The organism is Micromonospora aurantiaca ATCC 27029 (assembly GCF_000145235.1).
In the GTDB taxonomy this organism is placed as follows: Bacteria; Actinomycetota; Actinomycetes; order Mycobacteriales; family Micromonosporaceae; genus Micromonospora; species Micromonospora aurantiaca.
Genome location: NC_014391.1, coordinates 3,521,629 through 3,971,104 on the forward strand (window position 1 = coordinate 3,521,629; position 449,476 = coordinate 3,971,104).

Annotated in this window: 432 protein-coding genes, 2 tRNA genes, 2 pseudogenes and 4 riboswitches (2 of these 440 running past the window's edge); of the genes and pseudogenes, 196 read left to right on the forward strand and 240 right to left on the reverse strand. The window is 74.1% G+C overall.

What is annotated here, in order from left to right:
* The 4 genes in view from MICAU_RS15480 to MICAU_RS15495 are tightly spaced (at most 59 nt apart) and all read left to right on the forward strand, a layout consistent with a single transcriptional unit that may run on beyond the window.
* Window positions 1–949: the 3' portion of a M24 family metallopeptidase gene (locus MICAU_RS15480; protein WP_013286267.1), read on the forward strand. It extends 161 nt beyond the left edge of the window; 949 of the gene's 1,110 nt are visible here — the last part of the coding sequence; the start codon falls outside the window, past its left edge; its stop codon occupies window positions 947–949.
* The gene (locus tag MICAU_RS15485) at window positions 946–2,088 is read left to right on the forward strand and encodes an acyl-CoA dehydrogenase family protein (RefSeq protein WP_013286268.1); all 1,143 of its coding nucleotides are present in this window, start codon (window positions 946–948) and stop codon (window positions 2,086–2,088) included. Before MICAU_RS15480 ends, MICAU_RS15485 begins: the two co-directional genes overlap by 4 nt.
* A gap of 9 nt (window positions 2,089–2,097) precedes the next feature.
* Entirely contained in the window at window positions 2,098–2,313 is a 216-nt protein-coding gene (locus MICAU_RS15490) for a DUF433 domain-containing protein (protein WP_013286269.1), read from the forward strand.
* 59 nt (window positions 2,314–2,372) lie between these two features.
* Window positions 2,373–2,876 carry an Lrp/AsnC family transcriptional regulator gene (locus MICAU_RS15495; RefSeq protein WP_013286270.1) on the forward strand — a complete coding sequence of 168 codons (504 nt, stop codon included), beginning with the start codon at window positions 2,373–2,375 and terminating at the stop codon, window positions 2,874–2,876.
* Here the strand turns inward: MICAU_RS15495 and MICAU_RS15500 are convergent.
* Together MICAU_RS15500 and MICAU_RS15505 are read right to left on the reverse strand one after the other, a co-directional pair.
* A complete protein-coding gene (locus MICAU_RS15500; protein ID WP_013286271.1) occupies window positions 2,809–3,420 on the reverse strand; it encodes a histidine phosphatase family protein in 612 nt (203 codons plus the stop codon). The two genes, MICAU_RS15495 and MICAU_RS15500, sit on opposite strands and share 68 nt — an antisense overlap.
* Before the next feature lie 55 nt (window positions 3,421–3,475).
* Window positions 3,476–4,444: a DMT family transporter gene (locus tag MICAU_RS15505; protein WP_083395231.1), complete on the reverse strand. Its 969-nt coding sequence runs from the start codon at window positions 4,442–4,444 to the stop codon at window positions 3,476–3,478.
* A gap of 73 nt (window positions 4,445–4,517) precedes the next feature.
* On the opposite strand from MICAU_RS15505, the gene MICAU_RS15510 reads away from it, so the two are divergent.
* Together MICAU_RS15510 and MICAU_RS15515 are read left to right on the forward strand one after the other, a co-directional pair.
* Window positions 4,518–5,435, forward strand: coding sequence for a LysR substrate-binding domain-containing protein (locus MICAU_RS15510; RefSeq protein ID WP_013286273.1), 918 nt, complete (start codon window positions 4,518–4,520; stop codon window positions 5,433–5,435).
* Between the two features lie 123 nt (window positions 5,436–5,558).
* On the forward strand, window positions 5,559–5,753 hold the full coding sequence (locus tag MICAU_RS15515; RefSeq protein ID WP_013286274.1) for a CsbD family protein: 195 nt from the start codon (window positions 5,559–5,561) through the stop codon (window positions 5,751–5,753).
* A gap of 66 nt (window positions 5,754–5,819) precedes the next feature.
* Here the strand turns inward: MICAU_RS15515 and MICAU_RS15520 are convergent, their stop codons facing one another.
* On the reverse strand, window positions 5,820–7,226 hold the full coding sequence (locus MICAU_RS15520) for a KamA family radical SAM protein (RefSeq protein WP_013286275.1): 1,407 nt from the start codon (window positions 7,224–7,226) through the stop codon (window positions 5,820–5,822).
* 143 nt (window positions 7,227–7,369) lie between these two features.
* Here MICAU_RS15520 and kdd point away from each other — a divergent pair, with 143 nt between their 5' ends.
* From kdd to MICAU_RS15550, 6 genes are read left to right on the forward strand one after another with little or no spacing between them, the layout of a single operon-like run.
* On the forward strand, window positions 7,370–8,431 hold the full coding sequence (gene kdd, locus MICAU_RS15525) for an L-erythro-3,5-diaminohexanoate dehydrogenase (protein ID WP_013286276.1): 1,062 nt from the start codon (window positions 7,370–7,372) through the stop codon (window positions 8,429–8,431).
* Between the two features lie 4 nt (window positions 8,432–8,435).
* Window positions 8,436–10,007, forward strand: a complete 1,572-nt coding sequence (locus MICAU_RS15530) for an amidohydrolase (RefSeq protein WP_013286277.1) — start codon at window positions 8,436–8,438, stop codon at window positions 10,005–10,007.
* Window positions 10,004–11,563, forward strand: a complete 1,560-nt coding sequence (gene kamD / locus MICAU_RS15535; RefSeq protein ID WP_013286278.1) for a lysine 5,6-aminomutase subunit alpha — start codon at window positions 10,004–10,006, stop codon at window positions 11,561–11,563. Before MICAU_RS15530 ends, kamD begins: the two co-directional genes overlap by 4 nt.
* Window positions 11,560–12,312: a lysine 5,6-aminomutase subunit beta gene (gene kamE / locus MICAU_RS15540; protein ID WP_013286279.1), complete on the forward strand. Its 753-nt coding sequence runs from the start codon at window positions 11,560–11,562 to the stop codon at window positions 12,310–12,312. The genes kamD and kamE overlap by 4 nt, the downstream gene beginning before the upstream one ends.
* Complete coding sequence (kal, locus tag MICAU_RS15545) at window positions 12,312–12,704, forward strand: 3-aminobutyryl-CoA ammonia lyase (RefSeq protein ID WP_013286280.1); 393 nt, start codon at window positions 12,312–12,314, stop codon at window positions 12,702–12,704. The genes kamE and kal overlap by 1 nt, the downstream gene beginning before the upstream one ends.
* Window positions 12,705–12,762: 58 nt before the next feature.
* Window positions 12,763–14,106 (forward strand): glutamate mutase L, encoded by a 1,344-nt coding sequence (locus MICAU_RS15550; protein WP_013286281.1) that lies wholly within the window; start codon window positions 12,763–12,765, stop codon window positions 14,104–14,106.
* 441 nt (window positions 14,107–14,547) lie between these two features.
* On the opposite strand, the gene MICAU_RS15555 is transcribed toward MICAU_RS15550, so the two are convergent.
* The 4 genes from MICAU_RS15555 to MICAU_RS15570 all read right to left on the reverse strand — a co-directional run bounded on the left by MICAU_RS15555 (window position 14,548) and on the right by MICAU_RS15570 (window position 20,836).
* Window positions 14,548–15,330 (reverse strand): ABC transporter permease, encoded by a 783-nt coding sequence (locus tag MICAU_RS15555; RefSeq protein ID WP_013286282.1) that lies wholly within the window; start codon window positions 15,328–15,330, stop codon window positions 14,548–14,550.
* Entirely contained in the window at window positions 15,327–16,301 is a 975-nt protein-coding gene (locus tag MICAU_RS15560; protein ID WP_013286283.1) for a daunorubicin resistance protein DrrA family ABC transporter ATP-binding protein, read from the reverse strand. Before MICAU_RS15560 ends, MICAU_RS15555 begins: the two co-directional genes overlap by 4 nt.
* A 68-nt stretch (window positions 16,302–16,369) precedes the next feature.
* A complete protein-coding gene (locus MICAU_RS15565) occupies window positions 16,370–19,480 on the reverse strand; it encodes an ATP-binding protein (protein ID WP_013286284.1) in 3,111 nt (1,036 codons plus the stop codon).
* 51 nt (window positions 19,481–19,531) lie between these two features.
* On the reverse strand, window positions 19,532–20,836 hold the full coding sequence (locus MICAU_RS15570) for a low temperature requirement protein A (RefSeq protein ID WP_225319578.1): 1,305 nt from the start codon (window positions 20,834–20,836) through the stop codon (window positions 19,532–19,534).
* 133 nt (window positions 20,837–20,969) lie between these two features.
* On the opposite strand from MICAU_RS15570, the gene lnt reads away from it, so the two are divergent.
* From lnt to MICAU_RS15585, 3 genes are read left to right on the forward strand one after another with little or no spacing between them, the layout of a single operon-like run.
* Entirely contained in the window at window positions 20,970–22,565 is a 1,596-nt protein-coding gene (gene lnt / locus MICAU_RS15575) for an apolipoprotein N-acyltransferase (RefSeq protein ID WP_425311450.1), read from the forward strand.
* A 22-nt stretch (window positions 22,566–22,587) separates the two neighbouring features.
* Window positions 22,588–23,379 (forward strand): polyprenol monophosphomannose synthase, encoded by a 792-nt coding sequence (locus tag MICAU_RS15580; RefSeq protein WP_013286287.1) that lies wholly within the window; start codon window positions 22,588–22,590, stop codon window positions 23,377–23,379.
* 53 nt (window positions 23,380–23,432) lie between these two features.
* Complete coding sequence (locus MICAU_RS15585) at window positions 23,433–23,972, forward strand: FxsA family protein (protein WP_013286288.1); 540 nt, start codon at window positions 23,433–23,435, stop codon at window positions 23,970–23,972.
* A gap of 314 nt (window positions 23,973–24,286) precedes the next feature.
* On the opposite strand, the gene MICAU_RS15590 is transcribed toward MICAU_RS15585, so the two are convergent.
* Window positions 24,287–24,628: an RNA polymerase-binding protein RbpA gene (locus MICAU_RS15590; RefSeq protein ID WP_007070998.1), complete on the reverse strand. Its 342-nt coding sequence runs from the start codon at window positions 24,626–24,628 to the stop codon at window positions 24,287–24,289.
* Window positions 24,629–24,853: 225 nt separating this feature from the next.
* Between MICAU_RS15590 and MICAU_RS15595 the strand changes: the two genes are divergently transcribed.
* Complete coding sequence (locus MICAU_RS15595; RefSeq protein WP_013286289.1) at window positions 24,854–26,335, forward strand: peptide MFS transporter; 1,482 nt, start codon at window positions 24,854–24,856, stop codon at window positions 26,333–26,335.
* Window positions 26,336–26,341: 6 nt separating this feature from the next.
* On the opposite strand, the gene MICAU_RS15600 is transcribed toward MICAU_RS15595, so the two are convergent.
* From MICAU_RS15600 to MICAU_RS15610, 3 genes are read right to left on the reverse strand one after another with little or no spacing between them, the layout of a single operon-like run.
* Window positions 26,342–26,932: a pyridoxamine 5'-phosphate oxidase family protein gene (locus MICAU_RS15600; protein ID WP_013286290.1), complete on the reverse strand. Its 591-nt coding sequence runs from the start codon at window positions 26,930–26,932 to the stop codon at window positions 26,342–26,344.
* A 60-nt stretch (window positions 26,933–26,992) separates the two neighbouring features.
* Complete coding sequence (locus tag MICAU_RS15605; RefSeq protein ID WP_013286291.1) at window positions 26,993–28,186, reverse strand: hypothetical protein; 1,194 nt, start codon at window positions 28,184–28,186, stop codon at window positions 26,993–26,995.
* A 12-nt stretch (window positions 28,187–28,198) separates the two neighbouring features.
* Complete coding sequence (locus MICAU_RS15610; RefSeq protein WP_013286292.1) at window positions 28,199–29,551, reverse strand: MFS transporter; 1,353 nt, start codon at window positions 29,549–29,551, stop codon at window positions 28,199–28,201.
* 73 nt (window positions 29,552–29,624) lie between these two features.
* Here MICAU_RS15610 and MICAU_RS15615 point away from each other — a divergent pair, with 73 nt between their 5' ends.
* The 4 genes from MICAU_RS15615 to MICAU_RS15630 are packed head-to-tail and all read left to right on the forward strand — an operon-like array spanning window position 29,625 to window position 33,038.
* Entirely contained in the window at window positions 29,625–30,287 is a 663-nt protein-coding gene (locus MICAU_RS15615) for a TetR/AcrR family transcriptional regulator (protein WP_235437406.1), read from the forward strand.
* Between the two features lie 54 nt (window positions 30,288–30,341).
* The gene (locus MICAU_RS15620) at window positions 30,342–31,649 is read left to right on the forward strand and encodes a flavin-containing monooxygenase (RefSeq protein ID WP_013286294.1); all 1,308 of its coding nucleotides are present in this window, start codon (window positions 30,342–30,344) and stop codon (window positions 31,647–31,649) included.
* Window positions 31,646–32,518: an SDR family NAD(P)-dependent oxidoreductase gene (locus MICAU_RS15625; protein ID WP_013286295.1), complete on the forward strand. Its 873-nt coding sequence runs from the start codon at window positions 31,646–31,648 to the stop codon at window positions 32,516–32,518. Before MICAU_RS15620 ends, MICAU_RS15625 begins: the two co-directional genes overlap by 4 nt.
* A 10-nt stretch (window positions 32,519–32,528) precedes the next feature.
* Window positions 32,529–33,038 carry an NUDIX hydrolase gene (locus MICAU_RS15630; RefSeq protein ID WP_013286296.1) on the forward strand — a complete coding sequence of 170 codons (510 nt, stop codon included), beginning with the start codon at window positions 32,529–32,531 and terminating at the stop codon, window positions 33,036–33,038.
* Here the strand turns inward: MICAU_RS15630 and MICAU_RS15635 are convergent.
* From MICAU_RS15635 to MICAU_RS15655, 5 genes are all read right to left on the reverse strand, one after another.
* Window positions 33,035–35,212, reverse strand: a complete 2,178-nt coding sequence (locus MICAU_RS15635) for a glycoside hydrolase family 95 protein (protein ID WP_013286297.1) — start codon at window positions 35,210–35,212, stop codon at window positions 33,035–33,037. The genes MICAU_RS15630 and MICAU_RS15635 overlap by 4 nt on opposite strands.
* A complete protein-coding gene (locus MICAU_RS15640; protein ID WP_013286298.1) occupies window positions 35,209–36,228 on the reverse strand; it encodes a LacI family DNA-binding transcriptional regulator in 1,020 nt (339 codons plus the stop codon). Before MICAU_RS15640 ends, MICAU_RS15635 begins: the two co-directional genes overlap by 4 nt.
* Window positions 36,225–38,630: a beta-glucosidase family protein gene (locus tag MICAU_RS15645; protein ID WP_013286299.1), complete on the reverse strand. Its 2,406-nt coding sequence runs from the start codon at window positions 38,628–38,630 to the stop codon at window positions 36,225–36,227. Before MICAU_RS15645 ends, MICAU_RS15640 begins: the two co-directional genes overlap by 4 nt.
* A 240-nt stretch (window positions 38,631–38,870) precedes the next feature.
* Entirely contained in the window at window positions 38,871–40,067 is a 1,197-nt protein-coding gene (locus MICAU_RS15650; protein ID WP_013286300.1) for an ROK family transcriptional regulator, read from the reverse strand.
* Window positions 40,068–40,115: 48 nt separating this feature from the next.
* Window positions 40,116–42,479, reverse strand: coding sequence for a TIM-barrel domain-containing protein (locus MICAU_RS15655; RefSeq protein ID WP_013286301.1), 2,364 nt, complete (start codon window positions 42,477–42,479; stop codon window positions 40,116–40,118).
* A 115-nt stretch (window positions 42,480–42,594) separates the two neighbouring features.
* On the opposite strand from MICAU_RS15655, the gene MICAU_RS15660 reads away from it, so the two are divergent.
* Window positions 42,595–44,595: a beta-galactosidase gene (locus MICAU_RS15660; RefSeq protein ID WP_013286302.1), complete on the forward strand. Its 2,001-nt coding sequence runs from the start codon at window positions 42,595–42,597 to the stop codon at window positions 44,593–44,595.
* 49 nt (window positions 44,596–44,644) lie between these two features.
* Here MICAU_RS15660 and MICAU_RS15665 read toward each other — a convergent pair whose 3' ends face one another.
* Window positions 44,645–45,295 carry a LysE family translocator gene (locus tag MICAU_RS15665; protein ID WP_013286303.1) on the reverse strand — a complete coding sequence of 217 codons (651 nt, stop codon included), beginning with the start codon at window positions 45,293–45,295 and terminating at the stop codon, window positions 44,645–44,647.
* Between the two features lie 128 nt (window positions 45,296–45,423).
* On the opposite strand from MICAU_RS15665, the gene MICAU_RS15670 reads away from it, so the two are divergent.
* Window positions 45,424–45,960, forward strand: a complete 537-nt coding sequence (locus tag MICAU_RS15670) for a GNAT family N-acetyltransferase (protein WP_013286304.1) — start codon at window positions 45,424–45,426, stop codon at window positions 45,958–45,960.
* Between the two features lie 19 nt (window positions 45,961–45,979).
* On the opposite strand, the gene MICAU_RS15675 is transcribed toward MICAU_RS15670, so the two are convergent.
* Complete coding sequence (locus MICAU_RS15675) at window positions 45,980–46,366, reverse strand: YkvA family protein (RefSeq protein ID WP_013286305.1); 387 nt, start codon at window positions 46,364–46,366, stop codon at window positions 45,980–45,982.
* Between the two features lie 129 nt (window positions 46,367–46,495).
* Here MICAU_RS15675 and MICAU_RS15680 point away from each other — a divergent pair, with 129 nt between their 5' ends.
* Window positions 46,496–46,966, forward strand: a complete 471-nt coding sequence (locus MICAU_RS15680; RefSeq protein ID WP_013286306.1) for a DnaJ family domain-containing protein — start codon at window positions 46,496–46,498, stop codon at window positions 46,964–46,966.
* A gap of 6 nt (window positions 46,967–46,972) precedes the next feature.
* On the opposite strand, the gene MICAU_RS15685 is transcribed toward MICAU_RS15680, so the two are convergent.
* The gene (locus MICAU_RS15685; protein WP_013286307.1) at window positions 46,973–47,539 is read right to left on the reverse strand and encodes a maleylpyruvate isomerase N-terminal domain-containing protein; all 567 of its coding nucleotides are present in this window, start codon (window positions 47,537–47,539) and stop codon (window positions 46,973–46,975) included.
* Entirely contained in the window at window positions 47,536–48,312 is a 777-nt protein-coding gene (locus MICAU_RS15690) for a class I SAM-dependent methyltransferase (RefSeq protein WP_013286308.1), read from the reverse strand. Before MICAU_RS15690 ends, MICAU_RS15685 begins: the two co-directional genes overlap by 4 nt.
* Window positions 48,313–48,546: 234 nt before the next feature.
* Here MICAU_RS15690 and MICAU_RS15695 point away from each other — a divergent pair, with 234 nt between their 5' ends.
* Together MICAU_RS15695 and MICAU_RS15700 are read left to right on the forward strand one after the other, a co-directional pair.
* Window positions 48,547–49,506: a TerC family protein gene (locus tag MICAU_RS15695; protein WP_013286309.1), complete on the forward strand. Its 960-nt coding sequence runs from the start codon at window positions 48,547–48,549 to the stop codon at window positions 49,504–49,506.
* Window positions 49,507–49,561: 55 nt separating this feature from the next.
* Window positions 49,562–50,419 (forward strand): MBL fold metallo-hydrolase, encoded by an 858-nt coding sequence (locus MICAU_RS15700; RefSeq protein WP_013286310.1) that lies wholly within the window; start codon window positions 49,562–49,564, stop codon window positions 50,417–50,419.
* 32 nt (window positions 50,420–50,451) lie between these two features.
* Here the strand turns inward: MICAU_RS15700 and MICAU_RS15705 are convergent, their stop codons facing one another.
* Window positions 50,452–51,174, reverse strand: coding sequence for a hypothetical protein (locus tag MICAU_RS15705; RefSeq protein WP_235437659.1), 723 nt, complete (start codon window positions 51,172–51,174; stop codon window positions 50,452–50,454).
* Window positions 51,175–51,405: 231 nt separating this feature from the next.
* Here MICAU_RS15705 and MICAU_RS15710 point away from each other — a divergent pair, with 231 nt between their 5' ends.
* Complete coding sequence (locus tag MICAU_RS15710; RefSeq protein WP_013286312.1) at window positions 51,406–52,152, forward strand: SDR family oxidoreductase; 747 nt, start codon at window positions 51,406–51,408, stop codon at window positions 52,150–52,152.
* On the opposite strand, the gene MICAU_RS15715 is transcribed toward MICAU_RS15710, so the two are convergent.
* On the reverse strand, window positions 52,132–52,725 hold the full coding sequence (locus MICAU_RS15715) for a TetR/AcrR family transcriptional regulator (protein WP_013286313.1): 594 nt from the start codon (window positions 52,723–52,725) through the stop codon (window positions 52,132–52,134). The genes MICAU_RS15710 and MICAU_RS15715 overlap by 21 nt on opposite strands.
* A gap of 128 nt (window positions 52,726–52,853) precedes the next feature.
* On the opposite strand from MICAU_RS15715, the gene MICAU_RS15720 reads away from it, so the two are divergent.
* Entirely contained in the window at window positions 52,854–54,026 is a 1,173-nt protein-coding gene (locus MICAU_RS15720) for a macrolide family glycosyltransferase (RefSeq protein ID WP_420063441.1), read from the forward strand.
* 43 nt (window positions 54,027–54,069) lie between these two features.
* On the opposite strand, the gene MICAU_RS15725 is transcribed toward MICAU_RS15720, so the two are convergent.
* Complete coding sequence (locus MICAU_RS15725; RefSeq protein WP_244879607.1) at window positions 54,070–54,606, reverse strand: DUF1062 domain-containing protein; 537 nt, start codon at window positions 54,604–54,606, stop codon at window positions 54,070–54,072.
* A gap of 333 nt (window positions 54,607–54,939) precedes the next feature.
* Between MICAU_RS15725 and MICAU_RS15730 the strand changes: the two genes are divergently transcribed.
* Together MICAU_RS15730 and MICAU_RS15735 are read left to right on the forward strand one after the other, a co-directional pair.
* A complete protein-coding gene (locus MICAU_RS15730; protein ID WP_013286316.1) occupies window positions 54,940–55,557 on the forward strand; it encodes an acyl-CoA-like ligand-binding transcription factor in 618 nt (205 codons plus the stop codon).
* Between the two features lie 62 nt (window positions 55,558–55,619).
* Window positions 55,620–57,191 carry an MDR family MFS transporter gene (locus tag MICAU_RS15735; RefSeq protein WP_013286317.1) on the forward strand — a complete coding sequence of 524 codons (1,572 nt, stop codon included), beginning with the start codon at window positions 55,620–55,622 and terminating at the stop codon, window positions 57,189–57,191.
* Window positions 57,192–57,257: 66 nt separating this feature from the next.
* Here MICAU_RS15735 and MICAU_RS15740 read toward each other — a convergent pair whose 3' ends face one another.
* From MICAU_RS15740 to MICAU_RS15750, 3 genes are all read right to left on the reverse strand, one after another.
* Complete coding sequence (locus MICAU_RS15740; protein ID WP_013286318.1) at window positions 57,258–57,566, reverse strand: hypothetical protein; 309 nt, start codon at window positions 57,564–57,566, stop codon at window positions 57,258–57,260.
* Between the two features lie 143 nt (window positions 57,567–57,709).
* On the reverse strand, window positions 57,710–58,528 hold the full coding sequence (locus tag MICAU_RS15745) for a TIGR04222 domain-containing membrane protein (RefSeq protein ID WP_013286319.1): 819 nt from the start codon (window positions 58,526–58,528) through the stop codon (window positions 57,710–57,712).
* 13 nt (window positions 58,529–58,541) lie between these two features.
* Window positions 58,542–60,083 carry an ArnT family glycosyltransferase gene (locus MICAU_RS15750; protein WP_013286320.1) on the reverse strand — a complete coding sequence of 514 codons (1,542 nt, stop codon included), beginning with the start codon at window positions 60,081–60,083 and terminating at the stop codon, window positions 58,542–58,544.
* A 108-nt stretch (window positions 60,084–60,191) separates the two neighbouring features.
* On the opposite strand from MICAU_RS15750, the gene MICAU_RS15755 reads away from it, so the two are divergent.
* From MICAU_RS15755 to MICAU_RS15780, 6 genes are all read left to right on the forward strand, one after another.
* Window positions 60,192–60,680, forward strand: a complete 489-nt coding sequence (locus MICAU_RS15755; RefSeq protein WP_013286321.1) for a GNAT family N-acetyltransferase — start codon at window positions 60,192–60,194, stop codon at window positions 60,678–60,680.
* A gap of 67 nt (window positions 60,681–60,747) precedes the next feature.
* Window positions 60,748–61,302 (forward strand): isochorismatase family protein, encoded by a 555-nt coding sequence (locus MICAU_RS15760; RefSeq protein ID WP_013286322.1) that lies wholly within the window; start codon window positions 60,748–60,750, stop codon window positions 61,300–61,302.
* Between the two features lie 132 nt (window positions 61,303–61,434).
* Window positions 61,435–61,962 carry a DUF2087 domain-containing protein gene (locus MICAU_RS15765; RefSeq protein ID WP_013286323.1) on the forward strand — a complete coding sequence of 176 codons (528 nt, stop codon included), beginning with the start codon at window positions 61,435–61,437 and terminating at the stop codon, window positions 61,960–61,962.
* A complete protein-coding gene (locus MICAU_RS15770; protein ID WP_240322369.1) occupies window positions 61,959–62,468 on the forward strand; it encodes a GNAT family N-acetyltransferase in 510 nt (169 codons plus the stop codon). The genes MICAU_RS15765 and MICAU_RS15770 overlap by 4 nt, the downstream gene beginning before the upstream one ends.
* A 74-nt stretch (window positions 62,469–62,542) precedes the next feature.
* On the forward strand, window positions 62,543–62,977 hold the full coding sequence (locus MICAU_RS15775) for an Hsp20/alpha crystallin family protein (protein ID WP_013286325.1): 435 nt from the start codon (window positions 62,543–62,545) through the stop codon (window positions 62,975–62,977).
* 112 nt (window positions 62,978–63,089) lie between these two features.
* Entirely contained in the window at window positions 63,090–64,079 is a 990-nt protein-coding gene (locus MICAU_RS15780) for a tyrosine-type recombinase/integrase (protein WP_013286326.1), read from the forward strand.
* A 55-nt stretch (window positions 64,080–64,134) separates the two neighbouring features.
* On the opposite strand, the gene MICAU_RS15785 is transcribed toward MICAU_RS15780, so the two are convergent.
* Window positions 64,135–64,506, reverse strand: a complete 372-nt coding sequence (locus tag MICAU_RS15785) for a VOC family protein (RefSeq protein WP_013286327.1) — start codon at window positions 64,504–64,506, stop codon at window positions 64,135–64,137.
* Between the two features lie 99 nt (window positions 64,507–64,605).
* Here MICAU_RS15785 and MICAU_RS15790 point away from each other — a divergent pair, with 99 nt between their 5' ends.
* Window positions 64,606–65,064, forward strand: coding sequence for an Rv0361 family membrane protein (locus tag MICAU_RS15790; protein WP_013286328.1), 459 nt, complete (start codon window positions 64,606–64,608; stop codon window positions 65,062–65,064).
* A 3-nt stretch (window positions 65,065–65,067) separates the two neighbouring features.
* Here the strand turns inward: MICAU_RS15790 and MICAU_RS15795 are convergent, their stop codons facing one another.
* The 3 genes from MICAU_RS15795 to MICAU_RS15805 form a co-directional block, all read right to left on the reverse strand.
* Window positions 65,068–65,754, reverse strand: coding sequence for a thymidine kinase (locus MICAU_RS15795; RefSeq protein ID WP_369830071.1), 687 nt, complete (start codon window positions 65,752–65,754; stop codon window positions 65,068–65,070).
* A gap of 94 nt (window positions 65,755–65,848) precedes the next feature.
* Window positions 65,849–67,246 (reverse strand): MFS transporter, encoded by a 1,398-nt coding sequence (locus MICAU_RS15800; protein ID WP_013286330.1) that lies wholly within the window; start codon window positions 67,244–67,246, stop codon window positions 65,849–65,851.
* Window positions 67,247–67,266: 20 nt separating this feature from the next.
* Window positions 67,267–68,034, reverse strand: coding sequence for a glycerophosphodiester phosphodiesterase family protein (locus tag MICAU_RS15805; RefSeq protein ID WP_013286331.1), 768 nt, complete (start codon window positions 68,032–68,034; stop codon window positions 67,267–67,269).
* Between the two features lie 88 nt (window positions 68,035–68,122).
* On the opposite strand from MICAU_RS15805, the gene MICAU_RS15810 reads away from it, so the two are divergent.
* A complete protein-coding gene (locus MICAU_RS15810) occupies window positions 68,123–68,572 on the forward strand; it encodes a helix-turn-helix domain-containing protein (protein ID WP_013286332.1) in 450 nt (149 codons plus the stop codon).
* Entirely contained in the window at window positions 68,565–68,933 is a 369-nt protein-coding gene (locus MICAU_RS15815; RefSeq protein WP_013286333.1) for a DUF4180 domain-containing protein, read from the forward strand. The genes MICAU_RS15810 and MICAU_RS15815 overlap by 8 nt, the downstream gene beginning before the upstream one ends.
* Before the next feature lie 154 nt (window positions 68,934–69,087).
* Here MICAU_RS15815 and MICAU_RS15820 read toward each other — a convergent pair whose 3' ends face one another.
* Window positions 69,088–69,738, reverse strand: a complete 651-nt coding sequence (locus MICAU_RS15820; RefSeq protein WP_013286334.1) for a flavodoxin family protein — start codon at window positions 69,736–69,738, stop codon at window positions 69,088–69,090.
* 64 nt (window positions 69,739–69,802) lie between these two features.
* Window positions 69,803–70,573, reverse strand: coding sequence for a lysophospholipid acyltransferase family protein (locus MICAU_RS15825; protein ID WP_013286335.1), 771 nt, complete (start codon window positions 70,571–70,573; stop codon window positions 69,803–69,805).
* Between the two features lie 207 nt (window positions 70,574–70,780).
* Between MICAU_RS15825 and MICAU_RS15830 the strand changes: the two genes are divergently transcribed.
* Together MICAU_RS15830 and cydB are read left to right on the forward strand one after the other, a co-directional pair.
* A complete protein-coding gene (locus MICAU_RS15830) occupies window positions 70,781–72,193 on the forward strand; it encodes a cytochrome ubiquinol oxidase subunit I (RefSeq protein ID WP_179945456.1) in 1,413 nt (470 codons plus the stop codon).
* A gap of 17 nt (window positions 72,194–72,210) precedes the next feature.
* Window positions 72,211–73,209, forward strand: a complete 999-nt coding sequence (gene cydB, locus MICAU_RS15835; RefSeq protein WP_013286337.1) for a cytochrome d ubiquinol oxidase subunit II — start codon at window positions 72,211–72,213, stop codon at window positions 73,207–73,209.
* Between the two features lie 70 nt (window positions 73,210–73,279).
* Here cydB and MICAU_RS15840 read toward each other — a convergent pair whose 3' ends face one another.
* Window positions 73,280–73,966 carry a hypothetical protein gene (locus MICAU_RS15840; RefSeq protein WP_013286338.1) on the reverse strand — a complete coding sequence of 229 codons (687 nt, stop codon included), beginning with the start codon at window positions 73,964–73,966 and terminating at the stop codon, window positions 73,280–73,282.
* Window positions 73,967–74,031: 65 nt separating this feature from the next.
* Window positions 74,032–74,496 (reverse strand): peroxiredoxin, encoded by a 465-nt coding sequence (locus MICAU_RS15845; RefSeq protein ID WP_221488069.1) that lies wholly within the window; start codon window positions 74,494–74,496, stop codon window positions 74,032–74,034.
* A 90-nt stretch (window positions 74,497–74,586) separates the two neighbouring features.
* Between MICAU_RS15845 and MICAU_RS15850 the strand changes: the two genes are divergently transcribed.
* On the forward strand, window positions 74,587–74,979 hold the full coding sequence (locus tag MICAU_RS15850) for a YciI family protein (RefSeq protein ID WP_041799033.1): 393 nt from the start codon (window positions 74,587–74,589) through the stop codon (window positions 74,977–74,979).
* A gap of 19 nt (window positions 74,980–74,998) precedes the next feature.
* A pseudogene (locus tag MICAU_RS15855) lies at window positions 74,999–76,218 on the forward strand (RNA polymerase sigma factor).
* Window positions 76,219–76,258: 40 nt separating this feature from the next.
* Here the strand turns inward: MICAU_RS15855 and MICAU_RS15860 are convergent.
* Window positions 76,259–77,092, reverse strand: coding sequence for a patatin-like phospholipase family protein (locus tag MICAU_RS15860; RefSeq protein ID WP_013286343.1), 834 nt, complete (start codon window positions 77,090–77,092; stop codon window positions 76,259–76,261).
* 75 nt (window positions 77,093–77,167) lie between these two features.
* Between MICAU_RS15860 and MICAU_RS15865 the strand changes: the two genes are divergently transcribed.
* Complete coding sequence (locus MICAU_RS15865) at window positions 77,168–77,896, forward strand: SDR family NAD(P)-dependent oxidoreductase (protein WP_013286344.1); 729 nt, start codon at window positions 77,168–77,170, stop codon at window positions 77,894–77,896.
* 50 nt (window positions 77,897–77,946) lie between these two features.
* On the opposite strand, the gene MICAU_RS33455 is transcribed toward MICAU_RS15865, so the two are convergent.
* The gene (locus MICAU_RS33455; protein ID WP_013286345.1) at window positions 77,947–78,072 is read right to left on the reverse strand and encodes an MFS transporter small subunit; all 126 of its coding nucleotides are present in this window, start codon (window positions 78,070–78,072) and stop codon (window positions 77,947–77,949) included.
* Window positions 78,069–79,487, reverse strand: a complete 1,419-nt coding sequence (locus tag MICAU_RS15870) for an OFA family MFS transporter (protein ID WP_013286346.1) — start codon at window positions 79,485–79,487, stop codon at window positions 78,069–78,071. Before MICAU_RS15870 ends, MICAU_RS33455 begins: the two co-directional genes overlap by 4 nt.
* A 179-nt stretch (window positions 79,488–79,666) precedes the next feature.
* Between MICAU_RS15870 and pdxY the strand changes: the two genes are divergently transcribed.
* The 5 genes from pdxY to MICAU_RS15895 all read left to right on the forward strand — a co-directional run bounded on the left by pdxY (window position 79,667) and on the right by MICAU_RS15895 (window position 84,358).
* The gene (gene pdxY, locus MICAU_RS15875) at window positions 79,667–80,518 is read left to right on the forward strand and encodes a pyridoxal kinase PdxY (protein WP_013286347.1); all 852 of its coding nucleotides are present in this window, start codon (window positions 79,667–79,669) and stop codon (window positions 80,516–80,518) included.
* A 99-nt stretch (window positions 80,519–80,617) separates the two neighbouring features.
* Window positions 80,618–81,082 (forward strand): helix-turn-helix transcriptional regulator, encoded by a 465-nt coding sequence (locus MICAU_RS15880; RefSeq protein ID WP_013286348.1) that lies wholly within the window; start codon window positions 80,618–80,620, stop codon window positions 81,080–81,082.
* A 5-nt stretch (window positions 81,083–81,087) separates the two neighbouring features.
* Complete coding sequence (locus tag MICAU_RS15885) at window positions 81,088–81,498, forward strand: VOC family protein (protein ID WP_013286349.1); 411 nt, start codon at window positions 81,088–81,090, stop codon at window positions 81,496–81,498.
* Window positions 81,499–81,506: 8 nt separating this feature from the next.
* Complete coding sequence (locus tag MICAU_RS15890; protein ID WP_013286350.1) at window positions 81,507–81,956, forward strand: pyridoxamine 5'-phosphate oxidase family protein; 450 nt, start codon at window positions 81,507–81,509, stop codon at window positions 81,954–81,956.
* 26 nt (window positions 81,957–81,982) lie between these two features.
* A complete protein-coding gene (locus MICAU_RS15895; RefSeq protein WP_013286351.1) occupies window positions 81,983–84,358 on the forward strand; it encodes an ATP-binding cassette domain-containing protein in 2,376 nt (791 codons plus the stop codon).
* A 70-nt stretch (window positions 84,359–84,428) separates the two neighbouring features.
* Here MICAU_RS15895 and MICAU_RS15900 read toward each other — a convergent pair whose 3' ends face one another.
* Window positions 84,429–85,286, reverse strand: coding sequence for a hypothetical protein (locus tag MICAU_RS15900; RefSeq protein WP_013286352.1), 858 nt, complete (start codon window positions 85,284–85,286; stop codon window positions 84,429–84,431).
* Window positions 85,280–87,214, reverse strand: a complete 1,935-nt coding sequence (locus tag MICAU_RS15905) for a hypothetical protein (protein WP_013286353.1) — start codon at window positions 87,212–87,214, stop codon at window positions 85,280–85,282. Before MICAU_RS15905 ends, MICAU_RS15900 begins: the two co-directional genes overlap by 7 nt.
* A 677-nt stretch (window positions 87,215–87,891) precedes the next feature.
* On the opposite strand from MICAU_RS15905, the gene MICAU_RS15910 reads away from it, so the two are divergent.
* The 3 genes from MICAU_RS15910 (at window position 87,892) to MICAU_RS15920 (ending at window position 90,911) form a co-directional block, all read left to right on the forward strand.
* Complete coding sequence (locus MICAU_RS15910) at window positions 87,892–88,881, forward strand: tyrosine-type recombinase/integrase (RefSeq protein ID WP_041799035.1); 990 nt, start codon at window positions 87,892–87,894, stop codon at window positions 88,879–88,881.
* A gap of 51 nt (window positions 88,882–88,932) precedes the next feature.
* Window positions 88,933–89,952, forward strand: coding sequence for a hypothetical protein (locus MICAU_RS15915; protein WP_013286355.1), 1,020 nt, complete (start codon window positions 88,933–88,935; stop codon window positions 89,950–89,952).
* Window positions 89,950–90,031, forward strand: a riboswitch (ZMP/ZTP riboswitch). (Overlaps the previous gene by 3 nt.)
* Window positions 90,032–90,044: 13 nt before the next feature.
* The gene (locus MICAU_RS15920; protein WP_013286356.1) at window positions 90,045–90,911 is read left to right on the forward strand and encodes a bifunctional 5,10-methylenetetrahydrofolate dehydrogenase/5,10-methenyltetrahydrofolate cyclohydrolase; all 867 of its coding nucleotides are present in this window, start codon (window positions 90,045–90,047) and stop codon (window positions 90,909–90,911) included.
* A 3-nt stretch (window positions 90,912–90,914) separates the two neighbouring features.
* Here the strand turns inward: MICAU_RS15920 and MICAU_RS15925 are convergent, their stop codons facing one another.
* Window positions 90,915–91,694 (reverse strand): endonuclease/exonuclease/phosphatase family protein, encoded by a 780-nt coding sequence (locus tag MICAU_RS15925; RefSeq protein ID WP_013286357.1) that lies wholly within the window; start codon window positions 91,692–91,694, stop codon window positions 90,915–90,917.
* Between the two features lie 174 nt (window positions 91,695–91,868).
* Between MICAU_RS15925 and MICAU_RS15930 the strand changes: the two genes are divergently transcribed.
* Together MICAU_RS15930 and MICAU_RS33460 are read left to right on the forward strand one after the other, a co-directional pair.
* Entirely contained in the window at window positions 91,869–92,642 is a 774-nt protein-coding gene (locus MICAU_RS15930; RefSeq protein ID WP_174361713.1) for a sulfite exporter TauE/SafE family protein, read from the forward strand.
* Window positions 92,627–93,430 (forward strand): GNAT family N-acetyltransferase, encoded by an 804-nt coding sequence (locus MICAU_RS33460; RefSeq protein WP_013286359.1) that lies wholly within the window; start codon window positions 92,627–92,629, stop codon window positions 93,428–93,430. Before MICAU_RS15930 ends, MICAU_RS33460 begins: the two co-directional genes overlap by 16 nt.
* Here MICAU_RS33460 and def read toward each other — a convergent pair.
* Window positions 93,410–93,919, reverse strand: coding sequence for a peptide deformylase (gene def / locus MICAU_RS15940; RefSeq protein WP_030272226.1), 510 nt, complete (start codon window positions 93,917–93,919; stop codon window positions 93,410–93,412). The genes MICAU_RS33460 and def overlap by 21 nt on opposite strands.
* Window positions 93,920–94,018: 99 nt before the next feature.
* On the opposite strand from def, the gene pip reads away from it, so the two are divergent.
* A complete protein-coding gene (gene pip / locus MICAU_RS15945; RefSeq protein WP_013286361.1) occupies window positions 94,019–94,969 on the forward strand; it encodes a prolyl aminopeptidase in 951 nt (316 codons plus the stop codon).
* Between the two features lie 123 nt (window positions 94,970–95,092).
* On the opposite strand, the gene MICAU_RS15950 is transcribed toward pip, so the two are convergent.
* A complete protein-coding gene (locus MICAU_RS15950; protein WP_013286362.1) occupies window positions 95,093–96,286 on the reverse strand; it encodes a chorismate-binding protein in 1,194 nt (397 codons plus the stop codon).
* Window positions 96,287–96,409: 123 nt separating this feature from the next.
* On the opposite strand from MICAU_RS15950, the gene MICAU_RS15955 reads away from it, so the two are divergent.
* Complete coding sequence (locus tag MICAU_RS15955; RefSeq protein WP_013286363.1) at window positions 96,410–96,610, forward strand: DUF5999 family protein; 201 nt, start codon at window positions 96,410–96,412, stop codon at window positions 96,608–96,610.
* A 94-nt stretch (window positions 96,611–96,704) separates the two neighbouring features.
* Here the strand turns inward: MICAU_RS15955 and gcvP are convergent, their stop codons facing one another.
* On the reverse strand, window positions 96,705–99,527 hold the full coding sequence (gene gcvP / locus MICAU_RS15960) for an aminomethyl-transferring glycine dehydrogenase (protein WP_013286364.1): 2,823 nt from the start codon (window positions 99,525–99,527) through the stop codon (window positions 96,705–96,707).
* A gap of 73 nt (window positions 99,528–99,600) precedes the next feature.
* Window positions 99,601–99,691, reverse strand: a riboswitch (glycine riboswitch).
* 57 nt (window positions 99,692–99,748) lie between these two features.
* On the reverse strand, window positions 99,749–100,591 hold the full coding sequence (locus MICAU_RS15965) for an NAD-dependent protein deacetylase (RefSeq protein WP_030272221.1): 843 nt from the start codon (window positions 100,589–100,591) through the stop codon (window positions 99,749–99,751).
* Window positions 100,592–100,679: 88 nt separating this feature from the next.
* Here MICAU_RS15965 and MICAU_RS15970 point away from each other — a divergent pair, with 88 nt between their 5' ends.
* Window positions 100,680–101,336, forward strand: coding sequence for an NAD(P)H-binding protein (locus MICAU_RS15970; RefSeq protein WP_013286366.1), 657 nt, complete (start codon window positions 100,680–100,682; stop codon window positions 101,334–101,336).
* Between the two features lie 49 nt (window positions 101,337–101,385).
* Here the strand turns inward: MICAU_RS15970 and MICAU_RS15975 are convergent, their stop codons facing one another.
* From MICAU_RS15975 to MICAU_RS16045, 15 genes are all read right to left on the reverse strand, one after another.
* Window positions 101,386–102,066, reverse strand: coding sequence for a DivIVA domain-containing protein (locus MICAU_RS15975; protein WP_013286367.1), 681 nt, complete (start codon window positions 102,064–102,066; stop codon window positions 101,386–101,388).
* A complete protein-coding gene (locus MICAU_RS15980; RefSeq protein ID WP_013286368.1) occupies window positions 102,063–103,229 on the reverse strand; it encodes a globin domain-containing protein in 1,167 nt (388 codons plus the stop codon). The genes MICAU_RS15975 and MICAU_RS15980 overlap by 4 nt, the downstream gene beginning before the upstream one ends.
* Window positions 103,230–103,231: 2 nt before the next feature.
* A complete protein-coding gene (locus MICAU_RS15985; RefSeq protein WP_013286369.1) occupies window positions 103,232–103,621 on the reverse strand; it encodes a group I truncated hemoglobin in 390 nt (129 codons plus the stop codon).
* Window positions 103,622–104,058: 437 nt separating this feature from the next.
* Window positions 104,059–104,652, reverse strand: coding sequence for a MerR family transcriptional regulator (locus MICAU_RS15990; protein WP_013286370.1), 594 nt, complete (start codon window positions 104,650–104,652; stop codon window positions 104,059–104,061).
* A 216-nt stretch (window positions 104,653–104,868) separates the two neighbouring features.
* Window positions 104,869–105,333, reverse strand: a complete 465-nt coding sequence (locus MICAU_RS15995) for a bifunctional nuclease family protein (protein ID WP_036311069.1) — start codon at window positions 105,331–105,333, stop codon at window positions 104,869–104,871.
* Between the two features lie 211 nt (window positions 105,334–105,544).
* The gene (ftsR, locus tag MICAU_RS16000) at window positions 105,545–106,246 is read right to left on the reverse strand and encodes a transcriptional regulator FtsR (RefSeq protein WP_174361714.1); all 702 of its coding nucleotides are present in this window, start codon (window positions 106,244–106,246) and stop codon (window positions 105,545–105,547) included.
* 50 nt (window positions 106,247–106,296) lie between these two features.
* Entirely contained in the window at window positions 106,297–106,749 is a 453-nt protein-coding gene (gene odhI, locus MICAU_RS16005; protein ID WP_007071101.1) for an oxoglutarate dehydrogenase inhibitor Odhl, read from the reverse strand.
* 216 nt (window positions 106,750–106,965) lie between these two features.
* On the reverse strand, window positions 106,966–107,346 hold the full coding sequence (gcvH, locus tag MICAU_RS16010) for a glycine cleavage system protein GcvH (RefSeq protein WP_013286373.1): 381 nt from the start codon (window positions 107,344–107,346) through the stop codon (window positions 106,966–106,968).
* Between the two features lie 54 nt (window positions 107,347–107,400).
* A complete protein-coding gene (locus MICAU_RS16015; RefSeq protein WP_013286374.1) occupies window positions 107,401–108,339 on the reverse strand; it encodes a DUF881 domain-containing protein in 939 nt (312 codons plus the stop codon).
* Between the two features lie 10 nt (window positions 108,340–108,349).
* Window positions 108,350–108,682 carry a small basic family protein gene (locus MICAU_RS16020; RefSeq protein WP_007071104.1) on the reverse strand — a complete coding sequence of 111 codons (333 nt, stop codon included), beginning with the start codon at window positions 108,680–108,682 and terminating at the stop codon, window positions 108,350–108,352.
* A complete protein-coding gene (locus MICAU_RS16025) occupies window positions 108,679–109,644 on the reverse strand; it encodes a DUF881 domain-containing protein (RefSeq protein WP_013286375.1) in 966 nt (321 codons plus the stop codon). Before MICAU_RS16025 ends, MICAU_RS16020 begins: the two co-directional genes overlap by 4 nt.
* Window positions 109,641–110,279 carry a cardiolipin synthase ClsA gene (clsA, locus tag MICAU_RS16030; protein WP_013286376.1) on the reverse strand — a complete coding sequence of 213 codons (639 nt, stop codon included), beginning with the start codon at window positions 110,277–110,279 and terminating at the stop codon, window positions 109,641–109,643. Before clsA ends, MICAU_RS16025 begins: the two co-directional genes overlap by 4 nt.
* A 307-nt stretch (window positions 110,280–110,586) precedes the next feature.
* A complete protein-coding gene (locus tag MICAU_RS16035) occupies window positions 110,587–111,057 on the reverse strand; it encodes a MarR family transcriptional regulator (RefSeq protein WP_013286377.1) in 471 nt (156 codons plus the stop codon).
* Between the two features lie 48 nt (window positions 111,058–111,105).
* Window positions 111,106–112,293, reverse strand: a complete 1,188-nt coding sequence (locus MICAU_RS16040; RefSeq protein ID WP_013286378.1) for a PP2C family protein-serine/threonine phosphatase — start codon at window positions 112,291–112,293, stop codon at window positions 111,106–111,108.
* Window positions 112,294–112,391: 98 nt separating this feature from the next.
* Window positions 112,392–113,138, reverse strand: coding sequence for an SAM-dependent methyltransferase (locus MICAU_RS16045; protein WP_013286379.1), 747 nt, complete (start codon window positions 113,136–113,138; stop codon window positions 112,392–112,394).
* 128 nt (window positions 113,139–113,266) lie between these two features.
* On the opposite strand from MICAU_RS16045, the gene MICAU_RS16050 reads away from it, so the two are divergent.
* The 3 genes from MICAU_RS16050 to MICAU_RS16060 all read left to right on the forward strand — a co-directional run bounded on the left by MICAU_RS16050 (window position 113,267) and on the right by MICAU_RS16060 (window position 114,938).
* Window positions 113,267–114,112 carry a universal stress protein gene (locus MICAU_RS16050; RefSeq protein ID WP_013286380.1) on the forward strand — a complete coding sequence of 282 codons (846 nt, stop codon included), beginning with the start codon at window positions 113,267–113,269 and terminating at the stop codon, window positions 114,110–114,112.
* A gap of 146 nt (window positions 114,113–114,258) precedes the next feature.
* Window positions 114,259–114,468 carry a hypothetical protein gene (locus MICAU_RS16055; RefSeq protein WP_013286381.1) on the forward strand — a complete coding sequence of 70 codons (210 nt, stop codon included), beginning with the start codon at window positions 114,259–114,261 and terminating at the stop codon, window positions 114,466–114,468.
* Window positions 114,465–114,938 (forward strand): hypothetical protein, encoded by a 474-nt coding sequence (locus MICAU_RS16060; RefSeq protein ID WP_013286382.1) that lies wholly within the window; start codon window positions 114,465–114,467, stop codon window positions 114,936–114,938. The genes MICAU_RS16055 and MICAU_RS16060 overlap by 4 nt, the downstream gene beginning before the upstream one ends.
* Here the strand turns inward: MICAU_RS16060 and MICAU_RS16065 are convergent.
* Window positions 114,935–115,135, reverse strand: coding sequence for a hypothetical protein (locus MICAU_RS16065; protein ID WP_013286383.1), 201 nt, complete (start codon window positions 115,133–115,135; stop codon window positions 114,935–114,937). The genes MICAU_RS16060 and MICAU_RS16065 overlap by 4 nt on opposite strands.
* Before the next feature lie 126 nt (window positions 115,136–115,261).
* Between MICAU_RS16065 and MICAU_RS16070 the strand changes: the two genes are divergently transcribed.
* Window positions 115,262–115,918, forward strand: a complete 657-nt coding sequence (locus MICAU_RS16070; protein ID WP_013286384.1) for a hypothetical protein — start codon at window positions 115,262–115,264, stop codon at window positions 115,916–115,918.
* Between the two features lie 6 nt (window positions 115,919–115,924).
* Here MICAU_RS16070 and MICAU_RS16075 read toward each other — a convergent pair whose 3' ends face one another.
* The 10 genes from MICAU_RS16075 to MICAU_RS16120 form a co-directional block, all read right to left on the reverse strand.
* Window positions 115,925–116,107 carry a hypothetical protein gene (locus tag MICAU_RS16075; protein ID WP_013286385.1) on the reverse strand — a complete coding sequence of 61 codons (183 nt, stop codon included), beginning with the start codon at window positions 116,105–116,107 and terminating at the stop codon, window positions 115,925–115,927.
* Between the two features lie 66 nt (window positions 116,108–116,173).
* A complete protein-coding gene (locus MICAU_RS16080; RefSeq protein WP_013286386.1) occupies window positions 116,174–117,451 on the reverse strand; it encodes a hemolysin family protein in 1,278 nt (425 codons plus the stop codon).
* Window positions 117,451–117,648, reverse strand: a complete 198-nt coding sequence (locus MICAU_RS16085) for a hypothetical protein (protein WP_013286387.1) — start codon at window positions 117,646–117,648, stop codon at window positions 117,451–117,453. Before MICAU_RS16085 ends, MICAU_RS16080 begins: the two co-directional genes overlap by 1 nt.
* Before the next feature lie 45 nt (window positions 117,649–117,693).
* Window positions 117,694–119,457 (reverse strand): selenocysteine-specific translation elongation factor, encoded by a 1,764-nt coding sequence (gene selB, locus MICAU_RS16090; protein ID WP_013286388.1) that lies wholly within the window; start codon window positions 119,455–119,457, stop codon window positions 117,694–117,696.
* A gap of 5 nt (window positions 119,458–119,462) precedes the next feature.
* Window positions 119,463–120,755 (reverse strand): L-seryl-tRNA(Sec) selenium transferase, encoded by a 1,293-nt coding sequence (selA, locus tag MICAU_RS16095; RefSeq protein ID WP_013286389.1) that lies wholly within the window; start codon window positions 120,753–120,755, stop codon window positions 119,463–119,465.
* 22 nt (window positions 120,756–120,777) lie between these two features.
* Window positions 120,778–120,873: transfer RNA gene (locus MICAU_RS32480), tRNA-Sec, on the reverse strand.
* A 44-nt stretch (window positions 120,874–120,917) separates the two neighbouring features.
* Window positions 120,918–122,099 (reverse strand): NrfD/PsrC family molybdoenzyme membrane anchor subunit, encoded by a 1,182-nt coding sequence (gene nrfD, locus MICAU_RS16100; RefSeq protein WP_013286390.1) that lies wholly within the window; start codon window positions 122,097–122,099, stop codon window positions 120,918–120,920.
* Complete coding sequence (locus MICAU_RS16105; RefSeq protein WP_013286391.1) at window positions 122,096–123,139, reverse strand: 4Fe-4S dicluster domain-containing protein; 1,044 nt, start codon at window positions 123,137–123,139, stop codon at window positions 122,096–122,098. The genes nrfD and MICAU_RS16105 overlap by 4 nt, the downstream gene beginning before the upstream one ends.
* Complete coding sequence (gene fdh / locus MICAU_RS16110) at window positions 123,132–126,455, reverse strand: formate dehydrogenase (RefSeq protein WP_013286392.1); 3,324 nt, start codon at window positions 126,453–126,455, stop codon at window positions 123,132–123,134. Before fdh ends, MICAU_RS16105 begins: the two co-directional genes overlap by 8 nt.
* 300 nt (window positions 126,456–126,755) lie before the next feature.
* Entirely contained in the window at window positions 126,756–127,343 is a 588-nt protein-coding gene (locus MICAU_RS16120) for a hypothetical protein (RefSeq protein WP_013286393.1), read from the reverse strand.
* 883 nt (window positions 127,344–128,226) lie between these two features.
* Here MICAU_RS16120 and MICAU_RS16125 point away from each other — a divergent pair.
* Both MICAU_RS16125 and MICAU_RS16130 read left to right on the forward strand, forming a co-directional pair.
* Window positions 128,227–128,553 carry a hypothetical protein gene (locus MICAU_RS16125; RefSeq protein WP_013476750.1) on the forward strand — a complete coding sequence of 109 codons (327 nt, stop codon included), beginning with the start codon at window positions 128,227–128,229 and terminating at the stop codon, window positions 128,551–128,553.
* Window positions 128,550–129,200, forward strand: a complete 651-nt coding sequence (locus tag MICAU_RS16130) for a nucleotidyl transferase AbiEii/AbiGii toxin family protein (protein ID WP_013286395.1) — start codon at window positions 128,550–128,552, stop codon at window positions 129,198–129,200. The genes MICAU_RS16125 and MICAU_RS16130 overlap by 4 nt, the downstream gene beginning before the upstream one ends.
* Window positions 129,201–129,287: 87 nt before the next feature.
* Here the strand turns inward: MICAU_RS16130 and MICAU_RS16135 are convergent, their stop codons facing one another.
* Window positions 129,288–130,190, reverse strand: a complete 903-nt coding sequence (locus MICAU_RS16135) for an SDR family oxidoreductase (protein ID WP_013286396.1) — start codon at window positions 130,188–130,190, stop codon at window positions 129,288–129,290.
* A gap of 150 nt (window positions 130,191–130,340) precedes the next feature.
* On the opposite strand from MICAU_RS16135, the gene MICAU_RS16140 reads away from it, so the two are divergent.
* Complete coding sequence (locus MICAU_RS16140) at window positions 130,341–132,131, forward strand: bifunctional metallophosphatase/5'-nucleotidase (RefSeq protein WP_013286397.1); 1,791 nt, start codon at window positions 130,341–130,343, stop codon at window positions 132,129–132,131.
* A 37-nt stretch (window positions 132,132–132,168) separates the two neighbouring features.
* Here the strand turns inward: MICAU_RS16140 and MICAU_RS16145 are convergent, their stop codons facing one another.
* Complete coding sequence (locus MICAU_RS16145; protein ID WP_135240224.1) at window positions 132,169–132,354, reverse strand: hypothetical protein; 186 nt, start codon at window positions 132,352–132,354, stop codon at window positions 132,169–132,171.
* Between the two features lie 95 nt (window positions 132,355–132,449).
* On the opposite strand from MICAU_RS16145, the gene MICAU_RS16150 reads away from it, so the two are divergent.
* Window positions 132,450–133,484, forward strand: a complete 1,035-nt coding sequence (locus MICAU_RS16150) for an NAD(P)-dependent alcohol dehydrogenase (RefSeq protein WP_013286399.1) — start codon at window positions 132,450–132,452, stop codon at window positions 133,482–133,484.
* Window positions 133,485–133,527: 43 nt separating this feature from the next.
* Here the strand turns inward: MICAU_RS16150 and MICAU_RS16155 are convergent, their stop codons facing one another.
* The gene (locus tag MICAU_RS16155) at window positions 133,528–134,664 is read right to left on the reverse strand and encodes a geranylgeranyl reductase family protein (RefSeq protein ID WP_013286400.1); all 1,137 of its coding nucleotides are present in this window, start codon (window positions 134,662–134,664) and stop codon (window positions 133,528–133,530) included.
* A 143-nt stretch (window positions 134,665–134,807) separates the two neighbouring features.
* Between MICAU_RS16155 and MICAU_RS16160 the strand changes: the two genes are divergently transcribed.
* Entirely contained in the window at window positions 134,808–135,044 is a 237-nt protein-coding gene (locus MICAU_RS16160; protein ID WP_013286401.1) for a hypothetical protein, read from the forward strand.
* Window positions 135,045–135,115: 71 nt separating this feature from the next.
* Window positions 135,116–136,570 (forward strand): MFS transporter, encoded by a 1,455-nt coding sequence (locus tag MICAU_RS16165; protein WP_013286402.1) that lies wholly within the window; start codon window positions 135,116–135,118, stop codon window positions 136,568–136,570.
* Here the strand turns inward: MICAU_RS16165 and MICAU_RS16170 are convergent.
* A complete protein-coding gene (locus MICAU_RS16170; protein ID WP_013286403.1) occupies window positions 136,543–137,100 on the reverse strand; it encodes a helix-turn-helix domain-containing protein in 558 nt (185 codons plus the stop codon). The genes MICAU_RS16165 and MICAU_RS16170 overlap by 28 nt on opposite strands.
* Before the next feature lie 71 nt (window positions 137,101–137,171).
* Here MICAU_RS16170 and MICAU_RS16175 point away from each other — a divergent pair, with 71 nt between their 5' ends.
* Window positions 137,172–137,513, forward strand: a complete 342-nt coding sequence (locus MICAU_RS16175) for a hypothetical protein (protein ID WP_013286404.1) — start codon at window positions 137,172–137,174, stop codon at window positions 137,511–137,513.
* A complete protein-coding gene (locus MICAU_RS16180; protein ID WP_013286405.1) occupies window positions 137,510–138,427 on the forward strand; it encodes an alpha/beta hydrolase family protein in 918 nt (305 codons plus the stop codon). Before MICAU_RS16175 ends, MICAU_RS16180 begins: the two co-directional genes overlap by 4 nt.
* A gap of 51 nt (window positions 138,428–138,478) precedes the next feature.
* On the opposite strand, the gene MICAU_RS16185 is transcribed toward MICAU_RS16180, so the two are convergent.
* The 5 genes from MICAU_RS16185 to MICAU_RS16205 all read right to left on the reverse strand — a co-directional run bounded on the left by MICAU_RS16185 (window position 138,479) and on the right by MICAU_RS16205 (window position 143,341).
* Window positions 138,479–139,030, reverse strand: coding sequence for a hypothetical protein (locus tag MICAU_RS16185; protein ID WP_013286406.1), 552 nt, complete (start codon window positions 139,028–139,030; stop codon window positions 138,479–138,481).
* Window positions 139,031–139,442: 412 nt separating this feature from the next.
* Window positions 139,443–140,168 (reverse strand): hypothetical protein, encoded by a 726-nt coding sequence (locus tag MICAU_RS16190; RefSeq protein ID WP_030275023.1) that lies wholly within the window; start codon window positions 140,166–140,168, stop codon window positions 139,443–139,445.
* Between the two features lie 220 nt (window positions 140,169–140,388).
* Window positions 140,389–141,489: a DUF3626 domain-containing protein gene (locus MICAU_RS16195; protein ID WP_013286408.1), complete on the reverse strand. Its 1,101-nt coding sequence runs from the start codon at window positions 141,487–141,489 to the stop codon at window positions 140,389–140,391.
* A 137-nt stretch (window positions 141,490–141,626) separates the two neighbouring features.
* Window positions 141,627–142,256 carry an MBL fold metallo-hydrolase gene (locus tag MICAU_RS16200; protein ID WP_013286409.1) on the reverse strand — a complete coding sequence of 210 codons (630 nt, stop codon included), beginning with the start codon at window positions 142,254–142,256 and terminating at the stop codon, window positions 141,627–141,629.
* Entirely contained in the window at window positions 142,253–143,341 is a 1,089-nt protein-coding gene (locus tag MICAU_RS16205; RefSeq protein WP_013286410.1) for an S-(hydroxymethyl)mycothiol dehydrogenase, read from the reverse strand. The genes MICAU_RS16200 and MICAU_RS16205 overlap by 4 nt, the downstream gene beginning before the upstream one ends.
* 139 nt (window positions 143,342–143,480) lie before the next feature.
* Between MICAU_RS16205 and MICAU_RS16210 the strand changes: the two genes are divergently transcribed.
* Window positions 143,481–143,894, forward strand: coding sequence for a hypothetical protein (locus MICAU_RS16210; RefSeq protein WP_013286411.1), 414 nt, complete (start codon window positions 143,481–143,483; stop codon window positions 143,892–143,894).
* A gap of 38 nt (window positions 143,895–143,932) precedes the next feature.
* On the opposite strand, the gene MICAU_RS16215 is transcribed toward MICAU_RS16210, so the two are convergent.
* The 5 genes from MICAU_RS16215 to MICAU_RS16235 all read right to left on the reverse strand — a co-directional run bounded on the left by MICAU_RS16215 (window position 143,933) and on the right by MICAU_RS16235 (window position 149,168).
* Window positions 143,933–145,216: an MFS transporter gene (locus MICAU_RS16215; protein WP_013286412.1), complete on the reverse strand. Its 1,284-nt coding sequence runs from the start codon at window positions 145,214–145,216 to the stop codon at window positions 143,933–143,935.
* Complete coding sequence (locus MICAU_RS16220) at window positions 145,213–145,863, reverse strand: GntR family transcriptional regulator (protein WP_036311809.1); 651 nt, start codon at window positions 145,861–145,863, stop codon at window positions 145,213–145,215. Before MICAU_RS16220 ends, MICAU_RS16215 begins: the two co-directional genes overlap by 4 nt.
* Before the next feature lie 68 nt (window positions 145,864–145,931).
* The gene (locus tag MICAU_RS16225) at window positions 145,932–146,771 is read right to left on the reverse strand and encodes an alpha/beta fold hydrolase (RefSeq protein ID WP_013286414.1); all 840 of its coding nucleotides are present in this window, start codon (window positions 146,769–146,771) and stop codon (window positions 145,932–145,934) included.
* Window positions 146,768–147,679, reverse strand: coding sequence for an SDR family NAD(P)-dependent oxidoreductase (locus tag MICAU_RS16230; RefSeq protein ID WP_013286415.1), 912 nt, complete (start codon window positions 147,677–147,679; stop codon window positions 146,768–146,770). The genes MICAU_RS16225 and MICAU_RS16230 overlap by 4 nt, the downstream gene beginning before the upstream one ends.
* Window positions 147,672–149,168 (reverse strand): flavin-containing monooxygenase, encoded by a 1,497-nt coding sequence (locus MICAU_RS16235; RefSeq protein WP_013286416.1) that lies wholly within the window; start codon window positions 149,166–149,168, stop codon window positions 147,672–147,674. Before MICAU_RS16235 ends, MICAU_RS16230 begins: the two co-directional genes overlap by 8 nt.
* A gap of 115 nt (window positions 149,169–149,283) precedes the next feature.
* On the opposite strand from MICAU_RS16235, the gene MICAU_RS16240 reads away from it, so the two are divergent.
* Window positions 149,284–149,964, forward strand: a complete 681-nt coding sequence (locus MICAU_RS16240) for a TetR/AcrR family transcriptional regulator (RefSeq protein WP_013286417.1) — start codon at window positions 149,284–149,286, stop codon at window positions 149,962–149,964.
* Here the strand turns inward: MICAU_RS16240 and MICAU_RS16245 are convergent.
* Window positions 149,939–150,394: a hypothetical protein gene (locus MICAU_RS16245; protein ID WP_013286418.1), complete on the reverse strand. Its 456-nt coding sequence runs from the start codon at window positions 150,392–150,394 to the stop codon at window positions 149,939–149,941. The two genes, MICAU_RS16240 and MICAU_RS16245, sit on opposite strands and share 26 nt — an antisense overlap.
* Window positions 150,394–150,870, reverse strand: a complete 477-nt coding sequence (locus MICAU_RS16250) for a hypothetical protein (RefSeq protein ID WP_013286419.1) — start codon at window positions 150,868–150,870, stop codon at window positions 150,394–150,396. Before MICAU_RS16250 ends, MICAU_RS16245 begins: the two co-directional genes overlap by 1 nt.
* Window positions 150,871–150,914: 44 nt before the next feature.
* Between MICAU_RS16250 and MICAU_RS16255 the strand changes: the two genes are divergently transcribed.
* A complete protein-coding gene (locus tag MICAU_RS16255; RefSeq protein ID WP_013286420.1) occupies window positions 150,915–151,910 on the forward strand; it encodes a helix-turn-helix transcriptional regulator in 996 nt (331 codons plus the stop codon).
* 51 nt (window positions 151,911–151,961) lie between these two features.
* Here the strand turns inward: MICAU_RS16255 and pdxR are convergent, their stop codons facing one another.
* Window positions 151,962–153,437, reverse strand: a complete 1,476-nt coding sequence (pdxR, locus tag MICAU_RS16260) for a MocR-like pyridoxine biosynthesis transcription factor PdxR (protein ID WP_013286421.1) — start codon at window positions 153,435–153,437, stop codon at window positions 151,962–151,964.
* 29 nt (window positions 153,438–153,466) lie between these two features.
* Between pdxR and MICAU_RS16265 the strand changes: the two genes are divergently transcribed.
* Together MICAU_RS16265 and MICAU_RS16270 are read left to right on the forward strand one after the other, a co-directional pair.
* A complete protein-coding gene (locus MICAU_RS16265; RefSeq protein ID WP_013286422.1) occupies window positions 153,467–154,075 on the forward strand; it encodes a LysE family translocator in 609 nt (202 codons plus the stop codon).
* A gap of 27 nt (window positions 154,076–154,102) precedes the next feature.
* Window positions 154,103–154,810, forward strand: a complete 708-nt coding sequence (locus MICAU_RS16270; protein WP_013286423.1) for a B3/B4 domain-containing protein — start codon at window positions 154,103–154,105, stop codon at window positions 154,808–154,810.
* A 132-nt stretch (window positions 154,811–154,942) separates the two neighbouring features.
* Here the strand turns inward: MICAU_RS16270 and MICAU_RS16275 are convergent, their stop codons facing one another.
* Window positions 154,943–155,332, reverse strand: coding sequence for a hypothetical protein (locus MICAU_RS16275; RefSeq protein WP_013286424.1), 390 nt, complete (start codon window positions 155,330–155,332; stop codon window positions 154,943–154,945).
* A gap of 93 nt (window positions 155,333–155,425) precedes the next feature.
* Here MICAU_RS16275 and MICAU_RS16280 point away from each other — a divergent pair.
* A pseudogene (locus tag MICAU_RS16280) lies at window positions 155,426–156,230 on the forward strand (SDR family oxidoreductase).
* A gap of 118 nt (window positions 156,231–156,348) precedes the next feature.
* Here the strand turns inward: MICAU_RS16280 and MICAU_RS16285 are convergent.
* The 5 genes from MICAU_RS16285 to MICAU_RS16305 all read right to left on the reverse strand — a co-directional run bounded on the left by MICAU_RS16285 (window position 156,349) and on the right by MICAU_RS16305 (window position 162,395).
* Window positions 156,349–157,455 carry an ABC transporter ATP-binding protein gene (locus MICAU_RS16285; protein WP_013286425.1) on the reverse strand — a complete coding sequence of 369 codons (1,107 nt, stop codon included), beginning with the start codon at window positions 157,453–157,455 and terminating at the stop codon, window positions 156,349–156,351.
* Window positions 157,452–158,516 carry an ABC transporter ATP-binding protein gene (locus tag MICAU_RS16290; protein WP_013286426.1) on the reverse strand — a complete coding sequence of 355 codons (1,065 nt, stop codon included), beginning with the start codon at window positions 158,514–158,516 and terminating at the stop codon, window positions 157,452–157,454. Before MICAU_RS16290 ends, MICAU_RS16285 begins: the two co-directional genes overlap by 4 nt.
* Before the next feature lie 16 nt (window positions 158,517–158,532).
* The gene (locus MICAU_RS16295; protein ID WP_013286427.1) at window positions 158,533–159,522 is read right to left on the reverse strand and encodes an ABC transporter permease; all 990 of its coding nucleotides are present in this window, start codon (window positions 159,520–159,522) and stop codon (window positions 158,533–158,535) included.
* 63 nt (window positions 159,523–159,585) lie between these two features.
* Entirely contained in the window at window positions 159,586–161,331 is a 1,746-nt protein-coding gene (locus tag MICAU_RS16300; protein WP_013286428.1) for an ABC transporter substrate-binding protein, read from the reverse strand.
* A 56-nt stretch (window positions 161,332–161,387) separates the two neighbouring features.
* Window positions 161,388–162,395, reverse strand: a complete 1,008-nt coding sequence (locus MICAU_RS16305; protein WP_013286429.1) for an ABC transporter permease — start codon at window positions 162,393–162,395, stop codon at window positions 161,388–161,390.
* 408 nt (window positions 162,396–162,803) lie between these two features.
* On the opposite strand from MICAU_RS16305, the gene MICAU_RS16310 reads away from it, so the two are divergent.
* The 4 genes from MICAU_RS16310 (at window position 162,804) to MICAU_RS16330 (ending at window position 164,985) form a co-directional block, all read left to right on the forward strand.
* Window positions 162,804–163,205: an SSI family serine proteinase inhibitor gene (locus MICAU_RS16310; RefSeq protein ID WP_013286430.1), complete on the forward strand. Its 402-nt coding sequence runs from the start codon at window positions 162,804–162,806 to the stop codon at window positions 163,203–163,205.
* 26 nt (window positions 163,206–163,231) lie between these two features.
* Window positions 163,232–164,233, forward strand: a complete 1,002-nt coding sequence (locus MICAU_RS16315) for a pentapeptide repeat-containing protein (protein ID WP_013286431.1) — start codon at window positions 163,232–163,234, stop codon at window positions 164,231–164,233.
* Window positions 164,234–164,433: 200 nt separating this feature from the next.
* Window positions 164,434–164,688, forward strand: a complete 255-nt coding sequence (locus MICAU_RS16325; protein WP_013286432.1) for a hypothetical protein — start codon at window positions 164,434–164,436, stop codon at window positions 164,686–164,688.
* Between the two features lie 36 nt (window positions 164,689–164,724).
* On the forward strand, window positions 164,725–164,985 hold the full coding sequence (locus MICAU_RS16330; RefSeq protein WP_013286433.1) for a hypothetical protein: 261 nt from the start codon (window positions 164,725–164,727) through the stop codon (window positions 164,983–164,985).
* Here the strand turns inward: MICAU_RS16330 and rnhA are convergent.
* Window positions 164,904–165,467, reverse strand: a complete 564-nt coding sequence (gene rnhA, locus MICAU_RS16335; protein WP_013286434.1) for a ribonuclease HI — start codon at window positions 165,465–165,467, stop codon at window positions 164,904–164,906. The genes MICAU_RS16330 and rnhA overlap by 82 nt on opposite strands.
* A 70-nt stretch (window positions 165,468–165,537) precedes the next feature.
* Between rnhA and MICAU_RS16340 the strand changes: the two genes are divergently transcribed.
* Both MICAU_RS16340 and MICAU_RS16345 read left to right on the forward strand, forming a co-directional pair.
* Window positions 165,538–166,326: a tyrosine-protein phosphatase gene (locus MICAU_RS16340; RefSeq protein ID WP_013286435.1), complete on the forward strand. Its 789-nt coding sequence runs from the start codon at window positions 165,538–165,540 to the stop codon at window positions 166,324–166,326.
* A 77-nt stretch (window positions 166,327–166,403) separates the two neighbouring features.
* A complete protein-coding gene (locus tag MICAU_RS16345) occupies window positions 166,404–167,522 on the forward strand; it encodes a serine hydrolase domain-containing protein (protein ID WP_244879610.1) in 1,119 nt (372 codons plus the stop codon).
* Here the strand turns inward: MICAU_RS16345 and MICAU_RS16350 are convergent.
* From MICAU_RS16350 to MICAU_RS16370, 5 genes are all read right to left on the reverse strand, one after another.
* Window positions 167,519–168,703 (reverse strand): lycopene cyclase family protein, encoded by a 1,185-nt coding sequence (locus MICAU_RS16350; RefSeq protein ID WP_174361716.1) that lies wholly within the window; start codon window positions 168,701–168,703, stop codon window positions 167,519–167,521. The two genes, MICAU_RS16345 and MICAU_RS16350, sit on opposite strands and share 4 nt — an antisense overlap.
* A gap of 48 nt (window positions 168,704–168,751) precedes the next feature.
* Window positions 168,752–169,999, reverse strand: coding sequence for an MFS transporter (locus tag MICAU_RS16355; RefSeq protein ID WP_013286438.1), 1,248 nt, complete (start codon window positions 169,997–169,999; stop codon window positions 168,752–168,754).
* A 42-nt stretch (window positions 170,000–170,041) separates the two neighbouring features.
* Entirely contained in the window at window positions 170,042–171,187 is a 1,146-nt protein-coding gene (locus MICAU_RS16360; protein ID WP_013286439.1) for an RNA polymerase sigma factor, read from the reverse strand.
* Between the two features lie 8 nt (window positions 171,188–171,195).
* The gene (locus MICAU_RS16365) at window positions 171,196–171,633 is read right to left on the reverse strand and encodes a YciI family protein (RefSeq protein WP_047893363.1); all 438 of its coding nucleotides are present in this window, start codon (window positions 171,631–171,633) and stop codon (window positions 171,196–171,198) included.
* Between the two features lie 169 nt (window positions 171,634–171,802).
* On the reverse strand, window positions 171,803–172,219 hold the full coding sequence (locus tag MICAU_RS16370; protein WP_013286441.1) for a DUF6069 family protein: 417 nt from the start codon (window positions 172,217–172,219) through the stop codon (window positions 171,803–171,805).
* A 169-nt stretch (window positions 172,220–172,388) separates the two neighbouring features.
* Between MICAU_RS16370 and MICAU_RS16375 the strand changes: the two genes are divergently transcribed.
* The 4 genes from MICAU_RS16375 (at window position 172,389) to MICAU_RS16390 (ending at window position 175,603) form a co-directional block, all read left to right on the forward strand.
* Window positions 172,389–173,492 (forward strand): sensor histidine kinase, encoded by a 1,104-nt coding sequence (locus MICAU_RS16375; protein WP_013286442.1) that lies wholly within the window; start codon window positions 172,389–172,391, stop codon window positions 173,490–173,492.
* Entirely contained in the window at window positions 173,489–174,157 is a 669-nt protein-coding gene (locus MICAU_RS16380; protein WP_013286443.1) for a response regulator, read from the forward strand. Before MICAU_RS16375 ends, MICAU_RS16380 begins: the two co-directional genes overlap by 4 nt.
* A gap of 242 nt (window positions 174,158–174,399) precedes the next feature.
* Window positions 174,400–174,882, forward strand: coding sequence for a hypothetical protein (locus MICAU_RS16385; protein ID WP_013286444.1), 483 nt, complete (start codon window positions 174,400–174,402; stop codon window positions 174,880–174,882).
* Window positions 174,883–174,955: 73 nt separating this feature from the next.
* Complete coding sequence (locus tag MICAU_RS16390; RefSeq protein WP_013286445.1) at window positions 174,956–175,603, forward strand: class F sortase; 648 nt, start codon at window positions 174,956–174,958, stop codon at window positions 175,601–175,603.
* Between the two features lie 8 nt (window positions 175,604–175,611).
* Here the strand turns inward: MICAU_RS16390 and MICAU_RS16395 are convergent, their stop codons facing one another.
* Both MICAU_RS16395 and MICAU_RS16400 read right to left on the reverse strand, forming a co-directional pair.
* Window positions 175,612–176,613 carry a phosphotransferase family protein gene (locus tag MICAU_RS16395; protein ID WP_013286446.1) on the reverse strand — a complete coding sequence of 334 codons (1,002 nt, stop codon included), beginning with the start codon at window positions 176,611–176,613 and terminating at the stop codon, window positions 175,612–175,614.
* An 84-nt stretch (window positions 176,614–176,697) separates the two neighbouring features.
* Window positions 176,698–177,378: a tyrosine-protein phosphatase gene (locus MICAU_RS16400; protein ID WP_013286447.1), complete on the reverse strand. Its 681-nt coding sequence runs from the start codon at window positions 177,376–177,378 to the stop codon at window positions 176,698–176,700.
* A 175-nt stretch (window positions 177,379–177,553) separates the two neighbouring features.
* On the opposite strand from MICAU_RS16400, the gene MICAU_RS16405 reads away from it, so the two are divergent.
* Window positions 177,554–177,970 (forward strand): YchJ family protein, encoded by a 417-nt coding sequence (locus MICAU_RS16405; protein WP_013286448.1) that lies wholly within the window; start codon window positions 177,554–177,556, stop codon window positions 177,968–177,970.
* A gap of 98 nt (window positions 177,971–178,068) precedes the next feature.
* On the opposite strand, the gene MICAU_RS16410 is transcribed toward MICAU_RS16405, so the two are convergent.
* The 9 genes from MICAU_RS16410 to MICAU_RS16450 all read right to left on the reverse strand — a co-directional run bounded on the left by MICAU_RS16410 (window position 178,069) and on the right by MICAU_RS16450 (window position 189,098).
* On the reverse strand, window positions 178,069–178,458 hold the full coding sequence (locus tag MICAU_RS16410; RefSeq protein ID WP_013286449.1) for a DUF2267 domain-containing protein: 390 nt from the start codon (window positions 178,456–178,458) through the stop codon (window positions 178,069–178,071).
* 87 nt (window positions 178,459–178,545) lie between these two features.
* Window positions 178,546–180,408, reverse strand: a complete 1,863-nt coding sequence (locus MICAU_RS16415) for a transketolase (protein ID WP_013286450.1) — start codon at window positions 180,406–180,408, stop codon at window positions 178,546–178,548.
* Window positions 180,409–180,488: 80 nt separating this feature from the next.
* Entirely contained in the window at window positions 180,489–181,685 is a 1,197-nt protein-coding gene (locus MICAU_RS16420) for an MFS transporter (RefSeq protein WP_013286451.1), read from the reverse strand.
* A 204-nt stretch (window positions 181,686–181,889) separates the two neighbouring features.
* Window positions 181,890–182,915 (reverse strand): mechanosensitive ion channel family protein, encoded by a 1,026-nt coding sequence (locus MICAU_RS16425; RefSeq protein ID WP_013286452.1) that lies wholly within the window; start codon window positions 182,913–182,915, stop codon window positions 181,890–181,892.
* 73 nt (window positions 182,916–182,988) lie between these two features.
* Window positions 182,989–184,263: a hypothetical protein gene (locus tag MICAU_RS16430; protein ID WP_013286453.1), complete on the reverse strand. Its 1,275-nt coding sequence runs from the start codon at window positions 184,261–184,263 to the stop codon at window positions 182,989–182,991.
* Window positions 184,264–184,317: 54 nt separating this feature from the next.
* Window positions 184,318–185,952 carry a serine/threonine-protein kinase gene (locus MICAU_RS33465; RefSeq protein ID WP_013286454.1) on the reverse strand — a complete coding sequence of 545 codons (1,635 nt, stop codon included), beginning with the start codon at window positions 185,950–185,952 and terminating at the stop codon, window positions 184,318–184,320.
* Window positions 185,953–186,266: 314 nt separating this feature from the next.
* Window positions 186,267–188,054, reverse strand: coding sequence for a CehA/McbA family metallohydrolase domain-containing protein (locus MICAU_RS16440; protein WP_013286455.1), 1,788 nt, complete (start codon window positions 188,052–188,054; stop codon window positions 186,267–186,269).
* A 41-nt stretch (window positions 188,055–188,095) separates the two neighbouring features.
* Window positions 188,096–188,536: a DUF4395 domain-containing protein gene (locus MICAU_RS16445; protein ID WP_013286456.1), complete on the reverse strand. Its 441-nt coding sequence runs from the start codon at window positions 188,534–188,536 to the stop codon at window positions 188,096–188,098.
* Between the two features lie 115 nt (window positions 188,537–188,651).
* On the reverse strand, window positions 188,652–189,098 hold the full coding sequence (locus MICAU_RS16450) for a TlpA family protein disulfide reductase (RefSeq protein WP_232236745.1): 447 nt from the start codon (window positions 189,096–189,098) through the stop codon (window positions 188,652–188,654).
* Window positions 189,099–189,321: 223 nt separating this feature from the next.
* Here MICAU_RS16450 and MICAU_RS16455 point away from each other — a divergent pair, with 223 nt between their 5' ends.
* The 6 genes from MICAU_RS16455 (at window position 189,322) to MICAU_RS16480 (ending at window position 198,177) form a co-directional block, all read left to right on the forward strand.
* Complete coding sequence (locus tag MICAU_RS16455; RefSeq protein WP_013286458.1) at window positions 189,322–190,455, forward strand: peptidoglycan recognition protein family protein; 1,134 nt, start codon at window positions 189,322–189,324, stop codon at window positions 190,453–190,455.
* Window positions 190,456–190,714: 259 nt separating this feature from the next.
* Complete coding sequence (locus tag MICAU_RS16460; protein WP_013286459.1) at window positions 190,715–193,900, forward strand: penicillin acylase family protein; 3,186 nt, start codon at window positions 190,715–190,717, stop codon at window positions 193,898–193,900.
* Window positions 193,901–193,996: 96 nt separating this feature from the next.
* Entirely contained in the window at window positions 193,997–195,184 is a 1,188-nt protein-coding gene (gene dinB / locus MICAU_RS16465; RefSeq protein WP_013286460.1) for a DNA polymerase IV, read from the forward strand.
* A gap of 105 nt (window positions 195,185–195,289) precedes the next feature.
* Window positions 195,290–196,222 (forward strand): hypothetical protein, encoded by a 933-nt coding sequence (locus tag MICAU_RS16470; RefSeq protein WP_013286461.1) that lies wholly within the window; start codon window positions 195,290–195,292, stop codon window positions 196,220–196,222.
* A 114-nt stretch (window positions 196,223–196,336) separates the two neighbouring features.
* Complete coding sequence (locus MICAU_RS16475) at window positions 196,337–197,554, forward strand: sensor histidine kinase (RefSeq protein ID WP_013286462.1); 1,218 nt, start codon at window positions 196,337–196,339, stop codon at window positions 197,552–197,554.
* Window positions 197,551–198,177: a response regulator gene (locus tag MICAU_RS16480; RefSeq protein WP_013286463.1), complete on the forward strand. Its 627-nt coding sequence runs from the start codon at window positions 197,551–197,553 to the stop codon at window positions 198,175–198,177. Before MICAU_RS16475 ends, MICAU_RS16480 begins: the two co-directional genes overlap by 4 nt.
* Before the next feature lie 5 nt (window positions 198,178–198,182).
* On the opposite strand, the gene MICAU_RS16485 is transcribed toward MICAU_RS16480, so the two are convergent.
* The 3 genes from MICAU_RS16485 to MICAU_RS16495 form a co-directional block, all read right to left on the reverse strand.
* Window positions 198,183–198,896 carry an RraA family protein gene (locus MICAU_RS16485; RefSeq protein WP_013286464.1) on the reverse strand — a complete coding sequence of 238 codons (714 nt, stop codon included), beginning with the start codon at window positions 198,894–198,896 and terminating at the stop codon, window positions 198,183–198,185.
* Window positions 198,897–198,905: 9 nt separating this feature from the next.
* On the reverse strand, window positions 198,906–200,204 hold the full coding sequence (locus MICAU_RS16490) for an FUSC family protein (RefSeq protein ID WP_013286465.1): 1,299 nt from the start codon (window positions 200,202–200,204) through the stop codon (window positions 198,906–198,908).
* A gap of 67 nt (window positions 200,205–200,271) precedes the next feature.
* Complete coding sequence (locus tag MICAU_RS16495) at window positions 200,272–201,024, reverse strand: dienelactone hydrolase family protein (protein WP_013286466.1); 753 nt, start codon at window positions 201,022–201,024, stop codon at window positions 200,272–200,274.
* 112 nt (window positions 201,025–201,136) lie between these two features.
* Between MICAU_RS16495 and MICAU_RS16500 the strand changes: the two genes are divergently transcribed.
* Both MICAU_RS16500 and MICAU_RS16505 read left to right on the forward strand, forming a co-directional pair.
* Window positions 201,137–201,535: a DUF2267 domain-containing protein gene (locus MICAU_RS16500; protein WP_013286467.1), complete on the forward strand. Its 399-nt coding sequence runs from the start codon at window positions 201,137–201,139 to the stop codon at window positions 201,533–201,535.
* Between the two features lie 10 nt (window positions 201,536–201,545).
* Window positions 201,546–201,806 (forward strand): hypothetical protein, encoded by a 261-nt coding sequence (locus MICAU_RS16505; protein WP_013286468.1) that lies wholly within the window; start codon window positions 201,546–201,548, stop codon window positions 201,804–201,806.
* Between the two features lie 3 nt (window positions 201,807–201,809).
* Here MICAU_RS16505 and MICAU_RS16510 read toward each other — a convergent pair whose 3' ends face one another.
* Window positions 201,810–202,739 (reverse strand): diacylglycerol/lipid kinase family protein, encoded by a 930-nt coding sequence (locus MICAU_RS16510; RefSeq protein WP_013286469.1) that lies wholly within the window; start codon window positions 202,737–202,739, stop codon window positions 201,810–201,812.
* Window positions 202,740–202,846: 107 nt separating this feature from the next.
* On the opposite strand from MICAU_RS16510, the gene MICAU_RS16515 reads away from it, so the two are divergent.
* The 5 genes from MICAU_RS16515 to MICAU_RS16535 are packed head-to-tail and all read left to right on the forward strand — an operon-like array spanning window position 202,847 to window position 209,929.
* Window positions 202,847–204,550: a sugar ABC transporter permease gene (locus MICAU_RS16515; protein WP_013286470.1), complete on the forward strand. Its 1,704-nt coding sequence runs from the start codon at window positions 202,847–202,849 to the stop codon at window positions 204,548–204,550.
* Between the two features lie 47 nt (window positions 204,551–204,597).
* Window positions 204,598–205,149: a hypothetical protein gene (locus tag MICAU_RS16520; RefSeq protein ID WP_013286471.1), complete on the forward strand. Its 552-nt coding sequence runs from the start codon at window positions 204,598–204,600 to the stop codon at window positions 205,147–205,149.
* Window positions 205,150–205,160: 11 nt separating this feature from the next.
* Entirely contained in the window at window positions 205,161–205,703 is a 543-nt protein-coding gene (locus tag MICAU_RS16525; RefSeq protein ID WP_013286472.1) for a hypothetical protein, read from the forward strand.
* Window positions 205,700–207,139, forward strand: coding sequence for a hypothetical protein (locus MICAU_RS16530; RefSeq protein WP_244879611.1), 1,440 nt, complete (start codon window positions 205,700–205,702; stop codon window positions 207,137–207,139). The genes MICAU_RS16525 and MICAU_RS16530 overlap by 4 nt, the downstream gene beginning before the upstream one ends.
* A gap of 48 nt (window positions 207,140–207,187) precedes the next feature.
* Window positions 207,188–209,929, forward strand: coding sequence for an AAA family ATPase (locus tag MICAU_RS16535; protein ID WP_013286474.1), 2,742 nt, complete (start codon window positions 207,188–207,190; stop codon window positions 209,927–209,929).
* A 3-nt stretch (window positions 209,930–209,932) separates the two neighbouring features.
* Here MICAU_RS16535 and MICAU_RS16540 read toward each other — a convergent pair whose 3' ends face one another.
* Window positions 209,933–210,511, reverse strand: coding sequence for a TetR/AcrR family transcriptional regulator (locus MICAU_RS16540; protein ID WP_013286475.1), 579 nt, complete (start codon window positions 210,509–210,511; stop codon window positions 209,933–209,935).
* Between the two features lie 70 nt (window positions 210,512–210,581).
* On the opposite strand from MICAU_RS16540, the gene MICAU_RS16545 reads away from it, so the two are divergent.
* Window positions 210,582–211,127 carry a hypothetical protein gene (locus MICAU_RS16545; RefSeq protein WP_013286476.1) on the forward strand — a complete coding sequence of 182 codons (546 nt, stop codon included), beginning with the start codon at window positions 210,582–210,584 and terminating at the stop codon, window positions 211,125–211,127.
* A gap of 29 nt (window positions 211,128–211,156) precedes the next feature.
* On the opposite strand, the gene MICAU_RS16550 is transcribed toward MICAU_RS16545, so the two are convergent.
* The 4 genes from MICAU_RS16550 to MICAU_RS16565 all read right to left on the reverse strand — a co-directional run bounded on the left by MICAU_RS16550 (window position 211,157) and on the right by MICAU_RS16565 (window position 214,331).
* Window positions 211,157–212,383, reverse strand: coding sequence for a low temperature requirement protein A (locus MICAU_RS16550; RefSeq protein WP_013286477.1), 1,227 nt, complete (start codon window positions 212,381–212,383; stop codon window positions 211,157–211,159).
* A gap of 169 nt (window positions 212,384–212,552) precedes the next feature.
* On the reverse strand, window positions 212,553–213,401 hold the full coding sequence (locus MICAU_RS16555; protein WP_013286478.1) for an SIR2 family NAD-dependent protein deacylase: 849 nt from the start codon (window positions 213,399–213,401) through the stop codon (window positions 212,553–212,555).
* Window positions 213,398–213,685, reverse strand: coding sequence for a DUF1905 domain-containing protein (locus MICAU_RS16560; protein WP_013286479.1), 288 nt, complete (start codon window positions 213,683–213,685; stop codon window positions 213,398–213,400). The genes MICAU_RS16555 and MICAU_RS16560 overlap by 4 nt, the downstream gene beginning before the upstream one ends.
* Window positions 213,686–213,689: 4 nt before the next feature.
* Entirely contained in the window at window positions 213,690–214,331 is a 642-nt protein-coding gene (locus MICAU_RS16565; RefSeq protein ID WP_013286480.1) for a DUF998 domain-containing protein, read from the reverse strand.
* A 133-nt stretch (window positions 214,332–214,464) separates the two neighbouring features.
* Between MICAU_RS16565 and MICAU_RS16570 the strand changes: the two genes are divergently transcribed.
* Window positions 214,465–215,748, forward strand: coding sequence for a sensor histidine kinase (locus tag MICAU_RS16570; protein WP_013286481.1), 1,284 nt, complete (start codon window positions 214,465–214,467; stop codon window positions 215,746–215,748).
* Window positions 215,736–216,395 carry a response regulator transcription factor gene (locus MICAU_RS16575; protein WP_013286482.1) on the forward strand — a complete coding sequence of 220 codons (660 nt, stop codon included), beginning with the start codon at window positions 215,736–215,738 and terminating at the stop codon, window positions 216,393–216,395. Before MICAU_RS16570 ends, MICAU_RS16575 begins: the two co-directional genes overlap by 13 nt.
* Before the next feature lie 7 nt (window positions 216,396–216,402).
* On the opposite strand, the gene MICAU_RS16580 is transcribed toward MICAU_RS16575, so the two are convergent.
* Window positions 216,403–216,825 (reverse strand): acyl-CoA thioesterase, encoded by a 423-nt coding sequence (locus MICAU_RS16580; RefSeq protein ID WP_013286483.1) that lies wholly within the window; start codon window positions 216,823–216,825, stop codon window positions 216,403–216,405.
* A gap of 72 nt (window positions 216,826–216,897) precedes the next feature.
* On the opposite strand from MICAU_RS16580, the gene MICAU_RS16585 reads away from it, so the two are divergent.
* The gene (locus MICAU_RS16585; protein WP_030273223.1) at window positions 216,898–217,641 is read left to right on the forward strand and encodes a hypothetical protein; all 744 of its coding nucleotides are present in this window, start codon (window positions 216,898–216,900) and stop codon (window positions 217,639–217,641) included.
* Window positions 217,642–217,654: 13 nt separating this feature from the next.
* Here MICAU_RS16585 and MICAU_RS16590 read toward each other — a convergent pair whose 3' ends face one another.
* Window positions 217,655–217,960 (reverse strand): DUF1330 domain-containing protein, encoded by a 306-nt coding sequence (locus MICAU_RS16590; protein WP_013286485.1) that lies wholly within the window; start codon window positions 217,958–217,960, stop codon window positions 217,655–217,657.
* Window positions 217,961–218,125: 165 nt separating this feature from the next.
* On the opposite strand from MICAU_RS16590, the gene MICAU_RS16595 reads away from it, so the two are divergent.
* Together MICAU_RS16595 and MICAU_RS16600 are read left to right on the forward strand one after the other, a co-directional pair.
* Window positions 218,126–219,088, forward strand: coding sequence for a hypothetical protein (locus MICAU_RS16595; protein WP_013286486.1), 963 nt, complete (start codon window positions 218,126–218,128; stop codon window positions 219,086–219,088).
* A gap of 40 nt (window positions 219,089–219,128) precedes the next feature.
* Window positions 219,129–219,461, forward strand: a complete 333-nt coding sequence (locus MICAU_RS16600; RefSeq protein ID WP_013286487.1) for a putative quinol monooxygenase — start codon at window positions 219,129–219,131, stop codon at window positions 219,459–219,461.
* Between the two features lie 50 nt (window positions 219,462–219,511).
* On the opposite strand, the gene MICAU_RS16605 is transcribed toward MICAU_RS16600, so the two are convergent.
* A complete protein-coding gene (locus tag MICAU_RS16605) occupies window positions 219,512–220,357 on the reverse strand; it encodes a S1 family peptidase (protein WP_013286488.1) in 846 nt (281 codons plus the stop codon).
* Window positions 220,358–220,739: 382 nt separating this feature from the next.
* Between MICAU_RS16605 and MICAU_RS16610 the strand changes: the two genes are divergently transcribed.
* A complete protein-coding gene (locus MICAU_RS16610; RefSeq protein WP_013286489.1) occupies window positions 220,740–222,185 on the forward strand; it encodes a glycoside hydrolase family 10 protein in 1,446 nt (481 codons plus the stop codon).
* A 115-nt stretch (window positions 222,186–222,300) separates the two neighbouring features.
* Window positions 222,301–223,233: an NHL repeat-containing protein gene (locus tag MICAU_RS16615; RefSeq protein ID WP_013286490.1), complete on the forward strand. Its 933-nt coding sequence runs from the start codon at window positions 222,301–222,303 to the stop codon at window positions 223,231–223,233.
* A 44-nt stretch (window positions 223,234–223,277) separates the two neighbouring features.
* Here the strand turns inward: MICAU_RS16615 and MICAU_RS16620 are convergent, their stop codons facing one another.
* Both MICAU_RS16620 and MICAU_RS16625 read right to left on the reverse strand, forming a co-directional pair.
* A complete protein-coding gene (locus MICAU_RS16620; protein WP_174361717.1) occupies window positions 223,278–224,852 on the reverse strand; it encodes a Na+/H+ antiporter in 1,575 nt (524 codons plus the stop codon).
* Between the two features lie 76 nt (window positions 224,853–224,928).
* A complete protein-coding gene (locus MICAU_RS16625) occupies window positions 224,929–225,549 on the reverse strand; it encodes an L-threonylcarbamoyladenylate synthase (RefSeq protein ID WP_013286492.1) in 621 nt (206 codons plus the stop codon).
* 96 nt (window positions 225,550–225,645) lie between these two features.
* Between MICAU_RS16625 and MICAU_RS16630 the strand changes: the two genes are divergently transcribed.
* Window positions 225,646–226,023, forward strand: coding sequence for a hypothetical protein (locus MICAU_RS16630; RefSeq protein ID WP_013286493.1), 378 nt, complete (start codon window positions 225,646–225,648; stop codon window positions 226,021–226,023).
* Between the two features lie 261 nt (window positions 226,024–226,284).
* Entirely contained in the window at window positions 226,285–229,299 is a 3,015-nt protein-coding gene (locus MICAU_RS16635; protein WP_013286494.1) for a glycosyl hydrolase, read from the forward strand.
* Between the two features lie 57 nt (window positions 229,300–229,356).
* Here MICAU_RS16635 and MICAU_RS16640 read toward each other — a convergent pair whose 3' ends face one another.
* From MICAU_RS16640 to MICAU_RS16660, 5 genes are all read right to left on the reverse strand, one after another.
* The gene (locus MICAU_RS16640) at window positions 229,357–229,737 is read right to left on the reverse strand and encodes a VOC family protein (protein ID WP_013286495.1); all 381 of its coding nucleotides are present in this window, start codon (window positions 229,735–229,737) and stop codon (window positions 229,357–229,359) included.
* A gap of 45 nt (window positions 229,738–229,782) precedes the next feature.
* Window positions 229,783–230,646 carry an SDR family NAD(P)-dependent oxidoreductase gene (locus tag MICAU_RS16645; RefSeq protein WP_013286496.1) on the reverse strand — a complete coding sequence of 288 codons (864 nt, stop codon included), beginning with the start codon at window positions 230,644–230,646 and terminating at the stop codon, window positions 229,783–229,785.
* 563 nt (window positions 230,647–231,209) lie between these two features.
* Window positions 231,210–234,005 (reverse strand): FAD-binding and (Fe-S)-binding domain-containing protein, encoded by a 2,796-nt coding sequence (locus MICAU_RS16650; protein WP_013286497.1) that lies wholly within the window; start codon window positions 234,003–234,005, stop codon window positions 231,210–231,212.
* Between the two features lie 46 nt (window positions 234,006–234,051).
* Complete coding sequence (locus MICAU_RS16655; RefSeq protein WP_013286498.1) at window positions 234,052–234,822, reverse strand: hypothetical protein; 771 nt, start codon at window positions 234,820–234,822, stop codon at window positions 234,052–234,054.
* 29 nt (window positions 234,823–234,851) lie between these two features.
* The gene (locus MICAU_RS16660) at window positions 234,852–235,793 is read right to left on the reverse strand and encodes a diacylglycerol/lipid kinase family protein (protein ID WP_013286499.1); all 942 of its coding nucleotides are present in this window, start codon (window positions 235,791–235,793) and stop codon (window positions 234,852–234,854) included.
* Window positions 235,794–235,946: 153 nt separating this feature from the next.
* On the opposite strand from MICAU_RS16660, the gene MICAU_RS16665 reads away from it, so the two are divergent.
* The 4 genes from MICAU_RS16665 to MICAU_RS16680 all read left to right on the forward strand — a co-directional run bounded on the left by MICAU_RS16665 (window position 235,947) and on the right by MICAU_RS16680 (window position 242,881).
* Window positions 235,947–237,155: a hypothetical protein gene (locus MICAU_RS16665; protein ID WP_244879612.1), complete on the forward strand. Its 1,209-nt coding sequence runs from the start codon at window positions 235,947–235,949 to the stop codon at window positions 237,153–237,155.
* A 137-nt stretch (window positions 237,156–237,292) separates the two neighbouring features.
* Window positions 237,293–237,955: a hypothetical protein gene (locus MICAU_RS16670; RefSeq protein WP_013286501.1), complete on the forward strand. Its 663-nt coding sequence runs from the start codon at window positions 237,293–237,295 to the stop codon at window positions 237,953–237,955.
* Window positions 237,956–238,101: 146 nt separating this feature from the next.
* Window positions 238,102–240,405, forward strand: coding sequence for a transglycosylase domain-containing protein (locus tag MICAU_RS16675; RefSeq protein ID WP_013286502.1), 2,304 nt, complete (start codon window positions 238,102–238,104; stop codon window positions 240,403–240,405).
* A gap of 412 nt (window positions 240,406–240,817) precedes the next feature.
* A complete protein-coding gene (locus MICAU_RS16680; RefSeq protein WP_013286503.1) occupies window positions 240,818–242,881 on the forward strand; it encodes a M4 family metallopeptidase in 2,064 nt (687 codons plus the stop codon).
* A gap of 120 nt (window positions 242,882–243,001) precedes the next feature.
* On the opposite strand, the gene MICAU_RS16685 is transcribed toward MICAU_RS16680, so the two are convergent.
* A complete protein-coding gene (locus MICAU_RS16685) occupies window positions 243,002–243,451 on the reverse strand; it encodes a YbaB/EbfC family nucleoid-associated protein (protein ID WP_013286504.1) in 450 nt (149 codons plus the stop codon).
* Window positions 243,452–243,639: 188 nt separating this feature from the next.
* Window positions 243,640–244,299 carry a LysM peptidoglycan-binding domain-containing protein gene (locus MICAU_RS16690; RefSeq protein WP_013286505.1) on the reverse strand — a complete coding sequence of 220 codons (660 nt, stop codon included), beginning with the start codon at window positions 244,297–244,299 and terminating at the stop codon, window positions 243,640–243,642.
* A riboswitch (cyclic di-AMP (ydaO/yuaA leader) is annotated at window positions 244,298–244,456 on the reverse strand. It overlaps the preceding gene by 2 nt.
* A gap of 158 nt (window positions 244,457–244,614) precedes the next feature.
* Here MICAU_RS16690 and MICAU_RS16695 point away from each other — a divergent pair.
* Genes MICAU_RS16695 through MICAU_RS16705 form a run of 3 tightly spaced genes read left to right on the forward strand, consistent with a single transcriptional unit; the run spans window position 244,615 to window position 247,430 of the window.
* Window positions 244,615–246,177 carry an LLM class flavin-dependent oxidoreductase gene (locus tag MICAU_RS16695; protein ID WP_013286506.1) on the forward strand — a complete coding sequence of 521 codons (1,563 nt, stop codon included), beginning with the start codon at window positions 244,615–244,617 and terminating at the stop codon, window positions 246,175–246,177.
* 46 nt (window positions 246,178–246,223) lie between these two features.
* Entirely contained in the window at window positions 246,224–246,700 is a 477-nt protein-coding gene (locus MICAU_RS16700; protein ID WP_013286507.1) for a winged helix-turn-helix transcriptional regulator, read from the forward strand.
* Between the two features lie 31 nt (window positions 246,701–246,731).
* The gene (locus MICAU_RS16705) at window positions 246,732–247,430 is read left to right on the forward strand and encodes an SDR family oxidoreductase (RefSeq protein WP_013286508.1); all 699 of its coding nucleotides are present in this window, start codon (window positions 246,732–246,734) and stop codon (window positions 247,428–247,430) included.
* A gap of 381 nt (window positions 247,431–247,811) precedes the next feature.
* Here MICAU_RS16705 and htpG read toward each other — a convergent pair whose 3' ends face one another.
* On the reverse strand, window positions 247,812–249,704 hold the full coding sequence (gene htpG / locus MICAU_RS16710) for a molecular chaperone HtpG (RefSeq protein WP_013286509.1): 1,893 nt from the start codon (window positions 249,702–249,704) through the stop codon (window positions 247,812–247,814).
* A gap of 137 nt (window positions 249,705–249,841) precedes the next feature.
* Between htpG and MICAU_RS16715 the strand changes: the two genes are divergently transcribed.
* The 9 genes from MICAU_RS16715 (at window position 249,842) to MICAU_RS16760 (ending at window position 257,330) form a co-directional block, all read left to right on the forward strand.
* Entirely contained in the window at window positions 249,842–250,570 is a 729-nt protein-coding gene (locus MICAU_RS16715) for a FadR/GntR family transcriptional regulator (RefSeq protein WP_013286510.1), read from the forward strand.
* Window positions 250,567–251,394: a sterol desaturase family protein gene (locus MICAU_RS16720; RefSeq protein ID WP_013286511.1), complete on the forward strand. Its 828-nt coding sequence runs from the start codon at window positions 250,567–250,569 to the stop codon at window positions 251,392–251,394. The genes MICAU_RS16715 and MICAU_RS16720 overlap by 4 nt, the downstream gene beginning before the upstream one ends.
* The gene (locus MICAU_RS16725; RefSeq protein WP_013286512.1) at window positions 251,391–252,065 is read left to right on the forward strand and encodes a lysoplasmalogenase; all 675 of its coding nucleotides are present in this window, start codon (window positions 251,391–251,393) and stop codon (window positions 252,063–252,065) included. Before MICAU_RS16720 ends, MICAU_RS16725 begins: the two co-directional genes overlap by 4 nt.
* A complete protein-coding gene (smpB, locus tag MICAU_RS16730; protein ID WP_013286513.1) occupies window positions 252,038–252,529 on the forward strand; it encodes an SsrA-binding protein SmpB in 492 nt (163 codons plus the stop codon). The genes MICAU_RS16725 and smpB overlap by 28 nt, the downstream gene beginning before the upstream one ends.
* 42 nt (window positions 252,530–252,571) lie before the next feature.
* A complete protein-coding gene (locus tag MICAU_RS16735; protein ID WP_013286514.1) occupies window positions 252,572–253,120 on the forward strand; it encodes a DinB family protein in 549 nt (182 codons plus the stop codon).
* A gap of 47 nt (window positions 253,121–253,167) precedes the next feature.
* A complete protein-coding gene (locus MICAU_RS16740) occupies window positions 253,168–253,743 on the forward strand; it encodes a helix-turn-helix domain-containing protein (RefSeq protein ID WP_013286515.1) in 576 nt (191 codons plus the stop codon).
* Window positions 253,740–255,020: an MFS transporter gene (locus MICAU_RS16745; protein WP_013286516.1), complete on the forward strand. Its 1,281-nt coding sequence runs from the start codon at window positions 253,740–253,742 to the stop codon at window positions 255,018–255,020. The genes MICAU_RS16740 and MICAU_RS16745 overlap by 4 nt, the downstream gene beginning before the upstream one ends.
* A 114-nt stretch (window positions 255,021–255,134) precedes the next feature.
* Window positions 255,135–256,370 (forward strand): glycoside hydrolase family 16 protein, encoded by a 1,236-nt coding sequence (locus tag MICAU_RS16750; RefSeq protein WP_013286517.1) that lies wholly within the window; start codon window positions 255,135–255,137, stop codon window positions 256,368–256,370.
* Window positions 256,371–256,682: 312 nt separating this feature from the next.
* Window positions 256,683–257,330 (forward strand): GNAT family N-acetyltransferase, encoded by a 648-nt coding sequence (locus MICAU_RS16760; protein ID WP_013286518.1) that lies wholly within the window; start codon window positions 256,683–256,685, stop codon window positions 257,328–257,330.
* 69 nt (window positions 257,331–257,399) lie between these two features.
* Here MICAU_RS16760 and MICAU_RS16765 read toward each other — a convergent pair whose 3' ends face one another.
* On the reverse strand, window positions 257,400–263,174 hold the full coding sequence (locus MICAU_RS16765) for a WD40 domain-containing protein (protein ID WP_013286519.1): 5,775 nt from the start codon (window positions 263,172–263,174) through the stop codon (window positions 257,400–257,402).
* 107 nt (window positions 263,175–263,281) lie between these two features.
* Between MICAU_RS16765 and MICAU_RS16770 the strand changes: the two genes are divergently transcribed.
* Together MICAU_RS16770 and MICAU_RS16775 are read left to right on the forward strand one after the other, a co-directional pair.
* Complete coding sequence (locus MICAU_RS16770) at window positions 263,282–264,514, forward strand: SLC13 family permease (RefSeq protein ID WP_013286520.1); 1,233 nt, start codon at window positions 263,282–263,284, stop codon at window positions 264,512–264,514.
* A gap of 75 nt (window positions 264,515–264,589) precedes the next feature.
* Window positions 264,590–265,489 carry a GNAT family N-acetyltransferase gene (locus MICAU_RS16775; protein ID WP_013286521.1) on the forward strand — a complete coding sequence of 300 codons (900 nt, stop codon included), beginning with the start codon at window positions 264,590–264,592 and terminating at the stop codon, window positions 265,487–265,489.
* A 17-nt stretch (window positions 265,490–265,506) separates the two neighbouring features.
* Here MICAU_RS16775 and sigJ read toward each other — a convergent pair whose 3' ends face one another.
* Window positions 265,507–266,367 (reverse strand): RNA polymerase sigma factor SigJ, encoded by an 861-nt coding sequence (sigJ, locus tag MICAU_RS16780; RefSeq protein ID WP_013286522.1) that lies wholly within the window; start codon window positions 266,365–266,367, stop codon window positions 265,507–265,509.
* 138 nt (window positions 266,368–266,505) lie between these two features.
* On the opposite strand from sigJ, the gene MICAU_RS16785 reads away from it, so the two are divergent.
* Complete coding sequence (locus MICAU_RS16785; RefSeq protein ID WP_013286523.1) at window positions 266,506–267,282, forward strand: SDR family oxidoreductase; 777 nt, start codon at window positions 266,506–266,508, stop codon at window positions 267,280–267,282.
* 16 nt (window positions 267,283–267,298) lie between these two features.
* Here the strand turns inward: MICAU_RS16785 and MICAU_RS16790 are convergent, their stop codons facing one another.
* The 9 genes from MICAU_RS16790 to MICAU_RS16830 all read right to left on the reverse strand — a co-directional run bounded on the left by MICAU_RS16790 (window position 267,299) and on the right by MICAU_RS16830 (window position 274,173).
* Window positions 267,299–267,682: a hypothetical protein gene (locus MICAU_RS16790; protein WP_013286524.1), complete on the reverse strand. Its 384-nt coding sequence runs from the start codon at window positions 267,680–267,682 to the stop codon at window positions 267,299–267,301.
* Entirely contained in the window at window positions 267,682–268,125 is a 444-nt protein-coding gene (locus tag MICAU_RS16795) for a hypothetical protein (protein WP_013286525.1), read from the reverse strand. Before MICAU_RS16795 ends, MICAU_RS16790 begins: the two co-directional genes overlap by 1 nt.
* On the reverse strand, window positions 268,109–269,152 hold the full coding sequence (locus tag MICAU_RS16800) for a hypothetical protein (RefSeq protein WP_013286526.1): 1,044 nt from the start codon (window positions 269,150–269,152) through the stop codon (window positions 268,109–268,111). Before MICAU_RS16800 ends, MICAU_RS16795 begins: the two co-directional genes overlap by 17 nt.
* A gap of 127 nt (window positions 269,153–269,279) precedes the next feature.
* Window positions 269,280–269,681, reverse strand: a complete 402-nt coding sequence (locus tag MICAU_RS16805) for a VOC family protein (protein WP_013286527.1) — start codon at window positions 269,679–269,681, stop codon at window positions 269,280–269,282.
* Window positions 269,682–269,705: 24 nt separating this feature from the next.
* Window positions 269,706–270,608: an inositol monophosphatase family protein gene (locus tag MICAU_RS16810; RefSeq protein WP_013286528.1), complete on the reverse strand. Its 903-nt coding sequence runs from the start codon at window positions 270,606–270,608 to the stop codon at window positions 269,706–269,708.
* A 15-nt stretch (window positions 270,609–270,623) separates the two neighbouring features.
* On the reverse strand, window positions 270,624–271,277 hold the full coding sequence (locus MICAU_RS16815; protein ID WP_013286529.1) for a sulfurtransferase TusA family protein: 654 nt from the start codon (window positions 271,275–271,277) through the stop codon (window positions 270,624–270,626).
* Window positions 271,274–272,275, reverse strand: a complete 1,002-nt coding sequence (locus MICAU_RS16820; protein ID WP_013286530.1) for a hypothetical protein — start codon at window positions 272,273–272,275, stop codon at window positions 271,274–271,276. Before MICAU_RS16820 ends, MICAU_RS16815 begins: the two co-directional genes overlap by 4 nt.
* Before the next feature lie 55 nt (window positions 272,276–272,330).
* The gene (locus MICAU_RS16825) at window positions 272,331–273,107 is read right to left on the reverse strand and encodes a methyltransferase domain-containing protein (RefSeq protein WP_013286531.1); all 777 of its coding nucleotides are present in this window, start codon (window positions 273,105–273,107) and stop codon (window positions 272,331–272,333) included.
* A gap of 112 nt (window positions 273,108–273,219) precedes the next feature.
* A complete protein-coding gene (locus MICAU_RS16830; protein ID WP_230649811.1) occupies window positions 273,220–274,173 on the reverse strand; it encodes a TolB family protein in 954 nt (317 codons plus the stop codon).
* A gap of 148 nt (window positions 274,174–274,321) precedes the next feature.
* Between MICAU_RS16830 and MICAU_RS16835 the strand changes: the two genes are divergently transcribed.
* The 5 genes from MICAU_RS16835 (at window position 274,322) to MICAU_RS32730 (ending at window position 276,529) form a co-directional block, all read left to right on the forward strand.
* A complete protein-coding gene (locus tag MICAU_RS16835; protein WP_013286533.1) occupies window positions 274,322–274,915 on the forward strand; it encodes an HD domain-containing protein in 594 nt (197 codons plus the stop codon).
* 82 nt (window positions 274,916–274,997) lie between these two features.
* Window positions 274,998–275,639 (forward strand): dihydrofolate reductase family protein, encoded by a 642-nt coding sequence (locus tag MICAU_RS16840; protein WP_013286534.1) that lies wholly within the window; start codon window positions 274,998–275,000, stop codon window positions 275,637–275,639.
* A 31-nt stretch (window positions 275,640–275,670) separates the two neighbouring features.
* Window positions 275,671–276,150 carry a DUF2975 domain-containing protein gene (locus MICAU_RS16845; protein ID WP_013286535.1) on the forward strand — a complete coding sequence of 160 codons (480 nt, stop codon included), beginning with the start codon at window positions 275,671–275,673 and terminating at the stop codon, window positions 276,148–276,150.
* A complete protein-coding gene (locus MICAU_RS16850) occupies window positions 276,150–276,368 on the forward strand; it encodes a helix-turn-helix domain-containing protein (RefSeq protein WP_013286536.1) in 219 nt (72 codons plus the stop codon). The genes MICAU_RS16845 and MICAU_RS16850 overlap by 1 nt, the downstream gene beginning before the upstream one ends.
* Window positions 276,365–276,529: a hypothetical protein gene (locus tag MICAU_RS32730; RefSeq protein ID WP_013286537.1), complete on the forward strand. Its 165-nt coding sequence runs from the start codon at window positions 276,365–276,367 to the stop codon at window positions 276,527–276,529. The genes MICAU_RS16850 and MICAU_RS32730 overlap by 4 nt, the downstream gene beginning before the upstream one ends.
* 32 nt (window positions 276,530–276,561) lie before the next feature.
* Here MICAU_RS32730 and MICAU_RS16855 read toward each other — a convergent pair whose 3' ends face one another.
* From MICAU_RS16855 to MICAU_RS16870, 4 genes are all read right to left on the reverse strand, one after another.
* Window positions 276,562–277,761, reverse strand: a complete 1,200-nt coding sequence (locus MICAU_RS16855) for an RtcB family protein (RefSeq protein ID WP_013286538.1) — start codon at window positions 277,759–277,761, stop codon at window positions 276,562–276,564.
* Window positions 277,762–277,791: 30 nt separating this feature from the next.
* Window positions 277,792–277,864 (reverse strand) — tRNA-Glu (locus tag MICAU_RS16860).
* A 479-nt stretch (window positions 277,865–278,343) separates the two neighbouring features.
* Window positions 278,344–278,913, reverse strand: coding sequence for an HAD family hydrolase (locus tag MICAU_RS16865; protein WP_013286539.1), 570 nt, complete (start codon window positions 278,911–278,913; stop codon window positions 278,344–278,346).
* Between the two features lie 76 nt (window positions 278,914–278,989).
* Window positions 278,990–279,382, reverse strand: coding sequence for a hypothetical protein (locus MICAU_RS16870; protein ID WP_013286540.1), 393 nt, complete (start codon window positions 279,380–279,382; stop codon window positions 278,990–278,992).
* A 147-nt stretch (window positions 279,383–279,529) separates the two neighbouring features.
* Here MICAU_RS16870 and MICAU_RS16875 point away from each other — a divergent pair, with 147 nt between their 5' ends.
* The gene (locus tag MICAU_RS16875) at window positions 279,530–280,303 is read left to right on the forward strand and encodes an alpha/beta hydrolase (RefSeq protein WP_013286541.1); all 774 of its coding nucleotides are present in this window, start codon (window positions 279,530–279,532) and stop codon (window positions 280,301–280,303) included.
* 24 nt (window positions 280,304–280,327) lie between these two features.
* On the opposite strand, the gene MICAU_RS16880 is transcribed toward MICAU_RS16875, so the two are convergent.
* From MICAU_RS16880 to MICAU_RS16890, 3 genes are read right to left on the reverse strand one after another with little or no spacing between them, the layout of a single operon-like run.
* Window positions 280,328–280,834, reverse strand: a complete 507-nt coding sequence (locus MICAU_RS16880) for a DinB family protein (RefSeq protein ID WP_013286542.1) — start codon at window positions 280,832–280,834, stop codon at window positions 280,328–280,330.
* A gap of 44 nt (window positions 280,835–280,878) precedes the next feature.
* Window positions 280,879–281,688, reverse strand: coding sequence for a M15 family metallopeptidase (locus MICAU_RS16885; protein ID WP_013286543.1), 810 nt, complete (start codon window positions 281,686–281,688; stop codon window positions 280,879–280,881).
* Between the two features lie 60 nt (window positions 281,689–281,748).
* Window positions 281,749–282,714, reverse strand: a complete 966-nt coding sequence (locus MICAU_RS16890) for an acetylxylan esterase (protein WP_013286544.1) — start codon at window positions 282,712–282,714, stop codon at window positions 281,749–281,751.
* A gap of 199 nt (window positions 282,715–282,913) precedes the next feature.
* Between MICAU_RS16890 and MICAU_RS16895 the strand changes: the two genes are divergently transcribed.
* Window positions 282,914–283,939 carry a LacI family DNA-binding transcriptional regulator gene (locus tag MICAU_RS16895; RefSeq protein WP_013286545.1) on the forward strand — a complete coding sequence of 342 codons (1,026 nt, stop codon included), beginning with the start codon at window positions 282,914–282,916 and terminating at the stop codon, window positions 283,937–283,939.
* A gap of 15 nt (window positions 283,940–283,954) precedes the next feature.
* On the opposite strand, the gene MICAU_RS16900 is transcribed toward MICAU_RS16895, so the two are convergent.
* The 8 genes from MICAU_RS16900 to MICAU_RS16935 form a co-directional block, all read right to left on the reverse strand.
* Entirely contained in the window at window positions 283,955–285,235 is a 1,281-nt protein-coding gene (locus MICAU_RS16900) for a D-alanyl-D-alanine carboxypeptidase family protein (protein WP_013286546.1), read from the reverse strand.
* A gap of 100 nt (window positions 285,236–285,335) precedes the next feature.
* Window positions 285,336–286,058 carry a polysaccharide deacetylase family protein gene (locus MICAU_RS16905; RefSeq protein ID WP_013286547.1) on the reverse strand — a complete coding sequence of 241 codons (723 nt, stop codon included), beginning with the start codon at window positions 286,056–286,058 and terminating at the stop codon, window positions 285,336–285,338.
* Entirely contained in the window at window positions 286,055–287,218 is a 1,164-nt protein-coding gene (locus tag MICAU_RS16910; RefSeq protein WP_013286548.1) for an MGDG synthase family glycosyltransferase, read from the reverse strand. The genes MICAU_RS16905 and MICAU_RS16910 overlap by 4 nt, the downstream gene beginning before the upstream one ends.
* Before the next feature lie 62 nt (window positions 287,219–287,280).
* Window positions 287,281–288,564, reverse strand: a complete 1,284-nt coding sequence (locus MICAU_RS16915) for a D-alanyl-D-alanine carboxypeptidase family protein (protein WP_013286549.1) — start codon at window positions 288,562–288,564, stop codon at window positions 287,281–287,283.
* 101 nt (window positions 288,565–288,665) lie between these two features.
* Complete coding sequence (locus MICAU_RS16920) at window positions 288,666–289,082, reverse strand: protein-tyrosine phosphatase family protein (RefSeq protein ID WP_013286550.1); 417 nt, start codon at window positions 289,080–289,082, stop codon at window positions 288,666–288,668.
* A gap of 98 nt (window positions 289,083–289,180) precedes the next feature.
* On the reverse strand, window positions 289,181–289,801 hold the full coding sequence (locus MICAU_RS16925) for a hypothetical protein (RefSeq protein WP_013286551.1): 621 nt from the start codon (window positions 289,799–289,801) through the stop codon (window positions 289,181–289,183).
* Between the two features lie 13 nt (window positions 289,802–289,814).
* On the reverse strand, window positions 289,815–291,599 hold the full coding sequence (locus tag MICAU_RS16930; RefSeq protein ID WP_013286552.1) for a DUF4012 domain-containing protein: 1,785 nt from the start codon (window positions 291,597–291,599) through the stop codon (window positions 289,815–289,817).
* 103 nt (window positions 291,600–291,702) lie between these two features.
* Entirely contained in the window at window positions 291,703–292,944 is a 1,242-nt protein-coding gene (locus tag MICAU_RS16935; protein WP_013286553.1) for a glycosyltransferase family 4 protein, read from the reverse strand.
* A 144-nt stretch (window positions 292,945–293,088) separates the two neighbouring features.
* Between MICAU_RS16935 and MICAU_RS16940 the strand changes: the two genes are divergently transcribed.
* On the forward strand, window positions 293,089–293,643 hold the full coding sequence (locus tag MICAU_RS16940; RefSeq protein ID WP_013286554.1) for an arsenate reductase/protein-tyrosine-phosphatase family protein: 555 nt from the start codon (window positions 293,089–293,091) through the stop codon (window positions 293,641–293,643).
* Here the strand turns inward: MICAU_RS16940 and MICAU_RS16945 are convergent.
* Complete coding sequence (locus tag MICAU_RS16945) at window positions 293,624–295,072, reverse strand: tyrosine-protein kinase domain-containing protein (protein ID WP_013286555.1); 1,449 nt, start codon at window positions 295,070–295,072, stop codon at window positions 293,624–293,626. The genes MICAU_RS16940 and MICAU_RS16945 overlap by 20 nt on opposite strands.
* Window positions 295,073–295,257: 185 nt before the next feature.
* Here MICAU_RS16945 and MICAU_RS16950 point away from each other — a divergent pair, with 185 nt between their 5' ends.
* Together MICAU_RS16950 and nhaA are read left to right on the forward strand one after the other, a co-directional pair.
* Window positions 295,258–297,105 carry a nucleoside-diphosphate sugar epimerase/dehydratase gene (locus MICAU_RS16950; protein WP_013286556.1) on the forward strand — a complete coding sequence of 616 codons (1,848 nt, stop codon included), beginning with the start codon at window positions 295,258–295,260 and terminating at the stop codon, window positions 297,103–297,105.
* A gap of 161 nt (window positions 297,106–297,266) precedes the next feature.
* Window positions 297,267–298,568, forward strand: a complete 1,302-nt coding sequence (nhaA, locus tag MICAU_RS16955) for a Na+/H+ antiporter NhaA (RefSeq protein ID WP_013286557.1) — start codon at window positions 297,267–297,269, stop codon at window positions 298,566–298,568.
* 60 nt (window positions 298,569–298,628) lie between these two features.
* On the opposite strand, the gene MICAU_RS16960 is transcribed toward nhaA, so the two are convergent.
* The 8 genes from MICAU_RS16960 to MICAU_RS16995 all read right to left on the reverse strand — a co-directional run bounded on the left by MICAU_RS16960 (window position 298,629) and on the right by MICAU_RS16995 (window position 305,679).
* Window positions 298,629–298,832: a hypothetical protein gene (locus tag MICAU_RS16960; protein WP_013286558.1), complete on the reverse strand. Its 204-nt coding sequence runs from the start codon at window positions 298,830–298,832 to the stop codon at window positions 298,629–298,631.
* A 132-nt stretch (window positions 298,833–298,964) separates the two neighbouring features.
* Window positions 298,965–299,552, reverse strand: coding sequence for a TMEM165/GDT1 family protein (locus MICAU_RS16965; RefSeq protein WP_013286559.1), 588 nt, complete (start codon window positions 299,550–299,552; stop codon window positions 298,965–298,967).
* A 227-nt stretch (window positions 299,553–299,779) separates the two neighbouring features.
* On the reverse strand, window positions 299,780–300,745 hold the full coding sequence (gene egtD / locus MICAU_RS16970) for an L-histidine N(alpha)-methyltransferase (RefSeq protein ID WP_013286560.1): 966 nt from the start codon (window positions 300,743–300,745) through the stop codon (window positions 299,780–299,782).
* A complete protein-coding gene (gene egtC / locus MICAU_RS16975) occupies window positions 300,742–301,524 on the reverse strand; it encodes an ergothioneine biosynthesis protein EgtC (RefSeq protein ID WP_013286561.1) in 783 nt (260 codons plus the stop codon). The genes egtD and egtC overlap by 4 nt, the downstream gene beginning before the upstream one ends.
* Before the next feature lie 9 nt (window positions 301,525–301,533).
* Window positions 301,534–302,841: an ergothioneine biosynthesis protein EgtB gene (egtB, locus tag MICAU_RS16980; protein ID WP_013286562.1), complete on the reverse strand. Its 1,308-nt coding sequence runs from the start codon at window positions 302,839–302,841 to the stop codon at window positions 301,534–301,536.
* Window positions 302,838–304,073: an ergothioneine biosynthesis glutamate--cysteine ligase EgtA gene (gene egtA, locus MICAU_RS16985; protein ID WP_013286563.1), complete on the reverse strand. Its 1,236-nt coding sequence runs from the start codon at window positions 304,071–304,073 to the stop codon at window positions 302,838–302,840. Before egtA ends, egtB begins: the two co-directional genes overlap by 4 nt.
* Before the next feature lie 156 nt (window positions 304,074–304,229).
* Window positions 304,230–305,024, reverse strand: a complete 795-nt coding sequence (locus MICAU_RS16990; RefSeq protein WP_145755141.1) for a hypothetical protein — start codon at window positions 305,022–305,024, stop codon at window positions 304,230–304,232.
* A 19-nt stretch (window positions 305,025–305,043) separates the two neighbouring features.
* A complete protein-coding gene (locus MICAU_RS16995; RefSeq protein ID WP_013286565.1) occupies window positions 305,044–305,679 on the reverse strand; it encodes an RNA polymerase sigma factor in 636 nt (211 codons plus the stop codon).
* Window positions 305,680–306,180: 501 nt separating this feature from the next.
* Here MICAU_RS16995 and MICAU_RS17000 point away from each other — a divergent pair.
* Window positions 306,181–307,569 carry a serine/threonine-protein kinase gene (locus MICAU_RS17000; protein ID WP_013286566.1) on the forward strand — a complete coding sequence of 463 codons (1,389 nt, stop codon included), beginning with the start codon at window positions 306,181–306,183 and terminating at the stop codon, window positions 307,567–307,569.
* A 243-nt stretch (window positions 307,570–307,812) separates the two neighbouring features.
* Here the strand turns inward: MICAU_RS17000 and MICAU_RS17005 are convergent, their stop codons facing one another.
* Window positions 307,813–308,508, reverse strand: a complete 696-nt coding sequence (locus MICAU_RS17005) for a DUF305 domain-containing protein (RefSeq protein ID WP_013286567.1) — start codon at window positions 308,506–308,508, stop codon at window positions 307,813–307,815.
* A gap of 138 nt (window positions 308,509–308,646) precedes the next feature.
* On the opposite strand from MICAU_RS17005, the gene MICAU_RS17010 reads away from it, so the two are divergent.
* Window positions 308,647–310,098 carry an LVIVD repeat-containing protein gene (locus tag MICAU_RS17010; RefSeq protein ID WP_013286568.1) on the forward strand — a complete coding sequence of 484 codons (1,452 nt, stop codon included), beginning with the start codon at window positions 308,647–308,649 and terminating at the stop codon, window positions 310,096–310,098.
* 79 nt (window positions 310,099–310,177) lie between these two features.
* Entirely contained in the window at window positions 310,178–310,798 is a 621-nt protein-coding gene (locus tag MICAU_RS17015; RefSeq protein ID WP_013286569.1) for an HD domain-containing protein, read from the forward strand.
* Between the two features lie 24 nt (window positions 310,799–310,822).
* Here MICAU_RS17015 and MICAU_RS17020 read toward each other — a convergent pair whose 3' ends face one another.
* Both MICAU_RS17020 and MICAU_RS17025 read right to left on the reverse strand, forming a co-directional pair.
* Complete coding sequence (locus MICAU_RS17020; protein WP_013286570.1) at window positions 310,823–311,818, reverse strand: carcinine hydrolase/isopenicillin-N N-acyltransferase family protein; 996 nt, start codon at window positions 311,816–311,818, stop codon at window positions 310,823–310,825.
* Between the two features lie 48 nt (window positions 311,819–311,866).
* Window positions 311,867–312,340, reverse strand: coding sequence for a DUF1203 domain-containing protein (locus MICAU_RS17025; RefSeq protein ID WP_013286571.1), 474 nt, complete (start codon window positions 312,338–312,340; stop codon window positions 311,867–311,869).
* Between the two features lie 122 nt (window positions 312,341–312,462).
* On the opposite strand from MICAU_RS17025, the gene MICAU_RS17030 reads away from it, so the two are divergent.
* Window positions 312,463–313,338, forward strand: a complete 876-nt coding sequence (locus MICAU_RS17030) for a transglutaminase domain-containing protein (protein ID WP_013286572.1) — start codon at window positions 312,463–312,465, stop codon at window positions 313,336–313,338.
* Window positions 313,339–313,344: 6 nt separating this feature from the next.
* Here the strand turns inward: MICAU_RS17030 and MICAU_RS17035 are convergent, their stop codons facing one another.
* The 5 genes from MICAU_RS17035 to MICAU_RS17055 form a co-directional block, all read right to left on the reverse strand.
* The gene (locus MICAU_RS17035; RefSeq protein WP_013286573.1) at window positions 313,345–314,955 is read right to left on the reverse strand and encodes an asparagine synthetase B family protein; all 1,611 of its coding nucleotides are present in this window, start codon (window positions 314,953–314,955) and stop codon (window positions 313,345–313,347) included.
* 4 nt (window positions 314,956–314,959) lie between these two features.
* Window positions 314,960–315,919 (reverse strand): hypothetical protein, encoded by a 960-nt coding sequence (locus MICAU_RS17040; protein ID WP_013286574.1) that lies wholly within the window; start codon window positions 315,917–315,919, stop codon window positions 314,960–314,962.
* A gap of 102 nt (window positions 315,920–316,021) precedes the next feature.
* Window positions 316,022–316,816, reverse strand: a complete 795-nt coding sequence (locus tag MICAU_RS17045; protein WP_013286575.1) for an isocitrate lyase/PEP mutase family protein — start codon at window positions 316,814–316,816, stop codon at window positions 316,022–316,024.
* Window positions 316,813–317,817 (reverse strand): cytochrome P450, encoded by a 1,005-nt coding sequence (locus tag MICAU_RS17050; RefSeq protein ID WP_244879613.1) that lies wholly within the window; start codon window positions 317,815–317,817, stop codon window positions 316,813–316,815. The genes MICAU_RS17045 and MICAU_RS17050 overlap by 4 nt, the downstream gene beginning before the upstream one ends.
* Before the next feature lie 105 nt (window positions 317,818–317,922).
* The gene (locus MICAU_RS17055) at window positions 317,923–318,666 is read right to left on the reverse strand and encodes an ArsR/SmtB family transcription factor (protein WP_013286577.1); all 744 of its coding nucleotides are present in this window, start codon (window positions 318,664–318,666) and stop codon (window positions 317,923–317,925) included.
* A 125-nt stretch (window positions 318,667–318,791) separates the two neighbouring features.
* Between MICAU_RS17055 and MICAU_RS17060 the strand changes: the two genes are divergently transcribed.
* A complete protein-coding gene (locus tag MICAU_RS17060; RefSeq protein ID WP_013286578.1) occupies window positions 318,792–320,987 on the forward strand; it encodes a glycoside hydrolase family 43 protein in 2,196 nt (731 codons plus the stop codon).
* Between the two features lie 37 nt (window positions 320,988–321,024).
* On the opposite strand, the gene MICAU_RS17065 is transcribed toward MICAU_RS17060, so the two are convergent.
* The 3 genes from MICAU_RS17065 to MICAU_RS17075 are packed head-to-tail and all read right to left on the reverse strand — an operon-like array spanning window position 321,025 to window position 323,350.
* Window positions 321,025–321,558: a 2'-5' RNA ligase family protein gene (locus tag MICAU_RS17065; RefSeq protein ID WP_013286579.1), complete on the reverse strand. Its 534-nt coding sequence runs from the start codon at window positions 321,556–321,558 to the stop codon at window positions 321,025–321,027.
* A 44-nt stretch (window positions 321,559–321,602) separates the two neighbouring features.
* Entirely contained in the window at window positions 321,603–322,208 is a 606-nt protein-coding gene (locus MICAU_RS17070; RefSeq protein ID WP_013286580.1) for a response regulator transcription factor, read from the reverse strand.
* On the reverse strand, window positions 322,205–323,350 hold the full coding sequence (locus tag MICAU_RS17075) for a sensor histidine kinase (protein ID WP_013286581.1): 1,146 nt from the start codon (window positions 323,348–323,350) through the stop codon (window positions 322,205–322,207). The genes MICAU_RS17070 and MICAU_RS17075 overlap by 4 nt, the downstream gene beginning before the upstream one ends.
* 132 nt (window positions 323,351–323,482) lie before the next feature.
* Between MICAU_RS17075 and MICAU_RS17080 the strand changes: the two genes are divergently transcribed.
* Together MICAU_RS17080 and MICAU_RS17085 are read left to right on the forward strand one after the other, a co-directional pair.
* On the forward strand, window positions 323,483–324,310 hold the full coding sequence (locus MICAU_RS17080) for a hypothetical protein (RefSeq protein WP_013286582.1): 828 nt from the start codon (window positions 323,483–323,485) through the stop codon (window positions 324,308–324,310).
* Window positions 324,311–324,428: 118 nt separating this feature from the next.
* A complete protein-coding gene (locus MICAU_RS17085) occupies window positions 324,429–326,186 on the forward strand; it encodes a DEAD/DEAH box helicase (RefSeq protein ID WP_013286583.1) in 1,758 nt (585 codons plus the stop codon).
* Window positions 326,187–326,289: 103 nt separating this feature from the next.
* Here the strand turns inward: MICAU_RS17085 and lon are convergent, their stop codons facing one another.
* Window positions 326,290–328,626, reverse strand: a complete 2,337-nt coding sequence (gene lon, locus MICAU_RS17090) for an endopeptidase La (RefSeq protein ID WP_013286584.1) — start codon at window positions 328,624–328,626, stop codon at window positions 326,290–326,292.
* Between the two features lie 234 nt (window positions 328,627–328,860).
* Between lon and MICAU_RS17095 the strand changes: the two genes are divergently transcribed.
* Complete coding sequence (locus MICAU_RS17095) at window positions 328,861–329,208, forward strand: histone-like nucleoid-structuring protein Lsr2 (protein ID WP_013286585.1); 348 nt, start codon at window positions 328,861–328,863, stop codon at window positions 329,206–329,208.
* Window positions 329,209–329,414: 206 nt separating this feature from the next.
* Here the strand turns inward: MICAU_RS17095 and MICAU_RS17100 are convergent, their stop codons facing one another.
* A complete protein-coding gene (locus tag MICAU_RS17100; protein ID WP_013286586.1) occupies window positions 329,415–330,650 on the reverse strand; it encodes a hypothetical protein in 1,236 nt (411 codons plus the stop codon).
* Window positions 330,651–330,964: 314 nt separating this feature from the next.
* A complete protein-coding gene (locus MICAU_RS17105; RefSeq protein WP_013286587.1) occupies window positions 330,965–331,831 on the reverse strand; it encodes a PDDEXK family nuclease in 867 nt (288 codons plus the stop codon).
* Window positions 331,832–331,937: 106 nt separating this feature from the next.
* Here MICAU_RS17105 and MICAU_RS17110 point away from each other — a divergent pair, with 106 nt between their 5' ends.
* A complete protein-coding gene (locus tag MICAU_RS17110; protein WP_013286588.1) occupies window positions 331,938–333,029 on the forward strand; it encodes a DICT sensory domain-containing protein in 1,092 nt (363 codons plus the stop codon).
* A 31-nt stretch (window positions 333,030–333,060) separates the two neighbouring features.
* On the forward strand, window positions 333,061–333,783 hold the full coding sequence (locus MICAU_RS17115; protein WP_013286589.1) for a helical backbone metal receptor: 723 nt from the start codon (window positions 333,061–333,063) through the stop codon (window positions 333,781–333,783).
* Window positions 333,784–333,807: 24 nt separating this feature from the next.
* On the opposite strand, the gene MICAU_RS17120 is transcribed toward MICAU_RS17115, so the two are convergent.
* Entirely contained in the window at window positions 333,808–334,506 is a 699-nt protein-coding gene (locus tag MICAU_RS17120) for a CBS domain-containing protein (protein ID WP_013286590.1), read from the reverse strand.
* A gap of 218 nt (window positions 334,507–334,724) precedes the next feature.
* On the opposite strand from MICAU_RS17120, the gene MICAU_RS17125 reads away from it, so the two are divergent.
* Together MICAU_RS17125 and MICAU_RS17130 are read left to right on the forward strand one after the other, a co-directional pair.
* Window positions 334,725–335,306, forward strand: coding sequence for a DoxX family membrane protein (locus tag MICAU_RS17125; RefSeq protein WP_030272549.1), 582 nt, complete (start codon window positions 334,725–334,727; stop codon window positions 335,304–335,306).
* A 152-nt stretch (window positions 335,307–335,458) separates the two neighbouring features.
* Window positions 335,459–335,827 carry an FKBP-type peptidyl-prolyl cis-trans isomerase gene (locus tag MICAU_RS17130; protein ID WP_013286592.1) on the forward strand — a complete coding sequence of 123 codons (369 nt, stop codon included), beginning with the start codon at window positions 335,459–335,461 and terminating at the stop codon, window positions 335,825–335,827.
* Window positions 335,828–335,914: 87 nt separating this feature from the next.
* Here MICAU_RS17130 and MICAU_RS17135 read toward each other — a convergent pair whose 3' ends face one another.
* Window positions 335,915–336,292, reverse strand: a complete 378-nt coding sequence (locus MICAU_RS17135) for an STAS domain-containing protein (RefSeq protein WP_041799037.1) — start codon at window positions 336,290–336,292, stop codon at window positions 335,915–335,917.
* 185 nt (window positions 336,293–336,477) lie between these two features.
* Between MICAU_RS17135 and MICAU_RS17140 the strand changes: the two genes are divergently transcribed.
* The gene (locus MICAU_RS17140; protein ID WP_013286594.1) at window positions 336,478–337,497 is read left to right on the forward strand and encodes an SMP-30/gluconolactonase/LRE family protein; all 1,020 of its coding nucleotides are present in this window, start codon (window positions 336,478–336,480) and stop codon (window positions 337,495–337,497) included.
* 60 nt (window positions 337,498–337,557) lie between these two features.
* Here the strand turns inward: MICAU_RS17140 and MICAU_RS17145 are convergent, their stop codons facing one another.
* The 4 genes from MICAU_RS17145 to pdhA form a co-directional block, all read right to left on the reverse strand.
* Complete coding sequence (locus MICAU_RS17145; protein WP_041799038.1) at window positions 337,558–338,829, reverse strand: L,D-transpeptidase; 1,272 nt, start codon at window positions 338,827–338,829, stop codon at window positions 337,558–337,560.
* A gap of 547 nt (window positions 338,830–339,376) precedes the next feature.
* A complete protein-coding gene (locus tag MICAU_RS17150) occupies window positions 339,377–340,906 on the reverse strand; it encodes a dihydrolipoamide acetyltransferase family protein (protein WP_041799260.1) in 1,530 nt (509 codons plus the stop codon).
* Between the two features lie 53 nt (window positions 340,907–340,959).
* The gene (locus MICAU_RS17155; protein ID WP_013286597.1) at window positions 340,960–341,964 is read right to left on the reverse strand and encodes an alpha-ketoacid dehydrogenase subunit beta; all 1,005 of its coding nucleotides are present in this window, start codon (window positions 341,962–341,964) and stop codon (window positions 340,960–340,962) included.
* Entirely contained in the window at window positions 341,964–343,163 is a 1,200-nt protein-coding gene (pdhA, locus tag MICAU_RS17160) for a pyruvate dehydrogenase (acetyl-transferring) E1 component subunit alpha (protein ID WP_041799261.1), read from the reverse strand. Before pdhA ends, MICAU_RS17155 begins: the two co-directional genes overlap by 1 nt.
* Before the next feature lie 72 nt (window positions 343,164–343,235).
* On the opposite strand from pdhA, the gene MICAU_RS17165 reads away from it, so the two are divergent.
* A complete protein-coding gene (locus MICAU_RS17165) occupies window positions 343,236–343,742 on the forward strand; it encodes an Lrp/AsnC family transcriptional regulator (RefSeq protein ID WP_013286599.1) in 507 nt (168 codons plus the stop codon).
* Between the two features lie 5 nt (window positions 343,743–343,747).
* Here the strand turns inward: MICAU_RS17165 and MICAU_RS17170 are convergent, their stop codons facing one another.
* The 8 genes from MICAU_RS17170 to MICAU_RS17205 all read right to left on the reverse strand — a co-directional run bounded on the left by MICAU_RS17170 (window position 343,748) and on the right by MICAU_RS17205 (window position 358,219).
* On the reverse strand, window positions 343,748–344,728 hold the full coding sequence (locus MICAU_RS17170; RefSeq protein ID WP_013286600.1) for a DNA polymerase domain-containing protein: 981 nt from the start codon (window positions 344,726–344,728) through the stop codon (window positions 343,748–343,750).
* Window positions 344,729–344,762: 34 nt separating this feature from the next.
* Window positions 344,763–346,892 (reverse strand): YehQ family protein, encoded by a 2,130-nt coding sequence (locus MICAU_RS17175; protein ID WP_013286601.1) that lies wholly within the window; start codon window positions 346,890–346,892, stop codon window positions 344,763–344,765.
* A gap of 9 nt (window positions 346,893–346,901) precedes the next feature.
* A complete protein-coding gene (locus tag MICAU_RS17180; RefSeq protein ID WP_013286602.1) occupies window positions 346,902–348,014 on the reverse strand; it encodes a VWA domain-containing protein in 1,113 nt (370 codons plus the stop codon).
* Window positions 348,011–350,395, reverse strand: coding sequence for a DUF5682 family protein (locus tag MICAU_RS17185; RefSeq protein WP_013286603.1), 2,385 nt, complete (start codon window positions 350,393–350,395; stop codon window positions 348,011–348,013). Before MICAU_RS17185 ends, MICAU_RS17180 begins: the two co-directional genes overlap by 4 nt.
* The gene (locus tag MICAU_RS17190) at window positions 350,392–351,495 is read right to left on the reverse strand and encodes an ATP-binding protein (protein WP_013286604.1); all 1,104 of its coding nucleotides are present in this window, start codon (window positions 351,493–351,495) and stop codon (window positions 350,392–350,394) included. Before MICAU_RS17190 ends, MICAU_RS17185 begins: the two co-directional genes overlap by 4 nt.
* Window positions 351,492–355,175, reverse strand: a complete 3,684-nt coding sequence (locus MICAU_RS17195) for a DUF4132 domain-containing protein (RefSeq protein ID WP_013286605.1) — start codon at window positions 355,173–355,175, stop codon at window positions 351,492–351,494. The genes MICAU_RS17190 and MICAU_RS17195 overlap by 4 nt, the downstream gene beginning before the upstream one ends.
* 75 nt (window positions 355,176–355,250) lie before the next feature.
* Complete coding sequence (locus tag MICAU_RS17200) at window positions 355,251–357,548, reverse strand: ABC transporter permease (RefSeq protein WP_013286606.1); 2,298 nt, start codon at window positions 357,546–357,548, stop codon at window positions 355,251–355,253.
* Window positions 357,545–358,219 (reverse strand): ABC transporter ATP-binding protein, encoded by a 675-nt coding sequence (locus MICAU_RS17205; protein WP_013286607.1) that lies wholly within the window; start codon window positions 358,217–358,219, stop codon window positions 357,545–357,547. The genes MICAU_RS17200 and MICAU_RS17205 overlap by 4 nt, the downstream gene beginning before the upstream one ends.
* Window positions 358,220–358,406: 187 nt before the next feature.
* Between MICAU_RS17205 and MICAU_RS17210 the strand changes: the two genes are divergently transcribed.
* Both MICAU_RS17210 and MICAU_RS17215 read left to right on the forward strand, forming a co-directional pair.
* A complete protein-coding gene (locus MICAU_RS17210; RefSeq protein ID WP_013286608.1) occupies window positions 358,407–359,669 on the forward strand; it encodes a sensor histidine kinase in 1,263 nt (420 codons plus the stop codon).
* Entirely contained in the window at window positions 359,666–360,334 is a 669-nt protein-coding gene (locus tag MICAU_RS17215) for a response regulator (protein ID WP_013286609.1), read from the forward strand. Before MICAU_RS17210 ends, MICAU_RS17215 begins: the two co-directional genes overlap by 4 nt.
* A gap of 26 nt (window positions 360,335–360,360) precedes the next feature.
* Here MICAU_RS17215 and MICAU_RS17220 read toward each other — a convergent pair whose 3' ends face one another.
* Window positions 360,361–360,690 carry a hypothetical protein gene (locus tag MICAU_RS17220; RefSeq protein ID WP_013286610.1) on the reverse strand — a complete coding sequence of 110 codons (330 nt, stop codon included), beginning with the start codon at window positions 360,688–360,690 and terminating at the stop codon, window positions 360,361–360,363.
* Between the two features lie 189 nt (window positions 360,691–360,879).
* Between MICAU_RS17220 and MICAU_RS17225 the strand changes: the two genes are divergently transcribed.
* The 6 genes from MICAU_RS17225 (at window position 360,880) to MICAU_RS17250 (ending at window position 368,668) form a co-directional block, all read left to right on the forward strand.
* Window positions 360,880–362,997, forward strand: a complete 2,118-nt coding sequence (locus tag MICAU_RS17225; protein WP_013286611.1) for an acyltransferase family protein — start codon at window positions 360,880–360,882, stop codon at window positions 362,995–362,997.
* A gap of 44 nt (window positions 362,998–363,041) precedes the next feature.
* Window positions 363,042–363,773, forward strand: coding sequence for a histidine phosphatase family protein (locus MICAU_RS17230; RefSeq protein ID WP_013286612.1), 732 nt, complete (start codon window positions 363,042–363,044; stop codon window positions 363,771–363,773).
* Window positions 363,757–364,620 (forward strand): NAD(P)H-hydrate dehydratase, encoded by an 864-nt coding sequence (locus tag MICAU_RS17235; protein ID WP_013286613.1) that lies wholly within the window; start codon window positions 363,757–363,759, stop codon window positions 364,618–364,620. The genes MICAU_RS17230 and MICAU_RS17235 overlap by 17 nt, the downstream gene beginning before the upstream one ends.
* A gap of 148 nt (window positions 364,621–364,768) precedes the next feature.
* Entirely contained in the window at window positions 364,769–366,253 is a 1,485-nt protein-coding gene (locus MICAU_RS17240) for a S8 family peptidase (RefSeq protein WP_013286614.1), read from the forward strand.
* Between the two features lie 106 nt (window positions 366,254–366,359).
* Window positions 366,360–366,860: a hemerythrin domain-containing protein gene (locus MICAU_RS17245; RefSeq protein WP_013286615.1), complete on the forward strand. Its 501-nt coding sequence runs from the start codon at window positions 366,360–366,362 to the stop codon at window positions 366,858–366,860.
* A 263-nt stretch (window positions 366,861–367,123) separates the two neighbouring features.
* A riboswitch (ZMP/ZTP riboswitch) is annotated at window positions 367,124–367,213 on the forward strand.
* 18 nt (window positions 367,214–367,231) lie between these two features.
* Window positions 367,232–368,668, forward strand: coding sequence for a glycine hydroxymethyltransferase (locus MICAU_RS17250; RefSeq protein ID WP_013286616.1), 1,437 nt, complete (start codon window positions 367,232–367,234; stop codon window positions 368,666–368,668).
* Window positions 368,669–368,734: 66 nt separating this feature from the next.
* Here MICAU_RS17250 and MICAU_RS17255 read toward each other — a convergent pair whose 3' ends face one another.
* The 6 genes from MICAU_RS17255 to MICAU_RS17280 form a co-directional block, all read right to left on the reverse strand.
* Entirely contained in the window at window positions 368,735–368,986 is a 252-nt protein-coding gene (locus MICAU_RS17255; RefSeq protein WP_013286617.1) for a hypothetical protein, read from the reverse strand.
* Between the two features lie 27 nt (window positions 368,987–369,013).
* A complete protein-coding gene (locus tag MICAU_RS17260; protein ID WP_013286618.1) occupies window positions 369,014–370,357 on the reverse strand; it encodes an aminotransferase-like domain-containing protein in 1,344 nt (447 codons plus the stop codon).
* A 1-nt stretch (window position 370,358) separates the two neighbouring features.
* Window positions 370,359–371,462, reverse strand: coding sequence for an alpha-hydroxy acid oxidase (locus tag MICAU_RS17265; RefSeq protein ID WP_013286619.1), 1,104 nt, complete (start codon window positions 371,460–371,462; stop codon window positions 370,359–370,361).
* Entirely contained in the window at window positions 371,455–372,429 is a 975-nt protein-coding gene (locus MICAU_RS17270) for an alpha/beta hydrolase (RefSeq protein WP_013286620.1), read from the reverse strand. Before MICAU_RS17270 ends, MICAU_RS17265 begins: the two co-directional genes overlap by 8 nt.
* Window positions 372,426–373,649: a cytochrome P450 gene (locus tag MICAU_RS17275; protein WP_013286621.1), complete on the reverse strand. Its 1,224-nt coding sequence runs from the start codon at window positions 373,647–373,649 to the stop codon at window positions 372,426–372,428. Before MICAU_RS17275 ends, MICAU_RS17270 begins: the two co-directional genes overlap by 4 nt.
* Before the next feature lie 66 nt (window positions 373,650–373,715).
* Window positions 373,716–375,026 carry an SGNH/GDSL hydrolase family protein gene (locus MICAU_RS17280; RefSeq protein WP_013286622.1) on the reverse strand — a complete coding sequence of 437 codons (1,311 nt, stop codon included), beginning with the start codon at window positions 375,024–375,026 and terminating at the stop codon, window positions 373,716–373,718.
* A 285-nt stretch (window positions 375,027–375,311) separates the two neighbouring features.
* Between MICAU_RS17280 and MICAU_RS17285 the strand changes: the two genes are divergently transcribed.
* From MICAU_RS17285 to MICAU_RS17305, 5 genes are all read left to right on the forward strand, one after another.
* Window positions 375,312–376,874 carry a class I adenylate-forming enzyme family protein gene (locus MICAU_RS17285; protein ID WP_013286623.1) on the forward strand — a complete coding sequence of 521 codons (1,563 nt, stop codon included), beginning with the start codon at window positions 375,312–375,314 and terminating at the stop codon, window positions 376,872–376,874.
* A complete protein-coding gene (locus MICAU_RS17290) occupies window positions 376,871–378,091 on the forward strand; it encodes an MFS transporter (protein WP_013286624.1) in 1,221 nt (406 codons plus the stop codon). The genes MICAU_RS17285 and MICAU_RS17290 overlap by 4 nt, the downstream gene beginning before the upstream one ends.
* A gap of 64 nt (window positions 378,092–378,155) precedes the next feature.
* Window positions 378,156–378,548, forward strand: coding sequence for an MmcQ/YjbR family DNA-binding protein (locus MICAU_RS17295; RefSeq protein ID WP_013286625.1), 393 nt, complete (start codon window positions 378,156–378,158; stop codon window positions 378,546–378,548).
* Complete coding sequence (locus MICAU_RS17300) at window positions 378,545–379,177, forward strand: HAD family hydrolase (RefSeq protein ID WP_013286626.1); 633 nt, start codon at window positions 378,545–378,547, stop codon at window positions 379,175–379,177. The genes MICAU_RS17295 and MICAU_RS17300 overlap by 4 nt, the downstream gene beginning before the upstream one ends.
* A gap of 41 nt (window positions 379,178–379,218) precedes the next feature.
* Window positions 379,219–379,899, forward strand: a complete 681-nt coding sequence (locus MICAU_RS17305; RefSeq protein WP_013286627.1) for an SGNH/GDSL hydrolase family protein — start codon at window positions 379,219–379,221, stop codon at window positions 379,897–379,899.
* A 266-nt stretch (window positions 379,900–380,165) separates the two neighbouring features.
* Here the strand turns inward: MICAU_RS17305 and MICAU_RS17310 are convergent, their stop codons facing one another.
* The 14 genes from MICAU_RS17310 to MICAU_RS17375 form a co-directional block, all read right to left on the reverse strand.
* Window positions 380,166–381,515 (reverse strand): ATP-grasp domain-containing protein, encoded by a 1,350-nt coding sequence (locus MICAU_RS17310; RefSeq protein WP_013286628.1) that lies wholly within the window; start codon window positions 381,513–381,515, stop codon window positions 380,166–380,168.
* A gap of 3 nt (window positions 381,516–381,518) precedes the next feature.
* Window positions 381,519–382,484 carry an alpha-ketoacid dehydrogenase subunit beta gene (locus MICAU_RS17315; protein WP_013286629.1) on the reverse strand — a complete coding sequence of 322 codons (966 nt, stop codon included), beginning with the start codon at window positions 382,482–382,484 and terminating at the stop codon, window positions 381,519–381,521.
* Window positions 382,484–383,455, reverse strand: a complete 972-nt coding sequence (locus MICAU_RS17320) for a thiamine pyrophosphate-dependent dehydrogenase E1 component subunit alpha (protein WP_013286630.1) — start codon at window positions 383,453–383,455, stop codon at window positions 382,484–382,486. Before MICAU_RS17320 ends, MICAU_RS17315 begins: the two co-directional genes overlap by 1 nt.
* Complete coding sequence (locus tag MICAU_RS17325; RefSeq protein ID WP_013286631.1) at window positions 383,452–384,249, reverse strand: DUF3050 domain-containing protein; 798 nt, start codon at window positions 384,247–384,249, stop codon at window positions 383,452–383,454. Before MICAU_RS17325 ends, MICAU_RS17320 begins: the two co-directional genes overlap by 4 nt.
* 2 nt (window positions 384,250–384,251) lie before the next feature.
* Window positions 384,252–385,175 carry a phytanoyl-CoA dioxygenase family protein gene (locus tag MICAU_RS17330; protein ID WP_013286632.1) on the reverse strand — a complete coding sequence of 308 codons (924 nt, stop codon included), beginning with the start codon at window positions 385,173–385,175 and terminating at the stop codon, window positions 384,252–384,254.
* Window positions 385,172–386,272 carry a 4-hydroxyphenylpyruvate dioxygenase gene (gene hppD / locus MICAU_RS17335; RefSeq protein ID WP_013286633.1) on the reverse strand — a complete coding sequence of 367 codons (1,101 nt, stop codon included), beginning with the start codon at window positions 386,270–386,272 and terminating at the stop codon, window positions 385,172–385,174. The genes MICAU_RS17330 and hppD overlap by 4 nt, the downstream gene beginning before the upstream one ends.
* 60 nt (window positions 386,273–386,332) lie before the next feature.
* Window positions 386,333–387,595: a beta-ketoacyl-[acyl-carrier-protein] synthase family protein gene (locus tag MICAU_RS17340; protein WP_013286634.1), complete on the reverse strand. Its 1,263-nt coding sequence runs from the start codon at window positions 387,593–387,595 to the stop codon at window positions 386,333–386,335.
* Window positions 387,592–389,211, reverse strand: a complete 1,620-nt coding sequence (locus tag MICAU_RS17345; protein WP_013286635.1) for a class I adenylate-forming enzyme family protein — start codon at window positions 389,209–389,211, stop codon at window positions 387,592–387,594. Before MICAU_RS17345 ends, MICAU_RS17340 begins: the two co-directional genes overlap by 4 nt.
* Window positions 389,208–389,708, reverse strand: coding sequence for a beta-ketoacyl synthase chain length factor (locus MICAU_RS17350; RefSeq protein WP_013286636.1), 501 nt, complete (start codon window positions 389,706–389,708; stop codon window positions 389,208–389,210). The genes MICAU_RS17345 and MICAU_RS17350 overlap by 4 nt, the downstream gene beginning before the upstream one ends.
* A gap of 113 nt (window positions 389,709–389,821) precedes the next feature.
* Window positions 389,822–390,952 (reverse strand): beta-ketoacyl-[acyl-carrier-protein] synthase family protein, encoded by a 1,131-nt coding sequence (locus MICAU_RS17355; RefSeq protein WP_013286637.1) that lies wholly within the window; start codon window positions 390,950–390,952, stop codon window positions 389,822–389,824.
* Complete coding sequence (locus MICAU_RS17360) at window positions 390,945–391,190, reverse strand: hypothetical protein (protein ID WP_013286638.1); 246 nt, start codon at window positions 391,188–391,190, stop codon at window positions 390,945–390,947. The genes MICAU_RS17355 and MICAU_RS17360 overlap by 8 nt, the downstream gene beginning before the upstream one ends.
* The gene (locus MICAU_RS17365; RefSeq protein ID WP_013286639.1) at window positions 391,190–391,453 is read right to left on the reverse strand and encodes an acyl carrier protein; all 264 of its coding nucleotides are present in this window, start codon (window positions 391,451–391,453) and stop codon (window positions 391,190–391,192) included. The genes MICAU_RS17360 and MICAU_RS17365 overlap by 1 nt, the downstream gene beginning before the upstream one ends.
* A gap of 180 nt (window positions 391,454–391,633) precedes the next feature.
* Window positions 391,634–393,031: a class I adenylate-forming enzyme family protein gene (locus MICAU_RS17370; RefSeq protein WP_049794881.1), complete on the reverse strand. Its 1,398-nt coding sequence runs from the start codon at window positions 393,029–393,031 to the stop codon at window positions 391,634–391,636.
* A 219-nt stretch (window positions 393,032–393,250) separates the two neighbouring features.
* A complete protein-coding gene (locus tag MICAU_RS17375; RefSeq protein WP_145753546.1) occupies window positions 393,251–393,910 on the reverse strand; it encodes a TetR/AcrR family transcriptional regulator in 660 nt (219 codons plus the stop codon).
* Window positions 393,911–394,018: 108 nt separating this feature from the next.
* Between MICAU_RS17375 and MICAU_RS33470 the strand changes: the two genes are divergently transcribed.
* From MICAU_RS33470 to MICAU_RS33475, 4 genes are all read left to right on the forward strand, one after another.
* A complete protein-coding gene (locus tag MICAU_RS33470; protein ID WP_013286642.1) occupies window positions 394,019–394,147 on the forward strand; it encodes a hypothetical protein in 129 nt (42 codons plus the stop codon).
* A gap of 48 nt (window positions 394,148–394,195) precedes the next feature.
* On the forward strand, window positions 394,196–395,140 hold the full coding sequence (locus MICAU_RS17380) for a sigma-70 family RNA polymerase sigma factor (RefSeq protein ID WP_013286643.1): 945 nt from the start codon (window positions 394,196–394,198) through the stop codon (window positions 395,138–395,140).
* Window positions 395,141–395,187: 47 nt separating this feature from the next.
* Window positions 395,188–395,844: a CatB-related O-acetyltransferase gene (locus MICAU_RS17385; RefSeq protein ID WP_013286644.1), complete on the forward strand. Its 657-nt coding sequence runs from the start codon at window positions 395,188–395,190 to the stop codon at window positions 395,842–395,844.
* Between the two features lie 124 nt (window positions 395,845–395,968).
* A complete protein-coding gene (locus tag MICAU_RS33475) occupies window positions 395,969–396,097 on the forward strand; it encodes a hypothetical protein (protein WP_013286645.1) in 129 nt (42 codons plus the stop codon).
* Window positions 396,098–396,107: 10 nt separating this feature from the next.
* Here the strand turns inward: MICAU_RS33475 and MICAU_RS17390 are convergent, their stop codons facing one another.
* Genes MICAU_RS17390 through MICAU_RS17425 form a run of 8 tightly spaced genes read right to left on the reverse strand, consistent with a single transcriptional unit; the run spans window position 396,108 to window position 403,798 of the window.
* The gene (locus tag MICAU_RS17390; RefSeq protein WP_013286646.1) at window positions 396,108–397,355 is read right to left on the reverse strand and encodes a beta-ketoacyl synthase N-terminal-like domain-containing protein; all 1,248 of its coding nucleotides are present in this window, start codon (window positions 397,353–397,355) and stop codon (window positions 396,108–396,110) included.
* The gene (locus MICAU_RS17395; RefSeq protein WP_013286647.1) at window positions 397,352–398,620 is read right to left on the reverse strand and encodes a beta-ketoacyl-[acyl-carrier-protein] synthase family protein; all 1,269 of its coding nucleotides are present in this window, start codon (window positions 398,618–398,620) and stop codon (window positions 397,352–397,354) included. The genes MICAU_RS17390 and MICAU_RS17395 overlap by 4 nt, the downstream gene beginning before the upstream one ends.
* Complete coding sequence (locus MICAU_RS17400; RefSeq protein ID WP_013286648.1) at window positions 398,617–399,027, reverse strand: cupin domain-containing protein; 411 nt, start codon at window positions 399,025–399,027, stop codon at window positions 398,617–398,619. Before MICAU_RS17400 ends, MICAU_RS17395 begins: the two co-directional genes overlap by 4 nt.
* Entirely contained in the window at window positions 399,024–399,731 is a 708-nt protein-coding gene (locus MICAU_RS17405; protein ID WP_013286649.1) for an SRPBCC family protein, read from the reverse strand. The genes MICAU_RS17400 and MICAU_RS17405 overlap by 4 nt, the downstream gene beginning before the upstream one ends.
* Window positions 399,728–401,242, reverse strand: coding sequence for an acetyl-CoA carboxylase biotin carboxylase subunit (locus MICAU_RS17410; RefSeq protein ID WP_013286650.1), 1,515 nt, complete (start codon window positions 401,240–401,242; stop codon window positions 399,728–399,730). The genes MICAU_RS17405 and MICAU_RS17410 overlap by 4 nt, the downstream gene beginning before the upstream one ends.
* Window positions 401,242–401,727 (reverse strand): acetyl-CoA carboxylase biotin carboxyl carrier protein, encoded by a 486-nt coding sequence (accB, locus tag MICAU_RS17415; protein ID WP_013286651.1) that lies wholly within the window; start codon window positions 401,725–401,727, stop codon window positions 401,242–401,244. Before accB ends, MICAU_RS17410 begins: the two co-directional genes overlap by 1 nt.
* Window positions 401,727–403,448 carry an acetyl-CoA carboxylase carboxyl transferase subunit gene (locus MICAU_RS17420; protein ID WP_013286652.1) on the reverse strand — a complete coding sequence of 574 codons (1,722 nt, stop codon included), beginning with the start codon at window positions 403,446–403,448 and terminating at the stop codon, window positions 401,727–401,729. The genes accB and MICAU_RS17420 overlap by 1 nt, the downstream gene beginning before the upstream one ends.
* The gene (locus MICAU_RS17425; protein WP_013286653.1) at window positions 403,445–403,798 is read right to left on the reverse strand and encodes a TcmI family type II polyketide cyclase; all 354 of its coding nucleotides are present in this window, start codon (window positions 403,796–403,798) and stop codon (window positions 403,445–403,447) included. The genes MICAU_RS17420 and MICAU_RS17425 overlap by 4 nt, the downstream gene beginning before the upstream one ends.
* 428 nt (window positions 403,799–404,226) lie before the next feature.
* Between MICAU_RS17425 and MICAU_RS17430 the strand changes: the two genes are divergently transcribed.
* The 6 genes from MICAU_RS17430 (at window position 404,227) to MICAU_RS17455 (ending at window position 409,729) form a co-directional block, all read left to right on the forward strand.
* Window positions 404,227–405,051, forward strand: a complete 825-nt coding sequence (locus MICAU_RS17430; RefSeq protein WP_013286654.1) for an AfsR/SARP family transcriptional regulator — start codon at window positions 404,227–404,229, stop codon at window positions 405,049–405,051.
* Between the two features lie 62 nt (window positions 405,052–405,113).
* On the forward strand, window positions 405,114–405,461 hold the full coding sequence (locus tag MICAU_RS17435; protein WP_013286655.1) for a TcmI family type II polyketide cyclase: 348 nt from the start codon (window positions 405,114–405,116) through the stop codon (window positions 405,459–405,461).
* Window positions 405,462–405,713: 252 nt separating this feature from the next.
* On the forward strand, window positions 405,714–406,748 hold the full coding sequence (locus tag MICAU_RS17440) for a helix-hairpin-helix domain-containing protein (protein ID WP_013286656.1): 1,035 nt from the start codon (window positions 405,714–405,716) through the stop codon (window positions 406,746–406,748).
* Window positions 406,749–407,069: 321 nt separating this feature from the next.
* The gene (locus tag MICAU_RS17445) at window positions 407,070–408,272 is read left to right on the forward strand and encodes a low temperature requirement protein A (RefSeq protein ID WP_013286657.1); all 1,203 of its coding nucleotides are present in this window, start codon (window positions 407,070–407,072) and stop codon (window positions 408,270–408,272) included.
* Between the two features lie 108 nt (window positions 408,273–408,380).
* On the forward strand, window positions 408,381–408,587 hold the full coding sequence (locus MICAU_RS17450) for a hypothetical protein (RefSeq protein WP_013286658.1): 207 nt from the start codon (window positions 408,381–408,383) through the stop codon (window positions 408,585–408,587).
* Between the two features lie 182 nt (window positions 408,588–408,769).
* The gene (locus tag MICAU_RS17455; RefSeq protein ID WP_013286660.1) at window positions 408,770–409,729 is read left to right on the forward strand and encodes a TIGR03557 family F420-dependent LLM class oxidoreductase; all 960 of its coding nucleotides are present in this window, start codon (window positions 408,770–408,772) and stop codon (window positions 409,727–409,729) included.
* 39 nt (window positions 409,730–409,768) lie between these two features.
* Here MICAU_RS17455 and MICAU_RS17460 read toward each other — a convergent pair whose 3' ends face one another.
* The 4 genes from MICAU_RS17460 to MICAU_RS17475 form a co-directional block, all read right to left on the reverse strand.
* Window positions 409,769–411,865, reverse strand: coding sequence for an APC family permease (locus MICAU_RS17460; protein ID WP_013286661.1), 2,097 nt, complete (start codon window positions 411,863–411,865; stop codon window positions 409,769–409,771).
* 63 nt (window positions 411,866–411,928) lie between these two features.
* Entirely contained in the window at window positions 411,929–412,393 is a 465-nt protein-coding gene (locus MICAU_RS17465) for a hypothetical protein (protein ID WP_013286662.1), read from the reverse strand.
* Window positions 412,394–412,462: 69 nt separating this feature from the next.
* Complete coding sequence (locus MICAU_RS17470) at window positions 412,463–413,233, reverse strand: DUF5995 family protein (protein ID WP_013286663.1); 771 nt, start codon at window positions 413,231–413,233, stop codon at window positions 412,463–412,465.
* A gap of 115 nt (window positions 413,234–413,348) precedes the next feature.
* On the reverse strand, window positions 413,349–416,288 hold the full coding sequence (locus MICAU_RS17475; protein WP_013286664.1) for a helix-turn-helix transcriptional regulator: 2,940 nt from the start codon (window positions 416,286–416,288) through the stop codon (window positions 413,349–413,351).
* Between the two features lie 189 nt (window positions 416,289–416,477).
* On the opposite strand from MICAU_RS17475, the gene MICAU_RS17480 reads away from it, so the two are divergent.
* Window positions 416,478–418,613 (forward strand): adenylate/guanylate cyclase domain-containing protein, encoded by a 2,136-nt coding sequence (locus MICAU_RS17480; RefSeq protein ID WP_013286665.1) that lies wholly within the window; start codon window positions 416,478–416,480, stop codon window positions 418,611–418,613.
* Between the two features lie 87 nt (window positions 418,614–418,700).
* Here MICAU_RS17480 and paaI read toward each other — a convergent pair whose 3' ends face one another.
* Window positions 418,701–419,108, reverse strand: coding sequence for a hydroxyphenylacetyl-CoA thioesterase PaaI (gene paaI, locus MICAU_RS17485; protein WP_013286666.1), 408 nt, complete (start codon window positions 419,106–419,108; stop codon window positions 418,701–418,703).
* Between the two features lies 1 nt (window position 419,109).
* Complete coding sequence (gene paaK / locus MICAU_RS17490; RefSeq protein WP_013286667.1) at window positions 419,110–420,417, reverse strand: phenylacetate--CoA ligase PaaK; 1,308 nt, start codon at window positions 420,415–420,417, stop codon at window positions 419,110–419,112.
* Window positions 420,418–420,641: 224 nt separating this feature from the next.
* Between paaK and MICAU_RS17495 the strand changes: the two genes are divergently transcribed.
* Together MICAU_RS17495 and MICAU_RS17500 are read left to right on the forward strand one after the other, a co-directional pair.
* Window positions 420,642–421,112, forward strand: coding sequence for a FluC/FEX family fluoride channel (locus MICAU_RS17495; RefSeq protein WP_013286668.1), 471 nt, complete (start codon window positions 420,642–420,644; stop codon window positions 421,110–421,112).
* A complete protein-coding gene (locus MICAU_RS17500) occupies window positions 421,109–421,471 on the forward strand; it encodes a fluoride efflux transporter FluC (RefSeq protein WP_013286669.1) in 363 nt (120 codons plus the stop codon). Before MICAU_RS17495 ends, MICAU_RS17500 begins: the two co-directional genes overlap by 4 nt.
* Window positions 421,472–421,488: 17 nt before the next feature.
* Here the strand turns inward: MICAU_RS17500 and MICAU_RS17505 are convergent, their stop codons facing one another.
* Entirely contained in the window at window positions 421,489–421,821 is a 333-nt protein-coding gene (locus tag MICAU_RS17505) for a hypothetical protein (protein ID WP_013286670.1), read from the reverse strand.
* Window positions 421,822–421,908: 87 nt separating this feature from the next.
* The gene (locus MICAU_RS17510) at window positions 421,909–423,168 is read right to left on the reverse strand and encodes an MFS transporter (RefSeq protein ID WP_013286671.1); all 1,260 of its coding nucleotides are present in this window, start codon (window positions 423,166–423,168) and stop codon (window positions 421,909–421,911) included.
* Window positions 423,169–423,285: 117 nt separating this feature from the next.
* Between MICAU_RS17510 and MICAU_RS17515 the strand changes: the two genes are divergently transcribed.
* The 17 genes from MICAU_RS17515 to MICAU_RS17600 all read left to right on the forward strand — a co-directional run bounded on the left by MICAU_RS17515 (window position 423,286) and on the right by MICAU_RS17600 (window position 439,513).
* Complete coding sequence (locus MICAU_RS17515; RefSeq protein ID WP_013286672.1) at window positions 423,286–424,275, forward strand: LacI family DNA-binding transcriptional regulator; 990 nt, start codon at window positions 423,286–423,288, stop codon at window positions 424,273–424,275.
* Window positions 424,276–424,304: 29 nt separating this feature from the next.
* Window positions 424,305–424,778, forward strand: a complete 474-nt coding sequence (locus MICAU_RS17520; RefSeq protein ID WP_013286673.1) for a nitroreductase/quinone reductase family protein — start codon at window positions 424,305–424,307, stop codon at window positions 424,776–424,778.
* Window positions 424,779–424,957: 179 nt separating this feature from the next.
* Entirely contained in the window at window positions 424,958–425,821 is an 864-nt protein-coding gene (locus tag MICAU_RS17525) for an LppM family (lipo)protein (RefSeq protein WP_244879614.1), read from the forward strand.
* A 137-nt stretch (window positions 425,822–425,958) separates the two neighbouring features.
* Window positions 425,959–426,303: a hypothetical protein gene (locus MICAU_RS17530; RefSeq protein ID WP_013286675.1), complete on the forward strand. Its 345-nt coding sequence runs from the start codon at window positions 425,959–425,961 to the stop codon at window positions 426,301–426,303.
* Between the two features lie 14 nt (window positions 426,304–426,317).
* Window positions 426,318–426,926, forward strand: a complete 609-nt coding sequence (locus MICAU_RS17535) for a glycine zipper family protein (RefSeq protein ID WP_013286676.1) — start codon at window positions 426,318–426,320, stop codon at window positions 426,924–426,926.
* A complete protein-coding gene (locus MICAU_RS17540; protein WP_013286677.1) occupies window positions 426,923–427,603 on the forward strand; it encodes a carboxypeptidase-like regulatory domain-containing protein in 681 nt (226 codons plus the stop codon). Before MICAU_RS17535 ends, MICAU_RS17540 begins: the two co-directional genes overlap by 4 nt.
* A gap of 17 nt (window positions 427,604–427,620) precedes the next feature.
* The gene (locus tag MICAU_RS17545) at window positions 427,621–428,877 is read left to right on the forward strand and encodes a phage tail sheath family protein (protein ID WP_013286678.1); all 1,257 of its coding nucleotides are present in this window, start codon (window positions 427,621–427,623) and stop codon (window positions 428,875–428,877) included.
* A 1-nt stretch (window position 428,878) separates the two neighbouring features.
* Window positions 428,879–429,361 (forward strand): phage tail protein, encoded by a 483-nt coding sequence (locus MICAU_RS17550; protein WP_013286679.1) that lies wholly within the window; start codon window positions 428,879–428,881, stop codon window positions 429,359–429,361.
* Between the two features lie 1,530 nt (window positions 429,362–430,891).
* Window positions 430,892–431,650 (forward strand): CIS tube protein, encoded by a 759-nt coding sequence (locus tag MICAU_RS17560; protein WP_013286681.1) that lies wholly within the window; start codon window positions 430,892–430,894, stop codon window positions 431,648–431,650.
* Complete coding sequence (locus MICAU_RS17565) at window positions 431,647–433,218, forward strand: phage baseplate assembly protein V (protein ID WP_013286682.1); 1,572 nt, start codon at window positions 431,647–431,649, stop codon at window positions 433,216–433,218. The genes MICAU_RS17560 and MICAU_RS17565 overlap by 4 nt, the downstream gene beginning before the upstream one ends.
* Window positions 433,218–433,556: a hypothetical protein gene (locus MICAU_RS17570; protein WP_013286683.1), complete on the forward strand. Its 339-nt coding sequence runs from the start codon at window positions 433,218–433,220 to the stop codon at window positions 433,554–433,556. The genes MICAU_RS17565 and MICAU_RS17570 overlap by 1 nt, the downstream gene beginning before the upstream one ends.
* Entirely contained in the window at window positions 433,553–434,002 is a 450-nt protein-coding gene (locus tag MICAU_RS17575) for a GPW/gp25 family protein (protein ID WP_013286684.1), read from the forward strand. Before MICAU_RS17570 ends, MICAU_RS17575 begins: the two co-directional genes overlap by 4 nt.
* Complete coding sequence (locus MICAU_RS17580) at window positions 433,999–436,623, forward strand: putative baseplate assembly protein (protein ID WP_013286685.1); 2,625 nt, start codon at window positions 433,999–434,001, stop codon at window positions 436,621–436,623. Before MICAU_RS17575 ends, MICAU_RS17580 begins: the two co-directional genes overlap by 4 nt.
* Window positions 436,604–437,281: a phage tail protein gene (locus MICAU_RS17585; RefSeq protein ID WP_013286686.1), complete on the forward strand. Its 678-nt coding sequence runs from the start codon at window positions 436,604–436,606 to the stop codon at window positions 437,279–437,281. Before MICAU_RS17580 ends, MICAU_RS17585 begins: the two co-directional genes overlap by 20 nt.
* Window positions 437,278–438,198 (forward strand): carbohydrate-binding protein, encoded by a 921-nt coding sequence (locus MICAU_RS17590; RefSeq protein WP_013286687.1) that lies wholly within the window; start codon window positions 437,278–437,280, stop codon window positions 438,196–438,198. Before MICAU_RS17585 ends, MICAU_RS17590 begins: the two co-directional genes overlap by 4 nt.
* Before the next feature lie 55 nt (window positions 438,199–438,253).
* Window positions 438,254–438,730, forward strand: a complete 477-nt coding sequence (locus MICAU_RS17595; protein ID WP_013286688.1) for a hypothetical protein — start codon at window positions 438,254–438,256, stop codon at window positions 438,728–438,730.
* Between the two features lie 18 nt (window positions 438,731–438,748).
* Window positions 438,749–439,513, forward strand: coding sequence for a hypothetical protein (locus MICAU_RS17600; protein ID WP_013286689.1), 765 nt, complete (start codon window positions 438,749–438,751; stop codon window positions 439,511–439,513).
* Here MICAU_RS17600 and MICAU_RS17605 read toward each other — a convergent pair.
* From MICAU_RS17605 to MICAU_RS17640, 8 genes are all read right to left on the reverse strand, one after another.
* A complete protein-coding gene (locus tag MICAU_RS17605) occupies window positions 439,506–440,120 on the reverse strand; it encodes a bifunctional 4-hydroxy-2-oxoglutarate aldolase/2-dehydro-3-deoxy-phosphogluconate aldolase (RefSeq protein ID WP_013286690.1) in 615 nt (204 codons plus the stop codon). The genes MICAU_RS17600 and MICAU_RS17605 overlap by 8 nt on opposite strands.
* A complete protein-coding gene (locus MICAU_RS17610; protein ID WP_232236595.1) occupies window positions 440,117–441,079 on the reverse strand; it encodes a sugar kinase in 963 nt (320 codons plus the stop codon). Before MICAU_RS17610 ends, MICAU_RS17605 begins: the two co-directional genes overlap by 4 nt.
* Before the next feature lie 106 nt (window positions 441,080–441,185).
* A complete protein-coding gene (locus tag MICAU_RS17615; protein WP_013286692.1) occupies window positions 441,186–442,130 on the reverse strand; it encodes a DUF6807 domain-containing protein in 945 nt (314 codons plus the stop codon).
* A complete protein-coding gene (locus MICAU_RS17620; RefSeq protein ID WP_013286693.1) occupies window positions 442,127–442,798 on the reverse strand; it encodes a hypothetical protein in 672 nt (223 codons plus the stop codon). Before MICAU_RS17620 ends, MICAU_RS17615 begins: the two co-directional genes overlap by 4 nt.
* Window positions 442,795–443,664, reverse strand: a complete 870-nt coding sequence (locus MICAU_RS17625) for a carbohydrate ABC transporter permease (RefSeq protein ID WP_013286694.1) — start codon at window positions 443,662–443,664, stop codon at window positions 442,795–442,797. The genes MICAU_RS17620 and MICAU_RS17625 overlap by 4 nt, the downstream gene beginning before the upstream one ends.
* Window positions 443,661–444,641: a carbohydrate ABC transporter permease gene (locus tag MICAU_RS17630; RefSeq protein ID WP_013286695.1), complete on the reverse strand. Its 981-nt coding sequence runs from the start codon at window positions 444,639–444,641 to the stop codon at window positions 443,661–443,663. The genes MICAU_RS17625 and MICAU_RS17630 overlap by 4 nt, the downstream gene beginning before the upstream one ends.
* Before the next feature lie 21 nt (window positions 444,642–444,662).
* Complete coding sequence (locus MICAU_RS17635; RefSeq protein ID WP_013286696.1) at window positions 444,663–446,006, reverse strand: ABC transporter substrate-binding protein; 1,344 nt, start codon at window positions 446,004–446,006, stop codon at window positions 444,663–444,665.
* Window positions 446,007–446,103: 97 nt separating this feature from the next.
* Window positions 446,104–447,150: a LacI family DNA-binding transcriptional regulator gene (locus MICAU_RS17640; protein ID WP_013286697.1), complete on the reverse strand. Its 1,047-nt coding sequence runs from the start codon at window positions 447,148–447,150 to the stop codon at window positions 446,104–446,106.
* A 241-nt stretch (window positions 447,151–447,391) separates the two neighbouring features.
* Here MICAU_RS17640 and MICAU_RS17645 point away from each other — a divergent pair, with 241 nt between their 5' ends.
* Complete coding sequence (locus MICAU_RS17645; RefSeq protein ID WP_013286698.1) at window positions 447,392–448,720, forward strand: Gfo/Idh/MocA family protein; 1,329 nt, start codon at window positions 447,392–447,394, stop codon at window positions 448,718–448,720.
* Window positions 448,721–448,736: 16 nt separating this feature from the next.
* Window positions 448,737–449,476, forward strand: the 5' portion of a protein-coding gene (gene uxaC / locus MICAU_RS17650) for a glucuronate isomerase (protein ID WP_013286699.1). The gene runs 694 nt beyond the window's last position; only the first 740 of its 1,434 coding nucleotides appear in the window; it begins with the start codon at window positions 448,737–448,739; its stop codon lies beyond the right edge, outside the window.

The following is a 449,476-nucleotide window of genomic DNA, read 5'->3' on the forward strand; positions in this document are numbered from 1 at the left end:
GCCCGCCGAGGGTGAGCCGACGCTGATCGTGCCGGTGCTGGAGCGGCCGGACGCCGAGGCCGCGCCCGGCACCGGGTACCGGATCGTCGACCACGCCGACGGCACCGACCCGTGGCCGCTGGTTCGCGCGGCGCTGCCCGGCCCGGTCCGCGCCGTCGGGCTGGCCGACCGGATGTGGGCGCAGCAGGTCCTCGCGCTGCGCGACGCGCTGCCCGGCGCGGCCCAGCGACTCGCGTCCGACGTGCTGCGGGAGATGCGGATCCGCAAGTCGCCGGCCGAGGTGGCGGCGCTGGCCGAGGCGGGCGCCGCGATCGACGCGGTGCACCTGCGGATGGGGGAGTGGCTGCGCCCCGGCCGCACCGAGCGGGAGGTCGCCGCCGACCTCGCCGCCGCGATCCGGGCGGCCGGGCACGCCGCCGTCGACTTCGTCATCGTGGCCGCCGGCCCGAACGGCGCGAGCCCGCACCACGGCACCTCGGACCGCCCGATCGGCGTGGGCGAGCCGGTCGTGGTCGACATCGGCGGCACCATGCCGTCGGGCTACCGCTCCGACTGCACCCGCACGTACGTCGCCGGCGGCCCCGCCCCGGCCGGGTTCGTGGACTACTACACGGTGCTGCGGGAGGCGCAGCGCGCCGCCGTGGCCGCCGTCGCGCCGGGCGTGACCGCCGAGGCCCTCGACGCGGTCGCCCGCGACGTCATCACCGCCGCCGGTTTCGGCGGCGCCTTCCTGCACCGCACCGGTCACGGCATCGGCCTCGACGGCCACGAGGAGCCGTACGTGGTGACCGGCAACCCCCGGCCCCTTCAGGCCGGCATGGCTTTCTCGGTCGAACCCGGGATCTACCTCGCCGGGCGGCACGGAGCCCGGATCGAGGACATCGTCGTCTGCACGACGGACGGCGGGCAACGGCTCAACACCACCCCCACGGAGCTCATCGCGCTATGAACGTCGACCGGATCCTGCCCACCGACGAGGCCCACGACCTGCTGGACCTCGCCACCGAACTCGCCGACCGGGAGCTGGCCCCGGCCGCCGCCGGTTTCGAGGCCCGCGCCGAGTTCCCCCGGGAGGTGCTGCGCACCCTGGGCCGGGCCGGCCTGCTCGGCCTGCCGTACGCCGAGGAGCACGGCGGCGCCGCCCAGCCGTACGAGGTGTACCTCCAGGTGCTGGAGATCCTCGCCAGCAGGTGGCTGGCAGTGGCCGAGGCGGTCAGCGTGCACACGCTGTCCTGCTACCCGCTGGCCCAGTTCGGCACCGACGAGCAGCGCAAACTGCTGCCGGACATGATCGGCGGGGAGCTGCTCGGCGCGTACTGCCTCTCCGAGCCGCAGGGTGGTTCGGACGCGGCGGCGCTGACCACGCGGGCGGTGCGCGACGGCGACGCGTACGTGGTGACCGGCACCAAGGCGTGGATCACGCACGCCCGGGTGGCCGACTTCTACAACATCTTCTGCCGCACCGGCGGTCCGGGCCCGAAGGGCATCTCCTGCCTGCTCGCGGACCGGTCCACGGCGGGCATCCACCCGCAGGCCGCCGAGCGCACGATGGGTCTGCACGCCTCGCCGATCGCGCAGATCGCCTTCGACGACGCGCGGGTGCCGGCGGAGCGGCTGATCGGCGGCGAGGGCGCCGGGTTCACCATCGCGATGTCCGCGCTGGACTCCGGTCGCCTGGGCATCGCCGCGTGCGCGGTGGGCCTGGCCCAGGGCGCGCTGGACTACGCGGTCGGCTACGCCCGGGAACGCCGCCAGTTCGGCCGCGCGATCATCGACTTCCAGGGGCTCGGGTTCAACCTGGCCGACGCCGCCACCCAGATCTCCGCGGCGCGGGCGCTCACGCTCGCCGCCGCGCGGCTGCGCGACGCCGGCCGCCCGTACTCGATCGAGGCGGCCAAGGCGAAGCTGTTCGCCACGGACGTGGCGATGCGGGTGACCACCGACGCGGTCCAGGTGCTCGGCGGCGCCGGTTACGTCGCCGACCACCCGGTCGAGCGGTACATGCGGGAGGCCAAGGTGCTCCAGATCGTCGAGGGCACCAATCAGATCCAGCGGCTGGTCATCTCCCGCGCGCTGGCGAAGGGCTAGCCTGTCGCGGTGACCTTCCCCCGGATCACCGTGGACCCCGACGTCATGGGGGGTGCGCCCTGCGTACGGCAGTCGCGCATCCCCGTGGCCACCCTGCTGGCCATGATGGCCGAGGGCATGTCCGTCACGGACATCCTCACCGACCTGCCGTTCCTGGACGAGGAGGACATGGCGGAGGTGCTGAACTACGCGGCGGACGCGGTGCGCGACCGGACGGCGCGCTGAGCGTCACCGCGGCGGGCCGGGTGCGGCGTGGGAGCGCTTTTCCGGCTAGGGTGCAGCGCGTGGAGGAGATCGACCGTGCCATCGTCGCCGCGCTGACCGGGGACGGTCGGCTGTCGTACACGGATCTGGCCGAGCGGGTGGGCCTGTCGGTGTCGGCCGTGCACCAGCGGGTCCGCCGGCTGGAGCAGCGTGGGGTGATCAAGGGGTACGCCGCCCGGGTGTCGTTCGAGGCGCTGGACCTGCCGCTGACCGCGTTCGTGGCGATCCGGCCGTTCGACCCGTCGCAGCCGGACGACGCGCCGGAGCGGCTGGCGCACCTGCCCGAGATCGACTCGTGTTACTCGGTGGCGGGGGAGGACTTCTATCTCCTGCTGGTGCGGGTGGCCGGCCCGGCCGACCTGGAACGGGTGCTGCAGGAGATCCGTACCGCCGCGAACGTCACCACCCGCACGACAGTGGTGCTGTCCACGCCGTACGAGAACCGGCCGCCGAAGATCAATGGCGAGCTGACCGGTCGGGGACGTCCCCGACCGTCGGCGGAGCCGGCAGGTTCCACCGCCTGATCACCCGCCGGCCGTGCTCGTGACCGAGCACGCTGAGCGTGGCGGTGTCCAGCCGCAGCAGCGCACCGGCCGAGGGCGGCAGCCCGATCCAGCGCGCCCCCAGCACCCGCAGGCTGTGCCCGTGCCCGACGAGCGCGACGTCACCCTCCTCCAGCAGCGGCGCGGCCCGGTCCAGCACGCGGTCCAGGCGGGCGCCCACCTGCTCCGGTGACTCGCCGCCGGGGCCGCCGTCGGTCCAGATCGACCAGCCGGGCCGTTCCCGCTGGATGTCCGCGGTGGTGCGGCCCTCGTACTCGCCGTAGTTCCACTCGGCCAGGTCCGGCTCGATCGCGTCCACTGTGAGCCCGGCCAGGGCGGCCGTGCGGGTGGCGCGCTGCCGAGGGCTGGACAGCACCCGGGCGAGGTGCCGGCCGGCCAGCAAAGGAGCCAGCGCGCGTGCCTGCCGCTCGCCGTCGGGCGTCAGGTCCAGGTCGGTGTACGAGGTGTGCCGGTGGGCGGCGCTCCAGGTGGTCTCGCCGTGCCGGATCAGCAGGATCTCGTTCACCGGCCCAGTCAACCACGGCGGGGCGGATCGGGCCCGCCGACGGTTTGCGCCGGCGCTACCGGGCCGCCGGCGCCGGTTCGGTGTCGCGCGCCGGTCCCGGTCGGCCGGCCGCCTGTTCCCGGCGGCGTACGCGGCCGGGGCGCAGTTGCAGGACCGCGACGGAGGACAGCACCAGCGCGCCGCCGGCGAGCTGCGCGAGCGTCAGGGCCTCGCCGAGCGCGAGCGTGGCCAGCGCGGCGGTGACCACGGGTTCGAAGGTGGACAGGATGGCCGCGGTGGACGGACCGGTCCGCCTCAGGCCGGCGAAGAAGGCCAGCATCGCCACGACCGTGGAGACCACGGCGATGGCGGCCAGCCAGAACCATCCCCGCCACCCGAAGCTCAGGTCGACGCCGTCGGTGACCAGGGCGCGAGCGCCGAGGGTGCCGGCGGCACCGGTCATCACCAGCGCCGACAGCGCCACGGGTGCCAGCCGGTGCACGACGGTGTCGGAGACCAGGATGTAGACCGTGTAGGTGACGGCGGCGGCGAAGGCCAGCAGCGCCCCGAGCGGGTGGAAGCCCGCGCCACCGGCGCCGAGCAGGACCAGCAGCGTTCCGCCCGAGGCGGCCACCAGGGCCGCGCCGCGTCCCGGGGTGAGCCGGTCCCGGCCGAGCAGGACCGCGGCCACTGTCACCATGACCGGGTACGTGTAGAGGATCAGCGCCAGCAGTGACGCGTCCATCAGCTCCAGCGCGGAGAAGAACAGGCTCGCCTGCGTGGCGTACCCGATCGCGCCCAGCCCCAGGGCGACGGCCACCACCCGCCCACGCCTCGTCGCCGGCCGCCCACCGCCGGCGTCGCCCGGCGCCGCGCGGCGCAGGCCCGGCCGGGTGAGCAGGACGAGCCAGAGCAGTGCGGCGGCCAGCCCGAAACGCACCAGCAGCAGAGACGTCGGGGGGACACCGGCGTCGTACGCGAGCTTGCCGAAGACGGCCATCGCGCCGAAACAGGCGGCTGACAGGAGACACAGTGCGGCACCCACGCGCCAAGGATCACCGGCACCGACTGCCCAGGTCCAGCGATGAATTCCGCAGGTGAATCATTAGGATTTCCGCATGATCGAGCTGGACCTGCGGCGGTTGCGCTTCCTGCGGGAGTTCGAGGAACGCGGCACGATGGCCGCTGTCGCCGCGGCTCTGGGCTACAGCCCGTCGACTGTCTCGCAGCAGCTGGCCCTGCTGGAGAAGGAGGCAGGTGTCCGGCTGCTAAGCAGGGCCGGCCGCGGCGTACGGCTCACCGAGGCCGGGCACGTGCTCGCTCGGCACGCCCGGGTGCTGCTGTCGGCGGCCGAGGCGGCGGAGGCCGACCTGGCCGCCCTCGACTGTGACGTCCGGGGGAGCGTCCGGGCGGGCGGCCTGCAGTCGGCGGCGCGCCGCCTGCTCGTGCCGGCCGTGGCCCGGATGAGAGCCGAGCACCCGCGGGTCCGGGTGGAGATCTTCGAGCTGGAACTCGAACAGTCCCTGCCGGGCCTGCGCCTGGGCACCGTCGACCTGGTCATCGGCGACGAGTACGACAGCCAGCCCCGCCCCCGCCCGGCGGGGCTCCGTTTCACGCTCCTGCTCGAGGAGCCCTTGCGTCTCGTGCTTCCCGCCGCGCACCCGCTCGCCGGGCCCGGGGGACACGTCGCGGTCACCGACCTGCGGTCCGAGGTGTGGACCGCCTCCGCCGAGGGCACCGGGCACCACGCCATGGTGGTGGGGACGTGCCGTCGTCTCGGCGGCTACGAACCGGACCTGCGGCACCGTTCCAGCGACGCGGACGTCCAGCTGGAACTGGTCCGGGCCGGGGCGGCGGTCGCTCTGATGCCGGCCCTGACCCTGCCCGACGCCGACCCGGCGCTGGCGGTCCGGGGTATCGCCGAGACCGTCCTCCGGCGCCGCCTGGTCGCAGTCACCCGGGACACGCCGCCCGGGCCCGCCCTCACCGCGTTCCTGGCCGCCGTCACGGAGCGGGTCCGCGACCTCGGCCGGTAGGCGCACACCTTCAACCTATTATCCTAGGACGCCTTACGCGATGTACGCCGGTCAACAGCGTTTGCAGCGACACTCACCGGGGACGCGACAAGGGCAAGGCGTAGCCGGACGAGGGAGGGCGACATGAGCTTCACCGACAAGGCGAAGAACAAGGCCCAGGAGATGAGCGGCATGGCCAAGGAGCGGATCGGCGACGTGACCGACAACGAGCGGTTGCGGGCCGAGGGCGCCTCCGAGCAGAGCACGGCGCGTGCCAAGCAGGCCGGGGAGCACGCCAAGCAGGCGGGCCGCGACGTCAAGGACGCCTTCAACAAGTGAGTACGCGAACGGCGGGCCACCTCATCGCAGAGGTGGCCCGCCGTCGTACGCCCTGAGGGCCGGGGGTCAGTCGTCGCGGTGCGCGAGCCACCAGGCCTGGCCGGCCTCGGGCAGCGTGTCGATCGGGTCGTAGTAGGCGTAGCGCTTGTTCAGCGCCTCCAGGTCGGCCGACTCGATCGAGGTGCGGTAGTTCTTGGTCCAGTACGAGATGCCGCGCTCACGGTCGTAGTCGGTGAGCATGTGCACCCAGCGCTTGCCGACGAACGGCACGTCGCAGACGATCCGCGGGGTGGCGTAGCCGGGCAGGTAGCCCATGATGTCGTGCTGGAGCTGCTGGGCGTGCCAGACCGGGACGCGCCAGTGCTCGGCGTTGGGGATCATGTCGCACATGTAGAAGTAGTACGGCAGGATGCCCGCCTCGCCCTGGAGCGCGAAGCAGAGGTCGAGCAGGTCGGCGCTGGTGGCGTTGACGCCGCGCATGAGCACGCCCTGGTTGCGCACGTCGCGTACGCCGACGTCGAGCGCGGTCTGTGCGGCCTTGGCGACCAGCGGCGTCAGCGACTGGGCGTGGTTGACGTGGGTGTGGATGGCCAGGTTGACGCCGCGGCGGGCGGCGGTGCGGGCCACCCGTTCGAGGCCCTCGACCACGTCGGGCTGAAGCCAGTGCTGGGGCAGGCCCATGAGCGCCTTGGTGGCGAGCCGGATGTCGCGGATCGTCTCGATCTCCAGCAGGCGCATCAGGTACGACTCGAGGTTGCGCCACGGCACGTTGGCGACGTCACCGCCGGAGACGACCACGTCGCGTACGCCCGGGTGGGCCTTGAGGTAGGTGATGTGGGCGTCGTAGCGGTCGACCGGCTTGAGGGTGAGCTTGAGCTTGTCGACGGCAGGAGTGGAGTTGCCGACGAGGTCCATGCGGGTGCAGTGCCCGCAGTACTGCGGGCAGGTGGAGAGCAGCTCGGCGAGGACCTTGGTGGGGTAGCGGTGGGTGAGACCCTCGGCGACCCACATGTCGTGTTCGTGGAGGCTGTCGCGGCTGGCGTACGGGTGGGACGGCCAGTCGGTGCGCCGGTCGGAGGCGACCGGGATCATGTAGCGGCGGATCGGGTCGGCGAGCAGCGCCTCCGTGCTCATCGGTTGATGCGGCACCATGGTGTTGAGCATCTGCGGCGGCACCAGCATGGACATGGTGGCCAGCGCCTTCTGGTCGGCCTCCAGGTCGGCGTAGAAGGTCTCGTCGACGGTGTCGCCGAGGACGGCGCGCAGCTGCTTGATGTTCTTGACGCAGTTGACCCGTTGCCACTGGGCGCTCTCCCACTGGTCGCGGGTGATGTGGCGCCAGCCGGGGAAGCGGGTCCAGTCGGGTTCGACGAGGGGCGCGCGGCGGTATTCGTAGGGCTGTCCGGCGGTCGGAACGGCGACCGGCGCGGGGCGGGGCGTCGGGATGGTCTCCACCGGTTGGGTCTGGGTCACGGCCCCTCCTCGTCAGTGTGCGGGTTGATCAACGAATGCGTAGGCTACTGGAAAATCTGCGGTGAAGAAATTAGTCTGCCGGAAGTTTTCCCGCGACGCGAGCCCTGACCGGGGGTTCGGGCGGCTGGACATAGGGGGTCGGCGTGACGTCACCGGTGGGTCTGCACCGAGTCGTGGAACCGGCGGGGGTGCTTCCGCAGGCGGCCTGGCGGCTGGACCCCGACCCGCGGATCGCGGCGAACGAGGTGCGGATCCGGGTCGAGCGGCTGAACCTGGACGCGGCGAGTTTCCGGCAGCTGGCGGAGAAGCACGGCGGCGACGGGGAGAAGGTCCGCGCCGAGGTGCTGGAGATCGTGTCGGCCCGGGGGAAGATGCAGAACCCGGTGACCGGTTCCGGCGGCATGCTGATCGGCACGGTCGAGGAGGCGGGCCGCCGCTCGCCGCTGGGGCTGAAGCCGGGTGACCGGGTGGCGACGCTCGTGTCGCTGACGCTGACGCCGCTGACGATCACCGACGGGCTGGCCCGCTGGGACGGGCGCAGCGAGCAGGTGCCGTGCGACGGGTACGCGATCCTGTTCGCCCGGTCGATCGCGGCGGTGCTGCCGCCGGACCTGCACCCCGAGTTGTCCCTGGCGGTGCTGGACGTGTGCGGGGCGCCGGCGTTGACGGCGCGGGTGGTGGCCGAGCAGGTGGCGCGCCGTTCGCGTGAGGGTGATCGGCGTCCGGTGTCGGTGGCGGTGATCGGCGGGGCGGGCAAGAGCGGGTCGTTGTCCCTCGCCGCGGCGCGGCGGGCGGGCGCCGCCCGTACCGTCGGGGTGGTTCCGGTGGCGTCGGAGCGGGACGCGCTGACGGCGGCCGGGCTGGCCGACGTGGTGGCGCTGGCCGACGCGCGGGATCCGGTGGGGCTGTCGACGGCGGTGACGACGGCGCTGGGTGTGCCGGCGGACGTGACTGTGGTGTGCGTGGACGTGCCGGGGTGTGAGCACGGGGCGGTGCTGGCCACGGCGGACGGCGGTACGGTGATCTTCTTCTCGATGGCGACGAGCTTCGCGGCGGCGGCGCTGGGCGCGGAGGGCCTGGCGGCGGACGTGACGATGCTGGTGGGCAACGGGTACGTGCCGGGGCACGCGGCGCTGGCGTTGGATCTGTTGCGGGCCGAGCCAGGGGTGCGCGGTCTGTTCGAGGCTCGTCTGGCGGCAGACTGAGGCCATGACGAACCCCTCGACGCTGTATCGCGGTGGAGTGCTGCACTGTCCGGCGGACCCGAGCGCGACGGCGCTGCTGGTGCGCGACGGGCGGATCGCCTGGTTGGGTACGGACGCGGACGCGCCGCGGGCGGACCGGGTGGTGGAGCTGGGCGGTGCGCTGGTGACGCCGGCGTTCGTGGACGCGCACGTGCACGCGACGGATACCGGGTTGGCGTTGTCGGGGCTGGATCTGTCGGCGGTGCGGTCGGCGGGTGGGCTGCTGGAGGCGGTGTCGGCGTTCGCGGCGGGCCTGCCGGGTGACGCGGTGGTGCTGGGGCACGGCTGGGACGAGTCGGGCTGGGCGGATCCGGCGTTGCCGGACGCGGCGGCGCTGGATCGGGCGGCCGGTGGGCGGCGGGTGTATCTGTCGCAGGCGTCGATCCATTCGGCGCTGGTGTCGGCGGCGTTGCTGGCGGCGTGCCCGGAGGTGGTGTCGGCGGCCGGGTACGAGGCGTCGGGGTGGTTGCGGCGCGACGCGCATCATGTGGTGCGGGCGGCGGCGTTCGCGTCGGTGACGCGGGCGCAGCGGGTGGCGGCGCAGCGGCGGGCGCTGGAACACGCGGCGTCGCTGGGTATCGCGGCGGTGCACGAGTGCGGTGGTCCGGACATCTCCGACGAGGAGGACTTCACCGGGCTGCTGGCGATCTCGGGGGCCGGGGTGCCGGAGGTGTACGGGTACTGGGGTGAGCTGCTGGGTGCGGCGAAGGCCCGGGAGCTGGGTGCGGTGGGCGCGGGTGGTGACCTGTTCGCCGACGGGGCGCTGGGGTCGCGGACGGCGCACGTGTCGGCGGCGTACCTGGACGGTGAGGCGGGGGCGTGCGGGCACGGGTACGTGTCGGCGGAGCAGGTCCGTGATCATCTGCTGGACTGCGCGGCGCACGGGTTGCAGGGCGGGTTCCACGCGATCGGGGACGCGGCGATCGGGACGGTGCTTGAGGGGTTCGGGCTGGCGGCGCGGTCGCTGGGTGTGGACCGGTTGCGGGCGGCCCGGCACCGGGTGGAGCACGCGGAGATCATGAGCAAGGCGTTGATCGCCGGGTTCGTGGAGTACGGGATCGTGGCGTCGATGCAGCCGGCGTTCGACAGGTTGTGGGGCGGCGCGGGCCGGATGTACGAGTCGCGGCTGGGGTTGGCCCGGTCGCTGGAGTCGAATCCGATGGGTGCGATGCACGGGGTCGGTGTGGCGTTGGCGTTCGGGTCGGATTCGCCGGTGACGCCGGTCGATCCGTGGGGGTCGGTGCGGGCGGCGGCGGCGCATCACAACCCGGCGCAGCGGATGAGTGTGCGGGCGGCGTTCGCGGCGCACACGCGCGGCGGGTGGCGGGCGGTGCACCTGGACAACGAGGGTGTGCTGGCGTTGGGGGCGCCGGCGACGTTCGCGGTCTGGGACACCCCGGCGGGCGTGGAGCGGGGGCTGCCTGTGGTGCTGGCGGAGGATCCGGAGTTGCGGGGTGCGGACGATCCGACGCCGCTGCCGGTGTGCCGGGCCACTGTGTTGCGCGGTGACGTGATCTATCAGGAAGGGTCTTCGTGACAGGGAAGCTTGGGCTGGATCCGGCGCTGGTGGCGCGGGCGCGGGAGTTGGCGCGCCGGGCCGGGCAGCCGGTGGTGGATCTGGCGCGCAGCCACACCACTGTGTCGGTGGAGCGGGCGGTGCTGCGGCTGGCCGGGGTGACCGGCGCGGACCCGGACGGCATTCCGTGGGTGAACCGGCTCGTGGACGCGGTGGTCGCGGACGTGGGGCTGGGGCACGGGGTGGCGGCGCCGGTGTTCGACGCGCTGGCTCGTGAGGGCATCGCGGATGTGACGTTGCTGGCGCAGAAGGCGGCGGCCGGGTCGGTGCGGTTCGCGCAGCCGTCGGGGAAGGCGGCGACTGCGGCGCGGCGGGCGTCGCGTAAGGCGGTGGCGGCGGGGATCCGCAGCATCGACCGGCGGCGGGCGGAGCGGGACCGGCTGGTGAAGCGGTTCGGGGATCCGGAGCGGCGGCCGTGGATCTACCTGATCGTGGCGACTGGTGACATCTACGAGGACATCCCGCAGGCGCAGGCGGCGGCGCGGGCCGGCGCTGACGTGATCGCGGTGATCCGGTCGACGGGGCAGTCGCTGCTGGACTACGTGCCGGAGGGGGCGACCCGGGAGGGGTTCGCGGGCACGTACGCGACGCAGGAGAACTTCCGGCTGATGCGGGCGGCGCTGGACGAGTCGTCGCGGGAGCTGGGCCGGTACGTGCGGTTGACGAACTACGCGTCGGGTCTGTGCATGCCGGAGATGGCGACGCTGGCCGGGTTGGAGCGTCTGGACATGATGCTCAACGACTCGATGTACGGGATCCTGTTCCGTGACATCAACCCGATCCGCACGTTCGTGGACCAGCGGTTCTCGCGGCAGGTGCACGCGCGGGCGGGGATCATCATCAACACCGGTGAGGACAACTACCTGACCACCGCGGACGCGGTGGACGAGGCGCACACGGTGACGGTGTCGCAGCTGCTCAACGAGTTCTTCGCGCACGAGGCGGGGCTGGCGGACTGGCAGCTGGGGCTGGGGCACGCGTTCGAGATCAACCCGGATGTGCCGGAGTCGTTCCGGTTGGAGCTGGCGCACGCGTTGCTGGCGCGGGAGTTGTTCCCGGACGCGCCGTTGAAGTGGATGCCGCCGACGAAGCACATGACCGGTGACGTGTTCCGGGGCAACCTGCTGGACGGGTTCTTCAACCTGGTGGGCACGATGACCGGGCAGGGGATCCTGCTGGTGGGGATGATGACCGAGGCGGTGGTGACGCCGTGGCTGTCGGACCGGGACATCGCTCTGCAGAACGTGCGGTACGTGCTGGGCGCGGCGGGCGGGTTGCACGAGGACTTCGTGCCGGCGCCGGGCGGGTTCATCCAGGAGCGGGCGCACCGGGTGCTCGGTGAGGCGGTGGACCTGCTGGAGCGCATCGGGGACCAGTCGTTGCTGACGGCGATCGCCGAGGGCACGTTCGGGATCATGAAGCGGCCGGCGGACCGGGGCAAGGGCCTGGACGGGGTAGCGCGGCACGAGGCGGACTACTACAACCCGGCCACGGAGATCCTGGAGCAACCCTCATGAGTGAGAAGACGGTCGTGCGGCCGTACGGGGACACCACCGGTGACGGCATGGTGCAGGTGTCGTTCACGTTGCCGGTGCCGCACGACAAGCGGGCCGAGGGCGCGGCGGTGCAGCTCGCAAACAAGATGGGCATGGACCCGGCGATGCTGGTGCACGCCAAGCCGATCGGTGACGGGTTCACGTTCTTCGTGGTGTACGGGCGGGTGAACCACCTGGTGGACCTGTCGAAGGTGCAGGTGGTGGAGCGTGACTATCCGCTGCTGTCGGCCAAGGAGGTCAACGCGGTGGTGAAGCGGCGGCTGCGCCGCAAGCTGTCGGTGGTGGGCGCCTGCATCGGCACGGACGCGCACACCGTGGGCATCGACGCGATCCTCAACGTCAAGGGCATCGCCGGCGAGAAGGGCCTGGAGTACTACCGGGAGCTGAAGGTCACGAACCTGGGCGCGCAGGTGAGCGTCCCGGAGCTGGTCGAGGCGGCCCGGCGGGAACGCGCCGACGCGGTGCTGGTGTCGCAGGTGGTGACGCAGCGTGATGCGCACCTGCACAACACGCGGGAGATGTCGGCGGCGTTCCGGGAGGCGATGCCGGCCGGGAAGCGGCCGCTGCTGATCGTCGGTGGGCCGCGGTTCGACGAGACGATGACCGGCGAGCTGGGCGTGGACCGGATCTTCGGCCGTGGCACCACTCCGGGCGAGGTCGCCAGTTACCTCGTCCACGCTTTGATCACCTCCAGGAAGGCGAACACCTGATGAGCGATCCCCGTGTCGGTCTGACAGTCACCCACCGCCGGTACGTGCCGTACTCCCACGCCCACTACGCGGGCAACCTGGTCGACGGGGCGTACGCGCTGGGCTTGTTCGGGGACGTGGCCACCGAGGTGTGCATCCGCACCGACGGCGACGAGGGGTTGTTCGCCTCGTACTCCGACGTGCAGTTCCGGGCGCCGATGAAGGCCGGTGACGTGCTGGAGGTGACGGCGACGGTGACCCGGGTGGGCACCCGCAGCCGCACCGTCGACTTCGCCGCGACAGTGGTGTGCCGGGGCCGCCCGGACAAGGGCGAGTCGGCCGCCGAGGTGCTCGACGAGCCGATCGTGGCGGTCACCGCGACCGGCACGGTGGTCGTGCCGCCAGCACCGTGAGCGCGAGGAGCGAGCCGGTGTTGCGAGCCCCGCAGTCGCGAACGAAGGACAGCCCGGCGTGAGCGCGAGGCCGGTCGTCGTCTGCGCCGACGTCGGGTCGACGTACACGAAGGCCGCGGTGGTGGACCTCGACGGCGGCCGTCTGGTCGCGGCGGCGTCGGCGCCCACCACGGTGGGCACGGATGTGCTGCACGGCCTGGACGCCGCGGTCGGTGCGGCCACCGCGTCGGCCGGGGTCGCTGAGGTGCCCTGGTACGTGTGTTCGTCGGCGGGGGGTGGGCTGCGCCTGGCGGTGGTGGGTTACGAGCCGCTGGTGACCGCTCAGGCGGGCCGGCGGGTCGGTCTGTCGGCGGGTGCGAACGTGGTGCACGTCGCGGCCGGGCGGCTCGGTGGGGTGGACGTGGCGGCGTTGCGGGCGGCCCGCCCGGACGTGGTGCTGCTGGTGGGCGGCACCGACGGCGGTGACGCCGAGACGGTGACGCACAACGCGACGCGGCTGGCGAAGGCCCGCTTCCGGGTGCCGGTGGTCCTCGCGGGCAACGCCGACGTGCGTGCCGACCTGCACGCGCTGCTGGCGGGCGCGGGTGTGCCGGTGACGGTGGCCGACAACGTGCTGCCGCGCATCGGGGTGCTGGAGCCGGCGTCGGCGCGGGCGGCGATCCGGGAGGTGTTCCTGCGGCACGTCATCGGCGGCAAGAAGCTGTCCCGGGGTACGCGGTTCGCGCGGCTGGTCCGCGCGGCCACCCCCGACGCGGTGCTCACCGGCGTAGAGGTGCTCGCTGGGACGCTGGGCGGTGACCTGGCAGTGGTGGACGTGGGCGGCGCGACCACCGACGTGTACTCGGTGCTCACCCCCGACGAGCGGGACAGCGGCCCGAGTCAGGAGGTCGCCGGGACGCTGTGGCGGGCCCGTACCGTCGAGGGTGACCTGGGCATGCGGTGGAGCGCGCCGGGTGTGGTGCGCGCCGCGGTGGAGGAGCGGCTGCTCGACGCGGCCGAGGAGGCGGAGCTGACGGTCGCGGCGGCGGTACGGGCCGCCGACCCGGGGTTCCTGCCCGCCGGTGACGGCGAGCGGGCCGTGGACCGGCGTATCGCCTCGTTGGCGGCGACTGTGGCGTTGCGGCGGCACGCGCGGGGTGCGGCGACGGGGGAGCGGGCCGGGCGGGACCTGCGGGAGGTGAAGCTGCTCGTCGGCTCCGGTGGGGTGCTGCGGCACGCCGAGCCGGGCGACGCGGCGGCGGTGCTCGACGCGGTGCTGACCGACCACGCGGGCGGGTGGGCGTTGCCGCGGGCGGCCCGGCCGGTCGTCGACGTGGACTACGTGCTGGCCGCCGCCGGGCTGCTCGCCGAGGAGCATCCGGGTGCGGCGGCGGCGATGCTGCGGCACCATCTCGGCGCCTGACGCACGCCGCGAACAGGGCGGAAATCGAGACGCGCCGACGCGACACGCCGTGTCGCAACACACGACAGGCCCGGGTGGGTTGACAGCGGCGGGGGTCTACGCCGTACCGTCTTTGAGTCCTACCACGGGAAGCGGCTGTTGTTCGCTTCGTCCCTTCGTCCGCTGGCCGAGCGACCGGAAGGTTGCGGCGGCCAGGTCCAGCGGGCGGGGGTCGGCGGGGCGGCGCGAACCGGCCGCGGTTACCGGTGTACGGGCAGGGTGAGAGGCACGGCCAGTAGACAACGGCCAGGCGGGGGCAGCCAGTCCACGTCGGGTCGGTCCGAAGGTCGGCGCCGATCGTCTTCGCCCCACCGGCCGGGAAGGGCCTGGGAGCATCGGGGCGCGGCTTAGGCCGCGCCCCGATTTCATCCCCCCGATACCCCCGTCAGCGGCCGGCCCTCGTCAGCGGCCCAGCCGCCGATAGCGGCGCACCGCCGCCGGGGCGGCCACCGCGATGAGCGCCAGCGGCCAGGCGACCGCCAGTTCCAGCGCGTGCCGGGCCGGCCACGAGTCGCCGCCCAGGCCCGGGTTGCCGAACAGGTCCCGGGCCGCCGCCACTGTGGCCGACAGCGGATTCCAGGCGGCGATCGCGCCCAGCCAGTCCGGCATCAGCTCCGGCGCCACGAACACGTTGGACAGCGCGGTCAGCGGGAACGCCAGCGGGAACACCACCACCGCGACCGTGTCCGGGTTCGGCACGAGCAGCCCGAACAGGATGCCCACCCAGGTCATCGCGACGCGCAGCAGCAGGATCAGCGCCACCGCGGCCAGCGCCGGGCCGACGCCCTCGCGCCACTGCCAGCCCACCAGCAGCCCGCACACCACCAGCGTGGTCATCTCCAGGCACGCGCGTACCAGGTCGGCGCTCGCGCGGCCGGACAGCAGCGCCGAGCGGGCCATCGGCAGCGACCGGAACCGGTCCACCACGCCCCGGCCGGCGTCCACAGCGATGGCCGACGCGGTCGCGCCGAGGCCGTAGAGCATCGTCATGACGAACACGCCCGGCAGCAGGAACTCCCGGTAGCTGCCGTCGCCCGGCACGGACATGCCGCTGCCGAACACGTAGCCGAACACCAGCACGAACATGATCGGCAGGCTGAAGTAGAGGATGATCTCCTCCGGGGCACGAACCACGTGCCGCATGTTCCGCCCGGCCATCAGCCACCCGTCGGCAAGCGCCCTCACGACGCCACCCCCACCCGCTGCGCGTCGGCGTGACCGCCGGTGAGCCGTAGGAACGCCTCGTCCAGCGTCGGGCGGCGGACCAGGACGTCGTCCACCGCGATCCCGGTGTCGTCGAGGGCCCGCAGCACGGCGGTGAGCACGGCGATCCGGTCGGCCACCGGCGCGTCGACGCGCCGCAGCTCGGCGTCCACAGTCGCGGTCGCGCCGGTGGCGCGTTCCACCACCGCCGCCGCGGCGGGCAGGTCCGCCGCGTCGCGGACCACCAGTTCCAGCCGGTCGGCGCCGATGCGGGCCTTCAGCCGCTCCGGGGTGCCCTCGGCCACGACCCGGCCGGCGTCGATGACGCACACCCGGTCGGCGAGGTGGTCGGCCTCCTGAAGATATTGGGTGGTCAGAAGCACAGTGGTGCCGTCGGCGACCAGTTCCCGCACCGCCGTCCACAGGCCGTTGCGGCTGCGCGGGTCCAGGCCGGTGGTCGGCTCGTCGAGGAACAGCACCCGCGGCGGCACCACCAGGCTGGCCGCCAGGTCCAGGCGGCGGCGCATCCCACCGGAGTAGCCGCCCGCCGACCGGTCCGCGGCCTCGGTCAGACCGAACCGGTCCAGCAGCTCCTCGGCGCGGCGGCGGGCCCGGCGCGCGGACAGCCGCCGCAGCCGCCCGAACAGCACCAGGTTCTGCCGTCCGCTGAGCACCTCGTCGACCGCCGCGTACTGGCCGGTCAGGCTGATCGCGGCACGCACCCGGTCCGGGTCGGTGGCGACGTCGTACCCGGCCACCCTGGCCCGGCCGGCGTCGAAACGCAGCAGCGTGGTGAGGATCCGCACCGCTGTGGTCTTGCCCGCCCCGTTCGGGCCGAGCACCCCGTACACGGTGCCGGCCGGAACGGCCAGGTCGAAGCCGTCCAGGGCGGTGGTGCGTCCGTACGATTTTCGTATCCCGTCGGCCAGCACGGCCGTCGCGTCGTCGGTCATGGGAGTCAGCGTCACCGGCGGCGCTGACCGGGCGCGTACCGCGCGCGCACCGGGCGGCGCCGCGCCGGTCAGCGCCCGTCGACCAGCGCCAGCGCCCGCTGCCGGGGCAGGTCCGCGCCCCGGGCGTACGCGGTGGCGAACGCCGCCTCACCCAGGTGTTCCCGCAGCGTGACGGCGGTGGGTGTGCCGGCCGGGGCGTCTGCCGCGCCGGTGCCTGCGAGCAGCGCCGCCGCCGCGCCCAGCAGCCGGGCCGCCGACTCGTGGTCGCCGTCGCGCAGCAGCGGCCCGGCCAGCCCGTCCGCGGCGGCGGCCACCACCGGCACGTCCCACACGCCGACGCCGGCGGTGAGGACCTGCCGGTAGTGGGCGCGGGCCGCAGCCGGGTCGCCGGTGGCGTCGGCGAGTTGCCCGAGCGTCACCAGCGCCGCGAGCCGCACCACATCGGCGCCGAACCAGCCCGACGGGCATTCCGCGACCGCCCGTTCGCACAGCGTCCGCGCCCGCTGCGGGTCGCCGTCGCGGCGGGCGATCTCGCCGAGCCCCAGGTACGCGGCGGCGACCAGCTCCGGCGCGCCGGCCGGCCCGGCGATGCGCCGCACCCGCCGGAAGTCCTCGGCCGCGCCGGTCAGGTCACCGGCTGCCAGCCGCCCGTCGGCGCGGGTCCGCAGCAGTTCCGCCAGGTCCAACGTGGAGCCGAGCTGCTCGGCCAGCTCCAGCGCCTCCGCCATCGGCGCGGCCGCCGACGCGACGTCACCGGTGCGGTAGGCGGCCTCGGCGTGGGTGGACAGCGTCACGATCATGCCCCAGCGGTCGTCGAGGGCCCGGAAGCCGGCCAGCGCACCGTCGAGGTCGGCGCGGGCTTGGGCGTGACGGCCGTGCAGGAGACTGACCATCGCGGTGCCCAGCAGGCCCAGTGCCCGGCTCCACGGGTCGGTGCCGAGCAGCCGGTCCCGGACGGCCTGCTCGTGCAGCGCCGCCGCGTCCTGCGGCGACGGGGGACCGCTGGCCATGCCGGACAGGTACAGCAGGAACGGATGCCGGGGCGGCCGGGCCAGGGTCCACAGGATCCGCGACGCGGCGTCGACCTCGCTGCGCTCGCCGCCACCGGCGAGCGCAGCGATCAGCAGGCCCAGTGCGTACTCCTCGGCCACGCCGTCGGGCGGGCCGTCGAGCCGGTCGACCAGCCGCCGGGCCAGCGCGGCGCCCTCCCCGCGCAGGCCCCGCAGCCACCAGTAGAACGCCAGAGCCGCGACCAGCCGCAACCCGGTGGTGGTTTCGGCGTGCCGCAGCGCCGCGTGCAGGTCGTCGCGGGCGGCGTCGAGGCGGCGCAGCCACCGTTCCTGGCCGCCGCCGCGCAGGGCCACGTCGCCGGCCTGTGCCAGGTCCAGAAAGTACGCGGCGTGCGCGTCGCGCACCCGGCCGGTCTCGCCGTGCTCGGCCAGCCGGGCCGCCGCGAACTCGCGGATCGTCTCCAGCATCCGGTAGCGCCCGCCGGTGGCCTCCACCAGCGACTTGTCCACCAGGCCGGTGAGCACGTCGAGGACGTCACCGGCGTCCGGCGCGCACACCGCCTGCACCGCGGCCAGGTCGGCGGCGCCGGCGAACACGCTCATCCGGGCGGCCAGCCGCCGCTCCGGCTCGTCGAGCAGGTCCCAGCTCCACCCGACGACCGCCTCCAGCGTGCGGTGGCGGGGCGCCGCGGTGCGGTCACCGCGGCGCAGCAGCCGGAACCGGTCGTCCAGCCGGGCCGCGACCTGCGTCACCGGCAGGGCCCGCAGCCGCGCCGCGGCCAGCTCCAGAGCCAGCGGCAGCCCGTCGAGGGTACGGCAGATCCGCAGCACCGCCGGGGTGGTGGCGTCGTCGAGGGTGAACCCGGGCGACACGTCGGCGGCCCGGTCGGTGAACAGCCGCACCGCCGGGTACGCGGCGGCCGCCGGCGGTGCGGCCGGCCCGTCCGGGGCGGGCAGCCCGCCGACCGGGCACAACGCCTCGCCGGTGAGGCCCAGCGGTTCCCGGCTGGTGGCGAGCACCCGCAGCCCGGGCGCGGCGGCGAGCAGCCGGCCGGTCAGCCGGGCCGCGTCGTCGATCACGTGCTCGCAGTTGTCCAGCACCAGCAGCAGCCGCCGGTCGGCCAGCGCCGCCACCAGCCGGCCGGTCAGGTCGGCGGGGCCGCCGGGGGTGCGCAGGCCGGCGTCGCGCAGGTCCAGCGCGGCCAGCACCGCGGGCGCGACCGGCGCGCCGGGTGCCACAGCGGCCAGCTCCACCAGGCACACCGGCCCGTCGTGGCCGGACGCGACGGTGGTGGCCAGCCGGGTCTTGCCGGCGCCGCCCGGGCCGTGCAGGGTGACCAGCCGCGCCGCGCCCAGCAGCTCGTGGACCCGCCGCAGTTCCGGTTCCCGGCCGACGAAACTGGTGAGCGGGCTGGGTAGCCGGGCGGGCGGTGCGGCGTCGTCGCGCAGCAGCGCCGTGTGCAGTGCGACCAGCTCCGCCGACGGGTCGGTGCCCAGTTCCTCGGCGAGCACGCGGCGGGCGTCGGCGTAGACGGCAAGCGCCTCGGCGCGGCGGCCGGCACCGTGCAGGGCACGCATCAGCTGCCCGTGCAGCCGTTCCCGCAGCGGATGCGCCGCCACCAGGTCCCGCAGCTCGGCGATCAGCGGCGCCCCGGCCGGCGCCAGCGCCAGCTCCGCCTCGACGCGGTCCTCGACCGCGGCCAGGCGTGCCTGGCGCAACCGGGCGGCCTCGGCGTCGGCGAACGGCGCGTCCGTCACGTCCGCGAGGGGCTCGCCGCGCCACAGGCCGAGCGCGTCGCGCAGCAGCGTCGCCGCGCCGGCCGGGTCACCGGCGGCGAGCGCGGCCCGCCCGGCCGCGGCCAGCCCGGTGAACCGGTGCACGTCCACCCGCTGCGGATCCACCGCCAGCCGGTAGCCGGCCGGGCCGAACTCGATGTGCGCGCCCGGCAGCAGCCGCCGCAGCCGTGACACCTGCGACTGCAGCGCGTTCGTGGCCTGCTCGGGCGGCCGGTCGCCGTACACGCCGTCGACGAGGCGCTGCGGCGCAACGGTGCGGTCGGCGTCGAGGAGAAGCAGCACCAGCAGCGCGCGCAGCCGCCCGCCGGCGACGGGCAGCACGCTGCCGTCGGCCGCGTACGCCTGGGTCGCGCCCAGCACACCGAACCGCATGCGCCCGATTGTCGCCTGTCGCCGGTGACGCCCACACTCCCCACCCGCCGGTCACAGGTGGTGCCGCCGCCATTCGGACTGCTCCTGCTCGGCGGCTACCTGCTCGTCCAACGCGGTCCGGCGCACCCGGCTGCGCCACGGGTCACTCGACCGCAGGCCCAGCAGGACCACCGAGACGCTGGCCACCGCCAGGATCGCCAGCGCGGCCACCGCAGGCAGCCGGCCTGCCCACGGCAGTCCCACAGCCATCGCGACCACCACGGCGGTGGGTACCGCCGAAATCCGGTGCGTCGCGCGCACCCCCAGCGCCAGCAGCCCCGACACGTAGATGACCAACCCGGCGAACAGCACCCGGTTGTCCAGAGCGGCGGCGTGTTCCCGCCAGGGATCACCGCGCGGGTGGGAGATGACGGCGAGGTAACGCTTGAGGCCGAGGGCGAACAGGATGATCCCGGTGATCAGCGGCAGGTGCAGGTAGGCGTACGCGTCGCGGGCGAGCGCCGCCCGTGCGCGGACGTCGCGGGTGCGATGCAGCCGCTGCTCCAGCGCGGGCGCCAGGCTGTCGAAGTACAGCCACCACAGCGCCGCGATGATGGTGACGCCGAGCACCGACGCCACGATCACCGGCCACGTGGCCGGCAGGCCGGCGCTCAGCTTCGGCCCCAGCCCGAGCGAAATGATCGACTCGCCGAGCGCGATGAGCAGGATCAGGGCGTACCGCTCCGCCCAGTGGGCGGCGGACACGACTGTCAGCCCGGCGCTGGGGGCGAGGCCCCCCGAGGTGTACTCGATGCAGAGCGCGGCCAGCCACAACGCCAGCGGCAGCCACGTCGCCCAGGTCTGCCGGGGCGACTCGGGCAGGGCCGCGGTGGCGAGAATCAACGCCACGCTGATCAGCGGCGGCAGGCCGAGGCGCACGGCGGTCCGTCCGCGGTGGCTGCTGCGGCTGAGGAACACCAGCACCTGGGCCGCCCGGATGACGAGATAGCAGCAGGCGAACAGGACCGCGGCGGGTGGCCCGGACTGCCGCTGCGCCGGCCCGTCGGCGAACGCCGCCGGCATGGCCAGGGTCAGGACGAACAGGGCCGCCACCGTCACCGCGCCGACGAGCGGCATCACCCCCTGGTCGGTACGGACGACGTTGCCCAGGGCGGCGAACGACACCCAGCACCACCACAGCAGCAACAGCAACACCAGCCCGGCCAGCAACGACCTGCCGCTCAGGGTTTCGGAGAGCACGTTGGTGACGTTCAGGAACGCGAACACGAAGACGAGGTCGTAGAACAACTCGACCCGGGTGACGCGGAAGCCGGGCGCGGTCGGCAGGATGCGACCCCGTCCCCGCTCAGCGCTCATGCTGCCGAGCATGGCAGCGGGCTCCGCCCGCCGGGGCGCTGTTGTCCGATCGGCGGCGCAGGGGCGCGGGCCGACGACCGGTACGGGCGGGTAGCCTTCGGCCCGTGATCGTGGGGAGAAGCCGGTGACGACGCTGGACCGGGAACAGCCGCGTGCCACCGACGGGGCACCCGGTGACGGCGGCGCGCGTCCCCTGCCGCTGACGTTCGCCGTGCCGGCCGCCGTGCTGGCCGGGGTGGCGCTGCTGCTGGCGTTCCCGCCGTACGGGTGGTGGCCGCTCGCGCCGGCCGGTGTGGCGTTGCTGGCCGCCGCGGTGCACCGGCGGCGGCTGCGCGCCGGCGCCGGGCTGGGCTTTCTGACCGGGGTGGCGTTGTTCGCGCCGCTGCTGGAGTGGACGAACCTGCACACCGGCTACCTGCCGTGGGCGCTGCTGTCGCTGTTGCAGGCCGCCTATCTGGCGCTGCTGGGCGCCGCCACCGCCTGGGTGTCGCCGCTCGCCGACCGGCACCGGGCGGCGTGGCCGCTGCTCACCGGTGTGCTGTGGGTGGGGCAGGAGGCGCTGCGTGACCGCACCCCGTTCGGCGGGTTCCCGTGGGGGCGGCTGGCGTTCAGCCAGGACACGTCGCCGCTGCTGAAGCTCGCGGCGCTCGGCGGCGCCCCGCTGGTCACGTTCGCCGTCGCGGTCGCCGGTGGGCTGCTGGTCACCGCCGCGTGGCGGGACTGGCGGCGTGCGCCCGGGCAGTGGCGGCCCGTCGCCGGGCTCACCGCCGCGTTGGTGGCGCTGCTCGCCGCCGGTACGGCCGTGCCGACCGGGGTACGCGGCGCGGGCGACACCGTGACCGTCGCGATCGTGCAGGGCAACGTGCCGCGTCTCGGGCTGGACTTCAACGCGCAGCGGCAGGCGGTGCTGAACAACCACGTCGACGCGACGCTGGAGCTGGCGCGTCGGGTCGCCGAGGGCGGGCAGGACCGTCCGGACGTGGTGGTGTGGCCGGAGAACTCCAGCGACATCGACCCGTTGCGCAACCCGGGCGCGGGGGAGCGGATCTCCCAGGCGGCCGACGCGATCGGCGCGCCGATCCTGGTCGGTGCGGTGCTGGTCGGGCCCGGCCGGGGTGAGGTGCGCAACGCGGGGCTGCTGTGGCGGCCGGGCACCGGCCCGGATCTGGGCCAGGTGTACACGAAGCGGCATCCGGTGCCGTTCGCCGAGTACGTGCCGCTGCGGTCCATCGCCCGCAAGGTCAGCTCCCAGGTCGACCGGGTCCGGTCCGATTTCGTAGCCGGTGACCGTCCCGGCGTGCTGAACACCGGCCCGGCGGTCCTCGGCGACGTGATCTGCTTCGAGGTCGCCTACGACGGCATCGTCCGGGACACCGTCACCGGCGGCGCGCAGCTGCTGGTGGTGCAGACGAACAACGCCACGTTCGACGTGGCCGAGGCCCGCCAGCAGCTGGCCATGGTGCGGCTGCGGGCCGTGGAGCACGGCCGGGCCGCGTTGATGGCCTCCACGGTCGGTGTGTCCGGGTTCGTTTCCCCGGACGGGCGGGTAGACGGTGCGACCGGGTTCAACACCGCCGCGGTGGTGGTGCGGCAGATGGAACTCGGTAACGGGCGTACCCCGGCGACCACTGCCGGGGTGTGGCCGGAGGTGGCGCTGACGGCGCTGGCGGTCGCGGCCCTGGCCGGTGCGGCCGTGCTGCGCCGCCGCCGGGAGGTCGCTCCCGGCTGAGCCGACGAGAGGCGGTGCGACGGTGGGCGTGGCAGCCGACAGGCGGACGGTCGGCCATCCCGGGGTGGGGCGGGTCCTGGTGGTCATCCCCACCTACAACGAGGCCGACAACGTCGGGCGCATCGTCGCCCGGGTACGCGAGGCGGCGCCGGCGGTGGACGTCCTCGTCGCCGACGACAACAGCCCCGACGGCACCGGCGCGATCGCCGACACGATCGCCGACGGCGATCCGGGGGTGCACGTGCTGCACCGGGCCGGCAAGGAAGGACTCGGCGCGGCCTATCTGGCCGGGTTCGCCTGGGCGCGCACGCGCGGCTACGACGCAGTGGTGGAGATGGACGCCGACGGCTCGCACGCCCCGGAGGACCTGCCGGCGCTGCTGCACGCCGCCCGCGACGCCGACGTGGTGATCGGTTCCCGGTGGACGCGCGGCGCGCGGGTGCTGAACTGGCCGTGGCGGCGGCTGCTGCTGTCCCGGGTGGGCAACCTGTACGCGCGGCTGGCGCTGGGCATGCCGGTCAGCGACGCCACCGGCGGCTACCGGGTGTACCGGGCCAGCGCGCTGGACGCGATCGACCTGGGTTCGGTGCGGTCCCAGGGGTACGCGTTCCAGGTGGAGCTGTCGCGGCTGGCGCACCGCGCCGGGGTGCGGATCGTGGAGGTGCCGATCACGTTCGCCGAGCGGGAACACGGCGACAGCAAGATGAGCCCGCTGATCGTGGCGGAGGCGCTGTGGCGGGTCACCCGCTGGGGGGTGCGGGACCGCCTGGCGACCGCGCCGTCACGCCCGGACGCGCTCGCGCGCTGGCCTTGAGCGAGGGCGTGTCATGCTTGAGGGGCGTGATGACCCCGGGCTGATGAGGTGAGATGCGCCGAGGACTGAAGTACGTACCACCGGCCCTGCTGCTGCTCGCGCTGCTGGAGCTGACCGTTTTCGTGCTGGTCGGCCGGGCCGTCGGGTTCGGCGTGGCGGTGCTGCTGGTGTTCGGGGCGTCCCTGCTGGGTCTGGTGCTGCTGCGCCGCGAGGGCATGCGGGCGTGGCGCGGCTTCCGCGCGGCGGCGCAGGCCGGCCGGCCGCCGGGCCCGGAGGTGACCGATGGGCTTGTCGGTCTGCTGGGCGCGCTGCTGCTGGCGCTGCCGGGCCTGGTCAGTGGCGTGGTGGGCCTGCTGTTGCTGGTGCCGCCGCTGCGCCGGCTGGCCGGTGGCGGGGTGCGCCGGGCCACCGAGCGCCGGGTGTCGTCGATGGTCGCCGGTGACCTGTTCGGGCCGCGCCGGGTGCGCGTGTACCGGGGTGCGCCGCAGCCGACCCCGGAGCCCGCGCCGGCCCCGTCGCCTGGTCCCGCGCCGTCGCCGCAGCCGGTCACCGACCCGGGCAAGGCCATCGAGGGCGAGATCGTCGACCGCTGACGCGCCCCCGCTGCGCCGTCAGCTTGATCAACTCCAGTTCGCCGAGGTGGTGGCATCGGACCGCGCCCGACCCCGCCGCCTCCCCGGGCCGGCGGCCCGGTCACCGGCCCGGCACCCGGATCGGCCCACGCGCGGCGGATCAGCAGCCCACAACCAACCCGCCCTCCCATGATCGGCACAAGTTCGGGGAGATGGCGGCATCAAGGCACGCTTGATACCGCCACCTCCCCGAAGTGGCGGGGCCGTGCCTGCCCGGGCAACGAAAAACGCCCCCGGGTGATCCCGGGGGCGTTTTCGGTCATTGCGGGAGGTGCTCAGGCACGACCGCGGCGGGTGCGGACCTCCTGGAGCCGCTCGGCGAGGATGTCCTCCAGCTCGGCGATCGAGCGCCGCTCCAGCAGCATGTCCCAGTGGGTACGCGGCGGCTTGGCCTTCTTCTGCTCCGGCTCGGTGCCGTCGACCAGACGGGCCACGCTGCCGTCGAACTTGCACTCCCAGGTCGTCGGGACCTCGGCGTCGACGGCGAACGGCACCTCGAACTGGTGGCCCTTGGCGCAGAGGTACTCGCGGGTCTGACGCGGCGCGAGCTCCGTGTTGCGGTCGGACTCGTAGCTGACCGCTCCCAGCCGGCTACCGCGCAGCATGCGCTCGCCCATGATCGACTTCCCCTCGTTCGTGGTGCTGGTCTTCAGGTGTAACGACCGGTCACCGCTCGCCCATTCCCCGGCCCGCGGCGGCAGGGCCGTACGCGGGTCGGGAGTGTCAAGGGTAACCGGCCATGACAGCTGCCCGGCGGGGTCGTCCCCGGCCGGGCCGAATCGGTGGAGTGTTTCGCCTGTCAACGGGGATGTTACCCACCTGTTTGCGTGCCGGAGGTGACGATGAGCAGTGACGCGCCGGTCGGGGCCCGACCACCAGCCGGGAAGACCTTCTTCGGTCACCCCCGCGCGCTGTCCACGCTCTTCCTCACCGAGATGTGGGAGCGGTTCAGCTTCTACGGCATGCGGGCGATCCTCGTGCTGTACCTGACCGCCGCGGTCGCCGACGGCGGACTGAACCTCGGCGAGTCCAGCGCCAACGCCGTGTACGGCACCTACAACGCCATGGTCTACCTGATGGCGCTGCCCGGCGGCTGGGTCGCCGACCGGCTGATCGGCGCGCGGCGCAGCGTGCTGTGGGGCGGCGTGGTGATCGCCGCCGGTCACTACGTGATGGCGATCCCCACCGGGTGGAGCGTGTTCGCCGGCATGGCGCTGATCGTGCTCGGCACCGGCCTGCTCAAACCGAACATCTCCACCATGGTCGGTGACCTGTACGAGCGGGACTCGCCGCGCCGCGACGCCGGGTTCTCCATCTTCTACATGGGCATCAACCTGGGCGCGTTCATCGCGCCGCTGATCACCGGCTTCCTCGGCGAGAAGATCAACTGGCATCTGGGGTTCGGCGCCGCCGCGGTCGGCATGACCTTCGGCGTGCTCCAGTACGTGCTGGGCCGCCGCAACCTCGGCGAAGCCGGTGCCCGCCCGGCGGACCCGCTGCTCGGCGCCGACCGGCGGCGCGCGCTGACCCGCGTCGGCGTGGCGAGCGTCGTGGTGCTCGCCGTCCTGCTGGTGCTGCTGGTGGCCGGCTGGTTCACCGTCGACACGGTGGTCAACCTGCTCACAGTGGTGACGGTGCTGGTGACAGTCGGCTACTTCGCGCGGATCCTCACCGACCGGGAGATCAGCGGCACCGAACGCAGCCGGATGAAGGCGTACGTGTGGCTGTTCCTGTTCGCCGCCTCGTTCTGGCTCATCTACGACCAGGCCGGGTCGGTGCTGAACATCTTCGCCGCCGACCAGACCGACCGGTCGGTGGGCGGGTTCACGTTCCCGGCGTCCTGGTTGCAGTCGGTGAACCCGATCCTCATCATCATCGGCGCGCCGCTGGCCGCCGCGCTGTGGCTCAAACTCGGCCACCGGGTGTCCACGCCCACGAAGTTCGCCGTCGGCCTGGTGCTCAACGGCCTGTCGTTCGTGTTGATGGCCGCCGCCGCGCAGGCCGCCGTCGGCGGCGACCTGGTCTCACCGCTGTGGCTCGTCGCGGTGTACGCGATCCAGGTCGCCGGTGAGCTGTCCCTGAGCCCGGTCGGCCTGTCCGCCACCACGAAACTCGCCCCGGTCAAGTACGCGAGCCAGATGCTGGGCCTGTGGTTCCTCGCCACCGCCGTCGGCGACGCCATCGGCGGTCAGGTGGCCCGGCTGGCCGGCACCTGGTCCCAGCCGGTCTACTTCCTGACCTTCGGGCTGGCCTCGGTGGTGCTGGGCCTGGCCGCGGTGATGTTCACCCGCCAGATCCGGCACCTGATGGCCGGCATCCACTGACAGCGCTCACCCCGCCGGGGTCGGCGGCAGCGGCAACGGCAGGCCGGGCAGCCCGTCGATGCTGGTGGCGACGTGGTCCTTGCCGGCGAAGTACGCGCTCAGCGACACGTCGTCCTCCCGGGCGAACCGCCGTTCGTGCAGGTCACGGTCGGCGTCGTAGGTCATGAACGGCACCGCGTAGCCGCAGGTGTCGCGGACCAGCTCGGCGCGCACCACGATGATCGCCCGCAGCCCGTGCGGACCCGGGTCGATGTCCGGGAAGTGGGCAAGCAGGCCGGGCCAGCGCGGGTCGTCGCGGAACACCGGCTCACCGCGCCCGTGCACCCGCACGATGTTCGGCGGGCCGGCGAACGCGCACCACATCAGCGTGATCCGGCCGTTCTCCCGCAGGTGGGCGATGGTCTCGGCGTTGCTGCCGGCGAAGTCCAGGTACGCCACGGTGTGCTCGTCGAGCACCGCGAAGCAGCCGCGCAGCCCTTTCGGGGACAGGTTGACGGTGCCGTCACCTGACAGCGGGGCGGTGGCCACGAAGAACATCGGCTGCGCCTCGATGAAGTCCCGCAGCCGCCCGTCGATGCGCTCGTACGTCTTTCCCATGCCCCGATCCTCGCCGCCCGACCGGGTGCGGCGCTGCCCCGTTCCCAGCCCGTGGCCGCCTCAGCCGGTACGCGTGCCGAGCCGCGCCAGCGCCGTCGCCAGATCGCTCACCTGGTCGGCGAGCTGCCCGGCCCGGCGCTGCGCGGCGTCCCGGTCGGCCTCGATCACCGCCGTCCGCGCGGCCAGGTCGGCCGCCCGGGCCTCGGCGGCGCTCGCGGCCCGCCGCGCGTCGGCCAGCTCCGCGGCGACCGCGTCCCGCTCGGCGGTACGGGCCGTAGCCTGCTCCACCGCGGCGGCCATGTCGGCACGGGCGCGCTCGACGGAAGCGGCAGCCTCGGCACGGGCTCGTTCCAGCGCCGCCTCCGCGTCGGCGCGTGCCGCGTCGGCGCGGTCCCGCTCGGCGAGGGCCTGCCGCGCGGCGGCGGCCTCGGCGTCGGCACGTTCGGCGGCGGTCCGGGCCGTGCGCTCCGCCTCGGCGGCCCGCCCCTGGGCGGCCTGCGCGTCGGCGCGCGCCCGGTCGGCCTCGGCGCGGGCCTGTTCGGCCCGGTCCAGGGCCTCGGTGGCGGATCGGGTGGCCCGCTCGGCGTCGGCCCGGGCGGCGTCCCGCTCGGCGGTCAGCTCGGCCGCGCGGCGGCGTTCGGCGTCACGTTCGGTGCGTACCGTGCGCAGTTCGTGCCGGGCCGCGTCGCGGTCGCGTTCGGCCTGCACCCGCAGCGCCTGCGCGGCACCCGCCTCGGCGCGCGCGGCGTCGCGGGCGTCCTCGGCCGCGGCGACCCGCTCGGTGGCGGCGGACGCGGTGGCCTCCGCCCGTTCGGCGCGTTCGGCGGCGGTGTCGCGGTCGGCGTACGCGGCGCGGGCCTGCTGCCGGTCCCGGGCCGCCGCGGCGGTCGCGTCCTCGGCCTCACGGCGGGCCTCGTCGCGTTCGGCGTGCGCGGCGGCGACCTGCGCCGACGTCTCCGCGCGCAGCTCGGCGAGCTGCCGCTCCACACCGGCCGGTGACAGTTCGGCGTGCAGCGCCTCGGTGAGCGTCTCCACGATCTGGTCGAGCCGGTCCACCGCCTCCCAGGTGCGCGCCACCTGCCCGGGCAGGCCGGGGGAGTTGCGGTGACGCATCCGCGAGTTGCGGGCGGCCCGCTGGCAGGCGCCGTCGTTGTCCCGGCAGTAGCGGAACGGGCGGCCCGCGCCGACGCGCTGCGGCACGTCGCGTCCGCAGTGGGCGCAGGGTCGGGTGTCGGTGGCGGGCTCGGCGTCCATCGGGGGCGAAGTCTATCCGGCGGCGTCCGCCCGGGCCGCGCCGTCGAGGGTGTAGCGGCGTTGGAGCAGCACGGCGACCACCATCACGGCGGCGGGCAGCAGCCCGAAGCCGTAGCGCAGCGCGTCCAGCGCGGTCGGGGACTGGGTCACGGTCTGCCCGGCGGTCGAGGCCACGAACCCGCCGGCGGCGAGGCACAGCGCGTACGCGTAGGGGCCGAGCGCGGCGCCGGTGGCCTCGGTGGCGGTCCACACCCCGGTGTACGTGCCGGCCCGCTCGGTGCCGCCTGCCGCGCGGATCACGTCGGGCAGCATCGAGAACGGCAGCAGTTGCATGCCGGCGAACGCCACCCCGAGCACCGCCACGGCGGCCACCAGGACCGGCAGTCCGGCGGGGCGGCCGATCGCCAGCACCAGCGACCCGGCGGCGAACGCGGCCTGCCCGGCGAGCAGGGCACGTTGCTTGCCGATCCGCCGCGCCACCGCCAGCCAGCCCGGGGTGACCAGCAGCGCGGGTGCGACGAACGCGGCCACCAGCACGGTGGTGAGTCCGGGGCGGCCCAGTTCGTACTCGGCGTAGTAGGGCACCCCGGCGAGCACCAGGTGGGTGGTGGTGGACATGGCCAGGTACGCGCCGACCAGCCAGCGGAACTGCCGGTCCCACAGGCTCGCCGCCAGCGCCCGCCACCCGCCCGGGCCGTGCGGCGGGGCCGTGTCGGCGGCGGTGCGGCGCAGCCGGCCGATCCCGGCGACGCCGACCAGCATCGCGGCGAGCATCCCGGCCGCCAGCACCACGCCCATCCGCAGGTAACCGTCGCGTGTGGCGTCGTCGCCGCCGGCCAGCAGCGGCGCGAGCAGTCCGGAGACCAGGATGCCGAGCGTCAGCACCACCATCCGGAACGCCATCAGCCGGGTCCGCTCGTGGTAGCCGATCCGCAGGTCCGCCGGGGTCGCCAGGTAGGGCACCTGGTACGCGGCGAACAGCAGGTTGCCGGCGACGAAGAAGACCGCCACCCAGCCGGCCGCGGCGGCGCCGGTGAGGCCGCCGGGCACCGCGAACAGGGCGGCGAACGCCAGCGGCAGCGCACATCCGGCCAGCAGCAGCCGGCGGCGGTGGCCCCGGCGGGCCTGCTCCACGTCGCAGCGGTGCCCGATCCACGGGTGCAGCAGCACGTCGGCGATCTTCGGCAGCAGCAGCGTGAGCCCGGCGAGCCACGGCGCGACCGCCAGCACGTCGGTCAGGAAGTAGAGCAGCAGCAGCCCGGGCACGGTGACCCAGACGCCCATGCCGAGTGAGCCGGTGGCGAACCCGACGAGCGGGCCGCGCGGCAGGGTGACCGCGTCGGAGCGCTGATCCAGCCCGGTCATGGCGGTCTCCTGTCCTCGGGGCGCGCCGCCCCCAATCCAACGGTTGCTGGATTGTAGGGGTAACAATGGCCGGATGACCATGCCTCGCCGCCGTCCGGGCCGGCCCCGCCGCGACGACCAGCGGCCGACCCGTGACCTGGTGCTCGCCGCCGCCACCGCCTTGTTCGCCGAGCGGGGCTTCGACGCGGTGAGCGTCCGCGACGTCGCCGCCGCGGCGGGGGTGGACGCGGCCACCGTCGTGCACCACACCGGCACCAAGGCGCAGCTCTACGACGCCTGCTTCGCCCGGGTGTTCAGCGCCGAGCGGGAGGTCATCGAGGCAGCAGGGGAACGCGCCCGGGCGGCCCTGGCAGCGGGCCCGCAGGACGCGCTGCGGGCGCTGCACGACCTGGTGGACGTGTTCGTCGACTTCCTGGAGGACCGGCCGGAGACGACCGCGCTGTGGCTGCGCCGCTGGCTGGAGCCGCAGCGGCACGGCGAGCTGGACCGCCGCTACGCCGCCCCGCTGTACGGGCTGGTCGAGGAGCTGCTGGTGGCGGCGTCCGGGGCCGGCGCGCTGACCGAGCCGACCCCGCACGTGACGGTGCGTTCCCTGGTCTGGGCGGTGCACGGGCACGTGGTGGCGCTCGCCGCCGGGACCGGCTCGGGGGCTCGGGAGCGCCGGGAGTTCCGGGCGTTCGTGCACCGATTCCTCGACGCGCTGTATGCCGGCGGCCCGGGAGACACCCGCCCTTGACGCCGGCCCGCGCTCCGGGGATTATCCATCAGTCGTTGGATTAAGGAGGCGGGTATGGCCACACCCAGGGTCGCTGTCGTCGGCGCCGGAGCCGCCGGGCTGGCCACGCTCAAGGCGCTCGCCGACGCCGGTGTCCCGGCGGTGGCGTTCGAGGCGGCGGACACGCTCGGCGGCCTCTGGGTGTACGGCGCCCCCGGCTCGCCCGCGTACCGGACGCTGCACCTGAACACCAGCAAGGGGCGCACCGAGTTCGCCGACCATCCGATGCCCGCCGACTGGCCCGACTACCCCGACCACGCCCGCGTCGCCGGCTACCTCGGCGACTACGCCGACCGGTTCGGGCTGCGCGAGGCGGTACGGCTGCGGCACACCGTCGAGCAGGTCACCCGCACCGGCGACGGCTGGCGGGTGCGGGCCACCGGCCCGGACGGCCCGGTCGAGGTCGACGTCGAGGCGGTGGTGGTCGCCAACGGGCACAACCGGGTGCCGAAGCGACCCGAGCCGTACCCGGGCGAGTGCGCCGCCGAGCAGATGCACAGCCACGACTACCGCGGCCCGGAACAGCTCGCCGGGCGACGGGTCCTCGTGGTCGGTGGCGGCAACTCGGCCATGGACATCGCCGTCGACGCCTCGTACGCCGCCGAACGCACGCTGCTGTCGCTGCGCCGCGGCGTGTGGGTGGTGCCCAAGTACCTGCTCGGCCGCCCGTCGGACACGCTCAACGGCGCGCTGGCCCGGCGGCTGCCCTGGCGGCTGCGGCAGCGGATCAGCCAGACCATGATCACCACTGCGGTCGGCCCGCCCACCCGGTACGGGCTGCCCGCACCGGCGCACGGCTTCCTCCAGGACCACCCGACGCTGTCCGACGCGCTGCTGTCCCGGCTCACCCACGGCGACATCCAGGCCCGGCCCGGCATCGCCCGCTTCGACGGCGACCGGGTCGAGTTCACCGACGGCCGCCACGACGAGATCGACCTGGTCGTCTGGTGCACCGGCTACCGGGTGGAGGTGCCGTTCCTCGACCCGGCGCTGCTCGGCGACGGCGCCGACCGGCTGCCGCTGTACCGGCACGTGTTCCACCTGGACGCCCCCGGTCTGGCGTTCGTCGGGCTCATGCAGTCCACCGGCGCGGCGTTCCCCCTGGTCGAGGCGCAGGCCCGGCTGGTGGCCGCGCGCCTGGCCGGCACCTGGACGCCACCGGATCCGGCCCGGCAGGCCGCCGCCTGCCGCGACGAGTTGCGCGCCGCCACCGCCCGGTGGGGGCAGCGCCGCCCGCACATGCGCGTGGACTTCGACGTCTACCTGGCCGAACTGGGCCGCGAACTGGCCGCCGGGCGGCGCCGCGCCGGAGCGGCCCGATGAGCGCGGCAGGCCGTGAGCGGACCGGAGTGAACGCGCCGGGCCGTGGCAGCGGGCTGGCCGGACGGCGGGTGCTCGTCACCGGCGCCCGGGGCACGTTCGGGCAGCACCTGGGCGCGGCGCTCACCGCCGCCGGCGCCCACGTGGTCGGGCTGGACCTGCACGCCGACCCCGACGTCACACCGCCGGTGCTCGGCGTCGACCTGACCGACCCGGCCGCGACGCCACCGGCGGTGGCCGCGGCCGTCGACCGGCTCGGCGGGCTGGACCTGCTCGTCAACAACGCCGGTGTCGGCGGGCCCGCGCCCGCCGAGCTGCCGCCGGACGAGGTGGTACGCCGCCAGATCGAGGTGAACCTGCTCGCCGCCTGGCGGACCACCGCCGCCGCGATGCCGGCCCTGGAGGCGGCCCGCGGCCGGGTGATCTTCGTGGCCAGCCGGATGGCGGTGCTGCCGCTGCCGCTGGCCGCCGCGTACGGGGTCAGCAAGCGGGCGCTCGTCGCGTACGCCGACGCGCTGCGCCACGAAGTCGGCACCCACGTGGGCGTCAGCGTCGTCTACCCGAGCATGGTCGCCTCCCCGATCCACGACAGCACCGTGGCGGCCGGGCTGTCGCTGAGCGGGGTGTCCCGCCCGGAGCCGGTCGAGGGGGTGGTGGCCGCGATCCTGCGCGCCGCGACCGCCCGGCGCGCGCCACGGGACGTCGCCACCACCCGGCGCGGCCGGATCGAACTGGCGCTGGCCCGGCACGCTCCGGCGCTGGCCGACCGGATGGTGCGCCGTACCGTCGCCACAAGACTGGCCGCCGGTGACCTGGACGGTGCGGCGCTGGCCGAGGGCATGGTCCGGCGGCACCGGCAGGACCGCCGGTAGCCTGCTCGCCATGGCCGTCTCGCCCTACATCGCCCGGCTGCGCCGCCACGTCGGCCACGACCTGCTCATGCTGTACGGCGTCAGCGGCGTGGTCACCGACGACGCGGGACGGGTGCTGCTGGCCCGCCGGGGCGACAACGGCCGCTGGTCGGTCCCGGCGGGCACCGTCGACCCGGGCGAGCAGCCCGCCGACGCGCTGGTGCGGGAGGTCCACGAGGAGACGGGCGTGAAGGTGGCGATCGACCGGCTCGCCGGTGTCGCCACCCACCCGGTGGTCTACCCCAACGGCGACGCCTGCGAATACCTGAACATCTGGTTCCGCTGCCGGGCGGTCGGCGGGGCACCGGCGGCCGACGGCGACGAGTCGCTGGCGGTGGCCTGGTTCGCGCCGGACGCGCTGCCCGACCTGGACGACTGGGCGCGGCTGCGGATCGGCACCGCGCTCACCGACGACGCCCCGCCCTGGTACGCCGCGCCGGGACAGAGTCACCCGGCGCTGCACCAGCCCGACAATCTCTAGCCGAACGCCACCTCGTACGGCCGGCCCGGGGTCAGCGTCACCGCACGGTGGCCGCCGGGCGCGTGCACGACTACGCGCTGCGCCACCGGCGACACCAGCCGCGCCCGGACCCGGCCCGGCGTCCAGGTCAGCTCCTCGACGACGACCCGGCCCCGGCAGGTGATGCCGCGCAGCGTGCCCGAGGACAGGCCCGGTAGCGGCGCGGGCAGTAGCCGCAGCGTTCCCGGGCACGACTGCACCAGCGACTCGATCAGCACCGCCGGGAGCGCGTGCGCGGCGTCGGCGTTGTACGTGGTCCGGCCCGGGTTGTGCGCGCTCATCAACGACCGGAAGAACATGTCCGCGCCGAGGATCTTGCGCAGGTTCGCCGCGACCAGTTCGCCGTCGCGCAGCCGTGCCGCCGCCAGCGCCCGGTGCAGGCTGCCGTGCGCGGACCGGTTCTCGTCGCCGCGCAGCGTCAGCGCCCGGTGCGCGGCGGCGGCCAGTTCCGGGGTGTCGTCCGGGTCGATCTCGTGCAGCGGCCACACCGGATACAGGTGGCTGACGTGCCTGTGGTCCTCGTCGCCGGTGCTGCCCGGCCACGCCCACTCGGCGAGCGCGCCGCGCCCGTCGACCAGGTAGTCCGGCGGCCGCACCCCGGCCCACCGGTCATCGCCTGTCACCTCGGCGGCCAGCCGCAGCGCGTGCCGGGCGGCGGCGACGTCCATGGTGGCGTTGACCGCGACCGGCGCGACCCGGCCGGTGTCGTCGTACGGGCCGGTCTCCGGCGAGTACGACGGCACCAGCGCCGGCCGCCCGTCCACGACGGTCAGCACGTCGGCGAAGAAGTCCGCCACCTCGGCCAGCCAGCCGGCCACCTCGCCCAGCGGCTCACCGGTGACCATGTGGTGTTCGTGCAGCGGGTGCAGCAGCCAGTCCGCGCCGGCCAGCCACGCGGTGAACGGCCAGTCGGGGTGGACGTGGAACAGGTGCCCGTGCTCGCCGTCGGTGCGGCTGGGTGCCAGCAGCCCGCGCGCCCCGTACACCGTGCGGGCGTTGGCGCGCCAGTGGTCCACCTGCGCGGCGACCAGCCGGGCGTGCGCGGCTGTCACCTCGGGCAGCGCGCCCACGTTCGCGCCCGCCAGTTGGAGGTTCAGGTTCGCGTCGGTGGTGAAGTCACCGGCCCACGCGGCGTCCCAGGAGCCCAGCCACAGCCCGGTCAGCCGGGGCGGCAGCACCCCGCTGGCGCTGAACAGCAGGTACCGGCCGGCGTGGAACAGCCGTTCCAGCAGCGCCGGGTCCAGCCGGTCCGGCGCGGCGGCCTGCCGGGCCAGCAGCTCACCGACTGGTAGCGCCCGGTCGGCGGCGGGCACGCCGAGGTCCAGGCCGACCCGGGTGTACGGGCCGAGATGGCGCGGCACGTGCCGGGCCAGCAGCGTGTCGTAGTCCCCGGTCAGCGCGGCGAGCCGCCCCTCCGAGGCCCGGGTACGCCACGGCGGCGCGCCGGGCCGGTCCACGAGCGTGGTGAGCAGCGCCGGTCCGCGTACCCGCACCCGGTCGCCGTCGACGGTCACGTCGCCGCGCAGCAACGTCAGCCCTTCGAACCCGTACGCGCCGCCGGCGTCCGGATAGCGGGCGCGGACCCGCAGGAACACCAGCCCGCCGCGGCGGTACGCGGCGTGCTCGTACACCACGTCGGCCGGCTTGCCGGGCAGCTCACCCGTCGCCCCGACCACGCAGTCGCCCTGGTCGAGGTGAAGCACCGCCACGTCGTCGGCGCGGGAGGCGAAGCAGCGCCGCCGCCCGCCCGACCAGTCGACAGTCACCTCCCCGGTGGTGAAGTCGGTGTCGCGCCGGTAGTCGCGTACCGGTCCGGGCGCGGCGTCGACTGTGAGCGCGTACCCGGGGTGGAACGACTGGGTCCACTCCAGTTCCCGGCCGCCGGTGAGCAGCCGGGCGGCCTCGGCCCGGCGTCCGGCGAGCACCAGCGCGCGGATGTGCGGCATCCGGCCGGCCAGCTCGGGCGCGCGGGCGTCCCGGGTGCCGTTCGGCAGGACGAGCCGGTGGTGGTTCACCACGATCCGTTCCGCGTGCGGCCGCCCGTGGACCATGAGTCCCAGCTCGCCGTTGCCGGTGAGGAACGCGTCCGTCCAGTCGTCGGCCGGTACGGTGTCGTGGATGCGGTGCGCCGTCACCGGCCGGCGCTGGTGTCCCGCACGGTGAGGTGCGGTTCCAGCAGCGTCACCTCCGGCACCGGCTCGCCGTTCAGGCGCCGCATCAGCAACGCCACCGCCTGCCGTCCGACCTCCTCGGCGGGCACCGGCACGCAGGTGAGCCCTGACTGCTCGGCCAGCTCGTCCGGGCAGATCGCGACCACCGACACGTCGCGGGGCACCCGGCGGCCCAGCAGCGGCAGCGTGGCGAGCACCGGCCCGACCGCCGACTCGTTCTGCACGACCAGCCCGGTGACGTCCGGATGGTCGGCGAGCAGCGCCTCCAGGTCCCGGCGTACCGCGGCCGGTCCCTCCTCGCAGGGCCGGGTCACCGCGTCGACGCCGAGCCGCTCGGCCGCGGCGCGTACCCCGGCGCGGGTGCGGTGGGCGAACCCGGTGCCCCGGTCGTAGACCGCGGCGGGGGCGCCGAGCAGCGCGATCCGCCGGTGCCCGGCGGCGGCCAGGTGTTCCACGCACAGCTCACCGGCGCGCCGGAAGTCGAGGTCCACGCAGGCCAGCCCGGTGCTGTCGGCAGGGTGCCCGATCAGGACGCCGGGTAGCGCCAGCTCGCGCAGCAGCGGCACCCGGGAGTCCTCCAGCTCCACGTCCATCAGCAGCACGCCGTCGACGAGCGCGCTGCCGGCGATGCGGTGCAGCCCGGCCGGTCCCTCGTCGGCGGTGACCAGCAGCACGTCGTGGTCGTAGCGCCGGGCGGTGGTGACCACGGCGGTGGCGAACCGCATCACCACTGGCACCTGCATGCCGGTACGCAGCGGCAGCACCAGCGCGATCACGTTGGCCTTGCGGCTGGCCAGCGCCCGGGCCCCGGCGTGCGGGTGGTAGCCGAGCGCGCGGACGCTGGCGAGCACCCGTCCCCGGGTGGTGGCCGAGATGGTGCGCTTGCCGCTGAGCACGTACGACACGGTGCTGGCGGCCACCCCGGCGTGCCGGGCCACGTCGGCGATGGTGACCTGCTCACCCGGGGTCCGGCCGCTCACCGGACCGCCCCGATGCGGGAGCCCGCCGGCTCGGCGGTGGCGTCGCCGCCGGTCACTGTCAGCGCGCCGGCGAGCCGGATGTCCCGCGCGGACCGGCCGACCAGCACGGAGTGGACGGCGTCCTCCACCACCATCGCGGCGCGGGTCTCGTCCCACCAGGCCAGATCGGCGGTACGCAGCCGCAGCGTCACCCGGGCGGCGCAGCCCGGGTCGAGCGTGACGCGGGCGAAGTCGCGCAACTGCCGCAGCGGCTGCTTGACCCGGGAGCGCCGCTGCCGGGTGTAGAGCTGCACGACCTCGGTGCCCGGGCGGCGGCCCGTGTTGGTGACCTCGACGCTCACCTCCACCTCCTCGCCGGCGCGCGCCGTGGTGGTGCTCAACCGGAGGTCAGCGTAGTCGAACGTGGCGTAGCTGAGCCCGTGCCCGAACGGGTACAGCGGCTCACCCCGGTGGTACAGGTACGTGGCGTCGGCGCCGATGACGTCGTAGTCGAGCAGGTCGGGCAGTTCGGCGGCGTCGGCGTACCAGGTCTGGGTGAGCCGCCCGCCCGGGTCGGCGGCGCCGAGCAGCACATCGGCCAGCCCGTTGCCGTGCTCCTGTCCGCCGTGGGCACTCCACAGCACCGCCGGCACGTGCTCCTGCGCCCAGCCCACCGCGTACGGGTAGCTGCTCGTCAGCGCCAGCACGGTCCGCGGGTTCGCGGCGTGCACGGCCCGCAGCAACTCGGCCTGGCCGGTGGGCAGCTCCAGGTCGGCCCGGTCCTCGGTCTCCCGGCCGTTGACCATCGGGTGGTTGCCGAGCACCACCACCGCCACGTCGGCTTCGGCCGCGAGCGCGGCGGCAGCGGCGGCCCCGTCGACGAGCAGCGTCACGGTGAACACGGCCGGGTCGCCGGTGGCGACGCTCAGCCGTCCGTCCGGTGCGACGCCGACGTGCCGGCCGGTGGCCAGGTGGTGCAGCAGCGCGGTGCCGTCGGGCCGGTGGTGCAGGCGGAACGTCTCGCGTACCACCCAGCCGCCCGGTCCGTCGCGGTCGGCGGCGAGGCCCCCGGTGTCGTCGGCGCCGACGTACCGGCCGGTGTCCACGGCGCGCAGCGCCACCACGTCCTGCCCCCAGTCGACCACGTCGAACTCGGCCGCTGTGTCGCCGAGCGCCAGCGGGCCGTCGTCGTGGCGTACCGCGCGGTCGCCGACGTGCAGGGTGATCCGGTCGGTGCCGGGGTGGGTGGTCACCTCGGGCAGCCGTCCGAGCAGCCCGGCGTACGGGCTGATCGTGTACGGCGGGGTGCCGCTGTACCAGTCGGTGAGCACGGTGTCGGCGAGCGGGCCGAACACCGCGACCCGGGTGCCGGGGCGCAGCGGCAGCAGGCCGTCGTTGCGCAGCAGCACCACCGACTGGCGGGCGGCCTCGCGGGCGAGTTCCCGGTGGGCGAGGCTGTCGAGCGTGTCCGGCGGCACGTCGTCGTGGGGGTCCGGGGCCAGGTCGCCCAGCCGCGACCGCACGGACAGGATCCGCCGTACCGCCCGGTCCACGTGGGAGGGCTCGATCAGTCCGCGCGCCAGCGCCTCGGTGAGGCGCTCCACTGTGGGGGCGCTGTCCTCGTCGTCCTCGGTGAAGCTGTCGATGCCGGCACGCAGCGCGGCGGCGAAGCCCGCCACGTGGTCGGGCAGGTACTCCTGCACGCCGGCGATGTTGCCGACCGCCCCGGCGTCACCCACCACCATGATCTCGTCGTCGGCGTAGCCGCGCAGCTCACCCTCGATCAGTGGGCTCAGGTGCGCTGGCACGCCGTCGACCAGGTTGTACGACGCCATCACCGCCACCGCCGCACCTGCCGCCAGGGGAGCGCGGAACGCGGGCAGCTCGTACTCGTGCAGCACCCGGGGCGGCAAGTCGCTGGAGGTGGTGGCCCGGTCGGTCTCGTTGTTGTAGCCGAGGAAGTGCTTGAGCGTCGGCGCGGTCCGCAGCCGGATCGGGTGGTCGCCGCGCAGCCCCAGCGCGTACGCGGTGGCGAGCCGGCCGGTCAGCCACGGGTCCTCGGACCAGCCCTCCTCGTTGCGCCCCCACCGGGGGTCGCGCAGCGGGTTGACCACCGGTGCCCACACGTTGAGGCCGGCGCGGTCCGGGTCGGCCCGGTGCTTGACCCGCACCTCGTCGCCGACGGCGGCCCCGACCGCCCGGATCAGGTCCGGGTTCCAGGTCGCGGCCAGGCCGATCGCCTGCGGGAAGACGGTGGCGGTGCCGAGCCACGCGACGCCGTGCAGCGCCTCGGTGCCGGTGCGGAACGCGCGCAGGCCGAGCCGGGGCACCGGCGCCTGCCACTGGTGCAGCAGGCCGAGCTTCTCCGGCAGCGTGAGCCGGGCCAGCAGGTCGACGAGACGGTGGGGGACGGGGTCGGTCATGGTGGGCGCCTCCGGTCGGCGTACGTGCTGCCGCTCGTTCGTCGAAGCGCTTCGACTAACGAGCCGGTGATGCGGCGGCGCGTACGCGAAAAGGGGTGGTGGTGGGGGTCGGCGGTGTCGGCCCGGAGCGGTGGTGAAGCGCTTCGACAACCGCCGAAAAACACGCCGCTTCGCAGGTTGCCCGGTCCCGGAACGCGGCGCTACCGAGGTTGACACCTCCCGGCGGGTGCGGTCAAGGGGTCATCCGGCGGGCAGGCGTCCTGCCTCCACTGTGGCCATTGCGGCGGTGGCCCCGCCCAGCGCGCCGGCCGCGGACCCGAGCGTGCTGGCCTCCAGCCGCACGCCGGGTGGGACCGGTGTGCGGGCGGCGAGTTCGGCGTGGGCGGCCGGCAGCAGCCACGGCGCGAGCGCCGCCAGGTGACCGCCGACCACCACCACCTCCGGGTCGAGTAGCCCGGACAGCACCGACACGGCCTGCCCGAGCAGCCGGCCCATCTCGGTGAGCCCGGTCCGTACCGGCTCGTCCCCGGCGCGGGCCAGGGCCTGGATCCGTTCGATCTCCGGCAGGTGGTCGGTGACCGGCCCGGCGTCTGGTAGCAGCCGGCGGATCACCGCGTCCACGCCGAGCAGCGCGGTGAGGCAGCCGCGCCGCCCGCAGTCGCAGGCCGGGCCGTCAGCGGCCAGCGGCAGGTGCCCGACGTCCCCGGCGAAGCCCCGGCCGCCGCGCAGCAGCCGGCCGCCGCTGATCAGGCCCGCGCCGATCGCCGGGCCGCCGGTGAGGTGCACCAGATCGGTGGTGGCGGCGTACGGGCCGTGCCGCCGCTCGGCCAGCACGGCGAGGTTGGCCTCGGTGTCGACGGCGACGGGGAAACCCGGGTCGCGTAGCGCGCGGCGCACCGACGCCGCAAGCGGCACGCCGCGCCAGCCCAGCGCCGGGGCGGCCGGCACGTCGCCGTCGGGATCCACCAGCCCTGGTACGGCAACGGTCAGGCCGAGCACGGTGCGGTCGGCGCCGATCCGGGTGACGGCGCGCCGGACCAGCGCGGCGAGCGCCTTCACCGTCTCCTCGGGACCGGCGGTGGCGGCGGGGAACGCCCGTCGCCAGGTGAGCACCGGGTCGCCGCCCGGTCCGGCGGCGACCGCCACCAGTTCGTCCGCGCCGACGCGCAGGCCGAGCCCGACGTAGCGGGAGCCGTCGAGCACGAGCATGGTGGCCGGGCGGCCCACCCGGTTCTCGGTCAGCCCGGTCTCCCGCAGCAGGCCGTGCTCGATCAGCTCGGCGACCAGGCTGGAGACGGTGGCCTTGTTCAGCCCGGTGTGCGCGGCCACGTCGGCCCGGGAGCAGGGGGCATGCCGGCGGACGTGCCGGAGCACAGCGGCCCGGTTGGTCACCCGCACGTCGCCGAGGTCGGCCGTCGGCCGGTCGATGCTGATCACGTACTGCCCGCCTCCTGCGCCCGGCCCCGAGTTCGGCTACAGCTTAAACTAAATGGGCGAGATTCCGGCCGGCCGGTCTCCGCCGCCGAACCACGGCGCGAACGGCGTCACCGGGACCGGCTCGCCGTCGAGCACCACCCGGCGCGGCGGATCCTCACCGACCACGCTGACCCGCCGTACGTCCAGCGGCCCGTCCACGCGTACACGCAGCGTGTCCCCGTCGCGCACGGCGGTGATCGTGGTGTCGCCGTCGGGGTCGTGCACCATGCTCACGCCGTCCACGCCGCCCCATGCCACCAGCGTGACGTCCCGGAACGCGCCGGTCCCGACCGTCGCCGCGGGCGTCACCGTGGGGATCAGCGCGCCGTGCCGCACGTACAGCGGCAGCCGATCGAGCGGCACGCTCACCCGCAGGTGCCGGCTGCCGGGGTGCCGCTGCCCCGTGTACGCGTCGAGCCAGTCGTCGCCCGCCGGCAGGTAGACGGCACGCTCGCCGGACGGGTCGAGCACCGGCGCCACCAGCAGGTCGGGGCCGAGGCGGTACTGGAGGTCGGCGGTCCAGGCGGCCGGGTCGTCAGGGGTGTCGACGAGCAGCGCCCGCAGCATCGGGCCGCCGGTGCGGGCGCTCGCCACCGCCACCGACCAGAGGTACGGCAGCAGCCGGTAGCGCAGCCGCAGCGCGTCCACCGCGTGCCGTTCCGCCTCGGGCGGGAACTCCCACGGCAGGCGGCTGGTGGTGCCGTGCAGCCGTACCAGCGGGGAGAGCGCGCCGAACTGGGTCCAGCGCACGTACAGGTCCGGTTCGGGGGTGCCGTGGAAACCGCCGGTGTCGTGGCTCCAGAACGGCACGCCCGACAGCCCGTGGGACAGGCCGCCACGCAGCGTGCTGGCCATGCCGGGCCAGGTGGCGTTGACGTCGCCGCTCCACTGGGCGCTGTGCCGCTGCCCGCCCAGGTACGACGAGCGCGCCCACACCGTGCGGTGCCCTGCGACCTCCTCGGTGACGTCGGCGACCGCGTCGTTGAACAGCAGCGCGTACACGTTGTGCAGTTCCACGCCGGTCATGCCGTTGTGCGCGACGGCGTCCGCAGGCACGCCCTCGGCGAAGTCGGTCTTGAACGCCGCGACGCCCTGCGCCAGCAGCGGCCGCAGCAGGCCCTGGAACCAGCGCACCGCCGCGGGGTTCGTGAGGTCCACGATGGCGCACTCCGGGTAGCTGCCGTGCCAGGTGTCGGCGACGTACGTGCCGCCGTCGGGGCGGCGCAGGAAGTACCCGGCGGCCTCGGCCTCGGCGTAGAGCGGGCTGCCGGTCATCAGGTACGGGTTCATCCACAGGCACACCCGGAAGCCCTGCTCGGTGAGGTCCTTGAGCATGCCGTCCGGGTCCGGGAAGGCGTCGGCGTCCCAGCGCAGGTCCGACCAGTGCCCGGCGACCTGCCAGTAGCAGTCGAGGTGCAGCACGTCGCAGGGGATGTCCCGCTCGCGGATGCGCCGGGCCCGTTCCAGCACGCGCTGCTGGCTGTCCGGGAAGAAGCCCGACGAGATCCAGGCGCCGAACGCCCATCTCGGCGGCAGGTACGGCCGTCCGGTCAGCGTGTCGAGCCGGTCGAGTACCCGCTCCGGGGTGGGTCCGGCCAGCACGTAGTAGTCGAGCAGGTCGTCCGGGACGAGGATCTGCACGCTGCTGTGGGTGCTCGCGCACACGTCGAACTGCACCGGCAGTCCGCTGTCGACGAGGACGCCGTAGCCGCGGTCGGACAGGTAGAACGGCACGTTCTTGTGCGAGCGGTCGGACTCGCCGCCGAACGCGTCGAAGTTCCACATCAGCGGTCGCTGGCCGCGCTTGTCCAGCGGCGTGAACTTCTCGCCGAAGCCGACGAACCGTTCGTCGCCGGGTGCGACGAAGCTCTCGTGCCAGGCCACCGGCTCCCCGTCGACTGTGGAGCGGCCGAGCGGCAGCGTGCGGCGGCGACCGCTGATGTCCCGGGTGCCGCCGTCGGCGGCCAGCAGCAGCCGACCGTCGGGGGTGAGGAAGCGCAACCCCCACGGGTCCAGGCGCACCTCGGCGACCACGCCACCGGCACCCACCCGGACGCGCCCGTCGGTGACAGTCACCGTGGCCGGGTGCGGCTGCGGGTGGACCAGCGTCAGTGCCCGTGCGGACCGGCTGCGGACCGAGAGGTCGTCGGCGAGGCGTACCCGGATGATCCCGTCCCCGGCGGCCTCGACGCGCGCGGCGAGCGTGCGGCCGGACGCGCAGGTCGCGGTGAGCGTGACCCCCTGCGCGTCGGTCGCGGCGACCTCGGCCCGCAGCACGTCGTCGGCGCCCTCCTCGCCGGGGGCGCGGACCGGCAGGTCGGGCGGGTCGGCCACGAACGTCTCGTACGGGACCAGCGGCGGGCGGTACGGCATGGGCGTCTCCTCGCGGCGTCCACGGGCGGTCCCGCCAGTTTCTTTGGAAGCCCAACTAACTGTCAATGATCGACGGCATTGACTTTCCGTCTCACCTGTTCCTATTTTGGCCGGGATGCCAACTAAAGCGCTGTGGGACGACGGCCGGCTCTGCTACGGCGGCGACTGGAACCCGGAGCAGTGGCCGCCCGACGTGTGGCGCGAGGACGTCGCCCTGATGCGCGCCGCCGGGGTCAACCTCGTCACCGTCGGCGTGTTCGCCTGGTCCCGGCTGGAACCCGAACCCGGCCGCTACACACTCGACTGGCTCGACGACGTGCTGGACCTGCTGCACACCGGCGGCATCCGGGCCGCCCTGGCCACCCCCACCGCGTCGCCGCCACCCTGGTTCTCGCTGCGCCACCCGGACGCCCTGCCGCTCACCGCCGACGGCGTTCGCCTGCACCACGGCAGCCGGGACACCTACTGCGCCGCCGCGCCCGCGTACCGGGACGCCGCCCGCGGCATCGCCGAGGTGCTCGCCGCCCGCTACGCACACCACCCGGCGCTCGCGCTGTGGCACGTGCACAACGAGTACGGCACCACCTGCCACTGCCCGCACGCCGAGACGGCGTTCCGCCACTGGCTCACCACCCGGTACGGCGACCTCGACGCGCTGAACGACGCCTGGGTCACCAGCTTCTGGAGCCAGCACTACTCCGACTGGGCGCAGGTCGGCACCCCCCGCGCCACCCAGTACCTCGCCAACCCCGGCCAGCTGCTCGACTTCCGCCGCTTCTGGTCCGACACCTTGCTGTCCGCGTACACCGAGCAACGGGACCTGCTGCGCGCGGCGAACCCGGCGGTGCCTGTCACCACCAACTACGTGCTCGGCGACTGGGTGCCGGTCGACCACGCCCGCTGGGCGCGCGAGGTCGACCTGGTCGCGATCGACCACTACCCGTCCGCCACCGACCTGGGCGCGGAGGAGCAGACCGCGTTCGCCGCCGACCTGGCCCGCGGCTGGGCCCGCCACGGCGCCGGACGGCCGGTGCCGTGGCTGCTGATGGAGAGCGCGCCCAACCAGATCCACACCGCCGGGCGCATGCACACCAAGGAACCCGGCCGGATGATCCGGCACAGCCTCGCCCACATCGCGCGCGGCTCCGCCGGGGTGATGTTCTTCCAGTGGCGCGCACCGGCCGGCGGCGCGGAACGCTTCCACTCCGCCGTCGTCTCGCACGCCGGGCCGGACACCCGCGTGTTCCGCGAGGCCGCCGACCTGGGCGCCGCGCTGGGCCGGCTCGCCGGGGCCGCGCCGGGCCGCGTCCAGGCGGCGGTGGCCATCGCGTACGACGCGGCGAGCGGCTGGGCGCTGCGGCACCCGGGAATGCCCCGCGACGGACTCGACCACCCCGGCGAGGCGGCCGCCGTGCACCGGGCGCTGTGGCACGCGGGCGTCACCGCCGACGTGGTGCCGCCCGGCGCCCCGCTCGACGGCGCCCGGCTGCTCGTGCTCCCCGCCCTCTATCTGGCCTCGGACGCCACAGTCGACTGGGTACGCCGGCACGTCCACGACGGCGGGCACCTGCTGGTGACCTGGCTCAGCGGCGTCGCCGACGAGCACGCCCGGGTACGCCTCGGCGGCTACCCGGGCGCGTACCGGGATCTGCTCGGCGTGCGGGTGGAGGAGTTCCACCCCCTCGCCGACGACGAACACGTGCCGCTGACCGGCGGCGGGACCGGCCGGATCTGGTCGGAGACGGTGCACCCGGCCGGCGCGGAGACGGTCAGCGCGTACGCCGGGGGAGTGCCGGCGGGCCGTCCCGCGATCACCCGGAACCGGGTCGGCGACGCGTACGCCTGGTACGTCTCCACCCGCCCCGACGACGACACGTACCGGCGGCTGCTCACCGAGGCGGCCCGGCTCGCCGGTGTGGCCCCGGCCTGCCCCGGCGCGCCCGAGGGTGTGGAGGCGGTACGCCGCCACGACGGCCTGCTCTATCTGCTCAACCACACCGACCGGCCGCAGCGGGTGCCGGCTGCCGGGTTCGAACTGCTCACCGGCGCGGCTGTCGACGGCGAGTTGACGGTGGCGCCGGGCGCCGTGGCGGTGGTACGCGAGAAGACCCCGTGACGCGGCTCTGGCGGCGGGACGTCCTCGGGCGCTGAGGTGCGTACCCGGGTCAGGGGGTGGCGACGGCGGCGCGGGAGCGGTCGGCGGCGATCCGCACCGCGAGCGCCGCCAGCACCGTGCCCATCACCCACCGCTGCACGCGCGCCCAGCCCGGCCGTCGGGTCAGGAACGCCGACACCGAACCGGCGCTCAGCACGATGAGCGCGTTCACGGTCAGCGCCACGACGATCTGGGTCAGGCCGAGCAGCAGACTCTGCACCGCCACGTGCCCGCGCGCCGGGTCGACGAACTGCGGCAGCAGCGACACGTACAGGATGGCGATCTTCGGGTTGAGCAGGTTGGTGACCAGGCCCATGGTGAACAGGCGCCGGGGCCGGTCCGGCGGCAGCGGCGCCGGGGTGAACGCCGACGCGCCACCGGGGCGCAGCGTCCGCCAGGCCAGCCACAGCAGGTAAGCCGCGCCGGCCAGCTTCACCGCCGTGTACAGCGGCGGGACCAGCACGAACACGGTGGCGATACCGGCCACCGCGGCGGCCAGGTAGACCAGGAAGCCGACGGCCACGCCGAGCAGCGACACCAGCCCGGCCCGCCGCCCCTGCGTCACCGACCGGGACACCAGGTAGACCATGTTCGGCCCGGGCGTGAGCACCAGACCGAGCGCCACAAGGGCGATTCCCAGGACCGCGCCGACAGTGACCACGTCGCCTCCCCGTTGCCGACCGTGAACCGGACCCTACGCCGGTTGCCGCCGTCCGCGGGTGCCCGTGGGGCGCTGGTGGGGTGTTGCGCGGGTCACGTGATCGGGTCGAGGGCGGTGATACTTGCCGCATGTCGATCGTGCTGTCCGCGCCGGCCACCCCGACCGCACCCGCCCTGTTGCTGCGCCCGTGGCGCGACGGCGACGCCGGCGCGCTGATCGAGGCGTACCGGGATCCGGTGCTGCGCGCCTGGACCAGGCATCCGGTGACCGGTCCGGCGCAGGCGCAGGTGTTCCTGCGTCGCAGCCACCAGGGCTGGGCCGCAGGGCACCGGTTCATGTTCGCGGTGCTGGAGGAGGACCGGGTGGCGGCCTGCGTGGTGCTCAAGGACGTCCGCCCGGGACGCCCGTCCGCCGAGATCGGCTACTGGACGGCGGCGCCGGCACGCGGGCGGGGCGTCGCGCCACGGGCGGTGGAGGCGGTCACCGCGTGGGCGTTCGCCCGGTTCGCCGCCACCGGCCTGACCCGCCTGGAGCTGCTGCACCAGGTCGACAACCCGGCCTCCTGCCGGGTGGCGGAGAAGAGCGGGTACGTCTTCGCCGAGGTGCTGCCGGCCCGCCCGCCGTTCCCCCGGGACGGCCACCGGCACGTCCGCCACCTGCCCTGACACCGGCCCGCCGCTGCTCTCACGGGCCGAGCAGGCGCAGCAGCAGCCGCGGCTCGCCCGGCCACGCGTCGAGCAGCACCTGCCGGGGCACCTGCCGGGCGGCGTAGCGCAACGCGAGCGCCACCACCACGATGTCGTCCAGCGGGCCGATCACCGGCAGGAACTCCGGGATCAGGTCGATCGGGCTGGCCACCCAGATTCCGGCGACCACGATCGCGACGCGGGCACGGCGGGGCACCCGCGGATCGCGGCGAAGCCGTCGTACCGCTGTCACGCAGTCGGGCACGAACGCGGCCAGATCGCGCAGGATCCCCGGCGGCAGGCGCCGGGCCAGCAGTACCAGGACCGCCCAGCTCACAATCAGGCAGGCCGCCGCCACCGCGAGTCCGATGAGCCAGTCGCGCACGCCGCCACCCCTTTCCCCGGGGGCACGCTACGCCGCAGTCCTGCCCGGCGCCCGGGAACAGCCCGGCCCCGCGCGACGCTGACCCTTGTCGGACGGCGGCGGATACCGTGGGTACGGGAGGTGACGGCGGTGACGACAGACTGGGAGGCCGCGGTCGAGGCGCAGATCCGCTCGGCCCAGGAGCGCGGCGAGTTCGACAACCTGCCGGGCGCCGGCAAGCCCATCCCGGGGCGTGACATGCCCTACGACGAGGGCTGGTGGATCCGCAGCTTCATGGAGCGCGAGCAGATCCCGTCCGACCTGCTGCTGCCCACCCCGCTCCAGTTGCGCCGCCGCATCGAACAGCTCCCGGCCGAGCTGCGCGACCTGCCCACCGAGGAGGCCGTCCGGTCGTACGTGGCGGCGCTCAACACCGAGGTGGTGGCCTGGCTGCGTACCCCGACCGGGCCACGCGTGGTGGTCCGCCCGGTGAACGTCGACGAGGCGGTGCGCCGCTGGCGCGCCGATCGGGAACGCGCCGCGCCGGGCGTCACGGCACCGGAGCCGCAGCGTGCCGCCTCGGCCCGCCCGCGCCGTCGCTGGCGCTGGTGGCGTCGCTGAGAGCGCTCAGGGAAGCGCCGCCTGCCAGGTCCACGCGGTACGCCGCGGCCGGTCGCCGAGCGGCGCGCGGCCGGTCAGCCACAGCAGCACCGGCACCGGGTCGCCGCCCGGCGCGTCGGGGAACAACCGGCGCACCACCCGGGCACACGACTCGGCGGGTGGCGACCAGTCCAGGCCGAGCCCTCGGGTCAGGTCGTGCGTGTGCAGCAGGATCTCGGCCACGCCCATCGCGGCGAACCCGCCCGGATCGCAGGGGCCGAAGTGCCACGCCCGGTCGCCCGGGCTCGCCGCGTCGATGGTGGCGGCGAGCATCCCGGCCGCGGCCGCCGCGACAGTGAGCACCTCGGCGGGCGCGGCGTCGGCGCGTACCCGCAGGTCGAACGGGAGGTAGCCACCGTCGGGCCGGCCGGACACCTGACCGGCGTACGCGGCCAGGTCGTGCGCGACGTGCGCCGCGGTGGTCCAGCAGGACCAGTCCAGGTCGCGCGCGCGTACCGTCCAGTCGCGGTCGACGGCGGGCCGCAGCACGGCGGTCATCGCGGCGGCGGCGGACCGGACATCCGCGCCGTTCACCTGCGCCACACCCGCAGTACGCAGGTGAGCATCGGGAGCGTGAACTCCCCGTCGGCCGTCTCCGGCCGGCTCGCCAGGTAGGCGCGGATGCGGTCGAGCGTCTCCGTACGTTCCCGTTCCGGCATGACCAGCATCCCGGCCCGGGTGGCGAGCGTCGCCACGAGCGAGTCGGCGGTACGGCGCTGCCCGTGCGGGAACTCCGCCTGCTCGGGCGAGCCGAACCGGGCCTCGCCCGTCTTCGGCAGGTGCATGGTCGCCGTCGCGGCGCGCCAGCTCGCGGGCGTGTCCCGGGGGCCGATGGCGGCGCTTCCGCTGACCGCCGCGAGCCCGGCGACCCAGTCGACCCGGTCGTCCACGACGTTCCACAGTCCGGCCAGGACTCCGCCGGGCGCGAGGACCCGGGCGATCTCCGGCCCGGCCACGGCCATGTCGAACCAGTGCATGGCGTTGCCGGCAACGACGGCGTCGACGGAGGAGTCCGGCAGGGGGATCGCCTCGGCGCTGCCGGCGAGCGCACGTACGTCCGGCAGTGTGCGGCGGAGTTCGGCGAGCATCGCCGGGTCCGGCTCCACGGCCGTGACGTCGTCGCTCACCTCGGCCAGGGTGGCGGTGAGCTTGCCGGTGCCCGCGCCGAGGTCGAGCACCCGCACGCCGGGCGCGGGTTCGAGGGCCCATCGCAGGGCGGCGTGCGCATAGTCCGGGCGGTGTTCGGCGTACGCGGTGGCCGCCGCGCCGAACGACGACGAGTGCCGGCGTCGTACGTCTTCGTCCATCCGGTCACCCTATCGACGGCCGGCTCCCCCTTGACGCACGAACTGTGCTTCGTGAATAATCAATCGTAGTTCGAGGGGGAGTACCCGACGATCCACGCACCGCCGTCAGTACGGGCCCGGCCCATCCGGATCCCGGCGGTGCAGCCACCGCTACGGGTGGCCCGGGGAGACCTTCGTCCAGCAGCGCCGGAACACCTCGGGTGTGCCGGCCCCGGGCGAAAGGTCCCCTTCGTCATGTCCGTGTCCTGGTGGATCTGGGCCGTACTGATGCTGGCGATCGCGGCGATGCTCGCCGTCGATCTGTTCCTGCACCGCGACAACCACGTCATCGGCTTCCGTGAGGCAGCGGTCTGGTCCGGCATCTGGATCGCCGCCGGCCTGCTCTTCGGTGTCGTCCTCTGGGCCTGGCAGGGCGGTGACGTGGCCGGCACCTACTACGCCGGCTACCTGATCGAGAAGGCGCTGTCGATCGACAACGTCTTCGTCTTCGCGCTGATCTTCACCTACTTCGCCGTGCCGGCCGCGTTCCAGCACAAGGTGCTGTTCTGGGGTGTCATCGGCGCCCTGGTCTTCCGGCTGGTCTTCATCTTCGTCGGCGCCGAGCTGCTCGAGACGTTCTTCTGGACCGCGTACGTGTTCGGCGCGTTCCTCGTCTACACCGGATACAAGATGGCGTTCCGCCACGACGAGCAGACCCCGCCGGACCGCAACCCCGTCGTCCGGCTGGTCCGCAAGGTCATGCCGACCGACCCGGCCTATCACCGCGACAGGTTCTTCACCCGGGTCGACGGCAAGCGGGTGGCGACTCTGCTGTTCGTGGTCCTGATCGCGGTCGAGGCCACCGATCTGATCTTCGCCGTCGACAGTGTCGCCGCGATCCTGGCCATCACCACCAGCACGTTCATCGTCTGGACCGCCAACGCCTTCGCCATCCTCGGCCTGCGCAGCCTCTACTTCTGCCTCGCGGGGCTGCTGCGCCGCTTCGTGCACCTGCACTACGGCCTGGCCGTCCTGCTCGCCTTCGCGGGCGTCAAGTTGATCCTCTCGGAGACGCCGGTCGGCAAGCTGCCCATCCCGGTCACCCTCGGCGTGATCGTGGTGACGATCGCGGTGTCGATCGGGTGGAGCCTGCGCAGCACCCGGGGCGCCGGGGCGCTCGACGGCGCCGACTCCCCGGCGAGTTCGGCGCGCTGATCCTCCGCCTCCGCGGTACCGCCGCTGGAGCCCATGGGCGCACTACCATCTGCGCATGGGCTCCAGCGGGGCGTCTGTCGAAGCCGTCTTCTTCGGCACCACGACCGTCTACCTGTCCGACGGGACGTCCGGCATCCTGATCGACGGCTTCCTGAGCAGGCCCTCACTGCTCCGCGTCGCACTGGGCCGCGTCGCCCCCGACCTCGGGCGGATCACCCGCGCTCTCTCCCGAGCCGGCGTCACCCTTCTCGACGCCCTCTTCGTCTCCCACTCCCACTACGACCACGCCATGGATGCCCCCGAGGTCGTCAAGCATCTCGGGGGACGGCTGTTCGGCTCCGCGTCGACTCTCAACATGGGACGCGGCGCGGGTCTCGCCGAGGAGTCGATGACGTGCATCGCGGACGGCGACGAGCACAGGATCGGCGCGTTCACCGTGCGCGTGCTCGCCGGCGTCCACAGCCCGGACAACAGGTTTCCGGGCACGATCGAGGAGCCGCTGGTCCCGCCGGTACGGGCGAGCAGTTACCGCGACGGCGGGTGCTTGTCCTTCCTCATCACCCACCCCGGCGGCTCACTGCTGATCCATCCGAGTGCCAACTTCGTGCCGGGCAAGTTCGACGGACTCGACGTCGACGTCCTCTACCTCGCGATCGGCGCCCTGGGGGTTCAGCCGCAGCGGTTCCAGAGCGACTACTGGCGGCACGTGGTGGAAGCGACGCGGCCCGGCCTCATCGTGCCGATCCACTGGGACAACTTCTTCGTGTCGCTGGACCGCAGGCTGCGCCCGCTGCCGGCAATCTTCGACAGGTTCGCCGTGACGAAGGCGTTCCTCGACCGTAAGAGTGAGGAGACCCGGATCCCCGTGCGGTTCCCCGAGCCCTTCGAGGTGATCAGGCCGTTCGCGAGGTAGGGCGCGCGGCCGTTGTGCTCACCGGCGGGGCGTCAGCGGAACCGGTCGACCGTGACGGGAACCATCCCCTGCCGGCGCACCTGCGTCGTCAGACCGTGCAGCAGCACACCGGCCGCTTCGTCGCGTTCCCCGAGAAGGTCGCAGGTCACGTCCAGTGCCCAGGCGGCACCTGCGGCGACCCGGCGCAGATCCCAGCGGAAGGCGTCGCCGGAGACCTGACGGCGTACCGCGCCCAGGATGCGCGTCTCGGGATCCGCCGGGTCGCCGGTGATCGGCATCTGCCAGGCCTCGCTGAGTGCCGCGAGACCGTCCGGGCTCAACTCGCCGGCGAACAGGATCCGGTAGACGCGCGTCTCGCGGAACCCTGGCCGGGGCCCGGAGTCGTTCAACCGCAAGGGGGACGGCGGCGGAGCCGGAGGGGTGCCGAAGCACTCCCGCAGCGCGCCTTCGTCCGGCAGATCCTCACCGCAGAGGTCCCGATAGAGCGCCGCCGCCGCGGACCGGCCGACGGGCGTCACCCGCTTGCGCAACGCGGCGTCCACGCGTAGGCGCCGGCTGGTGGCCGACGCCTCGTGCCAGCGGCCCTCGGAACGAGTCCAGCCACCGCTCACCAGCCCGGCGGAGGAGTGGTCCGCCGCGAGCAGGAACTCCTCGACCAACAGCCCTTCCGGCACGCCGACACCGTCGTACACCACGTAGTAGTGCAGCGCGGGAGGCAAGCCGGCCATCTGTCGCGCGAGGGAAGTCTTCGTCACACGTGGATTGTCGAGCAGTGCGGGAGCTGCCACCGTCCGGCTCGCCGAGGGCTTCGCCGACGCTAATTGCCGGATTACCGGTAACACCAATTGCCTAATACGAACGGTCAAAAAGGACGAATAGGTGGTGCACCATAATGACAGTTATGTGCGCGCACGCGATGCGGGAGCGCCTCGGCCCGTCTCGCCGACTACGGTGAGGCGGACGCATCCGAGAGGAGGCCGATGGCGATGCGGATCGCGGTTGCGGGAGCGACGGGCCGGATCGGGGCACTGACCGTCGCCGCGTTGGAGCGGCAGGGCCACGACGTCGTGCGCATCAGCCGCTCTCTGGGCGTGGATCTGACGACGGGCACCGGGCTGGACGAGGCGCTCGCCGGCGTGGAGGCGGTCGTCGACACGACGAACGTGGCGGCAGGCGATCGCTCCGAGACGGTGGCGTACCTCGGCGGCCTCACGCGCAACCTGCTGGCGGCCGAGCGGCGCGCCGGCGTACGGCACCACGTGCTGCTGTCGATCGTCGGCATCCACCGGGTCGACGACAACGCCCACTACGCGGGCAAGCGGGAACAGGAGCGACTGGTCGCAGGCGGGCCGGTGCCGTGGACGATCGTCCCGGCCACCCAGTTCCACGACTTCGCCGCCATGGTCACCGGCTGGACCGAACGCGACGGCGTCGCCACCGTCGCACCGCTGCTGGTGCAGCCGATCGCACCCCGGGACGTCGCCGACATCCTCGCCGAGGTCGCCGTCGGCGAACCGCAGGGACACCACGCAGACATCGCCGGACCCGCGACGGAGGATCTCGTCGACATGGCCCGGCGCACCCACGAGGCGCGGGGCCGCCGGATCCGGCTTGTTCCGACGTGGTCGGGCGTGTTCGGCACCTCGATGTCCGGCAACGTGCTGCTGCCGGGCGACGGCGTACGCATCGCGCCGACCAGCTTCGACGACTGGCTAGCCGCGGGTGCTCGTTGACGGGGTGACGGCGGCGACGACCAGGTCGACGATGCCGTCGGCGTAGTCGTCGGTCAGTGGGCCGTTGCGCAGCAGCCAGCGGTGGTAGAGCGGGCCGAACAGCAGCTCCACCACCTGGTCCAGGGGAGCGTCGGGGCGTACCTGGCCGGCCTCGCGGGCGGCCTCCAGGCGTACGCGGACGGCGTTCAGCTGGGGGCGGAGCAGCCGGTCGCGCGCCTGGTCGGCCAGCTCCTCGTCGGCGAGAGTCTCGATGGTGACGGCACGGGTGGTCGCGGACAGCCGCGGATCGGCGAACTCGGCGACAGTGGCCCGGAGCACCTCACGCAGATCGGCCCGCAGGTCACCGGTGTCGGGCAGGGCGATGACCTCCGGCATGTCGTCGGCGAGCGCGTCCAGGATGACCGCGCCCTTGCCGCGCCACCAGCGGTAGATGGTCTGCTTGCCGACTCCGGCACGGGCGGCGATCGCCTCGACGGTCAGGGCCGGATAGCCGGTCTCGGCCAGCAGCTCCAGCGCGGCGGCGAGGATCGCGCGGCGGGACTGCTCGTTGCGGCGGGTGGGCTGCGGAGTCACAGCGACAGCCTACAGCGAGACGAGACGTACCGTCTTGACGGGCGCGGTCACCTCGTGCTTTTCTGTGGCAAGCGAGACGGGACGTCTCGTCTCAGTGGAGATCAGGAGATCACTTGCCGCACATCGCCATGGTCAGCATTCCGTTCCACGGCCACGTCAACCCGAGCCTGGAGATCATCAGTACCCTCGTGCGGCGCGGCCACCGGGTCACCTACGCCAACGATCCCGCCTTCGCCGAGGTCGTCCGGGCCACCGGCGCGGAGCTGAAGCCGTACGCCTCGACGCTGCCCGCCGACGGCGGCGCCGGCATCGACGACCCGATCGCACAGCTCACGCTCTTCCTCGACGACGCCGTCGCCATGCTGCCGCAGCTACGGACCGCCTACGCCGACGACCGGCCGGACCTGTTCCTCTACGACATCGCCGGCGCGCCGGCGCGGCTACTCGGCGAGCAGTGGGGGATTCCGGCCGTCCAGCTGTCCTCGACGTTCGTCGCCTGGGACGGCTACGAGCAGGAGATGGCGCCCGCCGTGGAGGCGATGCGGGCAGATCCGCGCGGCGCCGACTACTACCAGCGGTTCACGGCGTGGCTGACCGCTGAGGGTTCGTCGGTCACCGACAGCATGGCGTTCCAGGGGCGGCCGGTGCGCAGCCTCGTCCTGCCGCCGGAGGCGCTCCAGCCGAACGCCGACCGCGTGGACCGGTCGGTCTACAGCTTCGTCGGCCCGGTCCTGGGCGACCGCTCCGACCAGGGCTCCTGGGTACGACCGGAGCGCGCAGACAAGGTGCTGCTCGTCTCGCTCGGCTCCGCCTTCACCCGGCAGCCCGAGTTCTACCGCCGCTGCGTCGCCGCGTTCGGTGACCTGCCCGGCTGGCACACGGTTCTCCAGATCGGCAAGCACGTCGATCCCGCCGAGCTCGGCCCCGTTCCGGACAGCGTCGAGGTGCACCGGTGGGTGCCGCAGCTGGCCGTACTGGAGCAGGCGGATGCCTTCGTCACCCATGCCGGCATGGGCGGCAGCAGCGAAGGTCTCTACTGCGGGACGCCGATGATCGCCGTACCGCAGGCGGCCGACCAGTTCGCGAACGCCGAGCAGCTGGCATCCCTCGGCGTCGCCCGGGTCGTCGACTCGGCCACCGTCACCGCCGCGGAGCTGCGCGAGACGCTGCTCGCCCTCACCGCGGACCCCGCCGTGGTGGCGCGTAGTGCCGAGCTGAAGCGGCAGGCCCGCGCCGCCGGCGGCGCCGACCGGGCCGCCGATCTGATCGAGGCCGAACTCGCCACGGCGAGCGGCGGGTGATGCGTGGTCGCGGCGGCCGGGTGCCGCCGCGACCACGCCCCGGTCAGTCCTCCGCCAGCACGGTGAAGGTGAAGGCGGTGCTCGTCGGACGCTTCAGCGGGATGTCGCACTTGACCCGGCGCAGCACCTCGGACCGGGTGAGGCCGAACCGGCGAGCGATGAGCCGGTCCGGGCGTACCGGCACCGGATCATCGAAGGTGACGTCCACCTGGACCGGCCACCGGTCCAGCGGCACCGTGGGCGCGTCCAGCGTCCACGCGTCCGTCCAGTCCAGGGTGAAGCGGCAGCGCCGGGCGAACGCCGGATCCAGCAGTGTGGCCGCCACCAGGGCGGGATCGTTGACGTGGTGGCCGTGCAGCTCGGCGGGATCGAACGAGCTGACGGTCGCCCGCTCCCGGACGGTGAGCTTGACGGTGCGGTCGCAGGACACGCACCGGACGAGCAGCCACACGTCCAGCAGCTTGCCGTTGGCGTTGACGCGGAACCGGCCCTTGGCGGCGGTGGCCGACTCCGCCCGGCAGACGGCGCAGCGCAGCGACAGCAGCGGAAGGCGGGTCCGGCGTACGACCCAGGGCAGCACGATATGCGGTTGGGATGACATGGAGACCTGATCTCTGAAGACCTGACGCGAGGCCGATCACGCGCGGCCTCGGACGCTGTGGCCGGGCGCGCGAGGGCAGCCCGGGGAGCCGGCGCGCAACGGCCGGCTACAGGCGTGGGGAACGTGTCAGGTTCTAGAGAGCAGGAGGGGTCACGCGGAGTCGTCCTTCTTCGCTGCGACAGGAGTGCGGGAAACGTACGGGACGTCCGGAACCGCTCTCAACCCGTTTTCCGGCGCCGGTGCGGTGCGGCGCCCGTCACTTCACTCACTAAAAGTTTGCACTGTCTGCAAGATCGCTCGTAGTGTCGTCGCGTGACCCCGGATCAGAGCCGCCCCGGCCTGCGTGACCGCAAGAAGCGCCAGACCCGCGCCGCCCTCAGCGCCGCCGCGCTGCGCCTGGTCGCCGAACGCGGCCTGGACCAGGTGACGGTGGAGGAGATCAGCGAGGCCGCCGACGTGTCGGCCCGCACCTTCTTCAACTACTTCCCCAGCAAGGACGAGGCGCTGCTCGGCGACCAGCCGACCGACCGCGAGGTGCTTGCCGCCCGCATCGTCGACGCCCCGCCGGAGCTGTCCGCGTTCGACGCGCTGCGGCTGGCCTTCGACGACGTGGTCGAGGCCGTCGAGGCCGACCGCGAGGTGTGGCTGCTGCGCCTGCGGGTGATCGCGGCGAACCCGTCGCTTCTTCCGCGGCTGATCAGCGGCAACGCCGAGACCGAGCAGGTGATCGTCGCGGCGGTGGCCGCCCGGCTGGGCGTCGACCCGTGCCACGGCCACCCGACGCTCGTCACCACTGTCGCCGGCGCGGTCTTCCGCACGGCCCTCATGCAGTGGGTCGAGCGACCCGACACGACGACGCTGCGCGAACTGACCGCCGAGGCGTTCGCCGCCGTCGCCGCCGGCCTGCCCGATCCGTACGCCTCGGCCTGAGCCGTTCCTACCGGCCGCCGCCGTCGCGCGGCCGCTCGCCCGTGCACACGACAAGGAGTTCGATGACCACCGCCACTGTTCCGCCCGCAGAGACGGGTACGCGGATGTCACGCCGGGAGGTCCTCCAGGCGTTGTCCGGCCTGATGGTCGGCATGTTCGTGGCGATCCTCGCCTCGACGGTGGTGGCGAACGCGCTGCCCCGGATCATCGCCGACCTCGACGGCAGCCAGACCGTCTACACCTGGATCGTCACCAGCGAGCTTCTCGCGATGACCGCGACGGTGCCGCTGTGGGGCAAGATGGCCGACCTCTACAGCAAGAAGCTGCTCATCCAGATGTCCCTCGGCCTGTTCGTGGCCGGTTCGCTCGTCGCCGGGTTCACCCCGAACGTCGAGGTGCTGCTGCTCAGCCGGGTCATCCAGGGCATCGGCGCGGGCGGCATGACAGCGCTCGCCACGATCGTCATGGCGGCCATGATCCCGCCGCGTGAGCTGGGCCGGTACGCCGGCATCTTCGGCGCCGTGTTCGGTGTCGGCACCATCGCCGGTCCGCTGATCGGCGGTGTCCTGGTCGACACGTCCTGGCTCGGCTGGCGCTGGTGCTTCCTGATCGGGGTGCCGTTCAGCCTGCTGTCCATCGCCCTGCTGCAGAAGACGCTGCACCTGCCGGTGGTGCGCCGCAAGGTCCGCATCGACTGGCTCGGCGCCCTCCTGATCACCTCGGGCGTGTCCACGCTGCTGATCTGGTCGTCGCTGGCGGGCAACAAGTTCGACTGGGCGTCCGGCTGGACCGCGCTGCTGGTCGGCGGCGGGCTGGCGCTGCTCGCGCTCGCCGTGTTCGTCGAGTCCCGCACCGAGGAGCCGATCATCCCGCTCGGCATCTTCCGCAACCGCACCGTCAGTCTCACCACGATCGCGAGCATCCTCGTGGGCGTGGCGATGTTCGGCGGCACCGTGTTCCTGTCGCAGTACTTCCAGACCTCGCTGGGCAAGTCGCCGACCGCGGCCGGCCTGATGAGCCTGCCGATGGTTCTCGGCCTGCTGGTCTCCTCGACGGTGGCGGGTCAGCTGATCACCAAGTACGGCCGCTGGAAGATGTTCCTGGTCGCCGGCGCCGCGGTGATGACGGTCGGCATGCTGCTGCTGAGCACCATCGACGCGAACACCAGCGTGCCGGTGCTGTCGGTGTACATGGCGGTGCTGGGTGTCGGCGTGGGCATGCTCCTGCAGAACCTGGTGCTGGCCGCGCAGAACGACGTACCGGCCGCCGAACTCGGCGCGGCCACCTCGGTGCTGACGTTCTTCCGCAGCATGGGCGGCGCGGTCGGCGTCAGCGCGCTCGGCGCGGTCCTGGCGAACCGGGTGACCTCGCTGACCGTGGAGCGGCTGGGGCCGATCGCGGCCGGCGGCGGTTCGGCCGAGGTGCCGGACCTGTCCGCCCTGCCGGAGCCGGTGCTGCGGATCGTGCAGGACGTCTACGGCATCGCCACGTCGGAGATGTTCCTCATCGGCGCGCCGTTCGCGCTGCTCGCCCTGATCGTCGTGCTGTTCATCAAGGAGAAGCCGCTGAACACGCTCAGCGGCGACGAGCGCCGGGCCCGCGAGGAGGCGGCTGCCGCCGCCGGCATGCACTGACCGCGTCCGGTCGAGCGTGAAGGGCCGCCCCCGGGAACACCGGGGGCGGCCCTTCCTCGCGTACGGTCAGCGTTCGGTGCGGTCGTTGATCTCCGTGCCGGACTCGCCGGGCATGGCGCCGATCGACTCCTCGGCGGCCCGGCCGCCGGTGCTCTCGTCGCCCTGCTTCAGCGAGCTGCGGGGCAGCCCGGCCAGGTGGGCCGGGTCCTCGATCGGCTGGGGCGGCCACTGGTCCTGCGTGCCGTCGGTCACCCCGGCGCGGCGCAGCGCCTCGACCAGTTGGTCCGGCGACAGGCGGTCGACCTCCTGTATCCCGGCCCCGCGCGCAATCGCCTGCAGTGTCTTCAGGTCTTCGCTCACGAATGTCTCGGCCATGCCCGAGCCTTCCCGGCGCTCAAGACAAGGAAACCCGGTCGGCGCCCCGGCCTGCCTGCCCTCCGTCGATCATGAAGTTGTGCCGGGCAAACCGGACGCGGAACGCCGTCAACCTCATGATCGACCCGAAATGAGAGGTCTGGTCAGCGGCGGGCGGGTTTGCGGTCGGGGCGCGGACGGTCCCGTTCCGGGTCGACGCCCACCTGTACGGCGAACGCCGGGTCCACGGCGAGCAGCGGCCGGGGGCCGAACAGGGCCATCCCGGTCAGCAGCGTGTCGGTGTCCCGGCCCTGCCAGACCGGGCGGCGCTCCGGGTCCAGGTCGGCGTGCTCGCGGCGCAGCCGCCGCAGCAACCGGCGGGCGGCGGCGCCGGTCTCCGGCACCTCGGTCAGCCACCAGCCACCCAGCGCGGTGGCCAGGCAGCACAGCAGCAGCCCGGCGACCGAGGCCGGACCGCCCGCCGAGCGCCCCTCGACCGCGCTGTCCACCAGCCGGGTCAGTCCGACCGCGGCGACCGCGAACAGCGGCACCGTGCCCAGCGCGATCCGCCGCCGCTGCCCGGGGGTGAGCAGCCAGCCGTCGCGGACCAGCCGCCCGACCGTACGGCGCAGCGCCCGGCCCACTGCGGGATCGGCGAGCACCGCCGCCCAGGTCTGCGGGCGGCGCAGCGCGGTGTGCAGGGCGCGCACCAGCGCGGGCGAACCGGCCGGGGGCGGCCCCTGCGCGTGCAGGGTGGCGAGTTCGCCGACGTCGACCCCGCCCGCGCGGCGCAGCGCGGCCACCCCGACCTGACAGGCCAGCAGCGCCCGGTCGGTCAGGTACGCCAGCTCGACCCGGTCGGGTGTCGCACCGCGGGTACGGCGGCCGGTCAGTTCGCGTACCGCCACGGCGATCACGACTGCCACGGCGACCGCGCCGAGGTAGTCGAGGAGGAAGATCGGCCCGCTGACTCCCCAGAGCATGGCGGCAAGTATCTCAGGAGCCGTGGCGTACCTCGGTGTCCCAGATCTGTGACCACGGACGCCGCAGGCCCCGGGCGAGGAAGATCGGCTCGCCGTTCTCGTCGTTGTCGACGTCGGCCCGCTGGTCGACCCGGCCCACCTCGGTGACCTCGGTGAACCAGGCACGCAGCGGCTCCGGCCGGGACCAGCCGACGACGATCACCACGTCGGCGTCGTCGGGCGGCCGGCCGAACGTGGCCATGCTGTTGTGCCCGGAGTACGCGCGGGGCAGGCCCCGGGCCGGACCGTACCGGGCCAGCGCCCCGGCCTCGCCGTAGTTACCGGTCAGCACCACGGCCCGGTCGCGCTCGGCCGGCGGCAGCGCGCGGTGCACGGCGGCCACCGAGTCGGCGAACTCGGGCCAGCCGATGGTCTCGCCCGCGTCGTAGTTGACAGCGACCACGAACCCGGGCAGCCGGTCGGCCGGCAGCGTCGGCAGCAGCAGCACCGCGCTGCTCGCCGCCATCAGCACGGCGGCTGTGACCAGCAGCGCCTGCCGGCCCCGGGCCGCGCCCCGCCGCGCCCACGCGACGACCGGCACCACCCCGGCGGCGGTGAGCACCAGCAGCAGCGGCGCGTCGTAGTAGCCCTTGCCACCGGCCACCACCACGATCGCGACCACCACCAGCCACGCCCAGGCCAGCGACCGGTACGCCGCCCAGGACGGCCGGCGCAGCAGCGCCACCAGCCCGGCTACCCACACCGGGACCGCGAACGGGCTGATGATCAGGAACTGGAGCACCACCGCGTCGATCCGGCCGCTGTAGGAGCTGTCGCCCTCGGCGATCGACGCGGCGACGTCGAGCTGCGGGAAGCCGTGCGCGGCCTGCCACACCGCGTACGGCACGGCGAGCAGCGCGGCGATTCCCGCGCCGGCGAGCACCCACCGGTCCCGCAGCAGCCGGCGCGGCCCGGCGATCAGCAGACCGGCGACCAGGCCCACGCCGAGCAGCGCGGGCAGCGGCTTGTTGAGCAGGCCGACGCCGAGCGCGAGCCCGGCGCCGAGCGCCCACCGGGTGTCGCCGGTGCGCAGCATCCGCACCACGCACAGCGCGGCGGCCAGCCACACCAGCAGGTCGACGCTCGTGGTGCTGAGCAGGTGGCCGCCGGCCAGCACGATGCCCGAGGCGGCGGCGAGCACCGCCGCGGCCGTCTGGGCGACGCGGCCGGCGCCGAACTGCCGGGCGATCGAGGCGACCAGGACCACCGCCGCGCCGCCGATGAACGCCGACGGGGTACGCAGCACCACCAGGTTGCCCGGCGCGATCGTGTCGGCCAGCCGCGCCAGCGCCGGCACGAGAGGCCCCTGGTCGACGTAGCCCCAGTCGAGGTGCCGGCCGCACAGCAGGAAGTACAGCTCGTCGCGGTGGTAGCCGTAGCGGCCGGCCAGCGACAGCAGCACGGCGGTGAGGGCCGCGCCCACCACCAGGGGCGCGGCGGTACGCGGACCGGCGGGCGGCGGGCCACCGGGTGCGGCGGCCTCGCTCCGATCGATGTCGGCGACTGATTCGGCCACCCGTCCATGATGGCCCCGGCGGGTGGTCCGCCGATGCCCCGCCGCCCTCGGCCGGGTGGACGGAAACCGGTGGCCGGACGGCCGGGGCGGCGGCTAGCGTGCGCGCCGATGCTGATTCGTGACTACACCGACGCCGACTGGGCCCAGGTCCGGCCGATCCTCGCCGACGTCATCACCGCCGCCGACACGTTCCCGTACGACCCGCGGTGGCCGCCGGAGACGGTGCGCGAGGTGTGGGTGGAGCGCCCGCCGGGGCGTACCTCGGTCGCGGTGGACCGCGACGGCGCGGTGCGCGGCACCGCGAAGATGGGCCCGAACCGGCCCGGGCCGGGGTCGCACGTGGCGACGGCGAGTTTCATGGTCGCGGCGGACGCCCGCGGCCGGGGTGTGGGCCGGGCGCTGTGCGAGGAGGCCCTGGACTGGGCCCGGCGGCAGGGTTTCGCCGCGATGCAGTTCAACGCCGTGGTGGAGACCAACACGGCGGCGGTGGAACTGTACCGGCGGCTCGGCTTCACGGTGATCGGCACCGTGCCGGAGGCGTTCGCGCACCCGGAGCGGGGACGGGTCGGGCTGCACGTGATGCACCGGCGGCTGTGAGCGCGGCCCGGGAGTGTCGGGGGCCGGGGCTAGGTTGACCGGGACCGTCACCACCCGAGGAGTCGCCATGACCACGCTCACCGGCCGTCCGCACACCGCGTTGCTCGTCGTCGACGTGCAGAACGGTGTGGTGGGCGGCGCCCACGACCGTGACCGCGTGGTCGCCACCATCGCCGGTCTGGTCGACCGGGCCCGCGACGCCGCCGTCCCGGTGGTGTGGGTGCAGCACCGCAGCGACGACCTGCCGCCCGACAGTGAGCAGTGGCGGATCGTGCCGGAGCTGTCGCGCCGCGACGACGAGCCGCTGGTGCACAAGGCGTACGGCGACTCCTTCGAGGACACCGACCTGGAGCCGGTGCTCGCCGCCGCCGGGGTGGGCCGGCTGGTCGTGACCGGCGCGCAGACCGACGCGTGCATCAGGTCGACGCTGCACGGGGCGTTCACCCGTGGCTACGACGCCACGCTCGTCGCCGACGCGCACACCACCGAGGACCTGTCCGCCTACGGCGCGCCGCCGCCCGCGCAGGTGATCGCCCACACCAACCTCTACTGGAGTTTCCAGACCGCTCCGGGGCGCACCGCCGGCACCGTCGAGGCCGCCGAGGTGGACTTCGCGGCCTGACCTGCCGGGACGCACCGGTCGCGCCGGTCGGTGTCGGGGACCGGCCGGGCCGCCGTCCGCCGTGGCGACCCGGGGAGCGGCGGCCGGAAAACGCCTCGCCGGATCCGGCGGGTTGCTGACAGGCTGCCCGCCATGACCGCTCAAGCCCTCGCCGGGGCGCTCGCCGACGAGCGCCGCCGGACCGTGTTCGCCGCGATCGTGCTCGGCGCCCGGGACGTGCCGGCCGTGGTGGCCCGTACCGGCCTGCCCGCCCGCGACGCCGCAGTGGCCGTCCGCCGTCTCACCGACGCCGGGGTGCTCACCGACGACGGGGACGGGCTGCGGGTCGACGCCGGGCGGCTGCGCGAGTTCGCGCGGGCCGGTGCGGCATCCCCGGCGGCGCCGGCCGCGAACCCGCGCGAGACGATCCTGCGCACGTTCCTGCGCGACGGCGCGCTGACCCGGCTGCCCGCGCAGCGGGGGCGCCGCCGCGTGCTGCTGGAGCACATCACCGAACGCACCTTCGAACCCGGGCGGCGCTACCCGGAACGGGAGGTGGACGACGCGCTGCGCCGCTGGTGCGAGGGCGGCGACGCGGACCACGTGACGCTGCGCCGCTACCTGATCGACGACATGCTGCTCACCCGCGAGCAGGGCGTCTACTGGCGGACCGGCCCGTGACGGGCTGGAGCACGCAGGTCGTGCGCCCGGACGGGCCGGACGCGGCGCTGATGCTGCGCGAGTACATGGCGGAGATGGTGCGCCGCTGGTACGGCCGTCCGGAGCGGCCCGGCGAGGTGGACGCCGCGCTGGCCGAGGACCCGAGCGACGACCTGGCCCCTCCCACCGGGCTGCTGGTGCTCGCCCGCCACGAGGGGCGGCTCGCCGGGTGCGCCGGGCTGAGGTGGCAGCCGGACTGGGCCGAGCTGACCCGGGTGTACGTGCGCCCGGAGCACCGGGGCGCCGGGGGCGGGGCGGCGCTGATCGCCGCGATCGAGGCGTACGCGACCGGCGGCGGGGCGACGCGGATCCGGCTGGACACCCGCTCCGACCTGGTCGAGGCGCGTGCCCTGTACGCCCGGCACGGCTACCGGGAGATCCCCGCGTTCACCAGCGGCCCGTACGCGCAGCACTGGTTCGAGAAGGCGCTCGCGGGACGAGTTGACGACGCGGCGCAGGCGCGCTAAAACAGAACCAGGAACTTGAGTCACCCGGACTCAACTTGAGACCTTGGGTCAGGAGAACCGAGGAGGCAAGAGTCATGTTGATGCGTACCGACCCGTTCCGCGAGATCGACCGGATCGCCGAGCAGTTCTTCGGCACCACCGCCCGGCCCGCCGTGATGCACCTCGACGCGTACCGCGACGGTGACCACTTCTACGCGGCGTTCGACCTGCCCGGCGTGGACCCGGACAGCATCGACTGCACCGTCGAGCGCAACGTGCTGACCGTCCGCGCCGAGCGCCGCCGTCCCACCGGCGAGAACGTGGAGCTGGTCGCTGCCGAGCGTCCGATGGGCACGTTCACCCGGCAGCTGTTCCTGGGCGACACGCTCGACACCGACCGGCTGGAGGCCGGCTACGACAACGGCGTGCTGACGCTGCGCATCCCGATCGCCGAGCGCGCCAAGCCGCGCCGGATCACTGTGAGCACGCCCGCCGAGAGCAACGGCCACCGTCAGCTCACCACCGCCTGAGCACGTCACGCCCGAAGCGGGGGAGGCCGGAGCGCCGGCCGACCCCCTTCGGCGTACCGGCGGTCAGCGCGCCCCGTCGCCAAACACCCCGCCGGCTGAGAACCTTTCTCACATGCTTCGCCCCGAGGTGCTGCCCCGCGCCCGCCCCGCCGCCCTGCCCGCCGGTCCGGCCGACGTCACCGAGGCGTGGCTGCGCAACCGGCGGCTGTCCGAGCACACCCGCGACGCGTACCGCCGCGACGTCACCGGATGGCTGACCTGGTGCGCCGAACAGGCAGTCGACCCGCTGCGGGCCACCTTCCTCGACGTCAACACCTACGGCCGGGAACTGGAGTCCACACCCCGCGGCCGCGCCGGCCGTCCGCTCACCCCGGCCACCGTCGCGCGGCGGCTGTCCGCGCTGTCGAGCTGGTACGACTTCCTGGTCAAGCTGGGCGCGGTGCCCGCCAACCCGGTGTCGGCGGCGGACCGGCCGCGCGTCGACCGGGACCACTCCGCCACCGTCGGCCTGACCCCCGACGAGGTCGACGCGCTGATCGCCGCCGCCGAGGCCGACACCGGCCCGGCCGCCGCCCGCAACCGGGCCGCCGTCGCGCTGCTTGCCGACCTGGGGCTGCGGGTGGGGGAACTGGTCGCGCTGGACGTGTCCGACCTGGGCACGGAACGCGGTCACCGCAGCATCCGCTTCGTCGGCAAGGGCGGCAAGGTACGCCGGCGCGCGCTCACCCCGGGCACCGCGTACGCGGTCGACGCCTACCTGGCCGTACGGGCCGCCGCGCAGGGTGTCACGGTGCCGGAGCTGACCGGTCCGCTGCTGGTCACCGCCACCGGCGGCCGGTTGGACCGGCACGCCGTGTTCCGGCTGGTGCGCCGCCTCGCGCAGCGGGCCGGGATCGCCGCGTGGGCGAAGTTGTCGCCGCACTCGCTGCGTCACGCGTTCGCCACCACGGCCCGCTCCGAGGGGGTGCCGCTGGAGGACGTGCAGGACGCGATGGGGCACGCCGATCCGCGTACCACCCGCCGCTACGACCGGGACCGGCACAACCTGGACCGAGATCCGGCGTACGCGATCTGGGCGGCGCGGGCCCGCCGCCGCGGCTGATCGCCACCAGCCGCGCAGCGGGCCGCGGAGCACTGCGGCCCGCTGCGCCGACCGGTCAGCCCTGGGGGCGGGGGCAGAGGCAGAACGGCTGCCCGATCGGGTCGAGCAGCACGGTCCACCGCTCGCCGCCGGGCTGGAACTCGGGCCGGGTCGCGCCGGCCGCCACCAGGTCCTTCTCCGCGACCGCCACGTCGTCGACGTAGAGGTCCAGGTGGTAACGCTTGTCGCCGCTCTCGTCCGGCCACGCCGGCGGCGTGTAGCCGGGCACCAGGCCGAACCCGATCGCCGGGCCGTCCTTGACGATCATGGCGTACTCGGCCTCGCTGTGGGTTATCTCCCATCCCAGCGCCTTGGCGTAGAAGGCGGCGTGCGCGGCCGGGTCGGAGCTGTCGATACTGATCATGGCGATGTCGGCATGAGCTGTCATGCGGACAGTCTGCCGCCGATGCCCGCCGTTTGCTGTCCGGTACGAGCGCGCGTCGCAACCGGCTGCGCGTCACCGTCCGGTTGCCTACCGTCGACAGTGATGGGCAGGCAGCGGGAGTGGCACCACACGGCCCGGCGTCGCCGCCCGCTACGCGCGGGCGTGCTGATCGCCGGTCTCGGCGTGGGCACCTGCCTGATCGGGGTGGCCGGGCTGGCGGCGTGGAACGCGCAGGTGGTGTTCCAGGCCGACGGGCCGGTGCGGGAGACCGCCGACGGGTTCTTCCGCGACGTCGCGGCCGGTGACACCGACGCGGCGTACGAGCGGCTGTGCGCCGAGGCCCGGGGCAGGTGGAGCAAGTCGGGCTTCGGCAGTTGGGTTCGGACGCCTCCGCAGGTCAGCGGCTACGAGATCGTCGACGTGTCGGTGGCGACCCGATCGGGCCGGCCGCGCGGCACGGTGCTCGTGCGGATCAACCGGGACGGCGGCGGCAGCGAGGAGCGGGAGCTGCCTGTGGTGCCGGAGGGCGGCGGCTGGCGGGTGTGCGGAGACCCGTTCTGACGCTCAGCCGCGCGGGCCGAGGTCCCCGGAGCGGTAGTGGCGCCGGCACAGCACCTGATAGCGCACGTCGGCGGTGTCCACGGTGTCGCCGATGACGACCTGCGCGCCCTCGCGGACCACCCGGCCGCCGACCACGCGGGCGTTGAGCAGCCCTTCCCGGCCGCACCAGCACAGCACCTCGACCTGGATGCGGGCCACCTCGTCGGCCAGTTCGAACAGCCGCTGCGCCGCGGGGAACAGGCAGGAGCGGAAGTCGGTCGCCAGGCCGAAGGCGTAGACGTCGACGTCGAACCGGTCGACCAGCTCGGCCATCTGCTCGATGTGTTCGAGGTTGTAGAACGAGGCCTCGTCGCAGATCAGGTAGTCCACGCGTACCCCCTCGGCCCACGCGTCGCGGACCAGGACGCGCAGGTCGAGGTCGTCGGTGACCTCGACGGCCTCGTGGGCCAGGCCGATGCGGGTGGTGACCTGCGGGCCCAGCGAGCGGTCGATGCGGGTGGTGACCAGGCCGCGGCGGCCCTGCCGGGCGTGGTTGTGGTTCATCTGCAACGCCATGGTGGACTTGCCGCAGTCCATCGGCCCCCAGAAGAACTTGAGCGCGGCGGCGTGCAGCGGCCGGCCGTCGACGCCGCGGGCGGCGGCGCAGCCGGCGGCCCGGTCGTCGCCGGGCCCCGGCAGGGGGCGGGCCAGGCAGGTGGGGGCGGCGTCGTCGGTCACGTCGGGGCAGCCTAGTCCATCGACGCCGCCTGATCAGGCCCCCGATGATCCACGGGGGCGCGGCGGGTCAGAGCACCCGGGGCGGGGTGTTCCCGGCGGCGATGATGGCCCGGCGCATCGGCACGGCGGCCAGCAGCGCGAAGCCGACCACGAAGAAGATCAGCAGCGACACCAGGCCCACCCGGTACGACGAGGTCAGCTGGAAGACCAGGCCGAACGCCAGCGGGCCGAGCCAGCTGGTGCCCTTGTCGCTGATCTCGTAGAAGCCGTAGTACTCGCCCTCCTTGCCGGCCGGGATGAGCTGGCTGAACAGCGACCGGCTCAGCGCCTGGCTGCCGCCGAGCACCAGGCCGATGCAGCCGCCGAGGATCATGAACGGCACGGGCGCCTCGGCCGGCAGCCGGAACGCGGCGATGATCACACCGGTCCAGAGCACCAGCGACAGCAGCACGGTCTTCCAGGCACCGATGCGTTTGGCGAGCGCGCCGAGGGCGAGCGCGCCGCCGAAGGCGAGGAACTGCACCAGCAGGATCGTCACGATCAGCGTGCTCTGCTCCAGCCGCAGTTCCTCGGTGCCGTACTGGCTGGCGAGGGTGATGACGGTCTGGATGCCGTCGTTGAAGACCAGGAACGCGAGCAGGAAGTACAGCGTCAGCGGGTACGTCTTGATCTCCCGCAGGGTGCGCCCGAGCTGCCGGAACCCGTCGGTGAGCACGTTGACGCCGCTGCCGCCCCGGCGGGCCGCCTCGGTCGGGTGTTCCCGCAGCCAGCGCAGCGGCACCAGGGTGAACGCGGCCCACCACACGCCTGCGGAAACGATCGACCAGCGGGCCAGGTCCAGCGTGCGCTGGGCGTTGCCCTCCTCGCTGAGCATGGTGACCGCGACCAGGTTCAGCGCGAGCAGCAGGCCGCCGCCGAGGTAGCCGATGGCCCAGCCGCGGCTGGAGATGCCGTCGCGCTCGTCGGGACCGCCGAGTTGCGGCAGGAACGAGTTGTAGACGACCACGGCGGCGCCGAAGGAGATGTTCGCGATCAGGAACAGCGCGCCGCCGAGCAGGTAGCGCTCGCCGGTGACGAACGCGAACGCGATTGTCGCGCCGGCGCCGGTGAACGCCGCGGCGGCGAGCAGCCGCTTCTTGTGCGCCGACCGGTCGGCGATCGCGCCGATCACCGGCAGCACGAACACGGTGAGGAAGACCGACAGCGAGATCAGGTACGGGTAGAACGATCCGGCGGCGACCTTGATGCCCAGCGGGTACACCGCGCCGTCGCAGCTGTCCGCGCCCAGCTCGCAACCGGCGGCGAGTTCGGTGACCGTGGTGAGGAACGGCCCGAGGAAGACCGTGATGACTGTGGTCTGGAACGCGGAGTTCGCCCAGTCGTAGAAGTACCAGCCGGTGCGCTCGCGGCGGGTGCTGCCCGGTCCGGCGGGGTCGGCGACGGCGGGGGTGACCGTATCGGCCATCGGGGGTCGTCCTCGGGGGCTCAGGCGGCCCAGTGGCCGCGACTGCGATAGACGTCACGGAGCACGCTGACGTGATCGGTCATGATGCCATCCACACCAAGATCAAGTAAGTGGTGCATCTGGGCGGGATCGTCGATCGTCCAGACGTGCACCTGCAACCCGATCCGGTGGCAGTACGCGAGGAACCGCCGGTCGGCCACCGGCACCCGCCCGAAGGCGACGGGCACCTGCGCGGCCACCACCGACGGGGGCAGCCGTAGCGGCCGTCCGTGCAGCGAGGCCAGCCGCAGCCGGGCCACGCCGCGCATGCCGAGGCTGGTGGCGACCTTCGGCCCGGCCAGCGCCCGCAGCCGGGCCAGCCGGGCGTCGCTGAACGAGGCGAGCAGCACCCGCCCGCCCGCGCGGACCCGGGTGACCGTGGCGACGGTGGGCGTCACGCCGCCGTCGGACTTCACGTCGATGTTGAACCGCACCTGCGGCCAGGCGCCGAGCACCTCGTCCAGGCGGGGCACCAGGGCGGCGCCGCCGACGCGTACCGAGGCCAGGTCGGCCCAGCGCAGATCCGCGATGCGACCCGGCTCGCCGGTGACCCGGCGCAGCGTCGGGTCGTGGAAGACCACCGGTACGCCGTCGGCGGTGGCGTGCACGTCGGTCTCCACGTACCGGTAGCCCAGGGCGACGGCACGGGCGAACGCGGCGGCGGTGTTCTCGTCGCCGTCGGCCGCGCCGCCGCGGTGGGCGAACGCCAGCGGCGCGGGCGCGTCGAGGTAGCCGTGACGGGGCTGCACGCGGGCAGTATGCCCGGCCCGGGTGGCGCAGACATGGCCGGGCGGTGAAATTACCTATCGTTCCCCATCATCGCTAAGATAGGGTGCGATGAGTAACGACATGTACTCGGTGGAGCAGGTCGCTGACCTGCTCGGCCTGCACGTGCGCACCGTGCGCGGCTACATCCGCTCCGGGCGGCTGCGGGCCACGCGGATCGGCAAGCAGTACCGGATCACCCGCGCGGACCTGGACGCGCTGACCGGCCGGCCGGCGCCGCCCTCGGTGCCGGCGGCGGAGGTGTCGAGCGTCGTGCGGCTCGACGGCGTCGACCGGGCCGCCGTCGACCGGCTCGCCACGCTGGTGCTGGCCGGTGTGAACACCCACCACGACCCGGACCGTCCGCTGCGCGTGCAGACGGTCCACGACGAGGAGCGGCACCGCATGACCATCATGATCCTGGGCGATCTCACCGCCACCGCCGACCTGCTGCGCCTGCTCGACGGGGTGCTCGACGGCGGCAACGGCCTGCTCGGCGGCGGGGAGCACAGCCGTGGCTGACCTGATGCAGGAGCGCGCCGGCGAGCAGGTGCTGGTCTGCGACCCGGACGGCCCGCCGATCGCCACCGAGCGCGACGCGCTGGACCTGATCGGCGCGGCGTTCCTCGGCGCGACTGTGGTCGCGGTGCCGGCCGAGCGGCTCGACCCCGACTTCTTCACGCTCGGCACCCGCTTCGCCGGCGACGTGATGCAGAAGTTCGTCAACTACCGGCTGCGCCTGGCGATCGTCGGTGACATCTCCGCCCACCTGGAGCGCAGCGACGCGTTGCGCGCGCTGGTGGCCGAGTCGAACCGGCACGACCAGGTGTGGTTCGTCCCGGACCTGGCCGCACTCGACGACCGGCTGCGCACCACCCCCTGACCCACCCTGCCCGCCCCGCCCTCGCCTCGCTGATCTTGCACTTGCGGCCCCTCGTCGGGGGCGTTTGGCCGGGTTTGCCGGGGCACCAATTGCAAGATCGACGGCGGAGTAGCGGGCCGCGGGGTCGGGTCGGGTGCGGGCAGGGGGCGCCGGGTCAGCCGGACTGGCTGCTGGGTTCGGTGCCTGCGCCGCGGGTTCCGGGTGGCGGGTAGGGCCGGTCCGCGAGCAGCCGGGCCAGGTGGGCGCTGTTGAGCGCCAGCGCGGCGGTGGTGCGGCCGGTCGTGTCGGGTTTGGGGCGGGCGTCGACGTAGTCGGTCTTGTGCAGCGCCTCCCCGACCCAGTAGGTGGCCCCGGCGGCCGGGCAGGTGAACCCCACCTCGTTGAGGGCCTGCTGCACCTCGGCGATGGTGTGGTGCGCGCCGTCCTCGTTGCCGACCACGGCCACCCCGCCGACCTTGCCGTAGGTGCGCAGGCGGCCCTGGTCGTCGGTCTCGGACAGCTCGGCGTCCAACCGTTCGAGGACCATCTTGGTCACCGACGAGGGCTGACCGAGCCAGATCGGCGTGGCGATGATCAGGATCTGGGCGGCGAGCAGCTTGGCGCGGATGCCGGGCCAGCCGTCGCCGTCGCCCTCGTCGACGGAGACCCCGAAGCGCACGTCGTGGTCGACCACCCGGACGATCTCGCCGTCGACACCCTGCTCGGCCAGCGCGTCGAGCACCTCCTGACCGAGCACCTGTGAACTGGACGTCGCCGGGGAGCGCTTCAGGGTGCAGTTGAGAACGAGTGCTCGGACAGCGGTCATGACCAGGTCCTCTCCACCTGAAGGGGCGCGAGGACTTGATACCCGCCACCGGCGCCGGGATGCCTCAGCCGGCGCGGTGGCGACGGTGGGCGCGGGCGGTGTCGACCGGCCGGCCCGGGTCGACGTGGCGCGGCCGGTCCGGCTCGTCGGGGCGCAGCGGCACCAGGTCGTCGGTGATCGCGTCGATGATCCGGTCGGTGGCCTGCCGGGCCGCGCCGGGGGAGCCCGACCGCAGGTCGTCCAGCGGCACCGGGGCGCCGAAGTGCACCCGGATGGCGGGCCGGCGGACGATCGCCCGGGCTGTCGCACGCAGCATGCCCTTGGGCGCCCGGTAGGGGAGCACCTCGTGCGAGCCCCACTGGGCGACCGGGACCACGGCGGCGCCGCTGGCGAAGGCGAGCCGGGCGGCGCCGGTCTTGCCCCGCTCGGGCCACATGCCCGGGTCGAGCCCGATGCGTCCCTCCGGGTAGACCACCACCACCGAGCCGCCGGCCACGGCCTCGGCGGCGACCTCCAGTGACCGGTGCACCGCGGAGGTGCCCCGGTCGACGCGGATGTGCCCGGCGCGGCGCATCAGCGACCCGATCACCGGGGCCCGGAACAGACCGCCGGTGGCCATGATCCGGGGCGCGACGCGCCGGACCCGGCAGGCGGCGGCGAGCACCACCGGGTCGAACGGGCTGATGTGGTTGGCGGCCAGGACCAGCGGGCCGTGGCGCAGCGCGTCGGGCACGTCGCCGGTGACCTCCAGCCGGCCGACCAGCCCGACGACGGCGCGGGCGAGCGTCTGCGCGCTCCGCCACAGCAGCGGCGCGCGCCAGGGGGTGCTGTTCATCAGTGCTGGATGTTCCCACGCGCGGGCACAGCGGGGGGAGCCGGTGGGGGTCCTCCGGCGAGGAGGATCCCGGGACCGCAGGTCCTCCGGCAAGGTGATCAGGGTCATTGGTCCCGGGCCGGGTGGGGCCCTGCGGCCCTGCTGCTTTCGCTACGACGCCGAGTAGTATCTACTACGTCTCGTAGTATGCGCAGCTGGGGGTTTCAGGTGGACGCGTTGGACGTCGCCCGCTGGCAGTTCGGTGTCACCACCGTCTACCACTTCTTGTTCGTGCCGTTGACCATCGGCCTGTCCGTGCTGGTGGCGATCCTCCAGACCATGTGGCACCGCACCGGCAACGAGCGGTACCTCAAACTCACCAAGTTCTACGGCAAGCTCTTTCTGATCAACTTCGCGATGGGTGTGGTCACCGGCATCGTGCAGGAGTTCCAGTTCGGCATGAACTGGAGTGACTACTCCCGCTTCGTCGGTGACATCTTCGGCGCGCCGCTGGCCATCGAGGCCCTGGTGGCGTTCTTCCTGGAGTCCACGTTCATCGGCCTGTGGATCTTCGGCTGGGACCGGCTGCCCAAGCGCCTGCACCTGGCCGCGATCTGGGCCGCCGCGATCGGCACCAACCTGTCGGCGTACTTCATCCTCGCCGCCAACTCGTTCATGCAGAACCCGGTCGGGTTCCGGATCAACCCGGACAGTGGCCGGGCCGAGCTGACGGACTTCGTCGCCGTGCTCACCAACAAGGTCGCCCTGGTGACCTTCCCGCACACCCTGGCCGGCGCGTTCCTGGTCGCCGGGTCGCTGATGGTCACCGTCGGCCTGTGGCACGTGATGCGCAACCGCGACAGCGCCGACACCGGCGCATACCGCTTCGCCACCAAGCTCGGCTCCTGGGTCGTCCTGATCTCCTCGGCGCTGGTCATCCTCACCGGCGACATCCAGGGCAAGATCATGACCGAGGTGCAGCCGATGAAGATGGCCGCCGCCGAGGGCCTCTACACCACCGAGAGCCCCGCCTCGTTCTCCGTGTTCACCGTCGGCAGCCTCGACGGCAGCCGCGAGCTGTTCGCCGTCAAGATCCCGTACCTGCTGTCGTTCCTCGGCACCGGCGACCCCAACGGCACCGTGCAGGGCATCAACGACCTGCAGGCCCAGTACGCCAGCCAGTACGGCCCCGGCAACTACGCCCCGATCATCCCGGTCACCTACTGGAGCTTCCGCTTCATGATCGGCTTCGGGCTGGCCGCCGCCGCGATCGCGCTGCTGGTGCTGTGGAGCCAGCGCAAGGGCCGCACCCCGACCAGCAAGTGGCTGCTGCGGGCCGGCCTGGTCATGCCCGTGCTGCCGCTGCTGGCCAACTCCTTCGGCTGGATCTTCACCGAGATGGGCCGCCAGCCGTGGATCGTCTTCGGCGAGATGCTCACCCGCGACGGCGTGTCCCGCAGCGTCTCCCTGACCGAGGTGCTCACCTCGTTCACCGCGTTCACCCTCATCTACGCCGTCCTCGCGGTGGTCGAGTTCAAACTGCTGGTCCGCTACGCCCGCGCCGGCGTACCGGACGTCACCCCCCAGTCCGACGACGACGACACCGACGACGCCGAGCGCCCGCTGGCGTTCGCCTACTGACACCCCGGAGCCCAACCGTGGAACTGACGACCGTCTGGTTTCTCCTCGTAGCAGTGCTCTTCACCGGCTACTTCATCCTCGAAGGCTTCGACTTCGGCGTCGGGATGCTGCTGCCGGTGCTCGGCCGCGACGACAGGCAGCGCCGCGTCCTGATCAACACCATCGGCCCGGTCTGGGACGGCAACGAGGTGTGGCTGATCACCGCCGGCGGCGCCATGTTCGCCGCCTTCCCCGAGTGGTACGCCACCCTGTTCTCCGGCTTCTACCTGCCGCTGCTGCTCATCCTGCTGGCCCTGATCGCCCGCGGCGTCGCCTTCGAGTACCGCCACAAGCGGCCCGAGGCGTCCTGGAAGCGCCGCTGGGACCAGGCCATCTTCTGGGGCTCGGCGATCCCGGCCGTGCTGTGGGGCGTGGCGTTCGCCAACATCTTCCGCGGCGTGCCGCTGGACGCCGACCACGAGTACGTCGGCGGCCTGCTCGACCTGCTCAACCCGTACGCGCTGCTCGGCGGCCTGACCACGCTGGGGCTGTTCCTCACCCACGGCGCGGTGTTCCTGGCGCTCAAGACCACCGGTGACATCCGGGAGCGCGCCGGTGCCCTCGCCGTGAAGCTCGGTGTCGGCACCGCCGTGGCCGCCGTGGCGTTCCTGAGCTGGTCGCTGAGCATCCGCTCCAGCGCCGCCGCCGTCGTGCTCGCCGTCGGCGCCGCCCTCGCCCTGCTCGGCGGTCTGGCCGCGGCCAAGGTACGCCGGGAGGGCTGGGCGTTCACCGGCACCGCCGTGGCGATCGCGCTGGCCGTGGCGACGCTGTTCGCCGCGCTGTTCCCGAACGTGATGCCGTCCACCCTCGACGCGGCCGGCACGCTCACCGCCACCAACGCCGCGTCCACCCCGTACACCTTGAAGATCATGACCTGGGTCGCTGTGGTGTTCACGCCGATCGTGCTGGCGTACCAAGGTTGGACGTACTGGGTGTTCCGCCGCCGGATCGGGGTACAGAACATTCCGCAACACTGATCGACCTGTGGGCGCAGGGGCGCGGGGCCGGTGCGAGGGGGTCGCACCGGCCCCGCGGGGCGTTCCGGGGTCAGCGCGCCTCGCGCAGCTCCGCCAGCCGCGCCTCGATCTCGGCCAGCTCGGCGCGCAGCTTCTCCGCCTGCTGCTCGGCCTCGGCCCGCTCGGCGGCCAGGATCTGCTCCACCGCCTCCTGCACCCCGGGAACGTCGACCAGCGCCACCATCCGCAGCGCCTCGGCCGGCTTCACCACGTACGGCCGGGCCAGCGCCTTCGTGCCCTGCTGCGCGGCCACCGTCCACTCGCCCTCGGCGTAGGCCAGCGTGACGGTCAGCCCCGGCGGGGTCTTCGGCTTGGCGGCCTTCACGACCCGCTTCGCCGGCTTCGGCTCCGCCTGCGGCTGCTCGGTCTTCGGTTCCTCCCGCCGCGGCGCCGGCACCCGCGGCGTGTCCAGCACGAACTCCGGCTCCGGCGCGGCCGGCGGCTGCTCCGGTTCCGGCTTCGCCTCGGCGGCCGGACGCCGCCCGGCACCCTTCGGGGCGATCGCCACGTCGGCGGGGGAGAACGGCAGCTCGTCGCGGCCGAACCGCACCACCACGAACTCCTCCGACGCCGCCGGGTCGGTCAGCTCCACCACCTGCCCGAGCTGCCCGGCCATCTGCCCGGCCGCCTCGGTGAACACCACCCGGGGCTTGCGGCCCGCGGCCAGCGCCTCCCGGATCCCCTGAACCTCGTCAGTGGACAAACCCTGACCCGCCATCACGCCCTCTTCCGTACACCTGTTTGACGCAGCCTTGATACCAGCCGGCTGCGACACCGCGATGATCAGCCCCCGAGGGCCCGCAGCGCCGCGTCGGCGTGCTCGTTCATGCTCAGCTCGCTGTGCACCACTGCGAGCACCCGCCGGTCCGTGCCGATCACGAACGTCATCCGCCGGGTGCTCAGCGCGCCCAGCGGCAGCCGCCGCCGCACCCCGAACGCCCGCGCCACCTCGCCGTCGACGTCGGACAGCAGCGGATAGTCGAACCCGTGCCGGCGGGAGAACTCCGCCTGCCGCTGCACCGGATCCCGGCTGATCCCCACCCGAGACGCGCCCACCGCCGCGAACTCCGCCGCCAGATCCCGGAAGTGGCAGCTCTCCGCCGTGCAGCCCCGCGTCATCGCCGCCGGGTAGAAGAACAGCACCACCGGACCGGCGGCCAGGAACTCCGACAGCCGCCGTGGCGTGCCCGTCTCGTCCGGCAGCGTGAAATCCTCGACCAGGTCACCGACACCCACCGCGTCACTCATGACGCGAGGATATGTAGACATCGGCGATCCCGCTCCGTCGTACCCGGCGAGCGGCGGGGAGGCACCGCCGCACGACGCGAAGGACCGACAGTGAGGTACGTGATCATGATCCACTCCAACCCGGAGCCGTGGGGCCACCCCACCTCCGAATACCTCGCCGCCCACCAGGAGCTGCCCGCCGAGGTACGCGACCGGCTCAACGCCGACTTCGAGCAGGTGATGACCGAGCTGCACGCCAACGGGGAGCTGGTCGTCGGCGAGGCGCTCGCCGACCCCCGCACCGCCCGGCTCTACCGGTGGCGCGACGGCGCGCCGCTGGCGACCGACGGCCCGTACTCCGAGGCCAAGGAACACCTCGCCGGTTTCTTCCTCATCGACGTCGAAGACCAGGCCCGCGCCGACGCCGTCGCCGCGAAGTTCGCCGGCCCGGGGGAGACCGTCGAGCTGCGGCCCCTGATGTGGCCGGGCGGGTCCGATCAGTAACGCCCCGCCCCTCGCGGACGTGTGGCGCCGGGAGGCGCCGCACGTCCGCGCCGCGCTGCTGCGCCGCTACGGGCAACCCGACGCCTGCGAGGACGCCCTCCAGGACGCGGCGGAGGCGGCCGCCGCCCGGTGGCCGCTCACCGGCGTGCCCGACGAACCGCGGGCCTGGCTCATCCGGGTCGCCGCGCTCGGCTGATCGACCGGGTGCGCGCCGAGGAGGCCCGCAGCCGCCGCGAGCGGCTCGACGCGGTCCGGCAACCCGGCGCCGGCGTCGTGCCGCCCGTCGACGACACACCCGTGACCGGCGCCGACGACACGCTGCGGCTGCTGTTCCTGTGCTGCCACCCGGCGCTGAGCCGCCCCTCCCAGGTCGCGCTGACCCTGCGCGCGGTCGCGGGACTGCGCGTGGAGCAGATCGCCGCCGCCTACCTGGTGCCGGCCCGGACCATGACCCAGCGGCTGAGCCGGGCCCGCGCGACGCTGCGCGAGGCGGGCGCCCGGTTCACCATGCCGCCGCCGGACGCGCTGCCCGGCCGGGTGGCCGCCGTGCTGGACGTGTGCCACCTGGTGTTCAGCGAGGGCTACACCCGCACCTCCGGCGACCAGCTCCTCGACGTCGAACTCGCCGAGGAGGCGATCCGGCTCACCCGCCAGGTCCACGCCGCGCTGCCCGGCCACCACGAGGTCACCGGCGCGCTGGCGCTGATGCTGCTCACCCACGCCCGGTCGCCCGCCCGCACCGACGCCGCCGGTGACCTCGTGCCGCTGGCCGACCAGGACCGCTCCCGCTGGCGCGGCGACCTCATCGACGAGGGCGTCACGCTGCTCGGCCGGGCCCTGCCCCACGGCCCGGTGGGCCGCTACCAGCTCCAGGCGGCCATCGCCGCCGTGCACGCCGAGGCACCGGCCTTCCCGGACACCGACTGGCTGCAGATCAGCGTCCTCTACGACATGCTGAGCCGGGTCGCCCCCAGCCCGTTCGTCACGCTCAACCAGGCCGTCGCGGTGGCCATGGCGCACGGCCCCGCCGTCGGGCTGGCGCTGCTCGACCCGCTGCTGGCCGACCCGGCGATGCGCGGCCACCACCGGCTGCACGCCGTCCGCGCGCACCTGCTGGAACTCCACGGCGACCCACAGGCCGCCGCCGAGCACTACCGGCTGGCCGCACGGCTGACCGGAAGCCTGCCCGAACAGCGCTACCTCAACCGGCGCCTGAGCCTCCTGACCGGCGTCTCCTGAGCTGCGGCACCGGTCAGGCCGCGCCGTGCTGCACGCCCGGTCAGCGCCACACCGCGGCCACCTCGTCGGCCACCGCGTCGGCCTGGGCGAACCCGGCCCGCGCCGACGCCGCCCGCCGCGCCGGATCCAGCACGTTGCGGCCGATCGCCGTCCGCGCCGCCCGGTCCGGCGACACCACTGCCACCCGCGCCCCCGCCTCCCGCAACGCCGCCACCTGCGCCGACAGCCGCGGCATCGGCCCCACCGCCGCGCGCGTCGGCGCCAGGACCACCACCTGCCCGCACCCGGCCGCCAGGTCCGCGTTCACCGGCGAGCGGACCCCGCCGTCGACGTAGCGCCGGCCGCCGACTGTGACCGGCGGCCACACCCCCGGCACCGCGCAACTCGCGCCGACCGCGTCCACCAGCGGCACCCCGCTGTCCGCGTCGAACACCACGAACTCGCCGGAGGCCGCGTCCACGGCGGTGACCAGCAGCCGCGCCGCCGGCCAGTCCGGCGACGGCAGCCGCGCCGCGATCACCGCCCGCCGTGACTGCTCCGACGGGGTACGCGCCGACAACGCCATCGCGCCGATACGTGCCCGGGCCCGCGCCGCGTCCCGGCCCCGCCCACCGGCCCACGCCCAGCGCAACAGCACGCCCGTCCCGAGCCGGGCCGGCACCTCGTCGCGGGGCGGCCGCAGCTGCGCCTCGTACAACCGCTCCGGCGGCGTACCCGAACGCACCTGCGCCCCCACCACCGACCCGGCCGACGTACCCACCACCAGGTCCGCCTCGTCCAACCGCAGGCCGTGCCCGGCCAGCCCGGCCAGCAGACCCAGCTCCCAGGCCACCCCGGTCACCCCGCCGCCACCCAGCACCAACGCGCGCCCCATGTGACAGTCCTCTCCACCCCGGATGGTCCCGCCCACGGTAACGTCGCCCCCACCGCAAGGCAGGGGAGAAGGGCATTGACCTCCGTCACCATCGTCACCGGGGGAGGACGCGGCATCGGCGCGGCCACCGCCCGCCGGCTCGCCGCCGACGGCCACGACCTGGTCATCGGCTACCGCACCGACCACACCGCCGCCGAATCCGTGGCTGCCGACGTGCGCGCCGCCGGCCGCCGCGCGGTCACCGTCGCCGCCGACACCACCGACCCCGACCAGGTACGCCGCATCTTCGACGCCGCCGACCGGCTCGGCCCGCTCACCGGCCTGGTCAACAACGCCGGCGTCACCAGCCCGATCGGCCCGTTCACCGACCTGCGCGTCGACGACCTGCGCGAGGTCGTCGACGTCAACCTCATCGGGTACGTGCTGTGCGCCCAGCAGGCGGCCCGGCGGCTCACCCGCGGCGGCGCCATCGTCAACGTCTCCTCCGTGGCCGCGACGCTCGGCTCACCCGGCGAGTACGTGCACTACGCCGCCGTCAAGGCCGCCACCGACACGCTCACCGTCGGGCTGGCCAAGGAACTCGCGCCGCACGGTGTCCGCGTCAACGCCGTCGCCCCCGGGATCATCCGCACCACCATCCACGCCCGCTCCGGCGTGCCCGACCGGCCCGACACCGCCGCGGGCCGGATCCCGATGGGCCGCGCAGGGGAACCCGAGGAGGTCGCCGGCGCGATCGCGTACCTGCTCGGCCCGGACGCCTCGTACACAACGGGCGCGGTCCTGCGCGTCGGCGGCGGTCTCTGACCCGGCGGCGGCCCGGGGATCTCCACCCCCGGGCCGCCGCGTCGCGTCTCCTACTGGGTGAACAGCTTCGCCGCCGTGATCAGCGTCTGCACCACGCCGTAGCCCAGCAGCGCCGACACCACCAGCCACGACACCACCAGACGGGCCCGCTGCCCGCCACCGGTCCGCTCGTTCACGATCCGCTCCTCTCCGCCGTCACCGGCTGCCCCGGTCCCGTCTCGTCCCGCCCGGACGCGGGCTCGTGGTAACGCTGCGGCACCGGCCGCACCAGCAGGTTCGCCACCAGACCCACCGCCAGCACGCCGACCATCGTGAACAGCGCCGGCCGGTACGCCGCCGCGGTCAACGTGCCCGGCTCGCCCTGCGCGTCGAGGAACGCGTTGACGATCAGCGGCCCGGCCACGCCCGCCGCCGACCACGCGGTCAGCAGCCGGCCGTGGATCGCGCCCACCTCGAACGTGCCGAACAGGTCCCGCAGGTACGCCGGCACGGTGGCGAACCCGCCGCCGTAGAACGACAGGATCACGCACGCCAGCAGCACGAACAACGCCGTCGCGGTCTGCCCCACCAGCGCCAGCAGCAGGTACAGCACCATGCCCACACCCAGGTACACCATGTAGATCGGCTTGCGGCCGATCACATCCGACGTGGACGACCACACGAACCGGCCCGCCATGTTGAACAGCGACAACAGCCCCACGAACCCGCCGGCCGCCGCCACCGACACCGCCGACGTGCCACCCTCGCGGAAGAAGTCCTGGATCATCGGGCTGGCCTGCTCCAGGATCCCGATACCCGCCGTCACGTTGCAGAACAGCACCACCCACAGCAGCCAGAACGACCGCGTCCTGACCGCGTTGGCCGCCGACACGTTCGCTGTCGTCACCAGCGGCTTGTCCGCCACCCGAGCCGGGTCGAACCCGGCCGGCCGCCAGTCCGCCGCCGGCACCCGCACGTTGAACACCCCGAACATCATGATCACGAAGTAGCCGACGCCGAGCGTCACGAACAACCACACCAGCGCCGGCCCCGACGCCGTGGAACCGCTGTTCGCCGGGTCGTAGGCCGGGTCGTAGAACGACAGCAGCTGCCGGGACAGGGGAGAGGCCACCATCGCCCCGCCACCGAACCCCATGATCGCCAAGCCGGTCGCCAGACCCGGCCGGTCCGGGAACCACTTGATCAACGTGGAGACGGGGGAGATGTACCCGATCCCCAGACCGATCCCGCCCAGCACCCCGTACCCCAGATACAGCAACCACAGCTGCCCGGTCGCGATACCCAGCGCCCCCACCAGGAACCCCGCCGCCCAGAAACACGCCGAGACGAACATCGCCTTACGCGGCCCGTTCGCCTCCACCCACGTACCGGCCACCGCGGCCGACAACCCCAGCATCACGATCGCGATACTGAAGATCACCCCGATCGCCGTCTGACCGGTGTCGAAATGCGCGATCAGGGAGTTCTTGTACACGCTCGTGGCGTAGACCTGCCCGATGCACAGATGGATCGCCAGCGCCGCCGGAGGAATCAGCCAACGGCTGTACCCCGGCGGCGCGACGGTGTGCCGACGATCGAGTGCGGAAAGCATCAGTGCTTCCTCCGTCCGGATGGCGAGAACACCCCGGTTCATGCCCCTGCCGCACGCTGCACCCAAACCCGCCCCGCGCCGGACGGCCGAAACGCTGCGCCGAACGGTCACCGCCGTCCCGGCCCGTCATCACCCCACCACCGGCAGTCATCCCCGGCCCGGGATGCGACGATGACCGGGTGAAGATCCTGTCCATCCAGTCGTCGGTCGCCTACGGCCACGTCGGCAACTCCGCCGCCGTGTTCCCGCTGCAACGCCTCCGCCACGAGGTCTGGCCGGTCCTGACCGTGCACTTCTCCAACCACACCGGCTACGGCGCCTGGCGCGGCCCTCTGCTCGCCCCCACCGACGTCGCCGACGTCATCGCCGGCATCGAGGACCGCGGCGTGCTCGGCACCGCCGACGCCGTCCTCTCCGGCTACCAGGGCGACCCCGCCGTCGGCGCCGTCATCCTCGACGCCGTCGCCCGCGTCAAGGCCGCCAACCCGGCCGCCCTCTACTGCTGCGACCCGGTCATGGGCGACGTCGGCCGCGGCATGTTCGTCCGCCCCGGCATCCCCGAATACCTCCGCGACACAGTCGTCCCGCGCGCCGACATCGTCACCCCCAACCAGTTCGAGCTGGAATTCCTCGCCGGCCGCACCACCGACACCGTCGACGACCTGCTCGCCGCCGTCGACACCGTCCGCGCCACCGGCCCCCGGCACGTCCTGGTCACCAGCGTCCTGCACGGCGACCTGCCCGCCGGCCACCTGGAAGTCGTCGCCGTCTCCGACGACGGCGCCTGGGCCGTCACCACCCCGCTGCTGCCGATCGCCCCCAACGGCGGCGGCGACGTCACCGCCGCCCTCTACCTCGCCCACCTCGCCACCACCGGCTCACCGAAGACCGCACTGGAACGCACCACCAACTCGATCTACGCGGTACTCGAGGCGACCCTCGAAGCCGGTACCCGCGAACTGCAACTCGTCGCCGCCCAGGACGCCATCGCCGACCCACCCACCCGCTTCACCGCCCGCCGGCTGCGCTGACCGACAGCGCGGGTGCACCTGCCGCGCGGGTGCACCCGCGCGGCGACTCGCCGCTCGAACAGGTGGACGACCCCACCGCCCACCAGGCAGGATGCGGACGTGCCACCGCACCCGGCAACCGACGACCCCGCGTTCGCCCAACGGCTGCGCGACCTCACCCGGCTGCGCCGCGTCCGCGACCGCATCGACCGCGAATACGCCAAACCCCTCGACGTCGAAGCCCTCGCCCGCGGCGAACACATGTCCGCCGGCCACCTCAGCCGGCAGTTCCGCCAGACCTACGGCGAATCCCCGTACGCGTACCTCATGACCCGCCGCATCGAACGCGCCATGGCCCTGCTGCGCCGCGGCGACCTCAGCGTCACCGACGTCTGCTTCGCCGTCGGCTGCCAGTCCCTGGGCACCTTCAGCACCCGCTTCACCGAACTCGTCGGCGAACCACCCAGCGCCTACCGCGCCCGCCACGCACCCGACACCGCCGAACCACCCCCGTGCCTGACCAAACAGGCGACCCGACCGATCAGGAATCGAGAAGCCCGCACCGGCCGACCACCACTAGCGTGACCACCATGACGATCACCATTCACTACGCCTTCCTGCCCCACACCGACGCCGACGCCGCCCTCGCCTTCTACCGCGACACCCTCGGCTTCGAACTGCGCAACGACGTCGGCTACAACAACATGCGCTGGCTCACCGTCGGCCCACCCAACCAGCCCGAGACCGGCATCGTCCTGCACCCGCCGGCCGCCGACCCCGGCATCACCGACGACGAACGCCGCACCATCCTCGAACTCATCGCCAAGGGCAGCTACGGCGCGCTCACCCTCGCCACCGACGACCTCGACGGCCTGTTCGACCGCCTCCAGGCCTCCGGCGCCGACGTCGTCCAGGAACCCACCGAACAGCCCTACGGCGTCCGCGACTGCGCCTTCCGCGACCCCACCGGCAACCTCATCCGCATCAACGAGCGGCGCTGACCCACCCCATGACCGACGCACCCCGCACCCGCGCCCGCCGCCGCAACGACACCACCCACCGCCTCGAAAACGACGTCGACTGCTGGGTCGCCACCGCCGAACCCGACGGCACCCCGTACCTCGTGCCCCTGTCCTTCGACTGGGACGGCCACACACTGCTCGTCGCCACCCCGGCCGACAGCCCCACCGGCCGCAACCTCGCCGGCGGCCGCGCCCGCGTCGGCCTCGGCCCCACCCGCGACGTCACCATGATCGACGGCGATGTCGAAACCCTCGCCCTCGACGCCCTGCCCACCGGCCGAGGCGACCGCTTCGCCACCCGAACCGGCTTCGACCCCCGTACCCTGACCACGCCCTACCGCTGGTACCGCATCACGCCACACCGCATACAAGCCTGGCGCGAAGCCGACGAGCTACCCGGCCGCACCCTGATGCGCGACGGCCGCTGGCTCGACTGACACCCGCACCACCGGACGGAGAGACCATGAGCAAGGCCACCACCGGCCTGCACCACGCCGACAGCCACGACATCATCCGCGTCCACGGCGCCCGCGAGAACAACCTGCGCAACGTCGACGTCGAGATACCCAAACGCCGCCTCACCGTGTTCACCGGCGTCTCCGGCTCCGGCAAGAGCTCACTGGTCTTCGGCACCATCGCCGCCGAGTCCCAGCGCCTCATCAACGAGACCTACAGCGCCTTCGTCCAGGGCTTCATGCCCACCCTGTCCCGCCCCGAGGTCGACATCCTCGAAGGCCTCACCACCGCCATCATCGTCGACCAGGAACGCATGGGCGCCGACCCCCGCTCCACGGTCGGCACCGCCACCGACGTCAACGCCATGCTGCGCATCCTGTTCAGCCGCCTCGGCGACCCCCACATCGGCCCACCCAACGCCTACTCCTTCAACGTCCCCTCCGTACGCGCCGCCGGCGCCATCACCGTCGACCGCGGCCCCGGCAAGACCCAGACCAAGAAGGGCACCTTCAACCGCCTCGGCGGCATGTGCCCCCGCTGCGAGGGCCGCGGCGCCGTCACCGACTTCGACCTCACCGTCCTCTACGACGAGAAGCTCTCCCTCAACGAGGGCGCCATCACCATCCCCGGCTACAGCATGGACGGCTGGTACAGCCGCACCTTCCGCTCCAGCGGCCTGTTCGACCCCGACAAGCCCATCCGCGACTACACCAGACGCGAACTCGACGACCTGCTCTACAAGGAGCCCACGAAGATCAAGGTCGACGGCATCAACGTCACCTACACCGGCCTCATCCCCGCCATCAGCAAGTCGATGCTCGCCAAGGACGTCGACGCCATGCAGCCCCACATCCGCGCCTTCGTCGAACGCGCCGTCACGTTCACCACCTGCCCCGACTGCGACGGCACCCGGCTCGCCCCCGAAGCCCGCTCCTCGAAGATCAACGGCATCAACATCGCCGACGCCTGCGCCATGCAGATCAGCGACCTCGCCACCTGGGTACGCGACCTGCACCAACCCTCCGTCGGCCCGCTGCTCAAGGCACTGGGGGACACCCTCGACTCCTTCGTCGAGATCGGCCTCGGCTACCTCAGCCTCGACCGCCCCGCCGGCACCCTCTCCGGCGGCGAGGCCCAGCGCACCAAGATGATCCGCCACCTCGGCTCGTCCCTCACCGACGTCACCTACGTCTTCGACGAACCCACAATCGGCCTGCACCCGCACGACATCGCCCGCATGAACAACCTCCTGCTCCAACTCCGCGACAAGGGCAACACCGTCCTCGTCGTCGAACACAAACCCGAGACCATCGCCATCGCCGACCACGTCGTCGACCTCGGCCCCGGCGCCGGCACCGCCGGCGGCACCATCTGCTACGAAGGCACAGTCGCCGGCCTGCGCGCCAGCGACACCACCACCGGCCGCCACCTCGACGACCGCGCCACCCTCAAGGACAAGCTGCGTACGCCCACCGGCACCCTGCCGATCCGCAGCGCCCGCACCCACAACCTGCGCGACGTCGACGTCGACATCCCCCTGGGCGTCCTGGTCGTCGTCACCGGCGTCGCCGGCTCCGGCAAGAGCAGCCTCATCCACGGCTCACTGGCCAAACGCGAGGACGTCGTCAGCGTCGACCAGACCGCCATCCGCGGCTCCCGCCGCAGCAACCCCGCCACCTACACCGGCCTGCTCGACCCCATCCGCAAGGCCTTCGCCAAGGCCAACGGCGTCAAACCCGCCCTGTTCAGCGCCAACTCCGAAGGCGCCTGCCCGACCTGCAACGGCGCCGGCGTCATCTACACCGACCTCGGCATGATGGCCGGCGTCGCCAGCACCTGCGAGGACTGCGAAGGCAAGCGCTTCCAGCCCGCCGTCCTCGACTACCACCTCGGCGGACGCGACATCAGCGAGGTCCTCGCCATGTCCGTCGACGAAGCCGAGACGTTCTTCAGCGACGGCGAGGCCCGCACCCCGGCCGCCCACACCATCCTCGACCGGCTCGCCGACGTCGGCCTCGGCTACCTCACGCTCGGTCAGCCCCTCACCACGCTGTCCGGCGGCGAACGGCAGCGGCTCAAGCTCGCCACCCGGATGGGGGACAAGGGCGGCGTGTACGTCCTCGACGAACCCACCACCGGCCTGCACCTGGCCGACGTCGCCCAACTGCTCGGCCTGCTCGACCGGCTCGTCGACACGGGGAAGTCCGTCATCGTGATCGAGCACCACCAGGCCGTCATGGCGCACGCCGACTGGATCATCGACCTCGGTCCGGGCGCCGGACACGACGGCGGCCGGATCGTTTACGAGGGCACCCCGGCGGATCTCGTGGCGGCCCGGTCGACGCTCACGGGCGAACACCTGGCCGACTACGTCGGCGCCTGACCGCCGGACGGCAGCACAGGGGAGAGGCCCGGCGGAGGGCCCCACGACAAGGATGCGCGGGCACGTCCCTTCAGGGCTCAAGTTGAATGTTCACCGGGTCGACGAATTCGACCCGCAGCCGATCATCAGACAGGATGTCGACTACCTGCTGCCAGTGCGCGGCACGCCGGCCGCAGACCGCGCGCAGGCGCTCGACGCCCGGCCTCTCTCCTTCCGCGTCGACCCGCCTCAAGGTCGCCAGGCCGACCTCAGCGGTGGCGGCGCTCAGCGTCGCGGTCACCCGGCCGACCTGCTGGACGACCTCGTCCACGTGCCGGGTCAGCTCAGCCACCCGGGCTTCGACGGATTGGTCGCGTCGAGACAGCGACTCCAGGCCGTCCGGCTTCTCGATGACCAACTCGTCGAACACCGGCACAGGTGGCGGGAAGCGGAGATCCGCGACGTGCACGAGCTCCACCGCCTCGGTGACGAGCCGGCAGAACTGCGCCCGGTGCAGCCAGTACCAAGCGCGGTCCTCCGCCATCCTCGCCAGCAGCCGCCATGTCCGATCATCCAGCTCGAGCCACTTGATCAGGTCGTGGACATCCGCCCGCCACGGCGGCTCACAACGCTGGTGCCAGTTTCGCTCCAGCAGCGCCGCCCCGTCGTGAAGCAGCTTCTTGACATACGCCGCGATCCGAATACGGGTGACGTTCTCGGGGCGCCGCAGGACCGATCGCATCGGCTGGTCCAGGTCCAGTTGAAGGAACCGAAAGTCGTCACTGCCGCGGAGGCGACCGAAGTCCGGGTCACTGCTGGCGATCCAACTGCGCAGCCGTGAGGCCACACCGGTCTGCGTGGTGGCCTGGAGCGAGACCTGCCCGGCGACCTTGCTGCCAGCGCTGGCCAGCACGGCCTGGAGTTCGATCACCGCGTACTCGGTCAGCAAGCGTTGGCGCTGGTCGTCACCGAGTTCGCCGGGAGGAGCGGGAGCGACACCTGCCGCCGGACTCGGTGGGGGAACGGGGAGATAGCCGTACAGCCCGTAGGCGTATGCAGCCGCCGCCTGGTAGTAGTCCAGGTAGCCCAGACGCCCCGGGCCGAGCCGATGACGACGCTGTGCGCGGATGACGGCGTCGCGAAGCGACTCCGGCTGGACAGGCCAGCTCCGCACCATCGTCTCGACTCGCCGGTACAGCCGTCGCGGCCACCAGCGTCGCAGGTTCCGCGCATCGCCATCAGCTTCTGCTCGGCAAACCAGCCGACCTCGACGCCGGCAACCGTCAGCTGGTCCTGGGCCAAGTCGTGTACGGCGCGGGCGAGCCGGAGCGGCGCCCACACGTCTCGCGCGAAGCGAAGCAGGCCTCTGGTCACCTCGGAGCGGGTTCCGCGGACCAACCACGCCAGGGCTGCGTCCTCGTGCAACCGGTGAAACTCCTGGAGCGCGGCCAGGTTGAGCAGCACCCGAGCGGTGGCCGGGGCACCTAGCATCTCCTTGACCTGCTGTTGCGCCTCGGCACGGTCCGCCGCATCGCGAAAGGAAGACAACAACGGCCAGTACCGCCCCACGAAGACCGCGATCAACCGATCCTTGATCTGGTCGCGGAGAACCTTCCGCTCTCCGACGGCATCGACGGCGAACCAGTCCTCCGCTGTGCGTTCCGAATACGCCAGAGTCTTCGCGTACTGGTAGCGCAGGCGGATGAGCTCCCGGCGACGGCGGATGGCCCACAGCATCGAGATGGGGTAGCGGAAGGGGTGCCTCCACCGGTCCCGTCTGCGGGTCCAGAGCGAGGCGGTGTAGCGGCTCTCCAACTCACCGAGGCAGAGTGCCCCGTGGTACGTGTCCAGGGCGGCGAGGAACAGACCCAGGTCTTCCTGAACGCTGGCCACCATCATGCGGATGTCGGAGTTGAAGGGGTCCAGGCGAAGAGCTTCCCGATACCACCAGAGCGCGTCGTCGAGACGCCGCTCGTCGTGCCGCTTCTTGGCCTCGTTGTACGCCTCGAACAGCCCGGTCGGCAGGTCGCGGAGTCGCCACGTCCGCCACGGTGCCTCATCAGCCAGGCGAGTCACCGGCAGAATCTTGGCCATCGTCCAGTAGGCCGCCTTACACGTGGCGTCTTCCCAGGTCATGCCCCACTCGGTAGTCGTCGCGCTGCCTGTGGCACCAGCGAACGACGTGACCGTGACCGAGACGCCGTAACAGGGCTCCTGCTTCCGCTCCTGGAGAGTCGCCCTGATCATGTAACCCGTCCGGGGCCAGAGCCGCGCCATGAACTTCGGCAGGACCGCCAACGGGTTCGTGAACGTTCCCGGCTCCTCGCCGAGGACATCGAGGAAGTTCTGCGCCGGGAGGGTCGTCGGGCCCGCGTACGGCGGATAGATGCTGGTGGTGGCGAGTTGACGGCAGAACCGGCTCTTCAGGTACGCCGCCCGGCCGGTGTCGTTCGCGTCCGCGGCGTTCTCGAAGTCACGCACGTCGACCGCCCCTGGACGGTGTGCGAGCCACTCACGGCGGAAGTTGCGCCACGCGACGAAGGCCGCCAGGAACAGGAACAGTATCCCGATCCGTCGCCACAGCTCAGTGGACCGGTCGAAGGCACGAGCTACACCGATCAGGAGGAGACGGAATGGCTCCAGCAACTCCCAGTCGCTCTGACCGGTCGGGACGGCGCCGGACCGAGCTAGGCGGTCGAGTGCCAGGAGCAGCGCCACCGTGCTGACGATTCCGAGGACGAGCCAGGGCGCTGGTTTCGGGATCGGCAGGGGCGAGGGCGCGGTGCGGGCCTTGCTGAAGATCCGATGGGGGGACCGGACCTTCCAGGACTCGGGGCGTGGGTTCCTCTGCTCGGCGTGATCGTGCCGGTTGTCCATCGAGAACGCTCCTGACGACCGCCCGGAACTGCGGTTCCAGGCTAAGTGGCCAGGTAGCGGGGAACTGGAAAACGGCGGATCGGTTGTCATGCCCGGAAAGCAGGCCATACTCTAGCGACCCTTGCTTTCCGGCCCGTGGGTTCGACGTGGCCCACCCGGTTCGATAATGTACATTATGTCAAGTATCGCTGAGGTGGGAGCTCCCCGAGCGCCCGCGCGAGGCAGGTGACCGCTTTTGCGGGCCTTCGGGGTGCCGGAGGGTCAAGCAGTCACCCCCTGTCGTGCTGCGGGACCGCGTGCTCCACCTGGCGAGCGCTGGCAGCGGCAGCAAGCTCGCCGCGAGCCGGCTCGCACCTCCGGACACGATGTCGCCGCCGTTGCGCCCAGGCACCAATCATCGGGCCGGCCCACCCACCAGGCGACCCGCGCATCCCCCGCCGGATCCCACCTCGCTCCACCCACCGTCCGCCGATCATGAAGTTGGCGGCGACAAATTAGACGGCACTCCCGGCCAACCTCATGATCGCCGGAGCCGCCGCCAGTTCGCCGATGTGGCTGCATCGGAGCACTGGGATTACCGCCATCTCGGCGAGATGGAGTTGATCATGGCTTTGATCGCCCGCGCTCCCCTGATGCGCCTCCTGACGGGAACGCGAGAATCATGCATAATATCCCTTATGCATGACAAACCGGACGGAACGGTAGGCGCTCTTATTGAGGAGTTCCTGACCGCCCGGGCCACCCGTAAGCCCTCCCCCCACACCCTGGCCGCGTACCGGCGGGATCTGACCACTGTGGCCGAGCTGGTGGCGGCGGCCGGTGACGCCTCTCCCCTGCGCCTACCGGTCAGCACCCTCTCCCCCAAGGTGATGCGCGCGGCGTTCGCGCGGTTCGCCGCTCCCCGTGCCGCCGCGTCGGTCCATCGTGCCTGGTCGACGTGGAACAGCTTCTTCACGTTCCTGGTCGCCGAGGGTGTCGTACCGGGGAATCCGATGCCGGCGGTGGGGCGGCCCCGTACGCCGCTCCCCCGGCCCAAGCCGCTGCGGGGCGAGGACACCCCGGAGGAGTTGCTGGCGGCGGTGGCCCGGGCGGAGGGCCGGCAGCGTGATCCGTGGCCGGAGCGCGACCTGGCGGTGCTGGCGCTGGCGTTGTGCGCGGGGTTGCGGCTGTCGGAGCTGCTGGCGCTGCGGGTGTCGTCGGTGGCCGGGCGCGACGGTGAGCGGCGGGTGGACGTGGCGGGCAAGGGCGGGCGGCCGCGTACGGTGCCGATCGAGGACGGCGTGGACCGGGTGCTGGCGGGTTATCTGGACAGCCGGCGGCTCCGGTTCGGGTCGCGCAGTGTGCGGCCGGACGCGCCGTTCCTGGTGGATCGTCAGGGTGAGGCGTTGCGGCGGGGTGGTCTGCAGTACCTGGTGGAGTCGTGTTACCGGCGGTCGGGCATCGGTGACCGGGTGCCTCGGGGTGCGCGGTTGCACGCGTTGCGGCACACGTTCGCGACGCGGTTGGCGGAGGACGGGGCGAGCGCGGCGGAGATCATGCGGTTGCTGGGGCACGCGTCGTTGGCGTCGTCGCAGACGTACATCGAGGTGACGGCGGGTCAGCAGCGGGCGGCGGTGGCGGCGAACCGTACCAACCGGGCGTTGTCGGGGCTGGCGCCGCGGCGGTGAGTGTCGTGCGGCGGGCGGCGTGTGGGGTGGCGCGCTGGCAGGATCGGCGAGATGCGGGTGGGTGCGGCGCGGGCGGTGGCTGTCGGGTGGGTGCGGGAGCGGATGCGCGTCGACCCGTCGATCGAGGGGGCGTTGTTCAGCGGGTCGACTGTGGGGTTGCCGGACGACGCGGTGCTGCCGGTGTGGTCGGACGTGGACGTGCTGCTGGTACGCCGGGAGCCCGGTGTGAAGGTGGGCAAGTTCGTGCACCGGGGGGTGCTGCTGGAGGTCAGCACTGTCACGTGGGAGGAGTTGGGTGGCCCGGAGGACGTGCTGGGGTCGTGGGTGTTCGCGCCGATGTTCCGTACCGATGGGGTGATCGCGGATCCGTCGGGGCGGCTGGCCGCAGTGCGGGAGCGGGTGGCGGCGGGGTTCGCGGATCCGGTGTGGGTGCGGGAGCGGTGCGCGGGGGTGCGGCGGCGCATCGAGGCCGGGTTGCGGGCGGTGGGCGGTTCGGCGCCGGTGGCGGAGCAGGTGCTGGCGTGGGTGTTTCCGACGTCGTTGCTGGCGGTGTGGCCGGCGGTGGCGGGTCTGGCGGATCCGACGGTGCGGCGGCGGTACGTGCGGGCGGAGCGGGTGCTGTCGCGGTTCGGGTTCGCGGATCGGTACGCGGGCCTGCTGGACACGCTCGACGGCGGCGGGGTGGGTGTGGACGCGGCGCGGGTGCGGGAGCATCTGGCCGGGTTGGCGGTGGTGTTCGACGAGGTGTCGCGGTTGCCGCGGGAGGGGTTCGCGTTCGGGGCGGATCTGGGCGCTGCGGGGCGTCCGGTGGTGTTCGACGGTGCGGCTGAGCTGATCGAGGCGGGCCGGCATCGGGAGGCGATGTTCTGGGTGCTGGTGACGTGGGCGCGGTGTCATGTGGTGTCGGGCGTGGTGGCGCCGGAGTGGGAGCGGGCGTTCGGGGCGGTGCTGGCTGATCTGGGGGTGGCGTCGGCGGCGGACCGGCGGCGGCGGGCGGACGGTTTGCTGGCGGCGTTGCCGGGGTGGCAGTCGGTGGTGGATGCGGTGGCGGTGGAGGCTGTGGCAGGCTGAGGGGAACGCGACTGGCGGCACGGGGATGGGTGAACCATCGGGGAGCTCGTCGCGGGGGTCGACCGCCTGGGCCTCCGCGGGCGAGGTGTCGTATGTCTTCTGCGCGGTTGTTGCCGGGTGCCCCGGTGGCGGAGCAGGTGTTGTCGGAGGTCGCCGCGTCGGTGGCGGAGCTGCGTGCGGCGGGGGTGACGCCGGCGCTGGCGACGGTGCTGGTGGGTGACGACGACGCGAGCGCGGGTTATATCCGGATCAAGCAGCGTCAGGCGGCGGAGCTGGGGTTCGTGTCGCCGCACGTGCATCTGCCGGCGTCGGCGTCGCAGGCGGATCTGCATGCGGTGCTGGCGGATTTCAACGCGGACAAGACGGTGCACGGGGTGCTGGTGCAGTATCCGATTCCGGGTCACCTGGACTACGACCGGGCGTTGGCGGTGCTGGATCCGGACAAGGACGTGGACGGGATGCATCCGGTGAACATGGGCTGGCTGGCGTTGGGGTTGCCGGGTCCGTTGCCGTGTACGCCGGCGGGGATCGAGGCGTTGCTGGCGTTCCACGGTGTGCCGGTGGCGGGCCGGGAGGTGGTGATCCTGGGCCGGGGTGCGACGTTGGGTCGGCCGCTGGCGATGTTGCTGGCGCAGAAGCGGCCGACGGCGAACGCGGCGGTGACTGTGGTGCACACGGGGGTGGCGGACTGGCCGCGGTACACGCGGCGGGCGGAGATCCTGATCGCGGCGGCGGGGGTGCCGGGGATCGTGCGGCCGGAGCATGTGCGTCCGGGTGCGGTGGTGGTCGGTGGCGGGGTGCGGTACGAGGGGCGGCGGCTGCTGCCGGACGTGGACGAGTCGTGTGCCGAGGTGGCGGGGGCGATCACGCCGCGTGTGGGCGGGGTGGGTCCGACGACGGTGGCGATGTTGTTCCGCAACGCGGTGGAGGCGGCGCGGCGGCAGAGCGGTCTGGGCTGAGCGTCAGCCGAGGTCGACGACGAGGGGCCGGTGGTCGGAGATGGTCGCCAGCGGGGTGTGGACGGCGGTGACGGCCGGCAGCCGGTCGAGCCCGTGCCGGTCGGCGAGGATGTGGTCGAGCTGGACGCGGGGTTGCCCGGCCGGGTAGGTGGGGCGGCGGGCCAGGGGCTGCCAGCGGGTGAGCGCGGCGGCGGGTCCGGCGGGCAGGTTGAGGTCGCCGAGCAGGATCCGGGGTGCGGGCAGGGTGCGCAGGACGCGCACGACGCGGCGTAGTTGCCAGATGTTCCAGCCGGGGACGAAGGACAGGTGGGTGGCGGCGACGGTGAGGGGGCCGTGGGGGGTGTCGAGGACGGCGGCGAGCACGACGCGGGGTTCGTCGCGGAGCAGGACGAGTCCGCCGCCGGGGCCGGGTGCGTAGATGGGTGAGCGGATGGGGGCAGCGCGCAGGCGGGTGACCTGCCAGGAGCGGACGGGGTGGCGGCTGATGAGGCCGATGCCGTAGAGGGGTTCGCCGTGGCCGTCGTCGTCGTGGGTGAGGGGGCGGAACTGTTCGCCGGGGGTGCCGACGACGGCGGCGGCGAAGCGGTGGTGGTCGGCGTGCAGGGCGCGGGCGGCCACGGCGGTGAGGTCGAGTTTGCCGCTGCGGGTCTGGTCGCGGTCGACTTCCTGGAGGGCGAGGACGTCGGCGTCGAGGTCGGTGACGGCGGCGGTGAGCCGGTCGGGGTCGACGAGCCCGTCGGTGAGGGATCGGCCGTGCAGCAGGTTGAAGGTGGCCAGGCGCACCTGGACACCCTACGTCGTCGTGGGAGTCTTGCTGGGTGCTGAAACTGCTGTGCTGTTCGATGCTGGTGTTCGTGGCGGTGGGGTCGGTCGGGGTGTGGTTGCGGCGTCGCCGGGGGCGGTGAGGCTGGCCACAGGTGGTCTCGTCGCTGGTGGCGGCGTGGGCAGAATGCGTCGGTGGATGCCCTGTCGTTGACGACGTTGCTGACCGCTGCCCTTCTGGCGGGGTGGGTGGACGCGGTGGTGGGTGGCGGCGGTCTGTTGTTGTTGCCGGCGTTGCTGGTGGCGGCGCCGGGTGTGCCGGTGGCGACGGCGTTGGGCACGAACAAGCTGGCGGCGATCTTCGGTACGTCGACGGCGGCGGTGACGTACGCGCGGCGCACGAAGCTGGACTGGGCGGTGGCGGGTTCGGCGGCCGGGTTGGCGGTGCTGACGGCGGGGTTGGGTGCGGCGTTGGCGGGTGCGGTGCCGGGTAGCGCGTACCGGCCGGTGGTGCTCGTGGTGCTGGTGGCGGTGGCGGTGTTCGTGCTGGCGCGGCCGTCGCTTGGTGTGGTGGCGTCGCCGCAGCGGCGGACCCCCGCGCGGGTGGTGGTGGCGGTGGCGGTGGCCGGTCTGGGTATCGCTCTGTACGACGGGTTGATCGGGCCGGGTACCGGCACGTTCCTGGTGCTGGCGTTCACCGCGATTCTGGGTTCGGATTTCGTGCATGCCTCGGCGATGGCGAAGGTCGTGAACGCGGGCACGAACCTGGGCGCGCTTGTGGTGTTCGGGTTGACCGGGCACGTCTGGTGGGCGTTGGGCGCGGCGATGGCGGTGTGCAACGTGGTGGGGGCGGCTGTGGGCGCGCGGATGGCGTTGCGGCGGGGCGCCGGGTTCGTGCGGGTGGTGCTGCTGGTGGTGGTGCTGGCGCTGGTGGCCCGGTTGGGTTACGACCAGTGGACGGCGGGCTGATCGCGGTGGCGGTGCGGGCGGAGCACGACCGGGCGGTGCTGGCGGGTCTGCTGGGCCGGGATCCGGTGTTGCACGCGTACCAGTTGGGTGATCTGGACGATTTCTTCTGGCCGTACACGTCGTGGTTCCGGCGTGGCGACCAGGTGGTGTTGCTGTATCACGGGGTGGAGTTGCCGACGTTGCTGGCGTTCGCGGCGCCGGAGCGGGTGGCGGAGATGGCCGGGTTGCTGACGGAGGCGGCGCCGGTGTTGCCGGCGCGGATGTGGGCGCACCTGTCCCCCGGTCTGGAGGCGACGCTGGGCCGCTGGTTCGTGGTGTCGGAGGCGGCGGCGCATCACCGGATGGCGTTGACGGATCCGGGGCGGCTGGCGGCGGTGCCGGCGGTGGGTGAGCCGTTGGGGCCGGCGGACGCGGCGGAGCTGGCCGCGTTGTACGCGGTGGCGTATCCGGGGAACTGGTTCGATGCGCGGATGCTGGAGACGGGCCAGTACGTGGGGGTGCGGGAGCACGGCCGGCTGGTGGCGGTGGCGGGGGTGCACGTGTTCTCGCCGCGTTGGCGGGTGGCGGCGCTGGGGAACGTGACGACGCATCCGGACGTGCGGGGTCGTGGTCTGGGTGCGGGTGTGGTGGCGGCGTTGTGTGCCCGGCTGCGCGCGTCTGTGGATCATGTGACGTTGAACGTGCGGGCGGACAACGCGGCGGCGGTGCGGTTGTACGAGCGGTTGGGGTTCTCCCGGGTGGCCGGGTTCACCGAGTGCGCGTTGACGTCAGCGGCCGCGGCTGGGTGAGTCGAACCGGCCGGCGCGGATCTCGCGCAGGGCCCGGCGGCGGGTGTCGCCGCGCAGGGTGTCGACGTAGAGGCGTCCGCGCAGGTGGTCGGTCTCGTGTTGCAGGGCGCGGGCGAGGAAGCCGCTGCCGGTGACGGTGAGCGGCTCGCCGTGCTGGTCGTAGCCGTGGGCGGTGGCGTGCAGCGCGCGGGGGGTCGGGAAGTACAGGCCGGGGATGGACAGGCAGCCCTCCTCGTCGTCCTGGAGTTCGTCGGACACCTCCAGCGTGGGGTTGATCATGTGGCCGCGGTGGCCGTCGGCGTCGTAGACGAACACCTGGGCGTTGACGCCGATCTGGGGTGCGGCGACGCCGGCGCGGCCGGGTGCGCCGAGCAGCGTGTCCATCAGGTCGGTGACGAGGGCGCGCAGTTCGGCGTCGAAGCTGGTGACGGGTTCGCTGGGGGTGCGCAGCACGGGGTCGCCGATGATCCGGATGGGGCGCATAGTCATGTCCGGAAGGCTATCCGTTGCTTACCGCTGCGCGGGGGGCACCCGCCGGGGCGGTGGGGCTCGTAGGGTGTGCGGACACTGTCGCAGGGAGGCCGCCGTATGTATCCGCCGATCGAGCCGTACGCGCACGGGATGCTGGATGTCGGGGACGGGCAGCGCGTGTACTGGGAGACGTGCGGCAATCCGGACGGGCGGGCGGCGCTGGTGGTGCACGGTGGGCCCGGTTCGGGGGCGGGCGCGTCGTGGCGGCGGCTGTTCGATCCGGCCGCGTACCGGATCGTGTTGTTCGACCAGCGTGGTTGTGAGCGCAGCGCTCCCCCGGCGTCGGATCCGTCCACTGACCTGTCGGTGAACACCACCGGGCATCTGCTGGCCGACATGGAGCTGCTGCGCGCGCATCTGGGGATCGACAGGTGGCTGCTGTGCGGCGCGTCGTGGGGGTCGTCGCTGGCGCTGGCGTACGCGCAGCGGCACCCGGGGCGGGTCAGCGCGCTGGTGCTGTTCAGCGTGGTCGCCAACACGAACCGGGAGATCGAGTGGGTGACCCGGGACATGGGCCGGGTGTTCCCGCAGGAGTGGGCGCGGTTCCGTGGCGGGGTGCCCGAGGCCGACCGTGACGGTGACCTGTCGGCGGCGTACGCGCGGCTGGTGAACGACCCGGACCCGGCGGTGCGGGAGCAGGCGGCGCGGGACTGGTGCGAGTGGGAGGACGTGCACGTGTCGCTCGCCGGTGGGTTCGCGCCGGATCCCCGGTTCGACGATCCGGTGTTCCGGTACGGGTTCGCCCGGCTGGTGACGCACTACTTCGCGAACCGGGGTTTCCAGCCGGACGGGCAGGTGCTGCGCGACGCGGGCCGCCTGGCGGGCATTCCGGGGGTGCTGGTGCAGGGCCGGCTGGACGTCAGCGGGCCGCCGGACATCGCGTGGCTGCTGACCCGGGGCTGGCCGGACGCGCGGCTGGAGATCGTGGAGTCCGGCGGTCACGGCGGCGGGCACGGCATCGGCGAGCGGGTCGTCGCCGCCCTCGACGAGTTCGCCGCCGCCGGCTGAGCCGCCGCGCACGGCCGCCACCGCCCGCGTAGCCCGAGGCGCCGCGCACGGCCGCTACCGGCCCGCGGAGCCGCCGCGAGAAGGCCGGGCCGCCGCGAGAAGGCCGGGCCGCCGGGCGACCCGTCAGCCGGCGAGCAGGGCGCGGATCGGGGCGGCCTTGGCGGCGGCCTCGGCGACCTCCGCGGCGGGGTCGCTGTCCCAGGTGATGCCTCCCCCGGCCCACAGGTGCAGCAGGTTCCCGTCGGCGGCGGCGGTGCGGATGGTCAGGCCCAGGTCGAGGCGGTCGGGTCCGACCCAGCCGAGCGCCCCCATGCTCGCGCCGCGGCCGACCGGCTCCAGCGCGGCGATGTGGGCCAGGGCGGCGTGTTTGGGCGCGCCGGTGACCGACCCGCCGGGGCAGACCGCGCGCAGCAGGTCGGCCAGGCCGAGGCCGTCGGCGGGCGCCGCCGACACCGTCGACTCGGCCTGCCACAGGTCACACCAGCGGCGTACGGCGAACAGCTCGTCGACGCGTACCGAGCCGGTGCGGGCGACGCGGGCCAGGTCGTTGCGTTCCAGGTCGACGATCATGACGTGTTCGGCGCGTTCCTTGGCCGAGGTGAGCAGGTCGCGGCGTCCGGCGGGGGTGGCCGGGCGGGTGCCCTTGATGGGGCGGGTGACCAGCCGGCCGTGTTCGACGGCGATGAGGGTTTCCGGGGAGGCGCAGCCGAGGGCCCAGCCGGGGCCGTGCAGGGTGCCGCCGTAGCGGGCGCCGGGTAGCGCGGCGAGGCGGGCCAGCGCGGGCAGCGGGTCGCCGGTGTAGCCGGCGGCGGCGTGGCCGACGATGTTGACCTGGTAGACGTCGCCGCGGGCGATGGCGTCGCGGACCGCGGCGACGGCGGCGGCGTGCGCGGCCGGGGTCCAGCTGTCCTGCCAGGGTCCGAGCCGCCACGGGGCCGGGGCCGGCGGCGGGGGCGCCGTGGGGCGGTCGGTGTGGTGGTAGACGACCACGACCAGGTCGGGCAGCGCCGGTGCGGGGCTGGGCGCGCCGGGCGACACGCCGAGGGTGTACGCGCCGGCGGCGGCGGACAGGTACAGCGCGGCGCCGCACACTCCGGCGTCGGAGTCGTGGCGGCCGGGCCGGGTGAGGTCGCCGCGGTCGATGCCGTGTGCGGCGAGGAAGCGTTGTGCCAGGTCGGCGGGGTCGCCGCCGTCGCCGACGGACCAGTGCAGCCGGGCGGTCTCGACGAGCCGGCGGCGGCATCCGGGCGGGGCGCCGGGAGCATCGACCTCCACCTGTGGGAGCGCTTCCACGACGTCCGGGCCGTTACGGGTCATCCGTTCAGCCCATTCTGGGTGAACAAGACGCATCCTTGCTCGTTGCCGCTCACTTTTCCTTGGTACTGTGCGTCACTGGTCATGTGAACCATGACACAGTGCCCCCACAGTCCGGAGAACCCGATGTGTCAGCACCAGCCCACCTGCCCCTCCGCCGACGCGACCGACCGCGAGGCCGCCCGCGTACTCGCCTGCTTCCCTGAGCAGGGCTGGAGCCTGCTCTGCAACGGTGTCATCGTCTTCGAGGACACCGGTGAGCTGCTCCCCGACGGGCGCACCATCGCCCCGCACCGGGGTCCGGCCCGCCACGCCCTCGTCGCCTGAGCGATCACGCAGCGTCAGTGAGCGTACGCGCCGGTCATGACCGTCCGGCGCACCGGCCGGGGCGGCGAGAGCCCACCGCCCCGGCGTCAGCCGCTCAGTCCTCGAACGCCTCCGGCGCGGGGCACGAGCAGACCAGGTTCCGGTCGCCGTACGCGCCGTCGATGCGCCGCACCGGAGGCCAGTACCGGCCCGCCCGGTCAACACCCGCCGGGTAGGCGCCCATCGACCGCGGGTACGGGTGCGGCCACTCGTCGGCCGACACCATCGCCGCGGTGTGCGGCGCGTTGGACAGCGGATTGTCCCCCGCCGGCCACTCCCCCGAGCCGACCTTGTCGATCTCCGCCCGAATCGCGATCATCGCGTCGCAGAAGCGGTCCAGCTCGGCCAGGTCCTCGCTCTCGGTCGGCTCCACCATCAGCGTCCCGGCCACCGGGAACGACATCGTCGGCGCGTGGAAGCCGTAGTCGATCAGCCGCTTCGCCACGTCGTCCACGGTCACGCCGGTGGCCTTGGTCAACGGACGCAGGTCCAGGATGCACTCGTGCGCGACCAGGCCCTTGTTGCCGGCGTACAGCACCGGGAAATGCGACCGCAGCCGCGCCGCGACGTAGTTCGCCGCCAGGACCGCCACGCCGGTCGCGCGGGCCAGCCCGTCGGCGCCCATCATCCGCAGGTACGCCCACGGGATCGGCAGGATCCCCGCCGACCCGTGGTTCGCCGCCGAGATCGCCGGCCGCCCGTCGGCGCGCGCGCCGAGCGGGTCGCCGGGCAGGAACGGCGCCAGGTGCGAGCGCACCGCCACCGGGCCCACACCCGGGCCGCCGCCGCCGTGCGGGATGCAGAACGTCTTGTGCAGGTTCAGGTGCGACACGTCCGCCCCGAACCGGCCCGGCTTGGCGAACCCGACCAGCGCGTTGAGGTTCGCGCCGTCGACGTACACCTGACCGCCGGCGTCGTGGACCTTCGCGCACAGCTGGGCGATGCCGGTCTCGTACACGCCGTGCGTCGACGGGTACGTCACCATGATCGCGGCGAGCGCGTCCCGGTGCTTGTCGATCTTCGCGTCGAGGTCGACCAGGTCGACGTTGCCGTCGGCGTCGCAGCCGACCACCACGACCCGCATGCCGGCCATCACGGCGGACGCGGCGTTCGTGCCGTGCGCCGACGACGGGATCAGGCACACGTCGCGGTGGCCCTCGCCGCGCTCCCGGTGGTAGCCGCGGATCGCCAGCAGCCCGGCCAGCTCACCCTGCGACCCGGCGTTCGGTTGCACGCTGACCGCGTCGTAGCCGGTCACCTCGGCCAGCCAGCCCTCCAGCTGCGCGATCAGCTCCCGGTACCCGGCGGTCTGCTCGTCCGGCGCGAACGGGTGCAGGTGCGCGAACTCCGGCCAGGTGATCGGTTCCATCTCGGTGGTGGCGTTGAGCTTCATCGTGCACGACCCCAGCGGGATCATGCCGCGGTCCAGCGCGTAGTCGAAGTCGGCCAGGCGGCGCAGGTAGCGCAGCATCGCCGTCTCCGAGTGGTGGCTGTGGAACACCGGGTGGGTGAGGAAGTCCGACGTGCGGGCCAGCCCGTCCGGCAGGGCCGCGTCGGTGTCGCCGTCGAACCCGTCGACGCCGAACGCCCCCCACACCGCCTGCAGGTGCGCGGGCGTGGTGGTCTCGTCGCAGGAGACGCCGACCCGGTCGGCGTCGACCAGCCGCAGGTTCACGTTGCGCGCCGCGGCGGCTGCGACCACCTCGGCGGCCCGGCCCGGCACGGTCGCGGTGACGGTGTCGAAGAACGCGACCTCCGCGACCTGCACGCCCCCGGCGCGCAGCCCGGCCGCGAGCCGCGCCGCCGCCTCGTGGGTACGCCGGGCGATGGCGCGCAGCCCGTCCGGGCCGTGATAGACGGCGTACATGCCGGCCATCACCGCGAGGAGCACCTGGGCGGTGCAGATGTTGCTGGTCGCCTTCTCCCGGCGGATGTGCTGCTCACGGGTCTGCAACGCCAGCCGGTACGCCGGGTTGCCGTCGGCGTCGCGGGACACCCCGACGAGGCGGCCGGGCAGCATCCGCTCCAGGCCTGAGCGCACCGCCAGGTAACCGGCGTGCGGCCCACCGAAGCCCATCGGTACGCCGAACCGCTGGGTGGTGCCGGCGGCGATGTCGGCGCCGATCTCGCCCGGCGGGCGCAGCAGCGTCAACGCCAGCAGATCCGCGGCGACCGTCACCAGCGCGCCCACGCCGTGCGCCGCGTCGACAAGCGCCCGGTGGTCGCGGACCGCGCCGGAGGCGCCCGGGTACTGCAGGTGCAGGCCGAAGAACTCCGCCGGCAGCTCGTCACGCTCGACGTCGACCACGCGCACCTCGATGCCGAGCGGCTCGGCGCGGCTGGCGATCACCGCGACGGTCTGCGGCAACGCGTCGGCGTCGACCACGTACACCGGGCTCTTGCTCTTGGACGCGCGGCGCGCGAGCGTCATCGCCTCGGCCGCGGCGGTGCCCTCGTCGAGCATCGAGGCGTTCGCGGTGGCCAGGGCGGTCAGGTCGGTGACCATGGTCTGGAAGTTCAGCAGCGCCTCCAGCCGGCCCTGGCTGATCTCCGGCTGGTACGGCGTGTACGCGGTGTACCAGGCGGGGTTCTCCAGCACGTTGCGGCGGATCACCGCCGGGGTGTGCGTGCCGTGGTAACCCAGGCCGATCATGGACACGGCGACGGTGTTGCGGGCGGCCAGGGCGCGCAGCTCGGCGACAGCCTCCCGCTCACTGGCCGGGGCGGGCAGGTCCAGGGTGCCGTGCCAGCGGATCACCTCGGGGATCGCGGCGTCCATCAGCTCGTCGACGGAGCCGTAACCGACGGTGTCCAGCATCCGGCGTTCGTCGTCGCGGCCGGGGCCGATGTGCCGGTCGGCGAACTGCTCTGCGGTCATGCGCTGCGCTCCTTGGTGGGGCGAGGTCGACGGGTCGGCCTCCCCCTGAGTCGCGCTGACGCGCTCCACAGCGCCTGCCCACGTGGTCCTTTTGCCTGAGAGGTTCCGGGGAGAATCTGCCCCTTCGGCGCCGTCGGATCGACGGTCTCTCCCACGTGGGTGGTACCGGCACTTCCCACGCTACCAGCGGGCGTGTTTCCGGCTCATGTCCCGGGGGTTGATCACACCGGCGCCGGAGCCGCCGCCACCCGGTCGGCCAGCGCGCACAGCGTCGCGCCCAGCGGCGCGTCCAGGCGCAGCGCCGCGTACCCGTCGCCGCGGGTGACGCCCTGGTTGACGATCGCCACCGGGATGCCGTGGCGGGCCGCCCGCAGCACGAACCGCCGCCCCGACATCACCGTCAACGACGACCCGAGCACCAGCAGCGCCCGGGCCCGCTCGACGAGCGCGAAACAGTCCGCGACGCGGGGCGCGGGAACCGTCTCGCCGAAGAACACCACGTCCGGTTTCAGCATGCCGGTGCCGCAGACCCCGCAGTCGACGGCGCGGAACCCGGTCACCGCCTCGTCGGGCAGGTCCACGTCGCCGTCGGGGTTGACGCGCGCCACCCGCGCGTCGAAGCCCGGGTTCGCCTCGGACAGCCGCCGGTGCAGCTCGTCGCGGCCGGTGGCGTTACCGCAGTCCAGGCACGTCACCTCGTCGAGGCGGCCGTGCAGCTCGATCACGCCGGTGGCACCGGCGGCGGTGTGCAGCCCGTCGACATTCTGGGTGATGATCCCGCCGAGCAGCCCGGCGTCCTGCAGCCGGGCCACCGCCCGGTGCCCGTCGTTGGGCGCCGCCCGCGCGATGGTCTGCCAGCCCAGGTGGCTGCGCGCCCAGTACCGCCGCCGGGCCAGCGGATCCCGGGTGAACTCCTGGTACGTCATCGGGGTGTGCCGGCGCGCCGCGCCACTGGGCCCCCGGTAGTCCGGGATGCCCGACTCGGTGGACAGGCCCGCGCCGCTGAGCACCACCACGTCACCGGCGGCCACCAGCCGCGTCAACTCCTCGAACGCCTCACTCACCCGTCCATGCTCCCTCGCCGGACCCCGCACCTCCCACCCGTACGGCGGTCGCGCGGCGGGGTGCGGCCAGGCGGGCTAGGTTGAGCCCATGCGCGTCGTCATCGCCGGAGGGCACGGAAAGATCGCCAAACTGCTGGAGCGGGAACTGGCCGGACGCGGAGACACCGCGCTCGGACTGATCCGCAACCCCGACCACGCCGCCGCGCTGCGCGCCGCCGGCGCCGAACCCGTCGTGTGCGACCTGGAACACACCGACGTCGACACCCTCGCCGCCCACCTGGCCGGCGCCGACGCTGTCGTGTTCGCCGCCGGCGCCGGACCCGGCAGCGGCGCCGCCCGCAAGGACACCGTCGACCGCGGCGCCGCCGTGCTGCTCGCCGACGCCGCCGTACGAGCCGGGGTACGCCGCTACCTGCTGGTCTCCTCCATGGGCGTGGACACCGCCCCCGCCGAGGGCACCGACGACGTGTGGGCGGCGTACCTGCGGGCCAAGAAGGCCGCCGAGGACGACGTCGCCGCGCGGGACCTCGACGTGACGGTGCTGCGGCCCGGCCGCCTCACCGACGACGAACCCGCAGGCCGCATCACCCTGGCCCGGCACGTCGAAGCCGGCGCGATCAGCCGCGCCGACGTGGCCCGGGTGCTGCTCGCCCTGCTGTACGCCCCGGCCACCGCCGGGCACACCCTGGAACTCGTCGGCGGAGACACCCCCATCGCCGACGCGATCGCAGCCGTCGCCGCCTGACACCCGCCGGCGCGTCCCGGCCCGCCGTGAACACGGGCCGGGACGCCGCTCAACGCTGGTGCCGCGACAACGCCGGCTGCGGCGCGGTCCCGCCGCCCTGCGGCAACTCCCGGGCGATCCGCTCCATCGTGCGCGACAACTGCTCACTGCCGTCGTCGAGGTGCCGGGCCGCCGCCTGCATGTGCGAGATCATCATCTCGCCGAAGATCCGCAACGCCTCACGCGTCGCCACCGAGTCGTCGAAGCCGCTCCCCGCGGTACTGCGGTACTCCGTCACCGCCCGCTCGGCCTCCCGCTTCGCCTCCTCCGCCGCCGCCCGCATGTAACTCTCGTACTGGGTACGGGCGTACTCGGCGACCCGGCGGGCATAGTCGTGGGCCTGCGCGATGATCTGCTCGGCCTCCCGCTGCGCCGCCGACAACAGGTTGACCTCCTTCGCCGCCGGCGCCACCGCCGCCTCCGTGCTCGGGATCACCCCGTGCCGGTGCAGCTCCAGATGGTCGTTGAGCCGCTCGTTCTCCGCCCGCAGGTTCGCCACCTGCGCCGCCAGCAGATCCAGCTCGTCGGCCACCTGCAACCGGAACCGGTCCACATCGGTCTGGTCGTAGCCGCGCCGCGTGAACGCCGCCGACCCGAACTCCCACCGCCGGACCCGGTCCGAGGTCAACCGCACCTGCACCGGACCGGACACCTGCTGCGCGTCGTAACTGCTGATCGGACCCGCGCTCACCGGCTCACCTCCGACTCGTCAGCCCCCGTCATCGTCCGCCACGCCGGGCCGTACCAGTGCTTGCCGTAACCCTCGTGGTGCACCTGGCCCGGCTGGAACCCGGCACCGGTCAACGCCGCCACCGAATGACCCACCATCTCGTCCGAGCCGCACACGTACACGTGCCGCGACCGCCAGTCCCCGTCGGCCAGCACCCGGTCGGCGATGCGCACCGACTCGCCCGGCCGGGCCGGATCCGCACCGGCCACGTACGACACCCGCAGCCACGGATGCGTCGCCGCCAGCTTGTCGATCGCCTCGCTGTCGTAGAACTCTGTCCGCGAACGGGCACCCACGTACAGGTCCACCCGCCGGCCCGAACCCTCCGCCGCGACCTGCTCCACCAGCGCCTTCACCGGCGCCCAGCCGGTCCCACCGGCCAGCAGCAGCAGATCCGACGACCCGGCCTGCCACAACGTCAACCGGTCGCCCACCGGCGACGCCAGGTGGATCTGGTCACCGGCCGCGCACCCGTACACCAGACGCGACGACACCACACCACCCGGCGCGGCCCGCACGTGCAGCTCCACCGTGCCATCCGGACGCGGCGCGTTCGCCGGCGAGTAGTACCGCCACGACCGCACCGCAGGATGCGACACCCCGATCGACTGGCCGGGCGTGAACGGCAACAGATACTGCGGGCGTACGGTCAGCACCGCCACGTCGAACGTGCGCTGCTCGTGGGTCAGCACCTCCGCCACCCACCACGGCGGCGACTTCGACTCCGCGGCCTGCGCGCCCTCGGTCATCACCTGCGCGACGAGCCCGTACGCGGCGGTCCAGTCGGCCGCCAGCTCCTCGGTCCACGCCTCACCGCAGAAGTGCCGCAACGTCGCCAGCAGCGCCTCACCGACCGCCGGGTAGTGCTCGGCGCGCACCGCGAACTTCCGGTGATCCGCGCCGAGGTCCCGCAGGAACCCGACCAGCCGGTCCACCTGGTCCACGTGGGACACCACATGCCCCAGCGCGGCCACCAGACGGTCCCGCTGCCCGGCCATGTTCGTGGGGAACATCTGCCGGGTCTCCGGATGCGCCAGGAACAGCGTCGAATAGAAGTAGAGCGGCACCTGGTCGCCGTGCGCGGCAACCAGGGACCAGCTCTGCTTGAGCCGTGCGACGTCCACGCTCAGGCGTCCCCCGCCGACACGACCTGCTCCCGCACCTGCCCGAGCACGACCTGCACATCGGCGATCACGTCCGCGGGCACGCCCAGCTCCACCAGCGTCGCGGTCAGATGCTCACCGACCTTCGCGTAGTGCTCACCGGTGATGTTCAGCGGCTGGTGCGCCTCCTCCAGGCCACGGCCCGCGTACTCGTTGGGACCGCCGAGCACGACCGCCAGCATCAGCGCCAGGTGCCGCCGCTGCTCCACCATGTCCACGTCGGCGAAGTAGCCGGCCAGATCCGGATCGGCCAGCACCTTGTCGTAGAACAGCTCCACCGCGGCCTTCACCGCGGCCGCGCCGCCGATGCGCTCGTAGTGGGAGATCGGGGTGGTCTCGCTCGTCACCGTCATGCTCGGTCCTTCCACAAGGGGTCCGCGGGCAGCGCCGCGGCAGGGGGCTCGCCGTCCGGCGCGGCGTCACACAGCGTTCCGCCGTGACGTCGACACGCCGACGACCGGAACGGACCATAGCGCGCCCGCAACGACACTTCACGCCGACCCTGTCCTGATCCCGAGAACTGTCAATCACGGACAGTCAGCAACGCGGCCCGAGTCGATGGACGCACCGCAGCCGGTCACACACAGACTGTCAACACGCACGACGTACCGTCCTTTTCGGACATCACGCGCACACGTGCCGTGACCTGCACCGACTCTCACCCGGCCCGGTCCACACCGTCCGATCGCCTCAGCCCACAGGCGAGGACCACACCCCGTCACCAAAACACGAACCGCGCCGCACCCTTTTTCGGGCGCGGCGCGATCCCGTCAACGAGACGCGACGCAGGTCACCCGGCCCGGCGCCGCGCCCGGCGCGCCGCCAGCTCGTCACCCACCGACTCCGAGTCCGACTCCGGCTCCACCACCGGCACGGCCGGCTCCTGCCCACCCACCGGCTCCGCCGGCAGATGCGACAACGAACCCTGGATCTCCTTGAACGCGCCACCGATCGCGATGCCGAACACCCCCTGGCCGCCCTGCAACAGGTCGACCACCTCCTCCGGCGACCGGCACTCGTACACGGTCGTCCCGTCGGAGATCAACGTGATGCCCGCCAGATCGTCCACCCCACGCGACCGCAACGCCTCGATCGCCTTGCGGATGTTCTGCAACGACACCCCGGCGTCCAGCAGCCGCTTCACGACCTTCAACACCACCAGGTCGCGGAACGAGTACAACCGCGACGTCCCCGAACCCGACGCGTCGCGCACACTCGGCACCACCAGCGCCGTACGCGCCCAGTAGTCCAACTGCCGGTAACTGATCCCCACCGCCGAACACGCGGTCACACCCCGGTAGCCGACCTCGCCGTCACCGGCCGGATCGGCCCCCACACCCGCCTGCTGTTCCGCACCCGGACCAGGATCCCGTGGCTCGTGCATCCGGACCAACCTCCCCGCGCCCGTGGCGGTGCCGCGCCGACTCCCCGTACGCGCACCCCTCGACACGGCAACCCTAACGCCGCCCCCCGGACTTCACCCGCAGAAGACACCGCGACACGCCGCGCCACCACCCGGCAACAAAAACACACGGCGGCCGGCCGCCACCTGCCGTGACAACCACCGCCGCGCCGACCCCGGCCACCCGGCCGGGACACCTCAACCCGCGAAGTCCTCCGGACGCACCTGCTCCAGGAACTCCCGGAACTTCTCCACCTCGTCCTCCTGCTCGTCCGGGATCACGATCCCCGCCTCACTGAGGACCTGCTCCGCACAACGAATCGGAGCACCCACCCGCAACGCCAACGCGATGGAGTCACTCGGCCGCGCCGACACCCGCACACCGTCACCGAGGAGCAGATCCGCGTAGAACACGTTCTCCTTCAACTCGGTGATCTCCACCGCCCGCAACGGCGCCTGCAACGCCGTCAGCACATCCCGCAGAAGATCGTGCGTCAACGGCCGGGCCGGCTTGACCCCCTGCTGCTCATAAGCGATCGCCGTCGCCTCGACCGCGCCGATCCAGATCGGCAGATAGCGGTCCCCCTCGACCTCCCGCAGCAGGACGATCGGCTGGTTGCTCGGCAACTCCACCCGAACTCCGACCACGCTCAGCTCGCGCACCGCCGCCTCCGTGTCGTCGTCACCATGCACCGCGCCCTTCCCTGCACGGTACACGGACCAGGACACGGGAGTCCCACGCGCTACGTGCACCACGCCTCGCCGGACGGGCATACCCCGGCAAGCCTACGACACGCTCCGCCGACCAGATCTTTCCGCGCCCACCCACGACGAAGGGCCGGGCGCACACCGCACCCGGCCCCTCGCACCGACCTCACCGGCCCAACGTCGACCGCAGCCCCACCCGCACCAACGCCGCGTGCAACCGCTGCGACAACGCCAGCAACTCCCGCGCCGTCTCCGCCGCCCGGGCCCGCGCCGCCGGATCGCTCTGCCGCGCCAACGGCGCCACCAACTGCGCGAACAACCCGACCTCACGATCCGCCGCCGACCGGTACGCCCGCAGATGCCGAGGCTCCAGCCCGTACGCCGCCAGACCCGCCACCGCACTCGCGATGATCAACGCGTCCGCGTCGTACCACCCCGGCGGATCCGACACCAGCACACCCAGCCGCTCCAACTCCGCGAGCGTCGACTCGTCCACACCACTACGAGCGATCAGACCCGCCCGGTCCAGCCGCACCTCCGACGACTCGACCGACTCCACCGGCTCCCGGCCCGGAACCTCACCACCCGGACCCACAGCCACCAGATTCGGCCGCCCCCGCCCCGGCGACGGACCAGACCCGTCCCACTGGGCCAACTGCTCCCGGATCACCCGCAACGGCAGGTACTGATCCCGCTGCGCGGTCAACACGAACCGCAACCGCGCCACATCGTCCCAGCCGTACTTCCGATAACCCGCCGGCGTCCGCTGCGGCTCCACCAGGCCCTCGGCCTCCAGGAACCGCAACTTCGAGATCGTGACGTCCGGAAACTCCGGCCGCAACTGCGCCAGCACCTCGCCGATACTCATCAGCGCAGGCGCCCGCGCCGCCCCGGACGGCGTCGAAGCCGCAGGCTCGTTCACCCCCGGCCGGCCTCCTCCTCCGGGCGCGGACCGGCGATGAACACCACCCGGAACTTGCCGATCTGCACCTCGTCACCGTTGCTCAGCGTCGCCGCCTCGACCCGCTCACGATTCACATACGTGCCGTTCAGGCTGCCCACATCCCGCACCGTGAACGTCCCACCGTCACGGTGGAACTCCGCGTGCCGACGCGACACCGTCACGTCGTCCAGGAAGATGTCACTGTCCGGGTGCCGCCCACTCGTCGTCACATCGTGGTCCAACAGGAACCGGGCACCCGCATTCGGACCCCGGCGAACCACCAGCAACGCCATACCCGGCGGCAACGAGCCGGACATCCGGCTCGGCACCACATCGGTGTCCGGGCCCTCCAGCACTTCGTCGAGCGAGCCGAGATTGAGCGTCGAAGTGACGTCGAGCGGGGGGAACTCGTCGTCTGGGCGCGTCATGGGACCACCTCACGGATCTGTTCGGTCGGCGTCAGGGAATGGCGGGTCTGGCCGCCGGGCAACACCACACCCGGCGGCTGGCTCCCCGTGCCCGGGAAGGCGCATTCCGCAACGCTCAAACTATTGGTTCTCGGTCGACTGGGCGAGCCTAGCCAGCGCCGAAATGCAGGGCAACCGGACGCGCGGAACCTCGCCGCCGCCCGGAACAGCACGAACTCAGCTCTCGGTGAGCTCGCGGTACGCATCGGCGGTCAGCAGACCCTCGACCGCCGCCGGATCGTCCGGAGTGATCTCCACCAACCACCCCGCACCGTACGGATCCGTGTTGATCACCTCAGGGGTGTCGGCCAACGCCTCGTTGCGCGCCGCCACCGTGCCGCTCAACGGCGCGTAGATCTCCGACACGCTCTTCGTCGACTCGATCTCGCCCAGCGACTCACCCGCCGCCACCACCGCACCCGGCTCCGGCAGCTGAACGAACACGATGTCACCCAGGGCGTCCTGCGCGAAGTGCGTGATACCGACGCGGACGACACCACCGTCACCACCGACCACCCACTCGTGCTCGGCGGTGTACCGCAGATCCTCAGGAATCACCAACTGCGTCCTTCGTCATCGGTGCACCGGAGAAACCGGCGCGGCCGCGACCGGTCACGAGACCGGCCGGGCGTGGTCCAGCTTGATCGGCGCGTGCAGCTGCGAAACCTCCACAACCTCACGATCCTCGGAGGTCACGTTACCGCCGCCGTCCCGCACCGATGCGACCACCCCGCCGGGAATGTTCAACGCCGTACGCATCGTCGCCGGATCACCGATCACCATGATCGTGAACGGACCCGTCAACCGCCGCCCGTCCACCACCAGCGCACCGTCGGGCCCGTCCACGAAATACGTCGACGCGATGATCCGCGCCGCCGTACCGTCCGTGCCCTGGATCTGCATCGCCTCCGCGCCCGCACCCCGCAGCTCCTGCACCGCGTCCAGGATCCGCGTCGACGACACCGCCTTCGCCGGCCCCGAGAACCGCACCTCAAGACCCGGACCCACCGCCGGCAACGTACCCGCCAGGATGCCCAGCTCGTCCGCCCGCCGCGTCGCCTCCTCCAGCGCCGCCTGCCGACCCTGCTCACCCGACCGCAGCTGCCGCTGGCTCTCCTCCAGCAACTCGATCTCCTGGCGCAGCCGCCGCTCCCGCGAATCCAGATCCGACGAGATCCGCACCAGGTCCTCCTCCCGCGTCGCCGCGAGCGTCGGATCCGTCGACGTCGTCTTGAACTGCACCACCAGCGTGAAACCCAGCAACGCCAGCAACACCGCGATCATCGCGCCCGCCGACGAGAACCGCCGCGCCGCCGACGGCGCACCGGCACCGGCCGCCGCACCCGGCTCCGGCTCGGACTCCGGCACCGCCTCCCGCTCCGCGGGCTCCGCCGCCTCGTCCGGCACCGGCTCCACCGGCGCCAACGGGCTCAACTCGTCCGGATCGGGCGCGTCCGGGCGCGGATCCGGCTCACCCGCCGGACCCGACGGCCGCGCCGGCTCCCCCGGCCGCGGCCACCCGGTACCCGTCTCCCTGTGTTCCTCGCTCATCGCCACAAACCTACGCCCGGAACAGGTGCCGGCGGATCGCCGCCACATTTCCGAAGATGCGCACCCCGAGCACGACCACCACACCGGTCGACAACTGACCGCCCACGCCCAACTGGTCACCCAGGTACACGATCAGACCCGCCACCAGCACGTTCGAGATGAACGACACCACGAACTGCTTGTCGTCGAAGATCCGGTCCAGCTTCGCCCGCACCCCACCGAACACCGCGTCCAACGCGGCCACCACAGCGATCGGCAGATACGGCTGCAACGCCGCCGGCACCGTGGGGTCCAGATACACCCCGAGCACCACACCGGCGAGCAACGCCAGCACCGCGATCATCGGCCACCTCCCGAGGGGCTGGAAGAACCACCCGGGCCGGACGACCCGGGACTCGACGAACCGGCGCCACCCGAACCCGACGGGCGCGCGCTCCCGCTCGGACCCGGGCTCGCCGGAGGCTCGGCGTAGCGTAGCCGCGGCTGCGGCGCCGCCGGCAAGGTGAGGTCGTCGACCCGCTTCACCCCGAACGACAGACCCGTCGTCCGCGCCACCTCACGCATCAACGCCGCCGCCCGGCTCTCGTCGAACCGGTCCCGCATCGACCTCGGCCCGATCGCCTGCACCTCGTACGGGCCCGTCACCGGCCGGTAGTCCACCAGGATCGCCTCACCCGCCGAACGGATCGTCGACGTCGCCGTCAACCGCTGCCCGTTCACCGCCACCGCCTCGGCGCCCGCCGCCCACAACGCGTTCGCGACCTTCTGCAGATCCGAATACAGCACCCGGGACGGGCCCGCGTCCCCGCCGGTCACCCCGTCCTGGTCCGCCGCCGCGTCGGCCAGCCGCACCACCACGCCGTCCCCCCGCACCCGGGCCAGGCCGGTGCCCGCCTCCAGCGTGCGCAACCGGGACGCCTGCGAACCGCTCAACGCCGCGTCCCGCTGCCGGCCGACCTCCTCACGCAACTGCTCGGCGCGCTCGGTCAACCGGTCGGTCTCCGCCTCCCGCCCCTTGATCTCGGCGACCAGACCCGCCCGCGCCGTCGCGCGGCTCGGCTCCTCCGCCACCGTCTCCCGGTACGCCACCGCGAACAGGAAACCGATCAGCGCCAGCACCACCAGGCTCACCGGCCGGCCCAGCACCTCCCGCAGCCGCGACATGGAGCCCGTCGCCCGGCGCGCCGCCGCGTCCCCGTACCCCGGGTCCAGCGGATTGCGGAACAGCTCGGTCAGGAAGTCCGGGGCGTACACCCGGGTCGACGGGTCGCGTTCCTTGTCCCCGTCCCGTGACGGCGTCGTCATGCCGCCGCCTCCGTACGCCGCGCCCGCATGGCCCGCACGAGGCGGCTCGCCTGCACCACGTACATCGCGCCGGCGACCCAGTAGAGGACCAGGCCCCACCAGGCCAGGCCCCAGCCGATCGCGCCTGCGGCGGTGCCGGCGTCCGGCACCGCGTCGGCCAGCAGCAGGATGGGGAACGCCGCCAGGAGCAGGAACGTCGCGGTCTTGCCCACGTAGTGCACCGGCGGCGGGCCGTAGCCGTACCGGCGCAGCACCCCGAGGGACACCAGCAGGAGCAGCTCCCGGGCCAGCAGCGCGCCGGTGAACTGCCAGGGCACCACCTCGCGGGCGGTGAACGCGAGCAGCGTGGCGAGGATGTAGAGGCGGTCGGCCAGCGGGTCGAGCAGCTCCCCGAGCCGGCTCACCTGGCCCAGGCGGCGGGCGATCCAGCCGTCCACCCAGTCGCTGGTGCCGCCCACGGCGAGCACCGCGATGGCGGCGACGTCGGCCCGCACGACGAGGAACAGGTAGAGGAAGATCGGTACGCCGACGAGCCGGACGAAACTGATCAGGTTGGGCAGCGTGAGGACGCGGTCTCCCACGACCGTGGCGGTCCCGGAATCCGGTTGCTCCGCTGGAGCCGGCCGACGCGACACCGAACCCTCCCTTCGCAGCACGGTCCGGCAGCCGGATGAACGGCCGCTGGAGGGACGTGCGCGTTGCCGGCCGGTCAGACGCCGGCGCCCTCTGTGATCCCGGTCTGGGACCTCCCCGACGCGGCCCGCCCTCGTGGTGATCACGGGCCGCCCAGTTGCGCTGCCACTATATCGGGCTCGCCGCTCTCGCCCGGTGGCCCGCTGCGTCGTTGCTCAGTGGTGTCACGGTGGTGACCGTCACAACCGCTAAGGCATCCTAGGACACTAGTTGAGCGGTGGGACGCAGGGCGGACATCGGTGCGAGGGATCAGGCGGTACGGGCGGTCGAGTCCGAGCCGGCCTGCGGGGCGGTGGCCGCCGCGGCCTGGCTGAACGCCACCAGCGCCAGCAGCAGCTCGTGCTGCACCCGGTTGGGCATCCGGTCGAGCACGGCCTGCACCGCCCGGTGCCGTCTCTCCTGGAGGTCGCGCAGCAGCGTATCGGCGGCAGCGGTCGGGATCAGCCGCACCTCCCGCCGGTCGCGCGGGTCCGCCACCCGGCGCAGCAGGCCGACCGCCTCCAGACGGTCGCACAACCGGCTCGCCGACGAGGGGACCACGTCCAGCAGCTCGGCCAGCCGGTTCACGTTGGTGTCCGGATGCGACACGATCAGCGACAGCACCCGCAGCTGGGTGGGCGAGACGCCGACGGTGTGCCGGGACGTCGCCGAGTCGAGCACACCGATGAGCGCCTCCGCAGCCGATTCGATGGCCGCGGCAAGATTCGGAGGTCGCTCCACTCGCCGTCCCCTGCGATCGTCCCGCTCGTGTTCGCTCCGCAGCCCCGGTCACTGCCCCGTCACGTCGCCGGACCGGCTGGGGCCGCGCCAGTCCAGGCAGACGACGACCGCGTCGTCGCGGAGATCCGCGTCGGCATGGTACGCGTGCAGTTCGCGCATCACCGTACCAACTGCCTCGGTCGCCGGCTGCAGCCGAGTCGACCGCATCGCACGCGCCATGGCCCGGACGCCGTACGGCTCCTGCTCGTCGGGCTCCGCCGCGTACACCCCGTCGCTGACGACGAAGAGGCGATCGCCCGGCTCCAGAGTGAACTCCTGCACGTCGTAGCGCGTCTCGGCGAACATGCCCAGCGGCAGCTGCTGCTCCAGCGCGATCGGCGTGACGCGGCCCCCACGCAGCCGCAGCAGTTGCGGTGAGCCGGCGTCGACCACGCGCATCACGCCCCGGCGGCTGTCCAGCTCCAGCAGGAGCGTGGCCACGTGCCGGTCGCCCCGGTGCTGGTAGTAGATGGTGTCCGAGGCCAGCTCCGCCTGCTCCACCAGGCTGCCGCCCGAACGCCTGGCGTTGCGCATGGCGTTCACCGTCATCGCCGTGAGCATCGACGCGGCCAGCCCGCTGCCGGTGCCGTTGAGCACGGTGAGGGTGAGCCGGTCGCCGTCCACCGACCAGTCGAAGTGGTCACCGCCCACGGTGTACGCCGGTTCGAGTTGCCCGGCGAGCAGCGCGTCACCGAGCCGTACGCTGCGCCCCGGCAGCAGGTCCCACTGCATCTCGGCAGCCATGCTCAGCCGCTCCCGCCGCCGGGCGCGCCGGTAGCGGTCGGTCTCCCGGTCGGCCGCCCGGATCGCCACTGCCAGTTCCCCGGCGGCGTCGCGCGCGGCCTCCACAGTGGCCACGTCCGGGTCGCCGGGCAGCTCCACCATCAGCACGCCGAGCCGCTCCCCCCACACCGACAGCGGCAGGTAGGCGCGGCAGCGGCCGTCCTCGACGATGTCCAGCACCGGCTCCTGGCTGCTGAAACAGCGCTGCGCGACGCTGTGGGCCAGCAGCGGGCCGCCGTCGGGCACGTCCGGGTCGAGCACCGGCCAGAGTCCGCTGGCGCGGTAGTCGGCGACGAACACCTCCGCCCGCGCGGCCCCGAGCGTCTGGCGCAGCACCGCGTCCGCGGTCTCCGCCAGTTGGTCGGGTGGCGCCGTGCGCAGGGCACGTGACACCGATCCGGACGCCTCCGGCATGCTCATCCTCCGATGACGACTATTGCTACAGGGCAAACATCATACGAAGGCCGCCAGACGGCGAACGCCCCGCCTCGGCCGGGCGTGACGGGACCGGCTCAGCCGGCCGTGCGGAACGCCAGCGCGCCGTGGAACGCGTCCGGCACCGGCTCGGGCTCACCGGCCGGCCGCCACCGCGCCACCGGCACGATGCCGTCGCCGGTCGGCTGCCAGCGGCCCAGCAGCGGCGCGAACCGCTCGGGCGCCCGCATCCGGAACGCCGGGCCCATCATGGCCAGCGCCTCGGGGTGCCCGGCCAGCTCCTCGGTGTCGAAGTCGATCGCCAGCCGGCTGCCCGGCGCCACCGCCTGGTACAGCTCGTCGAGCGTACGGGCGAGCGTGTCGTCGTCCAGGAACGCCGCCAGCCCGAGGAAGACCACACCCACCGGCCGTCTCCCCCAGCCCGGCACGAACCGGTGCAGCTGCGCCCGGTCGACGGTACCGATGTCGGTGGCGTCGCCGTAGCCGTACCCGGCCCGGTCGCTGCCGGCGAGCAGGCTCCGGCCCAGGCGGACCGTCTCCGGGTCCACGTCGGTGTAGAGCACTGTCGCCTCCGGTGCGACCTCGTGCACGTTGCCGCAGGTGGGCACACCCGCGCCGAAGACCAGGAAGCCGTCGATCCCGTCGGCGGCCATCGCCTGCACGGTGCGGCCGAGGAAACCACGCAGCGACCGGAAGATCGCCGCGCAGGGCCCGTACGCCGCCTCGAAAGCGGCGGCCGCGGCGACGTCCACCGGACGGTGGTGCCGGCCGCCGAGCCAGTAGTCGATCATGCGGGCGGTGCTCGGTCCGTCCGGCTGATCCATCGACGGGGCTCCCTCCCCTGGGTGCTGCACGCCAGCGTACCCACCGGGCGACCCCGGCGGTATCGCCCCGGGCCGCCCACCCGGGCCGCGATACTGGCCGCGGGGGCGCCGGCCACGAGGAGGTACGGGTGAACTCGGCGAACGGGGCCGCGGTGGTGGTCGGGGTGGACGGCTCCGAACCCGCGACACGGGCGGTGCGTCTGGCGGCCCGGGAGGCGCGGCGGCGCAACCGCCCGCTGCGGGTGGTGCACGGTTTCATCTGGCCGCTGCTGCGCGTGCCGGTCTCCGCGCCGGCCGGGTCACCACCCGGTGCCGGGTTGCGCAACCAGGCCGAGCAACTGGTCTCCGACGCGGTCGCGGCGGCCGAGGCGGAGTCGCCCGGCCTGCGCATCACCGGCGAGATCATCGACGGGGAGGCCGCCGCGGTGCTGCTCGGCGAGTCCCCCACCGCCGCCCTGATCGTCCTCGGCGACCGGGGACTGGGCGGATTCGCCGCGCTCGTGGTCGGGTCGGTCGCGGTGCAGGTCGCCTCGTACGCCGACTGCCCGGTGCTGATCGCGCGCGGCACCGCCCGCGCGGACGGCCCGGTCGTGGTCGGCGTGGACGGCTCCACGCTGTCGCGCGCCGCCGTCGAGTTCGCCGCCGAGACCGCGTCCGCGTGGGGCGCGCCGCTGCACGTGGTGCACGCCCGCCCCGCCCCGCCCGGGCGCAAGGGCGGGGCCGAGGAGGACGAGCGGGTGCTCACCGAGGCGGTCGACGGGATCGGCGAACGGTGGCCGGACCTGCCGGTGCACGCCGAGACGGTACGCGCCAAACCGGTCGCGGCACTGACCACGGCGTCGGCCTGGGCTCAACTGGTCGTGGTGGGCCGGCAGGGCCGGGGCGAGCTGGGCGGGCTGCTGCTCGGCTCGGTCAGCCAGGGGATCCTGCACCGCGCCGCCTGCCCGGTCGCGGTGGTCCGCGCCTCCGACTGAACGGCGTCCGGCGTGCCCGGCTGAGCGGTGGTCCACACCCCCGCCTGAGCGGCGCTCCGGCCGGGGGGATGCGCCCGCAACGGTTGGTCCCGGCCCGGGCGGGTAGACGCCTACGGTCAGCCGACAGCGATCCGGAGGAGGCAGAGATGCCAGGACCACGGCCGGGCAGCAACGCGTACGACAAGCAGCGAGCACGCCTTCGCGACCTCGTCGAACAGTCCGGACGGGCGTCGGACAAGGAGGCGAACCAGGTCGCCAACCGGATCCTCCAGGACGACCGGGGGCAACGCGGTGTGGTCCGGGGCGAACGGACCTACGGCCCCAAGGGCAACCGGGAACCGGGTGACCCGAAGTGAGGACGGCAGCGGTTGTCGACGGCGCCATCGCGGGCGCCGTCGGCAGCGCCGTCCTCAACGCGGTCTCGTACCTCGACATGGCGTTGCGGGCCCGGCCGGCCAGCAGCACCCCGGAATCGGTCGCCGGACGGCTCGCCGACGTCACACACGTCGACCTGGGCCCTGGCGACGAGGCGGAGAACCGCCGCTCCGGTCTGGGGCCGTTGCTCGGGTATGCCACCGGCATCGCCGCGGGGGCCGCTTTCGGTCTGCTCGCCGCGCGCCGGCGAATCCCGTTGCCGCTGGCCACGGTGGTGCTCGGCGGCGGGGTGATGGCCACCTCCGACGGCTCGATGACGGTGCTCGGCGTGACCGACCCGCGTACCTGGCGGCGCAGCGACTGGGTCTCCGACCTGATCCCGCACCTCGCGTACGGGCTGTCGGCCGCAGCCACCTGGCGGCGGCTGCGGCCGACGTCGGCTCGCGGCTAGCTCTCGTCGTCGGCGACCGGCTCACCGGCCGGGCCGTACGGCGACACCTGTCCCTTGGGGACCGGGCGTCCCGCGTCGCCGTTCGACGTGCCCCGGCCTCGCGAACGGCTGCCCGCCTGGGTGGCCGTCTTGCGGCTGTCCTGGCTGGTGGCGCCGAGGTCGTTCCGGCGCAGTTCCTCCTGCTGCGGCTTGACCACGGGTCTCTCCTTCCCGGTGGAGCACACGGCCGTCGACCGCGCACCCGACCCGCGTACCCGCCGCCGCCCGGCGCATTCCGGATCGGCCGGGGGTCTGGCCGGGCCCGGGGCGGGTAAGCCGGACGGATGCCAGACGATCGCAACGTCGCGCGCGCCCTGCTGGAACGGCAGAACCGCACGTACGCGGAGGAGGCCGGCATCGCCCTCGCGGACCGGCCCGGCCCGCTGTACCAGTTGCTGGTGCTCACCACGCTGCTGAGCACCCGGATCCGCGCCTCGGTGGCGGTGGCCGCCGCCCGGGAGCTGTTCGCCGCCGGCTACCGCACCCCGCAGGCGATGGAGGCGGCGAGCTGGCAGGACCGGGTCGACGCGCTGGGCCGGGGCCACTACCGGCGCTACGACGAGCGGACCGCCACCATGCTCGGCACCGGCGCCCGGCTCTGCCTGGACCGCTGGCACGGCGACCTGCGCCGGCTGCACAAGGAGGCCGGCGCCGACCGGGCCGTGCTGCGCCGGCTGCTCACCGAGTTCCCCGGCATCGGCCCCACCGGTGCGGACATCTTCCTGCGGGAGGCGCAGTCGGTGTGGCCGGACGTGCGCCCGTACGCCGACCGGCGCACGCTCGCCGGGGCGCGGCGGCTGGGCCTGCCGGCGAGCCCCGGTGACCTGGTCGGGCTGGTCGGCGAGGCCGACTTCGGCCGGCTGGCGTCGGCGCTGGTGCGAGTGGCCCTGGGCGAGGAGTCGGCGGGCGAGGTGAGTCGCAGCGCCGCCACGGCCCACTGAGGGTCGCTACTTGGCCGGGCCGGGCTTGGTCAGGTTCCAGGCCAGCAGCGAGGCGAGCAGCGCGAGCAGCACCACGCCACCGGAGACGCCACCCTCCTCGCCGCTGCCACGGCTTCCGGAGAAGCCGAAGTAGATCACGGCCAGTCCGGCCAGCACGGTGACGAACGTACGCAGTCCTCGGTCCTTCACGCCCGGACCGTACGACCGGCGACGCGGCCCGGGACGGGTATCGGGCGGTTGTCCCCCGTCCGGGTGTCAGTCCGGCGTGCGGCCGACAGCGGGGCCGCGCAGCCGGACCCGGCGGATCGCCCGCCCCGCCACCTCGACCACCTCCACGGTGAGGCCGGGCAGCCGCACCCGCTCCCCCGGCCCCTCGGGGAGCCGGCCCAGGCCGGCCAGCACCAGCCCGGCCACCGTGGTGTACTCCCGGGACAGCGGGAACGTCACGCGGACGCCCACGTCAGGCAGGTCGTGCAGCGGGAAGTCGCCCGGCAGCAGCAGCGCGCCGTCCGGCTCCCGCACGGCGCGGCGCACGTCCCGGTCGGTCTCGTCGTACAGCTCGCCGACCACCTCCTCGAGCAGGTCCTCCATGGTGACCAGGCCGTCCACGCCGCCGTACTCGTCGACCACCAGGGCGAGCTGCTCGTGCCGCTGGCGCAGCTGCCGCATCGCGTCGGCCACCGGCAGCGTGCCTGGTAGCAGCACCGGCGGGCGGGCCCGGTCGCCGACGAGCGCGCCGTCGGCGTCCACCAGGTCGCGGATGTGCACGGTGCCGCGTACGTCGTCGAGCCCGCCGGGTCCGATCACCGGCGCCCGGGACCGGCCGCCGGCCGCCAGCCGGCGCATCGCCTCCGCCGCGGGCAGGTCGGCGGGCAGAGTGGTCACGTCGCGGCGCGCGACGAGGATCTCCCGCAGCGTACGGCCGGCGATGTCGAACGCCCCGGCGAGGATCTCCCGCTGCTGGGCGGACAGGCCGCGCTGGCTGACCAGCATCTCCCGCAGTTCCTCCTCGGTCACCTCCTCCCGGCTGGCGCGCGGGTCGCCGCCGGCGAGCCGGACCAGCAGGTCGGTGGAGCGGCCGAGCAGCCACACCGCCGGCCGGGACAGCCGGGCGAGCAGGTCCAGCGGCCCGGCGCTGACCAGCGCCCACCGCTCCGCCGTCTGCATGGCCAGCCGCTTGGGTGCCAGCTCCCCCACCACGAGCGTGAGGAACGTCAGCAGCAGTGTCACCAGGAACACCGCCACCGGGCGGGCGGCCGCGCCCAGGAAACCCAGCGGGCCGACCAGCGGCTCGGCCAGCGTCACGGCGGCGGCGGCCGAGGCGAGGAACCCGGCGAGCGTGATGCCGAGCTGGATGGTGGCCAGGTAGCGGTTCGGTTCGCGGGTGAGGCGGCTCAGCCGCGCCCCGGCCCGCCCGGACCGCGCCAGCCGGCGCAACTGCCCCTCCCGCAGGCTCACCAGCGCCATCTCGCTGCCGGACAGGGCGGCGTTGATCAGGATCAGCACCAGCACCAGCGCGACCTGCACGCCCATCAGTCGGTCTCCAGGTCGTCCAGTGAGATCGCGTGGGTCATCAGCCAGCGGGCCAGCGCGGCCATCCCGAACAGCCACAGCGGCGCCGACTCGGTGGGGCCGTTCGTGGCGAAGATCGCGAAGCGCAGGTCCGGGGCCCGGTACGCCTCGATCCGCCACTTGTGGTTCTTGTCCCGCCAGACCGCGGAAGGGTCCATGGCGTCACGGTAGGTGACCGGCGTGGGCCGGTGGCACCGGTTGGCTCAGCCCGGCGGGCGGACCACCTCGCGGGCGTCGTCAGGGAGCCGCCGGGTGGCGCCGCGCCGGTCCAGCAGTTCCAGCAGCGGCACCGCCACCCGGCGGGTGGTGCCGAGCGCCTGCCGGGCGGCGCTGAGCGTGAACGGCTGCGGCAGCCCGGCGAGCACGCGTACCGCGTCGTCCGGGGCGCCCGGCAGCAGCAGCACGTTCTCGGCCAGCTTCAGCAACGCGCCGGCGCGTACCGCGGCGCCGATCTCGCGGGGCCCGAGCCCGAGGTCGGCCAGGTGGTGCGCCTCGGGGGCCTGGAACGGCCGGTCGCCGTACTCGGCCCGGACCCGGTCCACCGCCCGGGCCACCGGGTCCGGCAGAGTCCCCTGCGGGGCGGCGGTGACCAGACCGTCGCGCAGTCGCAGCGGCGGGCGCAGCAGCGCCGTGACCAGAGCACGCTCGGGCAGGTCGAGCCGGTGCCGCAGCACGTCGACCGGTATGCCCGCGGCGAGCGGATGCTCGGCGGTGTACCGGGCCACCTCCTCGGTGAGGCGACGACCCAGGTCCCGCCAGTGCTCCGGGTCGGCCAGCCACTGCCCGGCCACCGGCGTCGCGGTCGGCGGCACGCCCATCCGGGTCAGGTCACCGGCACGGACCAGCCGTCGCCGGCGCAGTTCCCCGGCCAGGTCCGGCCGCCCGTCCAGGCCGGCCAGCACCGCCGTGCGGGCGGCCGCCGCGCCCCGGCGGCGCAACGGCGGCGGGTCCACGTCCAGCACCGTCACGCCGCCCGCGACGTGGTGCCGGCCGGGGTCGCGCAGCAGCGCCCGGTCCCCGATCAGCAGCGGCAGCGGGCGGGCCAGGCGCAGCCGTACCGTGTCCGGGCCCAGCGGCCGGACCCGGGCGGGCACCGCCGCCGAGCCCACGTGCAGCGTGAGCGTGGCCGGCAGGTCGGCGGCGGGGTCGCCGGACAGCCGCACGTCGAGCAGGTCGGTACGCCCGAACCGGCCGGGCGTGAGCAGCGCGTCGCCGCGCCCGACCCGGTCCCGGGGCAGGCCGCGCAGGTTCACCGCGGCCCGGGCCACCGCCTCGAGGTCGGTGCGCGCGACGCCGAGCGAGTGCAGTCCGCGTACGCGCACCGCCTCGCCGGTGGCGGCCAGCTCCAACTCGTCGCCGGCACGCAGTCGGCCACCGCCGAGCGTGCCGGTGACCACCGTGCCGCTGCCGCGTACGGTGAACGCGCGGTCCACCCAGAGCCGTACCGGGGCGTCCCGGGCCGGGTCGGGCAGCCGGGCGGTCAGGCGGTCCAGCGCGGCGCGCAGCTCGGGGAGACCGGCGCCGGTGACCGCGGAGACCGGCACCGCCTCCACAGCGCCCAGCGACGTGGCGGCGATCTCTGCGAGGGCCCGCGCCGCCGCCGGCCCGGGGTCGGCCAGGTCCGCGCGGGTGACCGCGAGCAGCCCGTACGACACACCCAGTGCGTGCAGCGCGGCCAGGTGCTCGGCGGACTGCGGCATCCAGCCCTCGTCGGCGGCCACGACGATCAGCGCGGCCGGGACCGGGCCGATGCCGGCGAGCATGTTCGGCACGAACCGCTCGTGCCCCGGTACGTCGACGAAGGCGAGGGTGCCGCCCGACGGCAGTGTGGTCCAGGCGAAGCCGAGGTCGATGGTCATGCCCCGGCGGCGTTCCTCCGCCCACCGGTCCGGTTCCATCCCGGTCAGCGCGCGCACCAGCGTGGACTTGCCGTGGTCGACGTGCCCGGCGGTCGCCACCACCCACATGCCGGTCAGTCCCCCACGCTCAGCACGGCCGCGCGGACCCGGTCGTCGGCGCTCTCCGGCACGGCGCGCAGGTCCAGCAGGAGCCGGCCGTGCAGCACCCGGCCGAGGATCGCCGGGTCGCCGGTGCGCAGCGGCTCGGCGTACCGCTCGGGCAGGCTCAGCGCCCACGAGTCCAGCTCCACGCCGGGCGCCCCGCCGCCGCCGACCACAGCGACGCCGGGCACCACCTCGGCCTTGCAGCCGTCCTCGCCGAGCCGGTCACGCAGCCGCTCCAGCCGCTGCCGCAGCCGAGCCGGGTCGGCGTGCAAGGCGTCCCGGGTGGGCGTGGACGGCGCGTACAGGGTGGCGGCGAGCGCGGCGAGGGTGAGCTTGTCCACTCGCAGCGCCCGCGCCAGCGGGTGGCGGCGCAGCCGGTGCACGAGGTCGGCGTCGCCGAGCAGCAGACCGGCCTGCGGGCCGCCGAGCAGCTTGTCGCCGCTGGCGGTGACCAGGTGCGCGCCCGCGCGCAGCGTGGTGGCCGCGTCCGGCTCGGCCGGCAGCAGCGGGTCCGGCGCGAGCAGCCCCGACCCGATGTCGGCCACCACGGGTACGCCCAGCGTGGCCAGCTCGGCCACCGGCACCGCCGAGGTGAACCCGGTGACCACGAAGTTCGACGGGTGCACCTTGAGCACGAACCCGGTGTGCTCGCCGATCGCGGCCTCGTAGTCGGCGCGCGTGGTGCGGTTCGTGGTGCCCACCTCGCGCAGCCGCGCGCCGGTGCTGGCCAGCAGGTCCGGCAGGCGGAACCCGTCGCCGATCTCGACCAGCTCGCCGCGGCTCACCACGATCTCCCGGCCGGCGGCCAGCGCGGTGGCGGCGAGCGCCAGGGCGGCGGCGCCGTTGTTCACCACGTGCACCGCCCCGGCGTCGGGCACCGCCGCGGCGAGCGCGTCGAGCGCCTCCCGGCCGCGCCGGGCCCGCCGCCCGGTCCGCAGGTCCAGTTCCACGTCGGTGTGCCCGGCGGCGGCGACCAGGGCGTCCACGGCGGACGGGGCGAGCGGCGCGCGGCCCAGGTTGGTGTGCAGCACGACGCCGGTGGCGTTGAGCACCGCGCGCGGCGTACGGCCGGGCAGGTCCGCCAGCGCCGCGTCGCGTACCCCCTCGGGGGTCAGCTCACCGCGGCGGGCGCGGTCCTGCGCGCGGACGATCGCGGCCTTGACCCGGTCGCGGCCGAGCGTGCCGGCGGCGGCGGCCAGCGCGGGATCGGCGAGCAGCGCGTCGGTGCGCGGCACCCGCCGTCGCGGGTCGACCTCACGCATCGGCGCACTCCCGGGAACGGTTTGGCGGAGACGGACGGGAATCGAACCCGCCTGGCCCGGATCCCGGACCACACCGGTTTTGAAGACCGGGAGGGGCACCAGCCGCCTGAACGCCTCCACGCAGAAGTCAACCACAGCGGACGGAGGGCCGCCCGGGGAGGTTCAGTCCTGCTCGGCGGCCCGCCGGTCGGCGCGTTCGCGCTGCGGCACCACCGTGTACCGCGGATCGCGCGCCGAGGCGACCCCGCCGTGGAAGATGCCGAACCGGGTGCACACCGAAGCGGCGATCAGCGCACCGCCGGACAGCGCGGACAGCACCCGGCTGCGGCGGCCGAGCAGCGCGCCCACGACACCGGCGGCGGTCAGCGCACGGCCCGCGCGCAGCAGCTTCCCGGGTGTGCCCTGCGTGTAGGGCTCGCTGAGCAGGCCGAGCCGGTTCTCCACCCGGTGCGAGCCCCACAGCTCCATCGCCGCGCCCGCGACCGCGAGGCGCCGCGCCGGACCGGCCTGCGCGCCGGGCGCGGCCACCAGCCCGACACCCGCGCCGCTGGCCAGCGCGCTGCCCGCGAAGATGGCCGGCAGTTCCGGGTACGCCTCGTGCCACGACGGCACCGCCGTGTCCGCCAGCAGCACCCCGGTGTACGTGGCCAGCGCCGGCGCGGTGACGGCGGCGACCAGGCCGGCGGCGTGCCCGGCCGGGGGCAGCAGCCGGCGGCCGAGCCCCAGCACGCCGCGCTCGGGCAGCAGCGGGGCCGCCTCGGCGATCGCCGCGACCCCAGCGGCCGGGCCGAACACGCTGAGGATCCACGTGCCCACCGACATCGGCGAGGTCACCTTCGCCACCCGCAGCATGTGGTGGAAGCGCGACGGCCGCCCCAGATCGTTCACCAGGAAGTACGTGCTGGCGCCGACCGCCGCGAGCGCGCTGACCCGGCCGGCGCGGCGCAGCGCCGGGCGGCCGGTGAGCTGCCCGCCCGCCGCGAGCAGCGACGAGCCGGCGGCGAGACCGCCGGTGAACAGGTACGCGGCGATGTCCCACCGCCACACCGGCGGCTTGAGGATGGGCCGGCCGTAGTAGGAGGTGAACTCGGCCGGCGGGACGTTGAGCTGCTCCCCACCGCCCTTGCCGCCCCTGCCCCGGCGTCGGCGCGGTGCCGCGTCGCGGGGCGGATGCGGCGCGAGGCCGGCGTCGCGGGAGCCCGCGTCGGTGCGGCCCACGCCGGGACCGGCCGCGGTGGCCCGGCTGCCGTTCTCCCGCTCGGCGGCGCCGCCGTCCTCCTGTTCGGCGGACAGGCGTTCGCGGAAGCGGCGGAACAGGTCACCGACCGGGCGGTCCGGGCTCACGACGATCCTCCGACGAACGCGGCGACGGTAGCCGCCGCCATGGCCAGGGCGGCGAACCCGGCCCGCTTCCACATCTTCGGCAGGTCCCGGGTGGTGACCACCGGGTCCGGCGGCAGCCCGTACACCTCCGGCTCGTCCAGCAGCAGGAAGAACGCGCCGTCGCCGCCGACACCGTCGGTCGGGTCGTGGCCGTACAGGCGCGCCTCCGGCACACCCCGCTCGTGCAACGCGGTGACCCGCTTGGCGGCCCGTTCCCGCAGCTCGTCGAGCGGCCCGTACTGGATCGACTCGGTCGGGCAGGCCTGCGCGCAGGCGGGCGTCATGCCCGCGCCGATCCGGTCGTAGCACAGCGTGCACTTCCACGCCCGGCCGTCGCCCTTGCGCTGGTCGATCACGCCGTACGGGCAGGCGGAGATGCAGTAGCCGCAGCCGTTGCAGATGTCCTCCTGCACCACCACCGTGCCGAACTCGGTGCGGAACAGCGAACCGGTCGGGCACACGTCCAGGCAGGCCGCGTGCGTGCAGTGCTTGCACACGTCGGACATCATCAGCCAGCGGAAGTCGGTGCGGCTCTCCGGGCCGGTGGCCCGCCCGGGCGGCTGGGCGCCGGGCATGCCGAGGAACTCCGGACCGGCGGCCATCCGCGCCGCCGCCTCCGGCTGCCCCGGCGGCAGGCCGGGATTCGTACCGGTGTCGGGAGCGGTGAGCGCGCCGGCCGCCGCTGACGCCGGGCTGGTCGCCGGGCCGGTCGGGTCACCGGCGAACGGCGGCGTGCGGTGCCCGGCCGGGCGGGGCTGCTCGATGAACGCGACGTGCCGCCACGAGTTCGCGGTCAGCGCGCCGGTGTTGTCGTACGACATGCCGAGCAGGTCGAAACCCGAGTCGGGGACGCCGTTCCACTCCTTGCAGGCCACCTCGCACGCCTTGCAGCCGATGCAGACGCTGGTGTCGGTGAAGAAGCCCATCCGCGGCGGCGCGTCGACCCAGCCCGCGTCCGGGGCCGGGTCGAGCGGGCCGTACAGGCTGTTGGCGTCAGGCATCCCGATCCCCGTCCTGGTGCGCGGCGGCCGACTGCTCGTCGGTGCTGCCGGCGGCGTCGTCCCCGCCGGCCGCGTCGGTGGTCACCACCGGCACCTTGCGGTCCGGTGTCATCCCGGCCCGCCGCTGGTAGTCGCCGACCAGGTCGAGCAGCGGCGGGCCGGTGGGCCGCCGCCCGGGCCGGACGTCGCAGGTGCCGACCTTGCTCTCCTGGATGAGGACGTTCGGGTCCAGCGTGATGCCGAACAGATCGTTCGCCGAGTCGCCGGTGACCAGACCCTCGGTGCCGAAGTGGTACGGCAGCCAGACCTGGTGGATGATCCGGCCGTCCACCCGCAGCGGGGTGAGCCGGTCGGTGACCAGCACCCGCGCCTCGATCACCGCGCGTCCGCTGATCAGGTGCGCCCAGCCCAGGTGGGCCAGCCCGATCTCGCCGGCCAGTTCCGGGGACACCTCGACGAACATCTCCGGCTGCAGCTCGGCCAGGCGCGGCACGGTACGGCTCATCCCACCGGCCGTGTGGTGCTCGGTGAGACGGCTGACCGTGAACACGTACGGGAAGACCTGGCTGTGCGGCTCCGGCGGACTCGGGTTCATCCGGTTGATCGGATGCTCGTAGATCTTGCGGGTCGGGTTGGCCTGCTGACCGTAGAGCGGGTTGCGCATCGGCGACTCGGCCGGCTCGTAGTGCGTCGGCAGCGGACCGTCGAGGACGCCGCTCGGCGCGTACAGCCACGCCTTGCCGTCGCCCTGCATGACGAACGCGTCGTCACCGGCGAGCGCCGCCGGGCCCGACGCGCCCTCCGGCGGCCGGTACGACGGCGGCTTCGTCTTCTCGAAGTCCGGCACGTCGTACCCGGTCCACTCGCCGGCGTCCGGATCCCACCAGACGTACTTCTTGCGCTCGCTCCACGGCCGGCCCTCGGGGTCGGCGGAGGCGCGGTTGTAGAGCGTGCGCCGGTTCGCCGGCCACGCCCAGCCCCACTCGGCCGCCACCCAGTCCTGCTCGTGGCGGGACCGGCGGCGGGCCGCCTGGTTGACGCCGTCGGCGTACACGCCGGAGTAGATCCAGCAGCCGATCGCGGTGGAGCCGTCGTCGCGGGCCTCGCCGAACGCGTTCAGCAGGCGGCCGGTCGCCACCTCGTACCCGTTGATCTCCTTGAGCACCGCCTCGGCGCTCGGCTCGGCGTGCGGACCGTGCGTCGGATAGTCCCAGGTCAGGTCCAGCAGCGCCCGGTCCCGGCGCTCGGTGGAGGCGGCCAGCTTCTCCCGCAGCACCCGGCCCAGGTGGTAGAAGAACCACAGCTCGGAGCGGGCGTCGCCCGGCGGGTCGACGGCCTTCTCCCGCCACTGCAGCAGCCGCTGCGTCTGGGTGAAGGTGCCCTCCTTCTCCACGTGCGAGGCCGCCGGCAGGAAGAACACCTCGGTGCGGCACTCCTCCGGCACGATCTCGCCGGTGGCGACCTCCGGGCTGTTCTTCCAGAACGTGGCGCTCTCGATCATGAACAGGTCGCGGACGACGAGCCAGTCCAGGTTGGCCATGCCGAGACGCTGAGCGCGGCCGTGCGCCGAGCCGACCGCCGGGTTCTGGCCGAGCAGGAAGTAGCCCTTCACCTTCCCGTCGATCATGTTCAGGACCTGCTGGTACGTGCCGTGGTCGCCGGTCATCCGGGGCATGTAGCCGTAGCAGAAGTCGTTCTCCGGCGTCGCCGCGTCACCCCAGTACGCCTTGAGCAGGCTCGCCGCGAAGGCCCGCGAGTCGCCCCAGAAGCCCTTCTGGCCCGGGTGCCGGATGCTGTCCACCCACTCGTCGAACGTCGGGTGGTCGGCGTGGTGCGGCATCGGCAGGTAGCCGGGCAGCAGGTTGAACAGCGTCGGGATGTCGGTCGAGCCCTGGATGCTGGCGTGCCCGCGCAGCGCCAGGATGCCGCCACCCGGGCGGCCCATGTTGCCCAGCAGCGTCTGGATGATCGAGCCGGTGCGGATGTACTGCACGCCGACGCTGTGCTGCGTCCAGCCGACCGAGTAGACGAGCGCGCCGGTGCGCTCCCGGCCCGAGTTCTCCGTCCAGGCGCGCGCCAGTTCGAGGAACTTCTCCTCCGGGATGCCGCACACGCGGGCCACCATCTCCGGGGTGTAGCGGGAGAAGTGCCGCTTCAGGATCTGGTAGACGCAGCGCGGGTGCTGCAACGTCTCGTCCCGCGGGGCCTGCGCCGGCACCGGCTCGCCGTGCGACTCGTGCTCCAGCCCGGAGGCCGAGTCGCGTTCCTTGCCGGTGCCCCGGACCTTGGCGTTGTCCTCCTGCCCCTCGTACTGCCAGCTCGCGTGGTCGTACGAGCCGGTGTCCGGGTTGTAGCCGGAGAACAGGCCGTCCAGGTCCTCGGTGTCGACGAACTGCTCGCTGACGATGTTGGCCGCGTTCGTGTACGCCAGCACGTACTCCCGGAAGTCCAGCTCGTTCTCCAGGATGTAGCGCACCACGCCGCCGAGCAGTGCGATGTCGGTGCCCGCCCGGATCGGCAGGTACGTGTCGGCGAGCGCGCTGGTACGCGTGAACCGCGGGTCGACGTGGAAGACCTTCGCGCCGCGCTTCTTCGCCTCCATCACCCACTGGAAGCCCACCGGGTGGGCCTCGGCCATGTTCGAGCCCTGGATGACGATGACGTCAGCGTTGGCGAGGTCCTGCTGGAAGTCCGTGGCGCCGCCGCGACCGAAGCTGGTCCCCAGACCGGGGACGGTGGCGGAGTGTCAAATACGGGCCTGGTTCTCGATCTGGAGTGCCCCCATCGCCGTGAACAGCTTCTTGATGAGGTAGTTCTCCTCGTTGTCGAGCGTCGCGCCGCCGAGACTGGAGATGCCCAGCGTCCGGTTCAGCGGGCGGCCCTCGTCGTCGACGTCCTCCCAGGTCTCCGCGCGGGCGGCGAGGATCCGGTCGGCGATAATGTCGAGCGCGACGTCGAGGTCCAGGTCTTCCCACTCGGTCGCGTACGGCCGGCGGTAGCGCACAGTGGTCTGGCGCAGCGGGCTGGTCACCAGGCTCTTGCTGGCCGAGCCCTTCGGGCAGAGCCGGCCGCGCGAGATCGGGCTGTCCGGGTCGCCCTCGATCTGGGTGACCTGGCCGTCGGAGTGGAAGACGCGCTGCCCGCAGCCGACCGCGCAGTACGGGCAGACCGAGCGGGCCATGCCGTCGGCGGTCTCGGTGCGGGCGGTCAGGCCGGCGGAGCGCGCCGACTGGGCGGCGGCGCCGCGACCGAGCGGGTCGGTGCCGGTGAGTTGCCGGTAGACCGGCCACCCCTGGATGAACGTCTTGAAACCCATCCGGGCACCCCCCTCTCCGTCGAGAACGGCTCACCTCTGCCAGTAACCCTAGGCCAGCGGCCCGGGGCGTGCGACTCGAGCCCACAGACAGAGCCGCCCCGGCCGGATGGCCGGGGCGGCTCTGGGCGTCGGTGTGCATGTCGCCTCTCGGCGAGTGGCGCGACGCGGCTCCAGCCGAACGGTATTCCGCGAAGGCAATTTAGGTGAGGCCCGGGGACACTGAACACACCGACGCTCTGCACAACGGTACCGGGGTCACGGTTCTTCCGCTCGTTCGTCGTGACCCCGGTCACCGCCGGGTCAGCTGTTCCAGTGCTGGGCGACGAGGTCGGCGGCCTGCTGCTCCCACTGGGCGTAGTGGTCCGGGTAGGCCGACACCTGGACGGTCTGGGCGGCCTTGGTCAGCGGCATGTCCTGCCAGCCGTCGACCTGCTTCAGACCCTTCAGGAACGCGGTGGTGGAGTACTCGGGGTCGGTGATCTGCTCGACCGTGCCCCAGCCGGAGGAGGGGCGCTGCTGGAACAGGCCCTGCGAGTCGTGGTCGTTACGGTCACCGAGGTGGCCGAGGTTCTCCAGCTTCGACTCCTGCAGCGCCGTGGCGATCGACACGACAGCGGCACGCTCGTCCATGCCGGCCTTCTTGGTGGCGGCGATGATGGCCTTGACGTTGGCGGTCTGCTCGTCGTTCAGGTCGATGTGGGACTGGGTGCCCTGCACGCCGTGCGGGATGAGTGTGGCGGTGTCGAGCTTCGCGGCGGCCTGAGTGGTGGTGACGGCCGCGTCCCGGGCGGTGGGGGTGCTGTCGTGGTTGAGGGGGCCGGCGGCGAGGCCACCGGCGACGGTCAGACCGGCGATACCGAGGATGCTCTTACGCAGGATCGTGTTCATGAGGGGGCTCCATTCGGGGGTCGACGCACACCCGGGGGTGGGGTGCGTGGGCACCGTCAGGCGCTCAAGAAAGGTTCTCGGGGGGATCCGGCGTCCTGCTCACACGCGGCCCGCAGCACGCCCGGGGGTGGCGTGCGAGGTTCGGCTGGGTGGCGCCGGAGACATCCACAACGACCGCCGGCCCAGGATGCATTCCCGGCCCCTGCCACCCGCGCTCGCGTGCTGCCGGGGGTGCTGCTGCGGTCGTTCACCAGGTATAACGCCCCGGCCCCGCCCACGATTCCGCCAGCCGGGTGTCCCCCACCACCCCGAAACCCGACACCCGACGCAGCCCGGACACCGCCCCCGAACCATCCCCTGGTCCTCCGGCGTCCCGCCCAGCCTCAACATCCGTCCGTTCCGTTCCGTCCCGGCCCGATCCGATCCCGGCCCCGTCCTCTGCCTGGACTCACCTGGCCCCGTCAAACATGAGGTTGACGGCACACGGTGTCCGGTTTGTCGCAGCCAACGTCATGATCGGGCATGCTCGCGGCGGCGTCCGCACTGCCGGATGGAGATCTTGGTACGAAAGTGCCCCCATGAGGGCCGTTGCGTACCAAGATCTCTCGTCGGCGGAACGCCGGGGCCCGTGCGCCGGCGTTGGCGCACGCGCCACCGTGGGAGATCTTGGAAGGAAACGGCCGCCATAGGGGCCCGAATCTTCCAAGATCTCCGGCGGAGTGCCGCGCTAGGCGAACAAGGCGAACAGGTAGCGAGGATGCAGCGGTCGATCATGAAGTTGGCGGGGACGAAACGGGCGCCGCACGCCGTCAACTTCATGATCGACGGGGTGGGGGCGGGAAGGGCGGGGGGTGTTGGGCCGGGTTGGGGTTACCCTGATGCCATGTCGGTCAGCGCGCACGCGTACCTCGCCCGTCCCGGGCGACCCGCCGTGGTGGCGCGCACCCTGGACGAGCTGACCGGTCCCACCACCGGCATCGTCGAGCTGCCGGTACGCCTCATGTGGAGCAGCGAACGCGCGTTCGACCTGGGCGACCCGGACGAGTTGCTCTGGATGTACGAAAACGTGCTGCGGGAGACGACCCGGGTGGAGGATCTGCGCGAGCTGATCCACGCGGGCACGTTGCGTCGGCTGTGGCCGCTGCTCAACCTGCCCCGGGGCGTACGCCTGGCCTGGGAGGGCCGGCACCGGAGCCTGCGCGCCGCGTGACCCATCCGCACGACTTCTACCGGCAGGTGGCCCGGGTGGCGCTGGCCGCGGCCGGCCCGCACCGTTTCGTGCTCGGCGGCGGGGTGGCGTGGGCCGTACACGGCCTGGTCACCCGCCCCACCGAGGACGTCGACCTGTTCGCCGACGTGGAGGGCGCCGCAGCGGCGGCGGCCGACGGGGTACGCGCGGCGCTGGAGCGGGCCGGTTACCGGGTGGCCGAGGTGGACCCGGGCGGGCTGGGCGAGGTGTTCGACGGATTCGACCGGGACCTGCGGGACTTCGTGGTGAGCCGGGACGGCCGGCAGATCCGCCTGAGCCTGGCCCGCCTGGACCGGCACCGCAGCCCGGTGGTGATGGACCTCGGCCCGGTCATGGACGTCCGCGACCTGATCGCCAACAAGACCGCGGCGCTGGTGAACCGGCGGGAGGTACGCGACTACATCGACGTCTCCGCCGCGCTGGACCGGTACACGGTCGCGGAGCTGCTGGAGCTGGCCCGTCAGGTCGACCCGGCGCTGGACGACGAGGACGTGCGCGCCGCGGGCCGCTACCTCGACGGGCTGGCCGACCGCCGGTTCACCCGCTACGGCCTGGACGCGCCACGCATCGCCGAGGTGCGCCGCCGGATGGCCGTCTGGCCCCGCTGAGCGGCGGAACCAGACGACCGGGGGCGGGACCAGGCGGCCGGCACGGGCCAGCGAGCCAGAACGGGAAAAGCCGGACCGGACGACGGCTCACTTCGTCGGGCGGCCGCCAGTGACGCCGAGGATCTCGCCGGTGACGTAGCTGGACTCCTGCGAGGCGAAGTAGACGTACGCGGGCGCCAGCTCGGCCGGCTGACCGGGACGGCCCAGCGGCGTGTCGGTGCCGAACTGCTTGACCTTCTCCTCCGGCATGGTGGCCGGGATCAGCGGCGTCCAGATCGGGCCGGGCGCGACCGCGTTGACCCGGATGCCCCGGTCGGCCAGGTTCTGCGCGAGCGCCTTGGTGAAGTTGGCGATGGCGGCCTTGGTGGTGGCGTAGTCGAGCAGCTGCGGCGACGGGTCGAACGCCTGGATCGACGACGTGTTGATGATCGTCGAGCCTTCCTTCATGTGCGGCACCGCGAACTTGCAAAGCCAGAACATGGCGTACACGTTGGTCTTGAAGACCCGGTCGAACTGCTCGGTGGTGATGTCGAGCAGGCCGTTGTCCTGCGACATCTGGTACGCCGCGTTGTTGACCAGGATGTCGACGCCGCCGAGGTCGCGGACGGCCTGGTCGACCAGGGCGCGGCAGTTGGCCTCCTCGCGCAGATCGCACCGGACCGCGACGCCGGTGCGCCCGGCCTGCTCGATCAGGGCGACCGTCTCCCGGGCGTCCTTCTCCTCCTCGTCGGCGAGGTACGTGACGAGCACGTCGGCGCCCTCGCGGGCGAAGGCGATGGCCACGGCCCGGCCGATGCCGGAGTCACCGCCGGTGATGACGGCGCGCTTGCCGGTGAGCCGGTCGCTGCCCCGGTACGACTCCTCGCCGTGGTCGGGCTTCGGCCCCATCTCCTGCTCGTTGCCGGGCGGCGTCTGCTGCTGCGACGGCTGGCCCTCCTGCTGTCCGTACTGCTCGGCCGGGTGCTGCTGGGTGAACTGGTCCTCGCTCATGGATGCGCCCTACCCCGGTGACGGGCGGGAAAACAGCAGCCTGTGACCGGAAGGGAAACGATTCGGGCCGGTGTGGCGCAGGTGACATGTGGTGGTTATGGTGCGCAACGGCGCCCACGAGGCGCGTACCCCCATTGGAAAGGCACCTCCATGACTTCCTCCTCCGGCGCCTCCCGGCGCCAGGTGCTGGCCGTCGCGGCCGCCGCCGCGACCGCTCCCCTGCTGGCCGGCGCGCCCGCCGAGGCGAAGCCGAAGCAGCCGAAGACCTGGGACCTGACGATCCTCGGCACGTCTGACACCCACGGCAACGTCTACAACTGGGACTACTACAAGGACGCCGAGTTCGACGACAGCAAGCACAACGACGTCGGCGTCGCGAAGCTCGCCACCCTGGTCAACCAGATCCGCGCCGAGCGCAAGGGCAGGGCCACGCTGGTCCTGGACGCCGGCGACACCATCCAGGGCACGCCGCTTGCGACGTACTACGCCAAGCAGGAGCCGATCACCAGCACCGGCGAGACGCACCCGATGGCCCGCGCCATGAACATCCTCAAGTACGACGCGGTGACGCTCGGCAACCACGAGTTCAACTACGGCCTGCCGCTGCTGGCGACCTGGATCGAGCAGCTCGGCTTCCCGGCGCTGGCCGCGAACGCGCTCAACGCGAAGACCGGCAAGCCGGCGTTCCTCCCGTACGTGATCAAGGAGATCAAGCTCGGCGGGCACGGCGCGCCGAAGCTGCGCGTGGGCATCCTCGGCCTGACCAACCCCGGCGTGGCCATCTGGGACAAGGGCAACGTCGAGGGCCGCCTGGTCTTCGCCGACATGGTCGCCACCGCCGCGAAATGGGTGCCGGAGATGCGCCGCCGCGGCGCCGACCTGGTCGTCATCTCCGCCCACGGCGGCGACAGCGGCACCTCCAGCTACGGCCCGGAGCTGCCGAACGAGAACCCGACCGCGCTGATCGCCGAGCAGGTCCCCGGCATCGACGCGATCCTGTTCGGCCACGCGCACAACGAGGTGCCGGAGAAGTTCGTCACCAACCTCACCACCGGCGAGCGGGTCCTCACCTCGGAGCCGTCGAAGTGGGGCCAGCGGCTGACCCGGATGGACTTCACGCTGACCCGGGAGAAGGGCCGCTGGAGGGTCACCGCCAAGTCGGCCACCACGCTGAACACCAACACCGTGGTCGAGGACCCGGCGGTGCTCGCGGCCGTGCGCGGCCAGCACACCAAGACCGTCGAGTACGTCAACCGGGTCGTCGCCCAGTCGAGCGTGGAGCTGTCGGCCGCCGAGTCGCGGTACAAGGACACCCCGATCCTGGACTTCATCAACCACGTCCAGACCGAGGTGGTCACCGAGGCGCTCGCCGGCGGCGAGTACGCGGGCCTGCCGGTGCTGTCCATCGCCGCGCCGTTCAGCCGTACCGCGGTGTTCCCGCAGGGCGACGTGCGCATCCGCGACGTGGCGGGCCTCTACGTGTACGACAACACGCTGGAGGCGGTCGTGCTGACCGGCGCCGAGGTGAAGGCGTACCTGGAGTACTCGGCGAAGTACTTCGTCACGCTGCCGGCGGGCGCGCCGGTGAACCCGGAGACGATCAGCGACCCGGCGGTGCCGGACTACAACTACGACGTGTTCTCCGGCGTCGACTACGACATCGACATCGCCAAGCCGGTCGGCCAGCGGATCACCCGCCTGGTGCTGGCCGGCACCGACACCCCGGTCGCGGCGGACGCCCGGTTCGTGGTGGCGGTGAACAACTACCGGCGCAGCGGCGGCGGCAACTTCCCGGGCATCGTGAAGACCCAGGTCTACAACGCCCAGCAGGAGATCCGCCAGCTGCTCATCGACTGGGCGCAGGCCAAGGGCGTCATCGACCCGGCCGACTTCTTCGTACCCAACTGGAAGCTGGTCCGCGACGGCGTGCCGGTCTTCTGACCGTGAGGCGGCGGGGCCCGGCGGTGTCCGGGCCCCGTCAGCCGCCCGCGCGCAGGTGCCACTCCGACTCCCCGCCGACCGGGTCCGGCCGGTCCGGCGGGAACTCGGTCTCGGCGGACTCGACCCGCTCCTCCGGGCGTACCCGGGCGGGCAGTTCGCCGAAGCGGACGTGCCGCAGGAACGCGTACTCCTCGTCGGTGAACGACTCGGCCGGCTCGCTCATGACCGCATTGTGCGCCCACCCGTCCCGTCTCCGCATCAACCGCCACGGCACGGGTATGCCGCCGCGTCGACCGTCGGCGACGAGGTGGAGGAGACATGCGCGCAGTACGGATGACCGCACCCGGTGTGCTGGAGCACACGGAGGTGCCCACGCCGCAGGCCGGCCCGGGTGAGGTGCTGCTGCGCGTCGGCGCGGTCGGCGCCTGCCACTCCGACCTGCACATCCTCGACGCCCCGGCGGGCGTGTTCCCGATCCCGATGACGCTCGGTCACGAGATCGCCGGCACCGTCGACACGGTCGGCCCCGGCGTGGACGGCTGGTCGCCCGGCGACCGGGCCGCCGTCTACGGGATCATCGGCTGCGGCCGGTGCCGGGCCTGCCTGCGGGGCGAGGAGAACCGCTGCCGGGTCATCCCGGTCGGCGGCATCGGGCTCAGCCGCGACGGCGGGCTGGCCGAGTACGTGGTGGTGCCCGCGTCCCGGCTGCTGCCGGTCGGCGACATGGACCTGACCCAGGCGGCGCCGCTCACCGACGCCGGGCTGACGCCGTACCACGCGGTGGACCTGGCGCGGCCCCGGCTGCGACCCGGCACCTCCTGCGTGGTGATCGGCATCGGCGGCCTGGGGCACATGGGGTTGCAGATCCTGCTCGCCACCACAGCGGTACGGATCATCGCGGTGGACACCAACACCGCCGCGCTGGACCTGGCCGGCCGCCTCGGCGCGCACCACACGGTGCAGGCCGGCCCGGACGCGGTGGAGAAGATCCGCGAACTGGTCGGACCGGCGCCGGACGGCGCGGACGTGGTGCTCGACTTCGTCGGCGCGCAGCCCACGCTGGACACCGCCCGGCAGGTCGTCGCCACCGGCGGCCAGATCCTGCTGGTGGGCCTGGCCGGCGGCACGCTGCCGGTGCGCCCGGTCGCCGACGAGCCGCCCCCGGTGCCGCTGGAGACCGGTGTGGTGGTGCCGTTCTGGGGCACCCGGGCCGAACTGCACGAGGTGATCGCGCTGGCCCGCGACGGCCGGCTGCACGCCGACGTGCACACGTTCCCCCTCGCGGAGGCGCCGCAGGCGTACGAGGCGCTGCGCCGGGGCGAGGTGCGAGGGCGGGCGGTCATCGTCCCCTGACGCGGGGCGCTCAGTGGTGCGGGAACACCGGCACGGCGCCCGGTCAACCGGCCACTGACCGTACCTTCGCGGGCAGGCGGTCGAGCATCGCCAGCGCGGCCCGTACCGGCCGCCGGTCGAGCACCTCGGCGAAGCTCGCCCGGCCCTGGCAGAACCGGACGAACATCCGCCAGCCGGGCGGGCTGGCCAGCATCGCGTGGAACACGTCGGGCCGCCGCTCGAACACCTCCAGCAGCCGGTGCCCGGCGCGCATCTCCGGCGTCAGCCGCCGGTCGACCTCCCGGGCGTACGCGTCGAGGTCACCGGCGGCCACCGCCTCCCCGGCCAGCCGGCCCGAGCGCAGCGCGTAGCTGATCCCCTCGCGGCTCCACGGTTCCAGCAGCCCGGCGGCGTCCCCGGCGACCAGCACCCGGCCGTGCCGCAGCGGGGAGTCCCCGGTGCGGCAGCGGGTCAGGTGACCGGAGTCGTGCTCCGGGGTCATCCCGGACAGGCCGAGCCGGTCGGTGAAGTCGCGCAGGTAGGCGCGGGTGCGGTCGCCGTCGCCCCGGGCGGAGATGACACCCACAGTGAGACGGTCGCCCTTCGGGAACACCCAGGCGTAGGAGCCGGGCAGCGGCCCCCAGTCGAGCAGCACCCGGCCGCGCCAGCGGTCCCGTTCGGCGGCGTCCACCGGCAGCTCCAGTTCCAGCCCGAGGTCGACCTGCCGGAAGCGCACCCCGACGTGGCGTGCCGTCACGCCGGACGAGCCGTCCGCGCCGATGACGGTACGGGCGCGTACCGTCTCACCGCCGGCCAGGCGCAGGCGTACCTCGTCGGGGTCCTGCTCGATCGCGCGGACCGCGACGCCCTCGCGGACCTGCGCCCCGGCGGCGACGGCGGCGGCGCGCAGCCGGTCGTCGAACTCCTCCCGGCGGATCATGGTGACCAGCGGCGCGGGGTGCCGGCGGGTGAACGCGCGTCGCCCGTCCCGGGTGAACGTGACCCGGCCGATCCGGTCGTGGGCGGGCACCTCGACGCGGCCGGCGACCTCGGCCAGCGACGTGCCGATCAGGCCGCCGCCGCAGGTCTTGTAACGGGGGTGGGTGGCCCGTTCGACCACGAGCGTGCGCACGCCGGCCCGGGCCGCGGCGTGCGCGGCGGAGAGTCCGGCGGGCCCGCCGCCGACCACGACGAGATCCATGATCACGGGTGCAGCCTAGGGCACCGCCGTGCCTCGCCGCCCGGTACGACAGTCGAACGGGTGCGCATCATCGCGGCCCGTCCGGGTAACCGCCGGTCGCCGGCCGTCCGCGGGTCGGGCGGTCCACGCCGAGGAGGGAAGCGATGCCTCAGGTCCAGCTGTCTGCGGTCGAGGAACGGGTCTACCAGGCGGTGTCCGCGCTGGAGGTGCAGGGACACGTCCCCTACCCGGACCTGATCGCCCAGGAGACCGGGATGACCGAGGAGGAGCTGCGCGAGCCGCTGCACTCGCTCACCGAGCGGGGGCTGCTGCACCGCGAGGACTCCCCGATGTCCGGCCTGGACTTCGGACCCCGGTGGTGCGCGCGCCAGATGGCGTGATCGAGTCGTTTGCCCCACCGGGCACCGGGTAGCGATCGGAGTCGGGTGATCGACGGTCTGTGGGGGGCACGATGAGCGAGGGCCGGTCGTCGACGCCGGTGCCTGACACCGGGTACGACGGCCGGCGCCGCTGGCGCGCGCTGAGCGTCGGCCTGATCGCGGCGTTCATGACGCTGCTGGACGTCAGCATCGTCAACGTCGCGGTGCCGTCGATCGACCGGGCGCTGCACGCCACGCCGAGCGATCTGCAGTGGGTGCTGTCCGGGTACGCGCTGACGTTCGGCCTGGTGCTGGTGCCGGCCGGGCGGTTCGGTGACGCGCGCGGGCGGCGTACCGCGTTCGTGGTCGGGGTGGGGCTGTTCACGCTGACCAGCGCGCTGGCCGGGCTGGCGCGCTCGCCGGAGTGGCTGGTCGTCGCCCGCCTCGTCCAGGGCGCCGCCGCCGGTGTGGTGAACCCCCAGGTCAGTGGCATGATCCAGGAGCTGTTCCGGGGCGCGGACCGGGGCCGGGCGTTCGGGCTGCTGGGCGCGACGATCGGCATCTCCACCGCCGTGGGTCCGCTGCTCGGCGGGCTGCTCATCCAGCTCGGCGGCGCCGAGCACGGCTGGCGGTGGGTGTTCTTCGTGAACATCCCGGTCGGGATCGTGGCGATGCTGCTCGGCTGGCGGCTGATGCCGGCCCGGCCCACCAACCCCGCCGGACGGGGGCGGCTCGACCCGCTCGGCGTGCTGCTGCTCGGCGCCGGATTCACGGTGATCCTGCTGCCGCTTGTGCAGCGGGAGCAGTGGCGGGGCCCGGGCAAGTGGCTGCTGATCCCCGCCGGCCTGCTGCTGCTCGCCGGGTTCGCGCTCTGGGAGCACCGGTACGCCCGGCGCGCCCAGCCGCTGTTCGACCTGCGGCTGTTCACGGTGCGCTCGTACACGCTGGGCGCGCTGATCGGGCTGATCTACTTCGCCGGGTTCACCGCGATCTTCTTCATCTTCACGCTCTACCTCCAGATGGGGCTCGGCTACAGCGCGCTCGTGGCCGGTCTGGCGATCACCCCGTTCGCGCTCGGTTCGGCGCTCGCCTCCGCGCTCGGCGGCCGGGTGGTCACCCGCTACGGCCGTCCGCTCGTCGCGATCGGGTTGCTGGCCGTGGTGGCCGGGCTGATCGCGACCGACCTGGTGCTGGCCGGCGGTCCGCACGACAACGTGCCGCTGCGGACCGCGCTGCCGTTGCTCGTCGCCGGGCTGGGCAGCGGCCTGGTGATCGCGCCGAACCAGACGCTCACGCTGTCCGAGGTGCCGGTGCCGATGGCCGGCAGCGGCGCCGGGATGCTCCAGACCGGGCAGCGGATCGGATCGGCCGCCGGCATCGCCGCGGTGGGCGCGCTGTTCTTCTCGACGATCGCCGACGACCGCGGCGACTGGAGTACGGCGTTCCGCCACTCACTGCTGCTCGCCGCCGGGATCATCGTGCTGGCGCTCGGCGCCGCCGTGGCGGACATAGTGCTCGGTCACCGGCGGTCCGCGGGCCGCTCCTGATCGGCGGCGGGCAGCAGGACTGTGGTGAGCAGCCGCCGGGTGCGGCCGGGCCCGGGGCCGAGAGCCGCGTACTCGGCGAACAGGTCGCGTAACCGGGTGACGAACTCGGCGGTCTCGGCGTCGGTGGCGTGGAACGCGTTCTGCCGGTAGCCGGCCACGTCGCGGGCCAGGTCGGCGTCGCCGCGGTCGAGGTAGCCGTCGAAGTCGGCGAGCAGGCCCGCGACGAAGGTGAGGAACGCCTGGCGGTGTCGCTGCGGGCTCATGGACCGGGCCTCGTCCGGGTCGACCGACGCGGCGGCCTCGTTGAGCCGGTAGCTGCGCTCGACCGCGCCGCGAGCCCGCCGCTCCCCCACCGTGTGCAGGACGCCGTGGTCGGCGAGCGTGGCGACCTGCCGGTAGAGCGTGGCCGGTGGCACGTCGCTCAGTCCGGTGCGCAGGTCGGTGGTGGTGAGCGTGCGGCCACCCAGGAACGCCTGGACGATGCGCAGCCGGACCGGGTGCAGCAGCAGCTCCACGGTGTCGAGTGCCACAGTGGCTCCCCTTTTTGTTATCGCCTCCGGTAATGTTCTCAGCAACGATAACAGAAGCGAGGAGTTCGCCGATGGCCACCATCGACCTCACCCCCGACCGCATCGACGTCCGGCTCACCACCGCCGAGAAGGTCTGGGCGCTGCGCGGCGACCTGTCGTTCCCCCGCTCCGCCGTCAGCGGCGCCGTCGTCGTACCGGACGGGGCGCGCGCCACCCGCGGCATCCGGGCGCCCGGCCTCGGCGTCCCCGGCACGCGCAACGTCGGCACCTGGCGCGGCAGGGCCGGCAAGGAGTTCGTCAGCGTCCGCGGCGGCCAGCCGGCCGTCCGCATCACCCTCACCGGCCAGGCGTACGACTCCCTGCTCATCGGCGCCGACGACGCCTCCGCCCTGGCCGCGGCGGTGCTGCCGTGACGGTCGACCGTCCGCTCGCCGTCGACTCGGCCGGGCAGCGACTGTCCGGCACGCTCACGCTGCCCGACGGCGCCGGACCGCATCCGTTGGCGCTGCTGCTGCCCGGCTCCGGGCCGATCAACCGCGACGGCGACCACCGCCGCCTGCCGCTGGGCATCCAGCGGCACCTGGCCGCCGCGCTGACCGGCGCCGGGATCGCTGTCGCCCGGTACGACAGGCGGGGCGTCGGCGAGAGCAGCGGCGAGTTCCTGCGTACCGGCTTCCACGACAACGTCGACGACGCGGCCGCCGTGCTCGCCGCGGTGCGCGACGACCCGGCCGTGGACGCCGGGCGGCTGTTCCTGGTCGGGCACAGCGAGGGCGCGCTCACCGCTGTCGCGCTCGCCGCGCGCGGCGTACCGGTGGCCGGCCTGGTCCTGCTCTCCGCGCCCGGGCGCACCGGCGCCGAGGTCCTGCGCCGGCAGGCCGGGCTGCTGCTGCCCACCCTGCCCGCGCCGGTACGCCTCGTCCTCCGGCTCACCCGCACCGACCTGGTGGCGAAGGTGGCCCGCAACCACGAGAAGATCCTCGCCACCGACAAGGACGTGGCGTGGTTCGGCGGGCAGCGGCTCAACGCCCGCTGGTTCCGGGAGTTCCTGCGCTACGACCCCCGGCCGGACCTGGCCCGCGTCGACGCGCCGATCCTCGCGCTCACCGGCGACAAGGATCTCCAGACCGATCCGGCGGACCTGCCGGTCATCGCCGCGCACGCGGGCGGGCCCGTACAGACCGGGGTGCTGCCGGACGTCACCCACGTGCTGCGCCGCCGGCCGGGTCCGCCGTCGCTGCGGGCGTACCGGGACGAGGCGAAGCAGCCGCTGGACCCGTCGGTGGTCGAGCCGGTGCTGTCGTGGCTCGCCGCGCACAGCGGCTGAGGGCACGCGAAAGGCCGGCACCCGGATCGGGTACCGGCCTTTCGTCAGGTCTTACTTGTTCCAGTGCTCGGCGACGATCTCGGCGGCCTGCTTCTCCCACTGCGCGTACGCGTCGGGGTAGGCGCTGACCTGCACGGTCTGCGCGGCCTCGGTCAGCGGCATGTCCTGCCAGCCGTCGACCTGCTTGAGGCCCTTGAGGAACGCCAGCGTCGAGTACTCGGGGTCGGTGATCTGCTCCGGCGTACCCCAGCCGCTGGACGGCCGCTGCTGGAACAGGCCCAGCGAGTCGTGGTCGTTGCGGTCACCCAGGTGACCCAGGTTCTCCAGCTTCGACTCCTGCAGCGCGGTGGCGATCGAGATGACCGCGGCGCGCTCGGGCAGGCCCGCCTTCTTGGTGGCCGCGATGATGGCCTTGGCGTTGGCGAGCTGCTCGTCGTTCAGGTCCACGTGCGACTGCGCGCCCTGCGGGCTCACGCCCTGGACCGCGACGGCGGCCGGCTTGGCGGTGTCCGCCGCGTGGGCGGCGACCGGACCGGCGAACACGCCACCGGTGAAGGCCAGACCGGCGATACCGAGGATGCTCTTGCGCAGGATCGTGTTCATGGTGGGCTCCGTTCGGGGGTCGACGCATCCGGGGGGATGCGTGGGCACCGTCAGGCGCTCAGGTTTCTCGGGGGGATCCGGCAGCGCGGGGCGTGCCGGGTGCATAAGCAACGACCGGCAGCCCGGGGTTGTTCCCGGGGGGCGCTCGGCGGCGCCGCTCCGGTCGCGCACCGGGTTACAACGCCATCCGCCCACCCCCGATTCCGCCCACCAGGTGCCGCCCACCACAGCCGAACCGGACACGGCGCGCACAGTCCCCACCGCCCCGTCGATCTTGGAGTTGTGGCGCCCAGGATGTCTGGTTTCACGAGGTCTGCGAGGTGCCACAACTCCAAGATCGGCGAGGGCCGGGCCTGCTCCGTGCGAGAACGGCCGGCCCCGGAAGGGCCGGCCGTTCGCTACGGGTGTCGGGTCACCAGACCTGCTGGACGATGTCCGCCGCCTGCTCCTCCCACTGCGCGTACGCGTACGGGTAGGCGGACACCTGGACCGTCTGCGCGGCGGTGGTCAGCGGCAGCTCGTGCCAGCCGCCCACGTTCTTCAGCGCGTTGAAGAACGCCTTGCTGGAGTACTCCGGGTCGGTGATCTGCTCGGACGTGCCCCAACCGGACGACGGGCGCTGCTGGAACAGGCCCTCCGAGTCGTGGTCGTTGTACGCGCCGAGGTGACCCAGGTTGTACAGCTTCGACTCCTGGAGCGAGGTCGCGACGCCGATCACGGCGCCCCGCTCCCCCACGCCGGTCTCCTTGGCCGCCTCGACGATGGCCTTGGCGTTGTCGAGCTGCGCGTCGTCGAGCGGGATGCGCGACTGCGCGCCCTCGACGCCGTGTGGCACGAGCTTCTCCTTGGCCGGCCGGTCGGCCCGGGTCGGCACCTTGTCCAGGCCGGTGGTCTGGCCGGGCTTGACCGCCTCGGTGGAGGTCTTCTTGCCGGTGGCCAGGTCGATCGCGGCCTTGGCGCCGGCGTGCGGCCCGCTGGTCACGGGCGCGGCCACGGCGACGGGGCCGACGGCCAGGCCGCCCAGGACTGCCACACCCGCCACGCTCAGCGCGGCACGGCGGTTACGGGTGACGGCGGCGGTCTTCGCGACGGCGGTCTTCGCGATGGCGGGGAGCCATCGAGTGAAGTGCTGCTTCACGATGGTTGCCCTTTCGATCGTTACGACGCGCTCCGGGGTGAGCGCCCCTCGAGGGACTACCGCCGGGTAGGTGTTTGGCTTCCGGCGGTACGGGGGACACAACCAGCCCGCAGTGTCGGTCATTCCGGAAATGCCGGGCAGGGCCGAGGCTGCGGTCCAGGTCACCCGCGATTCCGGGCAGCGGCTGCCGGAGCGCGGCGGACGGGACGAAAAGGGATGATCAGGCCGGAACGCCGAACCGGACCAGCACGTGCCAGAGCTGCTTGAGGTGCTGAAGCGTCACCGCGGCCGGCCCCCGGTCGGCCCAGCGCTGCGGCTCGCGTACCACCGAGGCGGCGGCGCGCCCGACGAGCGCGGCGTGCAGCGGCTCCCCCGGGCGGGCGAACTCGGCGGCGACCCGTACGGCCAGCGGCGGGATGTCCGGGCCGCGGAACTCGGCGTCCACGGCGTCGACGGGCAGCACGAAGCCGGGGTGGAAGCGCAGCGCCACGCCGTGCCGCGCGGCGATGCCCTCCAGGCGGCGCCCCACGTCGGTGCCGCGGAACGACGGGTCGACCACGAGCGCCTCGACGTCGCGGGCCAAGCTGATCTCGCCGTGCACCTGCGCCTCGATGTAGTCGTCCAACGCCCGGCCGACCCGCCCGGACTCCCGTTCCCGGCGGCGCAGCAGCGTCCGCAGCAGCGTGCCGGTGTCCATGCCGGCCACGCCCAGGGCGACGCCGGTACCGGCGGTGGCGGTCAGCACCGCCGCGAACACCGGCTCGAAGACGTCGACGGTGCCGAACTCGGTGGGCTCGATGTGGCTGTCACCGAAGCTGAACGTCGCCCGGGCCAGCACCTCCGGGCGCAGCCGCAGGTGACACGAACCGAACCGGGGGCACGCGCCGTCGGCGTGGTCGAGCAGGTTCAGGCCGCCGTACTTCGGGCGCTCCGTGGGGAGCACGCCGGGACGCTGGTACGCGCCGCCGAACATCGCCTGCTCCCAGACGTCCCGGTCGCCGCCCGGGTACGCGGTCAGCCCGCCGTTGGAGATGCCGGTCTCGAACTGGCTGCGGTAGACGCCCTCCTCGTCCAGCGCCTCGACCACTGTGCGGCCGTCCCGCAGCACCCGGTCGGGGTGGAAGTTGACATTCAGGCGCCCGTACCCGGTCACCGCGGCGACGACCTCCTCGTACCGGTACCTGGCGCCGGAGGCGGCGAGGTGGCGGGCGATGACGGCGAGCGCCGCCGGGCGGTCGCGCAGCGCGACGTCGCGGACGTGGCGCAGCGCGGCGGACTGGGCGGCGGTGAGTGTGGCGACGGACACGGGCCCGAGTATCACCGGACGGGACCTCGCCCGGCCACACGGTTTCGGTGCCGTCCGAAGCGGACGGACGCCCGCCGGCGCGCGGACGGGCCGGGAGACGCCGCGGGCCCGGACCGGACTGCTCCGGCCGGGCCCGCGCGGGTGTTCGGTCCTCAGTGGCCCCGGGCGATCCACTCGTCCAGGTGCGGCGCCTCGGCCCCGATCGTGGTGTCGTCGCCGTGCCCCGTGTGCACCACCGTCTCCGGCGGCAGCGTGAGCAGCCGGGTACGGATCGACTCGACGATGGTGCCGAAGTCGCTGTACGACCGCCCGGTCGCGCCCGGTCCACCGGCGAACAGGGTGTCGCCGGTGAAGACCGCGCCCAGGTCGGGGGCGTACAGGCTGCACGCGCCGGGACTGTGGCCGGGCGTGTGCAGCACCCGCAGCGTGGTGCCGCCGACGGCGAACGTCTGCCCGTCGGTGAGGTCGCCGTCCGGGGCCGTGCCCGGGTGCACCATGTCCCACAGCACCCGGTCGGCCGGGTGCAGCAGCACCGGCGCGCCGGTGGCCCGGGCCAGCTCGGGCGCGACCCGGACGTGGTCGTCGTGGGCGTGGGTGGCGATGATCGCCAGCACCCGCCGGTCACCGATCACCTCGCGGACGGCCGCCACGTCGTGCGGCGCGTCGAGGACGACGCACTCCGAGTCGTCACCGATCACCCAGACGTTGTTGTCCACGTCGAACGTCTGGCCGTCGAGCGAGAACGTGCCGGAGGTGACGGCGTGGTCGACGCGGGCGGTCACGGGAAGACCACCACCGAGCGCAGCACGTCGCCGTGGTGCATCCGGGCGAACGCCTCCTCGACCTGGTCGAGGGCGATCTCCTCGGTGACGAACGCGTCCAGGTCCAGCCGGCCCTGCCGGTACAGCTCGGTCAGCATCGGGAAGTCGCGGCTGGGCAGGCAGTCGCCGTACCAGCTGGACTTGAGCGCGCCGCCGCGGCCGAAGACGTCCAGCAGCGGCAGGTCGACTGTCATCTCCGGGGTCGGCACGCCGACCAGCACGACGGTGCCGGCCAGGTCGCGGGCGTAGAACGCCTGCTTCCACGTCTCCGGGCGGCCGACCGCGTCGATCACCACGTCGGCGCCGAAGCCGCCGGTGGCCGCGCGGATGGCCTCCACCGCGTCGTCCTCGGAGGCGTTGACGGTGTGGGTGGCGCCGAACTTGCGCGCCCAGTCGAGCTTTCGGGAGTCGGTGTCCACCGCGATGATCGTGGTCGCGCCGGCCAGGGCCGCGCCGGCCACCGCCGCGTCGCCGACGCCGCCGCAGCCGATCACCGCGACCGAGTCGCCCCGGGTCACGTTGCCGGTGTTCATGGCCGCGCCGAGACCGGCCATCACGCCGCAGCCGAGCAGGCCGACCGCCGCCGGCCGGGCCGACGGGTCGACCTTCGTGCACTGCCCGGCGTGGACGAGCGTCTTCTCGGCGAACGCGCCGATGCCGAGCGCGGGCGTCAGTTCGGTGCCGTCGGTGAGCGTCATCTTCTGCGTCGCGTTGTGGGTGGCGAAGCAGTACCACGGGCGGCCGCGCCGGCAGGCCCGGCACTGCCCGCAGACCGCGCGCCAGTTGAGCACCACGAAGTCGCCGGGCGCCACGTCGGTGACGCCGTCGCCCACCTGCTCCACGATGCCGGCGGCCTCGTGGCCGAGCAGGAACGGGTAGTCGTCGTTGATGCCGCCCTCGCGGTAGTGCAGGTCGGTGTGGCAGACGCCGCACGACTGGATGCGGACCACCGCCTCGCCCGGCCCCGGGTCCGGCACCACGATGGTGGTGACCTCCACGGGCGCGCCCTTGCGCCGCGACACGACTCCCCGGACTTCCTGGCTCACGGTGCCTCCTTCGTTGCGTGCATCTGCACCCAGAACCTACCGCTGATCATGACCCGCGAACCAATGAAGGCCGCCGGATTGTCCTGGTCATGACCGGGTACCCGGTGTGCCGGTTCTACCAGGTGGGACGGGAGTGATCATGAGGCTGTCGCATGCGCCGCTGCGGGTCGCCATCGGCGCGTACATCCTGAACTCCGGGCTGGGCAAGCGGGGCCTGGAGGGTGAGGCCGCCGCGGGCATGCACGGCATGGCGGCCGGCGCGATGCCGCAGCTGCGGCAGATCCCGCCGGACCGGTTCGCCGTGCTGCTGTCCCGGGGCGAGGTCGCGCTCGGCGCGGCGCTGCTCGCCCCGTTCGTCCCGTCGCTGCTGGCCGGAGCCGCGCTCACCGCGTTCGGCGCGGGTCTGGTGCAGCTCTACCTGAAGACGCCGGGCATGCGCGAGGGCACCAGTCTGCGGCCGAGCCAGGAGGGCATCGGCCTGGCCAAGGACGTGTGGCTGGTCGGCGCGGGGCTGACCCTGGTGCTCGACTCGCTGGTGCGGCACCGGCCCTGAGCCGGCCGCGCCGAAACCGCGCCCGGCCGCCCGCGTACTCAGGCCGCCGCCGGCACCGCAGCGGCGGCCCGCTCGTCGGCGAGGCGGCGGCGGGCGGCGTTGCGGTAGCGCAGCACCTGCGCCGCGCCGAGCGCCCAGAGCAGGAACTGCACGGCGAACGCCCAGCGGAACGCGGACAGCGGCGGCGCGTCCCTCCCGGCCGGGGTGGCCAGGTCGAGCACTACGCCGACGGCCAGGATCAGCGCGATCGAAGCGACGAAGCCGCCCACGTTGACGATGCCGGTGGCACTGCCGATGCGGTGCACCGGGTTGAACGTGCGGGCGTAGTCGAACCCGATCATCGAGCCGGGTCCGTTCACGGCGAGCACCACCACAAGCGCCACCAGCAGCCAGTGCGGCGCGCGGCCGGGCCAGGCCAGGACCACCGCCCACACCCCGGCGGTGGTGGCGGTGATCGCGAAGACCACCACCGAGCGGTGGAACGGGTGGCGCGAGCACAGGTGCGCGATCACCGGCCCGCACACGAGCGTCACCACTGTCATCAGGGTGAGCATCCCGGCCGCCGCGGTCGGCGAGAACCCCTGCCCCTGCACGAGGAACGGGTACCCCCACAGAAGCGCGAACACCGCGCCGGAGAACTGGGTGACGAAGTGCGTCCACAGGCCCAGCCGCGTGCCGGGCTGCGCCCAGGCGTCGGCGAGCTGCCGCCGTACGGTAGGCAGGTCGGGGGCGAGCGCGGTGGCGTGTTCGGCGTGCGGGGTGTCGCGTACCGCGACGAGGACCAGCAGCACCACCGTGGCGCCGAGCGCCGCGGCGGTCAGGAACGCCGGGGTCCAGCCCGCGCGGTGCAGCAGCAGCACCAGGGGTACGGCGCCGAGCACCGCACCGAACTGGCCGACGGTGCCGGTGAGCTGCACCAGGAGCGGGTTGCGCCGGCCGGGGAACCAGAACGCGACGATGCGCAGCACGCTGATGAAGGTCATGGCGTCGCCGAGACCGACGAGCACCCGGGCGGCGACGGCGGCCGGTACATCGCCGGCCACCGCGAACAGGAGCTGCCCGGCCACCATGAGCGCGCCGCCGGCAAGCAGCAGCCGGCGTGAGCCGTAGCGGTCCAGCAGCACCCCGACCGGCACCTGCATGGCGGCGTAGACGGCGAGCTGGGCGACGGAGAACGTGGCGAGCGCGGCGGCGTTGATGTGGAAGCGCTCCGCCGCGTCGACCCCCGCCACGCCGAGGGAGCTGCGGTGGAACACGGCCGTCAGATAGGCGGTGACGGCCACCGCGTACACCAGGGCGGCGGGGCGGCGACCCGCGTTCACCGCAGCGTCCCGAGCATCCGCGCGGCGGTGTCGATGTGCGCGGCGACCGCGTCGTGCCAGGCCTGCGGGTCGTCGCCGTCGAGCGCGGCGAGCTGGCCGGCGTGCTCGGTGAGGGCGACCTCGGCCCAGCCGGGTGAGAGCCGGAAGCTCGCCTCGCCCATGCGGAGCTGCCTGTCGCGCAGCCGGTGGTACAGCTCGGCGAGGATCTCGTTGCCGGCGGCCTCGACCACTGCGGCGTGGAACGAGCGGTCGGCGGCCATCAGGGTGGTGATGTCACCGGCGGCGTGCGCGCGGCGCATCTCGTCCAGCCAGCGGGCCAGGTCGGCGCGCAGCTCGGCGCGGCGCGGCCAGACCCGGTCGGCGGCGTGCAGTTCGACCAGGCGGCGGGCCTCGATCACGTCGGCGATCTCCCGGGCCGACACCGGCCGGATCAGCGCGCCGCGCTTCGGGTAGAGCTTGACCAGCCCTTCGGTCTCCAGCCGCAGCAGCGCCTCCCGGACCGGGGTGCGGGACACCCCCGTCGCCTCGGCGACCTCGCCCTCGCTGACGAGCTGGCCGCCCGGGTAGACCTGTTCCAGGATGGCCTGCTTGAGGTGCCGGTACGCCCGCTCGGCGGCGGACGGCGCGGTCCGGCTGGGATGCGTCATGTATCTAAGCTTGCTCCGCCGGCCGCCCGCCGGCCCGGCGCGGGCCGGGACAGTGGCGCAGGCCACGGTCAGGCCCACAGCTCCCGCAGCAGCGCCTCCACCTCGGCGGTCCGCTCGATCTGCGGCATGTGCCCGGTGTCGCGGAACAGGTGGCTGCGCGCCTCGGGCAGCCGGGTGCTGGCGTACGCCAGGTGCGCGGCGGGCAGGACCAGGTCGCGCTCGCCCCAGACGAGCAGCGTGGGCAGGCCGAGCGCGGCCACCGCGTCGAGCAGGTCGGCGCGCCACTGCGGGCGTACGCCGCGCCAGGTGCCCAGGTCGCGGACCAGCTCCAGCATCACCCGGGCGGCGTGCGGCTGCCGGGCCACCGCGAGCGCGGTGGCGAGCCGCTCGGCGGTGACGTACGCCGGGTCGTGGAAGATCGCCCGTTCGGTCCGGCGGACGATCCCCGGGTGCGGGCGCAGCAGCAGCCGGGCCAGCGGGCGTACCGCGAGCAGCCGCAGCGCCACCGTCACCTCGCGGCCGAAGCCGGCGCTGTTGAGCAACGCCAGGCTGGCGACGCGCCGCGGTTCGTCGGCGGCCAGGCGCATCGCGACCGCCCCGCCGAGGGAGTTGCCGACCAGGTGGGCGGGGCCGGTCACCCCTGCCACGTCCAGGAAGCGGGCCACCGCGGCGGCCAGCGCCGGGAGCGTGTGCGGTCCGTCCAGCGGCGCGGAGCCGCCGTGCCCGGGCAGGTCCACCGCGAGCACCAGGTGGTCGCGGGCCAGCTCCGTGTGCAGGGCGGTGAAGTCGTCGAGGGTACGGCCGATGCCGTGTAGAAGCACCACGGGCGGCCCGTCGCCGCTGATCCGGCAGCGGGTACGCCGCCCGTCGACGGTGCGCTCGCCGGCCGGGGGCAGGGCGAGCGTCACGCCCGGCGTCCGGGTTCCGCCCCGGCCTCCTCGCCGGTCCGGGGAGACGGCACCGGCACGCCGGCGTCGGCCCGCCGGGCCGGACGGAGGCGCATGCCCAGGGCCAGCACCCGGCCGTACCCGGCGGGGGCGACGCGGGCGAGCAGGTCGGGCAGTTTCGCCGACCAGCCGATCAGCACCCGGCCGCGACGGCGCTGCGCGCCGCGCAGGATCACCTCGGCGGCGGTCGCCGGGTCGATGGTGAGCAGCTTCTCGAACTGCTTGCGTCCGGCCTCGTACTCGTCGAGGGCCACGCCGCTGCCCACCCGGGCGCTGGCGGCGATCCGGGTGCGGATGCCGCCCGGGTGCACCGATGTGACGCCGACGCCGTCGTCGACGAGCTCGTGCCGCAGCGCCTCGGTGAACCCGCGTACGGCGAACTTGCTCGCCGCGTACGCGGCCTGCCCGGCGGGCGCGATCAGGCCGAACAGGCTGGACACGTTCACCAGGTGGGCGCCGGGTTCGGCCTTGAGCGCGGGCAGCAGCGCGTGGGTCAGGCGCACCACCGCCCGGAAGTTGATCTCGATGACCCAGAGGAACTCCTCCAGGGTGACCTGGTCGAAGCGTCCGCCCAGCGCCACACCGGCGTTGTTGATCAGCAGGCGGATCCGGGGGTGCGCACTGTGGATCTCGGCGGCGACCCGGTCGGTGGCGTCGGCGTCGGCCAGGTCGACCAGATGGGTCTCCACCCGCCGGTCCGGGTACGCGGCCCGGATCGCGGCCACGGTGGCGGCCAGGCCGTCGGCGTCCCGGTCGAGCAGCACCAGATCGGCGCCGCGCCGGGCCAGGCCGTGGGCCAGTGCCGCGCCGATGCCGCTCGCCGCGCCGGTGAGCACCGCCGTGCCGCCGGGGAAGACGAGGTCACGCATCGGTTCCTCCCGAGGTGGTGGCCGCCGTGGCGGGTATGCCGGCGCGGTCGAACCGTACGCCGTCGGTGAGCGGGCCGTGCCGCATCAGGCGTACGTCTCGGGGATAGTTCTGGTGCAGCCGCCACGGCGCCTGCGGCCCCTGCTTGGGCAGCTGGTCGACGGCGCGCAGCACGTAGCCGGACTGAAGGTCGATGATCGGCACCAGGTCGTCGGTGTCCGGGGCGAGCGGCGTGACGATCTGCCGGCCGGTGTCGTCGAGGTGGCGCAGCAGCCGGCACACGTACGTGGCGACGAGGTCGGCCTTGAGCGTCCAGGAGGCGTTGGTGTAGCCGATGGTCATGGCGAAGTTCGGCACGCCGGACAGCATCATGCCCTTGTAGGCGACAGTCGAGGCGAGGTCGACCTCCGCGCCGTCGACAGCCAGCGTCATGCCGCCGAGCGCGAGCAGGTTGAGGCCGGTGGCGGTGACCACCACGTCGGCGGGCAGCTCCTCACCGGAGGCGAGCCGGATGCCCTGCTCGGTGAACGTGTCGATGGTGTCGGTCACCACCGACGCGCGGCCGGCGCTCAGCGCGGCGAACAGGTCCCCGTCCGGCACCACGCACAGCCGCTGGTCCCACGGGTTGTAGCGGGGCGAGAAGTGCCTGTCGACGTCGTACCCGGACGGGAGGCGGCCCTTCGCGGCCCGGCGCAGGAACCGCTTCACCACGCCGGGGGCGCGGCGGCTGAGCTGGAAGTTGGCCACGCCGAGCGTGACGTTCTTCCACCGGGCCACCGCGTACGCGGCCTTCGGGGGCAGCCAGCGCCGCGCGGCGTCGGCGAACGGGTCGCGCGAGGGCAGCGCGATCACGTACGTGGGTGAGCGCTGGAGCATGGTGACGTGGGCGGCCCGCTCGGCCATGGCCGGGACCAGGGTGACGGCGGTGGCGCCGCTGCCGATCACCACGACCCGCTTGCCGGTGTAGTCCAGGTCGTCGGGCCAGTGCTGCGGGTGCACGAGCGTGCCGGCGTACCGCTCGACGCCGGGGAACCGCGGCGTGTACCCCTCGTCGTAGCGGTAGTAGCCGGAGTTGGTGAACAGGAAGGCGCAGGTGAGGGTGACGTCCTCGCCGGTGTCGTCGCGGTGGGCGTGCACGGTCCAGCGCGCGGTGGCGCTGTCCCACTCGGCGCGGACGGCCCGGTGGTGGAAGCGGATGTGCCGCTCCACGTCGTACTCGCGGGCGGTCTGCCTGACGTACGCCCGGATGGAGTCGCCGTCGGCGATGGCCTTCGGGTCGGTCCACGGCTTGAACGAGTAGCCGAGGGTGTACATGTCGGAGTCGGAGCGGATGCCCGGGTAGCGGAACAGGTCCCAGGTGCCGCCGATGGCGCCCCGGGCCTCCAGCACCGCGTAGGTCTTGCCGGGGCACTCACGTCCGAGGTGGACGGCGGCGCCGATGCCGGACAGGCCGGCCCCGACGATGAGGACGTCGACGTGGTCTGCGGCCATCGCTTCTCCCGTTCGCACCGGCGGTGGACCGGACACTATCCATCGCCGTCGACCGCAGTCAACACCGTGTCGAGTCGAATCGACAGGGTGTCGAGCGGGTGTAGCATCTGCCGACATGACGACCGCCCGTACGCCGACCGGCGCCGCGCCGACGCGCGGGCGGCGGGCCGGCCGGTCCACCGGCGACGACCGGGAGACCGCGATCCTGGCCACGGCCGAGCGGTTGCTCGCCGAGCGTCCCTTCGCCGACATCTCCATCGACGACCTGGCGCGCGGCGCGGGGATCTCCCGGCCCACGTTCTACTTCTACTTCCCGTCCAAGGACGCGGTGCTGCTCACGCTGCTCGACCGGGTCACCGAGGAGGCCGACGCCGCCGCCGGGGGCGTCTTCGAGCGGCTCGCCGAGGATCCGCGCGCCCACTGGCGGGAGCTGATCGCCCGGTTCCACGCCACGTTCGGCGGGCACCGGGACGTGGTGCTGGCCTGCGCCCAGGTGCGCGGCACCAACGCCGAGGTGCGGCGGCTCTGGGCCGAGGTGCTGGAACGCTGGGTCCGCGCGGTGCAGGCCGCGATCGAGTCCGAACGCGCCCGCGGCGCGGCCCCGGACGGGCTGCCCGCCCGGGACCTCGCCATCGCGCTGAACTCGATGAACGAGCGCGTCTGGTACGCCACGTTCGCCGGGGACGGCCCGGCGGTGGCCGAGCGGGACGTGGTGGACGTGCTGCTCGACGTGTGGCTGACCGCGATCTACCGGACCGCCACGCCGCCGGTCACCGCGTCCGGCGGAACTCCATGACCCAGTTGGTCTCCCACGTGCGCTCACCGTCGGTGGAGAACGCCTGCTCCCAGCGGCATGAGTCGGCGGTGACCGCCGACCAGAGGAACCGGCAGCGTACCGGCCGCCCCTCGTCGGTGTCGTCGGCGTAGAACGTGCCGACGCCGCCGGTGAACCGGCCGACCACCGGGGGCAGTTCCAGCACGCCACGGCTGCTGTGCATCCAGTAGATCGACCACAGCCCGGTCGACGGGTTCAGGATGCGCACCGTGGAGCCGGAGAAGCCCCGGCTCGGGCAGCGCATCTCGTCGAAGCTGCCCGCGCCGTCGAAGAACGAGCGCGCCTCGCTGACACCGGCGAACTCGTCCCAGTCGTCGCTGCCGACGTGGCGCTGCCGCAGGCGCCGGTTGGTCACGTCCCAGGTGCCGACGAGGAAGTCGAAGTCGCCCATCAGCGGCCCACCGGCCCCTCGGCCCGGGCGTCGGCCAGGTAACCCGCGAGGTCCGGCCGGTCCGGTGCGAGCACGTGCCGGATCCAGGCGGTGCGCTCGTGTTCCAGTACGCCCAGTTCCCAGACGCAGCCGACGCCGGGACGGGTGAGGTCGACGAAGTGCGCCGGGTCGTCGTCCGGGCAGTCCAGCGCGGGCTGCCCGGCGATCGCGATGCGGCACTCGACCACGTTGTCGAAGAACCAGCTGTACGCCAGCAGGTACGCCCCGGTGTCCGCGCCCCGGTGCAGCACCACCCAGCTCGCCGGCGGGGTGGAGCCGTCCGGGCCGGGCAGCAGCGACGGCAGGTACGCGTACGCGGCGTCGACCACCCGCGGTTCGAGACGGCGGTCCGGCTGGTCCATGTGGTAGCGCTTGACGTGCCGGCCGGCCACCTCGACGGTCCCCGGCACGGTCAGCTCCTTGTCGTGAAAAGCCATGCGGGCACGCTAGGACCGCTCCCCTGACAGCTAGTGTCAGTGGAATGCGGGCCAGCCGACTCCTGTCCATCCTGCTGCTCCTCCAGGCGCACGGCCGGCTCACCGCCGCCGACCTGGCCGCCCGCCTCCAGGTGTCGGCGCGCACGATCTACCGGGACGTGGAGGCGCTGCACGCCGCGGGCATCCCGCTGTACGGCGAGGCCGGACACGACGGCGGCTACCGGCTCGTGGAGGGCTGGCGCACCCGGCTGACCGGGCTCACCGCCGAGGAGGCGGACCGCCTGCTCTTCGCCGGGCTCCCCGGGCCTGCGGCCGAGCTGGGCTACCAGTCGGTCGTCGCCGCCGTCCAGCTCAAGCTGCGGGCCGCGCTGCCCGCGCCGCTGGCCGACCGGGCGGCCCGGCTGGAACAGCGGTTCCACCTGGACACACCGGGCTGGTACTCCGACGGCGACCCGTCGCCGCACCTGGCCGAGGCCGCCGAGGCGGTGTGGCGGCAGCACCGGCTCCGGGTGCGGTACCGGGGCTGGCGGGGCGAGACGACCCGGGTCCTCGAACCGTACGGGCTGGTGCTCAAAGGCGGACGCTGGTACCTGGTCGCCGCCCGGCCGGACCGCGCCGACCCGGCCACCTACCGGGTCAACCAGATCCTGGACCTGACCCCGCTGGACGAGCCGTTCGAGCGGCCGGAGTTCGACCTGCCGGCGTGGTGGCGCGCGCACGTGGTGGAGTTCCGGGCCGGCCTGCACCGCGACGAGGCGCGCATCCGGCTGTCGCCACGCGGGTTCGCCCGGCTGCGCGAGGTCGGCAGCGACGTGGTGGTGGCCGCCGCCGAGGCGAGCGCCGGCCCGCCCGACGCCACCGGCTGGGTGCACGCGGTCATCCCGATCGAGTCGCTCACCCACGCCCACGGCGACCTGCTCCGGCTCGGCGCCGACGTGGAGGTCCTCGCCCCGGAGGCGCTGCGCACCCGCCTGTCCGAAACCGCCGCCGCCCTGGCTGCCCTCTACCACCCGCCCTCCGCCCCGCCTCTCCCCGGTTGATCAAGGAGTTCGTGTCCTTCCAGGAGATCGACTCGGACACGAACTCCTTGATCACGGGGGCGGGGTGACGGCGTCGGCCACCGTGGAGAGGGCTCGGTCGATCTCGGAGGGCGGGGTTGCCGCGTAGCCGAGGACCAGGCCTGGCGGCTGCGGGCGCCGGCTGTGCCAGGACAGCGGGTGGACCTTGACGCCGCGGCGCAGCGCCGCCGCCGCCAGCGCCCGGTCGTCGACGTCGCCGGGCAGCGTGACCATCAGGTGCAGCCCGGCCGCCGCGCCGTGCACCACCGCCCCCGGCAGGTACGCGCGGACCGCCCGGATCATCGCGTCCCGCCGGCGTACGTGCCGGTGGCGCAGCAGCCGCAGGTGCCGTTCCAGCGCGCCGGACTCCATCAGCTCGGCCAGCACGAGCTGCGGCAACGCCGCGTTGCCGAGGTCGGCTGCCCGCTTCGCGGCCACCACGTCGGCGTGCAGCGCGGGCGGCACCAGCATCCACCCGATCCGCAGGGCCGGCGCGAGCAGCTTGGAGATGCTGCCGACGTAGCAGACCCGATCCGGCGCCATGGCACGCAGCGCCGGCACCGGCGGACGGTCGTAGCGGTGCTCGGCGTCGTAGTCGTCCTCCACCACCAGGCCGCCGTCGCGTGCCCACCGCAGCAGCCGCCGGCGCCGGTCGCCGTCGAGCACCACCCCGGTCGGGAACTGGTGCGCCGGGGTGAGCAGCACGGCCGGAGCGCCGGAACGCTCCAGCTCGTCGACACACAGGCCACTGTCGTCCACCGGGATCGGCGGTGTCGCCAGCCCGGAGTAGACCAGGTGCTGCCGTACGCCCAGCGAGCCGGGATCCTCCACCGCGACGGTGTGCGTACCCCGGTCGTGCAGCACCCGCGCGAGCAGGCCGAGCGCCTGGGACACCCCGGCCACGATCACCACCTCGGCCGGGTCCGCACGGACGCCCCGGTTGCGGGCCAGCCAGTTCGCGACCGCGAGCCGCAGCGCGGGCGTGCCGGCCGGGTCGCCGTAGCCGAGCGCGGCGGGCGTCATCCGGTGCAGCACGGCCCGCTCGGCCCGCAGCCAGGCCGCGCGGGGAAAGGCCGCCAGATCGGGTACGCCGGGAGTCAGGTCCACCTGCGCCGGTACGGCGCGCAGCTCGTCGAACGCGTCGACGCCGGGCCGGGTGGCGAACACCTGCGGTGCTGTCCTCGGCTCGGGCGGCCGGGTGATCACGGCGGCCGGCGTGGCGACCACCACCGTTCCGGCCCGGCCGCGTCCCGCCACCTGCCCGTCCTCGGCCAGCCGCTGGTACGCCTCGGTCACCACACCGCGGGAGACACCCAGCTCGGCGGCGAGCACCCGGCTGGCGGGCAGACGCGTGCCCACCGGCGCCCGTCCGTCGGCGATGGCGGATCGCAGCCGGGCGGCGAGCCAGTCCGCGCGGCCGCCGGGCGGCGCCTCGCCGACGTCGAGCTGGAGGAAGTCCGCGCCGGCCGCTTTGGACTCCTCGGGAGCGGCAGCTTTGGCCCTGTCCATCGGGCCATTATGGGCACAGGCTGGACCGCATGACAGTCGCCTTCCTGCTGACGTCGCTCGTCGTCGCGATCACTCCGGGCACCGGGGTGATGCACACGCTCGCCACCACTGTGACCGCCGGACGCCGGGCCGGCCTGGCCGCTGCCGCCGGCGGCACGCTCAGCCTCGTCCCGCACGTGATCGCCGCGGTGACCGGACTGGCCGCCCTGCTGCGCGTCGGCACCCCGGCGTTCCGCGTGGTGACCTGGCTGGGCGTGGCGTACCTGCTCTGGATGGCCTGGTCGGCGCTGCGCGACCGGGGCACGTTCGCCCTCGACGGCGACCGGCCCCCGCGTCCGGCGGCGGCCGTGTTCCGGGACGGGGTGCTGCTGAACCTGCTGAACCCGAAGGTGACTGTGTTCTTCGTGGCGTTCCTGCCGCAGTTCGTACCGCCGGACGCGCCCGCCGCCACAGCGCGCATGCTCGCCTGCGGCCTGGTGTTCATGGCCGTCACGCTGCTGGTGTTCACCGGGTACGCGCTGCTGGCCGGGGCGTTGCGCCGACGGGTGCTGTCCCGGCCCCGGCTGACCGGGCTGCTGCGGCACGCCTTCGCCGGCAGCTTCCTCGTCCTGGGCCTCGGCCTCGCGTTCACCGCCTAGCCCTCAGCACCTGGAAGGAGTCTTCCCGTGCGTTTCCGGCACTCCCCCGAGATCTGGTCGGCCTTTCCCGAACTGACCTGCGGCGTCCTGCACGCCACCGGCGTCACGCCCGACGTCGACGTCACGCCACGGCTGGCCGGGTATCTCGGCACCGCCCGGGACCGGCTCGCCGCCGGGCCGGAGGGCGGCTTCCCGGAGATCCAGGCGTGGCGTCGCGCGTTCGCCCGGATGGGCTGCCCGCCGACCCGCTACCGCTGCGCGGCCGAGTCGCTGCTGCGCCGGCTGCGGCGGGACGGGGACCTGCCCCGGCTGCATCCGCTCGTGGACCTCGGCAACGCGCTCTCGGTCCGGTACGCGGCGCCGGTCGCAGTGCTCGACGTGGCCCGGATCGGCGGCGACCTGACAGTGCGCCCGGCCGACGGCACGGAGTCCTATCTAGGGCTCGGCGGTGACAGCGAGCAGCCCGCGCCCGGCGAGGTGATCTTCGCCGACCAGGGCGGGAACGCGCACGCCCGGCGCTGGTGCCACCGGCAGAGCGGCACGTCAGCCGTACGGGCCGGCACCACCGAGGTGCTGGTGGTGGTCGAGGCGATGCACGACGGGGCGGCGCCGACCGTGCGCCGGATGCTGGACGAGCTGGCGGCGGCGCTGGACGAACAGTGGCGCGTGCCGTCGCGGACGGCGCTGCTCACCGCTGACGCGCCCGAGTTCGCCGTGCCGGTCCGGACGGGCTGACCCGCCGGCGTGGTGACGGCCGGTCGCGCGGCGTGACGCCGGCTCCGGGCGTCCGGCGACGACGCCGGCAGCCGCCCGGCTCGTCGTCAGGCATCGGGGTCGTCGGGGCGGTCGCGCGCCATCAGCTCGTCGTCAGGCGTCGGGGTCGATGCGGTCGCGCGCCATCAGCTCGTCGAACTCGGCCGGGGTGATCTCGCCGGTGCGCAGCCGCCGGGCGTTGGCGGCGAACCGGGCCGTCGCCGCGCCGCGCGCGTCCGGCTCGGTGAGCAGCCCGGCGTCGGCCGTCAGAGCGCTCGCGGCACCCGCCACGTCGTGCGGATCGGCCAGGTCGACCGGCTCGCCGTGCAGCTCGCGCAGGGCGTCGGCGAGTCGCGCGTCGGCGGCGTCACCGGTGCCCCACAAGCGCCGGGCGAGGTCGACGGTGCGGCCGAGCGAATCCTCGCCCACCCGTTCGGTGCCTATCTCGGCACGCATCATGCGCAGGAAGCGGATTGTCACAGCGTCGGAGTCATCGGCGATCACGCCCGTACCCTAGCGAGCGGCTACGACGAAACCGCCGGGCGAGCCGGGGTCGTCCGGCCGGTTGAGGTCGCCACCCGCGGGTAGTGCGCGGACATGCCCGAACGATACGAGGACTACGACCGCGTCGCGATCGTCACCGGTGCGGACTCCGGCATCGGCAAGGCGTGCGCGGTGGCGCTCGCCGAGGCCGGTTACGACATCGGCATCACCTGGTACGGCGACGCGGCGGGGGCCGACCGTACCGCCACCGAGGTACGCGCCACCGGCCGCCGCTGCGAGACCGCCGAGCTGGACCTGACCCGGCTGCCCGAAGCGGCGGCGGTGGTCGACGAGCTGGCCGACCGGCTCGGTGGCCTGGGCGTACTCGTCAACAACGCCGGCACCGGCCTGTCCGAGCCCTTCGTGGACGTGAGCTGGGAGAAGTGGCGGGACGTGCTGGCGGTGGACCTGGACGGGCCGTTCCTGTGCTCGCCCGGCCGCCCGGCGGATGCGCGCGGCCGGGCGAGGTGGCCGGATCATCAACATCACCAGCGTGCACGAGCACGCGCCCCGGGTCGGCTCGTCGGCGTACTGCGCGGCGAAGGGCGGGCTCGGCCTGCTCACGAAGGTGATGGCGCAGGAACTGGCGGCCGACGGGATCACAGTCAACGCGGTGGCGCCGGGCGAGATCGCCACGCCGATGACCGGGCAGGAGGACGTCGACCCGTTCACGCAGGACCGTCCCGGCGTGCCGGTGGGGCGCCCCGGTGACGCCCGCGAGGTGGCAGCGGTGGTGGCGATGCTCGCCTCACCGGCTGCGGCGTACGTGACGGGGGCGTCGTGGGCGGTGGACGGGGGGATGCTGTTGATGGGTCCGCAGGCTTCTGCGCTTTCCTCCCATTCGTGGCGCGCTGCTTAGTCCTTGGTCACTGTTCGGGCTCCGGTCACCGTTCAGGGCCGGGGGCGACCGTGCCCGGCTCCGGGCGGTCAGGCTTGATCCCTGCGCCGGGCACGGTCGCCCCCGGCCCCGTCGTGGGTCACGTGCGTTCGTTGCTGCCGGGTTCGGGGGTGGCTCCCACCGCCGCATCCTCTCGGGAGCTTGTGGGCTCGTTCTCGGGGTAGTGGCAGGCGGCGAGCTGCCGGCCGTCGTCGCGGGTGGTCAGCGCCGGTTCTTCGGTGGCGCACCGGTCGGTGGCCTTCCAGCAGCGGGTACGGAACCGGCAGCCCGACGGCGGGTTGAGTGGCGTGGGCACGTCTCCGGTGAGACGGATCCGTCCGGCGGGGCCGAGCGTGGTGACGTCCGGGATCGCCGACAGCAACGCCCGGGTGTACGGATGCTGTGGCCGCGTGTAGATGGTGTCGCGGTCGCCGATCTCGACGATCTTGCCGAGGTACATGACGGCGACGCGGTGGCAGAAGTGCCGCACGACGGCGAGGTCGTGGGCGATGAACACGAACGCCAGGTCGAGGTCGCGTTGCAGGCTGCGCAGCAGGTTGATGACCTGCGCCTGGATCGACACGTCGAGGGCGGAGACGGGTTCGTCGGCGACGATGAGTTTGGGTTTGAGGGCGAGGGCGCGGGCGATGCCGATGCGCTGGCGTTGCCCGCCGGAGAACTCGTGCGGATACCTGTTGTAGTGCTCCGGATTCAACCCGACCAGTTCCAGGAGTTCCTGCACCCGCTTCTTGACGCCGCCGGGTGGGGTGATGCGGTTGACCTGCAACGGCATCGCCACGATCCGCCCGACCGTGTGGCGGGGGTTCAACGACGCGTACGGGTCCTGGAAGATGATCTGCAGGTCCTGCCGCAGCCCGCGCAGCTCACCACGCCCGGCGTGGGTGATGTCCCGCCCCGCGAAGGTGATCGACCCGGCGGTGGGCTCCAACAGCCGGACCAGCATCCGCCCGGTCGTGGTCTTCCCACACCCGGACTCCCCCACCAGTCCGAGGGTCTCGCCCGGCCGCACGTCGAAGTCCAACCCGTCCACCGCCCGCACCGCACCCGTGCTGCGCAGGCCCTGCCGGACGGGGAAGTGCTTGGTCAGCCCGCGCACCGACAGCAGCGGCTCGCTGCCCGGCGCCGCACGGACGGCCTCACCCCGCCGGCCGTCGACCGCGCCCGTCGTGTCCCGGTCAGCACTCATCGGGCCACCCCCACCTGCGCGACCTCGTCGCGATAGATCCGCTCCCGCGCAGCGACCGGCAGATGACACGCCACCAGATGCCCTGCCGCCCCCGCCGGAACCAGCTCCGGAACCTCGGCGCGCGACCGGTCGCCGTTCACGTCGGCCCACCGGCACCGCGGATGAAACGCACACCCCGACGGCAGGTTGATCAGACTGGGCGGGTTACCCGGAATCGGCAACAGGTCCGCGTCCGCGTCACCGTGCAACGACGGCACACTCGACAACAACCCCCACGTGTACGGATGCTGCGGCACCCGCAACACCCGCTCCACACTCCCGTGCTCCACCGCCCGGCCCGCATACATCACCAACACGTCATCAGCCACCTGACTGACCACACCCAGGTCATGCGTGATCAACACGATCGCCGACCGGAACTCCTCCTGCAAATCGGCAAGCAGATCCAGGATCTGCGCCTGCACCGTCACATCCAACGCCGTCGTCGGCTCATCCGCGATCAGCAGATCCGGATCATTAACCAACGCCATCGCGATCATCGCCCGCTGCCGCATCCCACCCGAGAACTCATGCGGATACTGATCGAACCGCCGCGCCGGCTGCGGAATCCCCACCCGGCCCAACATGTCCACCGCGCGGCTGCGGGCCTCGCGCCGACCGGCCCTCGGATGATGCACCCGGTACGCCTCAGCGATCTGCCTACCCACCGAGTAGTACGGATGCAACGCCGACAACGGATCCTGGAAGACCATCGCCATGTCCCGGCCCCGCAGCCGCCGCACCTCCTCCTCACCCAACCCCACCAGCTGACGCCCACCCACCGAGATCTCCCCGGAGATGGTCGTGCGCTTCGCGTTGTGCAAACCCAGGATCGCCAGCGAGGTGACGCTCTTACCGGAACCGGACTCCCCCACGATCCCCAGCGTGCGACCCCGCTCCACGGCGAACGACACACCGTCCACGGCCCGCACCACACCGTCCTCGGTGTCGAACCGCACCCGCAGATCCCTGACCCGCAGGTACGGGCCCTCGCCGCGACGCGGCGCCGGAAGCTCCACCATGTCCGTCTCCTCCTCCTCAGCTCAGCCGGACCCGTGGGTCGATCACCGCGTACAGCACGTCGACGACGATGTTGGCGACCACGATGAACACCGCCGCCAGCAGCACCGTCGCCATCACCACCGGCAGGTTGAGGAACTGCACCGCCTCCACTGTCGCCTTGCCGAGACCCTGGAGGCCGAAGATCGTCTCGGTGATGAAGGTGCCGCCGAGGCTGGTGCCGATGTCCAGCCCGGCGATCGTGACGATCGGTGTGATCGCCGCCCGCAGCGCGTGCCGGGTGTGCACCGTCCGGGCGGGCAGCCCCTTCGCCCGGGCGGTGCGGACGAAGTCCTCCGACAGCGTCTCCACCATCTGCGCCCGGGACAGCCGGGCGTACAACGCCGAGTTGAGGAAGCCGAGCGTCATCCAGGGCAGAATCAGCCCGGCCGCCCAGCGGAACGGGTTCTCGGTCAGCGGGGTGTAGCTGGGGAACGGCAGCAGCCCGGTGGAGTAGACGAGCAGGTAGAGCAGGATCAGCCCGAAGAAGTAGACCTGCATCGACGCCCCGGCCAGTGTGACGCCGATCGCGGCGCGGTCGAACGCCGTACCCCGGTGTAGTGCCGACACCATGCCGAGCGAGATGCCGAGGCCGAGCCAGAGCACGGCGCCGCCGAGGACGATGCTGAACGTCACCGGGGCGCGCTGGGCGACGATCTCGGTGACGGGCTGGTTGTTGCGGAACGAGTAGCCGAGGCAGGGTGCCGGGCAGTCCTGCCGGAAGTCGCCCTCGCCGTAGGTACGGCCGGCGAAGACGCCGCTGACGAAGTCGGCGTACTGCCGGGGCAGCGGCTGGTCGATGCCGAGGCGACGCTCGACTTGGGCGATGTCCTCGGCCGTGCAGTTCTTGCCGCACATCACCTTCGCCGGGCTGCTCGGCACCGCGAAGAAGAGACCGAACGTGACCAGGCTGATGACGACCAGGGTCAGGGCGGCGACGAGCAGCCGCCGTACGACGAAACGGAGCACGGGAGCACCTCCCCCGGGGTGGGCGCGGGGGCGGACGCCGTGGCAGCCGCCCCCGCGCGGCTGTCACTTCTTCACGTAGATGCCGTTGAGCGAGATGATCCCGAACGCGTCGCTGAGGAAGGCGTTGCCGACCTTCGAGCCGTGCAGCTCGTAGGTGGCGTCGTAGTAGCAGGGCACCACCGGGGCGTACTTGTCCATGATCATGCGGTCGAGCGCCATCCAGCCGGCGTCCTGCTCGGCGGCCGGCAGGTCGCGGACCCGGTCGATCTCCGCGCTGACGGACGGTTCATTGAGGTACGACAGGTTCTGGTTGCCCTCGGCCACGATCTCCCGTCCGTCGTAGACCGGGGGGATGACAGTGGAGCCGGTGGGCCAGTCCGAGCCCCAGCCGGTGAGGTAGAGGTCGTACGGGTTGTCCTTGCGGCCGACCTCGTCGTAGTAGCTGCTGTTGTCGATCGGCTTCATCACGATGTCGAAGCCCATGTCGGTGAGGTTCTTGCGCAGCGCCTCGGCCTGCTGGGTGCGCAGTTCCAGGTTGGAGTGGGCGAGCACCAGCTTCGGCCGCTTGCCGGCGAGCAGCTCGGCGGTCTTGGCCTTGTCGCCGGTGACCGGGGCGTTGTACAGGTCGTACGGGACGAATCCGGCGGTGGTGGGCGACATGAGCGTGGTGGCGGGTGAGCCGGCGGCCTGCCCGCCGAGCACCTTGAGCAGGGCGTCCTTGTCGACGGCGTAGTTCAGCGCCCGCCGTACGCTCAGGTCGGTGACCCGCTGGGTGTTGATGCTCAGCACCCAGTTGTACTGCGTCGGGCCGCGTACCACGCGGTCGGAGACGCCGGATCCGGTGGTGCGGGGCAGCACCGACGGCGGCACGTCCGACCAGCTCAGCGCCGCCTGGTCGGCCGGCCCGTCGGCGACCAGGCGCTCGGCGATCTGGGCCTGCTCCAGGCCGAACGTCATCCGGATCGCGTCCGGGTACGCGTTGCGGATCGGGTCGGTCGCCGGATCCCAGTTCGGGTTGCGTTCCAGCTCCAGCGACACGTCGCGCTGGTAGGTCTTCACCCGGTACGGCCCGGACGAGAACGGCCGCAGGTCGTAGTTCGCGCGGGTGTCCTTCGCGGCGGGCACGGGCGCGCTGGTCGGCAGCGCCGCCGCGTACGGCAGGTCGCAGTGCGGCTGCGGGAAGGTGAACCGGATGGTCCGGTCGTCGGGTGTGGCGACGCCGTCGGGCACCGGCTTGCCCCCGTCGTACGGTCCCTTGTAGGTGGCGTTGTACGCCCCGCCCGGGTAGAGCCACTGCTGGATGTAGTGCGGGCCCTCGTTGAGGTTCGCCGCGAACGACCGGGCGATGCCGTGGGCGACGTCCTTGCTGGACACGGGCGTGCCGTCCTCGTACTTCACGCCGTCGCGCAGGGTGAACTCCCAGACCTTGCAGTCGCCGTTCACGTCCTTGCCGGGGTTGGTGGCCAGGTCGCCGACGAGCAGCAGCTTGCCGCTGCCGTCCTCCTTGTAGCCGTTGAGCGCGCGGTACAGCAGCCCACCGGCGACCTGCTGCACGTTGACGTAGTTGCGGGCCGGGTCGAGGTGCTCGAAGTCGGCCGGCTGCATCACGGTGAGGGTGCCGCCGCGGGTCGCCCCGTCGACGTCCTTCGCCGGGCCCTGGTTGTCGGCGGCCTCGTACGAGATCGATCCGCTCTGGGTCTTGGTCTTCTGGTCGTCGCCGCCGCCGTCGTCGGTGGTGGGGCTGCAGCCGGCGGCGGCCAGCGCCGCCGCGGCGAGGACACCTGTCAGTGTCCGGGTTCGTGCGCGCACGGTGTGCTCCTTCCTGCCCGGCGGCCCCCGCCGGCCGGGCACTGATGGCCGTGGGACTACCGGGTGGAGCGGGGGTCCAGCGAGTCGCGCAGCGCGTCGCCGAGCAGGTTGAACGCCAGGACCAGCAGGAAGACCGTCAACCCGGGGAACAGGGTGTACCAGGGGTCGCTCGCGACGTAGCCGATGCTGTTGAAGATCATGCGGCCCAGGTCGGGCGTGGGTTCGGTGACGCCGATGTTGACGAACGCCAGCGCCGCCTCGATGGCGATGAACTGCGGCACCATCAGCGAGACGGTGACCAGGATCGGCGCCCAGATGTTCGGCAGCAGCTGCCGCAGCAGGATGTGCGTGGTGCCGGCGCCGGCCGCACGGGCCGCCTCGACGAACTCCCGCTCGCGCAGCGAGATCACCTGCCCGCGGACCAGCCGCGCGGTGTACGTCCAGCTGAACAGGCCGAAGGTCGCGACGATCAGGGCCACCCGGAAGGCCGGCGACGGCGCCTCCCGGTCGGAGTAGAAGCGGTCCTGGAGGATCGGGATGACCGCGAGCGCGAAGATGAGGAACGGGAACGCCAGCGTGAGGTCGATCAGCCAGTTGACGACGCTGTCCAGCCAGCCTCTGGCCCACCCGGCCAGCACACCGACAGCGACACCGATGCCGGATGCCAGCAGCGCCGAGGTGAACGCGATGAACAGGGACGTCCGCAGGCCGTAGACCAGTTGCATCAGGATGTCCCGGCCGCTGCCGGGTTCGAGCCCCAGCCAATGGTCGGAGCTGATTCCGCCGGCGTACCCGATCGGCATTCCGAAATCGTTGAGGCGGTCCACGAACTTGTCGGTCGGGTCGATTCCGGTGAGCCGTCCCAGCAGTGGCGCGCCGAGCGCCACCAGGGCGGCGACGGCGAGCGTGACGGCGCTGGCCTTGGCCGTACGGTCGCGTTTGAGCCGCAGCCAGGCGAGCCGGCCGGGCGACCGGCCGACGAATTCGCCGGGCTGGCCGGCGGGGCCGGGAACGGCCTCGACATCGGGGCCGGGAGCGGCCGGTGGGTGCGACAGTTCGCTCATGAGCAGTCCTCCCGACGGGGACGAAAACGCCCTGCCACCCGACGGTAATGCGCTATGAGGTGCTCAAAAGAATCGTTCCGGTAACGGCCGTTCCGGTTGTCGTGCATTGACAACGATCCGGCGTACGGAATGCATCGGCGCAATAACGGCCCGATTCGGTTGTCAGCCTTTCAGGTGGCCGTACCGCCAATTCGGAATGCGCTTCCGCGAGGCACTCGGGCGGTTGTCAGCCGTTCGGGCATTCCCGTGCGCCGATGTAACACCGGACCGGCAGCGGGGTCGACTGGCGTAACACTTCGTGACTCTTCGCGTTCACACCGTCCACCTAGGGTTCTCGGCGGTCCGGTTCACACGACGTGCCGGGCCGTCCACCGGCCCTCACCCGGGGCCCCGACGGAAGGACCACCCATGCCCTTCGCCCGACGTACCGCCGCTCTGGCCCTGGCCGCCGCGCTCGGCGGCCTCGCCGCGCCGGCCTCTCCCGCGCAGGCCGCGCCGCGCCCCGGCCCGGAGACCCCCTCGGTGCTGCTGCTCACCGTCGACGACGGCGCCGGCCTGCGCGCCACGGTGCTGACCTGCGGGCCCACCGGTGGCCTGCACCCCGACCCGATCACCGCCTGCCGGCTCGTCGCCCGCGTCGACGGCGACCTGGACGCGCTCGACGTGGACGGCGCGCCGTGCACCTCGCAGTACGACCCGGTCGTCGCGCGTGCCGTGGGCATCTGGCAGGACCGCCCGGTCTCCTACACCCGGACGTTCGGCAACGCCTGCCTGATGCAGCGCACCACCGCCTCCCTCTTCACCTTCTGACCCCGCCTCACCTTGTCGCGTTGATCATGAGGTTGGCGGCGGTTCCGGTCCGTTTTGTCGCCGTCAACTTCATGATCGACGGGGTGGGTCGGGAGGTGGGTGGGGTGGGTGCGGAGAATGGGGGCGGGGTGTTCGGAGGGGAGACTGTGCGGGTGGACGGACCGGTGGCGGGCGGGGGCGGCGGGCGGGAGTTGCGGGCGGACTGCTCGCGCTGCGCCGGGGTGTGCTGCGTCGCTCCCGCGTTCACCGCGTCGGCCGACTTCGCCATCGACAAGCCCGCCGGGCGGCCCTGCCCGAACCTGGGCGCCGACTTCCGCTGCGGCATCCACACCGAGCTGCGGCAACGCGGCTTCCCCGGCTGCACCGTGTTCGACTGCTTCGGCGCCGGTCAGCACCTCACCCAGCACACGTATGCCGGCCGCGACTGGCGTGCCGACCCGGACACCGCCCAGCGGATGTTCGACAGCTTCGCCGTACTTCGGCCGCTGCACGAGCTGCTGTGGTACCTGACCGAGGCGGTACGCCTGAGCCCGCCCGGCCCGCTGCGCGACGAGCTGACCGCCGCGCTCGACGAGACCGGCCGGCTCACCGACGGCACCCCCGACGACCTGCTCGCCCTCGACGTCGACGCGCACCGGGACCGGGCCAACCGGCTGCTGTCCCGCGCCGCCGAACAGGCCCGCGCCGGGCGGGCCGGCCCGGACCGCCGGGGCGCGATGCTGATCGGGGTGGACCTGCGCCGTACCCCGCTGATCGGGGCGAACCTGCGCGGCGCCTGCCTGATCGGGGCCGACCTGCGGGGCGTGCGCCTCGGCGCCGCCGACCTGACCGGCGCGGACCTGCGCGGAGCCGACCTGCGCGGCGCGGACCTGGGCGAGTGCCTGTTCACGCACCAGTCGCAGCTCGACGCCGCGCGCGGCGACCACCGAACGGTGCTGCCGCCGGGGCTACGCCGCCCATCCCACTGGTCCCTGACGCTGACCCCGACGCGCCCTCAGCCGCGCCAGCGCCGCCCCCGACCCCGCTGACGCCACCCCGCCCGCACCCGCACCCGCGCCCGCACCCGCGCCCGCACCCGCACCGCGGTGATCAAGGAGTTTGTGTCCGGTTCGGGGCCGGATCGGGACACGAACTCCTTGATCACCGCGAGACGGGCCGGGGCCGCGTTTGGTGGGGGTGGGGTGGGGTAGGCGGCGCGGACGACTGTTGACCGACAGGAGGGCCACCGGTGGGGTATCGGGCACGCGACGGTGAGGAGCCGGTCGACCCGGCGCACGCCGAGGACGAGGCCGGGCAGGTGCCGCTGGTGCAGACGGCCGCGGACACCGACGTGCCGGCCCCCGCTCCCGGTGCGCCGAAACCGGACGAGGTGACCGAGGACGACGGATCCGGCATGGCGGGCGGCGCCTCCGGCAGCAGCTCGGGCGGCTCCTCGATGCCGACCCACCCGGACGCGGCCCGCGGACGGGACGCCGCCCGCTGAACGTTTGCCGTCACCCGCTGCGGGCAGGAGTGCGACATGACCAGTGAAGAGTCCTTCGGCCGCGCGGCCGGCGACGAACCCGACGGCGCGACCGCGTACGAGGCGTCCCTGCGCCCGCCGGGCGAATCCCTGCACACCACCGACGACACCGGTGACGACTTCGCCGACCTGCCCGCCGAGGACCGGCGCTCGGCACGGGAGGTCAGCCGCGCCGGTTACGACGTCGATGCGGTCTCCGGCACCGGCGACCCGTCCGAGGAGCCGGAGGAGATCGAGGAGGGCCGGCCGCTGCGCTGAGCCGTACGCGGGGCGGCCGCCGCGCCGCTCCGCGCCTCGGTCATGCCCCGGTTCGCCAGCGCGTCGGCGCGCTCGTTCTCCGGGTGCCCGTTGTGGCCCTTCACCCACAGCCACGTCACGTCGTGCCTGGCGCACGCCGCCTCCAGCGCCTGCCACAGGTCGGCGTTCTTCACCGGCTGCTTCGCCGCGGTCAGCCAGCCGTTGCGCTTCCACGCGTTCAGCCAGCCGGTGATGCCGTTGCGCACGTACGTGCTGTCGGTGTGCAGCCGTACCGTGACCGGTCGGGTGAGGCTCTCCAGCGCCCGGATCGCGGCGGTCAGCTCCATCCGGTTGTTGGTGGTCGGGGTGGCCTCGCCGCCGCACAGCTCCCGCTCGTGCCCGCCCCAGCGCAGCACCGCACCCCACCCGCCGGGCCCGGGATTGCCGCTGCACGCGCCGTCGGTCCAGATCTCCACGACCCGGCCGGTCTCCGCCTCCGCCATGCCCGGCAACCTACCGGGTACGCGAGCACGCGGGACCACCCGACCCGCCGCGCCCGGCTAGCGTGCCGGTGTGACCACTCCCCCGGACTTCGCCACGCTCTGCAACTTCCGTGACCTCGGTGGCTGGCGGACCGGCGACGGCCGCACCGTCGCCCGGGGCCGCCTCTACCGCTCCGACTCGCTGGCCAAGCTCGCCGGTGAGGATCTGGAACGGTTCGCGGCGCTCGGCGTCCGCACCGTGATCGACCTGCGGTACCCGTGGGAGATCGCCGACCGCGGCCGGGCCCCGGAGAGCCTCGGCGTCACCTGGCACAACCTGAGCATCGAACACCGGCCGTACGTGCAGGCCGACATCGACCCCGACGTGGACCCGTGGCGCTACCTGGCCGACCGGTACGCCGAGGTGGCCGAGGACGGCGTGGCCGAGCTGCGCCAGGCGATCGAGGTGATCGCGGACGGCGAGCACCCGCTGGTGTTCCACTGCGCCTCCGGCAAGGACCGCACCGGGCTGCTCGCCGCGCTGGTGCTGTCCCTGCTCGGCGTCGACGAGGACCAGATCGCAGCGGACTTCGCGCTCACCGAGCAGGCCACCGACCGCCTGGTCGCCGAGTGGCGGGACCGCAACGGCGGCGCCACGCCGGGCTGGCCCGCGTACGGGCGGGCGCCGGCCGAGATCATCCGGCTGGTGCTGGCCGAGCTGCGGGCCGCCCACGGTTCGGTGCACGGGTACGTGACCGACCGGCTCGGCGTCGGCGCGGAGACGATCGCCGCGCTGCGCGCCCGGCTGCTCACCGGCGACACGAACCCGCTGCCCACCCAGGGCACCACCGGCAGTACGCCGACGCCGGCCGCCCGGTAGAGCACCGCCGGCCGCCGTCGCCGTCCCCCACGAAATGCGGACGACGCCGATGCCATGGTCTGGCACGCTGCGTGATCGTGGACACGCGGTGGGACGGCCTGCGGGCCGAGGTACGGGCGACGATCGACGAGCTGGTCTCCTCCGGCCGGGAGGCGGGTGTGCAGGTAGCCGCCTACCTGGACGGGGTCGCGATCGTCACCGAACAGGCCGGGCTCGCCGACACCACCACCGGCCGGCCGATGACGGCCGACACGCCCGTGCACGCGGTCTCCACCGGCAAGGGCCTCACCGCCACAGTGGTGCACGTGCTGGCCGAGCGGGGACGGCTCGACTACGACCTGCCGCTGGCGCGGGTGTGGCCGGAGTTCGCCCGGCACGGCAAGGACGGCATCACGCTGCGGCACGTGCTCACCCACACCGCCGGTCTGCCCGCGCTGCCGGCCGACGTCACGCCGGAGGACTTCACCGACTGGACGCGCATGTGCGAGCTGCTCGCCGACGCGCGGCCGCTGTGGGCACCGGGCGAGCGGCTCGCGTACCACGCCTGGACGTGGGGCTGGCTGCTCGGCGAGGTGATCAGGCGGGTCACCGGCGCCCCGGTGTCGCAGGTGCTCGCCGAGGAGGTGGCCGGGCCGCTCGGCGTGGACCGGGAACTGTTCCTCGGCGTACCGGAGGCGGACCTGCCCCGCCTGGCCCGGCTGGAGGACGCCGGCCTGTCCGCGCTGATGACCTGGGCCGGGGTCAACCTGCCGCACTTCGACGCGGTCGCCCCGCCCGCGGTACGCCCGGACACCGTCATCGGCTCCCGCCCCGACGTGCTGCGCGCCGACGTGCCGTCGGTCGGCACGATGAGCGCCCGCGCGGTGGCCCGGATGTACGCGGCGCTGCTCGGTCCGGTCGACGGGGTACGGCTGATCTCCGCCGAGCGGACGCGGGAGGTGTCCGCCCCGGCGGTACGCGCGCAGGAGTGGGTGTTCGGGCAGGAGAGCACGTTCGGGCTCGGGTACGCGGTCGAGGACGACGGATCGTTCGGCACCGCCGGTAGCGGCGGCAGCCTCGCGTTCGCGTACCCGGAGCTGGGGTTGACGGTGGCGGCGGTGCGCAACCGGCTCGGCGCGGGCGACGGTGACCCGATGGAGCAACTACGGACGCTGGTGCGCGACCGCGTCGCCGCGGCGACCGGCCACCGAGGCTAGCGGCGCAGGCGGGCGCGCAGCCGGCCGGCCGCGTCGCCGAGCACCGCGCCGGTCATCGGCAGCAGCGGGCTGGACCGCATCACCGCCAGGTCCTCGGCGGGGCTGGTCAGGCCGTCGAGGAACCGCAGCACCCGCTCCGGCGGGTTGCGGTCGAACAGCCGCTCGAAGAACTCCACGCCGCCGACGTGCCCCCGGTCCAGCGCGCGCAGCGCCACCGCGTCCATCCACAGGTGCCGGCCCGGGTACGCGGGCGCCGGCACCGGCGGACGGCCGGCGGCGTGCGCCCCGGCCACCTGGTCGGCCTGGCGCAGCATCGCCGAGAACGTGAACCCGGTCGACGGGCGCGTCGCCCCACCGGCGGTGCCCAGCCGCACCACGCGCGGGCTCGGGCGGGACTCGAACGGCCCGTCGGTCATCGGGATCACGCCGTCCTCGACCTCCCGCACCCGCAGCGCGGTCAGGTCCAGGCCGAGCAGGTCCGCGTACCCGCGCAGCGCCGCGTCGTAGCCCGCGTCGTCGAGCAGGGCCGGCCCGAACTCGGTGTACTCGACGAGCGCGAACCGGTCGTCGACCGGCAGCACGTACCCGAAGGACACCCCGCGCGCCGGCTGCGGAGTGCGGAAGTCCATCAGCACCGCCCGCTCCGGGTCGAACGTGGGCCGGTCGGCGGCCAGCCACCAGCCCCGGAAGTGCTGCAACCAACTGGTCCGCCCCGGCCGCTTCGGCCGCCGGGGCCGCGAGTCCAGCACCCACCCGGCCCGCACCAGGTCCCGCCCGTCCGGGTCGCGGACCGTGACCCGCTCACCGTCGTCGTGCAGTTCCCCCGCCGGGACGCTGATCCGGACCGCGTCCAGCCGCCGCTCGGCCTCGGCAGCCCGGTCGTAGACCGGGGCGGAGCGGAGCATGGCGTACCGCAGGGGGTCGAGCGACAGGACACGGCGGCCGGCCGGCGTGACCACGTCGACCTGCGACCAGCTCGCGCTCAGCATCGGGTCGAGGTCGTCGCCGGGCAGGCCCCAGAACGCCCAGGTGCGGTCCTGGCCGCGCTTGTGCACCGGGTCGACCACCGCGACCCGCAGCCCGGTCACGTCGTGGCGGTCCAGCGCGGCCAGGACCAGGGACGCGGCGCCGCCGCCGCCGACCAGCGCGAGGTCGACGTCGACCGGGAAGGATGCGTGCATCCGGCCACGCTGCCACATCGGCGGAGGCGGCCACCGGCCGACCCGCGCTCAGGCCACCGGCGCGGGCTTCTGCGGGGCCGGCTCGGCGTAGGCGGCGGCCACCGTCGCCCGGTCGAAGACCCGCCACGTCGCGGCGATCACCGCGACCGCCACCACGAAACCCACCCAGTACGGCGCGGTGATGCCGAACCGGGCCGCCACCACGCCGCCGAGCAGCGCGCCGACGCAGTTGCCGCCCGCCGCGACGAACAACGTGGTGCTGCCGACCCGGCCCATCAACGCGGGCGGGGTGAGGCGCTGCCGCAGCGAGTTCGCCACGATGTTCCACAGCGCGCTGTGCGCCCCGAACGCGAACAGCGCGAACCCGACCACGGCCGCGCTGCGGGACGCGGCGAGCGCCAGGTGCAGTCCCGCCTCGACCAGCAGCCCGGTCCGCACCGTCCAGGTGGGTGTGATGGCGGCGATCAGCCGGTCCCCCACCAGCGAGCCGAGCACCCCGCCGACCGCCATGCAGGTGAACAACGCGCCGTAGCCGACCGAGCCGAGACCGAGCCGCTCGGTGGCGAGCAGAACCAGCACCGCCACGGCCGCGGTGAGCGTGACGTTCAGCAGGCCGATCAGCACGGTCATGGTGCGCAGCAGCCGCTGCCCCCACAGCCAGCGGAACCCCTCCGCGACCTCCGCCCGCACCGAGCGCCGCTCCTCCGGCGCCGGCCCGCCCCGGTACGTCCCGGCGAGCAACCCCACCAGGACGGCGCTGAGCGCGTACGTGCCGGCGTTGAGGGCGAACGGCAGCGACGCCGCCAGCACGAACAGGAACCCGCCGAGCGGGCCGGCGATCATGTTCTGCATCACCTGGGTGCCGCCGCCCAGCCAGCCGTTGGCGCGTTCCAGCAGGGAGCGCGGCACCACCGCCGGCAGCACCGCCTGCGCGGCGGTCCGGAACACCACCTCGCCGGTGTTCACCACGAACAGCACCGCGTAGAGCAGCGCGATCCCGGCCCGGTCGGCCAGCATCGCCGCGGCGAGTACCGCGAGCGCGCCGACGCGTACCCAGTCGATGAGCACCATCAGCCGCCGCCGGTCCACCCGGTCCGCCAGGACGCCGCCGGGCAGCGCGAACAGCAGCCACGGCAGCCACGACACCGCCGCCCCGGCCGACACCACCAGCGGATCGTCGGTGATCGACGCCACGTACAGCGGCGCGGCCACCGTCGCCGTCCCGCTACCCAGCGCGGACAGCGTGCTCGCCGTCCACAGTCGGGCGAAGCGCCCGCCGAGCCGTTCCCCCGTCACGGCGAGGCAACCTACCAGCGGCGACGCGCGCCGCCGACCGGTTTATCCGGGGCGGCGGGTGTTGAGGCGGGCCGCCTGCCGGTTCAGGTGGTCGCGTTCGGCCAGGCTGGACGCGCGGCGGGCCGCCTCCGCGTACAGCCGGGCCGCCCGGTCCGGGTCGCCGTCGCGTTCGTGCAGGTACGCGGCCACCGCCGTGTACCGGGGCAGCGAGTCGTCGAGCGCCGCGAGCGCCGCCAGCCCGGCGCGCGGGCCGTCCGCCTCGCCGACCGCCACCGCCCGGTTGAGCCGGGCGATCGGGCTGCCGGTCAGGCGGACGAGTTCGTCGTACCACTCGACGATCTGCACCCAGTCGGTCTCGGCCGCCGTACGCGCGTCGGCGTGCAGCGCCGCGACGGCGGCCTGGGCCTGGAACTCGCCCAGCCGGTCGCGGGACAGGGCGGTCTGGAGGATGCTCACGCCCTCGGCGATCAGCGTGGTGTCCCACCGGCCGCGGTCCTGCTCAGCCAGCGGCACCAGGCTGCCGTCCGGCGCGGTCCGCCCGGCCCGGCGGGCGTGGTGCAGCAGCATGAGCGCGAGCAGCCCGGCCACCTCGGGGTGGTCGATCGCGGCGGCGAGCTGCCGGGTGAGCCGGATCGCCTCGGCGGCCAGGTCCACGTCGCCGGAGTAGCCCTCGTTGAACACCAGGTACAGCACGCGCAGCACGGTGGCGACGTCACCGGGCTGGTCGAACCGCACCCCGGACACGGTGCGCTTGGCCCGGCTGATCCGCTGCGCCATGGTGGCCTCCGGCACCAGGTACGCCTGCGCGATCTGCCGGGTGGTGAGCCCGCCGACGGCGCGCAGCGTCAACGCGACGGCCGACGACGGGCTCAGCGACGGATGCGCGCAGAGGAAGTAGAGCCGCAGCGTGTCGTCGACCGCCGGCACCGGGCCGGGCGGCGGTTCCTCGTCCACGAGGTCCTCGCGCCGGCGCCGGGCGGCGTCGGCGCGCACCACGTCCAGGAACCGCCGCCAGGCCACGGTCACCAGCCAGCCCCGCGGATCGCGGGGCGGGTCGGCCGGCCAGACGCGCAGCGCCTCGATGAGCGCGTCCTGCACGGCGTCCTCGGCCGCCGCGAAGTCGGCTCCGCGGCGGACGAGGACACCGAGCACGCCCGGGATGAGGCTGCGGAGTGCGACCTCGTCCATCGGACGGATCACTCCGTGATGGTGGGCGGCGCGGTCAGGAACGGGCGCAGCTCCAGCCACTCGTGGATCGGCTTGCCGCCCTGCCCCGGCGCGGCCGACAGCTCGGCGGCCAGTTCGAGCGCGCGCTCGTAGCTGTCCACGTCGATCACCATCCAGCCGGCGATGAGGTCCTTCGTCTCGGCGAACGGGCCGTCGGTGACCGGCGGGCGTCCCTCGCCGTCGTAGCGGACGAACGTGCCCTCCGGGGCGAGCGCCTGGCCGTCGACGTACTCGCCGCTCTCCTGCAGCTTCGCCGCGAATTCCTGCATGTAGTGCACGTGCGCGGAGATCTCCTCCGGCGTCCACTTGTCGATCATCGGCATGTCGGACACCGGGGTCGGGCCGCCGCGGTAGTGCTTCAGGAGCAGGTACTTCATGAGTGTCTCCTCGTGGAGGGTGCGACCCATTCTGGCCGCGTTCACTCCGGGGACGAAGCCGGCGTTGCGTTCTCGACATCGGTGGCGGAGGAATTTCGGGCGTCACATCGCGTAGGTCATCCTAGGAGGCTAGTTCTGATGGTCCGGGCCGCCTGCCCCCGTCGCGGCGGTCCGGACCCGTCAGCGGATCGCCCGGCCGTCAGCGGGCGGCGGTCCGGCGCAGGCCGGTGATCAGCACCGCGCCCGCGACCAGGTGCAACGCCACCAGCGTCAGCGTCGCCGCACCCCCCACTCCCCCGCCCAGCGGCCCGAGCAGGGACACCAGCAGCACGAGGCCCGCGACCACCGTCCAGACGGTGCGGGCACGGGCGGTGAGCCGTTCCAGCAGGGCCAGCAGCGCCCAGCCGGCCAGCCCGGCGAGCAGCGTGCTCACCACCACGGCCACCGGCGTCACCCGCTGGTCCGTAGAGCCGCTGCGCGCGATCAGCTCCACCCCCGCGATCGGTACCGCGACCACCCAGCCCAGCAGCGCGGCGGCGGTCGCCGCGAACACCGTGAGCAGGCGGTCCCGGCGGCGGTTCGGGCGGGCGGTGACTGTCGGAATCGTGGTCTCCATCGGTGACTCCTCCACATCGGGACGACTGCCGGAAACGCTAGGTCCGGCGGGCCGCCGCGCGGATCGGGCCGCGGAGCGGTTCCCGGCTCCGTCGCCCGAACGACCACCGGCCCGGATCTCCGTCTGGCGACCGATGAGAAGCGGTGGACCGGCGGCCTAGCATCCGGACATGAGGTGCGCGTCCCGGTCCCGGTTCCTGCTGCTGCTCGACGGCGGCATCGCCACCGCGAGCATCGCCGTGTGCCTGCTCGCGCTGCTGGCCTCCGACGCCGGCCCGGACACGCCCGGCGCGACCGCCGTCGCGGTCGGCCTCGCCGTGGCGCAGGCGAGCTGTCTGCTGTGGATCCGGCGCCACCCGGGGTACGCCCTCACCGTCGCCGCGCTCGCGGGCGTCGGCTTGGAGGCGCTCTGCCCGCAGCTCGGCTGGCTCGGCCTGGTCGCGGTGCCGATGGCGTACGTGGCCCGGCTGCGCCCGCCCCGGTACTCGCTCGTCGCGCTCGGGCTGCTGCTGGCGCCCACGCCGTGGAAGCTGGTCACCGGCGGCTGGCGGGACCTGCTGCTGGCGGTGACCGCGCTGGCCCTGAGCTGGACGCTCGGCGAGCTGCAACGGGGCCAGGCGCAACGGCGCTGCGCGTGGGAACGGCAGGTGCTGGCGGCCGAGCGGGAACGCATCTCCCGGGAACTGCACGACGTGGTGGCGCACCACGTCGCGGTCATCGCCGTCCAGGCAGCCGCCGCGGAGGACGTGTTCGACGAGCATCCGGAGCAGGCCCGCGCCGCGCTCGCCGCGATCGACACGGCGGCCCGGTCGGCGCTGACCGAACTGCGGGCCATGCTGCACGCGCTCGCCGCCGACGACGGGTCCGAGCAAGGCGGGCCACAGCCGGGGCTGGCGCAGCTCGACGCGCTCGCCGACGCGGTCCGGGCGGTCGGCCTTCCGGTGACGCTGCACCGGGAGGGCGACGGCGAGGCGCTACCCGGCGGGGTACAGCTGTCGGCGTACCGGATCGTGCAGGAGTCACTGACGAACGCGCTGCGCCACGGGCACGCCACCCGCGCCGACGTGGACGTCCACTATCGCGACGGCGTACTGCGGCTGGAGGTCGTGAACGACGGCCCGGCGCCCGCCCGCCGGCCCGGTACGCCCACCGGGCGCGGCATCGTCGGCATGCGGGAGCGGGCCCGGCTGCTCGGCGGCACGCTCGACGCCGGCCCGCTGTCGGCCGGCGGGTTCCGGGTCCACGCGCGACTGCCGGTCGGGGCGGGCCGGTGACCGTGCGGGTGGTGGTCGCCGACGACCAGGAGCTGATCCGCGCCGGGCTGCGTACCGTCCTCGACGCGCGGCCCGACCTGAGCGTCGTCGGGGAGGCGGCCGACGGTGTCGAGGCGGTCGCGGTGGCGACGCGGACCCGACCGGACGTGGTGCTCATGGACGTGCGGATGCCCCGGCGCGACGGCATCGCCGCCACCCGGGACCTGGTGGCCGCCGGCAACCCGGCCCGGGTGGTCATGCTGACCACGTTCGACCTGGACGAACACGTCTACGCCGCGCTGCGCGCCGGGGCGAGTGCGTTCCTGCTCAAGGACACCCGTCCGGCCGACCTCGCCGAGGCGGTACGCGTGGTGGCCCGGGGCGAGGCCCTGCTCGCGCCCACAGTGACCCGGCGGCTGCTGGACCGGTACGCCGACCGGCTGCCCGCGCCCGCGCCCGCCGGCGACGTGCTCGCCGTGCTGACCGCCCGCGAGCGGGAGGTGCTGACGCTCACCGCGCGGGCACTGTCCAATGCGGAGATCGCCGCCCGGCTGCACCTGAGCACCGCCACCGTGAAGACCCACGTCTCGGCGATCCTCACCAAGCTGGGCCTGCGCGACCGCATCCAGGCGGTGGTGCTCGCGTACGACACCGGGCTGGTCCGGCCGGAGCCGCCGGTCCGGTAGTCGCGAACGGGACACCAGACCCCAGACGCGGCGAACCGGGACGGTTCGCCGTCCGGGCTGGCCCGGCATGTCCGCCGTGTCGTGGCGGCAGGGAGCACACCGGACGGCAACGAAGATTTCTCAATTACCCCCAGTGACCGCCGCAACCCTCCTAGTGTTGGCCACACCGGTGCTCGTCACGGAGTTGGCCACCCGAACGACGTCCCACGCCTACAGCGGACGAAAAGTGAGGGAAGACGCGGATGAAGGCACAGTCATTTCTCGGATCGGCGGCGTTCGGCGTGGGCCTCGGCGCACTGCTGCTCCCGGCCGCCGCGCTGGCGGACACCAGAGTCTCACCCGCCACCACCCCGGTCGGCGGCACCGTCGTGCTGACCACGACGTGCAACCCGAACGCCGGTGACGCGATCTTCCGGGTCACCGGCCCGGACCGGGACCAGAACGTCCGGTCCACCACGGCCGCCGCGGGCGGTGGCCTGAGCGCCGAACTGTTCACCGCCGGGTTCACGCTCGGCACGTACACGGTCGCCACCACGTGCGGCGACGGCAGCGACGGCGGCAGCGCCACGTTCACCGTCACCCCGATCGGCGGCGCGCAGGCCGGTGGCGGCGGACGCGACGGCGACACCGGAGTGCTGATCGCCGGTGGCGTGCTGGCCGCCGGGGCGCTCGCCGGAGGCGCGTACGCGGTCATCCGCCGGCGCCGCGCGGACGCCGCCGCCTGACCGGCTCGCCGAGCGGTCCGCCCGCGCCGGAGCATCCGGCGCGGGCGCCGCGTCCCTGTCGGACGGAGGTGGGATGCTGGCCTCGTCGCCGCACGGCGGCCGGTCGCGACTGCGCACCGCCGCCGTGGTCACCGCTCTCACGGTCGCCGCCGCCGCGGGCGCCGGCCTGGTCTCGGCCGGGCTCGGCACCACGTCGGCGGCACCACCGCAGCCCGGCGTCTCCGCCGCGCCCGCCACCGAACGACCGGGTACGGCCGGCCCGGCACTCCCCCGGTCCACGCCGGTCCGGGTCACCATCCCCCGCATCGGCGTCGACGCCGAGATCGTCCCGGTCGCCACCGACGCGGACGGCGCGCTGGAGGTGCCGCCGCTGGAACGCCCGGAGGTCACCGGCTGGTACCACCCCGGTCCCGCACCCGGCCAGGCCGGCAACGCGGTGCTCGTCGGGCACGTCGACTCGCAGCACGGCCCGGCGGTCTTCTTCGACCTCGGGCGGCTGCGCAGCGGCGACACCATTCGCGTGCTGCGCGCCGACGGCCGGACCGCGACGTTCACTGTGGACGGCGTCGGGGCGTACCCGAAGGAGCGCTTCCCCACCGCGCGCGTCTACGGCGGCGACGCGGCGGCGCGGCTGCGGTTGATCACGTGCGGCGGGCGGTTCGACCCGCGGACCGGCAGCTACCCGGACAACATCGTCGTCTTCGCCACCGCGACCCGGTGAGCCTGCGCTCAGTCCGCCAGGTCGGCCAGTTCCGCGCCGAGGAGTTCCGCCAGCAGCTCCACCCGGCCCGGGTCGTTGTCGGCGGTGATGTTCCGGCTGGGCATCTCGACAGTCATCAGCAGGTAGAGGTACAGCCGGTAGAGCCCCAGCCGCCGCCGCGCCCCGGCGTCGAACGGGAACGGCGCCGCCGCCCGGTAGGCGCGTACCAGCGGGTCGTCCGGCTCGTCCTCGGCGCGGCGGAACAGCAGCGGCGACACGAGGTCCATCAGCGGGTCGCCCCACAGGTACCGCTCGCCGTCGACCAGGCCGGTGAGCCGGGGCGTGCCGTCCGGCCCGTCCACTGCCAGCACGTTTCCGGCCCAGCCGTCGAAGTGCAGCAGCGCCGGGCGGCGTACCGCGTCGAGCACTTCCGCGTGCCGCGCCACCAGCTCCCGGATCCGGGCGGCGGGCGCCGGCAGCGGCACCGCCCAGTCCGCGGCGTCGGCGAGCATGTCGTCCACCATGGCCGTGTAGGCGTCCCGCCACGTCGCCCCGGAGGCCCGGTCGCCGTCGTAGCCGTACCGCTCGCCGGTGACGCCGTGCAGCGCGGCGAGCGCGCGGCCGAACTCCGCGCGCAGCGGCCCGACGTCCGCGCCGGCCCGGCTCAGGTCCCAGAGGGTGCGACCTGGTAGCCGCGCCATGAGCAGCCAGTCACCGAGGTCGGGGTCGGTGCCGTGGTGCAGCAGCGCCGGGGTGGGCACTGCTGGTGCGCGGTCGGCCACCAGGCGCAGGTAGTGCGCCTCCGCGCCGATCATGTCGCGCTCGTAGCGCAGCAGCGGCACGTGCGGCGCCGGACCGACCTTGAGCACCACGTCCCGGCCGTCGGTGAGGCGTACCCACCAGACGGCGGCGAAGCCGCCACCGGTCAGCGGCCCGCAGCCGGCCACCTCGGCGCCGGATCCGAACGAGGCGGTGAGGTGGCGGCGGACCTGATCCGGGTCGAGGGCACGCTGAGTCGGGCTCACGCTCATGGTCCGGGGAGCGTAGCGCCTGCGGCTGCCTCGTGGGCGCAGCGATTGCGAAGACGTGCGGTACCGGCCGGTGGCACGACCGTGTCAGGCAAGCACCCCTCGCAGGGCCTCCAGTTCGGCCTCGGTGGCGCCGGCAGCCTGGAGATAGGCGGAGACCGAGCCGTGGTGGCTGCGGATCCACACCATGGCATGAAGCAGGTGCGCTGCGGTCACCGGGCGGGTGCCGTGTCCGATCGCCGCGCCGGCCGGCGATCCGGTGAGGTCCAGAGCGGCGTTCGAGCGCAGGAAGTCCTGGGTGACCTCCGCATCGGAAGCATTCAGGAGAGTCTGGATGACGGCGACGACGACTCCGGTGCGGTCCTTGCCGGAGGCGCAGTGGACCAGGGCAGGTAGTGCACCAGGGGTGATGAGCTGCCGGATGATCGCGACGGTGGCACGACCCGCCTGCTCAGCCATGTACGGGTACAGCGCCACCTGGTCGTCCGGCCAGCTCTGCTCGGTGAACACCGGAAAGTGGCAGTGCTTGACGCCGAGACCCGCACACCGGTCCGGCCGGTCGGCCACCTCTCGGATGCTGCGGAGGTCGATGACCGTGCGTAGCCCGAGATCCTCCAGCTCCCGGGCACCCTCGGGCGTCAGGAGATGCAGGGCGCCAGAGCGATACAGGACCCCACGGCGCAACGACCCGACGCCGCCTGCGTCGCGGAGGTTCCGGACGCCGGAACCGCCGGTGGTGGCGTCGGCCGTGGCTCCACGAGTGATCATGGAGGCGACTATACGAGGTCGGTCAGCCGACGCTTGTGGCTTCAGCCGCCTCCCCGGCGGCTGCCCCTCTCCACCGTCCTCGCCATCGAACAGTGCGCCCTCTCATCCTGTCCCGTCCGGGATTCCCCGGCCTACCGGCGGCGAGGGCGGTCGTGGTGTGGGAGAGAATCGCCGGGTGGCGAGACGGAAGGCGCGCGAGGGCGCGGGTGAACGTCCGGCGGCCTGCCCGTGCGGCACCGGCCGGCCGTACGCGGACTGCTGCGCCCCGGTGAACCGGGGCGAGGCGACGGCGGCGACAGCGGAGGCGCTGATGCGGTCCCGGTTCAGTGCGTTCGCGCTCGGCGACGCGGCCTACCTGCGGCACAGCTGGCACTCCACCACCCGCCCCGAGCGGCTGGAGCTGGACCCGGGCACCCGCTGGACCCGGCTGGAGATCGTGGAGACCGGGCAGGGCGGCCTGTTCGACAGCGCCGGTACGGTGCGGTTCCGGGCGCACTACCGCGAGGGCGGGCAGGCGGGCGTCCTGGCCGAGCACAGCCGCTTCGCCCGCGAGGACGGCCGCTGGGTCTACCTGGACGCGCTGCCCGAGTGACGCCTCCCCCGGCGCCGACGGTGGCGGCCCGTGGCGGCGGGTGTTAACAAGGGGCCCTTCCTCTACCGGAGGCGTTAATAAGGGGCCCTTCCTTTCGCCTAGGCGGGGCGCGGGGCGGGCTGGGCCAGCTCGGCGATCTCGCGCGGCAGCTGGGACAGCGCGCGGTTGAACTGGGCCGGCCCGATCACCCGGTGCAGCGCCTGCAACACCGCCCGGGCGCCGCGCTCGGCGTCGGACGGGGTCGCGCCGGAGCGCTCGGCGACCCGGCGCAGGAATTCGTCGTACCCGAAGACCTCGGGGTCTTCGACGCGGGCGCGTGCCAGCAGCGGACGCAGCTCGTGCGCGACGTGCGCGGACAGGTCGTCGGCCCCGCCGCCGCTGATCCGTTCGGCGAGCGTGCGCAGTGTCGCCTCGGTCAGCGCGCGGGCCGTCTCCACCGGCACGCCGGCACGGGCGGAGACTCGCGCGTAGAACTCCGGTTCGGCCATCGTCTGTCCTCCCGTCGCGACGGCACCGTGGCTACCCGCCGCCGGTCCGGGCAAACACCGCCGCGCCGCGGGCCGCGGCGGTACGGCTCAGGCCAGGGCCCGCGCCGCCGAGACGATCGCGCCGACGCCGATGCCGGCCCGGTCGAGCTGCTGGGCGGGGGTGCCGGAGCCGGGCAGCCCGCGTACCGCCAGGTGGTTGACCCGGGCCGGTTCGCCCAGGTCGGCGAGCGCCTCCAGCACCGCGGAGCCCAGCCCGCCCTCCGGGTAGTGGTCCTCGACCACCACCAGCCGCCCGCCGGTCTCCACGACGGTCTCGGCCAGGCGCTGCCGGTCCACCGGTTTGATCGAGTACAGGTCGATCACCCGGGCGTCGATGCCCTCGCGGGTCAGCTCGTCGGCGGCGGCGAGGCAGAGGTGCACCGTGACGCCGGTGCCGAGCAGCGCCACGTCCCCGCCGTCGCGCAGCATCCGGCTGCCGCCGATCGGGAACGGCGCGGCGTCGTCGTAGAGCACCGGGTACGCGCCGCGCGTCGTCCGCAGGTAGCTGACGCCCGGCTGGTCGGGCATCTGGGCGACGAGGGCCGCGCAGGAGACCGCGTCGGCCGGGCACAGCACCGTGGAGCCGGGCACCGCCCGCAGCGCGGCGATGTCCTCCAGCCCCATCTGGGACGGGCCGTCCGGGCCGATCTCCACCCCGGCGTGCGAGCCGACGAGCGCGATGTCGGCCCGGGAGACGCCCGCCATCCGGATGAAGTCGTACGCCCGGGACCAGAACGCGGCGAACGTAGCCGCGAACGGCCGGTAGCCGCGCACCGCCAGGCCCACCGCCGCGGCGGCGAGCTGCTGCTCGGCGATGAACATCTGGAAGAACCGGTCCGGGTACGCGGTGGCGAAGCGCTCCGCCCGGGTGGAGTCGCTGACCTCGCCGTCGAGCGCGACCACGTCGGGCCGGGCCGCGCCGAGGGCGCGCAGCGCGTCGCCGTACGCGTCCCGGGTGGCGACCTTCGCGCCGCGCTCGTACGTCGGCAGTTCCGGTTGCCGGATCTCCGGCGCGGCGGCCCGGGGCGCGGGCGGTGGCTTCGGTCCGGCGACCCGGATGCGCCGGGGGCCGCCGAGCGCCCGCACGGCGCGCTCGGCCAGCTCCGGGTCGAACGGCTTGCCGTGCCAGGACGGGTTGTTCTCCACCTCGGGCACGCCCTTGCCCTTGACCGTGCGGGCCAGCACCACTGTCGGCCCGGTGGCGTCGCGTGCCTGCCCGTACGCCTCGTCGATCGCGCCCGGGTCGTGGCCGTCGACCACGATCGCCCGGCAGCCGAACGCCTCGACGCGCCGCCGGTAGGTGTCCAGGTCCCACTCCAGTTCGGTGGGGCCGCGCTGGCCGAACCGGTTGACGTCCACGATGGTGGTGAGGTTGCGCAGCCCGTAGTGGCCGGCCTTGTCCAGCGCCTCCCACACCGAGCCCTCGGCGGTCTCGCTGTCGCCGCAGAGCACCCAGACGTGGGCGGGCGACCGGTCCAGGTACTGGGCGGCGAGTGCCACCCCGACGCCGACCGGCAGGCCCTGCCCGAGCGAGCCGGTGGCGACGTCCACCCAGGGCAGCACCGGCGTGGGGTGGCCCTGCAGGCGCGACCCGGATCGCCGGTACGTCTCCAGCAGCTCCTGCTCGCTGATCGCGCCGGTGGCCCGGAACACCGCGTACAGCAGTGGGGAGGCGTGCCCCTTGGAGAAGATCAGGTGGTCGTTGCCGGGGTTGCCCGGGTAGGACCAGTCGTAGCGCAGGTGCCGGGCGACGAGCACGGCGAGCAGGTCGGCGGCGGAGAGGCTGGACGTGGGGTGCCCGGAGCCGGCCATCGTGCTGCACCTGATCGCGTCCACCCGCAGCTGGGCGGCCAGGTCCGCCAGCCCGGTCAGGTCCTCGTCGCGCAGTGTGCGCTCTGCTTCCAACGTCACCGCGATCGTCCCCCGGGGTCGCCGAATTTCCGGACCAACGCTAGGCCGCGAACGCGACCATTGGTCCCTTTTCTGGCGATTCATGCTCGACCGGTGAGCAGCCAGAGCGCCACCAGCAGGTACGGCAGCACCGCGACCGCGAAGGCAGCCGGGTTGCCCATCGCACCGGCGAGCAGCCCGTACCCGGCGTAGAAGGCGACGATGGTCAGGTCGGTGGCCATTCCGGCGAGCGAGGTGACGGTGGCCCGCGCCGACCCGGTGATCCGGGCCTGGAGCCGCACGTCGGCGAGCACGGTGGCCAGCTGGAACGCGGCGAACGCCGCAGCCAGCAGCACGAACCCCGCCGGGTGCCGCAGCAGCGCCCCGGCCGCCGTCGCCGCGGCCGCGAACACGAGCAGACCGGCGTACCCGCTGTGGGACAGCCGCTCGCCCAGCGGCGCGAGCAGCCCGCCCACAGTCATCCCGGCCCACACCAGCAGGAGCAGCAGCGGTACGCCGACCTCGGCCATGCCGGTGTCGGCGGCCAGCAGCCCGGTGTACTCGTCCAGCCCACCCCAGATCGCTGTGACCGCCGCGACCAGCAGCACGGCGGCGCGGACGCGGCGGTCGGCCCGCACCTCGCGCAGGCCCAGGCGCAGGCTGTCCAGCCAGCCGGGCTCGTCGTCACCCGCGGTCGGGACGGGCGCGGTCGGCGGCGGGCGGTGCTCCGGGAAGCGGGCCGCGACGGCCGCCGCCAGCAGGCACGTGACCACGCTCGCCGCGCCGACAGCGAGGTAGCCGCCGAGCGCGAACACCGGCCCGGCGAGCACCCCTGATCCGACCGCGCCGAGCACCTCGGCGGTGCGGGTCCGGCCGATCAGCCGGGCGTACCGGTCGGCCGCGCCGAGGCGTTCCAACTCGGTGAAGACGAGCGCCTCCAGCGCGCCGGAGCGCAGTGCGCCGCCGGCACCCCAGAGCAGGAAGCCCACGGCGAACGCCGGATAGGACGGCAGCAGCACCCAGAGCGCGAACCCGGCGGCGGCCAGCAGCGGCGCGAGGCAGAGCAGCAGGCGGCGCGACACCGCGTCTGCCCACACGCCGGAGGGCACCTCCAGCACGATGCCGGCGGCCGCCCAGAGCACGAACAGCGAGGAGATCTGCCCGACCGACAACCCGGTGTCGGCGAACAGCAGCACGTAGAGCGGGTAGAGCAGGACGAGGTCGGTGAGGAACGCGTACCCGTAGAGCGTCGCCGCCAGGCGGCGGGTCGCTGGTACGCGGGCAGGAGCGACGAGCATGGAACCTTCCCACGGGACGTGACGGACACCGGTCGGAATGCACGGCGTCCGCGGCGGCCCGCGGCCTCGTCGCTCAGGAAGGCATCAACATCGCCAGGTCATGCCGCGATCCTATCCGCCGCGAGGCGCCCGGGTGGTCCCCGGCGGGCACGAATTCGGGGCGGGACCGTGTGGTCCCGCCCCGGTTCGTCTCCGCTGTTCGGGTCAGCGGCGGAACTTCTCCACGTCGGCCTGCGGAATGACCATGGTGGCCTCGTTGTCCGCGGCCTGCTCGGCGGTCGGCTGGCGCGGCGTGGTCGGCTGGGTGCGCTCGGAGTCGGCGTACGCCGGAATGTGCTGCGTGGCCTCCGCGCCCGCCTGCGACGGCACCGGCTCGGTGGGGTCCTCACTTGTGGCGGCCGTGGTCGACGGGGTGGCCGGGTACGCCGGGACCGGCTGCGTGCGGTCCGCCTCGGCGTCGCGGCTCACCGGCTGGGTCAGCTCGGACTCCGCGTACGGGCCGGTCGCGGCGAGCCGGGCCTCGACGTCGCGCCGGCCGGCCTGGTACGCGCGGGCATGCGTGGCGATGGTGCGCGACTCCTCCTCGGCCCGGGTCAGCCAGTTCTCCCAGCGGCTCTGCATCGGCCGGACCAGCCCGCCGCCGACGCCGACGACCAGGATGCCGCCCACGGTGGCGAGCACCGCGATCAGCACCGGGGTGGTGACGGTGGTGGCGACGCCGATCTGGTTGAGCGCGGCGATGACGCCGAGGCCCAGGATGAACACCGAGGCGAGGTTCGCCAGCACCCGGCCGTACGAGAGGCCACCGAGCGCGCTGGAGATGATGTCCTTCACCGCGCGGGCGATGGCCGCGGCGACCACCACGATGACGATGGCGACGAACGCCCGGGGCAGCCAGGCGATCACGCCGGCGATCAGGTCGGAGATGGGGTTCGGGCCCCAGATGCCGAACGCGAGCTGGAGCGTGACCAGCAGCACCCCGTAGTAGGCCAGCTTCGCGACGATGTCGCTGGCGTCGTACTTCGAGCGGGCCAGCGCGGTCTTGATCCCGCCGCGCTCGACGGCCCGGTCGAAGTGGACCCGCTCCAGCACCTTGTCCACGAGCTTCAGCACGGCCTTGGCGATCAGCCAGCCGACGACCAGGATCGCGACGAACGCGACCGCCTTGGGCAGGAACAGCATCACCGAACGGAACGCGTCGCCCACTGCGTCCCCGAAGTTGTCTCTCATCGAAGGGCCTCCACGTGCGTGGTCCAGGTTTGTTCGGGTGGGGCTACCCGGACGGGCGCGCGCGGAAACGCGGTCAGCCTCCGGGGCAGCGGTAGACGACGCGGGTGCTGGCCTGCGCCGTCGTCGGTTCGACGATGTTGACGGTGGCGATGCCGGTGGTCGTACCGACCCCGGTGAACGTCCACTTGAGGGTGAGCGCGGCGGTCTGCTGCCCGCTGCCGACCCGTTCGGTGAGCACGGCGCCGGGCGGCGCGTCGGAGCGGAACCACTGGTACCGGATCGTTCCGCCGCGCCCGTTGGTGCGCACGGTGGCCACCACGTCGACAGTCACGTCGCAGGCGACACCGGCCGGCCGGGGCACCGCGACGGTGACCCCCTCGACCTCCAGCGGGCGCAGCCGCTGCCACAGGTAGAGGCCGACAGCCAGCAGCAGCACCACGGTGAGCAGCGTGGACAGCACCGAGACGACGCGACGCCAGGCCGGACGCGGCCGTATCGGCGGCGCGGTGGGCCAGGGCGGCGCGGGCGGCGGCGTCGCCGGCACGCCCGGCCCGAAGCGCAGCTCACCGCCCGGGGCCGGCACGCCACTCACCGCCCGCGCGTGGCCGGTCCGATCCGGGTACGCCCCGGCGCCGGTCGCCGCCGTCCCGGTGGTGTGACCTCGATGCGGTACGCCGGTGGGCTGCCAGGAGGCGGTGGGCTGCCACGATGCGGTCGGTTCCGCGCCGTGGCGCTGGGGCGGTTCCGCGCTCGGACGCGGGTGGACGGTGGCCTGTCCGGTCGCGTTTCCCGGTGCTGGGCGCATCTGGACCGTCGCCTCGCCCGCCGAGCCGTCGAGGGCCGGACTCAGACTCACTGTCCGCTCCCCCGCCCTGCTGTCCGGAGCCGCCACGAAGTGAACGGTCGCCTCACCTGTGTCGTCTGCCCGGCCCGGGCGGATGTGCACGGTCGGCTCGGCATCGGGCGGTGTCGCCGTGGCCGAGGCGGCGAGGTCTGCGGTGCGGTCGTCCCCGCCGGGGATCGCCGTCAGGTGGACTGTGGGTTCGGCGGTGGGTGGCTGGGCGGCCCTCGCCCCGGGGAGGTGGACGGTGGGCTCCGACCTGCCGGTCGCCGCCGGGGTGTCGACGGCGAGCCGGACGGTCGGCTCCGCGCTGTCGATGACCAGTGCCGTCGTCGGTTCCCCACCCTCGGCAGCCGGCTCCGCCTGCATGACGGCGAGCGGCACCGTCGAGCCGGCGTCGGCTCGGGGCCGGGTGAGATGGACGGTGGGCTCGGCGGCGTCCGCGTCGCCGGTGAGCGGCAGGGCGCGGGTGGGCAGCGCCTCGGTGGGCTCGTCGGGGCGGGTCACGCCGACCGTCCCCGGGACGGGCTGCGGTGCGGGGCAGCGGGCACTGTCGTACTCCTAGCCGGGGGTGCAGTCGTGGTAGAGCGTCACGTACACCGGTGACGTCGAGGTGGTCGTGTTGCCGGCGGCGTCGGCGGCGGTGACCCGGATGGGGATGCGGGCGCTGCGCTTGGGCGTGGACAGCGGGCCGAGCGTGCCGGTGAACAGCCCGCGCCCGGCGGCGGCCATCCGGATCGTGCCGGTGGCGCCGTCGACGGTGTAGACGAAGGTGACCGTGAGCGCGGCCGGGCCGCTGCGATCGTCGGTGACGGTGGCGGTGACGGTGCTGCTCTTGGCGCCGTAGGGGCAGCCCTTCGGGTCCAGCTCGCCCGGGTCGGCGCTCACGCCGTCCACGACCGGCGCTGTCACGTCCGGTGGCGGCGGGCTGGTGGTGCGCGACGCGCTGGGGGTGGGTGTGCCGGTTCGGGTCGGCGTCCCCGTCGGATCGGGGGTGGCCGACGGCGCGGGAGGTGGCGGCGCGGCGGACACGGTGGACGGGCCGGGTGTCGGTGACGGGCTGGGTGTCTCGGCGCCGGTCGGGTCCGGTACGGGTGCGCCGGTGGTGGCGGGGGCGGCGCTCGCCGGGCCGGTCGGGCCCGCGGCGGACGTGTCGTCGTGGGCGGCGTAGCTGTAGCCGGCGCCGCCGGCCAGGACGGCGGCGGCCAGGGCACCGGCGGCGAGGACGGTACGGGTGCGGCCCTTACGGAACCGTCCGCCCCGGCCGGTGGTGGTCGTGCCGAGTTCGGTGTGCGCGACGGCGGTGGCGCCCTCGGCCCGGTCCGGGAACGGCCACAGCGCGGCCAGCAGCAATGCCCGCCGAGCCAGCTCGCGCAGCCCGCGTTCCTCCCATTCCGGGCCGTAGCCGGTGCCGGCGACCCGTTCCAGCAGCTCCAGGAACGCCTCGGCGGACGGCGGGCGCTCGTCGGGGCGCTTGGCCATGCCGTGGCGCAGCAGTTCGTGCACCGGCGGGGGTGCCGCCTCGGCGGGGATCGGCGCGCTGGCGTGCTGGTCGCGCAGGGAGAGCAGGTCCGGTCCCTGGTACGGGGGGCGGCCGGTGAGGCACTCGAAGAACGTGGCGGTGGCGGCGTAGACGTCGCACGCGGGGCCGGCCGGGGCGCCGGTCCACTGCTCGGGGGCCATGTAGCGGGGCGTGCCGGACACTGTGGTGTCGGAGCCCTGGCCGATCGGCATGGCGATGCCGAAGTCGGCGAGCTTGCTCAGCCCGGCGCCGGTGACCAGCACGTTCTCCGGTTTGTAGTCGCGGTGCACGACGCCGTGGGTGTGTGCGGCGGCCAGGCCGGCGAGTGAGCCCTTGAGGACGCAGAGCGCGGCCTCGGGTGTGGTCGGGCCGTGTTCGCGCAGCATCTGGCGCAGCGAGACGCCGTCGACCAGTTCCATCACGATGGCGGCGCCGTGCGGGCTCTCCACGTACTCGTAGAGGCGGCTGACGTGCGGGTCGTCGATCTCGCCGAGGAGCCGGGCCTCGGTGCGGAACGCGGTCCGGAACGCCGAGTCCTCGCCCAGATCGCGGATCAGGTACTTGATCGCGACGGGGGTGCCGGTGGCGTCGTGGGTGGCGAGCACGACGCTGCCCGACGCGCCGGCGCCGAGCCGGCGGACCGGGGTGTATCCGGACAGTTCCCAGCCGCTCATGCGACAGACTCCACGGCGTCCCACGGGCGGATGTCGGACGCCGCCTCGCTCGTCATTCTCACCGTGGCGCAGCCGACGGCCATCGCCGCAACGGCTGTTTCCGGACGCCGGTCGGCGCCCGGTTCCCCGCGCGGCGCCTCACCGCGCGGCAGGTGGTCGGTATCGGACACACCGTCACGATTACCAGACCCCGGCAACAGCCGTCACCTCGTCGATCATGAAGTTGACAGGGACAAAGAGGACGGATCCCGCCGTCAACTTCATGATCGACGGAGAGGGGGCACGGCGGGAGCGGGCGGGAGAGGGGGCGCGGGTCAGAAGCGGCGGGGTGCGGGGATGCCCGCGGGTGGAGGGGTGCGGAGCAGCCAGAGGGGGTTGCTCGCGCCCACTATCTCGCCGTCGCGGTCGCGGACCTGGGTGCGGACGTACGTGCCGGCGCCGACGCGCACCGGCAGGTCGTACCAGCCCTGCCGCAACTGCCGCCACGGGACCTGCCCGACCCGGACCGCCGGTGTCGGGTCCGCGACACCGGCCCGGTCGACGTCGCCGGTGACCGTCTCCAGCGTGGCCCCGGCCGGCAGGTCGGTGGCGCGCAGCCGCACCGTGACGGTGTCCTCGGCGAGCACGGCGAGCGCGCCCATCGCGCTGCGGCCACCCAGTTCCAGGTCCAGCGCGCCCCGGTAGCCGGTCAGGTCGGCGAACCACGCCTGCCCGGCGCGCAGCGCCGCGACCAGGTCGTCCCGGCCGGTCGAGGCAGCCCACACGGAGGTGACGTTGCGGTCCCGGCCAGCCCGCCAGTCGGTGCCGTCGTGGTCGTCGGTGACCCCGACGGCGGTGAGCGGGATCGCGTTGCGGGCCGCCACGTCGTACGCCCAGAGGTGGTCCTCGACCGGCCGGCGTCCGATCTCGATCAGGTCGACGCCGAGCGCGTCGCGGCTGACCAGCAGGCGGGCCAGTGATTCGCGGCGTTCGGTGTCCAGCGGGTGGTTCCAGCACACCACCCCGCCGTGCGCGTGCAGGAACTCCACCATCCGTTCGGTGGCGTCGACGTCGTTGTCCCGGTACGGCGGGGACGGGAAGCGCGGCAGTGTGCCGTCGCCGCCGAACCAGTTGAGGTGCCGCACCATCGACACCTCGTACGCCCGGTGGTGGGTGACGCCGGGGTACGCGCCGTCGTAGCCGCGCAGCACCTCGGCGCGCATCTCCTCGCCCGCCTGGCCGGCGCGGCGGGCGCGGTCGAAGACGAGCCGGTCCACCAGGTACGCGCCGCGCCCACCGCCGGCCGCAGTCACGCCGAGGCGCAGCCCGCGCAGCGAGTTGTCCCCGGCGACCAGGTCGGGCCAGAGCCGCCGCACGTCGGCGAGCAGATCGAACGTGTGCCGCCGCCAGGCGCCGGGCGGGGCGGGCAGCTCGACGGTGCCGTGCCGGCCGTCCACCGTGTGCCGGACCGTGTCCACGCCGCCGAGGCGGTAGCGCAGCACGAGCTGCCCGGCGGGCCGGCCGGGTCCGGCCGGGTGATGCGACAGCGCGAGCTCCACGGTGAGCGTGGCGTCCCGCCCCGCCGCTTCGGGGCGTACGTCGAGGTGCAGTGTGGTGTCGGAGATGTTGGCGGTGTGCGTCCAGTTCCACGCCTTGCCCGCGTACCAGAGGGTGCCGGAACCGGCGGCGGTGAGGCGCAGCGCGCGGCCCGGGCCGTCGGGGGCGTCCGGCGCGTCCACGAAGTCGGCGGCCGAGGCGGTCAGCCGTCCCTCGGTGGCGGGCTGCCAGGTCCAGGCGAGGCCGCCCTCACGTTCCTCCGGGCCGTCGAAGTGGACGACCCGGCGGTGGTCGTGGGCGGCCACCCGGAAGTCGTGGTCGGTCCACCACAGCACGTCGACGCCGTTGCGGCGGGCCTGGTCGAGGTGGGCAGCGTAGCTGGCCACGCCCTCGCTGAACGAGGCGTGCAGGTGCATCGCCATGCTGACCGGCCGCCGGCCGCGCGGCGGGGGCGGCGGCCCGTCGTTCGTGGCGGCCAGCCCGATCGGCACGCCGAGCCCGGCGACCGCCAGCCCGCCCGCGGCGACGAGCACGCTGCGCCGGTCCAGCCGCCCCCGACCCGCCATGCCACTCCCCCGTCCGCCCGGGCCAGCGTACGGGCGGAACCTCAGCGCGGGGGCACCGCCACCCGGGCGGCGAGCGGGCGTCCGGCCAGCCGCCGGATCGTCAGGTACGCCTCGCAGCCGAGGCAGAGCCCGAACGCGGCGTTGAGGAAGGCGGCGGCCAGCGCCGCGCCGGTGGCGACCAGGCCGAGCGCGGGCAGCCCGGCGAACCAGCCGGCCGCGCCGACGACGCTGAAGACCAGGCCGACGACCTGGGCGAAGCGCACCGGCGCGACCGGCTCCAGCTCCGCCGGCGGGTCCAGCCGGGGCGCCACCAGGGCGCGGAACAGCAGGCCGTACGGGCCGACGCGCGGGTTCAGGGCGGTGAGCGCGAACACGACGGCCTGGGCGAGCAGGAGCAGCCCGGAGCCGGTGACGAGGACGATCGCGAGGACGACTGTGGTGAGGACGGCGGCGAAGCGCGGTCCCCGGGGGTCGAGCAGCATGGGGTGGGTCCGTTCGTGCGGGGGGCGGTCGGTCAGGCGGGACGCGCCGCCGCACAGAGGCTCGTGGCGAGCCGGCCGTGGTCCACCACCCGGCGGCGGGTCAGCCGTACGCCGGTCATCGCGCCGCCCCGGCCGTGAGCGCGGCGATCAGGTCGTCGCGGTCGGGCACGCCGGCGGCCCGGCGCACCACGCGGCCTGCGGCGTCCACCACCAGCACCGTCGGGGTACGCCACACGTCCAGTTCCCGGGCCGCGTCGAGGTGTTCGTCCACGCCCACCTCCAGCACCGCGATCCCGTCGAGGCGGGCGGCGACGTCGGCGAGCACCCGGCGGGCGGCCCGGCAGGGCGCGCAGACCGGGGCGGAGAACTGCACCAGCGTGACCTCGCCGGGGCGTACCCCGAGGGCGGTGAGGGTGGCCCGGTGCGGCGCGTCGGCGCCCGGTGGGCGCTTCCGGACGGCGCGCAGCCGCCCGTCGTGGCGGCGGCGCCACCAGCCGAACGCGGTGGCGGCCGCGAGCACCGCGACGAGCACGACGATCCCGGTCGGGCTGGGCGACTGCACGGGCCCAGGCTGCCACGGCGGGTCGCGGAAGGCCATGGTCCGTCCCGGTCAGCGGACGTGAGATCGCCTACTCCGGTGGTAGGAGCAACCGGCTCACCGGCCGGTGAACGTCGCTTTTGTCCTCTGGCGCACCGCGCGAGCTTGGCAATATTCTCCACCACGCGCGCAGTCGTTGCAGTTCCTTTACATCGCCCGGCGCCGGCCGGGCCATCGAGGAGGCGAGATGCACTTCGACCACCCCGAGCTGGACCGCCGTACGCTGCTGCGGGCCGGTCTCGGCGCCGCCGCGGTCGCGGTCGTCGGCAGTGAGCTCGCCCTGCCGGGCACCGCGCAGGCCGCGCCGGGCGCGGACCTCGACTGGATCATCAGCTGCGACGAGTGGGCCGCCCGTCCGCCGGCCGACCCGCTGTCGGTGAGCGCGATCCCGACCAACAAGATCATCGTGCACCACATGGCGTTCCCGAACGTCACGGACTACTCCGAGGAGCACGCCAAGCAGCTCGCCCGTGACTGCCAGGACCTGCACATGGACGGCAACGGCTGGTCCGACACCGGGCAGCACTTCACTGTGAGCCGCGGCGGTCACGTCCTGGAGGGACGCCACGGCAGCCTGGACCGGCTGCGCGCCGGCGACCGGCAGATGATCGCCGCGCACTGCCCGGGCGAGAACGGGCGGGCCATCGGCATCGAGAACGAGGGCACCTACGTCACCGAGACGCCGCCGGAGGAGCTGCTCGACTCCCTCGCCCGGCTGTGCACAGCGATCTGCCGGCAGTACGGGCTGCACGCCCACGACATCTTCGGTCACTGGGACTTCCGCGCCACGCTCTGCCCGGGCGCGATGTTCTACCGGGAGTTCCCGACGCTGCGCCGCGCGGTGTTCAAGAAGCTCGGCACGAAGCTGGGCGACGTGCCGGCCCGCCGCTGGCCTGACATCTGGCGCTTCGTCGGCGGCCCGGTGGTCCGGGTCGCGCAGTACCTGCTCACGTTCCGCGGCTACACCGTGCCGGTGACGGGCGTGTTCGACGCGGCCACGGTCGCGGCCGTGCAGGACTGGCAGGCGCGCAACGGCATCCCGGTCGACGTCGACGCCACGCTCACGGCGCCGACGTGGGAGACCCTGGCCCCGGAGCTGGACCAGAAGTCGTCGGGCGTCCCGGTGGTGGCCGCGCAGTTCATGCTCGCCTCCAAGGGCTACGCCGAGGTCACCCCGACCGGCGAGTACGACCACGCCACCCGCACTGCGGTGAAGGACCTCCAGCGCCTGCACGGACTACCGCCCAACGGCAAGATCAGCACCACTACCTGGTGCGCGCTCGTGGGGGGTGTGGTGCGCCAGTCGTTCCGCAAGCACTGACGGCGCACCGGCGGGGAGAGCGGTGGGGGTGGCAACGGCGCCACCCCCACCGCGTCGTTGCGGGATGGAACGCGACGAAACGTCGGCATTGACGACTGGTGAACGACGGCTATCCCGGACGGCGGTGGTACGCCGATCATTGCCCGCAGATAGATATGAGTCATTCTCACCTCCGGGCAGAACGCCCGGGCGCGGAGGCCGAGACGCCGTCAGCCGGGCGTACCGAACGGCCCTACTCCGCGTCCCCCGGAGGATCGCCATGCCATTACCCGCCATCCGTGCCCGCCTCGCGGCGCTCACCGCCGCCGCCCTCACCGCGAGCGTCCTGACGGTCATCGCGCCGGCACCGGCGCTCGCCGCCACCACGTTCACCCCCGACGACTACTGCCTCGGCCAGTGCGCCGACATCCTGCCCCCCGGGCAGAACGGCAACGCCACACTCGCCGGCATCCTGGCTCACCAGGCGCTCGGCACCCGTCCCGCGCACTCCAGCGACCAGCTCGACGAGTACGCCAACCTGGTCTACAACTACGCCGGGCTGACCGACGAGCAGATCGCCCACTTCTACAACGACGCTTCCTTCGGCGTCCCCGACGCCCAGGTCGAGAGCAGGATCTCGCCACGCTCGGACGTCACCATCGTGCGGGACAAGGCCACCGGCGTCCCGCACGTCACCGGCACCACCCGCGCCGGCACCATGTTCGGCGCCGGGTACGCCGGCGCCCAGGACCGGCTCTGGGTGATGGACCTGCTGCGGCACGTCGGCCGCGGCAACGTCAGCTCGTTCGCCGGCGGCGCCCCCGGCAACCGGGAGCTGGAGCAGAGCGTCTGGGCCAACTCGCCCTACACCGAGGCGGACCTCCAGGCCCAGGTCGACGCGCTGCGCCTCAAGGGCACCCGGGGCCAGCAGCTCTACACCGACGTCGTCGACTACATCGCCGGCATCAACGCCTACATCGACAAGTCGATCGCCGACGACAACTACCCCGGCGAGTACGTGCTCACCGGCGCCGGGAAGCCGAAGCACTTCACCATGACCGACCTGATCGCCACCGCCGGTGTCATCGGCGGGCTGTTCGGCGGGGGCGGCGGCAGCGAGATGCAGTCCGCGCTGGTCCGGGTGGCCGCCCGGGCCAAGTACGGCCCGACCGAGGGCGACCGGGTCTGGACGGCGTTCCGCTCGCAGAACGACCCGGAGACCGTGCTGACGCTGCACGACGGGCAGAGCTTCCCGTACGGCGCGACGCCGCCCGGCGCCACCAGCGCGGTGCTGCCGGACGCCGGGACGGTGGTCGCCGAGCCGCTCGCGTACGACGCCACCGGCGGAGCCGCCGCCCGCACCGGCAGCAGCGCCGCCACCAAGGACCTGGTCGGTGGCCTGTCCAACCTGCGGGCGCACGGCATGTCCAACGCGGTAGTGGTCTCCGGCCGGCACACCACCACCGGCAACCCGGTGGCCGTGTTCGGCCCGCAGACCGGCTACTTCGCGCCGCAACTGCTCATGCTCCAGGAACTCCAGGGGCCGGGCATCAGCGCACGCGGCGCGGCGTTCGCCGGGCTGAACCTCTACGTGCTGCTCGGCCGCGGCCAGGACTACGCGTGGAGCGCCACCTCCGCCTCCCAGGACCTGACCGACACGTACGCCGTGCCGCTGTGCACCACCGACGGCAGCGCGCCGACACTGCGCTCCAACCGCTACCTCTACCGCGGCCAGTGCCTCGCCATGGAGGTGCTGGAGAAGCGCAACTCCTGGTCGCCGACGCTCGCCGACTCCACCCCGGCCGGCGCGTACACGCTGCGCTCGCTGCGCACCAAGTACGGGCTGGTGGCCTACCGGGGGCTGGTGAACGGGCAGCCCACCGCGTTCACCAAGCTGCGCTCCACCTACCGGCACGAGGCCGACTCGGCGATCGGCTTCCAGGCGTACAACGACCCGGCGGCGATGGGCAGCGCGGCGGCGTTCCAGGCGTCCGCGGCCAGCGTCGGGTACGCGTTCAACTGGTTCTACGTCAACTCGACCGAGGCGGCGTACTACAACTCCGGCTCCAACCCGGTCCGCCCGTCCGGGCTCGACCCGAACCTGCCCGCGAAGGCGGAGCCGGCGTACGAGTGGGCCGGCTGGAACCCGGACACCAACGACGCCACGTACGCCCCGGCGTCGGCCCACCCGCAGTCGGTCAACCAGGACTACTACGTCAGCTGGAACAACAAGCAGGCGCGTGACTTCGGCGCGGCCGACGGCAACTTCAGCTACGGCGCGGTGCACCGGGGTCAGCTGCTCGACGGTCCGGTGAAGGCGGCCATCGCCCAGCGCAAGGTCGGCCGCGCCGACATCGTGCGGATCACCGCCGAGGCGGCGGTGACCGACCTGCGCGGTCAGCAGGTCCTCGGCGAACTGCTGCGGGTGCTCGACAGCACGCCGGTCGCCGACCCGGCGCTGGCCGCCGCGGTGACCAAGCTGCGGGCCTGGCAGCAGGCCGGGTCGCGGCGGGTGGAGACGTCACCCGGCTCGAAGGTCTACCAGCACGCCGAGGCCATCCGGATCTTCGACGCCTGGTGGCCGCTGCTCGCCTCGGCGCAGTTCCGTCCCGGGCTCGGCGCCGACCTGTACGGCGCGCTCGTCGGTGCCCTCCAGGTCAACGAGGCGCCCTCGGGCGGCCAGAACGGTGCCCGCGACGGCACCGTGAACTGGGCGGCGCAGGGCCAGGCCCACAAGGGCTCGGCGTTCCAGTACGGCTGGTGGGGCTACGTCGACAAGGACCTGCGGGCCGTGCTCGGCGACCCGGTGGCCGGCGGCCTCGGGCGCACGTACTGCGGCAACGGCAACCTGGGCGCGTGCCGGCAGTCGCTGCTGGACACGCTCGGTCAGGCCGCGGCGGCGCCGGCGACCACCGTCTACCCGGGCGACTCGTCCTGCGGGGCGGGCGACCAGTGGTGCGCGGACTCGATCGCCCAGTCCGGGCTCGGCGGCATCACCCACCCGCTGATCGCCTGGCAGAACCGGCCCACGTACCAGCAGGTCGTCTCGTTCCCGGCGCGCCGGGGCGACGCGGTGACCAACCTGGCGCAGGGCCGTAGCGCCACCGCGTCCAGCACGCAGTTCCTGACCAGCAACACCCCGGCGAAGGCGGTGGACGGCAGTCTCGGCACCCGGTGGGCCAGCAGCTACAACGACAACCAGTGGCTGCGGGTGGATCTCGGATCGGCCCGGACGATCAGCCGGGCGGTGCTGCGGTGGGAGGCCGCGTACGCCACCGGCTACCGGATCGAGGTCTCCGGTGACGGCAACTCCTGGCAGCCGGTGTTCAGCACCACCGCCGGCAACGGCGGCGTCGACAACGTGACGTTCGCCCCGGTCAGCGCACGCTACGTGCGGATGTACGGCGTCACGCGGGCCACCTCGTACGGCTTCTCGCTCTACGAGTTCGAGGTCTACGGACGGTGACCGCACGCGACCGGCCGGCGGGTGCTCCCGCCGGCCGGTCGTCGTGTCCGGGCAGGTCAACACCGTAGATTCGAACACGTGTGCGAAGATGGCGGGGTGTCGAGCGAGGCCACCATCCTGCACGCCGACCTGGACGCGTTCTACGCCTCGGTCGAGCAGCGCGACGACCCCCGGCTGCGCGGCCGGCCGGTGATCGTCGGCGGCGGCGTGGTGCTCGCGTGCAGCTACGAGGCCAAGGCCCGGGGCGTGCGCAGCGCGATGGGCGGCCGGCAGGCGCGGCGGCTCTGCCCGGACGCGATCGTGGTGCCGCCCCGGATGGCCGCGTACACGGCCGCCAGCCGGGCGGTGTTCGAGATCTTCCGGCACACCACCCCGCTCGTCGAAGGGCTCAGCATCGACGAGGCGTTCCTCGACGTGGGTGGGCTGCGGCGGCTTGCCGGAACGCCGGCCGCCGTCGCGGCCACGCTGCGGGAGCGGGTACGCCGCGAGGTCGGCCTGCCGATCACCGTCGGCGTGGCCCGGACGAAGTTCCTGGCGAAGGTGGCCAGCGGCGTGGCGAAGCCGGACGGGCTGCTGGTGGTGGAGCCGGACCGGGAACTGGCGTTCCTGCACCCGCTGCCTGTCGAACGACTGTGGGGCGTCGGCCCGGTCACCGCCGCGCGGCTGCGCGACCGCGGCATCCGTACCGTCGGGCAGGTGGCCCGGCTGGACGAGCCGGCGCTGGTGTCGCTGCTCGGCGCGGGCGCCGGGCGGCACCTGCACGCTCTGGCGCACAACCGCGACCCCCGGGCGGTGCAGGTGGGCCGCCGCCGCTCCTCGATGGGCGCGCAGCACGCGCTGGGACGCGGCCCGCACTCCCCCGCCGACCTGGACGCGGTGCTGGCCGGGCTGGTCGACCGGGTCACCGGGCGGATGCGCGCGGCCCGGCGCACCGGCCGCACGGTGACGTTGCGGCTGCGCTTCGCCGACTACACGCGGGCCACCCGGTCGCACACGCTCGACGAGCCGACCGCGCAGACCGGGCCGTTGCGGGCCGCCGCCCGTGACCTGCTGCGCGCCGCGCTGCCGCAGATCGCGGAACGGGGCGTCACGCTTCTCGGCGTGTCGGTGGGCAACCTGGGCAGCGGGCACACCCAGCTCACCCTGCCGTTCACCGCCGAACCCGGCCCGGCGCTGGACGCCGCCGTCGACGCGGTGCGGGACCGCTTCGGCTCGCGGGCGCTGACCCGCGGCGTGCTGCTCGGCCGCGACCCGGGCGTCGAGATGCCCCGGCTGCCGGACTGACCGCCCGGCCTCCTCCCGGAGTAGGAGACGGGCTCCGACCCGTGGCCGCGGGTGCGGCCTCCGGGCGGGCGCGACCGGCCCGGCCCGTCACGAGCATCTACAGGCATGACTAACCTGCGGAACCGGGCGGCCGGATGGCACCGCCCCCTGATGCTCCTCGTGTCCGCGATGGCGGTGCTCACCGTCGTCGCCGCGGTCGGCGTCGTGGCCGACCCGCGCGTGCTCACCGGCGCGCCCATCTGGCTCAAGCCGCTGAAGTTCGCGATCTCGTTCGTGCTCTACGGCGTCACGCTCGCCTGGATGCTGTCCCTGCTGCCCCGCCGCAGCCGGGCGGCCGAGCGGGCCGCCACCGTGATCGTGGCCATGTCCGTGCTGGAGATGGTCGTCATCGTGGGTCAGGTGCTCCGGGGCACCACCAGTCACTTCAACGGGACCACGACGCTGAACGCGGTGCTGTTCGACGTCATGGGCGTGGCGATCACCGTGTTGTTCGCGGCCCAGTTCGTGCTGGCGGTCGTGCTGGCCCGCCGGTCCCTTCCGGACCGGGCCGGTGGGTACGCGGTCCGGCTCGGTCTCGCCGTGTCCCTGCTCGGCATGCTCGTCGCGTTCCCGATGGTGGTGCAGCGCCCGGCCGGCGCGGCCGCCGGGATCAGCGGCGCGCACAGCGTCGGTGTGCCCGACGGCGGCCCGGGGCTGCCGCTGCTCGGATGGAGCACCACCGGCGGTGACCTGCGCGTCGGGCACTTCGTCGGGATGCACGCGTTGCAGGCGCTGCCGCTGCTGGCGATCCTGCTCGACCGGTTCCTCGGCGCGCGGCTGGACGAGCTGACCCGGGCCCGGCTGGTGCTCGTCGGCGGCACCGCGTACGCCGGGCTCACCCTGCTGGTGACCGGGCAGGCGTTGCGCGGGCAGCCGCTGGTGGCCCCGGACGCGCTCACGCTCGCCGCGGCGGGGGTGCTGGTGGCGGCCACGGCGACGGCCACCACGCTGGTGCTGGCGCGCCGGAGCCGGCGTACCGGTGTGGTGCTGGTCGGATGAGCACCACGGTCTCCGGCCCGCTCGGCCCGGCGGTCCACCTCGGACCGCCGGGCGGGTGGCGGCGGCCGGTGAACGCGGTGGCCTCCGGCCGCACCGGTTGCCTAGGCTGACGCCGTGGCCTGGGTCGGTCGGCTGTTCGACGCGCGCGACACGCTCGCGCGGATTCTGCTGCTGGACCTCAGCGGCATCGGCTACCTGGTCTTCGGCGCGCACGGCGGCCCGGCCGCCACCGGTACGCAGTGGGCGCTGGCGGTCCCGGCGTTCGTGCTGGCGCTGCTGTGCCACCGCCGTCCGCTGCTGAACCTGCTGATCCAGGCGGTCCTGCTGGTCGCCGCGCTCGTCCTGGTCGACGACGTGATGATCAACCAGGTCGGTGCGAGCTGGGCGCTGCTGGAGCTGACGATGCGGGCCACCCGGCCCCGCACCGTCTGGCTGGGCGCCGGGCTGCTCGCCGTCGTCGACCTGACCAGCCTGATCGGCGAACCGGTCCGCGCGGCGCTCACCGGCCTGTTCGGGCTGGCCGTCACCGTCGGCCTGCCGCTGCTGCTCGGGCTGGTCGTGCGGACCACCCGGGAACTCGGGCGGCAGGCCGAGGAGCGGGCCGAGGCGGAACGGCGACGGCGCGAGTCGGAGAGCCGGGCGGCCCGTGCCGACGAGCGCGGCGCCATCGCCCGGGAACTGCACGACGTGCTCGCGCACCACGTCGCGTCGATGGTGCTACGGGTCGGCGTGGCCCGGCACGTGCTGCCGGACCTGGACCCCCGGGTCGGCGAGGTGTTCGACGACGTGCACGCCACCGGCACGGCCGCCCTGACCGACCTGCGGCGGCTGGTGGCGGTGCTGCGCGACCCGGACGGCCTCCGCGGCGACGCCGCCCTGACCGCGATCGAGCCGACGGCGCTGCCGGCCGCGCTCGGCGCGGCGGTCGACCGGGCCCGGCAGGCAGGCGTCGTGGTGGAGGCCGACATCGACCCCGCGGTCGGCACGCTCGACGCGGTACGCGGCCAGGCGGTGCTGCGACTGACCCAGGAGGCGTTGACGAACGTGGCGAAACACGCCGGCGCGGCGGCCCGCGCACACCTGACCGTGTCGGTCGAGGACGGCGCGGTGCACTGGACGGTGACCGACGACGGGCGGGGCGCCGCGCCGGCCGGGGTGCCCACCGGCGGCGGCCACGGCATCGTCGGGATGCGGGAGCGGGTCGAGGTGCTCGGCGGGCGACTGGAGGCCGGGCCCACCGGGTCCGGCTGGCGGGTCCGGACCGTGCTGCCCCCGGCCGAGTCCGCCCACCGGGCGCCCCGGCCCCGGGCGGGCACGCCGGAGCCGGCGTGATCCGGGTGCTGCTGGTCGACGACCAGCACCTCATCCGGGCCGGCCTGCGGATGCTCTGCGACGCCCAGCCCGACCTCGAGGTCGTCGGCGAGGCCGACAACGGCCGGGACGCGGTCGCCCTCGCCGCGCGGCTGCGACCCGACGTGGTGGTGATGGACCTGCGGATGCCCGGCGTCGACGGGATCACCGCGACCAGCCGGATCCTCGCCGACCGGCCCGCCACCCGGATCATGGTGCTCACCACGTTCGGCGACGACGACCACCTCTACCCCGCGCTCACCGCCGGTGCCTGCGGGTTCCTGCTCAAGGACGCGCCCCCGGCCGACCTGCTCGACGGCGTCCGCCGCGCCGCCGCCGGGGACAGCCCGTTCAGCCCGGACGTCCTGCGCCGGCTGGTCGAACGCGCGGTGCACGCCCGCGCCGGCGCGCCCCGGCGGACGGCCGACCTGACCGCGCGCGAACAGGACGTGCTGGACCTGGTCGCCGACGGCCTGTCGAACACCGAGATCGCCGACCGGCTGCACATCGGGGTGACCACGGTGAAGACGCACATCACCAGCCTGATGACCAAGACCGGCAGCGCCAACCGGGTACGCCTGGCGCTGTGGGCGCGCGGCGGCTGACCCGGTCACTCCTCGATCGCGCCGCCCACCGCCCGCAGGTGCGCCCGGAACGTCAGCGCCGGGTCCGCCTCCCGGGCCGCCAGGTACGCGCCGAACCCGACCTGCGCGCGCAGCGACTCCCCGGCCCGGATCCGGTCGGCCTGCCGCCGTTCGGTGTCCCGGATGGACTCGGCCAGGTCGAACAGTTCCCCGGCCCGATCGGCGGGTACGAACAGCACACCGTCGTCGTCGGCCAGCGCCAGATCCTGCGGGCCGACGGTGAACGGCCCGACCATGGCGTGCTCCAGCGCACCGTCCGGACGCGGGTCCAGCTCCAGGGGCCCGCTCGGGGTGGCGCCGAGGCTGAACACCGGCAGCCCGACCGCGACCAGGTCCGCGGTGTCCCGGTGCGCGCCCCACACCACCAGCCCGGCCAGGCCGGCGGCCCGCGCCTCCAGCACCACCAGGTCGCCGACGCAGGCCCGGTCGGTGCGCCCGCCGTCGTCGACGACGAGCACGTCCCCCTCGGCGGCCTGCTCGATCGCCTCCAGGAAGACGTCCACGCTGCCGGCGTGCCGGGCCGGGCGGACCCGGCCGGCCAGGCGCCGCCCGGGCAGCACCGGGACGACGGCGGCCGGGGCGCAGCGGACGGGGACACCGGCGCGCAGGCAGGCGTCGGCGACGTGCGCGGTGGTGAGCGCGGCGAAGCGGGCGGCCGGTGCGTCCTGACGGATGTCCATGCGCCGACGCTAACCAGCCGGACCGGCTCGGGCAGGTGCCAGTTCACGCCCGGTGGCCTTCGGCTGGTGCCGTCCGGCGGGCCGGCGCGGGACCGGCCGGCTCATCCGGGCCCGGACCGGCGGGCGCGCCTCCGCCTCCCCCGCCCCGGCGGCCCGGCGCACTGTGCCGTTGGCGTCCTCGGGCCGGCAGCCGGTGGCCCGCAGCAGCTCGCTCTGCCCGGTCCGCAGGTCGCTGATCATCGCCTCGCCGTAGGTGCGCACGCCCTGCGACCAGGCGCGCCCGGCCAGCTCGGCGCCCTGCCGGACCAGCTCCCGGGTGCGTTCCAGATCCTCTCCGGACTTGCAGGCCCGCTTCAGCTCCCGCACCGCCTCGCCGAGGCGGGCCACCGCGTCGGGCAGCGCGGGCGGGATCGGCTCGTCGTACTGCAACGCGGTGGCGGAGCGGCGGGCGATCGAGCGGGCGTACAGGAGCAGCCGTTCGAGGTGCTGGGTCGCGTCGGCGTACCTGTGGAACTGGGCGCGGCGGTGCCAGCGAGCCGGCGCGATGGTGACCACCTCCTCGGCCCCGCTGAGCGCGTCGTTGAGCCGCCCGATGTCCGGTTCGAGCCCGCGCAGGTCCTCCAGGGCGCGCTGGGCCGCGTCGGCGTCCCGCCGGGTCAGCGCGTGGGCGACGGCGTCGAGCTGCTCGGTGAGCCGGGCGACCACCGGTTCCACCGCCCGGTCCAGCACGCGGATCGGGTTGACCGGCAGCAGCAGCGCTACCACGAACAGACCGACCAGGCCGCCGACCAGCGCGTCGAAGATGCGGGGCAGCTCCAGGCCGGGCTGCACCGGCGCGAGCGTGGCGATCAGCACCGCCGTGCCGCCGGCCTGGCCGACGAGCGCGCCGCCGCGCCCGGCCACCAGCAGGGCGGTGGCGATGGCGAGCGTGACCACCAGGCCGGTCTGCCAGGAGCCGCTGCCGAGCAGCGCGCGCAGCAGGTCACCGACCACGATGCCGAGGCCGACGCCGACGAGCAGCTCGAACGTGCGACGGGCGCGCTGGCCGATGGCGGTGGCGATGGTGCCGACCGCGGCGGCGGGAGCGAAGACGTGCGCGCCGGAGCCGAGCAGCTCCTGGGCGAGCAGCGCGGCGAGCGCCGCGGCCAGCCCGGCCTGCGCGGAGATCACCACGGTGATCTCCAGCTGGCGCAGCCGGTTCCGGCCGGCCGCGCCGCCCTGGGCGCGGGCCCGGGAGAGCGCGAGACCGCCCCGCTCGACCGCCCGGTCCAGGGGCGAGCGGACGGTGTCGGCGCGGCGGTCGGTCATGACGGCGGTTACCCGGCTCCGGGCCGGTGAATCGTCTCCCGGCCGTGCCCCGCGCGCCGTGGGCGGGTCAGCGGCGGTACGTGCGGTCGAGCAGGTCGAACAGCGCCGTCCAGTGCCGCTGCGTGGCCTGCTCGTCGTACATCGGGGTGTCCGACTGGGTGTAGCCGTGGCGGGCGCCGGCGTACACCTCGGAGCGGTAGGTCACCCCGGACGCGTCCAGCGTCTTCTCCAGCGTGGCGATCTGCTCGGCGGTCATCGACGGGTCGGCGTCGGCGTGCCCGAAGTAGAGTTCGCCGGTCACCGCGCCGACGGCCAGGTGCGGGCTGTCCGGGGCGTCGGTGACCACCCGGCCGGCGTGGAACGCGGCCACCGCGGCGATCCGGTCCGGGAGTGCCTCGACGGCGCGCAGCGCGTTCGTGCCGCCCATGCAGTAGCCGGTGATCGCCGCCGGACCCGGCGCGACGTCCGGACGGGCGGCGAGGAAGTCCAGGTAGGCGGCCGTGTCGCGGGCCACCGCGTCCGGCGTCAACGCGGCCATCATCGGCCCGATGCTCTCGAACAGGGCGCCCCGGCGGCTGTCGTCGGCGAGCGCGCCGAGGTCGATCAGCGGGGCGCGCCCGGCGCGGTGGAACAGGTTGGGGGCGAGCACCACGTACCCGCGCTCGGCGATCGTGGCGGCCATCTCCGCGACCCGGGGCCGCAGCCCGAACGCGTCCATGAACAGCAGCACGGCCGGGAAGGGCCCGCCGGTCCCCGGCGTGGCCAGGTAGGCGTCGGCAGTCCCGTCGGGGGTGGGTACGTCCACGATCGTCGGCTGCACTGCCGGGCCTCCTCGCTGCGGGTTCCGCGCTGCACGCTACCCCCCGGCCCGGCGGCCGTTTGCGGAGGTCCAGCGTGGGAATCCGGCGATCCCGGCGGAGGAAGGCGGCGAGATGGACCAGGACCAGTTCATCGGCGCGGTGGCCCAGCGGTGCGGCGCGTCCGCGGAGCAGGCCACCGCGATCACCCGGGCGACGTTGACCACGCTGGCCGAGCGCATCGACGGCGGGGAGGCCCGCGACCTCGCCGACCGGCTGCCGGAGGCGCTGCGGGCGTACGCGTTCGGCCCGGCCGAGGACGCCGAGCCGTTCGGGCTCGACGTGTTCGTGGAGCGGGTGAGCGGACGCGCCGACGTGGACGTGGACGCCGCCCGGGACGGGGTCACGGCGGTCTTCGACGTACTGCGCGACGCCGTCGACCCGGCCGTCTACGCCCAGGTCGTCGGGCAGCTCCCGGCCGAGTACGGCGACGTGGCCGACCAGAGCGCCCCGTACGTACGGCGCTCGGCGTGACGGGCACGCGATGAGCGAGGACGCGCTGCGCCGCCCGCCCGCGGCCGACGCGCAGGAGCAGCGGCAGGACGAGACGCTCGTCGGGCCGCCCGACACGGTCGACGCGGCGGTGCCCGAGGCGGGCGAGGCGGACCTGGCCGAGCAGGGCGTGCTGCGCCCGCCGAGCGACCGGGCCGGCCTGGGCGAGTCGGTGCGCGACGACCTCACCGCCGCCGACGCGGTGGAGCAGAACACGGAGATCCCGCTGCCCGACGAGGAGCACTGGGCCTGACGGTCAGTGATCCGGGCTGTCCGCCCGGGCCATCAGCCGCAACGCGTTCGGGTCCAGGCCGATGCGGACCGGCGTTTGCCCGTACGGCTCGCCGTCGACCTCGATGCGGGCCGGCCGGTCGGTGTCCAGCCACAGCTGGCGTACCGCCAGGAACGGCTCGTCGCCGAGGGTGCGGCGGTGGCCGGCCGCCGCGTTGCGCGCCGTCTCGCGCAGCAGCCCGCGCCGGGTCGGCCCACCCACCGGGTACGCGACCAGCAGCCGGTCGTCGGCGGTGGCGTCGGCGGTGATGGGCCGGCCGGCGTGGAAGCCGCCGTTGGCCACGTACACCTGGTGGGTGGTGAACGTGTGCTCGCGGCCCTCGGCGCGGACCGTCACGGCCAGCGGCCGGTGCCGGGCGAGCAGCCCCAGCCCGGTCAGCGGGTACGCGAGCCGCCCGACGACCCGCTTCAGCCCCGGCGGCGCGGCCTGCATGATGTCGGCGGACAGCCCGATCCCGACGTGGTTGGTGAACCGGGTGTCACCGATCAGGCCCAGGTCGACGTCGATCACCTTGCCGTCGGTGAGCACCGCGATCGCCGCGTCCAGGTCGAGCGGGACGCCGACGGTGCGGGCGAAGTTGTTAGTGGTGCCCAACGGCAGCAGGCCCATCGCGACGTCCCGGTGGGCGAGCAGCCGGGCCGCCGCGCCGACGGTGCCGTCGCCGCCGCCGGTGACCAGCAGGTCCGGCCCGAGGTCGGCGGCCTCGGCGAGTACCCGGTCCAGCTCGCCGGGCCGGTCCACCGGGTACGCGCCGAGCAGCGTGAAACCGGCCGCCCGCAGGCGTGCGTGGACGGTGTCGTACAGCCGGCGGCCGCGGCGGGAGTGGGCGTTGACCACGAGCGCCGCCCGCCGTCGTTCCCGGATCGCCGTCGACAGCTCCTGCTTGGTCCGCACGGTTGCGACCCTATCCGCCGCGGCGGCGACGGATCGGCGCACGGGTGGACGACATCGGTTATCGTCGCGACGGCCATGATCGTCGATCTTCGAGGGTGGATGTCCAGATGAGTCAGCCGGCAGCGCCGCAGGCGACAGCACCAGTGCCCCCGCCCACGCCGCCGTACCGGCCGTCGCGAGTCCTGATCGGGCTGGCGCTGACCGTTCCGGCGGTGATCGCCTGGGTCTGGTCGTACGTCCTGCCCACGCTGTCCACTGCGGCCCGCAGCTTCCAGGCGGACGGGCCGCGCCGCTCGGGCGAGTCGGTCGGCACGGCGAACTACGAGGCCGCCTTCACCGACGGGGTGGTCGGGCAGATCGGGTTCGCGGTGCTGCTCGGCCTGGTCCCGCTTGCGGTGGCGCTGATCGCGGCGCCGCTGCTCGCGGTCCTCGCCGACCGGGCCGGCCGGGCCGCCCGCCTGGTGACACGGGGCGTGCTCGCGCTGCCGCTCGCCGCGTACGCGCCGGTCGCCGTGCTCCTCGGCCTGCGCGCCGAGGGCATCGAGGACGGCACCCTCGCCCGGGACCTGCAGTCCCCCCGGCTGTTCCTCACCTCGGCACTGGCGCAGGTGACGTTCGGGCTGGTCGTCGCGGTGGCCGCGACGCTGTACCTGAGCGCGCTGCGCCGCCGCGAGCCCGGCGACCGGCCCGCGTCCGCCGTGCTCGCCGTCGGCGGGCTGCTCACCCTGGGCGTTCTCGCCACCGCCCTGCAGACGTACGCCGCCCCGGCGCTGCTGACCGCCGGCGGGCCGCGCGGGGACTCCGCCACCCCGGTGTTCGCCACCGTGCAGGGCGCCTTCCGGACGATGCGCTTCGGTCTCGGATCCGCCACGTCGACGCTGCTGCTGGTGCTGCTCGGGCTGCTCGGGCTGGCCGCGGCAGGGCTCGTCCTGGCCACCCGGCTGCGGATCGAGTTCGACGGCTGGCGGGACCGGCCGGCCGTCGGGGCGGCGGAGTCCTCCCCCGGCCGCCGGCCGCTGTTCGCCGCGCTGGTCGCGGTCGCGCTCCTGGTCGTCGTCGGCGTGACCGTCTGGGCGTCGCTGCCGTGGCTGCGGAACTCCTCCTCCGGCACCGGGCGTCTGCCGGCCGCGGTCGAGACCTCGACGGTGCTCGTCAACACCTGGCTGCCGCCGCTGCTGTCCACGCTCGTCGCGGTGGGCGTCGCGGCGCTCGCCGGGTTCGGCATCGGCGCGCTGCGCCCGCTGGGGCGCTTCAGCGAGCTGCTGCTGGTGCCGTTCGCGCCGTGGCTGTTCGTCGGCGTCGGCCCGCTGGCGATCGCCGGCTACGAGCGCACCCAGGAGTCCGGGCAGCTGGGCTCGTTCCTCGGCCTGGTCCCGCCGGTCTGGCTGTCGGTGCCCGCGCTGTTCGCGTTCACGCTGCTCTTCCGGGGCCAGCACGCCCGGTGGCGCTCCGGCGGCGGCGTCGGCCGTACGCTGCTCCTGCCGGCGCTGCCGATGCTGGCCGTGACCGCGCTGCCGACCTGGCTGGCGCACGCCCAGGCGCCACTGTGGGCGATGCTCGTGAGCCGGGGTCCGGACAGCATGACCGCGCCGGTGCTGGTGCAGATGCTCGCCGACCGCCGCTTCGGCGCCGACGGCGGGCCTCCGCTGGGCCTGGTCATGCCGCTTCCCCTGCTGGTGCTGTTCGTGTTGCTGTTCGCCGCGCTCATGGTCGGCTACCTGGAGCGGCTCGCGATCCGCGTCGGGCGGCCGACCGACGTGCAGCCGACGCCCGCCGGGGCGGATCCGTCCGTCCGCAAGGTCACCGCGTAGGGAAACCCCCGATTACGGCCGGTGACGACGCGCCTAGCGTCGGAGCCATGGCATCTGACGCGCTCACACCGGCCCGGACCGCCCGTACCCACCGCGCCCGCCTGGCGCTGCCCCTGCTGCTGCTCGCCCTGCTCGCGCCGGCCGGGTGCGACTCCGGCGACGGGATCGTCGACGGCGGGTCGGCCGACACGGCGGCGGGCGAGGACGGCGGCGGCGTGGACGCGGGCGCGGTCGACGGCGTCCGGCCCCCGTGCCCGTTCACCGCCGCCCAGGTCTCCGAGCTGGTCGACCGGAAGCTGCGCGACGAGGGCAACTGCTCGTTCGGCGACGGCATCGCCCAGCTGGCGGTCACCACCGCCTCCGCCACCGCCGGCAAGGCCACCTACGACTACCAGCACGACCAGGCCGGCCAGCAGTACGAGAAGGTCGTCGACCTGGACCGGGGCGAGCGGGGCTACCTCGCGGTCAAGGACGTCCGCGGCGAGGCGGTGCTGATCGACGGCAAGGGCACCTACACGGTGACCATCAGCAGCTTCGGCGGCGGCACCGCGGGCAACGAACAGATCCTGCGCCGTACGCTCGACGCGATCCCGGCCTGAGCGGGGCAGGCATGCGAACCCGCCGACTGATCGCGCTCGCGCTGGCCGCCACCCTGCTCACCGCGTCCGCCGGCTGCGGCGGCGACGAACCGCCGGCCGTCGGTGGCGCCGCACCCGGTGCGGGCACGCCAGTAGCGGATCCGACCGGGGAGGCGCCGGCCGAGCCGAGCGCCGAACCGGTGGACGACGCCGCCCCGAAGGCGTGCGCGCTGGTGTCGAAGGCCGACGCGGAACGCCTCGCCGGCACGCCACTGGACGAACCGGTGGTGGCCGGGCAGTCGTGCACCTACACCGGATCGGTGAGCGGGCCGACCGCCCAGGTCGAGGTGTTCGTGGGCGAGGGCGCCAAGAAGTACCTCGACATCGAGCGGCAGCTCGGGCACGAGATCCGTGAGCTGGCCGGGACGGCTGACGAGGCGCTGCTCACCGCCGAGGCGTTCTTCCTGCGCAGGGGCGAGCTGTGGGTCGCGGTGCGGCTGGTGCGGCTCAACGACCCGCAGGAGAACCGGGCGCCGCTGGAACGGCTCGCCCGTACCGTCGCCGGCCGGATGTGAGGCGGCCCGTGCGCGGCCGGCGGCTGCTCGCGGCCGGCCTGGTGGTGCTGCTCGCGCTGACCGGCTGCGGCGCGTTCGGGCCGGAGCCGGGCCCGGCCGGCGCGGGCGACGGCGAGCAGCCCCGGTACGGGCAGGCCCCGGCGCCGGGAAAGGACGTCACGCTGCAACCGGACGTGGTGCTGGTCGGCGGCGGCAGCCGCACCGTGCGGTCGGTGAGCCCGGACGGCCTGACCTGGCGGCTCGACCCGGGCGCCCGCGACGCCGACCGGCTCGCGCCCGGCCGGGTCATGTTCCTCACCGGACGCGGCGTGGGTCGGGTGCTCGACCTGGCCGAGGACGGCGGCGACCTGGTCGTCACGATCGGCCCGGTCACGCTCACCGAGGTGATCCGGGACGGCACGTTCGGCGGGGACGACGTCATCCTCGACCGCCCTACCGTCTACGTGGCGGGTGAACCGTCGTGGACCCGGGAGGCCGCGGCGGCCGGCGGCACGCTGGGCCGGTCGCGTCCGCTCGCCGTCGCGCCCGCGCAGCCGCCACCCGCGCCGGGCGGCCAGGCGGGCACCACCGCCCACGGCTACCGGGTGCAGACGTTCTGCTGCGCCGGTGGCGTCGGCACGCACTTCACGTACGACGACGGCGGGCTCCGGCTGGCCGGCACCGTGACGCTCACCGTCGGCCGCCCGGCCGCGTCGTTCCACCTGGCCGTCGGCGCCGGCCGGGTGAACCGGGCCGAGCTGGAGATCGGCGGCGGCTTCGGCATCAAGGTGGACTTCACCGCCGGCATCGACGGCGGCCAGAACCACCGCCGCACGTTCCCGGTCCCGGTGGACATCGCGTTCCCGATCGGGCTGGTCGCCGGCCTGCCGCTGTCGTTCACGGTGAGCCAGACGCTGGAGGTGGCCACCGCGTTCGGCGCGCGCCGGGGCACGTTCCGCGGCGCCGGCGAGTACGCGCTGGCCGGCAAGCTCGGGTTCGGCTACGCCGACGGCCGGGTGGGCTCGCGCGTGACCGAGGGCTTCGCGCGCCGGGCCAGCCTGCTCGACTCGCTCACCGGCGTGCCGGTCGGCGTGATGGGCCTGGTCGTCCGGCACGGCGTGCGGTTCACCATGGGGATCAGCGCGTTCCTGTTCACCGCCGGGATCTGGTTCGAGCTGATCACCTCGTACGGCGCCACCATCGGTTCCGCGCTCGGCGCGCCGTACGCGCTGTGCCGGGGCGTCGGGCTCGGCGTGCGGGCGCGGTTCGGGATCGGCTACCGGATCCTGGAACCCGTCGTCCAGGTGATCAACAAGTTCCTCAGCCTGCTCAGCCCGTCCCGGGCGCCCCGGATCCCGCCGATCGTGGCGTCGGGCGGGCCGAGCTGGAGCGCCGACGTCTACCGCAACCAGGAGGTGATCCCGCCCGTCTCGATATGCGGACAGCTTCCGGGCTAGGCCGCGCCGACGCTGGGTTAGCGGGCGTCGCTGTGCCACCATCCCGCCATGGACGCCGCACTGGTCGGCCGCGACGCGGTCGTCGAGCGGGTGTGGCGTGCCCTGACCTCCGGTACGCCGGTGCTGCTCGACGGCCCGAGCGGCATCGGCAAGACCGCCCTGTGGCGGGCAGTGGTCGCCCACGCCGGGCGGACCGGCTGGCGGGTACTGTCCGCCGCGCCCACCGAGGCCGAGACCGCGCTGCCGTACGCGGCACTCGCCGACGTGCTCCGCCCGCTCGCGGACGCGCTGCCGGGGCTGCCCGCGCCGCAACGGGTCGCCGCCGACATGGTGCTGCTGACCGGCGAGTACGACGGCGCGGTGGACGAGCGGGCGGTGGGCGCGGCCACCCGTACGCTGCTCGACGCGGCGGTCACCGACGCGCCCCGGGTGCTGCTCGCCGTCGACGATCCGCAGTGGCTGGACCCGCCGAGCGCCCGGGCGCTGCGGTTCGCGCTGCGCCGGCTGACCCGGTGGCCCGCCGTCCTGGCCACCCACCGCGCCGGGGACAGCCCGCCGGTGCCGGTGCCGCTCGGGCTGGACGACGACCCGACCGGACGGCATCCGCTGCTGCGTGCCGACGTACCCCCGCTCTCCCCGCCCGACCTGCACCGCGTCCTCGCCGCCCGGCTCGGCGGCACGCTCAGCCGTCCGCTCACCGACCGGCTGGCCCGCGACGCCGACGGCAACCCGTTGCTGGCGATCGAACTCGCGCGGGCGGTGCTGCGGCTGCCCCGCCCGCCCGCGCACGACGAGGATCTACCCGTACCGTCGTCGCTGCGCCTGCTGCTCGCCGGGACGCTGCGGGCGCTGCCCGGTCCGAGCCGCGACGCGGTGCGGCTGGCCGCGCTGCTGACCGTGCCGACGCTGCGGGACCTGGCGGCGGCGGGAGTGCCGGCCGGGGCGCTGGACGCGGCCGAGGACGCCGGGCTGGTCGTGGTCACGGCGAGCCGGATCGACTTCGCGCACCCCCGGTACGCGGCGGCGGTGCGCGAGAGCATCCCGCCGGGCGCCCGGCGGCGGCTGCACGCGCTGCTCGCCGCCGCTGTCGCCGACCCGGACGAGCGGGCCCGGCACCTGTCCCGGTGCACCATCGCGCCGGACGCCGCCGTGGCCGCCGACCTGGCCGCCGCGGCGGCCCGGCAGCGGATGCGCGGCGCGTCAGCGCTCGCCGCCGACTGGTACGCCCGGGCGGCCGAGCTGACCCCGCCGTCCGTGACCGCCGACCGGAACCGGCGTCGCCTCGACGCGGTGCAGTGCCGCATCGACAGCGGCGACTACGCGGCGGCCGGGCGGGCCGCCGAGGCGGCGGCCGGCGAGCTGACCGGCACCGAGCGGGGCGAGGCGCTGCTGTTGCGCGCGCTCGTCGCGTGGTGCGCCGACGACCTGGTCACCGCCGTCCGGGTCGCCGAGCAGGCGCTCGCCGCCGCCGGGCCGGACGGCGACCTGGCCGGGCGGATCCACACCCACCTGACCATGTTCCACGACCAGCCGGAGCCGGCCCGCCGGCATGCGCGGGCCGCGATCGCCCGGCTGTCCGACCGCGACGAGCACCGCCCGCTGCTCACCGCCGCGCTGCTGCTGCTGTTCTTCCACGAGGTACGCGCCGGCGGCCCGGCGCCCACCGAGCTGCTGGACCGGGCACTGTCGCTGGAGGGCGGTGAGCCGTCCTTCCTGGCCGGTTCGGTGCCGGCGATCTGGTGGAAGTCGGTCGACGACCACGACCGGGCGCGGGCCCGGCTGCACGTGATGCTGGACCTGGCGGTGGCACGCGGCGACGACCCGCTGCGGCACGAGGTGCTGACCCACCTCGGCGAGACGGAACTGCTGGCGGGGCGCTTCGCCGAGGCCGGTACGCACATCGCCGCCGCCCGCGACCTGGGTGAGCAGCTGGGCACCGGGCTGGTGGGCGAGAGCTGGCTGGCCGGTGTGCTCGACGCGCACCGGGGACGGCTGGCGCAGGCGGGCACCGCCGCCGCCGGGCTGCGCCGCGACGACGACCTCGGCGACGCCTGGAGCCGGCGGCTGCACCACCAGCTCACCGGGCTGGTGGCGCTGGCCTCCGGGGAGTGGGCCACCGCGGCGACGGCGTACGGCGCGCTCGCCGCCGACCTGGACGGGTCGGGCATCGCCGAACCGCTGGGTCAGCGCTTCGAGCCGGACTGGATCGAGGCGTGCGTGGGCGCCGGTGACCTGGACACCGCGCACGCCGCGCTGGACCGGCTGGCGCGGCGCCACAGCCGGCTGCCGCGCCCGTGGACGACGCTCGGGCTGGCCCGCAGCCGGGTGCTGCTGGCCGGGGCGACCGGGGCGGATCCGGGCGCGGCGCTGGACGCGCTGACGCAGGCCAGGGCGGCGGTGCCGGAGGCGGTGCTGCCGCTGGACCGGGCCCGCTGCCTGCTCGCCGCCGGCCGCACGTACCGGCGGGTGCGGCGGCGGCGGGAGGCGCGGGCGGCGCTCGACGCGGCGGTGGCCGAGTTCGACGCGCTCGGCGCGTCCGGGTTCGCCGACCGGGCGCGGGCGGAGCTGGGCCGCATCGGCGCCCGCACCCCGGCCCCGACGACGCTCACCGCGACCGAGGAGCGGGTCGCCCGGCTCGCCGCCCGAGGCCAGACCAACCGGCTCATCGCCGACGCGCTCTACATCAGCCCGAAGACTGTGGAGGCCAACCTGGCCCGGGTCTACCGCAAGCTGGGCATCGCCAGCCGCGCCGAGCTGGGCGCGGCGATGGGACGTCCGCCGGGCGACTGACCGTCAGGGCGCGGCGAGCGCGTCCAGGTGCGCGCCGAGCAGTTCCCGGGCGCGCCGGGGCGGCATCCGCTCGGGGTGCAGCAGCGCGTGCAGCGCGAGCCCGTCGAGCAGGGCGTGCAGCCCGGCGACCGCCTCGGGGTCGGCGGCCGGTTCCCCGGTGAGCAGGACGACCGCGAACTCGACGGCGCGGCGGATGCCCTCGTCGGCCTCGGTCATCCGGGCGCGCGCGGCCGGGTCGGTCCGGGTACGCGCGGCGAGCAGCAGCCACACCTCGGCCTCGCGGACGCGCTGACGGTCCAGCGGCAGAAGTTGTTCCAGGATCCGCTGGGCGACCTCGCGCGGGCTGCCGGTGCGGTCCCCGGTGGTGATCCGCTCGGCCGCCTCGGCCTGCACGTGCTCCATGGCGAACACCAGCAGCTCGGTCTGGGTGGCGAAGTAGTGCCGCAGCGCGCTCGGTGACCAGCCCGCCTCGGCCGCGATGCTGCGGACGGTGGCGGCGCCGACGCCGTCGCGGTAGACGACCCGCCACATCGCCCGTGCCAGTTCGGCACGGCGCGCGTCGTGGTCGACGATCTTGGGCACGGGCCCCTCCGGAACCTGGTCGACGAGCACTGTTACGGTTATCGCACAGCGTACTAAAAAAGGAGGGCACATGCTCGTGGCAGTGATCGTCGGATGCGAGGTGGCGTTCTGGGTGGTGCTGCTCGCCGGCCTGATCGCCCGGTACCCGCTGCGACGGCCCCGCCTCGGCGCCGCCCTGCTGATCGCCGTGCCGGTGGTCGACCTCGTACTGCTGGCCGCCACGATGATCGACCTGCGCCGGGGCGCGACCGCCACGTTCGCCCACGGCCTCGCCGCCGCGTACCTCGGGTTCTCGGTGGCGTTCGGGCACAGCATGGTGCGCTGGGCCGACCAGCGGTTCGCACACCGGTTCGCCGGCGGCCCTCCCCCGAGCCGGCCACCCCGGTACGGGATGGCGCGGGCCCGGCACGAGTGGCGGGAGTGGGGCAAGGGCATGATCGGCTGGGCGGTCGCCTGCGCCGTGCTGCTGGCCGGCATCGCCGTGGTGGGCGACAGCGAGCGCACCGCCGAGCTGTGGGCGTGGACCGGCCGGCTCAGCGTGGTGATGGCGGGCTGGCTGGTGTTCTGGCCGGTCGCGTACACCGTCTTCCCGAAGCGGGCGCCGCGCGACGCGTGAGGATCACCGACCGCGCCGGCGATCCGGCCTCAGAGCGGTCGATGCGCGTCGGTGACCCCCGGCCGTCCGGCGGCGGCCGGCTCACCGAGCCGATCGACGGCGATCGCGGCCAGCAAGAGCCCGGCCAGCGCCGCCAGCGCCAGCGGTGGCGGCAGCACCGTCCCGAGCGCGGCCAGCGGCAGTGCCGCCCCGGCGACGGCGAGCCGGGCCGGTCCGACCGGCTGCCCGGTCAGCCGGCGGAACAGCAGCCGCCCGGCCAGGTAGACGGCCGCGCCGCCGAACAGCGCCACCGCGGCGGAGCGGTCCAGCCGGGGCCCGGCCTCCGGGTCCGCGACGTGCTCCAGCACCTGTTCGATACCCAGCGCCAGGTAGATGACGCCGGCGACCAGCAGCAGATGGGTCTGGCTGTAGGCGTCCGCGGCGATCCGGTCCCGCTGCGCCGGCGACGCGGCGGCGAGCGCCCGGGCCGCCGCCGGGGACGTGCGGTGGAAGTACAGCCACCAGAGGCAGGCGGTCACCACGAAACCGACGAGCGCCACGGCGAGGACCGGCGGCTCGGTCACCGCCGAGGCCGCGCCCACCCCCGCGGCCACCACCGACTCCCCCAGCGAGATGATCAGTACCAGGCCGTACCGCTCGGCGAAGTGCGTCGGGCTGCGCAGCGGCCAGGCTCCCCGGCGGGCGTACGACAGCCGTTGACCGGCCACCTCGACGGCGAAGCCCAGCACCCACAGCACCGCGTGTGCGGCCCCGTCCAGCAGCGCGCCGAGCAGCAACGGCACCCAGCCCACGGCGCTGACGAGCGCGAAGAACCGGATCCGGGCGCGCAGCTCCGGGTCGTCCGCGGCGGTCCAGTGGAACAGCGTCAGGTGCACCACGCGCAGCACCACGTACGCCAGCACGACGATCAGCGGCCCGTCCAGCCCCGGACCCGGCGTCCACGCTTCCGGCATGGCGAGGGCGGCCAGGAACAACGCGGCCATCGCGATCAGGAACCCGCCGCGCACCACCCCGACGTCGGCGGGCGTGTGGTTGCCCAACCAGGCGTACGACAGCCACGCCACCCAGAGCAGCACGAGCAGGAGCATGCCCTGGGCCATCGTGGTCAGGGTCGGGTGCGGCTCGATCAGCGCCATGATCCGGGTGAGCGCGAAGACGAAGACCAGGTCGAAGAAGATCTCGAAGGGGGTGACGCGGCGCTGGTCCGGCCCCGGCCGGGGCGGGCGCAGCCGCCCTCGCACCCGTTCGCGTGCCACGTCCGCCGCCCTCCGCCGGTCCACCTCCTGCGCCGACGGTAGGCGGCCCCGGACGGGCGGTCGGGTGTTTCCCGCGATCACGCCCGGCGCGGTCTGCCGGACCGGTGCCCGCTGAGCGGCACGACGAGGCGGCGCGGCCGGGCTGTCAGGCAGGGCGGCGGCGGGCGGCTCAGCCGGCGTCGGCGTCCGGCCAGGCGGCGTCGGCGTCCGGCCAGGCGGCGCGGACAAGCGCGGGCAGCACCTCGCCGGCCGGGCCGCGCAGGTTCACCGCGCAGATCGCGTCCAGCGGCGTCGGCACCGGGTTCACCTGCACCACGGGCGCGCCGAGACGGGCCGCCACGAGCGGGATCTCGGCGGCCGGGTGCACGAGCGCCGAGGTGCCCACCGTCAGCAGCAGGTCGCAGCCGGACGCCGCCTCGACCGCCGCGTCGAGCGCGGCCGACGGCAGCGCCTCGCCGAACCACACCACCCCGGGCCGCACGGGCGCGCCGCATCCGGCGCACGCGGGCGGGGTCAGCGGCCCGTCCGGCGGTTCCGGCATGCCGTCGGGCGCCGCCGCGTCGCCGGGTGCCGCGTCGTCCCCGGGTGCCGCCGCGTCCTCGGGGATCGGCGCGGGCCGGGCGCAGGCCGAACAGCGGGGCGCGAACAGGCTGCCGTGCAGGCGTACCGGGGCGGGCACGCCGCCGCGCTCGTGCAGGTCGTCGACGTTCTGCGTGATCACCACGGTGTCGGGCAGCCGGGCCGCGATCGCCGCCACCGCCCGGTGCCCCGGATTCGGGAGCGCCCGGCGCACCCCGCGGCGGCGTGCCTCGTACCAGCCCCAGACCAGCGCCGGGTCGGCCCGGAACGCCGCCGGGGTCGCCAGTTCCTGCGGGTCGTACCGCTGCCAGAGCCCGGTCTGGGCGTCCCGGAACGTCGGCACGCCGCTCTCGGCCGACATGCCGGCCCCGGTGAACACCACCGGCCGCCGGGCGGCGGCGAGCAGCCGGCCCGCCTCGGCCAGCTCCGGCCCGGTCACACGTCCACCGTCAGCCGCACGTCGACCCGGTCGCCCAGCTCGATGCCCTCGGCCCGGCGCGCCGCGACCCGCAGCGGCACCACGTACCGGCCGTCCTTGGGCCACAGCGACGTCCGCCAGCCGGTGCCGCCGATGCGGACCGTCACCGGGATCATGCCCCAGCCGTAGGTGACCGACGCCGAGGCGGCCTCGATGGCCGCGCTCTGCTCGTCGGGCACCGTGACGAAGTGGTACGGCGCCGGGCCGCGCCAGAACCACACCTCGCCGCTGAACGCCAGCTCCATCCGGTCAGGATAGGGGCCGGGACCGACGCGACCGCAGCAGCCGCAGCCCGGTCACCGTCACCCAGGCGAACAGCGGGAACACGGCGACGCGTTCCATGCCGCCCACGCCGATGCCGGCGTCCACCCGGGACAGGAACAGCACGGTGCCGGCCAGGCCGAGCAGGCCCAGGAGCGCGCTGACGGTCCGCAGCTCGCGCAGCAGCGGCGACCGGCCGAGCGCGGCGGCGAGCAGCGCCGCGTTGCCGAGCGCGAAGACCAGCAGCGCGCCGAGCACGTGCAGGTTCTCGTCCACGTCGGCCGGGTGGAGGCCGGCCAGCACGTACCCGGATCCGGCGGCCACTGCCGACGCGACGGTGACGGTCGCGGCGCGGCCCGGGCGCAGCGCCCGGTGTGCGAGCAGCGCGCCGAGCGCGAGCAGCAGCCCGGCGCCGACGAACACGGCGTTCATGAGCGGGTGCCACGGCGAGCAGACCGGACGCGGGCGGCTGCTGTCCCACACGCCGCAGGTCACGTTGCCGAGGTCGCTGATGTTGTGCTCGGCCCAGCTGAACCGGGGCTGCTCCCAGGCCAGGCCGACGACCACGTTGGCGACCAGGAACGACACGGCGGCGAGCAGCCAGCAGGCGCCCGCGAGGCGGTTTCTCATCCGCCGAGTGCACCGTCCCGGGGCATCCCGGCGCACGGGGCGTGGCGGGCCGGTTCGAGGTAGGGCCAGGCCTACCCGGAGAGCGGGGTCCAGCCGGCTGGGAAGCACGGCGTGGTCTGGCTAGCGTCACCGCATGACCGTTGATCACGGGCTGGCCGGCGCGTTGCGCCGCCGCCGCTACCTGCTGTCCGCGTGGCCGTGGCGGGCACTGGCGTACGCCGTCACGACGCTGCCCCTGGCCGGCGCGGCGGCGCTCGGCGCGGCGGTGGTCGCCGCGCCACTGCTGCTGGTGGCCGGCGCGCTGCGGCGGGGCCGCCCGGTCGACGCCCCGGCGCTGGCGGTGCTGGCCGTGCTGGCGCTCGCGGTGGTGGCGCTCGCCCCGCTGGCCGGCGCGCCGGTGGCTGCCGTCGAGCGGTGGCGCCTCGGCCTGGTCGACGACCGCCCGGTGACAGCACCGCGGTGGCGTGGGCTCGCCGCCCGCCTCACCACCGCCGCCGGGTGGCGGGAGGCCGCGTACCTGGCCGTGCTGGGTGTGGCGGTGCCGCCGGCGTACGGAACGGTCGGTCTGCTCGCGCTGCTGGACGCGGTGCTGATCGCCGGTCCGTGGCTGGCCGGCGGCGAGGACCGGATCGTGCTGGTCTGGGCCACAGTCGACTCCCCGGCCGAGGCGGTGCCGTACGCGCTCGCCGGTCTGCTGGCGGTTCCGGCGCTGGTCTACCTGGCCGGCCTGCTCGTAGCGGTCCAGGCGACGGTGGCCCGCCTGCTGCTCGACGACGCGCCCGCCGGTACGGCGCTGCGCGAGGTGACCCGGTCCCGGGCCCGCCTGGTGAGCGCCTACGAGGCCGAGCGCCGCCGCATCGAGCGGGACGTGCACGACGGCGTGCAGCCGCGCCTGACCAGCCTCACCCTCCAGCTCGGGCTGGCCCGCCTCGACGTGCCGGACGACTCCCCGGCGGCGGGGCCGCTCGCGGCGGCGCACGAGCAGGCCAAGGAGCTGATGGTGACGTTGCGCGGGATCGTCCACGGCATCCGTCCGGCGCAGCTCAGCGAACTCGGCCTGGCCGCCGCCGTCGGTGACCTGGCCGCCCGGTCGGTCGTCCCGGTCGCCGTGCACGCCGACCTGACCCGCCCGGTGCCGGAGCTGGTGGAGACCACCGCCTGGTACGTGGTCTCGGAGACGCTCGGCAACGTGGCCCGGCACGCCGGGGCCACCCGGGCGCAGGTGCGGCTGATCCGCGACGAACGGCTGCTGGTGGTGGAGGTGTGCGACGACGGCCGGGGCGGCGCCGACCCGGCGCGCGGCACCGGCCTGACCGGGCTCGCGGACCGGGTGGCCGCGGTGGACGGGCGGCTGCTGCTGTCCAGCCCGCCCGGTGGGCCTACCCTCGTGCGGGTGGAGCTGCCGTGCCGTCCGTGATCCGGGTCGTCCTGGCCGAGGACGAGGTCCTGCTGCGGGAGGGCCTGGTCGGCCTGCTGACCCGGTTCGGCTTCGCGGTGGACGCCGCCGTGGGTTCCGCCCCGGAGCTGCTCGACGCGGTCCGCACGCACCGGCCCGATCTGCTGGTGACCGACATCCGGATGCCGCCGCAGCACCGCGACGACGGCCTGCGCGCGGCGGTCACGCTACGCGCCGAGCGCCCGGACCTGGCCGTGGTGGTGCTCAGCCAGCACGTGCAGAGCGGGTACGCCGCCGCGCTGCTCGACAGCGGCGACGGCAACCGGGTCGGCTACCTGCTCAAGGACCGGGTGGCAGACGTCGCCGAGTTCGCCGCGACGCTGCGCCGGGTGGCGGCCGGCGGCACCGCCGTCGACCCGGACGTGGTGCGGCACCTGCTGCGCCGCCCCCGCGACCCGCTCGGCCCGCTGTCCCCCCGGGAGCGGGAGGTGCTGGGGCTGGTCGCCGAGGGCCACTCCAACGCCGCGATCGCGGCCCGCCTGCACGTCACCGAGGCGGCGGTGGGCAAGCACGTGGGCAACATCCTGGCCAAGCTCGGCCTGCCGCCGGACGAGGACACCAACCGGCGGGTGCTCGCAGTGCTGGCCTGGCTGCGCGCGGCGCGCTGACCGGGCGTTACAGGCTCATCGGTCCGGGGTCGGTGGCCAGCGCCCGGAACCGCTCGCGCGGGTCGGACACGAGCCGCCGTGCGGTGAGGTCGAGCAGCCCGCCGACGCCGGACACCGAGGCGACGGGGGTGCCGTCGGCCCGGGTGAACTCCTGGCCGATCCGGAACGTCTTGCCCTCGCCCCAGTGGAACTCGCAGGTCACGTCGACCTCGTCGCCGCCGCGCAGCTCCCGCAGGTAGCGCACCGTCACCTCCAGCGCGACCGGCCCGACGCCGCCGGCGAGCAGCCGGTCCTGGCCGATGCCGGATGCGCGCAGGCACTCCCAGCGGGCGTGCTCGGCGTACTGGAGGTAGACCGCCTGGTTGAGGTGCCCCTGCGTGTCGAGTTCGTAGCCGCGCACGGTGACGCGTACCCGGAACGGATCTGCCATGCCGGCAGCCTAACCAGGGGCGCAGCGGTAATCCGCGTGCGGTCCGGGCCGCGCGGCCCTAGCCTGCCCGGCGTGACCCTGGAGATCGTGACACTGGCGCAGCGGCCCGACCTGGCGCCGCTGCTGGACAACGACTTCGACGGCGCCTGGCCGCCGTTCATGCTCTGGGATCCGATGGGGGCGCTCTACTACGGCGTCGCGCACGAGCTGCACCCCGAGTTCGTCTTCGCCGCCGTCGACCCGGCCGAGCCGGGCCGGGCCGTGGCCCGCGGGTACGCGGTGCCGCTGCGCTGGACCGAGGACGAGCTGCCCGACGGCGGCTGGGACCGGGTGATCCAGCGGGCCACGCTCGGCCGGCTCACCGGGTCGACGCCGAACCTGGTGTCCGCGCTGGAGATCTGCGTGCGACCGGACCGGCGCGGCGGCGGGGTGTCCGGGCTGATGCTCGCGGCCATGCGCGCGGCGGTGGCCCGCGCCGGCTTCGACACGCTGGTGGCGCCGGTGCGCCCGAGCGGCAAGGCCGCCGTCCCGGACGTGCCGATGACCGAGTACGTGGCCCGGCACCGCCCGGACGGGCTGCCGGCCGACCCGTGGCTGCGGGTGCACGTCCGCGCGGGCGGGGTGATCGAGCGGATCGCGCCCCGCTCGATGACGGTGACCGGCACGCTCGCCGACTGGCGGCGCTGGACCGGGCTGCCGTTCGACACCTCCGGCCCGGTACGCGTGCCCGGAGCGCTGACGCCGGTGCTCGTCGACGCCGACCACGACCACGCCGCGTACGTCGAGCCGAACGTGTGGGTGCGGCACCGGCTCTGAGCGGGCCCGCGGGTCAGGCCGGCCAGGCGTGCCCGATCCCGTCGAGCAGCAGCACGACGCCCTCGGTGGCCGCCTCCCGGTCCCGGGAGATCTCCCGGTACTCCGGCGAGGTGGACCAGCGCTCGAAGTCCTCGCGGCTGTCGAAGGACAGGAGCACCGCCTTCTGGTGCGGCCATTCCCCCTCCACCACGCGGGGGGCGGTGTCGGCGGCGAGCAGCTTCCCGCCGTATCGGGCCAGCACCGGCGGGAAGGCCGCGGCATACCTGTCGTAGCGCGCCCGGTCGTGGATGGTGAGCTGTGCGAGGGCGTAGACGGTCACCGGCTCAGGCTACCGACCGCCCGACGGCTGCGGCCTCGTCCGTCGGGCCGGATCCCGCACCTCGCGAGCCGGGTCGACTGTCCGGTGTGCTCTAGCCATTATGGCCCTGACCTGCGAATACTGATAGCAGGTCCGCGCGGCGTGGGGGGAAAGAGGTGGGGCACGATGATCGAGCAGGAGACCCAGCCGGAGGCCATACCCGAGCCCCGGAACGCGCCGGAGGGCGGGCCGTCCCGGCCCGCCGCGTCGGTTCCCGGTGCGGTGTGGCAGGTCCGCGTACGGACCAAGCTCGACGACCTGTACCAGCAGCTCGCGGTGCTGTCCCCGCGCGACCCCGAGCGGGCCGAGGCGCTGCGCGCGCAGCTGTCCCGGGTGGAGGTGGTGCTCGGACGCAGCGGCGTGGTCGAGTGGTTGCGCGGCGGCAACCTGGAGTACGCGTGGCAGACGATCCACTCGGTGGAGCGGGCCATGGTGGCGCTGCGCTCCGCGGACGAGCTGACCGGGCTGCTGCCCGCGTACCGCAGCGCGGCGGCGCAGGTGCTGCCCGCCGACGACAAGGTGCTCACCGACCTCGACCCGTCGGCCGGCGCCCCGTCCGAGGCGCTGCTGCGCGCCCGGGTGCAGGCGCTGCTGCTGCGCTACCACTCGGCGTCCGACGAGTTCCACGAGTCGGCGCGCCGGCTGCGCAACCGGATGCTGGGCCTGTCGGTGTTCGCGCTGCTGGCGGAGGTCCTGGTGGTGCTGGTGCAGTGGCTCAGCCACGACGTCCGGCTGCTGGAGGCGCCGACCGACGCCGGTGGCGTACCGGCCTGGCGGCTGTTGTTCTTCGTGCTGATCGCCGGGGCCCTCGGGGCGTTCCTCAGCGCGCTGCCGTCGATGATCACCTCCCGGTCCGGCGGGCTGCCCTACAAGCTGCCGTTCCAGCAGGGGCTGCTCAAGCTCGCCGTCGGCCCGCTGGTCGCGGTGGTCGGCATCATGCTGGTCATCGGCGGCCTGGTGGAGACCAGCGTGAGCAGCACCGCCGCGCTGCTGGGCCTGGCGATCGTGTTCGGTGCCGGGCAGCAGGCGGTCACCGCGTTCGCCGACCGGCGGGCGGCCGAGCTGCTCGGCCCGGCGGCCAAGAGCTGATGCCGCGCGGGTGGCCGCCGGCCCTGGGTAGCCTGATCCCATGATCTTCATTACCGCCAAGTTCCGGGTCCGCCCGGAGGACGCCGACCGCTGGCCGCAGATCGCCGCCGACTTCACCGCCGCGACCCGGGCCGAGCCCGGCTGCCTGTGGTTCGACTGGTCCCGCAGCCTGGACGACCCGACCGAGTACGTGCTGGTCGAGGCGTTCCGGGACGACGAGGCGGGCGCCGCGCACGTGCAGTCGGAGCACTTCCGGACCGCCCAGCGCACGTTGCCGCCGCACCTGGCCGAGACGCCCCGGATCGTCAACATGACGGTGCCGCAGCAGGACTGGTCGCGCCTGGGCGAGATGGCGGTGCCGGGCGACGCCTGACCGGGTGACCGGTCCGGCGCGGGCGGCGGTCGTGCCGCCCGCGCGGCCGGTCAGGGGATGGTCAGGCCGTACGCGGCGAGGATCTCCAGGATCGGCTGGTAGTAGCTGGTGCCGCCGCTCGCGCAGTTGCCGCTGCCGCCGGACAGGACGCCGATGACGGTGCCGGTCGCCGCCACGTAGAGCGGGCCGCCGCTGTCGCCCGGTTCGGCGCAGATGTTCGTGCGGATGAGCCCGGTGACGCTGCCCTCGGCGTAGTTGACAGTCGCGTTCAGCCCGGTGACGGTGCCGCACCGCACGCCCGTGGTGGCCCCGCTGCGGCAGACCGCCTGCCCGACGTACGCGCTGCCCGCGGCGGTGACGGTGACCTGCCCCGGGTAGGTGTGGATCGCGCTCGGGTGGGCGACGGTGCCGGTGTAGCGGACCACGCCGTAGTCGTTGCCGGGGAAGCTGCTGCCGGTCCGGCTGCCCAGCACCGTGGTGCGGGCGCTGTCGGCGTACCAGGTGGCGGCGAGGCGGGTGCAGTGCCCGGCGGTCACGAAGTACCAGGTGGCGCCGCTGCGCACGTTCGCGCCCAGTGAGCAGCGCCCGCCGCCGCCGTGGATCGCCTGACCGCCGGCGATGAGCGTGCGCAGCCGCCCGGGTTCGTGGCGCAGCACCGCGCCGGCCCGGTCGGCGGTCCGGCGCAACGCGGCCAGCTCGCGCCCGCGTACCGTGTCGTCGGCGGTGACTGTCAGCCGGCCGGTGGCCGGGTCGTGCCCCCAGGCGGTGCCGGGCGTGCGGATCGCGGCGAGCGCGGCGGGCTCGGGCGGCGGTGCGGCGGCGCCGGCCCGGGCAACCGCCGGGGTGCCGGCGAGCAGGGCGGCGAGGACGAGTACGACGAGCGCGGGTCGGCGCATCCTCCAGGACCTCCTCCATCGTCTACGGTCGATTCGTCAAGCATCGGCCCGGCGACGCGATCGACTCAACCGGCAGAACCGGCGCTCCCCGAAACTTCCGGAGCCGCGCCGGGCGGTACGCGCGTGCCCGCCTACCGCCCCCGCCCGGGATTCCGCCCGTTCGCCCGGCGCCGCGTGCCCCGATGTCGACATATCGAGGTGATTAAGTTTTCGGAACGCTTCCGGTAGGCTCCGGGCAGAGATTCGCTTCGATCCACTCACGATGTGCCGGGGATCCACTCCCCCACCTGGCGCGGCCACCGGGCGGCCGCGCGGAGCCGACATCGTGGCGGGCGGTGGCCGAGGCGAGCCGATCCCATTGACAGGCTAGAGAGGCGTTCAGATGGACAAGGTGCTCGCCCGCGGCAGCGGGAGCGCGGCAGCCCGGTCACGCCCGCGGACCGCTGTGGTCGCGATGGTGGCGGGGGCCGCGGTGGTCGCCGCCACGATAGCGGCGGCGACCAGCGCCAGCGCCGGTACGACGCTCGGCGCGTCGGCGGCGGAGCAGGGCCGGTACTTCGGCACGGCGGTGGCGGTGAACAAGTTGTCCGACAGCACGTATGTCGGCATCCTGAACCGCGAGTTCAACATGGTCACCGCCGAGAACGAGATGAAGTGGGACGCCACCGAGCCGTCCCAGAACCAGTTCAACTTCAGCAGCGGCGACCGGCTCGTCGCGCACGCCCAGGCCAACGGCATGCGGGTACGCGGACACGCGCTGGCCTGGCACTCGCAGCAGCCCGGCTGGGCGCAGAACATGTCCGGCAGCGCGCTGCGCCAGGCGATGCTCAACCACGTCACCCAGGTCGCCACCCACTACCGGGGCAAGATCCACTCCTGGGACGTGGTGAACGAGGCGTTCGACGACGGCAACAGCGGCGCCCGCCGCAACTCCAACCTGGAGCGCACCGGAAGCGACTGGATCGAGGCCGCGTTCCGTGCCGCCCGCGCCGCCGATCCGGGCGCCAAGCTCTGCTACAACGACTACAACACCGACAACTGGTCGTGGGCCAAGACCCAGGCGGTCTACAACATGGTGCGGGACTTCAAGTCCCGGGGCGTGCCGATCGACTGCGTCGGTCTCCAGTCGCACTTCAACAGCGGGTCGCCGTACCCGAGCAACTACCGCACCACGCTGCAGAACTTCGCCGCGCTCGGCGTCGACGTGCAGATCACCGAGCTGGACATCGAGGGTTCGGGCAGCAGCCAGGCCACCACGTACGGCAACGTGACCCGGGACTGCCTGGCCGTGCCGCGCTGCAACGGCATCACGGTCTGGGGCATCCGGGACACCGACTCCTGGCGGGCCAGCGGCACCCCGCTGCTGTTCGACGGCAGCGGCAACAAGAAGCAGGCGTACACCGCCGTGCTGAACGCGCTCAACGAGGGCGGCACCCCGCCGCCTACCACCGCGCCGCCGACCAGCACGCCGCCCACCTCGGCGCCGCCCACCAGCACGCCGCCGACCAGCGCGCCGCCCACGACTCCCCCGCCGACCGGCGCCTGCACCGCCACGTTCACCGTCAACCAGTGGCCGGGCGGCTTCGTCACCAACGTCCGCATCACCGCGGGCTCCTCCGGACTCAACGGCTGGGCCGTGTCGCTGACAGTGCCCTCGGGCTCGGCGATCACGAACACCTGGAGCGCCCAGGCCAGCGGCACCAGCGGTGCGGTGACCTTCCGCAACGTGGACTACAACCGCCAGGTCGGTGCCGGTGGCACCACCGAGTTCGGCTTCCAGGGCACGGGTACCGCGCCCTCCGGCACGCCGGCCTGCGCGGCCGGCTGACAGTCGACGCGACCCGGCACGGGGCCACCGTGCCGGGTCGCGTCGAGGGCGGGCAGCAGCCCGCGACCGTACAGTGGGGTAGGTCCTGTTCCACCGTTTCGCCGGAAGGACCACAGTGAACCGACGCATCAGGACCGCCCTCGGCGTCGCCCTGACCGCCGCCCTCGTCACCACCGCCGCCCCGGCCCCCGCCACCGCCCACGACCGCCGCCCGAGCGTCATCGCGCTGCCCGACGGCTTCCAGCCGGAGGGCGTCGCCGCCGCCGGCCGGTACGCCTGGTTCGGGTCGCGGGCCACCGGCGAGATCTACCGCGCCGACCTCATCACCGGAGCGGGCCGGCAGGTCAGCCCCGCCACCGGCACCCCCTCGCTCGGCCTGAAGGTCGACCCGCGGGGCCGGCTGTTCGTGGCCGGTGGCACCGCCGGTGACGCCCGGGTGATCGACACGCGCACCGGCGCCGTGCTCGCGAGCTACCGGTTCGCCGACGCGCCGACGTTCGTCAACGACGTGGCGCTCACCCGCGACGCCGCCTGGTTCACCGACTCGAACCGGCCGATGCTGTACCGCCTGCCGCTGGGGCGCGGTGGCACGCTGCCGCCCGCCGACGGCTTCACCACGCTGCCGCTGACCGGCGACTTCCAGCAGACCGGCACCGGCATCAACCTCAACGGCATCGCGCCCACGCCGGACGGGCGGGCGCTGATCGTCGTGCAGTCGAACACCGGCACGCTGTTCCGGGTGGACCCGGCCACCGGCGTCACCACCACCGTCGACGTGCCGGGGAGCACGTTCGTCAACGGCGACGGCCTGCTGCTGCTCGGCCGCACGCTGTACGTGGTGCAGAACCGGCTCAACCAGGTCGCCGTGGTCGAGCTGAACCGCGCCGGCACCACCGGTGTGCTGCGCCGGGTGCTCACCGATCCGGACTTCGACGTGCCGACCACCGTCGCCAGCGCCCTCGGGCGGCTCTACCTGCCCAACGCCCGGTTCTCCACCCCGCCGACGCCGGCCACCCCGTACACGGCTGTCGCCGTCGACGCACGCTGAGCGGGCCGCCGCCCGCGCCGGACGTCCGGCGCAGGCGGCGTCGCTCACTCCTCCATCTCCGGGCCGAGCAGCCGGATCTCCTCGATGTCGATGGCCGCCTGGAGCTGCCGCAGCACCGCGTCGTCGATCTGCCTGGTGTTGCGCAGCCGGGTGATCTCCTGCCGCTTGTGGTCGAGCACCCGAAGCCGCAGCCGGCGGGCCATCTCCCGCTCCGCCTCCGCGTCCTCGCCACCCGGGTCGCGGGCGTCGGCCAGGTGGTCCTCGTAGTCGGCGCGCAACCGGTCCACGGTGTCCTGGGTGGCGCCCACGTCGCTGGCGGCCCGGGGCAGCGCCTCCAGTGCCGCCTCGGTGGCCCGGATCCGGGCCCAGCGCACCTCCTCGTCGCGTTCCCGGTCGCCGGTCAGGCCGGCCCAGCTCACGACCGCGGGCAACGTGGTGCCCTGCACCAGCATGATCAGCACGATCACCACGACGGTGACGAAGATGATCAGGTCACGTTCGCGTACCGGGCTCCCGTCGTGCATGGCGACCGGCACGGCGAGCGCCGCGGCGAGCGAGACGGCGCCCCGGAACCCGGCCCAGCCCACGGCGGTACGCATCCGGCCGTCGAAGTGCCGCGCCCGGCTCGACTCCCGCCGGTCCACCCGTTGCAGCGCCGACACCGACAGGTGCACCCAGAGCAGGCGGATCGCCACCACGACCGCTGCGACGAGCACCGCGATGCCGAGCGACGCGGTCGGCGAGTGGCTGGTGATGCTGCGCAGCGAGCGCGGCACCTGCGTGCCGAGCAGTACGAACAGCCCACCGTTGATCATGAAGGTGGAGAGGTCCCAGAACGCGAACGCGGTGACCCGGGAACGGGCCCGGATCACCCGGGGCGCGGCGTACGACAGCAGCAGCCCGGACACGACCACCGCGAGCACCCCGCTGGCGTGCACCGCGTCGGCGAGCAGGAACGCGACGAACGGGGTGAGGATGCTCAGCCCGCCCTCGCGCATCGGGTCGTCCACGTGCTTGCGGATCAGCACCACGACCGCGCCGACGAGCAGGCCCGCGGCCACCCCGCCGGCCGACTTGCCGACGAACTCGCCGCTGAGCGTCAGCGCACCGGGCACCGTACCGCCCGCGACCACGCCCGCCGCCACCGCGAACAGCACGAGCGCCGTACCGTCGTTGACCAGGCTCTCCGCGCGCAGCGTGGTGAGGATGCCGCGCGGCATCCGTTTGGCCAGGCCGGCCACGGCGGCGGCGTCGGTCGGCGCCAGGACGGCCCCGAGCACCCACGCGGCGGCCGGCTGTACGCCGAGGGCCTGCGCGGTGTACGCGACGGCGACCATCGTGACGATCACCAGCACGACGGCGAGCCCGACGATCACCGTGAGGTTGGCCCGGATCTCGCGGAGGCTGATGACCAGACTCTCCCGGTAGAGGATCGCCGGAAGGAACAGCACCAGCACGACCTCGGGTTCGAGGATCAGGTTTTCGAACGGCGGCAGCAGGCCGATCAGCGCGCCCATCGCGATCAGCAGGACCGGCGGCGCGACGCTGTAGCGACCGCCGATGGTGGTGCCGACGAGCACGGTGGCACCCAGCACCGTGATCAGCACGAGTGCTTCCACGCCGTACCCCCGTCACCGTCCGCCGGGGATCACGGTGCCCTACGGCGGCGGCCCGGCGGGGCGGAACGGGTGATCGTTACTCGAAGCGGGCCGGGTCGCCGGCGCCGCGGCGCAGGATCTCCGGCTCGGGGCCGGACAGGTCGACCACTGTGGTCGGCTCCAGCCCGCAGTCCCCGGCGTCGACCACGGCGTCGACGAGGTGGTCGAGCCGTTCCTTGATCTCCCAGCCCTGGGTCATCGGCTCGTCCTCGCCGGGCAGCAGCAGCGTGCTGGTCAGCAGCGGCTCGCCGAGTTCGGCGAGCAGCGCCTGGGTCACGGTGTGCCGGGGTACGCGCGCCCCGACCACCCGGCGCCGCGGGTCCTGCAACCGGCGGGGCACCTCGGCGGTGGCCGGCAGCAGGAAGGTGTAGCTGCCCGGGATGACGGACTTGACCTGCCGGAAGACCGCGTTGCTGAGCTTGACGAACTGGCCGAGCTGGGCGAAGTCGGCGCACATCAGGGTGAACGGGTGCCGGTCGTCGAGCCGCCGGATCTCCCGGATCCGCTCCACGCCGTCGCGGTTGCCGATCCGGCAGCCGAGCGCGTAGCAGGAGTCGGTCGGGTAGGCGATCACCCCGTCGGCGCGCAGCAGGTCCACCACCTGCCGGATCACGCGGGGCTGGGGGTTGTCCGGATGCAGGTCGTAGTACCTCGCCACGCCGGCCAGCCTATGTCCACGCCCGGGCGGGCGCAGGTTTGGCCGGGGCGGTTTCCGGAAACAGGTGGGGGCCGTTCACGACAGGGGGACCGAATCATGTCCGAAGCCAGCACAGACCGCGTCGCCGACCGCCCCGCGGAGGTGACCGATCCGCTGCTGTGGGACCTGGCCGCCGCGGTGGCCGACGCGCACCAGCCGGACGCCGAGCGCGTCTGCACCAGCCCGAGCTGCGTCGGGGCGGCGTGGCCGTGCGCGGCCTGGAACAACGCGCAGGCGGGGCTGAGCGCCGCCCGGACGCCGCGGCAGCCCGCCGCGCCCCGGCAGTCCGCCGGCTCGCCGCAGTCCGCGTCGCGGCCGGTCGCCGGACAGCCGGTCGCCGGGCAGCCGGGCGCCGGTCGAGCCGGTGCCGCCGGTGAGCCGGGCACGGCTGCGGCACGCACCGACGTGCGGAGTCTCGCCGCCACCGCCGCCTGACTCAGCGTAGGCGTACGCGTCCTCGCGCCGCCCCCGGCCGCCTCGGTCGGGGGCGGCGCTTCGTGCGGGCCGTCGACGCTGGTCAGGGCGCTTCGCGAGGTGACCGGAGGGCCTTCCGTGAGCACGGGAGAGCGCTCTCTTTGGTAACAAGACATTGACGGAGCCGTAACCCGAACCTTACTGTCCCTTCTCAAGAGAGCGCTCTCACGACTGCCGGAACACCATTTCGTACCCCGCCTTCTCCTCGTGAAGGGGACCTCCATGAACCTCCTGCGGGACTTCTCCCCCGACCCCGTACCCCCGACCGCGCCCGTCCCGTCCCCGGCCCGCCGTCGCGGTCTGCGGGCGACCGCCCTCGTCGCCGCGTCCGTGCTCGCCGCCGGCCTGCTGGGCGCCGTGGCCGGCGGCGGCGGCACGGCCACCGCCGGCGCCGTCGGCGCGGGCAGCTACACCGAGACGCTGCCGCCCGGCGCCCAGCTGCCCAAGGGCTGCGGCGCGATCAGCACCAACCCGCGCATCTTCACCACCCCCGACGCGCCCGCCGGCGCCATCCCCACCAACGACTGGTGGTCGTCGCTGATCTGGAAGCGCAACAACTGCGCCGGCAGCGAGAACCTGCACGCCCACCCGCTGGCGTTCAAGGCCGAGAACAACGGGCTCGGCCTGTCGTACACCACCACCCCGGCCATCAGCGGCACCGCGACCGGCGTCGGCGAGTTCCACTACCCGTACGGCGAGGACGTCCGCGTCGGGATGCCCGGACTGTCCGCGCCGGTCGTCAAGGCCGCCGACTGGAGCGACTGGACGGTCACCGCCGACTGGAGCGACGGCAGCCGCACCATGCGCGCCACCATCGGCCACGGGCTGCCGTTCAGCTACTACACGGTCAGCGGCGGCACCGCGCAGCTCACCGCCACCGCGACGCCCACCGTGTGGCGCAACTCCGGCGCCACCATCGGCTTCACTGTCAACGGCCACGACTACGTCGCGTACGCACCGACCGGCGCGACCTGGACCGTCAACGGCGCCGGCATCAGCTCGACGCTGGCCGGCAAGGGGTACTTCTCGGTCGCGGTGCTGCCCGGCGGCGGCGACCGGGCCGCCCTGGCCGACACCTACGGCCGGTACGCCCACGCCCACGTCACCGGCACCCGGATGAGCTACACGTACGACCCGTCGGCGGGAACGGTGCGCACCACGTACGCGTTCACCACCACGCCCCGCGAGGGCAGCGAGACGAAGACAGTGGTGGCGCTCTACCCGCACCAGTGGCGCAGCCTCACCGGCGCCACCCCGATCACCCCGACGTACGTCTCGGCGCGCGGCGCCATGCGGGTGCTCACCGGCGTGCCGTCGTTCACCACCACGATGCGTTTCACCGGTGTGCTGCCCGAGGTGCCCGCCGTCGGCGACTCCAGCGGCGCGGACCTGGCCACCGTCACCGGCTACCTCAACGCCGAGCAGGGCAACCCGGAGGGCGTCAGCGGCCGGGACACCTACTGGGCGGGCAAGGGACTCGGCCGGGCCGCCCGGATCGCCGAGATCGCCGACCAGCTCGGGCAGACCCCGGTCCGCGACGCGGCGGTGACCGCGATGAAGAACCGGCTGACCAACTGGCTCACCGCCGGCTCGGGCGAGACCAGCCAGCTGTTCTACTACGACCGCAACTGGGGCACGCTGATCGGCTACCCGGCCTCGTACGGCTCCGACGAGGACCTCAACGACCACCACTTCCACTACGGCTACTTCATCGCCGCCGCCGCCACTGTCGCCAAGTTCGACCCGGGCTGGGCCGACGACAGCCGCTACGGCGGCATGATCGACCTGCTCATCCGCGACGCCAACAACTACGACCGCGCCGACAGCCGCTTCCCCTACCTGCGGGACTTCGACATCTACGCCGGGCACGACTGGGCCTCCGGGCTGGCGCCGTTCTTCGCCGGCAACAACCAGGAGTCCTCCTCGGAGGGGATGAACTTCGCCAACGCGCTGATCCAGTGGGGTCAGGCCACCGGCGACACCGCCGTCCGTGACGCCGGGGTCTACCTGTGGACCACGCAGTCGGCGGCCATCTCCGAGTACTGGTTCGACGTGTACGACCAGAACTTCCCGGCCGCGTTCGGGCACAAGACGGTCGGCATGGTGTGGGGCGACGGCGGGGCGTACGCGACCTGGTTCTCCTCCGCGCCGGAGATGATCCAGGGCATCAACATGCTGCCGATCACCGGCGGTCACCTCTACCTGGGCGACCACCCCGAGTACGTCAAGGCCAACTACGCCGAGCTGGTCACCAACAAGGGCGGCCCGCCGACCGTGTGGCAGGACATCATCTGGGAGTTCCTGGCCCTCGGCGACGGCGAGCAGGCGCTGCGCAACTTCCGGGCGAACAGCGGGTTCACCAGCGAGGAAGGTGAGAGCAAGGCGCACACGTTCCACTGGATCCGCAACCTCGCCGCGCTCGGCACCGTGGACACCACGGTCACCGCGAACCACCCGCTGGCGAAGGTGTTCGTCAAGAACGGCGCCCGCACCTACGTGGCGTCGAACATCACCGCCCGGCCGCTCACAGTCACGTTCTCCAACGGCACCACGCTCACCGTGCCGGCCGGGAGGACGGCCACCTCCGGGGCGTACGCGTGGAGCGGCGGCGACGCCACCGGCGGCGTGACCGTGCCGACCGGTCCGCCGCCGACCTCGACGCCGACGCCGACCCCGACGACCGCCAGTCCGACGCCGACCACGGCCAGCCCGACGCCGACGCCGACGCCGACCACCGCCAGCCCCACTCCGAGTACCGGCACCCCGCTGACACCGGTCCGCTACCTGCGTACGGGCGGCGGGCTGGACGGCAGCGCCGGCACCGCCGGCACGGTGAACGTGGCGGCGGCGAACGGCAACTCCGACGGCACACCGGCCAACCCGCAGGTGTTCACCGCCACCGGGCTGACCGGCACGTACACCGGCGGGGCGACCGCCTTCGACCTGGCCGTCGACGCGGGGACCGCGATCGGCAACGGCGTCCAGATCCGGGTCTCGTACGACCTGACCGGCAACGGCAGCGTCGAGCGGGTGGAGACCTACCGGTACTTCGCCACCGATCCGATCCCGGTTGCGGAGCGCTACCGGCAGACCCAGGGCCTGCTCTCGGCCACCGGCACGCTGGGCAACCTGTCCGGCGGCACGGTACGCGTCGAGGTGTGGAACGCCATCGGTGGCGCGCCCACGATCCTCGGCGTCGGCAACGCCTCGACGGTCACGCTGCCGTACGGCTCCTGACCCACGGTTCCGGCGCCCCGGCCCGCGCGGCCGGGGCGCCGGCTCGTGCCTACCGGTTCACGGCCAGCGGGTCGCGGTGGCCTCGAACACCTCGCTGTCGCCGGCCACCGGGATGACGCAGAGCAGGTGCCCGCCCGGCGCGCGCAGCACGTGGCAGTCGAGCCAGCGGGACACCGGCGTGGCGCCCAGCCCGCACAGCCGCTCCACCTCGGCGGCCACGTCGTCGGTCTCGATGTCGAGATGATGACGGGGCGCGTCGTCGACCGACTGCACGGCGGTGACCAGCCCCGGCACGACGTCGGCCAGGCCGGTGAACTCCGGTTCGGCCGGATCGGTGCGCAGGCTCGCGCCGAGCGCGGCGGACCAGAACGCGGCGCACTCCCCCGCCTCGTCCTGCGGCGCGTCGATGATCAGGGCGTACAACCTCGATCGATGCATCGCCCGAGCCTAGCCACGACCGCCGGCAGCGGCAGCCCGGCGAGGTCAGGCGGTCACGTGGGCGCTGTCGCCGGCCGTCGCGGCGAACGACGTGCCGCTGACCATCCGCGCGGCGTCGGAGGCGAGGAACACCACCAGCGGCGCCACGTCCTCCGGCTCCACCCACGGCACGCCGAGCGGCGTCTTCGACCGCAGCGCCTGAATCGCGGCGTCCTCCACCTGAGCCAGGTCACCGGAGGCCGGCTTGCCCGCCTCGACGAGCGCCTGGACGTACCGGTCCCGGTGCCGGGTCAGGGCGGTGTCGACCAGGCCCGGGATCACCGCGTTCACCGTCACGCCGTGCGGCCCGAGTTCCAGCGCGGCGGACTTGACCAGCCCGATCAGTCCCCACTTGGACGCCGAGTACGCGGACCCGTTCGTGGTGCCGTGCTGCCCCTGGGTGGACGAGGTGACCACGATCCGGCCGCCGCCGCGACGTACCAGCAGCGGCGCGAAGGCCCGCAGCACGTTCGCGGCGCCGGTGAGGTTCACGTCGATCTGGTCGTGCCAGTGCCGGTCGGTCATCTCCAGCAGCGGCGCGAACGCCTGGATGCCGGCGTTGGCGAACAGCACGTCCACGCCGCCGTGCTCGCGTTCCACCGCCTCGGCGACAGCGCGTACCGCGCCGATGTCGCGCTGATCGGCCACGTGCGCCGACCAGCGGGCGCCCGCCGCCGTCACCCGCCGGCCGGTCTCGGCCAGGTCCTCCGGGGTAGCGGGCGGCAGGTCCAGGATCGGGCTGACCGGCCCGGCGACGTCCATCCCGGCCACGTCCGCGCCCGCCTCGGCCAGCGCCACCGCCGCGGCCCGGCCGATCCCCCGCGCGGCGCCGGTGACCACAGCGACCCGCCCCGACAACACCCCCGCCACCGCGTCACCCCTCCCGTGGACTCCCCCCTCTCGCACCGTAAGCCCTGCCGCCATCGCCCCGCCTGCAATCGAGATCCCCGTACGCCCGCCCAGCTCACCGCTGGACAGAACCAGCCACCTCCCGGAGTTGGCGTCAAGCACGCACCCCACGTGCACCCGCCGATCCAAGGTCAACGCCAGCACGGGGAGGTGGTCACATCCAACCCACCCGGACCCCACCACTCCCCTGAACTGGTGTCGATCACGCGAGCAACCGACACCCGACCGAGGTCAAGATCAACACCAGTACGGGGAAGTGGCCACATCCAACCCACCCGGACCCCACCACTCCCCCGAACTGGTGTCGATCACGTATGACCTGCCCACGCCCGGCACCCCACGCCACCAAAGGCCGACACCACCTCGCCGAAGCGGCGGTATCCCCTGCATGAGAAGCGAGCCACCCGGCCAAAGCCCAGGCCAAGGCACCCAAGATCAACACCACCATCGGGAAGTGGCGCCTTCAGACCCGGCCCGACCCCACCACTTCCCCGAACTCGTGTCGATCTTGGAGGACCGGACCGCTACGGCGCGGTCACCTCGGCCAGCAGCTCCAGCAGGTGCCGGTACGGCTGCCCGGTGGCCCGCGCCAGCCCGATCTCGCAGGTGCGGTTCACCGAGGCGTACCCGTCGAAGGGCCGTGCCGCGACGGCGGCGGCCTCGGCCCGGGTGGCCGACGCGGTCAGCTCCGGATGCAGCAGACCCCGGTCGCCGGCGAAGCCGCAGCACTGCCAGCCCTCCGGGACCACCACCTCGTCGGCGACCGCGCGGGCCACGGTGAGCAGCGCGTCGTCCAGGCCGAGCCGGACCGACGAGCAGGTCGGGTGCAGCGCGAGCGAACCGATCCGGCGGCGCACCGTCAGCCGGGGCAGCAGCGTGCCGGCGGTGTACGCGACCGCGTCCACGACCCGCACGTCCCCGGCGCCGTCGAGCAGCCGTTCGAAGCCCTCGGTGCAGGACGCGGCGTCGCTGACCACCGGCAGCGCGCCGTCGCGGCTCGCGGCGCGCAGCACCGGGGGCACGCGGTCGCGGACCGACCGGTAGCCGTCGGTGAGGCCCTTCGACGACCAGGGGGTGCCGCAGCACAGGTCACCGATGCCGTCCGGCACGAGCAGGCGTACGCCGGCCCGCTCGGCGAGCGTGAGCAGCGCGGCGGCCACGCCGGTGCCACCCTGCGCCGGGGCGAACAGCGTGCCCAGGCAGGACGGGACGAACACCGCGTCGGGGTCGTCGGCCGGGTGGGGGCGGCGCGGGGCGCCGCCGCGCGGCAGGTCCCGCTGCCACCGCGGCACCCGGTCCGCGCCGAGCACCGCGCGGGCGGCCCGGGTGGCGGCCTCGGGCAGCGCGGGCGGCAGCGCCCCGGCCAGGTCGAGTCCCCGGGCCATGCCCCGGGTGGTGGCGCCCCAGCGGCGGGCCGCGCCGCGCCAGGCGGTCCCCGCCGTCCGGCCGTGCTCCTGCGCGCGCAGCCGCTTGACCAGGTCACCGGTGTTGATCAGCACCGGGCAGGCGGTGGCGCACATGCCGTCGACCGCGCACGTCTGCACCGCGTCGTAGTCGTAGTCGTCGGTCAGCTCCCGGGCCAGCGCGGTGTCTCCGGCGGCCTGCGCGGCGGCGATCTCCCGGCGCAGCACGATGCGCTGCCGGGGCGTGGTGGTGAGATCACGGCTGGGGCAGACCGGCTCGCAGTAGCCGCACTCGACGCAGCGGTCCACCTCCTCCTCCACCGCCGGCACGGTCTTGAGGTGCCGCATGTGGATCTCCGGGTCGTCGCTGAGCAGCACGCCCGGGTTCAGCACGCCGTCCGGGTCGCAGAGCGTCTTCAGCTCGCGCATCACCTCGTACAGCTCGTCACCGAACTGGCGGCGCACGTAGGGGGCCATCACCCGGCCGGTGCCGTGCTCTGCCTTGAGCGTGCCGCCGTGGCCGAGCACCAGGTCGACCATCTCCTCGGTGAAGTCGGCGTAGCGCGCCGGGGCCTCGCCGCCGTCGAACCGCTCGTTGAGCATGAAGTGCAGGTTGCCGTCCTTGGCGTGGCCGAAGATCACGCTGTCGGCGTACCGGTGCCGCTCGAACAGGTCGGCGAGCGACGCGCAGGTGCCGGCGAGCGCCTCGACCGGGACGGCGATGTCCTCCAGCAGCGCCGTGGTGCCGGACGGGCGGGCGCCCGCCACGGCCGCGTACAGGCCCTTGCGGATGTGCCACAGCGCGGCGCGGGCGGCCGGCTCTCCGCTGAGCCGGGCCGGGGCGCTCAGCGGCAGGCCGGACAGCACCGGTCCGGCGTCTGCGACCCGGTCGGCGAGCGCCGCCGGGTCGGACTCCTGCCACTCGGCGAGCAGCGCGGCGTGCCCGCGCACGGCCAGGCCGCGCAGCGTCGCGTCCGCCTTCGGGTCGCGCTGGGCGACCCGCAGGGCGGCGGCGTCGAGCAACTCGATCGCCGCCGGCCCGGCGGCCACCAGCGCCGGCATGGCGGCCATCGCCGCGCCCAGGGTGTCGAAGACCAGCAGGCCGGTCGCGGCGTGCCGGTGCACGGGTACGGTGCGGAACGTCGCCGAGGCGACGAACGCGAGCGTGCCCTCACTGCCCACCACGAGCCGGGTGAGCAGGTCGGCCGGGTCGTCGTGGTCGAGGAACGCGTTCACGCCGTACCCCATGGTGTTCTTCATGGCGTACTGGGCGCGGATGCGGCGCACCGAGTCGGGATTGCCGCGTACCCGGTCGCGCAGCCGCAGCAGCCCGGCGTGCAGGTCCGGTTCGGCGGCGCGCAGCCGGGCGTCGGCGTCCGGGGCGCCGGTGTCCAGCACGGTGCCGCCGGGCAGGGCGAGGACCAGCGACTCCAGCGTCCGGTACGTGTTGAACTCGGTTCCGCAGGTCATGCCGCTGGAGTTGTTGGCGACCACGCCGCCGACCGTGCAGGCGGACTCGCTGGCCGGGTCGGGGCCGAGTTTGCGGCCGTACGACGCGAGGCGCGCGTTCACCTGCCGCAGCACCACCCCGGGCTGCACCCGTACCCGCCGCCCGTCGTCGAGCACCGTCAGATCGCGGAAGTGCCGCCGCACGTCGACGAGCAGCCCGTCGGTGACCGCCTGGCCGCTGAGGCTGGTGCCGCCGGAGCGGAACGTCAGCGCGGTGCCGGTGCGGCGCCCGTACGCGAGCAGCGCCGCCACCTGACCGGCGTCGGCCGGCGTGATCACCGCGCCGGGGTGCAGCAGGTAGTGCGAGGCGTCGTGGGCCATCCGCAGCCGGTCCGCGGCCCGGGTCGTCACGCCGCCGGGCACCACCGACTCCAGCCCGGCCCGCGTGGACGCGCTCAGCTTCGTCATGATCACCGCACCTCCCCCGGCTCACAGTAGTCACGCACGGCGGGGCTCACCGCGCGGTGATCCGGTCCAGCACCCGCCGCTGGAACGCGCGGGCAGCCGGGCCGGGCGGCGGCGTGCCGCCCCGGCGGGCCGCGATCGAGGCGCGGATCAGCGCGGCGTCCGGGTCGTCGGCGGCCACCCGCAGCCCGGCGTCGACCTTGCCCAGCCAGACGCCGTCGCGGATGCGCACCAGCGCCCGGCAGGCGCCGAGCACCGCGTCCTCCGCGCCGGGGGCCGGTTCGTCGCCGGGTGGCGTGGGCAGCGCCAGCCACCAGCGCAGCGCGTCCGCAAGCAGCGCCCGCAGCGCCTCCGGGGACGGGTCGGCGAACACGTCGGCGGCGGGCGGGCCGAGTAGCGTCCGGCCGGACTGGCGCAGGATGCTGCGGTCCAGCGCGTACCAGAACCGCCCGTCGGCGGCGGGCCGGTCGGCCGGGTCGTAGGTGGCGCGGAACGGCATGGTGGCACCGGTGTTCAGCTCGACCTCGAAGCCCGGCTCCGGGGTGCCGGAGGCGGCCACGTCGCGGCGGTAGACGACCAGTTCCAGGCCGCGCGCCGGGCAGGGCAGCAACTCGTGCTGCAGCCGGTTCACGAGCAGGCGCTTGTCCGGCTCCGGCATCGGCCCGGCGGCCACCAGCGCCACGTCCACGTCGCTGCGGCCCGGCTGGTACGCGCCCAGCCCGACCGAGCCGGCCGCGTACGCGCCGACCAGGTCCTCACCGAGCACGTCCCGGGAGCGGCGGACCACTTCGGCCAGGTAGTCGCGGATGTCGTCGCGCATTCCGGCATCCTGCCCCGGCCCGGGCGCGGTCAGTCCGCCGGGTCGGGACAGCACACGGTCAGCGCACCCGGCACCACCTTCACCTTGAGCCGTTTCGCCTTGCCCCGGGCGCCGCCGTCCAGCTCGTACGTCTTCGGCGCGTCGAACCGGACCTTGATCTTGCGACCCCGGGTGATCCGCACGAACGGCGACTCCTCGGAACGCCCGGCGGCCATCCGGCCCAGCGTGCGCGCCCAGTCCACCGCGCCGCTGGCGGTGGACACGCCGACCTCCAGCGCTCCGTCGTCCGGGCGGGCGTCGTCGAAGGCCGGGATGCCGCCGGTGATGGTGCCGACGTTGCCGAACAACACGCAGCTCGCCTCGTCGTCGAACCAGTCGGCGCCGTCGACCCGGATCCGGGTCCGTACGCACTCGCCGCGCACGTGCCGCAGCCCGGTCCAGACGTACGCGATCCGGCCGAACCGGCCCTTGAGCTGCCGGTCGGCGTCACGGATCAGGTCGCCGTCGAACCCGGCGCCGGCCATCACCGCGAAGTGCTCGCCGTTGATCCGGCCCAGGTCCAGCTCGCGCCGGCGGCCGTGCAGCGCGATGCGTACCGCCTCCGGCAGGTCGACCGGGATGCCCAGGTTCACCGCGAACAGGTTGGCCGTGCCGGCGGGCAGGATGCCCATCGGCACGCCGCTGCCCGCGAGCGCGTCGGCGCACCGCTGCACCATGCCGTCGCCGCCCCACACCAGCACCAGCTCGGCGCCCTCGTCCAGGGCCGCGCGCACCCGCTTGGGCGCCTTGCGGCTCTTGGGCACCTCGTACCAGAGCAGCCGCCCGACCCCGGCGGCGACGAGCCGGGAGCGCAGCTCGTCGAGCCCACCCCCGAACGTCTTCTTCCGGTGGGCGACGACAGCGATCACACCGGCCGGGGGCGCGGCGGGGGCGGGGGTGGTGTCCGGGCGTTCGGCCGTGCGCGTGTCCATGGCCGGCTGGTACCCGGACGCCGCGGATCCCACGCCTGCGCCCGGCGCGACGCGCCCGACACGGATCGACGGCGTACTGTGCCCGGGCCGCCACGTTGGGTACAGTGCGGGGCGTCGATCGGTGCCGCCGGGCGTGGATCCGAAGGGTGCGGGATGTCGGAACGGACCGGGTGGATGGCGCGCTGCACGCTGCGCCTCGGCCTGCTGCTCGGTGCCGTGGCGGTCGTCTGGGGCGCCCACGAGGTCGCATCCGGCTCGGCCGCCCACGCCGCCGACCGCGAGCCGTCCGGCCCGCTCACCGCCACCGTCGGGGTGCTCACCCACACGCTCGGAACGGTGCTCGGCCTGCCCACGTCCGGAACGGGCGCCGCGCCCTCCACCGGATCCGGTGACGCCGCGGCGGAGCCGGCGACGCCCGCCGCGCCCGCGCCTGCTCCCGGCACCGCCGCACCCGGCCCCGCCGCACCCGCGCCTGCGTCCGACTCCGCCGCGCCGGTGCCCGCACCTGACGCGACCGCGCCGAAGCCCGGCACGCCCGCGTCCGGAACGCCGTTGCCCGGCACGGGCCGGCCGAAGGCCCAGCCGGCCCCCGCGGCGCCGGTCACCGGCCGGGTGGTCGACGCGGTGGTGACGCCGGTACACGACCACGTGCTCACGCCCGTCACCGACGGCCTGCGCCCGGTCACCGACCCGGTACGCGACCACGTGCTCGCGCCGGTCGCGGAGGGCCTGCGCCCGGTCACCGACCCGCTGAGGGCGGGCGTGCTCGACCCGGTGGCGGACGTGCTGGCCCCGGTCGTGGAGCCGTTGCGCCCGATCCTCGGCCCGGTCTGGCGGGGCCTGGAACCGGTACTCGACCCGCTGGATCCGGTGCTCGATCCGCTCAGCCCGGTGACCGATCTGATCGACCCGCCGGCCGGGCCGGACCCCGGCTCGCCCCCGGCGCCCGGCGAGCCCGTGCCCGGCCCGGCCGCTCCCGGCGCCCCGATCGTCCCGGCCGACCCGGCCGCGACGCCGGCACCGGCTCCCGAGCGTGCGCACGACACGCCGCCCCGCCTCGGCGGGCCGGTCCTCGCCGCCCCGGCGGCGCGCAGCCTCACCGTCGTCGGCACGCGGTGGGTCGAGCCCGTACGCAGCCGGGCACCGGCGACCGTCGGTCCGGCCGCGCACGTCACGACCACACCCGCCCTGCCGCTGCCGCTCGACGGCGTCACCCACGGCGGCGGCGCGGTGCACAGCGAGGCCGCCGACGCGGACGCGAACCGCTGGCGACTGCCGACGCTGACCCACGGGTACGCGCGACCGTCGGCCGACCCGCTGCCGCCGTCGCGCACGTCGCGCCCCGGCACCAGACCTGCCTGAGCGGACTCCACAGGCACCACCTCCGATCCGGAGCACGGGCGTGTCCCGCCCGACTGCCGCATGCCGCGGCGGCGCCGTCGACAGTCGTCCGGCGCCCGTAACCGACCCGACCACGCCTGGAAAACAGGAGTTCGTTCATGAGCACAGCCCTGCCCGTCGTCCGCGCCCGATGGTGCGACATCGGCCGGATCGCCGATCTCGTCGCCGAGGCCCTCGCGCCCACCGCGCTGGCCGCCTGGCTCGTCCCCGACAAGTCCCGCCGCATGCCGGTCCTCGCCGCCGTGGCGCGGATCTGGACCGAACACGCGTTGCTGTTCGGCGACGCGTTCCTGCTGCCCGACGGCAGCGCCGCCACCGTGTGGTTCCACCGCTACCGCCCGATCCCCGCCCCCCACCGGTACGCCGACCGGCTCGCCGGCGCCGCCGGGACGGACGAGGACCGGTTCCGCCGCCTCGGTGAAGAACTGGCGGCACGCCGGCCCGCCGAGCCGCACAACCATCTGGCGCTGCTGGCCGCGCCCCGGGGCGGCGCGACGCAGGCGCTGTCCGCGGCGCAGCGCCGGATGGACACGTTGAGCCTGCCCACGTACGCGCACCCGTGCGCCGGTGAGCAGGAGGAGGAGCTGCTGCGGCGGCTCGGCTACGCCGAACGGGAGACGTTCGCCGCCCCGGACGGCACGCCGGTGCGGTCGTTGTGGCGGTCGGCGCCGTTCCACGCGGGCGGCAACGACAGGTGGCGGACCCGCCGGGCCGCCCGCCGGGAACGCGACGACCGGGCCGTCGGCTGGGCGGCACGCTGACCGGCTGAGCCCCGGGCCGGGGTGGACGACCGCCGCCCCGGCCCGGACCGGCGCCACACCGTCCGGCTTCTTCGGCCGGTGCCGTCGGCGCAGCTCGGTTAGCCTGCGAGCCGGGCACGACTCAGCCGAGCAGTCGGAGGTAACGCGTGCGGAACAGCGGATCCACCCCGGAACCGGGCGGCGCGACCCAGGTGCGCCCCAGGCGCAAGCGGCGGCGTCTGCTGGTCGTCCTCGCGGTCTGCACGCTGCTGGCCGGCTGCGGGCTGGTCGCCGGCGGCTACTACTTCGACAGCGTGCCGACGCCCAGCGACCTGAAGCTGCCCGAGTCCACCACCGTCTACTACGCAGACGGGCGCACGCCGATGGCGAAGCTGGGCGCGCAGAACCGCACCATCGTGCCGTACGACCAGATGAACGACTCGGCGAAGCAGGCGATCGTGGCGGCCGAGGACCGTACGTTCTGGACGAACCAGGGCATCGACTTCAAGGGTGTGATGCGGGCGGCCTGGGCCAACGTGAGCGGCGGGCAGCGGCAGGGCGCGTCCACCCTCACCCAGCAGTACGCGCGCATCGCCGCGGACCTGCGCGGGGTCACCTACTCCCGCAAGCTGCGCGAGGCGGTGATCGCGTGGAAGCTCGACGACGCGTACTCCAAGGAGGAGATCCTCGGTTTCTACCTGAACACCGTGCCGTTCGGCCGGGGCGCGTACGGCATCGAGGCGGCCGCGCAGACGTACTTCGGCAAGACGGTGCGCCGGGACGCGCCCGCCGCGCGGCAGCTCACGCCGGCCGAGGCGATGGTGCTCTGCGCGATGGTGAAGCAGCCGGAGGCGGACCCGGCCGACCCGGAGGGCTCGCCCGGCTACGATCCGCGCCGCAACGCGCTGGCCCGGCAGAACTCGATCGACAGGTGGAACTACATCCGCGACGGCATGGTCAAGCTCGGCTACCTGACGCCGCAGCAGGCGGCGGATCTCGCGTACCCGGACACGGTCCGGCCGATCGACAAGGACGCGGGCCGCTCCGACCTGGACCGGCCGACCGGCCTGGTGGTCAACCATGTGCTCGCCGAGCTGCGCGAGACCGAGCCGTTCCGCGGCAAGCCGGACGAGGTGATCCGCGACGGCGGCTACCGGATCGTCACCACGATCGACAAGCGCGTGCAGGACGCGGCCGAGGCGGCGGCGGACATCCGCCGCGACACCGCGCCGCAGGCGGTACGCGGCCAGCCGCGCAACTGGCAGGCCGCGCTGGTGGCGGTGGAGCCGGGCACCGGCCGGGTGCTCGGCTACTACGGCGGCGACAAGGGCTCGGGCGCGGACTACGCCGGCTGGTACTACGACGAGAACGGCGAGACCCGCGGCTTCGGCCAGCATCCGCCGGGGTCGTCGTTCAAGGTGTACGACCTGGCCGCCGCCGTACGCGACGGGATCTCGGTGAAGCAGCGGTTCGACTCGCCGGACACCAAGGAGTTCCCCGCCTCGGGGCGGACGAAGGGCAGCGCGGCCGGGCCGATCCGCAACGCGGAGCGCGCGCCCTGCCAGCCGGACTGCGCGCTCTGGGAGGCCACTGTCGCGTCGCTGAACGTGACCTACTTCGAGCTGACCGAGAAGCTGGGCACCGCCAAGGTGATCGAGACCGCGCGGCAGGCCGGCGTGGAGTCGATGTGGGAGACGGTGCGGGGCAATCCCCGGCCGCAGCGCGTCGACCTGCGCAGCGACCCGGCCGACGAGGTGGCGAAGCGGTTCTCCACCGAGGTCGGGATCGGGCAGTACGGCATCACCGTGCAGGACCACGCGAACGGGATGGCGACGTTCGCGGCCGGCGGCAAGCGTGCCGACGCGCACTTCGTCCGGTCGGTGACCAAGGACGACGAGGAGGTGTGGACCGAGCAGCTCCGTACGACGGACCTGGGCCTGGACCGGGAGGCGATCGACCAGCTCGACTGGACGCTGCGCCGCGTGCGGGCCGCCGAGCTGGGCAACGGCTGGGACTCCGCCGGGAAGACCGGCACCTGGCAGGCCGGGCAGAGCACCACGCAGAACGTGCACACCTGGATGGTCGGCTGGACCGGCGCGCTCGCCTCGGCCGTCTGGCTGGGCACCACCGACGGCAAGCCGCTGCGGACCAGGGGCGGCAGCTACGAGGTGTACGGCTCGACCGGCGCCGCGCCGATCTGGCGGCAGTTCATGACCCGGGCCACCGCGGCCATGAAGCTCGACCCGGACAAGTACCGCTTCGGTCAGCCGAAGTTCCCCGGCGAGACCCCGGAGCCGACCCGGTCGGCGCCTCCGCCGGCGACCACCGCCGCGCCGACGCCGTCGGAGTCGCCGAGCCCGAGCCCGTCCTCGTCGAGCCCGAGCCCGGACCCGACCGGGCGGCCGACCTCGCGGCCGTCGCTGCCGCCGCTGCCCACCGTGTCGCCGACGCGGACCCGCGGCCCACGCTGACCCGGCCGGGCGGCGGTCCGGCCGCCGCCCGGCCGCGCTGACGGCGGCCTCGCGTCTATGCGCGCCATTCGCACACAGCGGCAACGTCCGCAATTTGCACCGGCATCCATCCACCGTCGGCGATGTTCGCCCTGATCAGGGCCTATTGAAGATCATGGTTGCCTGGATCGGCGCGCGCGGCGGCGCGCCCGACTGTCAGCCGTTGCCCAGGTCACCCATTGCTCCGGGCTCGGGCGGCGTGTGATTGTGCACCAGCGAGCCGCCGACCCCCGGCGAATCGCGACGGTCGATCTGTCGACCCGGAGCCACGCCGGCAGCTCCGGTGACCGGCCGTCACCCTGCCTCGCACCACCGCGCCGCCCGTCCCCACCGGGCTCCGTGCGGCGCGCCTGTAGAACAGGAGCAAACCCCCGTGAAACTCTCACCTCGCCTCGCCGCGCTCACCGGCGCGGCCGCGGCCGGCCTGCTCGCCGCAGGCACCGCCGCCGCCGTGCAGGCCGCGCCACCCGGACCCGCCGCCCCCGACCCGGCGCAGGCCCGCGCGACCGCCGCCGACTCGGCCCGCGCCCTGGTCGCGAACCGCCCCGCCTACCTGCAGGCCGGCTCCGACGACGCGTTCGTCCAGAAGCCGGTCATCTCCTCCGAGGGCACCCAGTACGTGCCGTACGAGCGCACCTACAAGGGCCTCCCGGTGGTCGGCGGCGACTTCGTGCTCGCCACGGACTCGGCCGGCAACCTGAAGTACGCCTCGGTCGCCCAGCAGCGGCCCATCGGCGCCCTCGCCACCACGCCCGCGCTGACTCCGGCCGCCGCCGCGAAGACGGCGCGCGCCCAGCTCAAGACCGTGAACGCGGTCGAGGGCACCACGCTCGTGGTCTACACGCTCGGCGCCGCACCGGCGCTGGCCTGGGAGACCACTGTTCGCGGCACCGGCGCGGACGGGCCGAGCCGGCTCACCGTCGACGTCGACGCCCGCACCGGCGCGGTCCTGCGCAAGCAGGAGCACGTCGTCCGCGGCACCGGCACCGGCGCCTGGAACGGGCCCAGCCCGCTCACGCTCAACACCACCCAGTCGGGCTCCACGTACACCATGAAGGACCCGACCGTCACCAACCTGAGCTGCCAGGACGCGGCCAACAACACCACGTTCAGCGGCTCCGACGACGTGTGGGGCAACGGCACCGCCACCAACAAGGAGACCGGCTGCGTGGACGCGTTGTTCTCCGCGCAGACCGAGCACAAGATGCTCGCCCAGTGGCTGGGCCGCAACGGCGCCAACGGCAACGGCGGCTACTGGCCGATCCGGGTGGGCCTCAACGACCAGAACGCCTACTACGACGGCAGCCAGGTGCAGATCGGCAAGAACACCGCCGGCCAGTGGATCGGCTCGCTGGACGTGGTGGCGCACGAGATCGGCCACGGCATCGACGACAACACCCCGGGCGGCATCTCCGGCGGCGGCACCCAGGAGTTCGTGGCCGATACGTTCGGCGCGGCCACCGAGTGGTTCGCCAACGAGCCGTCCAGCTACGACGCGCCCGACTTCCTGGTCGGCGAGAAGATCAACCTGGTCGGCTCCGGCCCGATCCGCAACATGTACAACCCGTCGGCGCTCGGCGACCCGAACTGCTACTCCAGCAGCATCCCGTCGACCGAGGTGCACGCCGCGGCCGGCCCGGGCAACCACTGGTTCTACCTGCTCGCCAACGGCAGCAGCCCGACCAACGGGCAGCCGTCCAGCTCGACCTGCAACGGCAGCAGCGTGACCGGCCTGGGCATCCAGAAGGCCATGAAGATCATGTACAACGGCATGCTGCTGAAGACCTCGTCCTCGTCGTACCTGAAGTACCGCACCTGGACGCTGCAGGCGGCGAAGAACCTCTACCCGGGCAGCTGCGCGGAGTTCAACACGGTCAAGGCGGCCTGGGACGCGGTGAGCGTGCCGGCCCAGTCCGGTGACCCGACCTGCGCCGGCGGCACCCCGACGCCCACCCCGAGCACCACGACCACCCCGCCGTCGGGCGGCTGCTCCGGCAACAAGCTCGCCAACCCGGGCTTCGAGTCCGGCAACGTGAGCTGGAGCGCCTCGTCCGGCGTCATCACCACCGACAGCGGCCAGGCCGCGCACGGCGGCTCGTACAAGGCGTGGCTGGACGGGTACGGCTCGTCGCACACCGACACGCTCAGCCAGTCGGTGACGATCCCGGCCGGCTGCCGGGCGACGTTGAGCTTCTGGCTGCACATCGACAGCGCGGAGTCGACCACCAGCACCGCGTACGACAAGCTCACCGTCAAGGCGGGCAGCACCACGCTGGCCACGTACTCCAACCTGAACAAGGCCACCGGCTACGTGCAGCGGTCCTTCGACATCTCGTCGCTCGCAGGCACCACGGCGACCATCTCGTTCAGCGGCGTGGAGGACAGCTCGTTGCAGACGTCCTTCGTCGTCGACGACACCGCGGTCACCCTGAGCTGACCGTGGCGTGCGCGGCCGGTCGTCGTCCTCCCGGCGGCCGGCCGCCTCGCCGTGTCCGGCCCGGCGTCCCGCCGTGTCAGGCCCGGCGTCCCGCCGTGTCGGGCCGGCCGCTTCGCCGTGTCAGGCCCGGCGCGCGCCCTGGGACGCGGTGCCGCGGTCGCGGTGGATCCGCGCGGCCGCCTCGTGCATCGCGCGGCCGAACAGCTCGGCCTGGTCGCCCATGCTGCCGAGCCGGGCGGCGAGCGCGTCGGCGTCGGCCCGCGCCGACGCGCTGACCCGGGCGTCCAGCTCGGACAGCGCGGCGTTGGCGGCGGTGACGAAGTGTCCGCAGAGGACGTCGAAGGGCTCGCCGGCCAGTTCCGGGTCGATCGTCACGGAATCCAGCCGGCCACCCTGGACGGCGACCGCGCGGACCCGGCCGCCGGCGGCCGTGCCCTCGGCGCGCAGCAGGTCGCCGGGCTCGCCGTCGGCGTGCGCCGAGGCCCGGGAGCGCATCGCGGTGAGCGCCTGCTGCGTGCGGGTCAGCAGCTCGTCGATGCTCGCGGCCGCCGAGAACGGGTCGTTGGTCATATCCGCGCTTTCTTCACGTCTTAGCCGAGCATCGTGACCCTAGCAACCGGCTCCGACGAATCGCGGTCACCACCGTTGCGGACCGTCTCCCGGACGCCGGGAGCAGGCCGGACACCGTCGACGCGGCGTGTCGCGGACGGGGCGAACGCCCGGCCGGGTCGCCCCGGCCGGGCGTTCTCGGACCGCTGTCAGCGCAGCCGCAGCCGCTGACCGGGGAAGATCAGGCCGGGGTCGTCGCCGACCACTGCGCGGTTGCGCTCGTGCAGGGCGCGCCAGCCGCCGTCGACGCGCTGCGTCACGGCGATCTCCGACAGCGTGTCCCCACGCCGGACCAGGTACGTCCCGGCGCCGGACGACGGCTGCGGCGCCACCGTCGTCGTGGCGCGCTCCGGCGCGGCCTTGCGGGTGGCCGCCCGCTCCGGCGCGGCCTCGCGCGTGGCGGCCCGCTTCGGGGCCGCCTTTGTGGTGGCCCGCTCGGACCGGGTCGCCGCGCTCGCCGAGCCGCCCTTCTTGCCGCAGACCGGCCACGCGCCGATGCCCTGGCCGCGCCGCACCTTCTCCGCGACGGCGATCTGCTCGGACCGGCTGGCCAGGTCGGCGCGGGCGGCGTACTTCTTGCCGCCGTAGCCGTTCCAGGTGGCGCGGGAGAACTGGAGCCCGCCGTAGTAGCCGTTACCGGTGTTGATCTTCCAGTTGCCGCCCGACTCGCAGCGCGCGACCGCGTCCCAGTTGACGCCTGCGCTGGCCGGAGCGGCCGGGCCGAACAGGGTCGCGGCGCCGACGGCGGCGCCGGCCAGGACCGCTCCGAGGGCGGTACGGCGGCTTCGGGCTGAGTATTCAGTTGCCATGTGGATTCCTCCACGCCGACGAGGTGAGCTGTCGGGTTCGGGCCGAGGAGCCCGGCCGCCGGTGGCGGCTTCACCCCGAGGTGACGATGCACCGTGGAACGTGTGGTTCCCCCGCTCCCGCGCGAGGTCCGGTTACCGGGGACGGCGGCGGGATTTGGCGTTTCCGGCCCGCGGTGTCCGCGTCTGCGAACGAAACCGACGCTAGGAGCGATTTGCGACGATCGTCCACTTCTTGTGACGCTCTTCACCCGGCCGGGCTACCGGCGGCGGCGCTACGGTGGCAGGGCCAGGCAAGATCACGGGAGGGCTTGACGGATGACCGATCACGGACACGAGCTGACCTTCGGCGGCTTCATCACCCCCGCCGCCGGGCAGCCCGACCAGGTCGTGGCGCTGGCCCGGCTGTGCGAGCAGGTCGGACTGGACCTGGTCACGTTCCAGGACCATCCCTACCAGCCGGGCTTCCTGGACACCTGGACGCTGATGTCCTACGTGGCCGCGGCGACCGAACGCATCCGCCTGGCCGGAAACGTCCTCAACCTGCCGTTGCGCCAGCCGGTGGTGCTGGCCCGCAGCGTCGCCAGCCTGGACCTGCTCACCGGCGGCCGGGTCGAGCTGGGACTCGGCGCGGGCGCGTTCTGGGACGCGATCGAGGCGGCGGGCGGGCGGCGACTGTCCCCCGGCGCCGCCGTCGACGCCCTCGACGAGGCGATCCGGGTGATCCGCGAGGTCTGGGACACCGGCAGCCGCGGCATGATCCGTGTCGACGGCGAGCACTACCGGGTGGTCGGCGCCAAGCGCGGCCCGGCGCCCGCGCATTCGGTCGGCATCTGGGTCGGCGCGTACAAGCCGCGCATGCTGCGCCTGGTGGGCCGCGCCGCGGACGGCTGGCTGCCGTCCCTGTCGTACCTGCCCAAGGGCCCCGACGAGCTGCCCGCCCTGAACGCGCTCGTGGACGAGGGCGCCCGGGCCGCCGGGCGCGACCCGGCCGCGATCCGCCGCATGCTCAACGTGACCGGCACGTTCGCCCGCTCGTCCGCCGGCTTTCTGGCCGGGCCGCCGGAGCAGTGGGTGGAGGAACTGGCCGGGCTCACCCTGGAGCACGGCATCACCACGTTCATCCTCGGCAGCGACGAGCCGCGCGCGATCCAGATCTTCGGCCAGGAGGTGGCCCCCGCGGTCCGGGAGCTGGTCGCCGCCGAGCGCGCCACGCCCGCCGGCGGCGCCCGGGAGGCCGCCGACGAGCCGACCAACGCCGGCGGCCCGAGCACGCTCGGCGTCACCCCCACCCCCGACCCGGGGGTACGCCTGAGCGCGCGCCGCCCGTGGGACGAGTCCACCCGCCCGAGCGCTCCGCCGCCGCCGGCCGGACACGTCTACCCGGCCCGGGGACAGGCCGCCGGGCAGCACCTGGTGGACGTGCACGACCATCTGCGCCAGGAGCTGGCCCAGGTGCGCGACCTGCTGGAACAGGTCAAGCAGGGCTCGGTCTCGCCGGGCCGGGCGCGGGCGGCGCTCAACGAGATGACCATGCGGCAGAACAACTGGACGCTCGGGGCGTACTGCGCGGCCTACTGCACGATGGTCACCCAGCACCACGGGCTGGAGGACGCCTCGGTCTTCCCGCACCTGCGCCGCTCAGAGGCCGGGCTGGCCGCGGTGCTGGACCGCCTCGAGGAGGAGCACGTGGTGATCCACGGGGTGGTGGAGAGCGTCGACCGGGCGCTCGTGGAGCTGGTCCGGCGGCCCGGCGACTTCACGCAGCTCCAGGAGGCGGTGGACCTGCTCACCGACACGCTGCTGTCGCACCTGTCGTACGAGGAGCACCAGATCGTCGAGCCGCTGGCCCGGCACGGGTTCTTCCCCGGCCAGCTGTGAGGTAGCTGACTTCTGATCTCTTAAGTCAGGGGGTACCGTCGACGCCATGACGGACCTCCTTGCGCAGCGTGACTCCTGGTCCACCGCCAACTGCTCGATCGCCCGGGCGCTGGAGGTGGTCGGCAACCGCACCACGCTGCTCCTGCTGCGGGAGGCGTCGTTCGGCACCCGCCGCTTCGACGACTTCGCCCGGCGGGTCGGCGTCAGCGAGCCGGTGGCCGCCGCACGCCTCAAGCAGCTCGTCGCCGACGGGCTGCTCGACCGACGTCCCTACCGGGAGCCCGGGCAGCGCACCCGCGACGAGTACGTGCTCACTGCGAAGGGAAGCGACCTGATCCCGGTGCTCGTCGCGCTGCGGCAGTGGGGCGACACGTACGCCGCCGACGAGGCGGGCCCGGCGGTGCGGGTGGCCCACGAGGAGTGCGGCGCCGCGGTGCACGCCCGGCTGCGCTGCGGCGCGGGGCACGACGTACCCCCCGGCGAGCTGGCCGTCCTGCCCGGTCCGGGCCTGCTGTCCGCCTGACCCCTCCCTTCCCCACACCTCGGAGCGAGACATGAAGATCGCTGGAAGCACCGCCCTGGTCACCGGCGCCAACCGCGGCTTCGGCCGGCACCTGGCCGCCGAACTCGTCGCACGCGGCGCCACCGTCTGGGCCGGCGCCCGCAACCCGGACACCGTGGACCTGCCCGGAGTCATCCCGGTACGCCTCGACATCACCGACCCCGAGTCGGTGGCCGCCGCCGCGCAGCGGGCCGGGGACGTGACGCTGCTGGTCAACAGCGCCGGCGTGAGCACCGGCACCGACCTGCTCGACGGCGACCTCGCGCAGATCCGGCTGGAGATGGAGACGCACTACCTCGGCACGCTGTCGGTGGTACGGGCGTTCGCGCCGCAGATCGTGGCCAACGGCGGCGGCAGGATCCTGAACGTGCTGTCGGCGCTGTCCTGGTTCACGTTCCCCGGCGTCGGCGCGTACGGCGCGGCGAAGGCCGCCGAGTGGTCGATGACGAACGCCCTGCGCCAGGAGCTGGCCGGCCGGGGCGTCCGCGTCGCGGGCCTGCACGTGGGCTACATGGACACCGAGATGGCCGCCGCCGTACCCGGCCCGAAGGCCCACCCGGCCGACGTCGCCCGGCTCGCCGCCGACGGCATCGAGTCCGACAGCTACGAGATCCTCGCCGACGACGTGGCGCGCCGGGTCCAGGCCGGACTGTCCGGCGGTGTGGCCGCGCTCTACCCCGCGCTCCCCTGAGCCGACCCGCCTCCAAGGTGGCGGCGCCACCTCGGCGAGCCGTTGCCGACCAACCGGCTGCCACGACAACCGCCTGAGGTCCCTCCATCTGGGACCAGCCTCCCCCACCCTGGGACACCCAAGCGCTCGTCCCCAGTCTGGGAGACCCACCGTGATCAGCACCAGTTCGGCGAAATGGCGGGGTCAGAGCCCGTCCGATACCACCACTTCGGCGAGCTGGAGTGGATCACGCAACTGCCCGACCATCGACTTCCGAGCGGGGTCGACACCGGCTCGGCGAGGTGGCGGTATCGGTGGCATGCCGATACCGCCACTTCGGCGGCATGGAGTCGATCACGCCGGCCCGCCGGGGCGGGTCGGGCGAACCGGGTCGGGGTGGGGCTACAGGCCGCGGGCGAGACGGTCGGCGAGGATCCGGGTGAACCGGGCCGGGTCGGCCAGCTCGCCGCCCTCGGCCAGCAGCGCCATGCCGTACAGCAGCTCGGCGGTCTCGGTCAGCGCGGCCGTGTCGCCGCCCTCCCCGTGCGCCTTGCGCAGCCCGGTGACCAGCGGGTGGGCCGGGTTCAGCTCCAGGATCCGCTTGACCCGGGGCACCTCCTGGCCCATCGCCCGGTACATCTTCTCCAGCGTCGGCGTCATGTCGTGCGCGTCGCCCACCACGCAGGCCGGTGAGGTGGTCAGCCGGGTGGACAGGCGCACCTCCTTCACGCTGTCGGCGAGCGCGCCGCCGAGGAACGTGAGCAGGTCGGCGTACTCCTGGCGCTCCGCCTCGACCTTCTCCTTCTCCTCCTCGGTCTCCAGGTCCACCTGCCCCTTGGCGACCGAGCGCAGCGTCTTCCCGTCGTACGCGCCGACGCGCTCGACCCACACCTCGTCCACCGGGTCGGTGAGGATCAGCACCTCGTAGCCCTTGGCGCGGAACGCCTCCAGGTGCGGCGAGTTCTCGATGGTGGCCCGGTTCTCGCCGGTGGCGTAGTAGATCTCGGTCTGGCCGTCCTTCATCCGCTCCACGTAGTCGCGCAGCGTGGTCGGCTCGGCCGGGTCGTGGGTGCTGGCGGTGCGAACCAGTTCCAGCAGCGTCTCGGTGTTGTCCGGGTCCTCCAGCAGACCCTCCTTGACCACCGCGCCGAACTCGGTCCAGAACGTGCGGTACGACTCGGCGGACATGTCCTTGAGCGTGGCGAGCACCTTCTTGACCAGCCGGCGGCGCACCGCGCGGATCTGCCGGTCCTGCTGGAGGATCTCCCGGGAGATGTTCAGCGACAGGTCGTGCGCGTCCACGACGCCCTTGACGAAGCGCAGGTAGTTGGGCATCAGCGCGTCGCAGTCGTCCATGATGAACACGCGCTTGACGTAGAGCTGCACACCCCGGCGGCCCTGCGGGGAGAACAGGTCGAGCGGGGCGTGCGACGGCAGGAACAGCAGCGCCTCGTACTCGAAGGTGCCCTCGCCGCGCATGTGGATCGTCTCGAGCGGGTCGGCCCAGTCGTGCGCGACGTGCCGGTAGAACTCCTTGTACTCGGCCTCGTCGACCTCGTCCCGCGAGCGCGCCCAGAGCGCCTTCATCGAGTTGAGCGTCTGCTCCTCGCGGGTGGTGGCGCCGTCCTCGCCGGGCTTGTCGACAGTCATCCGGATCGGCCACGAGATGAAGTCGGAGTAGCGCTTGACGATCTCGCGGATCGTCCACTCGGCGGTGTAGTCGTGCAGGTTGTCGTCGGTGTCGACCGGCTTGAGGTGCAGCGTGACCGAGGTGCCCTGGGGCGCGTCCTCGACCTCCTCGATCGAGTAGGTGCCCTCGCCCGCGGACTCCCAGCGGGTGCCGCCGGACTGCCCGGCGCGGCGGGTCAGCAGCGTCACCCTGTCGGCGACCATGAAGGTCGCGTAGAAGCCGACGCCGAACTGGCCGATCAGCTCCTGGGACGCGGCGGCGTCGGCGGACTCGCGCAGCTTGCGCAGCAGCTCGGCGGTGCCGGACTTCGCGATCGTGCCGATCAGGCCGACCACCTCGTCGCGGTTCATGCCGATGCCGTTGTCCCGCACGGTGAGCGTACGGGCGTCCTTGTCGACCTCGATCTCGATGTGCAGGTCGGAGGTGTCCGCCGACAGTTCCTTGTCGACGAGCGACTCCAGCCGCAGCTTGTCCAGCGCGTCGGACGCGTTCGAGATCAGTTCGCGCAGGAAGACGTCCTTGTTCGAGTAGATCGAGTGCACCATCAGCTGCAACAGCTGACGAGCCTCGGCCTGGAACTCCAACGTCTCGACGCGGTTGCTCACACCGACTCCCTCTCCTCTGGCGGGCCTACGGCGGAAAGGATACGAGGGGTGACGGCTGCGGCACGCACCGGCCGCCCCCGAAATCCACTGGTACAACCAGTTGACGGGTTGATGTGTTCGGGGCCACACTTCTGCGCATGACCTTCGATCCCGCGCCTCGTGTCTCGGTCTCCGACCACGTCTTCGGGCGGCTGCGCGACGCGATCGTGTCCGGCCGGTACGCACCGGACGAGACGCTGCCCGGCGAGCGGGAGCTGGCCGGCGCGTTCGAGGTCAACCGGCACGCGGTCCGGGAGGCGCTGCGCCGCCTGCAACAGCTCGGCCTGGTCCGGGTCAGCCAGGGCGGCGCGACCCGGGTACTGGACTGGCGGGTCCACGCCGGGCTGGACCTGGCGCTGTCCCTGGCCCGCTCCACTGACGTACTCCCGGTCGAGACGCTGGTGCGCGACATGCTGGAGATGCGGGCCTGCGTCGGGATCGACGCGGCCCGGCTCTGCGCCGAGCGCGCGGACGCGGCGGTCGTCGCCGCCCTGGTCCGGGCCGCCGAGGAGTACGGCGACCTGGCCCCCGACCTGGACCTGATGAACGAGGCGAACATCGCCATCTGGCGGCTGGTCGTGCGCGGCAGCGGTAACACCGCCTACCAGCTCGCGTTCAACAGCCTGGTGGCCGGCACGTTCGCGGTCGGCGACGTCCCCCCGGACGCCCGCGCGGCCGAACTGCTGGACGTGGCCGGGCACCGCCGTCTCGCCGCGTCGGTCGCCTCCGGTCAGGGCGCGGCGGCGGCCCGGCACGCCCGGGCGCTGCTGACCGCGCCGGTCACCACCCCCACCACCCCCACACCCGGAAGGAAAGCGCGCGCATGATCCCCGCCGTGCTGTACGCCGTCCCGGCGTTCCTGCTCCTGATCGTCATCGAAGCGGTCTCCTACCGCTTCCTGCCCGACGACGACGAACGCGGCTACGAGCTGCGCGACACCACCACCAGCCTGTCGATGGGGCTGGGCAGCCAGATCATCGGCTTCCCGTGGAAGCTGCTCACAGTCGGCCTGTTCGCGGCGCTGTGGACCGTGGCGCCGGTGCACCTGTCGCCCGGCGACTGGTGGACCTGGGTGATCCTGTTCTTCGCCGACGACCTGGCCTACTACTGGTTCCACCGCTCGCACCACGAGGTACGCGTGCTCTGGGCCAGCCACGTCGTGCACCACTCCAGCGTCTACTACAACTTCTCCACCGCGTTGCGGCAGAGCTGGACGCCGATGACCTCGCTGCCGTTCTGGCTGCCGCTGGCGCTGCTCGGCATCCCGCCGTGGATGATCTTCCTCCAGCAGTCGGTCAGCCTGCTGTACCAGTTCTTCCTGCACACCGAGCGGATCAACGTGCTGCCCCGGCCGATCGAGTGGATCTTCAACACGCCGTCGCACCACCGGGTGCACCACGGCTCGAACATCGAGTACCTGGACCGCAACTACGGCGGCATCCTGATCGTCTGGGACCGGCTGTTCGGCAGCTTCGAGCCGGAGCGGGCCACCGCGCGCTACGGGCTCACCAAGAACATCGGCACCTACAACCCGCTGCGGGTGGCCACCCACGAGTTCGCCGCGATCTGGTCCGACGTACGCCGGGCCGACTCCTGGCGACACCGCCTCGGTTACCTGTTCGGCCGTCCCGGCTGGCAGCCGGCCCGATGAGGCGCTCCTGGCTGCTGCCCCTGTTCGGGCTGGTCGCGGCCGTCGAACTGGTCGGGGTCGCGCTCGACTCGACCGCGCTCCAGTGGCTGGCCAAGCCGCTGCTCGCGCCGGTGCTGCTGGCGTACCTCTGGGCACACCGCCACCGCGTCGACGCGGTGGCGGTCGGCCTGGTCGCCGCCACCGCGGGCGACGTCGCCCTGCTCCTGCCGGGAGACACCGCGTTCCTGGCCGGCATGGGCTTCTTCCTGGTCACCCAGATCGCGTTCATCAGCGCCTTCGTCCGGTACCGGCGTGCCCGGGGCGTGGCGTGGGCCGGTTACCTGCTCGCCTGGGCCGGCGCGAAGGCACTGCTCTGGGGCATGCTCGGGCCGCTGCGGCTGCCGGTGCTCGGCTACAGCCTGGCGCTGTGCCTGATGGCCGCCGCCGCGACCGGGGTGTCCGCGCGGGTCGCCGCGGGCGGGGCGCTCTTCCTCGTCTCCGACCTGCTCATCGGCGTGGGCGCGGCCGGTGTGGACCTGCCCGGGCGGGGCCTGCTGGTGATGACCACCTACTGCGCCGCGCTGCTGCTCATCACCACCGGCTGGGTGGCCGCGGCGCGCCGGGCGACCGGCCCGCAGCCGCCCCCGGCGGGTACTCTGCTCGCGTGGCCAGGGAGAACGGGCGCAAGCTGATCGCCTCGAACAAGAAGGCGCGGCACGACTACGACATCCTCAAGACGTACGAGGCGGGCATCGTGCTGGCCGGCACCGAGGTCAAGTCGCTGCGCGAGGGGCGGGTGTCGCTGGTCGACGCGTTCGCCCAGGAGCGCGACGGCGAGATCATGCTGTACGGCCTGCACATCGCCGAGTACGGCTTCGGCACCTGGACCAACCACGCGCCCCGGCGCACCCGCAAGCTGCTGCTGCACCGGGTGGAGATCGCCCGGATCCTGGAGAAGCTGCGCGACGGCGGCATCACGCTGGTGCCGCTGTCGATGTACTTCGCCGACGGCTGGGCCAAGGTGGAGCTGGGCCTGGCCCGGGGCCGCCGGTCGTACGACAAGCGCCAGGCGCTGGCCGAGCGGGACGCCAAACGCGAGATCGCCCGGGAGATGGGCCGCCGGCTCAAGGGCCGGACGGCGGCGCGGCGGGGCTGAGCGGGCCGTTTTCTGTCCCAGGGCGGTGGCACGCTGAGGCGCATGACCGATCTGACCTGGAACCCGCTGCTCCGCGAGCAGCTCACCTGGCACTGGACCTACCAGTTGCGCGACCGCCTCGCCGGGCTCACCGACGCCGAATACCTCTGGGAGCCGGTCCCCGGCTGCTGGAGCGTGCGCCCGCGCGGCGACGACGGCATTCCGGCGATCGACTTCGCGATGCCGCAGCCGGACCCGCCGCCGTTCACCACCATCGCCTGGCGGCTGGCCCACGTCATCGTGGGCGTGCTGGCCATGCGCAACGCGTCGCACTTCGGCCGCGCACCCACCGACTACGCCTCGTTCCCCTACTCCCCGACCGCGGCCGGCGCGCTGGCCCAGCTCGACGAGGAGTACGCCGCCTGGACGGCAGGGGTCGAGGCGCTCGGCGAGGACGGCCTGGCCCGCCCCTGCGGCCCGGCTGAGGGGCCGTTCGCCGACGTCCCGATGGCCACGCTCGTGCTGCACATCAACCGGGAGGTGATCCACCACCTGTCCGAGGTGTGCCTGCTGCGCGACCTGTACCGCCACACACCGGAAGCAGCACGATGAATACAAGACTCCTTGTACATCATTCCTTGTCGGTCTAGCCTGGCGGCATGACTGACGGAACCGGCAACCGGCGGGTGAGCGACCCGCGAGCCATGCGGGCGCTGGCCCACCCCACCCGGCTGCGGCTGCTCGGCGAGCTGCGCCTGCGCGGCCCGCAGACGGTCGGCATGCTGAGCGAACGGACCGGCGAGGCGGTCGGGTCGGTCAGCTACCACGTCGGCAAGCTGGCCGAGCACGGCTTCGTGGCCGAGGCGCCCGAGCTGGCCCGGGACCGGCGCGAACGGTGGTGGCGAGCCGCGCACGCCACCACCGACTGGGATCCGCTCGAACTCCTCGACGACCCGGAGCGCCGGCTCGCCGGCAACATGCTGCGCCAGGCCGCCATGCAGCGCTATGTGGACCGCTACCAGGCATACCTGGAGTCGGAGGCGAGCCTCGACCCCGCGTGGGTCCGCGGCACCACCAGCAGCGACATGGTGCTGCGCCTGACACCTGACGAACTGGTCGAGCTGCGCGACGAGTTGTCCGCGCTGGGCCGGCGCTGGCAGGAGCGCGGCGCACCCGGCCGGCCCGGCGCCGAGATGGTCACGCTGATCTGGCAGGCGTATCGGGGGCCGCAGTGACCCGCGACCGCCGGCCCCTGGCCGGACTGCTGATCGGGCACGCCGTCTCGCTGACCGGCAACGTGCTCACGCTCATCGCGCTGCCGCTCTACGTGCTGGCTGAGACCGGCTCACCGGCCGCCACCGGGCTGGCCGGGGCGTTCGCCACCGCGCCCGTGGTGCTCGGCGGCGCGTTCGGCGGCGTGCTCGTCGACCGGATCGGCTACCGGCGCTCCAGCGTGCTCGCCGACGTGGTCTCCGGCGTGACGATCGCCGCCGTACCCCTGTTGCACGCCACAGTCGGCCTGCCGTTCCCGGCGCTGCTGGCCCTGGTCTTCGTCAGCGGCCTGCTCGACACGCCGGGGCAGACCGCGCGCACCGCGTTGCTGCCGGAGGCCGCCGCGGCGGCAGGGGTGCCGATCGAGCGGGCGGCCGGGTGGGAGGACGCGACCTCGCGCGGCGCCCGGATGATCGGCGCACCCGTGGCCGGCCTGCTGGTCGGTGTGTTCGGTGCGGTGCCGGTGCTGGCGCTCGACGCGGTGACGTTCGCCGTGTCGGCCCTCGTGGTGACGCTGCTGGTGCCGCGCGGCCTGCGGCCGTCCGACGACGGGAGCGAGCCGGAGACCGGCGGCTACTGGCGGCAGTTCGCCGCCGGGCTGCGCTTCCTGGTCCGGGAGCCGCTGCTGCGCGCCATGGTCCTGCTGGTGCTGGTGACGAACCTGTTCGACGCGGCGAAGAGCAACGTGCTGCTGCCGGTGGTCGCCGAACGGGAACTCGGCGGGCCGGCCGCGTTCGGCCTGCTGGTGGGCGTCATGGGCGGCGGCGCGCTGGTCGGCTCGCTGGTGTTCAGCGCGATCGGGCACCGGCTGCCCCGCCGGGCCACGTTCGTCACCGCGTACGTGCTGTGCGGCGCCCCACCACTGTGGGCGCTCGCCGCCGCGCCGCCGCTGCCGGTGGTGGCCGTCGTGGTGGCGATGGCCGGGCTGGCCGCCGGCGCGCTCAACCCGCTGATGGGCGCGGTCCAGTTGGAGCGGGTGCCGCCGGCCATGCGGGCCCGGGTGTACGGCGTGATCGGCGCCGGCGCGTGGGCGGCCATGCCGGCCGGCGCGGTCGGCGCGGGATTCGCCGCGGACCGGTTCGGCCCCACGTCCACGCTCGTCGTGATGGGCGCCTGCTACCTGCTGGTGGTGCTGACGCCGCTGCTGGGCGGCCCGTGGCGGGACATGCGCCGATCCACTGTGGTACGGCAGCGGGAGCCCGAGCCGACGTCGGAGCGCCAGCGGGAAGCGCTCTCTTGACATCGACCGACTTCATTCATACCTTCATCGAAGTCTATTTGTATGGTTTGTTAACCGTTGGGCGGGGCCGGCCGCCGTGACGGTAACGGCCACCACCCCCGCAGGAGGCGCCCCGTGCGCACCATCCGTACCCTCGCCGCCCTGGCGGTGACAGCGGTCGGCCTCACCGCCGCCCTCACCGCCGTCCCCAGCACCCCGGCGGCCGCCGCCCCCGGCGCGGTCACCTGGTCCGACGACTTCAACGGCCCGGCCGGGGCCGCCCCCGACGCGAGCAAGTGGCGCTACGACATCGGTGGCGGCGGCTGGGGCAATAACGAGCTCCAGTACTACACGAACAGCACCCGCAACGCCGCGCTCGACGGCAACGGCAACCTGGTCATCACCGCCCGCAAGGAGAACCCGGGCGGCTACTCCTGCTGGTACGGAAGCTGCCAGTACACCTCGGCCCGGCTGCTCACCAACGGCACGTTCGCCCAGGCGTACGGGCGGTTCGAGGCACGCATCAAGGTCCCGCGTGGACAAGGGCTGTGGCCGGCGTTCTGGATGCTCGGCAACGACATCGGCACGAACCCGTGGCCCGGCAGCGGCGAGATCGACATCATGGAGAACGTCGGCTACGCCCCCTCGACCGTCTGGGGCACGCTGCACGGCCCCGGCTACTCCGGCGGCGGCGGCGTCGGCGCGTCCACCTCGCTGCCAGGCGGCCAGGCGCTCGCCGACGCCTTCCACACGTTCACAGTGGACTGGGCGCCGGACTCGATCACCTGGTACCTCGACGGCGTCGCGTACTCCCGCAAGACGCCCGCCGACATCGGCGGCAACCGCTGGGTCTTCGACCACCCGTTCTTCATGATCATGAACGTGGCGGTCGGCGGCAACTGGCCCGGCTCGCCGGACGGCAGCACCACGTTCCCGCAGACCATGACCGTCGACTACGTCCGCGTCCAGGCCTGGGACAACGGCGGCGGGGGCACCGGCGGCCAGATCGTCGGGTACGGCAACAAGTGCGTGGACGTGGCGAGCGCCAGCACCGCCAACGGCACCCCGGTGCAGCTCTGGACGTGCAACGGCACCGCCGCCCAGCGCTGGACCTGGAACGCCGACGGCTCGGTCCGCGCACTCGGCAAGTGCCTCGACGTGGCCGCCGGATCGACCGCGAGCGGCGCCAAGGTGCAGCTCTACGACTGCAACGGCACCGGCGCGCAGAAGTGGGTGTTCAGCGCGGCCGGGGACATCGTGAACCCCCAGGCGAACAAGTGCCTGGACGCGACGGGTCCGAGCTCGGCCGACGGCACCCGGCTGCAGATCTGGGACTGCACCGGCGGCGCCAACCAGAAGTGGCGGCGCTGACCGGTCCCCGACCCGGGGCGGGCGGCACCCCGCCCGCCCCGGCGCCCCTCATCCCCGCCCCCGCCCCCGCCCCCCGCCCCCGCCCTCCCTCCCCCTCTCCCCCGCGATCTTGCACTTTCGGCCCGAGCGGTGACGTGAATGTCCCATTCGCCCGGGCACAAACTGCAAGATCAGCGAGGGCTGCCGGCCCGGGGCTGCCCGCCCTGAGGGGGCGGGCGCGGACGGCGTTGCGTTTCTCTGGGCGGTCTGGGATACCGTGAGGTCCGTTTCGCTCCCGCGAGACCAGGTCATCGCTCTACTGGAAGCGCGATCATGGATGAGTCGACCGGCGCGCTGACGTCGATGAGCGGGTTCACGCCGGAACCGATCCCCACCGCCCGGCTGGTCCTGCTGCCGCTGGGCGTCGAGCATGCCGAGGAGATGGCAGCCGTCCTCGCCGACCCGGCGCTGCACACCTTCATCGGCGGCGAACCCGCCACCCCGGCGGCGTTGCGGGCCCGCTACGAACGGCTTGTCGCCGGCTCGCCCGACCCGGCCGAGTCGTGGTGCAACTGGGTCATCCGGCTCCGGGACGGCGGCCGGCTGACCGGCTTCGTCCAGGCCACAGTCACCGAGGCACACGGGACGGTGACGGACGCCGCCACGGCGGGCGCGCGGGCGGTAGGACACCGGCACCTCGACGAGGCGACACCGGCCACCGCGGGACCGGTCGCGGAGATCGCCTGGGTGGTGGGAACACGGTGGCAGGGGCGCGGGATCGCCACCGAGGCCGCCCGTGGCATGGTCGGCTGGATGGGGCGGCGCGGTGTGCGTACCCTCGTGGCCCACATCCATCCCGACCACCGCGCGTCGGCCGCGGTGGCCACGGCCTGCGGCCTGGCCCCGACCGACGTGTGGCAAGACGGCGAGGTCCGCTGGACCGGACCTGCCGCCCTGTCTCCCCCGCCTGCCCGGAGTTGACCAAGGAGTTCGTGTCGGAGACGACGTCCGAGCCGGACACGAACTCCTTGATCACCGGGGCCGGGGGGGTCAGAAGGGGGCGTCTACTGAGAGGCGGCGGACCTGGGTCAGGTAGGGGTCCAGCTCGCCCACCTCGAAGCGGCACGTGCCGATGACGTGCCAGAACTGGCCGCCCGGGTCGCCGTCCAGCTTGTACCGGCCGTCCGGGCTGACCGCCGCCCACCCGTCCGGCAGGCCGATGAGCGTGGTCCGCAACTGGGCGTGCTCGGGGTCGGCCACGTCCCACAGCCGTACCGTGCCGTCGTCACCGGCGCTGGCGAGCAGGCTGCTGTCCGGGCTGAAGTGCACCGACCAGACGCGCCGGGTGTGCGCCGCAAGGGTGCCGTGCAGCCGGCCGGTGACCGGATCCCACAGCCGGATCACCAGGTCGTCGCCGGCGGTGGCGAGCAGGTTGCCGTCCGGGCTGAACGCGCAGGACCAGAGCCGGCCGTCGTGCTCGGTGAGCACCAGGCGCCGCTCGCCGGTGACCGCGTCCCAGACCACCGCCGTGCCGTCGTTACCGGCGCTGGCGAGCAGCGTGCCCTCGCTGTTGAAGCCGACCGAGTAGACCCGGTCGGTGTGGTGTTCGAGCGTGAGCCGGCAGGTGGCGGTGGCGGCGTCCCAGAGCCGTACCGCCTGGTCGTCGCAGCCGGTGGCGATGGTCTCGCCGTCGGGGCTGAACGCGACGGTGCGCACGCGCCCCCGGTGCGGGGTGAGCGTGGCGAAGTGCCGGCCGGTACGGCGGTACCACAGGCGTACCGTGTCGTCGTCGTTGGCGGTGGCGAGTGCGTCGCCGTCGGGGCTGAACGCGACCGCCCAGACGTGGTCGGTGTCCACGTTGAGTTCACGCTCGTCGGCGCCCGTGTCGGTGTTCCACAGGTGCACGCCGCCGTCGCCGCTGGGCGTGGCCACCAGCGGTTCCTCCGGGCAGAACACCACGGACAGCAGCCGGTCGGCCGGGCTGGCGAGCTGCCGCACCAGGCGGCCGGTGCGCGGCTCCCAGAGCCGGATCACGCCGTCGTTGCCGCAGGCGGCGAGCACCTCGCCGTCGTCGCGGAAGGACAGCGCGGTGACCTTGCGGCCGTGCCCGCGCAGCGTGTGCTGGAGCTGCCCGCTGCGGACGTCCCACAGCCGGGTGGTGCCGTCGTTGCTGCTGGTCGCCACCTGGTTCTGGTCCGGCCGCCAGACCACCGGCCACACCGAGCCGCGGTGCCGGGTCAGCTCGTGCCGCACCTGCCCGTCGTCGGTGTCCCAGAGCTGGATCGCGCCGTCGCTGGCGGCGGTGGCGAGCAGGCTGCCGTCGCCGTTGAACCGGACGCTGTAGATCGCGCCGCGCTGCCGGCCGAGCACCCGGACCGGCCGGCCCGTCTCGGTCTCCCACAGCCGCAGCGCGCCGTGCGTGTCGCCGGTGGCCATCAGCGTGCCGTCGGGGTGGATGTCGAGGGCGTACACGTCGGCCTCGTGGCCGCGCGGCGCGCGCAGCAGCTCGCCGTCGGTGGCCCGGCGGATCCAGATGCGGCCGTGCTGCCCGACGGCGGCCAGCAGCCGGCCGTCCGGTGAGTGCACGACCCGGTAGACCACCTCGGGCTCCTGCACCTCGAACGCCAGCTTGCCGGTGGGGATGTCCCAGCCGCGGACCGTGCCGGCGCTGTCGGCCACCACCACGCGCCGCCCGTCCGGGCTGAACGAGGTGCCCCAGATCGGCGCGGAGTGGCCGGGCCACTCGTGACGCAGCCGGGCGCCACGGGTGTCGTAGAGCCGCACCACGCCGGCCGCGTCGCCGACCACCAGGCGGCCGCGGCGGCCGTCGGTGAGCATCGGCCACACCCAGCCGGTGAAGACGTCCTCGATGACGTGCCGCACGTCGCCGTGGTCGGCGTCCCACAGCCGTACGGTGAGGTCGGCCGAGCCGGTGACGAGCTGGTGGGACGCGGCGTCGTAGCGGACCGCGTACACCCGGGACCGGTGTCCCTGGAGCGTGCGCACCGGCAGCCCGGTGGCGGTGTCGCAGAGCAGCACACCGCCGTCGTCGCTGCCGACGGCGAGCACCGCGCCGTCCGGGCTGTACGCCACCGGCACCGGCAGCCGGCCCACCTCGAAGCCGTATCCGACGCCCACGGCGGGCGGGGCCAGGCCCGGCGCGACCGGACGGCCCGGCGCGACGACGGCGCCGCGCAGTTCCGGGGCGCGCAGCAGCGCCGGGTCGGCGCTGACGTCGATCAGCGCGGTGCGGTGCCAGCTGCTGCCGGCCACGCGCGCACCCCGCAGGTCGGTACGGAACAGGCGGGCGCCGGCCATCTCCGCGTCGCGCAGGTCGGCCCCGGCGAGGCGGGCCTGGTCCAGGCGGGCGCCGCGCAGCCGGGCGTGCTCCAGCCGCGCCTCGGTCAGGTTCGTGGCGACCAGCCGCGCGTCGGTCAGGTCGGCCCCGGTCAGGTCGGCCCCGGCGAGCTCGCGGTGCGACAGGTCCTCGCCGCGCAGCACCGCGCCGCGCAGATCGGCCCGGTCGGGCAGGCGCAGCCGGGCGGACAGCCGCAGCGCGTTGGCGCGCAGCGTCTCGCCCGCCGACTCGTCACCGAGCACCCGGGCGGTCCACGCGGTGCAGCGGGCCGGGTCGGCGAGGTCGCCGAGGAACTCCACCGCGAGCGCGGACAGCGACCGGACCGCCAGCGCGCCCGGCTCCTCGCCCCGGTTGATCTGCTCGGCCACCCCCTCGGCCACGAGCCACTCCATCACCGAGGTGTGGATGAACCCGAACAACCCGTCGTCGGTACGGACCAGCAGGCTGCCCGCGCCGACCGCGTGCGCAGCCTGCGGGCCGGACAGCCGCGAGTCGGCCCGCCCGGCGAGCTGACCGGTGGACTCGGCCAGCTCGGCCAGGCGCAGGTATGCCTCGCCGCTCTCCCAGAGCTGGAACGCCAGCCGGCTCACCGCCTGCCACAGCTCGGGCCGGCGCAGGCTGACCGGTGCGCCCGGGATGCCCTGGGTGCGGCGCTCCTCGAAGTCCAGCCAGGACTCCAGGATCTCCCGATACAGCGCGGCGGCGCTGAACGTGCCGCCCGCCCCGGCCACGGCGGCGAGCCGCCCCTCGTCCAGGTTGGCGATGAAGCCGAGCATGCGCGGGTTACGGGAGAGCCCCAGCAGGTCCTTGACGCCGGCGAGCAGGTCCATCCGCTCGCGGGCGGCCCGCTCGTCGCCGCCGTACCGGTTGCGCAGGAACGCCTCGATCTGCCCGGGGGTGAAGTCCTCCACGGCCAGCACGCGCCGGTGCGGCAGCAGGCCGACCCGCTCGCCGAGCGCGGTCAGCACCTGCGAGTTGGTCTTGAAGTGCTGGGTACGGCTGCTCACCACGATCTTCGCGTTGCCCTCGGCGGCCTGGAGCAGCGTCTCCAGGTGGTCGGCCGCCCGGTCGTACGTCACCCGGGCGACCAGCTCGTCGAACCCGTCGAACAGCAGCACGATGCGACCCTGGCGCAGCATGTAGCGGAACGCCTTGAGGTCGATCACCTGCTCGCCGTGGTTGGCCAGATGCGCGGCGACCAGGCCGTCCACGGAGTGCGCCTTGTCGAGCGCCCGCAGCTCCACCAGGATCGGGATCAGGTCGGGCGCGGCGGTGGGCAGCCGCCGGGCCACCTCCCGCAACGCGAACGTCTTGCCCCGGCCGAAGTCGCCGAGCACCAGCACGAACCGGCCGTCCGGCGCGGAGACGGTCTCCAGCAGCTCGTCCACCACGTCGTCGCGGACGCGCTGGTCGGCGCCGACGAGGTGGCGGTAGCGCTGCGGCACGTACTGCCCGGGTGGGTAGAGCCGGTCCGCCTGGAGCCGGGCGGTCTGCGCGGCGACGTACTCGCGCAGGTCGAGCAGGCCCTGGAACTCGGTCAGGTGCAGCACGCGTACGCCCCGCCGCTGTGCCTCCTCGGCGAGCCCGCGCGGCACCCGGTCGCCGTCGTAGACCAGCTCGGAGGCGATGTCCGGGTCGGTGGCGTGCACCCGCCGGGCGAAGACGTCCACATCGGCGGCGGTGGGGGTGCCCACGTGCGCGCCGACGCGTTGCTGACGGACCACCCCGTCGGAGCGGTAGCTGATGTAGAGGTGCGGCGGGTCGGTGCCGACGCGGCGCACCACCACCCGGTCGTAGCGGGCCTCGCAGACCTCGGCGAGCCGGTCCAGCAGCCGCTGCACCGGTGCGACCGGCGCGGCGGCCACCGCGGCGCCCTGGGTGGCCCCCTCGACGGCGACCGGACGGCGCGGGTCGGGTACCTGGGCCGGGCCGGACGCGCCGAAGGTGGCCTCGGCGTGCGGCCAGGACACGGCGGTCACCGCGCCGCCGTCCAGCCGGTCGTCGCGGCCGAGCACCCAGCGGGTCATCCCGTCCGCGCCCAGCCGCAGCACCTGCGCCCGGCCGTCGCGGGGCGCGGCGGCCAGCGGCACCACCGGGTCCACCCGGGCCGACGGCGCGGCGTCGGAGAGCAGCAGGTCGAGCATCGGGCCGACCAGCCGGTTGACCGAGCCCCGGTCGCGCAGCGACACCGGGTCCGGCGGCACCTCGTCGGCGTACGGGCTGCGCGCCCCCGGCGCGTGCGCCATCGCGCCCAGCCGCAGCCAGCCGGACTGCTGGTAGTGGCGCAGCCGCTGGGCGAACCAGCTGGACTGCGCCTCGCCGAGGAAGCCGTACCGGTCCTCCTCGCGGTGGGTGATGGCGATGGTGGAGTTCAGCCCGGCCACCACCACCCGCAGGTCGGGCACCGGGAACAGCGTCCAGGGCTGCTCGCTGTCGAAGATCCGGTCGTCGAGGCCCTGGTAGAGGTCGTCGAACAGGCGCGCGTAGTGCCGCCACTTCGGCCAGTACGGCGGCTGCGGGTCGACGTCGTCGGCCTCACAGGTGGCGAAGTACGCGCGGCAGGCGGCCATCGTCACGTCGCGCGGGCCGGGCACCACGACGAGCCGGTGCGGCTCCAGCCCGAGCAGCACCCGCAGGCCGGTGAGGAAGCTCAGCGCGTCGGAGAACTCGCGCGGGCTGCCCGACTCGGTGAGGTTGCCGGCGACGACGAGCAGGTCCGGCCGGGGCACGCCGTCGTTCATCAGCAGCGTGAGGTCGCCCATCAGGTGTTCCTGCACCTCGCCCGGGGTGACCGGCGCGCCGGGGGTGATCACGCCCCGGCCGAAGCGCGGCCCGGCGACCTGGAGCACGGTGACGGTGTCCCGGGCGGTCGGTGGCGCCGCCGCGGCGGGCGGGAACGGCGGCGGGTTGATCGGGGTACGCCGGGCGCGGCGGGGCGCGGGCGCGCCGGCGGCCGGCGCGGCGAGCACCCCGTGCGGGTCGGCCGGGTGGTGCGGGAACGCCGGCTGCCGCATCGGCTTGGCCCGGCCGTCGAGCGCCTCCCGGATGCGGTCGAGCACCCGGTTGCGGGCCTGCGCCGGGTCGTCCACGCCGACCAGGTCCACATAGGTGATGGTGGCGAGCAGGCCGTCGATCGGGCAGTCCTCGACGCGTACCGTGACGAGCTTGTTGCCGGTGCCGTCCGGGTCGGCGCGCAGCGCGGCCTGCCACTCCAGCTTGCCGTACGTGGAGTGCAGGTAGCGTTCGGACAGCACCGCCACCACCACCTCGGCCTCGCGGACGCCACGGTCCATGAAGTCGATGAAGTTGGTGCCTGCCACGAAGTCCCACGCCTGCAACAACGTGCGATAGCCGGCCGCCTCGAACTCCCACGCCAGCCACGTGGCCCAGCGTTCGTCGGCCGGCGAGTAGCTGATGAAGAAATCGATGGGGCGGTCGGACCGGGTGGGGTGCGCGCCTACAACCACATGGTCATTATGGCCACCGACGGTCAACAGATCGACACCCTCGGCAGCTCGGATCGTCCCGCGTCGGGCTCCTGCGCCCGCGCCGGCATGTGCGAGGATCATCCCTCGTGGAGACCCCCGGCGATCCGCCGAACGCCGTGCCCGACCGCTCCCGCTGGGGCCGCCTGCACGTGCTGGACTGGATCGCGATCGGGCTGGCCGTGCTCGGCGTGGTGTTCGTGCTCACCGGGCTGCTCCCCCGCGCGGACGCCGAGGCGACGATGCGGCGGATCATCCCCATCCTGATCTTCCTCGGCACGGTGGTGGTGCTGGCCGAGCTGACCGCCGTGGCCGGGGTGTTCGACGCGCTCGCGACCCGGGTGGCGGTGACCGCGCGGGGCAGTTTCCGGGCCCTGTTCTGGCTGTGCGTCGGCTTCGCCTCGGTGACCACGATCGCGCTCAACCTGGACACCACGGCGGTGCTGCTCACGCCGGTGATGATCGCGCTGGCCCGGGCGCTGAACGTGCCGCCGACGCCGCTGGCCATGACCACCGTGTGGCTGGCGAACACGGCGAGCCTGCTGCTGCCGGTGTCCAACCTGACGAACATCCTGGCCAGCGACCGGGTCGACCTGGACCCGGTGCCGTGGGCGGCCCGGATGTGGTGGCCGCAACTGGTCGCCGTCGCGGTGACCGCGCTGCTGCTGTGGTGGTGGTACTGGCGGCCGGCGCGCGCCGGGGCCGACCCGTTCGTCCCGCCGCCGCCGTACGTGCCGCCGGACCGGGTGCTCTACCGCACCGCGCTGGCGGCCTGCCTGCTGTTCGTCGCCGGGATCCTGGCCGGGGTGGAGATCGGCATCGCCTCCGGGGCGGCCGCCGCGATCCTGGTCGCCGGCTTCGCGGTCCGGGCCCGGCACCGGCTGCGTCCGGCACTGGTGCCGTGGCGGCTGCTGGTGTTCGTGACCGGGCTGTTCCTGGTGGTGCAGACCATCGGCCGGCACGGCCTGGACACGGTGATGGGCACGCTCATCGGCACCGACCCGGGCGCGGAGGGGGCGCTGCGGGCGGGCGCGGTCGGCGCGCTGTTCAGCAACGTGGTGAACAACCTGCCCGCGTACCTGGCCGGCGAGGCGGTGATCGCGGCCGACCGGCACACCCAGTTGCTGGCGCTGCTGATCGGCACGAACGTGGGTCCGCTGGCCACGCCGTGGGCGTCGCTGGCGACACTGATCTGGTACGAGCGCTGCCGGGCCGCCGGGGTCGCCGTACCGCTGGGCCGGTTCGTGGCCACCAGCGCCGCGCTCGCCGTGCTCGCCACCGCCGCCACCGTGACGGCGCTTCTTGTCGGTCCCGGCGCCTAGCATCGCGGCATCGCCCCTGAGCCGGGGCGGGAAAACCGGTACGGCCCGATCCCGGGCGGTGGCTACCGTGCCCGCATGACCGCCGCACCCACGCTGCACTTCTGCACCGACCCGGGCGAGTTCCTCGCCGCCGCCGAGGCGTACCTGGCCGCCGATCCGGTGGTCGGCACGGTCGTCGCCACCGTCGCGCAGCGGATGGCGGCCCGCCGCGCCGAGGGCGCCGCGCTGCCCGAGGACGACTGGTGGCTCGTGGTGCGCGACGCCTCCGGGGCGGTGGTAGGCGCCGCGATGCGCACCGCGCCGTTCCCGCCGCGACCGCCGTTCCTGCTGCCGATGCCCGAGGCAGCCGCTGTGGCGCTGGCCGGGGCGTGGCACCGGCGCGGCGAGCGGGTCCGCGCGGTGAACGGCGCGCTGCCCGCCGCGCGCGCCTGCGCCGACGAGGTCGCACGCCTCGACGGCGGGCGGGTCGCTGTGGCCCAGCACACCCGGCTGCACGTGCTCGACCAACTGGCACCACCGGCTCCGGTCCCCGGCGCGCTGCGGGCGGCCACCACCGACGACGTCGACCTGGTCGCCGCGTGGTTCGGCGCGTTCACGGCCGACGCCGACGAGCAGGCGGGCCGCCCGCCCGGCACCAGCGCACACGAGACGCCCGACCGCGCCGAGCTACTGCGCCGGATCCGGGACGGCCGGGTCTGGTTCTGGACCGACGGGTCGGGCCGCCCGGTGCACCTGACCGCCGCCCACCCGACGTCGTTCGGCGTGGCTCGCGTCGGACCCGTCTACACGCCACCGGAGCAGCGCGGACGCGGCTGGGCCGGCAACGCCGTCGCCGAGGTGTGCCGGCTGCTCACCGCCGAGGGCGCGCGGGTGTGCCTGTTCACCGACCAGGCCAACCCGGTGTCGAACCGGCTCTACGCCCGGCTCGGATTCCGGCCGGTGGTCGACATGGCCAATCTGGTTCTGGTCGACTGACGGTCCGCGACTCCGGGTCAGCCGGCGAGGCCGAGCGCGGCCAGCCGGCGCGGGTCGGCGATCACGTCCACGGCGGCGATCCGTCCGCCGGCAACGGTGAACGCCATCACCGACAGCGGCCGGTCGCCGGCGGTCACCAGCACCCCGGCAGCGCCGTTGACGAGCACCGGCCGGGCGTGCGGGAACAGCCGGCCGAACGTGGTGGCCTGCGCCGCCACAGTCGTCGCGCCGGTGAGCACGACCGTGTGGCGGGCGCGGGCGGTCCCGGCGTCGGAGCGCAGCACCACGTCCGGGTGCAGCACCGCGATCAGCGCGTCGAGGTCACCGTCGCGGGCGGCGGCGAGGAAGGCGTCCACCACCGCCCGCTGCCGGGACAAGTCCGGATCGGGGATGGGCGCCTGCCCGCGTACCCGGCGGCGGGCCCGGCTGGCGAGCTGCCGGGCCGCCGCCGGCGAGCGGTCGACGAGCGGGCCGATCTCGTCGAACGGCACGCCGAACATGTCGTGCAGCACGAACGCGAGCCGCTCGGCCGGGGTCAGCGTGTCCAGCACCACCAGCAGCGCCAGGCCCACCGAGTCGGCGAGCACCGCGGCGTGCGCCGGATCGTCGGCGTCGGTGTCCACCACCGGATCGGGTAGGCGTACGTCCAGCGGGTCCTCCCGGCGGGCGGCGCGGGACCGCAGCGTGTTGAGGCTGACCCGGGCGACCACAGTGGTGAGCCAGGCGTCGAGGTTCTCCACGGTGTCCGCGTCGGTGCGGGACAGCCGCAGCCAGGTCTCCTGCACCGCGTCCTCGGCGTCGGTGAGCGACCCGAGCAGCCGGTACGCCACCGCGCGCAGCCGTTGCCGCTCCCGCTCGAACCGCTCCGCCAGGTCCATCACCTGAGCCTCCCCTCCCGCGCATCGACTCGACCCGCGCCGGGTCACCGATGTGACCACAGGTGACAGCCGTCACACCTGTCACGTCGGCAGGCGGGCGCGGGTCGAGGTGGCAGCACCGACAACGGGAGGACGACGATGAACGCACCCATTCTGGTCACCGGCGGCACCGGCACGATCGGCCGGCACGTCGTGCCGCTGCTGCGCGCCGCCGGGCACCCGGTGCGCGTGCTCAGCCGGCGCGGCGGGCGGCCCGGCGACGGTGTCACCCACGTGGCCGCCGACCTGCTCAGCGGCGCGGACCTCGGCCCCGCCCTGAGCGGAGTGTCCACTGTGCTGCACCTGGCCGGCGGCGCGAAGGGCGACGACCGTGCCACCGCCCACCTGGCCCGCGCCGCGCACCGGGCCGCTGTGGCCCACCTGGTGCACATCTCGGTGACCGGCGCCGACCGGGTGCCGCTGGCCTGGATCCGGTCCAAGCTCGACGCCGAGCGCGCGGTGACGGACTCCGGCGTGCCCTGGACCGTGCTGCGCGCCGCGCAGGTGCACGACCTGGTGTTCACCATGCTGACGGCGATGACGCGGCTGCCGGTGGTGCCGGTGCCGGGCGGCCTGCGGTTGCAGCCGGTCGACGCGGCCGAGGTGGCGGCCCGGCTGGCCGAACTCACGCTCGGCGCACCGGCCGGGCTGGTCCCCGACCTGGCCGGGCCGGACACGTACGGCATCGGTGACCTGCTGACCGGCTACTTGACCGCCGCCGGGAAGCGCCGGGCACGCCTGCCGGTGCGCATTCCCGGCCGGGCCGGCCGGGCGTACCGGGAAGGCGCGAACCTCGCCCGGCCGGGCGCCGCGAGAGGCGTGCGGACCTGGACCGATTTCCTGGCTGACCGAGTGCCGTCGCGGCCGGTCGCCTGAGCCGCCGGAGCGCCGCTCAGCGAAGGGTCAACCAGGCCGCCCCGGTGGCGGCGAGGATCACCGCGCCGAGCCCGGCCAGGCTCCAGCCGCCACGGTCGATGCGCCGGCGCACGGCCTGCCGGTCCGGGCGGAAGTCGTCGAACGGGCTCGACCGGAACCAGAAGCGGGCGTACAGCACCATCACCGCTCCGAACACCAGAGCGAAGCCTCCGGTCAGCGCCGCGCTGCCGAGCACCCACCCGTCGGTGAGCACGCCACGGATTCCCACCCGCCCGGCGACGACGGTTCGGACGACCTGCACGATCCCGTTGACCACGCCGAGCGCGACACCGACACGTCCGGCGACGAGCCAGATGCCGGCCTCGCGCCGACCGCCTGCCGCGTTCTCCGTCCGCGCCATCACAGGCCCCGTGGCTCGATGGGGAAGCGGCCGAGACGCAGGCGGCTTCGATCCTGCCTCACCTCGCTCCACCGCTCGTCGTGGCTCAGCAGCGGCAGCAGCTCGCGCAGCATGTTCACGGTGGCGACCATCAGCTTCTCGTCGCGGTAGATCTGGCTCAGCAGCGGCTTGACGACGCTTCGGCGGAAGGTCCCGGCGAACCACGCGACGACCACCGTCGCACCTGCCGCGACGCCCGCCCCGGTCCACCAGTCGGACGCCGACACGGCCGCGACCAGGCCCACGAGGACCAGTACGGCCAGGACGACCGCCCGCAGTGCCTCGTACCAGCGCAGCCGCTCCCGCGCCGCGTCCACCCGGGTCAGCAGGTGCTCCGCGCCACCGAGGAGCCGCTCGAACTCCGGGCCGGACAGGTCACCGCCCCGCTCAGGATCCCAGCCCACAGAACTCTCCCACGGTCGTCCGGAGGCTCCGCTGCACCGCGGCGAACTTCATGTCGTCGAACATCGCCTGTTTCTCACCGACTCCAGGGATGAAGCGGTAGTCCTGCCGGCGGCCGGCGACCGGCAGCACAGCCAGCCGGGGGCGATTGCGGTGGCCGAAGGCACGGATGAGAGTGACCAGCTGTCGCTGGAAGTCCGATGTGGGCTCACCGTCGGCGCCCGGCAGGTAGTACTCCTCGACCTGGCCCAGCTGGTCGGTCCAGTAGAGGTCGGCCTTGGTGACCGCCAGGACGAACCAGAGGTCCTTGGCGGCCGGATTGTCGACCCAGCAGGGCAGCAGGTTCTGGCAGAACCGGGAGAAGTGTTCGAGTTCGACGTTCCGGTTCTGCGCCCAGAGCTGCTCGGACGGCGACGGGATCGCCGCCTCGACCTCGCGGGCGATCTGCTCGGCCCGGTCCCGCCGCTCCTCCTCGGTGGGCGTCGCGTCGAGGGATGCCTGCCACTGCTCCCAGAGCCGGGCCTCGACCTGCCGGCGGAGTTCGTCCTCACGCCGTTGCCGCCGCTCCTCGAGGACGTTGACCTCGCGGGGATCCCACGGCTCGTCGTACCCGGCGGCGGCGACGTAGATGACGCCCGTCGGGTGGTTCGGCGGCTTGAGCATGGCGTCCCACTTGTCCACCTCGCCGGAGGAGTAGTCGCCGCCCGCGGTCTGGCCGGGGCTCACCACCAGCGTCACATGGGCCTGGCGCCGGCCGGCCGCGAGCACGAGGCGGTGCGGCACATGGTCCTCGTCCCGCCGCCGGATGTAGCCGTTGTCGCCGAGCAACGCCTGGTACAGCGCGCTTTTCCCGACCCCGCGCTGGCCCGCCACCAACACCGGGATGATGTCACTCGTGGGTCGTCGCGTGGTCTCGGCGATCGACACCCGCCCGCCACCCGAGTGGCCGGCGCCGGAGTTGTCGACAGCGGACACGACCCGCGACCAACGGTCCCGCACGTCCGTCCAGTACTCGTCCGGCTCACCCATGGCGCGGCCCGATCGGCCGGCCGGTTTCCATCTGATGTGGACTGCTCAGCGAGAACACGCGAGGAGCCTAGCCACGGCGGCGTGGCATCGAATCGTATGAACAGGCGGCAACATCCGGCACGTACGGTCAGGCGCCCGTGACGGGGTGGAACTGCTCGCACATGACCTCGTAGCCGTCCGGGTCGAGCCCGTAGAAGATCCGCGCCCATCCCACGTCCTCCGGCTCCAGCGTCACCGGCAGCCCTTCGTCGCGCCACAGCGCGTACGTGGCGTCCAGGTCGGCGGTGGGCACGGTGAGGACGACACCGAGCCCCGGCGGCCCGGCCTTGACCTCGCGTTCCCGCTCCGCGTTGTGGTGCCCGTGGCGGTGCAGGTCGGACAGGATCAGCCAGGTGTGGCCGAACGTGAGGTAACGCAGGTTCGTCTGGTCGGTCTGCGGGATCTCCTTGAAGCCGAGTCGCAGGTAGAGCCGGTGGGAGCGGTCCAGGTCGCGGACCCGGAGCCCGATCTTGAGCTGTCTGGCGGCCATCCCGCCGAGGCTAGCCGACCCGGCTCACCAGCCGACCGAGCCGAGACCGACCGGGGTGAGGCGGCGGACCTGCGGCTCGATCCACTGTGCCGCGGTGACCAGTTTGACCAGCCGGTCGATGGTCTCCGGCGGCCCGGCCACGAAGCTGCGCCGGTCGGCGGGGCAGCCGTACCGGTCGTCGAAAGTGCCGCCGTCGAGCGCGCGGACCGCCATGCCGGCCTCGACGGCGAGCAGCATCCCGGCCGGCAGGTCGACCGCCTCGGGACGGTAGCCGACGATGCCGTCGATGTCGCCGCGGGCCAGCATCACCCAGGACAGCAACGGCGCCCACAGTTGCAGCACCCGGCGCGCGCTGGTGTCCAGCACCACCTTCAACGCCCGGGCGGTGCTGTCGTCGCGGCGTACCTCGTGCCCCTGGGTCCAGGCCAGCACCGGCGCGGACGGCACCGGGCGCTGCGCGGCCCGCAGCGGCCGCGCGGCCGGGCCGGACGCGTGCACGAACGCGCCCCGGCCGCGCACCGCCGACCAGGTCCGGCCCGCGACCGGGTCGTGCACCACGCCGAGCACCGGCGAGCCGTTGTCGCACAGGGCGATGCCGACCACGTACGCGGGCAGCCCGATCGCCACGTTGTTGGTGCCGTCCAGCGGGTCGACGAGCCACGCCCACGCGGTGTCCGGGGCGTACTCGCCGCCCTCCTCGGCGATCACGCCGTGCTCCGGCCAGCGGGCCCGGATCCGGTCGACGATCAGCCGCTCGGCGGCCAGGTCGAGGTCGGTCACCAGGTCACCGGTGTCGTTCTTGGCCCGGGCGTGCACCTCCCCCCGGGTGCCCCGGCGCAGCAGGCGGCCCGCCGCCTGCGCTGCCTCCACCGCGAACCGGTGCGCGTCGCGCAGGTCGGGCCCGCCTCTGCTCGGCTCCACGTCCATGGCTCCTCCAGCCAGTCAGCCCCGTGCCACCAGTCGCGCGATCTCCCGCGCCATCCGCGCGGTCTCCGCCGCGTCGCAGCGGTCCCGGCGTACCCGGTGGCTGCGCCCGTCCACCGCGCCGAGGCTCAGGTCGCACGCGCCGGGAGTGGTCCGGCCGAGCGCCACTGTCACCGCCGGCTCACCGGCGTCGACCTCCGAGGTGTGGAAGCCGCCGGCGCGCAGCGCGTACGAGTCGCCTGCGGAGTGCGTCTCCACCGTCGCGGTCATCGCGGTGACCAGCCGGTCGGTGGCGGCCATCTCGTCCACCTCGCCGAGGCTGTGCACCTCGTAGATCCGCCAGGCCGGATCGGCCGGCGCGTCGTCGACCTCGATCAGCTCGTTGCGGACGGTCCCGTGCAGCACGTGGCTGAGCAGATCCCAGCTGTGCGAGTGCATGGTGGAGGTGGTCGGGCGCACCGGCGGCGGGTCGGCCGGCCAGGCGTGCACGCAGATGCCGTCCGGGCCGTCGCGTTCCACGGGCAGGCAGGTGAAGCCGAGCGGGTGCCGGACCGCGCGCAGCGGCCGCCGCCCGTCCGCGACGTCGCCGAGCACGTCCAGCACCCAGCCGCGCAGCATCTCCGGCCGGGTGCCCCGGTCGATCTCCCGTTCGAGGTCGGCGTAACTGGTCATGAGTAGGGGTTCCTCGCCTGGACGGCCTTGCCGATGATGCCGGCGACCTCACGGTCGCCGAAGGACCGGGGCAGCGTCAGGCCGAGGGCGGTGAACAACCGCCGTACCTGCTCGACCGACGGCTCGTCGTCGAGCTTGACCTGGGCCGCCGCCTCGATCGGCACGCGCCGGCTCTGCCGGCGGCTGTAGTCCAGCTCGATGTTGAAACGGTTGTAGTAGACCTCGCCGCGGTCGATGCGCAGCGCGGGCGTCTGCGGGTTCTCCTGCGTGATGACGACGCAGGAGGAGGAGAGGTCGTAGCGGAACGTGGTCATCTGCGCGGAGAGCCGGACGTCGATGGTGAGCAGGCCGGAGCGTTGCAGGTGCCAGCAGGCGGCCAGCACGGTCGCGTACGACTCCTTGCGGGTGCGGTCGACGGTCCACGGCTCGCCGGGCGCGTCCGGGTCGAGGCTGCGCCGGAACCGCGCGTACCGCTCGCAGACCTCCTCGTCGGTCGGGTCGATGATCTCGATCGCGACGGTGAGCGTGGCGTTGCGCCGCCGGGCGTGTTCCAGACAGTCCGGCAGCGTGACCGCGCGCAGGTAGGTGCCGGTGCCGCCCTTGAAGCTCCACTGGTCGGTGTGCCGCCGCGCCTCGGCGAGCGCCTGCCCGACCTCGCTGCCGTGCAGCACGCGCACCATGGAGACGCTGTCGATGGCCTCGCGGGCCCGGTTCAGCGCGCCCTCCGGCCCGGTGATCTCCTGCATCTGCGGCACCAGGTCGGTCAGCCGGTCGCGGGTGTCCGAGATGACCTGGCGGACCTCCCGCTCGGTGGTGCGCCGGCGCAGCCGGTCCCGCAGCATCGCCTGCGCGAGCAGGCCCAGGACCAGCAGGATCGCGCTGTTGACGACCTCCTGGTCGACCGCGTTGGTGAGGCCGAGCACGGACACCGTGAGGGCCAGGACGAGGCCGATGAACGCGTCGAGATTGGTCACGACCCAGGCGAGCAGGCGCGTCATGACATCCCCCGGTCGACGACGGAACCTCCATGATAGCCCGCTGTCAATGTCGCCATCACGCCCTGTTCTGCTGTGGTGGCGGTGCGCCGTGCCGGCGGGCGGCGCAGATCAGCGAACCGCCGAGCCCCGGTGCGGCGCGGGCCAGCCGCCGCGAGGCCACCCACCGGCCGCCCGGCAACCGCCAGCCGACCTCGTTGGACCGCAGCGCCACCGGCGTGAACCCGGCCCGGCGCAGCGTCCGGCGCAGCAGCGAGGCGGTGAACGGGCGGATGTGCAGCCACAGGTACGGGTGCAGCGGATCGACCTGACGTGGCGCCCGCCCGGCGAGGAACGCCAGCCGGTCCTGCACCGGCGCCAGGTTCGGCGTGGTGAGCACCAGCAGGCCGTCGGGCGCCAGCACCCGGTGGCACTCCCGCAGCAGCGCCAGCGGGTCGTACACGTGCTCGATCAGCTCGCCGGCGAGCAGCCCGGCGAAGCTGCCCGCCCGGAACGGCAGCCCGCGGGTGGCGTCCAGGCAGACCGGCAGCGCCCGCCCGCGGGCCGCGGCGCGGGCCGTGCGCAGCGCCGTCTCGGCCGTGTCGGCGAGCACCACCGGGCCGGGCAGCGCGGCCGGGTCGAGCATGCCGCGCGGTCCGCAGCCCAGTTCCAGCACCGGCCCGCGTCGGGTCACCCCCTCGGCCATCAGCCGGGCCGCGACCGCGCGGCGCACCCGGTGGTACGGGTCGTCGACGTACCCGTCGACCTCGGCGCCGTCGTGGTAGCGGCGGTGGTTGGCGTGCCTGCCGTGCGCCTGCGCGCGGTGCGACGACGTCCCGGTCGGCGGCTCGGCCATCACCCCTCCACAGCGGACGCCGGCCCCTTCGGCGGCGTCCGCACCAAGCCTCGCACCGGTTACGCCCGGCGGCGCGCACATCCGGCCCACCGGATGTGCGCGCGGCGCTACGTCAGATCGCCCGCGCCCAGTCCAGCCGGGTGCTGTCGTCGTACTCGTCGCCGGGGATCCACCACTGCTCGCCGAAGCCACTGGTGGACACGATGATGTTGCCGCCGTCCGGGTACTCGTTCTCCGGCGGGATCGACAGCGCGGCGCAGTAGCGGCCGTCCGGGGAGAACACCGGCGACAGGTAGAACCGGGGCTCGTCGGTGAGCTTCTTCAGCCCGGTGCCGCCGATGCGCACCGACGCCAGCGACTGGTTGTAGACCTCCCGGTCCAGGTGCCAGCGGTTGGTGCAGAAGACGACGCGCCCGGAGTCGGGCATGAAGACCGGCGAGATGAACATCTCGCCCGCCACCGGCGTGTAGATCGGCCGCACCGTGCCGGTCGCGAGTTCCAGCACCCGCAGTTGCCAGCCCTGCGAACGGCTGCGCCACCGTACGACGATCATCGAGCCGTCCCGGGACCAGTCCGGGTCCCTCATGGAGTGCCCCTCGACCAGCACGCGGGTGGCGCCGGTGACCACGTCCACAGCGATCAGCCGGTCGTTGCCCTGCCCGGTGACCAGCGCGATCTCGGTGCCGTCCGGCGACCACGTCGGCGCGCCGTAGCGGACACCGAACGGGTCGGCGAGCAGTGTGCGCTTCTGGCCGGTGACCCGGTCGTACACGGCCACGTACGGCTCCAGCGTGCCGTCGCCCGAGCGGGCCGTGTTGACCCAGGCCACGTACCGGCCGTCCGGCGAGGCCTTCGCGTGGTCCCCGTTCGGCAGCAGCTCCCGCGGCGTGGTGCGGCCCGGGTCGACCTGGAGCACACCCCAGCCGACGCTGACCAGCCACGACCCGTTCACCACGTCGGCGGCGGACGCGGGTGCGGCGGACGCGGCGTGGGGCCCGACGGCCAGCCCGGTCGCGGCGGCGACTCCGGTCAGCGCGGCGGTACGCAGCAGGGCACGACGATTCATTGCGGTCATTCGACAACCCCCGTGTGAGACGTGGCCCCCACACTCGCGAGTGGATCGACGCACCGGAATCGGACGAGTGGCCGCTTCACGCTCGGCTGCTCGTCCATCACCAGAGGTGAGCCCGAGGCGGCCCGGTACGCTCGCCCCGATGACCTCCGACGCGCTGCGCCGCGCCCTCACCGAACCGGGCGACCCGCCGCTGCTCCCGCTTCCCGGCGTGGCGGTCGAGCTGCTGGACGCCCTCGCTGCCCCGCCGCGCCTCGGCGCGCACCTGCGGCTGGTGCACGACGTCGCCTGGCACCTGACCGCCGCGTTCGCCGACCGGTTCGGCGCGGTGCCGTTCGACAGGCAGGCGGTGCTGTTCGGCGCCGCAGTGCACGACCTCGGCAAGGTCGAGCATCCCGGCGAGCTGACCGGCCCCGGGTCGGCGCACGAGGAGGCGGGCTACCAGCTGCTGTTGCGCTTCGGCGTACCGGAGGAGCGGGCCCGTTTCGCCGTCACCCACGCCGCCTGGCACTCCCCCGGCGTACAGCTGGAGGACCTGCTGGTCAGCCTCGCCGACAAGGTGTGGAAGGGCCGCCGGGTCACCGACCTGGAGCAGCTCGTGGTCGACCGGCTCGCCGCCATAACCGGCCAGGAGCGCTGGCAGACGTTCCTGGACCTCGACGACGTCCTCGCCGAGCTGGCCGCCGGCGCGGACCGGCGGCTGGCGTTCCAGGCCGAGCATCCGGTGTACGGCTGACGTCGGACCGGCGGCGCCGATGAGTCCGCCGCGCGAGGGCGGTCTGCCCCGGGTCGGTGTTCTCCGATCTCCGGGAGGAAGCATGAGCACCAGCGAAGCGCGGGGCCGGGTGCGGGCGTTCGTCACCGTGTCCCTGGACGGCTACGTCACCGGTCCGGACGACCACGCGGGCCAGGGGCTGGGCGTCGGCGGCGAGCGGCTGCACCACTGGGTGATGGGCGGGCCGTGGACGTACGACACGCCACGCGAACCCGGCACCGGCATGACCGGCGAGGACCGCGCGTACTTCGACGAGTTGCTGACGGGCGTCGGCGCCGCGCTGTGCGGCCGGGGGATGTACGACAGCGCCGGCGCCTGGGGCGGCCGCAACCCGTTCGAGGCGCCACTGGTCGTGCTCACCCACCGCACCGCCGACCAGCCCGACCCGGACGCCGGCTTCCTCATGGTCGACGGGTTCGAGGCGGCGCTGGCCGCGGCCCGGCGTACGGCCGGTGACGGCGCGGTGGTCATCGGCGGGGGCGCCGACGTGATCCGGCAGGCGCTCGCGGCCGGCGTGGTCGACGAGCTGGGCCTGTCCACCGCGCCGGTGATCCTCGGTCGCGGGAAGAGGCTCTTCGAGGGCTTCGACCGGGACGTCGACCTGGAGATCCGCGCCGTGCACCACTCGCGCCACGCGGTGCACGTCAGGTACGCCGTTGGCCGTCGCGCGAGTGATACCGATTGACTTTCGATAGTTTTCGCGCGATAGTCGATGCATGTTGACGGCGCAACGCGCGGTGACACCACTCCGCGCCTTCCTGGTCCTGCTGTTCGCGATCCTGGTGCTGTTCCAGACCATGTCGCTGCCCGGGCAGTTCGCGCACATGGCGCGCGAGAACCCGGACATGGCGTACCTGCGGTGGCCCGCCACCACGGTGACGATCTTCTGGGTGTTGTGCGTGCAGGTGGTGATCGTCTGCACCTGGCACCTGCTCACCCTGGTCAAGAACGACCGCATCTTCACCGAGGCGTCCCTGGGCTGGGTCGACGGGATCGTCTGGGCGGTGGCCGCCGCCTGGGTGGTGCTCGTCGGCGTGTTCCTCTACGTCGGCTTCAACGCCGACGACCCGGGGTTGCCGCTGCTGCTGTTCCTGCTGGTCACCGGCGTCAGCGTGCTGGGGCTGCTGATGGTCGTCCTGCGCGCGCTGCTGCGCCAGGCCACCACCCTGCGCACCGACATGGAAGCGGTGATCTGATGCCGATCGTCGTGCGCATCGACGTCGAACTGGCCAAGCGCAAGATGAGCGTCGGCGAGTTCGCCGAGCGCGTCGGGCTCACCCCGGCCAACGTCGCCGTACTCAAGAACGGCCGCGCCAAGGCCGTCCGTTTCAGCACCCTGGAGGCCATGTGCCGGGTGCTCGACTGCCAGCCCGGCGACCTGCTCGAATGGGTCGCCGACGAGGAGGACCGATGAGATACCTGGCCGTCGTCGTCGCCCTGCTCGCCGTCGTGCTCGGCGTCACCGGCTTCGTGTACGGCGAGGCCGACGACTCCCCCGGCCTCCAGTTCCTGTCCGCACTGCTCGTCATCGGCGCGGTCGCCATCGGCGTACGCGTCGCCCGGCGTACCCGGTAGGGCCGGCGCCCCCTCGACGCCGGCCCCACCGGTCAACCCTTCACGCAGACGACCTGCTTGAGGTGGGCGACCACCTCGACCAGGTCCTCCTGCTGGGCCATCACCTCGGTGATGTCCTTGTACGCGCCGGGGATCTCGTCGACCACACCGGCGTCCTTGCGGCACTCCACCCCGGCGGTCTGCGCGGCCAGGTCCGCGGTGCTGTACGTCCGCTTCGCCTGCCCCCGCGACATCCGCCGCCCGGCGCCGTGCGACGCCGAGCAGTACGCGTCGAGGTTCCCCTTCCCGCGCACGATGTACGAGCCGGTGCCCATCGAGCCCGGGATGATGCCCAGGTCACCCCGGCCGGCCCGGATCGCGCCCTTGCGGGTCACCAGCACGTCCACCCCGTCGTAGCTCTCCTCCGCCACGTAGTTGTGGTGGCAGGAGATCGGCTCGTCGTAGCCGGCGTGCGGGAACGCCTCCCGGACCACCTGGCAGAGCAGGGCGAGCATGACCGCCCGGTTACGCCGGGCGTACTCCTGCGCCCACCACAGGTCCCGCCGGTACGCCTCCATCTCGGGCGTGCCGGCGAGGAACACCGCGAGGTCCCGGTCCGGCAGGTCGGTGTTGTGCGGCAGGCCGCGCGCCACCGCCATGTGCCGCTCGGCCAGCTCCTTGCCGATGTTGCGGGAACCGGAGTGCAGCATCAGCCAGACCCGGCCGTCGTCCGCGCCACCCTGCTCCAGGCAGACCTCGATGAAGTGGTTGCCGCCGCCGAGCGTCCCGAGCTGCCGCTGCGCCCGCGTCTGGAGCTGCGCCACCTTCCGGTCCAGCGTCCCGAACCGCCGCCAGAACTCGTCCCAGCCCGCCTGCTCCAGCCCCCGGACCCGGCGCGGATCGACGGCGTCGTCACGCATCGCGAAGCCGACCGGGATCGCCGCCTCGATCGCCGACCGCAGCGGCGCGAGGTCGTCGGGCAGGTCGGCGGCGGTCAGCGAGGTCCGCACCGCCGACATGCCGCAGCCGATGTCCACGCCGACCGCGGCCGGCGACACGGCCTGCCGCATCGCGATCACCGAGCCGACAGTGGCGCCCTTGCCGAAGTGCACGTCCGGCATCACCGCGACGCCCTGCACCCACGGCAGCGCGCCGATGTTGCGCAGCTGCCGGGCCGCCTGCGCCTCGATCGCGTACGGGTCGGTCCAGACCCGGACCGGTGCCCGGGTACCGGCCAGCGGGGTGAAACCCATCGTCGTCTCCTTGCTCATGTCCGTCTGACGTAGGCCGTACGGGACTCGAACCCGTAGCCTCCCGGGTGAGAACCGGGTGAGCTGCCAATTGCTCCAACGGCCCTCCGGCGGCGTGACGCCGTCGGCGGATTCACCCCGGACACGGAGAACCGCCCGGCTCCGGTCTGGGGCGGGCGGTTCGCGCGGATCGTCGCGCCGGCGCTAGACGCGCCACCACCCTGGTTGCCACTGCCGTCGCCGGCCCGTGCCCGATTCGGGCAGCAGGACACCGGCGCGCGGCGCTTGCCGCTCGGCGCGGGTGCGGTTCTGCTGCGACACGGTGGACTCCCCTGGTGGACCAGAACGTTGCCGCTCACGGTACGGCCGCCGCGCACCGGCGGCAACGTGAATTTGCGAGTGAAGCCCTCGTATGAAGGAGGTCTCTGCCGAGAGATCAACTTCACGAGGGGCTTCACGTGAGTGCCAGCGGCAGACCCGTCAGGACGGAACTTGGGCAAGCCTGAGCACGTATTCGAATCCGCGTTTCTGCGCGGGCGAATCCACCATTGGCAGGATCAGCGCTGGTATGCCGGCGGAAACCGATCAGCCGTCGCCAGCGGGATGATCACCGACCATCAGGGTCTGGCCCGGTGCCGTATGGAGGGCTGCGAGGGCGGCGCCCCAGATCCGAGGGTCCGGTTTGACGAAGCCGACCTCGTAGGACAGTACGAACGCATCGACATAGCCGTCGAGTCCGTGCCGCACAAAGCACTTGCGGATGTCCCAGCCGACGTTGCTGACGACGCCGATGCGAACACCGCTGTCACGCAATGCGGACAGCGTGGCGACGGTGTCGGCGTACGGCTCGATTGCTTCGGCGTGTGTTTCGTGCATGACCGATGTCAGCGCCTGGTCAACCCCAGGAATCTGTTCCAGCACGGTGAGGATCGCCCGATCCCAGACTCGCGGATCCAGATCTCGGGCGATGTGGGCCGGATCCGTGGCCGTCTCCCGCAACAGTGCCGCGAAGTCGCCAGCAATACGGTGCGCCTCGCCAGCAGCCAATGCCCGGTCGATCGATGCCGCCGCGTTGCCCACCCAACGCTCCGAGTCTCTGGCGAACAGAGTCCAGGCGAAGTCGAACAGTACTGTCGTCACGCGCCTGGCGGTCATCGCATCACCCTAGATCGACACGACGCGTCCGGGAGCGGCGGTCGACCTGGATCGGGCAGGGCTGGGGTGCCCGGTCTCACCCGGCGTGCGCCACCGGGTGGCGCCGCATCTCCTCCATGAACGGGTAGCGCGCGGTCAGCTCGGCGAGCGTGATGCCGGCCCGCCACGCGGCCGCCACCTGCGCGACCTGGAGCAGGTCGGTGGCGTCGCCCCGGGCCTGGACGTCGCCGTCCACCCGCAGGTCGATCATGAAGTAGCGGGCCTGGGAGCCGAGGCTGACGCAGACCACGCCCCGGGCGGAGGTCATCTCGGCGCAGGTGAACCGGCTGCGCCCCTGCTCGGGCGCGGTCACCTCGCCCACGTCGAGCTGGTGCGCGGCGGCGGTCGCCACGAGCGCGGGGGCGAGACCGCCGGGCTCGACCAGGTCCGGGTAGAGGCGCACACCCAGTGCGGCCGACACGTCGCTCATGACTGACTCCCACTTCCTCGTGACAGAGACCAGCAGCGCGCAGGTTACGAGTGTGTTTCCGGCACGCACGGCCATCTTTTCCCGTGCGACGGTCCCGGGGCAATAGGAACGCCCTCATCGAACCCCTCCGAGGTACGCTGCCGCCTCATGGCGCTGATCCGGTGTGACTTCTTCTCCGAGGCGTTGGGCATGGGCACGTCGATGACGGTGCTGCTGCCCGATCGCGGCGCGGCCGGGATCGGCGTGCCGGGCGCCGCCTCCGACGGCGACCCGCCGGTGCTCTACCTGTTGCACGGCCTGACCGACGACGACACGGTGTGGACCCGGCGCACCTCGATCGAGCGGTACGTGGCGCCGCTCGGGCTGGCCGTGGTGATGCCGCAGGTGCAGCGGAGCTTCTACTGCGACGAGGCGCACGGCAACCGGTACTGGACGTTCCTCAGCGAGGAGCTGCCCGAGGTGTGCCGGTCGTTCTTCCGGCTGTCCACGCGGCGGGAGGACACGTTCGTCGCGGGCCTGTCGATGGGCGGCTACGGGGCGATGAAGTGGGCGCTGCGCCACCCGGAGCGGTTCGCGGCGGCGGCCAGCCTGTCCGGCGCGCTGGACGTGACGCGCCGCCGCCACCATGCGACCCGTCCGGTCGACCCGGCGGTGTGGCGCACCGTCTGGGGTGACGGCCCGGTGCCCGCCGACGACGACACGGTGGGGCTGCTGGAGCGCTCCGGCGACGACCGGCCGGCGCTCTACGTCGCCTGCGGCACCGAGGACTTCCTGTACGAGGACAGCATGCGGTTCCTCGACGTGGCCCGGAAGCGCGACCTGCCGGTCACCGTCGACTTCGGCCCGGGTGACCACGACTGGGCGTACTGGGACGCGCGGATCTCCGACGTGCTGGCCTGGCTGCCGCTGCGCACGCGCTGACCGGTGCGCGGGCGCTGAGCGGGCTCAGACGCCCACGGTGCCGTCGACCGCCTCGCGGATCAGGTCGGCGTGCCCGTTGTGGCGGGCGTACTCGTGCAGCATGTGCAGCATGACCAGGCGCAGCGAGACGTCCTCGCCCCAGCGTGCCTGGTGGCCGGTGACGTCGAGCGACTCGGCCTCCCGCTCGATGCGCCGGGCGTGCTCGATCTCCCGCTGCCACGCCTCGAACGCCTCCGCCGCATCGGCGTCGCGGGCGTCGTACGCCTGCTGGAAGTCGCCGCTGTCCGACCACACCAGCGGTACGTCCTCGGCGGCGATGACCCGGCGGAACCAGGTGCGCTCCACCTCCGCCATGTGGCGGACCAGGCCGAGCAGGGACAGCGTGGACGGCGGCGACGCCTGCCGGCGCAACTGCTCGTCGGTCAGCCCCTCGCACTTGAGGGCCAGCGTGGCCCGGTGGAAGTCGAGGAAGGCGCGCAACGACTCCCGTTCGTCCGCGAGCAGCGGCGGGCCGATCCGTTCGGTCTCCATGAGCGTCGAGCCTAGCCGCAATCGATCATGGTGGAACGACCGCGTCACCGCAGTGACGAACCGGCCACCGGGAAGTCGAACCAGGTGTCCGGGTACGGCTCGTCCACGTACCGGTAGTGCCACCACTCCAGCGGATAGTTCTCGAAGCCCTGCTCGGACATCAGCCGGCGCAGCAGGTCCCTGTTGTTCCGGGCGGTGTCGCTGATCCGCGCGTCGGCGGTGTGGGCGCGCGGGTCGAAGCAGTCGAACCCGGTGCCCATGTCGATCGAGTCGTCGGCGAAGCGGCGCCCGGCCGGGTCGGTGCAGGGCACGAGCGGCTGGCCGGGCGTGTACGCGGCCTGCGGGGGCCCGGAGACCGGAACCAGGGTCAGGTCGACCGTGCTGCCCCGGCTGTGCGCGGTGGGCGCGCCGATGTAGCCGTCGGCGAACAGCCGGTCCTTGGCTACGCCGGGATAGAACTCCCCCTTCATCCGCTGCTCGCCGGGGAGTTTCGCCCAGGCGACGAAGTCGTCAGCGGCGCGCTGCGGGCGGTAGCAGTCGTACACCTTGAGGCTGTGCCCGCCGGCGAGCGCGGCGGTCTGCACCCGGTGCAGCGCCTGCGCCGCCGGGCGGGTGAGCAGGCAGCGCGGCTCGGCGTACCCGTCGACGGGACGGCCGACGAAGTTGTGCGGGCCCGCGTACCGGATGTCGGTCCGGACGGTGGGGTCGACGGTGGTGAGGTCCACGACGTCCGCCGGGGCCCGGGGGCCGGTCGGGGTGGGTGAGGGCGGCGCGGACGGCGACGGGGACGGCGCGGGCCGCTGGCAGGCGGCGAGCAGCGCGGCCGCGACGGCCAGGACCGCCGTCGCGCGCATGCCGGTGCCCATCCGCCGTGTCTACCAGCCCGGGCGGGCCGGCATCGGCGGAACCGGTGGTCAGCCGCCCAGCACGGTACGCAGGAAGTCGACGGCGGCGGCGTCGTCGTCGATGCCGCCCGCCTCGTGGCCGTTGAACCGCCACACCGTCAGATCCTTGTCGCCCCGGTAGTCGTGGTAGGCGGCGTAGACGGTGGACGGCGGCGTGATCTCGTCCATCAGCGCGACGGAGAACCGGGCCGGCACTGTGGCGCGGCGGGCGAACGCGACGGCGTCGACGTAGCCGAGCGTGCGCAGCGCCTGCTCCTCGCGGTCGCGGTGCACGGCGAGGTAGTCGCGGATCTCCCGGTACGGCGTGGCGTCGGTGATCGTGATCGCGCGTGGGATGTCGCAGAGGAACGGCACGTGCGCGACAGCCGCGCGGACCCGCGGGGCCAGCGCGGCGGCGGCGAGCGCGGCGGCGCCGCCCTGACTGTGACCGAGTACGGCGAGCCGGTCCGGGTCGACAGCGGGCAGCTCGCACGCGGCGTCCACGGCGCGGACCGCGTCGGTGAGGAAGCGCCGGTAGTAGTACTTGTTCGGGTCCTCGATGCCCCGGGTGGCCATGCCCGGCGCCTGCGGTCCGGCGGCGGCGACGTCGGGTGTGTCGCCCCGGCTCCACCCCGAGCCCTGGCCGCGCGTGTCCATCTGGAGGTGCGCGAAGCCGGCCGCGGACCAGAGCAGGTTCTCCAGCGCGTGGCCGCGCCCGCCGCCGTACCCGACGTACTGCACGATCGTGGGCAGCGGCTCCGTCGCGCCGCGCGGCACCCGCAGCCAGGCGCGGATCGGCTGTCCGGCGAAGCCGGGGAAGGTGACGTCGAAGACGTCGACAGCGGTCAGCGGCGTGGGCAGCGGCGTCGCCGTCACGGGGTCGCCGCAGGAGCGCGCCTGTGCCAGAGTGTCAGCCCAGAAGGCGTCGAAGTCCGGAGGCTCGTGCAGGTCGCTGCGGTAGGTGCGGAGTTCGGCCTCGGTCAGGTCGGTGAACACGCCTCGGTTTTCCTCGTCGTTCGTCGGGGGTGGACGGCGAGCCGTCGGAAGATGACGGGCGCATTTCCGGAACGTTTCCGCAACTCGTGCGAACGCTAGGGCCGGTCCGGCCTGTCGTCAAGCCCTCGGCGTACGGCAAGATGTGCGTGGGGCGGGACGGTCTACCGGTCGGTTCCGGCAGCCGGCGAAGGGAACACGGGTGAGCGCGGACGACGAGCGCAGGGTGACCATCACCGCGATCGCACGGGAGGCCGGCGTCTCGGTCCCGACCGTGTCGCGCGTGCTCAACGGGCGGTCCGACGTCGCGCCGGACACCCGGGAACGGGTCGAGGAGCTGCTGCGCCACCACGGCTACCGCCGCCGCGGCAGCCGTACCGTGCGCCGGGCGGACCTGGTCGACCTGGTCTTCAACGACCTGGACAGCCCGTGGGCGGTGGAGATCATCCGCGGCGTGGAGGACGTCAGCCACGCCGCCGGGGTGGGCACCGTCGTCTCGGCGATCCACCGCGAGTCCAGCTCCACCCGGCAGTGGCTGCACAACCTGCGCGCCCGCGCGTCCGACGGCGTGATCGTGGTGACCTCGCACCTGAGCCCGGCCGTGCAGGCCCAGTTGCGGCGCCTCAACGTGCCGGTGGTGGTGGTCGACCCGGCGGCCGGCGTGGCCGCCACGGACGTGCCGGCGATCGGCGCCACCAACTGGACCGGCGGCCTGGCCGCCACCGAGCACCTGCTCAAGCTCGGCCACCGCCGGATCGGTTTCGTGGCCGGCCCGCCGCACCTGCTGTGCAGCCGGGCCCGGCTGGACGGCTACCGGGCCGCGCTGGCCGCCGCCGGAGTCGCCGCCGACGACCGGCTGGTGCAGCCCGGCGACTTCTACCACGCCTCCGGGTTCACCGCCGGTGGCGCGCTGCTCGACCTGGACGACCCGCCGACGGCCATCTTCGCCGCCAGCGACCAGATGGCCTTCGGCGTGTACGAGGCGGTGCGCCGCCGCGGGCTGCGGGTCTGCGACGACGTGAGCGTGGTGGGCTTCGACGACCTGCCCGAGGCGCGGTGGGCCTCACCGCCGCTGACCACGGTGCGCCAGCCGCTGGTGGAGATGGGCCGGCTCGCCGCGCGTACGGTGCTGCGGCTGGCCCAGGGCGAGGAGATCGACTCGCCCCGGGTCGAGCTGGCCACCGAACTCGTGGTGCGGGACAGCACAGCGGGGCCCGCCTACCGCTGATCCGGGCCGCTCCTTTCAGTCCTGTTCCGGAATTTCCGGCTCCCGTAGAGCCGACCCGGCCGACAAGGCGACGGCGGCGGCGTTACGGCGACGCCGGGCCAGCAGCAGCGCTCCCCCGGCCGTCAGCACCGCGCCCACCGCCACAGTCACGCCCGTACCGGGACGCGGCCCGGGTGCCGCCCCGCCGCCCCGCAGACCGGCCTGCCCGGCCAGCGCCGAGGCCGCCCCGCCCGCCGGTGGCGCCGGCCGGTCCAGCTCCCCCGGCTCGACCAGCCGTCCCACCGCGGCGTCGCGGGGCTGCGCGAACCCCCAGTCCAGCAGCGCCGCGCCCTGCTGCCAGCCCCGCTGCGTGGTCACCTCGGCGCCGAGCAGCGTGACCACGAGACGCCGCCCGCCGCGCTCGGCCGCGCCGACGTACGTGTGCCGGGCCAGGTCGGTGAAGCCGGTCTTGCCGCCGAGCGCGCCCGGATAGTGGTCCAGCAGCATGTTGTCGTTGGAGATCGCGAACCCCTTCGCCCGCTGCGCCGGCTGGGCCGGGATCTGCGCGATCCGGGTGGCGGCGTACCTGCGGAACGCCGGGTCGGCGAAGCACGCCCGCGCGATCAGCGCCAGGTCGTACGCGCTGGTGAACTGCCCCGGTCCGTCCAGCCCGGACGGGGTGACCGCGTGCGTCTGCCGGGCGCCCAGGCGGTGCGCCTCCTCGTTCATCGCCCGCACCCCGCCGGCCAGCCCGTCCGGGCCGCCGCCGAGGCGGGCGAGCGCGTTGGCCGCCTCGTTGCCGGAACGCAGCAGCAGGCCGAGCCAGATCGTCTCGATCTGGTAGCGCCCGCCCTCCACCAGCCCGACCGCCGAGCTGCCCGGTTCGACAGCCAGGTCCCCGGCGGTCACCGTCACCTCCCGGTGCGGGTCCAGCCGGGGCAGCATGGTGGCGGCCAGCAGCAGCTTCTGCACGCTCGCCGGTACGCCGTACTCGTGCGGGCCGCAGCCGCCGAGCACCGCGCCGCTGTCCAGGTCGGCGACCACCCAGGAGGTGGCTGTCACCGCAGGCGGCGCGCTCGACGCGGGCGGGACGACCAGGCCGGCGGTGTCGAGCGCGGCGCCGCCGACGGCCCGCGCGGCCGGGTCGGGCGCCGGCGGCGGCTGCGGCGGCCGGGTCGACGGGGCCGGCACGTTCGGGCAGGGCGGCGCGGCGGGCAGCCGGCGTACGGGCGAGCGGACGGCGGCCACGGCCGGTGTCGCCGGCACCGGCAGCAGCAGGGCGGCGGCCAGCGCCACGAAGGGTCCCCAGGTCCTCATGACCCGGACGCTAGCCACGCCGACCCGAACGGGTCACCGGCTCCGGGATTCGCGTTCCGGCGCCGCGGGCGCGCGGTAGGCTCCGCCGCCCGCTCGCGGATCAGCGCGCGCGGAGCCCGTGGCCGGCGAGCGGGCCGACGTGCCATCCGCGCCGGCGACACTCGGCCAGCACGCGCGGAAGCGCGGCGAGACCGGCCCGCCAGGCGCCCGGTGCGGCGGTACGGGAGGAGTCGTGCAGCAGGATCGTGCCGCCCCCGTCCAGCCCGGCCAGGACGGTGCGTGCGACGGTGCCGGCGGTGGCCGTGGCGGTCCAGTCCCGGCCCCAGCAGCTCCACAGCACCGGCCGCAGGCGCAGCCGCCGGGCGGCCACGAGCGCGGCGGTGGTGAGCACGCCGTACGGCGGTCGCAGGAACCGGGGCGGACGACCGGTCACGTCGGTGACCAGGTCGTACGCGCGGGTCAGATCGCGAACCGTGCGAGCCGGGCCGCGCAGCAGCAGGTTGTCGTGCGTCCAGCCGTGCACGGCCATCTCGTGGCCGTCGCCGACCACCCGGCGACCCAGCGCCGGGTGGCGCCGCAGCATCGCGCCGAGCACGAAGAACGTGGCGCGGACCCGGTGCGCCGCCAGCACGTCCAGGACGTGGCCGGTGGACTCCGGGTCCGGGCCGTCGTCGAAGGTCAGCGCGACCCGGTCGGGCGCCCCGAGCCCGTGCAGGCCGGGCAGCAGCAGCCGCCGTACGGCGGGCAGGGCCGTCACCACCGGCGCCGCCTGCACCGCCGGCAGCGCGAGCGCGGCGGCCCGGGCGAGGGTGGCGGCTCTCATCGCAGCCCGCCGGTGGACTGGAGCAGCGCGGCGAGGACGGCGACCGCGTCGCCGACCGGGTCCAGCAGGGGGCGACGTGTACCGGCCGGGCCCGCGGGCGGTGCCCGGCGTGCCGCCTCGGCGACCAGGCCGGCCGGGTCCTGGGACACGTCGTCGCGGGACGGGGCCACCGGTCCGGTCCCGATCACCGCCGCGAGCACCGGCCCGAGTTGCTGCGGTGTGGCAGCCCACCGGCTCAGGCCGGCGCGGGCCAGGATCGCGGCGTTCGCGCGTCCGTGCCCGGCGATGGGCCGGTACGTGACCACCGGCAGCCCGGCCGCCAGCGCCTCCTGGCAGGTCAGCCCACCGGCGTTCTCCACCATGACGTCGACGGCGCGCATCAGCGCCGGCATGTCGTCGACCCAGCCCAGCACGTGCCGGCCGGCGCCGCGCAGCCGGTGGCGCAGCGCCGCGTTGTGCCCGCACACCACGACCGGCCGGACGCCCGCGGCGGCGACCTCGGCCACCGTGGCCGCCACCTCGCCGGTGCCCCAGGAGCCCGCGACGACGAGCGCGAGCACACCCTCGGCCGGGAGACCGAACCGCTGCCGGGCCCGCCGCCGGTCCTCCGGGCCGGTGCGGGTGAAGGCGCGGGACACCAGCGGCTGCACCGCGGTGACGTCGGCGGCGGAGGCCTGGTGCGTCTCGGCGTGGCGGACCGCGCAGTACACGTCGACGCCCGGCGCGAGCCAGGTCGGGTGCACCACGAAATCGGTCACATAGGTGATCACCGGGACACGGAGCCGCCCGCGGCGCCGCAGCGGGCCGAGGAGCTGGTTGGCGAACGGATACGTGGTGACCACGGCCCGCGTGTCGGGCGGGATGCAGCGGCGCAGGTGACGTCGGAACGGCCGCAGCAGTGCGCGGATCGCGCGTACGGCGGTCTGCGAGCTGCCGGTCAGCCGGAACAGCGCGTGGTAGCCCCAGGGAAGCCGGTGCAGCACGCCCCGGTACGTCTCGCGTACCGCCCGGTGGACCGGGTGGGGCAGCAGGTGCAGGAGGTTCAGCCGGTCCACCGCGAAGCCCCGCGCACGCAGCCGGTGCGCCAGCTCGTCGGCAGCCCGGTCGTGTCCGGCGCCGATGTCCGCCGAGACCACCACGATCCGGCCCGGGTGCTCCATGCCGGGCGCATACCCACGGAACCGGTGTCCACGCGACCCCGCCCGGGGCGCCGGTGACCGGGTCAGGCGCGGCGGCGTCCGCGGCGGCGGGATCGGCCGCGGCGGGCGGCGAGCACCGCCGCCACCCCGCCGACGGTGAGGGCCAGCAGACCGGCGACCGGCACGATCACCCGCCAGTCCCCGTCGCCGATGCGGTGCAGCGCCGTCCCGGCCGGTCCCCGCCACGGCGGGGAGGCGGTACGTCTCGGTTCGGCGGCCGCCGCCTGCCGGGGCTCCGCCGCCTCGGCGTCCCGCTCACCCGGCTCGACCAGCCGGCCGACCGAGGCGTCCCGGGGCAGCCGGAAGGCCCAGTCGAGCAGCTGGGCGCCCTGCTGCCAGCCGCGTACCGGGCGGGCCTCGGCGCCGAGCAGCGTCACCACGAGGCGGCGTCCGTCCCGCTGCGCGGCGCCGACGTAGCTGTGCCGGGCCAGCTCGGTGAAGCCGGTCTTGCCGCCGAGCGCGCCGGGATAGCGGTAGATGAGCTGGTTCTCGTTCTGGATCTGGAACCCGCCCTTCTTCAGCGCGGGCTGGGCCGGGATCTGCGTGCGCTCGGTGAGCGCGTACCGGCGGAACGCGGCGTCGGCGAAGCAGGCCCGCGCGATGAGCGCCAGGTCGTACGCGCTGGTGAACTGGCCGGGACCGTCCAGGCCGGACGGCGTGACCGCGTGCGTCTGCCCGGCGCCGAGCCGGCGGGCCTGCTCGTTCATCTCGGCGACGCCTGCCTGCGCGCTGCCGGCGCCGAGGCGGGCCAGCATGTTCGCGGCGTCGTTGCCGGACTGGAGCAGCAGGCCCAGCCACAGCGTCTCCACGCTGTAGCGGCCGCCGACGAGCAGGCCGACGGCCGAGCTGCCCGGCTCGATGTCCAGGTCGGCGCGGGTGGCGACGGCGACGTGCTTCGGGTCCAGCCGGCTCAGCATGGTGGCGGCCAGCAGCAGTTTCTGGGTGCTGGCCGGGGTGCCGGGGACGTGTGCGCCGCACGCGCCGAGGACCTCGCCGGTGTCCAGGTCCGCCACGAGCCAGGTGGTGGCGGTGACCGCCGGGGGCGCGGGGCTGCCCGGTGGCACGACCAGCCCGGCACCGGCCAGCGCCTCGCCGCCCACCGCCGCCTGTTCGGGCGTCGTGGCCGGCGGTGCCGGGCGGGGCGGCCGGCTGACCTTCGGGGCGGGCAGGCGCGGGCAGGGCACGGGAGCGGCGCCAGGGGCGGCAACCGGGGCGGCGGGTGTGGTGGCCGGGGCGGCGGCCGGGGCGGGCGTCCCGGCGGCGAGCAGGGTGACGGCGGTGGCGGCGGCCAGGGCCCGGGCTCTCATGAGAAGGCACCCTACCGAGCCCGATGATCAGGTCGGGACGGCTCACCGGTGTCGTGACGCCGCGCCGACCGGACGCTCCCGGTGGGTGACCGGCCGGGATGTCAGCGCACGCCGCGCAGCCACCACCGCTGCCACGGCGTCTCCACCGCGCGCCGGTGGTAGTGGGAGCGGACCCAGGCCACTGCCCGCGCGGGCGGCAGCCCGTCCAGCACGGCGAGCGCGGCGAGTGCGGTGCCGGTGCGCCCGACGCCGCCGTGACAGGCCACCTCGACCCGCTCCCCCGCGTACGCGCGCCGCCACGCCTCCCGCAGCGCGTCGAGGGCGTCGGCGCGGTCGGCCGGGATCCAGAAGTCGGGCCAGCGGACCCGCCGGACCGGCCATTCCGGCTCGGGACCGGGCGCCAGCAGCAGGGCGAAGTCGGCGGGCGAACCGGGCTCGGCGACCCGGCGTCCGCGCACGGTGGCGCCCCCGGGCAGCGTGAGCAGGCCGGCCTGGTCGGTCCACGGTGTCGCGTCCATGGCTCATTGTGTCGTGCCGGCCGGACACGTGAGTACCCGCCGGACCGGGTCCGGCGGGCACTCACGATCGAGCCGGGTCGTCCCCGGCGCGCCTCGGATCAGCCGAGGCGACGGCGGCGCCAGGCCATGGAGGCCAGGAGCAGCACCGCACCGGCGGCGGCGAGGCCACCACCGAGCTTCAGCGGCGTGCCGATGCTGTCACCGGTGACCGGCAGTCCACCCTTGTGCGGCGGCCGGGTCGGCCGCGGCGGCAGGACGGTGCCGGTGGCGCTGGCGATCCGTCCGGACGTCAGACCGGTGGCGGTGAACGTGTACCGGCCCGGCCGGGTCGGCCGGTAGGTGACGGTGAAGTTGCCGCTGGCGTCGGCCGTCACGGTGAACGTGGTCGGCGCCGGCTGCGGCTGGGCACGGTTGGGCGTGTAGGCGACAGGCGCCATCGCCACCGTGCTGCCGTCGCTGCGCCGCGCGGTCCCCTCGGCCGGGGCGGCCGCGGGCAGGCCCGAGATCGCCACGTCGATCCGCACCGACTCGTTCGGCGCGAAGTTCGAACCCCGCAGGGTGAACGTCTCGCCGAGCCGGATGGTGGTCGGTGAGACGGTCAGCGACGCGACCTCGGGCGGGTAGACCGGGGGCTGCGGCTGCGCCGCCCCGGCCGCGGTCGGCACGGCCGCTACGGCCAGGCCCACCGTGAGCGCCATGATGATGCGGGATAGCCGCATGATGGTTTCCCTCCTACTGTTCACAGCTTGGTGCGTTGACTACTTGGGTGGTCCATGGGGTGACGGTGGGCGTGTGCACCAGCTCGGCCGTCCCGGCGCCGGTCTTGCCGGTGAGCACCGTGACGTCGAGCGTCCGGGTCTGCCCCGGGCGCGTCTCCACGTTCGCCACCGCAACCTGGCGGCGGCCGTGGGTGCCACTGCCCATCGCGGTGTCCCGCCCGTCCAGCCGGCCGGTGAGCACGGCGCCGCCGGTGGGCGTGTGGACGGAGACGAAGGTGCGTGCGGTGTACTTGTCGCCGGCCAGAGCAAGCCCGGTGACCGACTTGCTCAGGCCCGACTTCGGGGCGGTGGAGTGCACCGTGACCCGCAGCCGCAGCTCACGGCGCCCGTCCGGGTGGCATTCGCCGACCGTCACGGTGGCCGAGAACCTGAGGTAGTAGCCGAGCTTCGCGCCGCTGCCGTCGTTGAGGAACACGCCGACAGTCGGCACGGAGTCCTTCTCCGGGAGCTGACCGGCCAGTCGGCTGCCGGCCAGTGCGCGTTGCTCCTCAGATCGGACACTCCAGAACAATATCCGACGTTCATTGATTGAACGGGTAAAAACGGTCAAAAGCGCGCGCGGGTCGACCGTCTTGGTGAACAGGGTGTCGAAGACGCCCGAGGCGGCCTTGGTGAAGTACTCGTCCTGGTCCTTCGTGTCCAGGTCCCGGTACGAGTCACTGAGGAGCGTCCGTACGGCGGTGGCGGCGCCCAGCGACGGCCCGTCCGGCACGTTCACCGGACCCACGACGCCGAGCAGGTACGACAGGACCACCGGGTCGACCGCCAGGACCCCGTCCACAGTGGTGCCGGTCCGGCGGCGCACCATGTCCCGGTAGAGCGCGGCGGCGGCCGGGAAGTCCGGGTTGAGGTTCACGTCCGCCGGATAGATGCCCGGCAGCTCGCCCCAGAGCCGCTTCGCCTCCGCGTCGACCTTGAGTGGCGGGTCGAAGAAGCGCAGGTCCGACGAGCTGCCCTGCTTCACGAGGCGGATCCGCCCACCCTCGGCGCGCAGGACGGCGTACGCGCCGAACATGCCACCGGTGGCGCGCAGCTCGGCCGGGTTCTGCGAGACCAGCAGATAACTGCGCGGTCCGTCCGCGCCGAGCAGCGGCGGCAGCAGCCGGGCGCCGCGGTCAGCCGCCGAGGTCAGCTCGCCGAGCTGGTCCAGCTCGGCGCGCAGCGCGGTGACCGCGTCGCGTACCTGCGTCACGAGGTCACCGGTGGGCACCTGCCGCAGCCGGTCGGCGGTCCGGCGTACCGCCTGGTCGGCGGCGGAGACCTCGGCCGAGACGGCGCGCAGGCGGGCCAGATCCAGCTTGCCCTGCTTCGGTACCAGCGAGGCGAGGTCGACGCGCAGCAGCGTGGGGAACGCCAGCCGGGCCAGATCGTCCACCGCCACCGAGATCTGCCGCACCGCGGCGAGGTTGTCCCCCGCGTACGGCGTCTGCTGGCCGACCCACCACACCGGATCCCCGGTCTCGCCGCGCGCGGCGGCGGCCTGCTCCTGCAATGCGGCGAGCGTGCGCTGGGCCCGGGCCACGTCGCCGTCGAGCACCTGGGCGCTGAGTTCCCGGGCCAGCCCGGCGGCGTTCACCAGGTGAGCGCGGGCCTGCCAGCCCCGGAACGCGACCCAGCCACCGGCGCTGAGCAGCACCGACACGACGACCAGCCCGGTCAGCAGGATCCGGCGGACCCGGGTGCGCCGGCGCCGACGCGAGCGGCGCCGCCGGACGGGCGTGGCACCAGGTCCGCTCACGGATTCCCCCTATGCGTCGGTCGAATCAGACACAATTCGCGATCGAGTGCTTTTTAGCATGAAAAAGTGCCTGTTCGAGGTGTTATTCGACACTCTGAACGATTTAACTGCTGTGTGCGAACTTTGTTCGGTTCGACGGTCGCTCGGCCGCCTCGTGCAGCAGCGCCTCGATCCGGTCCACACCGGCGCGCATCGACATGTCCCGCAGGTACGCGTCACGTCCCCGCCTGCCCATGTCGAGCCGGGCGGCCGGCGGGATGGCGGCGGCCAGCCAGAAGCGGTCGGCCAGCGCCGCCCAGTCCTCCGGCGGGCAGGACAGGCCGGCGCGGGCCCGCTCCACCACCTCCGCCGTCTCCCCCGCCGCGGAGGCGACCACCGGCGCGGCGCAGGAGAGCGCGGCCTGGAGCTTGCCGGGCACCCGGCCACGCAGCTCCGGCAGGTCGCGCTGGGCCACGAGCTGGTAGTCGGCGGCGGCGTAGAGCTGCGGCATGTCCACCGCGGACCGTCGCTCCAGGAACCGGACGTTGTCCGCGCCGAGGTCGGCGGCGAGCCCTCGCACCCGCCGCTCCTGCGGACCCGAACCCACGAGCACCAGATCCATCCGGTCGCCGAGCGCCGCCGCCGCGCGGACCGCCGTCTCCAGATCCTGGCGCGCGCCGATCGTCCCGGCGTGCATCACCACGCAGCGGTCGTCCCGGCGGACCAGCCGCCGCACGGCCGGACCGGCCTGGGTGGGCCGGAAGATCCGCTCGTCGGTCCAGTTCGGCGCGGCGCGCACCCGGCCCGGGTCGGCCCCGCCGGCGCGGACCAGATCCGCCATGAACGGCGAACCGACACCCACCACCGCCGACTCCCGGTAGAGGCGGCGGGTGGCTGCCTCCAGCCGCGCCGGCCACCCGCTGTCCTGCGCCGAGCGCCCGTCCCGCTCCGTCCACACGTCCTGCACGTGCAGCACGGTCGGCGTACGGCCGAGCAGCCGCAGCAGCCCGGTGGCCGCGAAGGTGACCGCCGGATGGCCGTAGACGTAGAGCACGTCGACGTCGCGCAGCAGGCCCCGGCCGGCGAGCGCGGCGCTGCCGGCGAAGGAGAGCCAGGTCGCGGCGCGGGCACGGGCGGAACCGTCGCCCGCGGCGTACCGGGGCACCCGGCGCACGGTCAGCCGCTCGCTGTGCGTCTGGTGCCGCCAGCGCTGCCGCCAGCCGGGATAGACGTGGCCGCCCGGGTAGTCCGGGAAGCCGGTGAGCACCCGTACCTCGTGGCCCCGGGCCACCAGCTCCTCGGCCAGGCTGCCCGGGACGAACGCCGGCTCCGGCGGGAAGTGGTAGGTGAGGATGCCGACCCTCATGACCGCGCTCCCGGCGCGGCTTTCCGGACGGCCGGGCACCGCAGCGCGTACCATTCCCGCATCCCCTCTGCGTCCGGCCGCGACCGCCGGAAGAACGCCGTCGCGGCACCCTCCGTCGCGACCGTGCCGACGAGAGGGGTGCAGATGGTCGACGAGGTGCTCTTCGTCTGCCACGCGAACATGTGCCGGTCACCGATGGCGGAGTTCATCGCCCGCCGGATGCTGGCCGGCCTGCCGCTGGCGGTGGCCAGCGCGGGGACCGACGCGATCGACGGTGCTGCCATGCACCCGTACGCGGTCGAGGTGACCGCGGCCACCGGCGCGGACCCGGCGGCCTTCCGCACCCGCCGGCTGCGCGCCGAGCACCTGACCGGGGCGGCGCTGGTGCTGACCGCGACCCGCCGGCAACGCTCGGCCTGCACCTCGCTGGCGCCGGCCGCGCTGACCCGGACGTTCACGCTGCGGCAGTTCGCCCGGCTGGCGGCCGAGGCCCGCCCCGCCGAGGCGGAGGCGGGCACGCCGTTGCGGGCAGCGGTGTCGGCCGCGGTCCGCGCCCGGGGGCGGCTGCAACCCGCCGCCCCCGACGCGGAGGACCTGCGCGACCCGATCGGCGGTTCGCCCGCCGACTTCCGGCGCTGTGCCGAGGAGATCGAGCGGTCGATCCGGCCCGTGCTCGCACTCATCGCGACAGCCGGGTGAGTTCCTGCGTCCGGTCGCCCACGGCCTTCGCGCCCCGCCGGGTGCCGGCCCGGTCGGCCGGTACGGAGGGCGCCGCTGGCGGCACGACCACCTTGTACGCCTCGTACTGGTAGGCGTCCGACTTGGCCACCTTGGCCATGTTCAGCACGCAGCCGAGCAGGCGCACCGAGACCGAGCTGAGCGCGTGCGCCGCCGCCGCGACCTGGCTGCGGGAGGTACGCCCCTGCTGGGTGACCAGGAGCGCGCCGTCGGCCTGCACGGCCACCACCACGCCGTCGGTGACCGCCAGCAGCGGCGCGGTGTCGATGACCACGATGTCCGCCGAGTCCCGCAGCGCGACCAGCAGGTCCGCCATGGACTTGGAGCCGAGCAGCTCGCTCGGGTTGGGCGGGGTGGCGCCGCTGGGCAGCACCAGCAGGGACTTCTCCCCCCAGCGCTGCACCACGTCACCGACCTGGACGTCGCCGACCAGCACGTCGGTGAGGCCGACGCCGCCGTCGAGCCCGAGGTAGTCGGCGACCTTGGGGCGGCGCAGGTCGGCGTCGATCAGCAGCACCCGCCAGCCCGCCTCGGCCAGCGCGATGGCGGTGTTGCAGGCCATCGTGGTCTTGCCCTCGCCCTGCAACGCGCTGGTGACCGCGATGACCCGGGCCGGCTCGTGCACGTCCACGAAGCGCAGGTTGGTACGCAGCTTGCGGACCGCCTCGGCCCGGGCGGAGGTGGCCGCGTCGCCGACGATCAGCGGCGCCGACCGCGCGCCGGTCTCGTACGGGATCTCGCCGAGCAGCGGACTGCCGGTCACCCGTTGCAGCCCGGCGCCGTCGCGCATCCGGACGTCGGCCACCCCGCGCAGCACTGCGAGGCCGACGCCGAGCAGCAGGCCGAGCAGACCGCCCAGGACCAGGTTGCGGGTGGGCTGCGGCGAGACCGGGTTGGAGGTGACGCGGGGACCGCTGACCACCTCGATCTTGATCGGCGGGGCCTTGCCGTCCGGCGGCGTCTCGACCTTGCGGACCAGATCGGTGAACTTCGTCGCGAGCGTCTCGGTGGTCTTCAACGCCCGGGTCTGGTCGGTGTCGGTGATCGTCGCCTGGAGCAGGACCGTGCCGGCCGTGGCGGTGGTGTGGATCCGGCTGCGCACCTGGTCGGCGGTGAGGCCGAGCGGCGCGTCGGCGACCACGCTCTGCGCCAGCCGGTCGCTGGTGAGCAGGTCACCGTAGGACTTCACCCGCTGCTGGAGGAAGAGGCTGCCCTGGTAGGCGTCGGTGACCCCCTGGCTGGGCGTGGTGACGAAGAACGTCACCGAGGCCTCGTACCGAGGCGCCGTCCGGACCGTCACCAGCGCGGCGGTGCCCAGACCGAGCATCACCGTCACCAGCACGATCCACCAGTGGCGTCGGACCAGGCGCAGGTAGCCGAGAACGTCCATCACGCTCCCCCTCGCGACACGCCGGTCTGCCGATGAAACTGCACGAAAGCCCCCTAAAAACACCAGTCGCCGTGCCAGGATCGAATCGCCTATTCACGACGTTACGTGACTGGACGACAGTAAACGACCGAACAGGCACAGACGGTCTAATCCTTTCAATACGGATAGGACGTAGAGGGCAGCCCATGGATCGTGACGCGATCACAGCCGTTCGACCCGCCGGCCGGATCACCCACCGCGCCGCCACCCTTTCCCTGTTAACGCTGGACACGGCCGCGTGGTGCGGAGGTTTTCTCGGCGCCGCCTGGACGCGGTACGAATTCGACCTCACCGCCGCCGCCAGCGCCCGTACGCTCGGCATGGCGCTGGCCTGCGCCGCGCTGTACGCCGTGCTCACGCTGCTGCGGTCCCGGCTCTACGGCCGGTATCCGATCGGCAGCGCCGGCGACGCGCAGGGCCTGGCCACCACCGTCGCGCTCGTCGCGGCCGTCGGTTTCGTCGCCCTGCTGCCGTGGACGCAGCACCCGGTGCCGGCCAGCACGCCGCTGATCGGCGGCTCGGTCGCACTCGTGGTGATGGCGACCGCCCGGGGAGTCTGGCGGGCCCACGCCGACCGCCGGCCGCCCGCCGCACGACACGCCGAGCGCTGCCTGATCTACGGGGTGGACGCGGCGAGCGAGCGGCTCGTCCGGGTGCTGCTGCACGACCCGGACAGCAGCTACCGGCCGGTGGGCCTGCTCGACGACGCGCCCGACAGCCGCGGACTGCGGCTGGAGCGGCTGCGCGTGCTCGGCGGCCGGGAACAGATCGCCGCCGCCGTCCGTGCCACCCGGGCGAGCACAGTCATCTTCTCGATGAGCGGCTCGGATCCGCAGCTGCTGCGCGACGTCCGGACCCGCACGCTGGAGGCCGGCGCGGCGTTCAAGGTCCTGCCGCCGGTACGCGAGGTCCTCGACCGCCCGGTGGCCGCCACCGACGTACGCGACCTCCAGCTCACCGACCTGCTGGGCCGCGCGCACCGGGTGGCCGAGCTGAGCGTGGAGCGCGGCGGGCTGGCCGGGCGCCGGGTGCTCGTCACCGGCGCCGGCGGCTCGATCGGCTCGGAACTGTGCCGGCAGATCGCCCGCTGCGAGCCGGACGAGCTGATGATGCTCGACCGGGACGAGTCCGCGCTGCACGCCTTGCAGATGTCCCTGCACGGGCGCGCGCTGCTGGACGGGCCGGAGCTGATCCTCGCCGACATCCGCGACGCCGAGGGCATCGCCCGGGTGATCGCCGACCGGCAGCCCGACGTGGTGTTCCACGCCGCGGCGCTCAAGCACCTCACGCTGCTCCAGCGCCATCCCGGCGAGGCGATCAAGACCAACATCCTGGGTACGCTGAACGTGCTGGAGGCGTGCCGGGACGTCGCCGAGTTCGTGAACATCTCCACCGACAAGGCGGCCAACCCGGCGAGCGTCCTCGGCTACTCCAAGCGGATCACCGAACGGCTCACCGCCTACCACGCGCAGCGGCTCAACGGTCGATACCTGAGCGTCCGGTTCGGCAACGTGCTCAGCAGCCGCGGCTCGGTGCTCACCGCGTTCCAGGCGCAGATCCGGGCCGGGGTGCCGATCACCGTCACCCACCCCGATGTGACCCGCTACTTCATGACCGTGCAGGAGGCGGTGCACCTGGTGCTCCAGGCCGCGACGATCGGCCGGGGCGGCGAGGCGCTGGTGCTCGACATGGGCGAGCCGGTCCGGATCGCCGACGTGGCGCGCCGGCTGGCCGCCGAGGCGGACCGCCCGACGGAGATCGTCTTCACCGGCCTGCGACCGGGCGAGAAGCTGCACGAGCACCTGTTCGGCGCCGACGAGGTGGACAGCCGGCCGCTGCACCCACTCATCTCCCACGTCCCCGTGCCCGAACTGGACCCGGACGAGGTGCGCGGGCTCGACCCGTACGCCGACCCGGACGAGCTGATCAAGCGGATGGCCGCGTTCTGCGACCCGGTCGGGGCGTCCCTGCCGGCCCTGCCCGGACAGCGCTGACCCGCCGGCCGACGGGACGCCCCACCCAGGTGGTGAGACGGGCGTCCCATCGGCCGGCTCGGCTCGCCGCCGGTGGCGGCGCCCGTTAGGGTTGGTCCAGGTGTGCCGGGAAGCCTGGTCGGCGATGGTTCCGCCGACCCCAGCTTCCGAACGGACGCCGCATGCCCCAGCACACCCCGCACCGCTCCCGCCTGCTGTCCCGCCGCTCCTGGCCGGAGGCCCGCTTCCTGGCCGACGTGCTGCGCACCGAGACCGTCGGCGGCGGCCTGCTGCTACTCGGCGCGGTGCTCGCCCTGATCTGGGCCAACTCGCCGTGGCGCGCCACGTACGCCGGACTGAGCCACTGGGTGCCCTGGCCCGGCGGCGCCGGCCTGCACCTCGACCTCGACCTGCGCACCTGGGCCGCCGACGGGCTGCTGGCGATCTTCTTCTTCGTGGTCGGCCTGGAACTCAAGCGCGAGTTCGTCGCCGGTGACCTGCGCGACCCCCGCCGGGCCGCGTTGCCGGTGGTCGCCGCGCTCGGCGGCATGATCGCGCCCGCGCTGGTCTACCTGGCGGTGACGCTCAGCGCCGGCGGCGACGGCCTGCGCGGATGGGCCATCCCCACCGCCACCGACATCGCCTTCGCGCTCGCCGTGCTCGCCGTCATCAGCTCCCACCTGCCGCAGGGGCTGCGCGCCTTCCTGCTGACCCTCGCCGTGGTCGACGACCTCTTCGCGATCACCATCATCGCGGTCTTCTACACCGACGGGTTCCACCCGCTGCCGCTGCTCGCCGCGCTGCTGCCGATCGCCGCGTTCGGGCTGCTCGTGCAGCGGCGGCGGACCTGGTGGTGGGCGCTGATCCCGCTCGCGGTGACCGCCTGGGCGCTGGTGCACGCCTCCGGTGTGCACGCCACGGTGGCGGGCGTGCTGCTCGGCTTCACCGTGCCGGTGCTGCGCGGACGCGACGGCGCACCCGGTCTCGCCGAGCGGCTGGAGCACCGCTGGCGGCCGGTCTCCGCGGGCCTGGCCGTACCGGTCTTCGCCTTCTTCGCCGCCGGGGTGACGCTGGTCGGGGTGGACCTGGGCGGCGTGCTCACCAGCCCCGTGGTGCTCGCGGTGGCCGCCGGGCTGGTGCTCGGCAAGGTGATCGGCGTGTTCGGCTCGACGTACCTGCTCGCCCGGTTCACCAGGGCCGAACTGGACGAGGAGATCACCTGGGCCGACCTGGCCGGGCTGGCGCTGCTGGCCGGAATCGGGTTCACCGTGTCGCTGCTCATCGGCGAGCTGGCGTTCGGCGCCGGCAGCCCGGAGGAGGACGGCGTCAAGGTGGCGGTACTGCTCGGCTCGCTCACCTCCGCGCTGCTGGCCTCGGTGGTGCTGGTCCGCCGCAACCGGGTCTACCGGCGGATCAGCGAACGGGAGAGCCGGGACGCCGACGGCGACGGCGTCCCGGACGTCTACCAGGAGGGCCCGGCCTGAACCGGCGCGGCGGGCGTGACCAGCCGGTCACGCCCGCCGCACGGGTCGGCGCGGTACGCCTCAGCGCCGGCGCTCGGCCGGGCGCGGCTCGCGCTTGCGCTCCGGTTCCTCGAGCGCCTCGGCGGCCGGGGCGGTGAGGTCGTCACCGGGCACGGCCACCTGCTCGGCGCGGTCCTGCTCGTCCTCGCGCCCGCCCGGCGGCGGCTCCGGCGCGGTGGCGCCCCCGGCGAAGCCGTACTCGTTGGGCTCGTCGTGCCTGCTCATGGGCGGAACCTCCCGGTCGTGCCGATTCGTCCTCCGCCGGGCGGTCACCGCCACGGCGCTCACCCGGGCTACTTACCCACCGAGGCGCTCTCCGATCATCGGGCGCCGCCGCACCACTCACGTCGGTTCCGCTCAGGTCAGCTCGGAGACCGCCTCGAAGATCAGCCAGAGGCCGCAGATGGCGAACAGCACCGCCGCGCCGTAGCGGATGGTCCGCTCCGGCAGGTGCCGGCCGAGCATCCGGCCCACCAGGATCGCCAGCGCGTCCGCTGCGACCATGCCGAGCGTCGACCCGAGCCAGGTGCCGAACCAGCCGTACTTGGTGGCCAGCGTGATGGTGGCGAGCATGGTCTTGTCGCCCAGCTCGGCCAGGAAGAACGCCACACCGACGGCGATGACGGCGGACCGGCCGCCGCGCTCGGCCTTGCGCTTCTCCTCCTCGGTCAGCCTGTCGCCGCGCAGCGTCCAGGCGCCGAAGCCGAGGAACGCCAGACCGGCGATGAGCGAGATCCAGTCGGTGGGCAGTGCGGCGTTCAGGCCGTACCCGATGGCCACCGAGGCCAGGTGGACGACGGCGGTGGCGATCGTGATGCCGATGAGCACCGGCACCGGCTTGAACCGCGTGGCGAACGTCAGTGCCATGAGCTGGGACTTGTCGCCCAGCTCGGCGACGAAGATGACGCCGAAGCTGACCACCAGCGCGACGAGGAAACCCTCCATGTGAACCTTCCCGATCAAGCCGGGAGGAGGAACGGGGGCGCCCTCGACCCGGCTGCGACAGCCTGAGTCGAAGGTCTCGCCCGCCCCGGAGACCGGGGCCGCGTGGCCGGATGCGGAACGCACCAGTGTGTCGACCACGACATTGGGGGCTACTCCCCTTCGCGCCGCCAGCCTAGCCGATCACCGGCCGCCCCGGTCACCGGGTGTGGGCGGGGCCACGGCGGCCCTCAGTCGGCCCGGGCCAGGCTCACCCCGAACAGCCCGTCCGGGTCGGTCCAGAACGCCCGCCGGTCGAACCCGGCGGCGGTCAGCTCGGCTGCGATCCCCTCCGGCCGGAACTTGGCCGACACCTCGGTCCGCAGCTCCTCGCCGGCGGCGAACACCACGTCGGTGTCCAGGACCCGCACCCGGGCCGGGTGCTCGGCGCGCAACCGCATCTCGATCCACTCCCGGTCGGGATCCCAGACCGCCACGTGCCGGAACGCGTCGACGTCGAAGTCCGCGCCCAGCTCACGGTTGATCACCCGGAGCACGTTGCGGTTGAACTCGGCGGTCACGCCCGCCGCGTCGTCGTACGCGGGCACGATCACGCCCGGGTCCTTGACCAGGTCGGTGCCGACCAGCAGCCAGTCGCCGGTCTCCAGCGCCGCGCGCATCGCGGTGAGGAACTCGGCCCGCTCCACCGGCAGCAGGTTGCCGATCGTGCCGCCGAGGAACGCCACCAGACGACGGCCGCCGGTGGGCAGCCGGTCCAGGTGACGGGTGAAGTCACCGACGATCCCCCGCACCCGCAGCCCCGGGTACGCGGCGGCGATCTGCTCGGTGGACGACCGCAACGCGCTCACCGAGACGTCCAGCGGCACGAACGTGCCCAGGTCGCCGTGGCGGGTGAACGCGTCGAGCAGCAGCCGGGTCTTCTCCGACGAGCCCGAACCCAGCTCGATCAGCGTCTTCGCCCCGGTCATGGTGGCGACGTCGTCGGCGTGCGCGGCCAGCACCGCCCGCTCGGCCCGCGTCGGGTAGTACTCCGGCAGGCGGGTGATCTCCTCGAACAGCTCGCTGCCCCGGGCGTCGTAGAACCACTTCGGCGGCAGCCACTTCGGCGTCGCGGCCAGCCCGACCCGCACGTCCTCCCGCAACCCACGGTCGAGGTCCTGCTGCTCCAGGTGGATCTCCAGCGGCTCCGCGCTCATCGAGTGTCCTCTCTTGCGGTGGGTACGGATCGTCGGACGGCGGTCGTCTCCCGCACGTCGAGCCCGCCCGTGGTCGCCACCACGAGCCGGCCGTCCGGCACGGCCCGCCAGGCCGGGTCGTCGTCGAACGGTTCGGACGCCAGCAGCACCGAGTCCGGGCCGCGGCGCACCGACAGCGCGTGCCCGGCCGTGCTCGCCACCACAGTCGTACCGTCGGTGAGCAGCAGGTTCAGCCGCGAGCCGGGAGCGGCGGCGGCGACCGCCGCGACGGTGTCCGCCACCGCCTCGTCGGGTGGCGCGCCGGCCCGCAGCCGGTGCCGGACCAGCGCCCACAGCAGCGCCGAGTCGGTCGGCACGTCGAGTGTGATCAGGTCGCGCACGGGCAGGCCGGCGGCGAGCGGGACCAGGCTGTCCGGCCAGCCCTTCACCACGCCGTTGTGGCTGAACAGCCACCGCCCCTCGGCGAAGGGCGCCGCGGCGGTCTCGTGCAGCGGCATGCCGACGGTGGCGGATCGGACCGCGGCCAGCACCGCCCGCACCCGCGTCACGGCGGCCAGCTCCGGCAGCGTGGTGTCGCTCCACATCGGCTGGGCCCGCCGGTAGCGGACCGGGTCGCCGTCGTCGGGATACCAGGCGACGCCGAAACCGTCGGCGTTTATCGTGCCGCCGCCACGCATGTCACGCGGTGCCCACGACTGGCGCAGCAGCCCGTACGGCGGGTCGGACAGCAGGCTGCGCAGGAGCACGGGTGGACCGAGGTACGCGAGGTGACGGCACATCGGGCCGGCTCACTCCTCGGGTCCGGCGTCACGGGCGCAGCGGAAACCGCTGAAGATCTGCCGCCGGATCGGGTAGTCCCAGTTGCGGAACGTGCCCCGGCAGGCGGACCGGTCGGTGCCGAACGAGCCGCCGCGCAGCACCCGGTGGTCGTCGCCGAAGAAGACCTCCGAGTACTCCCGGTACGGGAACGCGGTGAAGCCCGGGTGGCCCCGGAACGGCGAGGAGGTCCACTCCCACACGTCGCCGACGAGCTGGTGCACGCCCAGCGGCGAGGCGCCCGCCGGGTACGCGCCCACCGGCGCCGGCCACAGGTGCCGCTGGCCCAGGTTGGCGTGCTCGGTGGTCGGGTCCTCGTCGCCCCACGGGTAGCGGCGGGACCGGCCGGTCGCCGGATCCCAGCGGGCCGCCTTCTCCCACTCCGCCTCCGTGGGCAGCCGCTTGCCGGCCCACGCCGCGTACGCCTGCGCCTCGTACCAGCAGACGTGCACCACCGGCTCGTCGTCGCGTACCGGCGACCAGCGGCCGAACCGGCGGTACGCCCAGCCGTCCCCGTCGCGCCGCCAGTGCATCGGCGCGCTCAGGTCCGCCTCGATCCGGTGCCGCCAGCCGGCCTCGCTCCACCAGCGCGGCTCGTCGTACCCGCCGTCGGCGATGAACGCCCGGTACTGCCCGTTTGTCACCGGCGCGGCGTCGATGACGTACGCGGGCAGGTCGACGGTGTGCGCCGGGCGCTCGTTGTCCAGCGCCCACGGGTCGGTGGAGGTGCCCATGGTGAACGGCCCGGCCGGCACCCGCACCTCCCCGCCGACCCGGGCCCGGGGCTCCGGCGGGGGCGGCGCGTCCAGCACCGGGGCGCCGGCGCGCAGCTGGTGGGTGGCGAGCATGGTCTCGTCGTGCTGCTGCTCGTGCTGCACGATCATGCCGAACGCGAACCCGTCGGCGACGAGGGGACGCTCGGTGAAGCGGATGCCGTCGAGCAGGTCGAACACCTTGTCCCGTACCGTACGAACGTACGCGCGGGCCTCGGCCGGGGGCAGCAGCGGCAGCGCCGGCCGGTCCTTGCGGGGCTGCTTGAACGCGTCGTAGAGGTCGTCGATGTCGTGGCGCACCGGGTCGCGGCCGCCGACGTCGCGGACCAGCCACAGCTCCTCCTGGTTGCCGACGTGCGCCAGGTCCCAGACCAGCGGCGACATCAGCGTGGAGTGCTGCCGGACCAGGTCGTCGTCGTCCACCGCGTCGGTCAGCAGCGCGGTACGGGCCCGGGTCCGCTCCAGTTCCGCGGCGATCCGGTCGCGTAGTCGCTCGGTGGTGGTCACCGGTGTCCCCTCTCCGCGGCGGCGCGGTGCCGCCGGATCGCTCGCTGGGTCTCGTCGTGGATGCCGGCCGGCAGGTCGAGCCGGGGCAGGGCCGTCAGGGCCAGGTCGAACAGCGCCGCCGCGGCGGTGGCCAGCGGACGCTCGGCCAGCCCGCACCGGGCCGCCGCGCGCCACCGGTCGGCGACCGGGCCGGCCGCCGCCAGCGCGTCCCGGGTGGTGGCCGGGTCGGCGAAGAGCGCCGCCAGCACCGCCAGCGGCACGGTCCACTCCGGGCCGGGCTGGGTGTCCAGGTAGCGCAGCTCCAGGTAGCCGCGCGGGCGTACCGGCGGGAACAGCGTGCTGAGGTGGTATTCCAGGTCGTCGGTGGTCGGTGGGCGGGGCAGCGCCCCGGCCAGCCAGTCGGCGAACGTGACACCGGGCGGCGCGGTCCAGTCCGGGCCGTCGCCGCGTACGCACAGCAGCGGCGCGGCCAGCGCGTACCCGGTCCAGGCCGCCACCGGGTCCTCGTCGGCACGCTCGGGCGACCAGACCGGACGGGTCCGGGCCGGATCGATGGCCAGCCAGGTGGCCATCCGGGCGGAGGCCCAGCCGGTGCGGCGGCCGGCGTGCCGGTCGGCGGTGGCGAAGGCGGCGAGCAGCGGCGGGCCGACGGCGTGCGCGGCGGCCCACCGCTGCGCCACGTGCTCCGGTTCGCCCGCGTCCAGGCAGACCTGGAGGCCGGCGGTGCTGTACATCATCGCCCGTCCCGCCGGGCCGCGCCGGTCGAAGGCGCACCGCATGGCCTGGTAGCGCGGGGTCTCCACGACAGGCCGGGGAAGGCGCCAGGGGTCGATGCCGCTGCGGCCGAGCACCAGGCCGGCGGCGTCCAGCCGGGCCCGCAGCTCGGCGACGTCGGCCTCGGTGGCCAGGATGAGCGCGGCGACCGACGATCGCGGTGTCGCGGAGATCTCCACCTGCCCGCCGGGCTCCACGGTCACGGCGCCGCCGCGCCGGAGCTCGTCGGCCGGGCTGGTGGGGTCGAGGGTCACGGGGCTGTGCCGCCCCAGCGCCTCGCGTAGTCGCTCGCGGTCGACCGGCCGGGCCGGGTCCGCGGCGTCGTGCACGGTCCATTCCAGTTCGACGCCGACGAGTGCGGGTGGCCCGGTCTTGAAGCAGATCCGGGCGAGGTGGCCCCGGGCCGCCTCCTCGTCCCCCAGGACGACTGCCCGGTCCAGATCCGGCGACATCACCATGGGACGGCTCCTCCTCGGCGATGGGCGACGACGTCGTGGCGACGCGCCCGGCCGGGACGGCACGGGACGCCGCCCCACCATCCTCTGTCTAGCAGACGAGATCCGCTTGCCCGGGGAGATGAAATTTTGTCCGGAATCTGATTGCGCCGCGGCGGCTCAGCCGTCCGCTGCCGGGCCCGGGGGCGCCGGCTCCGGCGCGTCGGCCGGGTCGTCCGCCGGCACGCCCAGCAGGTTCCGGCAGTAGCTCTCCACCTGCTCGGGGCCGCCGGCGGCAGCCACCAGTTCGGCGTAGCCCGGCTTGGTGAGCGCCTTCTCCCGCTGCCGCTCCGACTTGGCCAGGTAGGCACGGCAGTGGCCGGCCGTCTGCGGCCCGCCGGGCGGGGGTGCGGATTTCCCGGCCGCGGCGCTCGGCGTTCCGGACGGCGCCGGCGTCGGCGACGGAGCCGGTGGCGACGCCGCACCGGACGCGTCACCGGCTGGGGTGCTCGGCGCCGGCCGCGACGGCCCGGTGACGGCCGGGCCGGTGCCGGTCGGGCCGGTGCCGCTCGGTCCGGCGCTGCTGGGCCCGGCCGTCGTCGCGGGCGGGGCCACCGGCTCCGGCTCGCGGTCCAGGCGCACCGCGGCGAACGCCACCCCGGCGACAGCGGTGGCGGCGAGCCCGGACAACGCGGCGGCGATGCGCAGGCGCCGCCGCGCGCGCGGTGCGGCCACCGGTGCGGGCACCGATCCGGCCGCCGGCTGCGTTCCCCGCGCCGCGCGGGCCGCCCGGAAGGCGGCGAGCGCCCGCTCCTCCCCGGCTACCTCGCCGGGGGCCGCCGGTCCGGCGGCGGCGGACAGCAGCCGGGTCAGCGGGTCGGCGTCGGCCTCCGGCGACGTGCCGGCGCGCGCGGCGTCGAGCACGCGGTCGGACTCCGCCCGGTCGGCGGGCCCGCCGGACCGGCGAGCGTGCATGCCGTCGTCTCCCCTCACGTCAGCCCTCCGCCGGCTCGGCCTCGGGCGCGTGCGGCACCTGGCGGTCGGTACGGGGACGCGACGCGACGGCGTCCCGGGTGTCGTCCGGCGCGGCCTGCGCCGCCGAGCGCTCCAGCATCGCGGCCAGCCGGCGCAGGCCCCGGTGCGCGGCGGTACGGACCGCGCCGGCCCGCCGGCCCAGCACCCGCCCGGCGGTCTCCGCGTCCAGGCCGATGACGGCCCGCAGCATCACCGCCTCGGCCTCGGCCGGTGGCAGCGTACGGATCAGCGCCAGCGCGCTCTCGGTGGCGATGGCCTCACCGGCCCGGTCGGCGGTGTCGACGTCGGCGGCCAGGTCGTTGAGCGCCTGCACGGGCACCGGCACGGAGGGACGCCGCCGCTGCCGGCGCAGGTGGTCCATGGCCCGGTTGCGGGCGATCGTGACCACCCAGGCGCGGAACTCGCCACCGGTGAACGACGGCAGGTCGCGCGAGATCTGGAGCCACGCCTCCGAGGCCACGTCCTCGGCGTCCGCGCCGACGAGCGCGGTCAGGTAACGCAGCAGCGCGGGCTGCAGGCTGCGGTAGAGGAACCGGAACGCCTCCTCGTCGCCCGCCTGCGCCCCGGCGACCGCCTCGTTCAGTTCGGCCGTCACGCGCGCCGCCCCACCCGGATGACGGCCCGGAGCCGGGCGTCAACGGGTGCCAGTGACCACACCGCCATCCGCACTCGGCCCCCCGGTGAGCTGATCGGGCACCCGCACGAGGGTGCGGTGCGCCGTGGAAACTGCCGCGCGCAGCACGGGCGTCGGCGGGACATACCGTACCGGCGTCCGGGGGCGGCCGGGAGTCGGGCCGACGCCGGGGCGGGCGGGATGCGTCGGCAAGCCTCCGCACGGCGGAGAAACAGAGAGAAATGTCTACCTGCGCCACCGGCGTGTCGGGGTAACACCGACGGCGGGCGTGACGCTCCCCGGATCGGACCCCCGCCGGTACGGCGGGCCGGGAGCGCGGGGGCGCGTCGCTTTCTGGCCGATCGTACCGGGTCGATCACGATCAGCCGATCGGCGTCCCGGGTGCCGGACACCCGGCCGAACGGCCGGCCGGACCGGCCGCCGATATCGCGGGAAATACTTCAGGCCTGCTGTGGGTACGGTATGGGGGTGCTGTCCTCAGACGTCGTACTCAGCGGTCGGTACCGCCTTGATGACCGTGTCGCCACCGGCGGCATGGGCGACGTCTGGCGTGCCACAGACCTTGTCCTCGGTCGCCCGGTCGCGGTGAAGGTCCTGCTTCCCGCCCTGGTGTCCGACCCCGACTTCATCGCCCGGTTCCGTTCCGAGGCCCGGATCATGGCCTCCCTGCGCCACCCCGGCGTGGTGCAGGTCTTCGACTGCGGTGAGGACGACCTGCCCAGCGGCGGCCGGGCCGACTACCTGGTGATGGAGTTCGTCGCCGGTGAGCCGCTGTCGCGGCGGATCGAGACCGCCGGGTGCCTCGAGGTCGCCGAGACCATGTCGATCGTGGCCCAAGTGGCGCAGGCCCTGCACGCGGCGCACGGCCGGGGCATCGTCCACCGGGACGTGAAGCCGAGCAACCTGCTCGTGCAGGACGACGGCACCGTGGTCCTGGTCGACTTCGGGGTGGCCCGCTCGACCAACGTCACGAGCATCACCAGCACGAACGCGGTGCCCGGCACCGCCCTCTACATGGCGCCGGAGCAGGCCGCCGGGCGGCCCGTCTCGGGCGCCACCGACGTGTACGCGCTCGGCGCCGTCGCGTACTGCTGCCTCACCGGCAGCCCGCCGTTCACCGGCGACAACCCGCTCCAGGTGGCCGTACGCCATCTCGACGACGAGCCGCCGGAGCTGCCGGCGGAGATCCCGGCGTCGGTGCGGGAGCTGGTGTCGCGGGCGCTGGCCAAGGATCCGGCCGACCGCTACCCGAGCGCGGCGGCGATGGCCGACGCGGCGCGGGCCGCGCGTACCGACTCGCCGACCGCGACGGTGGCGCTGCGCGGTGCGGCGGGCCAGGCGCGGTCGCGGGACGACCAGCCGGCGGTCCGCCCGGGTGCCGCGGTGGCGACGTCGCGGCGGCGGGGCCGGCGCGGCACGCTCGTCGGTGCGCTGGGCGCGGTGCTGGTGGCGATGGGCGCGCTGGGCGCGCTCGTGGCCGCCGCGAACGACACGGCCGAACCGGCCACGAAGATCGACAAGACGGCGCCCGCGGTGGCGCCGAGCGATCCGGCCGCGGAGCCGGTCGCCGACGAGCCGTCGGCGGACGACGAGTACACCTACCGCCCGGTCGGTCCGGGCGGCCGGCCGTCGGCCACACCCTCGGTGACGCCGAGTTCCTCCCCGACCCCGTCGGCGCAGCCGAGCGTGACGGACGAGCCGGCCCCGTCGGCCGAGCCGAGCAGCACGCCGTCCAGCGCGCCCACGACGACGGCACCCACCACGCCGCCCGCGCCGGACCCGACCACCGCCGACCCGGGCACCGGCACCGGCGGCGGTGACACCGGCGGACAGCCGGCCACGCAGCCCTGACCCACGCACCCACGAGCCGGCCCCGCCCACGGCGGAGCCGGCTCGTCCGTGTCCGGGCGGCGGTGCTCAGTCCGCGCCGAGCGCCCGGTCTGCCCGGCGAGGTACCCGGACAGCGCGAAGAACACGACGAGCCCGCAGACGGCCGCGTCGAACGCGACACCCCGCAGCGGAGGACCGAGGATCAGGCGGTTCACGATCCCCCAGCCTAGGCCCGCCCTTGTGCCCTCCCCCGTTCGCTCCAGGTCAGGGGGTCAGGAGGGCCTGCATACGGGTGATCTCGGCGGACTGCTCGACCGCCACCGAGGTGGCGAACTCCTGCATCGGCTGGTCGACGCCGACCTTCAGCAGGTCGGTGGACATGACGATCGCGCCCCGGTGGTGGTCGGACATCATCTGCACGAACAGCCTGTCGAACGCCGCGCCGCGGGCGTCGGCGAGCCGCCGCATCGCCTCGGCGGACTGCATCCCGCGCATGCTGCCGTGGTCGTGCCCGGGCACGTCGGCGGGCAGGTCGCGGGTGCTGAGCCAGGCGCGCAGCAGGCCGACCTCCGGGCCCTGTGCGGCGCGGATCCGCTCGGCCACGGCACGGATCCGCGCGTCGGCGGCGCGCTCGGGCGCGAGCGATGCCATCTCCAGGGCCTGCTCGTGGTGCGGGATCATCATCCGGACGTACCAGACGTCGAGGCTGTTCCACCGCGGCGTGGTGGCGCCCCGGACCTGCTCGGCGGGGCGGGTCGCGGCGGGCTCCCCCGGGCGTCCCGGGACCACCACCGGCGGCGCCGACGCGGCGGCGCTCGCGCTCGGCGCGGCCGCCGCGGCGGTTCCGGCAGCCTCCGGGGTACGGGCGTCCTCGCGCCCGGTCAGCGCGAGCGCCCCGACCACGACGAGGGTCACCAGTGCTGTGACGCCCACCCACACGCGCGCCTGCCGGCTGGTCATACGACGCCTCCTCCGGTCAAGGTGACAGCGATCCTATCCATAGACGAAAGTTCCCCAGTGTGACCCAGGTCACATTGATGGCCGTCTCCAATAGGTAAGGTGTGGCGAATCATGACCCCCTTTCGAAGGGTGTTGCCGATGATCAACATCCGCACGTCTCGTATCCGGATCGTCAGCCTGGCCGCCGCCGGCCTGCTGCTCGCCGGCGTCGTCACCGCGCCGCCGAGCAGCGCCCAGGAGATCCCCCGCGCCCAGGCCGCGCCGGCCACCGTGGACAACGCCGTCCCCGGTGTCGACGAGATCTCCAGCAGCCCCAACCTGCGCCAGGTGGCGAACCTGCCGAAGCAGGCGCCGTTCGACACCACGGCCGCCCTCGGCACCGACATCGCCTTCCAGGGGCGGTACGCGTTCGTCGGCAACTACGACGGGTTCGTCGTCTACGACGTCTCCCGCCCGAGCCGCCCGGCGATCGTGTCCCAGGTGCTCTGCCCCGGCTCACAGAACGACATCTCGGTCCACGGCAACCTGCTGTTCCTGTCGACCGACTCCTCCCGCAGCGACGACTCCTGCGCCAGCACCAGCCAGCCGGCGTCGGTGAAGGAGTCCTGGGAGGGCATCAAGATCTTCGACATCCGGGACAAGCGCAACCCGCGCTACATCAAGTCGGTGGAGACGGCGTGCGGCTCGCACACCCACACGCTGGTGCCCGGCAAGGACAAGCGGAACGTCTACCTGTACGTCTCCTCGTACAGCCCGCGGGCCGAGTTCCCGGACTGCCAGCCGCCGCACGACTCCATCTCCATCGTCAAGGTGCCGGTGAAGAACCCCACCACGGCCTCCGTGGTCGCCACGCCGAACCTCTTCCCGGACGGCGGCTACCCGGGCATCCCGGGCCAGTCGTCGGCCACCACCGGCTGCCACGACATCACCGCGTACCCGTCGAAGGACCTGGCCGCGGGCGCCTGCATGGGTGACGGCGTCCTGCTGGACATCAAGAACCGCGAGGCGCCCCGGGTGATCGAGCGGGTCACCGACGCGGAGAACTTCGCGTTCTGGCACTCGGCCACGTTCAACAACGCCGGCACCAAGGTCGTCTTCACCGACGAGCTGGGCGGCGGTGGCGCGGCCACCTGCAACGAGGTGGTCGGCCCGAACCGCGGCGCGGACGCCATCTACGACATCACCGGCCGCGGTGACGCCCGCAAGCTGGAGTTCCGCAGCTACTACAAGATCCCCCGCGTCAACGCGGACACGGAGAACTGCGTGGCCCACAACGGCTCGCTGATCCCGGTGCCCGGCCGCGACATCATGGTCCAGGCGTGGTACCAGGGCGGCATCTCGGTGTGGGACTTCACCGACTCGCGCAAGCCCAAGGAGATCGCCTACTGGGAGCGCGGGCCGCTGGACGCCTCGCAGCTGCGTACCGGCGGGTCCTGGTCGGCCTACTGGTACAACGGCCACATCTACTCCAGCGACATCCAGAAGGGACTGGACGTGCTGGAGCTGCGTGACCCGCGCACCTGGCTGGCGCAGTTCCTGCTGGTGCCCGAGCTGAACGTGCAGACGCAGGCCGGTTACCTGAGCTGGTGACCCGCTGACCGTGGCCGGGCCCGGCGTTCCCCTCACGGGGGCGCCGGGCCCGGTGCTGTCCCGGGAGGGAAACGGACACATGCCGGTGACGATCGACGACCGGACGGCGGTGCCGAGCGACGCCCGGATCCGGGCTCTGCACGAACGGCTCGCGCCGTCCCGGGAGGCGTTGCACCTCGTCTGGACGCACTGCCGGATCGTGTGCGACATCGCCGGACAACTGCTCGACAGCAGCGGTGCGGACGCGGACGCCGCCCTCGTGCGGGCCGGCAGCCTGCTCCACGACATCGGGGTCTACCGCCTCTACGACGAGGCCGGGCGGCTCGACGAGCGGAACTACGTACGGCACGGCGTGCTGGGCCACGCGCTGGCACGGGAGGCAGGGCTGCCCGAGGTGATCGCCCGGTTCTGCTCCCGTCACACCGGCGTCGGCATCACCCGGGCGGACGTGCGCCGGCAGGGCCTGCCGATCCCGGCCGCCGACTACACGGCCGTCACCGCCGAGGAACACCTCGTGATGTACGCCGACAAGTTCCACAGCAAGACCACGCCACCGGCGTTCGTCTCCGCCGCCTCCTACGCGGTCGCCGTGCGGCGCTTCGGCCCGGACAAGGTCGACCGGTTCGCGGCACTCGTCGAGCGGTTCGGCGAGCCGGACCTGCCCACGCTCGCCGCCAGGTATCGACAGCCGATCGTCTGAGGGGGCGCGGCGCCGCAGCCGTGGTCAGTCGCTCATCGGCAGCCGGTAGTCGCGGGTGCCGCCGCCCGCCGTGACCACCCGCACCTCGCCGCTGCGCAGCCCGTACGTCACCGACCAGCGGGTGTGCGACTGGCGTACCGCGTTCAGCAGCCGCAGCGCACCGGCCGCGTCCACCACCCCGCCGGTACGGTCGAGTTCCTTCGCCAGCACCCCGTACCTGTGGTCCTGGCGCAGTTCCCGGTCCGGCACGCCGACGGCGGGCACGTTCGTCAGCGCCTGCCACGGGCCCTGCCGCCGGTCCACGGTGAGCTTCCCGTCGACGAACTCCACCACAGCGGACGCGCCCGTCGCGTCGGCCAGCAGGTAGTGCAGCGGCGGCCCGCCGTCGAAGTCGAGGTTGTAACGCCGGAACACGGCGACCGCATCGTCCACAGTGGCGGCCGAGTCGAGCACCAGGCGCAGGATGCGCACCGAGCCGACCTTCGGCAGGCCGGGCACCGGCTCGGCGCGGGCCCCGTCGTCGGCGGCCAGCCCGACCGCGAGACCCCGCTCGTTCATGCCGTCGAACGGCAGCAGCGGCGCGTCCAGCAGCCGCCGGTCCCCGGTCGGGTCGGCGGACACGCCCAGGTAGGAGATGTCGACGAGGGAGATCGAGGCGTACCCGTCCGGCGGGTCGGTGCGCAGCACCAGCGCGGGATTGGGCTCCCAGTCGAAGTTGCGGGCGAACAGCGGCCGGTCCCGGTCGGCCAGCGCGGCGAACAGCGAGCAGCCGAACGGGCTCGGCGGCGTGGACCCGGCCAGCCCGGCGGTCGGGTCGTAGTCGCCGTCGTACGTCATCTCGTACATCGGCAGGTCGTCGATCTTGCGGAGGCTGGCCAGGGTCCGCTCGACCTGCGCCGGGTCCTGCCGGGACGCGGTCGGTGAGCCGGCCGCGGCCGGTGGGCCGGACCGGCGGCTCTCCCCGCAGGCCGTGGCGAGCAGGAGCAGCGCGAGCCCGCCGGCGATGAGGGTCCTCCGCATGACTGCGACGCTAGAAGAGGCGTCCGCCGATGTCCATCCGGGACTCGGTCAACTCCGCACGATCGCGAACATCCAGCAGCCGTACACCACGTTGCGGCTGTGCAGCTGGTCCACCGCCGGGTCGGCGAACAGCTCCGCGATCACCGCCTCCGGGTCGCCGCCGTCGTGTCGCCGTCCGCCCACGATGCGGCCCCGGCTGTCGTACGCGCGCAGCACCTGCTCCCGTCCGCGCCACTGCGACGGGTACGCCGTCACGTCGTCCGGGCCGGCGCAGCCGGCGGCGTGTGCGAACACCGGCCCCACCTCCCGGTACGGGCCCGGCGGCAGCGGCGGGGCGTACCCGAACAACAGCAGCTCCTCGTCCGGCCGGGCGTCGCGCAGGCAGCAGCGCAGCGGCTCGCCGCCGGTGGCGCGCCGGTGCTCGGGCGGCTGCCCGGTGGCGTCGCGGCCGGTGCGACGCAGCTCGGCGAGCGTCCCGGCGGGCAGTGGGCGGATCAGAAACGCGGTACGGGTGGTCGTCACGGTCCCAGCCTGGCGCGGCCCGGACCGCGGCGCTGGCGGTGATCGGACCTGGCGTTCGGGTACCGCGAAAATGCGCACCGAGCGGGCACCCGCGGGCCGCATCCGGCGCCGACAATGACCGGATGGACGTCGACGACTACCGGACCCACTCCCCGTACAGCGATCCCCGCCACCACGCGGCGCTGCTCGACGCCGTTCCCGCCGACCTGCCCACCGTCGCGGCGACCGCCCGCAACGTGATCGTCCACTACCGCGCCGGTGGCGTGGAGCTGCCGGACGTCCGCCGGGCCGAGGTGAACCTGCGCTGGCTGGACCGCATCCTCGACACCGACCAGTCCCGGTTCCCGCTGCCGCTGACCGCCGAACGCCCGGCCGTCGAGCGGGTCGCCGGCTGCTGCCGGGACCACACGCTGCTCACCGTCGCGGCGCTGCGCCAGCACGGGATCCCGGCCCGCAGCCGGATCGGGTTCGTGAGCTACTTCTCCCCGGACTGGCACCACGACCACGTGCTCGCGGAGTGGTGGGACGGCGAACGCTGGGTCTGGTCCGACCCGGAGCTGGACCCGGCCGTCGAGCGGCCGTTCGACGGCTACGACATCGACCCGGAGGCGGGGCACTTCGACTCGGCGGCCCGGGTGTGGCTGGCGTACCGGGCGGGCCGGATCGACCCCGGCACCTACGGCGTGGACCCGTCGCTGCCGATCCGGGGCGACTGGCTCGTCCACGACTACGTGCTGCTGGAGCTGGCCCACCGGCACAAGGACGAGGTGCTGCTCTGGGACGGGTTCGGTGCGATGACCGAGGATCTGACCGGTGCCGACCTCACGCTCGTCGACGAGGTCGCCGCGCTGCTGGTGGCAGCCGACCGCGGCGACGCCGCCGCCGGGCGGGAGCTGGCCCGGCGGTACGCCTCGGACGCCCGGTTGCGTCCGGGCCCGACTGTGCACTGCGTCGACCCGGTCTCCGGCATGGCCGCCGACGTGGACCTGCGACGCTGACCGGGCTCACCCGGGCAGGGGCGCCTCGTCGCCTCGGGTGCGGCGCGGGTTGACCAGCCGGCGGACCATCGGGGCGGCGTTCCAGCGGGCCGCGCCGACCAGGTCCCGGGCGTGTTCCAGCACCGTGTAGTCGGGCCGGGCGATGCCCTCGGCGATGGCCCGGTCGAGGTCGTTGCCGCAGCGGGTGAGCACGCTGTCGAAGTCCCGGCGGACCGGTTCCAGAAGGTCGTAGCCGAAGGAGCGGTGCAGCCGGGCGAACAGCGGCTTGTAGAGGCGGGCCCGCTCGTGCAGCCCGGACGAGTACGACATCGGGTTCTTCGGCCGCTGCCGGACGTAGGAGGGCAGCACGTCCGCGAAGGCCCGCCGGACGACCCACTTCTCCTGCCCGTCGCGCAGTTTGACGTCCAGCGGCAGCCGCATGGCCAGCTCGACGACGCTGAGGTCGAGGAACGGCACCCGGGCCTCCACGCCGTGCGCCATGCTGGCCCGGTCCACCCGTTGCAGCTCGGTCCGGCACAGGTTGCGGATCTTGTGGAGGAACAGGCGACGGGACCGCTCCGGGCCGACCCGGTGGTACATCGGGTACCCGCCGAACAGCTCGTCCGAGCCGTCGCCGGTGAGCACCACCCGGACGCCCAGCTCGCGCAGCCGCCGGAAGATCGGCACCGAGACGACCGCGTTGATGATGTCGCCGTACTCGGTCAGCTCGGAGACCCGGATCGCCTCGCGCACGTCGGCGAGCCGGATGTCGCGGGGCCGTAGCTCGATCACCTCGTGCGGTACGCCGAGGTCGGCGGCGAGCCGCCGGGCGTACGCGACGTCCGGGCTCTCCGGCACGCCGATGGTGACCGCCACGCAGTCCGGGTGCAGTTCCCGGGCGTGCAGCAGCGCCAGTGAGCTGTCCAGACCGCCGGAGAGCACCACGCCGACGGTGAGGTCGGTGTCCAGCCGGGCGCGCATGGCGTCGGTGAGCGCGACGCGGACCAGCAGGGCCGCCTCGTCCGGGTCGTCGATCACCGGCAGGCCGTCGCCGAGGGTGAGCAGATCGACGTGCGGACCGACCCGGACCGGGCGGCCGGGCTCGACCCAGCCGTGGTGCCCGGGCGCCACCTCGCCGATCGGCGCGCCGTGTCCGACCAGCGCCTTGACCTCGGAGGCGAGGTGCAGGCAGCCGGGCAGGCGGGACCAGTAGAGCGGCTTGACGCCGAGCGGGTCGCGGGCCAGGTACGTCCGGCCGGTGTCGCGCTCGACGATCACGAACGCGTACTCGCCGCGCAGCCGGCGGACCGCGTTCTCGCCCCACTGGCGGAACGCGGTGAGCACCACCTCGGTGTCGCCGGTGGTGCGGAACCGGTGCCCGAGCCGGGTCAGCTCGGCGCGCAGCTCGTGGTGGTTGAAGATCTCGCCGTTGAAGCAGAGCAGGTGCCGCTCGTCCGGCGACATCCACGGCTGGACGGACCGTTCCCGGTCCACGATCCTCAGCCGCCGTACGCCGGCGAGCAGGCCGTTCTCCTGCCGGGTCTCGGTGACCTCACCGCGCGGCGCGAGCGCGACGAGCATCCGCCGGAAGGTGGCCGGATCCGCCTCGGGGCCGATGCTCAGCGCGATGCCGCACACCGGGTCACACCCCCATCTCGGACTCGTACGCCCGCCGGTACCGGCGACGGGCGGCCGGGGCGAGACACACGTGCCAGGCCTGTCCCTCGTCGACCACGTTCACCTCGCCGGCGTCCTGGCGGGCCAGCAGCAGCCCGGCGAGCGCCGGGCGGGCGCCGAAGCGGTCGTACCACTCCAGTTCGACGTCGGCGGCCCAGCCGAGGCAGTGCCCGCTGGGCACCATCGCGGCGTACCCGAGGCGGCGCAGCCGGTACTGGTGCTCGGCGCTGCGGGCCAGGCTGGTCACCCAGAGCGGCGGCGTGCCGTCCGGCGCGACGGCCGTGAACTCCCGGGCCAGGTCGTTGAGGAACGCGATCATCTCGCGGCGGGCCCGGCGGAACAGCAGCCCGGCGGTACGCGGGGTGGCGTCCGGGCGCACCCGTCGCCGCACCGCCCGCAGCCCGCGTCCCACCACTGTGGCGGGCTGTTCCTGGTAGCGGAACTCGATCAGGCCGCGGCGGCGCAGCCACTCCAGGTCGACCAGTTCGGTGCTGGTGCGGACCTGGTCGTCGGTGAGGAACGTCGGGCTGTCCCGCCACCAGAGCACATCGACGCGGGAGAGCAGGTAGATGCGGACCAGCGCGGTGAGGTCCTGCGCCGAGCTGCGCGCGTTGGGCTGGTAGCGGGCCATCTCCAGCAGCAGCGTCTCCCGGGCGCCGATCAGGCCCTGCGGCGTGGCGTCGAGGACGGCGGCGATGGCCGGTTCGCGCAGCCGCTGGTCGAGCAGCAACTGGCGGGCGGTGGTGGACGGCGCGTCGGCGAGCGCGCCCACCTCGACCAGGAGTTCCGCCACCGCCGCCCGGTACGCGGACAGGTCCGGCTCGGTGCCGGCGCGCCGGCCACCGGCGGGCACCCGCCGGGCGGGAGCGGTGGACGTGACGGCGGGACCGGGCTGGCGACCGGGGCTGCGGCTGGGCACTCGCATGGTCTCCGTCCCCTCTCGGTCAGGACACGGCGTGATTGGGCCTGCACACACCGTAATGAGCCGAGAGGGCGGCAATCGCCCCATCTCCCCCGATGCGCCCGATCAGGTGGCGGACGGTGGCACCAGCGCCTGCACCTCCTCGTACGTGGGCGGTGCCGGCAGGCCCGCGTCGCGCCCGGCGCCGATCGCGTCGGTCAGGCGCAGCGCCGTTCCGAGGGCCGCCCGGAACAGCAGTGAGCCGGTGCTGACCCGGGCCACGCCGAGCCGTCCGAGGGCGGCCAGGTCCGGGCCGCCCGGCCGGTACAGCACGTTGAGCGGCAACCCCGCCTCGGCGGCGAGCACACCGACCAGTTCGTCGGGCGCGCCCGGCACGAACAGGCAGTCGGCCCCGGCGGCCCGGAACAGCGCCGCCCGCCGCCGCGCCTCGTCCAGCGGCGACGGCACGCCCAGCCACCACGCGTCGGTGCGGGCGTTGACGAAGATCTGCGGTACGGCGGCGCGGACCGCCGCGATCACGGCGGCGACGTGCTCCGCCGGGGCCAGGCGCCCGTCCGGGCGGCCGTCCTCCACGTTCACGCCGACCACGCCGAGCGCGGCCAGCTCGCCGACGAAGCGCGCCACCTCCGCCGGGTCGTCGTGGAAGCCGTCCTCGACGTCCACAGTCAGCAGCGCCGGCAGGTTCCGCAGCCGGTACGCCAGCTCCAGCGTCTCGGTGCGGGTGGCGCGGACCGCGTCCGGCCGCCCGGCCGCCGCCGCCACGCCCAGGCTCGTCGTGCCGATCGCCTGATGTCCCCGGGCGGCGAGCGCCGCGGCGGAGGCGTGGTCCCAGGCGTTCGGCAGGAGCAACGGGTCGCCGGGCCGGTGCAGCTCCCGGAACGCGCGGTACCGGTCGGTCATCGCAGGATCACCTCGAGTCGGGTCGTCGGAACGTCAGGAGTCGGGCGGGCGGGACGGCAGCGGCGGCGCAGCACGCCGACCACGCCAGCGGCCAGGGCGAGCGCGTGCCGCTGCCCGGGGCAGCCGCGGGGACCGGCGCCGAACGTCAGCGCGGCGTTCGCCCGGCTGGCGCGGAAGCGGTCCGGCTCCGGGAAGGCCGCCGGGTCGCGGTTGGCGGCGTCGAACCGCAGCAGCAGCCGCTCCCCCGCGCGCACCGGTTGGCCGCCCAGGCTCAGCGGGTCGGCGGCGACCCGGCGGGTGACCCGTACCGGCGGGTCGAGGCGCAGCACCTCGGCGAGCAGCGCGTCGGTCCCGAGCCCGTCCGGCGCGGCGAGCCCGTGCCGGACGGCGGCCACGATCAGCCCGGCGGTGGCGTCGGCGGCCTGCACCAGCAGCCCGAGCCGGTTCGCTGTCACCTCGGCCGGAGCGGGCGGCGACATGGCCAGCAGCGCCGCCACCGCCCGGTCCGCCCGCCGCACCGCCGCCGGTTCGGCGCCCGGGTGGTAGGCGGCGGCCACCGCCGTCACCTCCGCGACGGCCGCCGCCGGGTCGGCCAGGCCGAGCCGCTCCGCCAGCACCACGAGGGGTACGCGCCGAGCCAGGTCACCGGTCACGTCCACCCGGTCACCGCCGTTGTCCCCGGTCGCGGCGCGGTCGAGGATCCGCCCGGTGAGCCGTTCCGCGGCCACACGCAGTTCCCGCGGGTCGAGGGGGTCGAGCGCCGCCACCCCGACGGCTCGCCGCGCGGCATGCCGGTCCGGCGGACTGAACCGGCTCACCGAGGCGCGCAGCCATGCCAGGCCGCCCTCCGGCGCCTGCTCGGCGGGCGGCACCACGCAGCGGGGATCAGTCAGGACGGAGACGACGTCCGCGTACCGGGTGACCACCCAGCCGCCGTCGTCCGAGGTCGGCGGCCCGCAGGGCGGTGTGCCCGGAGCAGCCGTGATCGTCGGTGAATCCATCGTCCGACCGTAGGGCGCCGACAGTTCGGCCCGAACCGAACGATCCGGCCGGGCACATCCGGCGGCCCGGCGCGGGCGGGACGGGTGCCGCGGGGCACGGGCGGGTCAGGCGCGCGCCGGGCCGGTGTCGCGGGAGGCGGGCGGGGCCAGCAGCGCCGGGTCGACGGCGAGCGCCTCGGCCAGCGCGTCCCGCCCGGTGGCGGTGAGCCGTACCGCCCGGCCGGTGCCGCGCGCGGTCCAGCCGAGGTCGAGGAAGCGCCCGCACAACGCCGCCCCGACCGCGCCGGCCAGGTGCGGGCGCCGTTCGGTCCAGTCCAGGCAGTCGCGGACCAGGGGTCGCCGGGTGGCGCGCAGCGGTTCGACCGGTACACCGAGACGGTCCAGCCAGGTCATGCCGGCCCCGGTCAGCGCGAGGCCGCCGGTGCGGTCGAGGACGCCTCGGTCGAGCAGGGCGTCGTGCAGCAGCACGCCGAGCCGCCCGGCCAGGTGGTCGTAGCAGGTGCGGGCGTACGCCAGGGCGGCGCCGGCCGACGCGGCGCGCAACGTGCGGGGCGGGGTCGCCGGTGCGGGCGCCCGCGCGGCCAGGTCCTCGACGATCTGGGCGACGCCCGGGTCGGCGAGGCGGACGTACCGGTGGCGGCCCTGCCGCTGCTCGACGAGCAGGCCACCGGCGACCAGCCGGGTGAGGTGGTCACTCGCGGTGGACGCGGCGACCCCGGCGGCGCGGGCCAGTTCCCCGGCGGTCCAGGCGCGGCCGTCGAGCAGGGCCAGGCAGAAGCCGGCCCGGGTGGGGTCGGCGAGCAGCGCGGCGAACCCGGCGAGTCCGCGGCCGTCGGCACCGGTGGTCATCGGCCCATGCTGACACGGGCACGGTTCGGGCCGCGCCGAACGGTCAGGGGGTTCTTTACAGCACTCTCTCCAACGTTGTAGAAACGGTGGCACCGCACCTCCGTCTATCCCCGAGGGCAGGCCCGATGGGACACCTCCGCCGCGGTGGCGCGCTCGCCGCCGTACTCACGCTTCTGCTCGCCGGCGCGGCCCCCGCGTCCGCCGCCGGGCCCGACCGCTACCGCAACCCGGTCTCCGCCGGGTTCGCCGACACCTTCGCCGACCCGGTCGTGGTGCGCGGCGACGACGGACTCTGGTACGCCTTCGGCACCTCCGACCCGCTGCGCGAGGGCGAGGGCCGCACGCATCGCGTGCCGATCGCCCGCTCCGCCGACCTGGTCGACTGGACCTACGCCGGCGACGCGTTCGCCCCGGACCAGCGGCCCGCCTACGCCGCTCCCGGCGCCGCGTTCTGGGCACCGGACGTGCGGCGGGTGGCCGGCCGGTGGGTGATGTACGTGACGGTCACCGACACAGGCGTCTCCGACGACACGTTCGACACCGCGGTCGGCGTGGCCACCGCGCCGAGCCCGGCCGGGCCGTGGACGTTCGCCGACACGCCCGTGGTCGCGCCGCGACCGGGCGGGGGCGGCGGTTATTTGTGGACGATCGACCCCAGCCAGCTCACCGGCGCCGACGGCAGCCACTGGCTCTACTACGGCAGCTACTACGGCGGCATATCGGTCACCGAGCTGTCCCCGGACGGGCTGCGCGCGGTCGGCACGCCCACGCCCGTCGCTATCGACAACAAGTTCGAGGGCGCGTACGTGCTGCGCCGCGACGGCTGGTACTACCTGTTCGCGTCCACCGCGAACTGCTGCGCCGGGCCGGCCACCGGCTACTCCGTCCAGGTCGGCCGGTCCCGTGACCCGCGCGGCCCGTTCACCGACCGGGACGGGCAGCGCCTCGACGTGTCCCGGGCCGGCGGCACACCGGTGCTCACCCAGAACGGCAACCGCTGGATCGGCACCGGGCACAACGCGGTGCTCACCGACCTGTCCGGGCAGGACTGGATCGCCTACCACGCCATCGACCGCGCCGACCCGTACCTGGACGAGCCGTTCGGCGTCAACGAGCGGCCGATGCTCCTGGACCGGCTCGACTGGATCGACGGGTGGCCCACAGTCAACGCGGGCGCCGGTCCCTCCGACAGCATCCGGCCCGCGCCGGTCACCACCGGCCCGGTCGACGCGCGCTTCGCCACCGCCGACCTGCGCGGCTGGCGGGCCGAACAGTGCCGCTGGCACGCCGCCGGCGGGGTGCTGACCGGCAGCGGCACGCTCACCTCGCGTACCCGGATCGGCGGTGACCTGCGCGCGGAGACCGACCTGCGGCTGACCGGCGCGGCCACCGCCGGGCTGCGGCTTCACGGCGTGGACGTCCGCGTCGGGCGCGGCCGGCTGAGCGCGGGCGCCGCGACCACCGTGCTGCCCCCCGGCCTCGACCTGGGCGACCGCCACAATCTCGCCATCGAGGTACGCGGGCGGCAGCTCGTCGCCACGCTCAGCCCGTCCCGCCTCGGCGACCCGGTCGCCCAGGTGTCGCTGCGGCTGCCCCGCCCCGGCGCCGGTGAGCTGTCAGTGCGCGCCGAGGGCGGCCCGGCCGAGTTCGACAACGTCAGCGCCGTCCGGCTGTACCGTCCGGCGCGGCACACCGTCCCCGACCCCCGGGTCGGACCGGTGCTGCGCGGCTACTCCGACGAGTTCACCGGCGGGCTCGACCCGGCGTGGCGGTGGGTACGCCCGGACCCGGCCGCCACCGTGTCCGGCGGCGCGCTGCGCTGGCCGGTGCAGGACGCCGACCTGTCCGGGGCCGGCAACACCGCAGGGGTGCTGCTGCGCGACGCCCCGGCCGGGAACTACGTCGCCGAGACCAAGGTGACGCTCGACCTGGGCGAGGACAGCGTGCGCAACTACCAGCAGGCGGGCCTGGTCGCGTACGTCGACGACGACCGGTTCGCCCGGCTGACCCAGGTGGCCATCTGGAACACCCGTCAGGTCGAGTACGGCTACGAGCTGCCGTTCGCCGGTCAGCCGGTGTACGGCGGCAGCATCGTCGGCACCCCCGGCACCACCACCTGGCTGCGGCTGGCCCACCGGGTCGACCCGGTCAACGGCGAGCACGAGTTCCGGGCCGGGTCCAGCCGCGACGGCAAGCACTGGACGTGGGGCGCGGTGTGGACGTTCCCGGCGGACACGACACCGCGGATCGGGCTGGTGGCGCACGGCGGGGCCACACCAGCGGTGACCGCCGAGTTCGACTACCTGCGCTTCCACCGCTGACGTCCAGGGCCGTCCCCTCCCCTGGGGGCGGCCCCGCTCAGCCGCCGGAACGAGGGCAGGCGGTGGTCAGCTCGCTGATGGTGCGGGTGTCGCCGTCGTAGCTGCGCGCCGCCACGAACGCCCCGGCCGGCGGATGTGCCCCGGCGACCGCCCGGGCCCGGCGCCGGTCCGCCGCGCCGAACCGCAGCGCCAGGCTCAGGTGCGGCACCCACCGGCCGGGCTGGTGCCACGAGTGCCCGCCGGACGCCTCGGCGAGCACGTCCCAGACCGCGCCGTGCAGCGCGACGAGCTGCGGGGTCGGGCGGACCAGCCACACCAGTGGCGCGCTGCCGTCGAGCACCGCCACCCGGCCCAGCCGCACCGGCAGCGGGAGCGCCGCGTCACAGAGGTCGGCCAGGCGCTGCTCGACGCCGGGCGGGAACTCCTCGACCGAGGCGAGCGTCAGGTGCGGCCGGTTCGTCGGGTGCGTGTTGCGGGCCAGGCTGGGCAGCCCGGCGGCGGCGAGCCGGTCCCAGGCGGCGCGAACCGCCGCTTCCAGTTCGGGAGAGCAGAGCAGTTCGACCGTCCGCACGTGATCAGGCTAGTCGGCGTCAGCCGCCCGCGACGCCCCGTACGTCAGAGCCAGCCGGCCTCGCGCGCCCGCCGTACCGCCTCCGCCCGGTCGGCGGCGCCGAGCTTCTGCACGCAGGCGCTGAGATGGTTGCGTACCGTTCCGGCGGCCAGATGGGTCCGCCGGGCGATCACCGCGACCGGGGTGCCCAGCTCGGCCAGCCGCAGCGTCTCCAGCTCGCGCGGCGTCAGCGGGCACTCCGGCAGGGTGAGCGCGTCGGCCGCGAGCGCGGGATCGACGTAACGCGCCCCGGAGTGCACCCGGCGGATCACGTCGGCCAGCGCGCCGCCGGGGGCGCCCTTCGCGAGGAACCCGCGTACCCCGGCGGTGAGCGCCGGCCGGAGCTGGGCGGGCCGGCCGTGTCCGGTGAGGATCACCGGCGCGCAGCCGGGCAGCGCCCGGGTCAGCTCGGCGGCGACCTCGACGCCGCCGGGCGGCGGCATCTCCAGGTCGAGCACGGCGACGTCGGGGCGGTGGGCAAGCGCCGCGTCCAGGGCGCTGCGCCCGTCGCGGGCGTGCGCGACCACCTCGATGTCCGGTTCCAGGTCGAGCAGCGCGGCCAGGGCGAGCCGGATCAGCTCCTCGTCGTCGGCCAGCAGTACCCGGATCACGGCGTCACCGGCACCGTCGCCACCAGGCTGAACACGCCGTCGGCGGCATCGGCCCGAACCCGTCCGCCGGCCGGGGCGAGCCGGTCGGCCAGGCCGCGCAGACCGCCGCTGAGCCGGTCCGGTCCGGCGTCGTCGCGGACGCCGTCGTTGCGTACGGTCAGCGTCACCACGCCGTCCTCCCGGGTGATCTCGATCCGGCACCAGCCGGCCCGGCTGTGCCGCAGCACGTTCGTCCCGGCCTCACGCAGCACGGCGGCCAGGTCGGCGGCGACCGCCGCGGGCACCTCACCGGCGGGCGGGACCACTGTCGTGCGGACGCCGCTGGAACGCAGCACCTCCCCCACCGCCGCGGCCTGCTCGGCCAGGTCGACCGCGCGGTAGCCGTGCACCGCCGCCCGGACCCGGGTCAGCGCCGAGCCGGCCAGCCGCCGGGCCTCGGCCGCCTCCCGGGCGGCCCGGCCGGCGTCGCGCGGCGCCAGCCGCTCCGCCAGCTCGGCCTTGAGCGCGATCACCGTCAGGTCGTGGCCGAGCAGATCGTGGACGTCCCGGGCGAAGCGCAGCCGTTCCTCGGCGGCGGCGAGGCGCGCCTGGGCGGCCTGCCCCTGCCGGGCCTCGACGAGCAGGTCCCAGAACCAGACCTGGACCCAGGTGAGCGCGGCGATCCCGGCGCCCACCACGCCGGTGACCAGCAGCGCCGTGGTCACCGGCCCGCCCGTCGACCAGGTGACGACGGCCGACACCGCGAGGACGCCGGCCGCCGCCACCACCGCGACGACGGGCCGGAACAGCAGCGGCGTCATGCCGACCAGGGACGCGCCCAGCCACGCCCAGGTGGGCCAGGTTCCGGCCGCGACCGGGCCGAGCAGCGGCAGGCTGAGCAGCGCCGCCGCGATCAGCGCGGCGTGCCGGCGACGACGGGCCGGTACGGGCAGCCACGGCGTGACCGCGGCGTGCAGCACCGCGATCTGGGCGACCGCGAATCCGAGCAGCCCGGCGGCGCCCAGCGCGACGCGTACCGGGTCGGGCTCGCGGGCCAGGCCGACGACGGGCAGCAGCACCGTGGTCCACACGTTCGTGGCCAGCGACAGCAGGGTGACCCGCCGGGCCCGGCGCAGCCGGTGGTCAGCGGAATCGACTGTCATGCCCGCCGATCCTAGGGCGTGCGGCGCCCCGCCCACCCCCGAGAAACGTCACGGCCGGACCGTGCGATCCGCACGGTTTCCCGATGACTGACGCGCCTTCTCCGGTGCGCCGGGCGGCGGCAGGGTCGGGGCATGACGGAGATGACTGTGGGCGTACCCCGGCGGTGGGCCGGGTGGGCGCGGACCCGGCACCTGGCCGGGATGGTGGTGGCGATGGTGGCCGGGATGGTGCTGCTCGGGCCGCTGTGGCAGGTGGGCGGGAACCTGCTGGGGGGTGCGGCGGTGCTGGCGCGGCCGGACGTGGGCGCGCTGGTGATGGCGACGAACATGGCGGCGGGCATGGCCGCGTGGATGTGGTACCGGGGAGACGGCCGGGCCGCCACCGCGGAGATGTCGGCGGCCATGTACGTGCCGTTCCTGCTGCTGCTCCCGCCCTGGTGGGCCGGGTGGGTCGGGGACGACACGCTGCTGCTCGGCGGCCACCTGCTGATGGTGCCGGCGATGCTGCTGGTGGCGCTGCGGCACCGGCACACGGCCACCGCGCCGCCGCGCCGGCACCCGGTCGCCGCGGCCGTGGCGCGCGGGTGGCCCGCCGGGCTGGGGCTGCTCATGACGGTGGACATGTGGTTCGCGCCCAGCGTCTTCGCGCCGTGGACGCTGCTGGTCCTGCCGGCCGGCTACCTGCTGATCGGCACCTGGCGGCGGCAGTGGGGCGACCGGCGCGCGCTGGCGGCGCAGCTCGCCGGGGCGGCCGTGTGGGGCGGCCTGGCGGTCGTGGCGATGATCGCGTCCGCCGACGTCGCCGGGGTGCTCGTCGGGGTGGGCTGGCTCGTCCACGCGGCCTGGGACGGCTGGTACCACCGCACCGGCGCGGTGGTACCGCGCGGGTACGCGCTGTGGTGCGCGGTGTTCGACGTCGGAGTGGGCCTCACCACGCTGCTGGCCGTCCTGTCCCGGTGATCCGGCGGGGGCACGGGGCCACGCCGGATCACCCGGAGGGGACGGCACACAGGTGGCGCGGCGAACGTTTGACCCGGTCGCCGCGACCGCCGCGCGGCGGTGATGAAAAGCTTGTCGCATGAACGCCGCACCGACCCCGACCGACCCCGCCCTTCCCGCCGACGCCGAGGACGGCATCGCCTTCGCCGATCTCGGGCTGCGCACCGAGTTGCTGGGCGCGCTGTCCGCGCTCGGCTACGAGGAACCGACGCCGATCCAGCGGGAGGCCATCCCCCCGTTGCTGGCCGGGCAGGATCTGCTGGGCCAGGCGGCGACCGGTACGGGCAAGACCGCCGCATTCGCGCTGCCGCTGTTGCAGCGGATGCCGGTGGGGCGGGCCGACGGCGACCCGGTGTCGCTGGTGCTGGTGCCGACGCGGGAGCTGGCCGTGCAGGTCTCCGAGGCGTTCCACCGCTACGGCAAGGACCTGGGCGCCCGGGTGCTGCCGATCTACGGCGGGCAGCCGATCGGCCGGCAGCTGCGTGCGCTCGACCACGGGGTGGACGTGGTGGTGGCGACGCCCGGCCGGGCGCTGGACCACATCGCCCGGGGCACGCTGCGGTTGGGCGCGCTGAGCACGGTGGTGCTGGACGAGGCGGACGAGATGCTCGACATGGGCTTCGCCGAGGACATCGAGGCGATCCTGGAGCACGCTCCGGCCGGCCGGCAGACGGTGCTGTTCTCGGCCACCATGCCGGCCCGGATCGACGGGCTGGCCCGGCAGCACCTGACCGACCCGGTCCGCATCCGGATCGAGCGGGAGCGGCCCGTCGCCGGGGAGGCGCCCCGGGTGCGGCAGAGCGCGTACATCGTGGCCCGGGCGCACAAGCCGGCCGCGCTGGGCCGGGTGCTGGACGTGGAGTCGCCCACCGCGGCGATCGTGTTCTGCCGCAGCCGGGAGGAGGTGGACCGGCTCACCGAGACGATGAACGGCCGGGGCTACCGGGCCGAGGCGCTGCACGGCGGGATGAGCCAGGAGCAGCGGGACCGGGTGATGGGCCGGCTGCGCGCCGGTACGGCGGACCTGCTGGTCGCCACCGACGTGGCCGCCCGTGGCCTGGACGTCGAGCAGCTCACCCACGTGGTCAACTACGACGTGCCGTCCGCCCCGGAGTCGTACGTGCACCGGATCGGGCGGGTCGGCCGGGCCGGGCGGGAGGGTGTGGCGATCACGCTCGCCGAGCCGCGTGAGCACCGGATGCTCAAGACCATCGAGCGGGTCACCGGCCAGCGGATCGCCATCGACAAGATCCCCACTGTCGCGGACATGCGTACCCGGCGGCTGGAGCTGACCCAGGGCGCGCTGCGGGAGAGCCTGCTGGAGGACGACCTCGACCCGTACCGGGCGATCGTGGAGTCGCTCACCGACGAGTTCGACCTGGTCGAGGTGGCGCTGGCGGCGGTGAAGCTGGCGCACGAGGCGACGTCGCCGGGCTCGGACGACGAGGAGGAGATCCCGCAGGTTCCGGTCCGGGGTCCGCGCGAGGGCCGCCCGGAGGCCGGCGGGCGGGGTGAGCGCCGGGGTCCGGCGCGCCCGCGTACCGGCGGCACCACCCAGGTCTTCATCGGTCTGGGCCGCCGGGCCGGGGTACGGCCGCAGGACCTGGTGGGCGCGATCACCGGGGAGACCCGCATCAGTGGCCGGGACATCGGCTCGATCGAGATCGCCGACCGGTTCTCGCTGGTCGAGGTGCCGCAGGGGGTCGCCGACGAGATCATCGCGGGGCTGCGCGGCACCACCATCAAGGGACGCAAGGCGACGGTACGCCGGGACCGGGACGGTGACGGGCCGGGCGAGCGCCGCGACCGGGGCTACGAGCGGCGCGACCGCCGCTGAGCCCGGCGCGACCGGCTTCCGTGCCGGTCGGCGTGGAGACCACAGGGGGCGGACCACGACGGCGCCCCGGCCACCGTGCGTACGGTGGCCGGGGCGACGGTCGTCAGGCCGCGGCGAGCGCCGGACCGTCCAGCGACTCCGTGCCGATCTCGACCGGGCGCAGCGCCAGTGCGAGCACGTCCGCCACGTCGGACAGGGTGTGCACGGTCAGCGCCTCCCGCACCTCGGCCGGCAGGTCGTCCAGGTCCGGCTCGTTGCGCTTCGGGATGATCACCTCGGTGAGGCCGGCCCGGTGCGCGGCGAGCAGCTTCTGCTTCACGCCGCCGATGGGCAGCACCCGGCCGGAGAGCGTCACCTCGCCGGTCATTCCGAACTCGGGCCGAACCGGCCGCCCGGTCACCAGTGAGGCCAGCGCGGTCACCATGGTGATGCCGGCGCTCGGGCCGTCCTTGGGCACCGCGCCCGCCGGGACGTGCAGGTGGATCCGCCGCCCGGCCAGCGCGTTCGGGTCCAGCCCGTAGCGCCGCCCGTTCGACCGCAGGTACGACCACGCGATGTGCGCGGACTCCTTCATCACGTCGCCGAGCTGGCCGGTGAGCGTCAGCCCCGGCTCACCCTCCATCGTGGTGGCCTCGATGAACAGCACGTCGCCACCGGCGCCGGTGACCGCGAGTCCGGTCGCCACGCCGGGTACTGCGGTCCGTTCGGCCGACTCCGGGGTGAACTTGGGCCGGCCCAGGTAGCGGGCCAGGTTGCCGGCGTCGACGTGCACCGGCGCGGAGTCCGTGGCGAGCGCGACCGCGACCTTGCGCAAGATCTTGGCGAGAGCGCGTTCGAGCTGCCGGACGCCGGCCTCCCGGGTGTACTCACCAGCGATCAGCGCCAGCGCCTCGTCGGCGACTGTGACCTCGTCGGTGGTCAGCCCGGCCCGTTCCCGCTGCCGGGGCAGCAGGTGGTCCCGGGCGATGGCGACCTTCTCGTCCTCGGTGTAGCCGTCCAGCGCGACCAGCTCCATCCGGTCCAGCAGCGGGCCGGGGATCGCCTCGACCACGTTGGCGGTGGCCAGGAACAGCACGTCGGACAGGTCGAGGTCGACCTCCAGGTAGTGGTCGCGGAACGTGTGGTTCTGCGCCGGGTCGAGCACCTCCAGCAGGGCCGCCGCCGGGTCGCCGGAGTAGCCGGCGGCCAGCTTGTCGACCTCGTCGAGCAGCACGACCGGGTTCATCGAGCCGGCCTCGCGCAGCGCCCGCACGATCCGGCCGGGCAGCGCGCCCACGTAGGTGCGCCGGTGACCGCGGATCTCCGCCTCGTCCCGGACACCGCCGAGGGAGACGCGGACGAAGTTGCGGCCCAGCGCCCGGGCGACCGACTCGCCGAGGCTGGTCTTGCCGACACCGGGCGGACCGGCCAGGGCCAGCACCGCGCCGGAACCGCGTCCGCCGACCACGCCGAGGTTGCGCTCCGCGCGCCGGTTGCGCACCGCGAGGTACTCCAGGATGCGGTCCTTCACGTCGGCCAGGCCGGCGTGGTCGGCGTCGAGCACGGCCCGGGCCGCGGCCAGGTCCATGTTGTCCTGGGTACGCGTGTTCCACGGCATCTCCAGGACGGTGTCCAGCCAGGTCCGGATCCAGCCCGCCTCGGGTGAGGCGTCACTGGCCCGCTCCAGCTTGCCGACCTCGCGCAGCGCCGCCTCGCGGACCTTCTCCGGCAGGTCGGCGGACTCCACCCGGGAGCGGTAGTCGGCGGAGCCGTCCGGCTCGTCCTCGCCGAGTTCCTTGCGGATCGCGGCGAGCTGCTGGCGGAGCAGGAACTCGCGCTGGGACTTCTCCAGCCCTTCGCGGACGTCGCTGTTGATCTGCTCGGTGACCTCCTGCTCGGCGAGGTGTTCCTTCACCCAGCCGACGAGCAGTTCCAGCCGGGCGGTGACGTCCGGCGCGGCGAGCAGTTCGGTCTTCTGCGTCAGGCTGAGCCAGGGCGCGTAACCGGCCGAGTCGGCCAGCTCGGACAGGTCGGTCATCCGCTCCATCGCGTCGATCACCTGCCAGGCGCCGCGCTGCTGCAGCACCGAGGTCATGAGCGCGCGGTACTCGCGGGCGAGTTCGCGGGCGCGGCCCGCCGGTGCGGGTTCGTCGAGTTCGGTCGCCTCGACCCAGAGCGCGGCGCCGGGGCCGGGCACGCCGGAGCCGATGCGGGCGCGGGTGAGACCGCGGACGACCGCCGCCGGTTCGCCGCTGGGCAGCCGGCCCACCTTCTCGATCGTGGCGACCACGCCGACGGAGCCGTACTCGCCGTCGAGGCGGGGTACGGCCAGGAGTTCCTTGTCGCCGGTGGCGCGGGCCGCGTCGACGGCGGCCTGGGTGGTCGGGTCGAGGGTCACCGGGATGACCATCCCGGGCAGCAGGACGGCGTCGGTCAGTGGGAGTACCGGAAGAGTTGCCATCGAACACCTGCCATCACGTTGGTTGAGCGTGTCTGGCTCAAGTAACAAAACGTGCCCCTTGTTCCGGGTTGTGACCCACGCCACTACGAAGGGCCGCGTTCCCGCGCTCCGCACCCAATGGCGGCGCCCTTTACCGCGACCCGCCGAATGGAAACAGTCGGCTATTGTTGCGGAATTACCGCGCGGTAGGTCAAACTCTTAGCCACACCCCGCCCGACACAGGGAGTAATGGCGATGGCAAGGAAAGTAATCACCGTTCTGACCGACGACCTCGACGGCGGAAAGGCCGATCGGACCGTCGAGTTCAGCCTGGACGGCGTGGCGTACACGATCGACGTCTCCGACGAGAACGCGGGCGTCCTGCGCAAGGCGCTGGATCCGTACATCAGCGCTGGCAGGCGAATCGGCCGGGGAGCGACCGAGGTCGCCCGCGGCGCCCGCCGCACCGCCCGGCCGAGCACCTCGGGAATGGACCGCGAGCAGAACCGCGCCATCCGGGAATGGGCCGCCAAGAACGGGTTCGAGATTTCCGAGCGCGGGCGCATCCCGGTGTCGGTGGTCGAGGCGTACAAGAACCGCTGACCGCCACCGGTTCACCGTCGGGCATCCCGGGGTCACGCTGAGAAATCGGCGGGGGCCCGATCGGCTTTCTACGGTCAGCGCTTTTCATCCGGCCGGATACCGCCGGCACGAAATTTCTTCCGGGATCACCTTCCACCGTGCCCGTACGCGGGAACGGCAGCGGCCGCCCGGAGGAGTCCCCCGGACGGCCGCTGCCGTTCGCCCGCTCAGTTGACCCGGATGCGCACCACGTCGATGGCGGGAGTCTGGTTGGCCCGCTCCATCATCGGGATGCGGTGCGAGCCGTCACCGGCCCAGACCGCGCACTGCGCCACGCCCGACTGCGCCAGGCCCGGAATCTGGATCAGCACGTCGTCCGGCTGGTTGCCGCCCCGCCCGTCCTCGGTGGCCACGAAGAAGGCCGGCACGTCCTGCGGGTTCGGAGGCTGCCGGGTGCTGCCGAGCATGCGGCAGGCGGTGTGGAAGTGGCCGCGCACCAGGCCCTGGCCGTTGAGCAGCGAGCTCTCCAGGTAGTAGCCGCCCTGGCCGGCGGCGAGGAAGCGGTCCCGCACCAGGTTCTTGGTGGTGACCCGGAGGGTGAACGGCTGGTTGCGCCGCACCTGGTTCGGGAACTGCGTGATCAGCAGCGACGGGTTGTTCGCCGCGGCGCCCACCTCACCGAACGCGGTGCTCACGCACCGGTTGCCGTTCTGGAAGCCGTCGTGCGCCTGGAGCTGGCTGCCGGAGCAGTCCTTGGCGAGCACGTTCAGGCCGTTGCCGCCACCGTTGTTCTGGCCGCCGCCGTTGTTGTTCCCGCCGCCGTTGTTCCCGCCGTTCTGACCGCCGTTGTTGTTGCCGCCGTTCTGACCGCCGTTGTTGTTCCCGCCGTTCTGGCCGCCGTTCTGCGGGGTGTCGGTCACCGCACACTGGGCGAGCTGGTCCAGGCCCTGCGGGCGCTGGGCGACCCGGCCGATGGCGGTGGCGATCCGGTTGAGCGCCGCGGTCCGCTTGTCCGCGAGCGGACGCAGGATCGCGTTGTTGATGAACTCGCCGCCCTTGCGGCCCTCCGCCGCGAGCCGCCGGTTCGCGTCGGCGATCTGCGACTCCAGCAGAGCCAGGGTGCGGTCCACCTCGGCACGGGCCTGACCGGGCACCTGCGGCAGCCGGCCCCGGACGTCCGGGCAGGCCACGGTCGGGGTGCCGGCGCCCGCGCCGCCCGCGTTGGTCTGCTGGCACTCGGCCGGCGACATCTGCCCGTCGCCCCAGTGGTTGCGGACCCAGCGGCCGTTCTGCCAGGTACGGGTGGTGCTGCCCTGGCCGTCCGGGGCGGTCGCCCCGGGGCTCGCGGGCACGCAGGACGCCGAGGCGGCGCGGGTGGTCGTCCGCCGGTCCTGGGCGGACGAGATCTGGGTGACGGCGACGATGCCGCCGAAGACCGCGAGCGTGCCGACAACCGCCAGCATCCGCTTGCTCCGCGCGTTACCGGATGACCGGCGCGCCCGTGTGGACCTGCGCATCGAATTGCTCTCCTTCACGATCCGGTAGTTGACTGGTGATCCCGGCGGACCGACGAATTCGGGGTGTGAGATCACTGCGACGCTCAGTCGCGCGTCAATGGCCGACGATGCCCTTTCCGCACCGTCTCCGCGCCGTCCGGGCGCGGCGGGGAAGATCTGCGTCCATTCCCGATGAGGTACGGAGCGCCGTCGGCGAAGGTTCAACCGGAGATCGGAAAAAAATCGAAAAGTCGCCGTCCTCGCCGGCGAGGACGGACGGCTCAGTCGGCGCAGAGGTGATCGAAGGCGAACCCGCCGTCGAAGGAGTCCCGCCGGGCGGCCAGCGCGCGTACCCGCCGGAGAAGCTCGTCGCGGTCCAGCAGGGACGGCGCGGCACCGTCGAGGTCACGCAACCGCTCCCCCAGCGCCACAGCCGCCAGGTCCTCGGCGAGCCGCCCCGGGTCGACGCCGCAGGAGAAACCGCGCGAGGTCAGCCGTACCCGCTCCAGCAGGCAACGGCCGGGCCGCACCTCGGCCCAGGCCCAGCCCTCCGCCGGACCGTCGGTCCAGCGCACGTGCAGGCCGCGCACGATCGGGTCGGCGATCCGGCCCGCCACGTACGCCTCGACCGCCTCGACCCGGGCCAGCGCGCCCAGGTCGTTCACCGGTCCGCGCCGGCCGTCCGGCAGCCGGCCGATGATGTCCCGGAAGCCGACCGTGTCACCGCCGTCCGGGTCGGTGCCGTCGGCGTACGCCCGCGCGTCCAGCACGTACTCGACGAACCGGCGGACCTGCTCCGCGCCGCCCAGCGTCGGCGACTCGACGCGCACCAGCGGCAGGCCGACGGCGACGCAGACCGCGTCGGTCAGCCGTTCGGACCGTCGCGCGGCCGATCCGTCGGGGGCGGGCACGGTGAACCGCACCGCGAAACGCGGCAGCCCGGTGTCGGCCGCGCAGACCACCAGGTCGAGCGACGCCCGCCCGGCGGTGCTCCACTGGCTGCCGGTGACCCCGGGCGGGCGGCCCTGCACCAGGTCGCCGAGCCGCCGCCCGGTGTGGCCGAGGTGGCCGGCACGGACCAGGGACGGCGCGGCGCCGGGCGGGATCGGCCGCAGCCAGGAGGCGGTCACGCTGCCTGTGCTCGTCATCTCGCCCCGATCCCCCTCGTCCGGTCGACGCCCGAGTGTAGGCCGTGCGGCACGACCGGTCCGGCCGACCGGTGCGCTACCGCGCCCGTCCCTCTAGGCTCTGCCCGTGCCCAGCGGACGGACCCCGGAACAGTTCACCAAACGCAGTCTCGTCACCGTCTCCCACGCCATCGAACGCGCGGCGCTCGCCGAGGCCGAGGACGGCCCTCTCGTCGTGCTCGCGCTGTTCCAGCGGCTGCCGTACTTCGCCCGGGAGCGCGAGGTCTACCGGCGCATCGCCGGCCGCGCCGCCGTGACGGTGGTGGCGATGGTCGGCGGACCGCCGCCCGACCTGCCCGACGGTACCTACGGCGTGGCGCTGGACGAGGCGGAGGCGCTGGCCCGGGAGTGGACGGTGGTGGCGCTGAGCCCGCGTTTCGGCGCCACACTCGTCGCGCACGACCGGGCCGAGGTGGCGCCCGCGCCGACGCTGGAGTCCGGCCGGCTGTTCGAGGGACGCTGGGGCTTCCGCCGCGACGAGGCGCTGCACGAGGCGATCCGGCTGCGCGAACAGCTCGCCGAGCGGCTGCCCGCCGCGGCGCGTACCGCGCTGGACGAGGCGATCGCCCGGGTGCGGGACATCCCGGCCGGGCCCGGCGAACCGCGTGCCGAGGCGGCGCTGCGGCTGCTGGCCCGCCGCGGCGACCGGAACAACCAGCCGGTCGAGCCGGCCGAGACGATGCTGGACGAGCCCGGCCTGGCCCGGTGGTCCGGCGCGGACGGGGTGACCGCCTCCGGCACCCTGCCGGTGGCGCTGGTCGGCCTGCGGGTGGACGCGCCGCCCGGCTCGCCGGAACGCTTCGGCCGCCGCGGCGTCGCCCGCGAGGGACACGCCGTGCTCACCGCGATCACCGCCGTGCTGCGGCCGGTCGACCGCGCGCTGCGCGTCACCGAGAACGAGTTCCAGCTCCTCCTGCCGGGGCTCGACGAACCGGCCGCGCTGGAGGTGGTACGCCGGCTGCACGACGCGATCGGCGCGTTGGCCCGGTCGTACCCGTTCATGGCGTACACAGTGCACGCGGCGGTCGGGGTGACCACCCGGCGGCCGCTGCCCACCGCGGACCTGCGCGCCGCAGTCGACTGGGCGGTACGCAAGGGCCTGCCGGTGGCGGGCCTGCCGCCGGAGACCGCCGACGCCGTGACCGCGGCGGCCCGCTGACCGGCGGTCCGGCTCAAGGGGAGGAGACGCGGTGCGGGTGGTGTCGCTGGTGCCGTCGCTGACCGAGGCGGTCGCGGCCACCCGCCCGGAGGCGCTGGTCGGCGCGACCGACTGGTGCACCCACCCGGCCGGGCTGGACGTCGCCCGGGTCGGCGGGACGAAGTACCCGGACCTGGACCGGGTGCTCGCCCTGGAGCCGGACCTGGTGCTGCTCAACGAGGAGGAGAACCGGCTGGCCGACGCCGAGGCGCTGCGCGCGGCCGGGGTGCCGGTCCGGGTCACCTTCCCGCGTACCGTGCCGGAGGCCCTCGACCAGCTCGGTGAGCTGGTCGACGCGCTCGGCGCGCCGGCCGAGCCGCAGTGGCTGCGCGAGGCCCGCCGTGCCTGGGCCGCACTGCCCGCGCCGGGACGCGTCCGCACCGCCGTGGTGCCGGTGTGGCGACGGCCGTGGGTGGTGCTGGGGCGGGACACGTTCGCCGGGGACGTGCTGGCCCGGCTCGGTGTGCGCAACGGCTGGGCCGACGACGCGGAACGCTATCCCCGGCCGAGCCTGGACGAGCTGCGCGCCCGGGCGCCGGAACTGGTGGTGCTGCCCGACGAGCCGTACCGGTTCACCGCCGACGACGGGCCGGAGGCGTTCCCCGGTGTGCCGGCGGCGCTGGTGTCCGGCCGGCACCTCACCTGGTACGGGCCGTCGCTGGCCGAGGCCCCCGCGCTGCTGGCCGCCCAGCTCGCCACCGAGGGCCCCACCTGACCGGCGGGGCCCGGGTGGCGGCGCTCAGGCGACCGGGGTGGCGTGCACCGGGTCCAGCTCCATCAGCGTGGTGTCGTCCACGTCGTACCCGATCGCGTTGTGCACCGCGACCACGCCCGCGACCTGGGCGGCGAGACGGCCGGCCAGCTCGACGGCGCTACGCCGGTCCAGCCGCCCGTCCATGGTGACCTCGCCGCCGCGGACCTGGACCGTGACCAGGCCGTCGCGCACCGACAGCACCCGCCGCAGCACCTCGTGCACGACCTCCTCGCGGATCTCCGCGTCGGAACGCAGGTGCACGCGCAGCAGGTCACCGCGGGTGACGATGCCGGCGAGCCGGCCCAGGTCGTCCAGCACCGGGAGCCGCTTGACGGCCTCGTGGTCCATCAGCCGGGCGGTCGCCGCGAGCGACGCCCGCTCGTGGGTGGTGACCGCGGGCGCGGTCATCAGGTCCCGGGCGACGAGCGCGCCCGCCTTCTCCCGCGCGGTACGGCGGCGCCGTCCCTCGAAGACCCGCCGCTCGTCCGGGTGACCGGACCGCTCCACCTTGTGCAGCAGGTCCGCCTCGGAGATCACCCCGAGCACCCGGCGGAACGAGTCCACCACCGGCACACCGCTGATCCGCTGCCGCACCAGCACGTCGACGACCTCGCGGTACGGGGTCTCCTCCGTCACCGTGGCGACGTCCCTGGTCATCACGTCGGTAACCTGCCACGTCCTCATCACGACCTCCTCGTGCCGGGTCTCCACCTGCGACGGTAGGCCGCCGGCGTAAGGCCTGGTCAGGGGCGGCGGACCGGCTGCGAGGGGCCGACCGGACCGGGTACGGACGGGACCAATGACCCGGTCACGAGGGCACCTCTCGGCCCTGCTCCCGGGCGCCGCGCGGCGGTGGAATGAATGTGCCACCGGGAAGCGCGGTGCGAGGCACAGGAAGGGACGTGGAGACCATGACCGCGACAATCGAGCGGACCCCCGCCGTCAAGCGGACCCCCGCCGCCACCATCGCTCCGGCGGCGCACACCGAGACCACCCGCCAGAAGGCCACCCGGTACGTCTGGGCCGGGCTGCGGCTCGCCCTGGGCTGGGTGTTCCTCTGGGCCTTCCTCGACAAGATGTTCGGCCTCGGCCACGAGACCCCGGCGAAGAACGCCTGGATCAACGGCGGCAGCCCCACCAAGGGCTTCCTCGGACACGCCGTCGAGGGACCGTTCGCGGGCATCTACCAGAACCTGGCCGGCGCGGCCTGGGCGGACTGGCTGTTCATGGTCGGCCTGCTCGGCATCGGTGTCGCCCTGATGCTCGGCATCGGCATCCGGGTCGCCGCCGTCGCGGGCGGTCTGCTCCTGGTCCTGATGTGGACGGCCGTGCTGCCCCCGGCGAACAACCCCTTCATGGACGACCACCTCATCTACGCGGGCCTGCTGGCCGGCCTGGCCCTGGTGGGCGCCGGCAACACCCTCGGCCTCGGCCGGGCCTGGGCGAGGCTCCCCCTGGTCCAGCGTCTCCCCTGGCTGAAGTGACCAGCTCGCCCCGGGGCGGGCGTCGCCGACAGGCGACGCCCGCCTCTTTCGTGTACCCGCCACGCCGGTGTGCGGGGACCGGCGCGTATCGGCCGGTCGCGATCCGGCAGGATCGACTGTGACCACACCGTCAGCACCGAGGAGACCCGCTCATGGACAAGCCCCAGATCGGCCCGATCGAGGGCGCGCCGCCCGCCGATCTGGTCGTCGAGGACATCACCGTCGGCGACGGCCCGGAGGCCCGCGCGGGCCAGCTGGTGAGCGTGCACTACGTGGGCGTGGCCCACTCGAACGGCCGCGAGTTCGACGCCTCGTGGAACCGGGGTGAGACGTTCGAGTTCCCGCTCGGCGGCGGCCAGGTCATCGCCGGCTGGGACCAGGGCGTCGTGGGCATGAAGGTGGGCGGCCGGCGCAAGCTCACCATCCCGCCGCACCTGGGCTACGGCGCCCGGGGCGCGGGCGGCGTCATCAAGCCGAACGAGACGCTCGTCTTCGTGGTGGACCTGCTCGGCGTGCGCTGAGCGCAACGCCGTTCACATCGGGCCGTCGGCTTCCGCGCCGGCGGCCCGGCGTGCGCCCGGGCCGCGTGCCCTCGGGCCGCCGGCCGTTCAGGCCGCGCAGGCCATCAGCTCATGGGCGCGGCCGGACGGATCCTGGGCGCGGTCGGTGCAGCGCACCGGGAGCACCCGGTGCAGGCCGGTCACCCGCAGCACCCGGGCCACCACCGGGTCGGGGTCGGTGAGCACCAGCTCGCCGCCGCGGGCCCGCACCCGCAGGTGGGTGGCGACGAGCGCGCGGACCCCGGCGGCGGAGAGCAGCCGCACACCGGACAGGTCGACCCGCAGCACCGGCCGGGCCGGCGCCGCCCAGAGCGCCGCCCGGAACGCCGTCACGGAGGCGATGTCGATCTCGCCGACCGGGCGCAGCTCGACCACGTGATCGTGCACGTCCGTCACCACGTGGAAGCGCTCACCGCTGTGTACCATGCGGCCAAACCTACCCGGGCCCACCGACATTTCCGGACCTCGCGGCAGGGGTTCCGGGTAGTGTCCGGGAACCGACCCCGAGCCGTCTCAGGGTCATCCCGCAACCGCCACGCCACGTCGCGCGGGAAACGGCGAAACGCCGTCGGGGGCTGCCCAGCGCGACGCCGCCGGGCCACAATGAGCCGATGGTCGTCCCCCGCCCGCGAGCGCCACTGCTGATCCGGCCGGTCCGCGAGCCGGCGACGGTGCCGCCGCCGCTCACCGGCCCCTGGTCGCCCGCTGACACCCGGCTCGACCGGGCCGACCTGCTGCCGCTGCCGGCCGGCGGCCACGGCCCGGAGGACGTGGTGGTCGACGGCGACGGCCGGGTGGTCAGCGGCGACGAGGACGGCCGGCTCTGGTGGTGGCCGGCCGACTCCCCGCCCGGCACGCCGCCGACGCTGCTGGCCGAGACCGGCGGACGGCCGCTGGGCATCGAGCGGGATCCGGTCGACGGCGGGCTGCTGGTCTGCGACGCCTACCGAGGGCTGCTGCGGGTCGACCCGGCCGGCCGGGTGCAGGAGCTGACCGGGACCGCGCCGCCGGTGCACCTGGCCGACAACGCGGCGGTGGGGCGCGACGGCACCGTCTACTTCACCGACTCGTCCGACCGGTTCCCGCTCTCGCACTGGAAGCGCGACCTGCTGGAGCATCGGCCCAACGGGCGGGTCCTCGCGTACGACAGGCGCACCGGGCGCACCGACGTGGTCGCGGACGGGCTCTACTTCCCCAACGGGCTCGCGCTCACCCCGGACGAGTCGGCGCTGATGCTCGCCGAGACCGCCACCCACCGGCTGCTGCGGGTCGACCTGCCCAGCGGGCGGGCCACGGTGCTCACCGACCTGCCCGCGTACCCGGACAACATCTCCGGCGTCGGCGACGGCACCTACTGGGTCGCGTTGCCCAGCCCGCGGCTGCGGGCCATGGAACGGCTGCTGCCGCATCCCCGGGTGCGGCAGATCGTGGCCCTGCTGCCCGGCGCGGTGCAGCCGCAGCCGCGCCGCTACGGGCTGGTCGCGCTGGTCGACGGCGACGGCCGGGTGCTGCGCACGCTGCACGGCCCGAGCGGGGCGTACCCGATGGTCACCGGTGTGCGGCAGCACGGCCGCCACCTCTGGCTGGGCAGCCTGACCGCCACCGGGGTGGCCCGCGTCGGCCTGGACTGAGCGCGACGGGGGCCGGCCCGCGCGGACGCGGGCCGGCCCCCTGGCCGTTCCTCCCCAGGTTCAGCCGCCGCTGTTGCTCCGCGAGGGGGCCGGGGCCGGTGACGACCCGCCGGCCACCGCGCCCGGGTGCGGCGTGGCGCTCTGCGTGGGCTTCAGCCCCGCCGGTACGGGCAGCGCGCTGCCCTTGGCGAACTCGTCCCAGCCGACGTTCCAGGCGGTGAATCCGTTGCCCTGGTCGAGCTTCACCTCGGTGCCCTTGACCGTCACCAGGTCACCGACCTGCGTGAAGCCCATCAGCCAGTCCGCGGCGGTGGCCGAGACGTTGGTGCAGCCGTGCGAGACGTTCGTGCTGCCCTGGTCGCCCTCCGACCACGGCGCCGAGTGGATGAACTCGCCGCCCCAGGTCAGCCGCTGGGCGTCGTCCACGTCGACCACGTAGCCGCCGTTGGGCTCACCGCGGGTGTCGAACGTGGTGTGCTCGTGCTTCTCCATGATCACCATGTTGCCGCTCGACGTCGGCGTGCTCGGCTTGCCGAGGCTGACCGGGATCTTCTTGAGCACCTTGCCGTCCTGGTAGACGGTCATCTGCTTGGCCTCGTTGTCGATGTCGAGCGTCACCTGCCGGCCGACCTTGGCGCTCGCGACCCGGTCGGAGTCGCCGATCGCCTCCTTGCCGATGGGCAGACCCTGCAACGCGCTGCGCACGCTGATCTTCGTGCCCGGCTTCCACCGGTCCGGCGCCCGGTACTCGGCCTGCTTGCCGTCGGCCACCCACGACCAGGTGCCCGGCTGCGGCGGGTCGGTCTTCACGAACAGCCGGCGCTGGACGTCCGCGCGCGCCTCCTTCGGAATCGGCGGGTCGAATCCGAGCACGACCGGCATCGCCGTCCCGTACGTCTGATTCGGCCGGAAATACAATTCGCTGGTGACTGCCGGTTTGGTGGATTTCGCCATTGTCGTGAACGTCGTCTTCTGCGTGGCGGTCCTGCCCGAATCGCCGGTCGCGGTCACCTCCGCGGTGTACGTCCGGGAATTGGCGAGCGGCCGGTCCGGCACCCAGCCGGAGCCGTCCTCACGCGGCTGGGCCGGCACCGCGTTGCCCTTGTCGTCGGTCAGCTTGACGGCTGTCACCTTGCCGTTGCTGACCTTCGTCCCCACCTCCGCGCTGATCGGCACGTCCCGGGTGCGGTCGGCCGGCGTCACGGCGACCGACGGCGGCGCGGCCTCGGCCCGCTTCGTCACCGACTTCGGGCCGGCGGTACACGCGCCGACCGCCAGCGGCGCGGCTGCGACGGTCATCGCGAAAAGCGTCAGTCGGCGCCTCGCAAACATATTTCGCCCCCCATTTCCGAACCCTCTCGCCCACATTCTGTAGGCCTGGGATCCCGCCGTGGCACCTTCGGCGGAATTGCTCGGAAACAGCTGCGCGAATTGTGCCGGACAGGTAATTCCCGTCCCCGGTTGCGCCCCACGCGCCCTCCGCCCGGTTCCCCACCCCCTCACCCACCGCCGGGCGCGAGGCAGAGCGAGATCTTGGTACGAAACGGCCCCCATAGGGGCACTTTCGTACCAAGATCTCGACCGGTCCCACCCGTCGGAACAACGATCTCGCAAGGGCGGCGCTGGACGCCGCAGGCCGGCCGAGCCCGGCTCTCGTCCGCGCCACCCGCCACCGCCGCCGCGCCGCCCGCACCACTGCCGCCGCGCCGCCCGCACCACTGCCGCGCGATCTTGCAGTTTCGGCCCTGGCCCTGGAGAAGGGTGCGAATCGGGCACACCGCGGGCCGCAAGTGCAAGATCGCGAGCGGGCGGGCGGCGGGGACGGAAGCGGCCCCGGCTCTCCGTGGGGAGGGCCGGGGCCGGGGCCGGGAGGGCGGGGTCAGACGTTGGCGACCAAGAGGGCGGGCTGCTCGACGCAGTCGGCGACGTGGCGCAGGAAGCCGCCGGCCACGCCACCGTCGCAGACGCGGTGGTCGAAGGTGAGGCTGATCTGGGTCACCTTGCGGACGGCGAGCTGCCCGTCCACCACCCACGGCTTGTCCACGATCCGGCCGACGCCGAGCAGCGCCGCCTCCGGGTGGTTGATGATCGGCGTGGAGCCGTCCACGCCGAACACGCCGTAGTTGTTGAGCGTGAACGTCCCGCCGGTCAGCCGCGCCGGCGGCAGCGTGCCGGCCCGGGCCGCCGCAGTGGTCTCGGCGAGTGCGGCGGCCAGCTCCCGGGTGGTGAGCCGCTGCGCGTCGCGCAGCACCGGCACGACCAGGCCCCGGTCGGTCTGCGCGGCGATGCCCAGGTGTACGCCCGCGGACTGGACGATCCGCTGGCCCTCGGTGTCGACGTGCGCGTTGAGCTGCGGGTACTTCCGCAGGCCGCTGAGGCAGATCCGGGCCAGCAGCGCCAGGATGCTCACCGGCGTGTCAGGGGTGGCCGCGTTGATCGCGGCGCGCGTCTCCAGCAGGCCGGTGGCGTCCACGTCGACCCAGATGGTCACCTCGGGGATCTCCCGCCGGCTGCGGGAGAGCTTGTCGGCGATCACCTTGCGGATGCCGGTGAGCGGGATGACAGTGTCGCCGTCGCCGGCCGGGGCGAGCCCGACGTGCGCGGCCGGGGCGTCCGGCACCGCTGCCAGCCGGGCCGCCGGAGCAGCGGGCGCGGCCACGGCGGCGTCAAGGTCGGCCCGGCGGATCACGCCGCCCGGCCCGGTTCCGCGCAGCGACGCCAGGTCGATGCCGTGCTCCTTGGCCAGCCGCCGCACGATCGGCGAGATGACGAGCGGCGCCGATTGCACGCCGGTCGGTTCCGGCTCAGCCGTGCGGTCCGCCGAGGCGGCCGTGCCGTTCGGAGCCGACAAGCCAGCCGAAACCGAGCCCGCCGGACGCGATGAACCGGCCAGAACCGGGCCGGCCGGAACCGGAGAGCCCGCTGGAGCCTGTGAGCCCGCCGGAGCCTGTGAGCCCGCCGGAGCCGGAGAGCCGGCCGCCGGACCGGACGCCAGGTCCGCCGTGACCGGCGTGCCGGGCTCGGGGGCCAGCGCCAGCCGCGGACGGCGCCGCCGCCGACCCGTGCCGCCGTGGCCGGTGCCGTAGCCGATCAGGACGTTGCCGGAGCCGGCCCGCTCCTCCTCGCGGTAGGTGGCGTGCGGATCGGGGGCGTCGTCGAGCGGGGCGATGGTGATCAGCGGCTGGCCCACCGGGCGTACCTCACCGGCCGCGCCGTGCAGGGCCACGACCCGTCCGGCGTACGGGCACGGCACGTCGACCACGGCCTTGGCGGTCTCCACCTCGACCACCGTCTGGTCCACTGTGACCACGTCGCCGACTGCGACCCGCCACTCGACGATCTCCGCCTCGCTCAGTCCTTCCCCGAGGTCCGGCAGAAGGAAGTCCCGGTTCCCCACAGCCGTGGTCATGGTGTGCCGGCCGGGCATGCCCTCACGGCCCTCGCTCCGCTCGGTGCGTTCGGTCATGCCGCCACCCACCTTGTGTCGGGCTGGTCGTCCCACTGGAGCCGGGCCACGGTGTCCAGCACCCGGTCGACCGAGGGCAGGTGGGTGTGCTCCAGCATCGGCGCCGGGTACGGGATGTCCAGGCCGGACACACGCAGCACCGGGGCGTGCAGGGCGTGGAAGCAACGCTCCTGCACCCGCGCGGCGATCTCCGCGCCGACACCGGCGAAGCCCTGCGCCTCCTGGATCACCACGCACCGGCCGGTACGGCGGACCGAGGCGGTGACGGTGGCGTCGTCGAACGGCACGATGCTGCGGACGTCGACGACCTCCAGGTCCCAGCCCTCCTCTCGGGCGGCCTCGGCGGCGGCGAGCGCGACAGGCACGGCCGGGCCGTACGCGATCAGCGTCGCGTCGGTGCCGGGGCGGCGCACCACGGCGCTGCCGATCGGCGCGGTACGGGCCGGAAGCTCCGCCTCGGCGCTGGTGAAGTAGAGCTTCTTGGGCTCCAGGAACACCACCGGGTCGGGGTCGTCGATGGCGGCGCGCAGCAGTGAGTACGCGTCGTCCACTGTGGCGGGGGTGACCACCTTCAGGCCGGGGGTGTGCGCGTAGTACGCCTCGGACGAGTCGCAGTGGTGCTCCACGCCGCCGATGCCGCCGGCGTACGGCACCCGGATGACGATCGGCACGCTCAGCGCGCCGCGGGTGCGGTTGCGCAGCTTCGCCACGTGCGAGGCGATCTGCTCGAACGCCGGGTACGCGAACGCGTCGAACTGCATCTCGACGACCGGCCGCAGCCCGGACATGGCGAGGCCGACGGCGAACCCGACGATGCCGGCCTCGGCGAGCGGGGTGTCGAAGCAGCGCTTGTCGCCGAAGCGGGCCTGCAACCCGTCGGTGATCCGGAAGACGCCGCCGAGCTGGCCGACGTCCTCACCGAAGACGAGCACGCGGTCGTCGTCGAGCATCGCGTCGGCGAGCGCGGCGTTGAGCGCCTTCGCCATGGTCATGGTGGCCATCAGGCGTCCCCCTCCGCGTCGGCGGCCAGCTCGGCCCGGACCATCTCGCGCTGCTCGGCGAGTTGCGGCGTCGGCTCGGCGTACACGTGGTCGAACAGGCTCAGCGGGTCCGCTGTCGGCTGGGAGTCCATCCGGCGGCGCAGCGCGGCGGCGTACTCCTCGGCCTCCGCCGCGATGGCCGCGACGGCGGCGTCGTCGAGGGCGCCCCTGGCCCGCAGGTACGCCTCGAGCCGGGCGATCGGGTCGCGGTCGCGCCACGCCTCGACCTCGTCGGCGTCGCGGTAGCGGGTCTGGTCGTCGGCGTTGGTGTGCGGTTCCATCCGGTACGTGTGGGCCTCGACCAGGTAGGGGCCCTTGCCGGCGCGGGCGTGCGCCACCGCGCGCTCCAGCACCGCCAGGACGGCCACCGGGTCGTTGCCGTCGACCTGCTCGCTGGGTACGCCGTAGCCGACGCCCTTGTAGGCGAGGCTCGGCGCGGCGGTCTGCCGGGACAGCGGCACGCTGATCGCGTACTTGTTGTTCTGCACCAGGTAGACGACGGGCGCCTTGAACACGGCGGCGAAGTTGATGCCCTCGTGGAAGTCGCCCTCGCTGGTGGCGCCGTCGCCGATGAATGCCAGCGCCACTGTGTCACGCCCCTGGTACGACTCGCCGTAGGCCAGCCCGGCGGCGTGTACGCACTGGGTGGCGAGCGGGGTGCACTGCGGCGCGGTGTGGGTGGCGGCGGGGTCGTACCCGCAGTGCCAGTCGCCGCGCAGCAGCGTGAGCACCTCGACCGGGTCGAGGCCGCGCGCGGTCAGTGCCATCGACTCGCGGTAGGTGGGGAACACCCAGTCGGTGTCGCGCAGCGCGAGGACGCCGCCGATCTGGCACGCCTCCTGGCCGCGGGCGGACGGGTAGACGGCGAGGCGGCCCTGCTTGGTGAGCGCGGTGGCCTGCACGTCGAAGCGGCGGCCGACGACCATCCGCCGGTACATCTCGCGCAGCGTCTCGACCGGCGGCTCCGGGTAGTCGTCGCGGGCCGGCAGCGGAGTCCCGTCGGGTTCGAGCAGCCGGACCGGTTCCCGCTGCGGCATGAAGTCGGCCGACGGGTCGGGTGCGGCCGGGGTGGACTTCCGGCGGGTGCGCGGGGATGCCCTGCGGACCGCCTGGGGTGTGGTCGTCACGGCGGGGACCTCCTGGACGTGTGGTGGCCCTATGCTCCCGGTCGTGGATGATTGACTCAACATCCGGGATGAACGCGGGACGAATGGCACAGGAGGGCGGCTGAGGTGAGCCAGGAGACCGGCGCCACACCGGGCGCGGCGGGCGGAACGGGACGTTCGGCCGGGCCGCTCGACGAGGTGGATCGGCGGATCCTGCGCGAGCTGGTCCGCGACGCCCGGACGTCCATCCGTACGCTCGCCGAACGGGTGCACGTCTCCCGCACCAACGCGTACGCCCGGGTGGAGCGGCTGCTGCGCGACGGGGTGCTGACCGGGTTCACGGCGCGGGTCGCGCCGGAGCCGGCCGGGCTGGGCACGTCGGCGTACATCGCGCTCACCATCGAGCAGAACACCTGGCGGGAGGTCTCCGCCGAGCTGGCCCGGGTGCGCTACATCGAGCACGCGGCGCTGCTCAGCGGCGAGCACGACGTCCTCGCGCTGGTCCGGGCGCCGGACAACGCGACGTTGCGGGACGTGGTGCTGGACCGGGTGCAGAGCATCGCCGGGGTGCTGTCCACGCGTACCTGGCTGGTGTTCGAGGAGTTCGACGGCACGCAGAGCCCCTGGGACTGACCGCCTCAGCGTTCCGGCGGCGACTCCAGCCCTTCCGCGTCGGCCCGCTCCAGCAGCGGTTCCAGCGAGTACCGCCGCCCGTCCAGCCCGGCGTGCGGGTCGCCAAGCTCGGCGAACCGCTCGGGCATGCTGAGCACGTCGAAGTCCTCCGGGCGGGCGTCGTCCAGCTCGGACCACTCCAGCGGTGCCGAGACCAGCGCCGCGGGCGTCGGCCGGATCGAGTACGCCGACGTCATGGTGTGGTCACGGGCCATCTGGTTGTAGTCGACGAAGACCGGCCGGTCCCGCTGGTCGCGCCACCAGGTGGTGGTGACCAGGTCGGGCAGGCGGCGCTGCATCTCCCGGCCCAGCGCCAGGACCGCTCGCCGGCACTCGCCGAAGCTCCAGCGCGGCTCGATCGAGACGTAGACGTGGATGCCGCGCCCGCCGGTGGTCTTCGGGAAGCCCTCCAGGCCCAGCTCGGTGAGGTACGCGCGCACCTCGTGCGCCACCGGCACCACCTGCGCGAAGTCCACGCCCGGCATCGGGTCGAGGTCGATGCGCAGCTGGTCGGGGTGTTCCACGTCGTCCTTCGACACCGGCCACGGGTGGAACCGCAGCGTGCCCAGGTTGGCCGCCCAGATCACCACCGCCAGCTCGCTCGGGGCGACCTCGTCGGCCGTACGCCCACTGGGGAACGTGATGTGCGCGGTGCGGACCCAGTCGGGCGCACCGGCCGGGAGCCGCTTCTGGTAGAACGCGTCGCCCTTGTTGGTCTGCCGGGTGGCGACCTTCGCGCCCTCGAACACGCCGCGCGGCCAGCGTTCCAGCATGGTCGGCCGGTCCCGCAGCGCGCGCAGGATGCCGTCGCCGACGGACAGGAAGTAGCTGATCACGTCCAGCTTGGTCAGCCCGCGCTCCGGGAAGTAGGGCTTGTCGGGGCTGGAGACGCGGACCAGCCGCTCCCCCACCTGGATCTCCTGCGCCGCCGTGGTCGCCACCGTCACACCGTAGCGATCCGGCCCGGCCGTGGGGACCGGCTCACCGGGACTCCGCCGTCACCGACAGCCGGATCCAGGCGTCCACCCAGGCCCGTACCGCCGGTTCGCCGGGGTCGGCGCCGAGCGTCCCGGCCAGGCCGGACAGGGCCGCGCCGCAGCGGTCCAGGCCGACTCCGCCGAGCGCGGCGGCCGTCGCGCGCAGCCGGTCGGGGAAGCCCACCGGCAGGTGCCGCAGGCCGGTGTGCGCGGCCTGGGCGAGCAGCGCCGACGCCGTACCGAGCGCCACGGCGACCGGGTCGGGCCGGGCGTCGACCGCGCCGGTCAGCCGGCCGTCGCCCACCCCAGGTGCCAGATCGGGTACGACCACCGCGTCGGCGACCACCGCCAGCGGCTCGACGACGAGCCCGTCGGCGCCGCGGCGGACCGTTCCGCTGACGTAACGCGGCGGCCCTTGTGTGCCGTCCAGCGCCGCCGCGAGCGCGTCGAGTGCACCAGGGGCGGCGGCGTGGTGGGTGGCGGTGACGGTCGCCGTGCCGCCGTCGGCCCCGGTCACCGTGGCGTGCAGGCGCTGCTCGCCGGCCGCGTACCCGATGGCGCGCACCTCGCCGAGCGCGAGCACCCGCACCGACTCGGCGGCGGTGCGGGGGCGCAGCAGCCGGGGTGGCCGCCCGGCCAGCTCGGCGGCGAGCGCGTCCGGGTCGCGGGCGAGCAGGCCGGGCGGCAGGCCGGACCACTCCCCCGCGCCGGGCGTGACCGTGGTGCGGGCCAGCCGGCCGGCGGCGATCCGGAGCCGGTGCGCGGCGCTGCGCACCGCCGACTCGGAGACCACGTTGCCGGTGGCGAGCGCGCCGAGCGTGGTGCCGGTGACGCGCCGCCCGGCCAGCTCGTGCCCGGTGGGCGGGCCGTCGTCGGTGACCGGGTAGGCGCGGCGCAGCACCAGCACCGAGACGGCCGCCGGGTGGGCGAGCACCACGTCCACGCCCACTTCGCCTCCACTGCACCGGACCCGGGCACCGAGGCCGGTCAGCCGTACCCGCCGCAGCGGCGTCTCCGCCGGCTCGTGGGTGCCGAGGACACGCTCCACCGGGGTGGCGCCGGCGTTCACCACCGCGCGTCGCCGCGCGGGCAACTCGGCGAGCAGGTCGGCGAACGTCTCCGGCCGGTACCGGGCGCCGCGCGCCGCGTACGCCTCCAGTTGCCCGGCCAGGTCCTCGACGGCGAGCAGCGGCCAGCGCAGACCGGCCGCGTCGAGGTCACGCCGGGTCGCCGCCAGCCGGGCGTCCACGCCGGAGCCCAGGTGCGCGGCCCCGGTCAGCAGCACGTCGGCGGCCAGCGCGACCGCCGCGTCCAGGGCCGGACGCTCCGTGACGGTGGCGGTTCCGCCGACGCGTACCTGCGCCTCCTGACGGTCCGGGTGTTCCCGGTCGGCCGCCCGGCACGCCCACACGGCGAGCGCGATCGCCTCACCGCCGTCGTCGGCCGCGTCGCCGCGCGCGTACCCGATCTGGCGGGGCACCAGGAAGCGGACCGTGCCGGTGGGCAGCTCCACGCGCGGGACCGGGTCGGCGGTGTCCGGCCGGTGGACCACAGCGGCGTAGCCGCGCCGCAACCGTCGTCGCGCGGCGGTGAGCGCCGGCGCGCCGATCGCGGCGGCCAGTTCCTCGTCGGTGACGTCGCCCGGCGACCACCGCCACGGCTCACTCCCGGCTGCGGCGCCCTCCCGGCCCGGCGCCGCGACCCGGCCCGGCCCGGCCGCATTGCCCGGCGCAGCCTCCTGGTCCCGCGACGCGCCGGGGCCCGGAGCCTGCCCGCCTGGATCGGCGTGCAGGCCCGGCGCGGCATCCGTGTCCGGGGCGGCCTCCCCGTCCGGCGTGGCCTCGCGGTCCGGGGCGTCGGCGTGCGTGCGCTGGTAGGTCAGCACGACGGCGAGCAGGTGCCGGCACACGCCGGGCGCCGGGCAGGAGCAGATCCCGGCCGCGAGACCGCCGCCCACGGGCAGCGTCACAGCCACCCCGTCCGGGTACGCGGCACGCACCGCGCCGTCGGCGTCCTCGGTGAGCGCGGGCCGCTCACCGGCGTCGACCTCCTTCGTGGCGCGCTTCACCAGGCCCCTGTTGCTCAGCGCGGCCAGCACGTCCGGGGTGAGCGCGATCAGGTCGTCACGGATCATCCGGTCCCCCTACCGGCCCACGTGCTCGGCCACGAACGCGGCCAGCTCGCCCGGCGTCATCGCGCCGACCGCCGCGCCCACGTCGGCCAGCCGCTGGGCGGTGGCCCGGTCGTACGCCGGGTCGGCCTCCTCGTCCAGCGCGGCGAGCGCGAGCACGTGCGTGCCCTGCTCCACGAGTTGCTTCACCGACCGGACCAGACGTCCGGCGTCGCCGCCCTCGTAGAAGTCGGACACCAGCGCGACGATCGACCGGCGCGGGTTCTCCACGAGCTGCGCGCCGTACGCGACCGCGCGGGCGATGTCGGTACCGCCGCCGAGCTGCACCTTCATCAGCAGCTCCACCGGGTCGTCCACGTCGGAGGTCAGGTCGACCACGTCGGTGTCGAACGCGACCAGGTGGGTCCGCACGCCGGGCAGCCCCCACAGGCAGGCGGCGGTAACCGCGGCATGGATCACCGAGCCGAGCATCGAGCCGGACTGGTCCACCAGCAGGATCACCTGCCAGCGGTCCAGGTGGCGGCGGGTACGGGAGAAGAAGTGCGGCTGCCGGACGTGCAGCCGGCGCTCGTCCGGCCGCCAGTGCGCCAGGTTCGCCCGGATGGTGCGGCGTACGTCGAAGTTGCGGGCCTGCCGGAACCGGCTGGGGCGACGCGCCCGGGGCCCGGAGAACGACTGCCGCACCTCCCCTGCCAGCCGCTCGACCAGTTGCCGCACCACCGCCTCGACCAGCTTGCGGGCCAGCCGCAGCACCTGCGGGTCCATCAGGTGCTTGGTGCGTAGCACCGCGCGCAGCAGCGCCGGGTTCGGCTCGACCCGGGCCAGCACCGCCGGGTCGGTGACGACCTCGTGGATGCCGTACCGCTCGACCGCGTCGCGTTCCAGCCGCTGCACCGTCTCCTTCGGGAACAGCCGGGTGATCCCGTCCAGCCAGTCCACTGTGGTCAGCGCGGAGGGACCGGATCCGCCGCGCCGCACGTCGCGGCGGCCGAGTTCCGCGTCCCTGCCGTAGAGCCAGTCCAGCGCGGCGTCCCGGCCGGCCGCCTCGGCAGACAGGCCGCCCAGGCTGTCCTGCGCGGCGTCGCCGAGTACCAGCCGCCAGCGTTCCCGCATCGGGTCGGTCACGTCCGGTCCCCCTCCCACAGCCCTTCCCGGGTCAGCACCGCGTCGACCCGCTCCTCCACCGCGCGGGCGGCGGCCACCAGCAGCGGGTCGGCGTCCAGCCGCAGCAGGTCACCGGGCGGCGCGTCGCCGCCGTGCAGCGCCTGCACGTGCCGGGCCACCTCCGCCCGCTCGCGGGGCGGGAACCAGCCGAACGCCTGCCGCAGCGCGGGCAGCGCCACCAGGAAGTCGTGCGCGCCCATCGCGGCGAGCAGTTCGTCCACCACTGTGAGCAGCGCCGCGTCGCCGCTGACCACCTCCTCCCGGGCCAGCGCGAACAGCCCGGACAGCCAGTCGCCGAGCGTGTCCGGCGCGGCCACGGCCCGGACCGCGCGGGCCGCGTCCGGCACGTCCCCCAGCGACCAGGCCAGACCCAGCGCCGCGCCGCGCAGGTCCGGCGGGGCCGCCGGGTCGGCCGCCACCCGCCCGGCCACTGCCAGCGCGCCGTCCCGGTCGAGCCCCAGCGCCGGGCCGGCGTGGCGAACCGCGTCCCGGACCGCGACGAGCGCGGTGAGCCGGCCCGGGTCGGCCGCCGCGGCCGTGGCGCGCACGCCCTCGACGAGCCAGAGCGCCCGGCGTACGGCGGCGGTGATCAACGCGCCCAGCGGGGCGGTCCCGGCGCTGCCGAGCAGCCCGTCGTGCCGCCACAGCGCCAGCGCCACTGCGAGCGCCCGGCCCAGCGCCCGCAGGTCGGTGACCGCGCCGGTGGCACGGGCGATCGCGGTGAGCGTCCGGGTGGAGTGCTCGGGCAGCCCGGCCAGCGCAGTGTCGAACAGCGTCGTGGCGAGCGCGTCGACGTCCGCGCCGAGCAGCGTCACCCGCTCCTCGATCCGGGCGGTGACGGCGTCCAGCACGGTCGGCCCGTACCCGCCCGCCTCGATCACCCGGGCGAGCCGGTCCGCCGACGGCGCGGGCGACCAGCGTTCGGTGAGCAGCGCGTCCGCGCCCACCCGGGGGCCGCGTTCCCGGACGTGACCGGGTACGTCGAGCAGCCGCAGCCGGTGCAGCAGGCGGCTGCGGGCCAGGTCGCCGGCGACTGTCAGGTCCAGCTCGGCCGCCTCGTGCGGATCGATCCGGTGGCGTTCCAGCTCGGCGTCGACGTCGTGCACGAGCGGCGGCAGCGGCGTGTCCGGGTGCAGGCGGCCCACCCGGTCGCCGCTGAGCGCGGCCACCATCTCCACCACCACCGGGTGGGCACCTGGTGCCAGCATGCCCCGGGTCGCCCACGGCAGCGGCTGGTCGAGCGCGTCGGTGACCAGTGCGGACACCAGCCCGTCGAGCACGTCGACCCGGCCCGGGTGGGCGTGGCCGCGCAGCCGGGCCAGGCCGCCGGCCATGCTCCGGGCGGCGATCAGGTCGGCGGTGGAGACGGGCTGCCGCCGGGCACGCAGCCGGGCCGCCACCGCCTCGGTGAGCGCCTCCGCGGCCCGGCGCGGGCCGTCCTCCCAGACCCGCTGGTAGTACGCCGGTGACGGCATCCCGGACTGGTAGCCGACGAACGCGTCCAGGCGCCGGAACGAGTACGGCACGAGGTAGCTGCCCGCCACCGCGTCCGGAGCCGGGGCGGGCACCTCCGGCCAGTCGTCCTCCTCCGGTCCGGTGCCGTCCGGGCCCGTGCCGTAAGGGCCGGTGCCGTAAGGGCCGGTGCCGTAAGGGCCGGTGCCGTGCCGATCGGCGCCGTCCGGGCCGACGGTCAGCCGGACCAGGGCGGGACGGTGGAAGCCGCCGGTCACCACCAGCACCGGGCGGCCGGCGGCCCGGCGGCGGGCGGCGCGTACCCAGCGGGCCATGTACGCCTCCCGGGCGGTGTCGTCAGCCCCGGCGGCCGACTCGCCCCGCAGCACGTCGAAGTACGTGTCCAGGCGCTCGGCCAGCCCGTCGTCCGGGCCGATCTCGAACAGGTGGTCCCAGAGCGCGTCCACGTTGTCCACGGCGAGCGTGGCGCACAGCCGGCGCACCGCCTCGGCGTACCGCTGGTCGGCGTCGGCGTACCGGTTGGCGCGGTCGGACAGCGCGGGATGCCACGCGGGCAGGTCGATGAAGCGCAGCTGCGCGCCCACCTCCCGCCCGGCGGTCAGCGCCACCCACTCCGGCGAGTACGCGCAGAACGGGCTCCAGGAGGCGTGCCGCCGGGTGCCGTCGCGGTGCGCGGTGAACACGGCGATCGGCAGCTCGTGGTCTCCCAGCAGCTCGTCCATCCGCCCGTTCAGGTCCGCCGGCCCCTCCACCAGCACGTACGCCGGGCGCAGCCGCGCCACCGTGGCCGCGACCAGCCGGGCGCAGGCCGGGCTGTGGTGCCGGACGCCGAGGAACGTGACGCCGCCGGGCGCCTCGGTGGCGCTCACCCGGGCAGCAGGTGCCGGGCGTCGTGCACCGCCCGCCACTGCGCGCCGGAGCGGCGGGACACCTGCTGCTCCAGGTAGCGCCGCAGCCGGGCCAGGTCCTCCGCGTCGTCCTTCGCGGCGGTGCCGGCCAGGCAGGCGACCAGGTCGGCGGCGTCGCCGGACTCGCCGCGCAGGAACCAGCCGCGCAGCCCGACCGCGTGCGCCACCGACACCGCCTCCGCGGTGCTCATCACCGCCGACAGCCGCTCCATCGCGTCGCCGCGTTCGGTGATGCCGGTCCGCAGCTCCCGGAACGTGGTGACCAGCACCTCCAGCAGGTCCCGCCGGGGCGGCGCGGTCACGCCGGAGCGGCGCAGCAATTCGCCCGCCTCGGCCTCGACCAGTTCCAGCTCGGTGCCGAGGTCGGGGATCGGGAAGACGGTCTCGAAGTTGAACCGCCGCTTGAGGGCGGCGCTCATCTCGTTGACGCCCCGGTCCCGGGTGTTCGCGGTGGCGATCACGTTGAAGCCCTCGCGGGCGAACACCATGGCGTCGGTGCCCGGCAGCTCCGGAACGGCGAGCACCCGGTCCGACAGCGGGGAGAGCAGGCAGTCCTGCACCTCCAGCGGGCAGCGGGTGATCTCCTCGAAGCGGACCACCCGTCCCTCGGCCATGCCGCGCAGCAGCGGCGCCGGCACCAGCGCGCGCGGCGACGGGCCGTCGGCGACCAGCAGCGCGTAGTTCCACGAGTAGCGGATCTGGTCCTCGGTGGTGGCCGCGCCGCCCTGGATGGTCAGCGTGGAGTCGCCGCTGACAGCGGCGGCGAGCAGCTCCGACAGCAGCGACTTGGCGGTGCCGGGTTCGCCGACGAGCATCAGGCCGCGGCTGGTCGCCAGCGCCACAAGCGCCCGGTCGATGAGCGACGGGTCGCCGACGAACTTGCGCCGGACCCCGGCGGCCGGGTCGCCGAGGATGAACCGGCGGGCGGCGCGCAGGCTCAGCCGCCAGCCCGGCGGGCGCGGGTCGCTGTCGTCGGCGGCCAGCGCGGCCAGCTCGTCGGCGTACCGCACCTCGGCCGGGGGACGCTGGGCCCGCTCGGCGGCCGGATCGAGCGCGGTCACCGGGTCACCTCCGCCAGGTCGCGCAGCACCTCGGAGAGGGTGACGTCGTCGAGGTCGCCGAGGCGGACCTTGCCGCCGCGCTGGAACCAGTCGCCGCGCGGCACGTCGTTCACCCAGATCGCCTCGATCTTCTGGTCCGGGAACATGTCCACCACCCCGACCGCGATGCCGGGGTCGAGGTCGATCACCACGGCCCGGCCGCCGGGGGCCTCGCGCTCCAGCCAGCTCTGGATGCCGGCGTCCTGCGGCATGCCGCGCCGCCAGCCCCGCCGTTCCAGGCTGAGCAGCCGCCCGGCCGGGACCGTGACACCCGCGTGCCGCCGCAGCAGCGTCTCCGCGCGCTCGGCCGCGTCCAGCCGGTACACCTCGCGGCCGAGCTGCGGGAACGGCTGGAGGATCTCGTAGTCGGCGAACACCTCCGCCCAGGCCGGCACCGCCGCGCCGAGGCTCAGCGGGTGCGCGATGGTCACAGTGGCGTCGTCCGGCAGCGTGTACGTCTCGTCGTCGACGTCGGCGAGCGTGCGGTCCTCGGCGACCCGGAACGCGGTGACCACCTGACCGGCGTCGTCCACAGTGGCCCAGACCAGCCGGCGGACGACGTGCCAGAGCAGCGGGTGGGACAGGAAGTAGCGGCGGAAGTCGGCGGCCGGCCAGCGCCGCCCGGTCACCATGGCCGCCTCGAAGCGGCGGATCTGGTCGGCGGCGAGCGTGCGCACGTCCTTCTTCAGGCCGGCGAAGCGCTTGTGCGCGGCGGGCGCCAGCGTGGCGTCGTCCCGGGCGCCGGGCTTGGGCAGGTCCTTGCGGCGGGCGCCGGAGCCGTCCACCACGTACGGCTTGAGCTGCTCGTCGAAGCCGACTGTGAACCGGCGCGGCCCGTAGTCGAGGACGAGGCTGCCGTCGGCGTCCAGCCCGAGGTCGGGCACCAGGCGGTCGCCGAGCTGCTCGGGCGTCAGGCCCAGCCCGTCGGCGACCTCGGTCACCTTGCGCGCCGCCTGTTCCCGCAGGCCCCGGAACTTCACCTTCTGCGAGATGCCGTAGAGGTGCATCAGCGCCACGTCGGTGCCGATCTGCGCCAGCACCTCCAGGCCGGTCACCGCCCGGGTGTGCTGGCTCTCGCCCGGCCAGGCCCGCACCAGCGGCGCGAGCCGCCGCGCGGTCGAGTCGTCGCCGAGCAGCCCCAGCGCGGTGAACGCCCAGCCGTCCTTCGAGGGCGCACCGGCGCTCTGCCAGCTCTCGAACAGCGCCCAGGCGAACTCCGCCAGGGAGTCGGTGTCGCACGCCGCGCGGACGACCTCCACCCCCGGGTACGGCTCGCCGGGCGGGGAGATGGCGAGCATGGTGCAGAGGTGACGGACCGCGTCGGCAGGCAGCGCGGCGGAGCGGTCCCGCAGCAGCACCTGCGGCAGCACCGCCGGGTCCAGCCACGCCGGCAGGCTCGGCATCCGGGCCGGGAGCTGGGCCAGCGGGTCCGCGTCGAGCATCGCCGTCGCGGCGGCGAGCGCCTCCTCGCCGTGCTCCCGGGCCACACCGAGGAGCACACCACGGTGCTCCGCGGCGACCAGCCGCAGCGCCCGCTCGGCGGCCCGGCGACGCGGGCCGGGCTCGCCCAGGGCCGCAGGCAGCAGCGCCCGCACGGCGTACTCCGGGTGCCGCCGCAGCCAGGCGCGGGCGACCGGGCGGCCCGTCTTGAGCCGGTCGAGCCAGTCGGCCATCAGGTCGGCGACCTCACCGTCGGTGTACGGCAGCAGCACCTCGCCGACGCTCTTCGGCGCGGTGCGGGCCAGGTGCAGGGCGGCGGGCAGCGCGTCCAGCTCGTACCGGCCGGCGAGGCGGGACATCCACTCGTCGGCTCCCCAGGACTCGTCGGGCCGCCAGGACGGCAGCAGCGGCCGGGCCAGCTCCTCGGTGGCCCGGACGAAGAAGTGGATCGCCTCGTACGATCCGGCCCGCCCGGCGGCGACCTCGGCGGCCAACACGCTCAGGTCGTCGCCCCGCCACCAGCCGGACCAGCCGGGCACGATCGCGGCCCACCGCTCCCGCTCCCCCGGCAGCCAGGCCGTCGCGGACCCGGTGGGCCGGTTCAACCCGCCCACCACAGGCGGGTCGGCTCGTGGGCGCCGGACCGTCCAGGGCGGCGTCACCAGCACCGGCGGCAGCCGGTCCGGCGCGGCGACCGGCAACGCGGACGCGTCGTCGCGGATCCGCTCGACCCGTTCCCGCCGCGCCGGATCAAGCATCGGCAGCGCCGCCTCGACGGCGGCCGGGTTGGCCAGCACGTGCGCGCGCAACAGGGTGGCGGCCTCCCGCGCGGCCGGGCTGCGCCCCTCGGCGGCCGCGGACACCAGGCGCACGCCGCGCACCGGGAAGCGGCGCAGCATCTCCGTCATGGCGGGCGGGACGTACTTACGGTCCAGCCGGTCGAGCAGCGCCGCCATCGGCTCGTCACCGGGCAGGGCGGCCAGCAGTGACACCAGCCGCTGCCGCGCGTCCGCGCCGACGTGTTCGTCGTCGAACCACCCGGCCAGCACCGGCGCGATCGGCGGCCCGACCGCCGCGGTGGCGGTGACGATCGGCGCCTGGTCGTACATCAGCCGGTAGACCTGCAGGTGCCCGGCGAGGGTGTGGATCGCGTCCACGTCGTCGACTGCGCCGAGCAGCAGTTCCGCGAGCAACGGACCCCCCTCGCGCGCCACGTCGGCGACGTCCTGGGCCACCCACTCCCGCTCGGTCGGCAGCAGGAACGAGGTGACCACCCGCGCCGCCAGCGGACCGGACCGGTACGGGACCAGCGCGGCGCGGGCCGCGGCGTAGTCGTCGTCGCCAGCGGCGGAGAGATGCGCGCGGACCCGGCGTAGCACCCCCTGGCGCAGGCGCCAGTGGCCGTAGTTGTGCGCCTTGTTCACCTCGGCGCGGCCCAGCGAAAGCGGAGACGCCGACCCGGTGGCCGCCACGGTGATCTGCTCGGTCGCGGCGACCGCCGCGCCGACCGGGCCGAGATCGGCGGCCAGCAGGTCGGCGAGCGCCACCCCCTGCTGGTCGCGCGCGTGATAGCCGAGCGCCACGGCCACTGCCGCCACCAGCGCGGCCCCGCCCAGCGGACCGGGCTGGCCGTCGAGGTAGCCGCGCAGCGCCGGACCCAGCTCCGGATCGTCGGTGGCCCGTGCGGTGGCGGCGACCGGTGCGGCCACCGAGTCCAGCACCTTGCGGCCGGCGGCGCGGCCCTTCGCGGCGCTCGGCAGGCCCGGGCCGGGTGTGCCGCCCCGGCGCGGGACCAGCATCCGCCGCCAGGCGGCCGGAACCTCGAACGCGTCCTCGTCCGGCAGCTCGCCGGCTTGCGATGTGGCCGACGGCGCCCCGGCCGGGACGCTACCGGCCGAACCGGCGGCGGCCGGATCGGTACCGGCCGTTTCCGGGTCGCGGCTCGGCGCAGCCGGCTCGACGGCGGGCGTTCCGGTGTGCCCGGCGGAGGGCGCGGCTGTCGTCTCGGCGTACCCCTTGCGCAGTTTCTCCGCGATCAGCCGGTCGGCGTGCGCGGCGGCCTCGGCCGGCGAACCCAGTTCCTTGACCTGGGTGCGGCCCTGCGCGCCGATCGATCCATAGCGGACCGTCACCGTCGCGTCGCTCTGCCCGACCTCCCAGAACTTGGCCGAACCGCCGCCCACGAACTCGAATCTGCGCACACCGTCTCCTTGATCGCCCGCAGTGTGCGGGGACCATAACCGGCCCCACCGACACCCGCGACGCCGCCGGGCGCGCTACTCGCTCCGCAGTGCCGTCGCGGTCCGGGTCCGGGCCGCCCACCCCGCCGGCAGCAGCGCTCCGAGCAGTGCCGTCAGCGGCCCGCCCAGCGCCAGCGCCGCCAGGAGGACCGGCCCGTACACGTCGAGCAGACTCTCCGGCAGGTGCAGTCCGCCGTTGGCGGCCATCGCCGGGACGACGAGCCGTTGCATCGCCACACCCGCCGGTACGCCGAGCAGCCCGCCGACCAGACCGACGGCGGCGACCGAGGCGACCACCATCGCGATCGTCTGGCCCGGCGTCATGCCGAGCGCCTTGTGCACACCGAGATCGTGGACCCGGTCGCGCAGGTCGAGGACGAGCATGTTGAGCACGCCCAGCGCGGCCACCGCGAGGAGCAGCAGGGTCAGCGTGGCGGTCAGCCCCTCCACGACCAGCAGGAGCGGGTCGGTCTCCGCGCCGCTCGGCCGCGCGGTGAGGCCCCGGCCGGCGAGTGCGCCGGTCAGCGCCTGTGCATAGGCGCCGGCGTCGGTGTCCGGGGCGAGCGCGATCCGGTACTCGAACGGGTTCCGGCCGGTGGGCGTGGCGGTACCGGTGAACACCGCCATGGCGGACTCGAACACCTCGCCGACGACGCGCAGGCGTACCGGCGTGCCCTCGATCCGGACCGTGACGGTGTCGCCGATCCGGGCTCCGGTCGCGGTCAGCAGGGGTCCGCCGACGACGGCCTCGCCGGGTGCGGCGAACCAGCGTCCGGACACCATCTCGAAGCCGTCCCACGCCGCGTCGCCGGTGATCGTCGTGACGGAGACCGGGTCGGCGACGCCCGCGACGGCGCCCGGTGCCTGCGTGAGGCCGTACCTGGCGCGGGTGCCCGGCTGGGCGTCGATCGCCGCCAGCACCGCGGCCGGATCGGCGGTGGGAGCGGCGGCCGGTCCGGCGTCCGGGTCGCCGTTCACAGTGACGTCAGCGACGTCCTGGGTGAGCGCGGTCTGGATGCGCAGCAGCGACGCGGCGAGCCCGGTCGCGAACGTCACCGCCGCCGCGCCCGTCGCGACCGCCAGCAGGATCGCGATAGTGCGCGCCGGCCGCGCGAACGGGCGGGCCAGGCCGAGGCCCACCGGCCTGGCCACCGGCAGCCGCGCGGCCAGGCGCAACGCCCACCGGCCCCGCGCCGGACCGGACGCCCGTCCGACCGCGATGGCGTCCACGGTACGGAGCCGGCCCGCCCTCAGCGCGGCCGTCCACGCGGTCAGCGTCACCACCGCCAGCACCCCGCCGGTGGCCAGGACGGTCACCCACCAGGCGATGGTGGTGTTCGCCGAGCCGTAGACCTGCTCGGTCTCGGCCAGCACCGGCAGCGCGATCAGGTTCCCGGTGACCGTTCCGGCGACGGCACCCACGGCGGCCGGGAGCAGCGTCTGCGCGACAAAGGCGCGGACGATGCCCGCGGGGGTGCAGCCGAGCGCCTTGAGGATGCCGATCCGGCGGGTGGCGGCGCCGACCGTTCCGGCGACCACAGTGCCGACCACCAGCAGCGCCATCACGATGCCGAGCAGCGCGAACGCGACGAGGAACGGCACGAAGACGGCCGCGTCCTCGACGGCCTGCTGCCGCACGTCGAGCCAGGATCGGGCGCCGGTGACCGCGCCGGGGGGCAGCGCCGCGACCACGGCGTCCCGTCCGGCGCCGACCTCCGTCGCGGTGCGGGCGTCCGCGAACCGGTAGAGCATCTGGTACCCGTCCGCCGTGTCCGGCCCGTCGAGTCGGCCGACGGCGGACGGCAGCACCCAGGCGCCGGCGGTGTCGCTGATCGACCGGGCCGTACCGACCACCGTGAACTCTCCGCCGCCCCGTGTGGTCAGGCGGGCCCCGGGCGGCAGGCGGACCGCTCCGCCGCTCAGCACGATCTCGTCCGGACCGGTCGGCCACCGCCCGCCGGCCAGCTCGATGCGGTCGACGGGGCCGCCCGGATCGGTGCGCGCGACGACTGTCAGCGGCGGTGTCCGCATCCCGCCGCGCTCCGTGAAGGCGACCACCAGCACCCGGTACGGACCGGCGGCGGCCACCACGCCCGGCGCCGAGGCCGACGCGGCGAGCTGTGGTTCCGTCACCGCACCGGAGTCCGCCCGCACGGTCAGGTGCGCTCCCCGCTGGGCGGCGAACGCGTCGTCGAAGGGCGCCTGCGACGCGACGAGCAGCCCGGCCCCGAGCACCGTGGCGGTCACGGCGGCGGCGGTGACCAGGCCGACGACGACTGTCTGCACCCGGCGGCGCCGTACGCCGGACCGGACGACCCGGCGCAGCCCGCTCACCGTCGCACCTCGATCCGGCCGTCGCGCAGGCGGATCGTACGGCCGGCGGACGCCTCGGCCAGCCGCAGGTCGTGGGTGACGAGCACGATGGTCTGGCCGCTGCGGTGCAGCTCGTCGAGCAGGCGCCGGACGTCCTCCCCGGAGGCGGTGTCCAGCGCGCCGGTCGGCTCGTCGGCCAGCAGGAGCGCGGGCCGGTTGATCAGGGCGCGGGCGACGGCGACGCGCTGCCGCTCACCGCCGGAGAGGCGTCCCGGGTACGCGTGCGCGTGCCGGGCGATGCCGAGCGAGTCCAGCAGGGAGGCCGCGTGTTCGCGCGCCGCGCGGGCCGGTGCGCCGGCCAGCTGGGCGGGCAGCAGGACGTTGTCCAGCACTGTGAGGTCGTCGAGCAGGTTGAAGAACTGGAAGACCAGGCCCACGTGTGCGCGCCGGAACCGGGCCGACGCGGCCTCGCCCAGCTTCTCCAGCCGGGTGCCCGCGACGGTCACCGTGCCGGCGTCCGGCCGGTCCAGCGCGGCGAGCAGGTTGAGCAGTGTGGACTTCCCGCTGCCGGACGGGCCGAGCACCGCCACGCACTCGCCGGGCCGGACGGTCAGCGACACGTCGTGCAGTGCGGGCGGCCCCTCGCCGTATCGGCGGGTCACCCCGCGTACGTCGATCATCGGATCGGTCATGTGTCGCCCCTCGGGTCAGGCCTGTCGACTGGACGCCGTGACGTTAGGGGCGGATCCGAGGCCTGGGCATCGGTCCGGCGACGCACCACCCGTACCGCCGGAGGCGGATCTTCGCCCGGGGTCATCCCTGCGATGTAGTCGCACTGCACACCGTGACCGATGCCCCGGCCGGCGTACGGCGGCGAGAATGTGGCTCGTGAGAGGCATCGTGGCGACGGGACCGCTGCCGAGGCCGGGCTGGCGGGCGCTGCTGCTCGACGCGGCGCTGGCGGGTGTACTCGGGCTGGTGTGCTTCCAGGCCGCCACTGACGACGTCGGCGTCCCGCCCCCGCCGTTGCCGCCGCCACTGCCGCTGCCCCCGTTGGCGGTCCCGCCGGAGATGCAGCCCGCGCAGCCCGGGTCGACGCTCGGGGCACTGCTGCTGGTCTTCGTCATGTGCGCACCGCTGGTGCTGCGCCGCCGGTATCCGCTCGCGGTGCTCTGGGCGACGATGGCCGCCGCGTCACTGGTGCTGGTGACCGGCGGGGAACGGCAGCCGGCCCTGTACCCGTGCGTGGTGCTGACCTGCCTCGTCGCCGTCCACAGCGCGGCGGCGCACAGCCCGTACCGGCTGCCGGCGCTGGTGTCCGTCCCGGCGGTGGCGCTGCTCGCCCTGGGCCTCCGGGAGCTGATGCCGTTCACGGTGTCCGCGGGCTACCTGCCGTTCGTCGTGCTGGCCCCGCTGGTGGCCGCCGCGGGCGGCCACCACGTGTGGCGGCGACGGGCGGGTGAGGACCGGCGGCGGCTCACCGCCGAGGCCCGCGCCCACGAGCAGGCGCTGCGCGACGCGGTCGCCGGTGAACGGGCCCGCATCGCCCGGGAACTGCACGACGTCGTGACGCATCACGTCAGCGTGATGGTCATCCAGGCCGGCGCCGCCCGGACGGTGCTCGCCGCCGCACCGGATCAGGCACGGGAGGCGCTGCTCGCCGTCGAGTCGACCGGCCGGTCCGCGCTCACCGAGCTGCGGCACGTCATGGGCCTGCTGGCCGAGTCCGAACCGGACGACCCGGAGGACCCGCAGCCCGGGATCGAGGGCCTGCCCGAGCTGATCGAACGCATGCGGGACGCCGGCGTGCCGGTACGGCTGACCATCTCCGGCGAGCGCCGGCCGGTCACCTCCGGTGTCGGGCTGACGGCGTACCGGGTGGTGCAGGAGGCGTTGACGAACATGGTCCGGCACGCGCCCGGCGCCGCCGGCACCGTCGTCGTCGAGTACTCGCCGGAGACCCTGCGGATCGAGGTCGGCAACACCGAGCCCGGCGTACCGGCCGCCACCGGGGTGTCGGGCGGGCGCGGCCTGATCGGGCTGCGGGAGCGCCTCGCCGTCTACGGTGGGACGTTGCGCGCCGGCGCCCGGCCGGGCGCCGGTTACCACGTCGAGGCCGTGATCCCGTGGGAGGCGACATGACGGTACGAGTGGTGGTCGCCGACGACCAGGCACTGGTCCGTACCGGGTTCCGCATGATCCTCACGGCCGGTGGGGTGGACGTGGTGGCCGAGGCGGCGACGGGCGCGGAGGCGGTGGACGCGGTCCGCCGCACCAGGCCCGACGTGGTGCTCATGGACGTGCGCATGCCCGAGCTCGACGGCCTCGAGGCCACCCGCCGCATCCTCACCGGGGCCGTCGCGGCGCCCCGGATCATCATCCTCACCACGTTCGACCTGGACCAGTACGTCTACGCCGCGCTCGCCGCCGGGGCGAGCGGCTTCCTGCTCAAGGACGTGACACCGGAACATCTGGTGGCGGCCGTACGCATGGTCCAGGACGGTGACGCGCTGCTCGCACCCGCCATCACCCGCCGGCTGGTGCGGCGCTTCGCCCGCCGCGACCCGCAGACGGCGACTGTGCACCGCGACCTGGCCACGCTGACCCGGCGCGAGACGGAGGTCCTGCGCCTGCTGGCCGGCGGCCTGAGCAACGCCGAACTCGCGGAGGCGCTGCACCTGTCCGAGGCGACTGTGAAGACCCACGTCGCCCGGATCCTCGCCAAACTCCGTCTGCGCGACCGGGTCCAGGCGGTGGTGGTCGCCTACGAGACGGGCCTCGTGAGTCCCGGTTCGCCGGAGGACTGACCGATCCGGCGACGGTGGTCACGTGCTCAGGTGATCAGCAGCGCGCCGACGACAATCAGCGGCACCGAGACGAACAGGAAGATGCCGACGCCGGTGAGCACCCGCCCGCCGCCGCCGTCCTCCCGCTCGGGCGCCAGGCCGAACGTGGAGCGGGCCGGCAGCATGCCGATGCGGCTCAGCGTGAGATCGCCGGTCATCCCGATCACGGCGCCGACGATCATGAACGCCACCCCCAGCCGGTGCGTGAAGTCCCCGCCGCCGACCGCCACCCAGATGCCGACCGCCGCCGCGATCACCACCGTGGCGATCAGGAATAGCACCAGCGCCTCCCGCAGACCCCGCACCACAGTCGCCATGTGCGCCTCCCTCGGACCCGGACCGTCCGTCCCGCGTCGTGGGACATTGTGCCGGGTCGATGCACGGCTGCGCAGTCCCGGTCACCGGACTGTCGCGGCCGGCACCGCGGGCATGCCGCGTCCGCCGGCAACCTCCCACTTGGTCCGTCGTTATGCCGCAAGGAGATACGAACGGACAGGTGGAGCTTCATGGCTGAAAACGGCATCAATCAACCCGGGTCGCCCCGGTCCGCCTTCCGCGGGGACATCGAAGGGCTCCGGGCCATCGCCGTGCTGCTGGTGCTGGCCGGTCACGCCGCCGGCAACCTGGTGCCGGGAGGCTTCGTCGGCGTCGATGTCTTCTTCGTGATCTCCGGATTCCTGATCACGGGATTGCTGGTCGGCGAGTTGCGTCGTACCGGGCGGATCTCGTTGACGGCGTTCTACGCCCGCCGGGCCAAACGACTCCTGCCCGCCGCGGTCCTGGTGCTCGTCGTCAGCCTGCTGCTGGCCTACACCCTCCTTCCGCGGACCCGCTGGTCGGCGACCGGCTGGGACGTGGTGGCCAGCGCCGTCTACGGGATGAACTGGCGCCTGGCGGCGCAGGCCGTGGACTACTGGGCGGCGGATCAGGCGCCGAGCATCGTCCAGCACTTCTGGTCGCTGGCCGTGGAGGAGCAGTTCTACCTCGTCTGGCCCCTCCTGCTACTCGTCCTGGCCCTGCCGGGCCGGCGACGCGCCGTGCGTCCCGCCCTGCTGATGGTCGGGTTCGTCCTGGTGGCGGTGCCGTCCTTCGCCTGGTCCGTGTGGCTGACCCGGTCCGACCCCGGACCCGCCTATTTCGTCACCACCACCCGGCTGTGGGAACTCGCGCTCGGCGGAGCACTGGCCATCGCGGGTACCGCCCTCCACCGCCTGCCCCGGGCACTCGCCGCCCTGCTCGCCTGGGCCGGTCTCGGCGCCGTCACGGCCGGCGCCTTCGTCCTCGGCCCGGACACCCCGTTCCCGGGCACCGCCGCGCTGTTGCCGACGCTCGGCACGGCGGCCGTGATCGGCTGTTCGGTGGCCGCCGGACGCGCGGGCCCGGCGGGGATGCTGGGGCTGGCCCCGTTCCGTGCCGTCGGTGCGGTCTCCTACTCCCTGTACCTGTGGCACTGGCCGCTGCTCGTCGTGGCCGAGGCACGTTTCGGTGAGCTGACCCCCGTCGCAGGGCTGATTGTCGTGTCGCTCTCCGCGGTTCCCGCGGTGTTGTCCTACCGCTTCGTGGAGAACCCCATCCGGCTGTCGAAGACCCTGCAATGGGAGCCTGCCGCCGCCCTTCGGATCGGCGCGGCCTGCACCGGTGTCGCGGTAGCGGCGGGACTGATGTTCCAGTTCACCGTCTGGCCGCCACCGCAGGCGCCGGTCTCCACCGTGGTGTTGCCGCCGCTCAGCACGGCACAGGCCACCGCCAGTGCGACGGCTCCGGCCGGCCCGCCGGGAGCCGCCGTGCTCACCAGCGGCAAGAGCGCGGGCGCGCCGGTCGACCGGGTCGCCTCGGTGGTCCCCGACCCGCTGACCGCGCTCAAGGACGGGCCCGAGGCATGGCCGGACAAGTGCACGGCGGGATTCGACGGCGGGCAGCCGTCCCCGTGCCTGTACGGTGACGCCGACTCGGCCTTCCGGGTCGCCCTGGTGGGGGACTCGCACGCCAACCAGTGGCTACCGGCACTGCGCGGCATCGCCGACGCCAACAACTGGCGGCTGGAGTCGTACGTCCGGCAGGCGTGCCCGTTCCTGAACCGGGGAATCGCCCGGGAGAACCGCCCCCAGCCGGAATGCCTCGACTGGAACCGATCCGTGCTGCAGGCACTCACCGGTGAACGCAAGCCCAACCTGCTGGTGGTCAGCCACACCATCTACGTGGTGCTGGAGAACGGCGAGCCGGTCGAGAACCGGGTGGTGGCCGACCGGTTCACCGAGGCGATGCGCACCACGTGGCGCGAGGTGACCGCGGCGAAGGTGCCCGTCGCCGTCATCCGGGACACCCCGTACCAGTCGATGGACATCCCCGAGTGCGTCACCGCCAACCCGCGCAAGCTGACCCGCTGCACCAGCCCCCGTGACGTGGCCCTGGCCACCGGAGCGGCCAATCCGATGCTGCGAGCGGTGGTCGACCAACCCCGCGTGCACCTGATCGATCTGACCGACTCGATCTGTCCGACCGAGCGATGCGCGCCGGTGATCGGTGGCGTGCTGATCTACCGGGACAGCAGCCACCTCACGGCGACGTACGTGACCACCCTGGCGCCCCGGCTGAACGACGCTCTGAGACGACTGCTCGACTGAGCCGGCACGGTTATCCGTCCCGAGCCCCGGGTACCGGGAGCCGCATGGCGGAGTTGGGATCGCTCTGGATCGTCCGGCACGGCGAGAGCACGGCGAACGTGGCGGCCACGGCGGCCGAGACGTCCGGCGCCGAGCTGATCGACCTCAGCCACCGGGACGCGGACGTGCCGCTGTCACAGACCGGCGAGGAGCAGGCACGGGCGACCGCCCGCTGGCTGGCCGGGCTGCCGGAGTCGAGGCGGCCGGACGTGGCTGTGGTGTCGCCGTACCTGCGTGCGGTGCGCACGGCCGAGCTGGCGCTCGACGGCACCGGGATCCCGGCGAGCGTCGACGAGCGGCTGCGCGACCGGGAGCTGGGCATCCTCGACGGGCTCACCGGCCACGGCGTGACCCGGCGCTACCCGGAGGAGGCGCAGCGGCGTACCCGGCTCGGCAAGTTCTACTACCGGCCGCCCGGCGGTGAGTCCTGGACCGACGTGGCGCTGCGGCTACGGGCGCTGCTCGGCGACCTGCGCCGCGACCACGAGGGGGGCCGGGTGCTGCTGTTCGGCCACGACGCGCTGGTCTTCCTGCTGCGCTACCTGGTGGAAGGGCTCACCGAGGCGGAGCTGATGGCGCTGACCCGCGAGCACGTGATCGCCAACTGCTCGGTCACCGCCTGGCACGCCGACGACGCCGGCCGGCTCGTGCCGGAGGTGTTCAACGACGTCGCCCACCTGCACCTGCAGGGGGCGAAGCCCACCAGGGAGGACGAGGTCAATGCCGAGCCGGTCTGACGTGATCACCCCCGCGCTGCTGCGGGACTGGGCGCTGCCGGTGCCCACCGGCGGCAAGGAGGCGCGCGGCACCGTGCTGGTGGTCGGCGGCTCCCGGTTCACCCCCGGCGCGGTGCTGCTGGCCGGGGTGGCAGCGCTGCGGGCCGGCGCCGGCGTGCTCCAGCTCGCCGCAGCCGAGTCGACTGCGGCGTCGCTGAGCATCCAGGTGCCGGAGGCGCTCGTGATCGGCCTGCCGGAGACCGGCGACGGCGCGGTCCGCGGCGACCCGGGCGACCTGCTCCGCGGCCTGGTCGCCGAGGCCGACGTGGTGGCGGTCGGACCCGGCCTCACGGACATCGAGGCCACCGGGGAACTGCTGCGCCTGGTCCTGGACGCGGCCGGCCGGGAGACCGCGCTGGTGCTCGACGCGTACGCGCTCGGCGCGCTCAGCCACGCGCCGGAGCTGCTGGCCGGGGCCAGCCGCAAGGCGGTGCTCACTCCCAACCTGACCGAGGCACGGCACCTGCTGGGACGCGATCCGGGCGACGACCTGGACGCCGAGGCGGTGGAACTGGCCGGCCGGTACGACGCGGTCGTCTCGCTGTACGGGCACATCGCGACGCCGGACGGCCGGGCCTGGCGGGAGGAGAGCGGGGACGCCGGACTGGGCACCTCGGGCAGCGGCGACGTGCGGGCCGGGCTGCTCGCGGGCCTGCTCTCCCGGGGCGCCGACCCGGCGCAGGCGGCCTGCTGGGCGGCGTTCGCGCACGCGGTGAGCGGGCAGCGGCTGGTCCCCCGGTACGGGCGGATCGGCTTCCTCGCCCGGGAACTGCTGGACGAGATCCCCTACACGATCGCCACCGTCTGACGATCCACGTCACCGGGATCCCACCACGTGTAACACCCCGGGAGGCGGTGGCGCTGGTCCGGGCGAGGCCGGTACTTCGCCGTGCCTCCGCCCGGACCGCAGCCCGCTCAGGGGTGCGGTCCACCCGCACGAACCCCTGGGAGTCTGTGTGAACAACCTCCGTCGCAAGACACTCGCCGCGGCGTCGGCAGTGACGCTCGGCGCCGGGCTCGCCCTCGTCGGCGGCACGGCACCGGCCGCGGCCGTCGGACCGGAAACCTCGTACATCGTGCTCGCCCCGCAGGGCAACAGCACCGCCAAGGCCGCCGCCCGCGTGGCGGCCGCCGACGGCACCGTGGTGGCCGCGTACGACAAGATCGGTGTGCTGGTCGTGCGCTCGTCCGCCCCGGACTTCGCCACCCGGGTGGCGGGCGCCGGCGTCGAGTCGGTCGCCTCCACCGCCGGCCTGGGCACCGCCCTGGACGAGGGCGAGACGGTCGAGGTGCCGGCCGCCGCCGTCGCCGCGGCCACCGGCGACCCGACCGCCGAGCCGCTCTACAACCTGCAGTGGGACATGCCCCAGATCCGCGTCCCGCAGGCGCACGCCGTGACCGGCGGCAGCCCGTCGGTCGTGGTGGGTGTGCTGGACAGCGGCATCTCCAGCAGCCACCCGGACCTGGCGACCCAGATCGCCAAGGACAAGAGCGCCTCCTGTGTGGGCGGCGTCCCGAACACCGCCGAGGCCGCGTGGAACCCCACCACGAGCGACCACGGCACCCACGTGGCGGGCACCATCGCCGCCGCGGTCAACGGCGTCGGTGTCACCGGTGTCGCCCCGGGCGTGAAGGTCGCCGCCGTCAAGGTGGTCAACGACGACGGCTACATCTTCCCGGAGGCCGCGGTCTGCGGGTTCATGTGGGCCGCCGAGCACGGCTTCCAGCTCACCAACAACAGCTACTACATCGACCCGTGGGAGCTGAACTGCCGCAACGACGCGCGTCAGCGCCCGGTGTGGAAGGCCGTGCAGCGGGCCCTGCGCTACTCGCAGTCCCAGGGTGTGCTGCACGTCGCGTCCGCAGGTAACTCGAACTACGACCTGGCCCACAAGATCACCGACACCGGCAGCCCGAACAACGGCACGCCGGAGGAGCGCGAGAACCTCACCAACGCCTGCCTCGACCTGCCGGCCGAGGCGCCGGGCGTGGTGACCGTCGCCGCCGTCGGCCCGACCGGGGAGAAGAGCTACTACTCCTCGTACGGCCAGGGCGTGATCGACGTGACCGCGCCGGGTGGCGACACCCGGTTCCGGACGCAGGGCGCCCGCTCGACGTCCGCCGACGGCATCCTGTCCACCACCTTCAACACCGCCACCCGCACCAACGGGTGGGGCTACAAGCAGGGCACCTCGATGTCCGGCCCGCACGCCACCGGCGTCGCGGCGCTGGCGCTGTCCGCGCACCCGGGCATGAGCCCGGGCCAGCTGGCCTCGTTCCTGGAGCGCACGGCGGTGGCGAAGTCCTGCCCGTCGGGCGTCTACAACCCGGTGCCGCTGATCCCGGCGGGCCCGAACGCGTACGACGCGACCTGCTCCGGCGGGAACCGCAACGGGTTCTACGGCGCCGGCGTCGTGGACGCGTACAACGCGGTGAAGTAACAGGTACCCGCGTGGACCGGGCCCGGCGATCACGCCGGGCCCGGTCTGTTTGTCCTGGTGGGGCACCGGGTAGGGGGGCACCGTCAGCCGACTTAGGAGGTAACCGGTGTCCACCGATGCGATCGTCCTGCTCAAGGAGGACCACAAGGAGATCCGCCGCCTGTTCAAGGCCTTCCAGGAGGCCGAGGAGGGACCGGCGAGCAAGCGCGGGAAGATCGTCGGGCAGATCCTCGAAGCCCTCACGGTGCACACCTACCTGGAGAACGAGGTGATGTACCCGGAGGTCCGCAAGCTGGTGCCCGACGTCGAGGACGACGTGCTGGAGTCGTACGAGGAGCACCACGTCGCGGACGTGCTCTGCTTCGAGCTGTTCACGATGGACGCCGGCGACGAGCGCTTCAACGCCAAGACGACGGTGCTGATCGAGAACGTGCTGCACCACATCGAGGAGGAGGAGCAGGAGTGGTTCCCGAAGGTCCGCGAGGCGCTCGGCCGTAGCCCGCTCCAGGAGATCGGCCAGCGGATGCTCGACCTGCGGCCGAAGGCGCCCACGACGCCGACCGCCCCGAAGGCGCTGAAGAAGTCGCTCGACGCCGTGGTCGCCTGACACCGGCACCGCCTTCAGCCGGTCCGGGATGATCTTGCCGGCGGCCACCTGGATCTTGTTGACCAGCGAGCCGGCGGCGACCTTGTGCTCCCCCCTTCGTCAGCGCCTCGAACGCGTCCTCGGCCACCGTGCGGGGGTCGTCCGTGGGCCCCTGGCCGACCCGGGTGCCGGTCATGCCGGCCCGGTCGAAGAACTCCGTGTCGGCCGGGCCTCCCCGGGACGGGCGGCCCAACCCCGCAGGTCCCGGCCGGGCCGGTAGGATCGGCACAGGCCGTGACTGGCGCGTGGAGATGGAGCACCATCGGGGAGCGGCCTCGTCATGAGGACGCATGCCGAGCGCCTGGGCCTTCCGCACGTCACCTGGAGGTCGCATGTCGCGCAACGCCGAGTCCACCGCCTTCCGCAGCGCGCTGGAGGTCGTCCGCGGCGTCGAGCCGCGCGTGGCCGACGCCATCGCCGCGGAACTGGCCGACCAGCGCGAGTCGCTCAAGCTCATCGCCAGCGAGAACTACGCGTCCCCGGCGACGCTGCTGGCGATGGGCAACTGGTTCAGCGACAAGTACGCCGAGGGCACGGTCGGGCGCCGGTTCTACGCCGGCTGCCAGAACGTCGACACCGTCGAGGCGCTCGCCGCCGAGCACGCCCGCGAGCTGTTCGGCGCGTCCCACGCGTACGTGCAGCCGCACTCGGGCATCGACGCCAACCTGGTCGCGTTCTGGGCGATCCTCGCCGACCGGGTCGAGTCCCCCGCACTGCGCAAGGCGCAGGCGCGGCAGGTCAACGACCTCACCGAGGCCGACTGGTTCGCGCTGCGCCGTGAGCTGGGCAACCAGCGGATGCTGGGCATGTCGCTGGACGCCGGTGGGCACCTCACCCACGGTTTCCGGCCGAACATCTCCGGCAAGATGTTCGACCAGCGCAGCTACGGCACCGACCCGGCCACCGGCCTGATCGACTACGACCGGGTGGCCGAGGCGGCCCGCGAGTTCAAGCCGCTGATCCTGGTCGCCGGTTACTCCGCGTACCCGCGGAAGGTCAACTTCCGGATCATGCGGGAGATCGCCGACTCGGTCGGCGCCACGTTCATGGTCGACATGGCCCACTTCGCCGGGCTGGTCGCCGGCAAGGTCTTCACCGGCGACTTCGACCCGGTGCCGCACGCGCACATCGTCACCACCACCACGCACAAGTCGCTGCGCGGCCCGCGCGGCGGCATGGTGCTCTGCGGGCCGGAGCTGGCCGACCAGGTCGACCGGGGCTGCCCGATGGTGCTCGGCGGGCCGCTGCCGCACGTGATGGCCGCCAAGGCGGTCGCGCTGGCCGAGGCACGCCGCCCCGACTTCGCCGACTACGCCCAGCGGATCGTGGACAACGCGCAGGCGCTGGCCGACGGTCTGCTGCGCCGGGGCGCGACGCTGGTCACCGGCGGCACCGACAACCACCTGGTGCTCATCGACGTGTCCGGGTACGGCCTCACCGGCCGGCAGGCCGAGCAGGCGCTGCTGGACTCGGGCATCGTCACCAACCGCAACTCGGTGCCGCAGGACCCGAACGGCGCCTGGTACACCTCCGGCATCCGCATCGGCACCCCGGCGCTGACCACCCGGGGCCTCGGCGCCGCCGAGATGGACGCCACCGCCGAGTTGATCCACACCGTGCTCAGCCAGACCACGCCCGGCACCGGCCCGGACGGCGCACCGTCGAAGGCGAAGTACGTGCTGGACCCGGCCGTCGCCGAGTCCGTCGGCAAGCAGGCCGCCGACCTGCTCACGCCGTTCCCGCTCTACCCGGCGGTCGACCTGGGCTGAGCGCCCGGCCGACACGAAGCGGCACCCCGGGAGAAGGAGTCTCCCGGGGTGCCGGCGGTTCAGGGGTCAGCGCAGCGGGCGCTTCAGGTGGTAGCGGTGGACCTCGGTGCTGCCCTGCACGTTGTTCACGTCCTCGGCGGCGGAGACCAGTTCCCAGCCCTCCCGGCCGACCCGGTTGAGGTGCGCGATAGCGGTGTCGCCGTATGCCGTCACGTCGGTGCGTGACCCGTCCGGGCCGTACCACACGAACGAAACGTGGAAATTGCGACCCTGACCCTGATACCGACGAACGAGCAACGCGTACTCCCAGGCAACCATTCGTCCATTATCAACAGAGGAACGGCGTCAGGAAACACGCACTGTGCCGGAACCCTGACACTCCGGCGTCACTCCGGCGGCCATGGTGTCAGTGACCAGCGCGGCGAGCCGGTCCAGACCCAGATCGATCGACTCCGGTGTGACGGCGCTCACCGACAGCCGCAGCGCATCGACCGGCGTGCCTGCATCGTAGAAGTGCGCCATCGGGGTCCAGAGCACGCCGTACTCACGCGCCGAGCGATGCAGCAGCGCGTCGTCGACGGCGAACGGCACGCTCACCACCACGAAGAACCCGCCCGCAGGCACGGTCCACGAGACCGGGCCGCCGGCCGGGAAGCGCCGGGCCAGGCCGTCGACCAGGTGGCGCAGGTTGCGGGCGTACGCGGCCCGCTCCCTGACGTTCGCGGCCACCAGCGAGCAGTCGTGCGCCAGCAGCGCGCCGCCGATCACCGCCTGGCTGATCGGTGACGTGTTCACAGTGACCATGCTCTTGATCTTCGCGAGGTGGTCGGCGAACGGGACGACAGTGCCGTCGGTCTCGCCCACCCGCTGGTCGGCGACCACGTAGCCGACCCGGGCGCCGGGCAGCACGGTCTTGGCGAACGAGCCGAGGTAGACCACCCGCCGGGCGGTGTCCAGCGCCTTGAGCGTGGGCCGCCGGTCGGTACCGTCGGCCGGGAACAGACCGTACGGGTTGTCCTCGATCAGTAGCAGGTCCTCTTCGGCGGCCAGCCCCAGCAGCCGCCGCCGTTGCTCGGTGTCCATGCTGACGCCGGACGGGTTGGCGAAGTCGGGCATCACGTAGCAGCCGCGGGGCCGCAGCCCCTCCGCGCGGGCCCGGCGCACCCCGGCGCGCAGGTCGGCCAGGTCGACGCCGTCCGGCCCGCCGGCCACCGGGCGCACCGGCAGGTCGACCAGGCGGGCCGCGCCGGTGAGCCCGACGTACGTGGGCGCCACCGCGAACAGCACGTCGGCCGGGCCGGTCCGCAGCGCGCGCAGCACCAGGAACATCGCCTCCTGGCAGCCGACCGTCACCACGATCGACTCCGGGTCGACGGTGAGCCCCTCGTCCACGGCGAGGTGCCGGGCGATCAGGTGGTGCACGATGCCCTTGGTGCGCCCGTACTGCAGCAGCGTCCGGTCCACGCCGGCCCGGTCCAGCCCGACCTCCTCGGCCAGGTGGCGGCGGAAGCGGTCCAGGTGCGTGTGCAGCAGCGCGGAGTCGAAGAACTCCTCGTACGGCCGCCCGGCCGCCAGCGACACCGCGTCCGGGTAGTGCTGCGCCACCTCGTTGAGGAAGTTCATCGAGTTCAGCGCCGGGTCGCCGACGCTGCCGTGCAGCGCCGAGACGGCCAGGTCGACGGGTTCCACGTCAGCCTCCGATCCGGGTACGCAGCCGCCGGGCCGAGGCCGGGTCGGGGCAGCCGCTGAGGATGAGCGCGTCGCGCAACTCCCCCGCGAGCAGCGCCAGCGCCGCCTCGGCGCCGGCCCGGCCGCCCGCCGCGAGCGCCCAGAGCAGCGGCCGTCCGAGCAGCACGCCGTCCGCGCCGAGCGCCAGCGCGCGCAGCACGTCGACGCCGCCGCGGACGCCGCTGTCCAGCAGCACCGCGCACCGCTGGTCGACCGCCGCGACCACCTCCGGCAGCACGGCCGCACTGGCCGGGGCGGCGTCGAGCTGCCGTCCGCCGTGGTTGGAGACCACCACGGCGTCGACGCCCGCGTCCGCCGCACGGACCGCGTCGCGCGGGTCCAGGATGCCCTTGACGAGCAACGGCACCGGGGTACGCGCCCGCAGCCAGTCGAGGTCCGCCCAGCTCAACGCCGGGGCGAAGACCGCGCCGGTGTGCACGGCCACCGCCGAGACGCCGGGCGTGCCCTGATGCGCCAGGTCGTCCCGGCCGCCGGGCAGGTTCGCGGCGGTGACGTGCGGCGGCAGCGCGAAGCCGTTGCGGGCGTCGCGCAGGCGCCGCCCCAGCACCGGCACGTCCACGGTCACCATCACCGCCGCGCAGCCGGCCGCCGACGCCCGGTCGAGCAGGTCGGCCACCAGCGCGCGGTCGCGAAGCCAGTAGAGCTGGAACCACACCGTCGCGCCGGTCGCCGCGATCTCTTCGATCGGGGTGCTCGCCAGCGTGCTGGCCACGTACGGCACGCCCGCCGCGCGGGCCGCCGCCGCGAGCGCCGGCTCGCCGTCGGGGTGCAGCAGCCGCTGGTACGCCATCGGTGCGACAGCCACCGGCAACGCGGCCCGGCCGCCGGGCAGCGTCGCCTCGGTGGACGGGTCGTCCACCCCGGCCAGCATCCGGGGCAGCACCGCCACCCGGTCCAGCGCGGCCCGGTTCGCCGCAAGGGCGGTCTCGGTGCCGCTGCCGCCGTCGACGAAGTCCCACACGTCGGCCGGCAGGACCGCCCGGGCGAGCGCGGCGAACTCGGCCAGGCTGGCCGGTGGCACGAACCCGTCCGCCGGGTCAGCCATGGTCGGCACCCGTCGCCGCCCGGGCGTGCGCCGGGTCGAGCCCGAACGCGCGGCGCAGGAAGGCGGCGGCGCGTTCCTGGGCCAGCCGGCCGGCGTCGAACACGCCGGGCATGGCGAAGAACCCGTGCACCATGCCCGGGTGGTCGTCCGTCTCGGTGGGCACACCGGACTCGCGCAGCCGAGACGCGTACCGCAGGCCCTCGTCACGCAGCGGATCGTGCCCGGCGGTGATCACGAACGCCGGGGGCAGGCCGGACAGGTCCTCGGCGAGCAGCGGCGACGCGAGCGGGTGGGCCGCGTCGCCGGGGTCGGCGAGGTAGTGGCCGCGGTACCAGCCGACCGAGTGCCTGTTGAACAGCATCGGGTCCTCGTCGTCGGCCGGCCGGTGCCCGGGCCGCTGGTCGGTGTTCGGGTAGACGAGCAACTGGGCGGCGAGCCGGGGACCGCCGTCGGCGCGGGCCAGCAGCGTCACCGCGGCGGCCAGGTTCCCGCCCGCGCTGTCCCCGCCGACAGCCAGCCGGTCGGCGTCGACGCGGAACTCGGCGGCGTGCGCGGCGAGGTGCCGCAACGCGGCATGGCAGTCCTCCACCGCTGCCGGGAACGGGTGCTCCGGGGCGAGCCGGTAGCCGACGGTCACGGTCTGGGCGCCGGTGAGGTTGACCAGCCGACGGCAGATCCCGTCGGCCGTGTCGACGCTGCCGAGCGTCCAGCCGCCGCCGAAGAAGTAGACGAGCGTGGGCAGCGGTCCGTCGCCGTCCGGCCGGTGGATCCGCACCGGCAGCGGCCCGGCCGGGCCGGGCACCGTCGTGTCGCGTACCTCCGCGACCGGCTCGACCGCGCCGGAGCCGGCGCGGATCGCGGCGAGGTCGGCGGCGCGGGCCTCGGCGAGGGTCTGGGTGTAGAGCGGCACGGTGCCGGCGGCGGCCCTCGCGGCCCGCCACGCGACCACCTGCGGATCGAGTGTCATCCGGCCTCCCCGGTGGTGACGAAGAGTTTGTCGATACCGCGCAGGAACAGGCTCCCGCTGTACGTGTAGGGCTGGGTGACGGCGAGCCGGGGGAAGCGCGCGAACAGGCGCGGCAGCGCCAGCCGGCCCTCCAGCCGGGACACCGCCGAGCCGAGACAGAAGTGCAGCCCGACGCCGAAGGCCAGCGACGGCGGGCCGTCGCGGCGCGGGTCGAAGCGGTCCGGGTCGGGGAACCGGGCCGGGTCACGGTTGGCGGCGGCGATCAGCAGCAGCACGTTGTCGTCGCGGTCGATCGGCACCCCGCCGAGGTCGACGCCTGCGGGCGCGGAGCGGGCCAGGAAGTGCACCGGGCTCTCCATCCGCAGCACCTCCTCCACGCAGCCCCGGGCGAGCGCGTCGTCGCCGGGCAGCGCGGCGGTGACGTCCGGATGGTCCAGCAGCAGCGGAAGGCCGTTGCTGAACATGTAGACGGTGGTGACGAAGCTGGCGTTGAACAGCACGATCAGATTGCTGATCAACTCATCCTCGGTGAGGTCGACGCCGCCCGCGTCGAGCACCTCGGCCAGCCCGCTGATCAGGTCGTGGCCGGGCGTACGGCGCCGGTGGGCGATCAGGTCCCGGTAGAGGACGCGCAACTCCTCGGCGGCCTGGTTGGCCCGGGCCAGCCGCTCCGGCGTCTTGCCGGACACGTCCATGTACTCGTCGATCCAGTCGACCCGCTGCCGGTACCAGGACAGGTCCGCCGCGGGCAGGCCGATGAACTCGGCCATCACCAGCGCCGGGACCGGGTACGCGAAGTCGGCCACGAAGTCCACCTCGTGGCCGTCCGCGCCCACCTCGGCCATGTGATCCAGGCGTTCGGCGACGATCCGCTCGATCACCGGCTCCAGCGCGCCGAGGCGGCGCGGGGTGAACGTCCTGGCGAACACCGCGCGCATCCGGGTGTGGTCCGGCGGGTTGACGAACATCATCGACGTGAGGAACGTACGCAGGATCTCCTGCTCCTCCCAGCCGGGCGGGAAGCCCTTGTACCAGCCGGGATCACGCAGGATCTGGTCCACCACGTCGTACCCGCCGGCCACCGCGCTCACGGTGCTGTGCTCGGCCCGGGCCGGAACGGCGTTGATCGGCCCGTGCTCGTGCAGGGCCGCGTAGAAGGGATACGGGTTCTGCCGGCCCTGCTCGCTGTAGAGGCCGGTCAGGATCTCGCTGACGTCCACTGTCTCTTCCTCCCCAGGAAACGGCGGCGGGGGCGGCGTCGTGTCGACCGCCGCCCCCGCCCGGTGTCACAGTCCGAGCAGCTTCAGTGGTACGGCGTTCGCCATCACCGCGGCGCCCGTGTCGTTCGGGTGGATGTGGTCACCCGAGTCGTACGCCGGCAGCAGCCGGCTCGGCTGGGCCGGATCCCGCATCACCGCGTCGAAGTCGACGACGCCGTCGAACTCGGCGCGGCCGGGCCCGCGCAGCCAGGTGTTGACGGCCTGCCGGGTGGCGTCCTTCTCCGGGGTCCACACGCCCGGCCCGCCATTGCCCTCGTACGGCATGAGCGTGCCGGCGATGCTGGTCAGGCCGCGCGCCTTGACCTGCTGGTTGAGCTGGCGCAGCGTGGCGATGATCGCCTCCGGGCTGTCGCCGTTCATCCAGATGTCGTTGATGCCCAGGTGGGTGATGACGGTCCGCACCCCGGTCTGCGGGAACACGTCCTCGTTGAGCCGGGCCAGCGCGTTCGGGCCCAGCTCGTAGTAGCCGGGGAAACCGCCCGCGCCGGGCTCGGTGCCCTCGTGGTTGAGCCGGTTGCCGGCCAGGCTGAGGTTGAGCACACCCGGGGTACGCGGCTCCGGGCGGGCGTCGATCAGCCGCTTGGCCAGGAAGTCCGGCCAGCGGCGGTCGGCGTTGACGGTGCTGCCGTTGCCGTCGCTGATGGAGTCACCCAGCACCACCACGGAGCCGGGCGTGGCCTTGCGCTCCACGTCGATGCCGGACAGGAACATCCAGCAGCAGTTGGGCCGGATGGTGAAGCCGGTGCCGTCGGCCGCCGAGGTGAGGTCGGTGGCGCCGATGAAGTTGGTGACCTTGGACTGACCGTGGAACGTGACCGGCCCGGTGAGCACCGGGAAGTACAGGGTGACCACCAGGTCCTCCTGCTCGGTCACCGGGAAGTTGACCGGGTCGCTGAGCAGTTCGGCGCCCTTGTTGATGGTCGCCGTGCCGGCGCCGGAGAACGTCAGCTGCCGGATGCTGGCCGGGACGATGTCGGACAGGTCATCGGGGGTGGCGGTGTTCGGCCGGGCGATGGTGGCGCTGCCGACCTGGACGGCCTGCTGGCCGTAGAGGTTGGTCAGCCGCACCCGCAGGCGCGGCCCGCCCACCGAGGTCTGCACGGTCATCCGAATGCTCTGGTTGTTCAGGCCGGTCTCGGTCAGGCCCACGGTGTTCCCGCGGGTCACCGCCGCGGCCCAGGTTCCGGCCCACTCGGCGCGCCCGTGCCCGGCGCGGTCGTTCCCGGTCGGGCCGGCGCTCGCGGTGACCGCCGGGGTGGCGGCGATCAGCAGCGTTACGGCGGAAGCTATGACGTGCCATCTCTTCGGGGTCGGCATCGATCCTCCATGGTCGGCAGCCCCGGGCGTGACGCGGTCGGCGGCACCGGCCCGGGCGATGGACCGGAAACTAGCTTCCGGCCGTGACGAGCGTCAATCAACCTGATCGACATGATCAAATGCCCGGGGGGCGTGACGCAGCGACGATCGGCTCTGTCCGGCGTGGACCGCGGCTGCCTAGGCTCGGGGCTGGCGGCGGTGCGGTCGCCGACCCTGGCACCTGCCGTCATGTCCCGGCCCTGACCTGGCCGGACGCCGCTCGCGGACCATGATGGGGGCTGCCCGATGACCGACCGGCCGAACTATGTGCACGAGGCGCTGGAGCTGTTCGCCGGGTTCGGCGACCGGGAGGCGCTCGTCGGCGGCGGACGCCGCCTCACCTACCCCCAGGTCGCCGCGCAGGTGCGCGGCCTGGCCGCCGCGTTGCGCCACCACGGGGTACGCCCCGGCGCGGCGGTGCTGGTGATGCTCGGCAACACGGTCGAGGGCCCGCTGCTGCAACTGGCCCTGCACCTGCTGGGTTGCCGGAGCATGTGGGTGGCCCCGGTGACCTCGCGGCGGGAGGTCGACGAGTTCGTCGCGCTGTCCGCGCCGGAGGCGTTCGTCCACGACCCGCGTGACGCGCAGGCGGTGGAGGTCGCGGCGGGCCTGTCCGGCGTACCGGTGCTCTGCCTCGGACCCGGCGGCGCCGGACCGGACCTGACCGCCGGGGCCGCCGGGCCGGCCGCGGAGCTGCCCGCCGAGGTGCCGGCGCCGGAGTCGATCCTGCAGACCAGCGGCACCACCGGCACGCCGAAGCTGGTGCACCACCGGGAGAGCTTCTACCGGCAGGTGCTCGCACTGGCCGCCGACTTCCGGGGCGCCGGGTTCCCGCTGCTGCGGCACCTGTCGCACTCCCCGATGTGGCTGGCCAGCGGCCAGATCACCACGTTGATCAACCTGTTCACCGGCGGGGTGCTGTTCCTGCGCGAACAGTGGGATCCGGCCGCGTTCGTCGCCACAGTGGACGCCGAACGGCTGACCTCCACGTTCGTCACCCCGCCGATGCTCTACGAGGTGCTCGACCACCCCGACCTGCCGGGCGCCGACTTCTCCGCGATGTTCATGTTCAACGTGGGCGCCGGGCCCGCCGCGCCGGCCCGGCTGCGCCAGGCCATCGCCCGCTTCGGCCCGTGCCTGCGCATCGTGTACGGGCTCAGCGAGGCAGTCGTCATCTGCGCGCTGCCCGGACTCACCGAGGACCCGGAGCACCCGGAGCGGCTGCGTTCCTGCGGCCGCCCGTACGGCGACGTGTCGGTGGAGATCCGCGACGCCGGCGGGCGGGTGCTGCCGGCCGGCGAGGACGGCGAGGTGTGGGTGCGCACCAAGCTGAGCTTCGCCGGCTACCACGGTCAGCCGGAGCTGACCGCCGAGACGCTCGTCGACGGCTGGGTCCGCACCCGCGACATCGGGCACCTCGACGCCGACGGCTACCTCTACCTGGTCGACCGGTTACAGGACCGGATCCTCACCCGGCAGCGCAGCTGGCCGATCTACTCCCGCCCGATCGAGGACGTGCTCGCCGGCCACCCCGAGGTACGCGCCGCCGCCGTGATCGGCGTACCGGACCCGGTGGCCGGGGAGCTGCCGCACGCGTACGTGGTGCCCGCGCCGGGCGCGTCGGTGACCGGCGACGAGCTGATCGCGCTCGTGATCCGGGAACTGAGCGAGACGTGGGCGCCCGGCGCCGTCGAGTTCGTCGACGCGCTGCCGCTGAACCGGTCCGCGAAGGTGGACAAGCGCGCCTTGCGGGCCCGGTACGCGGCGGCCCACCCGGCCGGTGCCGACCCGATCGGCAGTCCGGCGTGAACCCGCGCCGGGAGTTGTACACCCTGGTCGGCGCCGACCTGCTGTCCAACCTCGGCACCCGGATCTCGGTGGTCGCCATCCCCTGGCTCGTGCTGGAGACCACCGGCAGTCCCACCAAGATGGGGCTCGTCGCGGCGGCGGAGACGCTTCCGTACATGCTCTCCAGCGCGCTCGCGACCCCATGGGCGGACCGGTTCGGGGTACGCCGCACCTCGGTGTTCGTGGACGCCGCGAGCGCCGTCGCGATGGCCGTGGTGGCGCTGGCGCCCTGGCTCGGCTTCGGCACGCTGCTGGTGCTGGTGGCGATCGCCGGCGGGCTGCGCGGCATCGGCGACCGGGTCAAGCACGTGTTGTTCAAACCCGCGGCCGAGCGGGCCGGGGTGCCGCTGATCCGGCTCACCAGCGCCTACGACGGCCTGGCCCGGGGCATGACCTTGTTCGGCGCGGTGCTCGGCGGACTGCTCATCGACTGGGTCGGGCTGACCCGGGCCATCTGGATCGACGCGGCCACGTTCGCGGTCTGCGCGCTGCTGATCGGCGTGCTGGTCCGGCCACCGGCACCGGCGCAACCGGCGCCCCGGGAGCCGTACCTGCGGGCGCTGCGCGGCGGCTTCGCGTACCTGCGCACCGACCGGACGCTGATGACCATGCTGATCGTGGTCTCGGTGTCGAACATGTTCGCCAACGCCAGCGTCGCGGTCTGGATCCCGCTCTGGGTCAACCAGGTGCTCGGCGACCCGGCCGGATTCGGTCTGCTGCTGGGCGTCTTCTCGGCCGGCGCGCTGCTGGGCAACCTGCTGTTCACGATGTTCGGCACCCGGCTGCCGGCCGGGACGACGTTCGCGCTCGGGCTGACGCTCAGCGGCGCGCCCCGGCTGCTCGCGCTGGCGCTCAGCGACGACCTGGTCGTGGTGCTCGTGGTGACGTTTCTGTCCGGCATCGGCATCGCGGCGGTGAACCCGCTGCTCGGCGCCGCGCTCTACCAGCGGGTGCCGGGCGAGCTGCAGACCCGGGTGCTGGGCATCTCCGGATCGGTGGCGTTCCTCGGCCTGCCCGTCGGCGCGCTGCTCGGCGGCTGGTCGGTGGCGCTGCTCGACCTGACCCCGGCGCTGCTGGTGATGTCGGTGGTCTGCCTGGTGCTGACCGTGGGGCCACTGCTGCTGAGCCGCGCGTCCCGGCGCCCGGCCGCGGAACCTGCCGCGCCCACGCCGGTCTGAGCCCGCCGGTCCGGGCCCGCCGGTCCGGGCCGCGGTGCCGGGGGGCGGCGGTAGGGTCGGGGCCATGGCGACCTGGGAAGACGTGCGGCGCATCGCGCTGGGCCTGCCCGAGACCACCGAGCGACCCACGTACGACGAGGCGCCCGCCTGGCGGGTCCGCGACAAGTCGTTCGTCTGGGAGCGGCCGCTGCGGCGCGGCGAACTCGATGCGCTCGGCGACGCCGCGCCGGACGGCCCGATCCTCGGCGCGCGGGTGCCCGACCTGGGCGCCAAGGAGGCGCTGATCGCCGACGACCCGGCTGTCTACTTCACCACGCCGCACTTCGACGGATACCCGGCGGTGCTGGTCCGGCTCGACCGGATCGGCGTGGACGAGCTGACCGAGCTGGTCACCGAGGCGTGGTACGCGCGGGCCCCGAAGCGGCTCGCCACGGCGCACCGGGCGGAGAACGCGTGACCGGCCCGGTGGACGCGATCGTCTTCGACATGGACGGCACGCTCGTCGAGTCGCACGCGGTGGTGCCCGCGGCGTACCGGGCGGCGGTGCGGGCCGGAGGCGGGCCGTCGTACACCGACGCCGAGGTCATCGCCGGCTACTCGATCGGCTCCCCTGCGGACCTGCTGGCGCACCTGCTGCGGCGGCCCGCCTCCGACCAGGACCTGGACCACTACCACACCGAGCTGGATGCGCTCGCCGGCCGGGTACGCGTCTACCCCGGCGTCGCCGACGCGCTCGCCGAGATCGCCGCCCGGGTGCCGGTCGGCGTGTTCACCGGCGCGAGCCACCGGGCCGCCGAGATCCTGCTCGACCGGGCGGGCCTGCTCGGTCACTTCGAGGTCGTCCTCGGCGGGGACCAGGTCGACCGCCCCAAACCGGCGCCCGACGGCGTGGAGGCGGCCTGCCGTCGGCTCGGCGTGCCACCCGGCCGCGCCGCGTACGTGGGTGACTCACCACTGGACGTACGCGCCGCCCGGCGCAGCGGCGCGGTCGCGGTCGCCGCCGCGTGGGGTCACCAGTACGACCCCGACGAGCCCGCCGACCTCAGCCTGAGCCGGCCCGGGGAGCTGCTGGCCCTGCTGGGCTGAGCCTCTTTCCCGGCGTGGGACGCTCGGCTAGCCTGCCGGGCATGCCATCGACGTTGACCGAGGCGACCGACCCGTGGTGCCTGCGTCCGGGAGAGGCCGCCGACCTGCTGCGCGGGCACCCGTGGCGGCGGTTCGTGGTGCTGGGTGACAGCGTCGCGGAAGGACTGTGCGAACCCGCCGACGGCTACCCCGACCTCCAGTGGGCCGACCGGATCGCCGCCGAGCTGCGCGCGATCCGGCCGGAGCTGGCCTACCTGAACCTGGGCCGGCGCGGACTGCGCGCGCACGAGGTCCGGGCCACCCAGCTGGCCGGCGCGCTGGCCTTCGAGCCGGACCTGGCCCTGGTGGTGTGCGGCGGCAACGACGCGTTCCGGTCCGCCTACGACCCGGACGCTGTCGACGCCGAGCTGACCGCCATGATCACCGCGCTACGGGAGGCGGGCGCGGACGTCATCACCGTGGGCATGTTCGACGTGTCGCACAGCCCGGCGGTGCCGGACGCGCTGCGCGCGGGCCTGGGCGAGCGGATGCGGCGGCTGTCCCGGCACACCCGGGCGGTGGCCGAGTGCCTGGGCACACTGCACGTTCACCTGACCGACCACCCGCTGGTGGCCGACCCGTCGCTGTACAGCAGCGACGGCCGCCACGGCAGCGCCCGCAGCGACGCGGTAGCCACCGCCGAAACCCTGAAGGTCCTCTCCACCCACCTCCCCCACCCCTGACCCACCCTCCCCCCGGCTCCCCGCCCCGCCCCGCCCCGCCCCGCCCCGACCCGCCCCGACGATCATGAGGTTGGCGGCGCTGAGCGTCCGATTTGTTCCCGTCAACTTCATGATCAGCGGGGTCAGGGGGCGAGGGTCAAGCGCCGACCCCGGATCCACCTTGTTGACCAAGGAGTTTGGGTCGCTGACACGCCCCCGTGAGGACCCAAACTCCTTGATCAACGCTGGGAGTGAGGGGGAACGGGGGTGGACGGGGATGGAGCGGGTCAGTCCGTCAGCAGGATGCCGGTCAGGAGGACGCCTCTCGCCAGGTTGAGGACCTCGTCGCACCCCGGGTAGCCCACCCGCGCCAGCGCGCCTGAACCTGTGCGGTCGAACAGGTACGGGGCGAGGCTGTACGGGACGTCGGCGGTGACCGTCTCACCGGTCTCGATCTGCACGAAGTCCATCGCCACCCGGTCCGCCTCGTGGTAGCGCTGAAGGATGTTGCCGCCCTCCGCGATCGCAGCGCGTACCCCGTCCGCCCACGCCACAGCTGTCATCTCCCGGCCGATCAGCACGCCGTGCCCGGCTGATCCGCCGGCCGGCTTGGCGACCAGGTCGGCCTGTTCGGCGAGGGCCCGGTCGAGCTGGTCGGCGGTGAGCGCCACGGTGTGCGGCACGTACCGGCGGATCAGCGTCCGGTCGTCCTCCGGCAGCAGGTCCAGGTCGTCCCAGAGCCAGGCGTAGTTCAGCTTGTTGCTGAGCAGCCAGGCGGCGCTGCTGACGAACATCGGCAGCGTGCCGGCGGCGAGCGCGCCGGCCACCGCGTCCAGCCCGGCGCTGGGGGTGACCCGGTTGGGCACGAACAGCCGGAACAGGGCGTCCACCGGGGCGCCGCCCACGACCAGCCGGTTCTGCCCGTCCAGGGTGGCGGTGGCGACCGGGGCGATGACCAGGTCGATGCCGAACGGGCGGGCCTGGTCGATCAGCGGGGACAGGATCCGGATGAACGTCTCCGGGTCGTCCAGCCCCGGGTAGTCGGCGTCGAAGTCCATCAGCAGCGCCACCCGGGCGCCGTCGGGCAGGCCGAGTGTGTCCCGGATGGCCACGAACCGCTGGTCCAGCAGGGACGGCGCGGGCCGGGCGCCGTCGAGCAGGTCATGGGTACGGTACAGCTCGGCGTACCGCTGGATCACGGTGTCGGCGTCGAAGCCGCCGCCGAGGCTGCTGTCGATGTTGTACTCGACGATGCACGGCACGCCGCCGGAGAACAGCACATCCGGCCGGTACGCGGCGAGCAGCCCCTCGTGCAGTTCCTCGTCCGGGTCGAGCAGCCGGGTCTCGCCGTCCGGCACGTCGAGCAGCAGGCGCAGCTCACCGGCGGTGCGGGCGCGGCGCCGGCAGGCCTCCAGGATGAGCTGGGCGATGCGGTCGCAGACCTCGTTCAGCTCGCGGAACGCGTCGGCGGTGAACACGGGCGGGCGGGCCAGCCGCCACTGCTTGTTGTACGTGGCCCGGCCGTGGAAGATCTTCTCCCAGGCCACGGCGCCGGTGGTCACCATCGCGGTACGGGTGGACTCGGGCAGGTCGGTCCACGCCTGGCCGAGCGGCGGCCACGTGTAGTTCGGGTCCATCGTTCATCCGTCCTTGAGGGTCAGTTGGATGGCGGCGGCGAGCTGGTCGCGGCCGGGCTGCACGGCCCGGTCCAGGGCGGGCGCGAAGGGCAGCACCGCGCCGTCGGGGCGGGTGACCCGGCGGGGTGGCGCGGCCAGCCGGGCCCGCTCGACCACCGTGGCGATGATCTCCCCGGCGATGCCGCAGGAGCGGTTGCCGTCGTCGACGACCACCAGCCGCTCGGTGCGGCTCACCGACTCGACCAGCCCGTCCCAGTCGAACGGGTAGAGCGTGCGGGGGTCGAAGACCTCCACCGACGCCTGCCCGGCGAGTTCCTCGGCGACGGCGAGCGCGTCGTGCACCAGGTGCCCGACCGCCACCACTGTCACGTCGGTGCCGGCGCGGCGGACGATCCCCCGGCCCAGCGGCACGGGCACCAGGTCGGTGACGTCGGCGCGCAGGTCCAGGGCGCCCGCCGGGGCGAAGACCACCACCGGGTCGTCGCAGCGGATCGCGGAGACCAGCAGCCCGTACGCGTCGGCCGGGGTGGCCGGTACGACTGTGGTCACCCCGACGTGGGCGAACAACGCGTACGGGTGGTCGGAGTGCTGCCCGGCCCAGCCGGTGCGGGAGCCGGAGCCGGGCACCACGTAGGTGACCGGCACCGCGCACTGGCCGCCGGTCATGAGCGGGAACTTGTGCGCGTGGTTGACGATCTGCTCGAAGACCAGGAACAACAGCGACGGGATCTGGAACTCCACCACCGGGCGGGCCCCGGCCAGCGCCGCGCCGGTGGCGAAGCTGGTGAACGCCTGCTCGGACAGGGGGGTGTCGCGGACCCGTTCCGGGCCGAACTTCTTCAGCAGGCCGGTGGTGACGTTCGCGGCGGCCACCCGGATGTCCTCGCCGAGCACCACGACCGACTCGTCGCGGGTCATCTCGTCGGCGAGCGCCCGGGTGAGCGCCCTGCGGTAGGAGAGCCGGGGCATCAGCCACCTCCGGTCCGGGCGGTGAGCCCGCTGGCGTACAGGTGGTCCAGGGCGGTCGCCGGGTCGGGGTGCGGCCCGGCGAGCGCGTAGTCGACGGCGGCGTCCAGTTCCGCCTCGACGGCGGCGTCCACCTCGGCCCGTACCGCCGGGTCGAGCCGTGCTCCGGCGATGTCCACCGGATCGCGGGACCGGCCCTCGGCCACCTCCTCCGGCGGTCGGTAGTCGAGGCGTACCTGATGTTCGAAGGTGTGGTGGGCGTCGAAGCGGTAGGTGCGGGCCTCGACCAGCTCGGGTCCGCCGCCGGCGCGCATCCGCGCGACGGCGGCGGCGGTGACCTCGCGTACCGCCTCGGGGTCCTGCCCGTCGACGGTGGCCGCCGGCATGCCGAACGCGGCGGCCCGCCCGGCGATGGTGCCGGCGACCGCGCCGTCGACCGGCATGGTGGTGGCGTAGCCGTTGTTCTCGCAGACGAACAGCACCGGTATCCGCCAGAGCGCGGCCAGGTTGAACGCCTCCAGGAGCATGCCCTCGTTGACCGCGCCGTCGCCGAAGAAGGTGGCGCCGACGATGTCGGCACCGCGCCGCCGGCGCTCCCACACCGCTCCGGTGAGGATCGCCCCGGCGGCCCCGACGATGGCGTTGGCGCCGAGGACGCCGACGCCGAAGTCGGCGGCGTGCATCGACCCGCCCCGGCCCCGGTTGAGCCCGGTGACCCGGCCGCACAGTTCGGCCAGCATCCGGGCCGGGTCGGCACCCTTTGCGAGCACGTGCCCGTGCCCGCGGTGGGTGCCGGTGACCAGGTCCTCGCGGTCCAGCGCCGCGCAGACGCCGGCGGCGATCCCCTCCTGACCGAGGTACGGGTGGATGCCGCCGACGATCTCCCCGGCGCGGACCAGCTCGATCGCGCGTTCCTCGAAGCGGCGGATCAGCCGGACCGTCCGGTAGAGCCGGAGCGGGTCGGAGCCGGTCACGCCGGACGGCCCTCCTTGACGGCGGCGAGGATGTCGTCCCAGAGGCGGGCGCGGGCGGCGAGCGCGGCGTTCACCGTGTCGGCGCACTCCTGCCACTTGGTGTCGTCGTCGCCGCACAGGTCGGCCAGCATCTGCATGGCCATCGGGGTGTGCTGCTCGCCGTCGACCTCGATGTGCCGCTCCAGGTAGTCGACGAACTTGTTGAGCCTGTTGCTGCGCTCGTTGACGGCGACGACCTGGGTGAACATCTCGGGGATGAGGTCCTCGCGGCCGAACGCGAACGCCGCGGCCTGGCAGTGCACAGGGGTGGTCTCGATGATGCGCCAGGTGGTGCCGGCGAACGCGGCGGACGCCGCGGGGACGCCGGCGGCGCCGAGCGCCTCGGTGACCGGGGTGCCGTCGCGCAGCAGGTCGACGAGCTTGTTCACGGCTGTGGTGTCGGCGCCGGCCTCGGTCATGCCCTGCACGTACAGCTCGAAGTGGCTGATGTAGCCGTCGCCGAGTTCGTCGCTCTCCTCGACCATGACGATGTCGTTGATGAGGCGGCGGCTGCCGGTCGGGCCGGTCGGGATCCACGGCACCGTGACGCAGGTGAGCTGCCGCTGCAACGACTTCAGCAGGGACATGAAGTCCCAGACGGCGAAGACGTGGTGCTCCATGAACGTGACGAGCGCGTCGTGGGTGTCGAGGTTGGCGTAGAGGGGGTGCTTGACCACCACGTCGCGGCGCTCGGTCACCGCCCGCTCCAGCCGCTCGATGCCCGGGTGCGTCTTACCCCAGTCGTACCGTGACATTGTCAGCCTCCCTGCTGGGCGCGGTCGCGCCAGATGACCGGGCAGTAATCGGGGTCCGCGTAGTCCGGCCGGCCCTCGTGGGTGCGGCGGACCAGCACGTCGTGGTTGTACGCGGCGAGGGTGCCGTCGGAGAGCGGATACTCCCGCCAGGCGTTGTCGCCGTCCTGCAGGTGCAGCGAGACGGCCCGGCGGGGCCGGCCGCTGACGTTCGCACCGCTGCCGTGGTAGGTGCGGCAGTGGTGGAAACTCATGTGTCCCTTGGGGATCACCATGGGGATCTTGCGGATTTCGGCGCCGTTGTACGCCGCGTTCTCGGCGAGCATCACCTCGAGCTGGTCGCGGTCCCGGTCGGCGAAGTGCCGGACCACCGTGTCGTCGGCGCCGATCTCCCGCCAGCGGTGGGAGCCGTCGACCATGGTGATGGTGCCCATCTCCTCACCGCAGTCGTGGAACGGGATGAACGCGGTGAGCATGTTCTCCGACGACGAGGACGCCCAGTAGTGCTTGTCGAAGTGCCAGGGCACGATGTTCGACGGCTCGCCGGCGATCGGCGGCTTCCAGATCAGCGTGGACTGGAAGATCCGGATCTCGGCGGCGCGGGCCAGCCGGGCGGCGACCGCACCGATCAGCGGCTTGCGCAGGATGCGGGCGATGCCGTCGTGCTCGTGGTGGACGTAGTCGTTGTGCCGCTGCACGTCACCCTTGGAGGGCTCCCAGTAGGCCAGCTTCGGCGGGCGTACCGGCAGGCGGCGGTCACGGTCCCCGGCGTAGTAGCTGTCGGTGGCGGCGACGAGTTCGTCCACCTCGTCGTCGGTGAGCAGCTTCTTCGACAGGTACCAGCCGTGCTCGGCGTAGTGCCGGACGTCCTCGTCGGAGGGAAGCAGCGCCTCCTCCTCGGCGGTCAGCCCGGGATCGATGGTGGTCATGCCCCAACCCCTCCGGCCGCGACGCCGGGGGTCGCCCCCGCCGCGGCCAGCTCGCGTTCCTTCGCTTCGTAGAGCGCCTTGATGTTGCCGCTGCCGAAGGTGCGCGCCCCGCGCCGCTCGATGAGTTCGAGGAAGAGCGTGCGGCGCACGTGCATCGACTCGGTGAAGATCTGCAGCAGTTGCCCGTCGTGGTCGGAGTCGACCAGGATGCTCAGCTCGCGCAGCCGGTCCACCGGCGCGTCCAGCCGGCCGACCCGCTGCTCCAGCCCGTCGTAGTAGGCGCCGGGCGTGCTGGCGAACCGCACCCCGCGCCCGGCGAGCGCGCCCACGGCGGTGACGATGTCGTCGGTGCGCAGGCCCAGGTGCTGCACCCCGGCCCCGGCGTGCCAGCGCAGGAAGTCCTCGATCTGCCCCGGCCGGGCGCCGGTGTCCGGCTCCAGCAGCACGAAGGTGACAGTCCCGGACGGGCTCTGCACCACCTTGGAGTTCATCGCCTGGCCGGCGACCTCGATGTGCTCGGTGAAGATGTCGGCGAAGCCGAACACCTTCTCGTAGTGCGCGACGGTCTCGTCGAGCTGCCCCGGCGGCACGCAGATCGCCAGGTGGTCCACCTCGGCGAGCAGCGTGTCCGTGCCGTCGGGCGCGGTCACCGGCTCGATCGCGCCGGGCAGGAACACACCCGGGTCGCCGCGCCGCTCGACGAGGCGGTGCACCACGTCGCCGAAGCCGCCGACCTCGGCCACCACCACCTCGGCGTCCGCGCCGGTGAAGGTGCGCGGCGGGCTCAGCGCCGTCGCGCCGCGGTCCACCAGCTCGGCGTACGCCCCGGCGGCGTCGTCCACGGCGAGCGCCACCACGGCGATGCCGTCGCCGTGCCGGTGCACGTACGTGGCCGCCGGGTGCTCGGCGGACAGTCCGGTGGTCAGCAGCAGCCGGATGCCGGCCTGGGCCAGCAGCAGGGAGCGCTGCCCGTCCAGCCCGGTCTCCGGACCGCCCTGCCCGCACAGCCGGAAACCGACCGCGTTGTCGAAGTAGAAGGCCGCCTGCCGGGCGTCCCCCACGTACAGTTCGAGATGATCTATCCCGTTGATGGTCATGGGCTTCCCCTGTTCCCCCCGTGATCGCGACCCGGACGGACGCCCGGGACTGGAGTCCGGTCAGCCCGCGGCCGGGGTGGCGGCCCGGCGGGCCGGCCCGGAGAGCCGGCGCAGGAGCAGACTGACGTTCTGGCCGCCGAACCCGAACGAGTTCGTCAGCGCGTGGCCGGCCCGGGTGGGCCGGGGCACGGCGCGGACGTGGTCCGCCTCGCACTCCGGGTCCGGGTCGTCCAGGTGGTAGGTGGGTGGCAGCAGGCCACTGTCGAGCGCCAGCGCGGTGGCCGCGGCCTCCAGCACCCCTGACGCGCCGAGCAGGTGCCCGGTGAGCGCCTTGGTGGAGCTGACCGGCACGCCGCCGGTGCCGAACACCTCGGCCAGCGCGGTCGTCTCGGCGATGTCACCGAGCTTGGTGCCGGTGCCGTGCGCGTTGACGTACCCGACGTCGGCGGGCCCGACCCCGCCGGCCGCCAGCGCGCGGCGCATGCACGCCGCCGCTCCGGCGCCGTCCGGCCGCGGCGCGGTCGGGTGGTACGCGTCGGTGTTCGCCCCGAAACCGGCGACCTCGGCGTAGCCGCGCACACCCCGGCCGTCGGCGTGCCCGGCGCGCTCCAGCACCAGCAGCGCCGCGCCCTCGGCCAGCACGAAACCGTTGCGCCGCTTGTCGAACGGGCGGCTCGCCTCGGTCGGTTCGTCCCAGCCCCGGGCCAGCGCCCGGGCGTTGCCGAACGTGTCGGCGAACGTGCCGAACAGCGGCGCCTCGCTCGCCCCGCACACCACCACGTCGGCCTCGCCGGAGCGGATGAGGCGTACCCCGTCGGCGACGGCCTGGGCACCGGAGGCACAGGCCGTGCCGACCGACGAGCTGTAGCCGCGGATGCCGTGCGCGATGGCGATCCGCGCCGATGGCATGTTCGGCAGGATGCCGGTGAGCAGGTACGGGCTGACCGCCGCCCGGCCCCGGGCGGCCCGCGCCAGCACCTGGCCCTCCAGCGTGGACATGCCGCCGACGCCGCCGACGATCACCGCGATGCGCTCCGGGTCGACGTCGCGGCCCACCTCGATGCCGGCGTCGGCGAGCGCCTCGGCGGCGGTGATCAGGGCGAGCAGCACCACCCGGTCGAGCACCTTCGTCTCCGGTCCGGAGGCGACGCTGCGCGGGTCGATGTCCGGCAGCACCCCGGCCACCTCCAGGCTGCCCGCCGCCGGGTGTCCCTCGGGCGGGCGGCGCAGCCCGGACCGGCCGGTGATCAGCGCGTCGAACGTGTCCGCCACGCCGCGCCCGGCCGGGGTGAACAGGCCCATGCCGGTGATGACGGCGGTCACGACGGCGCCTCGGTCAGGTAGCGCTCGCGCAGCGCCACCTTGCGGACCTTGCCGGTCACGGTGACCGGGATGTCGTCGGCGCGTACCGGGACGATCCGGCGCAGCGTGGCTGCCACGTCCGGGCCGAGCGCGGTACGGATGCGCTCGGTGCGGTCCGCCTCCGGGTCGGCGCCGGCGGCCAGCTCCAGCAGCACGTCGGTGGTGACTGTGCCGTCGTCCGCCTTGACGATCACCACAGTGCAATCGGTGACGTCGGGGCAGGCGGCGAGGATGCGTTCCTCGGACAGCGCGGTGAAGAACCGCTTCCCGTCGCCTGCCTCGACCGAGTCGACCGCCCGGTCCAGGTGGTAGTAGCGGCCGTCCTCGTCGGCGTACACCAGGTCGCCGGTGAGGTACCAGCCGCGCAGCCGGAACCGGTACGTGGTGACCGAGTCGTTCCAGTAGCCGCGGAACAGCGACGGCGAGTCGATGCCGAGCCAGCCGACCTGCCCGGGCGGCAGCTCGTTGCCGTCGGCGTCGAGCACGGCGACCTTGGCGAACCGGTACGGGCGGCCCACGCAGCGGCCGTACCGGTCGGTGTCGGTGGTGTGGGTGATGTGGAACATCGAGTGGCCCATCTCGCTGGAGCCGAGCCCGTCGATGAACACCGACCCGGGTACCCGGGTCACGCCGCCACGCGTCACCACGTCGCGGGAGCCGACAGCGACCAGCCGCCGTACGTGCGGCTCGTGCGAGCAGTCGCCGGTGTTGAACCACAGCCGCACCGAGTCCAGGTCGTAGCCGGACAGGTCGAAGCGGGCCAGCTCGGCCCAGGTGACCGAGAAGCCGAACACGCCGTCCGGGCGCCACCGCTGGATCGCGTCCAGCACCCGCTCACCGCCCTGGTCGGAGAGCAGGAACATCTCCGCCCGGTTGCCGAGCGCCTGGTTGACCATGAGCACTGTGGCGGTGTGCGGGGCCGGCAGCGCGTTGAGGATGCGTGTGGTGCCCTGTGCCTGCGGCATGGACAGCAGGTGGCGGGTGGCGGCGAACAGGCTGGCGTGCGAGTGCAGCACCGCCTTCGGCACACCGGTGGTGCCGGAGGTGTGGGTGATCACGATCGGGTCGTCCGGGTGGTGCCGGTAGTGTGCGGGTGCCGTGTCGGGGTCGCCGGTGCCGGCCTGCGCGGGCTCGCCGAGCATCGGCGCGCCCAGGTCGTGCCCGGCCAGCGCCTCGGCGTGCGCGGCGTCGGCGAGCACCCCGGCGGCGCGCAGCCGGCGGATGTACTCGGCGGCGATCTCGGGACGCAGCCTGCCGTTCATCAGCGCCGGGACGGCGCCGAGGCGGGTCAGCGCCAGGAACGACAGCACCATGTCGGCGGCGGTGCCGGCCCAGACCGCGACCGGGTCGCGGGGTTTCACCCCGCGTTCGTGCAGCCACGCCGCCCGGGCGGCGACCATCCGGTCGAGCCGGCCCAGGGTCAGCGGGGTCTCGGCCGGGTGGCCGTCGATCTCGGTGTCGAACGTGAGCCCCGGCCCGTCCGGGTCGGCGCCGTGGGCCAGCACCCGGGCGAGCACGTTGCCCGCGCCCAGCTCGGCGTCGGCCGCGAGCGCGCCGCGTAGTCCCTTCGTCCTCATTGACGTGTTCCCTCCCCCAGCAGCACCGCGGTCGCCTCGCCCGGCGTACCGTCCGGTGCCAGTTCGATCAGGATCAGCAACGCCTGTGCGGCGTCGCCGTCGTACAGCAGCAGGTCCGCCTCGGCCTCCCCCTCGGCCCGCGCGTCGCCGGTGGGGCTCAGGCACACCACCGGCCCGTCCAGTCCCCAGCGCGCCGCGACGTGCCCGGCCACGCTGTTCGGCACCGACTGGAAGAAGAACAGCGGCCCGATCCGCCCGCCCGCGGCCACAGTGGCGCGTACGTGCGCCGCCCCGGCGGTGTCCCCACCGGCGCTGACCAGCACCACAGCCGTCCGGTTGCCCGGCGGCAGCGGCCCGGCGCCGTACCGCCGCGCGAGGCAGCGCTGCGCCACCGCGGCCACCAGCGGCGCGAACGGCGAGTGCACGAACCCCGGCACCCCGGCCGGCCCCGCGCCCCCGTCCCCGTCCTCGGGCCACCGCGCCTCCGCGAGCACCACGACCCCCCCGTCGCGCGATCTTGCGGTTGGTGCCCCGGGCGCGGGCGTTGTGCCCGGTTCGCCGGGGCCGTGAGTGCAAGATCGCGGGAGGTCGGGGTGGGGGGCGGGGGCGGTCATGAGGTGCTCACCAGGAGGGCCGTGTCGGCGCCGCCGAAGGCGGCGTTGAGGGTCAGGGCGTGTTCGGTGCGCGCGGGGCGCGGGGCGTCGCGGATGACGTCCAGCGGGCACTGCGGGTCGGGGCCGAGCCAGCCGGCGGTGACCGGCAGCTTGCCGTGCCGCAGGGCCAGCACGGTGACCAGCAGTTCCAGCAACCCGGACGCCTCCAGCGCGTGCCCGTGCACCGACTTGGTGGAGCTGACCGGCAGCCGCCCGGCGTCCTCGCCGAACACCCGGGTCAGCGCCGCCGCCTCGGAGGCGTCGCTGAACGGGGTGCCGGTGGCGTTGGCGTTGACGTAACCGATCGCGTCCGGGGGCAGCCCGCCCCGGCGCAGCGCCGCCTCGACCGCCCGGGCCAGCCCGAGCCCGTCCGGGTGCGGCTGGCACGCGTGGTACGCGTCCCCCGCCCGGCCCCACCCGGCCACGCTCGCCAGCGTCTCGGCGCCCCGCCGGGCGGCGGCGCCCGCCGACTCCAGCACCACGGCGGCCACCCCGTCGCCCAGCAGCAGGCCCTTGCGCCCGGCGCTGAACGGGCGTACCGCGCCGTCGGCGGCGAGCGCCCGGCCGGCGTCGAAGAGCGCGTACTGGTCCGGTTCGACCAGGTAACCGGCCGCGACCACGACCCGCTCCAGGTGGCCCCGGCGGATCAGCGCCGCCGCGTCGGCGACCGCGCTGCTCGCCGACACGCACGCGGTGGTGTAGATCCGGGTACGCCCGCCGAGGCCGCACCGTGCGGCCAGGTGACCGGCGAGCGCCGGCACCGTCGGCTCGTCCCACCCCTGCGGTACGGGCAGCGAGTACGGCCCGCCGTGGGTGGCCAGGAACAGCGCCGACTCCGCCCGCCCGGCCCGGTCCAGTCCGGCGGCCCGGGCGGCGGTGTCGATCGCGTCGGTCAGCTCGCCGGCGAGCGTGCCGACGTCCGGCAGGGTGGCCGCCACCGTCACCCGGCGGCCGGTGGTGTCGAAACGGCGCACCGGCGCGAACGCCGGGGTGCCGGTGAGCACTCCGGCCAGCAGCGCGTCGGCGCCCCTGCCGAGGGCGCTGAGCGCGTAGGTGCCGGTGATCCGTACGGTCTCCCGCTCAGCCATCTGCGGGAGCGGTGAGAGAGCCACGGAACACCGCGAGCGCGTCGTCGACGGTGCGGATGCCGGCGAGTTCGTCGTCGCTCAGGTCCAGCCGGCGGTCGTAGCGCTGCTCGACCATGTGCACCAGCCAGGCCAGCTCCATCGAGCCGAGCCGGTCCGGCACCTGGTCGGCGGGTTTCGCGGTCAGTTCGGCGAGCATGCTCACCAGGTCAGCTCGCCCCAGGTCGGGCTGACCGGACATCAGGACTTGTCGCTGTTCGCGGCCACCCGGTCGGCGACCATCGTGGTGAACTCGCCGACCGTCATCAGCGCCAGCTTCTCCGACTCGTCGTCGGCGAACTTCACGGCGTAGCGGTCCTCGACGCGGACCGCCAGGTCGGCCAGGGCCAGCGACTCCAGGTCGACGCCGGAGGGGCCGAGCGTGGTGTCGTCGTCGAGCTCCTCCACGTCGTAGTTCATGTCGGCGAGCTGTTCGACGACGAAGGTGCGGACCTCGTCTCGCATGGGTTCAGACCTCTTCTCCGTGTACCGGCTGACGGTGCCCGGTCGGGACACCGTGTGCGTGTGAACCGGCGGGGTCGGGCGCGCGGGTGGCGCGTTGCCCGGCCGGTCCGGGGCGGGATTCGGGGTGGACCGGACGTCCGGTGGGCGTCCGGCGGGTGTGCGGCTCGTACAGCGGGCCGGTCACGACGCCGCATCCCGCAGCGCCGGGACGGACCGGACCAGCTTTCCGGTGGTGGTGCGGGGCATCTGGTCGAGCAGGCGCAGCGTGCGGGGACGCTTGAAGCCGGCCAGCCGCTCGGCGATCAGCTTGTCGAGCGTGTCCTCGGTCAGAGAGCGGTCGGTCTGGACGTACGCGGTGATGCCGTCGTCCCACACCACGACCGCGGCGACGACGCCGGGCAGGCCGGCGACCGTGGCCTCCACCTCGGTCAGGTCGACCTTCAAGCCGCCCACCGACACCTGCGAGTCCAGCCGGCCCTTGATGGTGACCAGGCCCGTGTCCGGGTCGACCACGCCGGCGTCGCGGGTGTGCAGCCAGCCGTCGGCCCACCGGGTCGGGTCGGCCAGTCCGACGTACGGGTTGGCCGGGCAGCTCACCCACAGCTCGCCGTCGCGCTCGCGTACCTCGATGCCCGGGGCGGGCGCGATGGCGGGCCGGTGCCGCCCGTACAGGTCGGTGCCGATGACGCCGACCTCGGTCATCCCGTACATGTTGCCCAGCGGGACGCCGTAGCGGCCGGTGAACGCGTCCGCCACGGCCGCGGGCACCAGCTCGCCGCCTGTGGTCATGCGCTTGAGCTGGGGCAGCGGCCCGGCCGGTGTGGTGGAGGCGAGCAGCCCGATGTGGAACGGGACGCCGAGCACAGTGGCCGGGGTGTCCTGGGCGGCGACGGCGGCGAGGATCGCGTCGCCGCTGAGCCGTTCCGGCGGGCACAGCTCGACGCCGGCGTGCAGCCCGTAGAGCAGGCCGCCGACCAGGCCGAGCACGTGCACCATGCTGGGGAGCAGGATGATCCGCTCGCCGGGCAGCGCGACGCCGTCGATGCGGGTGTAGCGGTGCACCTCGGCGACCAGGTCGGCGGCGGTGCGGCCGATCACCTTGGACGGTCCGGTGGAGCCGGAGCTGAGCTGGATCACCGCGTGCGGGCTGCCCGCCGGGCGGTCGGAGTACGCGCTGACCCCCGCGGTGACGTCGACGAAGATCCGCAGCGCGCCGCCGCCGGTTCGTACCGGGGCGACCACCACCTGCGGGCCGAGCCGGCGCAGCGCCTGGTCGACCTCGTGGTCGGTGAGCCGGTGGTCGAGCAGCACCGCCTGGGCGCCGGTACGCCAGGTGGCGAGCAGGTGCGCCACGTACGCCAGCGAGGGCGGCAGGCGCAGCGCGGCGGCGCCTCCGGCGCGCAGCCCGGCCCCGGCGAGCCGGTCCTGCGCCTCGCCGACGAGCCGGCGCAGCGTGCCCTTGTCGACCGGTTCGGGCAGGCGCAGGCAGACGTCGGTGTCGCGGCCGGTGAACAGGATGTCGTCCACCCAGTCCACCGTCGTCGAGGCAGGATCTTCCGCCACGGGATGTGCAGTCACGACCAGCCACCGTTCCACTGAGGAACTGGGCGGATCCGCCCAGCGGGTACGTCGTTCGGGGTATGGCGGAACCCTACGACGCCCCTCTTCTGCATCGCCAGATGCAAATGGCTAGATCCAAAACAGCGGCTGGGTGGATTGCTCAGGCTCGATCGGACAGGCAGGATCGGGGCCACGCCGGCAAGGTAGTCCGCCGGCCGCCGGATGCTGTCCTCCAGCTCAACCCGGCACCCACCCACCTGCCGGGCGGACGGCGTAGTCCGCGAGCGCGGGTGCGAGGGCGTCGAAGGCGACGTGCGCGTAGCCGGTGACGGCCCGCGCGATGTCGTCGTCGCCCTGCCCGGCGATGGTGCGGCGCATGGTCTCCTCGAACAGCAGCCGATGGATGCCGGCCAGCTGCGCGGCGGCGACCCGGGGCAGGATGTCGTCCTCGCGGCTCCCGGTCTCCTCGGCCAGGGCGGCGGCCAGGGCCTTCTCCCGGTCGTCGTGGAACTCGCGCAGACGGGTCACCAGCGCCGGACTGGCGGCGATCATCCGGGCGAACGCGGAACCGGAGAACCCGATGACCGGGTCGTGGGCGGCCACCGCCGCGAGGTAGGCGCGGCGCAGCGCCGCCAGCGCCGACTCGCCGGGCTCGCGCTCCCGGACGACGGTGGCCAGCTGCCGCACGAACTCGTCGTGCATGTCCAGCGCCAGATCCTCCTTCCGAGGGAAGTAGTTGGTGACGGTCATCTTGGACACCTGCGCGGCGGCGGCCACCTCGGCGATCGTCACGTTGTCGAAGCCACGTTCGAGGAACAGGCGGGTGGCCTGACCCGAGATGTTCTCCCTGGTCTGGCGCTTCTTCAAGGCCCGGAGGCCGGTGCTCTGCGCGGTCACGCCCCCCACCATACCTGGTACGAACCAAAAATTGTTCTTGACATGTTTTTAGGTTGGGCCTAACTTTAGGTCGTACCGGCGAACAGCCGGCACGGAAGGGAGCCCGACATGCCCGCCCACACCCGCGACATCGCCGCCGGCAAGCCCCGCCGCCCGCACCTCGCTCCGGCGCGCCGGCCGCACGTCCCCGTGGTCGCCCCCCGGCGCCAGCCCCGCCGGATCCCCGGCCGCCGCTGACCCGCCGCCCGTCCCGAGCCCCGCACCGTCCCGGAAGGAGCACGCCTCATGCTCGCCACCACCCCTGCAGCCGCCGGCCACACCACCGACGCGGTGGCCGCCTACCTCCGGACGATCGGACGAACGCCGCTGCTCACCGCCGAGCAGGAGACGCGCCTCGGCGCCCGAATCGAGGCCGGCGCCCTGGCGCAGCGGCGGTTGGACGACGACGGCGACCGGGTCGGCGCGGCCGAGCAGGACCGGCTGCGGCGACTCGTCGCCGACGGGCGTCGCGCCCGGCACCACATGATCGAAGCCAACCTCCGGCTGGTTGTCTCGGTCGCGAAACGGTACGCGCTCGCCGGCCGGCTGCCGCTGCTCGACCTGATTCAGGAAGGCACCATCGGCCTGATGCGGGCGGTCGAGAAGTTCGACCACCGGCGTGGACTGAAGTTCTCGACGTACGCGACCTGGTGGATCAAGCAGGCGATCGGCCGGGCCCTCACCGACCAGAGCCGCACAATCCGCCTGCCGGCGCACCTGGTCGAGGTGCTCAACCGGGTGAACCGGACCCGCCGCACGCTCGCGGGCGAACTCGACCGGGAGCCGACGCCCGCTGAGGTCGCCGCCCGGGTCGAGGTGCCCGCCGAAAAGGTGGAACTGCTGCTGCGGCACGACCGCGAGCCGGTCTCGCTGCACACGCCGGTCGCCGGGGCTGCCGGCACGACCGAGCTGGGCGACCTCCTCCCCGACGAGGCACCGGGCCCGGCCGGCGTCGTGGTGTCCTCCTGGCGGCGCCGCTACCTGGACGAGGTGCTCGGCACCCTGTCGGAGCGCGAGGCGGCCGTCATCTGCCAGCGGTACGGCCTCGACGACGACCGGCCGAGCACGCTCGACGAGATCGGCACGAGGATCGGGCTGACCCGGGAGCGGGTCCGCCAGATCGAGAGCCAGGCGCTGCGGAAGCTGCGCCACCCCACCCGCGCCCGCGTCCTGGCCGACCTGCACGCCTGAGCCGGCGTCAAGACCGCACACCGACCGTCCCACCAGGAGGCCGACCGATGACACCCGACCCCCGCACCGTCCACCCGCTGCCCGCCTTCGACCGCGTGGTGTTCCTCAAACCACTGGTGACGTCACCGAAGATCGTCGTGGGTGACTACACCTACTACGACGATCCTGACGACGCGACCGGCTTCGAGCACCGCAACGTCCTGTACGCCTATGGACCGGAACGGCTGGTCATCGGTAAGTACTGCGCGATCGCCTCCGGCACCCGATTCCTGATGGCCGGCGCGGCCCATCCCGGCATGGGCGTGTCCACGTACCCGTTCACCATGTTCGGCGGCGAGTGGGCCGAGCAGACCCTCGACATCGTCACCGCCATGCCGAGCCGCGGCGACACCGTCGTCGGGAACGACGTCTGGTTCGGCTTCGGATCCGTGGTCATGCCGGGCGTGCGGATCGGCGACGGCGCCGTCATCGCAACCGGCGCGGTGGTCACCGCCGACGTGCCGCCCTACACGATCGTCGGCGGCAATCCCGCCCGGCCGATCCGGCAACGCTTCGACGACGCCGACATCGTGCGGCTCCGCCACGCCGCCTGGTGGGACTGGCCCACCGGCCTCGTCACCGCGCACGCCCGCACGATCATGGCCGGCACACCCGCCGAGATCGCCCGGATCGCCGCCGAGCACGGCGTGGAACAGCCCGGGTGAGACCGCCGGCCGGCGACGCGCACCCCGGACGGCCGGGCCGCAGGGACGGATTCACCGGCGCCGGCACCGGGCACGGAGGTGCCCGGTGGACACCACCGGTCCGCCCCGAACGAGCGGAGGCGTCATGCGCTGGCAATACCTGGTCCTGCCCCTCGTGCTGATCCTGGTTCTCGTCGGGTTGCGGGTGTGGCTCCCCCGGCGCGCCTTCCGGGCCGGCCGCTCCCTCCGGCAGCGCGTCGACGGACGCGACTGACCGGGCTTCGTCAGCCCTCCCCGGCCGGTGGGGGCGCGGCGCCGCGCAGCACCAGCGCGCTGTTGAACCCGTCGAAGCCGCGCGCGCCGACCAGCGCGATCCGGCTGCGGGGCGGGCGGGGCTGCCGCAGGAACGTCAGGTCGCAGCCGGGCGCCGGCTCGTCCGGGCCGGCCGAGGCGGGCAGCATCCCGCGCCGGAACGCCAGCAGCGCGGTGGCCGCGTCCAGCGCGGAACCGCCCTGGTGCGCCCGGCCGGTCAGCGGCTTCTGCGTGGTCACCGGCGGGGTCCGGTCGCCGAACACGGTACGCAGCGCCGCCGCCTCGGCCCGGTCGTGCGCGGGTACCCCGAGCGCGTCCGGCCAGATCACGTCCACGTCGTGCGGGCGTACCCCGGCGCGTTCCATCGCCAGGCGCATCGCGCGGGCGTAGTGGGCCGGGTCGGGGCCGGTGGCCGGGTCGGTGGGCGCGGCGTCGTGGGTGGCGGCCCAGCCGGTGATCTCCCCGTAGACGCGGGCGCCCCGGGCCAGCGCGTGGCCCAGTTCCTCCACCACGAAGACGGCGCCGCCCTCGGCCGGCACGTACCCGCTCGCCGCGACGTCGAACGGCCGGTACGCCCGCTCCGGGTCGGACACGTCGCTGAGCAGGCCGGAGCGGAGCTGGCAGGCCAGCGCGTACGGGCTCAGCGGGCACTCGGTCGCCCCGGCGATCACCACGGGGGTGCCCCGGCGGATGGTGCGCACCGCGTGCGCCAGGCTGTCCAGCCCGCCGGCCGACTCGGACACGGTCACCCCGGACGGCCCCTTGAACTGGTGGCGGATCGACAGCTGTCCCACGCTCGCGGCGTAGAACCAGGCGATCGACTGGTACGCCCCGACGGTGCGGCTCGGCCCGCCCCAGAGCCGTTGCAGCTCCCGCTGCCCGAACAGGTTGCCGCCGGAGGAGCTGGCGAGCGTGACCGCCCACTGATACGGGTCGGGCGACACCTCGGGCAGCCCGGCGTCGGCGAGCGCCAGCCCGGTGGCGGCGAAGCCCAGGTGGGTCCACCTGTCGGTCTGCACCCGCTGCCGGGTGTCGCTGAACCCGGCCGGGTCGAAGCCGGCCACCTCCCCGGCCACCCGGGTCGGGTACCGCTCCGGGTCGAACAGGGTGATCGGCCCGGTGCGCCGGGTGCCCGCGAGCACTGTGTTCCAGTGCGCCTCGACGCCGACGCCGCTGGGCGCGACCACGCCGATGCCCGTCACCACGGCCCGCGCGGTCACGGTGCCACCGCGAGCCGGCGGAACACCATCGCGGACTGGAATCCGCCGAATCCGCTGCCCACCGACAACGCCACGTCCACCGGCACCTCCCGGGCCTCGTTCGGCACGTAGTCCAGGTCGCACTCCGGGTCGCGGGTGGTCCAGTTCGCCGTCGGCGGCACCACGCCGTACTCGATGGCGAGCGCGCAGGCGGCCATCTCGATCGAGCCGATGGCGCCGAGCGAGTGGCCGACCATCGACTTGATCGAGCTGATCGGCACCCGGTACGCCGTCTCCCCCAGCGCCCGTTTGAACGCCGCAGTCTCGTGCCTGTCGTTCTGCCGGGTGCCGGAGCCGTGCGCGCTGACGTACGACACGGCCGTCGGGGCGAGCCGGGCCTGCCGCAGCGCGTCGCTGATCGCCACCGCCATCTCCGCGCCGTCCGGGCGCAGCCCGGTCATGTGGAAGCCGTTGCTGCGGCTGGCGTACCCGGCCACCTCGCAGTAGACGTGCGCGCCCCGGCGGCGGGCGTGCTCGGCCTCCTCCAGCACCAGCACCGCCGCGCCCTCAGCGAGGACGAACCCGTGCCGGTCGGCGTCGAACGGCCGGGAGGCGTGCTCCGGGTCGTCGTTGTCCGGGCTGGTCGCGCCGATCGCGTCGAACGAGGCGACGGTGACCGGGGAGATCGGCGAGTCCGCGGCGCCGGCGAGCACCACGTCGGCCTCGCCGTCGGCGACGAGCTGGTGGGCGTACCCGATGGCGTCGATGCCGGAGGTGCAGCCGGTGGAGATCACCTGCGCCGGCCCGTGCAGGCCGTGCCGGCAGGCCACGTCGGCGGCCAGGCTGCTGGGCACCAGCGCCTGGTAGAGGTACGGCCCGCCGAGCGCGTGGTCGACCAGCCAGTGCCGGCCGGAGTCGCTGACCCGCACGTACTCCTGTTCCAGCGCCATGGTCCCGCCGACGGCGGTGCCGAGCACCACCCCGGCGCGTTCGCGCTGCGCGTCGGTGAGGGTGAGGCCGCTGTCCGCGAGCGCCTCGGCGGAGCAGGCGAGCGCGAACTGCACGTACCGGTCGGCACGCTGCCGTTCGGCGAGCGTGATCCCGGCGGCGTCCGGGTCGAAGTCGCACTCGGCGGCGATCTGCGACCGGAACGGCGACGGGTCGAAGAAGCTGATCCGCCGCGTCGCGGTGCGCCCCTCGGTGATCGTCTTCCAGAAGCGGTCCCGGGTGGCGCCGCCGGGTGCGACGACGCCGATGCCGGTGACCACTGTGCGCCGGCCGGTCACGACGGCTCCCGTGGCGGCGGTGCCGCGCTCTCGGTGTCGACGTGGCCGAGTTCCGGGCGCGGGGCGAGCGGTCCGAGGTGGAACACCACCTCGGCGGGCTCGTCGCCGGTGTTGCGCAGCCGGTGCCGCACGTCCTTCGGCACGTAGAGCGCCTCCCCGGCGGCCACCGGCACCGGCGTGTCGTCTAGGTCGACGGTGATCGCGCCGCGGGCGACGTAGAGGAACTCCTCGCTGTACGGGTGGTAGTGCTCGGCGATCCGCTCCCCCGGCGCGAGCGTGGCGACGCCCATGAATCCGGAGGTGCTGCCGACCGTCTTCGGGCCGAGCAGCACCCGCAGTTCCCCGCCGCGGCGGCGGTCGGCCGGTACGTCGTGGACGGAGACCCGGGCGGTGGTGGTGTCGGTCATCGCGCGCCTCCCGCGTGTGCCCGCTCGATCTTCTCCTTGATCACGGCGAGCTGGATCGTGCTGTTGGTGTTGATCCGGTTGGTCATGGCGGCGTTGTCGACCGGTGCGTCCGGCTTCATCGCGAAGTCCTGGGTCCAGGTCATCCGGGTGCCGGCGGGCGTCTCGTCGTAGCGCCAGTGGATGCGCATGTACTCGAACGGGCCGGTCTCGACGCGCCGGGCGTGCACCTCGCGGGTGGCCGGGTCGGCGGTGCGTTCGCTGACCCAGCTCCACGACACGCCGTTCTCGTCCGGGTGCATGGTGAGCCGGAAGCGCACGGTGTCGCCGTCGCGGTGCAGGATCTCCGCGGTGGCGTACTCGGTGAACAGGTCCGGCCACCCGGCCACGTCGTTGGTGATCTCCCAGACCAGCGGCAGCGGCGCGGCCATCTCCACGGCGTTCTCGGTGTGCCCGGGCGGGTCCGCCTTGCGGGCCACCAGGTCGGCGACGCCGGCGATGCTGAGCTGCCCGGCCTGTTCGGGGATCTTCACCCGCCACCTGTCGGCCACCACCGCCGACAGTTCGAGCAGCGCCAGGGAGTCCATGCCCAGTTCCTCCAGGCTCGCGGCGGGCGCGCCGGCGGCGGCGTCCGGGTCCAGGCCGCAGTGCGTGACCAGGATGTCGGTGATCTCGCGGGCGAGCGGGCGGTCGGGGGCGACGGTCATCGGTTCCTCCAGGTGGTCGGGCCGGCGGCGGGCACGGCGCTGACGGGGGTACGGCCGCCCGGCTCGGCCGCGCCGCGCGGGTCGGGCACGACGGCCCGCGCCGGGGACGCCTCGGCCGCGGCGTCGGCGGGCGGGGCGTCGGTGGGCGGCGCGTCGTCGGCGGGCGGGGCGAGCAGGCGTTCCACCAGGGCGGTGGTGTGCCGGGCGGCGCGGAACGCGGGGTCGCGCAGCACCCGGCGGGCGAACGGGATCGTGGTACGCACACCGGGACCGGCCACGTCGAACTCGGCCAGCGCCCGGTCGAGCCGGTCCAGCGCGGCGTCCCGGTCCGGCGCCCACACCGCCACCTTCGCCAGCAGCGAGTCGTAGTGCGGGCTGACCAGGTAACCGACGTGCCCGTGGGTGTCGACCCGGGTGAACGGGCCGCCCGGCGGCCGGAACCGCTCCAGCCGGCCCGGTGCGGGCGCGAAGTCGCGGTCCGGGTCCTCCACGTTGACCCGGCACTCGATCGCCACACCGTCCAGGCGTACGTCGGACTGGCGCAGCCGCAGCGGGGTGCCGAAGGCCACGTGCAGCTGTTCCTGCACCAGGTCGATGCCGGTGATCATCTCGGTGACCGGGTGTTCCACCTGGATCCGGCAGTTGATCTCCAGGAAGTGGCAGCGTTCGGCCTCGTCGACCAGGAACTCCACGGTGCCGGCGCCGGTGAAGCCGACCGACAGCGCGCCGCGCAGCGCCACCTCGGCGACGGTGTCCAGGGTGGCCTGCCGCAGCGCGGGCGCGGGCGCCTCCTCGATCAGCTTCTGGTGCCGGCGCTGCACCGAGCAGTCCCGGGTGCCCAGGTGCACGCCGTTGCCGTGGCCGTCGCAGAGCACCTGCACCTCGACGTGGCGGGCGTCGGCGAGGTACCGCTCGACGTACACCCGGTCGTCGCCGAACGCGACCTGGGCGGCGGCGCGGGTCCGGGCGTACGCGCGGGGCAGCTCGGCGGCCGAGCGCACCACTGTCATGCCGCGCCCGCCACCGCCCGCGGCGGCCTTCACGATCACCGGGTAGCCCACCTCGGCGGCCACCTCCTGCGCCTCGCCGACGGTGGGCAGCGTCCGGACGCTGCCCGGCGGCAGCGGCAGCCCGGCTGCGCTCATCAGCGCGCGGGCCGTCGACTTGTCCGCGAGCGCGGCCATCACCTGCGGCGGCGGGCCGACGAAGACCAGGCCGTTCTCGGCGCAGATCTCGGCGAAGTCGGCGTCCTCGGACAGGAAGCCGTAGCCGGGGTGGACCGCCTGCGCGCCGGTCTGCCGGGCGGCCTCCACGATCGCGGCCGCGTTGAGGTAGCTGCGGCGGCTGGCCGCCGGGCCGATCCGTACCGCCTCGTCGGCGAGCCGCACCGGCAGCGAGTCGGCGTCGGCGCTGGAGTGCACCACCACCGTGCGCACGCCGAGTTCCCGGCAGGCGCGCAGCACCCGCAGCGCGATCTCGCCCCGGTTGGCGATCAGCACCTTGTCGAACATCAGGAGTCCTGTCCGGTGACCGGTTCCAGGGCGATCAGCGGCTGGTCGTACTCGACGGGCTTGCCGTCGTCGACCAGCACCTCGACCACCCGTCCGGCCTGGCCGGCGGTCACCTCGTTCATCAGCTTCATGGCCTCGACGATGCCGACCACCTGGCCCGGGCGGACCATGTCGCCGACCGCGACGAACGGCATCGCCCCGGGTTCGGGGGCGCGGTAGAACGTGCCGACCACGGGCGAGCGCACGGCCGGCCGGTCGGTCGCCGGCGCGGCTCGCGCGGCCGGTTCGGCGGCCCGCGCGGGGAACGCCCCGGCTGGTTCGGCGGCGCGCGGCGCCGGGGGTGCCGGGTCGTGCCACTCGACCTCCAGCACCGACTCGCCGCTGCGCAGCCGCACCCGGCGCACCGGCCCGGCCAGGTCGGCGACGAGCTTGCGGGCCTGCCGGCGCAGCCCGTCGAGCACCTGCTCGGACTCGGCGTCGGCCATCACGCCACCTCCGCCCGGTCACCCGACGGCGAGGCCGGGAACGGGCCGGCTGCCGATCGGGCCGCGCCGAAGCGGCGGAACCGTTGCCGGCGGCGGCGGACCAGCGTGGCCGGGGGGACGGTGAGCAGCGGCGCGAGGTTCGCCGCGACCGCCCGGCGCAGCAGCTCGGCCGCGCCGCCCGGGTCGGCGTGCGCGGCCGGGCGCGGCTCCGGCACCAGCTCGTCGACCACGCCGAGGCGGCACAGGTCGGCGCCGGTGAGCCGCAGCGCGCGGGCCGCCTGCGGGGCGGCCGAGCTGTCCGGCCAGAGGATCGCGGCGCAGCCCTCCGGGCTGATCACCGAGTAGACGGCGTGCTCCAGCATGAGCACCCGGTCGGCGACCGCGAGCGCGAGCGCGCCGCCGCTGCCGCCCTCCCCGGTGACCACCGCCACCACCGGCGTGGGCAGCACGGTGAGCGCGAGGATGTTCTCCGCGATCGCCGCCGCCTGACCCTGCTGCTCGGCGCTCACCCCCGGGTCCGCGCCGGGCGTGTCCACGAGCGTCACCACCGGCAGCCGCAGCCGCGCCGCGAGGCGCATCAGCCGCAGCGCCTTGCGGTGCCCGGCCGGGCTGGCCATGCCGAAGTTGCGGGTCACCAGCTCGGCGGTGGTGTGCCCCTTCTGGTGACCGATCACCATCACCGGGCGGCCGTCCAGGCGGGCGATGCCGCCGACGACAGCCGGGCAGTCGGCGCCGAGCCGGTCGCCGTGCAGCTCCACGAACCCGTCGAACGCCGTTTCCAGGTAGTCCAGTGTGGTCGGACGACCCGGGTGCCGCGCCGTGCGTACCGTCTCCCAGGGGTCGCGGTCGGGCCGCGGGGTCGCGGTCGGCGCGGTGACCGGCGGGCGCGGCGCGGGCGGGTTCTCCGGCGCCCGGCGGCCCGCCTCGGCGGCGGCGAGCAGCGCCGCGAGCCGGCCCCGCAACGCGTGCCGGGGCACCACCATGTCCACCTGACCGTGCCGTAGGAGGTACTCGGCGGTCTGGAAGCCCTCCGGCAGCGTGGCGCCGGTGACCTGGCGGATCACCCGGGGCCCGGCGAAGCCCAGCCGGGCGCCGCTCTCGGCCAGCACCAGGTCGGTGTTGGTGGCGAAGGAGGCGGCCACCCCGCCGTACGTGGGGTCGGTGACCACGCTGACAGTGAGCAGGCCCGCCTCCCGCATCCCCGCGAGCGCCTGGCTGACGGTGGCCATCTGCATCAGCGACAGCGCGCCCTCCTGCATCCGCGCGCCGCCGGACGCGGTCACCAGCACCAGCGGGATGCCGTCGGCGAGCGCCCGCTCGGCGGTCCGGGTGATCAGCTCACCGACCGCGCAGCCGAGGCTGCCGCCGAGGAAGCGGAAGTCCATCACCGCCAGCGCGACCGGGTGCCCGCCGAGCCGGGCGGTGCCGCACAGCACCGCCTCGTCCAGGCCGGTCGCCGCGCGGGCCGCGCCGAGCCGGTGCGGGTACGGCAGCTCGTCGACGAACTCGATCGGGTCGACGCGTACCGCCCGGTCCGGCAGCGGGACGAACGAGTCCGGGTCGGCCAGCTGCGCCACCCGGTCCGGCGCGTCCAGCCGGGCGTGTGACCCGCACTCCGGGCAGACGTCCAGGTTGCGGCGCAGCCGCTTGCGGTAGAGCAGCGACGCGCATCCGTCGCACCTCGACCAGAGCTGCTCGTCGCGCGGGGCGGTCGTGGTCACTGTGGCCGCCCGGCGGTGTCGTACCTGTGGGCCGGCGCGTCGTAGCGGTAGAAGCAGTGCGCCATCGCGTCGCGCGGCGAACGCCAGGTCGGCAGGTACGGCGAGATGTACGGCCGCAGCCGCTCGCTGATCCGGATGAACTCCGGATGCCCACGGTTGTCCTCGACCGCGCCCTGCGCGGGCGTCTCCGTCTCCAGCAGATGGACGTAGAGGTCGTGCAGCCGGTACAGCGAGCGGTGCCGGACCCCGACCAGGCCGGGCAGCTCGGTCGCGTCGGACTCGGCGAAGATCTCGGCCACCCGGTCCTCGGCCGTCGGCACCACCTTGGCGACGATGAGCGAACGGTCCATTCGCGCCTCCTGCACGTCCCGGTGCGCGGCGAACCGGTCGCGCCGCACGGATTGCCACACGGTCGCGCCGGCGGCGTCTACCGGGCGTCAACCGGGCCCCATCGCGCCACAAACATGGTGACGCTGCGTTGACGCAAGCTGTGCGTGAGCTATGGGAAGATCGCTTTCCGGTTTCCGGTTGACGACACTTCTTCGCAGATCACAGGCGTATTACCGAGCCCACTACGGACAGTCAGGTGACCGACCGACCGTTGACTGAGAGTAACAGGCGTTGATATTCTGCGTCTCGGTCAGCCCGGCCACGGTGGAGCTTCCCGCCGTGGCGGAGGCGTTCCGACACCGGCGTCGCGGCGGCGGTCCGGGCAACGCGAAACGGTCGGGACGAGGGTTCCGGTGCTGGGGGGTGCGCCGTGTCGGGTGGATCGAGAATGCCGACGGCGGGCGAACCCGCCCCACGGGTGTCACTGCACCTGCTGGGCGGCTTCCAGCTGCTGCACGACGACACCCCCGTGGTCGTACCCCGGGGGTTGCAGCGCGTCATCGCCCTGATCGGCCTGCGCCCGGCCGCGACCCGCAGCCACCTCGCCGGGCTGCTGTGGCCCGAGACGCCTGAGGAGCGGGCGCTGTCGTCGCTGCGGACCGCGCTGTGGCGGCTGCGGCAGGATCCGTGCTGCCCGCTGCGCACCGACGGCGACACCGTCCGGCTCGGACCGACCGTCCGCCTCGACGTTGACGACCTGGTGGAGACCGCGGCGCTGGTCCGCGAGGGCGCCGTCCCGCGCGGCGCCGCCGGCGCCGGACGCCACGACCTGCTCCCCGGCTGGTACGACGACTGGGTGCTGCTGGAACGCGAACGGCTGCGCCAGCTGCGCCTGCACATGCTGGAGGAACTCGCCGGCAACCACCTCACCGCCGGGCGGCACGGCGAGGCGCTGGAGGCGGCGCTGGAGGCGATGGCCGCCGAACCGCTGCGGGAGACCCCGCACCGCCTGGTGGTCCGCATCCACCTGGCCGAGGGCAACGCGTTCGAGGCGGTCCACTCCTTCTACGTCTACCGCGATCTGCTCCTGCGCGAACTGCGCCTGGAACCGTCCCCGGCGATGACCGCGCTGCTCGACGACACCCTGGCGCCGATCCGCCGGGCCACCCGCCCGGACCCGCCGCCGCGCCGCACGGACCGGACCGCCAAACCGGCGCCGCGCGCCCCCACCTCGCCGTCGCCACCACCATCAAAGCCCCGGGGTACGCGGTGACGGCGAGGTGACAGCGCGACCGGCACCGTGAACCCAGCACCGCGGCGGCGAGAGGGGTCACGATGAGTCGACTGTTGGTGGTCAGCCGGATCGTGCCGGGCGCACAGGGACGGGTGGCGCAGATCTTCGCCGAGGCCGACGCCACCGAACTCCCCCACCTCACCGGCGTCCGGCACCGGTCGCTGTACTACCTGCACGACCTGTGCGTCCATCTGATGGAGACCGTCGACGTCGCCCCCGGGCTGACCGCGGAACTGCGCGACAACCCGCTCTACGAGCAGGTGAACAAGAGGCTCTCCGCGCACACCTCCCCGTACCTGCCGACCTGGCACTCCCCCCGCGACGCCGTGGCCGGCTGCTTCTACAGCTGGGACGCCGCCGACGTGCCTGCGCCCGACCGGATCCACTGACCGGCCACGGGCGACGGACGGGGCGCCCCGGAACCACGCACGGCACCCAGGTTCCGGGGCGTCTCCCTGCTCCGCGAGGCCGCTCGATACCGGCCTCCGGCACACGCTCGGTCATGCTGCGGCCACCGGCCGACACCGCCGGTCCCACCGTCGTGGCCCGGCCCCGGGCTGCCTGTCGTGCGCCGCGCGCGTGTGCGAAGCTGCCCCGAGTCTTTCGCCACCGTCGTGCACGTACATAGAAGGAGGTTGGCCATGCCGTCGAGCTTCGGGCAGTGGCTGTTCGTGATACTGGCCCTGCTCATCGGATTCGGCGTCGGCTGGGTGGTCGTCGGCCGTCGCCGGTCCGGCGCCCCGGCGACGCCCACGGTGGAGACCGCACCCGAGGTGACCGCCACCGTCGACGAGCCGCGCCCGGTCGCTGTGGTCGACGAGCCCCCGGCGACCGCCACGGTGGCCGAGCAGCCCGCGCCCACCGAGACGGCGACCACCGAGCCGGCCGTCGCCACCGCCGCAAGTACCGCAGACGAGCCGGAGGCGTCGTCGGTCGTCGCCGAGCCGGTGTCCTCGCCGGTCGTGTCCGAGCCGGCCGAGGCCGAGCCGGTCGCCGTGGACCGTCCGGCGGACGAGCCGGTGCCGTCCTCCGCGTCGGTCGCTGCGGACGAGCCCGCCGCCCCGGCCTCCACCGATGTGGACGAGCCGGCCGCTTCTCCGGCGCTCGTCGCCGAGTCGGAGCCCTTCGCGGCGGAGCCGGAGCGCGCCCCCGTCGCCGTTCCGGCGCAGTCGACGCCCGCCGACGAGCCGGAGGTGCCGGCGACGACGTCGTCGGCCGATTCGGCTGCTGCCGAGGCGGTGCCCTCGCCGGTCGACGCCGCCACGACGGCCGAGACCGCCGAGCCGGTCGAGACCGCCGAGCCGGTCGAGACCGCCGAGCCGGTCGAGACCGCCGAGCCGGTGGAGACCGCCGAGCCCGTCGCCGCCGCACCGGCCGTGGTGCCCGCGCCGCGGGCCTCGGTCGAGAACGACGTGCCGGCGGACGTGGCCGGGGACGCGGCGGACGACTTCCGGCGGATCCAGGGCATCGGGCCGAAGCTGGCCGCCGCCCTCCAGGACGCCGGCATCCGCACCTACCGGCAGCTCGCCGAGCTGGACGAGGCCGCGCTGCGGCAGACCGTGAAGGCCGCCGGGCTGCGCGCCGCACCCGGGCTGGCCACCTGGCCGCAGCAGGCCAAGGTGCTGGCGGGTGCTCCCGCCGACGCCGACCGGGTGCTGCCGGCGAGCGCCGAGTAGACAGTCCTCCACATTCCGGGCCGGTGGTGACGATGGTCGCCACCGGCCCGGTGCCTTTCCCCACCCCGTCACCTCCCCGACCTCGCGGCCCGCCCCGCCAGTACGCCGAGGTGGTCGCATCAGCACCCCGCCGACCCCGCCACAACCCCGAACTGGCGGCCGCTCCACCAGCACCAGCACCCGACGTGGTGACATCGCCACCCCGTCACCCCCGCCCGGGCCGGTATGCCGGAAAAGTGACCGCGTGCGGGCGGGCATGACTACGGTCGGTGAAGGGCCGGGACGGCCCGCCGCGCGTACCGCCACCCGCAGGAGCATCTCGTGCCCACCGCAGCGCCGGAGCCCGCCGGCCGGCGACCGCCGGTCCGCGATCCGGAGGCGCCGCGCCGGGTCACGCTGCTCGAACTCTTCTTCGACCTGGTCTACGTGGTCGCGCTCGCGTTGATCTCGCGCAACCTGATCAGCTCCGTGTCCTGGGAACGGGCCGCCGAGTCCCTGGTCATGCTGATGGCGATCTGGTGGACCTGGGCGATCACCACGCTGGTCACGGACATCTACGACCCGCAGCGCACCGAGATCAAGCTGCTGATCGTGGCGGTGATGTTCGGCGCGCTGCTGATGACCACCGCCATCCCGGAGGCGTTCGGCACCCGAGGGCTGGTGTTCGCCGGCACGTACGTGGCGATCCATCTCGGACGCGGCCTGTTCCTCATGCCCGCCGTACGGCGGCACCCGCAGAGCAACCGCCGGGCCCTGCGCATCTTCGCCTGGTTCGCCGTGTCGGCGGTGCCCTGGCTGGTCGGCGCGCTGGCCGCGCACGGCACCGCCCGGTTGTGGTTCTGGGCCGGCGCCCTGGCCATCGACTACCTGGGGTTCCGTCTGGCGTACCCGGTGCCGGGTCTGGGCGCGGTGCCGGAGTCCCAGCGCAACGTGACCGCCGAGCACCTGTCCGAGCGGTACCAGCAGTTCTTCATCATCGCGCTCGGCGACGCCGTGCTGGTCGCCGGCACCGTGTTCAGCCTGCACCACTCCGAGGTGGAGAACCTGGCTGCGTTCGCCACCGCGTTCGCCACCACGCTGCTGCTCTGGCGCATCTACGTGCACAAGTCCGGTGAGCTGCTGCCGCACGCCATCGCCCGGGCGGCTCAGCCGAGCCGGTTCCTCAACACCGCGCCGTACACCCATCTGCTGATGGTGGCCGGGGTGGTGACCACCGCGGCGGGCTTCGACCTGGTCCTGCTGAAGCCGACCGGCCACACGCCGCCGGCCTGGCTGGCGGTGATCCTCGGCGGGCCGGCGCTGTTCCTGATCGGCCGGGGCGCCTTCGAGTACGAGGTGTTCAGCCGGGTGTCGGCGTCCCGGCCCGGCGGGATACTGGCACTGCTCACGATCGCCCCGGCCGGGTTGTTCCTCGCGCCGGTCTACGCCTCCGCCGGGGCGATGCTGGTGCTGGCCGGGGTCGCTTGCGCCGACTACCGCCGCAGCCAGGGCCGCCCGCCGGAGGAGCCGATGCCACCGCACTGAGGTAATCGGAATCGGCCGTGCCGGTACCTGTGCGCCGTTTGGCGGATCACCCGCACGGGGTACAAGGCCTCCACCTCGAATCCACCACGACCCCAGTGGAGGCAACTGATGCGCGGCACCTCGATAGTCGGCGTCCTGGTCGTCATCTGGCTCATCATCGGCGCCATCGCCGCCGGTCAGCGCGGCTACTACGGCAACGACGAAACCAACTGTGCGGAGGCGGGCACGATCCTGGTCACGATCGTGGCCGGCCCGCTGAACTACATCGGCGCCAACCCGAAGGTGGACTGCAAGCTCCCCGAGCCGTCGAAGTAGGCGGCCACCCCCGTAACTCCCCTTCCGGCCCGCGCCCGCCCGGCGAGCGCGGGCCGTTCCGTGCCCGCGGCGCGGACCGTCACCACGCCTGGGGCGTCCTAGGAGGCTGGGTTTCGCCTGGTTTGCCGCCGGAACCGGTGGGAACGGCAGCGGTTCGCCGACGACGGAACGGAGAACCGGGCATGCGGATCGGCTACAAGCTCGCCTCGGAGGCGTTCGGGCCCCAGGAACTCATCCGGCAGGCGGTCCGGGCCGAGGAGGCCGGTTTCGACTTCGTCGAGATGAGCGACCACTACCACCCCTGGCTGGAGGTGCAGGGGCACTCCTGCTTCACCTGGAGCGCGCTCGGCGCGATCGCCGCCCGCACCACCCGCATCGGCCTCGCCACCGGCGTCACCTGCCCGTCGGTCCGCTACCACCCGGCGATCGTCGCGCAGGCCGCCGCCACCATGGCGCTGATCTCCGACGGGCGGTTCACGCTCGGGGTGGGCGCCGGCGAGCGGCTCAACGAACACGTCGTCGGGCAGGGCTTCCCCAGTGTCCGGGGGCGGCACGAGCGGCTGCGCGAGGCGCTGGAGATCATCCGGCTGCTCTGGCAGGGCGGCTACCGCTCGTACGGCGGCCGGCACCTCCAACTGGAGGACGCCCGGATCTGGGACCTGCCCGAGCAGCCGCCGGTGATCGCCGTGGCCGCGAGTGGCCGGGAGTCGGCCGGTCTCGCGGCCGAGCTGGGCACCGGCCTGTTCGCCACCGAGCCGAAGTCGTCGATCGTCGACCAGTACCGCAACGCCGGCGGCCAGGGCCCGCGCTACGCCGAGGTGCCGATGGCCTGGGCCACCGACGAGGAGTCGGCGGTCCGTGCGGCCCGGGAGACCAGCCGCTGGGCGATCACCGGCTGGAAGGTGATGAGCGAGCTGCCCAACCCGGTGAACTTCGACGCCGCCACCGCCTGGGTCGAGGACCACCACATCCGGCAGCAGTTCTCCGTCGGCCCGGACGCCGCTCCGCACGTGGAGAAGGCGCGCACGTACGTCGAGGCCGGCTTCGACCACATCGTGCTCCAGAACGCCGGGCCGGACCCGGACGGCTTCCTGGACTTCTGCGCCCGCGACCTGCTCGCCCGCGTCCGCGCGCTCGGCTAGCGCTCCGCGCTCCCCCCGCGCTCGGCCGGCCCGCGCACCTCAGCCGCCGACGTGGATGCCGGGGCGGCGGGTCGGGTCCGGCTCGGACTTGCGGATGATCTCCCGCACCACCGGCGGGGTGTCGCCCCGGCCGAGGATGAGGTAGCGCAGCAGGTGCGCGATCGGGTTCCCCTCCGACCACTCGAAGTGGCAGTGCGGGCGCACCCCCGTCGCGTCCCGCAACGCCAGCAGGATCGCGGCTATCGCGTTCGGCGCGGCCGGGCTGCTGGTACGCAGGATCCGGTAGCCGCCGGACTCCACCCCGTGCACCCGCAGCACCTGGCTGAACTGGGACGGGTCGCTCACGTCGATCTCCAGGAACAGCACGTCGGCGGCGCCCGGCACCGGGTTCATCGACCGTTGCGCCCGTTCCTTGACCCGGTACTCCTTCACCGACCCGCTCTGCCGCTTGTTGGCGATCAGGTGCAGCCGCCCGTCCCGGGCCACCGACTCGTCGACGAAGCGACGGGCCGGCTCGTCGAACTCGATCCGCTCGGCGCGCAGCTCGGTGGTCCGGGTGACCCGGGAGATCAGCGACACCGCGACGATCCCGGCGATGAAGAACCCGGAGATGGTGATGCCGTCGGGCTTGGCCACCACGTTCTCCACCAGCGCGTACAGCAGCACGGCGGTGAGCAGCGCGAACCCGGCCGCGGCGGCACGGCTGCGGGCGCGCAGCGCCGCGATGGTCACCGCTATCGCGCCGGAGACCATCATCGCGAGGATGCCCGTGGCGTACGCGCCGGCCTGGGCGTTCACGTCGGCGGAGAAGGCGATCGTGATGGCGATGCTGATCGCGGTGTAGACCAGCACCACCGGGCGCACCGCCCTCCCCCACTCCGGCGCCATGCCGTACGACGGCAGGTAGCGCGGCACGATGTTGATCAGACCGGCCATCGCCGACGCGCCGGCGAACCAGAGGATGAGCACGCTGCTGATGTCGTAGACGGTGCCGAACGCCTCGCCGAGGTGCTCGTGCGCGAGGAACGCCAGCGCCCGGCCGTTGGCCGGCCCGCCGGGGTCGAACGCCTCGGGCGGGATCAGCACGGTGGTCACGAACGTGGTGGCGATCAGGTAGACCGACATGATCAGCGCGGCGGCGGTGAGCAGCCGGCGGGTGTTGCGGATCCGGGCGTCCAGCCGCCGTTGCGCGTCCTCGCCCTCGCCGCGCACCAGCGGCATCATGCTCACCCCGGTCTCGAACCCGGACAGGCCGAGCACCAGCAGCGGGAACGCCAGCACGCTCGTGGCCACGACGTCGCCGGGCCCGCCGGTGTCGGCCAGCCGGCCGGTCCAGTCGCCGAGCAGGCCCGGGTCGGCGACGACCTCGGCCACCCCGGCGACCACCACCACCGCGTTCAACGCCAGGAACGCCGCCACCAGCGGGATGGCGACCTGCACGGCCTCGCTGAACCCGAGCAGGAACACGCCGCCGAGCACGAGCAGCAGCGCCACGGTGACCAGCACCGCCGCGGTGCCACCGTGCGGGAACGACGCGGGCAGCACCGGGTTCTCCAGCAGGTGCACGCTGGCGTCGGCGGCGGAGAGCGTGATCGTGATGATCCACGAGGTGGCGACGAAGCCGAGCAGCACCAGCACGAAGACCTTGCCGCGCCAGAACGGCAGCAGCCGCTCCAGCATCGCCACCGAGCCCTGCCCGTGCGGGCTCTCCCGGGCCACCCGGCGGTACATCGGCAGCATCCCGAACAGGGTGAGCGCCACGATCAGCAGCGTGGCCAGCGGGCTGAGCGCGCCGGCCGCCACGGCGGCGATGCCGGGCAGGTATGACAGCGTGGAGAAGTAGTCGACGCCGGTCAGGCACATCACCTGCCACCACGGGTGGGACCGGGTCTGGTGCTCGCGGACCTCCGGGCCGACCGGCTCGACCCGGTGCGCGAACAACCACCGGTGCAGCCGGCCCGCCGGCGGCGCCGGCCGCGTCGGGGCCGCCACCCGTTCGGGCAGCTCCGGCACGGTACGGCCGGACCGCTCGGCGTGGTCGCCGTGCCGCCCGGCCCGGGCCGCCGCGGCCGCGTGCGCCTCCCGGCGCCGCTCCCGCGTACGCCTGGGCTGCTCCGCGTCCCCCGCCTGCCCCATCTGCTCCCCTTCGTCCCTATGAAGACGGTAGGGGTTGTCCCGGCCGCGACCCGGCCGAACCGGTCAAAGATCCGGTCCGCGGGCCACCGCGTCGCGCACCGCCGCCGGGTCGGCCACTGTCACGGTGACCGCCGGGTGCCGCAGCCACGGGCCGGGGGCCAGCCCCGGCACCGGCTCGGCGAAGCGCAGGCAGACGCCCCCGGCCACGCTCGCGCCAAAGGTCACCCCGCCGTCGGCCGCCGACAGGTGCGGGCCGATCGCCCGCCACCAGCGGTACGGCCCGCTCAGCTCGGCGCCGGTCACGTTGCCCGGCGTGGTGCGCAGCAGCCACGGCCCGAACCGGACCACGAGCGCGTCCGGACCCCAGTCGAGCCAGGCTGTGGCAGGCCGTACCCCGAGCAACGCCAGCGGCAGCCGGAACGCCGGGTCGAAGCGGAACGGGAAGCGGCGGACCGGGCCCGGCGGGAGCGCCCCGGGGCCGGCCGGTTCGTCTCGCGGCACGGCGACGACGTACCCGGTGCGGCGCACTCGACACCCGCGGGCGGCGTTCCCGCGTCCCGCGCCCGGACGGCGGGACGCGGGAACCCCCCGTCCCGGCTACTGCAGGAACGCCCCGAGGGGTGACAGCAGCAGCCGGCCGAGCAGCGCGGCGTTGTCGTCCAGCCGCGTCCGCTCACACTCGCGGGCGTCCGGGTCGTGCCGGCAGCGCCAGATCTTCTGCGCGTTGCGCCAGGCCACGTTCCGGGTGTACTCCACCAGTTCGCCCTGGTACCAGTCGTCGATGTCGCCGTTGACCATGTCGATCATGAGTTGCCAGTTGTCCAGGTAGCCGCGGCGCAGCTCCGGGATCCGCTCGGCGAAGATCTTGTTGATCTCCAGGTAGTCGCGGTGCTGGTCGCTGCCGTCGATCGGCTCGGACTCCAGGCTGTCGAACGTGGTCACCAGCGCGAACGGCAGGTCGTAGTTGATGTGCGCGTTGACGCCCGCGGCGGCCGACGGCAGCGGCCGGGCGTCCGGGCCGCGCATCCGCTTGAACAGGCACGACCACGCCTTCGGGGTGCTCGGGCTGGAGTCGGTCCAGAACCGCAGCGCCTCGAAGTAGCGGGCCGCGAACTCCACGTCCAGCCGGGCCAGGAACGCCGGGTCGCAGAACCGGTCGTCGTACAGGCCGTCGAGCACGGTGCTGGTGATGACCAGGTAGAGCTTGTTGAAGTCGGCGAGCGGGCAGCTCTCCTCCAGCGGCGGCAGCCGGACCAGCAGATCCTGAAGCTTGGTCAGATGGTCCACGACCGCCGGTACGTCGGCGGGGTGGTCGGCCAGCAGCCCGACGATGTCCTGGTGCACAGGACCCCAGACCGGTTCGGTCATCTCTCCTCCACAACGGCCGGCGCCCCCACGACGCCACCACCCCTGTTCCGCGGGACAGCCTGCCAGCCGCCGTCCACACCGCGGATCCGTCGAACGACGTATTGCCGGCGTACGCCTACTCCGCGCCGTTGCGCAGGAAGATGGCGCTGGCCTGCACGCGCGTGCGGACCTGGAGCTTGTCGAAGATGTGCGAGACGTGGACGCCGATGGTCCGCTCGCTGATGAACAGCCGCTGGCCGATCTCCCGGTTGGTCAGCCCCTCCGCGACCGCGGCGAGCACCTCCCGCTCCCGCGCGGTGAGCGTCGCCAGCTCGTCCACCGCCGGCCCGGCGGGCGCCGCCGCCCGCTGCCGGGGCACCGGCGCGGGATCCGGCGCGGCGTCCAGGGTCACCCGGGCCCGCGAGGCGATGGTACGGATCTCCGCGGTCAGCGGCACCGCGCCGAGCGACTGGGCCATCGCGTACGCCCGGTGCAGCAGCTTGCCCGCGGTGGCCACCCGGCTGCGGCGGGCCAGCAGCGCCTCGGCCTGCCGCAACCGGGAGTACGCGGCCGGGTAGGGGTGGTTGCGCCGGTCCCACTCGAGCGCGGAGCGCTCCCACAGCGCGGGGTCGCCCCGGCCGTCGTCGAGCCGGCTCAGCTCGGCGTCGCAGAGCGCGAGGAACCCCTCCGCGACGTAGCGCACCGGTGCGCCCGCCTTGGCACTCTTGCCGGTCACCCGGTCGACCACCTCGCGCAGCCGGCGTACCGCGTTCGGGTCCACCTCGATCGTGCGGCTGGCCGCCGCCTCGGCCTCCGCGCGCAGTCCGTGCCAGGCCAGCGTGGCCAGCACGATCACGTCGTCGGAACGGCTCTCGGTCAGGCCCCGCTGCACCGCCTGCCGGGCCAGGTCGTGCCGGCCCTGCCACATGGCCAGGCCGGCCCGCAGGATGAGCATCGGCAGCACGTGCCGGGCGCCGCCGCCGGCCAGCACCGTCGCGACCGCCTCCAGATCGCGGTCGGACGCCTCGACGTCGCCGTACCCGACGGAGAGCCGGCACCGGGCCAGCAGCAGCTCGACCGCGTCGGCCCCGGACGGGCGGTGCCGCAGCGCGGCGGCGACGACCTTCTCCGCCTCGGCCCACTGCCCCACCCGGAACAGCCCGTTCGTCGCCACCGCCAGCAGCCGGGTCTCCCAGGTGCGGCCGAGCCCCAGCTCGGCGACCCGGTCGGCGCCCCGGCGGGCCACCACCACACCCTCCTCGAGGATGTTCAGCGGCCCGGTGAGCAGCTCGGCCAGGTGCAGGTACGCGCACGCCACGTCCTCCGGCCGGCCGGACCGCTCGGCGGTGTCCAGCGCCTGGCGCATCACCGCCAGCCCGGCGGCCGGATCCTCCAGGAACGCCTCGCTGAAGCCGAGCGCGGCGCTGGCCATCACCACCTCGGAGGTGGTGCCGGGAACGTCGGCGGCGAGCGCGAGGGCCTCCCGGGCCTGGTCGCCGGCCTCGGCGTAGCGGCCCAGGTGCAGCAGCAGCTCGGCCAGCCGGGCGGCGGCGGTGCACCGCTCCCGCGGCGTGCAGTCGGGCGAGTCCAGCACCCGCCGGTACTCCTGCTCGGCGGGGGCCGACCGGCCGGCCGCGGCCAGGTAGCGGGCCCGGCGGATGCGCAGCGCGCAGACCGGCGGGCCGGACGGGTCGTCGGCCAGCTCCTCCAGCAGCGTCAGGGCGCGGGCGTGCTCCCCGCTGTGGTGCGCGGCCTCGGCGGCGTGGCTGAGCAGCTCGGCCCGATCCACCTCGACCGGCTCGGGCCGCGCCCCGTCGGGCAGCACGGCGGCCGGCTCGGTGGCCAGGGTCAGCGCGGCGGACCAGTGGCGGTGCGCCTCGGCGTACCCGTGCAGCCGTTCCGCCTCCCGGGCGGCGGCCATCGCGGCGGGCAGTGCCCGGGCCGGCTCGCCCGCGTGCCGCCAGTGATGGGCCAGCCGTGCCTGGTGCAGCTCGGCCGGTACGGCGGTGAGCGCCTCGGCGTAGCGGCGGTGCAGTGCGGCCCGCTCGGCGGGCAACAGCTCGTGGGCCAGGACCTCGGCGACCAGCCGGTGCCGCAGCCGGTAACCGTCGTCGGCGCCGACCAGCAGGCGGTGCGCGACCGCCTCGCGGACCGCGTCGAGCAGCTCCTCCTCGGGCAGCCGCACCACCTGGGCCAGCAGCCAGTGCTCGACCGGCTCGACGCCGACCGCCACCGCGTGCACCACCGCGTGCGCCGGCTGGGGCAGCGCGTCGACCCGGTCGAGGAACACCTCGCGCAGCGTGTCGGAGAGGCCGTCGCGGCCGTCGCGCCGGTCGCGGGCCAGTTCCTCCACCACGAACGGGTTGCCGCCGCTGCGCTGCCAGAGCTGGTCGGCGGCCTCCGGCGGCAGCGGCGCGCCGACCACGGCGGCGGCCAGTTCGTCGGTGGCGGACCGGTCCAGCGGCAGCAGGTCGATCACCCGCACCGAGCGTAGCCGGCGCAGCTCGGTGAGCACCCGGCGCAGCGGGTGCGCGCCGCGCAGCGACTCGGCCCGGATCGCGGCCAGCACGGAGAGCTGGAGGTCGCCGAGGCCGGCCAGCAGATAGAGCAGGAGCTGCCGGGTGCTGCGGTCGACCCACTGTAGATCGTCGAGGACGAGCACCAGCGGCCGTCCACCGGCCACCACGTGCAGGCCCTGGGCGACGCGTTCCAGCAGCGCGCCGGCGCCGTCCGGGCCGGGGGTCTCCTCGTCGAAGACCTGCAACACCCCGCGGATCGCCGACGTGGTGCGCGCCTGCGCCTGCTCGGCGTCGAGCCGGCGCAGCGCCTGCCGTACCGGGTGCAGCGGCGAGGCGTCTCCGATGTCGAGGCAGGTGCCGGTGAGCACCAGGGCGCCGGTCTGCCGCAGTTGCTCTCCGACCTCGGTCAGCAGGCGGGTCTTGCCCACCCCGCTCTCTCCGGTGAGGAACACCGCGCCGGTCTGCCCGGGCCGTAGGTCGTCGAAGAGCGCCGACCGCAGCGTCGCCATGGTCCCGGTACGGCCGACGAGCGGTGCCGTGTCCACGTCGCTGGCCATGGGACGCAGCCTAGTCACAGGTCCCCGCACCGTTCTACGGCCTCGGGGCCGGACTCGTACCTCTCGCGTCGACTACACGACTAATGGTTGCGGGTGCCCGACATACGTCGTCCTACAGATCCCCCGACAACCCGGTGGTGAAAGTCTGCTGAGGTCGTCGGGCACCACGATCGGGAAAGGGTGGGTGCGATGTTGATCACCACGCCCGCAGGGAGTCGGGAAGCCGTCATCGCGGCGTGCCGGCCGGTGCCCGAGGAACGACGTACCGTCACCGTCCTCTTCGTCGACATCGTCGGCTCGACCCGTCTGGTCGAGCGGCTCGACCCGGAGGACGTACGCGCGTTGCAGCGCGCCTACTTCGGCACCGTCGCCTCGGTGCTGCGCCGCTGGCGGGGCGTGGTGGAGAAGTACGTCGGCGACGCGGTGATGGCGCTGTTCGGCACGTCCGGATCGGACGGTCTCGACGCGTACCGGGCGGTGCGGGCCGGGCTGGACATCCAGGCCGCGCTGGAGCGGCGGCGACCGGCCGGCATCCGGCTGCGCGTGCGGGTCGGCGTGGCGACCGGCGAGGTGCTGCTGGACCTGGCCGGGGTCCACGACGGCGGCCACGGCGCGGCCAGCGGCGCGGTGATCACCACGGCGGCCCGCCTCCAGGAGCACGCGCCGCCCGGCGGGGTCGTGGTCTGCCCGGTCACCCGCACCGCGGTGGCGGGGCTGGTCGAACAGCGTCCACTCGCCACCCTGACGCTGGCCGGCAAGGCCCTGCCGCTGGATGTGTGGCGGGTGACCGGGGCGGCCGGGAGCAGACCGGCCCGGCACCGCGTCCCGCTGGTGGGCCGCCGCCGGGAACTGGCCGGCGCGGCCGACGAGGTGACCCGGGCACTGCGCGAGCGCCGTCCCCGGTGGATCTCGCTGGTCGGGCCGCCGGGCAGCGGCCGCAGCCGGCTGCTGCACGAGGTGACCCGCGCCGTGTCGCACGTGGACGGTGTGCCGGTGCGCCGGCGGGTGACGGCCTGCCCGCCGTACCCGTGCGGGGAACTGGCGCCGCTGGCCGACCTGGTCCGTCCCCGGCCGGACGGCTCGGTCGCGGACGGCCCCGTCGCGGACGGCCCGGGCAGCGGCGCGCTCGCGGCGTTCCTCGCCGCGCCGGACGACGACACGGTGGCGGCCCGCGCCGTGGTCGCCTGCCGCGAGGCGCTGCTCGGCCTGGCCGCCGACGCACCGGTGGTGGTCGCGGTGGACGACCTGGACCGGGCCGCCCCGGCGCTGCGCCGGTTCCTGCACCAGCTCCACGTGGCCGCGGGTGAGCGGGGACTTCCCCTGGCGGTGGTCACCACGTGCGGCTCCGGCTCGGCCGACCCGCTGCCCACCCCGGCGCGGCGGATCCCGGTGGAGCCGCTGGGCCCGCTGGACACCGGGCGCCTGCTGCGGCACCTGCTCGACCGGGCCGGGCGGCCGGCCGCGCTCGCCGCGCGGCTGGTCGCGCTGGTCGGCGGCAGTCCGGCGGTCGCGACCGCGTACGCGTCCGCGGACCCGGCCGGCGAGCCGGGTGGCGTACCGGCCGCCGCGCGCCGCCTGGTGGACGCCCGGCTGGACCGGCTCGACGGTACGCACCGGGCGGTGCTGCTGGCCGGCGCCGCCCGGAGTGGCCCGGTCGTGGCCGCCTCGGTGGAGGCGATGCTCGGCTGGCCCGCCGGCCGGGCCGAGCCGGTGCTGCGGGCCCTGGCCGCCGCTGGGCTGATCCGCCGGGTCACGACGGACGGCTGGGCGGTTGACGCGCTGGTGGCGCGGGTGGCCGCGATGCGGCTGTCCCGTGCGGTACGCGCGGACTTCGCCCGCCGCCTGCGCGCCGCGAAGGACACCGCTGCCGGCCGTGTGCCGGCAGCGGGAACCGGCGTCCCGTCCCGGGGCGCCGGCGAGCGGGAGGTCTGCCCGCTCGGGGCGGGACGGTCGCGCCGGTCGGGTGGAGGGGCCCGACCGGCGCCCGTCCCGCCGGACCGGCCGGACGGGTCCGACGCGCTGTGTCCGGTGCCCGGGCAGCCGGGCCGGTCCGGCGCGCTCCGGGCGGTGCCCGCACGGCCGGGGCAGCCGGTGCGCGCCGGACCGGCGACGGGCGGCGCGACGGGGACCGTCGCGGATGCCGCGGAGTGGTCCCGGTGGTGGAACGGCCCGGCGTCCGCGGTCACGGCGTGGCCCGGTCAGCGGACCGATCCGTCACCAGCGGTCCCGGCACGGCAGGAGCGGCGGACCGGTCCGCCCGGGCGGGTGGGCCGGAACCGGCGAAGAACCGGGTCCGGCGGGCAGGCGCTCGGGCTGGCCGCATGACGTCCGGGTCGGAGCGGGCACGGGGCCACTCCGGCCCGGACGTCACCCGGCACGCAGGTGTGCGGGCGCGGGCCGGCGGGCCGGCGATCAGTCGCGGGCGATGGTGCGGCTGCGGCCCCGGAACTCGGCCACCACCTCGTCCCCGCGTCGCACGCTCACGTCGTAGATCCCGCTGCGGCCGTGCCGGACCCGCTCGGTGGCGTACGCCTCCAGCAGGTCGCCCTCGCGTACCGGGCGCAGGAAGCTGATCTCGCCGCCGGCCGCCACCGTGGCCGGGCCGTGGCTGTTGCACGCCAGCGCGAACGCGGTGTCGGCGAGCAGGAACACGAAGCCGCCGTGCCCGATCGCGTGCCCGTTGAGCATCGACGGGGTGACCCGCATCCGAGCGACCGCCGCGCCGTCGCCGGCCGAGACGAGTTCGATGCCGAGCCCCTTGGACGCCACGTCGGCGTCGAACATGTCGTGCGCCGCGGTACGGCCGCCGTCACCGCTCATCTCAGGACTCCCGCCGCTGGTCGACGATGCGGCGCATCTTGCCCATCGAGCGTTCCACCCCGTCCGGCTCGATGACCCGTACCGCCACTGACACCCCGATGGTGTTCTTGACCTGCTCGACCAGCGTCGCGCCGGCCCGCTCGGCCTCGTCGGCGGCGGCGCCCGCGCGTCGCTCCACGTGCACGGTGAGCGTGTCGAGCCGGCCCCGCCGGTCGAGCACGCACTGGAAGTGCGGCGACAGGGCCGGGGTACGCAGGATCAGCTCCTCGATCTGGGTCGGGAAGACGTTCACTCCCCGGACGATCATCATGTCGTCGGTACGCCCGGTGATCTTCTCGATCCGCCGCATCGGACGGGCGGTGCCGGGCAGCAGCCGGGTCAGGTCGCGGGTGCGGTAGCGGACCACCGGCATGGCCTCCTTGGTCAGCGAGGTCAGCACCAGCTCACCCCGCTCCCCGTCGGGCAGCACCTCCCCGCTGACCGGGTCGATGATCTCCGGATAGAAGTGGTCCTCCCACAGGTGCAGGCCGTCCTTGGTCTCCACGCACTCGACCGCCACACCCGGGCCCATCACCTCGGACAGGCCGTAGATGTCGAGCGCGTGCATGTCCAGGCGCTGCTCCAGCTCGCGGCGCATGTCCTCGGTCCACGGCTCGGCGCCGAAGACACCGACACGCAGCGAGGTGGCGCGCGGGTCGACGCCCTGACGTTCCATCTCGTCCACGATGGCGAGCATGTAGCTGGGGGTCACCATGATGACCTCCGGCTCCAGGTCGCGGATCAGCATGACCTGGCGCTCGGTCATGCCGCCGGACACCGGGACGACGGTGCAGCCCAGTTCCTCGGCGCCGTAGTGCGCGCCGAGACCGCCGGTGAACAGCCCGTAGCCGTACGCGACGTGCACCCGGTCGCCGCGGCGGCCCCCGGCAGCCCGGATCGAGCGGGCCATGAGCTTCGCCCAGGTGTCCAGGTCGGCGCGGGTGTAGCCGACCACTGTGGGACGGCCGGTGGTGCCGGAGGAGGCGTGCAGCCGGGCGACACGCTCGCGGGGCACCGCGAACATGCCGAACGGGTAGTTCTCGCGCAGCTCCGCCTTCGCGGTGAACGGGAAGCGGGCCAGGTCGGCCAGCTCACGCAGGTCGCCGGGGTGGGCGCCGAGGGCGTCGAACGCGCGCCGGTAGTGGGGCACGTTGTCGTACGCGTGCCGCAGCGAGTGCCGCAGCCGGTCCAGTTGCAGCGCGCGCAGCTCGTCGACACCGATCCGCTCGACGGGATCCAGCTCGTCCGGACGGGGCGTGCGCTCCTCCACGGTGACCTCCTGGCACGACGGGCCCCGGACGCCGCGCGCCGGGCGCTGCCGCCCACCGTACGCCCGCCTCCCCCTCCCCCGCTCTCTCCCCCGCGATCTTGCACTTGCCGCCCCTCGGATGCCGCGAATGTCCGGTCCGCCGGGGCGGAACCTGCAAGATCGCGGAGAGCCGAGGGCCGAGCGCGGGGGCAGGGTTATGCTCGCGGGTGCTGGTGGGAGGTGTTGTGTCCGATCCCCGCGTCGACCCGGACGTCGATCTGCGCGTACCGGCGGACCGGACGGAACTGTCCGCGCACCCGGCAGTCGTACTCGGCGTGATCGCCGCCGGTGGCGTGTCCGGCGCGCTCGCACGGGCGGGCGCCCAGGCGGCGGTGCCGCACCAGCCCGGCGAGTTCCCGTGGGCCACGTTCTCCGTCAACGTGGTCGGGTGCCTGCTCATCGGCGTGCTGATGGCGGTGCTCGCCGCCCGCCCGGCCCACCCGCTGACCCGGCCGTTCCTCGGCGTCGGCGTACTCGGCGGGTTCACCACGTTCTCCGCGTACGCGGTCGACGCGCAGCGGCTGCTGACCGACGGCGCGGCCGGTACGGCGGGCGTCTACCTGGCCGCGACTGTGCTCGGCGCGCTGGCGGCGGTCGCCACCGGGGACACCGTGACCGCCCGGCTGCTGGCCGCCCGCGACGGGAGCCGACGGTGACAGTCCTGCTGATCGCGCTCGGCGCCGCTATCGGCGCGCCGCTGCGCTACCTGACCGACCGGGCGGTGCAGGCCCGGCACGGCTCACCGTTCCCGTGGGGCACGCTGACCGTCAACGTGGCCGGGTCGCTGCTGCTCGGCGGCCTGCTCGCGGCGCCCGTCGGACCGGGCGTGACAGCGCTGGCCGGCACCGGCTTCTGCGGCGCGCTGACCACCTGGTCCACGCTCAGCTACGAGACGCTGCGCCTGGCCCGCACCGGGAAGCGCCACCTCGCGTACGCGAATGTGGCGCTCAGCGTGGTCGCGGGCCTCGGCGCGGCGTTCCTCGGCTACGTCCTCGTCACCGCGCTGAGCGGCTGACCGCGCCGGTCAGCCGGTCAGCGGGCCCGGCGCTCCGGGTGGGCCCGGTTCCACGCCCGCATCCGCTCCGGGTAGCCGGTGCGGGCCGCCTCGTACAGCGGCACCGCGTGCTTCTGGGCGATCCGGCCGGCGACGCGGGGCGAGCCGGTACGGCGGCGGATCCACTCGCCGTCGTCCGCGATGGCGACGACTGTGGTGTCGGTGGCCGTGGTCTCCGGTTCCAGGTAGAACTCGACCCCGCGCCGGCTGGTGACGAACGCCTCCAGCTGCGCCAGGTCCTCCTTGGTCGCCTCGCGGTCGAGCTTCGTGGGCGTCGTCGGGTCGGCGGCCCGGCGGCTGAACCAGCCCATGCCCGCCTCCTCTCCTCGCGTTCGCTCCAGTGCAGCACGCCCGCCTGGCAGGCGGCTGGGAGCGCGGTGGGAGTCGGCTGGACCGGCTCAGCCGACCTTCGCCGCCGGGGCACCGGCCTGCGCGTCCGGCGCGGCGGGACGCTCCCGCAGCACCGGCACCAGCGCGAGCGTGGGCAGCAGGAGCAGCGGCACCACGCCGAGCGCGGACAGCACCCCGAAGTGGTCGCCGAGGAAGCCGAGCAGCGGCGGCCCGGCCAGGAAGGCGGTGTAACCGATCACCGCCACCACGCTCACCCGGGCCGGGGCCTTGTCCTCGTCGTCGGCGGCGGCGCTCATCCCGACCGGGAAGCCGAGCGAGGCGCCGAGTCCCCACAGCGCGACGCCGACCACGGCGAGCGGGCCGGACCCGGCCAGCACGGCGAGCGCCGCGCCGGCGGACGCCGTCGCGATGGTCGCGTACAGCACCGGCACCCGCCCCCACCTGTCGATGGCGACGGTGCCGACGGTGCGGCCGAGCGTCATGCCCACCACGAACACGCCGAACACGGCGGCGCCGACGGCCTCGTCGACCCCGTACCCGTCCACGAACGCCACCGCGAGCCAGTCGTTGGCGCTGCCCTCGGTGAACGCCATGACCAGCACCAACAGCCCGACCAGCAGCGTGCGGGGCTCGCGCCAGGCGGCCAGCAGCGCCCGCCGCCGGGCCGCCGGCTGCCCGTCGCCGGCCGCCTCGGCAGGTGCGGCGAGGAACGCCCGGGCGCCGAGCAGCGTGCCGACCAGGACCAGCACGGACAGGACCGGCAGGTGCACCCCGACGGGTACGTCCAGCCGGGCGGCGCCGGCGCCCAGCCCGGCCCCGGCCACCGAGCCGAGGCTCCAGGCGGCGTGGAAGCGGGGAAGGATCGTGCGGCCGAGGCGCTTCTCCACCGCGGCGCCCTCGACGTTCATCGCCACGTCGCACAGGCCGGAGCCGAAGCCGAACGCGGCGAGCCCGAACCCGACCCCGACGACCGATCCGGCCAGGCTGGCGGCGAGACCGGCCCCGGTCAGGCCGAGCGTGACGAGCACCACCGATACGGCCACCGTGCGCGCGGGCCCGAGCCGCTGGGCGACCAGGCCGGCGGTCGGCATGGCCAGCAGCGAACCCGCCGACACGCAGAGCAGCAGCAGTCCGAGCCGGCTCGGGCTGAGGTCGAGCGCCTCGCGGGCCGCCGGAACCCGGGAGAACCAGCTCGCCACCGCGAGCCCGTTGAGGGCGAAGACGACGGCGACGCCGTTGCGGGCGGTCAGCACCGCCCGGGGCGCCGGTGGCCGCTTCCCGGCCGGCGCGTCGATGGTGCTGCTCACGGTGCGGTAGTCCCTTCCCCCGGCTGGTCCCGACGACAATCGCACACCTGAGAGCGCTACCACCACAAGCGCCGTTATGGCTTAGCTCATCCACGCCCGAGCAGGCATGATGCGGACATGGGAACGCCGACCACACGCCCCGCCACGCTCGACGACGTGGCCCGCGACGCCGGGGTGTCCCGGGCCACCGCCTCCCGGGTGCTCGGCGGCTACGGGTTCACCTCGACGGACGCCCGCGCCCGGGTGCGGGCCGCCGCCGAGCGCCTCGACTACGTGCCGGACCTCGCGGCCCGGGCGCTGGTGCGCGGAGCAGGCGTACGCCTGGTGGTGGCGGTGGTGGGCCGCGACGACACGGTGCTGGACGACCCGTACGTGCACCGGGTGGTGAGCGCGGCGTCGCGGGTGTGCGCGCCGCACGGCGTCGGCGTGGCCCTGGAGTGGCTGCCGCTGGCCGACCCGTCGGGGCTGACCCGGCTCGGCACCGACCGGGGCGTCTGCGGGGTGATCCTGGTCAACACGACCCAGGCGGCGCTGGACGCGGTGCCGCCGAGGCTGCGCGGCCGCGTCGCCTCGATCGGCCAGGGCTCGGCGACGGTGCCGTCGTTCGACGTCGACAACGCCGGTGGCGCGGGCGAGGTGCTGCGTCATCTGTACGCCACCGGCCGGCGCCGCATCGTCATGGTCACCGGGCCGCGCTGGCTGAGCTGCGCCGAGCGTTCGGTCACCACGTACCGGGAGCTGATGCGGGAGTCGGGGTCGCCGGAGCGGCTGGTCACCGGCGACTTCACCACGGCACGGGGCGGCCGGGCGGCGCTGGAGGCGCTGCGCCGGTGGCCGGACGCCGACGCGGTCTACGCGGCCAGCGACGCCACCGCGTTCGGCGTGATCGCCGCGCTGCGCGGGCGCGGTGTGCGGGTGCCGCACGACGTGGCGGTGGCCGGGTTCGACGACCTGCCGTACGCGGCGATCAGCAGCCCGCCGCTGACCACCGCGACCCACCCGGTCGACCGGATCGCTGCCGCTGCGGCCACGGCCGTGCTGACGCGCGCGCCGGTCGCCCCGAGCACCGCGTTCCCGTCGACGCTGGTCACCCGGGAGAGCGCCTGAGCGCCGGTCACGGAGGAAGGAGGGGTCCGATGGGCGGAGTCATGACGTGGATGTACCGGGGCGGCCGGCCGAACCGGCTGGCCCGGATGATGAACGCGCTGTCGGCCTGGCAGTACGGCGCCGGCCTCGCCCCGCGGCACTGGGTGACCATGGAGGTGCCGGGCCGTCGCACCGGCCGGACCGTCTCGGTGCCGATCGTCGTCGCCGACCACGACGGCGAGCGTTACGTCGTGTCGATGCTGGGCGAGCGGGCCAACTGGGTGGCGAACGTGCGCGCCGCGGGTGGGCGGGTGGTGCTGCGTCGCCGCCGCCGCGAGCCGGTGCGGCTGGTCGAGGTGCCGGTGGCGCAGCGGCCACCGATCCTGCGCCGTCACCTGGCGCTCGCCCCGGGCGCACGGGCGCACGTGCCGGTGGACCGGCACGCCCCGCTCGCCGAGTTCGCAGGGGCCGCCGCGGGCATCCCGGTGTTCCGGGTCGTGGCGGCGGAGCCCTCGGCGCGGTGACCCGCCGCCGGGGTCGTCACCGGGGAACACGGCGGAACGGCGTCGCGACAATCCTTCAGAATATCGATCGCTCGCGTTTTCGAGGTCGTCCGAACGGGAGAGGGAGCCGGTAAGATCGGCGACAGAACGGCGACCGATCACGGACTGCCCGGCGACCGGGACCGGCTCACACTGAGCGCATGAATACGAGACTCCGCCGCAGCCGGGCATTCGGCCTCGCGGTGTGTCTCGCCCTCGTGGCGATATTGAGCGGCTGCATGCAGCTCAACCTCGGGCTGACCGTGAACGACGACGACACCGTCTCCGGTCAGCTCCTGCTCACCGCGCCGAAGTCCGTGCTCAAGCAGCGGAACCCGGACCCGGCGGTGGCGTTCGCCGAACTGCGGCCGAACATTCCCTCACTTCCACCCGGAGCGGAGACCCGGTACGAGGACGCCACCTCGTACGGCATTCAGATCACGTACCGGAAAACGCCGCTGGCGCAATTCACGAGCGAAAGCGTGAATCTTGTCCGGGACGATGATCTCATTCGCTTCTCGCTTCCGCTGGACCCCAAGAAATACGGCGGCAAGTTCGGGCAGCAGGATCCGCGCCAGCAACAGGCGTTCATGACCTTGATGGAGTTCGAGATCTCGGTGACGTTCCCCGGCCGGGTGCTCGACACCAACGGCACGATCACCGGACGCTCGGTCAGCTGGAAGGTGGTCGCCAACCAGCCCAAGCCGGCCGAGTTGCGCGCCATCGCCCAGGCGCCCCCGCCGCCCGCCACCAGCCCGGCAGCAGTGGTGACCGGTGACGGCTCCTTCCCCTGGCTGCCGGTCGTCGCCGGCGCGGTCGTCCTGCTGCTGGTCGTCGCCGTGGTGGTCGTGCTCCTGCTGCGGCGCCGGGGCTCCCGCGGCGCCCCGGCCACGACGGCCACCACCGGTCCGGGCGCCCCCACCGGCCCGGGAGCGCCCGCCGGACCGGCACCCGCGGCCACCACGGGACCGGCCGCGCCCGGCACCCCGGCCGCACCGGCGCCACCCGCCGGTCCGCCGGCCTGAGACCCACCGACCACCGACGGCGCCCGCGCCGGCGGCCCATCAGCACACCGGGCGGAACCCGGGTTCAGCGAACCCGGGAACCGCCGCACCACTCCACCCCGACCGCACCACCGCACCATCGGAAAAGGGGGATCGCCGTGAACGATCTCTTCACCTGGGCCGCCCTGGGCAGCCTCACCGGCGCCAGCGCCGCCACCCTGCTCGCCACGAACGTCATCGGCGGGCTGATCGGACCGAGCGGCGACAAGGCGCGCAAGTGGATCGCGCTGGGCGTCGCGCTCCTGCTGTCCTACCTGACCGCCGCGTTCGCCGACGACGCCGGCCCGGAGAAGTGGATCATCGCGTTCTTCAACGGCCTGGTGATCTTCTCGGCCGCGCTCGGCGTCAACCAGCTTCCCCCTGGCAACCGGCAGGCGACGCAGGCGTCGCCCACCCAGCTCGCCCAGGGGCAGGAGCCCCGCTTCGTCCGCTCCTGGGTCTGAGAGAGGTGACCCCCATGATCTTCGGCATCCTCAGCGCGGCCGTCCAGGTCGTCTTCGGCGCCCTGCTCGGGCAGCTCGCCGCCGGCACCGTCGGCCTGCTCGTCGGCGCGGTCGTCGGCCTGCTCGTCGGCGCGCCGTTCGGCTGGGCGTCCGCCTCGGCCGGCACGTACGGCGCCGACCCGAAGGGGATCTTCCTCTTCGTGATCGACCACACGTGGAGCCTGCTCAACACGTTCGCCGGGGCGCTCTACCTGGCGCTGCACCTGGTCTTCGGTCACCAGCTCGACCGGGTCGTCTCGGCCGGCAGCGGACGGGTCAACGTCGTCGAGGGCGTCTCCCCCCGGTACGCCACCACGATCGGCACCGTCTGCGCCGGGTCCAGCCCGGGCATCCAGCGGCACGAGGACGTGCACGTGTTCCAGGCCCGGCTGCTCGGCCCGTTCTACCTGCCGCTGGTGGCGCTCAACTACGTGCTGTTCACCATCGCACCGGTGTGGCTGCTCTGGCACGACCACACCAACGCGCCGATCAACCGGTTCACCCGCTACTTCGAGATCGGCGTCTACCCGCACGTGTGGAACGAGGCCATCGCGTACCGCATCCAGGGGACGCCACCGCGATGACCGGCGCGATCGAGGCGGCCGTCGCGGACGTCGCGAGCTGGCTGGCCGGGGCCGCGGGCGAACCCGTACCGGTCGGTCCGCCGCGCGACGACCCCGACGGCGGTCTCACGGTCTGGCCGCTGGAGCTGCGGCCGGCCCGGCAGACCGCGACCGGCGGCGCGACGCGCGAGCCGTACCGGTTCGTGGTCCGCCTGCTGGTCTCCGGCGGCGGGCCGGCGGCGCTGCCCGCGCTGGACCGGGTGCTCGCCGCCGCCACCACGGCGGGCCGGCCGGAGCTGGTCCTGGCCGCCGGCGACCCGGCGCTGTGGCGGGCGCTGGGCGTGGCGCCCCGGCCCGCGCTGCTGCTGGACGCGCCGGCCCGGGTGGAACGGCCGGTCCCGGTCGCGCCGCCGGTACGGCAGCCGCTGCGGCTGCGGCAACTCGGCATGCGCACGCTGCACGGGCGGGTGGTCGGTCCGCAGGACCAGCCGCTCGCAGCCGTCCGGGTGGAGCTGGTGGGCGCCGCCCAGGCCACCGAGACCGACGCCGCCGGCCGGTTCCGGCTGGCCGGCGTGCCGCACGACCCCGACGCGCCGGACGCCCCGGTGCGGATCCGGCTCACCGGCGCGGGGCGCGTCCACGCCGCCGAGCTCGACCCGGCCGGCGACGGCCTGATCGTCGTCCGCGCCCCCGACTGACGTCCCGAGGAGGACCGATGCCCACCTACTTCTCCCCCGGCATCTACGTCGAGGAGGTGCCCAGCGGGGCCCGCCCGATCGGGCCGGTCGGCATGAGCACCGCCGCGTTCGTCGGGGTCGCGCCCGACCGCGGCGCCCACGTCGGCGAGGCGCTGGCGGTGAACAGCTGGACCGAGTTCCTGCGGCTCTACGCCGACGGCGAGCAGCTGGAGAGCACCCCGCTGGCCCGCGCCGTGTTCGGCTTCCTGGACAACGGCGGCACCCGCTGCTGGGTCGTCAACGTCGGCGAGGGCGGCCGGCTCACCGGCACCGGCGGGCGGCGCGGCGGCCTGGAACTGCTGGAGGCCATCGACGAGATCTCCATCCTGGCCGCGCCCGGCTACCACGACCCGGTGTCGCACGAGGCCCTGATCAGCATGGCCGAGCGGCTGCGCACCATGGTCGCGATCTGCGACCCGCCGCCGGAGGTCACCGACGTCTCCCGGCTCACCCGCGTCGGCACGCCGGGCAAGCCGCCCAAGCCCGCGTCGGCCGGCTCGGCCGCGTCGTCCGACAAACCCGCCGAGGGTACGCCGGGCGACGGCGACGGCGAACCGCCCGGCACCGGCGGCGACCGGCCCCGGCAGTCGGACTTCGCCACCTTCTACTTCCCGTGGATCCGGGTCCGCGACCCGCTCAGCGGCGACCTCGTGCTCACCCCGCCGAGCGGGCACGTCGCCGGCATCTGGGCCCGCACCGACGCGCTGCGCGGCGTGCACAAGGCGCCCGCCAACGAGCCGGTACGCGGCGCGGTCGACCTCGCGTACCGGGTGACCCGGCCCGAGCACGACGTGCTCAACCCCAAGGGCGTCAACGTGATCCGCTTCTTCGCCGGGGAGGGCATCCGGCTGTGGGGCGCCCGTACGCTCGCCGCCGAAGCCAGCGAGTGGCGCTACCTGAACGTGCGGCGGCTGTCCATCTCCATCGAACAGGCCATCGCCAACGGCACCCGGTGGATGGTGTTCGAGCCGAACGACTTCACGCTGTGGCGCTCGATCCGCCGCGACATCGGGGCGTTCCTCACCCGGGTGTGGCGCGACGGCGCGCTGCTCGGCCGTACGCCCGAGGAGGCGTTCTTCGTCAAGTGCGACGAGGAGACCAACCCCGCCGACGTCCGCGACGCCGGGATGGTGGTGGCCCACATCGGCATCGCTGTGGTCAAGCCCGCGGAGTTCGTGGTGTTCAAGCTGAGCCAGTGGGCCGGCGGCACCGAGACCGAGACGATCGGAGGCTGACATGCCCACCACTGCGACGCCGCAGCCGGGAGCACCCGTCGACCCGTACCGGGCGTACCACTTCAAGCTGCTGATCAACGGCATCACCAACGGGCACTTCACCGAGGTCAGCGGCTTCGAGGTGGCGATTCCGGCGCTGTCGTACCGGGAGGCGGGCAACGAGCGCATCCGGGCCGTGCCGGGACAGGTCGAGTACGCCCCGGTCACCCTCCACTTCGGCCTGACCAGCTCGCGCGAGCTGTGGGACTGGGTGAACGCGGCGGCGAAGGGCACAGTCAACCGGCGCAACGTGTCGGTGGTGCTGCTGGACCCGGCCGGCACCGCCGAGGTGCTGCGCTGGAACATGATCAACGCGTGGCCGACCCGGTGGCGGGGCGCGCACCTGAACACGCTGTCGCAGGAGATCGCCATCGAGGCGCTGACCCTGGCGTACGAGGGCCTGGAGCTGGAGGCCGGCGGTGCCGCCGCCCCGGCGACCGCGTGACCGGCTGGCCCGCGCGCTGCGGGCCACCGCCGACCGCCTGTCCGGACCGGCTTCACCGGGTTCACCGGACCGTGCGGACTCGCCGGGCTCCCTGGGCTCGCCGGGCTCGCCGGGCGACGTGCCGCGCCCGCCCGGACAGCCGCCCGAGCACTGGCGACGGCTGGTGGAGGCGCACGCTCCGGGCCTCCTGCGCGACCTCCCCCCGCCCCCCGTCGAGCACGGACCTCTCACCGACCCGTCCGCGAACGCCGGCCCGGACCAGACGCCGGTGCGGCGGAGCCGGACGGCCCGGCACGCAGTGGTGCGGTTGTGGCGAGGCTGGACGGCGTTGTTGGCCGACCGCTTCGGCACATCCCGTTCCCGGACGCGCTCCCGCCACGAGGCCGATCCCGGTTCGCCGTCGAGATCTTGGTACGAAAGTGCCCCCATTGGGGCCGCTTCCTACCAAGATCTTCCGCAGCTCCTGGAAGGTGGGACGGGGATCTCGGGAGTTGAGAAGCCTGAGCCACGCGGTGCGGCGCTGCCGCGGCCGGGAGCGGCGGTCACGCGGGCAGGTGGTGGGGAGGGCGCGGCGGGGTCGGAGACCGCTCCGGCGATGGTGGACGCCCGATGCCGCTCGGGTGACGCGGTGCGGCCGGACGACGCCGGGTCACGTGAGGGCCCTCCGCCGTGCGGGTGCGTGACGTCAAACGGTCCGGCCGGTTCGCCGGGTCCGGCGAGATCGGCGTGCATCGCCGACGGCTCCGGGTCGCGGGACGCCCTCGGCACATCAGGCATCCGCGGCACACCGGCCGCAGGCACCGGTGCCACAGCCACAGACACAGCCACAGCCACCGAGACCACAGGGACCGCCGGCACCGGACGGACGGCAGAGGCAAGGACCAGCGCGCGCACCAGCGCAGACCCGGACGGCAGCCGTGACGCCATCGGGTCGCCGGGCCGCGTCACGTCCGTCGACTCGGCCTCGCCGTCGACCCCTGAGCGGTGGCCCAGCCTCGGCGCGGGCCGGGTGGATGCGCTCCGGAACCTCGCACAGATCCGCCGGGGCCGGGCACGGCACCGGGATGACGCCGCCGGGGCGGACCTGTCGCCCGATCGAGGAGACGTGCTCCCGCTCGTCTTCGCGGCTGCGCCACCGTCGTTGCCGCATGGACCGGCCGCACACACCAGGGGCGGTCGAACCGGGCCGGCGAACTGTCGCGGCGGGACCGGGGACGGATCCGTCGCCGACCACCCGGGACGGGCCGCCGGCTCGCCGTACCCGGATGGGCACGACCCGGCTCCCGGCGGCGAGTTCCGGGCGCGACAGTTGCAGCGACCCGCGCGGCCCCCGTCCGGCAGCCCGTGGCCGGTCCTGCCGGACGACGCCGGCCCGGCCCGGACGACGAACCCGGCCGGCGCGGCCCGGGCGGCCGACGGCGGAGCATACGCGGATCCGTGGCCGGTGCTCCCGGCCGAACCGGTATGGCTTCCGACACGGACCCCGTGGGGTGACACGGCCCGGCTGGACCGGGAACAGGCGGGTGACTGATGGAGCGCGTCGCCTTCCTCGTGGACGAGTCAGGTACCCGGGTCGACTGCCTGCTCAACCCGGAGACCGTGCAGGTGACCCGGCTGGCCGGGGTACGCCCGCGCGGCGGACCGGACGGGCCGCTCACCGGCGCCGGGCTGGCCGACGACCCGCTCGTCTTCACCGGCGGCGGGCGTACCGAGCTGGTGCTGGACCTGCTCTTCGACGTCGACTTCGTGGAGTCGCCGGCCCGGCCCGAGGACGTCCGTGCGCTGACCCGGCCGCTGTGGATGCTCGCCGAGAACTCGGCGGTCGAGCACGGCTGGCTGCGCCCGCCGCTGGTCCGATTGGTCTGGGGCAAGACCTGGAACGTCCCGGGCGTGATCACGGCGATCGCGGAACGCTTCGACGCGTTCACCCTCACCGGTACGCCCCGGCGGTCCTGGCTGCGGTTGAAGCTGGTCCGGGTCGCGGAGGGCGCGGAGGCGGCGCGCGCCGGGTTCGAGGAGGAGCTGGCCGCGGCGAGCACACCCGCTGTCGCGCCCGGGTCGGCGGTGGTGGCCGCCGCCGACGGCGCGGCCGAGCCGGGCTGGTCCGGGGTGCGCTTCGACCTGCTCGCCCACGACGCGCTGGGCTCGCCGCTGCGCTGGCGGCTGCTCGCCGAGCACAACCGGATCACCGACCCGCTCACAGTGCCCGCGGGCACCGCGCTCGCCGTCCCCCCGGTCGGTGCCGCCACCGCCCCGCCGGATGCCGTCACCACGGGAGGCACCCCGTGAGCCGGGCCGCCCTGGTCACACTCGACGGCCGGCCGCTGGCCGACCCGGCCCGGCTGCGCGGCATCCGCGTCGCCGCCCGGCTGGACCGGCCCGCGCAGTGCGAGCTGACGCTCACCGCCGCCCCCGGGGCGGGCCCGCTCGACCCGCCGGTACGCCCCGGCGCCACAGTCGACGTCCGCCTCGACGGCCAGGCGGAGGCGCTGTTCACCGGCGAGGTGACGGCAGTCGAGCGGGAGTACGCGGGTGACGGCGTCGCGCTGGCCCGGATCCGGGCGTACGACCCGCTGCACCGGCTGCGCAAGCGGCAGGAGCTGCGGGTGTTCGAGTCGGTGACCGCCGCCGAGCTGGCCGGTGAGCTGTGCGCCGGGCTCGGGTTGAGCGTGGCGGCCGATGAGGACGGGCCGCGCCTGGACCGGCTGCTCCAGCACCGGCACACCGACCTGGACCTGCTGTGCGAGGTGGCCGGCCGGGCCGGGCTGCACCTGGGCGCCGACGGTGACCGGTTGCGGCTGTTCACGCTGGACGGGTACGGGGAGCCGCTGCCGTTGACGCTCGGCGAGACGGTGCACGCGCTGCGGGTCACCGAGAACCTGGACCGGGCGGGCGCGGAGTGCGCCGTCCTCGGCTGGCATCCGCAGCGCGCCGAGCCGCTGAGCCAGCGGGCGGACGAGGCGCGCAGCGGGCGGCGCATCCCGCTGCGCCCGGACCCGGGCGACGTCGGCGCCGACGGCGTACGCACCGCCGTCGACCAGCCCGGCCGCAGCGACGACGAGCTGGCCGCGCTGGCCCAGGCCGGACTGGACACCCGGGTGGCGGCGCTGGTCACCGCCGAGGGCACCGCGGAGGGTGACCCGGCGCTGCGGCCCGGCCGCCGGATCGCCCTCGCCGGCGTCCCGGACCCGCTGGCCGGGGTGTACGTGCTCACCGAGGTGGTACACACGGTGAACGCCGACGGGCACCGGACCCGGTTCTCCACGGTGCCGCCCGGCCCGCCGCCGTCGGCCGCGCCCCCGGCGGCGACAGTCACGCTCGGCACCGTCACCGACATCGACGACCCGGACGGGCTGGGCCGGGCCCGGGTGATGCTCCCGGCGTACGGCGATCTGGACGCCGGCTGGCTCGCGGTGCTGTGCCCGGGCGCGGGCCGGGGCAAGGGGATCGTCGCGCTGCCCGACCCGGACGACACCGTGCTGGTGGCGCTGCCCGGCGGCGAACCTGCCTCAGGCGTGGTACTCGGTTCAATGTTCGGCGCGGTCGAGCCGTACGACGCGGGGATCGTCTCCGGGCGCTCGCGCCGCTGGTCGATGCGGACCGGCACCGGGCAGTCCATCGTGATCGACGACGACGGGCGGACGCTTCGGCTGGCCACCGACGCGGGCAGCTTCGTCGAGCTGCGTCCCGAGCTGACCACCGTGCACGCGGCCGGTGACCTGGTGCTGTCCGCGCCCGGCCGGGCCGTCGTAGTGCGCGGCCGCACAGTCGACTTCCTGCACGCCCCGGCGGCCGAGGACGCCGAGACCGCCGCCGCGCAGGCCCGTACGCTCGCCCGTTCCGCCGGAGGTGGCTGATGCGCTGGATCCACCGCGACTCGCTGATCACCTGTGGACACGACGGGCGGGTGAAGAACCGCCCGTCGCAGGACTGGGTCACGGTCCGGGGCGTGCCGGTGCTGGTGCGGCCCGACCCGGAGGGGCGCGACATCACCGCCTGCCCGAACTACGGCCCGACGATCAAACCGTGCCTGCACACGCTGACCGTGACAGTGGGTTACAGCACGTGGGTGCGGGTGGACCGGCAGCCGGTGGTGCTGTCACACCTCGACGGCCTCACCGACGGCACCCCGCCGGGCACCGTGCACCACCAGGTCCGCGACGTGCGGCAGGGCTTCCTGGGGGCGGACGCGTGAGGGCCTTCCGCTTCGTCGGCGCCGGCTTCGACGCGGGCCGCGCCGGTGGTCTCGCGCTGACCGCCGCCGGCGGGCTCGCCATGACCGACGGCGACGAGACGGTACGCCAGGCGCTGTACCTGCTGCTGTCCACCACGCCCGGGGAACGGCTGATGCGTCCCGGGTACGGGTCGCGGCTGCACCGGCTGGTCTTCGCGCCGAACGACGACACCACCGCCGGGCTGGCGATCCACTACGTGCGGCAGGCGATCCGGCGCTGGGAGCCCCGGGTCGAGGTGCTGGACGTGGACGCCGGTCCCGACCCGGACGACCCGTGGCGCCTGGTGATCCGGCTGGACTACCGGGTCCGGGCCAGCCTCTCCCCCGGCCACCTGGTGTTCTCCGTCGACCTGCTCCCCGCCGACGAGGAACCCGGCGACACCCCCGACGAGGAGGGCACGTCATGACGCTGCCGGTGCCGCACCTGGACGACCGCGCCTTCCTCGACCTGGTCACCGAGGCGCGGGAACGCATCGCCCGGTCCTGCCCGGACTGGACGGACCTGTCCGCGCACGACCCCGGGATGGCGTTGCTGGAGGCGTTCGCCTACCTGACCGAGGTGATGATCTACCGGCTGAACCAGTTGCCGGAGAAGGCGTACGTCGCGTTCCTGAACCTGCTCGGCGTCACCCGGCACCCACCGGCGGCGGCCTGGGCCGACGTGCGCCTGACCCGCACCGGCCCGGACCGCGGCCCGGTGCGGGTGCCGGCCGGCACCCGGGTCGCCGCGGCGCGCGGCGCCGACCCCCGGCCGGTCGTCTTCGTGACCACCGAGCCGGCGGTGCTGCCCGCCGGGGAGACCACCACGACGGTACGCGTGCACCACTGCGAACCGGTCGAGGCGGAGCTGCTGGGCACCGGCACCGGGCAGCCCGGTCAGGTGTTCCGGGCCGCCCGCGCACCGCTGACCCGCACCACCGAGGCGCTCGATCTGCTGCTCGGCGTGGAGGTGCCGGCGGGCTCGGTGGAGCTGGGCGCCGCGGCCCGGGAGCACGAGGGGCGCACGTACGAGATCTGGCGGCCGGTGGACAGCTTCGCCGGTGTCGGGCCGCAGGCGAAGGTCTACCTGGTGGACCGGGCCTCCGGGGTGGTCACGTTCGCCCCGGCGCTGGACCTGCGCCCGGACACCGGAGCCGCTCCGGCCGTCGAGGGGGCGGCCGGGGCGACCACTGTGGCGGCGGTGCCACCGGCCGGGCGGCAGGTGCGGCTCTGGTACCGCTGCGGCGGCGGGCCCGCCGGGAACGTGGCGGCGGGCGTGCTCACCAGCCTGCGCGACCCGCTGCCCGGGGTGAAGGTGGACAACCCGGAGCCGGCCACCGGCGGCCGGGACCTGGAGTCGCTGGAGTCGGTGCTGGCGCGCGGGCCGTACGAGTTCTTCGCCCAGCAGCGCGCGGTGACCGCCCGGGACTTCGAGATCCTCGCCACCGGTTCCGGGGCGGTGGCGCGGGCGCGGGCGTTCACACGGGCCGCCGTCTACAGCTTCGCCCGGCCCGGCGAGGTCGAGGTGGTGCTGGTGCCGTACGTGCCGGAGGCGGCCCGGCCCGGCGGACGGCTGCCGGTGGCGGTGCTGCGCGAGCACGAGGTGGAGGAGGCCCGCCGCCGGGTCGAGGCCGACCTGGAACGCCGCCGCGCCCTCGGTACGGCGGTGCGGGCGGGCTGGGCCCGGTACAAGGCGGTGTCCATCCAGGCGCGGGTGGTGGTGCGCCGCGAGGAGGACGTGGACGCGGTGCGCCGCCGCATCCACGACCGGCTGCACCAGACGCTCAGCCCGCTGCCCACGCCGCTGAACCCGGCCGGCTGGGCGTTCGGCGAGCCGCTGCGCGCCTCCAACGTCTACCGGATGCTGGAGCACGCCGAGCCGGGCGTGCGCTACGTCGAGTCGGTGCGGTTCGTGGTCGACGAGGCGCCGGACGCGCAGGTGCGCACGGTGGCGGTGGACCAGTACCAGGCCGACACCTGGTACGCCGGCGGCGGCCCGGTGCTGTTCCGCTCCACCAACGCCGGCGCGGGCTGGGAACCGGCCGGCCGGTTCGACGACGAGACGGTGGTCCGGGTGGTGCCCGCGCCCGCCCCGGTACGCCCCGGCGTGGTCCCCCGGGCCGGTTCGGTGGCGGTGGTGACCACCCGCGACGCCGGTGGCTCCCGGGTCCGGCTGAGCACCGACCTGGGTGAGACGTGGACGCTGCTGACCGACCTCGACTCCGGCGTCCGCGACCTGGCCTGGATCGACCGGGACGGCACGGGCGCGCTGCTGCTGGCCACCGACAGCGGCCTGTACGAGGTGCCGCTGCTACCCGGCGCGGTGCCGTTGCAGATCCTGGTCGACCCGGCCGACGCGGACCGGGGCTTCTACGCGGTACGCGCGTTCGTCTCCGAGCGCGGCGCACCCGGGGTGGCGGTGGCCGCGCAGGCCGGATTCGGGGTCTACCTGTCCACGGCGGCCGGACGCCCCGGCACGTTCGCCCACGTCGGCCTCGCCAACGTGGACAACCGGGTGCTCGCCGTGCAGTACGACGGCCCGGCCACGCTGCTGTGGTGCGGCGCGGGCGAGCCGGACCCGAAGAAGCCCGGCCAGGGCTGCCACCGGACCCGGCTGTTCGAGTCGGACGTGAAGTGGCAGTCGATGGCGTCCGGCTGGATCGGCGGCACCTGCCGGGATCTGGCGTTCAGCGGCCCGCTCGCGCTCGCCGCGACGCAGAGCGGCGGCGTGGTCCGGCTCGACACGCTCGCCGGGCAGCCGCAGTGGTCGCCGGTGATGGTCAACTGCGGCCTGCCGCTGCGGGACCGGACCCGGTTCGTCCCGGTCGACGCCATCGCCGCCACCGCGCCCACCGGCACGTCAGGCGCCGGACGGCTGGTGCTCGCGGGCGGCGAGCGCGGCGTGTTCCGCAGCGGCGACGGCGAGGACTGGACGGCGAGCGCCAACCAGGCCACCGCCGACGTGGTCACCGTCCCCGGCACCTGGCTGCTCTGCTCCGGCGAGCACGACATCGAGGTGGTGCGGCAGGATGCGCCGAGCGGCGATTGAGCGGCTGCTGCCGGCCGCGTACCAGCGGGCCGCCGGCCTGGGCAGCGTGCTGGGTGCGCTGCTGGACGTGATGGAGGCGCTGCACGCCCCGGACGAGGCGGTGCTCGCCGACGTCGACGCGCTGTTCGACCCGTACCGGACGCCGGACGGGTTCGTCGCGTACCTGACCCGCTGGGTGGCGATGGATCACGTGGTCGCCGCACCCCGCGCCGACGCGCCGCTGCCGTTGCCGGCAGGCCGGTTGCGGGACCTGGTGGCGCACGGCGCGCTGCTGGCCCGGTGGCGCGGCACCCCGTACGGCATGCGGACCGCGCTGGAACTGGCCACCGGCGTGACCGGGTTCGTGCTGGACGAGCCGCCCGAACGGCCGTTCCACCTCGTGGTGCGGGTGCCGCCGGCCGCCGCCGACCGGCTCGCGCTGGTCACCCGCATCGTCGAGGCGGAGAAACCGGCCGCGGTCACCGTCGAGGTGCTCGCCTCCCCGGTCGACGCGGAACCGGCCGATCCGGTCCCGGCCACCCCGAGCCCGCCCCCCGACTCCGGACCGCCCGAGCCGGACACCGCCGAGCCCGCCGCCGGGGTCGCTGCGGTGCGCGCGGTCGGCCGGGCGCACGTACCAGCACCCCTGCCCCACGATCCGCCCGAGGAGCCGTCATGACCACCGAATGGACAGTCGTCGCCGCCGCCGAACAGTTCACGCTGGACGCCCGCAACGCCGGCGAGCTGACGTTCACCGTGTCCAACCCGGGTACCGCGCCGGACACCGTCGTCTTCGACGTGGCGCCCGGCGAGGGCAGCCAGCGGGCCTGGTTCACGGTGGCCGAGCCCCAGCGGGTGGTGCCGGGGCAGGGCTCGGTGTCGTTCCTGGTCCGGCTCGCCGTGCCGCCCGGCACGCCGCCCCGGCGCTACGACATGACCGGGTTCGCGTACTCGGCCAACACCGCACCGGAGGAGAGTTCCCGATCCAGCGGCCGGGTCACGTACGACGTGCGTGCCGTCGTACCCCCGAAGCGCGCGCCGTGGCCGTGGATCGCCGCGGCCGCGGCGCTGGTGCTGGTCGTGGCCGGGGTGGTGGCCTGGCTGGTGACCCGCGGCCCGGACACCCCGGCTCCGCCGCGCGCCGACGCGGTGACGGTGGAGGCGGAGACGCTCGTCTCCGGCGCGGCGGTGCAGTCCACCACCGGCGCGAAGGCGGAGGTGGTGGCGCAGGAGAACTGCTGCGACGTGGTGTGGTCCGGCGACGCGCAACTGTTCTTCCTGGGCCGGGGCGTGGGCGACCGGGTGACAGTGCAGGTGGACGTGCCGTCCGACGGCACCTGGCGGTTCTCCACCGTGCGCACCACCTCGTTCGACTACGCGAACACGATCTGGCTGGTCGACGGCCGGCAGGTCGGCGACACGTTCTTCGGGTTCAGCCCGACTGTGGTCCGCACCGACGAGGTGGACGTGGGCACCGTGGAGCTGACCCGCGGTCCGCACAAGCTGACGCTCGTGGCGGTGAGCAAGACGCAGGGCACCGACAGGTACTTCGCCGGGGTGGACGAGATCCGCTTCACGCCCGTCGTCCGGCCGTGAGCGCGAGGAGTGAGCCGGTGTTGCGAGCCCCGCAGTCGCGAACCGGGACGGCACTGTGAGCGGGCGGCAGAAGGTGCTGCTGGTGGCCGTGGCCGTGCTGCTGGTGGCGCTGTACGTGGTGGCGGTCGCCGGGCGCCGCGACGACCCGGGCGACCCGGGGGCCGGGCCGGGCGCGCTGGCCCGGCTCGGGCGCGGGTCCGGAACTGTGGACCCGGCGACGGTGGCCGTGACCTGCCTGCCGCCGGCCGCCGAACCGGCCACCACCGCCGACGGGGTGACGCTCGCCTTCGGCACCGCGTGCCGGCTGCGGGTGGCTGACCCGGGCGCGCTGCGCACGCTGGTGCTGCGCGGTACGACGCCGTTCGAGGTGACCGCCCGAGCACCCGGCGACGCGGACGTCACAGTCACCGACGAGGTCGCCCCGGACGCGGACGGCCCGGCGGTGGCGAAGGTGGCTGTGGACCGGGAGACCGAGGTGCTCCTGCGCTGTCCGGGAGGTGGCGGATGTTCGGTCACGCTGGCCCGGTCCTGACCGGAACGGAGACGCGGCATGGGTGAGTTGCGCAAGCCGTTCCTGCTGCTGGCCCTGCTCGCGGTGGCGCTCGTGGTCGGCGTGGAGCTGGGCGCGGCGGCGCTGACCGGCGGTGGGGACGCCAGTGGCGCGTTGCAGGACAGCGCCGGCCGGCTCGGCGTCGAACTGGGTGACGTCGGCGCGGTGTCCGAGCCGTCCGGGCGCGGCATCGGCTACCTGGCGCTGATCGACGTGGTGGCGCTCTGGACGACCGGGCTGTTCTGCCTGAGCCTGGTGCTGCCGGACCGGATGCAGGGCCGGGTGCAGGGCGTGGCCACGCTCGTCTTCTCGATCGTGCTGCTGCTGGTGTCGCTGGTCCTGCTGATCGTCGCGTTCATCGAGCTGACGGTGATGGTCTCGCTGTTCCTGGCCCCGCCGTTCGGCACGCTGGCGTACCTCGCGGTGTGGGGGTTCTTCCCGGTCGACGACGCGGCGGTGCTGCTCGGGCTGGCGCTGCTGCTCAAACTGGTCTGGGTCGCGCTGCTGCTCGCCGCCCAGCCCCGGTTCCTGCGCAACAAAGGCCTCGTCGCGCTGGCGCTGACCACGCTGCTGTGCACTGTGGTGTTGCAGTTCCTGCACGGCCTGGTGCCGGTGATCCTGGTCAGCATCCTCGACGACCTGGGCGCCGTGGTGTTCGCCGTGGTGGCGCTGATCTGGGCGCTGGTGCTGCTGATCGGGTCGATCCCGGCGATCGTCAAGGCGATCCGGACCACCGCCACCACGTCCGGCCGTACCGTCACGTGATAGCACCGCCGCCGGCGAGCGTGGCCAGGCGGGGCAGCTGCTCCGGGTCGGTCAGCGCCGACCCGACCGCCACCACCCGCGCCCCGGCGGCGAGGAAGTCACCCGCGTTGCCGGCGTCGACGCCGCCGGTGGCCACGAACCGGGCCTCCGGCAGCGGCCCGGCCACCGCCCGGAACCAGGCCGGGCCGAGGCTGACCGCCGGGAACGCCTTGAGCCACACCAGGCCGTGGTCGAGCGCCCGCTGCGCCTCGGTCGGGGTGGCCACGCCGGGCAGGTGCGGCACGCCGAGACCGGCCGCCGCGTCGGCGACGGCCAGGTCCAGGCCGGGCGCCACTGTGAACGCCGCCCCAGCGGCCACCGCGTCGTGGACCTGCGCCGGGGTACGCACAGTGCCCGCGCCGACGATGCGGCCCCGCCGACGCCCGGCCGTCACGGCGGCGTGCAGCGCCGGCACCGCTTCCGGGGTACGGATGGGCACCTCCACCACGTCGATGCCGAGATCCCAGGCCAGTTCCGCCAGCCGGACCGTCTCCCCGGGCGGCAGGTCGCGCAGGATCACCATCACCCGCGCGCCGCCGAACAGGGCCTCGAAGTCGTGCCCGCTCATCTCCCGCTCCCTCCCCTGACCTGCATCGACGCCTGCTCAGTCCACGCCGCGTCCGGCAGCGCCAGCGCCCGCGCGATCGTCTCCGCGTCCGGTGGCGGCGCGGTGTCGCCCGGCACGGCCAGCACCGGCGCGGCGGTCAGGTGGCCCAGCCGCAGGCAGGCTCGCAGGTCGAGGCCGCGCAGCAGCCCGGAGAGGAACCCGGCGGCGAACGCGTCACCCGCGCCGACCGGCTCCACCACGTCCACCGGCAACGCCGGCACGAACACCGCCGGTCCGGTACGCGGCAGCGCCGTCGCGCCGACCGGCCCGTCCTTGACCACCACCAGCTCCGGGCCGGGCAGCAGCGCACGGACAGCGGCCGGATCGCCCGCCGACCAGAGCACGGTCGCCTCGTCCAGTCCGACAAGCACCACGTCGGCGCGGTCGGCCAGGTCACGCAGGACCGGTCCGGCCCGGCCGCCGGGCCAGAGCGCCGGGCGGTGGTTCACGTCGAAGCTGACCCGGGCACCGGGCAGCGCCCGCCCGTCCAGCGCTGATACGAGCAGGTCACGGCAGGTGCCGGAGAGCGCGGCGGTGATCCCGGACAGGTGCAGCAGCCGCGCCCCGGCCAGCGCGGGACGCCCGAGGTCCGGCGCGCCGAGGCGGCTCGCTGCCGACCCGGCGCGGTGGTAGTGGACGCGGGTGCCGTCCGGGCCGGGATCCTTCAGGTAGAGGCCGGTCGGCGCGTCCGGATCGACGGTGACCGGGGAGACGTCCACGCCCGCGGCGGCGACCTCGGCCACCACCCGCCGCCCGAACGGGTCGTCGCCGACCCGGCTGACCCACGCCGCGCGGTGCCCGAGCCGGGCCAGCCCGGCCGCCACGTTGGACTCCGCGCCGCCCACGCCGACAGTCAGCCGCGCGGCGTCCTCCAGCGACCCGCCGCCGTCAGGGGCGAGCACCACCATCGTCTCGCCCACGCACACCACCTCCGGCCCGCTCCCGGCCGCGACCGCGGTACCGGAGGCACGCGGCTCGCTCCCCGCGCTCACCGTGGGGCTCGCAACACCGGCTCACACCGCGCGCTCACCGGATGACCGCCGCGTCCAGCCGGGCCGCGATGTCGGCCGGGTCGAGGTGGCCGTCGGCGACGAGGACCCGGTGCCGGTTGTGCCGGGGCTGCCCGGCCGCGACCACCGCCGGGCTGTCGAACGCGTACGCGACGCAGACGCCCGGGTACATCGCGGTGCGCACGAACCACCTGTCGCCCGTCCCCAGGCCGGTGAACACCAGCGTGTACGCGCCACCTCCGGGCGCGGTGGCGGACAACGCCAGCCAGGGCGCGGCCGAGCCGTTCACCGCCTCCTCGCCTTCCGCGTCGGCGGTACGCACGAGGGGTTCGCCGTCGGCCACCGCACGCCAGAAGAAGCCGCCGTACCCCGCGCCGCCCGGGCGGCCGTTCGTGGCCGGGCTGCCCAGGTGCACGTCAGCGCCGGTGGCGGAGGTGAGCGTGGCGGACAGGTCCAGCCACCAGGCGTCCTCGCCGGCCGGCGTGGCGGTGATCCGCCGGTGTTCGCGCAGCAGCACCCGGCCGTGCCGGTCCCGCCACTCCAGATCGTGGTCGAGCCGGTCGGCGGCCCGGTCCCGCCAGCCGGTATGCGCGATCACGCCGTGGTCGTCGCGCCAGGTGTAGCCGGTGCCGCGCACGTACGTCCGGCCGCCCCACAGGTTGACGCCGTCGACGTCCTGCACCGCCAATGACGCGCCGAGGTGCCAGACGTGGTCGGCCGGCAGCGCGTCCGTGACCGGGGTGCCGACCCGGGTCCGCACCGGGTGCAGGTACGGCCGGGGTCCGTGACGCGGGTCGAGGTCGGGCCGGACCACGTACCGGGCCACCTCGGCGCCACCGACGACCAGCCGCGACTCGGCGTCGGTGCCGGCAAGCCGCGACTCCGCGTCGCCCCCGGCAAGGCGCGACTCGGCGTCAGCCCGGCGCGGCTCGGCAGCGGCGGAACGGGGTTCGGCGGTCACGACAGGTCCGGCGCGGGGACCGGGTGGCGGGCGTCCAGCGCGTGCAGCGCCGCGAGCGCGTACCCGCCGAGGATCGGCACCGCCACCGGCGTGACCAGCACACCCAGCACCACGGCGAGCACGCAGACGCCGGAGGCGGCGGCCCAGGTGCCGGGGCGCTGCGGGCAGGTGCGGGCCACCTCGAGCGCGGCCGTTCGCCAGCCCCGGCCGCCGGTGCGTCCGACCGCTACGGCGACAAGGCCCGCGTACCCGAGCAGGACCGCCACCACGACGGCGGTGAGCGCGAGCGCGGGCCCGCCGCCTGGTACCCGGCCGGTGGTGAGCGCGAGCAGATCGGCGGCGAGCAGCGCGGCGGCGGCCAGGGCGACGGCGCTCACCGCCAGCCCGGCGGGCAGCGCACGGCCGAACCGGGTCAGGCTGGTCCGCGCGTCCGGCCAGGCGCCGGTGACCGACCTGTCGTGCAGCGCGGCACTCGCGGTGGCGACCGCCGGGGCGAGCGTGAGCACCGGCAGCGCGGCGAGCGCCACGGCGAAGCCGAGCAGCGCCAGGTCGGTCGCCTCGCGCAGCGTGTCCCGCCAGTCGGCACGGGCCGGCACGGTGTCGGGGTGGGCCGGCACGGTGTCGGGGTGGGCGGGTACGGCGTCGGTGTGGGCAGGCACAGCGCTCATCCCTTCAGCCCGCTGGTGTTGATGCCCTCGACGAGCATCCGCTGGAAGGCCAGGAAGAACAGGAACACCGGCAGCAGGGACAGCACCGACATGGCAAACATCGGGCCGACAGCGCTCTGGCTTGTCGAGTCGATGAACAGGGTCAGCGCCACCGGGACCGTGTAGTCCTCCAGGCTGGACAGGAACACCAGCTGGCGGAAGAAGTCGTTCCAGGTCCAGATGAACGAGAAGATCGCGGTGGTGACCAGCGCCGGGCGGCTCAGCGGCAGGATGACGTGCCGGAACACGCCGTACGGGGACGCGCCGTCGATGGTGGCCGCCTCGTCCAGCTCGCGCGGGATGCCGCGCATGAACTGCACCATGAGGAAGACGAAGAACGCCTCGGTGGCCAGGAACTGCGGCACCAGCAGCGGCAGGTACGGCCAGTCGCCGCCGACCAGGCCGAGGCTGCGGAACAGGATGTACTGCGGCACGATCAGCACGTGCCCGGGCAGCAGCAGCGTCCCGATCATGACGGTGAACCACATCTTGCGCAGCCGGAACCGCAGCCGGCCCAGGGCGTACGCGGCGAGCAGGCAGGACAGCGCGTTGCCGACGACGGTGAGCCCGCTGACCAGCGCGCTGTTGAGGAAGAACCGGCCGAAGCTGATGTCGAAGTTGGTCCAGCCGTCGAGGTAGTTGCCGGGGGTGAAACGTTCCGGCAGCAGGCCGACGTTGTTGACGATCTCGGCCTGCGACTTGACCGAGGTGCCGAGCATCCAGAACAGCGGGTAGAGCACCACCGCGACGATCGCCACGAGCACGATCAGCCGCAGGACGTTCCGGCCGCCGCCCGGCCGGCGGCGGGCGACAGGAAGCGCCGTCATGAGTCGTCTCCGTCCGAGTAGTGCACCCAGAACCGGCCGGTGCTGAAGAAGACGGCGGTGACCACGCCGATCGCCACCAGGAACACCCACGCCATCGCCGACGCGTAGCCCATCTCCAGGTCGGTGAAGCCGGAGATGTAGAGCTTCAGCGTGTACATCAACGTGGAGTCGACCGGGCCGCCGGTGCCGTTGCTGAGCACGAACGCGGCGGTGAAGCCCTGGAAGCCGTTGATGGTCTCCAGCACCAGGTTGAAGAAGATCACCGGGGAGAGCATGGGCAGCGTGACCGCGCGGAACCGCCGCCACGCCCCGGCGCCGTCCACGGCCGCCGCCTCGTACAGCTCGGTGGGCACCTGCTTGAGCCCGGCCAGGAAGATCACCATGGGTGCGCCGAACTGCCAGATCGCCAGCACCATCAGCGTCTCCAGCGCCCAGTCCGGGTCACTGACCCAGGGCAGCCCTTCGACGCCGAACAGGGCGAGGAACGAGTTGAACGCGCCGTCCCGGTTGAACATGTTGACCCAGACGATGGCCAGCGCGACGCTGCCGCCGAGCAGCGACGGCAGGTAGAACAGGCTGCGGAACAGCCCGACGCCGCGCCAGGCACGGTTGAGCAGCAGCGCCACACCGAGCGCGGCGGCCAGCTTCAGCGGCACCGCGATCAGCGCGAACGTCAGCGTGACCCGCACCGCGTGCCAGTACGACGGGTCGGCGGTGAACATCCGCTCGTAGTTGGCCAGCCCCACCCACCGCACCTCGGACAGCGGGGTGAGGATGTCGTAGTCGGTGAAGCTCAGCCAGAGCGAGAGCACCATCGGGATCGCCGTGACGCCCATCAGTCCGATGAGCCAGGGCGAGAGGAAGACGTACCCCGCCAGGCCCTCGCCGAGCCGGGCCCGGCCGGCCCGACGCCGCGTGGGGCGAGGGCCGGCCGGTCCGGTGCGCGGGGTCCGGCCGGGCGCCGTGGTGAGAGCCACGGGACCGGTCCTTTCGTGGGGTCAGGCGATCGCGGACTTGCAGGCGGCGACGAACTGCTCCGCCGCCTGGGCCGGGGTGGCGCGGCCGTACTGGGCGTTCTCGGCGGCCTTGACCAGCTCGGACTTGACCTTGCTGTGCCCCTTGATCGGGACCTGGGGCGAGGCGCCGAACTTCTGCGCCAGGTCGGACTCGACCTGGATGGACTGCTTCATGGCCGGGTCGGTGGCGGTCTCGCTGACCTTGGCGCGCAGATCCATGTTCGACGGCAGACCGCGGTCGGTGCCGAGCAGCGCCACCGCCTCCGGGTCGTTGTTCAGGAAGTTGATCACATCGACGGCGACGTCCTTGTGCTTGCTGCCCTTGAACACCGACCAGTACATCGAGGCGCGCGCCCACTGCGCGCTCGGGTCACCCGGGTACGCGACCACGCCCAGTTCGTCCTTGGTGTTCTTCTTCAGGTCCGGCATCTGGTTGACCCAGACCCAGGAGGTGGCCGACTTGCCGGTGACCACGAGCTGCTTGGTGATGTCGCTGGAGTTGCCCTCGTGGATGACGTCAGGCGTCGGGGTGGCGCCCCGGTCCCGCGCGCCCTTCCACAGCTCGAACCACTTCGTCACGTCCTCGGCGGTGAAGCCGAGTTCCTTGCCCTTGTACAGGTCCTTGCCCTGCTGGCGCAGCCACACCCAGAGCGCCTTGTAGTCGGCGCTCGGGTCCTGGGTGCCGGGCACCTTCGTCTTCTTCGCCACCTGCTCGGCCCAGGCGATGTGCTCCTCCCAGCTCATCCCGGTGGTCGGCTCGGGCAGCCCGTTCTTGGTGAGCAGCGTCTTGTTGTAGACCAGGCCCTGCGTGTTCTCCCCAGCGGCGACCCCGGCGAGCTTGCCGTCGACCACGCCGTACTCCAGCAGGCTCTTGGGGAACTTCGACACGTCGAGCTTGCCGGAGTCGCGGTAGCTGCTCAGGTCGAGCGTGGTGCTGCGGCCGGCGTACTCGGCCAGGTAGTTGTCGTCGATCTGGAACAGGTCCGGCGGGTTGCCGCCGGCGGTCAGTGTGGCGAGCTTGTCGAAGTAGCCCTGGTTGGCCTGCCAGGTCTTCTCGAACGTCACGTCCGGGTGCTTCTTGGTGTAGAGGGCAAGGGCGTCCTCGGTGAGCTTGGCCCGGGCCTCTCCGCCCCACCAGAAGACGGAGAGCTTGACCGGGCCGCCGTCGCCGCCGGCTTCGTCGTCGCCGCAGCCGGCCGCGCCCAGGGCGAGGGGCACGGCGAGCGCGACGGCGGCCAGGCCGCGGACGAGTCGGCGTCGGGTCAGGGGGGTACGGTGATCCCGCCCGGCGGGTGCGCCGGCGGTGGGGGACGTTGCGGGGTGCATCTGCGCTCACTCCTCGGCTGTGGGAGGCGACGACGTCACCGGCGGCCGTCCGCGGGCCGCCCGGGTCCGCAAGGCTGTGCGGGCCCGGGCCACCTGCTCAGGCTCCGGTGCCGTCCCGGCCGGGCGCGGGGACGGGCCCGGTCGAGTCGCGGACGACCAGTTCGGTCTGGAGCATTACCTGTGCGGTGGTGCGACGGTCGCCGGCCGCCGCGCCCCGGCCCCGGGCGCCGCGTGGCGCGTCGGAGTCGAGTTGCAGCAGCATGTCGACGGCCGTCCGGCCGGCGGCCGCGGTCGGCGTGGCCACCGTCGTCAACTTGGGGCGGGTGAGCCGGCTCAGCGCGATGTCGTCGACGCCGACGACGCTCACGTCGTGCGGCACCCGCGCCCCGATCGCGTCCAGCCCTTCGATCAGGCCGATCGCCATCAGGTCGTTGTAGGCGAGCACGGCGGTGACGCCGCTGCGGCGTACCTGCTCGGCGAGCGCGCCGCCGCCGGTCTCGGTGGGCTGGTTGGGTCCGAGGACTGTCAGTTCCGCTCCCCCGCCCCGGGCGGCGGCGGTCGCGGCGCGGCGCATCTCCCGGGCGGTCCAGGAGCCGCGCGGGCCGCCGAGCAGCGCGATCCGGCGGTGACCGAGCCCGAGCAGGTGCTCGATCGCGGCCCGGGCGCCCTGCCCGACGTCCATCATCACGCAGGGCAGGCCGGCGATCTGGCGGTTTATCACCACCACCGGGACCTCGCGGCTGACCTGCTCGATCAGGCTGTTGCTCATCCGGGGGCTGCACAGCAGCACACCGTCGACCTGCTTGGCCAGGGCGTGGACCAGGTCCTCCTCGGCGACCGGGTCCTCGTTGGTGTCGGCCACGAACACGTGGTAGTCGCGGTGCCGGGCCTGCCCCTCCGCCGCCTTGATCAGCGGCGGGAAGAACGGGTTGGCGATGTCGGCCACGATCAGGCCGATGTTGTGCGTACGGCCGGTGATGAGGGCCCGGGCGGCCCGGTTGGGCCGGTAGCCGAGGTCCTCCGCGCAGGCCAGCACCCGGACCCGGGTCTCCGGGTTGACCAGGTGCGGGGCCGAGAACGTCCGGGACACGGTGGAGATGTGCACACCGGAGGCGCGGGCGACGTCCCGGATGGTGGCTGGCACGGCGGGCTCCCTCGTCCGATGTGGTGGGCGTCACGGGTGCCGCCCATTAATGCAAACGGTTGCGCCCGTGTCAACGGTCCATTGTTGCGGCTCGATTGCGCCGGCGTTCCCGCCACGTGCATGAATGCCCATCAACGGGGATGGATAGGACGGCTTGGGCGGCAACCGTTGACGACGCATCCACCGTCATGGTTTCTTCGGCTGCAAACCTTTGCAGCCGACTGCCGGGGAGGCCGACGTCATGTCACCACCGGCCCGGAAACGGGTCCGCCACGCCCTGGTGGGTGCCGGGGCACGCGCCGAGATGTTCGTCCGTGCCCTCGCGCTCGACCACGCCGACACCGCCGAGCTGGTCGCGCTCGCCGACGTCAACCAGATCCGGATGGACGCCCACAACCGCTGGCTGGCCGAGCTGGGCCACCCGCCGGTGCCCACGTACGCCGCCGCCGACGTCACCGCCATGCTCGCCAAGGAGCGGGTCGACGTGGTGCTGGTGACCAGCGTCGACGCCACCCACGACGAGTACGTGACGGCGGCGCTGCGGGCCGGCTGCGACGTGGTCGTGGAGAAGCCGATGACTGTCGACGCGGAACGGTGCCGGCGCATCCTGGACGCGGTCGCCGAGACCGGCCGGCGCGTCACCGTCGCGTTCAACTACCGCTACAACCCGCTGCACGAACAGTTCCGGCGGCTGCTGGCCGACGGCGCGGTCGGCGAGATCGGGTCGGTGCACTTCGAGTGGCTGCTCGACGTGCGCCACGGCGCCGACTACTTCCGCCGCTGGCACCGGGACAAGTCCGTCTCCGGCGGCCTGCTCGTGCACAAGTCCGGCCACCACTTCGACCTGGTCAACTGGTGGCTGGACGCCCGCCCGGTCGAGGTGCACGCGTACGGCCGGCTGTTCTTCTACGGCGAGGACGGCCGCCGGCACGGCTACGCCCGCGACTACGACCGGGCGCACGGCTCCCCCGCCGCCGACGGCGACCCGTTCGCGCTGCGCCTGGCCGACCACCCGAGGCTGCGCGAGCTATACCTCGACGCCGAGGCCGAGGACGGCTACCACCGCGACCGCAACGTCTTCGCCCCCGGCGTGACCATCGAGGACGACCTCGCGGTGCTCGCCCGCTACGACACCGGCGCGACGATGACCTACCACCTCACCGCGTACGCCCCCTGGGAGGGCTACCGGGTCATGGTCAACGGCAGCCGGGGCCGCCTCGAACTGGAGGTGACCGAGAGCGACCACGTCAGCCCGTCCGTCGCCGGTGCCCTCAAGGGCGCGGCGCTGCACGGCGACGAGGCCGCCGTCGAGCAGGGCGCGGCCCGGCTCACGCTGCGCCCGTTCTGGGCGCCGCCGCAGGAGATCCCGGTCGAGGGCTGGACCCGGCGCGGGCACGGCGGCGCGGACGCCCGGATGACCCGGGTGCTGCTCGGCGGCGAACCCGACCCGCTCGGCCGGGCGGCCACCGCCCGCGACGGCGCACTCGCCCTGCTCACCGGCCTGGCCGCCAACCGCTCGCTGGAGACCGGCGCGCCCGTCCGGGTCGCCGACCTGCTCACCCTGCCCTGACCGAGGAGCCCTCGCTGTGCCGATCATCCCCCGCGGCGACCTGCTGCTGCCCGCCGAGCCCGGGCTGCGCGCCCTGGCCCGCGAGCTGTACGCGCTCGCCGCCGAGCAGCCGCTCATCTCCCCGCACGGGCACGTCGACCCCGGGCTGCTGGCCGAGGACCAGCCGTTCCCCGACCCGGCCCGGCTGCTCATCGTGCCCGACCACTACCTGACCCGGATGCTGCTCAGCCAGGGCGTACCCCCGGCCGACCTGGGCGTGCCGAGCGTCGACGGCAGCCCGGTGGAGACCGACGGGCGGACCATCTGGCGGCGCTTCGCCGCGCACTGGCACCTGTTCCGCGGCACCCCGTCGCGACTGTGGCTGGAGCAGACGTTCCGGCACGTGTTCGGCGTCGACACGCCGCTGAGCCCGGCCACCGCCGACGCCGTCTACGACGCGCTCGCCGCGCGCCTGGCCGAGCCGGGCTTCCGGCCCCGGGCGCTGTTCGAACGCTTCGGCATCGAGGTGCTCGCCACCACCGAGTCACCGCTGGACGACCTGGGCCGGCACGCCAAGCTCGCCGCCGACGGCTGGGGCGGGCCGGGCGGCCGGGTGGTCACCACGTTCCGCCCCGACGACGTGGTGGACATGGAGTTCGACAACTGGGCCGCGAACGTGGACCGGCTCGCCGAGGTCTCCGGCGAGGACACCGGCACGTACGCCGGATACCTCGCCGCGCTGCGGGCACGGCGGGAGGCGTTCGCCGCCGCCGGGGC

Excerpts from the sequence above, each read along its gene's own strand:
- MICAU_RS15630 (WP_013286296.1), top strand. The coding sequence starts at position 32,529 with ATGGCCGTCTCGCCCTACATCGCCCGGCTGCGCCGCCACGTCGGCCAC.
- odhI (WP_007071101.1), bottom strand. The coding sequence starts at position 106,749 with ATGACGCGCCCAGACGACGAGTTCCCCCCGCTCGACGTCACTTCGACG.
- MICAU_RS17085 (WP_013286583.1), top strand. The coding sequence starts at position 324,429 with ATGAACGCCGCACCGACCCCGACCGACCCCGCCCTTCCCGCCGACGCC.
- MICAU_RS17535 (WP_013286676.1), top strand. The coding sequence starts at position 426,318 with ATGATCTTCGGCATCCTCAGCGCGGCCGTCCAGGTCGTCTTCGGCGCC.
- MICAU_RS16040 (WP_013286378.1), bottom strand. The coding sequence starts at position 112,293 with ATGCCGGAGGCGTCCGGATCGGTGTCACGTGCCCTGCGCACGGCGCCA.
- MICAU_RS16805 (WP_013286527.1), bottom strand. The coding sequence starts at position 269,681 with ATGGCCGCCAGACAGCTCAAGATCGGGCTCCGGGTCCGCGACCTGGAC.
- MICAU_RS17255 (WP_013286617.1), bottom strand. The coding sequence starts at position 368,986 with ATGGTTGCCTGGGAGTACGCGTTGCTCGTTCGTCGGTATCAGGGTCAG.
- MICAU_RS16910 (WP_013286548.1), bottom strand. The coding sequence starts at position 287,218 with ATGGAGCACCCGGGCCGGATCGTGGTGGTCTCGGCGGACATCGGCGCC.
- MICAU_RS16670 (WP_013286501.1), top strand. The coding sequence starts at position 237,293 with ATGAGCACAGCCCTGCCCGTCGTCCGCGCCCGATGGTGCGACATCGGC.
- MICAU_RS16140 (WP_013286397.1), top strand. The coding sequence starts at position 130,341 with ATGACTTCCTCCTCCGGCGCCTCCCGGCGCCAGGTGCTGGCCGTCGCG.
- selB (WP_013286388.1), bottom strand. The coding sequence starts at position 119,457 with ATGTGGGTGGTGGCGACCGCCGGGCACGTCGACCACGGCAAGTCCACG.
- MICAU_RS17315 (WP_013286629.1), bottom strand. The coding sequence starts at position 382,484 with ATGCCCCGGCTCTCCTACCGCAGGGCGCTCACCCGGGCGCTCGCCGAC.
- def (WP_030272226.1), bottom strand. The coding sequence starts at position 93,919 with ATGACTATGCGCCCCATCCGGATCATCGGCGACCCCGTGCTGCGCACC.
- pdxR (WP_013286421.1), bottom strand. The coding sequence starts at position 153,437 with ATGGACAGGGCCAAAGCTGCCGCTCCCGAGGAGTCCAAAGCGGCCGGC.
- MICAU_RS15610 (WP_013286292.1), bottom strand. The coding sequence starts at position 29,551 with ATGACCGGGCTGGATCAGCGCTCCGACGCGGTCACCCTGCCGCGCGGC.
- MICAU_RS16240 (WP_013286417.1), top strand. The coding sequence starts at position 149,284 with ATGACGACCGCCCGTACGCCGACCGGCGCCGCGCCGACGCGCGGGCGG.
- MICAU_RS16560 (WP_013286479.1), bottom strand. The coding sequence starts at position 213,685 with ATGGAGCTGGCGTTCAGCGGCGAGGTGTGGTTCTGGCGCGGCCCGGCG.
- MICAU_RS16735 (WP_013286514.1), top strand. The coding sequence starts at position 252,572 with ATGACCGATCTGACCTGGAACCCGCTGCTCCGCGAGCAGCTCACCTGG.
- MICAU_RS16595 (WP_013286486.1), top strand. The coding sequence starts at position 218,126 with ATGATCGAGCAGGAGACCCAGCCGGAGGCCATACCCGAGCCCCGGAAC.
- MICAU_RS16850 (WP_013286536.1), top strand. The coding sequence starts at position 276,150 with ATGCCGATCGTCGTGCGCATCGACGTCGAACTGGCCAAGCGCAAGATG.
- MICAU_RS16920 (WP_013286550.1), bottom strand. The coding sequence starts at position 289,082 with ATGGACGCGACACCGTGGACCGACCAGGCCGGCCTGCTCACGCTGCCC.
- MICAU_RS16815 (WP_013286529.1), bottom strand. The coding sequence starts at position 271,277 with ATGACCAGTTACGCCGACCTCGAACGGGAGATCGACCGGGGCACCCGG.
- MICAU_RS16655 (WP_013286498.1), bottom strand. The coding sequence starts at position 234,822 with ATGCGCGACGACATCCGCGACTACCTGGCCGAAGTGGTCCGCCGCTCC.
- MICAU_RS15910 (WP_041799035.1), top strand. The coding sequence starts at position 87,892 with ATGCATGACAAACCGGACGGAACGGTAGGCGCTCTTATTGAGGAGTTC.
- MICAU_RS16420 (WP_013286451.1), bottom strand. The coding sequence starts at position 181,685 with ATGCTCGTCGCTCCTGCCCGCGTACCAGCGACCCGCCGCCTGGCGGCG.
- MICAU_RS17010 (WP_013286568.1), top strand. The coding sequence starts at position 308,647 with ATGATCAACATCCGCACGTCTCGTATCCGGATCGTCAGCCTGGCCGCC.
- MICAU_RS16915 (WP_013286549.1), bottom strand. The coding sequence starts at position 288,564 with ATGAGAGCCCGGGCCCTGGCCGCCGCCACCGCCGTCACCCTGCTCGCC.
- MICAU_RS16145 (WP_135240224.1), bottom strand. The coding sequence starts at position 132,354 with ATGAGCGAGCCGGCCGAGTCGTTCACCGACGAGGAGTACGCGTTCCTG.
- MICAU_RS16855 (WP_013286538.1), bottom strand. The coding sequence starts at position 277,761 with ATGGGTTTCACCCCGCTGGCCGGTACCCGGGCACCGGTCCGGGTCTGG.
- MICAU_RS15820 (WP_013286334.1), bottom strand. The coding sequence starts at position 69,738 with ATGACCGCTGTCCGAGCACTCGTTCTCAACTGCACCCTGAAGCGCTCC.
- selA (WP_013286389.1), bottom strand. The coding sequence starts at position 120,755 with ATGCGTGAGGTCGACCCGCGACGGCGGGTGCCGCGCACCGACGCGCTG.
- MICAU_RS17545 (WP_013286678.1), top strand. The coding sequence starts at position 427,621 with ATGCCCACCTACTTCTCCCCCGGCATCTACGTCGAGGAGGTGCCCAGC.
- MICAU_RS16365 (WP_047893363.1), bottom strand. The coding sequence starts at position 171,633 with ATGGGTCGCACCCTCCACGAGGAGACACTCATGAAGTACCTGCTCCTG.
- MICAU_RS17235 (WP_013286613.1), top strand. The coding sequence starts at position 363,757 with ATGCCGAGCCGGTCTGACGTGATCACCCCCGCGCTGCTGCGGGACTGG.
- MICAU_RS17210 (WP_013286608.1), top strand. The coding sequence starts at position 358,407 with ATGTGGCTCGTGAGAGGCATCGTGGCGACGGGACCGCTGCCGAGGCCG.
- MICAU_RS16290 (WP_013286426.1), bottom strand. The coding sequence starts at position 158,516 with ATGGTGGAGCTTCCGGCGCCGCGTCGCGGCGAGGGCCCGTACCTGCGG.
- MICAU_RS15800 (WP_013286330.1), bottom strand. The coding sequence starts at position 67,246 with ATGGCCGATACGGTCACCCCCGCCGTCGCCGACCCCGCCGGACCGGGC.
- MICAU_RS16160 (WP_013286401.1), top strand. The coding sequence starts at position 134,808 with ATGCCTCAGGTCCAGCTGTCTGCGGTCGAGGAACGGGTCTACCAGGCG.
- MICAU_RS16285 (WP_013286425.1), bottom strand. The coding sequence starts at position 157,455 with ATGAGTGCTGACCGGGACACGACGGGCGCGGTCGACGGCCGGCGGGGT.
- MICAU_RS16330 (WP_013286433.1), top strand. The coding sequence starts at position 164,725 with ATGACCAGTGAAGAGTCCTTCGGCCGCGCGGCCGGCGACGAACCCGAC.
- MICAU_RS16990 (WP_145755141.1), bottom strand. The coding sequence starts at position 305,024 with ATGCACGCTCGCCGGTCCGGCGGGCCCGCCGACCGGGCGGAGTCCGAC.
- MICAU_RS15860 (WP_013286343.1), bottom strand. The coding sequence starts at position 77,092 with ATGGGGCGCGCGTTGGTGCTGGGTGGCGGCGGGGTGACCGGGGTGGCC.
- MICAU_RS15565 (WP_013286284.1), bottom strand. The coding sequence starts at position 19,480 with ATGCGGTTCGGTGTGCTGGGCGCGACCCAGGCGTACGCGGCCGACGGC.
- MICAU_RS17325 (WP_013286631.1), bottom strand. The coding sequence starts at position 384,249 with ATGTCACGGTACGACTGGGGTAAGACGCACCCGGGCATCGAGCGGCTG.
- MICAU_RS15890 (WP_013286350.1), top strand. The coding sequence starts at position 81,507 with ATGACCGACGCACCCCGCACCCGCGCCCGCCGCCGCAACGACACCACC.
- MICAU_RS17145 (WP_041799038.1), bottom strand. The coding sequence starts at position 338,829 with ATGTTTGCGAGGCGCCGACTGACGCTTTTCGCGATGACCGTCGCAGCC.
- MICAU_RS15645 (WP_013286299.1), bottom strand. The coding sequence starts at position 38,630 with ATGACCGACCCCGTCCCCCACCGTCTCGTCGACCTGCTGGCCCGGCTC.
- paaI (WP_013286666.1), bottom strand. The coding sequence starts at position 419,108 with ATGAGCGGTGACGGCGGCCGTACCGCGGCGCACGACATGTTCGACGCC.
- MICAU_RS16905 (WP_013286547.1), bottom strand. The coding sequence starts at position 286,058 with ATGAGAGCCGCCACCCTCGCCCGGGCCGCCGCGCTCGCGCTGCCGGCG.
- MICAU_RS17135 (WP_041799037.1), bottom strand. The coding sequence starts at position 336,292 with ATGGTACACAGCGGTGAGCGCTTCCACGTGGTGACGGACGTGCACGAT.
- MICAU_RS16725 (WP_013286512.1), top strand. The coding sequence starts at position 251,391 with ATGAGGCGCTCCTGGCTGCTGCCCCTGTTCGGGCTGGTCGCGGCCGTC.
- MICAU_RS16820 (WP_013286530.1), bottom strand. The coding sequence starts at position 272,275 with ATGACGCGCCTGCTCGCCTGGGTCGTGACCAATCTCGACGCGTTCATC.
- MICAU_RS15700 (WP_013286310.1), top strand. The coding sequence starts at position 49,562 with ATGGGCTCCAGCGGGGCGTCTGTCGAAGCCGTCTTCTTCGGCACCACG.
- lon (WP_013286584.1), bottom strand. The coding sequence starts at position 328,626 with ATGGCAACTCTTCCGGTACTCCCACTGACCGACGCCGTCCTGCTGCCC.
- MICAU_RS15895 (WP_013286351.1), top strand. The coding sequence starts at position 81,983 with ATGAGCAAGGCCACCACCGGCCTGCACCACGCCGACAGCCACGACATC.
- MICAU_RS16410 (WP_013286449.1), bottom strand. The coding sequence starts at position 178,458 with ATGGCCGAACCGGAGTTCTACGCGCGAGTCTCCGCCCGTGCCGGCGTG.
- MICAU_RS16630 (WP_013286493.1), top strand. The coding sequence starts at position 225,646 with ATGTCCGAAGCCAGCACAGACCGCGTCGCCGACCGCCCCGCGGAGGTG.
- MICAU_RS17585 (WP_013286686.1), top strand. The coding sequence starts at position 436,604 with ATGCGCCGAGCGGCGATTGAGCGGCTGCTGCCGGCCGCGTACCAGCGG.
- MICAU_RS16255 (WP_013286420.1), top strand. The coding sequence starts at position 150,915 with ATGCGGGCCAGCCGACTCCTGTCCATCCTGCTGCTCCTCCAGGCGCAC.
- MICAU_RS16900 (WP_013286546.1), bottom strand. The coding sequence starts at position 285,235 with ATGAGGACCTGGGGACCCTTCGTGGCGCTGGCCGCCGCCCTGCTGCTG.
- MICAU_RS16695 (WP_013286506.1), top strand. The coding sequence starts at position 244,615 with ATGACCGATCACGGACACGAGCTGACCTTCGGCGGCTTCATCACCCCC.
- MICAU_RS16525 (WP_013286472.1), top strand. The coding sequence starts at position 205,161 with ATGCGAACCCGCCGACTGATCGCGCTCGCGCTGGCCGCCACCCTGCTC.
- MICAU_RS15840 (WP_013286338.1), bottom strand. The coding sequence starts at position 73,966 with ATGGCGGGTCAGGGTTTGTCCACTGACGAGGTTCAGGGGATCCGGGAG.
- MICAU_RS16705 (WP_013286508.1), top strand. The coding sequence starts at position 246,732 with ATGAAGATCGCTGGAAGCACCGCCCTGGTCACCGGCGCCAACCGCGGC.
- MICAU_RS16135 (WP_013286396.1), bottom strand. The coding sequence starts at position 130,190 with ATGAGCGAGGACCAGTTCACCCAGCAGCACCCGGCCGAGCAGTACGGA.
- MICAU_RS32730 (WP_013286537.1), top strand. The coding sequence starts at position 276,365 with ATGAGATACCTGGCCGTCGTCGTCGCCCTGCTCGCCGTCGTGCTCGGC.
- MICAU_RS16580 (WP_013286483.1), bottom strand. The coding sequence starts at position 216,825 with ATGGCAGATCCGTTCCGGGTACGCGTCACCGTGCGCGGCTACGAACTC.
- MICAU_RS16505 (WP_013286468.1), top strand. The coding sequence starts at position 201,546 with ATGAGCGAGGACGCGCTGCGCCGCCCGCCCGCGGCCGACGCGCAGGAG.
- MICAU_RS16875 (WP_013286541.1), top strand. The coding sequence starts at position 279,530 with ATGGCGCTGATCCGGTGTGACTTCTTCTCCGAGGCGTTGGGCATGGGC.
- MICAU_RS16425 (WP_013286452.1), bottom strand. The coding sequence starts at position 182,915 with ATGAGAGACAACTTCGGGGACGCAGTGGGCGACGCGTTCCGTTCGGTG.
- MICAU_RS17590 (WP_013286687.1), top strand. The coding sequence starts at position 437,278 with ATGACCACCGAATGGACAGTCGTCGCCGCCGCCGAACAGTTCACGCTG.
- MICAU_RS16460 (WP_013286459.1), top strand. The coding sequence starts at position 190,715 with ATGCCATTACCCGCCATCCGTGCCCGCCTCGCGGCGCTCACCGCCGCC.
- MICAU_RS17015 (WP_013286569.1), top strand. The coding sequence starts at position 310,178 with ATGCCGGTGACGATCGACGACCGGACGGCGGTGCCGAGCGACGCCCGG.
- MICAU_RS15745 (WP_013286319.1), bottom strand. The coding sequence starts at position 58,528 with ATGCTCTGGGGAGTCAGCGGGCCGATCTTCCTCCTCGACTACCTCGGC.
- MICAU_RS16230 (WP_013286415.1), bottom strand. The coding sequence starts at position 147,679 with ATGCGTGACCTCGTCTTCCCCGGCGGCACGGCGGTGCTCACCGGCGCG.
- MICAU_RS16360 (WP_013286439.1), bottom strand. The coding sequence starts at position 171,187 with ATGGACGAGGTCGCACTCCGCAGCCTCATCCCGGGCGTGCTCGGTGTC.
- MICAU_RS15765 (WP_013286323.1), top strand. The coding sequence starts at position 61,435 with ATGACCGCTCAAGCCCTCGCCGGGGCGCTCGCCGACGAGCGCCGCCGG.
- gcvP (WP_013286364.1), bottom strand. The coding sequence starts at position 99,527 with ATGACCGCAGAGCAGTTCGCCGACCGGCACATCGGCCCCGGCCGCGAC.
- nhaA (WP_013286557.1), top strand. The coding sequence starts at position 297,267 with ATGCCCCAGCACACCCCGCACCGCTCCCGCCTGCTGTCCCGCCGCTCC.
- MICAU_RS17435 (WP_013286655.1), top strand. The coding sequence starts at position 405,114 with ATGAGTCGACTGTTGGTGGTCAGCCGGATCGTGCCGGGCGCACAGGGA.
- MICAU_RS17470 (WP_013286663.1), bottom strand. The coding sequence starts at position 413,233 with ATGACCGAACCGGTCTGGGGTCCTGTGCACCAGGACATCGTCGGGCTG.
- MICAU_RS15915 (WP_013286355.1), top strand. The coding sequence starts at position 88,933 with ATGCGGGTGGGTGCGGCGCGGGCGGTGGCTGTCGGGTGGGTGCGGGAG.
- MICAU_RS16265 (WP_013286422.1), top strand. The coding sequence starts at position 153,467 with ATGACAGTCGCCTTCCTGCTGACGTCGCTCGTCGTCGCGATCACTCCG.
- MICAU_RS17020 (WP_013286570.1), bottom strand. The coding sequence starts at position 311,818 with ATGCGGAGGACCCTCATCGCCGGCGGGCTCGCGCTGCTCCTGCTCGCC.
- MICAU_RS16400 (WP_013286447.1), bottom strand. The coding sequence starts at position 177,378 with ATGATCACTCGTGGAGCCACGGCCGACGCCACCACCGGCGGTTCCGGC.
- MICAU_RS15785 (WP_013286327.1), bottom strand. The coding sequence starts at position 64,506 with ATGACAGCTCATGCCGACATCGCCATGATCAGTATCGACAGCTCCGAC.
- MICAU_RS16950 (WP_013286556.1), top strand. The coding sequence starts at position 295,258 with ATGGATCGTGACGCGATCACAGCCGTTCGACCCGCCGGCCGGATCACC.
- MICAU_RS16500 (WP_013286467.1), top strand. The coding sequence starts at position 201,137 with ATGGACCAGGACCAGTTCATCGGCGCGGTGGCCCAGCGGTGCGGCGCG.
- MICAU_RS16470 (WP_013286461.1), top strand. The coding sequence starts at position 195,290 with ATGACTAACCTGCGGAACCGGGCGGCCGGATGGCACCGCCCCCTGATG.
- MICAU_RS17480 (WP_013286665.1), top strand. The coding sequence starts at position 416,478 with ATGTTGATCACCACGCCCGCAGGGAGTCGGGAAGCCGTCATCGCGGCG.
- MICAU_RS17520 (WP_013286673.1), top strand. The coding sequence starts at position 424,305 with ATGGGCGGAGTCATGACGTGGATGTACCGGGGCGGCCGGCCGAACCGG.
- MICAU_RS17055 (WP_013286577.1), bottom strand. The coding sequence starts at position 318,666 with ATGACCACCGGTGCCGACGGCCGCGGACTCGCCGGGTTCGCCGCGCTG.
- egtA (WP_013286563.1), bottom strand. The coding sequence starts at position 304,073 with ATGGTGATGTCGCCGGATCTGGACCGGGCAGTCGTCCTGGGGGACGAG.
- MICAU_RS16830 (WP_230649811.1), bottom strand. The coding sequence starts at position 274,173 with ATGAATCGTCGTGCCCTGCTGCGTACCGCCGCGCTGACCGGAGTCGCC.
- MICAU_RS17225 (WP_013286611.1), top strand. The coding sequence starts at position 360,880 with ATGGCTGAAAACGGCATCAATCAACCCGGGTCGCCCCGGTCCGCCTTC.
- MICAU_RS16155 (WP_013286400.1), bottom strand. The coding sequence starts at position 134,664 with ATGGATCTCGTCGTGGTCGGCGGCGGGCCCGCCGGACTCTCCGCCGCG.
- MICAU_RS17060 (WP_013286578.1), top strand. The coding sequence starts at position 318,792 with ATGGGACACCTCCGCCGCGGTGGCGCGCTCGCCGCCGTACTCACGCTT.
- MICAU_RS16720 (WP_013286511.1), top strand. The coding sequence starts at position 250,567 with ATGATCCCCGCCGTGCTGTACGCCGTCCCGGCGTTCCTGCTCCTGATC.
- MICAU_RS16390 (WP_013286445.1), top strand. The coding sequence starts at position 174,956 with ATGCTGGCCTCGTCGCCGCACGGCGGCCGGTCGCGACTGCGCACCGCC.
- MICAU_RS17205 (WP_013286607.1), bottom strand. The coding sequence starts at position 358,219 with ATGACCGATCCGATGATCGACGTACGCGGGGTGACCCGCCGATACGGC.
- MICAU_RS15825 (WP_013286335.1), bottom strand. The coding sequence starts at position 70,573 with ATGAACAGCACCCCCTGGCGCGCGCCGCTGCTGTGGCGGAGCGCGCAG.
- MICAU_RS15740 (WP_013286318.1), bottom strand. The coding sequence starts at position 57,566 with ATGGCCGAGACATTCGTGAGCGAAGACCTGAAGACACTGCAGGCGATT.
- MICAU_RS15695 (WP_013286309.1), top strand. The coding sequence starts at position 48,547 with ATGTCCGTGTCCTGGTGGATCTGGGCCGTACTGATGCTGGCGATCGCG.
- MICAU_RS15950 (WP_013286362.1), bottom strand. The coding sequence starts at position 96,286 with ATGACCCGTAACGGCCCGGACGTCGTGGAAGCGCTCCCACAGGTGGAG.
- MICAU_RS15670 (WP_013286304.1), top strand. The coding sequence starts at position 45,424 with ATGTCGATCGTGCTGTCCGCGCCGGCCACCCCGACCGCACCCGCCCTG.
- MICAU_RS33470 (WP_013286642.1), top strand. The coding sequence starts at position 394,019 with ATGCCCGCCCACACCCGCGACATCGCCGCCGGCAAGCCCCGCCGCCCG.
- MICAU_RS17295 (WP_013286625.1), top strand. The coding sequence starts at position 378,156 with ATGGCGACCTGGGAAGACGTGCGGCGCATCGCGCTGGGCCTGCCCGAG.
- MICAU_RS17400 (WP_013286648.1), bottom strand. The coding sequence starts at position 399,027 with ATGACCGACACCACCACCGCCCGGGTCTCCGTCCACGACGTACCGGCC.
- MICAU_RS16395 (WP_013286446.1), bottom strand. The coding sequence starts at position 176,613 with ATGAGCGTGAGCCCGACTCAGCGTGCCCTCGACCCGGATCAGGTCCGC.
- MICAU_RS17410 (WP_013286650.1), bottom strand. The coding sequence starts at position 401,242 with ATGTTCGACAAGGTGCTGATCGCCAACCGGGGCGAGATCGCGCTGCGG.
- MICAU_RS15655 (WP_013286301.1), bottom strand. The coding sequence starts at position 42,479 with ATGCCGTACCGCCCGCCGCTGGTCCCGTACGAGACGTTCGTGGCCGAC.
- MICAU_RS17460 (WP_013286661.1), bottom strand. The coding sequence starts at position 411,865 with ATGGGGCAGGCGGGGGACGCGGAGCAGCCCAGGCGTACGCGGGAGCGG.
- MICAU_RS16310 (WP_013286430.1), top strand. The coding sequence starts at position 162,804 with ATGCCCTTCGCCCGACGTACCGCCGCTCTGGCCCTGGCCGCCGCGCTC.
- MICAU_RS16885 (WP_013286543.1), bottom strand. The coding sequence starts at position 281,688 with ATGCGCGCGACGGCGGTCCTGGCCGTCGCGGCCGCGCTGCTCGCCGCC.
- MICAU_RS16925 (WP_013286551.1), bottom strand. The coding sequence starts at position 289,801 with ATGCGGCTATCCCGCATCATCATGGCGCTCACGGTGGGCCTGGCCGTA.
- MICAU_RS17045 (WP_013286575.1), bottom strand. The coding sequence starts at position 316,816 with ATGACCGACCGGTACCGCGCGTTCCGGGAGCTGCACCGGCCCGGCGAC.
- MICAU_RS16220 (WP_036311809.1), bottom strand. The coding sequence starts at position 145,863 with ATGACGCATCCCAGCCGGACCGCGCCGTCCGCCGCCGAGCGGGCGTAC.
- MICAU_RS16055 (WP_013286381.1), top strand. The coding sequence starts at position 114,259 with ATGCCAGGACCACGGCCGGGCAGCAACGCGTACGACAAGCAGCGAGCA.
- MICAU_RS16120 (WP_013286393.1), bottom strand. The coding sequence starts at position 127,343 with ATGAACACGATCCTGCGTAAGAGCATCCTCGGTATCGCCGGTCTGACC.
- MICAU_RS17215 (WP_013286609.1), top strand. The coding sequence starts at position 359,666 with ATGACGGTACGAGTGGTGGTCGCCGACGACCAGGCACTGGTCCGTACC.
- MICAU_RS16685 (WP_013286504.1), bottom strand. The coding sequence starts at position 243,451 with ATGACCAACGACCCGTTCTCGGCGGCCGCGAGCATCGACGAGCTGCTG.
- MICAU_RS17525 (WP_244879614.1), top strand. The coding sequence starts at position 424,958 with ATGAATACGAGACTCCGCCGCAGCCGGGCATTCGGCCTCGCGGTGTGT.
- MICAU_RS15625 (WP_013286295.1), top strand. The coding sequence starts at position 31,646 with ATGAGCGCGGCAGGCCGTGAGCGGACCGGAGTGAACGCGCCGGGCCGT.
- MICAU_RS17635 (WP_013286696.1), bottom strand. The coding sequence starts at position 446,006 with ATGCACCCCGCAACGTCCCCCACCGCCGGCGCACCCGCCGGGCGGGAT.
- MICAU_RS17175 (WP_013286601.1), bottom strand. The coding sequence starts at position 346,892 with ATGATCCGTGACGACCTGATCGCGCTCACCCCGGACGTGCTGGCCGCG.
- MICAU_RS17355 (WP_013286637.1), bottom strand. The coding sequence starts at position 390,952 with ATGGCTGAGCGGGAGACCGTACGGATCACCGGCACCTACGCGCTCAGC.
- MICAU_RS16515 (WP_013286470.1), top strand. The coding sequence starts at position 202,847 with ATGAGTCAGCCGGCAGCGCCGCAGGCGACAGCACCAGTGCCCCCGCCC.
- MICAU_RS17645 (WP_013286698.1), top strand. The coding sequence starts at position 447,392 with ATGTCACCACCGGCCCGGAAACGGGTCCGCCACGCCCTGGTGGGTGCC.
- MICAU_RS16880 (WP_013286542.1), bottom strand. The coding sequence starts at position 280,834 with ATGGAGACCGAACGGATCGGCCCGCCGCTGCTCGCGGACGAACGGGAG.
- MICAU_RS16175 (WP_013286404.1), top strand. The coding sequence starts at position 137,172 with ATGGCCACCATCGACCTCACCCCCGACCGCATCGACGTCCGGCTCACC.
- MICAU_RS17270 (WP_013286620.1), bottom strand. The coding sequence starts at position 372,429 with ATGACACTCGATCCGCAGGTGGTCGCGTGGCGGGCCGCGAGGGCCGCC.
- MICAU_RS16605 (WP_013286488.1), bottom strand. The coding sequence starts at position 220,357 with ATGCGCCGACCCGCGCTCGTCGTACTCGTCCTCGCCGCCCTGCTCGCC.
- MICAU_RS15710 (WP_013286312.1), top strand. The coding sequence starts at position 51,406 with ATGCGGATCGCGGTTGCGGGAGCGACGGGCCGGATCGGGGCACTGACC.
- MICAU_RS16845 (WP_013286535.1), top strand. The coding sequence starts at position 275,671 with ATGTTGACGGCGCAACGCGCGGTGACACCACTCCGCGCCTTCCTGGTC.
- MICAU_RS33475 (WP_013286645.1), top strand. The coding sequence starts at position 395,969 with ATGCGCTGGCAATACCTGGTCCTGCCCCTCGTGCTGATCCTGGTTCTC.
- kamE (WP_013286279.1), top strand. The coding sequence starts at position 11,560 with ATGAGTGAGAAGACGGTCGTGCGGCCGTACGGGGACACCACCGGTGAC.
- MICAU_RS16455 (WP_013286458.1), top strand. The coding sequence starts at position 189,322 with ATGCACTTCGACCACCCCGAGCTGGACCGCCGTACGCTGCTGCGGGCC.
- MICAU_RS17450 (WP_013286658.1), top strand. The coding sequence starts at position 408,381 with ATGCGCGGCACCTCGATAGTCGGCGTCCTGGTCGTCATCTGGCTCATC.
- MICAU_RS15970 (WP_013286366.1), top strand. The coding sequence starts at position 100,680 with ATGCGCGTCGTCATCGCCGGAGGGCACGGAAAGATCGCCAAACTGCTG.
- MICAU_RS17570 (WP_013286683.1), top strand. The coding sequence starts at position 433,218 with ATGCGCTGGATCCACCGCGACTCGCTGATCACCTGTGGACACGACGGG.
- MICAU_RS17600 (WP_013286689.1), top strand. The coding sequence starts at position 438,749 with ATGGGTGAGTTGCGCAAGCCGTTCCTGCTGCTGGCCCTGCTCGCGGTG.
- MICAU_RS16665 (WP_244879612.1), top strand. The coding sequence starts at position 235,947 with ATGTCGGAACGGACCGGGTGGATGGCGCGCTGCACGCTGCGCCTCGGC.
- MICAU_RS16790 (WP_013286524.1), bottom strand. The coding sequence starts at position 267,682 with ATGGCGCGGACGGAGAACGCGGCAGGCGGTCGGCGCGAGGCCGGCATC.
- MICAU_RS17120 (WP_013286590.1), bottom strand. The coding sequence starts at position 334,506 with ATGAGGACGTGGCAGGTTACCGACGTGATGACCAGGGACGTCGCCACG.
- MICAU_RS16650 (WP_013286497.1), bottom strand. The coding sequence starts at position 234,005 with ATGACGAAGCTGAGCGCGTCCACGCGGGCCGGGCTGGAGTCGGTGGTG.
- MICAU_RS17310 (WP_013286628.1), bottom strand. The coding sequence starts at position 381,515 with ATGGACCCGAACTACACGTGGCCGCCGCTCGGCCAGGCGTGGACCGAC.
- MICAU_RS15885 (WP_013286349.1), top strand. The coding sequence starts at position 81,088 with ATGACGATCACCATTCACTACGCCTTCCTGCCCCACACCGACGCCGAC.
- MICAU_RS16085 (WP_013286387.1), bottom strand. The coding sequence starts at position 117,648 with ATGGACCCTTCCGCGGTCTGGCGGGACAAGAACCACAAGTGGCGGATC.
- MICAU_RS15845 (WP_221488069.1), bottom strand. The coding sequence starts at position 74,496 with ATGAGTGACGCGGTGGGTGTCGGTGACCTGGTCGAGGATTTCACGCTG.
- MICAU_RS15660 (WP_013286302.1), top strand. The coding sequence starts at position 42,595 with ATGCCAACTAAAGCGCTGTGGGACGACGGCCGGCTCTGCTACGGCGGC.
- kal (WP_013286280.1), top strand. The coding sequence starts at position 12,312 with ATGAGCGATCCCCGTGTCGGTCTGACAGTCACCCACCGCCGGTACGTG.
- MICAU_RS17365 (WP_013286639.1), bottom strand. The coding sequence starts at position 391,453 with ATGCGAGACGAGGTCCGCACCTTCGTCGTCGAACAGCTCGCCGACATG.
- MICAU_RS16715 (WP_013286510.1), top strand. The coding sequence starts at position 249,842 with ATGACCTTCGATCCCGCGCCTCGTGTCTCGGTCTCCGACCACGTCTTC.
- hppD (WP_013286633.1), bottom strand. The coding sequence starts at position 386,272 with ATGACCATCAACGGGATAGATCATCTCGAACTGTACGTGGGGGACGCC.
- MICAU_RS17425 (WP_013286653.1), bottom strand. The coding sequence starts at position 403,798 with ATGGACCGTTCGCTCATCGTCGCCAAGGTGGTGCCGACGGCCGAGGAC.
- MICAU_RS15810 (WP_013286332.1), top strand. The coding sequence starts at position 68,123 with ATGAGTAACGACATGTACTCGGTGGAGCAGGTCGCTGACCTGCTCGGC.
- MICAU_RS16800 (WP_013286526.1), bottom strand. The coding sequence starts at position 269,152 with ATGGGTGAGCCGGACGAGTACTGGACGGACGTGCGGGACCGTTGGTCG.
- MICAU_RS16070 (WP_013286384.1), top strand. The coding sequence starts at position 115,262 with ATGCCAGACGATCGCAACGTCGCGCGCGCCCTGCTGGAACGGCAGAAC.
- MICAU_RS16600 (WP_013286487.1), top strand. The coding sequence starts at position 219,129 with ATGATCTTCATTACCGCCAAGTTCCGGGTCCGCCCGGAGGACGCCGAC.
- MICAU_RS15755 (WP_013286321.1), top strand. The coding sequence starts at position 60,192 with ATGCTGATTCGTGACTACACCGACGCCGACTGGGCCCAGGTCCGGCCG.
- MICAU_RS15990 (WP_013286370.1), bottom strand. The coding sequence starts at position 104,652 with ATGCACGAGCCACGGGATCCTGGTCCGGGTGCGGAACAGCAGGCGGGT.
- MICAU_RS17560 (WP_013286681.1), top strand. The coding sequence starts at position 430,892 with ATGGAGCGCGTCGCCTTCCTCGTGGACGAGTCAGGTACCCGGGTCGAC.
- MICAU_RS16940 (WP_013286554.1), top strand. The coding sequence starts at position 293,089 with ATGGTCGACGAGGTGCTCTTCGTCTGCCACGCGAACATGTGCCGGTCA.
- MICAU_RS16740 (WP_013286515.1), top strand. The coding sequence starts at position 253,168 with ATGACTGACGGAACCGGCAACCGGCGGGTGAGCGACCCGCGAGCCATG.
- MICAU_RS16445 (WP_013286456.1), bottom strand. The coding sequence starts at position 188,536 with ATGCTGCTCGACCCCCGGGGACCGCGCTTCGCCGCCGTCCTCACCACA.
- egtC (WP_013286561.1), bottom strand. The coding sequence starts at position 301,524 with ATGTGCCGTCACCTCGCGTACCTCGGTCCACCCGTGCTCCTGCGCAGC.
- MICAU_RS16945 (WP_013286555.1), bottom strand. The coding sequence starts at position 295,072 with ATGGACGTTCTCGGCTACCTGCGCCTGGTCCGACGCCACTGGTGGATC.
- MICAU_RS16020 (WP_007071104.1), bottom strand. The coding sequence starts at position 108,682 with ATGATCGCGGTGCTGGCGTTGCTCGCCGGTGTGGTGCTCGGGGTGTAT.
- MICAU_RS15775 (WP_013286325.1), top strand. The coding sequence starts at position 62,543 with ATGTTGATGCGTACCGACCCGTTCCGCGAGATCGACCGGATCGCCGAG.
- rnhA (WP_013286434.1), bottom strand. The coding sequence starts at position 165,467 with ATGGCGGAGGCGGAGACCGGCCGGGTCGTGGAGATCTGGACCGACGGC.
- MICAU_RS16865 (WP_013286539.1), bottom strand. The coding sequence starts at position 278,913 with ATGACCGCCAGGCGCGTGACGACAGTACTGTTCGACTTCGCCTGGACT.
- MICAU_RS15905 (WP_013286353.1), bottom strand. The coding sequence starts at position 87,214 with ATGGACAACCGGCACGATCACGCCGAGCAGAGGAACCCACGCCCCGAG.
- MICAU_RS17305 (WP_013286627.1), top strand. The coding sequence starts at position 379,219 with ATGCCATCGACGTTGACCGAGGCGACCGACCCGTGGTGCCTGCGTCCG.
- MICAU_RS17580 (WP_013286685.1), top strand. The coding sequence starts at position 433,999 with ATGACGCTGCCGGTGCCGCACCTGGACGACCGCGCCTTCCTCGACCTG.
- MICAU_RS16305 (WP_013286429.1), bottom strand. The coding sequence starts at position 162,395 with ATGAGCGAACTGTCGCACCCACCGGCCGCTCCCGGCCCCGATGTCGAG.
- egtD (WP_013286560.1), bottom strand. The coding sequence starts at position 300,745 with ATGAGCGCGGAGCCGCTGGAGATCCACCTGGAGCAGCAGGACCTCGAC.
- MICAU_RS16810 (WP_013286528.1), bottom strand. The coding sequence starts at position 270,608 with ATGGACGTGGAGCCGAGCAGAGGCGGGCCCGACCTGCGCGACGCGCAC.
- MICAU_RS16610 (WP_013286489.1), top strand. The coding sequence starts at position 220,740 with ATGGACAAGGTGCTCGCCCGCGGCAGCGGGAGCGCGGCAGCCCGGTCA.
- MICAU_RS16535 (WP_013286474.1), top strand. The coding sequence starts at position 207,188 with ATGGACGCCGCACTGGTCGGCCGCGACGCGGTCGTCGAGCGGGTGTGG.
- MICAU_RS16835 (WP_013286533.1), top strand. The coding sequence starts at position 274,322 with ATGACCTCCGACGCGCTGCGCCGCGCCCTCACCGAACCGGGCGACCCG.
- MICAU_RS16440 (WP_013286455.1), bottom strand. The coding sequence starts at position 188,054 with ATGGCGGGTCGGGGGCGGCTGGACCGGCGCAGCGTGCTCGTCGCCGCG.
- MICAU_RS17080 (WP_013286582.1), top strand. The coding sequence starts at position 323,483 with ATGACGGAGATGACTGTGGGCGTACCCCGGCGGTGGGCCGGGTGGGCG.
- MICAU_RS16840 (WP_013286534.1), top strand. The coding sequence starts at position 274,998 with ATGAGCACCAGCGAAGCGCGGGGCCGGGTGCGGGCGTTCGTCACCGTG.
- MICAU_RS17620 (WP_013286693.1), bottom strand. The coding sequence starts at position 442,798 with ATGAGCGCTGTGCCTGCCCACACCGACGCCGTACCCGCCCACCCCGAC.
- MICAU_RS16700 (WP_013286507.1), top strand. The coding sequence starts at position 246,224 with ATGACGGACCTCCTTGCGCAGCGTGACTCCTGGTCCACCGCCAACTGC.
- MICAU_RS17005 (WP_013286567.1), bottom strand. The coding sequence starts at position 308,508 with ATGACCAGCCGGCAGGCGCGCGTGTGGGTGGGCGTCACAGCACTGGTG.
- MICAU_RS16385 (WP_013286444.1), top strand. The coding sequence starts at position 174,400 with ATGAAGGCACAGTCATTTCTCGGATCGGCGGCGTTCGGCGTGGGCCTC.
- MICAU_RS16250 (WP_013286419.1), bottom strand. The coding sequence starts at position 150,870 with ATGGCTTTTCACGACAAGGAGCTGACCGTGCCGGGGACCGTCGAGGTG.
- MICAU_RS16660 (WP_013286499.1), bottom strand. The coding sequence starts at position 235,793 with ATGGACACGCGCACGGCCGAACGCCCGGACACCACCCCCGCCCCCGCC.
- MICAU_RS17475 (WP_013286664.1), bottom strand. The coding sequence starts at position 416,288 with ATGGCCAGCGACGTGGACACGGCACCGCTCGTCGGCCGTACCGGGACC.
- MICAU_RS17345 (WP_013286635.1), bottom strand. The coding sequence starts at position 389,211 with ATGAGGACGAAGGGACTACGCGGCGCGCTCGCGGCCGACGCCGAGCTG.
- accB (WP_013286651.1), bottom strand. The coding sequence starts at position 401,727 with ATGGCCGACGCCGAGTCCGAGCAGGTGCTCGACGGGCTGCGCCGGCAG.
- MICAU_RS17330 (WP_013286632.1), bottom strand. The coding sequence starts at position 385,175 with ATGACCACCATCGATCCCGGGCTGACCGCCGAGGAGGAGGCGCTGCTT.
- MICAU_RS33465 (WP_013286454.1), bottom strand. The coding sequence starts at position 185,952 with ATGAGCGGCTGGGAACTGTCCGGATACACCCCGGTCCGCCGGCTCGGC.
- MICAU_RS16545 (WP_013286476.1), top strand. The coding sequence starts at position 210,582 with ATGCTCGTGGCAGTGATCGTCGGATGCGAGGTGGCGTTCTGGGTGGTG.
- MICAU_RS17040 (WP_013286574.1), bottom strand. The coding sequence starts at position 315,919 with ATGCGAGTGCCCAGCCGCAGCCCCGGTCGCCAGCCCGGTCCCGCCGTC.
- MICAU_RS15760 (WP_013286322.1), top strand. The coding sequence starts at position 60,748 with ATGACCACGCTCACCGGCCGTCCGCACACCGCGTTGCTCGTCGTCGAC.
- MICAU_RS15615 (WP_235437406.1), top strand. The coding sequence starts at position 29,625 with ATGACCATGCCTCGCCGCCGTCCGGGCCGGCCCCGCCGCGACGACCAG.
- MICAU_RS16775 (WP_013286521.1), top strand. The coding sequence starts at position 264,590 with ATGACCGCCGCACCCACGCTGCACTTCTGCACCGACCCGGGCGAGTTC.
- MICAU_RS15720 (WP_420063441.1), top strand. The coding sequence starts at position 52,854 with ATGGTCAGCATTCCGTTCCACGGCCACGTCAACCCGAGCCTGGAGATC.
- MICAU_RS17130 (WP_013286592.1), top strand. The coding sequence starts at position 335,459 with ATGGACAAGCCCCAGATCGGCCCGATCGAGGGCGCGCCGCCCGCCGAT.
- MICAU_RS15510 (WP_013286273.1), top strand. The coding sequence starts at position 4,518 with ATGATCGAGCTGGACCTGCGGCGGTTGCGCTTCCTGCGGGAGTTCGAG.
- MICAU_RS15585 (WP_013286288.1), top strand. The coding sequence starts at position 23,433 with ATGCGCCGAGGACTGAAGTACGTACCACCGGCCCTGCTGCTGCTCGCG.
- MICAU_RS17440 (WP_013286656.1), top strand. The coding sequence starts at position 405,714 with ATGCCGTCGAGCTTCGGGCAGTGGCTGTTCGTGATACTGGCCCTGCTC.
- MICAU_RS16935 (WP_013286553.1), bottom strand. The coding sequence starts at position 292,944 with ATGAGGGTCGGCATCCTCACCTACCACTTCCCGCCGGAGCCGGCGTTC.
- MICAU_RS17230 (WP_013286612.1), top strand. The coding sequence starts at position 363,042 with ATGGCGGAGTTGGGATCGCTCTGGATCGTCCGGCACGGCGAGAGCACG.
- MICAU_RS17285 (WP_013286623.1), top strand. The coding sequence starts at position 375,312 with ATGACCGACCGGCCGAACTATGTGCACGAGGCGCTGGAGCTGTTCGCC.
- MICAU_RS17075 (WP_013286581.1), bottom strand. The coding sequence starts at position 323,350 with ATGACAGTCGATTCCGCTGACCACCGGCTGCGCCGGGCCCGGCGGGTC.
- MICAU_RS17140 (WP_013286594.1), top strand. The coding sequence starts at position 336,478 with ATGGTCGTCCCCCGCCCGCGAGCGCCACTGCTGATCCGGCCGGTCCGC.
- MICAU_RS15600 (WP_013286290.1), bottom strand. The coding sequence starts at position 26,932 with ATGGGAAAGACGTACGAGCGCATCGACGGGCGGCTGCGGGACTTCATC.
- MICAU_RS16025 (WP_013286375.1), bottom strand. The coding sequence starts at position 109,644 with ATGACGACGCCGTCACGGGACGGGGACAAGGAACGCGACCCGTCGACC.
- sigJ (WP_013286522.1), bottom strand. The coding sequence starts at position 266,367 with ATGGACCTGGCGGAGCGGTTCGAGCGGGAGCGGCAACGGCTGCGCGCG.
- MICAU_RS17405 (WP_013286649.1), bottom strand. The coding sequence starts at position 399,731 with ATGACCGTCGCCCCCGACCGCCCGCTCGCCCGCGAGATCACCGACATC.
- MICAU_RS16235 (WP_013286416.1), bottom strand. The coding sequence starts at position 149,168 with ATGGCCGCAGACCACGTCGACGTCCTCATCGTCGGGGCCGGCCTGTCC.
- MICAU_RS16565 (WP_013286480.1), bottom strand. The coding sequence starts at position 214,331 with ATGAGAAACCGCCTCGCGGGCGCCTGCTGGCTGCTCGCCGCCGTGTCG.
- ftsR (WP_174361714.1), bottom strand. The coding sequence starts at position 106,246 with ATGAGTATCGGCGAGGTGCTGGCGCAGTTGCGGCCGGAGTTTCCGGAC.
- MICAU_RS16150 (WP_013286399.1), top strand. The coding sequence starts at position 132,450 with ATGCGCGCAGTACGGATGACCGCACCCGGTGTGCTGGAGCACACGGAG.
- MICAU_RS15985 (WP_013286369.1), bottom strand. The coding sequence starts at position 103,621 with ATGACGGTGACGAGCGAGACCACCCCGATCTCCCACTACGAGCGCATC.
- MICAU_RS15570 (WP_225319578.1), bottom strand. The coding sequence starts at position 20,836 with ATGAGCGCTGAGCGGGGACGGGGTCGCATCCTGCCGACCGCGCCCGGC.
- MICAU_RS17000 (WP_013286566.1), top strand. The coding sequence starts at position 306,181 with ATGGGGGTGCTGTCCTCAGACGTCGTACTCAGCGGTCGGTACCGCCTT.
- MICAU_RS16245 (WP_013286418.1), bottom strand. The coding sequence starts at position 150,394 with ATGGGCGACTTCGACTTCCTCGTCGGCACCTGGGACGTGACCAACCGG.
- MICAU_RS16690 (WP_013286505.1), bottom strand. The coding sequence starts at position 244,299 with ATGGCAACTGAATACTCAGCCCGAAGCCGCCGTACCGCCCTCGGAGCG.
- MICAU_RS17515 (WP_013286672.1), top strand. The coding sequence starts at position 423,286 with ATGGGAACGCCGACCACACGCCCCGCCACGCTCGACGACGTGGCCCGC.
- MICAU_RS15870 (WP_013286346.1), bottom strand. The coding sequence starts at position 79,487 with ATGCTTTCCGCACTCGATCGTCGGCACACCGTCGCGCCGCCGGGGTAC.
- MICAU_RS15595 (WP_013286289.1), top strand. The coding sequence starts at position 24,854 with ATGAGCAGTGACGCGCCGGTCGGGGCCCGACCACCAGCCGGGAAGACC.
- MICAU_RS16825 (WP_013286531.1), bottom strand. The coding sequence starts at position 273,107 with ATGGCCGAGCCGCCGACCGGGACGTCGTCGCACCGCGCGCAGGCGCAC.
- MICAU_RS16870 (WP_013286540.1), bottom strand. The coding sequence starts at position 279,382 with ATGAGCGACGTGTCGGCCGCACTGGGTGTGCGCCTCTACCCGGACCTG.
- MICAU_RS17030 (WP_013286572.1), top strand. The coding sequence starts at position 312,463 with ATGGACGTCGACGACTACCGGACCCACTCCCCGTACAGCGATCCCCGC.
- MICAU_RS17550 (WP_013286679.1), top strand. The coding sequence starts at position 428,879 with ATGCCCACCACTGCGACGCCGCAGCCGGGAGCACCCGTCGACCCGTAC.
- MICAU_RS15920 (WP_013286356.1), top strand. The coding sequence starts at position 90,045 with ATGTCTTCTGCGCGGTTGTTGCCGGGTGCCCCGGTGGCGGAGCAGGTG.
- MICAU_RS16785 (WP_013286523.1), top strand. The coding sequence starts at position 266,506 with ATGAACGCACCCATTCTGGTCACCGGCGGCACCGGCACGATCGGCCGG.
- MICAU_RS16125 (WP_013476750.1), top strand. The coding sequence starts at position 128,227 with ATGTCGGTCAGCGCGCACGCGTACCTCGCCCGTCCCGGGCGACCCGCC.
- MICAU_RS16105 (WP_013286391.1), bottom strand. The coding sequence starts at position 123,139 with ATGCCTGACGCCAACAGCCTGTACGGCCCGCTCGACCCGGCCCCGGAC.
- MICAU_RS16370 (WP_013286441.1), bottom strand. The coding sequence starts at position 172,219 with ATGGAGACCACGATTCCGACAGTCACCGCCCGCCCGAACCGCCGCCGG.
- MICAU_RS16315 (WP_013286431.1), top strand. The coding sequence starts at position 163,232 with ATGAGGTTGGCGGCGGTTCCGGTCCGTTTTGTCGCCGTCAACTTCATG.
- MICAU_RS16185 (WP_013286406.1), bottom strand. The coding sequence starts at position 139,030 with ATGAACACGATCCTGCGCAAGAGCATCCTCGGTATCGCCGGTCTGGCC.
- MICAU_RS16045 (WP_013286379.1), bottom strand. The coding sequence starts at position 113,138 with ATGGATCAGCCGGACGGACCGAGCACCGCCCGCATGATCGACTACTGG.
- MICAU_RS15530 (WP_013286277.1), top strand. The coding sequence starts at position 8,436 with ATGACGAACCCCTCGACGCTGTATCGCGGTGGAGTGCTGCACTGTCCG.
- MICAU_RS17155 (WP_013286597.1), bottom strand. The coding sequence starts at position 341,964 with ATGGCCACCATGACCATGGCGAAGGCGCTCAACGCCGCGCTCGCCGAC.
- MICAU_RS16210 (WP_013286411.1), top strand. The coding sequence starts at position 143,481 with ATGAGGCTGTCGCATGCGCCGCTGCGGGTCGCCATCGGCGCGTACATC.
- MICAU_RS17095 (WP_013286585.1), top strand. The coding sequence starts at position 328,861 with ATGGCAAGGAAAGTAATCACCGTTCTGACCGACGACCTCGACGGCGGA.
- MICAU_RS15790 (WP_013286328.1), top strand. The coding sequence starts at position 64,606 with ATGGGCAGGCAGCGGGAGTGGCACCACACGGCCCGGCGTCGCCGCCCG.
- MICAU_RS17050 (WP_244879613.1), bottom strand. The coding sequence starts at position 317,817 with ATGGATTCACCGACGATCACGGCTGCTCCGGGCACACCGCCCTGCGGG.
- MICAU_RS17360 (WP_013286638.1), bottom strand. The coding sequence starts at position 391,190 with ATGTCCGGTCAGCCCGACCTGGGGCGAGCTGACCTGGTGAGCATGCTC.
- MICAU_RS15560 (WP_013286283.1), bottom strand. The coding sequence starts at position 16,301 with ATGACCGACGACGCGACGGCCGTGCTGGCCGACGGGATACGAAAATCG.
- MICAU_RS16635 (WP_013286494.1), top strand. The coding sequence starts at position 226,285 with ATGAACCTCCTGCGGGACTTCTCCCCCGACCCCGTACCCCCGACCGCG.
- MICAU_RS17100 (WP_013286586.1), bottom strand. The coding sequence starts at position 330,650 with ATGCTGGCGGTTGTCGGCACGCTCGCGGTCTTCGGCGGCATCGTCGCC.
- MICAU_RS16640 (WP_013286495.1), bottom strand. The coding sequence starts at position 229,737 with ATGCATCGATCGAGGTTGTACGCCCTGATCATCGACGCGCCGCAGGAC.
- MICAU_RS16965 (WP_013286559.1), bottom strand. The coding sequence starts at position 299,552 with ATGGAGGGTTTCCTCGTCGCGCTGGTGGTCAGCTTCGGCGTCATCTTC.
- MICAU_RS17540 (WP_013286677.1), top strand. The coding sequence starts at position 426,923 with ATGACCGGCGCGATCGAGGCGGCCGTCGCGGACGTCGCGAGCTGGCTG.
- MICAU_RS17220 (WP_013286610.1), bottom strand. The coding sequence starts at position 360,690 with ATGGCGACTGTGGTGCGGGGTCTGCGGGAGGCGCTGGTGCTATTCCTG.
- MICAU_RS17625 (WP_013286694.1), bottom strand. The coding sequence starts at position 443,664 with ATGACGGCGCTTCCTGTCGCCCGCCGCCGGCCGGGCGGCGGCCGGAAC.
- MICAU_RS15735 (WP_013286317.1), top strand. The coding sequence starts at position 55,620 with ATGACCACCGCCACTGTTCCGCCCGCAGAGACGGGTACGCGGATGTCA.
- MICAU_RS17385 (WP_013286644.1), top strand. The coding sequence starts at position 395,188 with ATGACACCCGACCCCCGCACCGTCCACCCGCTGCCCGCCTTCGACCGC.
- MICAU_RS15780 (WP_013286326.1), top strand. The coding sequence starts at position 63,090 with ATGCTTCGCCCCGAGGTGCTGCCCCGCGCCCGCCCCGCCGCCCTGCCC.
- MICAU_RS16350 (WP_174361716.1), bottom strand. The coding sequence starts at position 168,703 with ATGCACGCATCCTTCCCGGTCGACGTCGACCTCGCGCTGGTCGGCGGC.
- MICAU_RS15590 (WP_007070998.1), bottom strand. The coding sequence starts at position 24,628 with ATGGGCGAGCGCATGCTGCGCGGTAGCCGGCTGGGAGCGGTCAGCTAC.
- MICAU_RS17105 (WP_013286587.1), bottom strand. The coding sequence starts at position 331,831 with ATGACGAGCACAGGCAGCGTGACCGCCTCCTGGCTGCGGCCGATCCCG.
- MICAU_RS17455 (WP_013286660.1), top strand. The coding sequence starts at position 408,770 with ATGCGGATCGGCTACAAGCTCGCCTCGGAGGCGTTCGGGCCCCAGGAA.
- MICAU_RS17380 (WP_013286643.1), top strand. The coding sequence starts at position 394,196 with ATGCTCGCCACCACCCCTGCAGCCGCCGGCCACACCACCGACGCGGTG.
- MICAU_RS16015 (WP_013286374.1), bottom strand. The coding sequence starts at position 108,339 with ATGAGCGAGGAACACAGGGAGACGGGTACCGGGTGGCCGCGGCCGGGG.
- MICAU_RS15620 (WP_013286294.1), top strand. The coding sequence starts at position 30,342 with ATGGCCACACCCAGGGTCGCTGTCGTCGGCGCCGGAGCCGCCGGGCTG.
- MICAU_RS16375 (WP_013286442.1), top strand. The coding sequence starts at position 172,389 with ATGAGGTGCGCGTCCCGGTCCCGGTTCCTGCTGCTGCTCGACGGCGGC.
- MICAU_RS15515 (WP_013286274.1), top strand. The coding sequence starts at position 5,559 with ATGAGCTTCACCGACAAGGCGAAGAACAAGGCCCAGGAGATGAGCGGC.
- MICAU_RS17505 (WP_013286670.1), bottom strand. The coding sequence starts at position 421,821 with ATGGGCTGGTTCAGCCGCCGGGCCGCCGACCCGACGACGCCCACGAAG.
- MICAU_RS15485 (WP_013286268.1), top strand. The coding sequence starts at position 946 with ATGAACGTCGACCGGATCCTGCCCACCGACGAGGCCCACGACCTGCTG.
- MICAU_RS17250 (WP_013286616.1), top strand. The coding sequence starts at position 367,232 with ATGTCGCGCAACGCCGAGTCCACCGCCTTCCGCAGCGCGCTGGAGGTC.
- MICAU_RS16520 (WP_013286471.1), top strand. The coding sequence starts at position 204,598 with ATGGCATCTGACGCGCTCACACCGGCCCGGACCGCCCGTACCCACCGC.
- MICAU_RS16165 (WP_013286402.1), top strand. The coding sequence starts at position 135,116 with ATGAGCGAGGGCCGGTCGTCGACGCCGGTGCCTGACACCGGGTACGAC.
- MICAU_RS16960 (WP_013286558.1), bottom strand. The coding sequence starts at position 298,832 with ATGAGCAGGCACGACGAGCCCAACGAGTACGGCTTCGCCGGGGGCGCC.
- MICAU_RS16490 (WP_013286465.1), bottom strand. The coding sequence starts at position 200,204 with ATGACCGACCGCCGCGCCGACACCGTCCGCTCGCCCCTGGACCGGGCG.
- MICAU_RS16570 (WP_013286481.1), top strand. The coding sequence starts at position 214,465 with ATGACCGTTGATCACGGGCTGGCCGGCGCGTTGCGCCGCCGCCGCTAC.
- MICAU_RS16760 (WP_013286518.1), top strand. The coding sequence starts at position 256,683 with ATGGATGAGTCGACCGGCGCGCTGACGTCGATGAGCGGGTTCACGCCG.
- MICAU_RS15955 (WP_013286363.1), top strand. The coding sequence starts at position 96,410 with ATGTGTCAGCACCAGCCCACCTGCCCCTCCGCCGACGCGACCGACCGC.
- MICAU_RS16080 (WP_013286386.1), bottom strand. The coding sequence starts at position 117,451 with ATGGGCGTGCAGGTCGCGCTGGTGCTGGTGCTGATCCTGATCAACGCC.
- MICAU_RS17150 (WP_041799260.1), bottom strand. The coding sequence starts at position 340,906 with ATGACCACGGCTGTGGGGAACCGGGACTTCCTTCTGCCGGACCTCGGG.
- MICAU_RS17265 (WP_013286619.1), bottom strand. The coding sequence starts at position 371,462 with ATGGCTGACCCGGCGGACGGGTTCGTGCCACCGGCCAGCCTGGCCGAG.
- pip (WP_013286361.1), top strand. The coding sequence starts at position 94,019 with ATGTATCCGCCGATCGAGCCGTACGCGCACGGGATGCTGGATGTCGGG.
- MICAU_RS17280 (WP_013286622.1), bottom strand. The coding sequence starts at position 375,026 with ATGCCGACCCCGAAGAGATGGCACGTCATAGCTTCCGCCGTAACGCTG.
- MICAU_RS16485 (WP_013286464.1), bottom strand. The coding sequence starts at position 198,896 with ATGGACATCCGTCAGGACGCACCGGCCGCCCGCTTCGCCGCGCTCACC.
- MICAU_RS15690 (WP_013286308.1), bottom strand. The coding sequence starts at position 48,312 with ATGGACGAAGACGTACGACGCCGGCACTCGTCGTCGTTCGGCGCGGCG.
- MICAU_RS17430 (WP_013286654.1), top strand. The coding sequence starts at position 404,227 with ATGCCGACGGCGGGCGAACCCGCCCCACGGGTGTCACTGCACCTGCTG.
- MICAU_RS15605 (WP_013286291.1), bottom strand. The coding sequence starts at position 28,186 with ATGGACGCCGAGCCCGCCACCGACACCCGACCCTGCGCCCACTGCGGA.
- MICAU_RS17605 (WP_013286690.1), bottom strand. The coding sequence starts at position 440,120 with ATGAGCGGGCACGACTTCGAGGCCCTGTTCGGCGGCGCGCGGGTGATG.